This window comes from Amycolatopsis alba DSM 44262 (assembly GCF_000384215.1).
GTDB lineage: Bacteria > Actinomycetota > Actinomycetes > Mycobacteriales > Pseudonocardiaceae > Amycolatopsis > Amycolatopsis alba.
Genome location: NZ_KB913032.1, coordinates 2,695,066 through 3,146,283, shown reverse-complemented (window position 1 = coordinate 3,146,283; position 451,218 = coordinate 2,695,066). Strand labels below are relative to the sequence as shown.

The following is a 451,218-nucleotide window of genomic DNA, read 5'->3' as shown; positions in this document are numbered from 1 at the left end:
AGGCCCGGCACATCACGGCCGATTTCGAGGTCCTCGAACTGATCGGCGCCGGCTCGACGACCAAGCTGATCACCGAGTCCGTCGGCTCGCTCAAACCGCAGATCGTGCTCGGCCTGATCGTCGTCTTCGTGCCGCTGATCAACAAGATGCGGGACAACATCGTCGCGATGGGCCTGCCGGAGAAGAAGCTGTACAACGCGGTGAAACGGTTCTCCACCATCGGCGGACGCGGCGAGTTCACCCAGCGCATCCCCGCGTATCACGTGCTCAAGGCGCAGGCGGCGATGATCGTCGACCGTTCGCACGTCTACCACCGGCTGCTCGCTGACCCGATGGTGAAGGTGACCCGCCTGATCCCCGCGCGGCTGCTGGGAAAGCCGCAGTCGTGGACCGAGGAGATCACCCACGAACCGGTCGCGTCATGACGCTGGGAGAGTTCAGGGGCGAGGTGCTGCGCGGCACCGAATGGTTCGGCCACGACTTCGCCGGGCAGCGGGTCGCGGTCGTCGCGCCCGGCCGCGAGGCGGCGCAGATCGTGCCCGAGGTGGCGGCCACCGCGCGGTCGGTGAAGGTGTTCCAGGAGGAACCGGACTGGGTGGTGCCGATGCCGGTACCGGGGCCGAACGTCCTCGGCATCGCCGTCGCCCGCGTTTTCCTGCGCTGGCAGGTGAAAGACCCCTGGATCCGCAGGCTGCTGACACCGGACCGCCGGTTCGGCTCGCGGAAGACCGCGTCCGTGCTCGGCTACTACGGCGCGCTGCGGCGGCCCGGCTGCAAGCTCATCACCTGGCCGGTCTACGCGTTCGCGCCCCACGGAATCCGCACCGCCGAGGGTATCGAGCACCAGACCGACGTCGTCGTGCTCGGCGCCAGTTCGCTTTTCGCCACGGAAGGACATCCCGTATGACGCCGGACCACGAGATCGCGATCATCGGCGGCGGCTTCTCCGGCATCGGGGCCGCGATCCTGCTGCAAAAAGCCGATTTCGGCGACTTCCTCATGCTGGAGGAGGGTGACGGTGTCGGCGGTGCCTGGCATTGGAACACCTATCCCGGTGTCGCCGTCGACATCCCGTCGTTCAGCTACCAGTTCTCGTTCGAGCAGATCTCCGGCTGGTCGCGGGTCTACGCGCCCGGCCGCGAACTGAAGGCCTACGCCGACTACTGCGTCGACAAATACGACATCCGCCGTCGCACCCGCTTCGGCAGCAAGGTCGTCTCCGCGACCTTCGACGACGAAACGCATTTGTGGCGCCTCGAAACCGCGGACGGCTGGTCGATGACGGCACGGTTCGTCGTCGGCGCCACCGGCGTGCTCACCCAGCCGAAGCCGCCGGACATCGACGGGCTCGACGGCTTCCGCGGCACGGTCATGCACACCGCGCGCTGGGACCACGGCGTCGACCTGCGCGGTAAACGCGTCGCCGTCGTCGGGACCGGGGCTTCGGCCGTTCAGGTGATCCCGTCCATCGCGCCGGAAGCCGGGCAGCTGACGGTGTTCCAGCGCACGCCGATCTGGTGCCTGCCCAAACCGGACGCCGCCCTGCCGCGACCCGCGCGGCTCGCGCTGCGAAGGCTGCCGGGCGCGAAGCTGGTGTCCCGATTGGCCAGTCAGGCCCTCGTCGAACTGACCTTCCCGTTGGCCGCGCACTTCCACAATCTCCTGCCGACCGCCGGCGCGGGCGAGCGGATCGGGCTCGCGCATCTGCGCCGCGCGGTCAAGGATCCCGAAACCCGCGAAAAGCTCACCCCGCGTTACGCGCTGGGCTGCAAACGGCCGAGCTTCTCGAACGAATACCTCCAGACGTTCAATCGCGGCAATGTCGCTTTGGAGACCACAGGAATCGACACGATCACCGAGTCCGGCGTGCGGACCACTGACGGCACCGAGCATCCGGTCGACGTCCTGGTGCTCGCGACCGGGTTCAAGGTGTTCGAGAAGGGCAACATGCCCGCGTTCACCGTCCGCGGGGCCGACGGCGTCGATCTGGAGAAATTCTGGGAGGAGAACCGGTTCCAGTCCTATCAGGGCGTCAGCGTGCCCGGTTTCCCGAACCTGTTCACCATTCTCGGGCCCTACGGCTACAACGGTTCCTCGTACTTCAACCTGATCGAGACGCAGACCGCGCATATCGTCCGGTGCCTGCGCAACGCCCGCAAGACCGGCGCGACCAGGGTGGAGGTCACGAACGAGGCCAACGACCGGTACTTCCGGAGCATGCTGGACCGGCGCAAGCATCAGGTGTTCTTCCAGGACAGCTGTTCGCTCGCCAACAGCTACTACTTCGACGCGAACGGGGACGTGCCGTTCCGGGCCTCGCCCACCCTGGAAACCATGGTGACGAGCCGGTTCTTCGACCTCGACGACTACGCCTTCGCAGACGGCCGGTGAACACTGGCTGAAGTCCGCCGTCCCCGGCCGGGATGAGCCTTAGGTTCGATTCCCCGAACCTGGAGGCGGTCTTGGAAGGCTTTCCCTGGGACGTCCTGCTCGCGGTGGTCGGGATCGCCGTCCCGGCCGTCGCGTTCCTGTGGGAGTTCGTGCTCGTCGGCCGCAAACGGCTCGGCTACCGCGTGCAGATGGACACCCCGACGGCGTCCGGGCGCGGGTTCGCGCCGACAGCCGACGCGCTGGCGCAGTTGCAGCACGAGAACGGCGAACGGCTCGTCGACCCGTCGTTCGTGCTGCTGCGCATCGAAAACAGCGGCACCACCGACATCGACACCGACGATTACGCGGTCAACCAGAACGACCGCGTCGGTATCCGCGTGAAATTCCCCGGCCGCACCGTGGCCGGGATGGTGGTGACCGAACTCAGCTCGCCACATCTGCACGAATGCTTCGGCGACGACTCCGGTTTCGGCGCGCGGGACGAGAATCCCGAACAGCCGGCCGGGGTCATCGACCTGCCGCGGGTGCCGCTGAACCGCGGCGCGCACTACAAGATCCTCGCCGTCCTCGACCGGATCCCCGACGGCACGCCCGAAGATTTCGACGATCCCCAGGTCATCGGCGAGATCAAGGGCGGCAGTCTCCGCGAGACCAAGAGCCGCACCGGGCCGACGGCCTCGGTGCTCGCACTCATCTGCTTCCTCGTGGTGGTCAGCATCTTCCAGCTGACCCGGTCGCTGGTCTTCGACGACAAGCCGCCGCCGCTGGACTGCGCGGCCGGGAAGCTGACGATCACCGGGTCGACGGCGTTCGCGCCGGTGCTCAAGGAAGCGACGGCTTCGTACACGAAGACATGCCCAGGCGCTTCGTTCACCTTCGACACCCAGGGGAGCACTGAGGGGCTCGGCCGCCTCGACCAGGCAGGGAACGACAGCGTGCTGGCGTTCACCGACGGCGCCAAGGGGGAGGGGTTCCCGCAGCTGCTGCCGCGTCCGGTCGCGTTCTCGTTGTTCACGCTCGTGGTCAGCAAGGAAGCGGGTGTCCAGGACCTCTCGCTCGCGCAGATCCGCGCCGTCTACGACGGCAAGATCGCGAACTGGCGCGAGATCGGCGGCAAGGACCAGCCGGTCCGGCTCGTCGACCGGCATTCCAACTCGGGTACGCGGCGGACGTTCGAGGGCCAGGTCCTGGCAGGCAAGCGGGAACCCGGCGACAACTCCGACGACTGCCTCAAACAGGCGCCGGGCGCTCAGCCAGGGGTGGTGCGCTGCGCGCGGCCGAACACGGACGACGTCCTCGACACCGTCGCCCGCGTGCCGGGCGCGCTGGGGTACAGCGAACTGGGCGCGGCCACGAAACGCGGCGACGTGCTGCCGGTCCGGATCGACGGCCACCAGGCGACCCTGGAGGGCGCGATCCACGCGGCGTACCCGTTCTGGGAGACCGAGTACGCGTACACGTTCGGCGAGCCGAAGGCGGACTCGCTCGTCGCGAGCTTCCTGCGGTATCTGACCAACCAGGTCGGCAAGGACGTCGTCCGGTCACACGGGCACCGGCCGTGCGCCGAACTGGTGAATCCGGTCCTCTGCCGCCCAGGCGTGTGAAGGGCGTGCCGCTCGGGGGAGGGTTGCGAAAGCCACTTTCGCAACGTTGAAGGTTGCGAAAGTGGCTTTCGCAACATGCGCGCTCCGCTCTCGCGGCCCCAGGCGTGTGAAGGCCCCCATCCCGAGGGAAGGGGGCCTTCACACGCGAAAAGGTCAGGCAGGCGGCTTCAGGGTGACGACGGTGGCGCTGGTCTCGCCGCGCGGCGTCCGGTACGTGATCTTGTCGCCCTCCTTGGCGCCCACGAGCGCGAGGCCGAGCGGGCTGTCCGAGGTGACCGTGAACGCGTCGGCGTCCTCGCTCGGGATCGTGACGATGTGGAGTTCCTCCTCGTCGCCGTCCGCGTACCTGATGGTGATGGTGGTGCCGTCGGGGAGCAGGCCCTTGCTGTTGCGGCCGCCGTGCTCGAGTTTCGCCGCCACGTCGGCGATGCGTCGTTCGAGGTAGGCGGCGGCCTCCGCGCGGTCCAGCACCTCCGCCTGGTCGGCGGCGTCGCCGGTTCGTTCCTGCTCGCCGACGAGCGGCGCCATCGCGTCGCGCTGCGCTCGCAGATCGGCGAGTTCCTTCTCCAGCTGCCGCCGCGCGGCCGGGCTGAACCCGTTGTCCCCTGTGGTCACCATGCCGCGCATTGTCCGCTACAGATCGATCGCTAGCCACCTAGATTTTTCACCCGCTGTGATCGGCCAGGACGGTTGCCCTAAGCTTCAGGGCTACCGTCCTGACTACGTGGTGTAAGGAATTTCGTGACCGCCGTTCCCGGCCGCAGCGTGCGGCTCTCCCCCAATCAGCTGCAGAAACAGGAGCAGATCGTCGAAGCGGCCCGTGTCGTGCTCGCCAGGGACGGGCTCGCGGGCTGCACCGTGCGCGCGATCGCGGACGCCGGGCCGCTCACGAAGAGTGCGATTCATTACTACTTCGCCGACATCGACGTCCTGATCGACCGCGCGATGGCGGCGCACATCACAACGTTCACGGCCGATTTGCGCAAAATTTCGGAGAAACACGATCACCCGGACGAGCGGCTCTTCGCCGCTCTCGAGGCCTTCCTGTCCGAGTTCTCCGGCCGTCCGAACGCGGCGTTCCTCTGGTTCGAGTATTGGATCGCCGCGGGCCGCGCGCAGCACCCTCAGGCCATCGACGTCATGCTGACGTCGATCACCGAACTGCTCGCGGAACTGCTCGCCCCGCTCGACGTGGAAGACCCCCGCGCGCGGGCTCGCGCGCTGCTGTCCTATCTGCTCGGCGCGATCGTCCAGCAGCGCGTCCGGCGGCGGCCGTTCGCCGCGCTGCGCGGCGACATCGAAGCGCTCTGTTTCGCGAACTACGGCTAGAAATACGCATTAGATCCGTACCGTTACGGATTGTTCGCTCTCCCGGCTCCGGCCATGGTGGGGTTCCCCTTCCCTGCCTCAGAGCTAGGAGACGACGATGCGCATAAGACGGTGCATGGCCGTGGCGATCGCGGCTGTCGCGGCGTTCACCATCCCGGTCGCCGCGAGTCCGGCGACCGCCGACCAGCAGGCCGAAGACGCGCAGGTCCAGATCTACGAGGTCTTCGGCACCGACACGGCACAGCAGCGCACCCAGATCTCCCGGCTGGGCGTCGACGTCTTCGCCTCCTCCGGATCCACGACCACGGTGATCGGCGAAGCGCGCGACGCGGCGAAGATCCGTTCGCTCGGCTTCCGCGTCGAGCAGCGTGGCGTCGTCGACAGGTCGGAGAAGGTCGGCACGAACGCGATCAACGACTTCCCGCCCGCGGACTCCGGCTACCACAACTACGCCGAGGTCACGACGGAACTGCAGAACGCGCAGGCGAAATACGGCTCGATCGCGAAGCTGAGCAGCGTCGGCAACTCCTACCAGGGCCGCGCGCTGAACATGCTCAAGATCAGCGACAACGTCGGGACCGACGAGAACGAGCCCGAAGTCCTCTTCACCTGCAACCAGCACGCGCGCGAGCACCTCACCACCGAGATGTGCCTGCGGATCGTGAACCGGTTCACCCAGGGCTACGCCACCGACCCGGCGATCAAGCGGTTCGTCGACAGCACCGAGATCTACGTGATCCCGAACGTCAACCCCGACGGGTCGGAGTACGACATCTCCGGCGGCAGCTACAAGTACTGGCGCAAGAACCGGCAGGGCAACGGCACCGACACCAACCGGAACTGGGGCTACAACTGGGGCTGCTGCGGCGGTTCCTCGGGCTCGACGGGCAGCGAGACCTACCGCGGCCCGTCGGCGTTCTCCGCCCCGGAGACCAAGGCTGTGTCCAATTTCGTGAACTCGCGCAAGATCGGCGGCGTCCAGCAGATCAAGGCGAGCATCGATTTCCACACCTATTCGGAGCTCGTCCTGTGGCCGTTCGGCTTCACGTACAACGACACCGCGCCGGGGATGACGCAGGCCGAAGCGCAGCGTTTCCAGACGCTGGGCAGGCAGCTCGCGGCGACCAACGGCTACACGCCGCAGCAGTCGAGCGACCTGTACATCACGGACGGGACGATCGACGACTGGATGTGGGGCACCCACAAGATCCTGAGCTTCACCTTCGAGATGTACCCGCGGGGCGCCAACCCCGGCTTCTACCCGCCCGACGAGGTGATCGTCCGGGAGACCACGCGTAACGACAAGGCCGTGGACATCCTGCTGAACACCGCCATCGGCTGACGCTTCCGCGTTCCGTGAAGGCCTCCTTCCCTACTCTCAAGGTAGGGAAGGAGGCCTTCACGGACTTTCGCGCATAGGGTGCGGGCATGCCGATGTTCGAATTCGAGGGGCACCGCCCCCAGGTGGATCCCGAAGCGTGGATCGCCCCCACCGCCACCCTGATCGGCGACGTCGTCGTCGAGAAGGGCGCTTCCGTCTGGTACGGCGCCGTGCTGCGCGCCGACTTCGGGAAGATCCTCATCCGCGAGGGCGCCAACATCCAGGACAACTCGGTCATCCACGTCAACGGCGGCGTGACCGAGGTCGGCAAGAACGTCACCGTCGGGCACCAGTGCCTCGTGCACGACTGCACGATCGGCGAGCAGGCGCTGATCGGCAACGGCTCGACCGTGCTCGACAAGGCGCAGATCGGTGCGAAGGCCCTGGTCGCGGCCGGTGCCACGGTGACGCCCGGAATGGTCATCCCGCCGGAGACCGTCGCCATGGGCAGCCCCGCGAAGAAGCACGTCCCGCTCGACGGCGCCGCCCGCGGCTGGGTCGAGCACAACGCCGCGATCTACCAGGATCTGGCGCGCAGGCACGCGGAAAGCGTCAAGCCGGTCGAGTGACCGCGGGCGGTGCCGGACATCGTCCGCATGCCGGATTCCGCGCCGGTGGCTTGCACTAGGCTCTGGGGGCACCAGCGACTGGCGCATTTGAGGTGGAGCACCACCGGGAAGCGAATTCGGGCCGGCACCGCGCGCCTGGGTGAAGGCCTCTCCTGAGCGGGAGTACGCCATGACACACCAGCCAGCACTTTCCGCGCTCGCCGCCGCGGATCCGAAGATCGCGGGGCTCGTCGAGGACGAGGCGAAGCGGCAGCACGACAAGATCCGCTTGATCGCCTCCGAGAACTACGTCTCCCAGGCCGTCTTGGAGGCGACAGGCACCGTCCTCACCAACAAGTACTCCGAGGGCTACGCCGGCAAGCGGTACTACGAGGGCCAGCAGCTCGTCGACCAGGTCGAGAATCTCGCCATCGAGCGCGCGAAGGCCGTCTTCGGTGCCGACCACGCCAACGTCCAGCCGTACTCCGGTTCTCCGGCGAACCTGGCGGTGTATCTCGCGTTCGCGCAGCCGGGCGACACCGTCCTCGGCATGGCGCTGCCGGACGGCGGGCACCTCACGCACGGCTGGAGCGTGTCCGCGACCGGCAAGTGGTTCACCCCGGTCCGCTACGGCGTCCGCAAGGAGACCGGCCGCGTCGACCTCGACCAGGTCCGCGAACTCGCGCTGAAGCACCGGCCGAAGCTGATCTTCGCGGGCGGCACCGCGATCCCGCGCACCATCGACTTCGCGGCGTTCGCGGAGATCGCCCGCGAGGTCGACGCTGTCCTGGCCGCCGACATCGCGCATATCGCCGGTCTCGTCGCCGGTGGCGCGCACCCGTCGCCGGTCGGGCACGCGCAGGTCATCACCACGACCACGCACAAGACGCTGCGCGGTCCGCGTGGCGCGATGATCCTCTCCGACGCCGACCACGCGAAGGCCGTCGACAAGGCGGTGTTCCCCGGTCTGCAGGGCGGCCCGCACAACCACACGACCGCCGCGATCGCCGTCGCGCTCGGTGAGGCGCAGAAGCCCGAGTTCGCCGAGTACGCGCACATGATCGTCGCCAACGCGCGGGCGCTGGCGGAGGCGCTGGTCGAGCGCGGCTACGACCTCGTGTCCGGCGGCACCGACAACCATCTGCTGCTGATCGACCTGACGAACAAGAACGTGCCGGGCAAGCCCGCCGCGCAGGCGCTGGACCGGGCCGGGATCGAACTGAACTACAACACCGTGCCGTTCGACCCGCGCAAGCCGTTCGACCCGTCCGGCATCCGGCTCGGCACCTCCGCGATCACCACCCGCGGGCTCAAGCCGGAGCACCAGGTGCAGGTCGCGGAGTGGATCGACCGCACGATCACCGCGGCGGCGGGCGAGGAGCAGTCCGCTTTGGACACCATCGCCGCCGAGATCCGCGACTTCCTGGCGCCGTTCCCGATCCCCGGCTACTCCGCGTAGTAGTACATGAAGGCCCCCTTCCTTGCGCCAGGCGCAAGGAAGGGGGCCTTCATGTACTTGGAGAACTAGTGCGACGGGCCGTCGACGGCTTCCTTGGCCAGCCGGTCGGTCTCACGCTCGTACGAACGCTTGATCTCGGCCTCGGCGTCGGTACGCCCGACCCAGGTCGAACCCTCGACGCTCTTGCCCGGCTCCAGGTCCTTGTACACCTCGAAGAAGTGCTGGATCTCGAGCTTGTGGAACTCGTTCAGGTGGTGGATGTCGCGCAGGTGCTCAAGGCGCGGGTCGTTCGTCGGGACCGCGAGGACCTTGTCGTCCGGGCCCTTCTCGTCGGTCATCCGGAACATGCCGATCGCGCGGCAGCGGATCAGGCAGCCGGGGAAGGTCGGCTCCTGGACGAGCACCAGCACGTCGAGCGGGTCGCCGTCCTGGCCGAGGGTGTCGTCGATGAACCCGTAGTCGGCGGGGTACTGGGTGGCCGTGAACAGGGTCCGGTCGAGTTTGATCCGACCGGTCTTGTGGTCCACCTCGTACTTGTTGCGCTCCCCCTTGGGGATTTCGATAGTGACGTCGAATTCCACGCCGGCCTCGCTGCTCTCGTCTTTGGTACGCCCCGCCTCGCGGACGGCTCACCGAAATCATCGTCTTGTCTTCACTAGTGTGGACCACGGGGGCTCGGGCGGTCGCATCGATGTGGTCGTATGTGAGCTTGGCCCCTTCCCCGGACGGTGGATGAAGGAGCGTTACGTGCCGGAAAACGATGTCCCGAGCTGGCCGTCGGACGACAAGGACACCTCATCCGCCGAGCCCAAGGGCACCAAAGGGGGGAGCGAGGCCACCGTCTGGCTGCCCATGTCGGGTCTGGCGCACGGGAAGACCGAAGAGCTGGCAGTGCCGAAGGTCACACCCGAAAGTGGCTCCTGGTTCCAGCCGGTCGTCGAGGTCGAGGAAGAGCCGGACGTCCCGGAAACGCCGACGCCGCAGTGGTCCGCTTTCGCGCCGGTGACGCCTGTCGAACCGAAGGAGCCCGAAGCTCCGAAGACGGTCTTCGTCCAGCCCGTCCAGCCGCAGCAAACAGACAAACCGGACTGGGATCAGTTCGACCGGGGCACCGCGACGCCCTCTCGTGATCACGAGCTGGCGAGACCCGAGCCGAGGCCGGAACCCCCGCCTCAGGAGCAGCCGCCGCTGAACCCGCAGCAGCCGCCGCGCCGTCCCGAGCAGAACCGGGTCGAGCCGCCGCGTCCCGCGGAGGTCCCGTCCGCGACCATGCACGCGCGTCCGGTCCGCATCGAGCCTGCCGAAGAGCGCTTCGACTCCGAAGCCACTGTCGGGATCCAGCAGCCCGAGCCGCCGTCCTCGGAGCCCCCGGTCGCCGAGACCGCTGCCGCGCCCGCGCCGCAGCCGAAGAAGCGCAAACGCAAGGTCCTGCTGATCACGAGCCTGGTCGTGGTCCTGCTGCTCGCCGGCATGGGCGGCGCCGCCGCGATGCCGAAGGTGTCGAACCGGCTCGGCCTGCCCTGGGCGCCGAACGCGCCGAAGGGCGAGATCCCCAAGCCCGCCGGTGTCACCCGTGTCCTGCACGGGCCGGACATCAACGGCGCCGGGCCGACGAAGGAAGCTCTCGCGGCCGCGCTGGCGGGCCCCGCCGGCGCCGCGGACCTCGGCACGCTCACCGGCACCGTCGTGGACGCCTCGACCGGAGAAGTCCTCTGGGACAAGAACTCCGGCACCCCGCTGACCCCGGCTTCGACCACGAAGATCCTCGTCGTCGCGGCCGCGTTGCTGTCGATGGACCACGGGACGCAGATCTCCACGAAGGTCGTCCAGGGCGCCGATCCCGGCACTGCCATCCTCGTCGCGGGTGGCGACCCCTCGCTGACCTCGTTGCCGCTGGGCACCGACTCGCCGCTGTATCCGGGAGCCGCCCACGTCGACGACCTCGTCGCTCAGGTCAAGAAGGCGAGCGGCGGCAAGATCACCAAGGTCCAGCTGGACATCAGCCTGTTCAAGGGCCCGACGTCCGCGAAGGGCTGGGACCCGGAGGACACCGCCGCCGGGAACACCTACATGGCGCCGGTCCTGCCGGTGATGGCCGACGGCGGCCGCAACGATCCGAAGAGCGACCACGCGCCCCGGATCGCGAACCCGGCCGCCGCGCTGACCCAGAAGATCGCGGGGAAGCTCGAAGCCCAAGCCGGCGGAACGACGACGGCACCGAAGGACGCGAAGGTGCTCGGCGAGGTCAAGTCGCAGCCGCTCACCGAGTTCGCCAACTCGCTGCTGCAGCTTTCGGACAACCTGATGGCGGACGCCCTCGCTCGCCAGGTCGCGCTCGCCAAGGGCGGCGAAGCGTCCTTCGTCGGCGGTGCGACCGCGACGATGGACGTGCTCAAGCAGGCCGGATTCGATCTGACCGGCGTCCAGATCAACGACGGCAGCGGACTGTCCGACCAGAACAAGATCCCGGCCAAGGTGCTCAGCGAGATCCTCGCGGTCGCGGCGGCGCCGGACGGCAAGGATCCGAGGACGGCCAAACTGCGGCCGCTGCTCGCGGGTCTCCCCGTCGCGGGCGGCAGCGGGACGCTGGAGAAGCGCTACGGCGACCCGGCTTCGTCGGCGGGCCGCGGCTGGGTGCGCGGCAAGACCGGCACGCTGTCCGGCGTGAACACCCTGGCGGGCGTGGTGCTGGACACCGACGGCCGGATGCTGGTGTTCGCGCTGATGTCGTCCGGTTCGGACCAGAACAAGGGCCGGGCCGCGCTCGACGTCGTCGCGGCGACGCTGCACAAATGCGGCTGTCGCTGATTCCGGTGAGCGACCGGAATCGGAGCGTGAGGAAGTCGAGGCGGAATTCGGTCTTCCAGCGGGTAGCGTCATGAGAGTGACTGAGGAAACGCCGACCGAGACGCGTTCGATGGTCGACTGGTCCCTGGCCGCCTCGACGGGCGCCCTCCTGGTGCGCGGCGGTCCGGTCGTCGACCGCGATGAGGCCGACGAAGCCGTCGCCGAGCTGCGCGAACTGACCATCGAGGCGGAAGGCCATGTCCGCGAGCTGACCGGACTGGGCCTCGACCTGCCGTTGCTGCCCGCCGAGGTCGTCGACAGGCCCGGCTGGGTCCGTTCGGCCGCCGCGGGGCTCGACGCGCTCACCGGCCGCGCGCTGCCGGAGGCCCAAGGCGGTCCGCTGGCCCCCGTGCTGGCCGGTGGCGCCGGCGTCCAGACCGGCCTGGTGCTCGCGTTCCTGGCTTCCCGCGTACTCGGCCAGTACGACCCGTTCGGCGGGCCGGACCGCCAAGGGCAGCTCGTGCTCGTCGCGCCGAACGTGGTCGCCGCCCAGCGCGCGATGGACGTGCCGGGGCACGACTTCCGGCTGTGGGTCTGCCTGCACGAATGCACCCACCGGCTGCAGTTCACCGCGGTCACCTGGCTGCGCGACTACTTCGCCGACGAGGTCGAGCGCCTCATCGGCGGGCTCGCCGGCCGCGACGCGGACGGGCTGAGCGACCTGGTCGGCCGTCTGCCGGACACTATCAAGCAGATCGGCAAGGGCAAGACGGGCGGCGCCGGGCTCGCCGAACTCCTGCAGTCCCCGAGCGAACGCGCGGTGTTCGACCGGCTGCTCGCCCTCTCCACCCTGCTGGAGGGGCACGCGGACTTCGTGATGGACGCCGTCGGGCCGCGGGTCGTGCCGAGTGTCGACCTGATCCGGTCGCGGTTCACCGCCCGGCGCAAGGGCGGCGGGCTGATCGACCGCGTGCTGCGCAGCCTGCTCGGAGTGGACGCGAAGATGCGTCAGTACGAGCAGGGCGCGAAGTTCACGAAGCACGTCGTCGACGCTGTCGGCATGGAAGGTTTCAACGCCGTCTGGACGTCGCCGAACACGCTGCCGACCAGGGCCGAGATCACCGATCCGGCGGCCTGGGTGCGGCGCCTGCACGGGTGAGCGGACCGGATCCGGCGATCGCGGCCGTGCGGACGGCCGTACGGGAGTTCCTCGCCGTCTCCGGGAAGCCGGGCGAGTTGTGCGTCGCCGTCTCCGGCGGCGCGGATTCGCTCGCGCTGGCCGAAGCGGCCGCGTTCACCGGGACCCGCGCGGGACTGAAGGTGCGGGCGCTCGTCGTCGACCACGGTCTCCAGGCCGGTTCCGCCGAAACCGCCGCCCGTGCCGCGAGCACGGCACGGGAACTGGGCGTCCACACCGCCGAAGTCCTGAAAGTGCGGGTCGAGGGCGCTGGCGGACCGGAAGCCGCGGCCCGCCGGGCCCGCTACGGCGCCTTGCGCTCGGCGCTGGGCGGCGGCCACGGTCTCGTCCTGCTCGGCCACACCCTCGACGACCAGGCCGAAACCGTCCTGCTCGGCCTCGGCCGCGGTTCGGGGCCGCGTTCGCTGGCCGGGATGCGGCCGCACGACCCGCCGTGGGGACGGCCGCTGCTCGGCGTCACCCGCGCGATCACCCGGCAGGCGTGCCGGGCGCTCGGCGTCGACCCGTGGCAGGACCCGCACAACGAGGATCCGCGGTTCACCCGTGTCCGGTTACGGACGGAAGTACTGCCCCTTCTGGAGGATGTGCTGTCCGGCGGTGTCGCGGCTTCGCTGGCCCGCACCGCGGCGCAGCTGCGCGAGGACACCGAGGCGTTGGACACACTCGCGGGTGAGGTCCACCTGCGTGCCTTCACCGGGGAAGGGCTCGACGTCGCGGTGCTCGCCACCGAACCGCCCGCGCTGAGGCGGCGCGTCCTCCGCAGGTGGCTGCTGGACTCCGGGGTCCGCGAACTCACCGACGCCCACCTGCGTTCGGTCGACGCGCTGGTGGGGAACTGGCGGGGTCAGGGCGGGGTCTGGCTACCCGGCGACTTGGTGGCCGCGCGGGCGCATGGCAGGCTCTTCCTCGAAGCACCCCAGTCCACCACCTAGAGGGGAATTCCCGTGTACGAAGGCGAGATCGCCTCCGTGCTCGTCACCGAGCAGCAGATCAACGACAAGATCGCCGAGCTGGCCGCCCAGGTCGCCGCGGACTATCCGGCCGACGGCCCCGGCTCCGGGCAGGGAGATCTCCTGCTCGTCGGCGTGCTCAAGGGCGCGGTGATGTTCATGACCGACTTCGCCAGGGCACTCCCTCTACCTTCGCAGCTCGAGTTCATGGCGGTCTCCTCCTACGGCTCGGCGACGTCGTCGTCCGGCGTGGTGCGGATCCTCAAGGACCTCGACCGCGACATCGCGGGCCGCGACGTGCTCATCGTCGAGGACATCGTCGATTCCGGGCTGACGCTGTCCTGGTTGCTGAAGAACCTGGCGAGCCGCAACCCGGCCTCACTCGAGGTCGTCTCGCTCCTGCGCAAGCCGGAGGCGGTCAAGGTCGATGTACCGGTCAAGTACATCGGGTTCGACATCCCGAACGAATTCGTGGTCGGATACGGCCTCGACTACGCGGAGCGTTACCGGGACCTGCCCTACATCGGCACCCTGGATCCGCACGTTTACACGTCCTGAGAACCGCTTGCCCGCGTCGGCGGGAATACGGAACCCTGAGCACGCGGAACGCGTCATAGGTTGCGATCAGGTGCGTTAACCTATGCGAAGACCAACGACCACGAACGTGGCCTGGCCGGGGGAAACGGAGAGAGCTCAGATGGGGAACAGCAGCTTGGCGGACGCGAACGCGTTCAAGAACGCCGCGGCCCAGGGCCAGGTCGGGATCGACCCGGACGCGGCCCAGACCGCACTGAACAAGATCCGCACCGGCAAGGACGCCGTCGAGGCACTGCTCCACCGTGCCGGTGACCTCGGGCAGGCGCCGAAGCTGGGCAACAACCCGGTCGGCAACGCCATCGCCGCGAAGGTGGCGCACCGCGCCGACGGCGGCGGCGACTCGTACGCCGCCGCTCTCCAGAACCTTTACCAGCAGTACGAGGCGGCCGAGTCCGGCATCGTCACCGCGATGGCCCGTTACCACGAGATCGACCAGGCCGCGGCCGAGCCGTTCCGGAACGTCTGAGGGGGAGTCAGAAAGCCATGCCACCGAAGCACAGCGCCGACTCTTACGGCGAGAGCAGCAGCAGCTCCACCCCGGTCCAGCTCGGGGACAACTCGCAGGCCGCGGGCATCGTCTCGACCGCTCGCGGGCGCTCGGACGGCTTCGAGATCGGCGCCGACCGCGCCATCACGAACCCACCGAACTGGGAGAGCGCCCCGAGCAGCCAGGACCTGTGGAACCAGGCCAACATCGGCAACGACCCCAGCACCGCGACGTCGATCAGCCAGTCATGGGGTTCGCACGGCCGTCAGCTGAGCCAGGCCTCGAACGACCTCTACAACGCGATCTCCGAACTGGGCTCCGCCTGGATCGGCCAGGGCGCGGCGAGCGCGCAGGGTTCGCTGGTCGCCATCGCGAACTCGGGTTCGCAGGCCTCCGAGGCCGCGCACACGATGTCGGACAGGCTGCAGAAGCAGGCCGACGCGGCCACCAAGGTCAAGCTCATGCCGAAGCCGACCAACTACACCCCTGAAGGCGCGATGGGCCAGGCCCTCGCGGCGGGCCCGGTCGGCATGATCACCGACCAGAAGCCCCTCGCCGACCAGGACAAGGAAGTGCGGGCGGAGCAGGCCAGGTTCCTCGAGGCCTACACCAAGGAGATGAGCGAGGTCGACAGCTCGACCCCGAGCTTCGGCCCCGAATCCCTCGGCATGAAGCCGACGGCTTCGCACAACAGCGCTTCGTTCAGCGGTGTCGGCAACGTCGGCGGCGGTGGCCTCAACCACGGCGCCGTCTCCGGCGCCCCCGTCCTCGCCGGCACGCACGGCTACGGCGGCGTGCCGGGCAGTGGCTCCGCACCGGTCCACGCCGGTCCGGACTCGGGCGTGTTCTCGCAGGCGGGCTACAGCCCCGCCACCGGAAACCTCCCGGCTTCGGGTCTCGCGCCCGGTGCAGGTGCCGGTGTCGCGTCCGGGGCGGGCGCCCCGATCACTCCGCACGCCCCGGCGGCGAGCGGCGGCAGCGGGCTGGGCCAGGCGCTCACCGCGGCCGGAATCGGCGGTGGCCTCGGCTACGCCGGTGCCAAGGCGCTCGGACAGGGCAACAAGTCCGGTTCCAAGGACTCCGACAGCACCGACGCCGCGGCGACGGACAACGCGCCCGCGCAGAGCGCCGCGTCCCAGGCCGTGCCGCAGCAGGGCATCGTGTCCTCCAGTGGCACCATCGGTGGCGGCCCCACTCCGCCGATGCAGGGCATGGGCGGCGGTATGGGCATGGGCGCCCACGGCGCGCAGGCCGAGCAGGAAGAGGAGCACACGCACGCGTCGTTCCTCATCGAGCCGGACCCGGACGACGCCTTCGGCGCCAACGAGGCGACCCCGCCGCCGGTCATCGGTGCCTGGACCGAAGACGACGATCGCTAGAGCGGTTTTCACCGGGCGCGCGGCCGATCAGGCCGCGCGCCCGCTGACTTGTTTGGGGGCGGATGATGGCGAACGGTGAACTGCTCACCGCGGTCGAGCTGGACTTCCTGTGGGAGACCGCGAACGCCGGGGAGCTGCCGTACCCGCTGCGGCTCCGTTCGCACGGGGCGACCATGGACGAACGCGGCGCGCTGCGGACACAGACGCTCCAGTCGCTGAACCAGCGCCGTCTCGCCGACGAACGCGGGCGCCCCGAACCGCATATCGAAGACTGTTTCGGCGTCCTCGCGCGGCCGGATCTGAGCCTGGACTGCGTCCAGCTCAACAACCCCAACACCGAACCGCTGCTCGCGGTCGCGTCGCTGCTCGGCGGCCAAGGCCTCCTGACGGTGCAGGACCAGCGCGGTTTCCACTTCCACCCCATCGCCACGGACGGCCTCGCGAGCGCGATCGTCTCCCTCCTGCCGCCGGGTTCGCGCGGCACGGAGAAGTCGATCACCCTCCCGCTGGACGGGCTCGTCGGCGCTTCGGGAGCGGACTTCCTCCAGCGTCGCCAGCCGCAGGTCGACGGCTCGGCGACGTCCGACGAGGACCGCAAGGCCCTTTCGCGGCTTCAGGCTCAGCCGCGGCTTCGCGGCGGCCAGTTCGGCGCCAACGCGCGGAGCAAGCACGGCACGCGGAGCAGGTCTTCGGTGCTGAGCTGGTTCGACACGCAGTCCGGCCGGTACTTCACCCAGGCCACGCGCGGGTCCGACGGCCGGGACTGGATCACCATCGCGCCGGCGGATCCGGCGACCTTGCGGCACCGGCTCACGGAAATGCTGGGGAAGATCGCGGCTGAATCTTCTGTCGCGCGCTGATCTCCGCCGCCCGTTCATCGCGTTCGCGCCGGACCACTATCCGCATCCGGCCGACGACTGTCGTACCCCTTCGCTATCGTGAACCCTCTGGGTGTCCCGAGGCCCAGGAGCCGAGGTGCCGGGAGGGCACACAGCAATGCACCAGGAACACTTCACGCCGCTGGCGTTCGACTTCCTCTGGGAGTCCGCCGAGCTCGGCGACCTGCCGTACCCGCTGCGCGTGCGTTCACACGGCGCGACAGAGCTCGAACGCCGGGCGCTGCGCCAGCGCGTCGACGGCGAACTCCAGGCCCGCGGCCTCCGCGACGGCCGGGGAAGGCTCGAGCGGAGGATCGAGGACTGGCTGTACCTCCTCGCCCGCGGCTCGCTGACCATCGACGCGCTGCACATCCCCGAGTTCCAGGCCCCGACGATCGCCGTGCTCGGCGCCACCGACGGGAGCGCCGGGGTGATCGCCATCCAGGACCAGTCCGGTATCTGGCTGCGCGAGGCGCCCGCCGACGGGCTGCCGACAGCGGTCGTCGACCTGCTGCCCCCAGGGCAGCGCGGTTCGGAGGCGTCCATCACGCTGCCGATCGACGACGCGCGCCGCACCGAGCCGATCCGCGGCGCCGTCAACCCGACGAAGCAGGCCGAGGAGCCCGAAGCGGCGAAGACCCGCCGCAAGGAGAAGCCCCGAGTCTCACTCAGTGAACGCGTCACCGCGGACCCGCGTGAGGCGTTCGGCAAGCTCACCGGCCAGCCGCGGCTGCGTGGCGGTCAGCTCGCCGCGAACAGCCGGTCGCACGTGGGTGCCAAGCAGCGGTCCCGTGTCCTCGGCTGGTTCGACACCGCCAGCGGGCGCTACCTCAGCACGTCACAGGCCGGTCCGGACGGGCGCGAATGGGTCACCGTCTCGCCCGCCGACGTCAAGACACTCCGCATGCGACTGGGTGAGATGGCCGCCGGTGTGGCGGTCGACACACGCTAGGGTCGCGCTCCGGGAACCCTCGCGCGGCGTCCGCCGTTGACGTCCGAGAGGCTCACCACCCTCGTCCGTCCAGGCGGGCGGTATCCTGAGGGGCGGGTGTCGGAGCACCATGGGTCGTCAAGATCGTGATGGCGGGTATCACAGGAGCCGCCCAACCAGGAAGGGTCGAGGCCACCAGGGCCGAGTCGTATGAACCGGAAGAGCGTGCTCAGGAACCCAGTGCTCTGGATTCTCGCGGCGGTACTGGCGTTTCTCGCCTACAACACGATCTTCGACAGTGATCGTGGCTACACCCAGGTGCCGATCTCGGTCGCGAATCAGCAGATCACCGCGAACAACATCAAGGAAGCCTCGCAAGAGGACAAGGAGCAGCAGGTCAAGCTGCTGCTGAACAAGAAGATCGAGGTCGACGGCCAGCAGGTCGACCAGATCATCGCGCAGTACCCGGCGAACGTCGCGGGCACCGTCTACAACCAGCTCATCGCCCTCAAGAGCGGTGACAACCCGGTCAAGTTCACCACCAAGGTCACCCAGCAGAACGTCCTCACCCAGATCCTGATCTTCGCCATTCCGCTGGCGCTGGTGCTGGGCCTGCTGATGTGGATGATGAACAACGCCCAGGGCGGCGGGAACCGCGTCCTCAACTTCGGCAAGTCGAAGGCCAAACAGCTCAACAAGGACATGCCCAAGACGACCTTCGGGGACGTCGCGGGCGCCGACGAGGCCGTCGAAGAGCTGTACGAGATCAAGGACTTCCTGCAGAACCCGGCGCGCTATCAGGCACTCGGCGCGAAGATCCCCAAGGGCGTCTTGCTCTACGGGCCGCCCGGTACCGGTAAGACGCTGCTCGCGCGAGCCGTCGCCGGTGAGGCTGGCGTGCCGTTCTACACGATCTCCGGTTCCGACTTCGTCGAGATGTTCGTCGGTGTCGGTGCTTCGCGAGTCCGCGACCTGTTCGAGCAGGCCAAGCAGAACGCGCCCTGCATCATCTTCGTCGACGAGATCGACGCGGTCGGCCGCCAGCGCGGCGCCGGCCTCGGCGGTGGCCACGACGAGCGTGAGCAGACGCTGAACCAGCTCCTCGTCGAGATGGACGGCTTCGACGCGCGCGGCGGGATCATCCTGATCGCCGCGACCAACCGTCCCGACATCCTCGACCCGGCCCTCCTGCGTCCCGGCCGCTTCGACCGCCAGATCCCGGTGTCCGCACCGGACATGCGCGGCCGCAAGGCGATCCTCGAGGTGCACGCCAAGGGCAAGCCGATCGCGCAGGGCACCGACCTGAGCAGCCTCGCCAAGCGGACCGTCGGCATGTCCGGCGCCGACCTGGCGAACGTGCTCAACGAGGCCGCGCTGCTCACCGCCCGCCAGAACGGGCACGTCATCACCGACGCCGCGCTGGAGGAGTCGGTCGACCGTGTCGTCGGCGGTCCCGCCCGCAAGAGCCGGATCATCTCCGAGAAGGAGAAGAAGATCACGGCCTACCACGAGGGCGGGCACGCGCTCGCCGCGTGGGCGATGCCGGACATCGAACCGGTCTACAAGCTGACGATCCTGCCGCGCGGGCGCACCGGCGGTCACGCCCTGCTCGTCCCGGAGGACGACAAGGAGTTGATGACCCGTTCGGAGATGATCGGGCGCCTGGTCTTCGCGATGGGCGGCCGCACCGCGGAGGAGCTCGTCTTCCACGAGCCCACCACCGGTGCCTCCTCCGACATCGAGCAGGCGACGAAGATCGCCCGCGCGATGGTCACCGAATACGGCATGAGCGCCCGGCTCGGCGCCGTCAAGTACGGCCAGGAGCAGGGCGACCCGTTCCTCGGCCGCTCGGCGGGCCGCCAGGCGGACTACTCGCTGGAGGTCGCGCACGAGATCGACGAGGAGGTGCGCAAGCTCATCGAGACCGCGCACACCGAGGCGTGGCACGTGCTGAGCACCTACCGCGACGTGCTGGACGAGCTGGTCATCGAGCTCCTCGAGAAGGAGACGCTGACCCGCAAGGACCTCGAGCGGATCTTCGCGTCCGTCGAGAAGCGCCCGCACATCACCATCTTCAACGAGTTCGGCGACCGGAAGCCGTCGGACAAGCCGCCGATCAAGACCCCCGGCGAGCTGGCGATGGAGCGCGGCGAGCCGTGGCCCCCGCCGGAGGAGAAGAAGGAGCAGCCGGTCCTGCAGCCGGCGCCGACCCCGGTCGGCACCGTGCAGGGTGGCGGCGAGCTGCCCGGTGGCCCGCCGTACGCGGCCCCGGTCCCGCCGCCGGACCCCAACGCGAACCCGTACGCTCCGCCGCAGCCGGGCGCCTACCCCAACGGTGGCCGCCCGAACGGTGGGCCGAACGGCACCGGCCACTGGCCCCAGGCATATGGTGGGCAGCAGCCGGGTGGTCCGGCAGGTGGTTACCAGGGTGGGCCCGTCGGCGGCCCGCCGAACTACGGGGCTCCTCCCGGATGGACCCCGGCGACCCAGCCGGGCGGCCAGCCGAACCAGCCCTGGCGTCCCGCCGAAGACCGCCCGCGCGAAACCTGGTTCGGCGGCGAGCCGGGCCAGCCTGGCGGTCAGCAGGACGAAGGACAGCAACGGCGTGACGACGGACAGGACGACACCAAGCGTTAACGGCGAAAGCCCGGTCTTCGACCAGGACCGGGCCGAGAAAGCCGTACGCGAACTCCTGCTCGCCTGTGGTGAGGACCCGGACCGGGACGGTCTCTTGGAGACCCCGGCTCGGGTCGCTCGCGCTTACCGGGAAATGTTCGCCGGGCTCTACACCGAGCCGGATCACGTCCTGGACCGCACGTTCGACGAGGCGCACGAAGAACTCGTCCTCGTCACGGACATCCCGATGTTTTCAACCTGTGAACACCACCTGGTCCCGTTTCACGGCGTCGCCCACGTCGGCTACATCCCGAACGGCCACGGCAAGGTCACCGGCCTGTCCAAACTGGCCCGCCTCGTCGACCTCTACGCCAAGCGCCCGCAGGTCCAGGAGCGGCTCACCTCCCAGGTCGCCGACGCGCTCATGCGCAAACTCGCGCCCCGCGGCGCGATCGTCGTGGTCGAGGCCGAGCATCTCTGCATGGCCATGCGCGGCATCCGCAAACCCGGCGCCAGGACGACGACGTCGGCCGTGCGCGGTCTGCTGCAGTCTTCGGCGTCCTCGCGGGCGGAGGCGCTGGACCTGATCAAGGGGCGTCGATGACCGCCCTGCCCCGGCCCGGCCGGTGCGCGGTGATGGGCATCCTCAACGTCACGCCCGATTCCTTCTCCGACGGCGGCCGCTACCTCGGCGTCGAGCAGGCGCTGGAGCACGCGCACGAGATGTGGGCGCGTGGCGCGGACCTGATCGACGTCGGCGGGGAGTCGACGCGGCCGGGGGCGTCCCGAGTGGACGCCGAGACCGAGATTTCCCGGATCATGCCGGTGATCCGCTCCCTCGCCGCCGACGGTGTCACGATGTCGGTGGACACCACCCGCGCCGAGGTCGCCCTCGCCGCCGTCGAGGCGGGCGCGTCCGTCATCAACGACGTCTCCGGGGGGCTGGCCGATCCGGACATGGCGAAGGTCGCCGCCGAGACCGGGGTGCCGTATGTGCTGATGCACTGGCGCGGGCACAGCAAGGACATGAACGCGCTGGCGTCCTATGCGGACGTCGTCGCGGACGTGCGCGACGAGCTGCTGTCCCGAGTGGACGAAGCGGTCGCGGCAGGCGTCGACAGCGATGCGATCGTGCTCGACCCAGGGCTCGGGTTCGCGAAGAACGCCGAACACGACTGGGCGCTGCTGAACGGCCTGGGTTCCTTTCTGCCCCTGGGTTTCCCGATTCTCGTCGGCGCATCGCGAAAACGCTTCCTCGGCCGCCTCCTGTCCGGAAAGGACGGGACACCCGCTCCGCCGGACTGTCGCGAGAACGCGACCGCGGCCGTGTCCGCGCTCGCCGCCGCGGCAGGCGCGTGGGGTGTGCGGGTGCACGAGGTCGGCGCGAGTATCGACGCCGTGACCGTCGCGGCGGCTTGGCGGAAGGGGAGTCCCGTTGTCTGACCGGATCACGTTGACCGGCTTGAGGGTCTTCGGCAGGCACGGGGTCTTCGACCACGAGAAGCGCGACGGCCAGGAGTTCGTCGTCGACATCGTGGTGTGGCTGGACCTCGGCCCGGCCGCCGCGTCCGACGACCTGACCAAGACGCTGCACTACGGCGAACTCGCCGAACTCGCCGCCGGGATCGTGGCGGGCGAGCCGTACGACCTCATCGAGAGTGTCGCCGGGAAGATCGCCGACGAGGTGCTGCGCGACGAGCGGCTGACCGCCGTCGAGGTGACGGTGCACAAACCGTCCGCGCCGATCCCGCTGAACTTCGACGACGTCGCCGTCACGGTGCGGCGGGAGCGATGAGCCGCGCGCTGCTTTCGCTCGGGTCGAATCTGGGGGACCGGCTCGCGTTCCTTCAGTCCGCCGTCGACGCCGTGCGCCCGGCTGTCGTCGCGGTGTCGTCGGTGTACGAGACGAAGGCGTGGGGTGTCGAGGACCAGCCGGACTTCCTCAACGCCGTCGTCCTGGTCGACGATCCGGCGCGCGATCACTGGGACTGGCTGCGCGCCGGGCAGGCCGCCGAGCAGGCCGCCGGACGCGTGCGCGAGGTCCGGTGGGGACCGCGCACGCTGGACGTCGACATCGTGACCGTGGACGGGGTCCGCTCCGACGACCCCCAGTTGCTGCTTCCCCATCCCGGCACGCCGGAGCGCGCGAGCGTGCTGATCCCCTGGCTGGAGATCGAGCCCGCCGCGGTGCTCCCCGGCCACGGTCCCGTTGCCGACCTTCTCGCCGCCCGCCCCGCTTCGGACCGCGACTCGGTCCGGCTGACCTCCCTCCCCCTCGCTCGCGCCTGACCCCCACGCAATCGCGGCGGTGGCGGGCCGGGCGGCGTGTCGCGAAAGCCACTTTCGGGACACCAGACGTCGCGAAAGTGGCTTTCGCGACACGGCCCTGGTGGCAGACCGGGCGGGGAGGCGGTGCTCAGGGCGGTCGTGAGTGCCGGAGGGCGATAGCAAAGGTCCCTTGCTACCCCAGCGCGGAGCGCAGGGCGGCGATGATCCACTCGCCCTGCGGCATCTGCGAGGGGAACGACGGCCAGCCGTTCATCTTCCCCAGCAGCATCCAGTACCGCTCGGCGCGCGGGTCGTAGCTGATCACCATCCCGTCGGTCAGCCGCTTCCGCCAGGCCGGGTCGGCCGGGTCCCGTCCGTTCCGCGAAGACTGCGTGAAGATCGTCTCCGCCAGTTCCCGGCCTTCGGGCGAGTCCGGCGAGATGCCTGCTTCGAGCGCTTCGGACGCCTTCGCGCTCCACGCCATCCACAGCTCCTGCTGCTTCTCGCCGAAGTCCGCCCCGTCCTGCTTCCGCAGCTGCGAGTGCCACTCGCTCATCCGGCGGATGGACGCGCGGAACTCGTCGTCCTGCACGAGTTCCGCGAACTCGATCCACGCCTCCAGCTGTTCGGGCGTCGGGTCGTCGGGCAGCTCCGGTTTCGCCGAACGCATCCGCTCGTAGAACTGCGGATCCAGTTCGAGCCCTTCGACCATGTCCGCCCAGAACTCGTCGAGCAAACGTTTGCGGTCTTCGTCCGACATCGACGCGAGTTTGTTCATCAGTTCGACCTCCTCCAGTGGTGAGTCCCGTTTGGCCACCGCTCGCAGGACCGCGCGGCGCAGTTCCAGCCGCCGGATCTGCTCGTCCAGGGCGGCGACGTGCTGGACCGCGAGGTCCCCGATGGTCGCTTCCCTGGTCAGCGCCCGTTCCACGTCCGCGAGCCCCAGCCCGAGTTCCCGCAGCGTCCGGACCAGCTCCAGGCGCGCCATCGCGGTGGCGTCGTAGAGGCGGTAGCCGGAGTCGGTGCGGTCTGTCGGTGGCAGGAGCCCTTCGTCGGAGTAGAAGCGGATGGTCTTCACCGGCAGGCCGGTTCGTTTGGCCAGTTCCCCGATGGTGAAGACCGCTGACGTGCCCATATGCTTCATCGTCGACTCTCCAGTGGGTGGAGAGTCAAGCCTGCCAGGTAGCGTTGGACCATGCACTTCACCCGGCCACGTGAGCTGGCGGTGGCCGGCCTCCTGGGTTTGGTCCTGGTCTATCTGGTCTTCCAGGTCGCCTACGGCTCGATCCCCGCGCTTCCGCTCTTCGCCGGGATCACGCTGTTCGTCCTCGCGCTCTGCGAGGCCGTACTCGCCTTCATCGTCCGTTCGCGGATCAAGGAGGGCCGGGTGCTGTCCGCGATCTCCGTCGCCCGATCGGTGGCGCTCGCCAAGGCCTCCTCACTCGCCGGGTCCGCCATGACGGGGGTCTGGCTGGCGGCTTTCGCGTATCTTTTTCCGCGACGTGACGAACTCCTCGCGGCGAGCGGTGATCTCCGCTCGGCGACCGTCGGGATCGTCAGCTCGGTGGCGCTGGTAGCTGCGGCTTTGTGGCTCGAACACTGCTGCCGGACCCCCGAAGGCAGTGATCGGGACCGCGATCCCGAGCCGACCGGTTAACGCTCGAGAGGCACCGCTCGAAGTACCGACTAGGTCTCGTTCGGATTACTAGAAGGTACGGTGTTGGGCATGACCGGGGTGGGTGACGACTCGCGCGGCCGCCTTGCGGGTAGGCCGTGGCTTGTCGTCGGCTTGGTTCTCGCCGTCGGCGCGACTCTCGCATTGGTGCTTTCCGACGACCTCCGCTACTTGCGGCTGGGGATCGTCGCGGCGCTGTGGGCCGCCTTGATCGGTGCGTTCCTGGCGGTCCGATACCGGAAGCACGTGTCCCACAGCGAGGACGCCGTCGCCGAGGCACAGGCCGTCTACGAGCTGGAACTGGAACGCGAGATCGCCGCCCGCCGCGAGTTCGAGCTGGAGATGGAAGCGGAGAACCGGCAGGCCGCCGAGACCCGCTCCCAGGACGAGCTCGAAGCGCTCAGAGCCGAGGTGAGCGCTCTGCGTGAGAGCCTCCAGTCGCTCTTCGGTGGCGGCGAGGTCCTCCTCGAACGTGTCGCGCTCACCGCGCAGGCCACCCGGATGCGGTCCCTCGACAACAAGCAGCTGATGAGCGCGGGGTCCGAGAACGGCAACGGCAAACCCCAGCTGATGGCGGCCAAGAGCACCACGATCGACGTCGAAGAGCGTGAACGCGAACGCGAGCGCCCGACCGAGATGATCGACCGCGTCCTCGAACCCGCGTCCGCGCGGGCCGGGACCCCGGCCGCCGCCCGCCGTAAACCGGCGAACGGCCAGGTCAACGGCACCGGTGGCTACGGCCAGAGCAGTCAGGTCCCCCGGCCGAAGCCGGTCGACGAATCGACTCGCCGCAGTATGCGCAAGGCGGACGCCCGCGCCTCGAAGGCGGCGGAAGCACTCGCCGCGGAGGCCGCCCGCCGCGAACGACTCGAAATGTCCAACCCCGGTATGTCGCCCGCCGAGATCTCGCGGCCGATGCCGAGGGTCGACGACCGGCGCAAGACCCCGCCGCCGGTGACCCCGGCCGAGGTGTCCCGCCCGTCCATGCCGGGCGTCTCCCGCGCGGAGGTCTCGCAGCCGTCGATGCCCACCATCGCCAGGCAGCCCAAACGCCCCGAAGCCCGCCCCGAACCGCGTCCGGAGCCCCAGCGCGCCGAACCGCCCCGCCGCCCGCAGCAGGCCTCACTGCAGCAGCGGCTCGACGCGGGCACCGTGCAGCGCCCGCCCGCCACACGGCCGGAAGAGCCGACCCGTGCCCAGACGCCGCCGGTGAAGCCCGCCGCGCAGGCGAAGCCGGTCAAGAAGGTCGAACCGGACCGTCCGCGGCCGAACCGTGAGCTCGGGCTGACCCGGCCGGGTATGAAGCCGGTCGAGCGGTCCCGCCCGGCCGGTGACACGCCGCCGCCCGCGAACAAACCCGCCGCGGCGGAGCCGATGGAGGCCACCGGCGAGTGGAAGCCGTCGTGGACGCAGGAGCGCCCGGTCTCCGACCTGAGCGCCGCGTTCCCCCGGAAGGACGACTTCCAGGACCGGCTGCGCCCCACACCGCCGCCCCAGCCCAAGCCTCAGCCCCAGCCGTCGGCTTCCCTGCCCCGGCCGGAGCCGCGCCCTGAACCGCGTCGTGATCCGGAGCCCCCGACCCCGCTGTCGATCCCGGTCGTGGCCGAGCCTCCTCGCCGGGCCGAGCCCGTGCGGCCGCCCGAGCCCGAACCTGTGCGCCGTCCGGCCGCCGAGGCGCCGTCGCGGCACGGTTCGCCCGCGGAGGAGCCGCCCGCGGTCAACCCGACGCTGCCCGAAGAGCTCCGGGTGACGCAGAACGGCGGCGGACGCCGTCGCCGGGCCGCCGAGGACTCCTCGGTCTCGATCACCCCGGCCCCGAGCGCCCCGGAACCCACCGGTGGCGGCCGCCGCCGCCGTCCGGACGGCGAGCCCCCGGCCTGGCAGGGCACCGAGTCCGCAGGCGGCCGTCACGGCGGTAGGCGGGCGAAGCCGGAGGACGAGGCACCGTCCCGCAACGGGTCTTCGCACAGCCGTCAGGAGGCGCCCGACGCCGGCTCCCACGCTTCCGGCCGTTCGGTGATGGACCTGCTCGCCGCCAACGGCGCGAACGAGTCCACCCCGCGGCGCAGGCGGCGTGCGGAGGACTAGGCGCGCATCCGATCAGGTGAACCCGCCACCGCGATCGACGTCGGCAGGGCGCTCGCCGGTCGGTCCAGTCGCCTTTTCGAGGCCGGGCGCCCTGCCACCGCGATGGCGGGGCCTTCGGCCGGGCGGGTTCACGCGTGCGGCCGGTACTGTCTCGGACTTCAGCTCCACGTCCCGCTCCTGTCCCGTACCGACGGTAGGGTGACCCGCTGTGAGCGAGCCTTCCTCCCCGGCGCCCGGTTCCGAACGGGCCCGCCGGTCCCGGTCGATCACCGTGCTGCTGCCGGTGCTCGGGCTGATCGCCGTCGCGCTGTGCGGGCTGTTCGTCTTCGGCACGGTGACCGAGAAGGTCGGCCTGCCCGCGGTGACGATCGGCGTGCTCGCGGCGCTGGTCCCGGTCGCCGTGGTGGTGACCGCCTTCCTGTGGGTCGACCGCTGGGAACCGGAACCGCCGAAGCTCCTGCTGCTGTCCTTCGTCTGGGGCGCGTGCGTCGCGACGATCATCGCGCTGCTGCTCAACAGCGGCGCCGAGGCCGTCGGTGACCTGCTGCTCGGCAGTGGCGGAGGAGGCAAGATCAGCGGCCTGGTCTCCGCGCCGCTGGTCGAGGAGGCCGCGAAGGCCGCCTTCATCCTCTTGCTGTGGTGGCGCCGCCCGAGCGAGTTCGACGGTGTCGTGGACGGCATCGTCTACGCCGGGTTCACCGCGGCGGGGTTCGCCTTCACCGAGAACATCTACTACTTCGGCCGCGCCTTCGCCGAGTACGGCTTCGGCGACGGCACGAGCGCCGGTGTGCTCGCGGCGTTCTTCCTCCGCGGTGTGCTTTCCCCGTTCACGCATCCGCTGTTCGCCGTGATGACCGGGATCGGGCTCGGTGTCGCCGCGAGCACCAAGGTCCGCTCGCTGCGGATCCTGGCGCCGATCGGCGGCTACCTCGTCGCCGTGCTGCTGCACGCGCTGTGGAACGGTGCCGCGCTGCTCGGCGGCGCCAAGACCTTCCTGAACGTCTACTTCCTGATCATGGTGCCGTTGTTCATCGGGGTCTTCTCGGTGGTGGTCATGCAGCGGCGCCGCGAGCAGCGGATCGTCGCGGCCGCGTTGCCGATGATGGTCGACGCGCGCTGGATCGCGCCGTCCGAGGTGACCCTGCTGGCCAGCCTGTCCGGACGGCGGTCGTGGCGGAAACAGGCGAGGAAACAGTCGGGCCGGGACGCGGCGAAGGCTGTCGGCCGTTACCAGGCCAGCGTGACCGAGCTCGCGTTCCTGCGGCGCGGCCGGAAGCTCACCGACGAGGGAAAACAGCGGCAGCGCGAACTGCTGCAGGTGCTCAAGACCTCGCGGGCCGAGGCCGTGCGGCTGGCGGACGGTGCTCCGCGCGGGTGACCTCGGTCAGGTGAAGCTGGTCACGAGGGCCGTTTCAGACGCGGGCCGGAGGGTTACTCTCGCGCCGTCGTCCGGTACCCGCGACCATGAGCGGGACTGGAACGAACTTGAGGAGTTTCGACCATGAGCGTCCACTGGCGCGCGCCATGATGAGGCCCGCTCGACTGGCCGTCGGCGTCATTTCCGCCGGCCGGGTCGGCAGCGTCGTCGGCGCCGCGCTCGCGAGGGCCGGGCACGCCGTCGTCGCCGCGTCGGGCCTTTCCGGCGCTTCGGTGCGCCGTGCCGAGCAACTGCTCCCCGACGTCCCCCTCCTGCCGCCCGACGAGGTCGCCCGCCGGGCCGATCTGGTCCTGCTGGCCCTGCCCGACGACGCGCTCGCCGGGATGGTGCGCGGCTTCGTCGCCACCGGTTCGCTGCGGCCGGGACAGATCGTCGTGCACACCTCCGGGGCGCACGGTATCGACGTCCTCGCGCCCGCAGCCGAAGCCGGGGCGCTCCCGCTGGCCCTGCACCCCGTGATGACCTTCACCGGCCGCGCCGAAGACCTCGACAGACTGGCCGCCTGCAGCGTCGGCGTCACTGCCACAGAGGGTGACGAAGCGGCATGGAACGTCGGTGAAGCGCTGACCATGGAGATGGGCGCGGAGCCCGTCCGGGTCCCTGACGAAGCGCGAGCGCTCTATCACGCGGCGTTGGCGCATGGCGCGAACCACCTGATGACACTGGTCGCCGACTGCGCGGAACTGTTACGGGAGGCGGGAATCGCCCAGCCCGAACGCCTGGTGGCTCCGTTGTTGTCGGCGGCGTTGGATAATGTTCTGCGGCACGGGGACCGGGCGCTGACCGGGCCGGTGGCCCGTGGTGATCTCGGCACCGTGCGTAAGCATCTCGCGGTGCTGGCCGAACGTGGCCCCGACATCGCCCCGAGCTATCGCGCGCTGGCCAAGCGCACGCTGGCGCGCGGCGACGCCGCCGGGCTCTTGGACGCCTCGGCCGCCGCCGAGCTCACCGAGCTCCTCAGTGATCCAGCCGATCCCGCAGATCCCGCCGAAGGGCAGCAAAACCAGTGAGCACACCGAAATTCGCCCGAGGCACGCTGCACACCTTCCAGCCGCCGGAGCAGGTCAGCCAGGTGACACGGGCCCTGCATGGCGTCGGCCGCAAGGTCGCGCTGGTGCCCACGATGGGCGCCCTGCACGCGGGGCACCGCGAGCTGATCCGCCGGGCGAAGCGGCTGCCGAACACCGTCGTCGCGACGTCGATCTTCGTGAACCCCCTGCAGTTCGGGGAGGGCGAGGACTTCGAGGCGTACCCGCGTCCGCTGGACAAGGACCTCGAAGTGCTGAAGGAGGACGGCGTCGAACTGGGCTTCCTGCCCAAGGCGTCGGATCTGTATCCCGACGGTGCCACCGTCACGGTTCAGCCCGGCGAGCTCGGCGACGAACTCGAAGGGGCGGTGCGGCCGGGGCATTTCGCCGGCGTGCTGACCGTGGTGGCGAAACTGTTCAACATCGTGCGGCCGGACTATGCCTTCTTCGGGGAGAAGGACTACCAGCAGCTGGTGCTGATCAAGAAGATGGTGCGTGACCTGAACTTCGAAACCCGTGTCATCGGGGTGCCGACGGTCAGGGAACGCGACGGGCTGGCGTTGTCCTCGCGCAACGTCTACCTGACCCCTGAACAGCGCGAGGACGCGATCGTGTTGTCGGCGGCACTCACCGCGGGTGCCTTCGTCGGACGCGACGGCGCGGAAGCCGTGCTGGCGACCGCCAGGAAGACACTCGCCGCGCGGCCCGCGGTCGAGATCGACTATCTGGAATTGAGGGGAACCGACCTCGGGCCCGCGCCCGTCGACGGTGAAGCGCGGTTGCTGATCGCGGCCAGGGTGGGGAGTACCCGGCTGATCGACAACGTGGGTGTGGTGCTCGGTGCTGCCGCGGACCATCCGGAACACGCGCTGGACGCAGGGGAATAGGGAGAGTCCACGATGTACCGCACCATGCTGAAATCGAAGATCCACCGGGCGACGGTCACCCAGGCGGATCTGCACTACGTCGGATCGGTGACCGTCGACGAGGACCTGATGGACGCGGCGGATCTGCTGCCGGGCGAACAGGTGTCCATTGTGGACGTCACGAACGGCGCGCGGCTCGAGACCTACGTGATCGCGGGTGAACGCGGCAGCGGGGTGCTCGGCATCAACGGGGCCGCCGCGCATCTGGTGCACCCCGGCGATCTGGTGATCCTGATTTCGTACGCGCAGATGGAGAACGCCGAGGCGGCCGCGTTCCGGCCGCGGGTCGTCTTCGTCGACGCGGACAACCGGATCGTCGAGAAGGGCGCCAACCCAGGGCACGCGCCGGAGGGCTCCGGTCTGATGAGCGGCACCGTGACGCTGGCCGACGACGACACGATGACCTTCCCGGTCGCCGAAACCGCCGACGCCCGCCGTCTCGACGCGCTGCTGCACGCCGAAAGCTGAGTCCTTGCTGCTCACGATCGACGTCGGCAACACCAATATCGTGCTCGGTCTCTACTCCGGCCAAGACCTGGTCGGAGACTGGCGCATGCGCACCGACGCGCGGATCACCGCCGACGAGCTCGCGCTCACCATGCGCGGGCTCCTCGGCCCGCACGCCGACGCGGTGACCGGGATCAGCGCGCTGTCCACGGTTCCCGCCGTGCTGCGGGAACTGCGCGTCATGCTCTCGCGCTACTACGGCAAGGTACCGAAGATCGTCATCGAGCCGGGGGTGCGCACCGGCGTGCCGCTCCTGGTCGACAACCCCAAGGAGGTGGGCGCGGACAGGCTGGTGAACACCCTGGCCGCGCACCATCTGCACCCCACCACCGCTTGCGTGGTGGTGGATTTCGGCACTTCGACCAATGTGGACGCCATCTCCGCGAAGGGCGAGTTCCTCGGCGGCGCCTTCGCGCCCGGCATCGAGATCTCGGTCGACGCCCTGGCCGCACGGGCCGCCGCGTTGCGCAAGGTGGAACTGGTGCCGCCGCGGTCGGTGATCGGGAAGAACACCGTGGAATGCCTGCAATCCGGCATCCTCTTCGGGTTCGCCGGCCAGGTCGACGGCCTGGTGAAGCGGATCAAGCGCGAGCTCGCGCCGGGCGGCACGGCCCCGGTCGCGGTGATCGCGACCGGTGGCCTGGCCCCCCTGGTGCTGGAGGAATCGGAGACGATCACCGAGCACGTGCCGGATCTGACGCTGCTGGGCCTGCGGCTGGTCTACGAACGCAACCACCGCGTCTAGCCCCCTGGATGCGGTAGTTGCCGCAGCCACGCCACGTCCCGAGCGCCACGTTCGGGACGCTCATCGTCCCGAACGTGGCGCTCGGGGCATCGACGTCACCGCTTGAGGGCCCGGAAGACCGTGGTCGTGATCGGCAGGTCGAATTCCCCCGAGGCGGTTTCCGGGTTCCGGTCGAGGAATTCCCGCGCCGTGCGAAGTTTGGTCTCACGTTCCTCCGCGGTGGCCACCAGCATGTGGGAATGGGTGGCGAGAGTCGCCACCAGGCTTTCCGCCGTCCTGGGTTGTTTGTGGCCGAAAGTCTTCTTCTCGAACGGCTCGAAGGCCTCGTGCTCCGGCAGCGATCGGTAGTCGCTCAGCCAGCGCCTGCTCATCGAGGTCTTGATGAGCGCGTTCAGTTCCGCCGGCCAGCCCGCCGACTCGTCGTCGTGGTTCCACAGCGCGGCGACGACTCCGCCCGGTTTCAGCACCCTGGCGATCTCCGGATAGGCCCGGTCGAGGTCGAACCAGTGGAAGGCCTGGCCGACGACCACGGCGTCCACGGCTTCGTCCGGCAGCGGGATCCGCTCGGCCGTCCCGATGAGCGGGGTGACGGCGGGCAGTGTCCTGGTGAGTTGTCCGAGCATTTTGGGGTCCGGTTCCACCGCGGTGACCGCGACGCCCATCGCGAGCAGGCCCTCGCTGACCTTGCCGGTTCCCGCGGCGAGGTCGAGGACCCGGTCCGGTGATTTCCGGGCGCCTGCCAGCCCCCAGGCCAGTGCCTTTTCCGGATAATCCGGCCGGTGCGCGGCATAGGCGGCGGCCTCCGCGCCGAACGAGGCGGCGCGGCGTGCGTGCAGTTCGGGTTCGATGCCGGGAGTGGATGAGTTCACACGATCCAGGTTAATGGAGAGAAAACCCACCGGCCCGGACCTGGAAAAGGTAATCCGGTTGGCGTAGGGAACCGGCGGGTTCGTACGCTGTGCGTATGACTGAAATCCCCGCATCCGAGGGCGTGAGCCCCGACGAAGACCTGCCGGAACAGATGCGGGTGCGCCGGGACAAGCGCGACCGGATAATCGCGGAGGGTATCGATCCGTATCCGGTCGAGGTGCCCCGGACGCACTCGCTGGCCGAAGTGCGCGAGAAGCATTCCGGCCTTCCTGTCGACACGGCCACCGGCGAGATCGTCGGCGTCACCGGCCGGGTCATGTTCATGCGCAATACCGGCAAACTGTGTTTCGCGAGTCTCCGTGAAGGCGACGGCACCGAGTTGCAGGCGATGATCAGCCTCGCGAAGGTCGGTGAAGACGCGCTCGCGGCGTGGAAGTCCGATGTCGATCTCGGTGATCACGTATTCGTCGAAGGTGAGGTCATCACCTCCAAGCGCGGTGAGCTTTCCGTGATGGCCGACTCGTGGCGGATCACGTCGAAAGCATTGCGTCCGTTGCCGGTGATGTACAAAGACCTCGCCGAGGAAACGCGGATCCGGCAGCGCTATGTCGACTTGATCGTCCGTCCCAAGGCCAGGGACGTGGTCCGAACCCGTGCCGGTGTGCTGCGTTCCCTGCGTGACTCGTTTCACGGACGAGGATTCCTCGAGGTCGAGACCCCGATGCTGCAAACGCTGCACGGCGGCGCGGCGGCGCGGCCATTCGTCACGCATTCGAATGCCTTCGACCTCGATCTGTACCTGAGGATCGCGCCGGAGCTGTACCTCAAGCGTTGCGTGGTCGGCGGTATCGAGAAGGTCTTCGAGATCAACCGGAACTTCCGGAACGAGGGCAGCGACTCGTCCCACTCGCCCGAGTTCGCCATGCTGGAGTACTACGAAGCGTATGCGACCTATGACTCCAATGCGGTGATGACGCGCCAGCTCATCCAGGAGGCGGCACAGAACGTTCTCGGTACTCAGGTGGTCACTCTCGTCGACGGTTCGGAGTACGACCTGTCCGGCGAGTGGACCACGCTCGGAATGTACGAGTCGTTGTCCGAGGCGTTGTCGGAAGAGGTCACTCCCGAGACATCGGCGGACAAGCTGCGTTCCTATGCCGAAGCGCGAGAGCTGGAGCTCGACCCAAAGTTAGGCCACGGCAAAATCATCGAAGAACTTTGGGAACACCTCGTCGGCGATCATCTCCACGAACCTACTTTTGTCCGTGATTTTCCGGTCGAGACATCCCCGCTGACCAGGCAACATCGCAGCAAGCCGGGGGTGGCCGAGAAGTGGGATCTGTACGTGCGCGGATTCGAACTGGCCACCGGATACTCCGAGCTGGTCGATCCCGTGGTAGAGCGTCAGCGTCTGGTGGAACAGGCTCGGCTGGGTGCGCAGGGTGATAGTGAGGCCATGAACCTCGATGAGGATTTCCTCCGTGCGCTGGAGTACGGAATGCCGCCGAGCGGTGGTGTCGGAATGGGGATCGACCGGTTGCTGATGGCGCTGACCGGCCTTGGTATCCGGGAGACCATCCTGTTCCCGCTCGTCCGACCCGAATAACCCGTCCGCGTGACAGATACCTCGATCGTTCTCGTAAACAAGATTTGCGTTATGTCTCGGTAGCGGGTATTAATGTCGCTAGACAAAGTCTTCTGTCCGGGGCATGCCCCGTACCAGATCATTCGTGTAAGCCCCCAGCAGGAGGAAACAGATGGCACAGAAGGTGCTCGTCTCGCTCGTCGATGACCTCGATGGCACTGAGGCGGAAGAGACCGTCGAGTTCGGTTTGGACGGTGTGAGCTACCAGATCGACCTTTCCGCGGAAAACGCTGAAGAGCTTCGCGACGCGCTCGCCCAGTATGTGGAGCACGCCCGCCGCGCGGGTGGCCGTAAGCGCACCGCCATTCGTCCGGTCGCCGGCGTGAAGGCCGCCGCCCGCCCCGCGACCGTGGACCGCGAGCAGAACCAGGCCATTCGCGCCTGGGCCCGCAAGAACGGCTTCCAGGTTTCCGACCGCGGACGTATCCCGTCCGAGGTCGTGGAGGCCTACCACAAGAAGAACTGAGGTCTTTCAGACCTGACGGCCGCCGGGAAACTTTTCCCGGCGGCTTTCTTGTTCTTGTACACGGTTCAAGCGGGCGTACTCCGTGGGCACCCATCCGGTCACGGAGCGGAAATCCCGGATGAAGTGCGCTTGGTCGCTATAGCCCAGCGTGAACGCCAGTTCCGCGTAGTCGGGCCGTTCCTCGGCCGCGATCCGTACCGAGGCTTCGTTCAATCGGTATACCTGAATCGCCCATTTGGGGGCGGCGCCGACGTGTTCGGCGAACAAGCGTTGCAGGCTCCGCTGAGACAGGCCCGTTCGGCTTGACAGCTCGCCGACCCTGGTAATCGCCGGTTCGGCGGCGATTGTTTCCACCGCTTCGATGGCCGTCCTGGCCGCGTTGGTGAGCACGGGGCGTTTCGCCAGGAGCAGTTCCTCCGCCGCTCGGACCATTTCGAAGTCGTCCGTCGCATTCCGTACCGATTCCGTCACCGGTCCGGCGGCGGGGAAGAGATCGGTGAGCGGAACGGAACCCCCGGAGATCATCGTGACCGGACCGGGGAGGAATGTCCGGAAAGCCCCCGGCCGGAATCGCACGCCTATACCGTGGTCCTTCCCCGCGACGACGTAGCGGAAAGGTCGTTTCCCCGGACCGAAGGCGCCGGCCACGTCGCTGAAGAACGTGACGTTGACCGCGAGATTGGGCAGGACCACCTGTTCATGGGGGTCGCGGCCGGTCAGCTCCCAGCGCAGCACCCAGTGGTGGTCGACGAACGGCCGCAGCTCCGGCGACGGCCGGTGGCGGACGAGACCGAACGCCGCACTCGCCTCCCGCGCGTTGACGATCCCCGCCGGGATCCGGTGCCCGCTCACCGGGTCAACCTAATCGTGTCGCGTTTCTTCAAGACAGGGCGCCGGTTCCCGTGAACTCATGCCCTCATGTCCGAACACGCTGCCCTGATCGCTCCCGCCGCCGCGGAATTCGCCGGAATCCTGCGCGGGATCGGCGAGACCGAGCTCGCCGCCCGCACCCCGTGCGCCGAGTACGACGTCCGCGCGCTGCTGAACCACCTTCTCTACTGGGGTCCCTGGCTCGAAGCCGCCGGTCGCAAGGCGCCGCCGCCCGAAGCGGCCACAGGTGAGGCGGAGGCGGGCCTCATCGGCTCCGATTGGCTCGACGTCGCCGAGAGGCAGACCGCGCGGCTCGTGGAGGTCTTCGGAGCGCCCGAAGCCTGGCAGGGCATGACGGCGCTCGGCACGGCGCAGATGCCCGCTTCGGTCGTCGGCGACATGGTGCTCGGCGAGTTCGTCTTCCACGGCTGGGATCTCGCTCGCGCGCTCGGGCGCACCGTCGACGTCGCACCCGAAGCGGCGGAAGCCGTTTACGCGTCCGCCGCGGCGATGGGCGAGCAGGCGCGCTCCATGAAGGTGTACGGCGAAGAAGTAAACGTTGCGGAAGGCGCAACGACCTTCGAACGCGCTTTGGGCGCTTCGGGACGCAATCCCGGCTGGACGCCTTAACGGATTCGCGGGCAGCCGCCGCATTCCGATTCCGCGGGCAACAGATAGGAGTAACAGCAGCTTTCGCGGTTTCTCGTCCACTCGCGGCGCCCGTCGGCTCCCGGAACCAGCTTCAGCTTCGACGCCGAAGTCAGCGGCGGGAACCGCGATTCGAGGACCAGTGCGGCGTCCGCGACCCCGGCGCCCTCGGCCTCCGTGGTCCCGCCCAGCCGTCCCGCCGACCACAGCGCGTTGTCGAGCGCGTCCGTGGCCGCCGCCCACAGCTGCCGCCGTCCGAGCCTCGTCAGTGGCCCGTAGACATCGATGAACCGGCTCGCGTGCGCGACGAACCTGCCCCGCAGCACGGTCGCCAGCGCCCGTTCGTCTCTGGCGACGACGGCCTCCGGACGCGCCGAGCCGGGGTCGGTCGGCAAACAGTGGAATCCGCCGCCGAGGACGGCGATCGAGTCGGGATGCGGCCGGTCGCCGCCGATCCGGAACGCCAGCGCGGACGGCGCGAGCGACGGGACGCGGCGTTCGTGGTGCAGCAGCATCGCGCCGGCGAACGCGGGGACGTGCAGGTACCAGGACAGGATCCAGCTCGCCGGGGTCCGCTCGGGGATGCCGGACGCCTCCGGGTACGTCCCGGCCAGCCAGCCGCCCAGTCGGTCCCGCCAGCGCACGAGACGGGCCGGTTCGGCGAGCAGGTCTTCACAGCGGACCCAGTCCGGCTCGTCGCCCGGCACGTCTCCGCGGATCCGGGCGCCGCCGGGCATCCTCGGGAAGGAGGCACGGAGCCCGTCTTCGGGTGACGCGAGCGTGTGGTGATGCGGCACGCCGACCTCCCGCCATTAGGTACGCCTAACCTTACATGCGGTCGGTGACTACTCCGGACGGGTGTCCATCCACTGGGCGGACTCGCACCCGGCGGCCGTGTTCGCGCTCAGCGGACAACGCGCATCCGGCGGAATCCGGGTGCGCGTTCGCACGTTGTGCTTGACGTAAAGGTGCAGGGCAACCGGAAGATGAAAGAGCGCACGGCCGGAGAACGGCCAGGGCGCGAACGGGCCGCAATCAGCCGTAGTGGTACGCCAGCGCGACCGCATGGCTACTAGAGTGGTCTCACGGTGCTGAATCCATCGCGGTGAAAGCACGATGGAAACGGGCCGCCGTCGCAGCAGTCGAGGGAGTGCACATGTTTGAGAGGTTCACCGACCGCGCGAGGCGGGTGGTCGTCCTGGCCCAAGAAGAAGCCAGGATGCTCAACCACAACTACATCGGCACCGAGCACATCCTCCTGGGTCTGATCCACGAGGGTGAAGGTGTCGCCGCCAAGGCGCTGGAATCGTTGGGCATCGCGCTGGAGGGCGTCCGCCAGCAGGTCGAGGAGATCATCGGCCAGGGGCAGCAGGCCCCGAGCGGGCACATCCCCTTCACCCCGCGGGCCAAGAAGGTGCTTGAGCTGTCGCTGCGCGAAGCGCTGCAGCTCGGCCACAACTACATCGGCACCGAGCACATCCTGCTCGGGCTGATCCGCGAAGGAGAAGGCGTCGCCGCTCAGGTGCTCGTCAAGCTCGGCGCGGACCTCAACCGGGTGCGCCAGCAGGTCCTGCAGCTGCTGTCGGGCTACCAGGGTGGCAAGGAGTCGACCGAGACCGGCTCCGGACGCGGTGAAGGCACCCCGTCGTCGTCGCTGGTGCTCGACCAGTTCGGCCGCAACCTGACCGTCCAGGCCCGCGAAGGCAAGCTCGACCCGGTCATCGGCCGTGGCAAGGAAATCGAGCGGGTCATGCAGGTGCTGTCGCGGCGCACCAAGAACAACCCGGTCCTGATCGGTGAGCCCGGCGTCGGCAAGACCGCCGTCGTCGAGGGGCTCGCGCAGAACATCGTCAAGGGCGAGGTCCCGGAGACGCTGAAGGACAAGCAGCTCTACACCCTCGACCTCGGCTCCCTGGTCGCCGGTTCCCGGTACCGCGGTGACTTCGAAGAGCGCCTCAAGAAGGTGCTCAAGGAGATCAAGACCCGCGGCGACATCATCCTGTTCATCGACGAGCTGCACACGCTCGTCGGCGCGGGTGCCGCCGAGGGCGCGATCGACGCCGCGTCGATCCTGAAGCCGATGCTGGCCCGTGGCGAGCTGCAGACGATCGGCGCGACCACGCTCGAGGAGTACCGCAAGTACATCGAGAAGGACGCCGCGCTGGAGCGCCGCTTCCAGCCGATCCAGGTCGGCGAGCCGTCGCTCGAGCACACGATCGAGATCCTCAAGGGCCTTCGCGACCGGTACGAGGCGCACCACCGCGTCTCGATCACCGACGGCGCGCTGGTGCAGGCGGCCACCCTGGCGGACCGCTACATCAACGACCGGTTCCTCCCGGACAAGGCGATCGACCTGATCGACGAGGCAGGCGCCCGGATGCGCATCCGCCGCATGACCGCGCCGCCGGACCTGCGCGAGTTCGACGAGAAGATCGCCGACGTGCGCAGGGACAAGGAGTCCGCGATAGACGCGCAGGACTTCGAGCGCGCCGCTCGCCTCCGTGACGAGGAGAAGACCCTCCTCGGCCAGAAGGGCGAGCGGGAGAAGCAGTGGAAGGACGGCGACCTCGACGTCGTCGCCGAGGTCGACGAGGAGCAGATCGCCGAGGTCCTCGCCAACTGGACCGGCATCCCGGTGTTCAAGCTCACCGAGGAGGAGACCACGCGTCTGCTCCGCATGGAGGACGAGCTGCACAAGCGGATCATCGGCCAGGAGGACGCGGTCAAGGCCGTCTCCCAGGCGATCCGCCGTACCCGCGCCGGCCTGAAGGACCCGAAGCGCCCCTCCGGTTCGTTCATCTTCGCCGGTCCGTCCGGTGTCGGTAAGACCGAGCTGTCCAAGGCGCTGGCGGCGTTCCTCTTCGGCGAGGACGACGCGCTCATCCAGATCGACATGGGCGAGTTCCACGACCGCTACACCGCTTCGCGGCTCTTCGGTGCCCCTCCGGGCTACGTGGGCTACGAAGAGGGCGGCCAGCTGACCGAGAAGGTGCGGCGCAAGCCGTTCTCGGTGGTGCTGTTCGACGAGATCGAGAAGGCCCACCAGGAGATCTACAACACGCTCCTGCAGGTCCTCGAAGACGGCCGTCTCACCGACGGCCAGGGTCGTACGGTCGACTTCAAGAACACCGTGCTCATCTTCACCTCGAACCTGGGTACCTCGGACATCTCCAAGTCCGTCTCGCTCGGGTTCTCGTCCGGCGGCGACACCGCCAACCGGTACGAGAAGATGAAGCAAAAGGTCAACGAGGAAATGAAGAAGCATTTCCGGCCTGAGTTCCTGAACCGGATCGACGACATCATCGTCTTCCACCAGCTGACCAAGGATCAGATCATCCAGATGGTCGATCTGATGATCGCCAGGGTCGAGACGCAGCTCAAGGCCAAGGACATGGAGCTCGAACTCACGCCCAAGGCCAAGTCGCTGCTCGCCAAGCGCGGCTTCGACCCGGTGCTGGGCGCGCGGCCGCTGCGTCGCACGATCCAGCGCGAGATCGAGGACCAGCTGTCGGAGAAGATCCTGTTCGGCGAGGTCCAGGCAGGCCAGATCATCCTGGTCGACGTCGAAGGCTGGAACGACGAAGAGGGCGAGAAGGACGACAAGGCGCACTTCGTCTTCCGCGGCGAAGCCCGTCCCTCGTCGGTCCCGGACGCCCCGCCGGTCAGCATCGGCGCCGGCTCGACCGAAGAGAACGGTGAAGCCGAGAGCGAGTAAGCCTCTCTGCTCCGGAAGTGCCCGTCGCGGTTCGCCGCGGCGGGCACTTTCGCGTCCGGCCACCGTGTCCGGCTACCGTGGCGTCCGCCCAATCACGCGTGTCGTCCGTCTGATCACGCGAGTTCGCCGTTCGATCACGTGAGTTCCGCCTCCAATCACGGGTGTTCGCCGTTCGATCACGTGAGTTCGCCTGTTCCGCACAGGCCGACGTGGGCGTGGATGGACGACACGCGTGATCAGAGGCGCGACACGCGTGATCAGACGGACGACTCGCGTGATTGGGGGCGGGACTCGCGTGATCAGAGGCGGAACTTGCGTGATTGGGGCACGTGAGACGATGCCATCGGGTCCGGGAGGGGGACAGGTGGACGTTCTGGCGATCGATTTCGGTACCTCCAGCACGGTGGGGGTGCTCTCGATCCACGGCAGAGGGACGCAGGTCGTCGAGATCGACGGGTCGGTGGCGATGTCGTCCGCGATCTACGTCGACAAGGACAGCACCGTTTTCGTCGGCCGCGACGCCGAACGCCGGGCCAGGCTGGATCCGAGCCGGTTCGAGGCGAATCCGAAGCGGCGCATCGACGAGGGCGTGCTCCAGCTCGGTGACGTCACGCTCCCCATCGCCGACGCCTTCGCCTCGGTCCTGCGCCGGGTCGGCGAAGAGGCCGAGCTGCTGCTCCAGCGTCCGCCCGCGCAGGTGCGTATTTCCCATCCCGCGGGCTGGGGTCCCGATCGCAAGCAAATCCTTCACGACGCCGCGCTCAAGGCCGGATTCGGGACGACGTTGCTCGTCCCCGAGCCGGTCGCCGCGGCCGCGCATTACGCCTCCCTGAACCACGGCCACCGGCCGCCCGGCCCGATCGCGGTGTACGACCTCGGGGCGGGCACGTTCGACTGCGCGGTCGTCGGGGTCAGCGCCCAGGGGTTCGCCGTGCTCGCCGAGGACGGCCTGCCCGATCTCGGCAGTCTCGACATCGACCAGGCGCTGCTTGTGCACATCGGCCGTGCGGTGTCGCATTCCGAACCCGCGCGCTGGCAACGGATCCTGCGCCCGCAGTCGGTCAGCGACCGCCGGACGCGCCGGTCGTTGCTGCAGGATGTCCGTGACGCCAAGGAAAGCCTGTCCCGTCATCAGCAGACCGAGATCCCGATGCCGGAGCCGTTCGGTGACGTGCGGGTGACGCGGATGGAGCTCGAGGCGCTCGTCCGGCCGAGTTTCCTGCGCAGCGCCGAACTCCTGGCCGCCACGATCCATCGCGCCGGGTTGTCCCCGGACCGGCTCGGCGGCGTCTACCTCGTCGGCGGGCCGAGCCGGATGCCGTTGCTGGCGAGCCTGCTGGCGAATCAGCTCCGGGTCGCGCCGACGACGCAGGACCAGCCGGAGACCGCGGTCGCGTTCGGGCTGCACCACGTGCCCGCGGGCGGCGAGGACGCCCAGCTGACCGTGCCCGCTTTCGCGCCGGTCTCGCCGCCGGTGCGGCAGCCGCCCGTCCAGCAGCAGCCGCCACCCCCGGCGAGGCGCCCGCAACCCCCGCGCTGGACGCCGCCCCCGCCTCCGCCGGGCCGGAACTGGCAGAAGCCCACGACCTACGGTGTCGTCGCGCTGGCCCTCGCGGCGATCGTGACGACGATCGTCCTGCTCAGCGGCGGCGGGGAAGAGCCCGTCGCCGCGCAGTCCCCAGCAGCGCAGAAGCCGACTTGCGATCAGCTGGGACCGAAGGACGCGCAGGGGTTCACGGACTGCCTTCGCCGCATCTCCGCCGTCATCCCGCAGCGGGACGACTGCCGGGACGCGCCCGACGCGGCCACCACGGTGGGCGCGGCGTCCGCGGTGACCTGCGTGTTCGCCGACGACAAGGCGTCGAACGCGATCAACTACTACCAAGGCGTCGCGATGACCGGCCTGGAGGACGGCGTCCGGCAGCAGATGACCAAGGGCAAGCCCGTGGAGGGCACCTGGGCGGCCGATGGGCTGCGAGGGCGCTACTTGGCGGGCGTGGGAAAGCGAAGCGGCATCGTGCTCTTCGGGACTGAAGACGCACCCCTGACCGCGATGCTCGTCTCGACCCGAAGCGACGGCACCGTGCGGACGACGCAGGAGATGGTCGACTTCTTCACCGCGCAGCTCAAGCCCTGATCAGTGCAGGGTGCCCGCCGGCGTCGCAAGGTCCTCGGTCACCGAAAGCGCGGTGTCCACGATGATCTCCAGCGCCTCCGCCGCGCGGTGCACGGCCAGGCTCGGCGCCGTCGTCCGCGCGGCCTGTTCCGGCGAGTAGGGAATGTGCACGAAACCGCCGCGGACTCCGGGGAAATCGTTGTCCAGCAAGTGCATCAGCCCATAGAAGACCTGATTGCACACGTACGTCCCGGCGGTGTGCGAGACCGACGCGGGAAGTTCCGCGTCCTTGATCCCCGCGACACACGCCTTCACCGGCAGAGTCGTGAAGTACGCGTTGGGCCCGCCGGGGATCACCGGGACGTCGACGGGCTGCGAGCCCGCGTTGTCCGCGATGCGGGCGTCGATCAGGTTGATCGCGACCCGTTCCGGGGTGACGTCGGGACGGCCGCCCGCCTGTCCGACGCAGATCACCAGTTCCGGCCGGTACTCGTCGATCGCGTCGCGCAGGGTGACCAGCGAACGCGAGAAGACACACGGCAGCTCGACGGCCACGGTGTCGCGCCGTCGGCCGGTGAGCAGGGAAACCGCCTGCCACGACGGGTTCACCCGCTCACCGCCGAACGGTTCGAAGCCGGTGAGGAGCACAGACGTCATGCCCTCACCCTAACGTGTGACGCCGCTCAGGCAGCGGGCTTGAGGTCCCCCGGGTAGAGGAACTCGGGCGCCGGCTTGGTGTTGCCGTAGAACCACGCGTCGAAGAAGCCCTGGAGGTCCTTGTGCGCGACGCGCTCGGCGAACTTCTGGAACTCCGGCAGGCTCGCGTTGCCGTCGCGGTGCAGGGCGGGCCATGTCCGCAGGATGCGGTCGAACGGCGCCGCGCCGATGTAGTTCTTCAGCGCGTGCAGCGCCATCGGGCCCTTCGAGTACACGTAGGTGAACTCGTTGCCGGGGCCCATGTCGTACAGCTTCCCGGCCCAGAACTTGTCCGTCGCCTTCTGCACGGCGGTCAGGTAGCGCGCCTTGAGGTCCTGGCCGGACTTCGCCTCCGACCACATCCACTCCGCGTACGAGGCGAAGCATTCGTTGAGGCAGACGTCCTTCCACTTGTCGACGGCGACCGAGTCGCCCCACCACTGGTGGGCGTTCTCGTGCACGATCGTCGGGACGTTGCCCGCCGCGCCCGAGTAGATCGGCCTGCTCAGCGTCTCCAGCGAGAACCCGATCGGCTCGGCGAGGAAGATGCCGCCCGCCGCGTCCACCGGGTACCGCCCGAACTTCGACGCCAGGAAGTCGATGATCTCCGGCAGCCGCGCCTCGGCCTGCTTGGTGGTGGCGGGGGTGCCGGGGGCGTAGGCGTTGACGACCGGGGTGCCGTCGGACAGCTTCGTCCGCTCGAACTCCCACTTGTCGATCGCGACCGTCGTCATGTACGGCACGGCCGGGGTCTCTTCGGCCCAGACGTGGGTGGTGTTCTTGCCCTCGGTGAAGTTCCCGCGCTCGACGCCGTTCGAGATGACGCCCCATTCCGACGGAACGGTGATCGCGAGGTGGAAGGTCGCCTTGTCCCGCGGGGTGTCGTTGACCGGGTACCAGGTCGTCGCGGACTTCGGCTCACCCGCGGCGAACGCGCCGCCGGATTTCGCGAACTGCCAGCCGTTCTCGCCCAGCAGCGGATCCTGGATCGGCTGCGGGACGCCGTGATAGGCGATCTCGGCGGTGAACCGCTCGTGGTTGCGCAGCGGACGGGCCGGGGTGATGACCAGTTCGTGGTCACCGGTCCGGGTGAAGGTCGCCTTCCGCCCGTTGACCTTGACCGAGTCGACGGTCAGCCCGTGCAGGTCGAGGTTGAACGAGCTCAGCGACTGTGTGGTCCGGCCGGTGATCGTCTGCAGGCCGGTGAGCTGTTTGGTGGCGGGTTCGTACCCGACCTTCAGGTTGTAGTCGGCGACGTCGTAGCCGCCGTTGCCGTCCTGCGGGTAGTAGCTGTCGCCCGCGCCGTCGGCGCCGGGTTTGCCGGTGTCGGCGAGGGCGGTCCCGCCGCCGAGGACACTCGCGGCCAGAACGGCGGCGATGACTGCCGCACTCCGGTACCTCATTCACGCTCCCAGTCGATCGGCTGTCGTAAGGCCCCGAACGTAACGCCGTGACCGCTGTTGGCCGCCCGGAAAGCCCCTTCGTGCCCGGATAATCCCGCCTTCCGTCGCCTGGAAGAGCTACGGAACCCGGCGGCGCGCTTCGAGAGACACAGCCTGGACGGGGTATCTGTTTGCGGGTTCTGGAAAGCTGGGGTCCGTGCGTGTGACGCTGCTGGGCCCGATCGGAGCGGAGGCCGGGGACGGCACCCCGATCGACATCGGCGGTGCCCGCCTCCGCATGCTCCTGGCAAGGCTCGCTCTGGAGCCCGGCCGCGCGGTCCCGGCGACAGCCCTCATCGACGGTCTCTGGGGCGCGGAGCCACCCGCGGACGCGGCGAACGCGCTGCAGTCCCTGGTCTCGCGGTTGCGCAAGGTCCTGCGTGCCGACGACGTCGCCCTCGACTCGGGCCCGGCCGGTTACCGGCTGGACGTCGCCCGTGAGGACGTCGACGTGTGCCGCTTCGAGCGCCTGGCCGCCGAGGGCCGTGCGGAGCTGGCGGCGGGCCGGGACGCCGGTGCGGCCGCGATCCTCGCCGAAGCGCTCGGCCTCTGGTGTGGTCAAGCGCTGTCCGACGTCCTCGACGCCCCTTTCGCGCAGGCTCCGGCGACCCGGCTGGAGGACCTGCGCCTCGAAGCCACCGAAGACCGCTTCGAGGCCGAGATCCGGCTCGGTGGGCATGACCGGGTATTGGCCGATCTCAAGGAGGCGGCCGCGCGGAACCCGCTGCGCGAGCGGCTCGCCGGGCTGTGGATCCGGGCGTTGTGCGCGGCGGACCGGCAGTCCGACGCCCTCGCCTTCTACGAGGAGGTCCGGGCGGCGCTGGCCGACCAGCTGGGCGTCGATCCCTCGGCCGAACTCCAGGAGATCCACGTCGCCGCGTTGCGCGGCGAACTCGGCCCGCCGCCCGCGGTCGCGGACCATCTCCCGGTCCGGCTGACCAGCTTCGTCGGCCGTGACGACGAGCTGAAGCTGGTCGCCGAACTCCTCGCCGGGGCGCGGCTGGTGACGCTCGTCGGGCCCGGTGGCGCCGGGAAGACCCGCCTGGCCACGGAGGTCGCGACGCGGCATCCGGCGCATACGCGCGGTCGCGTCTGGTTCGTGCCGCTCGCCGGGGTCCGCGATCCTGGCGACCTGCCCGGCGCGGTCTTCGCCGCGCTGGAGCTGTGGGATCTCGGCCTCGCGCACAGCGGTGATCCGCTGCGGCGGCCGGTGGAGGCGCTGGTCCGGGTCGTGGAGACGCTCGGTGCCGGCGAATCGGTGCTGGTGCTGGACAACTGCGAGCATCTGATCGACGCGGCCGCGGAGCTGGCGAACACCCTGCTGCGCCGGGTGCCGACCCTGCGGATCCTCGCGACGAGCCGCGAGCCGCTGGCCATCGACGGCGAGACGCTGTGCCCGCTCGGCCCGCTGTCCGTCCCGGACGGGATCCCGACCGTCCCGCAGGCCGCCGAGGCGGGCGCGATCCGGCTGTTCGTCGACCGGGCCGTGGCCGTGCGGCCGGACTTCCTCCTCGACGAGTCCACTGTGGACGACGTCGCGCAGATCTGCCGCAGACTGGACGGGATGCCACTGGCGCTGGAGCTGGCCGCCGCGCGGCTGCGGTCGATGACCGTCGCGCAGATCTCGCGGCGCCTCGACGACCGGTTCCGCCTGCTGACCTCGGGCAGCCGGACGGCGTTGCCGAGGCAGCGCACGCTGCGCGCCGTCGTCGAGTGGAGCTGGGACCTGCTGGACGACGCCGAACGCGTGCTCGCGAGGCGGCTTTCGGTCTTCGGGGCCGGTGCCGAGGTCGAAGCGGTCGAAAGCGTCTGCGCCGGGGACGGCCTGCCAGCCGAAGACGTCATGTACGTCCTCGGCTCGCTCGTCGAGAAGTCCATCGTGGACGCGACGGCCGGTGATCACGGCGAGCCGCGTTACCGCATGCTGGAAACCATCCGGGCGTACGCGGCGGAACGGCTCGACGAGGCCGAAGAACGCGAGCGGCTGACGAAGGCGTATCACCGCTATTACGCCGAGCTGGTCGAGCGGCTGGAGCCGTTGTTGCGGACGCGGGACCAGCTCGTCGCCATCTCACGGTACGACGCCGAACACGGCAACATCGTGACGGCGCTCCGCCAGGCCATCGACGCCGGCGACGCCGACATGGCGATGCACCTGTTCGGCAGCACTTTCTGGTACTGGCTGATCAAGGGGGACAGCGCACGGGTCGAGTCCTTCGTCGCCGAAGTGCTCGCTTTCGGCGACCGGCTGGAGGAGGACTTCGCGGCGGCGTTCCGGGCGATGCGCGAGATCACCGCGATGATCCCCGGCGTCGGCGATCACGAAGCCGTGCACAGGCTCATCGACGAATGCGTGCGGACGAACGCGCACAAGCGGTTCACCGGCCTGGCCATCGGCTTGCCCATGCTGGCCTTCTTCGCCAAGAACAAGGAACTCGCGTATCGCGAGGTGGAGAGGGCGCTGTCCAGCCCGGACCCGTGGGCCAGGTCGGCGGGGGCATGGGCGCAGAGCTTCATCCTCACCGACGACGGCGACACAGAAGGCGCCGAACGGGCCAGGGACAGGGCTTACGAAGGATTCCTGGCCGTGGGTGACCGCTGGGGCACCGCGATGGCGGTGGGCATGAAGGCGAGCGACATCTCGATGTCGGGCGATCACGAGACCGCGCTCGCGCTGTACCGGCAGGGCCTCGCCCTCGCCCTCGAACTGGGGTCGCAGGACGATGTGATCCAGCAGCGCTGGCGGCTCGCGACGGAGTACGCGCGGGCGGGCGACCTCGAAACGGGCATGCGCGAGATGCGCGACGCGGAGCGCTACGCGGCGGACACGGGTAATGCTCAGCTCGCGGTGATGGTGATGCTGGGCGAGGCCGATCTGCTCAGCCGCGCCGGCCGGATCGAGGAGGCGCGCGCGGTCGCCGCCCGGTTCCGCGAACTGATGGCCGACACGCCGATGCCGGGCATGTTCGGCGAGGAGTTCGGCGGGCTCATCGAAATGGAGGTGGCGCTGGCGGCCGGAGATCTGGCCGAGGCCGAACGCGGCGCCGCGATCGTCGTCAAGTCCACCTCGGAGCGCGGCGACATGCCCGATCTCGGGCGGATCGTCGAGGCCCTCGGCCTGATCCGGTTCCGCCAGGGGAAGCATGAAACGGCCGTCCGGCTGCTCGGCGCGGCGAAACTCCTCCGCGGCAGGCTGGACCTGGGCGAGCCCGGCATCCGGCAGCTGATCGACGACCTTCGCGAGCACTTCGGCGAGGAGCGCTACGAAGCGATGCTCGTTCAGGACGCCGCGCTTTCCCGCGAAGAGCTGGTGGCCTGGCTCCGTCAGGACGTGACAACGTGAAGAAGGGCTCCTCGCCTCGAAGGAGGCAAGGAGCCCTTCACGCGCGTTCCCCCTGACCCCCGTCAGACGCGCTTCCGGTAGGCCCAAGTGGCGAGCGGGAAGAAGACCGCGACCGCGGCCGCCATCCAGATCAGCGCACCGGTCAGCGGGCCGGCGATCGGTCCGCCGTTCATCAGTCCGCGCAGGACGTCGGACATCTGCGTCACCGGGCTGATGTCGGCCCACGCCTTCAGCCAGCCGGGCATCGTGCTCGTCCCCACGAACACGTTGCTGCCGAAGGTCAGCGGCATGAGCACGACGAACATCAGGCCCTGCACCGCGCCGGGGCTCTTCACCAGCATCCCGACGAACACCGATGCCCAGCAGAACGCCAGCGCGAAAGCGATGACCAGCACGATCGCCAGCGCGAACTCCGCCGGGCCGGTCTGGATCCGGTACCCCATGATCGTCGCGACGACCATCAGGACGACGAGGCACACCAGGTACCGCACGATGTCGGCCAGTACGGCGCCGATCAGCGGCGCGGACCGGGCGATCGGCATCGCCCGGAACCGGTCGAACACGCCCTTGGTGACGTCGGTGTTCAGCTGGACGCCGACGGTCATGCTGGCCTGCAGGATGTTGAACACCATGATGCCGGGCACGATCATCTGCAGATAGCTTCCGGTGTCGCCCATGATCGCGCCACCGAACAGGTAGACGAACATGACCAGGAAGATGATCGGCGCGAGCGTGACGTCGGCCAGTTGCTCCGGGTTCTTGCGGATCTTCAGGATCCCGCGCCAGGCAAGGGAAAGCCCGTGCTGGATGCTGCTGGAAAGTGAAACGCGCCGTGGTGGTGCGGGCGCGGCGATGGTCGTCATACCAGGCTCCCTTCCGGAGTCGTGTCCTTTGTGGACTCGGTCTTCCTGCCGGTGAGCGCGAGGAACACCTCGTCGAGGCTGGGCAGCCGCAGCGCCAGCTCGTCCGCGGTGATCCCGGCCTCGTCCAGCTTGCGGACCAAGGTGGACAACAGGACCGGGTCGGCCACGGGCGCGGTGAGCAGCCCGGTGTCGTCGTCCCGGTTCGGCCGGACCCCGGTGAGGGCGGCCAGGATGCGCTCGACGGCGTCGAGATCGGCGAGCGCGGTCGGGCGGACCTGCAGCGTCTGGCCGCCGGTCCGCCGCTTGAGCTCGTCGGCCCGCCCGTTCGCCACGACCAGTCCGCGGTCGAACACGGTGATCGTGTCGGCCAGCTGGTCGGCCTCCTCCAGGTACTGCGTGGTGAGCAGCACCGTCGTCCCGTCGGCGACGAGCGTCCGGACCACGGCCCAGACCTCGTTGCGGGCGTGCGGGTCGAGCCCGGTGGTCGGCTCGTCCAGGTAAAGCACCTTCGGACGGCCGACCAGGCTCGCGGCGAGGTCGAGCCGCCGCCGCATCCCGCCCGAGTAGGTCTTGATCGCGCGCCCGGCGGCGTCGGTCAGCTCGAACCGCTCCAGCAGGTCGGCCGCGCGCTTCTTCGCGTCCGCCCTGGAGAACTCCAGCAGCCTGCCGATCAGGACCAGGTTCTCCGTGCCGGAGAGGTCCTCGTCGACCGACGCGTACTGCCCGGTCAGCCCGATCATGCTGCGGACCGCCATCGGGTTCTTGACGACGTCGTACCCGAAGACGCTCGCGTGGCCGCGGTCCGGCCGGATCAAGGTGGCCAGGATCCGGACGGCGGTCGTCTTCCCCGCGCCGTTCGGCCCCAGCACCCCGACCACCTTGCCCGCCGGGACCTCCAGATCGACCCCGTCGAGCGCCTTCGTCTCCCCATAGTGCTTGACCAGGCCCTCGGCCCTGATCGCGTGAGTCATGTTTCCTCCTGTGGATCTCACCCCGCCGACAAAGGTGCCTTCCGCGCCTGGCAGACCGCGCACAGCGCGCTGACAGCACCTGACACGTACTGATAAACGCTGGTAGGCGCGGTGTGAGGAGGTTGTGGAGGTCTTGTGGAGACCGCCGTCACAGCGCTCGTGATCGGCATACTCGACGTCATGGTGATCGAAGAACGGGTGCGCGGGGGCGCACGGGGGAAGCTCGTCAGCGGGCTGCTCGCCGGGGCGGTCGTGCCGTTCGCGGTGCTGACGGCGATGCGGCTGGTGGGCTACGACGGCAACACGTACACGATCGCCGCGCTCGCGCTGACGCCGTACGCCGGGATCGCGGCACTGGTGCTCGGCGTCCTCGCGCTGGGCCTCCGCCGCTGGTGGACCGCGGCCGTCGCGGTGGTGCTGACCTGCACGATCGCCGCGCTGGTGCTGCCCCGCGCGTTCGAGAACGAGCAGAAGGCGCTCGGCGGCAAGCACGTCCGGGTGCTCGCGTCGAACATGCTCGGCGGGCAGGCGGATCCGGACCGGATCGTCGGCTACGTGAAGGAACACCAGGTCGACGTCCTGAGCCTGACCGAGATGACGCCCGAGGCGATCACCCGGCTCGACCGGGCCGGGTTGTTCCAGCTCCTGCCGTTCCACGTGCTGAACCCGGCGGAATGGGCGTCCGGCTCCGGACTGGCGTCGAGGTACCCGCTCACGCCGCTGAAGCTGAGCGGCGATTCGAACCGCAAGCAGCCGAGCGCGAGCGTGGACCTCGGCGACGGCGTCCGGATCGAGGTCGTCGCGGTCCATCCGGCGGCACCGATGTGGGACAGGCACGTGTGGGTCGACGAGGCCAAAGACCTGCCCTACGCCGACGCCGAGCACGACATCCGGATCCTGGCGGGCGACTTCAACGCCAGTCTCGACCACTCGCTTTTCCGGGAGCTGCTGACCAGGGGATACGTGGACGCGGCCGATCAGCTGGGCAAGGCGCTGCAGGGGACTTGGACGAACGGGATGGTGCCGCCGGTGCCGATCGACCACGTGCTGGCGGACAAGCGGACGGCCATCGCGGACTTCCAGGTCCTGGACATGCCCGGTAGCGATCATGACGCGGTGTACGCGGAAATCGTCCTGCCCGGAAAGTGACTTCTCGTTGGTCCGTGAAGGCCTCCTTCCCTACCTTCAGGGTAGGCAAGGAGGCCTTCACGGATCGGGCTTCTGAGCCTCGTGAGAGGTGAGCAAGACGTCCAGGGCCTTGAGCGTCGCGAGGCCGTCGGTCGCGAGCGAAACACCGCGCCCGTGCCGGATCCGCGGCTCGCGCGGGTTGATCCGGACCAGGGCACCGGTCGCGGCGCTGGCCAGCTCCGAGTAGCGCCGCACCGTCGGCACGGCCTGCCCGGCGCCGAGTTCCACCACCACGAGGTCGCGATGCGCGCGGCGCCACGCGGTCAGCTCGTCGAGCTGGGCCTGACTGCGCTGCCCGAGCCAGTCGTAGTCGCCGAACATCAGGATGTTGGGCCGGGCGAGGCCACCGCAGCGCGGGCAAGACGGCAGCGGCTTCAGCGCGCGCATCGTGTCCTCGTCGATCGGGACCTCGACGTCGTCCGCGGGCCAGATCTCGCCGGTGCACCGGTCGAGACATTGGAGATGATGGATGGACCCGTGTGCTTCGGCGACGTGCGGATAGCCCGCCTTCTGGAACTGTCCGTCCACATTGGACGTGAAAGCGCGTGTCCCGCCGGGTTTGCGGGCTCCCCAGGACAGCAGGAGACGGAACCCGTCGTGCGGGACGGTGGCGCGGTACAGCGCGAGCCGATGCCCGTAGAAACCCCAGGCCAGCTCGGGGTCTTCGGCGAAATGTCGTGGGTCGGCCAGCTCGACAAAGCTGATGCCCAGCCGCTCGTACGGCGGGTACGCCTTCCAGAAACCCTCGTCACCCCGGAAATCGGGCAGGCCGGAGTCGACGCCCATCCCGGCACCGGCGCAGACGAGCAGCGCGCCGGCGCCGTCGATCAGTTCCGCGGCTCGTTCGAGCTCACTCACCCGGCTTCGAAGCCTGGACGACCTCGAATTCCAGCAGGTTCGCCCCGCTGGAGACCGGCTTCGCGCGCTCGCCCGCGTGCGCCTCACGCGCCGGGCCGGACGCCCACGCCTGATAGGCCTCTTCGGACTCCCACTTCGTGTAGACGAAGTAGCGGCTTTCGCCGGAGACCGGGCGGAGCAGTTCGAAGCCGAGGAAGCCGGGCTGGTTGTCGACGGCGTGCAGCCGCGCGGCGAACCGCTTCTCCAGCTCGGGGCCTGCGCCTTCGGGAACCTCGATCGCGTTGATCTTCACGACAGCCATGCCGTCCACCCTACGGTGAAACTCTTTTGCGCCGCGATGTGATGCGTGGGACCTTCCAGAGGATGGCTGACACGAAGATCCTCATCTCCGGAGCGAGCGTCGCCGGCCCGGCCTTGGCCTTCTGGCTCACCCGGTACGGCTTCGACGTGACCGTCGTCGAGCGCGCGCCTTCGCTGCGCCCCGGCGGTCAGGCCGTCGACCTGCGCGGAACGGCCAAGGAGGTCCTCCGCCGGATGGGGCTGGACGAACGCGTCCGCGCGGCGTGCACGGACACGAGGGGCGAGACGCTCGTCGACCGGAAGGGCCGCACGAAGGCCACCATCCGCGCCGACGACTTCGACGGCGACGGCGTGGTCGCCGAGATCGAGATCCTGCGCGGCGACCTGACCGACGTGCTGTACGAGTCGACCAGGGAGAAGGCGGAGTACGTCTTCGGCGACCGGATCGTCGCGCTGGACGAGCGGGCCGACGGCGTCGACGTCACCTTCGCGAGTGGTTCGCGGAAGACGTTCGACGTGGTCATCGGGGCGGACGGGCTGCATTCGGGCGTGCGGGCCCTTGCCTTCGGCGAGGAGTCCCGGTTCGTCCGGCATCTGGGCTCGTACCTGGCGTTCTTCACCGTGCCGAACCGGCTCGGCCTGCGGAACTGGGCGATCGGCTTCGACGACGTCGGCCGCTCCGCCGGGATCCGCGGGATTCGTGACGGCGACGAGGCGATGGCGTACTTCGGGTTCACGTCGGAGCAGGTCGACTACGACTATCGCGACGTCGAGGCGCAGAAAGCGCTGGTACGCCGCTTCGTCGCCGGGATGGAGTGGGAGGCGCCCTGGCTGCTGGAGCGGCTGGACGAAGCGCCTGACTTCTACTTCGACTCGTGCGCGCAGGTGGTCATGGAATCCTGGTCGCGCGGCCGGATCGGGCTGCTGGGCGACGCGGCCTTCTGCCCCTCACCGCTCTCGGGACAGGGCACGAGCCTGGCGTTCGTCGGCGCGTACGTCCTGGCCGGGGAACTCGCGGCTGACCTCGACGGCGGGCTCAAACGCTACGAAGCGATCATGCGCGAGTTCGTCGAGAACACGCAGGAGATGGGGCGGGACAACGCGGAGTCGCTCTTCGCGAAGTCGCGGACGGCCTTGCGGCTGCGCTACCTGATGACGCGCGTGATGCGGCTCATGCCGTTCGCCGCGCTGGCGTCGCGGAAGATGCGGGACGTGGTGAACGGGATCGACCTGCCGGACTACCCCGCCCCGCGACTCCGCACTTAGTCACCTGATTGCGGCGGTCTCACGCAGCAGCACCCACGTCGCGAAAGCCACTTTCGCGACATCAGACGTCCCGAAAGTGGCTTTCGCGACACTCGAAGCCGGCGGGCACGCGAGCAGTCGAACCCACCCGGCGCAAGCAGGTGACTAATTGCGGCGGAGGGTGCCCGGAAGCAGTTCGGCGTCCGGCGGGATCACCGTGCCGTGGAACCAGGCGTCGAAGAACGGCCGCAGGTCCTGTTCCGAAAGCTTGATCGTGAACGCCTCGAAATCCGCCCAGGAAGCGTTGGTGTTCCGATGGGCCGCGGGCCACTCCTTCAGCAGCCGCGCGAAAGCGCCTTCGCCGATCTTCCGCCGCAGCGCGTGGACGGCCAGGATCCCTTTGTCGTAGACGCCGTGGAATTCCTGCCCGGCCCCCATACCGACCAGTTTCGGGGTCCAGAAATCCGGGCTTCCCCGCATGATCTCGAGCGCGGCGCGGTAGCGGTCGTCGAGGTTCTCGTTGTCCCGCGATTCCTGCCACAGCCATTGCGCGTACGACGCGAGGCATTCGTTGAGGCAGATGTCGGACCACGAATTCAGCGTCACCGAATCGCCGAACCACTGGTGTGCGGTTTCGTGCACCACGGTGATCAGATCGGCCCATTTCGCGTAGGTCGGCCTGGTCTGGGTCTCCAGTGAGAAATGGATGTCCTCGTCGAGGTAGATCCCGCCTGCCGCGTCCACCGGGTACGGCCCGAACTTCGAGGTCAGGAAGCCGATGATCTCCGGCAGCCGCCTGCCGGTGTCACGACTGTCCTCCGCACCCGGCGCGTAGGCGTTGACCAGCGGTGTCCCGTCCGGAAGCGCCATCCGGTCGACGGTGAACTTGCCGATCGCCATCGTGGTCAGGTACGCCGCCACGGGGGTGCGTTCCTGCCAGGACGTCGAGGTCCAGCCGTTCGCCGAGGTCTTCTGGATCTCGCGCCCGTTCGAGATGACGGTCCAGCCGTCCGGCACCCGCGCCGTGAGGGTGAACATCGCCTTGTCGCGCGGGGTCTCGTTGACCGGATACCAGAACGACGCCGAATGCGGTTCGCCGACGATGAACGCGCCGCCGTCCTTCGACTTCTGCCAGCCGTTCTCGCTGCCGCCCGCCTTGGGGGTCGCCGACGGGTCGCCGCCGTAGACGACCTTCGTGCGGAAGGTGGTCCCGTTCCGGATCGGCTCGGCGGGTGTCACCGCCAGCTCGAATTCGCCCTCGCGGGCGAACTTCGCCGGTTTTCCCTCCACTTCAACGGATTGGACCGTCAAGCCGCGTAAGTCCAAGTTGTACCGATTGAGATCCTGAGTCGCTTTCGCGATCACCGTGGTGTCGCCGTCGAGACGCCCCTTCACGGGGTCGTAAGTGATCCCGACCTGGTACTCGACGGCGTCGTAGCCGCCGTTGCCGTCCATCGGGTAGTACGGGTCGCCCGCGCCCGGAGCGCCCGGCGCCGGATTCATCGGCGGCGGCGGAGGGGGCGCGGCCGGGGGAGGATCGGCGCTGCAACCGATAATCAGGGCGCAGACGACCCCCGAGACCAGACCGGCGGCGGGGACACGGCTGCGCATGGAGGGGAGCTTAGTGGTGATTCAGCGCGACGGGTTGATCACTTTCGGCGGTGATGGGCCGCCGATCGTCCTCCTGCACGGGTTGATGGGCAGGGCGACGACGTGGTGGCGGGTCGCGCGAAGGCTCGAACCGTACGGGCGTGTCCACGGTCTCGACGCGCGCGGGCACGGCCGCGGCCCGCGTGGCGGGCCCTGGCGCACGGAGCGGTTCGCCGACGACGTCGCCGCGGTGCTGCGGACCCTCGACGAGCCCGCGGTCCTGATCGGACATTCGATGGGCGGCCTGCACGCGTGGGTCACCGCGGCCATCCATCCCGGACTCGTCCGTGCCGTGGTCTGCGAGGACTTCGCGCCGGACCAGCGCGGCCGGACCGTCGACGCATGGCGCGGCTATTTCGAATCCTGGCCGGTCCCGTTCCGGTCGCTGGCCCACGTGCGCGAATTCTTCGGCGACACCGGCGACTACTTCGTCGAATGTGTCGAGGAACGTGAAGACGGCTATCACCTGATCGCGTCGCTCCCCGATCTGTACGAGATAGCGGCGGAATGGGGACGGCGGGACTTCTGGGAATTCGTCGAGCGCGTCAAGTGCCCCCTGCTCGCCATCGAAGGCGAGCGGACGGCGATGCCGCCTGGCCAGCAGGCGGAACTGGCCGCGCGGGTGCCCGGCGGCCTCGGACGGCATATCGTCGTCCAAGGCGCCGGGCACGTGGTGCACGACGAAGCGCCGGAGACCTACCTCGGTGCCGTCGAAGCGTTTCTCTCCGACGTCATCGGTCAGCCCTTCTTCGCCAGCTGAGCGTCGATCCAGGCGCGCAGCTTGGTCTCGCCCGGATAGCCGATGTTCCGCGCGGACGGCAGTTCGGCCGAGTTGCGGACACCGACCAGCGTCGGGAGGTAGCGGATGTTGTACTTGGTGGACAGGTCGCGGCTCTGGTCGACGTCGACCTCGCCGAGCACGAACTTGCCGCCGTACTCACCGGCGAGCCGTTCGATCACCGGCTTCATCTGACGGCACGGCGGGCACCAGGTCGCGCCGAAGTCCATGATGACCAGTTTCTGCTTCGAGATGTTCATGACTTCGGCGTAGTTGGCTGAAGTCACCGTCATCACGTTCTCTGCCATCGGTGACGGAGCGGCCGAAGCCGCGCCGTTGCCGAATCCGGTGATGAGCGCCAGCACACCGGCCAGCACGCAGACGAACCGTTTGCACTTGGACAAGACGATCTCCTTATATGCAGGGGGATCCACTCAGGACGAAGATCCGGTCGGCAATCCGCCCGCGACCCAGTCTTCGATGCCTTCGCGGTACTTGCGGACGTTCGTGTATCCGAGCTCCAGCAGGCGCCGTCCGACGAATTCACTGTTGCGGCACGGCGTGTTCGCGCAATAGACGACGATCGCGGCGGTCTTGTCCGGAAGCACCGTCGGTGCCAGGTGATCGGTGAATTCGGCAGCTTGTTCGTACGGGAATCCCGGAATGTTGAGCGCTTCCGGCAAATGCTCCTTTTCGAAATAAGCGACCGGCATCGTGTCGACCACGACCACCGTTCCGGCCTCCATTCGGGAGTGCAGTTCCGTACGAGTGATCAATGGCAGCATGGTTCCCCTTCTCTTCCCGGCCGTGATTGACGATTCCCATCGTCGGGCGTCTTCCGGGGCACGCTCTAGTGCCGCCTCGGCATGCCGAGGGGTTATCCGGCGGCCAGCCTGCCGTGGCGGTGCAGCCAGCCGCGGTACGGCGCCGTCCGCTCGGCGAGCCGCCAGTATCCCGCCGTCGCCTCGGTGGCGAGTTCCGGGACACCGGGCGCGTACGGGCCGTCCTCGCGCCAGGCGAGCACGTGCCGCACGCACATCGGCGCGTTCGCCAGCGGCCGGATGGCCAGCCCGTCCGACGGCGGCCGGGTCGGCTGGACCAGCCCGACCCCGTACCCGCCGCTGACCAGGTCCTCCCGCGCGGTGTCGATGTCGACGTCGTGGGTGATCCGGGGGTCGAAACCGTGCGCGAGACACATCTCGCGGAACACCACGCGGCAGCCGTCGCCGCCGCTGGACACGATCCAGTCCTCCCCGGCCAGTTCGGTGAGTTCGATCTCCTCTTCGCCGGCGAGCGGGTGTTCGGCGGGGACCGCGACGAACGACGGCTCTTCGACCAGGGTCATGGTCCGCACCTCCGGCGGCACCGGAAGCCCGCGCCCGCCGCAGATCATGATCAGCGCGAGGTCGATACCCCGGTTCGCGACCTGGGCGAGCAGCCGGGTGCGCGAGGTGTCCGCGCGGGTGCGGAACGGTTCGCCGGGTCTCAGGTCGCGCAGCCCGGCCAGCAGCGAACCCGTGATGGCGCTGTCGTTCCAGCCGACCCTGATCGATTCGCCGACCTCGGGTTCCTGGCGGTGGAAGTCGTGCTCGAGTTCGTCGAAGGTGAGCACGATCGCCTTGGCCCGGCGCAGGATCAGGGCGCCGAGTTCGGTGGGCCGCACGCCGTGCTGGTCGCGGTGGAACAGGGAACCGCCGACCATCCGCTCGATCCGGCGCAACTGGTGGCTGAGCGCGGGCTGCCCGAGCCCCAGCCCGGCGGCCGCCCGGTTGAGGCTGCCGGATGAAGCGATTTCACATATCACGCGAAGATGCCGAACCTGAATCTCCATGACTTCGTATACCGCGCTCCGCCCGTGTCCGGCACCTCCGAAGGTCGCGCCGATTTCACCGTTGTCGTGAACGCGTGAAAGATCCGGTGAATTCCTATAACGCGATGACAACCACGGTCGGCAATACCGGGGGTCACTCGCCGTGGCTACCTTCGGTCGACGCCTCATTCTCCCCGCATATCCGCTAATCAGGAGCCGTCTTGCTGCGACCACTGCCGCTCACGGAGCATTGCGCTGACCCACTCGCGCGAGCCGAGCACGTCTGCATCGGCATCAGCCCGTTCAACAGCTATTTCACGGTGGAACGGATCGCCGATCTCGCCCGCTGGGCCATGTCGGCTTTCACCGGTTTTCACTTCTTCGTCCCGGACGGTCCGTCCGCGTTCACCCTCGAAGCGCTCGGCTACGACCCGGTCCGCGCCTCGCAGAAGGCCCAGCGGCAGGGCAACTACACGCGGAACAAGATCGTCCGCGCGTTGCTGCAGGTCTGCCCTTCGGATCCGCACACCCTGATCCTGGACGCCGCGGCCCTCGAAGCCGATCCCGCCTACCTCGGCCTGCTTTCCGAGGCGCACCACCGCTTCGCCCTGGACCCGGAGTTCGCCGAACAGTGCCTCGGGGCCACCGGCTGGGTGCTGGACCGGCGGCTGCCCGAAGGTGAGCACCCCACCCGTGACCAGCTGCGCAGCGCGGTCCGGTACTTCCTGGCCGAGCTGCCGATGTTCGTCGGCACCGTCGCCGTGGCCGGTGTCGGCAGTTCCGTGTTCGCCTATCACCAGCGGGTCGCGTTCCTCGAACGGCTGTACCGCGGCGAACTGTCCTGGCGGCCGCTGCCGGGGCAGGGCTTCGTCGTCCTCGAACAGGCTGTCCCGGAACGGGCGGAGTGAGGCGTGGAACACGACGACTTCTCCCTGCGCCGGGTCCCGGCCGAACGCCGCTATTCCTGGGTCTCCGTCGCGCTGCAACGGTTCGGGCAGGTGTCCTCGTTCCACCAGTTCCTGCTCGGCGCGGTGCTCGGCTTCGGCATGACCTTCCGGGACGCGGTCCTGGCCATCACGATCGGTTCGGTACTGCTGGAGATCATCACCATCCTGATGGGCATCGCCGGCACCAGAGAAGGGCTGTCGACGTCGGTGCTCGCCCGCTGGACGGGGTTCGGCACCGGCGGGTCCTCGCTGGTCGGGCTTCTCATGACGCTCAGCCTGGCGGGCTGGTTCGGGGTGCAGAACGACGTGTTCGCCCACGGCCTGCACTCCTTGATGGGCGGCCCGCCGGTGTGGGTGTGGGCGCTCGCGGGTGGCGCTCTGGTCACCGTCATCGTCGTGTTCGGCTTCCACGCGATGGCCTGGACGGCGTATCTCACGGTGCCCGCCTTCCTCGCGCTGGCAGGCTTTTCGATCGTCACCGCGCTCGGTGACCATTCGCTGTCCGCGTTGATCGCCGAGCAGCCGCCAGGGCCGTCGATGTCACTGGCGCAGGGCACCACGCTGGTGGCGGGCGCGTTCATCATGGGCGCGATCATGACGCCGGACATGACCCGGTTCAACCGCACCGCGTCCGACGTGGTCAAGCAGACCCTGGTCAGCGTCACCCTCGGCCAGTACCTGATCGGCCTGATCGGTGTCCTGCTCGCGCACGCGGCGAAAAGCGCCGACGTGGTCGGGATCATCACCTCGTCGTCCGGGGTGCTCGGCACGCTGATCCTGGTCACCGCGATCCTGAAGATCAACGACTGGAACCTGTACTCGTCCTCGCTCGGGCTGGTGAACACCGTGCAGGTGCTGCTGTCCCGGCGGCTGGACCGCACCACCGCGACCCTGCTGCTCGGCGGTCTCGGCACGGTGCTCTCCGCGATCGGCATCCTCGACCACTTCACCACCTTCCTGACCTGGGTCGGCGTGCTCACGCCGCCGGTGGCGGGAGTGGTGATCGCCGAGTACTACGTCGTCCGGCGCTGGAAACCGGATCTGGACGCCACCCGCGCGTCCGGGGAGTTGCCCGCGACGTGTCCGACCTGGGTTCCCTCCGCGCTGATCTGCTGGGTGGCCGGGGCGGCGGCAGGAATCTGGCTGCCGTGGGGAATCGCCACGGTGAACTCCGTTCTCGGTGCTTTTCTCCTGTATATTCTTCTCGGCAGACGGACAACGGCCGCGGCGGTTCCCGCGGCGATGACTTCTTCCGGCGGATCGAAAACCCGTTCGTGACAAAGGAGTTCGACGTCGTACAGCTGGATGTCCACCACCTGAGGGTGATCCGGGCGATCGCGGACACGGGCAGTCTTTCCCGTGCCGCGATCGCTCTCGGTGTCACCCAGCCCGCCGTGTCCGCGCAATTGAAACGACTGGAGAACATGCTGGGCTACCAGCTGTTCGATCGTCGCGAGGGCAGTGTGAAACCGACGCCGATGGGCGAGCTCCTGCTGCGCCGGACGGCCGCTTTGCTTCCACAGCTGGACAAACTGCTCGAAGACATCGAGCAGCGCGTCTGTCCCAGCGGCCCGCCCGACGTCGTCCGCGTGGCCGCGGTGGCCAGCGCGCTGGTCGCGTATCTGCCGTCACTGGTGACCCGGCTGTGGCCGGAGGTCGCCGAAGTGCAGGTCGTGCACGACGACCATCCCGAGCGGCTGCTGCCGCTGCTGGCCCAGCGGCGTGCGGAATTGGGGCTGGTCAAGGACTATCCGGGATACGAGCTCGAAATCCCGGAAAACGTGGACACCGCGGTGGTGGTGACCGAGCCGACCTTCGTCCTGCTGCCGGAAGACCATCCGCTGGCGCGTGAGGAAAGTATCGACCTGCGTGCGCTGCGGGACGAATCGTGGGTGATGGTGTCCGATTCTTCGGCGGCCACGTTCACCAAATACTTCGCCGACGCCTGCGCGCGAAACGGTTTCAGCCCGTCTGTCACTCATCAGGTGACTTCGCAGCAGGTGGCGCTGCTGGTGGTCCGGTCCGGCGCGATCGGCCTTTCGCAGCCGATCTGCGATCCGTGCGACCGCGGTATCGTGACCCGGCCGTTGCGCGGGGATGTGTTGCCGCGCAGGCATATTCTCGCCTGGAACCGGGAGACCTTCGTGGCGGGACGGCAGGAGGAGCTGCTCGCCGCCGTGGTCGAGTCGTACTGGGCCGAGGCGAGGACGGCGCCGGTCTACGCCGCGTACCTGGAAAAGCGTCGTGAGCGGTAATGGCTGCTTTTGAGGGGTAAGTCAACCGTGTCGTGGGAGACGCGGCTCGCGTGATCCGTCTCTGATCACGCGAGTTCCGCGTCTGATCACGCAAGATCGCCCATCCCGCCCGGACACGCCGTCTTTGCCTTACCCCTCAGAAGAACCGTCCTTACCGCTCACGACCCCTTCGCCCCAGTGCTTACCCGGCGCCCAGTGTTGCGAAAGTGGCTTTCGCAACGCTCTCCCGCCGGGACGACACGCGTGACTGGACGGACGACACGCGCGCGGCCGGGTCCCGCCGCGAGTCGTCCGCGTGATCACGCGTGTCGTCCGTCCAGTCACGCGTACCTCAGTTCTTGGGGTAGAGGAGCGCGTCCGGCGGCCGTACCGTGCCGTCCAGCCAAGCGGCGTTGAACTCGCCGAGATCGCGTTGGGTCATCGCGGAGACGTAGAGCTCGAAATCGTGCCAGTTCTGGTTTCCCTGCGGGTTGATCGCCGGGAAGCCCGCCATGATCTGGAAGAACGCGTCGTCGCCGATGAGCCGTCGCAGCGCGTGCACCATCAGCACGGCTTTGGTGGTGGGCGCGAATTCGGTCCCTTTACCGGGATCGGTGAGCTTGGGCGCCCAGAAAGCCGGGTCCGCGCCCACCTTGGTCACCGTGTCGCGGTACCGCCGGTCCAGGTCGACGCCGTTCTTGGCCTCGTCCCACAGCCACACCGCGTATTGCGCGATGGACTCGGGCATCAGCGTGTCGCGCCACATCTTGCCGGTCACCCCCGCCCCCCACCATTGGTACGCGGTGGCGTACACCAGATCGGCGACGGTGGCCGTGCGGCCGTACACCGGCCGGGTCTGGGCGCCGTGCGTGTAGCCGAGGGAGCGGTCGAGGAACAGGCCGCCAGCCGCCGATTGCGGGTAGTCGCCGAACTTCCCGGTGAGGAACTCCAGCACCTCGGGCAGCCGTCCGCCGATCTGCCGCTTGTCGACGGCACACGGGTGGTAGGCGTTGATCGCCGTCCGGCCACCGGGAAGCGTGATCTTTTCGACTTCCCAGCGCCCGATGCCGAGCATCGCCGTGCTCGGTGCGAGGGCGGTGTCCTCCGACCAGGTGACGGTGTGCCGTCCGACGCCGGCGGGGATGTCGGAGACCTGGAAACCGTTGCCCATCACGGAGAATTCGTCCAGGACGGTGACGGAGACCCGCAGGGCCGCTTTGTCGACTTCGGTTCCGTTGACCGGGAACCAGGTCATCGCAGACCGCGGCTGGCCGGTGGCCACGGCGGAATCGCCGTAGGTGGCCAGCCAGCCGACCCGGCCGCGCGCCGTGGTGAGCGGCTCCGGCCGCCCGTCGTAACCGACCACCACGGTGAACCCCTTGCCCGCGGTCAACGGGGTCCGCGGGGTGATCACCAGTTCGTGTTCGCCCGAGCGCCGGAACGTCGCGGCCACCCCGTCGACGGTGACCGAGCGGACGGTGAGGCCGCGCAGGTCGAGGTCGAACCGGCTCAGGTCCTGGGTGGCCGTCGCGGTGATCGTCGCCTTGCCGCTCAACAGCATCGAGTACGGCGAGTAGTCCAGCGCGAGCGAGTACTTGTCGACGTCGTAGCCGCCGTTGCCGTCCTTCGGGTAGTAGGGATCGGGTCCGAGGACGGTGCCATCGGGCGAGACGTGCACGTAGCCGTCGCTGCCGGGTGCCGGCTGAGCCACCGCCGAAGCCTGGCAGGTGCCGATCATCGTGGTGGCGAGCAACGCGGTGCACAGTGGCTCCTGCCACCGAATCCGCACGGTCATGAACGAGCCTTCTCTCTACAGGGGAGGGTGCCCGGCCATCGTGCGTACGTCCGCGCGGCGCGCGGCACTGCCAGCCGGGCATGCCGCGGGGTTATCCGGGCCGATAACCCCGCGGCATACCCGCCAGGGACTACCCGCGCCGGTCCGGGGAAGAGATCGTCGGGGCATGCTGCCCCTCCCTGCGCTGCTCGCCCTGACGACGACGGTCTTCCTCGGCTGCCTCACCGAGGTGCTGCCCGCCGGGCTGCTGCTGGGCATGTCGGCGGACCTCGGCGTCTCCCCGTCGGTCACCGGGCAGCTGGTGACGGTCTACGCGATCACCACCGCGCTCACCGCCATCCCGCTCACGGGCGCGACGCTGCGGGTGCCGCGCAAACGCTTGCTCCTGGCGCTGATCGCCGGTTTCCTGGTCACCAACCTGCTGATCGCGCTGTCCTCGTCGTACCCGCTGATCCTCGCCACGAGGGTCGTTTCCGGGGCGCTGACCGGGGTGATGTGGTCTCTCGTCGCCGGCTACGCGATGCGCCTCGCCCCGCTGGGACTCACCGGGCGCGCGCTGGCCGTGGCCATGTCGGGCACCCCGATCGGGTTCGCCCTCGGCGTCCCCGCCGGTACCGCGCTCGGCGAGCTGGCCGACTGGCGCTGGGCGTTCGCCGCGATGGCGCTGATCACCGTTCCGCTGCTGGCCTGGGTGCTCGTCGCGGTGCCGGCCGTACCCGCGGACCCGGCGGGCACCACCCGGCCGCTGGCCGCGTCACGGCTGCCGGGGATGCGTCCCGTGCTGGCGACGGTGGCGCTGTTCTCGTTGGGGCACAACGTGGCCTACACCTACATCGGCCCGGTGCTCGCCGGGCTGGACGCGGCGTCGATGCTGGGCTCGGCGCTGCTGGTGTTCGGCTGTGCCACGGTCGGCGGCCTGGTCGCGGTCGGCTCCGCGCTCGACCGTCATCCCCGCGCCGTCCTGGTGTCCTGCACCGCCATGACGGCCGTCGCCATCGTCCTCGTCGGACTGAGCGGCGGCGTCCACGGTCTGGTGCTGACCGCCGCCGCGCTGTGGGGCCTGGCGTTCGGCGGCGCGCCGACCGCTTTCCAGGCCGTCACCGCCTTGATCGCGGGCCCCACCGCCGACGCCGCCCAGTCGCTCACGATCGCGTCCTGGAACGGCGCCGTCGCCGGTGGAGCCCTCCTCGGCGGTCTGCTGCTGCCGCTGGGAACAGCACTGCTCCCTTGGTGCGCCGCCCTTTTGGTCCTTTCGCCGCTGCTGCTCAGCCGGCGAGTCGTGCTTTCAGCGCCCGCAGATCGGTGCCGGACCCCACGATGAGCGGCCAGACGTCGGAGCCGAGGAACCCGGTCTCGTCGGTCGCCGCGGTCGCGCCGCAGGTGTCGCGCTCCAGGCCGTTCCGGGCCGCCACGGCGGCGACGGCGTCCTTTGTGGACTGTCCGAAGACGCCGTCGACGGGAACGGTGAAACCGCGTGCCCGCAGGAGTTCCTGGGCCACCCGTACTCGCGGTCCGGCTTCACCGGGTTTGAGCAGCGGCCACTCCGGCAGATCCGCCTTCGGCGACGCGGAGCCCAGCAGCTTCCCGACCGCGGTGCGCAGTTCCGGAAGCCGGTTGTACAGCACGGTTCCAGGGCATTCGGTCGAGTTGAAGTCCCGGTGCCCCTTGATGAACTCCGGCGATATCCCATACTGCGAAGCGATGTACGCGACCATCTTCACCAGCGAGTCCCAGAGCGCGGGCGGGACGTCTTCCTTGCTGTAGAGGCCTTCGTTCTCGATCCCGATGCAGGTGCTGTTGTTGTTGCCCACGTTCGCGCCGAGCACGTGCTGCTTGCCGCCGCGCAGGATCTCCAGGCTGCGATGCCGCCCTTCGGTGATGTGCCCGCCGCGGCTGTTCGTGAACTGCTGGCCGCTGTCCACCCAGCCGCGGGTGTCCATGTGGAAATTCTGGATCGAACGCGACGCCCAGTAGGCGTGTTCGAGCGTGTAGTCGGTGACGTTCCCCGGATCGACCGTGTGGTGCACGACGATGTACGTCGGTTTGTGGTTCTGCACCTCGATCGCCCCGTTCGGCGGCCGGGCACCCCAGGCCGCCGTGTCGTGGATCGTCGGTTCCTGTGCCGCCGCGGCCGCGGCGGAGATCGTTGTCGTCCCCAGTAGCCCGACGGCGCTTACCGTCAGGCCGCCCTTGAGCGCGGTACGTCGGTCGAAGTCGGCCACGGGCGTAACTCCCATCATGCGCGTTGGCCGGAAAACTAACCCGCCATCGCGTCGATGACAACCATTGACCAACTTTTGTCGTAATGCGTTAGTGTTCGCCAGGTAGAGAGAACAGGCCGTCCCCGGTCTGTTCGAGCAGGCCATCGACCAGCAAAGAGTCGAGGCAGCGGTCGCGCTGCCCGGATTCGTCCCAGACGAGATCGAGCCGCGCCTTCTCGACCGGGCCTTCGGTACCGCGCAGGACGTCGAGCAGCAGACCGCGCACCTGGCGATCGGTACCGGCGAACTTCTGGACCTGCTTCGCGGGCCCGGCGTAGGCGGGTTTGCCCGCGTGCTGCCAGGCGCAGTCGTCGTAAATCGGGCAATCCGCGCATCGCGGCGACCGGGCGGTGCAGACGAGCGCGCCGAGTTCCATCAGCGCCGCCGAGAGTTTCGCGGCGGGCGCATCGTCGGGCGGCAGCAGCGCCTCGACGTCGGCCATGTCGCGGGTGTTCGACGGCGGTCCGGCGTCGCCCGCGCCGTGCACCGCCCTGGCCACCACGCGCCGGACGTTCGTGTCCACCACCGGCGCCCGCTTGCCGTAGGCGAACGCCGCGACGGCTCGCGCGGTGTACGCGCCGATGCCGGGCAACGCGAGCAGAGTGTCCACATCGGACGGTACGATGTCGCCGTGCTTTTCGGCGACGACCGCCGCCGCGGCGTGCAACCGCAACGCGCGTCGCGGGTAGCCGAGCTTGCCCCAGGCGCGCACGACCTCACCCTGGGACGACGCCGCCAGCGCCGACGGCACCGGCCAGCGCGCCATCCATTCGTGCCAGATCGGCTGGACGCGCGCGACCGGCGTCTGCTGCAACATGATCTCGCTGACCAGCACGCCCCAGGCGGTGCATTCCGGTTCACGCCAGGGCAGATCGCGCCCCACCTCGTCGAACCACTCGGTCAGCACATCCGCGTCGACGCCCACGGGGCCAGCTTAAAGAAAGCGCGTCACGCGATCTCCGTGAGGTGTCCCGTCTTCACGTCGTAGACGAATCCGCGCACGTTGTCGGTGTGCGGCAGGAAATCGCTGCGCCGGACGCGCTGCACCGACCGGCGCACGCTGTCCTCGACCTCGCGGAACGCTTCGACGGCCCAGGTCGGACGCAGTCCGGAGGCCTCTTCGAGTTCGTCCTTGAAGTCGTCCTCGGTCACCATGGAGAGGCCGCATTCGGTGTGCTGGACGATCAGCACCTCGCGCGTGCCCAGCTTCCGCTGGCTCAGCGCGAGCGAACGGATCATGTCGTCGGTGACGACGCCGCCGGCGTTGCGCAGGACGTGAGATTCGCCCTGGAGCAGGCCGAAGAGCTCGAACACCCGGATGCGGGCGTCCATGCAGGTCAGAATCGCCACCTGGAGTGATGGCCTCGGGGACGACCGGTCACCAGGAGTGACGTCGCCCAGCTCCTGGTTTCGCTTGAGAAGTACGTCTATGGAGGTCACGTGACCATTTGAACGGACACGCCCGGTGAGAGCAACGCTTTACGGGCTACATCACGGCCCGAACCAGCGTTCCTCTGCCGTCCGCGGCGGCGCCGACGTGCGGCCGACCCGCAGTTCCGTCTGCAGGGTGATGACCTTCGGCCCGACCCGGTCGGCCGAGCTGAGCAGCAGCTTGCCCGCCGCCTTGCCCTTTTCGAGCACCGGCTGGTGGACCGTGGTGAGCCCGGAACGTTCGGCCTCGGTGATGCCGTCGAATCCGGTGACCGTCAGATCCAGCGGTACGCGCAGCCCGCGGCGTTCCGCTTCGGCGAGCGCGCCGAGCGCGAGGATGTCCGAAGTGCAGATCACGGCCGTGACCTGCGGATATGCGTCGAGCAGCTGTCGCGCGGCCGACGCGCCGTCGTCCACGGTGTGGTCGAAACGCTCGACGACCGGCACCGTCGCCCAGTCGACCCCGGCCGCCGAGAACGCGGCGGCCAGCGCCTCCAGCCGGATCCGCTGGACGTGGAAATGCGCGGCGCTCTGCCGCTGGATGGAGACGAAGTCGTCGTTGCGTTCGCGGGCCAGCCGCATGCACAGCACGCCGATCTGCCGGTGTCCCAGCGAGATGAGGTGCTCGGCCATGGCGGTGACCGCGGCCGCGTCGTCCGGGCCGACCCGGTCGACGCCGTCCACCCGCGGCTGGTCGATGATCACCGTCGGCACCGGGCGTTCCAGCACGGCGCCGAGATGCGGGTCGTCGTCGGGCACCGAATAGACGACGAAACCGTCGACACCCGCGCGGTGCACGGCCGCGACGTCCTCGTTGCCGGGGCTCGCCGGGACCAGGTGCAGACCGACGCCCGCGTCCTCGCAGGCCAGCGCGAGTCCTTCGAGCACGCCGACGGCGGCCGGGTCGCGGAAGGCGTAGGAGAGGTTCTCGGTGAGCAAAAGACCGACAGCACCCGCCTTGCGTGTCCGCAGTGAACGGGCCACCGGGTCCGGGCCCGGATAGCCGAGGCGGCGCGCGGTCTCGAGGACGCGGCGGCGCAGCTCAGGGGACAGCTGGTCGGGTCGGTTGTAGGCGTTGGAGACGGTGGTCCTCGACACACCGAGCTCCGCGGCCAACGACGCCAGTGTCGCCTGCCTCCTGGTGCGAATAGGACGGCCCATCCGCAAACCGTAACGGTTCAGAACGTTTTGCAGAAGCATCACCCGACGTGTGGCAGGTCTCGATTCAGAGTGACCCTGGGTACAGCTCGGGCCTGGACGGCGGGCTCTGTCAGCCGGATGGGGTACAGTTGAATCTGACAACGGTTTCCATTACCCGGCATCTGGGACACCTGGCCTGGGCATCCGCAGGAGTGCAGTAAATGAATTCCCGCCGTACCAAGAGTGTTTTCGCGGCCGTGTCGGCCCTCGCCGTCCTCGCGCTCGGCGCGACGGCTTGCGCGTCGAGTGACAAGGCCTCCGCGGGCTCCGGTTCGCAGAACGCGTCCGCCGCGAACCCCGGCGGCGAGAAGATCAAGGTCGTCGCCTCGACCGACGTCTGGGGCAGTGTCGTGACCGCGGTCGGCGGCGACAAGGTCGAGGTCACCTCGATCATCCACGACCCCTCGGCCGACCCGCACTCCTACGAGACCACCGCGAGCGACGCCATCGCCGCGAAGAACGCGAAGCTGACGCTGTCCAACGGCGGCGGCTACGACGAGTTCTTCTCGAAGCTCGCCGACCAGGCCACCGGCGCGCAGAAGCTGGTCGCCGTCGACATCGCCGCGACCGGCAACGAGAACGAGCACGTCTGGTACAGCCTGCCCGGCGTCGAGAAGATCGCCGACCAGGTCGCCGCGAAGCTCGGCGAGATCCAGCCCGCGTCGAAGGATGCCTTCACCGCCAACGCGACCGCGTTCAAGGGCAAGACCGAGGAACTGCTGAAGAAGGTCTCCGGGCTGGGCACCTCGGGCGGCAAGGTCGTCGCGACCGAACCGGTCGCGCACTACCTGCTCGACAGCGCGAAGGTCACCGACGCGACCCCGCCCGCCTTCGCCGCGGCCGTGGAAGCGGAGCAGGACGTGCCCGCCGCCGCGCTCAACCAGGTCAAGCAGCTGATCACCGGCAAGCAGGTCAAGGCACTGATCAACAACGCGCAGACCACCACCCCGGTCACCCAGCAGGTCGTCGGCGACGCCAAGACCGCCGGGATCGCCGTCGTCGACGTCACCGAAACGCTTCCCCAGGGTGTGACCGACTACATTGCATGGATGACGAAGGCAGTGGACGCGCTGGCGGGAGCGTTGAAGTAGTGAGCTCCGTACCCGCCGAGGCGCGTCCCGCGGTCCGTGTCCGCGGGGCGAGCCTCGCGTTCGGCGCCAGGACCCTCTGGTCCGGACTCGACCTCGACGTCGAGCCCGGTGAGTTCCTCGCGATCCTGGGGCCGAACGGCTCCGGGAAGAGCAGCCTGCTCAAGGTGCTGCTCGGCCAGCAAGGACTGCCCGAGGGCACGGTCGAGATCGCGGGGCGGCGCCCCGGCGGGCAGAACCGGCGGATCGGCTACATCCCGCAGCAGCGCGCCCTCGACGAGGGCCTGACGATGCGCGGGGTGGACCTGGTCGGCCTCGGCCTGGACGGGCACCGGTGGGGCACCGGCCTGTTCGGAATCTCGAAACGACGCCAGCTGGTGGCGCGGGCGATCGACGCCGTCGGCGCCCAGGCGTACGCGAAGCGGCCGGTGGGGCGGCTTTCCGGTGGCGAGCAGCAGCGGCTCCGCGTCGCGCAGTCGCTGGTCGGAGACCCCGAAGTCCTGCTGTGCGACGAACCGCTGCTCTCCCTCGACCTCGCCCACCAGCGCGCGGTGAGCGAGCTCATCGACGAGCGGCGGCGTTCGGCCGACACCGCCGTCCTGTTCGTCACCCACGAGATCAACCCGATCCTGTCCTATGTGGACAGGGTGCTGTATCTGGTGAACGGCCAGTTCCGGGTCGGCAAGCCGGACGAGGTGATGAACTCGGAGACGCTGTCCGAGCTGTACGGCACGCGGATCGAGGTGCTCAAGGTCGGCGGGCAGATCCACGTCGCCGGGGCGCAGAGCGCGCTGTGCGAGGACGAACCCCACCACATCGACGAACAGGCCGGATAAACGCCGTGGACAAGATGTTCGACTTCGCCCTGACCGGCGAACTCCTCGGCCTCGACTTCGTGCAGACGGCGCTGCTCGCGGCCGCTGTCCTCGGCCTGGTGGCGGGCGTGCTCGGCCCGCTGGTGGTCATGCGGCGGATGTCGTTCGCCGTGCACGGCACCGCCGAACTGGCCTTCACCGGCGCGGCGGGCGCGCTGCTGCTCGGGGTCGGCGTCGAACTCGGCGGCCTCGCGGGCGCGGTCATCGCCGCCCTGCTGATCGGGATCCTCGGCGGCCGCGAGTCCGAACGCGACTCCGTGATCGGCGTGATCCTCGCCTTCGGACTCGGCATGGGTGTCCTGCTGCTGTCGTTCTACGAAGGCCGCAGCGCCAACAAGTTCGGCATCCTCGTCGGGCAGATCATCACCATCGACTCGACCAACCTGAACCTGCTCCTCGGCGCCTCGGTCGTCGTGCTGGTGGTGCTCGCGGTGATCTACCGGCCGCTGCTGTTCGCCACGGTCGACCCCGCGGTCGCGTCGGCGCGCGGTGTCCCGGTGCGACTGCTTTCGCTGATCTTCGCGGTGCTGGTCGGGATTTCGAGCGCGCTCGGTGTGCAGATCGTCGGCGCGCTGCTGGTGGTTTCGCTGATGGTGACCCCGGCCGCGGCGGCCGCGCGGGTCACGGCGAGCCCGTGGAAGGCGACGGTGCTGTCGATCGTGTTCGCGGAGATCGCGGCGCTCGGCGGGATCATCCTTTCGCTCGCGCCGGGCAAACCGGTGAGCGCGTTCGTCACGACGATCTCGTTCGTGATCTACCTGGTCTGCCGCCTCATCGCCTGGCTGCGCGGCCGGAGCTCGCGGGTCCGCGTGGAGCCGACGGCGGTGCCGCAGCCCGCTTTGCGCTAGCGGATCGGGTGCTCGGCGAGCGCCTTCTTGACCGCTTCGAGGAAACCGGGGTCGATGAACGCGAGCTGACCACCGGCCACACTGCGTTCCACGGCTTCGAGGACCACGACGTTCGCGTTCACGAAAGCGTCGACGGCCTCGGCCTGTGACGTCTTCTGCGTGAAGTGCGCGAGCATCGTCAGGTTCGTGAAAGCGCCCGAGAGATACCGCGAAGACGCCTTCGTGAACGAGTCGCCGTAGATCAGGACCTTCTCGTCCACGGTCCCGATCAGCGGGCTCGCCGTGCGGTACACCGGCTTGTCGATGTCGCCGTTCGGCTCGCCCGCGCGCTCGACGACGCCGTCCGGGCGGAGGCTGTACAGCGTGTTCGTCTTCGTGCCCTGCTTGCTGATCAGCGGTGGAAGGTCGGCGACGGTGTCGTACTGGCCGACGGGAACGCTGACCCAGGTCTGCGTGACCCCCGGTTTGATCGCGTTCGCGATGGCGCGCGTCATCACCAGCGCGCCCTCGTCGGCCCAGTGGGTGTCGTTCGGCGGGTAGATCGGATGCTGCACCCGGCCCTCGGACGCGCGCAGTTCGGGCCGGAGGTCGATCGCGCGGGCGTCCTTGAGCATCCGGTGCCAGGTGGGCGCTTCGGCCGAGCGCGAGCAGTCCTTGCCGGGGTAGGTGTCGGGCAGGAACTGCGGGACCATCGTCGACTTGTCCGGCGCGACGACGAGTTCGAACCGCCTCCCGGACTGCTCGACCGCGCGCCGCAGCTCGTTGATCTTGTCGATCGTCTCGGGCAGGGGGCGGGACGGATCGCATTTCGCGTCGGCGTCGTAGCCGTAGTACAGCCAGCCGTCGCGGCCCTGCACGACGCGGCGGTAGCCGGACGCGGCGTTCGGCACCGGGCCCTGGGTGGGCGCGGTCTTGGACGGTGTCGGCGCCGGCGGAGCGGGGATCGGGCCCGCCTGCTGCTGCGGTGGCGGCTGGTCGAGCGGGGCGCCCTCGCCGAAGACCCCGCGGCTGATCGCGTCGGTGGCGGCGATCGCGCCCGGCCGGAACGACAGCTGGTCGATGGCCCAGGCGGGCATGTCGGTGAAGAAGCCCCAGCCCTTGTCCAGGCCGGGGAAGCTCGCGAGCTTGTGGTTCTCGATCTCGCCCGGCCGCACGCCGAACACCCACAGCAGCGCGGGGGTGGTGAAGAACAGCAGCGCGCTGATCAGCGCGGTCAGCTGCCTGCCACCGTGCCGGGGACGGTGCAACGCGTGCTCGCGCGGAAGCCATGCCTCGTGGACGGCTGGCAGCTGCTGGGGTTCGGACGCCACCCCTCCACCGTAATCATCCCGTGTCTCCCGCACGTGAGAACGCCTCACTTCCGCCCCCCACAGATCGCGTTCAGCCCGCTAAACGCGATGCCTCCGTCGTCCTGAAGGCCCCCTTCAAGACGATCAACGCCTCAAAGGGGGCCTTCAGGACGGCGGGACACGCCCGCGATCCGGACTCCGCGATCCGGCGATCAGTGGAGCATCAGCAGGACCTGGAGCTCCCCGACCAGGAAGCCGATGAGCCCGCCGACCGCGATGAGCTTCCACTCGTCCTGCCGGAACGCCGGGCGCAGCAGCCCCTCGAACTCCAGCGGCGTCAGCCCGAGCATCCGCCGTTCGACGATCTTCGCGACGTCCATCGCCTCGGTCAGGTAGCCCTCGGCGTGGCGGATCGTCGGCGGCAGCCGCTCCAGTGCCTTCCGCGCCGCCGCCTGCTTGATCTCCTGCAGCCGCTGCCCGCCGACGGCCATCACGACCATCGGTTTCGCGACGCTCGCCTGCTCGTCGACGGCGTGCGCCACGAGCCGTTCGACCAGCGCGTACAGCCGGTCCGACCGCGGTCCGCGCAGGACGGCGTCGAGCAGGTTCGGCACGGTGAGGATCTCGTTCGCGATCATCTCGCCGTACTGGCGCGCGACCTCGGCCCGCCGTCGCTGGAACTTGCCCTGCAGGATCACCCGGCCGACCCGCACCGGCTCACGCGGCACGAAGATCAGCTTGATCGCCAGCCAGTCGGTGAACAGCCCGATGCAGCCGCCGAAGATCGGCAGCACCCACGGTTCCTTCGTCACCGCCCAGACGAACGCCTGCACGACGCCGAGCCCGAAGCCGAAGTAGATCCCCGTGCGCGCGATGAACGCCATCTCCGGCCGGGACGTCTCGCGGATCAGCCGGACGAGCAGCTTCTTGTCCCTGGTGAGCCGCTGCACGGTCATGTGCTGGAAGTCGAGCACCTCGTCGAGGTTCTCGGTCATCTCCGCCATGAACTCGCGCACCAGCCGCGGCGTCGACGCCTGGACCTGCTTGATCAGCAGCTCCTGCGCCATCGTCGGCATCACTTCCCAGAGCCTGGGATGGTGCTTTTCGAGCACTTCGCGGGCGACGTCGTCCACGGCCCGCAGCAGTGGCTGCTCGATCTCGCGCGTGATGATCGCCGGATCGATCCGGCGGAAGACCTCCTTGACGTCCAGCAGGTTCGACGTCAGCAATTCGGTCGCGACGGCGGCCATCCGCCCGCCGTGTTTGGGCACCACGCCCTGCCAGCCGAGGAACGGTTTGATCCCGGCGAACTCCAGCGGCTTGAACATCATCTCGATGGCGACGCGTTTGGTGACGTAGCCGATCAGCGCCGCGATGAACGGGATCGCGGCGTAAAGCCACCAATGTCGCGCGAGGTCGTCGAGGACGGCGTCCATGGGACCTCCTCGCTCGGGTGGGATGGGAACCGTATCGGCTGGCCGTCAGTGAAGCAGCAGAAGCACCTGAAGTTCACCGACAAGGCCGCCGATCACCGCGCCGACGGCGATCAGCTTCCACTCGTCCTGCCGGAACGCCGGACGCAGCAACTGCTCGAATTCGAGCGGGTTCAGCCGTCGCATTCTGTCCACAATGGTGTTCCGGACGTCGAGCGCGTTGACCGCGTAACCCTCCGCGTGCCGGATCGTCTCCGGGATCCGTGCCGCCGCCTTCGTGGCCGCTGTCTGCTTCATCTCCTGGAACTTCCGGCTCCCGACGGCCATCGCGACGAACGGTTTCACCACGCTCGCCTGCGTGTCGATGGTCCGCTGCACCTCGCGGGTGATCATCGTGAACAGCTTGTCCGACTTCGGCCCGCTCAGCACGGCTTCGAGCAGGTTCGGGATGGTGATGATCTCGCGTGCGATCATGTCGCCGTAGTCGGCGGCGACCTGGTCCTTGCGTTTCTGGAACACGCCTTGCCAGGTGTAGAAGCCGAAGAACCGTTTCGGCTCCCGCGGCAGGAAGATCATCTTGAGGGCGATCCAGTCGGTGAACCAGCCGATGCCGACACCGAACAGCGGCAGCACGATCGGCGACTTCGTCAGCGCCCACACGAGCAGCTGCACACAGCCGAGGGAGAACCCGAACACGATCCCCGACCGCGCGATGAACCGCATCTCGGGCCGCGAGATGTCGCGGATCAGCCGGTTCAGCAAGGCTTTGTCGCGCACGAGGTTCGTCACGACCATGTGCTTGAGGTCGAGGACGTCCTCGATGTTCTCCGCGATCTCGCCCATGATCTTCGTGATCGCGCGCGGCGCCTCGGCCTGCACGCGTTTCAGCAGCATCTGCTGGGCGGTGTTCGGCAGTACTTCCCAGAGCCTCGGCTGGTACTGCTCCATGACCTCGCGCGTGACGTCCTCGACGATCCGCAGCAGCGGCTGCTCGATCTCCTTCGCCACCTGGGCCGGGTCGAGCCTGGCGAAGATCTCCTTCGGGTCGACGAGGTTGTTCGTCAGCATTTCGGTGGCGGTGGCCGCCATCCGCTCGGCGTTCGCCGGCAGTACGCCCTGCCAGCCGAGGAACGGTTTGACGCCGACGAATTCCACCGGTTTGAACATCATCTCGATGGCGACGCGTTTGGTGACGTAGCCGATCAGCGCCGCGATGAACGGCATGGTGACGTACACCGGCCAGTGCTCGCCGAGGTCGGCGATGACGGCGTCCACTCGAAGCCCCTCCCGCGTCTCGCTTGAGGGGAACCTAGCCGCCGGTCCTCAATGGAGGAGTAGCAGGACCTGAAGTTCACCCACGAGCCCGCCGATCACCGCGCCGACCGCGATCAGCTTCCATTCGTCCTGCTGGAAGGCGGGACGCAGGATCCCTTCGAACTCGAGCGGGGTCAGCTGCTGCATCTTCGAGACGATGGTGTTGCGGACGTCGAGCGCGTCAGTGGCGTAGCTCTCCACGTGTTTCACCGTTTCGGGGAGATACGCGATCGTCTTCGCCGCCGCGGCCTTCTTCATCTCCTGGTACTGCACGCCGCCGACGGTCAGCGCCACCAACGGTTTCGCGATACTCGCCTGCGCGTCGATGGTCCGCTGCACCTCGCGCGTGATCATCGCGAACAGCTTGTCCGACTTGGGCCCGGTGAGCACGGCCTCCATCACGTTCCGCACGGTGAGGACCTCGTCCGCGATCAGCGCACCGTAGTCCTTGGCGACCGCCTGACGGCGCTTCTGGAACATGCCCTGCCAGCTGAAGAACAGGAACCTGCGCGGCTCACGCGGGTAGAAGATCATCTTCAGGGCCAGCCAGTCCGTGACGAACCCGGTGACGAAACCGAAGATCGGCATGATCAACGGCTGTTTCGTCAGCGCCCACGCGACGAACTGGACGAGACCGATGACGAAGCCGAAGTAGATCCCGGACCGGGCGATGAACCGGAGTTCCGGGGTCGCGACCTCCTTGATCAGGCGGCAGGTCAGCGATTTGTCGCGGACCATCGCGTTGATCAGCATCTCGTTGACGTCGAGGACCTCGTCGATGTCCGTCGACACCTCGCGCATCAGCCGTGCGACGACCTTCGGCGCCTGCGCGCGGACCTGGTCGACCAGCATCCGCTGCGCACGCGTCGGCAGCAGTTCCCACAGTCTGGGCTGGTACTGCTCCATCACCTCGCGGGTGACGTCCTCGACGGCCTTGAGGAGCGGCTCCTCCAGTTCCTTGACCACCTCGTCGGGATCGAGCCGGGAGAAGATCTCCTGCGGATCGACGAGGTTCTTGGTCAGCAGGTCGACGGCGGTCGTCGCCATCCGGCGCGAATTGGCCGGGATGACCCCCTGCCAGCCGAAGAAGGGTTTGATCCCGACGAACTCCAGCGGCCGGAACATCATCTCGATGGCGACGCGTTTCGTGATGTAGCCGATGAGCGCGGCGATGAAGGGCATCGTGGCGTAGACGTGCCAATGCTCGCGGATGTCTTCGAGGATCGCCGAGATGTCCAACCGGGCCCTCCCTGCTTACGACCTGTCAACAATGGAGGATGCCATGCGATCGCCGGGCCGCACGGCTAGTGCAGCCGTTTGGCGGTACTGCCTGACGGGCCCAAGCTCATTAAGGTGTCCGCCATGGTCGCTCCTGAGAAGGCGGCGCCTCAGGCGCCCTCAGCGAAATCGTCCCAGTTCGCGGGCGCTGTCCGCGGTTATGACAAGCGTCAGGTCGACGAGCGTCTCGCCGAGCTGTCGACCGAACTCAAACAGGCCTCACGCAACCGCGACGAGGCCGTTGCGACAGCCGGTGAACTCACCAAGGCGCTGGGCCACGCCCAGAAGGAACTGGACGAGACCAAGGCGGCCCTCGTGCGGATGAGTGCGAGCCCGTCCGGCGCCGGCGCGATGGCCGAACGCGTCCGCATGATGATGCAGCTCGCCGAGGAGGAAATCGCCGACCTCAAGGCCGCCGCCGAAGCCGACGCCAAGTCGACCCGGACCGAAGCGGACAAATACGCCCATGAGACGCAGCGCGCGAGCGAAAAGGCGGCCAAGGACGCGCAGGCCGAGCGGGAGAAACTGCTCGCGGACGCCAAGGCCGAGATCGAGCGGCTGAACTCCGAGGCGGCGCAGAAGCGCAAGGAGCTGGACCTGGAAAGCGTCCGGACCCGCGCCACCGCGGACAAGAAGGCCGAGGAGGCTTCGGCTGCCCGTCGCACGGAAGCGGAGAAGGCGTCCGCGGACAAGATCGCGGAAGCGGACCGGGTGTCGGCGGACAAGCGTTCCGAAGCCGAGCGGATCTCCGCGGAGAAGGTCGCCAAGTCGGAGAAGTCTTCGGCGGAGGACATCGCCGCCAAGCAGGAGCAGGTCGCGGAGGCCCTCACCGACGCGAAGACCCAGCAGGCCGAGGCTCAGCAGGCCCGGAAGCTCGCGCTGGAACTCCGGTCGAAGGTCGCCGATCGGCTGTCCGCCACGGACGTCGCCGTCCAAGAGGCCATCAGGCTGCTGGCTCCCGCTCCGGACGCTGACTCGCCGGCCGCAGCCGCCAAACCGGAAGCGTCGAAACCGGAGACTGCGCCGAAGCCGGCTCCTACCAAGGCCAATGGCCCACGTCCTTCCTGATTTCTCTCAATGCCGGGTGACGGCGAACAGCTCGTCGTCGATCCAGCCCCTGGTGTGCAGTTCGGCGCAGAACCGCAGGTAGGACTCGGTGAGCGCGGCGCTTTCGCGCTCGTCGGGTTCGACCAGCGTTCCTTTTCCGAGCCCTTCCGAGGCTTCGGTGAGCCCGCCCGGCAGGATCCCCGCCGCGGCGAGCAGCGCGGCGCCGTATCCCGTTTCGGCCTGGGGTGACACCCGCAGACCGAGGCCGGTGACGGTCGCCCTGATCTGGGTCCACAGAGGACTCTTGCTGCCGCCGCCCGCCGCCAGCAACGGTTCGGTGATCGTGACACCGAGCCGGCGCAGATGGTCCAGCGCCAGCCGCTCGAGGAAGGCGACCCCCTCCAGCCTGGCCCGGTGCAGCTCCACGTCGTCGGCTTCGCCGGACACGAAACCCTCTGCGTCCGCGCCGGCGAACGGGAAGCGCTCGCCCTTGCGCCGCAACGGATACGCGATCACCTTCGCCGGGCCCAGCGCGGCCGCCGCCGCGTCGAGTCCGGGAAGGTTTTCCTGCCCGGCGACGGCCTCGCCGCCGGTGTTCGACGCGCCACCGGGCAGCCACCAGCCGTCCGGATGACGGTGGCTGTACATCACCCCGGTCGGATCCGGCACCAGCTCTTCGGTGACCCCCTTGAGCACGTACGTCGTGCCGAGGATTCCGACGAAGCTCCCTGGGGTGACCGCTCCTGCCGCGAGCTGGCCCGCGCAGCCGTCGGTCATCCCGGCCACGACCGGGCAGCCCGCCGGGAGCCCGGCGACCGGACGGGCCACCGTGCCCAGCACGGTGGCGGGCGCGACCACCGGGGGGAGCAGGCCCTCGGGTACCCCCAAAGCCTCGAAGACCTCGTGTGACCATTCGAGGGAGAGCGGGTCGTAGCCGCTCTTCAAGGCGTGCGACCAGTCGCTCGCGACCGGCCCGCCGGTGAGCTTCGCGGCGATCAGCTCGGGGGTGTGCCGGACCCCGGCGACGCCGGGGACGAACTCGGACAGCCAGGCGATCCGGCCGAGCGCGGCCGTGGCGGACACGCCGAAACCGAGTCGCCGCCAGCGGTCCGCGCCGAGTTCGGTGGCTTTGCGGTTGAGCTCCGCGCCACGCCTGTCGTCGTACATCAGCGCGGGCGTGACCGGCTCACCGGAGGCATCGACCCCGACGATCGTCCCCGACGTCGCGGCGACGGCCACCGCGGCGACCTCGCCGCCCCTGCCCGGCAGCTCGCCGGTGACCTTCGCCAGCACCGTCTTTACCGCGGGCCACCAGGAGCGGGCGTCCTGCTCGCTGTGCCCGCGCTCGTCGCGGACCGGCGCGGGCAGCGGCCCGGCGGCCGAAGCGAGGACGGTGCCGCCGCGCACCGCGAGGGCACGGACCCCCGCGGTGGCGACGTCGATGCCGATCGTGACGGGCTGGTTCACGTGGTGACGACCTTCTCTCCGACTTGCTGCAGGCTCTTGTCCTCTTCGATCGCCTTCGCCGTCTCTTCGGGCAACTTCAGGTAGCGCACCAAGACCGCCGCGACCAGGTACAGCGCGGCGAAGACGATCACCACTCCGGCCGCGCCCAGCGGGCCCAGGAACACGCTGACGATCGCCGGTCCGACGAACGCCGCCGCCCCCGCGCCCAGGTTCAGCAGCGCCATCGCGCCGCCCTTGTTCTCCGGGGCGAGCGAGGGAAGCAGCGCCGAGATCGGCACGAATCCGGCGAGCGTGGCGCCGTACAGCGCGCCGACGAGCAACGCGAGCCAGTAGTACTCGGCGCCCATCGCGATCGGGACGAAGTAGAGCAACAGGATCGAGATCGCGCAGCCGATCGCACCGAACCAGAAGATCGTGGTGCGCCAGCCGATCCGGTCGCTCAGCACGCCGAAGATCAGGTTGAAGAAGATGTTCGTGCCGTAGATGACCGAGACCAGGAGCAGCCAGCGGCTTTCCCCGAACCCGATGCCCTCGATGAAGATCGTCGGGAAGAACACCAGCATGCCGAATTCGGGCGCGGTGTTGATGACCCGGACGAGCATCCCGACTCCGACGCGGGGTTTCTTCCACGCGATCGACACGCTGGAGACCAGGCTCTGCACCGGTTTCACGTCCGGCGGCGCGAGCCGGGTGTACCCGGTCCGCTGCCGGACCCCGAAGATCGCCAGCAACCCGCCGAGCGCGAGCAGCCCCACCGACACCCAGAGCGTGCCGTAATGGCCGAGTACCGGATTCGTGAAGCTCGCGACCAGCGCGCCCAGCGTCGGCAGCCCGCCCGTGAAGGCGAAGTAGAACCAGCCCACGGCCGCGCCGAGCCTGGCGACCGGCGCCACCGCGGTGATCCAGACCAGGAAACCGAATGCGAACATCGGATAGCCGAAGCCGCGCAGACCGTAGAACACCAGCATCAGCGCGTAGTTCTCACCGGATACCGCGACGGCGAGGAACAGCACGTCGAACACCAGCCAGATGGCCAGGCCGATCATCATCACGCGACGCGGTCCCCAGAGATCCGACAGCGCCCCTGACAACCACGACGCCAGCATCACGGCGACGCCGTACACCGTGATCACGTACGAGGCCTTGATCTCGGTGCCCGCGCCGTTGTCCGCCATGAACGGCGCGATGAAGCCCGACTCGACCCCGTCGCCGATCATGAACAGCAGCAGTCCGGCATAGCCGAGGAACAGCGGGGCGGGCAGGCCCCAGCGGTTCAAGACGCGGGCGAACCCGCTCCCGGCGCTGCTCCCGGATCGCGATAACGGCGGTGTTACCTGGTTCATGCACGCCTCCATGACGTCGTGTTCAGCGTATCATGGATCGTGTTAACTTAACTTTCAAGATGTTACATCGGTGGATTTCCGTGTTAGCCTCGCGCGCCCAGGCAGGCAGGCTTGGTCCGTGAAGGCCTCCTTGCCTACCCTGAAGGTAGTGAAGGAGGCCTTCGCCACCTTTGTGATCGCCCAGGTGTGCTGGCAGCCGCGGCGGCCGCCGGGTGAAGGCTCGCTTCCCTCGGCTGAGCCGAGGGAACTCGACGGGCGGGGCAAGGGTGCCGGTGCCGAGCCGGCGCAGGGGCAACGGGTGTCTCGTGCGCCCCGCCGGGGACGCTCACCGTCTCGAGCGTGGCGCTCGAGACCTCGTCCGTAGCCGCCTGTCAGATCTCGGCGACGTCCACTTCCACCTGGCTCCGCATCTCCTCGGCCAGGTGGTCCGCCACGCCGTCGTCGACGATCAGCACGTCGAAGTCGCTCAGCGGGGCCAGCCGGTGCAGTGCCGCGCGTTCGGTCTTGCTGTGGTCCATCAGCAGCACCTTCGTCCGGGCGCTGGCCAGCATCGCGCGCTTCAGCATCACGATCTCCGGCTCCTGGTGGAAGGTCATCCGCGTGTTCATCGCCGAGGTCGAAACGAAGGTCGCGTCGACGTTGATCCGTTCGATCGCCTCGAGGCTCTGCATGCCGAGGAACGAGTCGTGGGTCGCCGAGTAATCGCCGCCGATGCAGATGAGCCGCAGGCCGGGAACGCCTTTGAGCAGCTCGATGGCGCCGAGGTAGTTCGTCGCGACGGTCAGGGGCGTGACGCGGTGCAGCATCTTCGCCAGTGCGAGCGCGCTCGTGGAGTCGTCGAGCAGGATCGACATCCCCGGTTCGACGCGAGCGAGCGCGTGCGCGGCGATCACCGCCTTCTCTTCCGAATGCACGTTCATCCGGTAGTCGGCGTTGCTTTCGAAGACCGTCGACGGCATGGCCGACACGCCGCCGCGGTACTTCCGCAGCAGGCCGCGCCTGGCCAGTTCGTCGACGTCCCGGTGCACCGTCATGGTGCTGACACCGGTGAGTTCCACCAGGTCGGAGATGGTGGCGGAGCCGGATTCGAAGACGTGTTCGGTGATCTGCCGCTGGCGCGTGTTACGAGAGTGTGCGCTCGCGCCCGCCGTCTTCTCATCGCTCATGGTGCCCAGTATCGCGTGCCTGCCTGCTGATTGAGGCGCAGCAGGCCGGTGCGTGTGCCGTCGATCGCGATCTCGGTGACGGCCGCGTTGTCCAGCCGCGGGAACACCGTGCGGTAGGTCTCGAGCGGGATGCCGAGCAGTGCGCACAAGGTCAGCCTGATCAGGGTGTTGTGCGCGACGACCAGCACCGTCTCGCCAGGGACTTCGGCGGCGATCCCGCGCAGGGCCTTCGCTCCGCGGGCTGCCGCGTCCCCTGGTGGCTCCGAGCCGGGGAAGGCGCCGGTCGCGGGGTCGGCCAGAAATCTCGCGACCGCATCGGGATCCGTCGCCGCCAGCTCGTCCCTGGTGCGCCCTTCCAGCAGTCCGAAGTGGACTTCACGCAGCTCGTCGACCACTCGCAAGGGCAGGCCCAGTGCCTCGGCGGACGGCTCCGCCGTGCGACGTGCCCTGCTCTGCGGTGAGCAGAACACGGCCGTCGGCCCGGCCGCCGCGGCGAACTCGGCGAGAGCACCCGCCTGCCTGAGCCCTTCCTCGGTCAGCGCCACGTCGCTGCTGCCCGCATACCTGTTCTCGGCATGCCATTCGGTCTGGCCGTGCCGTGCCAACAACAACCGTGCGACCACGTGAACCCTCCTCGAAGCTTGCCCAGATCACATCATCGATGTTAACTTAACAGCATCGATGTGAAAGGAGACGCCGGATGGCACTCGCCGCGGTGGTGTTCGACCTGGACGGTGTCCTCGTCGACAGTGAACACCTCTGGGAAGAAAACTGGGTGGCGTACGCCGCCCGGCACCGGACCGAATGGACCGCTGAGGACACCGCGTCCGTACAGGGGATGAGCGCACCCGAATGGGCCGCCTACCTCGCCAAGCGGTCCGGTACGCCGGAAAGCGCGGTCGAGGTCGAACGTGCCGTGGTGGACGGCATGATCGCCGCGATCGAAGCGGGAGAGGCGCCCCTGCTGCCGGGTGCCGGCGAGATGGTCCGTGAGGTGAGCGCGAAGGTGCCGGTCGCGCTGGCTTCGTCGGCCGCCCGCCGGGTGATCGACGCCGTACTCGAAAAGCACAGGCTCACCGGTGAGTTCACCGCGACCGTCTCCAGTGCCGAGGTCGCCAGGGGCAAGCCGAGCCCGGACGTCTACCTCGAAGCCGCCGCCAGGCTCGGCCGCTCCGGCGAGGAATGCCTGGGCGTCGAAGACTCCAGCAACGGCATCCGCGCCGCCGCCGCGGCCGGGCTCACCGTGATCGCGCTGCCGAATCCGGTGTACCCGCCGAAGCCGGACGCGCTCGAACTGGCCGCCGCGGTCGCGGAGAACAACGACGACGTGCGCCGCAAACTGCTCGCGTACCTGTCCGGTGAATTCGCGGAGGCGAGCGGGCGATGACGGTCCTGGGTGCCGCGGAGACGTTCAAACGCGACTGGCTGGACGGGTTCGTCACCGCCTACGGGCGTTCGGTGCGCAAGGTTCCCGGCGCCTATGGCGTGCTGCGTCGCGAAGAAACCGAGCGCAAGGTCGCGGTGGTGATCGGTGGCGGCTGCGGCCACTATCCCGCCTTCGCCGGGCTGGTCGGCCCCGGTCTCGCCGACGGTGCCGTGGTGGGCGACGTGTTCACCAGCCCGAGCGCCGAGCAGGTCTACCGCACGGCGCGGGCCGCGGAGAGCGGTGCCGGAGTGCTCTTCGGCTACGGCAACTACCAGGGCGACGTGCTGCATTTCGGGCTCGCCGCGCGCAGGCTGGCGGCCGAGGGCGTCGAAAGCCGCACGATCCTGGTCACCGACGACATCGCCAGCGGTCCCGCCGACGCGCCGGAACGGCGTCGCGGTGTCGCTGGGGACTTCCTGGTCTTCAAGATCGCGGGCGCCGCCGCCGAACGCGGTGACGACCTGGCCGCCGTGCACGCGGTGGCGGAGAAGGCGAACTCGCACACCCGCACCTTCGGGGTGGCGTTCGGCGGCTGCACACTGCCCGGCGCGTCCGCTCCGCTGTTCACCGTCGGCGAGAGCGAGATGGAACTGGGGCTCGGTATCCACGGCGAGCCCGGCGTGCGCACCGTCGGCAGGCTGAGCGCCCGTGAACTGGCCGACGAACTGGTCGACGGCCTCCTCCCGGAACTGCCGGTCGGTGACGGGCGAGTGGTGGTCCTGCTGAACGGGCTGGGCCGCACCAAATACGAAGAGATGTTCGCGACGTACACCCGTGTGCACGAGCGGCTAGCCGAGGCGGGGCTCAGCCCGCTGCACACCGAGGTCGGCGAATTCGTCACCTCGCTCGACATGGCCGGTGTCTCGCTGTCGATCCTGGTGCTCGACGACGAACTCGCCGAGCTCTATGCCGCACCCTGTGACACCCCTGGCTACCGGAGCGCCGGTGCCGCGCTGGCCCAGGTCCCGCTGGAGTCCACAGTGGACTCTCTGCTGGCGGAGGCCGAGCCGGGGCAAGGCATCGTGGACCGCGCGTTGACGGCGGCGCTGCACGTCATCGAAGACGGCGAAGCCGAACTCGGCAGGTTGGACGCGGTCGCCGCCGACGGTGACCACGGGCTGGGCATGACCAGGGGAATGCGGGCCGCGGTGGCCGCCGCGAGGCGTGATGGAGATTCGCCGTCGACCGCGCTGCTGGCGGCGGGGACGGGGTTCGCCGATGCGGCGGGCGGCGCGTCCGGGGCGCTGTACGGGGTCCTGCTGGCCGAAACCGGTGCCGGAATACAGGGCCGGTCCGGAGCCGAGATCACCGCGGAAGTCCTCGCGAACGCCGTGGACGGCGCCGTGACGGCCTTCGTCGAACTGGGCAAGGCCGAACCGGGTGAGAAGACCATGCTCGACGCCATCGAGCCGTTCCGGCTGGCGTTGCGCGAACAGGCCGAGGCGGGCGCCGACGTCCCGCAGGCCTGGCAGAAGGCGGCCCAGGTCGCGGTGAGTGCGGCCGAGGCCACGGCGGACCTGCTGCCCGCCAAAGGGCGGGCGGCGCGGTTGGCGCAGCGGAGCAAAGGGCACCCCGATCCAGGGGCCACCTCGTTCGCGCTGCTCGTCACCGCGGTCGGCCAGGCGCTGGGAAAGGAAGACTGAATGCGGATCGTGGTGGCGGCGGACAACGCCGGGGTGGCACTCAAAGACCAGTTGCGTGACCTGCTCCTCGCCGACGACAGGGTGGACGAGGTCACCGACCTCGGTGTGGCCGACGGATCGGACGACAAGGCATACCCGTTGCTGGGGCTCGCGGCGGCGGAGACGATCGCGCGAGGCGAGGCGGATCGCGGCGTACTGGTCTGCGGGACCGGGATCGGCATGGCCATCTCGGCGAACAAGGTCCCCGGTGTCCGGGCCACCGTCGCGCACGACTCGTACTCCGCCGAGCGTTCGGTCAAGTCGAACGACTGCCAGGTGATCACTTTCGGTGCGCGGGCGATCGGCCCGGAGCTGGCGAAGAAGATCGTCGCCGAATGGGTCGGCTACCGCTTCGATCCGGCTTCGGCCAGCGCGAGCAAGGTCGCGCACATCACCGAGTACGAGCAAGCTCACTAGAGAAGCCCGATACGGGCACGGAGAGAGGACGCAGAGTTGCGGATACTCGCTGCGGGAGACCATTTCGTCGGAACCGGCCTGCTGGCCGAAGCCGTCCGTGCCGAGATCGGCGCCGGGCACGAGTTCTCGGAACTGACCCTGCCGTGGCCGGTGGAGCCGTTCGGCCCGGTCGCGAACGTCCACGAGGCCAGCGGCACCGAGGAGCAGGTGATCGAGGCTCTGGCGGGCGCCGAGGTCGCCGTGACCCAGATGGCGCCCTTCACCAAGCAGGTGTTCACGGCCGTGCCGGGCCTCAAGCTCGTGTCGGTGTGCCGGGGCGGCCCGGTCAACGTCGACCTCGCCGCCGCCACCGAGGCCGGAGTCGCGGTGACGTACGCGCCTGGTCGCAACGCCGGCGCCGCCGCCGAATTCGCGGTCGGGATGATCCTGGCCGCGATGCGCCGGATCTCGACGTCCTCGGCCGAATTGCTGGGCGGGACCTGGCGTGGCGACTACTACGCCTACGACCAGACCGGCCTCGAACTCGACGGGACCACCGTCGGACTGGTCGGCTACGGCGCGATCGGCGCCCGAGTGGCCAAGGTGCTAGTCGCGTTCGGTGCGAAGGTGCTGGTCTCGGATCCGTTCGCCGACCCCGCCCGGATCAGCGCCGACGGTGCGGAGCTCGTCGAACTGGACGACCTGCTGCGCCGCAGTTTCGTGGTGAGCCTGCACGCGCGGCTCACCGAAGAGACCCGCCATCTGATCGACGCGGCCAAACTCGCGCTGCTGCCGGCGGGTGCCGTGCTGGTCAACACCGCGCGCGGCGGTCTGCTGGACTACTCCCCGCTGCCGGAGGCCTTGCGTTCGGGACGGCTCGGCGCGCTCGCGCTGGACGTGTACGACGTCGAGCCGCCGCCCGCCGACTGGGCACTGCGGGACGCGCCGAACGTGATCGCGACCCCGCATCTCGCCGGGGCCAGCAGGCAGACGGCGGAGCGGGCGGCGAGCATCGTCGCCGCCGAGGTCGGCCGGTACGTCCGCGGGGAGGCGCTCGCGAATCTGGCGAATCCCGAGGTTGCGCGGCCATGATCATCGGCGTCGACATCGGCACGTCGCTGACCAAGGCGGTCGTCTTCGACAAGGCCGGGATGTCCGTGGCGAGTGCGTGCGCCACGTCCGAGGTGCACCACCTGCCGGGCGGACTGGTCGAACAGGACCTCGACCAGGTTATCGGCACCGTGGCGACGGTGGTGCGTGAGGTCGCCGCCAAACTCGACGGTCCGGTCACCGCGCTGGCGCTCACCGGGCAGGGCGACGGACTGTGGCTGCGTGACGAGTCCGGACAGGCCGTGCGGCCCGCGATCTCCTGGCTCGACGGGCGGGCGAACTCGCTGCTGGCCGAATGGCAGGCCGCCGGCGTGACCAGGGAAGTGTTCCGCCGGACCGCGTCGGGCATGTTCCCCGGCAGCGCCGCCGCGATCATGTCCTTTTTGGACACTCACGAACCGGAGTCGCTCGACAGGGCGGCGGTGGCGGGTTACTGCGTCGACGCGGTGCTCCAGCGGCTGACCGGCGAGATCACCGTCGACGCGTCGGATGCTTCGCTGCCCTTCCTCGACCCCGCCACCCGGCGCTACGACGAAGACGCCATCGCGGCCGTCGGCCTCTCCCACCGCCGGAGCCTGCTCGTCGAGCCCGCGGCCCCGAAGACCGTGTTCCGTTTGGACGAGCGCGGGGCAGGGCTGCTCGGTCTTCCCGTCGGGCTGCCGGTCACCGCGGGGCCGTTCGATCTGCCCGCGAGCGCCATCGGTGCCGGTGTGCGCCGGGCGGGCGACGGCATCCTCACCGCCGGGACCACGCTCGCCTGCCAGGTTCTGACGGACTCGGCGGTGTTCGATCCGGAGGGCGAGCCCGCGGGGATGTTCCTTTGCACCCCGGAAGAAGGAGAGTTCCTCCGGGCGATGCCCGCGATGGTCGGCACCGCGGGCATCGACTGGGTGTGCCGCCTGTTCGGAATCGCGGTCGAGGAGATCGGCTCCCTGCTCGACGCGAGCGCACCCGGTGCGGGTGGTGTTCGCGCGCTGCCGTTCCTCTCCGCGTCCGGTGAGCGGGCACCGTTCGTCGACGCTGCGGCGAGGGCGCAGTTCTCCGGGCTGAGCCTGGAGAGCGAACGTGGCGACATCGTCCGCGCACTGTGCGAGTCGATCGCGTACGCGGCAAAGCACTGCTTCGACGCGGCCGGGCTCACTGGCACCTTGTACGCCTGCGGTGGCGGGGTCCGCTCACTTGAGTGGACTCGCATCTTCGCGGACGTTCTCGGGCGGCCCATCGTGATCCCCGGCGATCCAGGGGTCGGTGCCCGAGGCGCGGTGATCGTCGCCGCGGACGCTCTCGGCGAACCGGTCGACAGGGAACTGTGGGCGGAGAGTGCCCGCGTCGTCGAGGTCCGCCCCGAGAACGTAGGTTTCTACGAGCAGGGCTACGCCGACTACCAGGCCTCACTGGCCGCGGCTCGTGGACTGTGGAGGTTGTGACGGTGATCCTGGCCAAAGAACGCTTGGCGGTCTGCGAATTCGCTCGCCGGATGACCGCCGACGGACTCGTGGTCGGCACGTCCGGGAACGTCTCCGCGAGGCAGGGCGAGCTGGTCGCGGTGACCCCGACCGGGGTCGACTACGCCACGCTGCGTCCGGAGGACGTGCCGGTGGTCGGCCTCGACGGCGAGGTCGTCGAAGGTTCCCTCAAACCCACCAGCGAGCTCCCGATGCACCTCACGGTGTACCGGCAGGCCGCGGATCCGGACGGCAAGGCGATCTCGGCCGTGGTGCACACACATTCCGTGCACGCCACGGCCGTCTCCACCCTCGTCAGCGAGGTGCCGCCGATCCACTACATGCTCGCCGCGATCGGCCCGACAGCCCGCGTCGCGCCCTACGCGACGTACGGCACCGAAGAGCTCGCCAAAGCCATGCTGGAGGCGCTGGAGGGCCGCCGAGGCTGCCTGCTGGCCAACCACGGCACCACCACGTTCGGCGACAGTCTCGCCTCCGCGTACAGCCGGGCGCAGCAGCTCGAATGGGTCTGCCAGGTCTGGCTGACGGCGCGGGCGGCGGGAACACCGAATCTGCTCCCGCCCGCCGAGATCGAGCACGTCGTGGAGAAGCTCCGCGGCTACGGCCAGCGCTGAGACACCGACGCCTAGGACGCCGCGGGCTCGGCTTCGAAGTCGGTGACGTCCACGGCGTGCACCGCGTCGAGGAGTTCGACGACCGTCGGATCGTCGACGGCTTCCTTGATGCACTGCCACAACTGGAGATTCGCCAACGCCCACCGGGAGTAGTTTTCGGCGGCTTTGGGATTGTAGAAGTAATAACCACTGTCGTGGACGTCGCGTTGTTCACCGACGATCTTGTGCGCCAGTTCGCGGAGGCTCAACCCGTTCTCTCGCAGATAACGGTGGGCGAGTACGACGGGCGTCACCGGCAGCGCCTTGAACAGCGTGTCGGCGTCGCTCAACGCTTGGGCCTCAAGCGAGATGTGCCGTCCTCTGGTGGCCATCTCGGCTTCGTCGATGATCTCGTCGATCCACTGGGCCACGGTGCCCTCGACATCGCATTCCCGCAGGATGCCCATCCGGAGGTCTCGCCCGGCGGCCGCGGGGGAGTTCCGGAGCACGATGTAGTTCACGTCGTGCACCAGTGCCGCCACCTCGACAACGGTGCGATCCGCACCGTTGTGCTCGGCGAACCCCGCGGCCTTCGCCCGGACGAAACTCACGTGGTGCCAGCCGTGGAACTGCAGTTTGTCCGCATAGCGCCAGCACAGTTGCCGGACGCGATGTTCGACGGCGTCGATGGTCTGGGAAGGAATCGTGCTCTTTCGCGCGCGCATACACCTCTCCGATCCCGTTTACAGACGGGTGGAGTAATGATATGCGCCGTCGACGGCGGTGTGTAGTTAGATGCGGCCGGCCAGGTCCCCCAATCGGACCTCCACCGGAACGTGACGGTGCCCTATTCCGGTCTTCGGATCATAGGAAAGACTGAACTCGCTTACGGGGCGTGATTTCACCAAAAACGTCATAGTCCCTTCGGTGGCCTCGGGAATCCGATGGAACTCGTCCGCGTACATGACGCCTACTGCCCCCGTCTGGCACAGCGTGCTACGTCGTAACCGAACCGATGTGATCAATCCGGAGGGCTGGTCGCGCAGGGTCGAGTATCGCTCGTGGACGTAGTTGCCACGGAGGATCGTGGTGCAGAAGTGATACCTGTGGTTGTGCACGGAATCGGCGTAGCCCTCACGCCAGTCCGCCGGTGCCTTGTACTCGTGCAGCCAGAACGAAAAAGGGTCCGTGGGGGAATCAAGCAAGCACCAGGCGAAATGGGTGGTGGTCTCCCGTGATCGTTCGAGTACCGCGCTCGCCTCGTCCGGGCTCAGTGACTCCAGGTGCCGGCGCAGGTCGTCGCGCAGACCGGGTGGTCTTGACGTCCAATCCCGGAAGATCTCGTCGACTGTCTGCCAGTGCTGCGCCAGCGGTAGGTCCGTGCTCCGGAGCAGCGCGGAGAGACGGGTGAGGGGGGACAAGCGAGTGAGCAACATCAGCTCCTCAAATCTAGTGCTCTGCGACGCCGAGAGGTCAGGGGTTCAACTCGGCGAGTTTGGTGAACTCCTTCCGGAAGGCATGGAATTTTCCTTCCAGTTCAAGGAAGTTCTCTTCGGTCAGGAGAGAGCCGGTGATCTTTTCGTACAGGGCGAGGAAATCGGCCCTCGTCGTGGTGGTGGAGATACGGAAGTGCCGTCCGGAACGGGACTGGGAAACCCGCAGGAACTCGGAGCGTTCCTTGTTGTAGAGAAAGGAGCCTTCGCTGAACCGCAGCGTTCGCGGATACAGCGTGGTCGCACCGCGGATGTCGCTGTACAAGGTCACCCAAACGCTCTCGTCGAACACCTCGAGCCGGTCCAGCGGCGGATCGGCGACGACGGTGATGTCCACCAGCGAGCACCGGCCGCGTGCCAGGAACAGTCCGACCAGGCCGATGCTGATCTCGTCGTCGAGCCGGGCTTGGATCGTCTCGTAGTCCATTCCCGCTTCTTCGCTGCGAAGGAGATAGCGCGCCCTGCCACTGATGGCGCCCTCGTCGCGTGGATCGGCGATGACCACGCGAAGCTCCCTTTCCGTGCGGGACAACAGCAATCGGGCCGCGGCATGCCTGCCGGAGAACCCGCGGAAGAAGTAGTGCCGGGTCACGTCGAGGTCTTCGGTCATGATCCGGTTGAACATCGGATCCGGATCGGTGGTCGCGTCGAAGACGTGGGTGGGGAAGAATTCCTTGTTGAGCGAACGGTATTCGGCGCTCAGCGCTTCCAGTGCGCGGCGGCTTTCCTCGATCACCGGGGTCACCATCGCGCGCTGCGACGCGGTGGCTGTGAGCAGGGTCTGGCCGAAGCCGACCACGGCGGAGATCAGGGTGCCGGTGCCCAGGGACGTGAGCAATGTCTTGCCGGCACCGGGATCCATCATGCTGGAGATCCACAGGCTGAGGCCCGCGACGACGACCAGTACGGTCAGCAGCAGGCTTGTCCTGGTCCAGAAGATCTCTTGCAATGGGCTACGGCGGAGCCGGTCGGCTTCCGCGGGCACGGGGGTCACCTCCTTGATCCGCACCCGAACGGACGAACGCATTGCGTATCTGTTCGAGTGCGGGGAGTTACTCTACGCGCATCGTGACAATGTCGAAATAAGAAATTCGGGGGAAAGGTACCAACAGCGAACGTGACGCACGGCTATACCTTATTCGCTGCCGAGGTTTCCCCGGAACGCGGGAAAACCGCTTACGGAGAGTGCGGAAGGATTCCTTCGTACCACGCGGGACCGGGCTTCGCCGACGACAGCGTTTCGACAACGGCCGATGAAGGAGTGGTGTACACCGTGGGGAAGTCGATCTCGCCCTTGGCGGGGTCCAGAGTCCACGCGAGCCGCTCACCTTCCAGGCAAAAATGAGCGTCCGCACCGTTTTTGTTGCCCCTCGGGTCGAGTCGGATCCACCGGTCCGGACCGGCGAGATACACGCCGTTGAGCCCGTGCAGAACGCCGATCCGCTGATAGCAGAACCCGGCCGGGATGCCTTGGCTGCGCAGCAAAGCGGCCAGCAGATGAGCCTTCGCGTAGCAGAGACCGACCCGCTCGCGCAGAACCTCGGAGGCCATAAGGGTGACCCGTGAATCGGCGGCGTCCACCGTATGGGCGATCTCGTCGCGCACGAAGTGAAACATCGAACGAATCACGTCGACTTCGGTGCCGCCGGTCGGTGACAGTCCGTCAGCCGTTTCGCGGATCAGCGGATGATCGTGATCGATGACCGCGTCGGCGGCGAGATAATCTTCGAGCCGTTCGGATTCGATCTTCAACGGGACTTTCACGCGGCACCGCCCAGTACGGTGTCGACGGCTTCTTCGAGGAATTTCGGATCGGCCTCGCCTCCGCGCAGCAGTATCCGGAACCAGATCGCCCCCGCGAGCAGATCCATCAGCACGACCGGGTCGACGCCGTCGCGAAGTTCGCCCCTCGCGGCCGCGCGTTCGAAGATCGGCTGCTCGCGTGCCATGCGGTCGGCGAAGAAACTCCGCGCGACCTCGCCCAGTTCCGGGCGGTGAGGCCCCGCGGCGAGCGTCGCGATGACAGCGGGTGAGGTGCGCTCCGAGGTCAGCAGCCGGAGGATGTGTGCCGCGACGGCGAGGAGGTCGCCGCGCAGGCTGCCGGTGTCCGGTACGTCGAGGGCGAACAGCCCCGAATCGCGCAGCGCCGCCGCCAGGAGCGCGTCCTTCGACGGCCACCACCGGTACAGCGTCGTCTTGTTGACACCGGACCGGGCTGCGACGGCCTCGATGGCGAGCCTGTCGTAGCCGTGCTCGGCCAGTAGTTCGAGGGTGGCCGCGAAGATCGCCTCCGCCTTGCGTGGACCGTTCTGCGTGCTCACGACCGGAGAATACAACGCACCGTTGCGTTGCGTCGAAGTCGCGGGTACTTTGCAACGCAACGGTGCGTTGCATTCAGGAGGTCTCCGTGGTCCCCGTCGTCTTCGTTCACGGCATCCGGCTCAGCCGTGCCGCCTGGTCCGAGCAACTCGAAGTACTGGGCCATCCCGCGAAAGCGGTCGATCTCCCCGGCCACGGCAGCCGCCGGGGCGAACGCTTCACCCTGGATGGCGCGGTGGACGCCGTTGCCGGGGCCGTCGACGAGCCCGCCCTGGTCGTCGGGCACTCGCTTGGCGGCTACGTCGCGATCGCCGCGGCCGCGCGGCATCCGGAAAAGGTGGCCGGGCTCGTCGTCGCCGGCTCGACCTTCCTGCCCGGCAGGACGCTGGAGACGCCCTTCCGCCTCGCGCACCGTCTTCTCATTCGACTCCCGGACCGCGGAGAAGGGCTCAGCCGTCGGCAGTTCCGGACCGCGCTGCCGCCGAAGCTCGCCGAGGCCGTGATCGGCGGCGGCATCGCGACCGAGGTGATCCCGGACGTCGCCAAAGCAATCGACGCCTTCGACGTACTCGCGGAACTCGGCACCTACCCTGGCCCGACCTGGCTGATCAACGGCTCACGCGACCACTTCCGCCGCCACGAACACCGCTTTCTCGACGCCTGCGCCGACGGCAGGCTGATCAACGTCCCCAAGGCGGGGCATTACCTGCCGATGGCGCGCGGCAAGGAATTCGCTCAGCTGGTGCTCGACGCGGCCCGCAGCCTGTCGATCGCCGTCCGGGTGCCCGGTAAATCGGGAGCGTTCGGCCGCGGCCCTGGTTAAGGTGATGATCATGTGTTCCGTCATCCACAACCGGCACGCCATTCGCATCCGGTCGGCGCGCTGACCCTGGTGCAGGCCCTCGCCGACGCCAAGGTCCACGTCCACCATTCGTCAAGGGATGACAAGGATCTTTCATGCGCGCACATTCGCGCCCCGTTTTCGTCTTCGTTCACGGCGGTTCCAGTAACGCACGGGCCTGGGGCCCCTTGCAGAACGAACTGGCTTTGCTCGGGTACCGCTCGCACGCCGTGGACCTGCCCGGTCACGGTGACCGTGCGGACAGCCCGGCCGCCTACTACCGGCAGCCCCAGGATCTCGTGGCACTGGCGGCCGCCCCTTCTCCGCTGCGCGGAGTTTCGTTGCAGGACAACGTGAAGCACGTGGTGGACACCCTGCGACGGCTTGCCGGCGAGGGACCGCTCGTCCTGGTGGGCAACAGTCTCGGAGGGCTGACGGTCAGCGCCGTCGCCAATGCCGCGCCAGAACTGCTCGACCGTGTCGTCTACCTCTCCGCGCTCTGTCTCAGTGACCCGGCCATGCTCACCGAACCGTGGGACGTGGTCGACGACAATCTGCTGGACGCGCTGGCGGCGCGGATCACCGTGCCGGACGTGGCCGAACCCGGTGTGGCCCGGCTGAATTGGCGTAGTGCCTACGGCGACCTGGAGTTGTTCGCCGAGTTGAAGACCGCCATCATGGCCGACTCCACCGACCACCAGTTCCGGCTGCTGCTGGACTCCCTGGATCCGGACGAGAACTACACGGTGCTCGAACCGGGGGCGTTGGTTCGGGCTGACGGATGGGGGCGCGTCCCGCACACCTACGTCCGCCTCGCCTCGGATCGCAGCATCACCCCGGCGGTCCAGGACTACATGATCCGCAAGGCCGACGAGCTGACTCCGCACAACCCGTTCGAGGTGCACAACCTGGCCTCGTCGCACGTCGGCTACTTCAGCAGGCCAAGGGTCTTCGCCGACCTGCTGACCACTCTCGGCTGAGCCAGTGCCCTGGCGCCCTCCTGGCGCCAGGGCACTACCGCGATCTAGCCGACCGGCAGCAGCGCGCCTTCGGCGTTGTTGTTGAAGTTCGCGAACAGCCGGACCGGACCGGGATGCGGGGCCAGGACGATCGACGCGAACGGCGTCGAGGTCACCCCTGAGCCGTAGTTCGTCAGCAGGTGCACGCTGACGTGCACGTTCCGGTCGGCGGGGTTCTCGAACGTGACCGAACCCCACGACACCACGTACTGCCTGCCGTCGATGCTCGCGAAAGGCGCGTAGTACCGCACCGCGTTGCCGCTGCTGGGCGGGATGTCGATGGTGAGCAGCCGTCGCGGACCGTCGTGGTTGTCGACGTAGGGGATCACACCGGGCTGACTGGCCAGGTCGCTCATTCGCGGGCTCCCTCAGAACTGGTAGTAGAGGAACGGGCTGAACGTGCCGGTCGCGATCAGGATGGCCGCGTACACCAGCCCGACGGTCATCACGCCGATCCGCAGCGCCGTGGCCGGGCGGCTGCGTGAGGACTCCAGCAGCGGGCCGGTCACCGGATGCGCGGGCAGGAACACGATCGCCAGCGCGCACAGCAGGATGAGTAGCCGCTGGTTGGTCACCGCGCTTTCGACGACGTCGGTGAGGCCGGTGAAGTCCGGCAGCACCATGTGCCCGATCATGCCGAGCGCGTGCGGCAGATCCTTGGCGCGGAAGAACACCCAGCCGAAGACCACGAGCACGAGCGTCAGCACGCGGCGGCCGATGCGGGCGGCCTGGGTCTTCGGGGTGACGTCGTAGCCGAAAGCGCGTTCCACGATCAGCAGCGCGCCGTGGTAGATGCCCCAGATCAGGAACGTCCACTGCGCGCCGTGCCAGAACCCGGTCAGCACGAACACGATGCACAGGTTCCGGTACGTATGCCCCGCGCCGGCGCGGTTGCCGCCCAGCGGGATGTAGACGTAGTCGCGGAACCAGCGCGACAGCGACATGTGCCAGCGCCGCCAGAACTCGGTGATGGTCACCGACGAGTACGGCCGGGCGAAGTTCTCCGGGAGCCGGAAGCCGAGCATCCTCCCGAGCCCGATCGCCATGTCGGAGTACCCGGAGAAGTCGAAGAACAGCTGAAGCGTGTAGCCGATCGCGCCGAGCCAGGCGATCGCGAAGGTCATCTGGTCCGGTGGCGTGTTGAAGCAGGCGTCCACCATCGGGCTGAGCGAGTCCGCGATGATCGTCTTCTTGCACAGCCCGAGCGCGAACCGCGGGAAACCGGCGGCGACGTCGTCGAGGCGGTGCGACCGCTGCTGCGGCAGCTGGTCGGCGATCTCGCGGTACCGCACGATCGGCCCGGCCACCAGCTGCGGGAACATCGCGATGTACGCGGCGAACGACACCGGGTTGCGCAGCGCGCGGCGTTCACCGCGATAGATGTCCACCACGTACGAGATGTGGTGGAACGTGTAGAACGAGATGCCGATCGGGATGACCAGGTCGGCCACCGGGAAGCCGCCGCCGAACCAGTGCGTCACGGCCGCGATCTGCTGTGTCGCGAACCCGGCGTACTTCCAGATCAGCAGCATGCCGACGTTGAGGCCGATGACCCCGAGCAGCAGCCGTTTGCGCCGCTTGTTCTGCAGATCCCACGCGTTCGGTTCCAGCGCGGGCCCGGCCAGGAAGTTGACCACCATGCAGCCGAGCAGGACCAGCGTGTACGGCCCGGCGCCGGTGGCGTAGAAGATCAGGCTGCCGACCGCGACGATGCCGTTGCGCCAGCTGCGCGGGCACAGCAGCACGGCGAGCAGTACCGCCGGCATGAAGTACCACAGGAACAGCGGCGAAATGAACGACATCGGTGCGGGGTCCCCCAGGGCGGTTACGCGTTATCCGCTGGTGACCTTAGCCTGCGCGCCAGGTGGCGGAGCTGAGATGACCCCGGAAAAGTGACTCCACGCATGAACCCGCCACGGCCGGAGGCCCCGCTATCGCGGTGGCAGGGCGCCCTTGTCACCGCCAGTGAGGTGGAGGACCAGGCCGCGCCCTGCCGACGTCGATGGCGGATGCGGGTTCACCAATAGACACTGCACCCCGCACCGTGTCGACGAAGTGCGGGGTCAGACACGTCCCGTGAGGCGGCGGCGGCGCGCCACCTCGGCCAGCAGCACCCCGGCCGCGACCGACGCGTTGAGCGACTCGACACCGGCGGACATCGGGATCGACACGGTCGCGTCGCAGGTCTCGCGCACGAGCCGGGAGAGGCCGCGGCCTTCCGAGCCGAGCACGATGACCAGCGGATCCGCCGCGAGGTCCAGCTCGTCGATGTCGACCGAGCCGTCCGCGTCGAGGCCGACGACCATCAGGCCCTCGTCCTTCCACGCCTTCAGCTGACGGGTCAGGTTGGTCGCGACGGCGATCGGCAGCTTGGCGGCGGTGCCTGCCGACGTCCGCCACGCGACCGCGGTCATGCCCGCGCTGCGCCGCTCCGGCAGCAGGACACCCTGCGCGCCGAACGCGGCGGCCGAACGGATCACCGCGCCGAGGTTGCGGGGGTCGGTGACGCCGTCGAGCGCGACGAACAGCGGGGTCTGGCCCGAGTCCTTCGCCACCGCCATCAGGTCGCGCGGGTCGGCGTACACGAACGGCGGGACCTGCAGGCCAAGGCCCTGGTGCATGGCCCGGTTGGTCTTGCGGTCGAGCTCCTCGCGCGGGATCTCCAGGATCGAGATGCCCTTGTCGCCCGCGAGCCGGACGGCCTCGTTGACGCGGTCGTCGATCTCGATGTTGATCGCGACATACAGCGCGGTGGCCGGGACGTCGGCGCGCAGCGCCTCGACCACCGGGTTGCGGCCGGCGATCAGTTCGGGCTTGTCGGCCTTCTTCTGCCGGGCCTGTTCCTTGCGGTCACGCGCGTTGGACATGCGGTACGCCTTGTGCCCAGGCCGGTCCTCGGCCTTGGGGGTCGGGCCCTTGCCTTCGAGGCCCTTCCGGCGCTGGCCGCCGGAACCGACGACCTGACCCTTCTTCGTGCCGGGCTTGCGAATAGCGCCCTGGCGCCGGGAGTTGCCTGCCATGAGTGAGAATCCTTGAGCTAGAAACCGAGTAAGTGTCAGACGTCCTTGACGGTCCACTGTGGACCGTTAGGGGTGTCTTCCACCACGATGCCCGCCTGCTGGAGGCGGTCACGCGCGGCGTCCGCACGGGCGAAGTCCTTCTCGGCGCGGGCCTGCTGCCGTTCGGTGAGCAGCCCTTCCACGAGATCGGACAGCGCCTGCCGGGTGGGCGTTTCGTTGCCGCCCGCCTCGGACCAGCGCGCGGAGAGCGGGTCGAGGCCGAGCACGTCGGTCATCGCGCGCACGGAGGCGGCGATTTCGAGTGCCTTGGAATTGTCGGCCGCGTCGAGGGCGGCGTTACCGTCGCGGACCGTGTTGTGCAGCACTGCGAACGCCTGCGGAGTGGCCAGATCGTCGTCGAGCGCGGCGGCGAACTCGTTCGGGACTTCGCCGATGTGGACGCCGCCGACGATGCCCGCGGTGCGGCGAAGGAACTGTTCGATCCTCCGGTAGCCCTGCGCGGCTTCACCGAGTGCTCCGTCGGAGTACTCGATCGTCGACCGGTAGTGCGGCTGGACCAGGTAGTACCGCAGTTCGGGGGCGCGGTAGTTCTTGAGCATCTCCGGGATCGACACGGTGTTGCCCAGCGATTTCGACATCTTCTCGCCGGACATGGTCACCCAGGCGTTGTGCAGCCAGTACCGCGCGAACTCATCGCCTGCCGCGTTGGACTGGGCGCGTTCGTTCTCGTGGTGCGGGAACACCAGGTCGACGCCGCCGCCGTGGATGTCGAACTCCGCGCCGAGGTACGTCGTCGCCATCGCCGAGCATTCGAGGTGCCAGCCGGGACGACCGGAGCCCCAAGGCGTCGGCCACGACGGCTCGCCCGGCTTCGCGCTCTTCCACAGCGTGAAGTCGCGCGGGTCGCGTTTGCCCTCGCCGAGGCTTTCGCCCTGCTGGACCTCGTCGAGCTTCTGGCCGGACAGTTCGCCGTAACCGTCGAACGCCTTGACCGAGAAGTACACGTCGCCGCCCGAGGCGTACGCGTGCCCGCCGTCGATCAGCCGCTGCATCAGCTCGACCATCTGCGTGACGTGCCCTGTCGCCCGAGGGGCGATCGAAGGCGGCAGGCAGCCCAGCGACTCGTACGCCGACTCGAAGGCGCGCTCGTGCGTGGCCGCCCACTCCCACCAGGGACGATCCGCCGCGGCGGCCTTGGTGAGGATCTTGTCGTCGATGTCGGTGACGTTGCGGACCAGCAGCACGTCGAGTCCACTGTGGACGAGCCAGCGGCGCAGGACGTCGTAGTTCAGCGCGCCGCGGACGTGGCCGATATGCGGGATGCCCTGCACGGTGGCACCACACACGTACATGGACGCCGTTCCGCTACGGGCGGGGTGGAATTCCCGCACGCTCCGGGTCGCGGTGTCATAGAGGTGTAGTGCCACCCTAAAAGGGTACGGGGTCGGCGTGAGGGATGTCGCAGTGACCGTATTACAGCACGTTATGGGTGCGCAGGGCGCTGAGCAGAGCGTCCGGCCGCTCGGTCGTCGGCAGCGGCTCTACCAGCGCGAACGCGCAGCCGATCTCGCGTGCGGCCCCGTCGGCCTCCTCGCTGTCGCCGACCATGAGCGTTTCCGCCGGGGCGACGCCGAGCCGCTCGATCGCCGTGCGGAAGATCTCCGGCTCCGGCTTCACCGCTCCGACCTCGAACGACAGGGTGAACTCGTCGACGTAGGCGTCCCAGCCGCGGCGGCTGAAGGCGGGCCGGATGTCGAAGGCGATGTTGCTCAGCACCCCGACCTGGACGCCCTTGCCGGAGACGCCCTTGAGGACGGCTTCGGTGTCCGGGTACGGCGTCCACTGGGTGGGATCGATCAGCCGGGTGTAGAGCGCGAGGGCCTGATCGGCATGCGGCACCCCGGACTGCTTGAGGACCTCGAGATACACCTTGCGGTGCAGCACCGGGTCGCGGTCGCGGTTGTGCCAGGCGTGCAGGTGCTCCTCGTCGAGATCGACGACCTGGCCGACCGGCGCGGTCATCCGGCGCATCAGTTCGGTCTGGGCTTCGAGGTCGAGGCTTTCGCCGTCGTGGCCGGTGAGGTCGGCGAGCCAGGTCTCGTCCTGCTCGAGCCGGAAGATCGTGCCGGAGAAGTCGAACAACACAGCGCGAAAGGTCACGTGGTCCACATTAGCCACGATCGTGGGGTCCTTGCCTCTCCTCGCGTGTGAGATGAACGGCCCGTTCCTGGCGGGAACGGGCCGTTCACGACGCTCGTCAGGCCGCGTTGCCGGTGATCTTGGTGGGCGTGATCCGGACCAGCACCCGGACGACCTCCGCCGGCTCGTCCGGGTAGTCCTTGCCGAGGTACTTGTGCGAAAGCTCGTTGATCAGCTCGCGCCCGCCCTCGTCGGTCATCTCCACGGTCCCGCGGATCTCGACGTAGTTGTACGGGTTCTCCTGCTCGAAGACCGAGACGGACACCCGCGGGTCCCTGGCCATGTTCCGCTCCTTGAGACGGCCGCGGACGGTCGCGAAGACGATCGTGTCGCCGTCCCGCTTCGCCCACAGCACGGACGTCTGCGCGGAGCCGTCGGCGTTGAGCGTCGCGAGGACCGGGAAGTTGTTGCCGTCGAGGAGTTTCTTGGTCGCGTCGTTGAAAGTCACACCCATGTCCGAATCCTAATCAGCCTGATCACCGGACGTTCCCGGCGATTCGATCGACGCGCAGGCGGACGATCACCCGTTCGACTTCCGGGCCTTCCGGCGGGTAGTCCTTGCCGAGGTACTTGTGGCTGAGCGTCTTCGGCAACGTCTTGTCCGGATCCGGGGTGATCGTGACCGTGCCGCGCAGCTGGGTGTGCCGGTACGGGTCCGCGGCGTCGGTGATCGACACGCTCGCGCGAGGATCGCGACGCAGGTTTCGCACCTTCAGCCTGTCTTCGGTGGCGCTGAAGACCAGATCGCCGTCGTCGATGCCCACCCAGATGACCGAGGTCTGCGGGCCGCCGTCGGCGTCCAGCGTGGCCACGGTCGCGAAGTTCTTGCCGTCCACCAGTTCGCGGACCGGTTCGGGAAGTGTGACTGCCATGACAGTCCGAACCGGCCCCCGGCGCGGGCTATTCCTGCGAGGGCAGCAGCAACGCCGTCGCGAACGCCGCGATGCCTTCGCCGCGTCCGGTGAGGCCGAGCCCGTCGGTCGTCGTCCCGGAGACGCTCACCGGCCCGCCGACGGCCTCGCTCAGCACCTGCTGCGCCTCTTCGCGGCGCTTCCCGACGCGCGGCGCGTTGCCGACGATCTGGACGGTCGCGTTCCCGACGGTCCAGCCGCCCGCCTCGACCAGCCGCCGCGCCTCCGCGAGGAACTCGACGCCGTGCTTGCCCGCCCACCGCGGGTCGCCGGTGCCGAACACCGCGCCGAGATCGCCGAGCCCGGCCGCGGACAGCAGCGCGTCGCACAGCGCGTGCGCCGCGACGTCACCGTCGGAATGTCCCGCGCAACCGTCGACGCCGGGCCAGAGGAGACCGGCGATCCAGCATTCGCGGCCCGCTTCGATCGGATGGACGTCGACGCCGTTGCCGATCCTCACAGCACATCCTCTTTTCCGGCCACCGCGATCGCTTCGGCCAGCTTCAGTTCGAACGAATTGGTGACGCGCATCGCATCGGGATGTCCGGGGACGGTGTGTGCGCCATCGAGAGACGGTTTATCGGCATACGAGAGAAAAGTCTCACGAGTGAAGCCGAGAGGTGTTTGCGCCGTACGCAGGTATGCGCGGTCTTCGGTTCCCGTAATCACCTTCGCCGCGTCAGTCACCTTCACGGTGTCGGCCATCGGTAGTACGGGTGCCACGAAACGGGAACCCGCACGGACCGCGTCCGCGACGGTACGGACCGTGTCCGCGGGAGTGAAAGCGCGCAAGGCGTCGTGCACGAGGAGGACCGGATCTCCGGCGATTTCCGCCGCGACGGTGTCGAATGCGTGCCTGAGTGATTGTCCGGGTACTATCCGGCAACGCTTGTCGAAGCCACTGTCTTCCAAGCCGTCGAGGGCGGCTGAAAACAAATGAGCACACCGCTCGGGGGCCGCCACGACCACCAGATCGAGATCCGGCAGAGCCAGCAGCCCCCGCACAGTGTGCGTCAGTAGAGCCTCACCATTGACCGGCGCGAGAGCGAGCTCCGCGTCGGAGGCATGGTGTCGAACGACAGTGACGAACACGATTGTGCTCATATGGACGGTGCTCATATGTGCGCGATCGTAGTGGTATCCCCCGCAGCCTCACCTGGCGTGGGACATCCGCCGGTTCAGACTGCCGCGGTTTCCAGAACTTCGTCGAGGAGGACTTCAGCCTTGTCCTCGTCGGTGCCCTCCGCGAGCGCGAGCTCGCTGACCAGAATTTGCCGCGCCTTCGCCAGCATGCGCTTCTCGCCGGCTGAAAGTCCGCGGTCCTTCTCTCGCCGCCAGAGGTCGCGCACCACTTCGGCCACCTTGTTCACATCGCCGGAGGCGAGCTTCTCGAGGTTGGCCTTGTACCGACGAGACCAGTTGGTGGGCTCTTCGGTGTGCGGAGCACGCAGAACGTCGAAAACCTTGTCCAGTCCTTCTTGCCCGACGACATCACGAACGCCGACGATCTCGGCGTTGTCAGCGGGCACGCGAACCGTAAGATCCCCTTGCGCGACTTTGAGGACGAGGTACTTCTTCTCCTCGCCCTTGATCACGCGGGTCTCGATGGCTTCGATGAGTGCGGCACCGTGGTGCGGGTAGACGACGGTCTCTCCGACCTTGAAAACCATGTGTCCTCTGCCCCTTTCGCTGAATTCATCTTAGCACGTGCCGACGAGGCCCACCTAGTGGCCCGCGATCGTCGTCGCAGGTCAGCGGCCTGACAGTGGTCCGCCGGGGGGTTGACAAACCCAATTCGCCCGTGCTCATGCAGGTGAGAAGCGAACGATTTCCAAATCCTTTGTGGACGGTTGATCTTGGGTACGTCACCGCATTGGTGGCGTGTCAACACGCACCGGGTTCTCCGCCCGTGAAGCCGCCCGGCTAGTCTTCGCGGTGAAGAGGCCGTGAGATGGAAGGACTCCGACGTGAGGCTGCAGAATCGTCGCGTGTTCGGCGCAGGTGTGCTGGCGCTCGGCGCCGCGCTCGTGCTCGCCGGCTGCGGTGCTGGTCAGATCACCCAGACCGACTCGCAGCAGCCCGCGGTGAACGGGACGTACGCGCAGGCGAAGGACCTGGTGCTGCGGAACGCCGCGCTCCAGTTCCCCACCGAGGGCCAGGCGTACCCGGCCGGTGCCGCCGTGCCGCTGACGGTGACCATCGTGAACCAGGGCAAGCAGGACGACGAGCTCGTCTCGGTCTCCTCCGAAGCCACCACCGGTGACGCCAAGATCTCCGGCGCCAAGGCCATCGTCTCGAGCCACGCGCTCGTGATCGGCCCGTCGGACGCGGTCGAGTCGACCAAGGAGGTCGCTCCGACGAGTGCCCCCTCCTCGGCGCCGTCGTCTTCAGGCGCGCCGTCGTCCTCGGGGGCTCCTTCGAGCAGCGCGTCCGGCGCCCCGCCGTCGGAGGTCGCCGGGACGATCACGCCGTCCGCGGGCCCCGAGTCGTCCGCCGCGCCGGGCGAGGTGGGCAAGGCCACGGTCGTGCTCCAGGGTCTGAAGCAGCCGCTGTGGGCGGGGCAGACGATCAAGGTCACCTTCGTCTTCAAGAACTCCGGTTCGATCACGCTGGACCTGCCGGTCGCCGCGCCGTCGCACCCCGGCAGCCGGGAGCCCGCGCCGAAGAAGGAAGCCAAGGGCGGGCACTAAGTCCTCCAGAAGTACGTGAAGGCCCCCTTCACTGCGCTAGACGCAGTGAAGGGGGCCTTCACGTACTTTGCGGGTCCGTCGCTGCCGGGGATTGTCGGTGGCGGCCGCTAGCCTCGCGGAGTGGTCAAGAAAGGCAGCACCTACCGCTGCGGTGAATGCGGGTACGAAGCGCCGAAGTGGGTCGGGCGCTGCCCCGAATGTCAGGCGTGGGGAACCCTGGAGGAACGCGGCGACGCCCGTCCCGCGATAGCCAGGGTCGCAGCCGGGGCGCCCAGTGCCCCGGCGCGCCCGATCGGCGAGGTCGACGTCGAGACGGCGCGGGCCAAGCCCACCGGCGTCTCCGAACTGGACCGTGTGCTCGGCGGCGGGTTCGTGCCGGGTGCGGTCATCCTGCTCGCCGGTGAGCCAGGAGTCGGCAAGTCGACCCTCCTGCTGGAGGTCGCCTACCAGTGGGCGGCCACCGCGGGCCGCGCGCTGTACGTCACCGGCGAGGAGTCGGCGGGGCAGGTACGCCTGCGCGCCGAACGCACCGGCAACGTCCACGGCGAGATGTTCCTCGCGGCCGAGAGCGATCTCTCCGCGATCCTCGGCCACGTCGACGCCGTCAAGCCGGGGGTGCTGATCGTCGACTCGGTCCAGACCATGGCCTCGCCCCAGGTGGAGGGCGCGCCGGGCGGGGTCACCCAGGTCCGCGCGGTCACCTCCGGGCTGGTCGCGCTGGCCAAGGAACGCGGACTGCCGATCGTGCTGGTCGGGCACGTCACGAAGGACGGTTCGGTCGCCGGTCCCCGCGTGCTGGAGCATCTGGTCGACGTCGTCCTGCAGTTCGAGGGCGACAAGCATTCGACGCTGCGGATGCTGCGCGGGATCAAGAACCGCTTCGGCGCCGCCGACGAGATCGGCTGCTTCGAACTGGTCGAGGAGGGCATCGTCGGCGTCCCCGACCCGTCGGGACTGTTCTTGAGTCACACGACCGAGCCGGTCGCGGGCACCGCCGTCACGGTGACCATGGAGGGCAAGCGGCCGCTGCTGGGCGAGGTCCAGGCGCTCGTTTCGGCGACTCAGTCACCGCAGCCACGGCGCGCGGTGAGCGGTCTCGATTCGGCACGGGTCGCGATGGTGCTGGCCGTGGTCGAGAAGCGGGCGAACATCAAGGTCGGCGACAAGGACGTCTACGTGGCGACCGTCGGCGGCATGAAGATCACCGAGCCCGGCATCGACCTCGCGGTGGTGCTGGCCCTGATCTCGTCGGCGCGGGACACCCCGCTCTCGCCCAAGCTGGTCGCGATGGGCGAGGTCGGGTTGTCGGGTGAGGTCCGGCGGGTGCCGAGCGTCGGGCGGCGGCTCGCGGAGGCCGCCCGGCTCGGCTTCACCTACGCGCTGGTGCCGCCCGACTCCGGCAAGATCCCGCCGGGCATCCGGGTGCTGGAGGTCGCCGACGTCGGAAGCGCCCTCAACGCCGCCAAGCACGCGCGTTAGGGACCCGCCCGGTCGGTGACCTGCGTCGTCACCGTCGTGTCGTACAGCACCAGCCCAGGGAAGTCCGGGTCGGACCGGTTCCGGGCGGCGCCGTGGCTCGTGATGTGCGCTGTGCCCAGGTCCACGACGAACGTCTCGATCAGGTCTTTCTTCCGGACCGAGAACGAGATGGCCGGACGGCGGTCGGAGGTGGTCACGTTCGTCTCGAGCGTGATCCCCGGAGTCGTCGCGAGCGCCTTGCACAGCGCCACTCGAAGCTCGCCGTAGCCGTGAGACGAACGCATGATGCTGTAGACCTTGTCGAACATCTTGGGCGCCGTCTCCGCCTCATCGTCCCCGTTGTCGCCGCGCAGCCGTTCGAGCAGCTTCGCCGGGTCCGTGGGAAGCGAGTCGAGGAGTTCCTTCGTCGGAGTCGTCCAGCTGATCCGCGGAGGCTTGGGCCCTTGGGTCGAGACGGGTGCCTCCGGAGGCTCACTCGTCGTGGTCGCCGACCGGGGCGGGGCCATCGGGGCCGAGGTGGTGTGCTCGCCGGAAACAGGTCCACCCGTCGGAGGCGGTGGGCCTTCCCAGCCGGTGTCGACCGTCCTGCCGGGGATCATGTCGCCCGCCGACCTGGCCGCCTCCTGGTCGCCCTTGATCCAGCGGACCTCGCCGGTCCTGGCGAGCCGCGTCCGGTGCCGGACGGACCAGTCCGAGGGCAGCCACCGCTCCTGGATCTCGTGTGTCTGGTAGATCACCCCGCTCTTGCTGCCGATCCGCGTCGTCCAGGTCGACTCGGTGGAGAGCCAGTACTGGTTGCCCGCCAGGGGGAGATCGGCGCCGCGAAGGTCCTTGAGCACGTCATCGCCCGTGGCGGCGGTCGCGGGGGCCGCGGGGTCCTGGCCGCCGGTGCCGGTGAAGACGTTCGTCGCCACGATCCCGCCGCCGGACACCAGCGCCGCGGCGGCCGCGGCCGCGATCCATCGCCACGCGCCCTGGCGTTTTTTTGCCGGGGGCGGCGCTGTCACGGGGAGGATCTCGCCCTCGGCCTCGCCGGCGGCGCGCAGAAGCGAGGCCCTGGCGCGGGACAGTTCGTCCTGCCGGGTCTCCGGCTCGGCGTGGAGTTCGGCCAGCGCCTCGTCGAGTTCGGCCTCGGACCACACCTTCCGGATGCTATCGCCGTGCACTTTCGCCCTCCTCCTTCGTGCTCGATGCGTCCTTTGTGGACTCTGGTGCGTTGGCACGCAGCCATCTTCGGATCCGGTGCAGCCGTGATCTGACCGTCCCGGCGGGGATCCCCAGCGCCTCGGCCACCTCGCCGGGATCCAGGCCCGCCCAGGAGACCAGCAGCAGGGTGTCGCGGTCCGCGACGCTCAGTTCCGCCAGCGCGCCCGCCAGCAAGGCCGCGCGGGACTGCGCGTCGACTCGCTCGGCGACGCGGCCGTCGTGCCCGGCCGAGACCACCTGGTCGGCGGCCGCGAGCCGGGCCGTCGCGTTGAGCGCGCGGGTCTCCGTGCGGACGTGGTGCCGGAGCAGGTTGGTCGCGATGCCGTAGAGCCACGCCCTCGCCGTCCCGGCCTCCGGGCGGTACGTCTCCCGCCGCCGGAGTGCCACGAGGAACGTCTCGGCGACGAGGTCGTGCGCGGTCTCGGTGCCGACGCGGCGCGCGAGGTAGCGCTGCATCGGGGCCGCGTGGGCGTCGAAGAGCATGCCGAAGACGGGCGCGGGGTCGGGACCGCCGAGATCCGGCCTGTCCGGTCCGCGCGAGCCCGCCTGCTCGTGATCGTTTTTCATCACCTGCACGATCGCTATTGCCCGAAGGCCCCCTGAGCGTTTGTTCGATCCTACTTTCGTCGTGCGCCGATCAGGGAAAGCGCTGGTCGAGATCAAGACAAAAGCCGCCGGACGGGCAATTCTGTTCACTATTCACCATTGAAAAGTGAAACTGGGGAAGGATTACCATGCGTCGACTCAGGACCGCGGTCGTCGCCGCGCTCGCGGTGTCCGCACTGATCACCGCTCCGGCGGTGGCCGTCGCTCAAGAGAAGTATGCAGATCCCGGCTTCGTGAACTCGATGGCGCCGCCCGCCAAGGTCGAAGGGGTCAGGGCGACCGCCGAACTCGACATCCAGTACCAGATCCAGGAGACCGGGTACTGGTGCGGCCCGGCCGCCACCCGGATCGCCATCTCGGCCAAGAACGGCAACCCGCCGAGCCAGCAGCAGCTCGCGAACGAGCTCCCGACCAGCACCAACGGCACCGACTGGATCGGGCAGGTCACCCGCGTCCTCAACGCCCACATCGGCGGCGGCTGGTACGAGACCAAGGAGATGCCGAACGACCCGCCGACCCAGGCACAGCGCGACCTCCTGTGGCGCGACATCGTGCTGGACGTCGACAAGGGCTACGCGCTCGTCGCGAACATCGTCGCCCCGGCGAACAACCACCCGCCGGGCTACCCGAACTACACGATCTACCACTACTTCACGATCATCGGCTACAACAGCGACAACATGACGGTGAAGATCGCCGACCCGGCCAACTTCGGCGGCAACCAGATCTACTGGCTCACCTTCAACCAGCTCGCCACCCTGATCCCGCCGAAGGGCTACTCGGCCTGATCGCCATTCGGCACCTACTCGCGGACACCGCGAGTAGGTGCCGAAATGTCGGGTTGTACGAATCTTGTACAGAAGATCGAGAAGCTGGTGGGCATGCGCATCAAGACGCTCGGTCTGCTGGCCGCCTCAATGCTGGCCCTTATCGCCGCGCCGGCTCAGGCCGCCGACGGCAACCCCCTTGAGAAGACCAACGGCTTCTATGTCGACCCGAACTCCAACCCCGCGGTCTGGGTGAAGGACCACCCCGGCAGCACCGCCGACAAGATCAAGGCCGCCATCTCCACCAAGGCGGGCGCACGCTGGTTCGGCAACTGGAGCGGCGACGTCAAGAAGGCCGTCGACGGCTACACCTACGCCGCCGACGTGGCGGACAAGCTGCCGATCCTGGTCGCCTACAACATCCCCGGCCGCGACTGCGGCGGTCACTCCGGTGGCGGCGCGGGCAGCCCGGAGGCGTACAAGACCTGGATCTCGAACTTCGCCGACGGCATCGGCGGCAAGCCCGCGGTCGTCGTCATCGAGCCGGACGCGCTCGCGCAGGTCGACTGCCTGCCGGCCGGTGAGCGCCAGACCCGCCTCGACCTGCTCAAGTACGCCGCCGAGCAGTTCGCCGCCAAGGCCCCGAACACCTGGGCCTACATGGACGGCGGCAACTCGACCTGGATCCCCGCCGCGACCATGGCCGACCGGCTCAACGCGGTCGGGGTGAAGTCGATCCGCGGTCTGGTGATCAACGTGTCGAACTACAAGACCACCACCGACTCGGCGAACTACGGCAAGGCCGTCAGTGCCGCGCTGTCGAGCAAGTACGGCTACACCAAGCCGTTCGTCATCGACACGAGCCGCAACGGCAACGGCCCCAAGGGTTCCGAGTGGTGCAACCCGGCCGGTCGCAAGCTCGGGACGCCTTCGCAGGTCGGCGGCGGCGCCGAGATGCTGCTCTGGGTCAAGGTGCCCGGTGACTCCGACGGCAAATGCGGGATCGCGCCGAACGTCGAAGCCGGTCAGTTCAGCTCCGATCTGGCCCTGCGCCTGATCAGCGGGACCTGACCTCCCCGAAGCCCGTCGCGCCGGCTGTTCGTCTGTGACCTTCGTTCTCCCGAGAAGGCGAAGGCCACGACCCCTTGGACTGCAGCCGGCGCGACGACTCCACCGTTGCGAAGGGGCCCTTCGTGGCGTGCGGTCGCGCCTGGTCCGGCCTCGTGAGTGGTAAGGCGGGTTAGCGCGGACACCTGCCACTCACGACCTTCCGTGGCCAGGTGCCGGTCGGGTATCCGTGAAGGCCTCCTTCCCTACCCTCAAGGTAGGCAAGGAGGCCTTCACGGAGCGGTCTGGCGGGGTAGGAGCCGGCCGCCGAGTTCCTGCGCCAAGAGGGCCTCCGGAGCGCGTTGCGAAAGGGGCCCTTCGCCGCGTCTCATGCGGTGAAGGGCCCCTTCGTGGCGTCTGATGCGGGGAAAGTCCCCTTCAGCCTCTACTGGGAAAGCAGGTTCGCGCAGCGGATCAGCCCGATGTGCGAGTACGCCTGCGGGTGGTTGCCCAGCGAGCGTTCCGCGATCGGGTCGAACTGCTCGGGCAGCAGCCCGGTCGGGCCCGCGGCGTCGACGATCTGCGTGAACAGCTCCTCGGCCTCGGTACGCCGCCCGGTGAGCAGGTACGCCTCGATGAGCCAGGCCGCGCAGATGTGGAAACCACCCTCGCCGCCGGGAAGGCCGTCGTCGCGGCGGTACCGGTACACGGTGGACCCGCTGCGCAGTTCCGCCTCAATCGCGGTCACCGTGGACTGGAAGCGCGGGTCGGCCGGATCGATCAGCCCGGTCAGCCCGACGAACAGCGACGCGGCGTCGAGGTCCGTTCCGTCGTAGGCGGTGGTGAAGGCCTGGACCTCTTCGTTCCAGCCCTTCTCCAGCACGTCCGCGGAGATCTCGTCACGCAGCGACGGCCACGCGCCCGGCACCTCGCGGCCGTAGACGTCGCCCAGCTTGATCGCCCTGTCGATGGTCACCCAGCACATCACCCGCGAGTACACCCGGTGGCGCGGCACGTGCCGCTCCTCCCAGATGCCGTGGTCCGGCTCGTTCCAGCGCCGCGTGACGGCCTCGGCCATCGCGCGCACCAGCTGCCAGTCTTCGTCGCGCAGTTCGCCACGCGCCTCGGCCAGCGTCTTGACGAGTTCGACGACGGGGCCGAAGACGTCCAGCTGCACCTGGTGGTTCGCCAGGTTGCCGACGCGGACCGGCCGCGAACCGGCGTACCCCGGCAGCGACTCGATGACCGCTTCGGCGCCGATCACGCTGCCGGCCAAGGTGTACAGCGGGTGCAGCCGTTCCGGACCGGCCAAAGTGGACAGCACACCGTGCAGCCAGCGCAGGTAGCCTTCGGCCTCTTCGGTCGAGCCGAGGTGGACCAGCTCGCGCACGGTCATGGCCGCGTCGCGGATCCAGCAGTAGCGGTAGTCCCAGTTGCGGACGCCGCCGATCTCTTCCGGCAGCGAAGATGTCGCCGCCGCGAGCACGCCGCCGGTGTCGGTGTTGACCAGCCCGCGCAGCGTCAGCGCCGAGCGGCCGACGAGATCGGTCTGGACGCTGGGCAGTTTGAGCGTCTGCGCCCAGGTGCTCCAGTAGTCGCCCGCGCGGGACCGGCGCTCCACTTCGGACAGTTCGTGCGCGCCGAGATCCGAGGTGCCGCAACGGAGTTCGAGCACCACCGGGTTCTCCGGTGAGGGCGTGACGAGCGCCGACGCGGTGTCGTTCATGCCGTCGGAGGTGATTTCCCACTTCACACCCGGCGAGCGCAGCGCGAACGGTTCCGAGGTGCCCTGCACCAGGATCCCGTCGCCATGGGCGACCAGTTTCACCGGCACGCCACCGAATTCGGGCCGCGGCGCGAACACGATCTCCGCCGAGGTCTCGCCCGAGATCACCCGGACGAGGTCCGTGCGGTGCGCGGGGCTCTCCGGCTCGAGGTAGTCGGTGACGAGCAGCCGGGACCAGCGGGTCTCGACCGTCATCGTGTTCGGCAGGTAGCGCTGCCCGAGCGGCAGGCCGTTGCGGTGCGGCTTGATCGAGAAGTGGCCCGCGCCGGTGCCGCCGAGCAGGTCCGCGAAGATCGCGGGCGCGTCGGGGCCGGGGTGGCACAGCCAGGTCAGCCGGGCGTCCGGCGTGACGAGCGCGACCGAACGTTCGTTGGCCAGCAGGGAAAGCCGTTCGATCGGCGGCGCCTGCTCGCCGTAGAGCCAGTTGCGCCGCTCTTCGAGCAGGAAGGCGAGCGCCATCGCGACGTCGACGGTGTCCGGAACCCGGTATTGCGCGAGGCTTTCGCCTTCGCCGACCTTCACGCCGAGGTCCGGGCCGGAGATCCGGGCGAACGCCTTCTCGTCGGTGACGTCGTCGCCGAGGAAGATCGCCGCCGTCGCGCCGACCTGGTGGCGCAGGGTGTCGAGCGCCCGGCCCTTGTCCGTCTGGACGACCGCGAGCTCGACGACCTCCTTGCCGTCGGTCGTCGACACGCCCTCCCATTTCGAAGGTCCATTGTGGACATCGCGAAGGACGCGGCGGCCTGCCTCGTGCTCGGCGCGGCGGACGTGCACCGCGATGCTCGCGGGCTTGACCTCGAGCGAGACGCCCGGCACGTCGAGCACCAGGTTCTCCAGCTCGGCTTCGAGCCGTCTGTGGAGCTCGCGGGCCTTTTCGTCGAGCGCGTGGATGAAGCCGATGTCGAACTCGGACCCGTGACTGCCGACCAGGTTCACCTCGGCCGGGAGCCGGGACAGGGTGGCGAGATCGCGCAACGCGCGGCCGGAGATGACCGCGGTGGTCGTCTCGTGCAGGCCTGCCAGCGACCTGAGCGCGCCTACCGATTCGGGCAGCGGCCGGGCTTCGTCAGGGTTGGCCGTGATCGGGGCCAGCGTGCCGTCGTAGTCGCAGGCGACCAGCAGCCGCGGGGTCCGCGCGACCTGGACAATCGCGCGCCGGAGCTCGGCGGGCAGTGCCTCGGCGGTCAACGATTTCTCCTCGGGAACTATGCGGGGTATGGGGGAAGTCTCTAGTCGGCCGGTTCGGCACCGAGCGCCTGGAGGAACGAGCGTGCCCAGCGGTCGACATCGTGCGTGAGGACCTGACGGCGCATGGCGCGCATACGGCGGCGGCCCTCTGCAGGGTCGAGCGTAATGGCAGTCTCCAAGGCGTTCTTCACCCCGTCCAGGTCATGCGGGTTGACCAGTAGCGCACTGGTCAGCTCCGCCGCGGCGCCGGCGAACTCCGAAAGCACGAGCGAGCCGCCCAGGTCGTGGCGGCAGGCGACGTACTCCTTGCAGACGAGGTTCATCCCGTCACGCAAGGGGGTCACCACCATGACATCGGCCGCGGAAAAGAACGCGGCCAGTTCAGTCCGGTTCACGGACTGGTGCAGATAATGCACGACCGGGTGACCCACGCGGGCGAATTCGCCGTTGATCCTCCCGACCATCTGCTCGATGTCGCCGCGCATCCGCTGGTAGTGCTCGACGCGTTCCCGGCTCGGCGTGGCCAGCTGGACGAACGTGACGTCCTCCGGGCGGACGCGGCCTTCGTGCAGCAGCTCGTGCAGTGCCTGCAGCCGCAGGTCGATGCCCTTGGTGTAGTCGAGCCTGTCGACGCCGAGCAGGACCTTCTTCGGATTGCCGAGGTCACGCCGCAGCTGGGCGGCGCGTTCGGCGACGCCCTTGGTCTTGGCGAGTTTGTCGAGGCCGATGGCGTCGATGGAGATCGGGAACGCGCCGACCCGCACCGTGCGGTCGCCGACCTGCATCAGGCCGGGGCGGGTGCGGATGCCGACCGCGCCGCGGCTGGATTCGAGACCGGCCAGCTGCCGCGCCAGCCAGAGGAAGTTCTGCGCGCCACCCGGCCGGTGGAAACCGACGAGGTCGGCGCCGACCAGGCCGCGGACGATCTCGGTCCGCCACGGCATCTGCATGAACAACTCGACCGGGGGAAACGGGATGTGCAGGAAGAACCCGATCCGGAGGTCGGGTCGCAGCTCGCGGAGCATCGCCGGGACCAGTTGCAGCTGGTAGTCCTGGATCCACACGGTCGCGCCCTCGGCCGCGACCTTCGCGCTCGCCTCGGCGAAGCGGCGATTCACCCGGACGTAGGACTCCCACCAGCTCCGGTCGAACACCGGCCGCGCCACCACGTCGTGGTACAGCGGCCAGAGCGTCGCGTTGGAGAAGCCCTCGTAGTAGTCGCGGACGTCGTCCGAGGTCAGGGAGACGGGGTGCAGGACCAGGCCGTCGTCGTCGAATTCCTCGACCTCGACGTCGGGTACGCCCGGCCAGCCGACCCAGGCGCCCTTGCGGGATCGCAGGAAGGGTTCGAGCGCCGACACCAGCCCGCCAGGGCTCGCCGTCCAGCGCCTGCTCCCGTCGGCGGTCCGTTCGAGGTCCACCGGGAGGCGGTTCGCCACCACCACGAAATCCGCGGAGGCCGTCCGGCTCTTCTCGGCCATCACTTCGTCCACCAGCCGCTCCCTCAAACTCGCGGGTCGCTGCCCTAAGGGGAAACCCTATCGCGCGAGGAGGTCGCGGCCGGTGGCCGAGCGATCACTCCAAGCGTCGTTCGGCGGGTTCCATCGGACCCGCCATCCGCGGCCCGGCGAATTTGCGTTCCAGCCTGCCGAGCCCCGTGCGCACCGGCTGCGCGAGGTATTCGCCGAGTACCACACCCGCGGCCAGGGCAAGCCCGATCGCGACAGCGGTCATGAGCGTCGAGATGTTGCCGCCGGGCTCGACGCCCAATTGGTATAGACCACGATAGGTGGAGAGACCGGGGAGAAGGGGCGTGATGCCGGACACAGCCACCACGAGCGGCGTCACCTTGAGCCGCCGGGCGAGCACGCCGCCGCAGAATCCGACCAGCGTGGCGGCGATGGCCGACGAGCTCACGCCTTCGAAGCCGGTCACCATCAAGGCGCCGTAGACCGCGCCGCCGACCGCGCCCGCCGCTCCCGCGACGATCATCGCGCGCATCGTCGAATACGAGGCGAACGCGAAGCAGGCCGAGGCGCCGATGCTGCCGATGATGATGATCGGCAGGTCCTGAGGCGTCGAGGAGACGACCTCGGGCAGCGGAGTGAGCGGCATCTGGATCAGCTTCGCGATCTTCAGGGCGAGCACCACTCCGGCAATCAGCCCGGCACTCATCAGCGCGGTTTCCATCGTGCGCCCGGCCGCTGTGACGTAGTAGCCGGTGATGGCGTCCTGCACGGCCGAAACCGTCGAAAGACCGGACAGCAGCACGGTGACGGCCGCCGCGACGACCAGCGTGGGTTTGTCCGTGGTGAGCAGACCGCTGCTGACTATCGCCATCGCGGACAGGGTCGCGACCAGACCGCCGATCACCTGCTGGAAGAAGAACGGCAGCGCATAGCGGTTCAGGAAGCGCCCGAGCCGGTCGATCACGGCGCTGATCACCATCGCGACCAGCGCGACGTCGATGCTGCCGCCGAGGATCAGGGTGATGAACGCGGCCAGCCCGCCCCAGGCGGCCGTGGCCACCCAGCGCGGGTACGGGTGCGGCGCGGTGGTGATGCGCTGGAGTTCCTGCTGGGCCTCTTCGGCGCCGATGTTCCCGCGGACGATCCGGCGGACCAGGGTCTCCGTCTGGGTGAGCCGCGTGTAGTCGAGGCTGCGCGAGCGGACCACCCGCAGCGCCGTCACGGGTGCCATGTCGGTGCCGCGGTGGCAGGTCACCGTGATCGACGTGAAGATCACGTCGACCTCGCAGTGCGGGAGGCCGAGCGCGGAGGTCAGCGCGATGATCGTCGCGGTGACGTCGGAGGCGCCGGCGCCACTCGACATCTGGACCTCGCCGATCCGCAGGACGAGATCCAGGACGAAGTTGACCGTCGTGTCGTCGGGCGGCTTCGGGCCCATCGTCTCGTCGCCGTCGACGGCGGGCTGCTCGGCCGTCGGGGCTTCGAGGATCTGCCAGGCGCGGCGGCGCAGCAGATTCGGCCGGTGCGAGCGAGCCTGGTGGATCGATCGCTCTCCGTCACGTTGGCGCGGTGCTTCCAGCAGCCATTCGCCACGTTCGGGTGTTTCGTCCTGGTTCTTTCCGACACCGCGTCGGCCGCGCTGGGCCCCCTTGGTGTGCTCGTTGATCTTCATGATCGATCCACCTCCTCACTCGTCTCATAGGGACTTTCCCGAGGACCATCGGGGCCGGTGCCCCGACCGTTGCAGGAAACCCGAAGTGGCGTCCACCACGTCCGGGGAAGATCCACGCGGCGTCGTCGATCTGCGGCACACTGCATGGCATGACGTCCTCTGTGAGCAGGCGTTCCGTCCTTCGCGCGGCCGGTGTCACCGCGGCCGGAACAGCGGTGACATTCACCCTTTCGGGGGAATCCAGCGGAACGGAGGCCCCGGTTTTCGCGCACGGGGTGGCCTCCGGCGACCCGATGCCCGATTCGGTACTCCTCTGGACACGGGTCACGCCGTCGGCCGATGCCGTTCCGGGATCCGGAAAAGGGGTGGTCGTGGACGTCCGGTGGGAAGTGGCGGGCGACGCCGGATTCACGGACGTCGTCGCTCGTGGTCACCATCGGACCGGGCCGGACCGCGACCACACGGTGAAAGTGACGGCCGGTGGGCTGTGCGCGTCGACCACATACTGGTATCGGTTCACGGCCCAGGGGAAGGTCTCGCCGGTCGGGCGGACACGCACCGCGCCTTCGCACGACGACGACGTCGCGAGACTGCGGTTCGGTGTGGTCTCTTGTGCGAACTGGGCTGTCGGTCACTTCGCCCCCTACGGCTATCTGGCCGGTCGCGACGATCTGGACGCCTTCATCCACCTGGGTGACTATCTCTACGAGGGAAATCCCAACCCTGCTGGCGATCTCCGGCCCTCGGTACCGCCCAACGAGTTGATCACCCTGGCGGACTACCGGCAACGCCACGCGATGTACAAGACCGACGAACACCTCCGGCGGCTGCACGCGCGCCACCCGGTCATCGCCACCTGGGACGACCACGAGGCCGCGGACAACGCGTGGTCAGGCGGGTCGCCGTCGCACGATCCGGCGACCGAGGGCAGCTGGCTCGACCGGATGCGGGCGGCGCATCAGGCGTACTTCGAATGGATGCCGGTGCGGCATCGCGGCGACCGGCTGTACCGGCGGCTGAAGTTCGGGAAACTGGCCGACCTCACCATGCTGGACCTGCGGACCTACCGGACCCAGCAGCCCGCGCCAGGGGAGACGGCGGACGGCACGATCCTGGGTGACGAGCAGCGGCGATGGTTCCTGGAGGGCCTCGCCCGCGGGACGGCGTCGTGGAACCTGATCGGGAACTCGGTGATGGTCACGCCGCTCAAGATCCCCGCGCTGCCCACCCGCGAACGGCTCGCGCTCGACGGGCTGCTCGACGGCCAGCCGACCACGGTGAACACCGACCAATGGGACGGCTACACCGCCGACCGCCGCCGGGTCCTGGACACCATCGCCGCGCAGGGGCGGGGCAACACCGTGTTCCTGACCGGCGACGTCCACTCGTCCTGGGCGAACGACGTGCCCCAAGACGGGACGAGCGTCGCGGTGGAGTTCGTCTGCCCGTCGGTCACCTCGGACAACATCGACGAGCAGCTCGGCGTCCCGCCGCGGACCGGCTCGCTCAAGGTCGAGGCCGCGATCCGCGCGCTGAACCCGCACGTGCGCTTCGTGGAACTCGACTCGCACGGCCTGTGCGTCCTCGAAGTGACGCCGGACGCCGTCCGGATGGACTGGCACTACGTCGCCGACCGCCGCGACCCGGCGACCGCGGTGACGTTCGCGCACGCCTTCCGGACGGTGGCGGGGGAACCCTGGGTGCGGCCTGCGGGCGGCTGAGGGGACGCCGATATACTGGGCTTGCCTGGGGTGTCCTGGGCAGGCCGCTATAGCTCAGCTGGTAGAGCATCTGTCTTGTAAACAGAAGGTCAGGGGTTCGAGCCCCCTTGGCGGCTCCCTTCACTTCCTGTCGAAAAGTCCATCTACCTGGTGTTTCCGTCTTCGATTGTTGCTGGTTGCCTCAGGAAGAACGCTCGTGTAGATGTGCCGTTGCGTCCTCGGAAGTTGTCCGAAGTTCGGCGTTCCGGCCAAGGGCCGAGAATGGCTCATGGTTGTAGCCGGCGACGAAGTATGCGGTGGACCCGATGAGCGGGCCGGTGTTGTCTTCCAGATCGGTGAACAGCGCCAGGGCCTTGAATCCGGCGAGGCCGGCGTAGAGCTCGAGTTCACGGGGAAAGAGGACACGGCGTTCGAGGAGATCTCGTTCCGTGGTGCCATTTTCGAGCCGCCAGGTGCGGCGAACCGTGGCGATCTGCGTGCGGGGGTCCCAGCTGTGCTCGGTCGTGACCTCGGCGCCGAGTCCGGCCGCGGCGATACGGCCGTGGGTTGACGCGGTTGTGACGGTGGGGGCGATCTGGGTGCTGATGATCAGCAGGGTACCGGCGTGCGCGTGGGCGGCGAAGGTGGCGAATGCGGCTCGGATGTCGCTGTTGTGGTGCAGGTAGGCGAGGGAGTTGCCGAGACATGTGATCGTGTCGAAGGTGTTGGCCAGCCGCACGGTGCGAAGGTCCCCGACGCGGAGGTCGAGGCCGGGATATCGCCGGCGTGCGTGCTCGATGAGTGCGGGTTGGAGGTCGACGCCCACGCAGCGACGGGTGGTGGTGGCGAGCCGGGCGAGATCGCGGGCGGTGCCGCAGCCGAGGTCGAGGACGCTTCCGGCGGGCGAGGTGCCGTACTGGTCGATGAGGTGCCGGCAGGTCGCGGCGGCGGTGCTGTCGCGGGTGAGGGCGTCGTAGAGGTCGGGTCGCCGGTAGGCGATGTTGTTGGCGGCCAGGTTCATGCGGTCGAGGCCTGTAGTGACCGGAGGCCGATTTCGAGGACGAGGGTGTCGCACAGCACGGACGGCACGGTAGCGCTCTGGTGGGCGCGTCGCACGGTTCGTCGGAGTGCGTCGGGGTCGATGAAGCCTTGTTCGGCGAGGATCATGCCGTCGGCAAGCAGGCGCTCGGCCAGACGGAGTCCGTTGTGTCGCAGGCCGTGTTGCATCAGGTCCCGGAAGTGCTCGGTTCGCCGCGGGTGGGTGACCAGGGGCGGCATGCCGGCCTGGGTGAGGAAGTCGCGGTAGAGCTTTTTGCCCAGGCGGAGTTCGATCGGGAGTTGCTCGGCGAACCGGATCAGGGGCCGGTGTGTGAACGGGGCGACCGGCCATATTCCGGCCCTCAGGTAGGCGGGGTGGTGGATGGCGAACCCCATCAGTGTCGGTGTCGGCAACACGGCGGAGGGCGCGAGGTTGTCGTCGATCGCGGTGACGGCGTCAAGGGCGCGTGGTCCCAGCCAGGACAGTTCGGTCAGGGCTTGAGGTGGAGGCGGGGGTACTTCGTCGATGCGGGGCGCCATGATCTCGTCGCCGCCGTTGCCGGTCAGCATGATGCGGACACCGCTGCGGGCTGCGCTGTCGGCGAGGGCTTCGAACGCCTCGCGGTAGAACTCGCCGCGGGGATCGTGTGCCGCGCCGCTGATGCGGATGCCATTCTCGCAGAACGGGGCATGGTCGTGTGCGCGCAAGATTTCGTCGACCGCAGCGACTTGCCTGGTGATCGTCACGCGGCGGCGATGCTGCTCCGCGCCGAGAGCACCGTTGACGATGAGGCCGAAGGTGTGCAGCGGAGTCGAGGCGGTCATCCGCGCGGCGACGGCGATGGTGGCGGAGTCCAGGCCGCCGGACAACTCGAGGCCCAAGGTGACGTCGCATTCGTGCCAGGGGCGCACAGCGTCGGCGAGCAGATGAGCAAGTGTGGCCGTGGCGTCCACGCCGGGACGTAGAGCCCGTGCTCGCATCACGTGCTTGGCCGGGGCCGGGTACGTGGCGTTCAGACCGGATTCGGTGAACGTCGCGGTCGCGCGCTCGGTCAGCATCGTCACGTCGGTGAACAAGGTGTCGCTGCTGTAGCGATGCCGTCTGGTGAGGGCGCGTGTCACGGCGCGATCGAGAAGGCCGGACCGCCGAGTGAGGTGGCGGATCGAGGGGAGATCCCAGGTTCCATGCAGAAGGTCTCCGTCCGCGGCCAGGTAGAGCGGGACTGTGCCGGCGCCCGCGGTGAGGGTGATCCGTCCCGTTTGTATGCGGAGTAGCAGCGCGTCTCCCCGTACGGCGTCCGCCGCACTCTCATCGCAGCGATTGTGAAGCGTCACCTCCGGTGGAGTCGGTGAGGCTGCGGTGTCACGGACCAGGAGTGTGGTGACTCCAGAGTGGTGGCCGATGTCGTGACGAAGCACCGGATGTACGACCGGACGTATCCAGCTGTCATCACGGCACCAACGGTCGGTGTCCCAGTGCCACGTCGCATGGGTGCGGGTGTTCAGCGCCAGGCGAAACGAGAGCATGATGGATCAGGTCCCTTTCCGCGGTGCGGCTCGGGCACTGCACATTGCCCGAGCCGCGATGGGTGTGGCTACCGGTCAGCCGGCGCAGTGGTCGCCCTTGTCGTTGCCGTCGGCGTCGCCGGGCATCTTCGGGGCGTAGAGCCCCTCCGTCGAGGGCACACTGAGCACCAGGTCTCCGGTGAACATCGCGTCAACGTCCATATCGACTTCTCCTCGTCAGTTCGCTTGCACATGGCGCCCGCGACGGCATTCCGACGTCTGGGCGAGTGCTCGGGCTGTTACGAGTCCAGTCAACGTTTCGCCGCCTCGTGGAAGCCAGAGCACTAACTTGGCGGCGACCAGGCGCCAATTCGGCATCGTTGCCTCTGACCTGCGTAAATGCCTCATTTATAGGTGGTAGTCCGAACGGGTGCAGCTCGCTGAGAGGTGATCGGCCTTGGCCAATTGCTGGTTATCGTGACCGGTGACCAAACGGGGCGGGTGGTGTTCATGGGTGACCGGCGAGGCGCTTTCGCTGCGCGGCGGGAGGCGATGGGCTACACACAAGAAACCTTCGCGGCGGAGCTGAATGTCGAGTTCTCCACCGTGGGTCGCTGGGAACGGGGCGAGGTGACCCCGCAGCCGTTCCGCAGGACCCGGATCGCGAAGGCGCTCGGCGTCACGCTGCAAGAACTAGGTAGGTTGCTGGAGAGGGCACCGGCTCCGGCGCGATGCCCGGCGACCGTTGCCGTGACGCCACTCGATCTTGCGGAGGCCGACGACATGAATCGTCGCGACCTGCTGCGCTTGTTCAGCGTGACAGGGGCACTGCTAGCGCTCGGGGATGCCGACAGGGCCGCTGCGGCGGCAAGTGGTGGTGCCGTCGATGCTGCTGGGGCGGACGAATTAGCCGTGTTTGCCGGTCATCTGTGGCGGGTCTACGGGATGGCGTCGAGCAAGAGCCATTTGCTGCCGCTCGTGCGAACCCAGCTCGATGTGCTCACCGAGGCACTGCGCCAGTCGCAGACACCGGCGATCCGGCAGCGGCTCTGCCGACTGGCTGCCGATCTGTTCCAGCTGGCAGGCGAGATCTACTTCGACGGCGACCGCTACACCGACGCGGCTCATTGCTACACCCTGGCCGCAGCCGCAGGCAAGGAAGCCGGAGCGCCGGACCTGTGGGCCTGTGCCTTGACTCGGCACGCCTTCATCGCCGTCTATGAACGCAAGTTCACTCACGCCATTCCCTTGCTCGACCTGGCCGCCAATCTGGCATCCCGTGGTGACGCCGACCTGTCGACCCGGTACTGGGTAGCTGCCGTTCGAGCGGAAGCCTTCGCGGGCCTCGGCGACCTCGACGGCTGTCAACGCGCACTCGACACCGCGGCAGAAGTCCGGCATCTGGAGGGGCAAGTGCACAACGGCGGCTGGCTCCGCTTCGACGGCTCCCGTTTGGCCGAAGAACGCGGCACCTGCTTTGTCACTCTCGGCCGCCTCGATCAGGCCGAAGCGGCCCTCGCTGAAGCTCTGAACAGCGCGCTCACCACCCGACGGAAAGCCGGTGTCCTGACCGACCTGGCCATGATCGGCGTTCACCGCGCCGATCCCGACCAGGTCATCAACTACGCCGAGGCAGTCCTGGCCACCGCTCGCCAGACCAGGTCCGGTGTGGTCGCTCGCAAACTACGAGGCCTCCAGCCACACCTGGCACCCCTGCTCGCCGACAAGAACATCCAGCGACTCGACGCCGAGATCACCGAGCTCGCCAGTGGCCACACCGCATAGTGGAGGAAGACAGCATGCTCAACGACCGTGGCCGCGTGTTCCGCGAAGCATGGATCGCCGGAGTCATCAAGCACTACCCCGGTGAACCGAAACCCGGCTACATCACGCCCTGGGACGAGACACCGGACTGGGAACGCGACGCTGCCACGGCCGTTTATGACCAAGTGTTGTCGTTCCTCACTGCCACGAACGGAGCCGCCGCCAAGCTCACCCTGGAACAGAAGGGCCGCTTCGTCGCGCTGTGCTGGATCGGTCAGATCTTCAAACACTTCCCTGACCCGAAACCGTCCTACGTCGCGGACTGGGACACTCTGCCCGAGTGGCAGAAGGCCACCGACATCGATATTTTCGAACGTATCGAACAGGACGCTTAGATCCTGACCCCGTGGCGGGCTGCGCCACATTCAAGGCCTTGTTGCTGGCAGCGATGCCTCGAACCATGAGCACCTGCGGGCTGACGCTGCGCCCTTGATCGACGTTACCGAAAGCTCGATGTGGACTCCGGCCATGTCCTGACGACGCGGGTGGCGTTGGCAGGGAGTGGTGGCGAGCACCTGGCCTGACCAGGCGATGGGGATGTTCGGCCTGCGTGGATTGTCGCAATTCGATATTTCTCGATGTTTGTCGAAAATCCCGCTTTTGATCTCCGGTCCACTCGTCCGAAGTCGACAGCTGTCCGTCCATAATGGACTAAACCCTCCGGTGTGGACACGTCGCCGTCCGACATTCGCGACCTCCGCGCCGTCCTCGCGTTCTATTTTCCGTTATCTGACAAACATTCGACGATTTCCGTGCGGTCATCGGTGTTGCCGTCTCAGTGAGACGCGACCGTGACCATTTGGCGTAACAGGCTCCGGCAGACGAGCGACTTCAGCACTGCTCAGGGGTTGACCGTGGCACGGATGTGTGAATCGGAGTGGGATATGCGGGAGCGGGGAGCCGGATTGCGCCGATGGGTGTGTCTTCTGGCCGTGGCTGTGTTCTTGCCGTTGTCATGTCTCTCGGCGCCCGGAAATGCGGCCGGTCAGGAGCGGAATTCGGCGCTGCCCGCGCTCAAGGTGGTGGTGCTCGTCGACGAGTCCGGGAGCCTTGCTGAAGCCGATGTGGCGCGGGAAAAAGAAGCGGCTCGCACGATTGTGTACAGCGCGCTCGCGCCGGGTTCGATCATTTCGGTTGTCGGTTTCGGGAGTTCGAATGGGCCTGGTCAGAGCGCCGTGCGGGTGGCCTGTCCACCCACGACACTCGACACCGCGCAGCAACGTGATTCGCTCGCGGGCTGCATCGGCGGGCTCCATCGCCGGGCGCCAGGTGAAGGCGATGGCACCGACCACGCCGCGGCGTTGCAGCAGGCCCTTGGCTTCGTGGGGATGGAGAAAACGGAGAAGAAACTCGTCTTTTTGCTGACCGACGGCAAGCTCGACGTTTCTGACAGTCCGGCTTGGGGGGATACCCCGGCGCGGCGGAACGGTGCTGCAGCGGCGAAAGCCCAGGAGACTCTGGAAGAACTCGATCGCGCCGGCGCGCAGGTGTGGCCGCTGGGATTCGGCAAGGTCGACAGCGCGGCGTTGAAGGGCTTCGCCAAGGGAAAAAGCTGCACGCCGAGTGTCGCGGATCCCCACGAACAGGTGACCCCCAGTTCGGTCGAACTGAGGGCCGCGGTCCAAGAGGCGTTCAGCTCGGCGAGCTGCGTGAAATACGGGCCCCTCGACACCGGGAATGTGCCGAAGGGCGGGTCCGTCGAACTGAACGTCGAAATCCCCGGCGTGGCGAGCGACGCGTCGATTCTGGTCTACAAACGCGACCCGCGGGTGCAGGTGGAATACCTGCCGCCGGGCAAGACCACGCCGGCGCCCGCGGCGGGTGGTTCCCACTTCGAATTCGCCGGGCAGAACACCGAAACCGAGGCGCTGCGCATCACGGATCCCGAGCCAGGCCGGTGGACGGTCCGGCTTTCCTCCGCCGACGTGCCCGCCCAGGAAGTGGCCGCGACGGTGGCGTACCAGGCGGTGGTCAAGGCCTATCTCACGGTCGATCCGCCGCAGCCCGCCGCCGGTCAGCCGGTGAACGTCAGCATGCAGGTGTGGGCCAGGAATCGCGCGGTCACCGACCCCGCCACGGTGCAGGGGCTCACCTTCAAAACGGTGGTGACCGGTGCTTCCGGCGCGCCGCTCGGCGAGCTCACGCTGTCCGATCCGGACCGGGACGGAACCTTCGGCGGCCAGTTCGGTGTGCCCGCCGACGCCACGGGCGCGCTGACCTTCACCGGCACGGTGACCGGGGTGGGCATCGGCGGTGACACCCGTGTCCTCGCCACGAGTGTCCAGAACGGCGCCGCCCCGGTGCGGGCGCAGATCCTGTTCGACTCCAACACCGCCACCGTGACTCCCGGCGGGTCGATCACCGGCACGGTCTCGATGACCAACAATTCCGCCGCCCCCGTGCCCATGCGACTGGAGGTCGCGTCGCCGACCGAGGGCGCCTCCATCAGCGTGGAGCCCGGTTCGTCGGTTGCGCCGGTCGGGGTCACGACGGTCCCGTTCACCTTGCGGTTCGGTCCGGACACGCCGGAGGGGCCGAACGGCGCGACCCTGCGGGTGCTGACCGGCGGGGCGCCCGTCGCCGAGCGGCTGTTCGCGATCGAGGTCGAGCCGGAGCCCGGCGTTCTCGAGAAGTTCTTCTGGCTGTGGGTCGTGCTCGGGATCGCGGCGGTGGGCCTGCTGCTCTTCGGCTTCGGCAAGTTCCGTGCCCGGCGTTCGGCCGCGCACGTCAGCGGCCTGCAGGTGCGGTTGCTGAAGGGGGACGAGGAGATCTCGGCGCTGGAACCGCCGGACGGCGACGTGCCGGAGTTCGGTTTCGTGGTGTACCAGGAGTTCACGGGGCGACGGCTGCAACCGGCCGGTCCGGGTGACGCCGAGGTCTACCGCGTCCGGCGGGCCGGTCCGGAGTTCCGGTTGACGCCGCCGCTGGGGGAACCGGTCGCGCTGGCTCCCGGCGACCGGCACGAACTCGGTGACCGGCACGCGCTCGTGCTGGTGGACCAGCGGATGACGGGGATGGCGGGAAATTCCCCCGTGGGCGGCGGTTTCAGCCCCTTCGCCGGGGAGCGTCCGGCGAGCGGGGACGACGGCGCCTACGCCGACCCGTTCGGTGACCGGCCGTCGCCGGGTGTCCCCACGTCCGTTCCGTCCGCGGCGGGTGGCTCCGGCCGTGAAGATCCCTTCTCCGCCGGGGATCCGTTCTCCGACGAGCCTCCGGGCGGCTCGTACCGGGATCCCGGCAACCCGTTCGCGACCGACTAGGAGCGCGAAGCAATGGCAAGTCTGCGGGACGCCTTCACCACGAGCCGGGCGAACACCACGGGAAAGGTGCGTAATGACCGCGAAGCGTGCCCGTTCTGGTTGACCGCGTCCGGATCCGTGCTCGCCTTGGTCGTGTCGGCCGCCGCGTCGGTGACGGTCTTCTACGGCTTCCGGCTGCCGTCCTTCCTGAGCCTGCCTCTCCTGGTCGGCTGGATGGTGGGCAAGAGCGCCCTCAACTCGTGGGCCATCGCCGCGTCCGGGGACCCGGCCAGGAGACGGCTCCCCGGCAGGCGGATGGCGCTCTCACTGATCGAAGGTCTCGTCGTCGCGACCGCGTCGACGCTCTGGTTCATCGCGGGCGGAACCTGGACGCCCGCCGAGGCCGCGGCGGTCACCGGACCCGAGTTGCGGGAAGAGCGTGCGGAGCTGAAAGCCCTTCTCGAACAGAAGCCCCCGAACCCCGAGGCGGACGCCGAGGCCGTGCGGCTCACGCGACAGGTGACGGAGACTTCGGACGAACTCCGGCGTGCCGAACAGCAGGTGCTTTGCGAACTCGACGGCACTTGCGGAACCGGGGTGCGGGGCCGTGGTCTCGCCTACTACATGAAAGTCGAGTACCGGGACGCCGTGAGGAGGGACTTCGACGGTGTTTCGATCCAGCTGGAGGCCAGGAAGACCGAGCTGACCGGGGAGGCTGGGCGGCTGCGTTCCGCTCAGGACGCCGCCGGAGTACGGCTTCTCGTGATCGACCGGACGCTGGCCGCGGCGGCGCCGCGAAACGAACAGCCCACCAGCGCGACGTTGGACTCGTTCCTGCGGGAACGCGGGACTTCGTTCCTGGTGATCTATCTCGGCGCCTTCTTCAGTTTCTTCGTCGTCGATTGGCTTCTGCTGGCGTTCCTCGTACGCCTCGGCCGTCGGCGCGACGAGCCGTGGAAGCTGGGCGTCCGGAAACCGGACGGCGAGACGGGCATTCCCTGGCACCGGTACGTCAAGGGCCGCAACGGTTCCTCGGCCGAACCGGACGGTGAGGCGCGATGACGCCCGAACACGCGTTCCGTGAGCTGAGAGCCGAGGTCGAGCGACTCCACGGTTCGGTGAACACGGAGTGGGACCGGCCCGCGGACAAGACCGTGCAGCTGGCGATCGAGGACGCCCGGCTGATCGCCGAATTCGTGGTCGGCTACGTGCTGAAGGACGACGTCGGCGAGGTGATCGAGGAGCGGGTCCGGTCGAGCCAGGCCTTCGTGGACTCGATCACGGCGATGCGACGGTCGTTCGAGGACTTCCGAAGCTGCCTGCTGGCGGTCGGAAAAGCGGGGACGGAGCGGGAAAGCGTCCTGGTGGCCCAGCTGGACGAGCACGCGAGGAACCTGCGCGAGCGGGCGGAGTCCACTGTGGACCATTTCGCCGCGGTGCTGGACGACCCGGTCGTCGGAGAGGACGAGAAGCCGGCGAAGCGCGCGGCGGCGACGGAAGCCGTGGCCGAGATCCGGCGGCAGCTCCGGGCGAGATGGCTCTTGGACCAGACCGAGCGGACGCTGGACGGCGCGCGCCAGGCCCAGGCCGCCGCGGAGGACGCGGCCGGAGTCGCCGGTGCCAAGGGCGTGGGGCAGTACTACCTCGAGCACGCAGAAAAGGAAGCGAGGATCGCGGATCGGCTGCGTGCGGCCGTCGTCGCGCTCCTGACCACCGTCGCCGCGGGCTTCATCGTGCTCAACTTCCTCAGCATCGACTTCACGGTGGGCACCGAACTCCTCCGGCTGTCCGCGACGATCCCGCTGGCCGCCTTGGCCGCGTATCTGATGCGTGAATCGTCGAAGCACCGCGCTGCCGCGCAATGGGCGGGAGAACTCGCCATCGCGATGCGAACGCTCAAGGGCTACACCACGTCGCTCGGCGACAAAGGGCTCGAACTGCACAGGGCATTGGGGATGCGGGCGTTCGCGGCGACGTCGGACCGCGCGAACGGCAGCGATCCCGGCCTCTACGAAGACCTCATGGCCGCGGTGGACGCCCTGGCCAAGGTCGACCAGCTGTTGCGGCGCGTCCGCGACGAGGGAAAACCGCCGGAGGCGAATCCATGAACAGAACCGACCTTCGCCGGTCATGCCGGCCCGTTGGACAGGGGAACACGCGATGAAGATCTACCAGCCCATGATGTTCGTCGGGCTCGGCGGGACCGGCTGCAAGGTCGGCGCGGAGCTCGAGAAGAGATTGCGCGAGGAACTGTGCGGTCCGGACGGCACACGACTGCTCGCCGACCTCCCGAACGCCCTGCCGTACCAGCTGCCCTCGTGCCTCCAGTTCGTTTACGCCGACCTGAGCACCAACGAACTGCAGCGGGTGCGCCGGGAGGTCGTGCCGGGCCGTGAGCACGACGCCGCCGCGCAGAAGACCATGCACCTCATCACCGACCTCGTGCCGCCGCGCCTCGGGAACTCCGCCGACGTGGCGCAGAGCCTGCGGATCAACACGGACGAGGAGACCATCGGCTGGTTGCCAGCCAAGGAAAGCGACCCGCGGATCGGCCCGCTGGTCCGCGGCGCCGGTCAGCTGCCCGCGGTCGGCCGCGGGGTGCTGTTCGAGACGATCCGCCGCAACCCGGACACCGCCCTGCTCGGCATCAAGCAGGCGCTGGCCGACATCAACGAATCGGCCGGGGAGCTGTTCGTCGTGAGCGGCAAGCGCACGCAGCGGGTGGACACCGTCACCGTGTTCGTCGTGTTCTCGGTCGCAGGCGGTACCGGCAGCGGGATCTACTACGACTACCTCCATCTGATCGGCGATCTGATGCAGCGCGGGGGAAAGCAGGCCGAGATCTACCCGCTCGTCCTCATGCCGTCGGCGTTCGACGACGGACAGGGCGGTGGCCGCCCGGCCGATCTGAACGCCGGATCCGCGCTGGTGGACCTGTTCCGGCTGATCGACGACCAGAACGCGCAGGGATCGCCCGACGAACTGGACGCGCACGGGACACACGGGGCCGTCTCCGTCCGGTACCCGCGGCTGGAACAGGTCCAGCTGCTGCCGAACACGATCCAGACCGCGTTCCTCTTCGGCCGCCCGGTCGGCGGGGTCCGCCGCGACGACCTCAACCGGTCGATGGTCTCGCTGATGACGTCCCTGATCGGGGCGGGCCCGACGGATCAGGCCGGTGAGGACGAGGGCGCCAACCGGCCGTACCAGAGCTTCGCCGACGGGTTCATCAACAGCAAGGTGGACCGCCACGCCACCGCGGAGACCGGGGTCGGCAGGCGCGGCGTGACGACCAGCGCCGTCGCCGCGCTCACCACTCCGCTGCTGGAACTCACCGAAGCCGTCAGCGCGCACCTGCTGGCGAACGCGGTCAACGAACTGCTGGTCCCGCCCGGTGCCGCCGAGTCGAACCGGACCCACATCCGCCGGTTCGTCACGGCCTCGGGGCTCGACCGGATCCTCGACGCCGGCCCGGCGCGCATCCCGCCGCAGGGCAGCCCGGTGGGTTACGGGCCGGTGCTGGCCGCGCTGACCGAACGCGCGAACGCGATGAGCGGCAACATCGAGCGTGGCCCGGACACGCTCGCCGGTCCGGTCGCGACGGTGGCCCAGAACTTCATGCCAGCCAAGGCCGTCGAGGTCCTGTTGCGCGAGATGGACCTGTTCCGGCTCCGGCGGACCGTGTTCGGCCACCGCGACCTGACCGACCCGCTCGACCGCAGCGGATTCCGTTTCCTGCTGGAGAACTGGTGCTCACCGCCCCCGGCGCCACCAGGGCTCAACGCCGCCGCTCCGCCCCTGCCGCAGAACCTGCCGCGGAAGCTGACCCAGCGGCTGCGGATCGCCGACGAACCGGTGCAGGCCGTCATCCGGCAGCAGGACCTGTGGTACTCGTGGCAGACGCGGCGGATCTGGAACGCGGCGTGGAACGACAGCCGTCGCATGTGGACCCGGCCGTGGCAGGCGTTCGTCGAGGAGTTCGACGCCGTCCACGAGAGATTCGTGACGTACGCGCGCAGCGAGCCGCGCTCGTTCGACCAGCGGTCCAAGGACCTCTACAAGCCCAGGGTCGGCGTCGCGTATCTCCTGCCGCCCGAGGACCACGGTCTGGAGGGCTTCTACCAGTCCGTGCTCGACCGGCTCAAGGAGGAGTACGGCGAGCATCTCGGCCCGAACGCGCACGAGGGTGACCTGCTGAACCTCATGCTCGGCCAGGACGGCTGGGCCGCGGCCTACGCCCAGGGCCGTCAGGACCCCGAAGGCGCTGTCGCGCACGTCCGGCAGCGGATCAAGGAAGTGGTTTCCGAACAGCTGAGGCCGTCGGACCGGACCCGCCCCGCCCTCGTACCGCGGATGGAGGATCTGCTCGCCAACGCCGTGCGACGGCGGGACGACAGCCTCACCGAGGCCGACCTCGACCGGTTCCGGCAGAAGCTGGCCGAACTGGTGCCGGGTGGCTTCGCCCCGGACGGGAACGCCCCGCTCAAGGCGCTGTTCACCTATCCCGCGGCGCAGGAGAACGACGACATCGAGCGGTTCCTGGGCCGGGAGGTGTCGCTGCCGGCCGACATGATCGGCGAACCCGAGTTCCGGGCCGTCCAGGCGGACGCCATCATCGTCGTGCTGAACCGCAGCTCCATGGGGGTCACGGAGGTTCCCGAGCTGCGCCGTGTCGTCAAATTGTGGGCGGAGGCCCAGCACCGGCCGCATCCGCAGGACACCCTTCCGTGGCGTCGCCGCCTGAGCCAGGACCAGGGTTACCTGCTGATCGGCGAGCACGACCGCGCCCATGTGCTGCACCGCCTGTTGTGCGCGGCCTGGAACGGGAAGGTCGTCGTGGCCGGTGATCCCGCCAGCCCGACGTCCATCACGGTCGAGCTGGGCAGCCGGGAGTCCGTGGCCATGAAGCTGGAACTGAGCGCCTTGGGCGCGCTTTCGTCGTGGGCCAGTGTCCTGCAGGCGTACGAGAACTGGATCCTGGCCGACGACAACCCGACCCGCCGGAGCCTGGCCGCCCGCCTGATGTCCTCCGTCCCCGACGACGCGGGCCGGGCGCCGATGCCACCGGCGGCGGAGTTCACCACCCTGGTGGACCTCGCCGAGTCCGAATCGCTGAAGGTCAAGCAGGCGGAGCAGAACCGGGTGCTCCAGCGCGATCCGCAATTGGCCGTCGTCCAGCGGTTCTGGACCCGTTCCCTGCCCGACGCCTTGGGACTGCGGGTCGGGGCGACGACGAAGAACCTGGTGGATCTGCGCGAGCAGGTCGAGATCACCACCGGACTCGGGGAATGAGGGGCCGGTGGTGAACACGACGGAAGTGGCCTTGGTCGACCTGCGCACGGGCGGCTGCCCACCCGAACCCTCGGGGCGGGTCGTGGTGCTCGACGACGCGGACTCGCTCGTCGAGCACGCGGAAAGCTATCTGGCCCTCACCGGTGAGGAAATGGTGACCGGGGTCGTCTGCGTGGCCGTCGGCGAGAGCGTGAACGCCGAGGGGCCGCACGACGGCGCCGTCCTCGAGATCCCGGCGGCGCTGACGTACGCCGCGATCCTCTGGGCCGGGGACACCCGTGGTGTCGAGTGGGCGCCCGGCAGCAAGGCACCGCGACCGGCCACCGGGACGGATTCGCTCGACAGCCTGATCGCCGCCCTGTGTGTCCCCGAGGTCTTCGACCAGGTGCTCGCCGCCGCCGAGCGGACCGGCCCCGCGACCAGCCCAGGGGTCCGGGTGGTCCCGGTGGGGCCCGACGCGCAGGAGCTCGCGGAAGCCCGCGACGCCGTGGTGCGACGGCTGGGTTCCGGCGAGGCGGCGGTGTCGCCCGCCGGGCTGAAGGACCTCCGGAGCATCGGCGGCGAGCGCCCGCCGGACCGGGCCGAGCTGGCCGATCCGGTCCGCGCCGCGGGGGCCGAAGCCGCCCGGCGAGTACGCCTGACCGGCTCGCTGGTCGCTCAGCTGGGCACGGCACAGGCGGTCTTCGGGAGCCGTCGCCCGACGGCCCGGCTGGGCGAGCACTTCGCGTGGGCGAGCGAGGCGGCCGAGAACCACCGCCTGTTCCTCGTCGAGGTACTCGATCGCGTCGACGGCCATCTCGAGAGCGGGTATCCGTTGCTCGACGATGTCCTCGATCTGGGCGTCCCCGCGCCGGTCGAGGTGGACCGGCGGCAACTCGTGACGGACTTGCGGGACCACGTCGACCGGCGTGTCGAAGCCGGGGTTTCGCTTCCGGGGCTGGCGAGGGAGCTGCGGATGGCCGCCGCGTCGGCGGCACCGCAGGGTTGCGCGGCGACCTTGCAGAAGATCCGCGAACATCCAGCGCCGGTACTGGTCATGCCGCGGTTCAGCCGGTGGCCGTTGTCCTTGGCGGCGATTCCCTGGATCTTCTTCAGCTGTTTCGCCCTGACCGTGCTGCTCGGTCCCGGCCTCGGCGGCTGGGTGGCGGGCGGCCTGCTGGCCGCCGCCTGGTTCGGGGCGGGCTGGCTGCTGCTGAGCCGCAGTCCCACCCCCGAGGGCGAGCGAGGATTCGACGCGACGCTCCCACCTGCATTGCTGGCTTACGCGATCGCGGCCGTGGCAGGCGTGTTCACCCGGTTCTCGCCGGAAACCGTTCTCCTTTCCTCGCTCATCTCCCCTTTGGCCGCGCAGTCGCTGAGCGTCGCCGTCGTCGCCATCAGCGCGTGCGTGGTCGTCTTCGGCTGGCGGTCGGCGGTACGACGCTGGCAGGCGGCGGTGGATTCGGCGGTCCTGCTGGAGACGATCGCGCGGCTGACCGGGCTGGCCGAGAACGCCGTCGGCCGGGAATGGGTGCCGATGCGACGGCACGCCGCGATCGCCGTGGCCGCGACGGAGGTGGCTTCGAGCCTCGAAGAGATCGGCAGGGAACTGGAACGGTCCGGTGAGCTGCTCTTCTCCGGGCCGTCGGACGGTCCCGGCCGCGAACCGCGGCATTCGGTGCCGCCCGAGGTGTACGACGTCGTCCGTGGCGACGTCGCCGACCTGGTCATGGCCGCCCTGGAACCGGTTTGGCCCGCCACGGAAAGCGGGCGTGACGTCACTCCGGGGGTGCTGTCGAAAGGGTTCGACCGGCTGCTGCACCGCTACGACACGCATGTCCGGCGCCGCGGTCTGCTCGCTCCGCCGGAGTTCGGCCGTGACCGTCGCGCGCGGGACGCGCTCACCGCACGGGTCTGGGCGGAATCGGCGGATTCCCCGGCGGTGCTGCGGATGGCGGCGGACGCGGACCTGACGCAGTTGTGCCGCAGCTCCCAGCTCCGGTTCCTCCGCACGGTGAACGAGCCGGAACTGATCCGCTTCGCGCCGGCTCAAGTGCGCCGGGTGCTCGCGGAACAGGGGACCGCCCGTCCGGTGACCGCGGATCCCCGGATCACCTGGAGCGAAAGCGGCGAGGTGGTGGGCGCGCTCCGCCTGTCACCGCTGCGGCCCGAGTCCGTCCGGAAGTCATGGGGAGGGGTGTCCTGAGTGGACAGAAGTGAGGAAACGGTCCGCTGCCGTGACGTCAGCGGGCGGCTGCGGGAGATCCGCCTGTCGTACGGCAGTGACTTCGTCTCGCCGGGATCGGTGCTGAGCCAGCAGCTCGTGAAGGCGAACGAACAGTTGTACGTCCGGAAGTTCGTCTCGAAGAGCGACGGCGGCCGTCATCCCCGGCTCTATCGGTTGCTCGACAACGAAGTACGCGCCGGCACCCGGCTCGCCCAGGTCTTCGCCGACCGTTACCCGGCCGAACTGGCGCGGCTGGTCGCCTACAACATGGACACGGACGAACCCTTCGTGCTCCTGCGCGCCTATCTCGGCGACCCGGCGGCGGCCGCCGTCAAGCGGTTCGACGACGCCGAACGCCGTCAGTTCCAGATCGGCGTGCTCCGTGCCCTGCACCTCACCGGGGTGGCGGGGGTCGTGCACGGCGCGGTGAGCCTCGACGCGGTGCGCTGGTCCGAAGGCCAGGTGCAGCTCGTCGACTTCGAATCGGCCGAGCGGGCAGGGGAACCGCGGGCGGACGCGAGCACGGCGCCGGTCCGGTCGCCGGAGCAGATCGCGGGCGAGGGCGTCGCCGACGTCCGGGACGACCTCTGGGCCGCGGGCGGGCTGATCCGCGCGCTCTACTCCGCCGCGCCCCAGGACCGCAGCCGCGATCCGGAGCGGCTCCGCGTGTTGCTGGGCGACGTCTTCGACAACCCGCTCGAACACCGTCCGCACGCGGCGGATCTGCTGCAGAAGCTGCACGCCCCCGTGTCTTCGCCGCCGGTCACGAACCCTGACGACGCCTTGCGGGAGGGGCGGTCGCTCTTCGACCGGATCAGCGCGGACCGCCGGAGGACCCCCGGAAGACCCTCGACGATTTCGGCCGCTCCCCGGCCGAAGTCCGCGTTGCTGATGCTGGCCGTTCTCGCCGTCGTCGTCTGCGTGATCACCGGATTGGTGGTACTTCTGTGACAGAGCAACATTCCCGGCCGGTGCGGTGCCCGATCTGCGCGGACGAGTTCGCCTGGCCGGACGAGCCGGTCGTCTCCCTGTACGACGCGGAACACGCCCGCTACGACCTGGTCGACATCTCGGCGTTGCCCGCCGCCAAACAGGCCGACCTGACCCGCCGGGGCTATCGCGCGTGCCCGAATCCTTCCGGCGACACCACTCCCCACTACCTGCCCGCCACCTACGCCGACTATTCGGATCCGCTGGTGGTGGGCCTGATCGGGGCTCCGACGTCCGGTAAGACGCATCTCCTCACCGCGATGATCCGGCAGGCCTACACCGGCGGACTGCGGCCCTACCGGATCACCGCCGCGGCGCTGGATTTCCGAAGGCACGCCCATTTCCGCGAGACCTACATCGAACCCTTCGAACGTGGCGGGGCGTTGCCGGGAACGCATACCGGCATCATCGAGGCGGCGGACATCCTGCTGCTCCGGGGGCCGGGCGGAGAGCGTCCGGTGACTTTCTTCGACGTGGCGGGCGAAGACCTCGAAAGCCCCGAAGCCCGCAACCGGGCTTCGCGGTTCTTGGTGGGGGCCGACGCCGTGATCTTCGTGCACGCGTCCGAAGACCCGCTGGACACCAAGCGCCAGGTCGCGGAAAGCGAGAACAAGTCGTTCGACCTGGCCATCGAACGGCTGCAGGGCATCGAAGGGGCCCGTGCGCTGCCCGCGACGATCGCGGTGACCAAAGCGGACCGGCTGCGTTACCAGCCACCCGTCGACCGATGGCTGCGGCGGGGAGACGAGCAGGTGCTGAACGCGGAGAGGATCCGCGCCGAGAGCCGCGACGTCTACGCGTATCTGCACCACGTCGGCGCCGGAGCGTCGCTTCGGCCGTTCGAGTCGTTCGCGCGCAGCACACTGCATTTCGTGTCGGCGAGTGGCGGTGACGTCGTCGTCGGCGATGACCTGACACGACGCTTCCCTCGGGGCGTCCGGCCGGTCAGGGTCCTCGAACCCTTGATCTCGATCTTGGCGATGACCGGGGTCATTCCCGGTTCGGAGGCGGAAATGGTGGGTCGGCCATGACCAGCGCACGGTCCCAGTTCTCGGTCGACCAAGCCGGTTTCGGCTTCTCGCAGGAGAAGAACGCGTTGCGGATGCGCGACAATTCGTTCGCGTCCGATGCCGAAGCGCGGATGTGGGAGACGCGGCTGATCGACCACGTCCGCATCGTCCCGATCGGCACCGCCGACGTACCGGACACGGCCTGGTCCTATTTCCGGTTCGACGACGGCACGGCGGCTCTCCTGCATCGCCTGAGAGCCGGGCATTCCAGCGGCCGCAACGATTCGCAGGCGCTGATCGGCAGCGCGGATGCGCTCACCGCGTCCGTCGCGCTGGGTTTCGCGTGGAAACACCGTTCGTCCGGGGGCGAGCTTTCGGCGTCCTGCCACGCGCACCTCCTCGTCGAGGCGGAATCCTATGGGATCCATCGTGGTTATCTCCGCGACAAAGCGCAGGAATGGTGGGACGCCTTCGTCACCGTGCTCGCGCGTGTCCTGGAGAAACCCGGAGATCCGCTGAGCGTCATCGGCTGCCCGGACGAGTTCCGGCTCATGATGATCGCCACTTTGCGGGCCATCGTGGAAGATCAGCGTCTCGACCGCCGCGGGATCCTGCCGTTCGGTTCCTTCTCGACCTACGAACACAGCCACGACACGAGCGTCGTGGGCCTTCCCGATCTGGTCTTCCTCAGCAAGCGGCCTTCGGGCCTCGGGACCGTCGAGCGGGTCGTCGTCGATCTGGTGCGGGACGACGGCGAGGGGGTATACGCGGACGAAGCGCGCCTGATCCTCGACAGGTTTATCAAGACACAGCCGCCACCCGAACAGGTGATGGCCGTCCGGGAGAGTGACAAGCCGGTGCCGTGGAAGAGAATCGAAAGCACAGGTCCCGAGCCGCGGCCGTCTGCTCAACCCGCGCGCCGCCGCCAGGAACCCTCGGCCGGAAAAACCGCCGGGCTGCTGCGGGCCAGGTCGCTCGCGGAATTCGGCGCCGAGCTGGACCGGCTGAGCGCACCGTGCCAGCTGCAGCACATCCGGCAGGAGGTGCGGAACGAACTGGATGTGCGCACGGTGGACACACTGACGGCGCTCGTCGAAAACGACCTCGTCCGGGACCTCGAATCCCGGCTGCTCGAGATCATGTACGGGAAGTCCTTTTCGGATCTCGAAGACGCGGTGGCGCTGAAACACGCGAAGGCGTACATCGCTCAGGGCCGGTCGGGGCGGTTCTCCCGGCTGTTGGCGCGGGACGTGGAGAAACGCAACCCGATGGACGCCCTCGGTGCCGTGTTCGACCGGTGGGTGAACGAAGACCCGAACCGGGCCCAGACCCCCTCGCGGCTGGCTCAGCGGGCGAAACGAGTCCGGCACCTGCCCCTGATCCTCGCGGTCGCCGCCATCGCGGTGCTGACGGCGGTGTTCCTGCTCGGCGTCCTCGTCGGCGGTTCACCGGCCGCTCCGCAGGCGGCCGCTCCGCCGGTCCCGTCGCCGCCCGCCGGGCTCGTGGTGGCGGTGCCGCCGGTCACCAGATCCGTCGCCGGCACCGTACCCGCCGGGTACCAGGTGTTCGCCTTCCTCAAGGCGGACGAGCTGTACTACCCGCAGTCGGTTTGCGAGAAGCCGCGGGCCGATGCCTGGTCGTGCCGGTGGCAGCCGTCGACGGCGCTCCAGACGGCCGTGCCCGTCGCGATCCCGGTTCCGGTGGGCCGGGTGGCGGGACTGGCCGAACAGGCCGCCGCCCGCGGCGGGATCCCGCACGAAGCCGGGTGGGGGCTCGAACTCGGCGATGCCTGAGTTGACATGCAGCCACAAGGCTGCCTAAAGTGAAAGGCAGCTGGAAGGCTGCATATCGGGGAGAGCGACATGGACGAGGTGTTCAAGGCGCTGGCGGACGCCAGCCGCCGCCGGTTGCTCGACGATCTGAACGCCCGCAACGGCCAGACCCTGCGTGAACTGTGCGCGGGGCTGGACATGGCGCGGCAGTCGGTCAGCAAGCATCTGGCCGTGCTGGAGGCGGCCAATCTGGTGACCACGGTGTGGCGTGGTCGCGAAAAGCTGCACTACGTGAACGCGGAGCCGATCAACGCGATCGCCGAGCGCTGGATCGACCGGTACCACCAGGGCCGGGTCGAGGCGCTCACCGACCTCAAGAAGGCATTGGAGCAGGAACCCATGGGTACCGACGAATTCGTCTACACCAGCTACATCAAGACGACACCGGAGCGGCTTTGGCAGGCGCTGACCGATCCGGTCTTCACCAAGCGGTACTGGGGATGCGAGTTCACTTCGGACTGGAAGCCGGGGTCCACGATGGCCTGGGACCAGCTCGGCGTGCGACTGGAAGACGCCGAACAGGTCGTACTGGAATCGGATCCGTACCGGCGGCTGTCCTACACGTGGCACACCTTCACCCCGGAGTTCGGCAAGTCGGTCGGCCTCGACGACGACGTGTCGGCGAAGCTCCAGTCCGAGTCGAGGTCGAAAGTGACCTTCGACCTCGAACCGGTCGGCGACACGGTGAAGCTGACCGTCGTGCACGACGGATTCGACCAGGGCAGCACCGCGCTGGAGATGGTCAAGGGCGGCTGGCCGTCGATCCTGTCGAGCCTCAAGACGCTGCTCGAAACCGGTGAGCCGCTGCCAGAGCCCGCGTAACCAGGTCGACGCGGCCCGCGCGATCAGGCAGGATCCGCGTGTGACCCTGGAGATCGCTTGCGACGAGTCCGGGTCCGAGGGCGAGAAACTGATCGGCGGGCAGACCGACGTGTTCGCGCACGCGGGGGTCCGGCTGAGCGCCGAAGAGGCCGCGGGCTGCCTGAAGGAACTGCGGCGCAGGATCCGCTCCCCGGCGGTCGAGTACAAGGCCAACCATCTGCTCCGCACGAAGCACCGGCGGGTCCTCGAATGGTTCCTCGGCCCGCTCGGCCCGGTCCACGGGCGGGCTCAGGTGTACCTCGTGGACAAGAAACTGCTGCTGGCGAACGAACTCCGTGCCCTCGTCGGCCGGGCCGTCCCGCCGGACGACGAAGTCCTCGCCGCGTTCAACGACGTGCTGCGGACCCGCAACCGCCGGGATCCGGCGGCGGGGTCGTTCTTCGCGATGGCAGGCGACACCGCGGAACTGCGGGCGAAGGTCGCCGAGTCGCGTGACGCCAAGATCCTCGATCCGCTGGTGCCCGCGATCCTCCGCGCCGTCGAGCATTGGAGCGCGGGCGGGGAGCGGGTTTACCTCGTCCACGACGAACAACCGTCGCTCAAGGGCGAACGGCTCGCCCGGATCGAGGCCAGTCCGGGGCTGGCCGGGCTGGAATTCGTGGATTCGCGGACGGATCCCCGTGTCCAGGTCGCCGATTTCCTGGTCGGTGTCGCCCGCCGGATCGCCGAAGACGAACTGAACGGAAACGGCGACGCGGTCTTGACCGGATTACTCGCGCCGTATGTCGACTCGGCGTCCCTCTGGCGCTGATTCACTCCTTGGTGCGCCGAATCGCTCGGGTGGCCGTTGCCCGGCACCGCGCTGTGCTGGAAACGTCGGGACGGATCCGACACCGGCACGGGAGGCAATCGCAGATGCAGGCTTTCACCTTGCCCGAGTTCTACGTGCCGTATCCGGCCAGGATGAATCCGCACCTCGAAGCGGCGCGGGCGCACAGTATGGCCTGGGCGAGGCGGATGGGAATGCTCGATTCGCCCGCACCGTCCGGGGACGTCGTGTGGACCGAGCAGGCGCTGGCGAAAATGGACTACGCGTTGCTCTGCGCGCACACCCATCCGGACTGTGACGGGCCGTCCCTCGATCTGGTCACGGACTGGTACGTGTGGGTGTTCTTCTTCGACGACGATTTCCTCGCGCAATTCAAGTACACGCGGAACACCGAAGGTGCGAAGGCCTATTTGGACCGCCTGGAACTGTTCATGACCGGGCCGGGCGAAACAGCGCCGGAACCGGGGAATCCGGCCGAAGCCGGGCTCAAGGACCTTTGGGCGCGTACCATTCCCTCGATGTCGGAAGCCTGGCGACGGCGTTTCGTCACCAGCACGCACAACCTGATGGTCGAATCGCTCTGGGAACTGGACAACATCGACCGCGGCCGGATCGCGAACCCCATCGAATACATCCAGATGCGCCGACGGGTCGGTGGAGCGCCGTGGTCGGCGAACCTGATCGAGTACGCCGTCGGCGCCGAAGTGCCGGACAGGATCGCGGCGACCAGGCCGATGGAAGTCCTGCGCGACACCTTCGCCGACGCCGTCCACCTTCGCAACGATCTCTTTTCCTACCAACGTGAAGTGCGCGAAGAGGGGGAGAACTCCAACGCCGTCCTCGTCTTCGAGAAGTTCCTCGGCCGCTCGACGCAGGACGCCGCCGAACTCACCAACGACCTGCTGACCTCGCGGCTGCAGCAGTTCGAGAACACCGCGCTCTTCGAGGTGCCCGCGTCGCTGGTCGAACACGACGTCTCGCTGCCCGAGCAGATCGCGGTCGGCCTGTATGTCAAGGGCCTGCAGGACTGGCAGTCCGGCGGTCACGAATGGCACCGGCGGTCGAGCCGGTACATGAAAGAGAGCGCCGGGTCGCCGTGGCTCTCCCCGAACCGGCTGGGGCTGGGCCGCCGGATCCGGCAGCAGGCACCCGCGCCGTTCGCGAAGGTGGGACACCTGCCGCTGCCGGAGTTCCGCATGCCGTACCCCGTCCGCACCAGCCCGCATCTGGCCGCCGCCCGCGAGTACGCGCCGGGCTGGGCGAAGGAGATGGGGATGTTCGACGACGGGCTCTGGGACGAGCGCCGGTGCCGCGGTATCGACCTGGCGTACTGCGCCGCGATGATCGACGCGGACGCGGACTTCGAACGGCTGAAACTGTCGACGGACTGGCTCACCTGGGGCACTTACGCCGACGACTACTTCCCCGCGGCGTTCGGGACGAAGCGGGATCCGGTGGCCGCGAAACTGTGCAGTGACCGGCTTTCCCTGTTCATGCCGCTCGACGGCGAGCCGGTGCCGAAGCCGTCGGGCGCGCTCGAGCGAGGGCTCGTCGATCTGTGGGACCGCACGGCCGGGCCGCTGCCGCCGTACTCACGTGCCGAGTTCCGGCGGGCGATCGAGAGCATGACCGCGAGCTGGGTCTGGGAGGTGGCGAACCGGGCGCAGAACCGGGTCCCCGACCCGGTCGACTACGTGGAGATGCGGCGGCGGACGTTCGGGTCGGACTTGACGAAGAGTCTCGCGCTCCTCGAACTCGGCGACGTCGTGCCGCCGGAGCTTCGCCAGAATCGCGTGCTGTTCGAGCTCGACACCGCGGCGCAGGACTACGCGGCCTTCTCCAACGACCTGTTCTCGTACCAGAAGGAGATCGAATACGAGGGCGAGGTGCACAACCTCGTCTACGTCGTCGAACGGTTCCTCGCGGTGGGCCGGGACGAGGCCCGCGACATCACCGCACGGCTGATGAACGCGCGCCTGGAGCAGTTCGAGCAGCTCGCCGACGAGGACCTGCCGCGGATGTGCGACGACCTCGGGCTCGACGACGACGTCCGCGCGGCGGTGACGAGGTACGCGGAGCACCTGAAGGACTGGATGGCCGGAATCCTGGAATGGCACCGGAACTGCGTGCGGTACACGCCGGAGGAGCTGGCGCGTGCCCACACCCCTGAACTGTCGGCGGTCGGGGCTCGTCACTGGAAGTGAGGGGTGTGTGGAGACAGGGACGGTGAACGTCCCTGTCTCCACACACCCGTCATGACAAGACCTGTCACGCGGGACCGTGTGGATTTCTGCGCGTCCAACGCACCGAAATCCACACACTCAGTCTCAGAAGGCCGTCAGGGTGATCCGCGCGGTACGCGGGTCCCCGTCGTGCACCAGCGACTCGAAGTGCCCGACGTCGTCGAAGGCGAATCCGTACGCCTTGCCGTCGACCATCTGCTCGTGCACGATCCGCGAGTAATGGTCGGTCACGGACTGCTTGTAGAACGGGCCCGCGTCATAGGTCGGCTGCGTGTGCAGGGAACCGAGGGTCGACCGGTGCAGCGCCGCGCACAGCGTCCGCGCGATCGGGCCGACGACCTGATCGTTCGGCGCCTGCAGCCGTCCATCGCAGTTGAAGACGTCGCGGGTGCTCGGCTTGCTGAACGAAGCCACCGTCGCGCCTGAAGTGTTCGTGAAGCGCATGACGTCGTCCCCGCCGGTCTTGCCGGTGAACTTCTTGCCGGGCTCGGCCTCGAACGGGACCACCGTCAACGGCGTCGACTTGTAGGTGTTCCAGGCGCTCGTGACGTAGCCGTCGAGGTAGCTTCCGCTGAACTTGCCGGTGTCGAGACCCTTGCCGGGCGCGAGGACCCGCAGGTTGTTGTACACCAGGTTCGAGAAACCGGACTGTCCCTTGACCCCGTTGAAGATGTTCGCGCGGCCGCCCGGCTTGAGGCGCCCGGCCTCCTTGTTCGCGCCGGCGCCGTTGGTCAGCCCGACAGCGTGCGGCACGCTGAACATGTCCACCTGCGAGCTGTTGATGAACAGCCCGCCGTTGTCGTAGGTGAACTCGCTCCAGTCGAACAGGATGTCCCGGTTCGGGTCGGCGTCGGCCCACGGTGCGGGCTGCACCAGCCCGTCCGGGGTCAGGAAGAACTTGATCTTCTGCCCGAACGACATGTAGACGCGGCCCGAGAGCATCCGCGGGATCCGCACCGTGGTCGAGCCGCCGTTGCCGGGGCCCGCGATGGCGACGTCCGGCGCGGGGCTCGGCGGGTTCGCGCCCGGCGGCCACGGGGTGAAGGCGCCGCCGGCGTTGACGTAGCCGAGTTTGCCGGTGTTGAGGTTCGTGCCGAGCACGTAGAGGTAGACCGCGTCGGAGCGGTTCGAATTGTTGGTGACGGTCAGCGGCAGCGGATCGGGACCGGCGGCGACCGCGGCAGGCGCCGAAAGCACCGTGACCAGGGGGAGGGTGACCGCCAACGCGGTCAAGACGCGCCGGATCTTCTTGCGGATGCGCACAGTTCACTCCTCGGCGGAATCCCGCCGCGGAACGCGAACGCGCCGCGGCGGTGCTTGCGGATGTCGGCCGGGGGCGCGTTCACCGGCCTTGGCGTGACCTTGGCGAGGGGTCTCAGCACGGGAAGTTACGTCCCGTGCGACAACGTGTCCAGACCACTGGTGGGAATCTGTCCGGTTTTCTGCCCGGACGGACACTTTCTCGCGGACCTTCGTCGTTTGAGGTGGCCGGATATCTCGACTACCGTGGTCCGCGTTCCGTCCTGGACCCCGGCGGCCGGGTTTTCTCATCCGTGGGGAGCGGGGCATGGACGGCGACGAGTTTCCGGTGCGAAGAACCGGTGGCGGTGAGACGTGGATTTCGCCTGCCTGCTGGGACGATCTGGCCAAGGCGGCGGCGGGCGGCGAACCGCACGGAATGGACTTCCTCATGGCCGCTCTCGTGCCGTGGGCGCGGCAGTACGCCGAGACCCGGCTCGGCGGCCGGGACCTGACCTATCTGGAACCCGCAGACGTCGCGCAGGAGATCTGCCTGGCGGTCTTCATCGCGGTTCCCGGCTATGGCCTGCGCGGCGGCTCCTTCCTGTTCCTCATGCGCGCCATCGCGGCGAACAAGGTCGCCGACGTCTTCCGGAAGGCCGCGCGGAGCAGACAGGTGCTGACCGGTGAACTGCCCGAGCGGCCGGCGGGCGCCGCGGACGAACCGGAGCAGCGCGCCCTGCGGACCGACCTCGGGGTCCGGCTCGGCAGGCTGCTGCGGATGCTCCCGGTCTCGCATCGCGAAGTGCTGGGAATGCGGGTGATCGGCGAGCTGACGTCGAACGAGACCGCGGCCGCACTCGGCACGACGTCATCACGTGTGCGGGTGACCAAGCACCGGGCGATCAGCAGGCTGCGTGCCTGCGCTCAGCGCCAGGACGCCTTGAGCTGAATACGGATCAGCAGCCGGAGAAGTGGATTCTCCCGCTTGGCCCTGATCTCGAGAATGCGAACGCACATGGCCCCTCCAGAGCTCACTGATGAGCGCCGTTGCCGAGGACCAGGACAAGCGGTCGCGGGTCCACCCTAGGCGCGGACAGCGGGACCGGAACCGGCTGAACGGCCGATTGAGGCCCGCACGGGCCGGGCATTCGGCTCTTCGGGCTACTGCATTGGTGCCTGAGAAGTCGCCGTGGGGCGGCAAAGAGACGAAAAAGTGCCACAATGACCCTTGGCCCGGCCGAGATGGCCGCGCTGTTCGCCCTTGGCCCTGGCGAGCCCGTCCGATACCGGACAATGCCGAAAGGCACACTATGAGGCCCCAACGGCCTGATCGCACAGCCCGTGTCTGGGCGAAGTTGCGTTTTCTCGCTTCGGAGACCGATTCGACGGTGACAGTGGAACATGCCTGTGTTGTCTGCGGAGATGTTCTCGAAGCCGCCGGAGTCGGGCTCACCCTGGTGGCGGGGGAAGGGCTCGCCGAGCCGGTCTTCGCCACCGACGAACGCAGCCGCGAATTGGAAGATCTGCAGTTCACGCTTGGTGAAGGACCGGCGCTGGAAGTGCTCTGCGAAGGTATGCTCATCGTCGTAACCGATGTGACCAGTTCAGAGGCGGCACTCCGCTGGCCGGTGTTCGCGCCCGAGGCGATCGACAGAGGCGTGAAATCGATCATCGCGGTGCCGATTCAGGTCGGTGCGATCAAAGTGGGTGTTGTCGACTGTTATCGAGAGCTCGCCGGATTCCCTTCGCGGGAAGGGCAGGCGGAGGCTCTCGTCTGCGTCGAGGCGGCGATCGACCTCGTCGTCGCCGATGCCGACATCGGCAGGCCCGGCCTCGCCGAAGTGATCGATCTCGAATTCACAGAGCACCGTGCCCAGGTGCATCAGGCCACCGGCATCGTGTCGGTCCAGCTCGACATCGGGCTACCGGACGCGCTCGCCCGCCTGCGCGCCCACGCCTACGCGGGCGACAGAAAGCTCAATGATGTCGCCAAAGACGTGGTGCTGCGACGGTTGACGTTCCGGCCCGAGTCGTCCTGAGCGTGTGCCCAAGGAGACACCAGAACGATGACCGACCCGGCGACCGTCTTACGGGAAACCTTCGTGGAGTTGGCGGACACCCTTGTCGATGACTTCGATCTCATCGAGTTCCTCGATCTGCTCGTGTTCCGATGCGGCGACGCGCGCGGCACGCTGACCATGGTGGCCGCGTCCGATGAACAGACCCGGCTGCTCGAATTGTTCCAGCTGCAGAACTCCGAGGGCCCGTGCCTGGACTGCTACCGGAACGCCGAGCCGGTGTTCTGCCCGGATCTGGTGCGTGCGCGCGGAAGATGGCCGAAGTTCTCGTGAGCCGCCTTGCTCGACGACGACGGGTTGCGGCTGGGTCTCCGGTTTTCCGGTGGACGAAGCGTTCGGCGTAATGCGCGCCCACGCGCGGAGCAACAATCTCAAGATGCTCGCCGTGGCGACCGGGATCATCGACCGCACAGTGGAAATCCCGCGCTGAACGATACCGATTCGGCGCTTGTCCGCGCTTCGGCGATACCTAAGATTGATGGGTGTTTTCCCTGGAGCAGCTGGTGAGTTTCGTCGCGGTGGCCGAGGAACTGCACTACGGCCGGGCGGCGGAGCGGCTCTCGATGACCCAGCCGCCGTTGAGCAGGCGGATCCAGTTGCTGGAGCGGGAACTGGGGGTCGAGCTTTTCGACCGGACGCACCGCACCGTCCGGCTGACCCCGGCCGGACGGGTTTTTCTCGTCGAAGCAAGGAAAATACTGCGTTCGTCGCAAGAGGCGACGCTGTATGTCCGCCGGGCGAGGAAGGGCGAGGTCGGGGTCGTCACGGTCGGTTTCACCGCCACCGCGGCGTATTCGTACCTGGAACGAGTTCTCGCCGCGGCGAACGCCGAAGCGCCCGGCGTCGATCTGGTGCTGCGGGAAATGGTGACATCGGCGCAGGTGGAGGAGTTGCTGGCGGGCGGGGTCGATCTCGGCATGGTCCGCCCGCCGGTGACCGGCGGCGACATCGTGACCCTGCCGCTGTGGCGGGAACCGCTGCTGGCGGCGCTGCCGTCGGCGCATCCTTTGGCGCGGCGCAAGAAGAATCCCGACGTGCGTGACTTCGACGGCGAGCCGTTCATCATGTATTCGCCGTCGGAGTGCCGGTATTTCCACGACGTGCTCGTCGCGGTGTTCCGGACGGCGCGGGTGCTGCCGGAGTACACGCAATACGCCAGTCAGGCGCATACCGTGCTCGCACTGGTCAAGGCGGAACTCGGGGTCGCGCTGGTGCCGGCCGCGGCCGCCGCGCTGCGGTTCGAAGGTGTCGTGCTCCGCCCGGTGGACGGCGTCGAGAGCCGTCCGGTGGAACTCGAACTGATGTGGCGGCGGAGCAACGACAATCCGGCGCTCGGCGCGCTGCTCACCGTCATCGGCAATCTCGCGCGGCGCGCCCGTCAGTCCACAGTGGACTAGATTGGCCAGGCATCGCCCCATTCGGCGTCGCGGGCCGCCCGGTAGGCCGTGCCGTGCCGTTTGGTGACGATCGTTTCGGTGAGCCCGGCTTCGGCGCACAGGGACAGGCTGACCATGCCCTTGCGTTTGGCCGGATGCCGCAGGATCCGGCCCTCGGCCCGGTCCGGCGCCGTGCGTGAGGCGACGACGTAGGAGAACTTCTCGTCCTCGAAGCCGAGCGTCCCGGATTTGAGCTGGCGGTGCAGGCCGGTGCGCGGGAGCCGTGCGGAGAAGTGACACCAGTCCTTGCCGCGCGGGATCGGGCAGGCGCCCTCGTGCGGGCAGGGCGCGACCAGGGAAAGCCCGAGCTCGACGAGCTGGTCCCGCGCTTCGACGATGCGTTCGTAGCCCGCGGGGGTACCGGGTTCGATCAGCACCAGCATCGCGGCCTTCGCCGACAGCCAACGGACGACGTCGGCCCGGCGGGGCTCGGGCAGCTCGCCGAGGACGTAGGAAAGGGTCACCAGATCGGCGTCCGGGGCCGCAGCGGCCGGGTCGATCAGCCCCTGCCGCCAGGTCGAGCCCCGTACGGCCTGGGCGATGGCGCTGCCCGCGAGCCGTCGTCCCAGCGCGATCGCCCCGGAGACCTGCTCGACGACCGTGCTCTCCTCCAGCGACGGCCACACCTCGGCCGCGGCCCAGATCGCTGCCCCGGTCCCGCCGCCGATGTCGATCTGCGTGCGCGGAGCGAACCCTGGAGCGCGGAGGGCGGCTTCGGCGAGAACAGCGTGTACGGCCGCGTAGGTGGCCGGCATCCGGTAGCCCGCGTACGCCGCGATGTCGGCCTCGGAGGACAGGATGGGCGCGCTCGCGGGGGCGTTCTCGCGGTAGCGCGTGCTGAGCCGCTCGACGGACTGGGTCAGCCTGTTCTGCGGGTACTTGCCCAGCTCTTCATCGAGGGCGGAGCGAAGGGCTTCGGGGAGTGCGGACACGGTTAAGAGTAGATCCAGTCGCGCGGAGCGCGTCCATCAAGGGTGGGTGGTGGGGATGGGGTGGCATCTTCCATGGGCGGTTGACCTGGGGTTTTCCGGCTGCTCGAATACTCGCGGAAAAAAGTTCGGGGACCGTGTCGAAAGCCGGGGTGCCCGATCGACGCGTTGGTGAGGCAGGGGACGAGCCCCCGCCGGGAACGGAGACTTGCGATGCGGTTCATGGTGATCGTGAAGAGCGACGAGAAGACCGACGCGGCCGGTGCGCAGCCGAGCGCCGAGGAGCTGCAGGAGATGGGGAAGTTCAACGAGGAACTGGTGAAGGCCGGCGTCATGCTCGCGGGTGAAGGACTGCACCCCAGCTCCGAGGGTTTCCGCATCCAGTACTCCGGCGACACCGAGGCCAGGGTCGTCGACGGGCCCTTCGCCGAGAGCAAGGAACTCATCGCGGGCTACTGGATCCTGCAGGTCAAGGACAGGGCCGAGGTCATCGAATGGATGAAGCGGGCGCCGTTCCGCGAGGGCGAGATCGAGATCCGCCGCGTGTTCGAGCTCGAAGAGTTCTCCGACGCCACCCCCGAGATCATCGAGCACGAGAAGAAGCTGCGGGAGCAGGCCGAGGCGAACCAGGCCTGATGGTTGCGATCGGCGCGCCGACGAGGTTGATTGGTCGGCGTGACGGCAACTGCAGACCCCCGTTCGGCGATCGACGCGGTGTGGCGGATCGAATCGGCCCGCCTCATCGCCGGCCTCGCGCGGATGACGCGCGACGTCGGCCTCGCTGAGGAACTGGCGCAAGACGCGCTGGTCGCCGCGCTCGAACAGTGGCCCGAGTCGGGCGTCCCGAGGAATCCGGGCGCCTGGCTCATGACCACGGCCAAACGCCGGGCGGTCGACACTTTCCGCCGCAACGAGCGGTACGACCGGAAGCTCGGTGAGATCGGCCGCGAGCAGGAGTTCGACGAGGAACCCGATTTCACCGAGGGCCTCGACGACCACATCGAGGACGATCTGCTCCGGCTGGTGTTCACCGCCTGCCACCCGGTGCTGTCGACCGAGGCCAGGGTGGCACTGACGCTGAAGATGATCGGCGGGCTCCAGACGCACGAGATCGCGCGGGCGTTCCTCGCCAAGGAGACCGCCATCGCGCAGCGGATCGTCCGGGCGAAGAAGACGCTCGGCGACGCCAAGGTCCCGTTCGAGGTGCCCGAGGGCGCGGACAGGGTCGCGCGGCTCTCCTCGGTGCTCGAAGTCATCTACCTGATCTTCAACGAGGGATACTCGGCGACGGCGGGCGAGGACTGGATGCGGCCGGCGCTGTGCGAGGAGGCGCTGCGGCTCGGCCGGATCCTGGCCGGGCTCATGCCGAAGGAACCCGAGGTGCACGGGCTCGTCGCGCTGATGGAGATCCAGGCGTCGCGGTCCGCCGCGCGGGTGGGGCCGACCGGTGAACCCGTCCTGCTGATGGACCAGGACCGCGCCAGATGGGACCGGCTCCTGATCGGGCGCGGCCTCGCCGCCCTGGAACTCGCCGAGTCGCTCACCGGCGGCGCTTTCGGCGTCTACGCCGCGCAAGCCGCCATCGCCGCCTGCCACGCGCGGGCCCGGACGGGCGAGGAGACCGATTGGGGGCGCATCGCGGTCCTCTACGAAGGGCTCGGGAAGCTGAATCCGTCGCCGGTGATCGAGCTGAACCGCGCGGTGGCGCTGTCGATGGCCGTCGGACCGGAGGCGGGGCTCGAAGTGGTCGACAAGCTGACGTCGGAGCCCGCGCTGAAGTCGTATCACCTGCTGCCGAGCGTGCGCGGCGACTTCCTGGCGAAGCTCGGCCGCCTCGACGAGGCCCGCGCCGAGTTCGAGCGCGCGGCGGAGATGACCGGGAACGACAGGGAACGCACCCTGCTGCTGAACCGCGCCGCCGAGTGCACCCCCTGACCGGGTCAGGCGGGGGCGGGCCGCAGCGTGGTCAGGGCGCGGTGCTGACCCAGCCGGACGGCCTGCACGGAGCAGCCGAGCGCCAGCGCGGTGTCGTCGGCGGAAAGCCCGACAAGTGACCGCAGCACCATGATCTCGCGCTGCTGCCCCGGCAGCCCCGAAAGCGGATTCGGGAGTTCGGCGGCGGTCCGGTGGAAGTCCTCCACCAGACCCCGCGTGACCTCGTAGGCGAACGTGAGCAGCGCGGGCGCCTCGGCCGCGCCCGCGAGGATCGCGAGGCAACTGTCCTTCGCGACCGCGTCAGCGGTGTCGTAGGTACCCGTCCGGCGTCCGATCCGCGCGCGGCAATAGCGCACGACGAGGACGCGGACGGCGTCGACCAGTTTCGAAGCTGTCTCCATCCGCCCGCCGGCCTCCTCCGACCGCCGCGAACCGTGTCTTTGCATCGGCTCCCTCTCCCACCTTTCAGATGAGCACGGCCGGAGGGGAGGGAGGTACGGTCTTTTTGCCCACACGGGGCACGGGTCAGGCCTCGATGAAGACGATCCGTTCCGGTTCGATCGTCAGGTTCACGGTCTGCCGCTTCACGCTCACCAGGGTTTCGAATTCCGTGGCGTGCCCGTCCGGGACGGTGAACAGGCGGTCGTTGCGCGAATCGAGGAAATCGGAGAAACCGGTCAGCGATACCCCGCCGGTCTCGTCGAGCGCGAGGTAGTCGACGAGCCTGCGGAACAGTTTCGGCAGGATCACCAGCTCGTCGGCGAGTTGCCGTCGAGAGGAGAGCTTGAACCCGGAGTTCGTGACGTCGTGCGGCCACAGCCCGAGCCCGTCTTGGCGCGCTTTGACGGCGGCTTCGGCCAAGGCGTCACGGAGATCGGGGTAAAGCAGTGAATAGAACGTCGGGTAGACGAGTCCGTCCGCGATCTGCCGGTAGTTCACGGAGTTCTTCAGCGTTTTGACGTCGAGATGGACCTGGGAAAGATCCGCCGACCTGCCCGGTCGTTGCCCGGCAAAGGCGAACGCCACCGCTCGTCCGTATTTGTCGGCGAATCGCGTCAGTATGTGACCGGCTACCTTGATCGGGGTCGACGAAGTGACCGTTCCCCGGCCGTCGCGCTGGACGCTTTTGAAGCCGAGGGCTTTCAGCAGGTTCGCCGAGGCGGCGTCGGCGAATTCCGCGGGCTGGTGCCACATCCCGCCGGTTCCCCTGGCCTGGTAATGCGTTTCGAGCGCGTCGATGGCGTCGAGCCGCAACTGCATCCCGCCCCGCGAATTGAGCCGGACCTTCAGGCCCGCCTTCTTGGTCGCCTGGGGATCATCGGGATAGAACCGTACCGAATCGCCGTCCGGTGAGGCTCCGACAAGCTGGAACGTACCTTTGATCAGGGTCATGGGCATGAGGACAACGGTAGTTCTCATTCCGGTGAACGAACCAGGTGTTCATCCATCCAGAGCAGTCGCCGGTAAAGATCAGATGACCACTGTGGACATTCTCGGGGATCTTCTAATGATTGGCGTGAAATGATCACTTCGTGGATGCTGACCGGATGACCGATTTCTCCTATCGCTGGCGTGACCCGGTCACCGACGACGAGATGTCCGATCTCGTCCGTTCGCACGGCGGGGAACCCGTGCCGGGCTGGTGGAACGGCGTCCGGCGGTACAGCCTCGGCTGGGTCACCGCCCGCGACAACGCCGGGACGCTGGCCGGCTTCGTGAACGTCGCCTGGGACGGCGGGGACCACGCCTTCCTGCTCGACACGAAGACCCGCGGGACATACCAGCGCCGGGGCGTCGCGACGGCCGTCGTCCGGCTGGCCGTGAGCCACGCGCGGGCGGCGGGCTGCGAATGGCTGCACGTCGACTTCGTGCCGGAACTGCGTTCGTTCTACTTCGACGCCTGCGGATTCCGGCCGACCGAAGCGGGCCTGATCCGGCTCACGGGCCAGGAATCATGAAACTCAGCACGGTCGCCTGAAGCAGCGAGATCACCCCGACCACGGCGGTCAGCACGACCGACCACAGGAACGTCTGCCGCAGCAGCACGCCCTCCTTCCCGGACTGCCCGATCGCGGTGGCGCCGATGGACAGGTTCTGCGGCGAGATCATCTTGCCCATCACGCCGCCGGAGGTGTTCGTGGCGCCCGCGAGGATCGGATCGACGTGCAGCTGCTGCGCCGAGATCACCTGCATCGGCCCGAAGAGACTGTTCGTCGAAGCGTCCGAGCCGGTGAGGAAGACGCCGAGCCAGCCGATGTAGGCGGAGAACAACGGGAACAGCACGCCGGTGGTCGCCAGCGCGAGGCCGAGGGTCTGCGTCGCACCCGAGTAGTTCATGACGAACGCGATCGCGAGGATCATGAAGATCGTCGCCAGTGCCCACCGCATCTGGTGCAGCGTCCGGCGGTAGGTGGCCAGCAGCAGCCGGGGTTTCGCGCCCATCGCGAAGCCCGCCACGATTGCCGCGAGCAGGGCCACGGTCCCCGGCGAATAAAGGAAATCGACGGTCAGCGTCGCCGCGTACGGCGTGTCCTTCGGCGTGATCGGCGCGTGCTGGACGACCTCCTTGTGCAGCCCCGGCCACGCGAACACCCAGTCGGCCTTGTGCAGCAGTTTCGTCAGGTCCAGCCAGTCCGGCAGGTTCTTGAAGATCGTGCCGATCCGCGAAAGGAAGATCGCCGCGATCAGGACGATGTACGGCGCCCACGCGTACAGCGCGCCGCGTTCGGCCTTCGCCGCGCCGAGACTCGCACCGGCCGTCGCCGGTTCTTCGCCTTCGAAACGCCAAACCGCCGACGGCTGCCAGAACCGCGTCAGTATCCACAGCGAGGCCATCGCGGCGAGCGCGGCGACGACGTCGACGAGGCTCGGGCTGATGAAGTTCGAGGTGACGAACTGCATGATCGCGAACGCCAGACCGGCCGTCAGCACGGCCGGCCAGACCTCGACCATCCGTTTCCAGCCCGCGAGGACGACGATCAGGAAGCCGGGGACGATCAGGGCCAGCAACGGGAGCTGGCGGCCGACCATCGACGAGAACAGGTCCGTCGCCTGGTCCTGTTTCAGGCCGAGGATCGGCGCGGTCAGCCTGCCGAGCACGATCAGCGGGTTGCCGAGGCCGCCGAACGCGACCGGCGCGGTGTTCGCCAGCAACGCGAGCACGACCGCCTTCACCGGCGGGAAGCCGAGCGCGGCCATCATCGCCGCGGTGATCGCGATCGGCGAGCCACCGCCCGCGATCCCTTCCAGCAGCGCGCCGAAGCCGAACGCGATCAGCAGCGCCTGGAGGCGGCGGTCCTCGCTGAACCCGGCGAGGACCGCCTTGATGCTGTCGAACCGTCCGGTCGCGACGGTGACGTTGTGGAAGTACACGGCGTGGAACGCGATCCAGGCCACCGACCACACCCCGAAGACCAGGCCCATCGCCGCGGAATCGAAGGCGAGCCCGGCAGGCATGCGGTACAGCAGTACCGCGACCAGCAGCGCGGTGATCAGTGCCAGGGCGGCAGAGAGCTGCGCCGACCGGCGCAGGACGCCCAGTGCCACCAGCAGCACGATGATCGGCAACGCGGCGAGCGCTGCGGACAGCCACAGCCCGCCCGCCGGCTGGTAGTCCTGGATCCAGCCCACTTCAGCCCCTTTGCGCGCGGACGTAACCCAGCCGGAGGGAGAGCGCGGCGGCGGTCCCGGCCACCGTCGCGCCCAGTTCGTCGGTCCGGCGGAGCACGCGGCCGGCGGGGCCCGCGATGCTGATCGCGGCGATCGGCCGTCCGGTGTGGTCGCGGACGGCGGCGGCCACGCAGCCGACGTCCGGTTCGTTCTCGACGTCGTCGACGGCCCAGCCGCGACGGCTCGTCCTGGCCAGGTCGTCGAGCAGCCGGGCCGGATCGTTGATCGTCTTGAGGGTGAGGCTGTCGAGTTTCATCCGGCGGATGCGTTCGACGCGGTCCTGTTCGGGCAGTGCCGCGAGCCACGCCTTGCCCAGCGACGTCGCGTGCTGCGGACGCCGGGTGCCGAGACGGCAGGCCAGGGTGACGGCGTTGGCGCTGCGTTCGGTGGCGACGTAGACCATCGTGTCGTTGTCCGGGACCGCGAGATAGGTCGTCTCGCCACTCCGCTCGGCGAGCGACGCGAGGTAACGCGGCGCGCAGCGGTGGAGGTCGGTCGCCGCCATCGCGCGGGCGCCGAGTTCGACCAGCCGGGTGCCGAGCCGCACGCGGCCGGTGGCGCGATCGGCTTCGAGGTATTCGAGATTCTTGAGGGTGCCGACGATGCGGTAGGCGGCGCTCCGGGAGAGACCCAGTTGCCTGGCGATCGCGTTGGTGGAAATCTCCTGGTTCTGGCCGACGTGCTCGAGAACCGCTAGTCCGCGCTCGAGAGTGCCGCTGGAATCCAGGCCGCGGGGTGTGCCCACTTCGCCCTCCGTTGGACCGGGGTGCCGATGACCGGCACCTGTTTCCGCTAAGCGGATTCGGACGTTAACAGCTCGGTCCACCCTTGGGAAGGTTTCTTAACAAACTGTCGACCGGACAAGTTTTCCCAGCTCGGAGGCTTCCGGTCAAGATCACCGGTTTGGACCAATCCTTTCGGCGGGTCCGATTCGACGTATGACTTCAGGGGTCATTTTTCTGTTCACGGATATGAAAGAACCCCCGCCGGGAAATCGCGGCGAGGGTTCGGCCCGGAGTCCGTTTCTAACGGACCGAGAGATTCGCGACCGCCCGGACGACGGCCGTGCAGCGGTTTTCGACGTAAGCCAAACCGCCTTCTTCGGCGATCCGGCGGGACTCGGCGGAGACGATGTCCTGCTGAAGCCAGAGCGCCTTCGCGCCGATCGCGACGGCCTGTTCGGCGATCGGCGGAGTGTCCGCGGCCGGACGGAAGACGTCGACGAGGTCGACGGGCTCCGGGATGTCGGTGAGCGAGCGGTAGACCTTCTCGCCCAGCAGCTCGTCGGCCGAAGGGTGGACGGGGATGATCCGGAACCCGTGTTCCTGGAGTACGGCGGCGACCCCGTGCGAGGATTTGGCCGGATCGCGGCTCAGCCCCACGACGGCGATGGTCTTCGATCCGGCGAGGATTTCGGTGGCGCGATCGGTCATACCGGGTTCAACCACGGCGAACCGCCGCGAATTCCTAGAGCTTCCAGAGCCGCAGGCCGCGCACGCGGTACACCGGCCAGACCACGTGCCAGGCGCGGCGCCGCAGGAAGGCCGCGGAACAGGTCAGGACGCTGCGCGCGGACGTCGTCGCGACGTCGTGGCGGTCCGGCCAGCTCTCGCCGTGCCGCCCGGCGGCGATCCGGAAGACGTTGACCAGGCCGCGGCCCTGCATGTCGAACTTCGCGCCGGTGTCACCGGAATCCGGGGTCAGTGACGCGATCTCCGGGCCGAACGCGGTCGCGGGCGCCGGGCCCGCGTCGGCGGGAAGGTCACCGACGGTCGCCGCGATCGCCTTGCCGTAGAGACGGCGGGTGTAGCGCTGAAGCAGGATCCGTTCCCACAGCGGCAGGACACGGCGGTGCTTGAGCAGCGCCGAACACTCCGCGTGCCCGATGGCGAAGATGTCGGTCAGCTCGTCGTAGGCGTTGTGCGAGGCGGGTTCGTTGAGGTGTACCCGTACCTCGTACCGGATACGCGCGGTGAGCTCGTCGAGCTCTTCGCGGCGGTCGATCCTGGTCTTCGCCCGTGAGAGCGTCCAATCGGACATGGGAAGCAGGCTAGGTGATGACCAGGGTGGCGCGAGACCCTTTCGGCCTAATCTCGCCGTACCGGCCAGTGGAACGGGCACCTTGTGCGGGCCTGGGTGACGGGGCAGAGTTCGGCTGTCGGAAGGAGCCCATGGACGCCAGCATGCTGCAGGAGGCCGCGGCCGCGCTGCTCAGCGCGTACGAGACAGGTAAACCGATCGCGCCCCTGATCGAGACGTATCCCGCCGCGACCCTGGAGGACGCGTACCGCATCCAGCAGCGGGTCGTCCGCCACTGGGCCGAGCGCGGCGACGGCGTGCGCGGGCACAAGGTCGGCCTCGCCTCCGCCGCCATGCAACGGCAGATGGGCGTCGACCAGCCCGACTACGGCCATCTGACCGCTTCGATGTTCCACCTCGAACACCAGCCGATCCCGATCGGAAGTTTCCTGCAGCCGAAGATCGAACCGGAGATCGGGTTCGTGCTCGGCTCGCGGCTGCGCGGCCCAGGGGTCACCGTGGCGGACGCGCTGCGGGCGGTGGAGTTCGTCGTCCCGGCGCTGGAGATCGTCGACTCCCGGATCCAGGACTGGAAGATCAGCATCGTCGACACCATCGCGGACAACGCGTCGTCGGGCGGTGTCGTCCTCGGCAGCAGGCCGACCGCGATCGGCGACATCGACCTGCGGCTGGTCGGCTGTGTCCTGCACCAGAACGGCCAGATCGCGGCGACCGGTGCCGGTGGCGCGGTACTGGGCTCGCCGGTGAACGCGCTGGTCTGGCTCGCGAACACGGTCGGCCCGCTCGGTGTCGCGCTCGAACCGGGACATGTCGTGCTGCCGGGTTCGATGACACGCGCGATCCCGGTGAGCCCTGGCGACACCATCGTCGCGACCATGGCGGGGCTCGGCAGTGTCACCGCGAAGTTCTCCGGGGAGGAGCGACCGTGAGCCTCGATGTGCGGGAGGCGGCGGAAGCGCTGCTGTCCGGGGAAGAACGCGATCCGCTGACGGATTCGTGGCCCGCTTTGGACGTCGAAACCGCGTATGAGATCCAGGCCGAGGCGTTGCGGCTCAGGCAGGCGCGCGGCGAGACCGTCGTCGGTGTGAAGCTGGGCATGACCTCGCGGGCGATGCAGCGGAGCATGGGGGTCGACTCGCCGTTGCTCGCGTGGCTGACCGACGCGATGGTCTTGCCCGCCGGTGTCCCGGTGCCGTCGTTGATCCACCCGCGCGCGGAACCCGAGCTGGTTTTCGTGCTGGGCGAACGACTCGCGGGCCCCGGCGTGACGGCGGCGACCGCGATGGCGGCGGTGGACCGGGTCCACGGTGGCATCGAGATCATCGACAGCCGGTATCGCGACTACCGCTGCGAACTGCCGGACGCCGTGGCGGACAACGGTTTCTCCGCGTACTTCACACTGGGCCCCGTCGGCGTCGAACCGTCTGCAGTGGACCTTTCGCTGGAGGCCGCGCTGCTGGAGGTCGACGGTTCCATCGTCGACACCGCCACCGGAGCGGCGGTGCTGGGGCATCCGGCGGAAGCGCTGGCGCTGGCGGCCAACGCGCTCGGCGCCCGCGGGCTCGCGCTGGAGCCGGGCTGGATCGTGCTCACCGGCGGGATGACCGACGCCGTCGACGTACGCCCCGGTTCACGGGTGGCGGCGCACTTCTCGCATCTGGGCTCGATCACGCTCGCCGGGTGACCTCGGCGATCGTCTCAGGCGTTCCGGCGGTGTGACTACTCACCGCGATACGCACGAGCCTGGATCTCGTAAAGCTCGTGGTAGAGGCCTCCTTCCTCGATGAGTTCGGCGTGCGTGCCCTGTTCGATCAGCCGTCCTTTCTCCAGTACCAGGATCCGGTCCGCGGAACGGATGTTGGCGAGCCGGTGGGTCACCAGGATCGTCGTGCGCCTGCCCGCCCCGGAAACGCTCGCGTGCCGCAGCCCGGCGAAGACCCTCGCCTCGGCCTTCGCGTCGAGCGCGGCCGTCGGTTCGTCGGCGACCAGGACGGCGGCGTCGCGGTAGATCCCGCGGGCGATGCCCATCCGCTGCCATTGCCCGCCCGAGAGGTCCTGCCCGTCCTCGAACTTCTTGGACAGCACCGTTTTCTCCTTGGCAGGCAGGGATTCGATCACCTCGTCGGCGCCGGACGAGGTGATCGCGTCGAGCCAGGCGGCGCGGTCCGGATCCACCCGGCCGAGCCTGCCGACGGTCACGTTGTGCTCCGCGGTCATCGGCCATTCGGCGGGATCCTGGGCGATCACGGCGATGTTCGCGTGCACCGATTCGTGGTCGGCGCCCGCCAGATCGACGCCGTCCCAGTACACCTTTCCTTCCGAGGGCGGGTACAGCCCGGTGAGCAGCTTGCCCAGCGTGGTCTTGCCCGAACCGTTCTCGCCGACGAGGGCGATCACCTCGCCGCGCCGGATGGTCAGCGAAACCTCGCGCAACGCGGGGGTTTCCTGCCCTGGATAGGTGAAAGTGACGTTCTCCAGCCGGATCTCCGCCGGATCCGGCGGGGCGGCGATCCCGTCTTTCAGCGGGCCGCGTTTCCCGGATTCCACGAGCAGCTTGTGGAAGAAGGCGATGTAGAACGACTCCTCGTACAGGGAGTTCACCGCGTGCATCGTGATGGACAGCGAGTTCGACGCCGTCCGCATGGCGAGCGCCGCCGTCCCGGCGAGGGCGAGTTCCATCTGCCCGCCGTACAACAGGAAACCGAGCACCAGGTACGCGATCGCGGTGCCCGCCCCGGCCGCCGCCCGTCCGGTGAGCCGGACCAGGTTGCTGCGGTGCGCGAGCCGGACCTCTTCGCGCATCAGGCTTTCGGTGATCCGCCGGTACTCGCCGAGCAACGGCTCCTGCAGGGTGAGCGCGTGCCGTTCGAGGGCGAATTCGCGCCACGTCGCCACCTCCTCGACGATCCCCTTCCGGATGTGCCTGCCGACGGTGTCGAGATAGTGCCGGTAGTTCAGGCGCGCGACCTTGGCCGCCGCCCAGCCGTCGGCCGCCGCGGCGAGCAGCAGCACCGGCGCGAGCCACGGGTTGAGCAGGCCCGCCGCCACCAGCGCGGCGATCAAGGAGATCAGCGCCGACGTCAGATCCGCCAGCCAGCGCAGGCTCATCTCGATCGAGCGGACCCCGTATCGCGCGCCCTGCCTGGCCAGTTCCCGGAAATCGGCGTCCTCGAAGGCCAGCAGCCGGACCCGGACCATCGCGGCGGTGACCTCGTCGCCCGCCGAGGTCACGACCCGCGGCCGGAGCGCGCCCTCGACCGCGGCCACCGCCGTGTCGAGGAGCGCGCGCAAGGCGTACGTGCCGACGACGATCATCAGTGCCGGCAACGATTCCAGCACCCTTTCCGGTGTCGGCCCGCTCTCCAGCAGCGCGAGGAACACGTTCGCCGTGGCCAGCAGGCCGAACGCCGTGACACAACCGGAAAGGAGGTGGACGACGCCGGCGAGCAGGGTCAGCCGCGGCGACGTTCGCCAGGCCAGCCGCAGCACGATGACCACGGCGGACGGGAGCGTGCGGATGGCCGCGGTCATCCCCGCGCCTGCCACGGTCTCGTCGACCGCGGCCCATTCGGGCATCTTCAGGTTCTCGACCCCGATCAGGGGCACGGTCGCTTCGGGCACTCCTCCTTCTCTACGCGCCCCCACCGACATTTCCGAGAGCCGAACGCATGCCTTCGCTCGCCTTCGTCGCCTGGGTGGTGTCCGTGAAGACCAGTATTTGCTTACCCGTTGGTGCGGTTGGTGGTCGGGTGTGGAGGATTTGGGACGTTCAACGTCCTGAATCTTCCCCCGTCAGGTTGTCTGCCACAGGCATGGCGGGCGCGACCTTGATCAACGGAGGATCGGGGACGGTGAGTGTCCCGGATCTTCCGTTGATCAAGGTCTGTGACCGGAATGCGCCCGCGCAACTACCACCCTCGCGCAGGTCAGGCACAGGTGAACGAATACCGGGCCTCCTTGAGGTCCATCCATGCCCCCGCCGCCACCCTCAACGGAGACGCTGCGCGCCACTGCGTGGATCAAGTCCCTCAAGGAGGCCTTCACGGACTTGCCCACCATGGGTTACGCTCTCGCTAGAGCGATCTATCAAATCGCAAGGGGGCGAACATGGAAGCTCTTCGGAGCAGGGGGCTCACCGCGTTGCGGCTGATCCTGGCCTTCACCCTGCTGTCCACCACGTTGCACTACGCGCACAACGTGATCAGGGCGGCGGACTATCCGCAGATCGAGGGGATCCCGGTCGGCGTCGCGGCCACCCTGGTCGCCATCGTGTACTTCGTCCTGACCGCGATCGGCCTGCTCGGCTACCGCGACTACCGGCGCGGACGCTACTGGCGCGCGCTCGCGTTCCTGACGGTCTTCTCGCTGTCGGGGCTGGCGAGCCTCGGGCACTTCATGGTCGGCGTCCCGCGGATCCCGGCGTTCTGGTTCGCCACGATCTTCACCGACGGGGCGTCCGCGCTGCTGCTGTGGGGTTTCGTGATCTGGGCGTCGGCGAAGCTCAACCGGGTGGCCACTGTCCCCGCCTAGCCGTAGGTGATGTGGTGGGGCGCGGCGACCCGGTTGATCTTCACCGGATCGATCGAGCCCTCGGTGAAGACGGCCGGTCCCGCCTCGAACAGGTCCTCCAGGTAGTGCTCCCAGCCGCCGGGGGAGGAGATCTGGAGGACGCGGGGAGGCTCGGAGACGCGGCGCAGAGCGTGCGGGACACCGCGCGGCAGCAGGACGAACGTGCCCTTCGTCGCGATGTGGCTCTCGTCGTCGAAGTCGATCCCGAGTTCGCCTTCGAGGACGTAGATGCACTCGTCGGCCTCGTGGTGCACGTGCCGCGGGATGTCCACGGCGACGGTGACTTCGAGGAGCGAGAACCTCGTCTCGGTGTCCTCGGTCATCGCTTTGACGCTGAACGCGCGCGGCAGCGGGACCCGGCCGGGCCGGGCCTCACCGGGTTCGAGCAGGAGGAAACGGTCCTTCGACATGCTATGCTGCCCTTCAAGCGGAAGCGGATTCCGTTTCCACTTAATCGCGAGGGAGGCAGGTTGTCAACCAAGCCGCGCGCGGACGCGGAACGCAATCGGGCACGGGTGGTGGAGGCCGCGCGCACGTTGTTCGCCGAACGCGGGGACGAGGTGCAGATGCCGGAGATCGCCCGCGCGGCAGGCGTCGGCGTGGGGACCGTGTACCGCCATTTCCCGGATCGTCAGGCGTTGGTCGAGGCGGCCGCGGAGCGCCGGTTCGCGGAGATCGAGGAGTACGCCAGGGCGAACTGCTTCGGCGAGGGGTCTGGTCTGGAGCGCTATTTCCGGTATGTCGGCGAGCTGCTGTCGAGCGACCGCGGCCTCACCGCCGCCATCGACTCGGCTCGGGGGCGGCCAGGAAGTGAGCCTCGCGGCGCCGCTCGCGAGGGTCTCGAAACCGTCGTCGCCGAGGTCATCACCCACGACCAGGCCGCGGGTCTTCTGCGTTCGGACTGCACCGTCGCCGACGTCTACCTGCTGGTCGGCGCCCTTTCCGGGGTCATCCGCACCGGTTCCGACTGGGTGCGCTTCCTCGACCTGACGCTTTCCGCACTCCGTGACCAACTTTCTACAGAACATTGACGTTAATCAGTGCAATGTAGACAATCGGAAGGGTGACGCGGACCACATCGGTGACGTTCGAACGTCATCCCGGCGGCTACCGGCACTGGAAACTGTCCACCGACGGCGACGTCGCGTGGCTCGAACTCGATGTCGACGCCGACGGGGGTCTCGTACCGGGTTACGAGCTCAAACTCAACTCGTACGACCTCGGCGTCGACATCGAGTTGTACGACGCGACGCAGCGGCTGCGGTTCGAGCATCCCGAAGTCCGCGTGGTCATCGTGACCAGCGCGAAGGACAACGTCTTCTGCGCGGGCGCGAACATCCGCATGCTGGCGTCGTCTTCGCACGAGTGGAAGGTGAACTTCTGCAAGTTCACCAACGAGACCCGCAACGCGATGGAGGACGCCACCGCGCACTCCGGGCAGCTGTACGTCGCCGCGATCAACGGCACGTGCGCCGGCGGTGGCTACGAAATCGCGCTCGCCTGCGAAAAGATCCTGCTGGTCGACGACAACTCCTCGACCGTCGCGCTGCCGGAGGTCCCGCTCCTCGGCGTCCTCCCCGGCACCGGCGGGCTCACCAGGGTGGTCGACAAACGGGGCGTGCGGCGGGACCTCGCCGACGTCTTCGCCACCCGCCCCGACGGGGTCAAGGGGCGGACCGCCGTCGACTGGCGGCTCGTCGACGAACTCGTGCCGCGGCAGGGGTTCCGCGAAGCCGTGCTGGCCAGGGCGCGGGAACTCGCGCGGACGAGTGAGCGGCTCGACGGCGACGGCGTCGAGCTGACGCCACTCATCCATCGCTACGTCGACATTTCGCTGAGCCCGGCCGAAGCGACCATCACCGTCAAGGGGCCTGAAGACGACGACGGCTGGCTACTGGACGTCACCCGCGAGCTGGACGACGCGATCCTCCGCCTGCGTACCAACGAACCCGGAATCGGCACGTGGGTGCTTCGCACCGAGGGCGACCCCGCGAAGGTACTCGACCACGAACGTGCCGTTTTCGCCGCGAAAGACTGTCTGAGCAACGAAATCGTCCATTACTACAAGCGGACGCTGAAGCGCCTGGACGTCACCAGCCGCAGCTTGATCGCCCTCGTCGAGCCCGGCTGCTGTTTCGCCGGGCTCCTGCTGGAACTCGCGCTCGCCGCGGACCGGCAGTACATCTTGGACGGTCCCCCGATCGACGACGAAGACAGTGAAGAGCGCGCGTCGATCACGTTGTCCGAAGCCAACTTCGGCCGCTTCCCGATGGGCAACGGCCTGACCCGCCTCGAGTCCCGCTTCTTCGGCGATCCGGACCACGTCACGAGGCTGGCGGAGGAACGCGGAAAGCCGCTGAGCCCGGCCGAGGTGCACGAGCTCGGCCTGGTCACCGACGCGCCGGACGACCTCGATTGGGCGGACGAGATCCGGATCGCGCTGGAAGGACGGGCTTCGCTCAGCCCGGACGCCTTGACCGGAATGGAGGCGAACCACCGGTTCGTCGGCCCCGAAACGACGGAAAGCAAGATCTTCGGCAGGCTCACCGCCTGGCAGAACTGGATCTTCACTCGTCCGAACGCATCCGGTCCCGAGGGCGCGTTGCGTCGCTACGGTACTGGTCAGAAGGCCGTCTTCGACAGGAAGCGGGTTTGAAAGAGCCATGCCCACCAAGATCGATTACGACGCCAAGATCCCCAACAACGTCGATCTCTCCGGGGACCGGCGGCTGCAACGGGCGCTGGAGGGCTGGCAGCCGAAGTTCCTGGACTGGTGGGGCGAAATGGGCCCCACGCTGCGGACCCAGGGTGTCTACCTGCGCACCGCGATCAGTGTCGGCAGGGACGGCTGGGCGCATTTCGACCACGTCAACGTGCCCGACTACCGCTGGGGGATCTTCCTCGCGGAGCGGGATCCGGACCGGATCATCACGTTCGGCGAGCATCAGGGCGAACCGGCCTGGCAGCAGGTTCCCGGCGAGTACCGCGCGGACCTGCAGCGGCTGATCGTCATCCAGGGCGACACCGAACCCGCGTCGGTCGAGCAGCAGAAACTGCTGGGGCTCACCGCGCCGAGCCTCTACGACCTGCGGAATCTCTTCCAGGTCAACGTCGAAGAAGGCCGTCACCTGTGGGCGATGGTGTATCTGCTGCACGCCTACTTCGGCCGGGAAGGGCGCGACGAGGCGGAAGGTCTCCTGCTCCGGAATTCCGGAAGCCCGGACGCCCCGCGCATCCTCGGCGCCTTCAATGAGGAGACCGCGGATTGGCTCGCGTTCTACATGTTCACCTATTTCACCGATCGCGATGGCAAATATCAGCTCGGCACCCTCAAGGAAAGCGGCTTCGACCCGCTTTCCCGCACGTGTGAATTCATGCTCAAGGAAGAGGCGCACCACATGTTCGTCGGCACCACCGGGGTCGACCGGGTGGTCACCCGCAGTGCCGAACTGATCCGCGAGCACGACTCCTTCGACATCGCCGGGCACGGCGGGATCCCGCTGGAAATCATCCAGCGTTACCTCAACTTCCACTACACCGTCTCACTCGACCTGTTCGGCAGCGAGACCTCGACCAACGCGGCGAACTACTACACCGCCGGGCTGAAAGGCCGCTGGCAGGAGACCCGCCGCAAGGACGATCACAAGCTGACCGACGCCGCCGGGGCACTGTCCAGGCCGAGGGCGGACGGTACCTGGGAGACCGAGGAACTGCAGGCGATCCTGCTGCTGAACCTCGATCTGCGGGAGGAGTACCGCGCCGACTGCCAGACCGGGGTCAACCGCTGGAACAAGATCCTCGACGAGGCCGGTATCGACTTCCGATTCGTCCTCCCGCACCCTGGATTCAACCGCGAAGTCGGCATAAACTCCGGCCACCATGTGACGCCCGACGGCACGGTTGTCGACGAGCGGACCTGGCTGGCCGGCAAACGCAAGTGGCTGCCCACTCCCGAAGACCTGACCTTTGTCCGATCGCTGATGCACCCGGTGTACGAGCGAGGAAAGATCGCGAGCTGGGTGGCGCCGCCACGCCAGGGCATCAATGGGAAACCGTTCGATTACGAATACGTTTACCTGAGCTGAGCCGATAGAAGGTGCCCTGTGACCGCTTCCGCTACCGGGTTCAACGCGGCGAACTACCTGCTCGACAGGCATCTGGCGGAAGGCCGCGGGGCGAAGGACGCTGTCGTGTCCCCGAGGCGAAGTCTCACGTACGCGGGGCTCGCGGCCGAAAGCCGCCGGGTCGCGGCGGGGCTGAAGGCGATCGGCGTCCGGCCCGAGGAACGGGTCCTGTTCTGCATGGTCGACGACGTCGAGCTGCTCACCGGGATCCTCGGCGCGATGCTGGCCGGAGCGGTCGCGGTGCCGGTGTCCACCATGGTCACCGGGCTGGACCTCGGCAAGGTACTCGCCGATTCGCGGGCGAGGGTGCTGTGCGTTTCCGGCGAGTTCGCCGCGCAGGCGACGATCGCGCTGGGGCTGGCGCCGGAGGTCACCGACGTCGTGCTGGACAGGGCCAAGGCGGCCGAACTCCCGCCGGGAGTGCGCGCGCATCAGTGGGCCGATCTGTCCACAGTGGATGACGACGGTTTCGAACCGGCGCCGACCTGGGAGGATTCGCCCGCGCTCTGGCTGTACACCTCGGGGACGACGGGCAAGCCGAAGGGCGCGATGCACCGGCACGCGGGCATCCGCGCGGTCTGCGAGACGTACGCGCGCGGCGTGCTGGACGTCGGACCGAACGATCGTTTCCTTTCCGTTCCGAAACTGTTCTTCGCCTACGGCTTGGGGAATTCGGCGTTCTTCCCGCTCGCGTCCGGCGGGACGGCGCTGCTGGAACCGGCGAGGCCGACCCCCGGACTGATCGCCGCCAGGGCCCGTGCGGAGCGGCCGACACTGTTCTTCGCCGTCCCGACCTTCTACGCGGCGCTGCTCGCCAGTGACATCCCCGACGACACGTTCGCCTCGGTGCGCCAAGCGGTTTCGGCGGGCGAACCGCTGCCCGCCGTGCTGTACGAACGGTTTCGCGACCGGTTCGGCGTCGAGATCCTCGACGGGATCGGTTCGACGGAGGCGTTGCACATCTTCCTGTCCAACCGGCCGCGTCAGGTGCGTCCCGGCAGCACCGGCGTCCCGGTGCCCGGTTACGAGGTCGCGCTGCGCGACGAGCACGGCGGACCCGTGCCGGACGGTCAGCCCGGCGAGCTGTTCGTCGCCGGGCCGTCGATCGCGACCGGGTATTGGGCGCGGTACGAGACGACGAAGCAGGTCTTCCAGGGCGAATGGCTGCGGACGGGCGACAGTTTCGTGCGGAACCCCGACGGAAGCTACACCTGCCTCGGGCGCTTCAACGACATGCTGAAACCGGGCGGGATCTGGGTTTCGCCCGCCGAGGTCGAGGACAGGCTGCTCCAGCATCCGGCGATCGCCGAGGTCGCGGTCGTGGCCGCCTTCGACGCCGACGGCATCGAGAAACCGGTCGCCTGCGTGGTCGGCGTGCCCGGTCACCGGCTGGACGCGGACGAGCTGATCGAGTTCTGCCGGGCCGGGCTGGCGTCGTTCAAACGGCCGCGGGGCATCGTCGAGCTGGGCGAACTGCCGAAGACGGCGACCGGGAAGATTCGGCGCAACGTCATCCGGGACCTGGTGCGGGACATGTACGAGGTCCGGGCCTACCAGCCTGACCCTGCCTCCCCCTTACCCGGCTGACGTCCACCCGATCACGCGTGTCGTCCCTCCAAGCACGCGAGTTCGCCGTCTGATCACGCGAGATCGCCGATACCGCACGCCGAGCCGATGTGACCGGATGGCCGACTCGCGTGATCAGACGGACGACACGCGTGATTGAACGGCGAACTCGCGTGATTGAAGGCGGAACTCAGGAGCCGTTGACCGTCCGCAGTGTCCGCATCGCTTCGGCGAGGCCGGAAGCGTCGTCACCCAGCGGGGCCAGGACGATGCGCCGCAGGATCTCCGCGCACGCCTCCCGCGCCTGTTGCGCGACGTCGAGGCCGTGTTCGGTGAGCGCCGCGAACGTGACGCGCCGGTCGTCCGGGCTGGGCACGCGGCAGATCAGGTCGGAGGCGACCAGCCGGTCCGCGACCTTGGTGAACCCGCCGCTGGACAGTGCCGCCTCGACGGCCAGCCGGGTCATCGGCATCCGGTGCTCTGGTGAGCGTACGAGCCGGATCAGGATGTCGAACGACGCCGGCGCCAGGCCGAACCGTTCGGCGATCTCGCCCATCAGCTTGTTCTGCGTGGCCAGGTAGCCCTCGATCACCAGGCCCCACCATGTGACCACTTCGTCGTCGTTCGGTTCCTCCGATTTCACCACTGTCACGCGAGCGAGGGTACACCAAGAACTCTTCCAGGAATATATCTTGCGCGCGAGATGTTTCCGAGCTAGCTTTCTCTCATCGGCTCCAGAGGAGGGGCACCATGTCGATCAAGACTTCGGGCCTGCACCACGTCACCGCCATCGGTGGCGATCCCCAGCGCAACGTGGACTTCTACACCAGGGCCCTCGGCCTGCGGCTGGTGAAGGCCACCGTCAACTTCGACGATCCCGGCACGTACCACTTGTACTACGGCGACGAGGCGGGCAAACCCGGCTCGCTGATGACGTTCTTCCCGTGGAAGGACGCGCCGAAGGGCCGTCACGGCACCGGCCAGGCGACCACGACGTCGTTCTCCGTCCCGGAGGCCTCGCTCGGCTGGTGGAAGCGGCACCTCGCCGAAAACCGCGTCGAGACCAGCCAGATCCGCAACTCCGACGGTGAGGAGACGCTTTCCTTCGCCGACCCGGACGGGTTGAAGCTCGCCCTCGTCGCCCATCCGCAGGGCGACCCGCGCGACCCGTGGGACACGAAGCTCGTCCCCGCCGAGCACGCCATCCGCGGGCTGCACTCCGTCACGCTTTCGGTGTCCAAAGAGGACGCGACCGCCGGGATGCTGACCGACGGGCTCGGCCTGACCTTCGTGAGCCAGGAGGCGAATCGCCTGCGGTTCTCCGCCGGTGAAGGCGGCCCCGGCGCGCTCGTCGACGTCCTCGTCACCCCCGAAGCCCCGCGCGGGCTGGTGGCGTCAGGCACCGTGCACCACGTCGCCTGGCGAGCGCCGGACGAGGCGACCCAGGCCGAGTGGCGCGACGAGCTGATCGACGACGGCGTGAACGTGACGTCCATTTTGGACCGCCAGTACTTCCGCTCGATCTACTTCCGCGAGCCGGGCGGCACCCTGCTCGAGGTCGCGACCGACGAACCGGGCTTCGCGATCGACGAGCCGCTGCTCGAACTCGGCCGCGCGCTGAAGCTGCCGCCGTGGCTGGAGCCCCAGCGCGAGGACATCGAGCAGATGCTGCCGAAGCTGGACCTCCCGAGCGAGAACAACCCGCGATGACCGCGTTGGACCACAAGTACGTCGAAGGGTCGCCGGACGAGCCGGTGCTGCTGCTCCTGCACGGCACCGGCGGCGGACCGGACGATCTCGTGCCGATCGCGCGTCAGCTGAGCCCGGCCTCCGCGCTGCTCGCGCCCGCCGGGCCGGTGTCGGAACACGGTGCGGCGCGCTGGTTCCGGCGGCTGGCGGAGGGCGTCTTCGATCACGAGGACGTCGTCTTCCGTGCGAACCAGCTGGCCGATTTCGTGGTCGCCTCGCGGGCGGAGTATGGCCTCGGGGACCGGCGGCTGGTCGCCGTCGGGTTCTCCAACGGCGCCAACATCGCCGCCGCGGTGACCCTGCTCCGCCCGGACGCCGTCCGGGAAGCCGCGCTGTTCGCGGCGATGTCTCCCCTTCCGTCGCCGCCGCGGACCGATCTGTCCGGCACGCGGGTCTTCCTGTCGAACGGCGAACAAGATCCGATGGCGCCGCTGGCTTCGGCCGAAACGCTCGTCCGTGACCTGCGCGAACGCTCGGCGGACGTCGTCGCCCACCGCCATCCCGGCGGGCACCAGGTGACCGGCAACGGTTTGGTAGCGGCCGCGGGCTGGCTCAACGGGGAGTGATGAGAGCAAAGCACGCGAACGTAAAATCGTCGGATGACTAACGGGGACCTCGTCCGGGCCCAGGCCCTGCTCGACCGGGTGCTGCTCGCGGACGGGCACAACGATCTGCCATGGGAGCTGCGGGTCACGACCGGGCCGGACCCGGTCGAGGCCGTGGCCGGTACGGATCTCACGGTCCGCCAGCCGCATCTGCACACCGACTTCCCGAAGCTCGCCGAAGGCAGGCTCGGGATGCAGTTCTGGTCCGTCTACGTGCCTTGCCAGTTCGAGGGGCACAGCGCGGTGACGGCGGTGCTCGAACAGATCGAGATCGTGCACCAGATGGCCGAGCGCTACCCCGATCGCCTGGCGCTCGTGGACACCGCGGACGAGGCCGAGGCCGCCTTCCGTGACGGCAAGATCGCGTCGCTGCTGGGGGCCGAAGGCGGCCACAGCATCGCCGAATCCCTTGGCGTGCTGAGGATCCTGCGCCGCCTCGGCGTCCGCTACATGACGCTGACGCACAACTACAACACCACCTGGGCCGACTCCGGCACCGACGAACCCGCGCACAACGGGCTCACCGATTTCGGCCGCGACGTCGTCCGTGAGATGAACAAGATCGGCATGCTGGTCGACCTCTCGCATGTCGCGCCGAGCACGATGCGCGACGCGCTGGAGGTCAGCTCCGCGCCGGTGATCTTCAGCCACTCCTCGTGCGTCGCGGTCAACGACCACGCGCGCAACATCCCCGACGACGTCCTGGAAACCCTGGCGGCCAAGGACGGCGTCGCGATGGTGACGTTCGTGCCGGGCTTCATCTCGCCCAAGGTCGCCGAGTGGGACGACCGGCTGCGCCTCGACATGGAAGCCGCCGGCCGGGACTACCGGAACATCGACCAGCGCACGAAGTTCACCGCGGAGCGCGGCGGCCCCGAGAAGCCGAAGGCCTCCATCGACGACGTCGTCGCGCACATCGAGCACGCGCGCGAAGTGGCCGGTGTCGACCACATCGGTCTCGGCGGGGACTACGACGGAGTCGCGACGCTGCCCGAAGGCCTCGAAGACGTTTCGAAGTATCCGGTGCTGTTCGCCGCGCTCCTGGAACGCGGCTGGAGCGAGGAGGATTGCGCGAAGCTGGCCGGTAAGAACACCTTGCGCGTGCTGCGCGCGGCGGACGAGGTCACCCGTTCGGACGCTTGAGGGCGCGATCGCGCGTACTTCGGCGGACACTGTCCTGCATGACGCAGCCGCAGGAGGGTGCCGCCGAGGTTCCGGTCGATCCCGTGAAGCCGCCCGAAACCGGCGGCGCGCGCCACAGCGGGAAATTCGAGGCCGGTCCGAAACTCAAACGGACCAGGGTGAGCGGGACGTGGATCGCCGTCATCGTGGCGCTGATCGTGCTGGTGTTCCTGCTCGTGTTCATCCTGCAGAACCAGGACACGGCGACCGTCCACTTCCTCGGCATGTCCGGCAGCATGCCGCTGGCCGTCGCGATGCTGTTCTCCGTGATCGCCGGCGGCGCGCTGGTCGCGCTCGTCGGCGGCGCCAGGATCCTGCAATTGCGCAAGCAGGCCAAGAAGTCCCGGCATCAGCTGCGCTGAAGGGCGCCGCGCCGGAACTCGCTCGGGTTGACGCCGCGCACGCGTTTGAACGCCGCGCTGAACCCGAAGGGGTCGGAGTAGCCCACGGTGTGGGCGATGTCCGAGATGGTCGCGGATTCCTCGCCGGTCAGCAGATCCGCCGCGAGGGTCATCCGCCAGCGGGTGAGATAGGTCAGCGGCGGTTCGCCGACCAGGTCGGCGAACCGCTTGGCCAGCGTCGACCGCGAGACCCCGGTCCGCCCGGCCAGCGCGCCGACCGTCCACGGTGCCGCCGGTTCCGCGTGCAGCAGGCGCAGCGCGTCGCCGACCACCGGATCCCGCTGGGCCGCCCACCACGCCGGGGGCTCACCGCCGGGCCGGTCGAACCATTCGCGCAGGGAGCAGACCAGCATCCAGTCCAGCAGCCGGTCTAGAACCACTTGCTGACCCGGCGCGTCGACGGCGACCTCGGCGGCGAGGTGGTCCAGCACGGGATCGCCCGCGCCCCCGGCGTCCACCCGCAGCACCACGGGCAGCGCGTCCAGCAGCGGGCGGCCGATCTCGCCGCGCACCGGGTACGCGCCGACGATCAAGGTCGTCTCGCCGCCGAGATCGTCGACCCAGCCGAGCCGATGCCGGGTCCCACCCAGTTCGGGCGTCGCGCAGGCTTCACCACACGCGATCGGCTCGGCGGAAGTGCCGACCTCGTCGACGAAAGTGAACGTCGCCGGGCCGCGCACGATGATCGTCTCGCCCGCGCGAAGCAGTTCGGGCCGGCCGTCCTCCGGCACGATCCAGCCCGCGCCGGTGAGCACGGCGCACAGGGTCAGCGGCGCGCCGTCCACGAAGTGCAGTGACCAGGGCGGGGACAGCGTCGAACTGCCGAACAGCGAACCGTGGGAGCGCACCCCGCGGATCAGGTCACTGAAGACGTCCACCTCTCCGAGATTAGACGAATACGCAGGCGATCCGGCTTTTCACCTATGGGCACGTCCAAGCCGACCGGGTTGAATCGAGTCCATGCTGACCGTCGAAGACCTCGAATTCCTCCGCCGCCCCCTGCACGGTTTCCTGACCGTGGCCGACGGCCCGGTCCGGCCGGTGTGGTTCGAAGCCGCCGATGACGGCACCATCCAGCTGTTCACGCCCAAGGACTCGCCCAAGGTGCGGAAGCTGAGCGCCGACCCCCGCGCCTCGATCGTCGTCGCCGCCCCGGTGGGCGAGCGCGAACGCTGGGTTTCGGTCGCCGGGAGCGCCGCGGTGGAGCCGGACGGGGCACACGAGCTGGCCGCCCGCCTCGCCGAGCGCTACTGGGACCTCGAAGACCCGGCCCACGCCGGTGAACTCGCCGGGATCCAGACCCTGGATCTCGTCCGGCTCGTCATCCAGCCGGAGAAGGTGAGCCGTTACTCGATGTGATGATCGACGTCATCCCGAGAACGGCCGCGCAAACGTTTTCGTCGCCCTTGGCGGTGACCAGGTCCCGGTCCGCCGGGTTCCGGGTGCACAGCCGCCAGAAGGTGTCCGCGTCCGTCGTCACCGAGGCCAGCGGCGCCCGTGACGTCGGCGCGACACGGTCGATTTCCCAGCCACCGGCGGTCCGCTGCGCCGTCCACTTCCCGCCGCCCTGGCCGGTGACGGTGTAGACGACCTGCCGTCCTGTCCGCGCTTCGACGTCACGCAACGTGTGCGGCAGCGCCCTCATGAAGGTGTCGACCACCGGCCCGCGGAAGTCCCGGTCGTCGAGCATCCGTGCCCCGACGGCTTCGCGGATCTGCTGCTGGTGCAACCAGAACTCGGTGTACTCGCGGGCGACGTCGAGCCAGACCGGCGCCGGTTCGTCCCCGGCCCAGCTCACCGGATCTCCCAGGGCGTCGAGGTCGGCGCGGCCGAACATCTCGGCGATCTGCGAGGTGCTGTCCACCAGCATCGCGAACAGCACTTCGGGGGACAGCCGTCGGCACGCGACCACCCATTCGTCGTTGATCCGGTCGATGAAGTCGCCGAACCGTTCACCCTCGCGCGGCGCCGTCGTCCGGTAGTCGTCGCGGTCTCGGGACAGCCTGCCGAGCTTGTCGCCGAGGATGTGGGCGGCGAGATCGTGCACCGTCCAGCCCGTGCACACCGTCGGCGCGGCCCACTGCTGGGCGTCCAGCCCGGTGAGGACGTCCATCAAGGCCTGCTCCTCCCGCGCGAACAGCGGGAGGACGTCGATCGGCGGACCCCAGCGCGTGAAGCTCATGGTGACCATCCAAACACCCTGGTCCATCACAATTTCGGCCATTCGGCCTACTCGCAGGTAGCATCAGCGCGAACGTGAGGGGAGTGCCCGTGAGCAACGATCGACCCGCCGGTGACGACCTGGCCGCTTTCGCCAAACGCGCGGGGCAGCTGGCGGGCTGGGCCGCCCGCACGGGTTTCGAGTTCACCCGCAAGCTCCCCGGCGTCGAACTCGCCGAACAGATCGTCAAACAAGGTGAGCGGCAGCTGCTTTCGGAGCTGCGCCGCCGTCTCGACGAGGTCGACGACCCGTACCACGCCGCGCTCACCGCCGCGTCCGCGATGAACCGGCCCGACACCGACAGCTCGCGCCCGGTCGAGGCGACCATCACCCTCGTGCACACGCGCGCGCAGCTCGAACCGCTCCGCGCGGCGATGGCCGAACTGCTCAACCACTCGATCGGCTTCGGCCGCGAGCGGGCGCGCGAGTACCTCTACGCGATCATCCTGCGGCAGCTCACGCCGGACGAAGCCCGCATCCTTTCCGCGCTCTCCGACGGCTCGCCGTTCCCCGCGGTCGACGTCGCCGAGCGGACCAATCTCGGCGGCGCCGGGCGGTTCGTGCTGCGCAACGCCTCCACCGTCGGCAAGGCCGCCGGGGTGTCGCTGCCCGACCAGGTGCCGGGCTACCTCACCAGGCTGATCGGGCTCGGCCTGGTCGAGCTGGACGAAGAGGTGCCCGCGCTGGAGACGCAGTACGAGATCCTGATGACCGACGAGACCGTCCGCGAGGCGGAGAAGTCGGTCAAGCGGGCCAAATTCGTCAAGCGCACGGTGCACATCTCCCGGCTCGGCGCCCAGTTCTGGCAGGCCTGCGACCCGAGCGCCGGCTGATCCCGGCATGGGCGCGTTCCTCGACGGGATCCTCGCCGATTTCGGCAGGCACTGGCCGATCTACGTCTCGATCCCGGTCGTCGCCGCCCTGATCGGCTACACCACCAAACTCGTCGCGATCCGGATGATGTTCCAGCCGGTCGAGTTCATCGGGATCAAACCCTTCCTCGGCTGGCAGGGCATCGTGCCCAAACGCGCCGCGCGGATGGCGAGCATCGCCTGCGACACGATGACCGAACAGCTGATCAAACCGGCGGAGGTCGTCGCCCGGCTCGACCCGCAGAGAATCGCGCGGGAGATCGAAAAACCGCTCCAGGCCGCCGTCGAGGACATCGTGCGCGACGTCGCGGCCCACTACCAGCCGGGGCTGTGGGAATCGCTGCCGGTGGGGATGCAGCGGCTGGTGATCCAGCGCGTCCAGGCCGAGACGCCGAAGATGGTCGCGGCCGTGCTGGAACTGATCAAGTCCGATGTGGACAGTGTGTTCGACCTCAAGGGCATGGTCGTCACCGCACTGGTCAAGGACAAACGGCTGCTGAACCGGATCTTCCAGGAGGCGGGCGACAAGGAGTTCAAGTTCATCGCCCGCTCCGGCATCGTCTTCGGCGGGCTGATCGGCGTCATCCAGATGGTCGCGTGGGTGCTGTTCAAGTTCCCGCTGATCATGCCGCTGTTCGGTCTCTTCACCGGCTGGTTCACCGACTGGCTGGCGCTGCGCATGATCTTCTACCCGCTCGAAGAACGCCGGTACTTCGGCGTGCGCTGGCAGGGCCTGTTCCTGAAGCGGCGCGGCGAGGTCGCGGAGGCGTACGGCGGGCTGATCGCGAAGGAGATCATCACCCCGCACAACGTGATCGAGGCGGTGCTGCACGGCCCGCTGTCGGACCGGGTGCTCGGGCTCATCCAGCGCCAGCTCGACGAACAGCTCGGGCGCCGCGTCGGCGTCGGGAAACCGCTGGTGGTGTTCGCCGTCGGCAGCAGGCGGTATCAGGACATGAAACTGAACATCGCCGAGAAGATCATGGACAAACTGCCCGAGACCATGCGGTACATCGAGGACTACGCCAACGACGCGATGGACATCCGGAACGTGCTGGTGACCAAGATGAAGGAACTGTCGCCGCGCGAGTTCGAGGGACTGCTGCGGCCCGCCTTCCAGCAGGACGAATGGATCCTGATCGCGACCGGCGCCGTCCTCGGCTTCGCCGTCGGTGAGGCCCAAGTCCTCCTGCTGGAACACTTCGCCGCCTGACCCGCCCCCGGCGCGTTTCATCACCTGATTGCGGCGGTCCCGCGCCCACCGGCTCAGGCGGCGACGTTGCGAAAGCCACTTTCGCAACCTTCAACGTTGTGAAAGTGGCTTTCGCAACGCGCTCGTCTGGGGGCACCCGCGCTGCAGGTCCGTGAAGGCCTCCTTGCCTACCCTGAAGGTAGCGAAGGAGGCCTTCACCACTTTGCTCGCCGTCCGACGGCGAGGATGTGTCGCGAAAGCCACTTTCGCGACACCAGACGTCCCGAAAGTGGCTTTCGCGACACGCTCGGCGCACTGGAGCACTTCGCCGCCTGCCCTCCGCATTCAGTCCCCTGAACGCGTTCTTTACACGGCCCGCCGGACCTCTCGGTGACGTTGTGAAAGCCACTTTCGCAACCTTCAACGTTGTGAAAGCCACTTTCGCAACGTCCCGCCGCTGCCCGCCCCCGCCCGCCGCCGCCGTCAGAGGACTGAATGCCTGAAATTGCCCTTACGGGTGAACGAATTTCGGCACCAACGGCGGTACGCGGGTTCGGCCGTCCGGTCTACAGTGCTCGTGCACTTAAGCCTTGGGGAGGGCGCACATGGCCGACGCGGGGAGCCCGTGGCCGCAGGAGATCCGGCTGGCGATGACGATGGTGGGCGGGGCGAGCCTCGCGGTCTGGATGGGCGGGGTCGCCACCGAGACCTCCCATCTGCTCCAGGCGTCGAGAACGCCGGAAGCCGAAGGGCCGTACCGTGCCCTGCTCGACCTGCTCAACGTCACCGTCTCACTCGACGTGCTCACCGGCACGAGCGCGGGCGGCATCAACGCGGCGTGCCTCGGGCTGGCGGAGGCGTTCCGGTCGAGCCCGCAGGTGCTGCGCGACACGTGGATCAGCACGGGATCGCTCGACAACCTGATCCGTGACCCCGGCGAAAAGGCACCACGCTCGCTGCTCGACGGCGACAAGGTTCTGCTGGCGGATCTGAAGGACGCGCTGCACCGGATCACCGACAAGGCGACGGTGAAGCCCGACTGCCCCGACATCACCGTGCTGCTCACCGGCACGATGATCGACGGCGAGACGACCAGGTTCGACGACGCGCTCGGCAACCTGGTCCGGGACACCGAACATCGCCTGCTCTTCCGCTTCGATGGTCCTTTGTGGACAGATGACGTGGTGGGCCCGCTCGCGCTCGCGGCGCGCTCCACCGCGTCGTTCCCCGGCGCGTTCGAACTTTCCCGGATGCCGATCGGCGAGAAGACCGGCCCGTTGCATCCGGACATGACCGAGTACACCGACGTCTCGCGGTCGCATTGGCTCACCGACGGCGGTGTGCTGCTGAACAAGCCGTTGCGCCCGGCGCTGCGGGAGATCTTCGAACGGCAGTCGCATTCGGACGTCCGGCGGCTGCTGCTGTACGTGGTGCCGACGGCGGAACGCGAAGCCGAACGGGTCGTGGTCGATCCGGAGCGGCCGCCGCTGCTGGGCAGCGCGATGAGCAAGGTCGTCGGCACCGTGCTGAGCCAGACGATCAGCGCCGAACTCGAAGACCTGACCCGGCACAACGACGCCGTCGTCCGGACCAGGGGAACCCGTGTTTCCCTTGCCGCGATGGGGGTTCGCGGCGGTCCGGACACGCTGGTCGACCAGCGGCTGATGAACGACTACCGCGATCGGCGGGTCCAGGAGGACGCCACCGCGCTGGTCCGTGAGGCGACCCGCAGGCTCTCACTGTCCGATGTGGAGGATCCAGGCCGTCAGTGGGCGTCCGGCACGGCGGCACAGCTGCGCGCTGCCGCGGCGTCGGGCCTGCGCGACGGCCTGCCCACCGAGCCGCCGAAGGACACCTGCGAACTCGGCGACCTGATCGCCTTCCGCACCACCGCCCTCGACGATTCGGTCGCGACCGGCCTGCAGCTGGTGAACGCGGGCTTCCGGCTCGATCCGTCGCCGGAGCAGGCGACGCAGCTCAATCGTTGCCGTGTGCTGCTGCACGAGGCCCGGCACAAGGCCGCCAGGGGCTACCGGATCGCGGGCTGGGTCACCCGGCAGGATCCGCCGAAGTCCGAGGACACGCTGGCGGCCTGGATCGAAGGGCTCGCCAGGAAATGGGCCGAGATGGGCCGGTCGGACACGCTGAAGGAGGCGTGGCCGCTCGTGGTCGCCGCGCTCCGGCAGGCGACGCCGATACTTTTGCCCCTGGCGCAAGGGAAACCCGAAACCGAAGCCGCCGACACGGTGAGCACGCTGTTGGCGTGGACGGCGCTCACCTCCGACGAGAAAAGCGCCGGCGACGCGGTCGTCACCTCCCGGCTGGTGCGGCTGCACATCGCGACGCGGGGTCTGCTCGCGCAGCCGCCGTCGGTCGACCAGCGGGTCGACCTCGTCCAGGTGAGCGCGGATTCGCGGACGCTGCTGGACATGAAGCGCCGCCGTTCGTGGGACAAGCTCACCGGTATGCAGGCCGACTACTTCGGCGCGTTCTACAAGGCGTCCTGGCGTGCGAACGACTGGATGTGGGGCCGGGTCGACGGCGCGGGCTGGCTGGTCCAGTGCCTGCTCGACCCGAAACGCCTGCGGCTGCTGCGCGACGTCGTCGGGCGCGAGGCGTTCCGGACGCAGGTGCGGGACACCTTCGAGAAGATCGGCTGGCGCCGTCCCGGTACGGAAGACGGGCTCTCCCAAGAGGAAGCGGACGCCCTGTGCGCGCAGCTGAAGGAGGAACTGGCTTTCCTCGGCCTCGACGGCGAACTCGCCGACGTGGAAGGCGAAGCCGCCCTCCCGATCAGCATGCCGGTGACGGCGATGGTGCTCGCGCGGGTCCGGCAGCTGGAGATCGCGCGCGAGGAACTGCCCTGCGTCGGCCTCCATTGCGGACAAGACGCGAAAACGGCCAAGGGCAACGGGAAACCGTCGGAACGGTTCCGGCAGCTGATCGAGAGCGAGCCGGAAACCGCCGAGCAGACCCAGCGCGCGTTCCAGGCGTGCCAGGTCTCCGGCGAACGGTTCGAACACGAACGCGGGACGATGCTGCTCACGAAGACACTGGTCAAGGCGGGTGCTGCCGGTCTCAACGCGGCCGCGGGGGCGACCAGGATGCCGAAATCGGTGCAGCCCGCCGCGACCTTCGCCCAGGCCGCCGGGCGCAGCGCCTGGTGGATCACGCGCGGCGCGGCCACCCTGCCGTCACCGTGGAACGTGCTCGTGGCGCTGATCACCGTGCTGGCGGGTTTCGTCATCGGCGGGCAGGGCGGCCCGGTCCTGCAGTGGGTCGGTGTCCCGGTCGCCGCGGGCGCCATCGTGTTCCTGGTGGTCAGCCTGATGACGTTGCGCAAGACGTGGCGGATGGTGCTCACGGTGCTCGGCGTGCTGGTGGGGGCGGCTCTGCTCTTCGCCGCGTTCCTGCCGCCGATCCGGGACCCGCTGTTCGGCTGGCTCGGCGGCGTCGTCGCGGGCTGGCGGCGCGGCGAGGCACCGGTCTGGTGGCTGGTCGTCTGCCTGCTGTTCCTGCTGCCCGCCATCTGGACGCCGCTGGGTTCCGTCTTCCGGAGGCGAGCTCACCGCAAGTAGGCCCCTCCTCGCGGATCGGGCCCCCGAATCGCGTCCTGACCGTGCGACGAAGTGGTAACGGTTGGTATCGTCACATCCAGTGAGACCGTCTCCAAGCGGCCTTACCCACGAGCGCTGCGCTTCAAACGTTACCGTTACCTTTGTCACGTGTGTTTCGAGGTTATTGCAGGTAGCCGCGTTGCCGCCGCCGCGCTGATCTGACCGCGCCCGAATCCTCCGGTACGTTTCTTGGACATGTCCGGAAAGCACTTGATCGAAAACCCGACCAAGGCAGACGGTGCCGCGCTCTGGAGAATCGCCCGCGATTCGAAGAAGCTCGATCTCAATACGCCTTACGCCTATATGCTGTGGTGCCACGATTTCGCCGACACCTCGGTCGTCGCGAAAGTCGACGGCGAGCCGGTCGGCTTCGTGATCGGGTATCGGAAGCAGGACACCGGCTTCGTCTGGCAGGTCGCGGTCGACGCGTCCCAGCGCGGAAAAGGCCTGGCCGGGGCACTGCTCGACGAGCTGTTCGACCAGCTCGTCGCCCAGGGGGTCCGGTACCTCGAAACCACGATCACTCCGGACAACGAGGCTTCGATCCGGTTGTTCGCCTCGTTCGCCAAGCGATGGGACGCCACCTTGGAACGCCAGGATCTGTTCTCCGCGACGGATTTCCCGGCCGAGGAAGGAACGCATGAGCAGGAGGACCTGTACCGAATCGGTCCGCTCGGCAACAACTAGGACGTAAAACCGGGGATCCCAGGGAGAAAGAAAACGTGATGAGTATTTTCGAGGAACTCGAATCCGAAGTACGCAGTTACAGCCGTGGCTGGCCCGTGGTGTTCGACAGGGCGCAGGGAAGCTACCTGTACGACGAAGACGGCAAGGCCTATCTCGACTTCTTCGCCGGCGCCGGCGCGCTTAACTACGGGCACAACAACCCGGCGCTCAAGCGGGCCCTGATCGACTACATCGCCCGTGACGGCGTCACCCACGCGCTCGACATGTTCACCGTGGCCAAGCGGGACTTCCTCCAGACGTTCAAGGAGAAGATCCTCCAGCCGCGCGATCTCGACTACAAGGTCGTCTTCCCCGGCCCCGGTGGCGCGAACGCGGTCGAGGCCGCGCTGAAGCTCGCGCGCAAGGTGACCGGCAAGGAATCGGTCATCAACTTCACCAACGCCTTCCACGGGATGACGCTGGGCGCCCTTTCGGTGACCGGCAACTCGATGAAGCGCGGCGGCGCGGGTGTCCCGCTGGTGCACGCCACCCCGATGCCGTACGACAACTACTTCGACGGCTCCATCCCGGACTTCCTCTACTTCGAGAAGCTGCTCGAAGACTCCGGCAGCGGCCTGAACGAGCCCGCCGCCGTCATCGTCGAAGGCGTCCAGGGCGAGGGCGGCATCAACGCCGCGCGCATCGAGTGGCTCAAGGCGCTGGACGACCTGTGCAAGAAGCACGGCATCCTGCTGATCCTCGACGACGTCCAGATGGGCTGCGGCCGCACCGGCCCGTTCTTCAGCTTCGAGGACGCGGGCATCAAGCCCGACATCGTCTGCCTGTCGAAGTCCATCGGCGGCTACGGCATCCCGATGGCGCTGACGCTGATCCGCCCGGACCTCGACGTCTGGGAGCCGGGTGAGCACAACGGCACCTTCCGCGGCATCAGCCCGGCGTTCGTCACCGCGACCGAGGCGCTGCGCGTCTACTGGAGCGACGACGAGCTGGAGAAGTCGACCAAGGCCAAGGGTGAGCGCATCGCCGCCGCGTTCCAGGGCATCGTCGAGGCGTACCCGGACGCGAACCTGTTCGCGAAGGGCCGCGGCCTCGCCCGCGGCATCGAGTTCGCCAACGGCGACCTCGCGGGCAAGGTCTGCGCCGCCGCGTTCGAGCGCGGGCTGCTCATGGAGACCTCCGGCCCCGACGGCGAGGTCATGAAGGTGCTCCCGCCGCTCACCCTGACCGAGGACGAGCTCACGAAGGGCCTGTCGATCATCGACGAGGCCGTCGCCACCGTCCTCAGCTGACCCGAACCGACCGCCACAACCAGGAACGAGAAGGAGTTTTCCGTTGCTTGTCAGAACACTCGACGAGGTCACCGACACCGACGCCGACATCAAGACCCCGAACTGGCGCAGCAAGCGCATCGTGCTGGCCAAGGAGGGTGTCGGTTTCTCGGTGCACGAGACCACGCTCTACGCCGGGACGGTCAACGATTTCTGGTACGCGAACCACATCGAAGCGGTCTTCATCACCTCCGGTGAAGGTGAGCTCGAGAACACCGCGACCGGCGAGGTCTTCCAGCTGAAGCCGGGCACGTTGTACCTGCTCAACGACCACGACAAGCATCAGGTCCGGCCCAAGACCGAGATCAAGTGCGTCTGCGTGTTCAACCCGCCCATCACCGGTCGTGAAGTCCACGACGAAAACGGCGTGTACCCGCTCGTCACCGAACCCTAGGAATCGCTCGAGGAGGCGACCGCTTTGACGCTGACCGACACCCGAGTCGACGACAGTTACCCGACCCGCATCACGGGTAAGCCCGAACAGCTGCCCAGGACGCACCCCACCGTCTGGGGCACCGAGGCCGACGGTCCCATCGACGCGGCCGCGCTCGCCAACCACGAGACCCGTGGTTACACCGTCGTCGACCAGTTGTTGTCGCCTGGCGAGATCCAGACCTACTGGCAGGATCTCGTCCGGATGTCGTCGGAAGACCATCGCGACGACGAGCGGGTCATCACCGAGGCCAAGACCGGTGAGGTCCGCTCGATCTTCGACGTCCACGAGACCAGTGAGCTGATCGCGGAACTCGTCCGCGATCCCCGCGTGCTCGACCGGGCGCAGCAGATCCTCGGCTCCGAGGTCTACATCCACCAGAGCCGGGTGAACTACATGCCCGGTTTCAAGGGCACCGGGTTCTACTGGCACTCGGACTTCGAGACCTGGCACGCCGAGGACGGCATGCCCGCGCCGCGGGCGGTCAGCTGCTCCATCGCGCTCACCGACAACTACCCGTTCAACGGCGGGCTGATGGTGATGCCGGGTTCGCAGCGGACCTTCGTCCAATGCGCTGGGGAGACCCCGGAGGACAACTACAAGAGTTCGCTGAAAGAGCAGCGGGCGGGCGTTCCCAGCGAGGAAGACATCACCAAACTCGCCGCCGAATACGGAATCGATCAATTCACCGGACAGGCCGGTTCGGCGCTCTGGTTCGATTCGAATGTGATGCACGGTTCGTCGAACAACATCACGCCGTACCCGAGGTCGAACATCTTCATCGTGTTCAACAGCGTCGAGAACGCGCTGCGGAACCCGTACGCCGCGATCGAACCGCGTCCGGCGTTCATCGCGGGCCGCGACTCGTCCCCGCTGACGCGCTGAAGAAACCGCAGGTAGCGCAGGCCATGGCGGGGCGGCTGTAGCCGTCGGTGTGCGCCCTGTTACGTTGTCGCCACGTGAGCGGGCCAGTGGGCTCGCTCACGTAGGTGTTGTCGACGGTCGAACGGGTTCTTCGCTCGGGGTGAGCCCACCCGGACGACGTGGACGCCGATGTCCGGTGTGGGTCGCGCCCCCAGGCGGCCCAAATCGGACATCCCCCGGCTCCGTGCCATCAGATCGGGACTGATGGCACGGAGCCTTTTTTATTGCCGCACTGTTCTGCTGCCGCGCGCTGACGAAGAGGCGCGCGGGGTGAAGTCTCCCCGTCGCGCCGGCGCGCTTCCGGGGAGACAGTCCGCCGGTCCCGCACTTTCGCTCGCGACGTGCCTGGAGGCTGAGGTCTCGTGACTCGACGTCGTGTCCTGAAGGGCGCCTTCAGGACGTTCAACGTCCTGAAGGGGCCCTTTGGGGCATCCGAAGCGCGGCCGGGCGTGACGCGAAGGGAGCCTTCCCCGACACGCCCACCCGCCACCCGCCTGGACACGTTGACTTTCCCTCATCGGAACCGACTTACCACTCACATCGATTTTGGTCATTTCCCGTTGACCGCTTCCGACCAGCTATGTCTCTCTTTCCTCGTGTTTCCTGGTTGGCGGCCTCTTCGCGCGGTAGGTTGGCTACTCCGGTAAGGGGAGAGATCGGAGGAGGTGGGCTTGCCATGGGCGAAAGCGGTTCCCCTGCTCGCTTCCAGCTCCTCGGTCCCGTGCGCCTCCTCGACGGCGAACGGCCGGTCCCGGTCGGCGGCCCCGGTGTCCGCGGTCTGCTCGCGCTGCTGGCGTTGAAGGTCAACAAGGTCGTCGCGCTCGACGAGATCATCGACGCGCTCTGGGGCCACGATCCGCCCGCCACCGCCCGCACGATCGTGCACGGCAACGTTTCCCATCTGCGTCGCGTGCTCCGTGACATCCAGGGTGACCATCCGGGCGGCGCCCGGATCCTCACCGCGCCGCCCGGTTATCAGCTCACCGTCGAGCCGGGCCGGATCGATGTCCACCGTGCCCGTTCGCTGCTGGAACAGTCCTCGGCGGAAGATCCGGACAAGGCGTCCGAGCTGCTCGCCGAGGCACTCGCGCTGTGGCAGGGGCCCGCGCTGGCCGGTGTGCCGGGTTCGGTCCGCGCGCCCGAGCTGGAAGATCTGCGGCTCGCCGTGCACGGTGCCAGGGTCGACGCGGATCTCGAACTCGGCAGGCACGCGGAACTGATCGTCGAGCTCAGCCCGCTGGTCCGGGCGAGCCCGCTCGCCGAGCGCACGGCCGGTCAGCTGATGCGCGCGCTCTATCACGCCGGTCGCCGCGGCGACGCGCTCGAGCTGTACCGCACGGTGTCGCGGGCGACCCTGCGGACGCTCGGCGTCGAACCCGGCGCGGACCTGCGCTGGCTGCACGAACGCGTCCTGAACGACGATCTGCCGGTCAAGGCCTTCGCGGATCCGAAGGCCGAAACGGCGCCCGTGCAGCAGTTGCCGCCCGCCGTGCCGAGTCTCGCCGGACGTGAGGCCGATCTGGCCTGGCTCGACGACCTCGCCGAGCGGGCCGAGGCGGGCGAGACCGCGGTCGGCGTGGTCTCCGGGACCGCCGGAATCGGCAAAAGCAGCTTGGTGGTGTGGTGGGCGCATCGCGCCGTCCGCCGCTTTCCCGACGGCATCCTTTTCGCCTCGCTGCGGGGTTTCGACCCGCATCACCCGCCGCTGGAGCCCGCCGATCTGCTCACCCAGTTCCTCCTCGGGCTCGGCGTCCCCTCCGACGGCGTCCCGGAGCAGGTCCACGAACGCATCGCGCTCTACCGCTCGATGATCGCCGGGCGCCGGATGCTGGTGATCCTCGACAACGCCCGGTCCGCCGAGCAGGTGCGGCCGTTGCTGCCGCCCGGTTCGCGGTCGATGACGCTGGTGACCAGCCGATCCCGGCTCGACGGGCTCGCCGTGTCCAACGCGGCGAAGCTGCGCGTCCTCGGCACGCTCGCGCCCGGCGACGCCGTCCGGCTGATCGAGGAACTCGCCGGGCCCGCCGGATTCGACCTCAACCACGCGCTCGCCCGGCTCTGCGGTTATCTCCCGCTGGCGCTGCGGATCGCGGGCGCCCGGCTCGCCGCCAGCGCGCAGTGGTCCGCGCAGGACCTCGTCGACGAGCTCGGCAACGAACGCACCAGGCTGGCCGCGCTCGATGTCGAAGGCCCGGACGACGGGGTCCGCGCGGCGTTCGACGTGTCGTTCCGCGGGCTGCCGTCCGAGGTCGCGGACACGTTCCTGCGGCTCGGCGTGGTCCAGGTCGTCTCCGCGGGCTCGTATCTGACCGCGGCGATCGGCGAGATCACCGTCGCCGAGGCGCGGCGGCATCTGCGGGTGCTCACGGCGCACAACCTGCTCACCGAAACCGGCCGCGACTCCTTCGCCCCGCACGACCTCGTCCGCCTGTTCCTGCGCGAACTGGCGGAGAACGAACTCGACGAAACCGACCGGGAAGACGTCCTGTCGCGTTCGGTGCGGTTCTACCAGGCCGTCGCCGACAGGGCCCGGCGGAAGATGCTGCGGATCGTCGACCCGCTCGACTTCACCGGTGTGCTGACCGACGCGCAGACGCCGCCGCTGGGCTCCTTCGCCGAGGCACAGGACTGGTTCACCGCGGAATGGGAGAACCTCGTCGAGGTCCTCGAAGCCGCCCGCGCCGGCGGGCGCCACGACGACGTCTGGCGGCTGGCGAGGGTCGCGCACACCTATCGCGCGGTGTACCCGCTGCTGGACGAGTGGACGCGGCTGGTCGAGATCGGACTGGAGGCAGCCGAGCGGTCCGGTGACGTCCTCGGCCGCTGCTGGATGCTGATCTCGCGGTGCGCCATCGCGCTCACCTTCGAACTGCCGCAGGGCTGTCTCGCCGACGCCGAAAGCGCGCTGGAACTCGCGAGCGCGATCGGCGACAACCGGCTGATGGTCTCGGCGAACATCCACCTCGGCTCCGCGCTGACCCTGCTGGAGCGGTACGACGAAGCCATCGCGACGTTGCGCCAGGCGGCCGAGGAGACCGAGCGGACCGGCGACCTCGAACTGCGCGGGCAGGCGCTCAACAACTGCGCGGAGGCCGAGAAACGGTCCGGGCGGTTCATCGAGGCGATCGGGCATCAGGTCGCCTCGCTGGAGATCGACCGGACCCTCGGCGACGACAGCTATGTCGTCGTCTCGCTGAACAACCTGGCCGAACTGAGCATGCGGATCGGCGAACTCGCCGCCGCCGAACGGTACGTCTGGGAGGCCGTCGACCTGACCATCAGCCGTCGGTTCGTCCTCCAGGAAGGCGTGCTGCGGCTGACCCTGGGCAGGGTGCTGCGGACCGGGTCGGATGTGGACGGTGCCCGCGAACAGTTCGCGCTCGCGTTGAAAATCCTGGCGGACGCGAATCCGAAGCTCGCGGCCCTGGTCCGTGCGGAACTCACCGACCTCGGCGAAGGTCCCTGAGTGATCCTTAGCGGATTCTTAGTGGCCTTGTGTCTCACGCGCGTAGGGTCCCGTTCAGCGTCGATCGAGCCCTAGGGGAGGGGCATTCGGTAGAGATCGGCGCTCGGGCGGGCCTTTCGGGGTTCGCCTGAAGAGCCGCCAGGAGCGGCTCGTGGCGGTCCGGCCGGTGGAGGTGGGGGCGATACCGGCCGGCCGCCAGGCGGGTAATCCGAAACGCGCGGGGATCAGCCGGTGCTCGCGGTGCACAGGGCGATGGTCTGGCCCTTGTTCTCCGCCACCTTCTGGCCGTTGACCCGGATCGTGCAGGAGATCTGGTTGCTGACCGACGCGTTCCGGGTGTCCGCGGTGACGGTGAGCAGGTAGTCGCCCGAGTTGAAGGACGCCGTGCCACGCCATTCGTCGGTGCTGGCCGGGGTCGTCTCGCTCCGCTGGTCGTTGAGCGAACCGAACCGGACGGTCGCGCCACCGGAGGCGCTGACGACGAACTCGACGGTGTTCTTGTCGCCCGCGGCCGCCGGGATGTGCAGTCCGGACCGACCGGTGGCGAAGAAGTTGGTGTAGACCAGTAACCCGCTCGCGGCCAGCAAACCGGCAATGGAAAGCGCGAGCCCCGCGATCCCCATTCCCTTCTTGTCGGCTTCGCCCTTCTTGATTTTGGTCAAACCGATTACGGAAAGAACCAATCCGGTCACGGCGAGCGGCCATGCGGCGACTCCGGCGATCGGGACGAAGGCGACCCCGAGTGCCACCAGCCCGACCAGGAAACCGGCGATGACCAGGCCGTTCTTGGGCTTCTTGTGCCGGGTTCCGTGCGTGGCGAACCCAGGTCCGTAGCGAGTGGCCTGCGGGTGCGGGAGAGGTGGATCGGTCGGCATGCTTGCCCTTTCGGAGGCTTCCGTCCGAAGACGTTAACCCATCGTTCGGGGAAGCGGCCGAAATTGTTACCTGCCGGAAAAAGTCATTATTCAACGATCATGAAGCGGTCATCGATATTTTCTGACGAGAATTGTGGCATCGTCGAAATATCGGAAACCCGATCACTGATCGAACAGGCTGACTTCGGGGGTGATCTCCAGCAGCTCGTGCACCGGGCGGCCGCGGCGGCCGTCGATGGTCGTGGTACGCACGACGCGCAGCCTCGCGGTCACCGGACGGTCCAGGTTCTCCTTGATCTCGTCGAGCAGATCCGGCGCGACGGCGCCCTGGATCGTGCCGCCCGATTCGCGTTCGAGATAGAAGATCCGGCGCCGCGTGCGGACGCCGTCCAGCCTGCCGCTGACCGTCTCGTAGCCGACCGCTTCCCGCGACTCGCGCAGGCTCCCGGACAGGATCCGCGCCTGCTCGGTGGTCATGCTGCGGGTCAGCTCGTCACCGGCGGTCGGGGTCATCGCCATGCCGATCCCGGCGTGCTTGCTGACAGCGTTGACGATGTCGCTGACCGCGTTGCGGACGGTGTCGCGCTGCAGCAGCACCGCGTCCAGTGCGCCGTCGTCGGAACCGTTGGCAGGCAGGAAGTCGCACAGTTCCTTGACCGCGCGTTCGGACAGCGATTCGAGTCCGTCGTGGATGAGCGCGTCGTCGAGGGCCGGTTCGGGGAAACCGAAGAAGATCGCGTTACCCGCCTGGCCGCGCTGGATCAGCGGGGCCTTCTCCCGGTCCGCGGGCTGGACGAAGGTCACCTCGCCCGACGGGTTGCGGATGATGTGCCCGATCTTGGCCGTCGCGTCCTGAAGCGCGCGGCTGATGTCCGAGAAGGTGTACGCGTCGAGATGCGACTCGCCGATCACGGACACGCGAAGCAGCGGCGAACGCGACGTCCGCTCGAACTTCGCGTACGCGGCCATCGCCGAGGCACGGGCGAGGTCGTCGAGCCAGGTGCCACCGGGGATCTCGTCGGCGATGCGCCGGAATTCGTTCCTCACCAGATCACTTCCGGAATTCCCCTGCCACCCGATGCCCAGACTTCTTCCCAGATCTCCTCGTCGCCGGGGCGGCAGAGGAAGCCGTCGAGCATGCCGCCGACGGGCTGGACCTGGTCGAGATACATGGCGGGCTGGCCGACGATGACCCCGCGCAGCGTGAACAGCCCGTACAGCGCCGAGCGGCCCGCGTCGTCGAGCCGTTTGAGCGCGCCCCATTCGTCCGGGATCAGCACCACGTCGAGCCCGAGCGGCGCGTGCGGGGTCCTGGCGGTCAGCGCGCCGCCGATCCACGCGCGGCCGGTCGGCATGATCCGCCGGGCGACTCCCAGGTAGCCGTTCAGCGCGCTGAACAGGATCTCCCGGTCGTTCTGATGCGGCGCGTCGAAGACCAGCCGCTCGTAGACATCGGCCAGGTCAGCGGGATGGCGGCCCGGAGGCAGCAGGTTGTGCGGCGTCCAATGGGGGAGCGCCAAAGCGGAGCCTCCTTCGTGTGCCGGAGCTCCCGAACGAAGAAACGTACCCGGCGTCACGCTCACAGTGCGTAGCCGAATTTACCAGGTGGGTGTCAGCTGCCCTGCCCCGGCCGGTGCTCGGCCGCGCGTCCGGCCGGTGGCCAGTCCTCGTCACTCGGCCAGACCGGTTCGGGTTCGTGGCCGCCCTCGCCGTTCCGGCCCGCCGGTCCCGGTTCGTCCGGATGGCGGATCCACATCGGGTCCGGGGTCAGCTGACCTTCACGGTGGCCTTCCGCCTCCTGGTCGTACGGCTCGTCGTCGTCCTGGAGCCGTGCGGGCGGGATGAACTGCGTCCGCTCGGAGGAGAGCAGCTCGGGCACGGGCTCGGGTTCGGGCTCGACGGGCGCGGCGACGGCCCGTTCCGGCTCGCGGGCCGCCGGTCCGGGTGCCGTGCGCTCACGCCGTTCGCCGCGCGTCATCAGCCAGGTGGCACCGCAGCCGAGGGCGAAGGAGATGAGCAGCCAGAGCCAGATCTGCCCGAAGAGCCAGAGCATTCAGCCATCACCTCTGTTCTGCCTTGATGTCGACGCGGCGGCCCTCGCCGCTCGCGCCGTCGGAGGTCCTGCGTTGGGTGGAGTACGCCTGGTCGCGTTTGACCCCGTTGCGTTCCAGCAGCCGCTCCACCGTCAATGCCCGGTTCAGCGAAAGCCTCTTGTCCGAACCGGTCGCCACCGTTCCGGTGATCCGGAACCGCAGTTCGCGTGGCGCGTCCGTGAGCAGCTTCGCGATCTCCAGCGCGCCGCGCTCGCCGTCCGGGGTGAGTTCGGTGCCGTCCGGTTCGAAGGTGATCGGGGTGGCGGCCAGCAGGCGATCGATCTCGGCCTGGAAACCGGCCTTGTCCGTCGGCTTGGCCGGAGCCGTCGAGCTGGGCGGCGGGCTCGGCGGAGCGGGCGGCGGGCCGGACGGCTCACCGCCGGTGGTCACCGGTCCGGCGGGCGGGGCGGTGTCGCCGGAGATCTCGACCGTGCGGACCCCGTCGATCCGCTGGATGGCGTCCATCGCCTGCGCGGCCTTGTCCGGCGGGAAGCCGGTGAGGTTCGCGTCGCGGCCGGAGAAGGTCACCTGGCCACCGGAGACGCCGACGTCGGCAAGCGCGTTCTTCGCGCGCGCAGTCAGGCCGGCCTCGATGTCGTCCGAGGTCGACCAGACGGAAATCGCCGTCAAGGCGAGCGTGACCAGCAGCGCTGTAGGCAGCAAGCGGCTCCAGCGTGTACCGGGCATGAAGGGACTGTAAGGCGCGTCAGGCGCGGGTGCATCGGACGCTGAGGACATGACCCGGTTGGGTGACGTCGAAGGGGCCCCTCCCGCCGGTGATGCGGTGAAGGGCCCCTTCGTGGCGGCAGCTGAGGGGAAAGACCCCTTCAGCTCGCGTGGTGGTGGATCTCCCGCAGCTGCTCGGCCGGGAGCGGGACGGCCGCCGACTCGATCTGCTCCAGCGGGAGCAGCGGAGCGAGCTCGGGGCGCTTCGGGGACAGGCCGTCGCCCATGGACTCGCCCTTGAGCTGACGCCGGATCCACGGCAGCAGGTGCGCCTTCGTCCACTCGAGGTCGGACCGGCGCGAGGTGATCCAGGTACTCGGCTGCTCGGACGCCGGCCACGGCTCACGCCAGTCGTCGGCGACCGGGACGCCGAGGACCTCGGCCGCGCGCAGCGCGATCCGCCGGTGGGCCTCGGGGGTGAAATGCAGCCTGTCGTCGCTCCAGGCGCGACGGTCGTGCAGCGGGGCCATCGCCCACATATCGACCATCTTGGCGCCGTGCCGGTCGGCGATCGCCCACAGATGCGCGTTGTAGATGCCGACCTTCCCCCGCAGGACGTGCATCACGGACAGGTACTTGGTGTCCGGGCCGTTGAAGATGAGCACCGGGATCCCGGCCTCGCGCAGCTTGGCGACCCCCGCCTCCAGCCGCGCGGCGACGGCGTCCACGTCCGCGCCGGGCACGATGATGTCGTTCCCGCCCGCGCACAGGGTGACCAGGTCGGGCTTCACCGCGAGCGCGATCGGCAACTGCTCTTCGAGGATCTCGTCGAGCATCTTCCCGCGGAGGGCGAGGTTCGCGTACTGGAAATCGGGCCTGCCTTCGGCCAGGATCTCGGCCAGCCTGTCCGCCCAGCCCCTGAACGTGCCGTCGGGCAGATCATCGTTGAGTCCTTCGGTGAAGCTGTCACCGATCGCCACGTAGCTGTCGAATCCGTACACGTTGGGTCCCCTTCCGTCCGTGTGCCCCCGGTTGGTACTTGTACACCACAACTAACAGCTGAGAGCGCCCCTGCAATCCCGCCTGACCGAAACCCGTGGTTCAGCCCGTTGACACAGTCTCTTATTTTGTCGGACGTCCATGCATCTCCATTACCGGGATGTACACTCCTGGGCTGCTGAGATTCCCCTCAAGTGGGTGTGAAACGGACATGTGATGTGGCGAACGTCTCCCCGCCAGGGTGTCCGAGGTCATGGATCCGGCAGGCTGTAAGGGTGACCTCACAACCCCCGCGCGAGTCGCTCGCCCAGATCCTCGGCGGGCGGCGTGGCGCCATCGACGCGAGCATCCCGCCCGCGGCCTTCGTCCTCGGCTGGCTGATCGCGGGCCAGTCGATCGCCTGGGGTGCCGGGGTGGCCATCGGGGTGGCGGTGCTGCTCGGCGGGTTCCGGGTCGCGCGCGGCGACAAGGCCCGCGCGGTCGTGGTGAGCCTCGCCGCGGTGATCGCCGCCGCGCTGATCGCCCTGCACACCGGCCGCGCCGAGGACTTCTTCCTCATCCAGCTGCTGTCCAATGTGGCCAGCGCGCTGCTGTGGGCGGCCAGCATCGTGATCCGGTGGCCGCTGCTCGGCGTCGTGGTCGGGCTCGTCATCGGGCAGAAGACCCGCTGGCGCCGTGATCCCGCCCTGCTGCGCGCGTATTCGCGGGCGAGCTGGGTGTGGGTCTTCCTGCAGTACACGCTGCGAGTGGTCGTGTACGGCTCGCTGTGGTGGAGCGGGCAGGTGGTCGCGCTCGGCATCGCGCGGACGCTGCTTTCCTGGCCGCTGGTCGCCGTGACGGTCGCCGTGAGCGGCTGGGTGCTGTACCGGACCCTGCCGCCGGAACACCCCGGTCTGCGGGTCGTGGAGGAGAACGGGGACCCCTCGGATTCCGAGCCCGGTGGGCTGCCCAGGACATAAGGCGGCCCCCGGCGAGGGGGGAGGGTCCGGGGGCCGGGTCCAACGGTACCCGGAGTTCGGCCCCGGAGTCGATAGTTTGGTCTTTTAGGGCGTTTTTTTGGTGTTTTTCCAGGCCGGCACCGGACGCGGCGTGTCTTCCCCATAGGCGTCGACGGCGGCGAGCCACGCGGCACCCAGTACCCCGTCGGTGCTGGTCAGGACCTCGTACCCGGCGAGTTCGGCACGGACTTTCGCCCCGACCGGGCCGTCCGGCGACAGCACGCTGCCGACGAGGACGATCGGCGTGGTCTCGCCGGGATCACGCGCGGCCATGACGTTGGTCACCAGCAGGGCGGCCGCGTCGTCGGTGATCCGGCCCGCCGCCGGGTCGCCTTCGCGGTCGGCCTCGCTGACGAACGGGGCGAATCCGGCGAGCCGGATCGGCGCCTCGGAGTTGGCGCTCGTGATGAGCGCGCGCCACAGCGTGGCCCGATCGCCGGGTGAGTCCACTGAGTCCATTACGGACGGACCGAGCGCCTCGGCGAGAACGGCGCGCGCGAGCGGGCCGGGTTCGCCGCCACGGCTCAGAACATCCAAAGTGGAGCGAACGGCTTCACGGCCGAGCCAGTACGCCGAGCCTTCGTCACCCAGCAACCAGCCGTAGCCGCCGGCGGTGGAAACCACGCGCCTGCCGCGGACCCGGCAGGCGATCGACCCGGTGCCCGCCACGAGGACCGAACCGTCCGGCGCGGAAGTGGCCGACGCGTAGGCGACCTCGGGGTCGGGGACCGTCCGCACCGGACTGATCCCCAAATCCCGCCAAGCGGTTTCGAAGATCCCCGCGATCGCCGGATCGCTCAGTTTGCTGACCCCCGCCATGCCGACGACGCACGCCGCGGTCTCCGCCGGGTCCAGTCCGCCCAGCGCGCCGGTGATCGCGCTCGCGATCCTCGCCGCGGCTTCGGACGGCGGATGGGAGTTGGGGTTCGCCCCACCCGCGCGCCCGGTGCCGAGCACGACGCCGGAGGCGTCGACGGCGATCGCTCGCGTCGACGTGCCTCCGGCGTCCACACCGATGACGTGGGTCACCGCGTCTTGGTCACCTTGAGCAGCCCGCGGGGGCTGTCCGGGTCACCGCCGCGCGCCAGCGAAAGGCCGAGCGCGATCCGCTGGATCGGCAGGATCTCCAGGATCGGGGCGAGCTCTTCGGCGGACGGGGCGACCCCGATCCGCAGCGCCGCGGGGACGTCGGCGGAAGCCGAGCCGACCGCGAGCACGTCCGCGCCGCGTTTGCCGACGGCCTCGAGGACCTCCTGCATCGCGCCGACACCGTGGCCCTGGCTCGTCACGGCGAGCACCGCTGTCTCGCCGTCGACCGCGGCGACCGGGCCGTGCAACAGGTCCGCGCCGCTGTACGCGCGGGCCGCGAGGTAGCTGGTTTCGGCCAGCTTCAGAGAACCCTCCAGCGCCGAGGCGTAGGAGTAGCCGCGGCCGGTGGTGAGCACGCGGTCGACGAAGCGGTACCGGTCCACCGCGCGCTGGACGCCTTCGTCGGCGCCGTCGAGGGTCTGCTGGGCGAGTTCGCCCAGCTTCCCCGCGTCCTCGCCCTTGCCACCGCGGACCGCGTCGATCAGCAGGTAAAGGGAGAGCAAGGTGGCCGAGTACGTCTTCGTGGCGGCCACGGCCTTTTCCAGCCCCGCGCCGATGTCGACGCCGAGCTCGGCGGCCGCGCGCAGCGGCGACTCCGGGGTGTTGGTGACCGAGACGGTCAGCGCTCCCTGGCGGCGCGCGGTTTCGGTGACCTCGATGAGATCCGGGGAACCACCGCTTTGGCTTACTGTGATGAAGAGAACGTCCCGCAGATCGGGACGGGCGCCGTACAAAGTCGCGGTGGAGGGCGAGACGAGACCGCAGGGGAGACCGAGGAGTACTTCGATCAGGTACTTCGCATACAGGGCTGCGTGGTCGCTGGAGCCACGGGCGGCGAGCAGTGCGAACCTGGGCGGGCGCTTGGAGATGGCTTCGGCCACCTCGGCGATTTCGGCCTGTCGCTCCACGATTCCTGCCAGAATGGCGGGTTGCTGGGAGATCTCCGCGGCCATGTGCTCGCCGGGGCGCTGTTCGGTCATCTCGTTCCCTTCCACCGGGACGTACTTCGTCCCCCGAGTAGGTCTAGACCAATGCTAGCCCGAATGGACGTTTGTGGTGAAGGGTACGTTTCCTAGCGGGGACGGTGCGCGTTTGAGTGGGAAGGCTTAGGGAGTCGGTCATGTTGGAGACAACCACCGCGAGTGAGGCGGGCGCTACGGCAGGGATGCGCGGGCAACGCGAACCCAAGTACTGGGCGCTGAAACAGCATCTGCTCGACCTGCTCGACGCGTTGCCGCCGGGCTCGCCGATTCCGACGGAACGGGCGCTCGCCGGGGAATTCACCGTTTCGCGCACCACGGTCCGGCAGGCGCTCGCCGACCTGACCGCCGAGGGCAGGCTCCACCGCGTGCAGGGCAAGGGCACCTTCGCCGCCGAGCCGAAACTCGCGCAGCGTCTCCAGTTGTCGTCCTACACCGAGGACATGCGCAAGCAGGGCCTCAAGCCTTCGTCCAAGCTGCTGGAGATCGACGAACTGCCCGTCGAGGCGGATCTGGCGAAACTTCTCGGAATCCGCGTCGGCGCGAAGATTCTTCGTCTTCGCCGTCTCCGGCTGGCCGATTCGCAGCCGATGGCGCTCGAGACCACGCATCTCCCACTCGGCCGGTTCCGCGGTTTGCGCAAACACGTTTCCGCAGGTGGTTCGCTGTACGCCGTGCTGCGGGAGCACTACGGCGTCGAGCTGGAAAGGGCCGAGGAAACGATCGAGACCGCGCTCGCCGGACCGCACGAAGCGGAGATGCTCGGCGCCGACGTCGGAATGCCGATGTTGCTCCTTTCGAGGCATTCTTACGCCACCGACGGAAAACCGGTCGAGTTCGCGCGCGCGATCTACCGGGGAGACCGTTACAAATTCGTCACCACGTTGCTTCCCTGACCAGTCAGGTAATTCCGGGAGAGATCGCTTTCCCGGAAAACGTGCCGATTTCGCGGTGGCCCGGTACCGCTCGTCGTGCTTCAGTCGTCCCATGACTGACACGGCGGCGGGAATCCGCTGGGGGACGCCGGTGGCGCGCGGGGTACTCGCGACGACCATCGTGGGCTCGGGCATGGCGATGCTCGACGGGACGATCGTCAACGTCGCGCTGCCGAGGATCGGCGAAGAACTCAAGGCGTCCGTCGCGGGCCTGCAATGGATCCTCGACGGCTACCTGCTCGCGCTCGCCGCGCTGATCCTCGTCGCCGGTTCACTCGGCGACCGCTACGGCCGCCGCCGCATGTTCGTCGTCGGCGTCATCTGGTTCGGGATCGCGTCCGGGCTGTGCGCCGCCGCGACCACGACCGAGATGCTCGTCGCGATGCGGATCCTCCAAGGGATCGGGGGAGCTTTGCTCACGCCCGGCTCGCTCGCGATCCTCCAGGCGTCCTTCGCCCACGACGACCGGGCCCGCGCGATCGGCGCCTGGTCCGGGCTCGGCGGCATCGCGGCCGCGATCGGCCCCCTGCTCGGCGGCGTGCTGGTGCAGGTGTGGTCGTGGCGGCTGGCGTTTCTGATCAACCTGCCGCTGGCCGCCGTCTGCGTCCTGCTCGCCCGGCGCTACGTGCCCGAGTCCCGCGACGAGGAGGCGACCGGGCATCCGGACTTCACCGCGGCCGCCGTCGGCGCGATCGGGCTCGCCGGGCTCACCGGCGCGCTGGTCGAGGCACCCGGACGCGGCATCGGCGACGTCGTCGTCCTGGTGGCCATCGTGCTCGGCGTCGCGGGGCTGGGCGCGTTCCTGGTGATCCAGCACCGCTCGGCCGACCCGCTGGTGCCGCCGAAACTGTTCCGCGACCGGACGTTCAGCCTCGCCAACGCGCTGACCTTCGTCGTCTACGCGGCCCTCGGCGGCGTGATGATGCTGATGGTCATGCAGCTGCAGGTTTCGCTGGGCTACTCGCCGACCGCGGCCGGACTCGCCGGGCTGCCGATCACCGTCATCATGCTGCTGTTCTCCGGCCGGTCTGGCGCGCTCGCGCAGCGGATCGGGCCGCGTGCGCAACTGGTCATCGGCCCGATCCTGGTCGGCGTCGGCATGCTCCTGCTGATGCGCGTCGGGCCGGGGGCGTCGTACCTCGGGTCGGTGCTGCCCGCCGTCGTCGTATTCGGTGCCGGGCTGGCGACGGTCGTCGCCCCGGTGACCGCGACGGTCCTCGCCGCCGCGCCGGACCGGTACGCCGGCGTCGCCTCCGGGGTCAACAACGCCATCGCCCGGTCCGGCGGCCTGCTCGCGATCGCCGTGCTGCCCGCCGTCGCCGGGCTCTCCGGCGCCGCCTACACCGACCCGGTCGCGCTGACCGCGGGCTGGCGGACCGCGTTGCTGGTGTGCGCGGCGCTGGCGATCGGCGGCGGGCTGATCGCGCTCGGCATCCACAACGGCGTCCTCGACACGCCTGCTTCCCCTGACGTCGAGACCGACGAGTCACCGCATCCGGGTGAATGTCTCCACTGCGGCGTCGACTCGCCGCCCACGCACGTCCGGCCCGCCGGTCACGCGTGATCAGACACGGAACTCGCGTGCTTGGAGCCGGATCTCGTGAGTTCCGCCTCCAAGCACGCGAGTTCCGGCTCCGATCACGCGAGTCCCGGCTTCCGTCACATCAGGCCAGCAGGGCGGCCAGCGTCGTCGGGTCCAGGTTGCCGCCCGAAACGACCGAAACGACCTTTCCCGGCGGCAGCGCGTCGCGGTGGGAGAGGAACGCGGCGGTCGCGGTGGCCCCGCTCGGTTCGGCGATCAGGCGGGCGCGGTGCGCAAGTGTCCGGACGGCCTCCCGGATTTCCTCCTCGGAAACGGTGACGACGTCGTCGAGCACGGCCTGGAGGTGGGCGAAGGTCAGGTCCGACGGCTGGGCGCGCAGACCGTCCGCGCTGGTCCGCGCCCGCAGGTCCATCGGCCATTCGATCCGCCTGCCCGCGCGCAGGCCCTCGGCGGTGTCGGCCGCGAGTTCGGGCTCGACGCCGATGACCTTCGCGCCGGGGAGCAGCGCCTTGATCGCCGTGCCGACGCCCGAGGCCAGCCCGCCGCCGCTGAGCGGGACGAGCACGACACCCGCGTCCGGCAGGTCCTCGGCGATCTCCAGGCCGACGGTGCCCTGTCCGGCGATGACGTCGCGGTGGTCGAACGGCGGGATCATGGTGAGCGCCCGCTCCTCGGCGACGGCGAGCGCGGAGGATTCCTGGCGGTCGATCGGGACCTCGATGACCTCGGCGCCGAGCGCCTTGGTGGCTTCGACCTTGGCGCGCGGCGCGACGTCCGGGACGATGATCACCGCGTGGATCCCGAACCGCTTCGCCGCGTAGGCGACCGCTTGCGCGTGGTTGCCGCTGGAGAACGCGACGACACCGCGAGCGCGCCGGTCTTCGTCCAGCGCGGCGATCGCGTTGTAGGCGCCGCGCACCTTGAAGGCGCCGATCGGCTGAAGGCTTTCCGGTTTGAGCCACAACGGCGCCCACGACTGTTCCAGTAACGGTGTGCGCACCGCGGCGCCGTTGACCCGGCTCGCCGCGTCGCGGATTTCCTCGATCGAAACCAGTTCCATATGCCTGATTATGTCAAGGAGTCGTAAACCGTGGACAGTCCTTTTTGGACAGACGGCGTGGCGCTCCTCACGTGCGGACAACGAAGGGAGCATCCCACGCGCCTTAATCGTTAGGACCGGGTGAGGACCGACTAGCTGCAGAACGGGATCATGACCAAGGAGACCTCCGAAAAGGACACCGGAAAGACGGAAAAGCAGGGGCGGATCGTCCAGGTGACGGCGGCCGCGATGGCCGCGATCACCGCGGCGCTGCTGGGTTCCACGCTCGGCGTTGCCGGAACCGTGGCGGGTGCCGGGCTGGCGAGCGTGATCACCACGCTCGGTGGCGAGTTGTACCTGCGCTCGCTGCAGCGGACGAAGGACGCCGCGCTCAAGGCGGGGATGGTGCTGACCGTTCCCGGACGACGCAAGGTGCTCGACCCGGCGGAGCAGGAGACCGTCCGGCTCACCCCGGCGGAGGAGGAAGAGCCGTCCGGGCGGAAGTTCAAGCCGCGCTGGGCGGTGATCGCCGGGGTCAGCGTGGTGGCGTTCGTGGTGGCGCTCGTCGCGATCACCGGTTTCGAGGGCGCGACCGGGAAGACCTTCGGCGGTGGGACCGGGACGACCCTCGGGAAGATCGTCGGCGGCGGGCAGGACCAGGAGCGGCAGGACAAGCACGACACTCCGCCCGCGACGTCCCCCTCGGAGACCCAGGGCAAGCAACCCGACACGACGCCGTCGACCACGCCGACTCCCTCGACGACGCCGACGGCGCCCACGACCACCCAGGCGCCCCCGACGACGCCGTCCACGACGCCTTCGACGTCCCAGGCGCCCTCGACGACCCCCTCGGCCCCGGCCCAGGCCTCCGGCACCCCCGCTCCCTGACCGCTCGGGGTCAGGGGAGGGCGGAGCGGAGCGTGCGAGCGGCCGCTTCGGGGTCTTCGGCCTCGGTGATCGCCCGGACGACGACGATCCGCGACGCCCCCGCGTCCAGCACTTCGGGCAGGCGGACGGCGTCGATCCCGCCGATCGCGAACCACGGCCGCGACGTCCCGAACGCCGCCGTGGCGCGCACCAGGTCGAGCCCCGGCGCGGAGCGGCCCGGCTTCGTCGGCGTCGGCCAGCACGGGCCGGTGCAGAAGTAATCCACGCCGGCTTCCTCGGCGGCGGCCTTGGCCTGTTCGGCCGAATGGGTGGAGCGGCCGATCACCACGTCGTCACCGACAATCTGGCGGGCCAGCGGCACCGGGATGTCGTCCTGGCCCAGGTGCAGCACGTGCGCGCCGACGGCGAGCGCGATGTCCGCGCGGTCGTTGACCGCCAGCAGCTTGCCGTGCCTCTCGCACGCCTCCGCCAGCACTTCCAGCGCGGCGATCTCCTGTTTCGCCTCGATCGCCTTGTCCCGCAGCTGGATGATGTCGACCCCGCCCGCCAGGGCCGCGTCGGCGAATCGGGCGAGATCGCCGCGGCCGGACCGGGCGTCGGTGCAGAGGTACAGGCGGGCGTTCGCGAGCCGGGCGCGGATCCGCGGATCAGACAGGGTGGGCATGGCGGCGACGGTACCCGCGCGCTACGGTGGGGTGGTCCGCACGGGAGCCCGAGGACGGGCTGAGAGGGAGCCGAAACCGCTCCGACCGTGGAACCTGATCCGGGTCATGCCGGCGCAGGGAGCGTGATTGTCATGAAGGAACTTTCGGTTGTCGGCGGCGGGGTCATCGGCCTCTCGGTCGCTTGGCGCGCGTCCGCGTGCGGTCATCGCGTCACCGTGTACGACCCGGAGCCGGGACGCGGCGCGTCGTGGCTCGCGGGCGGCATGCTCGCGCCGGTCACCGAGGCCTGGCCCGGCGAGGAGGACGTCCTCACGCTCGGCGAGGCGTCGCTGCGGTGCTGGCCGGATTTCGCCCGTGACCTGGCCGAAGAGGGCGTCGACCCCGGCCTTTCCGCACACGGCACGCTGGTCGCCGCGCTGGACAGCGCCGACGCGGGCAACCTCGAGATGCTCGCCGCGTACCTCACCGAACTCGGCCGCGAGGTCGAGCAGCTGACCGGTCGCGAAGCCCGCCGCGCCGAGCCCGGTCTCGCCGGATCCGTCCGAAGTGGACTGCTGGTGCCCGGCGATCTGGCCGTGGACAACAGAAGGCTGCTGCGAGCGCTCAAGCACGCCTGCGACGAGCACCAGGTCGAGTTCCGCCACGAGACCGTCACGGAACTCGACGGACTGGGTGACGTCGTCCTCGCCGCCGGCGCCTGGACCGGACGCCTGCATCCCGCGCTCGCCGAAGCCGTCCGCCCGCTGAAGGGCGAGATCCTCAGGCTGCGGCCTCGCCGGGGCTGCCTGCCGTCGCCGACGAGGACCGTCCGCGCGATGGTCGAGGGCCGCCCGATCTACCTCGTCCCGCGCGCCGACGGCGGGCTCGTGCTCGGCGCGACCCAGTACGAGGCAGGATTCGACGAGACCGTCACCGTCCGAGGCGTCCGTGAGCTGCTCGAAGGCGCGGAGCGCGTCTTTCCGGGCATCACCGAATACGAACTCGTCGAGACCGCCGCCGGGCTTCGCGCGGCGAGTGTCGACACGATGCCCTTCATCGGTGAGCTGGGCGAAGGTGTCTTCGCCGCGACAGGTCACCATCGCAACGGCCTCCTGATGGCCCCGGTCACCGCGGACGCCGCGGTCGCCTGGCTGGACGGCGGGCCGTTGCCGGACGAGGTCGCGGCGGCAGCGCCGTCGCGGCGCAGCGAGGAGCGGGTGTGATGGAGATCCAGGTCAACGGCCAGTGGCGCGAGTTCCCCGACGGGACCACCGTCGAGGGCGTGCTCGAGGCGCTCGGCACGGTGACGAAGGGCGTCGCGGTCGCGGTGGACGGCGTCGTCGTCCGGCGCGGCGAATGGCCGGAAGCCGTGGTGCGCAAGGGCGCCAGCGTCGACATCCTCACCGCGGTCCAAGGAGGCTGAAAATGGACGGAGACCACCTCGTCATCGGCGAGCACAAGCTCTCGTCGCGGTTGATCATCGGCACCGGCGGCGCGGCGAACCTCGCCGTGGTGGAACGCGCGCTCGTGGCCTCGGGCACGGAACTGACCACCGTCGCGATGCGCAAGGCCGACGCCGAAGGCGGCTCCGGCGTGCTCGAACTGCTCCGGCGGCTCGGCATCCGGCTGCTGCCCAACACCGCGGGCTGCCGGACGGCCGCCGAAGCGGTACTCACCGCCAGGCTCGCCCGCGAAGCACTCGAAACCGACCTCATCAAGCTGGAGGTCCACGCCGACGACCGCACGCTGCTGCCGGACCCGTTCGAGACCCTCGAAGCGGCCGAACAGCTCACCGCGGACGGGTTCACCGTGCTGGCCTACACCAACGACGACCCAGTGCTGGCGTTGCGGCTGGAGCAGGCAGGCTGCGCGGCCGTGATGCCGCTCGGCGCGCCCATCGGCACCGGTCTCGGCATCCGCAATCCGCACAACATCGAGCTGATCGTTTCGCGCGCCGGGGTCCCGGTGATCCTCGACGCCGGTATCGGCACGGCTTCCGACGCGACGCTGGCGATGGAGCTCGGCTGCGACGCCGTCCTGCTCTCGACCGCCGTGACCAGGGCCGCGGATCCGGAGCGGATGGCGTCGGCGATGCGCGCCGCCGTCACGGCCGGCAGGCTGGCCGCCGGAGCGGGCCGGATCCCCCAGCGGTTCTGGGCACACGCTTCGAGCCCGCCTCGATAACCCTTTTGTACGGTTCACGGCCTTAACCGGGAGTACGCACGGGGAGCCCGTATGGTTGACGGCACTCTCCGGCGGCGCACCCGCCGCCGTGTACCCAGAGGAGCCAGCGGTGACCACGTCAGCGGTCCAGGATGTTTCGGGCAGGTTGTTCCTGGCGGTGGGCCGATTGTCACGGTCACTGCGCCAGGCAGGCGTGCCTGGACCCGGCCACGGCGCGATCTCCGCGCTCGCGACGCTCGTGAACTACGGACAGCTCCGTCTGGGTGATCTCGCGGCGAAGGAAGGCGTCGCCGCGGCCACCATGTCGAGGATCGTCGCTTCGCTGGTCGAAGCGGGCTACGTCAGCCGTGAATCGGACCCGGTCGACAGGCGGGCCTGGCTCGCGCAGGCCACCGAAGAGGGCGCGAGGCTGGTTTCCGGCGTCCGTTCGACGCGTGTGCACGAGCTGGGCATGCGCCTCGACAGGCTGACCCCGGAGCACCAGGCGGCCTTGGCGGCGGCTCTGCCCGCGCTCGAAGCGCTCATCGCTGACGAAGAGCGCTGAGCTCCGCGACTTCCGCACGAAGAGCCCGAAGCTCGTCGAGGATCTCCTTGTTCGCCTGAGCCTGGGTCTCGGCTTGCTTCGCCTCTTCCTCGCGGATGTCCTGGCGAAGCTCGTCCTCCATCCCGCTGACCACAACGGCGATGAAGAGGTTCAGCACCGCGAAGCTGGACACGAGGATGTAGACCACGAAGAACACCCAGGCCATGGGTGCTTCCTTCATGATCTCCTTGGCGATGTCCGGCCACGCCTCGCCGGTCATCACCTGGAACAGCGTGAACAGCGAAGTGCCGAGGTCGCCGAAGTTCTCCGGTGAGATCGTGCCGAACAGCTTCGTCGCCATCACGCCCGCGACGAAGATGATCAGCGCGAGGAGCGCGGCGATCGACGCCATGCCGGGGATCGACGCGAGCAGGCCGGTGACGACCTTCCGCATCGACGGCACGACCGAGATCAGCCGCAGCACCCGCAGGACCCGCAACGCCCGCAGCACCGCGAACGGGCCGGTCGTGGGGATCACCGCGATGCCGACGACGAGCAGGTCGAAGATGTTCCACGGGTCACGGAAGAACTTCGCGCGATACGCGTAGAGCTTCGCGGCCAGTTCGAGTACGAAGATCCCGAGCGCGATGTAGTCGACCGTGTGCAGCAGCGACCCGTATTCCGCGACCATCCTGGTCGAGGTCTCCAGGCCGAGGGTGACGGCGTTGAAGACGATCACCGCGATGATGAAGTTCTGGAAGCGGCGGTCTTCGACGACCTTCGCCGCCCTCTCGCGTCCCGTCACGGTGCGAATCGTAACCGGCCGTGTTCTCAGTGCTCCGGCGCAAGCCGCCAAAACGCCGAAACCGGACCGACCTTCGCGCCCATGGGGTAGGCGTTTTCGACCGAGTGTGAGACGAACCACTTGCCGTAGCGAGCGGCCTCCACGACGGACATCCCCTTCGCGAGACCGGCCGTCAGCGCCGACGCCATGGTGTCCCCGGCGCCGTGCGTGTGCTGCGTCGCGAACCGCTCGCCCGGCAGTTCGACGAACGTGGAGCCGTCGAAGAGCACGTCGACGCATTCCGGGTCGGAGACCAGGTGGCCGCTCTTCACCAGCACGTACTTCGGTCCCAGCCGGTGCAGGACGATGGCGGCCTGGTGCATCTGCTCGCGGGTGGTCACGGTCATGCCGGTCAGCAGGCGGACCTCGTCGAGGTTCGGGGTGAGGACCGTCGCGCGCGGCAGGAGCTCGTCACGCAGCGCCACCAGCCCGGCGTCGTCGAACAACGGATGCCCGTGCATCGACGCCGCGACCGGATCGACCACGAACGGCACCTTGGCGTCGCGGCCGATCTCGGCCTTGTCGCAGGCGGCGGCGACGGCGTGGATGATCTCGGCCGACGCGAGCATGCCGGTCTTGGCCGCGTTGACGCCCATGTCGGCGGCGACGGCTTCGATCTGCCCGGCGACGATCCGCGCCGGGATGTCGGTGCGGTCGTGCACGCCGAGGGTGTTCTGGACGGTCACGGCGGTGACCGCGACCAGGCCGTGCACGCCACAGGTGAGGAACGTGCGCAGGTCAGCCTGCAGACCGGCGGCGCCGCCGGAGTCGGAGCCCGCGATGGTCAGCGCCGACGGCGGGCTGGGGTTCTCGCTCATGGGTTCATTTTCCCCACTGGTCCTTCTGGTTCAACAGGGGTTCGGCCGCACCCGATCACGGTGGCACAGTGTGTGAGCCAGTGCACTTCCCGCGTGCGAAAGGGCTCGGATGAAACTCCTCCCCGCGGTATCCCTCGCCGGTGTGATCGTGGCGGCTTCGCTGTCCGGAACGATCGCGAACGCCGACGCCGCCAAGGTCTCCCATGTGACCACTGTCGGCGTCCACAACACCTACGAGACCGGCGCCTACGACTATCTGGCGCGTTCGCTGGACGCCGGTACCTCGCTGATCGAACTCGACGTCTGGCCGAACATCATCACTCGCGAGTGGAAAGTGAGTCACTCGAACCCGTTGGGGAACAACAACAACTGCGTCGCGGCGAGTTCGCCGTCGCAGCTGTATTCCGGTGGGCGGAACAAGAACCTCGAACACTGCCTCGACGACATCCGCGTCTGGCTGGGTGCGCATCCGGACAGCAAGCCGATCACGCTCAAACTGGAGATGAAGACCGGGTTCGCCGACAACCGCGGCCTCGGCCCGGACGAACTCGACGCGTCCGTCCGGGCGCATCTCGGCGGTGCGGTGTTCCGGCCGGCGGACCTGCTCGGCGGGTACGCGACGCTCGACGACGCGGCCAAAGCGGACAATTGGCCGTCGCTGGACGCGTTGCGGGGCAAGGTGATCATCGAAGTGATCCCCGGCACGGTCGAAGAGGGCAACCCGACGGACACGCTCAAGACCGACGTCGAGTACGCGCGGTACCTGCGGTCGCTCAAGGACGCGGGACGCGTCGGTGAGGCGCAGATCTTCCCGACGGTGCACGGCGCGGCGCCCGGCGACCCGCGGTCGAAGTACGCCGACGCCGGGCTGCGGCCGTGGTTCGTGGTCTTCGACGGCGACGCCAACGCGTTCCTGACGCAGACCGGGCCCGGCTGGTACGACGACAACCACTACTACGTGGTGATGACCGACGCGCACAACGTCGCGCCGGCCATCGACTCCCGTGCGCCCACAGTGGACCAGGCGAGCGCGCGGGCGGCCTTGCTGGCGAAGAACCACGCTTCGGTGCTCACCTCGGACTGGACGGGGCTGACCACCGTGCTGCCGCAGGTGCTTACGCGCGGCTAGGTCGCTTCACGCGCGATCAGACGGTCAAGACGAGCTTCCCGGTGACACGGCCGCCTTCGCCGACTTCGTGCGCCTTGGCGACGTCCGCCAGCGGGAACGTCTGCTCGACGTGGACGCGCAGTTCGCCCTTCTCGATCAGCTCGGTCAGCGCCAGCAGGCCGAGCTGATCGGGTTCGGCGAGCATCCCCGACGTCCGCACGCCGAGCTTCCCGGCCTTCGCGGCGACAGCCTCGCTCACGCCGCCGGGGACCGCGATGAGCAGGCCGCCCGGCTTCACAGCGTCCAGCCAGCGCAGGTCGCTCTCTTCGCCGACCAGTCCGAACACGACGTCCATCTCGGACGCCGTCGCGGTCTCGTCGCGGTAGTCGATCGGCTCGTCGACGCCGAGTTCGCGGAGAAAGTCGTGCTTCCCGGCGCTCGCCGTGCCGAGGACGTACGCGCCGCGCGACTTCGCCACCTGGACGGCGAGGTGCCCGACACCGCCCGCCGCCGCGTCGATCAGCACACGCTGTCCGGGCCGGACGTCGGCGATGTCCACCAGGCCCTGCCACGCGGTGAGGCCGGCGAGCGGCAGCCCGGCGGCCTGTTCGTGGCTCAGCCCGGCGGGTTTGCGCACGAACTGGCGGGCGGGCGCGGTCACGTATTCGCCGTAACCGCCGGCCTGCCTCGGGAACCACGGGAAGCCGAGAACCTCGTCGCCCACGGCGAAGTGGGTCGTGCCGACGCCGAGTTTTTCCACGACCCCGGACACGTCCCAGCCGAGGACGAACGGCGGCTCGCCCATGAAGACGCCGTAGGCACGGGTCTTCCAGTCGACCGGGTTGATCCCGGCGGCGCGCACCCGCACGAGCACCTCGGTCGGGCCGGGGGCCGGACGGTCGGTCTCGGTCACCTCCAGCACTTCAGGGCCACCAAGCCGCTGCTGGGTCACGACGCGCATCGAAAGCTCCTCCGTTGTAGGTGCTTTCCATGTTCGGCCGCTTGGTCACTTCTCGCTAGAAGGCACTTAAAGGTAAACTAGGTACCTGATGGAAACTACCTGTGAAGTGCCGGAATCGCCGTGGGACATCTATCTGCGGAACTGTCCGTGCCGCGACGTCCTCGATCTGCTCGCCAACAAGTGGACCGCGCTGGTGCTCGGCGCGCTGTCCCGGCGGCCGCACCGGTTCGGTGAACTGCGCCGCGCGGTCGGCGGGATCAGCCAGAAGATGCTGACCCAGAACCTGCGTGCCCTCGAACGCGACGGCCTGGTCACGCGCACGGTCTTCCCGACCACCCCGCCGACCGTCGAGTACGCGCTGACCGAGCGCGGTTCGAGCGCGAGCAAGCTGCTCATGGCGGTCAGCGAATGGTCGGTCGCCAACTTCGACGGGATCCTCGAATCCCGCAAGGGCTACGACTCGCGGGTGCTGGAGCCCGTCGGCTGAAGTCCTTCGCGGGGGCACGCGGACTTCATCGGGAAGACAGTTCGGCGCACTAACTTGACGAACAATTGGTTCGAACAAGTTATCTGGAGGCTTTCGTGCGCAGAACGCTTTCCCTCCTGTCGGCCTTGGCGGCCGTCGCCGGGCTGACGTCCGGCGTCGCCGTCGCCGCGGCCAAGACGCCGAAAGTGCTGGTCATCGGCCTGGACGGCGCCCGGTTCGACAAGTTGATGGCCGCCGACACCCCCAACGTCCACGCGCTGGTGAAGCGCGGATCTGCCTCGCGCAGTTCCCTGTACGGCAGCGGGATGGCGCCGACGGTGAGTGGTCCCGGCTGGTCCACGATCCTCACCGGTGTCTGGCCGGACAAGCACAAGGTGAAGGAGAACTCCTTCGCCGGCAACGACCTCGCCTCGCATCCGAGCTGGCTCGCCCGCGCCGAAACCGCGAACCCGGCGCTCGATACCTACGCCGCCGTCGACTGGACGCCGATCGGCGACAAGATCCTGCGCGCCGGCCAGGACCGCAAGTTCGTCCAGAACGGCGACAGCGCCGGATACGAGAAGACCGACGAGCAGGTCACCGTCGACGCCGAGAAGCATCTCAAGCAGGACAAGGCCGACGCGTCATTCGTCTACTTCGGACAGACGGACGAGGCCGGTCACGGCCACGGCGCGGATTCCGCCCAGTACGAAGCCTCGCTGCGGACCGACGACGCGCTGATCGGCCGCCTGCTCGCCGCCGTCGACGCGCGCGCGAACCGCGGCGGCGAGGACTGGCTGATCATGATCTCCGCCGACCACGGCCACACGGCGTCCGGCGGCCACGGCGGCGACAGCCCCGAGGAACGGATGACGTTCGTGATCGCCGCGGGCGGCGCGGTTCCGGCCGGAACCCCCGCCGTGGCGCCGAAGATCGTCGACATCGCGCCGACGGTGCTGCGGCATCTGGGCGTCGCCGCTCCGGCGGTCTACGACGGCTACCCGCTCGGCGCCGCGCCTTCGGATGTCTTCGACACGGCCGCTTTGAAGCCCCGGCAGGACGAAACCGGTGTCCCGGCCGGAGTCCTCGGCTGGACGCACGACGCGCCGGGCGGCTGGACCGTGCGCAACGCCGCCGGGATGCCCGCGGGCGTGACGGAATGGCAGGGCTGGGCCTTCACCACCGACGACTTCTGGACCCGCGCCGCCCCCGGCCAGCAGCGTGAGGCGAACGCGCGGGCGCGCGGCGTCTTCGCGGTCGCGGACCCGGACGAGTGGGACGACAAGGGGTCACCCTCTTCTCGCGGCACCTTCGACTCTTCGCTTGTCTCGCCGGGGCTCGATGTCGCCGGTAAGTCCACTGTGGACGTCTCGTTCGTGTCGCACTACCGGCAGGAGGGGACGCAGCGGGGTGCGCTGACGGCGTCGTTCGACGGTGGCCCCGAGCGGAACGTGCTGGCCTACGGGCCGGAGTCCGGGACGGCGAACAAAGGCGGCGACGTGCTTTCGGTGCCGACGTCGGCTTCGGTGAAGGTGCCCGCGGGGGCTCGTTCGGTGAAGCTGACTTGGCGGCTCTACGCGGCGGGCAACAACTGGTATTGGGCGGTGGACGCACCTCGCCTCACCACCCGCTGACCCGGCACTGGAGTGGTCCGTGAAGGACTCCTTGAGGGACTCTGGGGCCCTCAAGGAGTCCTTCACGGACTCACGACAGCCGCCAGAAGGGCGAAACCGGGCCAACGCCCGCGCCCAGCGGGTAGGACTCCGCCACGCACCGCTCGATGAACCGTTTCCCCTCGGCGACCGCCGTCGGCACGTCGGCCCCCTTCGCCAGCGAAGACGTGATCGCCGAAGCCATCGTGTCCCCGCCGCCGTGCGTGTTCCGGGTGTCGAACCGCGGCCCGGAGAGCTCCACCCAGGAGGTGCCGTCGGACAACAGGTCCACGCAGTCCTGTGCCGCGTCGAGATGCCCGCCCTTGACCAGCACCCACTCCGAACCGAACTCCAGCAGCGCCTCCGCCGCCTCCCGCTGGGTCGCGGGTCCGGTCACCTCGACACCGGTGAGCAGCCGCACCTCGTCGAGGTTCGGCGTGATCAGCGTGGCGCGCGGGAACAGTTCGGTGCGGATCGCCTCCAGCGCCTCCTCGCGCAGCAACGCGTGCCCGGTCATCGAAGCGGCGACGGGATCCACGACGAACGGCGTGCCCGACGAGCGTCCGATGTGGACTTCGTCGAGCGTCTTGGCGACGGCGTTGATGATCTCGGCCGTCGCGAGCATCCCGGTCTTCGCGGCGTCGACGCCCATGTCCCCGGCGACGGCCTTGATCTGGCCGGTGACGACGTCGACCGGGATCTCGCTGAAACCCTGCACGCCCAGCGAGTTCTGCACGGTGACCGCGGTGAGCGCGACCATCCCGTGCACGCCGTTGGCGAAGAAGGTCCGCAGATCAGCCTGGATACCCGCACCACCGCCGGAATCCGATCCGGCGATGGTGAGGGCCGTCCGAGGTGTTTCCGTCACTGATTGACCACCGGCAGGTAGACCTTGTTGCCCTGCTCGGCGAACTCGTTCGACTTCTCCGACATACCCGCTTCGATCGCTTCCACAGTGGACAGTCCGTGCTCCTCGGCGTACTTGCGGACGTCCTGGGTGATGCGCATCGAGCAGAACTTCGGCCCGCACATCGAGCAGAAGTGCGCAGTCTTCGCCGGTTCGGCGGGCAGGGTCTCGTCGTGGTACGCGCGGGCGGTGTCCGGGTCCAGCGACAGGTTGAACTGGTCGTTCCAGCGGAATTCGAAGCGGGCCTTGGAAAGCTCGTCGTCCCACTCCTGCGCGTACTGGTGCCCCTTGGCGAGATCGGCGGCGTGCGCGGCGATCTTGTAGGTGATGACGCCGGTCTTGACGTCGTCGCGGTTCGGCAGGCCCAGGTGCTCCTTCGGCGTGACGTAGCACAGCATCGCCGTGCCGTACCAGCCGATCTGCGCCGCGCCGATGGCCGAGGTGATGTGGTCGTACGCCGGCGCGATGTCGGTCGCGAGCGGGCCGAGGGTGTAGAACGGCGCCTCGCCGGTCAGCTTCTCCTCGAGTTCGACGTTCTCCTTGATCTTGTGCATCGGCACGTGGCCGGGGCCTTCGATCATCACCTGGACGTCGTGCTCGCGGGCGATGTGCGTGAGTTCGCCCAGCGTCTCCAGTTCGGCGAACTGCGCGCGGTCGTTCGCGTCGGCGATCGAACCGGGACGCAGGCCGTCACCGAGGGAGAATGTGACGTCGTACTCGCGCAGTATCTCGCAGAGTTCCGCGAAATTGGTGTACAGGAAGGATTCCTTGTGGTGCGCGAGGCACCACGCCGCCATGATCGAGCCGCCGCGCGAGACGATGCCGGTGACCCGGCGCGCGGTCAGCGGGATGTAACGCAGCAGCACCCCGGCGTGCACGGTGACGTAGTCGACACCCTGCTCGCACTGCTCGATGATCGTGTCGCGGTACACCTCCCACGACAGCTTTTCCGGCTCCCCGTTGACCTTTTCCAGCGCCTGGTAGATCGGCACGGTGCCGACCGGGACCGGCGAGTTGCGGACGATCCACTCGCGCGTCTCGTGGATCCGCTTGCCGGTGGAGAGGTCCATGATCGTGTCGGCGCCCCAGCGGGTCGCCCACACCATCTTGTCGACCTCTTCCTCCACCGAGGACCAGACGGCCGAGTTGCCCATGTTGGCGTTGATCTTCACCAGGAAGTTCTTGCCGATGATCATCGGCTCGGTCTCCGGGTGCTTGCGGTTGGCGGGGATCACCGCGCGGCCGCGCGCGACCTCGTCCCGCACGAATTCCGGCGAGCAGCGCTCGCGTGCCGCGACGTACTCCATTTCGCGGGTGATGACGCCCTGTTTCGCCCAGCCAAGCTGGGTGTTGTGCTCACGACCGTCGGCCCAGCCGGCGCGCAGCCGGTGCAGTCCACTGTGGACGTCGATCTGCGCGTCGTCGTCGGTGTACGGGCCGGAAGTGTCGTAAACGTCGAAATGCTCGCCGTTCGAAAGATCGATCCGCCTCGCGGGGACCCGGAGACCGGATTCCGTCTGGTGGTAGACCTTCCGCGAACCGGTGATCGGTCCGGTGGTGACGGTCGGCGTGATGGCAGACTCGTTCTCAAGAGTCGTCAACGACGTTCACTCCCTACGCCGGCATTACCCGGTCAGGTTCATGCGGTCGGCGGCACCGGGTCTCCTAGAAAGACTCCAGCCGCCCTCTCAGCCCGCCATGGCGCGAGCTCCCGCGGTTGTTTGGTTGTGCCCCGACCATGCCACGCCGGGGCCGGATCAATCAACCCGCCCTCGGGTGACGACTTGTCGACAGCGTTGGTGGTTCACCGGTTCGGGTCCTGTGCTCGCGGGGGATTCACGACAGAATCCCGGAGGTTCTGCACCGTTACAGAAGTCTGGGGTGGGATATGCGCAAACTCATGCTTCCGGCATTGGCCGGCGTGCTGATCGCGGGGCTGGTCCCGGCGGTCGCCGCGGCACAGGGCGGTGAGGCGCCCGGAGCACCCGGCGCTCATCCGAGCTGGCTTCCGGCGAACAAGACCGGCTTCGGCACCGCTCGCGACCGGGCGAGCAACGTCTGGTTCACCCTGCAAGGCGGCCGGATGTCGGAGGTCTACTACCCGGATCTGTCGACGCCGAGCGTCCGCGCGCTCGACCTCGTCGTCACCGACGGCAAGAGCTTCGCCACCGTCGATTCCTCGGCGAAGGCGCAGCGGGTGCGCCGCACCGACGGTCTCACCTACGAGCAGACCATCACCGACGATCAGCACCGCTGGAAACTCCGCAAGACCTACGTCACCGACCCGGCGCGTGCGAGTGTGCTGATCGACGTCGACTTCGTTTCGCTGACCGGCCGCCCGTATCAGGTGTACGCGGTCGCGGATCCCGATCTCACCAACGAGGGTTCGGACGATTCCGCACGCACTGATGGCGCGAACGCGGTCTCGTCCGATGCGAAAACCGCGGCCGCACTGACCGCGGAACCGGCGTTCTCGCGGACTTCCGTCGGCTACTCGGGTTCCTCGGACGGGATCACCCAGCTGACGAAATCCTTCACACTCAAGGAATACGCGACCGCGGCCAAGGGCAACGTGCTGCTCACCGGGCAGACCTCCGCCGACGGTGTCCGCTCGCGGGACTTCACGCTTTCGCTCGGCATGGGCGCGAAGGACTCCGACGCACTCACCAACGCGAAAACCTCGCTGCGACGCGGATTCGCCGACGCCGCCCGCGCGTACGACCGCGGCTGGAAGCAGTACCTCCGCCAGGTGAAGGACACGCCGTCGTCGCTGAAGACCAAGCAGGAACGGGATCTCTACCAGGCGTCCGTGCTCATGCTCGCGGCGAGCGAGGACAAGCTGCGCCAGGGCGCGCTCATCGCGTCGCCGAGCATGCCGTGGCGATTCGGGAACAACGACCCGGAATGGTCGCCGTCGGGTACGTATCACCTTGTCTGGCCGCGTGATCTCTACCAGATCGCGACCGGCCTGCTCGCCGCCGGCGACCGTGACGCCGCCAACCGGTCGGTCGACTACATGTTCGGCACACAGCAGCTGCCGGACGGGCATCTGCCGCAGAACAGCCACGTCGACGGCACGCCGTACTGGACGTCGATCCAGCTCGACGAGACCGCGCTGCCCATCGTGCTCGCGCAGCAACTCGGCCGCACCGACGCGAAAACCTGGCAGGGTGTGCGCAAGGCGGCGGAATTCCTGTTGTCCTACAAGGCGGAAAACGGGCACGCGTCGCCGTACAGCCAGCAGGAACGCTGGGAGGAGCAGGACGGCTACTCGCCATCGACGATCGCCGCCGTGATCGCCGGACTGGTCTGCGCGGCGGATCTCGCCAAGGCGAACGGCGCCGCCGCCGACGCGAAGCGCTACCTCGACACCGCCGACGCGTTCAAAGCGAAACTCGCCCGGTGGACGGTGACCACGAACGGTCCGCTGTCGAAGGATCCGTACTTCGTCAGGCTGACCAAGGACGGCGACGCGAACAACGGCACGAAGTACAACCTCGGCAATTCCAGCGTGACCATGGACCAGCGCGCCGTGACCGACGCCGGGTTCCTCGAACTGGTGCGGCTGGGCATCTACCGGGCCGATGATCCGGTGATCCGAAACAGCGTCAAGGTCACCGACGCCGACATCGCCTTCACCACCCCGACGGGGCAGTTCTGGCACCGGTACACGAAGGACGGGTACGGCGAGAAGGCCGACGGCTCGCCCTGGGACTACACATTCCCGGCCGAAAGCCGGACCACTTTCGGGCGACTGTGGCCGCTGCTCGCGGGTGAACGCGGCGAGTACGACCTCGCCGCCGGAGACCGGGGGACGGCCGCGAAGCGGCTTCGCGACCTGGGGCGCGTCAGCAGCTCCGGGGACACCATGCCGGAGCAGGTCTGGGACGAGAACGCGCCTTCAGGGCAGACGGGCTTCCCGGCGGGCACTCCGACGGCGTCCGCGACGCCTCTGGCCTGGACGCACGCGCAGTACCTGCGGCTCGCCTGGTCGGTGGAGGCCGGGAAGGTGATCGAGCAGCCGCGGGTGGTGCGCTGTCACTTCTTGGGCTGCTGACGTCGTGAGTGGTAAGGACGGTTAGGGCGCGGGAGTCTCTTGGTTACCTACTGGTTCCCGGCAGGCGTGTGATCGCGGGCCCCGTCCGTGAAGGCCTCCTTGCCTACCTTGAAAGTAGTGAAGGGGCCCTTCACGGAACCGGCGCAACCACACCCGCCCCGACAGCACCGGCGGTCACACCCACGCGGAAGTACATGATGGCCCCCTTCCTTGCGCCTAACGCAAGGAAGGGGGCCATCATGTACTTCAAGCCGGAAACCACGACCCCGCTCACCGCATTCAGTCACGCGAGTCACGGCTTCGCCCACGCCGCGCGCCAGAGTGCACAGTCCGTGAAGGCCTCCTTGAGGGACTCAGAGTCCCTCAAGGAGGCCTTCACGGACTTCGGACCAGCAGGTGAGCGGTGGCGCGGGTCAGTCGTCGGCGGGCTCGGGCTGCGCCTCCGGCAGCCACGAGTTGCCAGGAACGCCCCACTTGTTCGCCTTGAGCATCTTCTTCGCCGCGCGAGCGTGGCGCCCGACCAGCCGGTCGAGGTAGATGAAGCCGTCCAGGTGATCGGTCTCGTGCTGCAGGCAGCGCGCGAAGTACCCGTTGCCTTCGACCTCGATCGGGTTGCCGTCGACGTCGAAGCCGGTGACCTTCGCCCACGAAGCGCGTCCTGTCGGGTACGACTCGCCAGGAGCCGACAGGCAGCCTTCCCAGTCGTCGTCCGGATCAGGCATCGTCTCCGGGATCTCCGACGTCTCGAGCTTCGGGTTCACCACGACGCCTTTGCGGCGGGTGCCCTCGTCGTCGGGGCAATCGTAGACGAACACGCGCAGGTCGAGGCCGATCTGGTTGGCCGCGAGGCCGACCCCTTCGGCGGCGTACATGGTCTCGAACATGTCGTCGACGAGAGTGCGCAGCTTGTCGTCGAACTCGGTGATCTCCCGAGTCGGGTTGTGCAGCACAGGCTCGCCGGCGATCACGATGGGGTGGACGGTCACGGGCGCAGTTTAGTCGGACCCTTCTGGTACACCCTTACCCATGACGCGCCGACGCCGATACCGAGGCCGGGCGCCGGATCCGTGGTCTAATGGCGCCGCGGAATGACAAGCCTGTGGTTTCACGCCGCCGAGCACTGACCTGATTGCGAGGAGTCGGAATGGACGCCGCGGAGTCGATGGCCGAGTCCGACCAGCCGTCCCCGTCGGAGACCGTGAACGGCCTCAGCGAGCGCGAGCTCGACATGCTCGCGTTCGAACGTCAGTGGTGGAAGTACGCCGGCGCGAAAGAACAGGCCATCCGTGAACGCTTCTCGATGTCGTCGACACGCTACTACCAGTTGCTGAACCGGCTGCTCGAGAAGACCGAAGCCATGCAGGCCGACCCGATGCTGGTCAAGCGCCTGCGCAAGACGCGAGCGGCCCGGCAGCGCAATCGCGCGGCCCGGCGACTGGGGATCGATCTCTCATGAGTCTGTTTTCGGGTCTGTCCCGGCCGATGAAGGCCGCCGGATTGGCCTTGGTCGGTGTCGCCGTGATCGCCGCCGTGATCGGCGGAATCACCCTGACCAGCGGCGGCGGTGATTCGGACACGGCAACGCCGCCCGGTACGCAGCCCACGACCTCGGACGGCGCGACCCCGCCGTCGTCCCCGGCGCCCGGTTCGCCTCCGGCCAGCTCACCACCCGCCTCGTCGGCGCCGCCGTCGAGCGCGCCCGCGAGCTCCGCGCCGCCGGGGAGCCAGCCGGGTCAGCCAGGCCAGACCGGCAAGCCCGGTCCGGGCCAGCCGGGTGGCGACCAGCAGGCGTCGCACAAGTGGGTGACGGTGCGCGTCTACAACAACAGCATGATCCAGGGCCTCGCCGAGCGGGCCGCGAACGACTTCCGCGCCTCCGGCTGGAACGTCACCGAAGTCGGCCCCCACCAGGGCAAGCTCCCGAAGTCCGCGGCCTACTTCCGGCCCGGCACCGACGAGGAGGCCGCAGCGAAGGCGTTGGCGCTGGAGTTCGGCATCGAGGCTCAGCCGAGGTTCGAGGGAATTCAAAACGCCGCCCCCGGCGTGATCGTGATCCTCACCAAGGAGTACGACACCAACGACAAGAACGGCGGCTCCTAGCAGTACATGAAGGCCCCTTCCTTGCGCCTATCGCAAGGAAGGGGGCCTTCATGTACTTCACGCCTGGTTCTGCGCGTAAGCCTCCAGAGCCGCGAGCTGGGCCGGGTCGAGCGACGGCCGCACCGTCTCCGCCGCCCTCGTCAGATGCGCGGCGGTGACCTCCTTGGCTTCCAGTGACTCCCGCATCGCGGTCAGCGCGGCCTCCCGGATCAGCGCCGCGCAGTCCGCCGCCGAGTAACCGTCCAAAGTGGCCGCATACGCCGCGAGGTCCACATCGGACGCCAGCGGTGTGTTCTTGGCGCTCGCGGCCAGGATCGCCTCACGCGCGTGCGCGTCCGGCGGCGGGACGTAGACGCGGCGCTCCAGGCGTCCCGGCCGCAGCAGGGCCGGGTCGACCAGTTCCGGCCGGTTCGTCGCACCGAGCACGACGACCTCACGCATCGGCTCGACACCGTCCAATTCGGTCAGCAGGGCCGCGACGACCCGGTCCGACACGCCGGAGTCCGAGGACTGGCCTCGGCGCGGGGCGAGCGCGTCGATCTCGTCGAGGAAGATCAGCGACGGCGCGGCCTCGGCGGCGCGGCGGAACAGTTCCCGCACCGCGCGCTCGGACTCGCCGACCCATTTGTCCATCAGTTCGGCGCCCTTGACCGCGAAGACGTTCAGCGCGCCGGTGCCTGCGAGCGCGCGGACCAGGAACGTCTTGCCGCCGCCGGGCGGTCCGTACAGCAGCACGCCGCGCGGCGGGTCGACGCCGAGGCGGGCGAACGAGTCCGGGTAGCGCAGCGGCCACAGCACCGCCTCGGTGAGCGACTGCTTGACGTCGGTCATGTTGCCGACGTCGTCGAGGGTCAGCCCGCCGGTGGCCAGATTGTCCGAAGTGGACATCGAGATGGGGCGGACGGTGGTCAGCGCGTCGAGCAGGTCCTGCTGGGAGATCCGCGGCTCGTCGACCTCACGCTGCCGCAGCGCGGCACGGAGGGCGGCGTCGCGGCGGAGCGCGATGAGGTCGGCGGCCACGAAGCCGGGGGTCCGTTCGGCGATCGGCCCGACGTCGACGCCGGACTCCAGCGGGGCTTCACGCAGGAGCACGCGCAGCAGTTCCGTGCGGGTCTTCGCGTCCGGGAGCGGCAGGCCGAGTTCACGGTCGAGCAGGTCGGCGGCGCGCAGCCTCGGATCGGCGGACTCGGCCCGGCCGGTGGTGGCGATGACGGCGAAACCCTTGCTGCGCAACGCCTTGCGCAGGTCGTCGAGGACGACCGTCGCCAGCGGGGGCGGCTGGGAAGCGGGCAGCAGCGCGTCGATGTCGGTGATCAGCAGGACGGCGGGGTCTTCGTCGCGGGTGGCCTTTTCGATCGCCTCGCGCAGCCGCGCGGCGGCCACGTTCGGGTCGAGAACGGCGATGTTCGGCGCCGCGAGCGACACCACCCGCACCTTCTCGGCCTGGGCCACGGCGCGGACCAGCGTCGCCTTCCCGACGCCTTCCGGACCGGACAGCAGTACCCCGAGATGCGCCGACGTACCGAGTTTGGCCAGCAGTTCCGGGCGGTGGAAGGCCAGGTCGAACCATTCGGCGAGCTTGCGCGCGGCCGATTCGGAGCCGGCGAGATCCGACAGCGGCGGCACGGATTCCTCGGCGACCTCGTCGATCTGCTCGTCTTCGACGATCTCGGCGTCGATGAAATCCTCGTGCGGGGTGGCGGGTGCGCTGCGGACCAGCGCCGTCCCGGCACGGGCCGGAGCGGCGGCGGGCTCGGCCTCGCCGGTGCGGGCGCCGCCGCGCCAGCTGACCACAGTGGACGGTCCGACGGCCACCGGTCCCGACGGCTCGGTGGCGGTGACGGTGAGCAGCTCGTTCGTCCACGTCATGCCGATGGCGCGGGAAAGCTGGCCGCGGACCGCGGGGACGTCGGAGCCCGGCGGGGGCGCGAGATCTTGGGGGAGCAGGGAAACGGCGTCGCCGACGGTCAGCACCTTGCCGATCAGCGCGAGCCGCAGGGTATGCGGGGAGAGCGACACGCTCGCCATCCGAGAACCCGACACGGTGACCGTCTTCGCCCCCGACACCTCCGCCGGTGCGACGACCACCTCCGAACCCTCGGTCACGCCGAGGTTCGACATCGTGACGTCGTCGAGGAGGATCACGCCGGGGATCCCCTCCGCCTCCGACGGGGCGGCCAGCGCGGAACTGACCCGCGCGCCGGTGAGGCGGACGGCGTCCCAGGCCATCAGGCCGAGCGCGTCGAGGACTTCGGGGTGCAGCCGGACGACGCCGCGGCGGGAGTCCAAAGCGGACGGGGTGTGCCGGACGGTCAGCGTGATCTGGGGTGCGCTCACCCCGCCACCCTATCTACGCGGGCCGTTCCCAGCGGTCGAAGGACAGGATCTCACCGGCGGGTCGCCGGGCGGCCGGGGAGAAGTCGCGCTGGGTCGTGTACGCGACGGCGAGCAGGCTGATCTGCGCGACGTCGCCGGGGATCCCGAGCAGCTCCGCGACTTCGGCTTCGCGCGCGGGCAGGTGGTACGCGCACATCGAGCTGCCGAGCCCCTTCGCGCGCAGCGCGAGCTGGAAGCTCCAGATCCCTGGGTACACCGAGCCGTAGTAACCGTTCTGGACGACGGGATCCTCCGGCGGGCGGCCGATCATGCAAGGGATCGCGAGAGCCGGGACGCGTCCGAGGTTGTCGACGAGGTGGCGGGCCGACCGCATGACGGCCTCGGTCGTGAGGTGGCCGTACTTCGCCATGGTCGGGATCGCCTCGGCGCGGACGATCTTCGCGATTTCCGCGCGCAGCGCCGGGTCGCGGACGATCACCCAGCGCTGGGCGTCGAGCAGGATTCCGGCGGCGGGCGCCTGCTGCGCGACGCGAACGCAGTCTTCGAGCACTCCTTCTTCGACCGGCCGGTCGAGGTCGAGTTTGCGGCGGACCGAGCGGGTGGTGGTGAGCAGCGTTTCGGTGTCCATGACATCCCTCCAGGTGACTTACGACGTAAGCATACGATGTAAGTACTTACGGCGTAAGGGGGTGGCGGTAAACTGGGACACATGGCGCTGAGCAGGGAGAAGGTGCTCGACGCCGCGTTGCGGCTGGCGGGCGAACACGGGCTGGCCGGATTGTCGATGCGGAAGCTGGCCGCCGACGTCGGCGTAGAGGCGATGTCGCTCTACAACCACGTCGCGAACAAGGGGGACCTGCTCGACGGGCTGACCGCGCGGGTCTTCGAGAGTGTGCCGCTTCCGGGGCCAGGGCCTTGGGACGAGCGGCTCCGGGCACTCACGCATGGCTTGTACACGGCGTTTTCGCGGCATCCGGTGGTGGTGCGGGCGCTGGCGACCGATGCGGCGAATCCGCGTTCGGCGGGCTCGCTGAAGTTCATCGACGCGACGTTCTCGGCGCTGCTGGACGCGGGGCTGGACGAGCGCGGCGCCGCGCGGGGCTACCGATCGCTGATCGGGCTGGTGTTCGGCGCGGTGCTGACCGAGACGGTGGGGCTCTCCGGTGTTCCTGATGCTTCGAATGCTTCGGATGTTTCGGATGTGGAGCGGGCCGAGCCGGTGGTGGCGTGGTTCCAGCGATCGGTGACGGCGGACGCGCTGCCCTCGCTGCACCGGGCGCTGCCGTCACTGCTGGACGGCGACTGCCTGCAGGACTTCGAATTCCAACTGGACCTGGTGATCGGCGGCCTGCGCGCTTCGGTGCGCTGAGCTTCCGGGGGGGGGTCGCGCTCCTGGGCAGGTGTCGCGAAAGCCACTTTCGCGACACCTGACGTCCCGAAAGTGGCTTTCGCGACATGCGGGACCCGGCGGCCGGGTGAGCGGTATTCGCGTTTGTCCCCAGGTTGTCCACAGAGTCACCCACTTGTGGACAACCCCCGCCCCACGCCCCCGTTTCCCCCGGTCCCGTCAGGGGGGCCCGATACGCTGGGCGCGGGGCCGTCCCCCAGGGACGGGTGGGGGGTCACGTGGGGTGTCTCAGGGCGGACCGGCATTTGCCTACCTGTACCTGACCTGCGCGAAGGTGGCGCGGGCGCCGGAATCGACGGTGAAGGATTTGGGACGTTGAGTGTCCTGATTCCTTCACCGTCGCGGTCTCAGTCCGAGGGTCCGCCATGGCCTCGATAACCGCGGATCAGCGCTTCCGGAGGCCGATCCGCCGCCATGAGCGGCGACGCGGGCCACGGGTGCCGTCCCGGTCCTTGTCGGTGAGGGTGCGCGGAGTGCGCGCGACGTGCTGTTCGCCTCGTTGCAGCCGGACGCGCTGAGCGGCGCCTGCCACGACGCGCCGCAGCGGCGGGCGCAGGCCCAGCCGTCGGCGGCTCGAAGAACGCCGGATCGCACGCCGTTCCCGCGGCGGCGCCATCCACGCCTCCGGATGACCGGCCAGCCAGCGTTGCCGGTACACCGAGTACGGGATGTGCGCCAGGTACAGCACCAGCGCGATCGCCAGCGCCATCAGCGGGAACTGGATGATCGCGGCGGCCAGCAGGCCCACGCCGACCAGCAGCGGCGCGATGGCCTTCGCCGGTGCCTTCACCGTCTTCAGCGAAAGTGTCGGGATCCGGCTGATCAGCAGCGTGGCGACGGCGATCGTCCACACCCACACCGTGTACTGATGAGACCACCAGCCCTGCCCGAACTGCAGCTCCAGGATCAGCGGCAGCATCGCCAGCAGGCCACCGGCGGGCGCGGGCACACCGACGAAGAACTCGCCCGCGTACGGCGGCTGCTCGGTGTCCTCGATCAGCGTGTTGAACCGCGCCAGCCGCAAGATCATGCAGACCGCGAAGATCAGCGACGCCACCCAGCCGATCCGCTCGCCCTCCGCATGCCAGACGTACAGCACCAGCGCGGGCGCGACACCGAACGAGATGCCGTCGGACAGCGAGTCGAGCTCCTGCCCCATCTTCGACGTCGCGTCCAGCAGCCGCGCGATCCGGCCGTCCAGACTGTCGAGCACCGCGGCGATCCCGATCGACGCGATCGCCATCGGATAGTTGCCGATCAGCGCGAACTGCACCGACGAAAGACCGGCGCACAGGGCGAGCACCGTGATGGCGTTCGGCAGCAGCCGCACGCCGGGAGTGGTCACGCGGACCATGGATCAGCCTTCCGAGTGCGGCGCCGAGGGCAGCTCGGCGATCGGGGTCTCGCCGCCGATCGTGCGCTGGCCCTTCGAGACGAGGACCTTGCTGCCCGGCGGCAGGTACAGGTCGACTCGCGAGCCGAAGCGGATGATGCCGTACGTCGCGCCGACGCCGACCTTGTCACCCTCGCGGATCTCACAGAGGATGCGCCGCGCCACCAGGCCGGCGATCTGCACCACGACGAGCTCGTGACCGTCTTCGGTGCGCATGAGCACGGAGTTGCGCTCGTTGTCCTCGCTCGCCTTGTCCAGGTCCGCGGACAGGAACTTCCCCGGCCGGTACGCGACCCGCTCGATCACGCCCGACGCCGGGATCCGCTGGACGTGCACGTCGAACACCGACAGGAACACGCTCACCCGCATCCGCGGTTCGGCGGGCAGCCCCAGCTCGGGCGGCGGCACGGCCTCTTCGATCAGCGAGACCAGACCGTCCGCCGACGCGACCGCGAGGCCGGACTGGGCGGGCGGGACACGCTTGGGCTCACGGAAGAACGCCGCCGTGGCGGCCGTCGCGAGCGCGCCGACGACACCGAGGCGCTTGGAGAACCTCCGCAGCACCAGCGTCGCGGCGAGACCGCCGAACACGAACGGCCTGCCGGCCGGGTGCATCGGCGGAACGGTCTCGCGGGCCAGCTTCACGGCGTGCGCGAGGGGGTTACCAGTGGCTTCCGGCCGGTTGCCGCTCATTGGTCGGGTTCACCGCAGTTCGTGTCGGGGGGTCGGGACAGGAAGAGCCACCACGCTACCGCCCTGTCCGGGGCCGGGCCGTGGCCTCCCCCGGAAGGGTTTCCCCGGCCAGGGTGGGAGGCACCACATCCCGGTAACGGAAGGTGGAAATACGCGATAACTCTAGGTAATTGATGCCGATCATCGACCTTGAGGACCCGCGAATGCCCGCCAGCCCGGACCCCGCAGGCGAGCGACTCGCCGAGCTGTTCCGAGCCTGGAAGAGGGACATCTCGGCGGCGCCCATGCCTTCGCTCGTCGACCCCGTCCGCGCCGCCTCGCTCATCGCCGAGGCGCGAGCGTCCGGATGCATATGCCCCCCGACGGCACATGCACCCGGACGCGGCCACTGAAACTGAGCGAACGTCCCACTCTAGTGCGACAGACGCCGATGATCACCTGTCGCAAGTAAACCGTTACCAACGGTTACTCCGCTGGTCATCGGTGATAAGAGTCGTCCCGGCCGCCACGCACCAGCCGCAACAGGGCGAGCAGCACGATCGAGCCGAGAATGGCGACGCCGAAGCTGGGGAAGTCGAACTCGAACGACCGCTCGGTACCCGTCGCGAGCCGGTAGATGAAACCGCCCAGCGCCGCGCCGAGCACGCCGATCAGGATGCTGAACAGGCAGCCGCTCCGCCGGTTCGGGCCGCCCACCACGACATTGGCCAGCCACCCGGCGATGGCGCCGAACACGATCCACGAGAAGAAACCCATACCCCGAGGCTACCGACGCGGATGGAGTAGCGCGCAAGGGCACTTGTACAAGATCTCTTGTGCAACTACTGTTGTGCGTTATGGCCGACCGCGAAGTCCACGAAGTCCACGATTCGAAGGTGCTCGCCGCGATGTCGCATCCGCTGCGGCGCCGCCTGCTCGACGTCCTCCGGCTCGACGGCCCGTGCACGGCATCCGTGCTCGCCGAGCGGACCGGGCAGGCGGTCGGGAACGTCAGTCACCATCTGAAGGTGCTCGCCGCCAGCGACCTGGTCGAGGAAGTGCCGGAACTCGCCCGCGACCGGCGCGAGCGCTGGTGGCGCCGCGTGAGCTACGCGGTTTCCTGGTCGCCGTCGGACTTCCCCGACGACCCGGTCGCGGCCGCCGCCGAATCCCTCGCTCTCGAACATCAGGTCTCCGTGGCACGCCAATGGTTCGCCGAACGCGAGAGCTACCCCGAGGAGTGGCATCGGGCCGCCTTCGCCACCGACAGCTGGGCGAAGCTGTCCGTCGCCGAACTGGCCGAGCTCGAACAGAAGGTCCTCGAGCTGATCAAGTCCTACAGCGCCCGTGAGATCCCCGACGACGGCCAGGAACGCCGTCCCGTCTTCATCGCCACCCGAGCCGTCCCGGCCCGGCCGTGAGCGTCCGCGAACGCGGCGGATTGCTGCGCTCCCGTGATTTCCGGCTGCTGTGGACCGGTGAGACGACCAGTGTGCTCGGCAGCTCCATCGCCGTCGTCGCGCTGCCGCTGGTCGCGGTGGTCACCCTGCAGGCGAGCACGTTCGCGGTCGGCCTGCTGACCGCGGCCGCCTGGCTGCCGTGGCTGCTGATCGGCCTGCCCGCCGGTGCCTGGGTCGACCGATGGCCGAAACAGCCGATCATGCTGGCGTGCAACACCTTCTCCATGGTGGTGTTCCTGAGCGTCCCGGTCGCCGCCTGGTTCGGCCTGCTCACGATGACCCAGTTGCTCGTGGTCGCCCTGGCGGGCGGGGTCGCGAAGGTCTTCTTCAACGTCGCGTACCGCGCGTACTTGCCTTCGCTGGTCGACAAGGAGCAGCTTCAGGAGGCGAACGAAAAGCTGCAGGGCAGTGAATCCGCCGCGCAGATCGGCGGACCCGGTCTCGCCGGTCTGCTGGCACAAGGCTTCGGCGCGGTCACCGGAGTGCTCGCCGACGCCGTCAGTTTCGGAATTTCGGTGCTGTGCCTGCGATCCATCCGGTACCGCGAGCCCAAGCGCCCGGCAGGGACGCGCTCGCGGCTGCGGGACGAGATCCGCGAAGGCCTCGCTTTCGTCGTCCATGACCGGTACTTGCGCGTCTTCGCGCTCTTCGGCGCGGTCTCGAACGTCGCGCTCATGGGCTACCAGTCGATCGAGGTCGTGTTCCTCGCCCGCGACCTCGGGGTGGGCCCTGGCGCCGTCGGGCTGGTCCTCGCGCTCGTCGGCGCGGGCGGCGTTTTCGGCGCCGCGCTGTCCGGCAAACTCGCGGCGCGGATCGGCACCGCGCGTGCTTTCGTGCTCTGCGAGGGTTTCGGGGCGTTGATGATGCTGTTGGGCCCGCTGGCGAACGGCGGCTGGGGACTCGCCTTCTTCGTCGCCGCCGGGTTCTCGCTCAGCGCCGGGGTCGTCGGCTCGAACGTCCTCAACGCCACCTTCAAACAGCGTTACGTCCCGGCGGCGATGTTCGGCCGGGTCACGGCGAGCATGTCCGTGCTCAGCTTCGGCGCGATCGCGCTCGGCGGTCTGCTCGGCGGGATCCTCGGGGAGACCGCCGGCGTGCGGCAGACACTGGGACTGATGGCCGGGCTCGAGGTCGTCGCCGTCTTCGCCCTGCTGTTCACGCCGATCGGCCGGTGCCGGGACTTCCCGGCGGACGTCACAGCAGCAGGACGTCCACCTCGTCGCCCTGCTCGACCGAGTCGACGTCCTCCGGCAACACGATCAGGCAGTTCGCCTGTGTGAACGACGCGAGCAGATGCGATCCCGGCCCGCCACGAGGTCCGACGATCCCGGTGACCTCACCTTCGGAATGCGTGTAGAAGCCCCGCCGGAACTGACGGCGCCCGGCGGGGGACTTCATCGCCTCGGTCAGCCGGGCCCGCACCTGCTGCCGGTCGACACCGGTGTGCCCCATCGCCGCGAGCAGCGCCGGCCGCAGGAACGCTTCGAACGAGACGAGCACGCTCACCGGGTTCCCCGGCAGTGTCACCACCGGCACGCCGTTCCACCGTCCGCAGCCCTGCGGCCCGCCCGGCTGCATCGCGATCTTCCGGAACTCCACGCCCTGTCCGGTCAGCGCGTCCTTCACCACTTCGTACGCGCCCGCGCTGACCCCGCCCGAGGTCACCAGCAGATCCACGTCCGCCAGCCGGGGCTCGATCACCGCGCGGAACTCGTCCACGTCGTCGACGACACTGCGCACGACCTCGGCCTCGCAGCCGAGCGCGCGGATCGCGGACGCCAGCATGATGCTGTTCGACTCGTAGATCTGCCCGTGCCGCAAGGGTTCCGGCGCGTCGACGAGTTCGGTTCCGGTGGACACGACGAGCACCTTCACCGGCCTGAACACGGGGACCTCGGCGAGCCCGACGGCCGCCGCGAGGCCCAGTTGCGCCGGACCCAGCACCGTCCCCGCCGAAAGCGCCACCGTGCCCTTGACGACGTCTTCGCCCCGGCGCCGGATGTGCGCGTCCAGGACGGCCGTCCTGAGGATCCGGACGTCCGTCACGCCGCCGTCCGTGTGCTCCACCATCACCACCGCGTCGGCGCCGGGCGGCAACGGCGCGCCGGTCATGATCCGGTGCGCGGTCCCCGGTTCCAGTTTCCCGATCTCGACCCGGCCCGCGGGGATGTCGTCGGCGACCGGCAGCGTCACCGGCGTTTCCGCGACGTCCTCGGCGCGGACGGCGTAACCGTCCATCGCGGAGTTGTCGAACGGCGGCAGCGAAACTCCCGCGTGCACGTCTTCGGCCAGGACGAGCCCGGCGGCGGAAGCGAGCGGAAGGCGGATGACGGGGGCGTTTCCGAGCAGGCCGGTGACGGTCTCACGGTGGGCGTCGACGGAGATCACGCGGACCATCCTCCCGCCTCGGGCCCCGCATGCAACACTCTGCGCGTCACAACGAACCACCGGGGAGAAGAAGACATGCAGGTTCAGATCCGTCACCAGCCATCGTTCGCGGTGGCGAGGCTCATGCTCGCGCCAGGGGAACCGGCGCAGGTCGAGTCCGGCGCGATGATGGCGACGAGCTACGGCGTGCAGGTCCAGTCCCAGGCGCAGGGCGGCATCATGAAAGGCCTCGGCCGCGCATTCCTCTCCGGCGAGTCCTTCTTCATCTCCACCTACACCGCCCCGCAGAACGGCGGCTGGGTCGACGTCGCCGCGAACCTGCCCGGCGACATGCAGGTCATCAACCTCGACGGCCGCACCGGCTGGTGCGTCACCCGCGGCTCGTGGCTCGCGTCCTCCCACAGCGTGCAGACCGAGACCAAATGGGGCGGGCTCAAGAACCTCGTCGGCGGCGAGGGCGGCTTCCTGACGCACGCGACGGGGCAGGGCCCGCTGGTCGTGGCCTGCTACGGCGCGCTGGAGACCGTCACCCTCCAGCAGGGCGAGGTCATCACCATCGACACCGGGCACGTCGTCGCGTTCGCCGACACCGTGCAGTACCAGATCCGCAAGGTCGCCACCGGTGTCATCCAGTCGATGAAGAGCGGTGAAGGCCTCGTCTTCGACTTCGCCGGGCCGGGCCAGCTACTCACCCAGACCCGCAACCCGTCGGCGCTGTCCGCCTGGGTGATCGCCCAGGTTCCCTCCCGCTGACCGCATGCGGATCCAGACCAGGCACACCCCGAACTTTGGGGTCGCACGCGTGCTGCTGTCCCCCGGCGAGGCCGTCCAGGCCGCCGGGGACACCATGCTGGCCAGCAGTTTCGGCATCACCGAAACCGTGCCCGCACGCGGCGGCTCCCGTGCGGGCAAGACCGCGCCGTCGGTGTTCAACGCGCCCGAGGGCGGCGGCTGGATCGACTTCGCGCCGCTGACCGCCGGAGACGTCTACCCGCTGGAATTCACCGGCGGCGCGGGCTGGTGCGTCAGCCGGGACGCGATCCTCGCCCGGCCGGCGACCATCCGGCAGGACCCCGGCTGGGCGCCACTGCAGAAGCTCTTCGGCGCCGATTCCGGTTTCCTGGAGCACTACAGCGGAAGCGGCCCGCTCGTGCTGGCTGCCCAAGGCCCTGTCGACGCCTTCGAGCTCACCGCCGGCGAACTCGTCACCGTGCGGCCGGACTTCCTGCTGGCCTACCCGGACACCGTGCAGTGCCGTCTGCGCGCCGTCGACCAGTCCGGTCCGCAGTCGGTCCGCACCGGCGAAGGGCTCGCGCTCGACTTCGCAGGACCAGGACGCGTCCTTGTGCAAGCACGCAATAGGCGGCTTTCTCGCGGGTGACCTTGGGACGAATTGAGCATTGCCGCCGCCGGTAATTCGGGTAGCGTGAACTGCACTCCAAACCGCCGTCCGGGGCAGACGAGGCCGGCGGGTCCCGTGCTGAGGGAGGGCGCCGTGGCAGTCGGCACCGTCAAATGGTTCAACTCGGAAAAGGGCTACGGATTCATCGAATCCACTGAAGGGCCCGACGTCTTCGTCCACTACTCGGCCATTCAGGCCGATGGATTCCGGACGCTCGACGAGGGCGATCGCGTGGAATTCGAGGTCCAGTCCGGCCGTGACGGGCGGAGTCAGGCGGCAGACGTACGCAAGGTCTCCTAGGGAACTTCGGACGACCCCCGGCAGCCTCGGGAACTGGCGCGTTAGGCTGCGCTGCGTGACAGGCGATGAGTCGGGGGACCTGACCGGTCGCCGGCTGGGCAACTACCGCATCGACGGTGTGCTCGGCAAGGGCGGCATGAGCGTGACCTACAAGGCCACGGACGTGCGGCTCGGACGCAAGGTGGCACTGAAGGTCATCGGTGATCACCTCGGGGCCGACGCCGAGTTCCGCGAACGCTTCGTCGACGAGGCGCGGAACACGTCCGCGATCGACCATGCCAACGTCGTGCCCTTGTACGACTTCGGCGAGCTCGAAGGCATGCTCTACATCGCCATGCGGATGGTCGACGGCGGGGACCTCGCCGGGCTGATCTCCGGCGGCCCGATCGCGCCCGTCCGCACGCTGACCATGCTCGACCAGGTCGCGGACGCGCTCGACACCCTGCACAACCGGGGGCTCGTGCACCTCGACGTCAAACCGGCCAACGTCCTGGTCACCAGCAAGGAGACTTCGCGCGAGCACGTCTACGTCGCCGACTTCGGCCTCACCCGCCGCGGCGCCACCGGCCACCGGACCCGCGGCGGCGACTTCCTCGGCTCGCCCACCTACGCGGCCCCCGAGCACCTGCGCGGCGAGCCGCTCGACGGCCGCACCGACCAGTACGCGCTCACCTGTGTCCTCTATGCCTGCCTGACCGGCAGCCCGCCCTTCAAGGGCGACGTGCAGACCGTCATCAAAGGGCATCTGAACGGCGAACCCCCGGCCATCTCGCGGATCGTCGGCGTACCCGCCGGGATCGACGAGGTCGTCCGCAAGGGAATGGCGAAGAATCCCGCCGATCGCTACCCCAACTGTGTTGAGATGATCGCGGCCGCCAGGCGTGCCCTGGGTCCGCTCGCGGCTTCGAACGAGCCTCCGGGTCCGCCAGGGCAGGCGGCCGCGACCGTCCAGCAGGCGGCGGTACCGCCGCGGCAGAACACGCCGCCACAGGGAGAGGGAGGCCCCGTGCACCCGTACGGAGGACAGCAGCCCGGCTACGGCCAGCAGGGGCCGGGACCGCAGGGGCCGCCGCCTCAGGGACCGCCGCCCGGCTACGGGCCCCCGCCTCAGCAGGGTGGCTTCCAGCAGGGCGGCTATCAGCAGGGTCCGCCTCCTGGCTATGGCCCGCCGCCGCAGCAAGGCGGGTTCCAGCAGCAGGGTGGCTTCCAGCAGGGCCCGCCCCCCGGTTACGGTCCGCCGCCGCAGCAGGGCGGGTTCCAGCAGCAGCCCAAGAAGGGCGGCGGCGCCAAGTGGATCTGGATCATCGTCGGCGTCCTCGTGGTCGCGGGCGCGATCGTGGCCGCCATCCTGATCTTCGGCGACTCGAGCAGCGGCAACGGCCCGCAGACCACCGCGCCGAACATCCCGGTCGGCCCCGGCAACTCGGAGTCGCAGGCCCCCGGGTCGTCGGCCAAGGCTCCGCCGACGTCGATCTCGATCAAGCCGAGCAACTGAGACGGCACCCCGCTGACCTGCGGTTCTTGCACTCGACCCTGGAGAGTGCTAAACACGGCATTGGCACTCGACGCCGTCGAGTGCCAGGCAGGCGGTCACCGACCGCTCGCCTGAAGGTCGGGACGGTGAGGCCGCACCCTTGATCGGGTGGGTCGTCCGTCGCGGGCACCGAGCCTGGCCGAGGAAGAGTCCTGCCGCCGCGCTGTAGCAGGCGTGCGGCGGCGCCCAATACCGGAGGACCACACCGCAATGGCCAAACTGATCGCGTTCGACGAGGACGCCCGCCGCGGTCTTGAGCGCGGCTTGAACATCCTCGCCGAAGCCGTCAAGGTGACCCTCGGCCCGCGGGGCCGGAACGTCGTGCTCGAAAAGAAGTGGGGCGCGCCGACGATCACCAACGACGGTGTCTCCATCGCCAAGGAGATCGAGCTCGAGGACCCGTGGGAGAAGATCGGGGCCGAGCTCGTCAAGGAAGTTGCCAAGAAGACCGACGACGTCGCGGGTGACGGCACCACCACCGCCACCGTGCTCGCCCAGGCTCTCGTCCGCGAGGGTCTGCGCAACGTCGCCGCCGGGGCCGACCCGATCAGCCTGAAGCGCGGCATCGAGGCGGCCGTCGAGGCCATCACCGAGCAGCTGCACAAGGCCGCCGTCCAGATCGAGACCAAGGAGCAGATCGCCGCCACCGCGTCGATCTCCGCCGCGGACCGCACCATCGGCGAGCTCATCGCCGAGGCGCTGGACAAGGTCGGCAAGGAAGGCGTCGTCACCGTCGAGGAGAGCAACACCTTCGGGCTCGAGCTGGAGCTCACCGAGGGTATGCGCTTCGACAAGGGCTACATCTCCGGTTACTTCGTGACCGACCCGGAGCGTCAGGAAGCCGAGCTCGAGGACCCGTACGTCCTCCTCTTCGGTTCCAAGATCTCCACCGTCAAGGACGTCCTGCCGCTGCTGGAGAAGGTCATCCAGTCCGGCAAGCCGCTGCTGATCATCGCCGAGGACGTCGAGGGCGAGGCCCTGGCCACCCTGATCGTCAACAAGATGCGCGGCACCTTCAAGTCCGTCGCCGTCAAGGCGCCTGGCTTCGGTGACCGCCGCAAGGCGATCCTGCAGGACATCGCGATCCTGACCGGTGGCCAGGTCATCTCCGAGGACGTCGGCCTCAAGCTGGAGAACGCGGACCTTTCCCTGCTGGGCAAGGCGCGCAAGGCCGTCATCACCAAGGACGAGACCACCATCGTCGAGGGTGCGGGCGACGCCGACCAGATCCAGGGTCGCGTCAACCAGATCCGCGCCGAGATCGACAACTCGGACTCGGACTACGACCGGGAGAAGCTCCAGGAGCGTTTGGCGAAGCTGGCCGGCGGCGTGGCCGTCATCAAGGCCGGTGCCGCCACCGAGGTCGAGCTGAAGGAGCGCAAGCACCGCATCGAAGATGCAGTGCGCAACGCCAAGGCCGCCGTCGAAGAGGGCATCGTCGCCGGTGGTGGCGTCGCTCTCATCCAGGCCGCCGAGGCCGCCTTCGCCGGTCTGAAGCTCGAGGGCGACGAGGCCACTGGTGCCAACATCGTCAAGGTCGCCGTCGAGGCGCCGCTCAAGCAGATCGCGATCAACGCCGGCCTCGAAGGCGGCGTCGTGGCGGAGAAGGTCAAGTCCCTCCCGCAGGGTCACGGCCTCAACGCCGCCACCGGTGTCTACGAGGACCTGCTCGCCGCCGGCGTGCCGGACCCCACGAAGGTCACCCGCTCCGCGCTGCAGAACGCCGCTTCCATCGCGGCGCTGTTCCTGACCACCGAAGCCGTCGTGGCGGACAAGCCGGAGAAGGCCTCGGCCGCTCCCGCCGACCCGTCCGGTGGCATGGGTGGCATGGACTTCTGAGTTCGAGCCCTCAACACCGGAAAGCCCGGACGCGCCTCGCGCGTCCGGGCTTTTCCTTTGCCGGGAAGCGAGGGCCGGGCTCCGGTGTGCTCCGGCGGAAAGGCGGGCGGTGTTGCGAAAGCCACTTTCGCAACCTTCAAGGTTGCGAAAGTGGCTTTCGCAACACCGCATGGTGGGGCCGCGTGCCTGGCGTCCCGTAGCGAGAGCCTCGTGAGTGGCGCCTGGCGTCCCGTAGCCCAGCGGCCACCCGCGTGACGCGGTCTAGCGTTGCCCGTCCACCGAGTACTTGGCGCCTTGCTGACGGCGGTCCTTCTCGTACGGGTCGACGGAGGTCGGCTCCGAAGGCTTCCTCGGTTCGAGGTTGGTCCGGTCGGTTCCGGCCGCTTCCTTCGTCGGGTTCTCCCTTTCGACCGTCTCCGGATTGGGGTCGATCTTGTTCCTGCCCTTGGTGGCGTCTTCCCACTCCGCGAACATCTTCTTGAGATCGTCCGACAGCTCGCCGTCCGTTTTCGCGTAGGCTTCGGCGGCCTTTCGGAGCTGCTCGCCGGCGAGCAGGAACCGGGCGCAGCTCGTCCTCATGAACTGCTCGACGGCGTCGCGGATCTCCAAGGTCGAGTCGTCGCCCGTGCACGTCTGTTCGTCGCGGCCCGCGAGGTGCCGGTCGGCGCGGTCGGCCTCGGCGAGGATCCGCAGCTGCGCCGAATAGCTTTCGGCCGCCTCGAAGCAGGTTTGCGCCACCCGCAGGAGGAAGTGGACCTCGACCCTGATCCCCTTGTACTTCGCGCGGTCGGTCACGTTCGGCAGCGTGTTCGCGGTGAGGTCGTACAGTTCGAGGTTGTAGCTGTGCACCCCCGCGATCGCCTTCTGCAGAGCCATCACGTCCCCGCCGAAGTCGGACTCGAGGCCGCTCAACGCGTTGTGTTCGTCCTGGAGCGAAGTGGTGAGCCCCTGCAGGATGTCCTGGAGTGACGCGGCGTTCTGCTCGACGGTGAGTCCCTCGATGATCCCGCCGACGAAGCCTGCCAGGGTCAAGACGGCGCCCGCCGGGCCGAGAATCTTCCCGCCCGCCTCGTCGACGGTCTTCACGACCTTGCTGAGTTTCGCCCCCGCGGACAGCAGGTTGCTCACGATCCCGTGGATCGCGCTCGCCCGATCGATCTTGCTCAGGATCGAGTCCGCGGTGAAGACCTTGAGGGTGACCTTTTCGTCCAGTTTCTTGGTGGCCACGTTGAGCCGTTTGACGATGTTGAGCCGGGTCGCCTGGATCGTCGCGGCGCGCGTGGAGTACAAGGTGGAGAGGCTGGCGAGGATGAGCGACTGGTTCAGCATGGTCGGCGCGATCGAGGCGAAGAACCCGTCCCTGAAGGACTTCGCGGCGAGCCCGGTCCACTCGATGAACCAGTCCTCGTCCCCGCTGGTCGCCCCGTCCAGCCACTCGACGTTCTGGACGACCGCGCCCTGCCCGAGCAGCTCGGTCACCCGCCCGTTCTTGTCCTGGAAGCCGAGGTTGCCGGCGACGTTCAGGAACGTGTTGTGGGCGGCTTCTAGCTTCGCGAGATCAGGCCCCTCCAGCTGGGGGACGAACTTGGCGACCTCTTGGCGCCGGTTCCAGGCCAGCCGTTCGATCTGGGCCAGGTTCCGTTCGACATGGCACTCGACCTTCTTCTGGGTCTGCGGGTTCCAGCCGTCGCAGTGGACGTCCTTGTAGTGGCCGGGCATCCCGTCCTCGACCCACGTGAGGTATCCGCACTCGTCTTCGCCGTGCGACAGATGGCCGTACGATTCGACGTGCCACTGCCAGGCCCAGGGTTCCGCCGAGCACGGGACGGCGGGCGAGAGACTCGCCATGGCGTCGACGGCGTCTTCCATCCAGCGCTTGGTGAGCGCCTGGTGGAAGTCGTTCAGCGCGTCCTCCAGCATCCGCTTGTACTCGCTGAGGCTGAGATAATTGTCGGCCATGGAGGCCCCCGCTTCCGCTCCCTGTGACAAAGGCAAGGGAAGTGTAACGGTGCTGCCGTGATTTCGCGGCAGAACGACGGAAAGGGCCCGGACATCCCCATGTCCGGGCCCTTCTTCCATCCCCCTGCCCCCGATGGCGGACGCCGCGTCCCCTGCGCGCGACGTCCGCCAACGATCAGGATTCGCCCGGCTGCTCCGGAGTCAGGAGCCACGCGGCGGCGTAGAGCGGGATCGCGAATCCGGCGGTGAAGAAGACGCCCGCCACGAGGGCGATGCGCAGGATCGCGGCGTCGACGCCGAGGTAGGCGGCCCAGCCGCCGGCGACGCCCGCGAGCATCTTGTCGGTCCGGCTGCGGTAGAGCTTCTTGGTGGACTGGGGGGTGTACACGCTGTTCGTCATGGCTCGATGTTCGCCCGTGACCGACCCCTGGCACATCGGGGAACGGCCCCGACCCGACCCTGGAATCCGACCCTGAGACACCCGAAAACCGGATGCCCTCCCGGCGTCGCCGCGGGTACAACTTCCCGTGTGAAACACGACAGCCCCGAATTCGCCGCCATCGCCGAGCAGGGCACGATCCTGCGCTGCCAGGTCGGGTCCGGGCTGCACGGCACCGCCGTGCTCGGCCAGGACGACCGGGACGAACTCGGCATCTGCATCGAGCCGCCGGACCACGTGATCGGCCTGAAGCGGTTCGAGCAGTACATCTTCCGCTCGCAGCCCGAAGGCGTCCGATCCGGTCCCGGCGACCTCGACTTGATCGTCTACTCGCTGCGCAAGTGGATGCGTCTCGTCCTCAACGGGAACCCGACCGTCCTGCTGCCGCTGTTCGCGCCGGAGTCCGAGATCGTGGCGATCGACGAGCTCGGCGCCGAACTGCGCGAGAACGCGCACCAGATCGTCTCGCGCGTCGCGGGCCTGCGGTTCCTCGGCTATTCCCGCGCACAGCGCGAGCGGATGCTCGGGCTGCGGGGCAAGGACGGGCGGCCGGAGCTGATCGAGAAGTACGGCTTCGACACGAAGTTCGCCATGCACATGGTGCGCCTCGGCGTGCAGGGCGTGGAGCTGCTGGAGACCGGGCGGATCACGCTGCCCGTTCCCGAGCCGTGGCTGAGCTGGCTCCGCGATCTGAGGCAGGGCAAGAAAACCCGCGAGGAAGCGCTGGAAGCGGCCGAGTCCCTCGAGCGACAGCTCGAAGAGCTGGTGCGCGGATCCTCGCCGCTGCCGGAGGCGCCGGACACGGAATGGGCCGACGCTTGGCTCGTGCAGGCCTACCTGAGGGCGTGGAAGATGCCTTGATGACGATCAAGGCGAAAGCGCTCACGTTCGGGGTCGCGGTGCTGACCGTGCTGGGAATCGGCACGGCCGGTGCCGCGCCCGAAGGCCATGGCGCGCAGAGCAGGCTCGACGTCGTCCAGGCGCGCGGCGAGCTCCGCGTGTGCTCGACGGGGGACTATCGCCCGTTCACCCATCGCGACGCCGCAGGCGGGTGGAGCGGGATCGACATCGACCTCGCGGGCGATCTCGCGTCGAGGCTCGGTGTCCGGCTCCAACTGGTCCAGACCACATGGAAGGCGATCGCCGACGACGTCGGGCGGAAATGCGATCTGGTGATGGGCGGGGTGTCGGTGACCCTGGACCGGGCGAAGAAGGGTTTCTACACCGTTCCCTACCTTCGCGACGGCAAGACCCCGATCACCTTGTGCGAGAACAAAAAGCGCTTCCAGACGCTGGCGGAGATCGATCAGCCGGGGGTGCGGGCGATCGTGAATCCGGGCGGTACCAACGAACAGTTCGCCGACGCCAACCTCGACCGCGCGACCATCGTGCGGCATCCGGACAACACCACGATCTTCGCCGAGATCCTGGCGGGCCGCGCCGATCTGATGATCACCGACGCGACCGAAACCCGTTGGCAGGCAAAGCAGAACCCGCGACTGTGCGCGGTGCATCCCGACCGGCCGTTCACCTTCTCGGAGAAGGCGTACCTCCTGCCCCGCGACGTCGTGTTCAAGGAATGGGCCGACCAGTGGCTGCATCTCGCGCTGAACGACGGCACCTACGCGCGCATCGCGAAACCGTGGCTCGGCTGAAAATCGGTTTGAACCACTTCCGTCATCCGGCCGTATCACCGGATGTGGGTGAGGAGGAACCAGACCGGAGGAAACACGGATGATGAACAGCGCCGGGAAACACCGCAAGCGCGCGACGATCGGTGTCGCGTCCGTTCTCGGGGTGGCCGCCATCGCCGCGGCGATGTTCGCGATCAGCACTCCGGACGGGCAGGCCGCGGAAAGCTGCCAGGGACTGGACACCGCCCTCCGGAACAACCTCACCTTCATCGCGGGGCAGCGAGCGGATCCGGACGCGCTGTCCGAGGCGCGGATCGCGAACCGGCAGGCCGTCGTCGACCTCATCGAGCAACGCCGTCAGGCCGCCGGATGCATCGGGGACGTGCAGGCCGATGAGGGGAAGCAGGCCGAAGGCATGGCCGAGGAGAAAGCCGTCGACGCCGGAGCTGGCGAGGTCGTCTGCGAGGGCTCCACGGTGACGCTGTCCGGCGAAAGCGGAGCACCCGCCGCGTCCAGCAGCGAGTTCCCCGCGGGCACCAAGCTGAAGGTGACGAACCTGGACAACGACAAGTCCACGACCGTCGAGGTCACCGGTGCTTCCGGTAGTTGCGCGCTGCTGAACAACGCGGCCTTCGAGCAGGTCCGGGAGCCAGGGAAGTTCCTGATCCGCCGCGCCGTCATCGAACGGGTCGGCTGAGCCGCGGGCCCTCCTGGACCCCTCGGCCGGGAGGGCCCGCGGCTGTTTGTATCTCACTTGTATGCCCTTTCGGGACGCTTCTCGCGAAACGCCGAGAAAGGACATTCCGATGAGACTCAGACGAGTGGTCACCGCGGCCGCCACCGCCTTGCTGGGCATGGCCGGGCTGGCGATCACCGCGACGTCGGCCGAAGCCGCCGTCGGGCCGCGTCCCAACTTCCAGCTCCCGTTCCCCTGCAACCAGGTGTGGAACGGCGACAACGACAACAGCAGCGCGCACAAGGCCTACGAAATCGACTTCAACCGCGGCGGTTCCGCGGACGCGGACCTCGGCGACACCGTCGTCGCGGCGGCCGCGGGCAAGGTCGTCATCTCGGCGCACCAGGGTTCGACCAACGGGTTCGGCAACCTGGTGAAGATCGACCACGGTGGGGGATGGTCGACCTACTACGCGCATCTGAAGGTCCGCTCGGTCGCGCTCGGCGCGCAGGTCGCGCAGGGGCAGAAGATCGGCGAGGTCGGCAACACCTCCAAGCCGGGCAACAACATCAGCCCGCACCTGCACTACGAGGTCCGCACCAACGACTCGTCATGGCCGAGCAACATCAAGCCCGCGTACTTCAACGGCGTGAAGTTCGGCTACCCCAACGCCAACGTGACCTCCAAGAACACCTGCGGCGGCACCGGGAACCCCAACCCGTACGACGCCATCGAGGTGTGCGGCGACGGCTACAAGGTGATCGACTCGCAGGCGCTCGGCAGCGCCGCGACCACGTACCTGTTGTACAACGGCACGAGCAAGAACAACTGTGTCACCACCATCAAGTCCGCCTCGGTCGGCACGGCCAGCGCGGTCTCGGCCTTCCTCGAAGTGGAAGGCGCGGCCAGGAAGACCGATTCCGGCAGCTTCGAGTACTACGCGGGCCCGGTGAGCGCGGCCGCGGGCGCGAAGTGCGTCAAGTGGGGCGGCTCGGCGGGTTCGTCCAGCTACGAATCCCCGCTGGAACACTGCGGCTGATCCCTCCCGGACGCTGTGAACGGACCGTTCACAGCGTCCGGAGGTGCGCGCGGACGCGGGTGAAGCGGGCCTCCCAAGCGGCCCGGACGTCAGGAGCGGCGGCGTGCGCGGCGAACAGACCGGGGGCGGGGGCCTGGCGCGGCACCGGCAGTCGTCCGTCCACAGGGGACAGTGAAGCTTCGCAGACATCCCCCGTCAGCAAGGACATCGTGCCCAGACCGCAGGCGTAGTCCAAAGTGGGCAGCGCGCCCGCGAGCGCCAGTCCGGCGGCGAGCCCGATGCTCGTCTCGACGGCGGAGGACACCACGCACGGCAGCCCGCAGGCTTCGGCGACTTCCAGCGCGCGCCGGACCCCGCCCAGCGGCGCGACCTTCAGCACGGCGATGTCGGCCGCTCCCGCCACGGCCACCTTGAGCGGGTCTTCGGCGCGGCGGATCGATTCGTCCGCGGCGATCCGCACCCCGACCCGGCGCCGGACGTCGGCCAGTTCTTCGATCGACGGACACGGCTGCTCGACGTATTCGAGCCCGCCCGCCGCGCGGTCGAGTTCGCCGATCGCCTTGACCGCGGTGTCGACGTCCCAGGCCATGTTCGCGTCGACGCGAACCGCGCCGCGCGGGCCCAGCGCGGCCCGCACCGCCTCCACCCGCGCGCAGTCCTCGGCGAGGCTCACCCGCGGGTCGGCGACCTTGACCTTCGCCGTGCGACAGCCCGACGCGGACACGAGTTCGTACGCCTTCTCCGGGGAGACCACCGGGACGGTCGCGTTCACCTCGACGCTGTCCCGCACCGGCGACGGCCACCCGCGTTCGGTCGCCTCCAGCGCGGACGCGAGCCACGGCGCGCTTTCGGCGTCCGAGTAGTCGGAGAACGGGCAGAATTCGCCCCAGCCCGCTTCGCCGCGGATCAGCAGTCCTTCACGGACCGTGATGCCGCGGAACCGTGTGCGCAGGGGGATCGCGTAGACGTCCATCGACGTCGATCATGCCACCGGCGGAATCACGTGCCGTTTCACCCGATTGCGGACAGAATGAGCGGCGTGGCACTCGACTTTCGCGTGCTGGGCCCCACCGAGGTCACAGCCGACGGGCTGCCGGTGCCCTTGGGCGGCAGCAGGCCGCTCATCGTGCTGGCAGGCCTGTTGCTGCGCGCGAACACGGTGGTGCCGGTCGAGGAGCTGGCCCGCTGGCTGTGGCCGGATGACCGGCGGCGGTCCAAGGGCGCCCTGCAGACCTACGTCCTGCGGGTCCGCCGCGCGCTCGGCGACGAGGTCACCATCCGCACCGAACGCGGCGGCTACCTGCTCGAACTCGACGAGAGCCTGCTCGACCTGGCCCGGTTCCGCGCGCTCGCCGCGGCGGGGGCGGAGTCCGCGGCGGACGGCGACCTGCGGCAGGCCGCCGATCGGTTCGCCGCCGCGCTGTCCGAATGGCGTGGCCCGGCGCTGCAGAACGTCCACTCCGAAGCGCTGCTTCGGGACGAAGCCGATCAGCTGGGCGAAGAGCGGCTGCGCGTCCGTGAGCAGTGGGCGGACGCGCTCATCGCGCTCGGCGATCACGCCACCGTCGTTCCCGAGCTGACCAGGCTGTGCCGCGAGAACCCGCTGCGGGAGCGGCTGCACGAGCAGCTGATGATCGCGCTCTACCGTTCGGGCAGGCAGGCCGAGGCGCTGAACGTCTACCGCCGCATCGGCGCGGTGCTCGCCGAAGAACTCGGCCTCGATCCCGGCGCGTCGTTGCAGCGGGCACACCAGGCGATCCTGACCGGTGAAGAGTCCATCGAGACCACATTGGACTCCGGGCTGACGCGGTACCGGCTCGGCGCCGAACCGCTGATCCCACGTCAGCTCCCGGCGGATCTCCGCGTGTTCTCCGGCCGTCAGCGCGATCTCAAGGCGCTGCACGGACTCGTCCCGGAAGCCCTGGACACCGAGCGGTCGACGTCCATCGCGTCGATCGAGGGGATGGGCGGTATCGGCAAGACGACGCTCGCCGTCCATTTCGCGCACGAGGTCGGAGAACGCTTCCCCGGCGGTCAGGTGTACCTCAACCTGCGCGGATACGGTCCGGGGGAGTCTGTCGAGGCCGCCACCGCGCTCGAGACCATGCTCGTTTCCGTCGGCGTCCCCGCCGACCGGATCCCCGCCGACGTCGACGGCCGCGCGGCCACCTGGCGCAGCTACAGCGCCGGACGCCGGATGCTGATCCTGCTCGACAACGCCGCGAGCACCGAGCAGATCCGGCCGCTGCTGCCCGGACCCGGTTGCCTGGTGCTGGTGACCAGCCGCTGGCAGTTGCAGGCGCTCGTGGCGACCCACGGCGCGCGGCGCGTCGCGCTGGAGGAACTACCGCACGAGGACGCGATCGCCCTCGTCGCCTCCACGATCGGGCTGGACAGGGTCGCCGAGGACCCCGAGGCCACCGAACGGTTCGTCCGGTACTGCGGCGGGCTGCCGCTGGCCATCCGGATCCTCGCGGTGCGCGCGGCACAGTTCCCGGACCTGCCGCTACGGGAGTTCGTCCGGCTGCTGGAAGCCGAACAGGACAGGCTGGGCTCGTTCGACCTCGCCGACGGCGACGAGACGAACATCCGGGCCGTCTTCTCGTATTCGTACCGGGCGCTCGACGAACGGGCCGCGCGGATGTTGCGGCTGCTCGGCCTGCCGACCGGCGGCGACTTCAGTGTGCCCGCGGCCGCGGCGGTGGGCGGGGTCGACATCGCGGAAGCCCACGCCGACCTGGCGAAACTGGCCTCCGCGCACCTGATCGCGCGGTCGAGGCTCGGCCGGTACCAGTTCCACGACCTGATCCGCGCGTACGCGGCCGAACTCTCGGCGAAAATCGACGGGCCCGAGGCGCGGACGGAAGTGCTGGACAGGCTGCTCCACGCGTCACTGGCGTCCGCGCTGAACGCGTCGAGGCTCCTGCGTTCGGACCGGCACTACCGGCTCGTCGAGCCGGAGCGGTTCGACGGCGCGGGGCTGAAGTTCGGGCACTACGAACAGGCGCTGGACTGGTTCGACGAGGAGGCGGGAAACCTCATCGCCGCGGTGAACGTCGCGTACCGGGAGCGGCGGTACCGGGAGTGCTGGCAACTGGCGTGGCTGCTGCAGTCGTACTTCATCGTGCGGGCCCGGCTGGAGGACTGGCGTTCGGTGTTCGGCATGGCGCTCCGCGCCGCCCGCGACCTGGGGGACCGCTCCGGCGAGGCCGCCATCCTCAGCGGGCTCGGCGTGGCCTGTGGAGTCGCCCGCCAGTACGAGGACAGCATCGTCTACCTGAAGCAGGTCGTCGAACTGCAGCGGCAGGTCGGGGACCGGCAGGGAGAAGCACGTGCCCTCTACAACCTCACGCTGGCCAGCCAGGACCCCGATACGGGCTGGGAGTACGGGACGCGCGCGTTGCGGCTCATCCGCGAGTCCAACGTCGGCTCCGGTATGGAGGCCAGCGCTTTGCAGGCGCTCGGCGACATCTGCACCCAGGCCGGCCGCTTCGAGCAGGCGCTCGACTTCGCCGACCAGGCACTGGCCCTGGAGGCGCACGCGCTGCCCGACGAAGCCCGCTTCACCCTGCACACCAAGGGAACCGCGCTGGTCGGGCTCGGCCGCCACGACGAAGGCATCGCCTGTATGAAGCGGGCTGTCGAGATGTTCTTCGCCCACGGCGAGCTCTACGAAGCGGCCGACGTGCTGGCCCAGCTCGGCGGAATCCATCTGCGGTTCGGCGATCCCTCGTCGGCACGCGAGTGTTGGCTGCGTTCGGTGCGGGTGCTGACCGAGCTCGCGCATCCGGACGCCGAGGACGTCCGGACGAAGCTCGCGTCGCTCGTCGGCGAAGCGGTCAAAGCCGAACAGGTGTGAGCGAGGCACGGGCGCCCGGCGTGCCGACCCCCAGATCGCAGCACGCGAGTACGCCCGTGACCTCGCGTACCACTTAACAGGACACCGCTCACTGTGCGCTGACTGTGCAGCGTGCGCCGTTCAAGCCGGGATTTTCGCGACGGGGTCACCACCTTCCCTCGGCTGGATTCACGCCCACGAGAACCGCCACCGGCGGGTCTGGACCAGGCCGGCGGCGAACTCGCGCAGATTGCCCGGCTGGCCCGCGAACGCGGGGAGGCAGAACGAACGGTGCTCGGCGGCGACCGTGAGCGCGCGGCCTTGGGTGCGCGGCGGCGCGGCCACCGACAGCTCCATCGAGTCGAAGCCCAGCACCGTCAGGGTCGCGCCGAAGCGGTCTTCCCAGCTGCGCAGGACCGCGGACAGCTCATGGACCTGGTCGGTCGCCTTGATCATGCCCGTCCAGCCGAGGATCGCCGGGATGTCGGCGGGCCGCTCGGTCTGCACCAGCGCGAGCCGGTGCTGCCCGCGCGCGGCCAGAATCGACCCGGTGTTGCCCGCCTCGGCCAGCGGATCCGCCCGGCGCACCGGGCGGCGCGCGAGGCCGGGGAACTTCGCCCCGAACGGGCGCAGGCAGGCGCCGTCGCAGCAAGACGTGTCCCACCAGCGGGCCAGCACCTCGCCAGGGTCCGCCGAGGAGATCCGGTGGTCGGCGGGGGCGAGCCTGCCGCGGTCGTCGATCCAGTCCTCGCCGTTGGCCGCGAACCGCTGGTCGTGCGGGATCAGCACCGGCCACAGCCCGGACCGGTCGAACTCGGCGACGCAGCCGGTATAGCGCTCCGGCCTGGCCAAAGGCAGATCCGAAACCCAGATCCGGCCGTGCCACCGGCCGGGCGGCAGGGTCTGGACGGGCGGCGTACCCGGACGGAACGGTGCGATCGTCATCGGCTTCCCCTCGAACTGGTGTTCGGTCAACTCTACCCGAACACTAGTTCGAAGCACCGACAGTTTTCGATACCCCGTCCGCGGGATTTCGGGTCGGTGCCTCAGGTGCCCCTGACGTCACAGGGGCACCACTTGGTGGCGTTTTGCAGGTCCGTGAAGGCCTCCACGGACCTGCGCTCGCCGAGGTGAAGGCGCCGACACGTCGCGAAAGCCACTTTCGCGACGTCTGATGTCCCGAAAGTGGCTTTCGCGACATGGTCGTCGGGGTATCGCACAGGTCAAGTGGGTCGTGAGTGGCGATTCGAGTTCTGACGGACTCGGATTTACCTACCTACTGGTGCGACTGGTGGTCGAGTGTGGAGGATTCAGGCCGTCGTCACGCCATCTGCCCCCAGGACATGACCGGCACCACCTTGATCAACGGAGGAATGGGGACGGTGAGTGTCCCGGATCCTCCGTTGATCAAGAACCGAGACCGGCGTGAGCCCGTGACGGTGAAGGAATCAGGACGTTCAACGTCCCAAATCCTTCACCGTCGAGCCCGACAGCAGGTAGGCAAGTACCGGTTGGCTCCAAGCCGAATCGCCACTCACGACCACCCCAAGCGATGCAAAGACCGCATCCAGAGGACTGAACGTGTGGGGTCACATGGGGCGCAGCAGGTCGTCCGCGTCCACGATCCGGTACGCGTAGCCCTGTTCGGCCAGGAACCGCTGCCGGTGTGCCGCGTACTCCGTGTCGACGGTGTCCCGCGAGACGACCGAGTAGAAGTGCGCCTGCCGCCCGTCGCCCTTGGGGCGCAACAGCCGTCCGAGCCGCTGGGCCTCTTCCTGCCGCGAGCCGAACGTTCCCGAGATCTGGATCGCGACCGAGGCCTCCGGCAGGTCGATCGAGAAGTTGGCGACCTTCGAAACGACCAGCGTCCTGATCTCACCGCGCCGGAACGCGTCGAACAGTTCCTCGCGCTCCTTGTTCCGCGTCGCGCCCTGGATCACCGGCGCGTCCAGTTCGTCGCCGATCATCTCCAGCTGGTCGAGGTAGGCCCCGATGACCAGGGTCGGCTCGCCCGGATGCCGGTCCACCAGCGATTTGATCACCTTGGTCTTGGTGTCCGCGGTCGCCGCCAGCTTGTACCGCTCCTCGGCCTCGGCCGTCGCGTACGCGAGCCTCTCGGCGTCCGTGAGCGTCACCCGGACCTCGGTGCACTCGGCAGGCGCGATCCAGCCCTGCGCCTCGATGTCGCGCCACGGGACGTCGTACCGCTTCGGGCCGATCAGGGAGAACACGTCGCCTTCGCGCCCGTCCTCGCGCACCAGGGTCGCCGTCAGTCCCAGTCGCCGTCGCGACTGCAGGTCCGCGGTCATCCGGAACACCGGCGCGGGCAGCAGGTGGACCTCGTCGTAGACGACCAGGCCCCAGTCCCGCGAGTCGAACAGGTCCAGGTGCTTGTACTCGCCCTTGGTCTTGCGCGTGACCACCTGATAGGTCGCGATGGTGACCGGCCGGATTTCCTTCTTCTCGCCGGAGTACTCGCCGATCTCCTCCTCGGTGAGCGACGTCCGCGCGATGAGCTCGCGCTTCCACTGCCGTCCGGCGACGGTGTTCGTCACCAGGATCAGCGTCGTCGCCTTCGCGTGCGCCATGGCCGCCGCGCCGACCAGGGTCTTGCCCGCACCGCACGGCAGGACGACGACGCCGGACCCGCCCGCCCAGAACGCCTCCGCGGCCTTGCGCTGGTAGTCGCGCAGCTCCCAGTCGGTCTCCGCGAGGTCGATCGGGTGCGCCTCGCCGTCGACGTAGCCGGCGAGGTCCTCCGCGGGCCAGCCGACCTTCAACAGCGCCTGCTTGAGCCGTCCGCGTTCGGACGGGTGCACGATGACGGTGTCTTCGTCGATACGCGCGCCCAGCATCGGGCTGATCTTCTTGTGCCGGAGGATCTCTTCCAGCACCGCGCGGTCGATGGTCGACATGACCAGGCCGTGCGCCGGATGGTTGGCGATCTGCAGCCGCCCGAACCGGCCCATCGTGTCCACGATGTCGATGAGCAGCGGCTGGGGCACGGGGAACCGCGAGTACGTCGTCAGCGCGTCGACGACCTGTTCCGCGTCGTGGCCTGCCGCACGGGCGTTCCACAACGCCAGCGGCGTGATCCGGTAGGTGTGGACGTGCTCGGGCGCGCGTTCCAGCTCGGCGAACGGCGCGATGGCGATCCGCGCGTCGTCGGCCTGGCTGTTGTCGACCTCGAGCAGGACGGTCTTGTCGGACTGGACGATCAGCGGGCCATCGGTCACATCCTCCTTTATACGTTCCGGCCACACCGGCTCCCGCCGCGGCACCGCTGGTGGAAGGATGTGTGTCAGGTGAGGAGGAGGGGACTTTGACGACTACACCGACCGGCGGCATGCCCGAGTACGACCCGTTCAGTGCGCCCGCGCCGCTGCCCGCGATGACGGACACCGGGATGTCGACGCCGTTCCCGAAGCCGCCGCCGATCAGCGTGCTCGTCAAGGTGTCCATCGTCTTCGGCGTCGTCGTCGCGCTGGGGGTGGGGAGCCTGGTCGCCTGGGGGATCTCGCAGTCGGGCAAGTTCGCCACGGTCGAGGCGGGCAAATGCCTGTACCTGACCGACGAGGCGGGTGGCGCGCAGAGTTACACGACCGCCAGCTGCACGTCGTCCCGCGCGACCTTCCGCATCGACGAGGTGCGCACGGGCTCGTCGGAGTGCCGCGGTTCGGATTACGTCCAGTTCGAGCTGTACGGCAGCAAGTCGAGCAAGAAGGCCGAAAAGACGCTCTGCCTCGCGCTGAACGTCGAGACCGGGGATTGCCTGCGTGACGTCGTGCACGAGACGCGGATCGCGAAGGTTCGCTGCTCCGACATCAGCGCCGAGGCCAAGGCGGTCGTGATGAGGGGATCGTCGGAGAGCGCCTGTTCGTCGGACGACACCTCGCTGCACTACACCGGGCCGCCCGAGCGCACGGTGTGCCTGAGGCCGACCGGCGAGAATATCTAAGAGCGCGGCACCATCGACTGGACGTCGAGCCGGGCGCCGATCATGCCGGAGTTGTGCATCAGGTCGGCGACCCGCTGCAGCCGGATGCCGTTGAGGGAGACCGGGTAGGTCCCGAGCGAGATCAGGGACGCCGTGGTCCGGTCGATGTCGGAGAACGACGGCAGCGCGTCGCGGACGGTGGCCGAGTCGGCGGCCCGCACCTGGGCTTCCCCGAGCACTTTCCGGAACACCGCGAGCGCGCGGGCGTTGCCCTGGCCGAAGGCCCCGGTCGAGACATAGGACGACATCGGGAAGTCGAGCGTCGCGCCGCGGGCGCCGTCGGCGAGGATGCTCGCGCCGAGTTCCTTCTCGGCCCTGGTGATGTACGGCTCGACCATCCACGCGGCGTCGACTTCGCCCGCCTGGAGCGCCTGCGGCATCCGGTCGAACGGGTTCTGCTTGAACTGAATCTTGTTCACGTCCACCCCCGCGGTGCCGAGGACCGAACGGGCCACGAGCACGCCGACGTCGTCGAGCATGTTCACCGCGATCTTCGGCGACTTCTTGAGCGTCGGCTCGGAGTACTCGGAGCCGGGGAGTGTGACGAGCGCCATGGTGTTGCGGCCGGCGGTGTACGCCTCGCCCTGTAGTTGCAACGCCGTCCCGGCCGCGGCGGCGCGGAAGATGGAGACGTCGCTGGCGAACGCCAGGTCGATCTCCCCTGCGGAAAGTTTGCCGATCGCCTGGTCGGCGGGAACATCGACGAGGGTCACGGCGAGACCGGCGGCGGTGAACTTCCCCTCGGCGACGGCGACCCTCAAGGGCGCCGTGTCGAGGGGGCTCCCGACGCCGATGCGAAGTTCCGTCCGTTCGAGTGGCGCGTCGCTGCTTGCGTCACCGTCGGAAAACACTCCGCAACCGGCCGTCGCCAGCAGAGCCGCTACCAGCGGAATCGCCAAGACGCGCATCTTCGTCACCGCTCACCTACCGAGAGAATGTGCTCCTCCTTCTGGATCGTATGGTCCGGGCCCCATACGATCGCGTGCGGGAGACGCCGGATTGCGCGGCTTTCGATCGTTCTCGAACCTTGTTACTCTACAGTAGGTTCGGGCTCTCGTCCCCGATATCAGCCATGGGAAAGGGTCCCGTGGTGGGAAAAGGAAACCAGGTGGCCCGTCGCGACAAGCGTCCCCGTGGGGGCGACGCGGCGGAACGGCACCCTCGCGTCGGTGGACGCTGGCGGCTGCGGAACTGGCACCTGCGTACCAAACTCTTCGTCGTACTCCTGATTCCCGCGCTCGCGGTGGTCGCCCTCGTCGGGCTCCGGGTCGACTCGGATCTGCGGGATGCGCGGCAGCTGGCCGAATTCGCCACCCGCGGCCGGGTCGACAGCACCGTCGCCGAGGCCGTCCATCAGCTCCAGCGCGAACGGGACCTCACCGTCCGGTTCGTCGCCGGCGATCGCAAGGGCGACGTCTCCGAACTGACCGAGCAGCGCAAACGCGTCGACGAGGCCATCGGCACGTTCGACCGCACGCTCGGCGAGAGCAAGAGCAGGCTCGGTGACAAGGCCGCGACCAGTCTCCAGCTGACCAGTGACCGTCTGCGCGTGCTGACCGGACTCCGGTTTTCCGCGGAACACTCGGCTTTTCCCGCCGACGCGGTGCTGCGCTCCTACAGCGAACTGATCTCCGGCCTGCTCGACATCAGTGACTCCACCGCCGCCGACGTATCCGACCCGGATCTGGGGAAGCTCCGGCTCGCGGGCAACGCGCTCGCGCGGATCAAGGACCAGATGTCGGTCAAGCGCGCGATCATGGCGGCCGCGCTCGCCCAGGGCGGCCTCAACCGCGACCGGACCCGCGCGCTGCTCGGCGCGGAGGCCGAACTCGCCGCCGCCCGCAACGACTACCGCACCTTCGCGACGCCCGAACAGCAGCGGATGTACGACGACACGGTGATCGGCCTGATCGTCGACATCGGCAACGACATGGTCGAGTCGGCGCTCATCCGCGCCGAGAACAACCAGGGGCTCGGCGGGCTGGACCCGAACCAGTGGGACACCTCGGCCACGTACACGGTCAATCTGGCCCATCAGGTGCAGCAGGCGCTGCTCGTGCAGCTGCAGGAACGTACGGACACCCTTGCGGCACAAGCGAGAACGTCCGCGATCTGGGACGGCGGCATCGTGCTCGCCGTGCTGGTCGTCGCCGGGGTGCTGTCGGTGATCATCGCGCGTTCGCTGTTGCGGCCGTTGCGGATCCTGCGCCGCAGCGCGCTCCAGGTCGCCGAACACCAGCTCCCGGCCGCCGTCGAAGGCCTCCTCAGCGATCCCGAGCCGCAGCCGGAGAACCTGCGGCGGCGGCTGGCCGTCGCGCCGGTCCCGGTGTTCAGCCGTGAGGAACTCGGCCAGGTGGCGCGGGCGTTCGACGCGGTGCACGGCGAGGCCGTCCGGCTCGCCGGCGAACAGGCCATGCTGCGGGAGAACATCAACGCGATGTTCGTGAACCTGTCGCAGCGGAGCCAGGATCTCGTCGAGCGCCAGCTTTCCGTGCTGGACCGCATGGAGGCCGACGAACAGGATCCCGACACGCTCGCCGGGCTCTTCGAGCTCGACCACCTCGCGACGCGGATGCGGCGCAACAGCGAGAACCTGCTGGTGCTGTCCGGAACCGACGTCGTCCGCGAGGACGGTGGCGCCGTCGTCGCCGACGAGATCGTCGGCGCCGCGCTGTCGGAGGTCGAGCACTACCAGCGCATCGAACTCGGTGCGGCGCCGCGGATCGCGGTACGCGGCGAAGCCGTCAACGATCTCGTGCACGTGGTGTCCGAACTGCTGGAGAACGCGACCCGCTATTCGGATCAGAGCACGATGGTGCAGGTCGAGGGGCACGAGACCGACCGCGGCGAATGGCAGATCGAGATCACCGACCACGGCGCCGGGATGCCGCAGGCGGAGATCGACCGGACCAACACGCGGCTGGCGAACCCGCCGGACGTCGACGTCGAGGTCTCGCGGCGGATGGGCCTGTTCGTGGTCGCGACGCTGGCCGTCCGGCACCGCATCGACGTCCGCCTGCGGTCCGCCGACGGCGGCGGGATCACCGCCGTGGTCGTCGTGCCCGCCGGGCTCATCGTCGAAGCGCCTCGGCCCGCGCCGATGCCGGAACCCCCGCCCGTCGCCGCGGCCCCCGAGCCGGAACCCGAACCGCCGCTGGAAGTCCCGCCGCTGCCCGAACCGGAGGAGAGCGAAGGGGAGTCGCGGTTCGCGCCCGTGCTGGATCCGGGGCCGCTGCGGCGCGCGCCCGTCGTCGAACGGGAGACCCAGCCGGAATGGCCGTCGGCGGACGACGACGCGGCCAACCATCTGGAGCTGGACTCGCCGACCGAGCGGATGCCCAAGTACCAGAGCGTGCTTTCGCAGTGGTTCGACCACGGCGGCCCGCGCGAAGGACCTTCGCCCACCGAGCCAGGCCCGCCTTCCTTGCCGTCGTTCGAGCCGGTGAAGACGGCTGAAGCTTCGGCGGAGAACGCGGAACTCGCGCAGGATCCGGATGAGCCGACCGAACCGGCGCTGAAGCCGGTGGAGCCCCCGGCAGCGAAAGAAGAGACACCGGAACCCGCTTGGCCGACGTCCGCCGAGCTGGAACAGGAGGACGGGGCCGAGGAAACCTGGCCCTTCCTGCCCGCCGTCGTGCCCGAAGCCCGGTCACAGGACGACAGGCCGGAGAAGCCGCGAGGGGAGAGGCCGATACTCTCACTTTCCCCCGAAGCGGTCCGTGAACGGATGACCAGCCTGCAAGGCGGATTCCGGCGCGGTCGCCACGCCAGGGGTGAAGACAACCCCTCGGATTGAGCGAAACGGAAGATCCATGAGTTCGAAAACCGGCCTGCTGGAAGTGATCGCGCTGACCGCGGCGGACGCGGAGCGCGCACAGGAGGGCGGGGCCGATCGTCTCGAACTGGTCAGCGACATGGCCAGCGACGGTCTTTCGCCGTCGGCCGGGACGCTGCGCGACGTGCTCGCCGCCACCGATCTCCCGGTGCGGGTCATGCTGCGCGACAACATGTCCTTCGCCGCCGGTGACCTCGACGGGTTGCGCGCGGACACCGTCCGGCTGATCGACGCGGGCGCGCGGGAGTTCGTCTTCGGGTTCCTGGACCTGGAAAGCGAGATCGACGTCGACGCCTGCGAGACACTGGTCAAGGAGCTCGACGGGCTGCCGTGGACCTTCCACCGCGCCATCGACCGCGCGCGGGACCCGTTGCGCGCCTACGACCAGCTGGCCGCGCTCGGTTGCGACACGGTGCTCGCGGCCGGGCATCCGCACGGTGTGGCGCACGGTCTTTCGGTGCTGCAGCGGCTCGCCCGCCGGACGGACGGGCCGCAGCTGCTGGTCGGCGGCGGCCTGCGGGCGCAGCAGGTGCATCTGCTGCGGGCGGGCGGGGTGCGTGCTTTCCACGTCGGCAGCGCGGTCCGGCCCGGCGGCTGGGAGTCCGATGTGGACGTCGCCGCCGTGCGCGAATGGGCGACCCTGGTCAAGGACTGAGGCGTACGCATGGGGTCAGGTCCAGACCACACACGGTGATATGAGGTTGCATCTTCAACTATCGGTCCGTGACGAGATACCGTGTGCCCCATGGCTACCCGCACCGTACGTGACGCGACCAGGGAACTGCTGCGCGAACTGGGCCTGACCACGGTTTTCGGCAATCCCGGCACGACCGAAATCGCCTTCCTCACGGAATGGCCGGACGACTTCACCTACGTGCTCGCGCTCCACGAGGCGTCCGTCGTCGCGATGGCCGACGGGTATGCCCGCGCCTCGCGACGGCCGGCGCTGGTGAACCTGCATTCCGCGGGCGGCGTCGGCCACGCGCTCGGGCACGTCTTCACCGCGTACCGCAACAACGCCCCGCTGATCATCCTCGCCGGACAGCAGACCAGGTCGCTGCTGCCGGACGACCCCTTCCTCGGCGCCGTCGAGGCGACGAACTTCCCCAAGCCGTACGTCAAGTGGAGCTGCGAACCGGCCAGGGCCGAGGACGTCCCGGCGGCGCTGGCGCGGGCGTATCACATCGCGACGCAGGCGCCCATGGGTCCGGTGTTCGTCTCGGTTCCGGTGGACGACTGGGACGTCGAGACCACGAAACCGATCGTCTCCCGGCCGCCGATCCGCGGCTTCGCGCCCGACCCGTCCGCTTTGGACGAACTGGTGTCCGCCTTGGACGCCGCCGAGCGCCCGGCGATCGTGGTCGGCCCCGGCATCGACGGTGAAGGCGCCGTGCCGGACGTCGTCGCGCTGGCCGAGAAGGTGGGCGCCGGGGTCTGGGCGCCGCCGATGGGCGCGCGCTGCTCCTTCCCCGAGGACCACCCGCAGTTCTTCGGTTTCCTGCAGCCGGAACGGAAAATGCTCGCGAACGCGCTGGTCGAGCACGACCTGGTGGTCGTCATCGGCGCCCCGGCGTTCACCTACCACGTGTACCGGGGCGAGTCGGAGACCGCGCTGCCGCCGCTGTTCCTGATCAGCGACGACGAGCAGATTCTCGCCAGGGCGGCCGAGGGAACCGGGATCCGGTCGACGCCGAAGCTCGCGATCCGCGCACTGCTGGACCGTGCCGCACCCCGTGAGGCGCCGAAGGCCCGCACCCGGCTGGAAAAGCCCGCCGCGGTCACGCCGATCACGCCAGGCTTCGCCTACGCCACGATCTCGGAAATCCTGCCGGACAACGCGATCGTCGTCGAAGAGACGCCGAGCCACCGCAACGAACTGCACGACCACCTGCCGATCAAGTCCACCGACACCGGCTTCCTCACCGTCGCCAGCGGCACCCTCGGCTACGGCCTCCCGGCCGCCGTCGGCGCCGCGCTGGCCCGCCCGGACCGCAAGGTGGTCTCGATCCTGGGCGACGGGTCGAGCATGTACTGCGTCCAGGCACTGTGGACGGCGGCGCAGCACAACCTGCCGGTGACGTTCGTGATCTTCGACAACTCGGAGTACGCAGCCGTGCGCATCCTCGGCGAGGCGGCCGGTGGCGAGAAGGTGCCGGGCGTCGACCTCGGCGGCATCGATTTCCCCGCGCTGGCGAAGAGCCTGGGCCTGGGGACGTCGGTCGTCGAGAAGGCCGAGGACCTCAAGCCGGTGCTGGAAGCCGCGCTGCCGGACGAGCGGCCGCATCTGGTGCACGTCCGCATCGACGCGAACCCGCGCACCCTGTACTGAGAAGCGATCCGTGAAGGCCTCCTTGAGGGACTCAGAGTCCCTCAAGGAGGCCTTCACGGACCTGACGAGACGTTCGGAGTGGGCTGAAGGCGCCTTATGTCCTCAAGGGCCCTTCAGGACGTTGAGCGTCACAAAGGGGGCCTTCAAGACATCCCGGCCCACCCGGCCAGAATGTCCGTGAAGGCCTCCTTCCCTACCCTGAAGGTAGGGAAGGAGGCCTTCACGTACTTAGGACTTGGCGCGGACCTCAGCAGCAGCGTCGGAGGCCGCCTCCTGCTGCGCCAGGTCGTACTCGGCCGCGTCCGAAGCGGCGGCGGCCGCCTCGGGGGCACCGCCGTGCAGCAGCCGCGCCACCTCACCGCGCAGCGTGACGAACTCGGCCGATTCGCGCGTGGTGATCTGGTCCCGGTCCGCGGGCAGCCCGACCGGAAGGTCCGCGACGATGCTGGCAGGCGACTTCGACAGCACCAGCACCCGGTCCGACAGGTAGACGCTCTCGTCGATGTCGTGCGTGACCACGAGAACCGTGCTGCCGTTCTCGCGCTGCACGCGCCGGGTCAGGTCCTCCAGCTCGAACCGCGTCTGCGCGTCGACCGACGCGAACGGCTCGTCCATCAGCAGCAGGGCGGGCCTGCTGGCCAGCGCCCGCGCGATCGACACACGCTGCTGCATACCGCCCGAGAGCTGCCACGGGAACTTCGAGCCGACCCCGGACAGGCCGACCGAATCCAGCGCGTCCTGCGCCCGCGTACGGCGCTCGGAGCGGCTCAAGTTACGCCACCGCAAGGGGAACTCGACGTTCTTCGCGACCGAGAGCCACGGGAACAGCGAGCGGCTGTAGTCCTGGAACACCACGGCGAGGTCGTCGGGAACGCCGGAGGAGATGGCTTCGCCGTGCAGGCTGACCTGGCCGGACGTCGGCTTGATCAGCCCGGCGATGCAGCGCAGCAGCGTCGACTTGCCGCAGCCCGACGGGCCCACGATGCTCGCGAGCTCACCCGCCTCCACGGTGAACGACAGGTCGTTGACCGCGACGTGCGCCTTTTCTCCCGTGCCGTACCGGTGGTTCAGCCCGGAGACTTCGAGCATGGTTGACATCTTGCTGACCCTTCGAGAAGTACTAGATACGGCCGTTGCGGGTGGGCTGCCAGCGAAGCACTCTCTGCTCCACCGCGAGGAAGGCCGCGTTGAACCCGAAGCCGAGGATTCCGAGCAGGACCAGCCAAGACCACATGAGCGGGAAGTCGAACGCCTGCTGGGCGTCCATCAGTGACCGGCCGATGCCGTTGTAGGAGCCGACCAGTTCCGAGATCACCATCAGCAGCAGCGAAATGGACAGGCTCAGCCGCAGGCCCGCGAAGATCTTCGGCCCGGCGGCGGGAAGCACGATCGAGCGCACCCAGTACGACCGCGGGGTCCGGAACGACTTCGCGGTGTCGACCTTCACCTGGTCCACCGACCGGACGCCGTCCACGGTGTTGAGCAGCACCGGCCAGATCGCGCCGAAGATGATCGACCCGGTCTGCATACCCGGCCCGAGTCCGAAAAGGACGATGAAGACCGGGATCAGCGCGGGCGGCGGCACCGAGCGGAAGAACGCGAAAAGCGGGCCGACGTAGTCCATCCCGTGCTTGGACCGGCCCAGCACGACACCCAGCGCGACACCCAGCGCACCGGCCAGCAGCCAGCCGCCGAGTGTGCGGCCGAGGCTCGGCAGGACGTTGTCGAACACGGTGTCGGTCAGGAACAGCTGCGAGGCCGGACCGGTGAACCACAGTTTGGCCGAGCTGGCCACGATTTCGGTCGGCGGCGGGAAGAAGGGGCTTTCCGCGAGCCTGGTCGCGAGCTCCCAGAGCCCGAGCAGGGCGAAGAACAGCAGCCAGTTGCGGACCAGGATGCCGAGGCCCCGGCCGACGCGCCTGCCGACGCGGCTGGTCAGCGTCAGGGTCGTCACGAGACCGCCTCCCGGTCGACCGTGCTCCAGCGGAACGCCCGCCTGCCGATCATTTCGAGCCCGCCGTTGATGAGGAAGCCGAGCGCGCCGACCACCACGGTGCCGGCGAGCACGAGGTCGAACCTGGTGGAACCGGTGCTGGCCTGCATGATGAAGTTGCCGATGCCGAGTTTGGCGCCCGCCAGGAACTCGGTGCTGACCACCGCGATCAGCGCGATGTTGGCGGACAGCCGGACCCCGGTGAACACGAACGGCGCGGTATGCGGCAGCGCCACCGACGTCAGCGTCCGGAACTTGTTCGTGCCGCAGGCCTTCGCGGTCTCCAGCAGCACGGGGTCGATCTCGCCGAGCGCGTAGATCGTGTTGAACATGATGGGCCACAACGACGCGTACACGGCCAGCGTGATCTTCGCCTCGGGGCCGCCGCCGATCAGCAGGAGCACCAGCGGGATCAGCGCGACGGCGGGGATCGGCCGCAGGAACTCGACGACCACCGCGGTCGCGGTGCGCAGGCCGGGGATGCTGCCCAGCAGCAGACCGGCGGGCACGGCGATGGCGACCGCGATGAGCAGGGCGATCGCCCACGCGAGGAACGTGGCGATCAGGTCCCGGATGAACTGAGTCTCCCCGAACTGTTCGAGGATCGTCACGAAGACGACGGACGGCGGGGGGAGGAACTCTTTACGGACCAGGCCGGCCTGGACGATCACTTCCCACAGGAGGAAGAAACCGGCCAGACCGGCCAGGGCACGGAGAAGTCGTGACACCTTTACCTTTATCCAGCTTGAGGGGCGAGCATCGGGGCGGCGTCGAGCTTGGCCGCGATCACGTTGGTCTGCAGCAGCAGATCCGGCACGCGCTGCAGGCGACGGGCGTCCAGGGTGGACCCGAACGTCGGCAGCGTGAGCAGTGACGCGGTTTCAGCGTCGACCCTGGCGTACTTGACGATCATCGGCTCGATCTTGGAACGGTCGGCCGAATCGCGCACGGCCTTGGCCAGTGCGCGTTGGAACGCGGCGAGCGTCTTGGGGTTCTTGTCCACGAAGGACCCGAGCGCGCCGAAGCCCGCCAGCGGGAAGTCCGTGGTGGCGCCGGTGGCGATGTCGACGACCGGGGTGGCACCGACGACCTTGGAGGCCTGGGTCAGGAACGGCTCGGGCAGGTAGCCCGCGTCGACCTGGCCCGAAGAGAGCGCGGCGGCGATGTTCGGCAGCTGCATCGGCACCCACTGGACCTTGCTGGTGTCGACGCCGTGGTCCTTCATCACCGACACGGTGAGCAGGTGGGAGGCGGTGTTCTTGTCGGTGATCGCGATCTTCTTGCCCGCGAGGTCGTTGATCGTCTTGACCGTCGAGGTCGGCACCGTGACGACCGCGTTGCTCTTGGGGCTCGCCGAGACGGCGTCGGCGACGAGCCGGATGTCGGCCGCGCCCTTGCTCTTCGCGACGAAGAACGGCATGTAGGTGGAGAAGGCGATGTCGACCTCGCCACCGATCATCTTGGTCATCGCCTGCTGACCGCTGGGGGCGTCGACCGCTTCGACCTCGAGACCTTCGTTCTTGAAGTAGCCGCCTTCCTGCGCCAGCCGCAGCGGCGCGAGGTCGACGACGGGCAGCAGGGCCACCTTGATCTTCGGCTTCTCCAGAGCGCCGTCACCACCGGACGCCTTGGACGTGTCGTCACCGCCGAGAGCGCCACAGGCGCCCAATGTGGCCAGCATGAGCGCGCTCAGGGCGACGCCGACGGCACTCCGTCCTCTACGTGCACCACTCCTGCTCATGGCGTTTCGAAACAAAGCCAGCTCCTCGGAAACAATGAATCACCGTTTGGGTTTTTTCATCCGTGTCGTGGCTTCATTTCGCCAGGCACGCGGTCACCTTAGAGATTTGCCCACCTGCTCACAATGGGTGTCGTGAGCGGGTGATCATTTTAGGCCATTCGCCCGATCACTTGATCACCCGCTTGGACAAGATTACTTTCAGTGACCGAATTCCGGATAAGGCGGCTATTCGGAGTAACCGCGCGTCATCAACTCGTGGCCTGGGCCGCGATCATCGGGGCGACGTCGATCTTGGTCGGGATGGCGCCCATCTGCAGCAGCAGATCCGGGACCCGCTGGATCCGGCGGGGGTCCAAGGTGGACTGGAAGGTCAGCAGCGTGGTCAGCGCGGCGGTGTCCTGGTCGATCCTGGCGTACTTGACCAGCAGCGGCTCGATCTTGGAGCGGTCCGCCGCGTCGCGGGTGGCCTTCTGCATGGCGCGCTGGAAGGCGGCCAGGGTCTTCGGGTTCTCGCTCACGAACTTGCCGAGCGAGCCGTAGCCCGCGGTGGGGAAGTCCTGGGTGGCGCCGGTGGCGGTGTCCACGACCGGGACGGTGCCCGCCTGCTTCGCGGTCTGCGTGATGAACGGCTCGGTCAGGAAGCCGGCGTCGATGTCGCCGTTCTTGAGCGCGGCGCCGATGTTCGGCAGCTGGACCGGCACCCAGCTGACCTTGGAGGCGTCGACGCCGTGGTCCTTCATGACCGACTTGGACAGGGTGTCGGACACGGTGTTCGGCGCGGTGATGCCGATCTTCTTGCCCGCCAGGTCGGCGACGCTCTTCACCGACGACGTCGGCAGCGTGACCAGCATCGTGCTCTTCGGACCGGCGGAGGAGGCGTCCGCGACCAGCTTGATGTCGGCGGTGTTCTTGCTCATCGCGATGAAGAACGGCGTGTAGCTCGCGTAGGCGATGTCGACCTCGCCGCCGATCAGCTTGGTCAGCGAGATCTGGCCGGTACCCGCTTCGACCGCCTCGACGTCGAGGCCTTCGTTCTTGAAGTAGCCGCCGTCCTGGGCCAGCCGCAGGGGCGCGAGGTCGATGGTCGACATCACGGCGACCTTGATCTTCGACTTCTCGAGGTTCCCGGAGCCGCCGGAGGAGGACGACTCGTCCCCGCCGAGCAGACCGCAGCCACCGACCGACGTCGTGACGACGGCCGCCATCGCGAGCGCGATGGCCCCACGCCGCCCAAGGCTGGCGCTCAAGGCCTTCTTCGAAAGCAAGTCGTGCTCCTGATCGAGGGGAGGTCACGTGATGACATGACCTGGTGTGGAATTCGGAAGTGACTCTTTGTCTCAAGCCACGGGCCCACTGTAGAGAACGGACAACGCGCTCACAATGGGTGGTCATCCCATGATCCCAAGTGGTAACAATCACCCGAACAGGCTGTTTGTCAGAAGTGAACACAACTGGGCGTGTTCATGCCGGGGACTTGTTGACGGTTGAGCGCGGACAGGTCAAGACCCGTCCGGTGTCTTCTTGGCCGTCTTGTCCAAAGGGTTACATCTGGGGCTACCGTTCGCTACCCTCATGCACCGGTAGTGAGGTGTGGACCACTGATGTAGTGAAAGAGAGTGCCTTGGATGGCCGAACGCTCTGGACCTTTCCCGAGGTGCAAGGCACTCTGTGTTGAACACTTCGAACACGTCCGTGCTTCACTGGTGCGCGCTCGCGCACTGGCGGGTTAGGCCGAACAGACCAATGACGCCAGGCGGGATTTCGGCCAAGTGCACTTGAGAGACTGCGTCAAAGACGACTTCCTCATTCGTCAGAGTGAGCACTCGCGTCATACGTCCCCCTGCCGGGTGGCAGGAGCGTGCGGGTAGTGGTCTCCGACAACCGACCCAGACAGCAGAAGTACGGCATGTCCAAAATGGGCTTTCCCGGCCCGGATGAAGATGATGGTGGTGCGGCGGTGCCGAACGAAGACACCGCGGGGGTGGGAGGGACCCCTGCGCGGGAAACCGGAGACGGTCCTGGCGGGAAGGTGGCCGGGTCGTTCCTGGGCCTGCGTAACTGGCGTCTGCGATCCAAGCTCGCGGCCGTCCTGATCATCCCGACGCTGACCGCGCTCGCGCTCGGCACGCTGCGCGTGATCGACGACAGCGGCGAGGCGGCCCGGTTCCAGGACACGGCCGACCAGGTCGCGTTCGCCGACAAGATCACGCTCGTGGTCCACGAGCTGCAGAGCGAGCGCGCGCTCGCGGTCGCCCGGAGCTCCTCACAGGACTCGTCGCGGCAGACCGGTCTCGACGCGCAGATCGCCAAGGTCGACCGTGCCATCGACGACCTGCGGGCTTCGGCGAACCAGATCAACCCGGACGACCAGGACACGAGGGACCGTTACTCGCGTGGTCTGCAGCGGCTCGACGCCCTGCGCCCCCTGCGTGGCGCGATGAACACCTCGCTGCTGGGCGACACCCCGGTCCTGATCGCCTACTCCGGCATCCTCGACTCGCTGGTCCAGCTCGGCCGCGAGGTGACCACCGCGGTGGCCAACCGCGACGTGCTCCGGCTCGGCGTCACCGTGCAGGCCATCAGTGAGAGCAAGGAGTTCATCGCCCGCGGTGACGCGGCGCTGCTGATCGCCTCCTTCCGCTCCTCGTTCCCCGGAGACTTGTTCGACCAGGCGCGGTCGGCGGTCGCCAGTGGTGACGCCTCGACCGCGGCCTTCATCGCCAACGCCAGCCCCGAACAGCGGCAGCTCTACTCGGACACCTTCTCCGGTCCCGAGGTCGACGACCGCCGCCGGATCACCACGATGGCGTTCTCGCTGCAACAGCAGAACCAGACGCCGTCGATCGACAACGTCGCGCTCGGCAACGACAGCCGGGTCGCGCTGGACAAGCTGCGCGCGGTCGAGACCAACCTGCTCGGCCAGCTGCGGTCACAGGCCGACGGCCTGGCGACCGACGCGATCAACTCGGCCTGGATCGGCGGCGCGATCGTGCTGCTGGCCCTGCTCGCGGCGCTGTTCCTGATGCTCGTCATCGCCCGCCTGATGCTGCGCCCGCTGCGGGTGCTGCGGAAGACGGCGCTCGACGTCGCCTACACACGACTGCCGGAAACCGTGCAAGCGATCCTGGACGACCCGGACCCGGTCAACGCCTCGAAGCGGTCGGTCGAGCCGGTGCCCGTCACGTCGCGTGACGAGATCGGTGAAGTGGCGCGTTCGTTCGACGTCGTCCACGAACAGGCCGTCAAGATGGCCGCCGAACAGGCCCTCCTGCGCGAGAACGTCAACGGCATCTTCGTGAACCTGTCCCGCCGGTCGCAGCGGCTGGTGGAACGCCAGCTGGGCGTCATCGACCGGCTCGAGGCCGACGAGCAGGACCCGGACCACTTGGCCAGCCTGTTCGAGCTCGACCACCTCGCCACGCGGCTGCGCCGCAACGGTGAAAGCCTCCTGGTGCTCTCGGGCGCCGGTCTCGCGAAGTCGGTGCCCAAGCCGGTGCCCGCCGCCGACGTCATCGGCGCCGCGGTCTCGGAGATCGAGCAGTACGCCCGGATCGAGATCGGGATCGTCCCCGAGGTCGCCGTCCAGGGCCTGACGATCCACGACCTCGTGCACGTGCTCGCGGAGCTGCTGGACAACGCCACCTACTTCTCCGAGCCGGAGACGAAGGTGACCGTGCGCGCGGTGATCACCCGCAAGAAGGCGCTCGCCATCCAGGTCACCGACCACGGTGTCGGCATGACCGACGAGCGGCTCGCCGAGGTCAACCAGCGCCTGGCCGACCCGCCGGACCTGGACGTCTCGGTGACCCGGCGGATGGGCCTGTACGTGGTCGCGCGCCTGGCGCGCCGCCACGGCATCGAGGTCCGGCTCCGGGAGAACGAGGACATCGAAGGCGGCGTGATCGCGCGGGTCGTCGTGCCCGCCGAGCTGCTCACGCAGATGCGGCCCGGCCTGCGGAACACTCCGCCGCCGCCGAACCGCTCGGAAACGTCGATGCCTTCGATGCCGTCGCTGCCGTCGGTCTCCGAGATGTCGAGTTCGCTGCCGAGCATCCCGGCCTCCGACCGCGGCCTGGAGATGACCCCGCCGCCGCCGTCGAAGCCGCCGGCTCCGCAGCCGGTCGCGCAGCAGGGCGGGCTCGTCCCGCTCGACCAGCCGATCAGTCTCGACGACCTGGTCGCGGGCAAGAACGCGGCGGGGCCGTTCCTCAGCCCCGCGGCGCCCGCCGAGGAGGCCCCGGCCTGGCCGACGGCCGACGACATCCAGCCTGCGAACAGTGACGGTGCCTCCAGCGGCACGGACACGCAGTTCGCGTCGCTGGTGCTGCCGAAGCGGGAGCCGAGGTACACCCCGCCCGAGCCGCCGCGCCGTCCCGAGGAGCCTTCGGACACGGGCAAGTCGGCGCTCGACGACGACGTGCCCACCCGGCGGCTGCCGATCTACCAGTCGGTGCTCTCGCGCTGGTTCAGCGAAGGTGACGAGGCCGGGAGCGACACCCCGACCACCTACACCGAGCCGGTCGCGTCCGACGTGCCCGAGCAGACCCGCGACGATGCCGCCGAAGCGGCGGAACCCGTCGTCGAGGACACTCTCGAAGAGGCATTGCCCACTCGGACCCCGCAGAGTGTTCCGCCGGAGACGGTGCTCCAGGACAATGGCTGGCGCAGCGCGTCGGACGACGGCTGGCAGGCGGCGCAGGTCCTGTACGAAGATCGGAACGACGAGATCACCTCGGCGGGCCTGCCCAAACGGGTGCCGAACCAGTACCTCGTCCCCGGTTCGATCGGCGGGAACGAGCCGAAGAAGGAAGACTCGTTCGCCGACAAGACTTCCGGAATGCCGGGAACGGGTGCGATCGCCCGCTCGGCGACGGCGGCCCGTAGCCGGATGGCAAGCTTCCAGCAGGGCTACAAGTCGGGACGGCACGCGTTGAAGGACCGCCCGCTCGATGCGCTGGATGAGAACGGCGTTCCGGTGACTGGCAGGGGTGCGGATTCCCCTGCCGATGACAGCAGTAAGGAGTGACAGTGACACGGGCGGGTGCGATGCAGCCGGGTGGTCCGGCGCAGCCTGGCGGCCAGGCGCAGGGTAAAGGACACACGAGCAGCTTTGCCTGGCTGATCACGGATTTCGTGCACCGGGTCCCTGGCGCGGCGCATGCCGTGGTGGTGTCGGCGGACGGTTTGCTGCTGGCCTCGTCGAAGGGTCTTCCCAAGGACAGGGCCGATCAGCTCGCCGCGGTCGCGTCGGGGCTCACCAGCCTCGCGCGCGGTGCGGCCAAGGTGTTCGAAGGCGGCACGGTCGCGCAGACGGTGGTCGAGATGGCCAATGGCTTCCTCTTCCTGATGTCGGTGTCCGACGGTTCCTGCCTGGCGGTCCTCGGATCGCCGGAGAGTGACATCGGCCTGGTCGTCTACGAGATGACCCTGCTGGTGGAACGGGTGGGGCAACAGCTGACACCGGAGATGCGCGCGCAGCTGCAGGGCGCGTCGGTCCGCCGCTGAGCGACCGGGAACCGAGGAGAATGCCGTGGACGACGGGCGCTTGAGGGGCGATGGCCGGCTCGGTGACGACTTCAACGGCGGGTGGTCGGAACGTGACGACGGCCGGGAGGACTGGACGTCCTTCCGGGACCGGGTCGACCGCGAATGGCGCTCGCGCCGGGCACAGGGGTCAGACGATGACCCCGTGTCCCCGGACGAGGCCTCCCGCTGGCTGACCGATTCGAACGCGGGACAGGGACCCGCCGATTTCAGCGTCACGGACTACCGGGAACGTCTGCTCGGCGGGCCTGGGGCCGAACTGTTCGGTGGTGGCAGCGGCCCGCTCTACGACTCGGGCGAGTTCGCCAGGTTCTCCTTCGACAAGGAGGAGGAACGAAGGGCGGCGGCCGCCGCCGACCCGCTCGCCGCGGCATTGCCGCAGCAGGCGCAGAACGAGTTCGTCGACGAGCAGTACACCACCGACGTCGAATCCTCCGGCCTGGTCCGGCCGTACTTCCGCACGCGGGGACGGACCAAGCCGACGTACGACCTTGCCATCGAGGCGTTGATCTCGACCAGCGAACAGGGACGGGTACTCGACCGGGTACGCGTCCCCGAACACCGGTCGATCTGCGACCTTTGCCTGGACACCCGGTCCGTCGCCGAAGTCGCGGCGCTGTTGCGCCTGCCGCTCGGCGTGGTCCGGGTGCTGATCGGAGACGTGGCCGGCCTCGGCCTGGTCCTGGTGCACACCGCCAGCCAGAACGTGGGTGACCGGCCCAGTATCGAGTTCATGGAGAGGGTGCTCAGTGGGCTTCGGAGAATTTGACTCCGACGCGAATGCGCCGCAGGTGGCCGGGCCGACGTCGTCGGCCAAGATCGTGGTCGCTGGCGGATTCGGCTCGGGGAAGACCACGCTGGTCGGAGCGGTATCGGAAATCGATCCGCTGACCACCGAGGCCATGATGACCGAGGCCAGTACCGGCGTCGACGACAATTCGGCCACCCCGAACAAGTCGACGACGACCGTTGCCATGGACTTCGGCCGTATTTCGCTGGACTCGGATCTGGTGCTGTACGTGTTCGGTACGCCGGGCCAGCACCGGTTCTGGTTCATGTGGGACGACCTCGCGGTCGGCGCCATCGGTGCCGTCGTGCTGGTCGACACGCGGCGGCTCGCCGACGCGTTCCCGTCGATCGACTTCTTCGAGAACCGGAAGCTGCCGTACGTCGTGGCGATCAACTGCTTCGACCGGCTGCTGCACCACCAGATCGAGGACGTCCGGCACGCGCTGACGATCTCACCGTCCGTGCCGATCATGGCGTGTGACGCGCGGGAACGTGAGTCCGCCAAGCAGGTGTTGATCTCGGTCGTGCAGCACGCCATCGCACACGACTCGGCGTTGCGCGCGGGGTAAAAACAGACGAATGCCCGGAGCGGATGCGGCCGTTGGAGTGAACTCGGCAGGCTTCACCCGCTTCGGGGAGTGGCGCCACCCGCCGGATCGAACGCGGGCGACCCCTTTCACGCGATCCGGTGACCGCCTTGCCTGATCGGGCGACCGAAATGGCGATGACCTGCGCGGATATCGATTCACGCCTGGTCGCGCCAGTCCACCAAGGGGTGACCCACGAATGCGTGGTTCGCGATAAGTCGACGCGGTGAGCGGCTGGACGTTTACGTTCGGTTAACACCCTCCGCCGGGTGGCGGGCTCGACACGATCGGCGGGACGAATACGCTGGGTGGAGGTGTCTTCGGGCCCGGCCGTACCGGATCGGTGCTGGTCGGCGGAAGACGCCCGGACCACGCCGCCCAGGTGGTCTTGACGCAGCGAGGAGGGACTTGTGACGGCATCCGGGCAGCAGCAGAGCTCGTTCGGCTGGCTCATCACGGATTTCGCGCGCCGGGTTCCCGGTGCGGCGCACGCCGTGCTGGTCTCCGCGGACGGGCTTCTCCTCGCGCCGTCGGAAGGACTGCCGCAGGAAAGGGCCGAACAGCTGTCCGCGGTCGCCTCCGGACTGATCAGCCTCACCGCCGGCGCGGCGCGCTGCTTCGACGCGGGCGGGGTCAACCAGACCGTCGTCGAGATGGAACGCGGGTACCTCTTCCTCATGTCGGTCGCAGACGGCTCGTCACTCGCCGTACTGGCGGCGCCGACCTGTGACATCGGCACCGTGGCCTACGAGATGACCCTGCTCGTCGAGCGGGTCGGGCAGCAGATCACCCCCGAGCTGCGGGCGCAGCTGCAGGGCGGCGTACGTGGGTAACCGCCGATGAAGATCACCGGATTCACCGAACCGGAACCCTCCGGCTGGGATTCCCTCTATCAAGGCACCGATCGCGAGGCCTTCGACTCCCCGAGCCGGTTCGAGCTGAGCTCGATCAGCACGGTCATGCCCCGCCGCCCGGCCCCGCCGCCCGAGCCGGTCCCGACGGCCCCTTCGCCCGTTTCGATGCCTTCGCCGATCCGCCAGTCGCCGCCGCGCTCCAGGGCCGAACCCGCTTCGGTCTACCTGCCGTCTTCGGGTTCCCGTGTCCGGCCCTACACGCGCACCGGCGGACGCACCCGCACCGCGCACGACCTGGCGCTGGAGGCGCTGGTGTCGACCAGCGAGGACGGCCGCCGGTACCGCGGCGTGCGGACTCCTGAGCACCGGCAGATCTGCGACCTCTGCCTGGACACCCGGTCGATCGCCGAGATCGCCGCGCATCTGCGGCTGCCGCTGGGCGTCGTGAAGGTGCTCGTCGGCGACATGGCGGACGCGGGCCTGGTGCTGATCCACCAGACCGAGCTGATCCTGGGCGACTCCTCTTCGCGCGCCTTCATGGAGCGGGTCCTTCAAGGCCTTCGGGCCCTCTGACCCCCCTTCCCGCCCCCGCGCCCTCGCGCGGCCTGGGGTTGATGTCCCCAATGCCACGTTCGAGACGTTCAGCGTCCCGAACGTGGCATTGGGGACATCAAGCCTGAGGTGACGCGGTCTCCGCGGATGCCGGGCGAGCGGTCATGGAGATCGAGGCCGACGTTGACGGCGACGATCTCTCACACGCCATCGCGAAGGCTCACGCCGCGGTCCGGTCCGCGTTCGCGCCGAACAGCTCGCGTAGGTCAGTCTTCGACGAGGGCGGCCGAGGTGATCCGGTGCAGCGGGTACCGCTCGTTGTCGGTTCCTTCGAGAACTCCGCCGCCGACGCGCAGCGGCCGCACCACCCGCTGGCTCGCCGTTCCGCGTGAGTCGACGAAGCCGATCCACACCTCCCGGCGCTCCACGGTCGCCCGTGACAGCAACGCCAGCGTCGCGGACGTGTCCCCGGCGCCGCCTCCCTGCGGCGCGCGCACCGTCTCGCCACGACGACGCGCCGAAGCGGCGTCACCGGCCCGGACGTGAGCGACGATCTTGCCGACTTGATCGTCTGACAGCCCCGCAGGCTCTCCGGGCGCCCGACGCGCGGCACGCGCCTTCGCGGGCAGACGACGTCCAGATGGCCTGATGTCCATGACGCGTCCGTCGGGCCCTTCGGCGGCCGGAGCGAATCCGGCGGCGCGAAGGGCGTCGAGGACGTCGGCGAGCGGGTACGAGCTGATGAGCACCGTCGGCGCGATCATGCGGAAGCCGTAGTTCGCCGCGACGGAGCTGCCCATGACCTCCGCGAGCAGTGACGCGTCGTCGCAGCGCAGGAACGACTCGGCGGCCCCGCCGCGCAGCCGCCCGTGCCGCCGGGCGACGTCGTCGATCAGGTAGCTCAGCGACTGGGGTACCGGCGTCGCCGACTTCGCCGCGAACAGCTGGTGCAGTTCGCCCGCGGTCCGCCCGGTGTCCAGCGCCCGCCGCACGGAGGTCTCGGTGATCCGGTAGACGGTCGCGTGCCCGGCCGATTCGACGTCGGCGACGGCGGTCATCTCGATCGCGAGTTCGGCTTCCAGCGGCCCCGGCGCGACCACGGTCAGGTCGGCTTGGACCAGGACGTGGTCCACCGGGCGCGGCAACGCGTCGAGCATCGCCTCGACCGCGCCGGGCCGGTCCTCGGCCAGCAGCGCCCGCGTCGCCGTGGTCAGCCCGCCGAGCCCGATCAGGCCGAGCGCGGTGCCCTCGGCCATCGTCCAGTGCACGGTTTCGTCCCGCAGCCGACCGCCCCGTCGCGGCGCGCGCCAGGCGAGCGCGGCGGCCAGTTCGTCGGTGCTCTTCACGCCGGCGCCATCGGGCAGCGCGGCCAGCGCGAGCAGGATCCGCCGCCGCGAGGTCGGCGCCAGCGGACGGCGCAGGTCCTCCGACAGCGGCGCGATCGGCTTGTCCTTCGCGTCCCGCCCACCGGCGAGACCGGGCAGCCGGGGCAGTTCGAGCCAGGCTTGCGCGACCGTCATCCAGCGCTGCGCCGTCGGCGACGCGAGCCACGAATCCGTGAGCGTCGTCGGCACCCATTCCGGCGCGGTCGTTTCGCTGTCGGCAACCAGTCCGGCGCCGACCGCGATCTCCGCCAGCAAGGTCACCCGCGTCTCGTCGACGTCGAGATCCTTGGCGAGCTTCTTCAGCTCGCGCACCCCGAGCCCGCCGGACTTCAGCACCGGCGGCGGCATCTCGGACCACGAGCGGAGCATGCTTTCGGTCTGGCGCAAGAACTCCATCGCCTCGCCGGCCGCCGTCGAGTCCACTGTGGACCGCTGATGCGGATGGACGGGGAGTTCCGGTTCGCGCAGCGACGCCGGTTCGAACACCGACCCGCCGCGCAGGGCGATCCCGAGTTCACGCGGCAGCTCGACGGTCTGATCGTCCCGGCGCAGCAGCAGCCCCCTGGCGAGGAGGCGCTGGACCGGGTTCTGTGCCCGCTCCAGCGGGACGTCGGCCGACGCGTCACGGGTGCGGCCGATCGGCGGCCCGGCGGCCAGTGTCGTCAGCAGCGCACGCTCGTCCTCGCCGACCTCCGCGAGCGCGGCGTCGATGTCCGTCCCGGTGAGGGAGGGCGAAGACGATCCCAGTCCGGCGGGGAAGGGGCCGAGCGCGTCGCGGGCCGAAGGCGGGACGCGCAGCGCGTCGTCCTCACCCCAGACGAGTGCCCTGGTCCGCAGCAGCGCCAGCGGCTCGCCGATCCCGGTGCCCACGAGCCGTGCGGCCTCGGCCGCGGCGACCGGTTCGGTGTCCGCGCCGGCGAGCAGCAGGGCGTCGAGCACGGCGAGTGTGAAGGTGTCGAGGTCTTCGCAGGCGCGCGCGACGGAGCCCGGCGTGCCGGCTCGGGTGGCGAGCACGATGGTGTCGGACGGGGGTGGCGTGGACAGGTCGCGACGCGTGCGCAGCAGCGCGGCGAGGGCGTCGTCGGACTCCTGGCGCAGCCAGTCCGCCAGGGAGGGTGCGGGCATAGAAGACCAGGATACCGGGCGGGTGGTGGCCCGGCAGCCGCGTTCGGGCAGACTGTCACCTGAGAACGGCTTGACCATGCTCGGGAGGACGTTGTGGCGAAGGGCGAGAACAAGAAGCGCGCGGGGATCGACCCGACGTGGCCCGGTGAAGACGGGGAGCACCCCGTCACCGAGCTCGCATCGGATCGGCAGGGCGCACTGTCCCCGTTCGGCGACGTGACCTTCCCGCTCGAGGCGGTGCCCTACGTGCACCCCCAGACCGAGATCAACCGGTAGAAAGCTACTGGCCTGGCCTGCCGAGGGCGCTCCGCGCCCGAACAGGCCCTCGCGCGCGCCTCTTTCGGGCCGAAGGCCCACGGAAATCCGATGAAGGGGCGCCCTCTTCGGAGGGGTGAGGCAGGTTCGGCCTGCCCCTTCAGCGGGTTTTTGTCAGCGCGCAAGCTACTGGTCAGTTACCCCCTGCGAGGGTTCGTGGCGGTCGTCACGGGAGTAGGTTTTCGATCGACCTATTCGAGCGTTCCTCAGCGGGGGTAGTGCCATGCCGGTTCCCGGTCCCGGATATTCGATCACCGTCCGGGTGGAGGCCCCCGCGTCGTCCACCGCGGCGGGTGACCTGACCACCGCCGTCGGCCGGGTCGGCGGCGTGCTGACCGCGTTCGACGTCGTCGAGTCGCACCCCGACTCGATCGTCGTCGACATCAGCGCCAACGCCCTGTCGGAGAACCACGCGCAGGACATCACGCAGACCCTGGACTCGCTGCCGGGCGTCCGCGTCCGCAAGGTCTCCGACCGGACGTTCCTGATCCACCTCGGCGGCAAGATCGAGGTCAGCCCCAAGGTCGCGCTCCGCAACCGTGACGACCTCTCCCGCGCGTACACGCCGGGTGTCGCCCGCGTCTGCCAGGCGATCGCGGCGAACCCCGAGGACGCGCGCCGCCTGACCATCAAGCGCAATACCGTCGCGGTGCTCACCGACGGTTCCGCGGTACTGGGGCTGGGCAACATCGGCCCGGCCGCCGCGCTCCCGGTGATGGAGGGCAAGGCGGCGCTGTTCAAGAAGTTCGCCGACGTCGACGCGTGGCCGGTCTGCCTGGACACCCAGGACACCGAAGAGATCATCATGATCGCGAAGGCGCTCGCGCCGGTCTACGCGGGCATCAACCTCGAGGACATCGCCGCGCCGCGCTGCTTCGAGATCGAGAAGCGCCTGCGTGAGCAGCTCGACATCCCGGTGTTCCACGACGACCAGCACGGCACCGCGATCGTCGTGGTCGCCGCGCTGCGCAACGCCCTGCGCGTGGTCGGGAAGAACATCGAAGACTGCAAGATCGTCGTCAGCGGCGTCGGCGCGGCGGGTTCGGCGATCATCCGCCTGCTGCTGCGCAAGAACCCCGGCGACATCGTGGCCGCCGACATCGATGGCATCGTGCACTCCGCTCGCGGCAACCTCGACGACAACCTGACCTGGATCGCCGAGCACACCAACAAAGAGCAGCAGGCGGGCACGCTGCACGAGGCGCTCGTCGGCGCCGACGTGTTCATCGGGGTCTCCGCGCCGAACCTGTTCGGGGCCGAGCAGGTCGCGACCATGAAGTCCGACGCCGTCGTGTTCGCGCTGGCCAACCCGGACCCGGAGATCGACCCCCTCGAAGCGGGAAAGCACGCCGCCGTGGTCGCCACCGGCCGCAGCGACTTCCCGAACCAGATCAACAACGTGCTCGCGTTCCCCGGCGTCTTCCGTGGTCTGCTCGACGCGCAGGCGCACCACATCGACGACTCGATGCTGCTCGCGGCCGCCGACGCCATCGCCGACGTCGTGGACAACGGCAAACTGAACGCCTCGTTCATCGTGCCGAGCGTCTTCGACAGCGCCGTCGCCCCGGCCGTGGCCGACGCCGTGAAGAAGGCCGCGAAAGCGGCCAAGCAGTAGGACGCGATAGCAAAGGTCCCTTGCTCCGTTCGGCCGCGGTCGTCATCACTGAGGCCGACCCGGTGGCCGACTCCAGGGTGACGACTCCGCACACGCCCCCTCCTAGGCTCGATTCCGACCAGGAAGTCGATCATGAACAGGGGTTGGGGATGAATCGCTCTGTCCTGAGCAGGATCGGGACACTCACGGCCGCGGCGGCCACCTTGGCGGTACTCGTACCGGCGACGGCGTCCGCCGCGGCTTCGTCCGTCCAGTGGGGGCCGTGTCCGGGGGACGTGGCCGCGCCAGGGCTGACGTGCGCCACCTTGAAGGTCCCGCTCGACTACCGGAACCCGGACGGGAAGACCATCGACATCGCCGTTTCGAAACTCGCCAGCACCAAACCGGCGAAGCGGCGCGGCATCATGCTGACGAACCCCGGCGGCCCCGGCGGTCCCGGACTGTCCGTGCCCGCCGGCCTCCGGGCCGCGGGCATGCCGTCGAGCGTGCTCGACGCGTACGACGTCATCGGGTTCGACCCGCGTGGGATCGCCCGCAGCACGCCGGTCACCTGCGACCTCAAACCGGAGCAGGCGGTCAGCAACGTCCCGCCGTACGCGCGTGACGCCGCGGCGGTGGCGGAACGGGCGAAGACCGTGGCGGCCGTCGCTAAGCAGTGCGGTGAGTCGAAGACAGCCGCGAACCTCCCGTACATCACCACGGCCAACACGGCCCGCGACATGGACCGCATCCGCGAGGCCCTGGGGGAGAAGAAGCTCTCGTACTACGGCGTCTCGTACGGCAGCTACCTCGGCGCCGTGTACTCGACGCTGTTCCCGCAGAACACCGATCGCGTCGTGCTCGACAGCGTGACCGGACCGGGCGGGCTCGACCCGACAGGATCGCGCCGGCTCGCGGAGGGCTTCCAGGACCGCTTCCCGGACTTCGCGAAGTGGGCGGCGGCGCGGCACGCGAGCTACGGCCTGGGCCGGACCCCGCAGCAGGTGACGGCGAAGTTCTACGAACTCGCGGCCAAACTCGACACCGGCGCCGTTCCGGGTGTGAACGGCGCGGCCTTCCGCGCGGGCACGTTCGGTTACCTGTACTCGACCAGGTCGTTCCCGGTCCTGGCGCAGCAGTGGCAGGCGCTCGACGGCGAAGGCGTCATGAAGCAGACCGCGCAGGAAGCGCAGATCGACATAGCGCAAGTCCTCGCCGCGCAGCTGCACGTGGTGTGCAACGACGTGAACTGGCCGGAGAAGGTCGAGACCTACCAGCGCAACGTCGAGAAGGACCGGGTGAGGTATCCGATGTTCGGCGCCGCCGCGGCGAACATCTGGGCCTGTGCCTACTGGCCGTCCAAGCCGATCGAGCCGCAGGTGCGGATCGGCGACCGGGGTCCGTCGAACATCTTGATGGTGCAGAACCTGCGTGACCCGGCGACGCCGCTCGGTGGGGCCAAGGAAATGAGGCGCGCGCTCGGCGACCGGACGCGGATGGTGACGGTCGACGACGGCGGGCACGGGGTCTGGCTGAGCTCGGAGAACGCTTGCGGCAACAACGCCGTCAACCGGTTCCTCGTGGAAGGAAAGCGTCCCGCGCACGACACGGCCTGCGCCGCGGACAACGGCGGGTACTTCGGTTCGATGACATCGGAGCAGCGCCAGGATCGCGAGAAGGCGCTCGACGAGGTTCGCTCGAAGCAGCGAGTCTTCTGAGGACTAGCCTGCTGGCGTGAGTGAACTCAGCCACGTCGACCATACGGGCGCCGCCCGTATGGTCGACGTTTCCGGCAAGACGCCCACCGCCCGCACCGCGCTGGCGGGCGGCACCGTGCACACCACGGCCGAGGTGCTCGGCCTGCTGGCCACGGACGGGCTCCCCAAGGGCGACGCCCTCGCGACCGCCAGGATCGCGGGCATCATGGGCGCGAAGAAGGTGCCCGAGCTGATTCCGCTCTGCCACCAGATCGCGCTGTCCGGGGTCAAGGTCGAGTTCGCCCTCGACGAGACCGCCGTGCACATCACCGCGACCGCGAAGACCGAAGACCGGACCGGTGTCGAGATGGAGGCGCTGACCGCCGTCGCCGTCGCCGGGCTGACCCTGCACGACATGATCAAGGCCGTCGATCCGGCGGCGACCCTCGACGACGTCCGCCTGATCCGCAAGGACGGCGGCAAGACCGGGACCTGGGAGCGGCCGTGAACCGGGTCGCGAGGGTGATCGTGGCGTCGAACCGCGCCGCGAAAGGCGTCTACGAGGACACGACCGGTCCGGTCATCACGGCCTGGCTCACCGCACGGGGCTGGGACGTGCCGGAACCCGTGGTCGTCGAGGACGGGGAACCGGTCGGCGAGGCCCTGCGGGACGCCGTCGCAGCCGAGGTCCAGGTGATCGTGACGACCGGCGGCACCGGCATCTCGCCGACGGACCGCACCCCGGACGTCACCCGCGCCGTCCTCGACTACGAACTCCCCGGCGTCGCGGACGCGATCCGGGCCGCCGGACTCCCCAAGGTGCCCACGGCCGTGCTCTCGCGCGGGATCGCCGGCGTCGCCGGACGGACCCTGGTGGTGAACCTGCCCGGTTCACGCGGCGGCGTGAAGGACGGCCTGGGCGTACTGGACGGGATCCTCGACCACGCCGTCGACCAGCTGGCGGGCGGCGACCACCCACGGGAGGCACAGCAGTGAGCGTTCGGGTCGCACGGACCGCGGTGGTCGACGAGCCGCTTTCGGTCGAGGAGCACGCCCGGCTGGTGGACGACGCGGCCGCGGGCGCCGTCGTCACCTTCGGCGGGGTCGTCCGGGACCACGACGGCGGCCGGTCGGTGGAACGGCTCGCCTACGAAGGGCACCCCAGCGCTTCGGAGGTGCTGGCGGAGGTCGTCGCGGATCTGTCGGGCAAGTGGACCGGCGTGCGCGCGGTCGCCGTCAGTCACCGGCTGGGCGCGCTGGTCATCGGGGATGTCGCGCTGGCGTGCGCCGTCGCGGCCGAGCACCGGGGCCAGGCGTTCGCCGCCTGCTCGGAGCTGGTCGACGAGGTCAAGGCGCGGCTGCCGGTGTGGAAGCATCAGCACTTCACCGACGGCAGCGACGAGTGGGTCAACTCGCCTTAGCCGCCCGCGGAGCGCTTCGGGGTCGTGAGTGGCGATTCGCTGGCGTACCGGCTTCGGATGTTGCGAAAGTGGCTTTCACAACCTTCAACGTTGCGAAAGTGGCTTTCGCAACACCGCCGCCACTCACGACCACCTTGTGCCGAGCTGGGCCGTTACGGGTGGCCGGCCGGACGGCGCGCGTGATCCGACGGACGACACGGGTGACTGGACGGACGACACGCGAACACGACAAAGCCCCACCGCCGGGGGAATGTCGCGGTGGGGCCTTGTCAGCCGTGACGTGGCCTCGCGGGGAATCCCGCGGGCATCACGACTTACTGGTGCTCAAGAGCTCACTTGGTGGCGAGCTTCTGGCCGACGACGATGAAGTCGGCGTTCGGCACGAATTCCTTGTTCAGGTCCTGCAGCTTCTGGAAGCCACCCTGGACGTTGAACTTGGAAGCGATCTTGGACAGCGTGTCGCCTGCCACGACGGTGTAGTCACCCGCCGGGTTGGAGTTCGCGACGTTGGCGGCCGGCGCCTGGACCGGGGCCTGCTGCTTGGCGACCGGGGCGGTCGACTTCTTCGGGGTCACCTTCTTGGTGGCCTTCGGGGCGGTCGACTTGGCCTTGGCGGGGCTGGCGGAGCCGCCCTTCTTGCCACAGTGCGGCCACGCGCCGATGCCCTGGCCCTGCAGGACCCGCTCGGCGACGGCGATCTGCTGCTCGCGGGAAGCGCCGTGCGCACTGCCGGTGCCACCGTAGGCGCGCCAGGTGCTCTGCGAGAACTGCAGACCACCGTAGTAGCCGTTACCGGTGTTGGTGCTCCAGTTGCCGCTGCTCTCGCACTGCGCGATGGCGTCCCAGTTGGTCGCCGACGCGGGGGTCGCGGCGATCGCGAGGGGAGCGCCGACCGCGACACCCGCGATGGCGACGCGGGCGATGTGACGGGTGGCGGCGGACATCTTGCGGTGCTTGCCTCGGTACGACATGTGAGTAAATCTCGCTCCCTGCGCCTACGAGCCTGTGCTGAGGGAAAGACCCGTGGGTCTGGCCGACCGTTTCAGGCCGGCTGACTTCGCCTGACGCACGACGCGTCGGCTCTGTCCCCTCGTCCCTGTCCGGAAATGCTTTCGCTCGGGGTTGGGTCCGGGAATCCGTTGGACAGGGCTCGGCGCTACGGGTTCCCGGTGTTGCGTGGTCGGTCGGGGCCAACCGAAAAGCGACGGTACGTAACGAACGGCCCGAGCGGAAATTATTCGAGCTGTGACCTACGTCACAGTAACAGCACGCAACCTGTGGCGATTCGGGTGTTTGTGCAGGTCAGCGCGCCGTTACCGGACCGTTTCCTGGCCGAGATAATTCACGGATCGTGAGGCTTGCATCACGTGGATTAAGGGATGACTGGCCCATTCGTGCGCCTTCGCGCGCGAATGGGCCGCGCACTTTAGCGAGCCCTCAAGAAGTTCGCCAGCCCTGACAGGTCATCCGTATTCAGGTGGTCGACCCCGGCGGCGGCCAGTACCTTCCAGAGAGCTTCCCGCGCAGGTCCAGGCGCATCCGGTGTCGCCCAGAAACGGACCCGCTGACCCGCCGCGTGCGCCCGCTTGACGATTTCTCGCAGCTTCGCGCGCTCGGCTGCCGGGAATTCACCGGCGCCGGTCCAGGTGAACAGCTCGGTCCAGGAATCGGAGACCAGCGGGGTCACCCGTGGGTCCGAGCCGATGCCGAGATCGTTCTCGTCCGCGACGCGGCCGTCGTAGAAGGCGAGCCGGAACTTCTGCCCGAGCATCACATCCTTGGGGCGCCCGCCGGAGATCACCGCCGTCACGGCCCGCTTCTGGACGTGCCCGAACGCGTACAGAGAGAAGAGGAAGGAGTAGCGCGGGTTGTACAGCCGCTTCTCCAGGGCCGCGTACGTGCTGTTCGCGTCCCCCTTGACGTCGATCAGCAGCTGGAACTCCGCGCGCTGCCGGTAGACGCCGCCGTGGTTGGCCAGGACGCGCTTGCGCAGCGGCTCCAGGTAGAGCGACTCCAGGGTGCGGTCCGGGCGGGTGTCCGCCAGGTCGTGCGCGACCAGCAGCTGCCCGTCCACCAGGTAGATGTCGGCCTCGACACTGGTGAAGCCCTGATCGAGCGCGTCCTGCAGCGGACGCGTGTGCTCGTAGTCGTTGTGGCTGTGCGCCTGCGGCAACGGCCGGACGCCACGTTCGTGGGCGGAGGCGGGGACTGTCGCCAGGCTCGTGGCGGCGACCGCCGCGAGCAGTGCGGCGAGGATACGGCGGGGATTGATCACTGGCGCATCCTCGGCTGCTTCGGCGTCAGGCCGGTGAACTCGAAACGGCGAGCAAGGGACCTTTGCTCTCACTTTCGCCGTTCGCGCAGGTCAGCCGCCGGCGAACGGGGGCAGGACGTCCAGTTCGGCCGCGTCGGTCAGTGGCCGCGTGAGATCCCGCACCGCGACGCCGTCCAAGAGATAGGAGACGGCGTCGAGCAGCTTCGCCAGCTTCTCCGGGTGGAGTTCGCGCAGGCGGGCGACGGCGTCGGCGACGCGGGCGCCGTCCGGCAGGGTCACCTTCTCCTCGTCGAAGCCCACGGCCGCACGGGCCGAGGCGAAGTACCGCACCACGATGGTCACCATGTCAGCCGCCGATCGCGCTCATGGGCCGGATCGGCTGCGCGAAGCCGGCCTCGTTGATCTCGTGCCCGGCGAGCTTGCCCCACATGGTCGCCCGCCACGCGTCCGCCACCTCTTCTTCGCGCGCGCCCGCGCGCACGAGGGCGCGCAGGTCGGTCTCGTCGTTGCTGAACAGGCAGGAGCGCACCGCGCCGTCCGCGGTCAGCCTCGTCCGCTCGCAGGCGCCGCAGAACGGCCGCGTCACCGACGCGATCACACCGACGTCGCCGGGGCCGCCGTCGACCAGCCAGCGTTCGGCGGGCGCCCCGCCACGCGCGGCGGGGAACGGCGACAGCGAGAACTCCTCGCCGAGCATGCCGAGGATCTCCTCGGCGGTGATCATGTCGCGCCGGTTCCAGCCGTGCTGCGCGTCCAGCGGCATCTGCTCGATGAACCGCAGGTGGTAGCCCTCGGCGAGACAGAACTTCAGCAGCGGCACGGCCTGGTTCTCGTTCAGCCCGCGCATCAGCACCGCGTTGACCTTCACCGGGTCCAGCCCGGCCTCGCGCGCGGCGGCCATGCCCGCCAGCACGTGCGACAGCCTGTCGCGCCGCGTGATCGTCTCGAACAGCGCGCGGTCGACGGTGTCCAGCGAGACGTTGATCCTGTCCAGCCCGGCGTCGGCGAGCGGCTTCGCGCGCTTCGCGAGCCCGATCCCGTTGGTGGTCATGGAAAGCCGCGGCCGCGGTTCGAGCGCCGCGATCCGTTCGACGATCTTCTCCAGCCCCTGGCGCAGCAGCGGTTCGCCGCCGGTGAGCCGGATGTCGGTGACGCCGAGCCGTTCGACGGCGATCCGGAGCAGGAGCACGAGTTCGTCGTCGGTCAGCACGTCCGCGCTCGGCATCCATTCGAGGCCTTCGGCGGGCATGCAGTAGGTACAGCGCAGATTGCACTTGTCGGTGAGCGACACCCGCAGGTCGGTCGCCACCCGGCCGAAGGTGTCGATCAGAGCGGGGTTGTCCGGCCTGGGCACGCTTGAGGGACCTCGTGTACCGGGGACACGGGGAAACCCGAGATCGACTGCTGTCATTGTCCCCAGACTAACCCCGAAGCGGGTGAAAGCCGACTGTCTAGAATCTCTATTCCCAGCGAATCGGTTTCTTCCCGAAGGGTTTCCGGATGGTGAAATATCCGCTTTCGGCGGAGGAATTGGCCCGGTTCGCCGACCTCGCCGGGGAAAGCAGCACGCTGACCGTGCTCCGGCACGCCAGGATCGCCGAGCGGCTGGGGCTCTCGGCCACCGATCACAAGGTGCTCGAACTCGCCGGACAGGCGCCAGGACCGTTGACAGCGGGCAGGATCGCCGAACTGACCGGCCTGTCGACGGGTGCTGTGACCGGCGTCATGGACAGGCTCGAGAAGGCGGGGCTCGCCCGCCGCGTCCGTGACACCGTCGATCGCCGGAAAGTCCTGATAGAGGTCGTTCCCGGCGCCATGGAGCGCCGCGCGCCGCTCTTCGAATCCGCGCACACGACCATGAAGACGGTCCTTGAGGAGTTCTCTCCGGCGGAACGGAAAGTGCTCGAACGTTTCCAGAGCGCGGTGCTCGACGGCCTTCGCGACGAACTGCCCGGCAATTCCTCACGTCCGTAGCTTTTCCGCATCTGCGGAAGTAACCTTCCGGTCATGCCGCAATTCCGGTTGTCTGAAGCCGCTCGTCTGCTCGGCGTCAGCGACGACACCGTCCGCCGCTGGGTGCGCGCGGGCCAGTTGACCGCGTTCGACGACTCGGCGGGCCGCAAGGTCGTGGACGGCGCCGAACTCGCTGCGTTCGCCAAGGCGCAGGCCGAGCAGCCCGAGGACCCTTCGAACGTCGGCCGCTCCGCGCGCAACCGGTTCGTCGGCCTCGTCACCGAAGTCATCACGGACAAGGTGATGGCACAGGTCGAACTGCAATGCGGCCCGCATCGCGTGGTCTCCCTGATGAGCGCCGAAGCCGTCCGCGAACTCGGGCTGCGGCCAGGGGTGCTCGCGGTCGCCGTCGTCAAGGCGACCACCGTCGTGATCGAAACCCCGGAAGGAAGCCGATGAGGAGACTCGTCCCCGCTCTGTTCGCGCTGGCACTGGCCGCGACGGCCTGTGGTTCCGAGCAGCCCGTCACCGCGCAGGCCGAGGCCAGGACGCTGACCGTGTTCGCGGCGGCGTCGCTGACCGAGTCCTTCGGGGCGCTGGGCAAGCAGTTCGAGGCACAGAACTCCGGGGTGACCGTGAAGTTCAGCTTCGAGGGCTCCTCGGCGCTGGTCCAGAAGCTGACCCAGGGCGCGAAGGCGGACGTCTTCGCCTCCGCGGACCAGGCCAATATGGACAAGGCCACCAAGGGCGCGGTGATCGACGGGCAGCCGTCGGTGTTCGCCACCAACCGGCTCGCCATCGCCGTCGGCAAGGGCAACCCCAAGGGCGTCAAGGGGCTGGCGGATCTCGCGAAGGACGGGCTGACCGTGGTCGTCTGCGCGCCGCAGGTGCCGTGCGGGTCGGCGGCGAAGAAGGTCCAGCAGTCGTCCGGGGTCACGCTGAAGCCCGCGAGCGAGGAGCAGGACGTCAAGTCAGTGCTCGCGAAGGTGCAGTCAGGCGACGCCGACGCCGGGCTCGTCTACGTCACCGACGCGACGTCGGCGGCCGCGAAGGTGGACAAAGTGGACTTCCCCGAGTCCACGGGCGCGATCAACAACTACCCGATAGCGGTGGTGAAGGACGCTCCGCAGGCGGCTCTGGCGAAGCAGTTCACCGACTTCATCCTCAGCGCCGAGGGCAAGAAGGAACTGGCGAAGGTCGGTTTTGGCGCGCCGTGACTCGGGCGTCCCCTGGATTCTCTGGCCGCCGGCGATCTGCGCGCTGGCGCTGGTGGTGCTGCCGGTCGTCGGCCTGCTGGTGCGTTCGGACCTGAGCCGCTTCCCGAGTCTCATCACCTCGGCGTCCTCGCTGAACGCGCTCAAGCTCTCGCTGGTCACGGCCGGACTGTCCACTGTGGCCTGTGTGCTGTTCGGTGTCCCGCTCGCCGTGGTGCTCGCGCGTTCGGGGGCGCGCGGCGTCCGGGTGCTGCGCGCGGTGGTGCTGCTGCCGCTGGTGCTGCCGCCGGTGGTCGGCGGCCTGGCGCTGCTGTACCTGCTGGGCCGCAAGGGTTTCCTCGGCGTCCTGGTGACCGCCCTGACCGGTGAGCAGGTGCCGTTCACCACGGCCGCCGTGGTCATCGCGCAGACGTTCGTCGCGATGCCGTTCCTCGTGGTCAGCCTCGAAGGAGCCCTCAGGGGTGCCGGTGACCGGTACGAACGGGTCGCGTCGACGCTGGGCGCCAAACCGTGGACGGTGTTCCGCCGGGTCACGCTGCCGCTGCTGCTGCCCGCGCTCGGTTCGGGCATCGTGCTGAGCTTCGCGCGGGCGCTGGGCGAGTTCGGCGCGACGATCACCTTCGCCGGCAGCCTGGAGGGGGTCACCCGGACGCTGCCGCTGGAGGTCTACACCCAGGCGGAGGTCGACGTCGACAGCGCCGTGGCGCTCGCGTTGCTGCTCATCCTGGTCGCCGTCGCGGTGATCGCGCTCGCCCGGCCGCGAGCGCTCGAAGGGGTCCGGTCATGACCCTTTCGGCGGAGATCGCCCTCCGGCGCGGCGAGTTCGAACTGGACGTCGAGTTCGAGGTCCCCGACGGCGGTGTGCTCGCCCTGCTCGGGCCGAACGGTTCGGGCAAGTCCAGTGTGCTCGGTTGCCTGGCGGGTCTGCTGTGGCCCGACCGGGCGCGGATCACCCTGGACGGCCGCGCGCTGGCGGGCCTGCCGCCGCACGCGCGCGGCATCGGCCTGCTTTCCCAGGACGCCCTGCTCTTCCCGCATCTGTCCGCTGTGGACAACGTCGCCTTCGCGCCCCGCTCGACCGGCGCCGGGCGTGCCGAGGCGAAGCGGCGTGCGCGGGAGTGGCTGACCGAAGTGGACGCGCTCGAACTGGCCGGACGACGGCCCGCGCAGCTCTCCGGCGGGCAGGCGCAGCGGGTCGCGATCGCGCGGGCGCTGGCGGCCGAGCCGGGACTGCTGCTGCTCGACGAGCCCTTCGCCGCCCTCGACGTCGACGCGGCGCCCGCCATCCGCGGCCTGCTCCGGCGGGTGCTGCGGTCCGGACCGCCGACCGTGCTGGTCACCCACGACCCGCTCGACGCGCTGGCGCTCGCCGATCACGTCGCCGTCCTCGACGGCGGCCGGATCGTCGAACGCGGCGAAACCCGGAAGGTCCTCTCCGCGCCGCGCACGGCGTTCACCGCGCGGATCGCCGGGCTGAACCTGGTGCCCGGCATAGCCGTCGACAACGGTTTGCGCACGTCAGGAGGGCACTTGGCCGGGATCCGGGCGGAGGACGTCGTCGATGGCGAAGCGGCTGTGGCCGTCTTCGCGCCCAGCGCTGTCGCCGTCTACCTGAAGGACGGCGAGCACCGGGGCAGCCCGCGTAACACCGTCGAGGGAATCGTCGACGCGCTCGAACCACACGGACCGGTGATCCGCGTCCGGTCCCGCGGCGACGACTGGGCGGCGGGACTCGCCGCCGACCTGACCCCTGCCGCGGTCGCCGAACTGGCGCTCGAACCAGGGACACCGGTCAATCTTTCGGTCAAGGCGGCCTCTGTGGCTGTTCACGCCGTCGCGGAACATTAGGGTGAGAGGTATGAACGAGCGCCGTTGGACATACCTCAGCGACATGGATGGCGTACTGGTGCAGGAGGAGCACCTCGTGCCCGGCGCGGACGAGTTCCTCAAGGAACTGCGCGCCAACGACATCGGCTTCCTGGTGCTGACCAACAACTCGATCTACACCCCGCGTGACCTGCGGGCGAGGCTCGAACGGACCGGTCTCGACATCCCCGAGGAGGCCATCTGGACCTCCGCGCTGGCGACCGCGAAGTTCCTCGCGTCGCAGCGGCCGAACGGCTCGGCGTTCGTGATCGGCGAGGCCGGGCTCACCACGGCGCTGCACGAGGTCGGCTACGTGCTGACCGAACGCGACCCGGACTACGTCGTCCTCGGCGAGACGCGCACGTACAGCTTCAGCGCGATAACCCGCGCGATCAGGCTGATCGAGGGCGGCGCGAAGTTCATCGCCACCAACCCCGACGCCACCGGCCCCAGCATGGAGGGCTCGATGCCCGCCACCGGCTCGGTCGCCGCGCTGATCGAGAAGGCGACCGGCCGCTCGCCGTACTACGTCGGCAAGCCGAACCCGCTGATGATGCGCTCGGCGCTGCGGCGGCTCGGCGCGCATTCGGAGTCGACGCTGATGATCGGCGACCGGATGGACACCGACGTCCACTCGGGAATCGAGGCCGGCTTGCAGACGATCCTGGTGCTGACCGGCATCTCCAGCCGGGAGAGCGCCGAGCACTACCCGTACCGGCCGACCAAGATCATCGACTCGATCGCCGATCTCGTCGGGCGGACCGGCGACCCGTTCGGCGAAGGCTGAACGAGGCAGTGGCGGACGGAGGGATTATCGTCACAGAGATGCGCGACGATCAGCCTCCGTCCCCGACCTACGTGGTCGGTGACGTGCACGGACACCGGGACGACCTGGCCGGGGCGCTCCGGGAGAAGGGGCTGCTCGACTCCGACGACGACTGGGCCGGCGGTGAAGCGACCCTCTGGTTCCTCGGCGACTTCGTCGACCGGGGCCCCGACGGCGTCGGCGTCATCGACCTGGTGATGCGGCTGGAACGGCAGGCCGCCACGGCGGGCGGGCACTGCGGGACGCTGCTGGGCAACCACGAGATCCTGCTGCTCGGGATGTACCACTTCGGCGACACGGAGGTGCCGTCCGACTTCGGCCCGCGCAGCTTCGCCCGCAGCTGGGAGATCAACGGCGGGCTGCTCGAAGACCAGGACAGGCTCACCCCGCAGCACATCGAATGGCTGACCTCGCGTCCGATGCTGACACTGGCCGCGGGCCACCTGCTGATGCATTCGGACACGCTCGAATACCTCGGCTGGGGCGACGACATCGACGAGATCAACGCGCGTGGCCGCGAGATCCTCGAAGGCAGCGACATCGAGGCCTGGTGGGACGTGTGGCGGCGGATGACCACGCGCTACGCCTTCCGCGGCCCGGAAGGCGCCGACGTCGCGCAGCAGCTCATGGACCGGCTCGGCGGCGAGCGGATCGTGCACGGGCACAGCGTCATCGCCGACCAGCTCGGGATCCACCCCGCGCAGATCGAGGGGCCGTATCTCTACGCGGGCGGGAAGGCGCTGGGCATCGACGGCGGGTTGTTCGTCGGCGGTCCTTGCCTGATCATCCCGCTCCCCTGGGAGCCGGAAGACTGAGCCTCACGGGATTTCGACGATCTCCTTGCCCAGCGGCATCAGCGAGACCGGGATCATCTTGAAGTTCGCCACGCCCAGCGGGATCCCGATGATCGTGACGCACAGCGCGACCCCGGTCAGCACGTGCCCGATCGCGAGCCAGAGCCCGGCGAAGATGAACCAGATGACGTTGCCGATCGTCGACGCCGCCCCGGCGTCGCGCCGGTCCACCACGGTGCGGCCGAACGGCCACAGCGCGTAGGCCGCGATCCGGAACGATGCCAGCCCGAACGGGATGGTGACGATCAGGATGCAGCAGATGATGCCGGCGACGATGTAGCCGAGTGCCATCCACAGGCCGCACAGCACGAGCCAGATGACGTTCAGGATCAGGCGCATCAGACGTGCAACTCCCCGCTGGCCACGGTGACCGCCTGCCCCGAAAGCAGGACGCGGTCACCTTCGAGATTCACCCGCACGATGCCACCGCGCGCCGAAGCCTGCTCGCCGACGAGCTCGGTCCGGCCGAGGCGGGCGGCCCAGTACGGCGCGAGGACGCAGTGCGCGGAGCCGGTGACCGGGTCTTCGTCGATGCCGACGCCCGGCGCGAAGAACCGGGTGACGAAGTCGATCCCTTCGACGTCGCCTCCAGCGGTGACCATCAGCCGTCCGGTCCAGTGCGCGCGCAGCGCGGCCAGGTCCGGTGCGAGCGATCTGACCACGGAAGCGTCGTCCACCACCGCGAACAGGTTCTGGCGGCTCCGCCCGACGTAGGCGAAGGAGACGCCCGGCAGGATCGACGACAGATCGTCGTCCGACTCGCGGGGCGGGTCCGACGGGAAGTCCATCGACACCCAGCCGTCTTCGGCGCGGCAGCGCAACTCGCCGCTTCTCGTCGTAAAGGTCTGCTCGCCGCCCAGGACGTGCGTGGTCGCCAGTGTCGCGTGCCCGCACAGGTCGACCTCGGTCTCCGGCGTGAACCAGCGAAGCGACTTCGGGCCTTCGCCGCCGACCTCGACGAAGGCCGTCTCGGCGTGCCTCAGCTCGGCCGCGACGGACTGCATCCAGCCCGCGTCGCCCGGCGAGTCCAGCAGCACCACGCCGGCGGAGTTGCCGGCGAAGGCCTCGGAGGTGAAGGCGTCGACGATGTAGAGGCGCATGTCTTCGACGATATCGGGCGCGGCCACCCCCTGGCCTCCGGGTTTTCCCCGAGGTGTCACGGACGCTTGATGTTCTTCTCGTCCGCGCCCAGCCTGACGTAGAGGTCGATCCATTGCCTGTCGACGTCGGTGACGTCGTTGCCGTCACAGTAGGGCTTGGCCCCGTTCGCGGTGTAGTAGCGAAGCAGGGCGAAGGTCTCGTCGGTGCGCCGGAGCGTGTCGTCGGTGTAGCGGGGGCCAGGTGGCCGTGGCTGGTGCTTGATGCAGGTCAGTTCGGTCATGGCGCCGTTGACGGTTTCGTCGTCGAACCGGGGGCCGGGATCGGGAGCCGTCCCGGAACACGCGGTGACGATGCCACAGAAGAACAGCGTGCCCAGGATCCGCCCGGTCATCCCGCACCGCCCAGTTTCGTCAGCGTGGCGCGTGCCGTCCGCACGTCGGTCACGGAGAAGTTCGGATTGACGCGCAGGGCATCGGCGAGTGCCTTGACGGCTTCGGCGTTCCGGCCGAGCCCGGCGAGGATCATGCCGCGGTGGTAGGCGAACGTGGCGCTGCGCCAGCCGGTGCTCGCCGCGCGGTCGGCGTAGGCCAGGGCTTCGGCGTCGCGGCCGTTGAGATGCAGCGCCCAGGCCAGTGCGTCCGCGACGAACACGGGTTGCCTGCGTCCCCACTCCGCCTGCGCGAACCGGAGCGCTTGCCCGGCGTCACCGCGATCCGCTGCGACCAGCGACGCTTCGAGGTCGACGTTCGCACCGGAGGCGACTTCGAGCCGCCGCTGTTCCTCGAACTGTTCGTAGTGACGCCTGGCGGAATCCGGGGCGCCCGCCGAGGTCAGCAGGAGCGCGTACTCACGCAGATTTCCCACGTTCGGCTGCCGGGTCACGAGATCCTGATAACCCGCGAGTGCCCGGCCGGTCTGCCCGCGCGCCGCCGCGACCTTGGCTTTTCCTTGCTGCAGAGAGGTTTCCTGGGGTGCCGCGCGCAAACCCGCGTCGAACTGGAGTTCCGCGGTTTCGAGATCCCCGTTGTCGAAGGCGAGTTCACCGAGCAGGTTGCGGCAGAACGCGACGTCACCGGGATCGGTGGCGTCCGCCAGCGCGCGATCGAGCGCGTGCCGTGCGTCGTCGACCTGGCCGTGGATTTCGAACTCGTAGGCGGCGCGGGTGAACGAGGAGACGCCCGGTTTGAGGTCGAGCATCCGCTGCAGTGTGGCGGTGGCCGCGGCGGTGTCCCCGAGCTGGGTGTAGGCGTCGTTGAGCACGCCGTAGATCTCGGCGTTGTCCGGAAGCGCGGCCCTGGCCTTCTCGCCCCAGTCGCGAGCGCCGGTGAAGTCGTGTCGCGCGTTGGCGAGCGCGCCCATGCCCGCCAGCGCGATCCCGTTGCCGTCGGGTTGCTGCGCCAAGGACTTCCGCAACGCTTCTTCGGCCTTCGGGAAGTAGGCGGGATCCGTCTTGACCCGCGACACCTCGACATAGGCGGCGCCGAGTTCGGCCCAGGTCCGAGGATCCTGCCCGCCCTTCGCCAGTTTGGCCTCCGCTGTCCGGATGGCCCTGTCGAGGGTGCTCACACCCTGCCCTCCGCCCTCGGTGACCGGAATCGGCGGATCGGCCGGAAGGAGCGTGGTGACGCCGGCGATGAGCAGGCTCGCGCCGAAGACGACCAGGAGCGTGGCCCGGCTAGGACGCCTCACGAATCGGAGGCGTCCGGTATCGGTCGTGCCTTCGAGGATGTCGCGTGACATCGGGTCTGCCTTCCGGAGAAGCGGGGGAGCGGTGGCCGCCGCGGCCGCGGCGGCCACCGGGGGGGAGGGAAATCAGCCGCCGGGTGGGTCGGCCGGCTTGGTGTCCGGCTCGCCCGCGGCGAGCACCTTGACGATGGTGCGCGCCGTCGTCAGTGGGGATGTTGTGGAACTGTTGTGACGGGATCTCTCCGCTCGCGGGTGGCCGCGGTCACGCCTCGTTCTTAGACTCGACGCGTCGCTACCGCCGAACGCAGGAGTCCCCATGTCCGACGCCCCCGCCTTGCCGAGCTACGCATCGGGAATCTCGGACACCCCGCTGCTGGGGGACACCATCGGCGACAACTTCGATCGCACCGTCGCGGCCTTCGGCGACCGGGACGCGCTCGTCGACCGCGCGGCCGGGAGGCGCTGGACCTACACCGAATTCGCCGCCGAGGTGAACGCGTTCGCGCTGGGCCTGCTGGAGCTCGGCATCACCAAGGGCGACCGCGTCGGCATCTGGTCGCCGAACCGGTGGGAGTGGACCTGCGTCCAGTACGCCACCGCGAAGATCGGCGCGATCCTGGTCAACATCAACCCCGCGTACCGCTCGCACGAACTCGAATACGTGCTGAACCAGGCCGGGATCAAGCTCATCGTCGCCGCGGAGTCGTTCAAGACCTCGGACTACGCGGGCATGATCGCCGAAGCGGGCCCGAAGTGCCCAGCGCTGGAGCACGTCGTGCTGCTCGAAAGCGCCGAGTGGATGTCACTGCTGGAGAACGGGCACGGCGCCGACCCGGCGCGGCTCGCCGAACGCCAGGGCGAGCTGTCCGCGGACGACCCGATCAACATCCAGTACACCTCCGGCACCACGGGTTTCCCCAAGGGCGCCACGCTCAGCCACCACAACATCCTCAACAACGGCTACTTCGTCGGCGAGCTCTGCAACTACACCGAAGCCGACAAGGTGTGCATCCCGGTGCCCTTCTACCACTGCTTCGGGATGGTGATGGGCAATCTCGCGGCGACGACCCACGGCGCGTGCATGGTCATCCCGGCGCCCGCCTTCGAGCCGAAGGCCACCCTCGAAGCCGTCGCGGCCGAGAAATGCACGTCCCTGTACGGCGTTCCGACGATGTTCATCGCCGAACTGGCCGACCCGGACTTCGCTTCGCACGACCTGTCCTCGCTGCGCACCGGGATCATGGCGGGCTCGCCGTGCCCGGTCGAGGTGATGAAGCAGGTCATCGAACGGATGGGCATGGCGGAGGTGTCGATCTGCTACGGCATGACCGAGACCTCGCCGGTGTCCACGCAGACCCGCGCGGACGACTCGGTGGAGCGGCGGGTGTCGACGGTCGGGCGGGTCGGGCCGCAGCTGGAGGTCAAGGTCGTCGACCCGGAGACCGGGCTGACCGTGCCCCGCGGCGAGCCGGGCGAGCTCTGCACTCGCGGCTACTCGGTGATGCTCGGCTACTGGGAGCAGCCGGACAAGACGGCCGAGGCGATCGACGCGGCGCGGTGGATGCACACGGGCGACCTCGCGATCATGGACGCCGACGGGTACGTCAACATCACCGGCCGGATCAAGGACATGGTCATCCGCGGCGGGGAAAACCTGTACCCGCGCGAGATCGAGGAGTTCCTCTACACCCATCCGGACATCCTCGACGCGCAGGTCATCGGCGTCCCGGACGTGAAGTACGGCGAGGAACTGATGGTGTGGGTGCGCATGCGCGAGGGCGTGGAGCCGCTGACGGCCGAAGCGGTGCGGGAGTTCTGCGAGGGGAAGCTGGCGCGCTACAAGATCCCGCGTTACGTCCATGTCGTCGAGGAGTTCCCGATGACGGTGACCGGCAAGGTCCGCAAGGTCGAGATGCGGGAGCGGTCGATCAGCATCCTCGGGCTGGAATCGGCGGCCGGTGCGAAGCACGCCTGACCGTGCTTTCGTCCTGAGTTGACACTTTGGGGCAACCTGTCACAGTTGCCGGGCGTGTTCCCTTCGCGGTGGATCCGAACCGCCGCGAAGGGGAGAAAGACATGTCACTCAAGCGAAGCAGAAGTGTTGTCGCCCTGGGAGTCTCACTGGCCGCCCTGCCGCTGATCGTGTCCGGGACCGCCGAGGCGAGTACCGCGGCGGGCCCGGCCGACCTCGGCACCCTGCCGGGAGACACGTTCAGCCAGGTCCTCGCGATCAACGGCGCCGGCGTCATGGTCGGTTCGTCGACACCGCTCGAACCGCAGATCAAGGACCACCCGGCGAAATGGGACGCGCGGGGCGGGATCACCGCGTTGCCCACTCTCGGCGGCGAACAGGGCAAGGCGGTCGACATCAACGACCGGGGCGTCGCGGTCGGCTGGGCGGACAAGGACGCCGCCTGGCATCGGGCCGCGGTCGCCTGGGCGCCCGACAACACGGTCACCGCGCTGCCGTACCTGGCGGGCGGGGACTACGCGGCCGCGAACGCGATCACCGAACGCGGGGTCGTCGTCGGCGCCGCGACGGCGGCGGACGGGACGACGCACGCCGTGCGGTGGAACCCGGACGGCAAGGTGGTGGATCTCGGCGGGCTGCCGGGCGGCAGGTACAGCGACGCGCGGTGGATCACCGAGGACGGCCGGACCGTCGGCGGGACGGCGCAGGACGCCGAGGGGCGCAACCACGTCGTGCGCTGGAACGTGTCCGGCGCCATCACCGACCTCTCGCCGGGCAATCCCGGCAGCACCGGGACGGACATGAACGAGTCCGGCGTGATCGTCGGGAGCGCCGCCGATTCCGCCGGGGAACAGAAACCCGTGCGCTGGGAACGCGACGGGCGGATGACGTGGCTCGACTGGCCGGAGCGGGACGCTGCCTGGGCGAACGCGGTCAACGACGCCGGAGTGGTCGCCGGTGGCGGCTATCTGGTCTTCGGCACGGACAGCCCGGCCAGGTGGAACCGGGCGGGCGCCCGGACGGTGCTTTCGACGGCGCGCGGCATGGGCAACGACGTCGATCGCGCCGGGACGGTCGTCGGGCTGGAGAACAACATCGCGACCAAGTGGGACGCCCGTGGCACGCGAACGGTCCTCGGCACGTTGCCGGGCGGCGACTACAGCACCGCGACCCGCGTCGGGGCGAACGGGACGATCATCGGTATGTCCTACAACGAGTACGGCCGCTGGCACGCCGTCTACTGGCCTGCCAGGTAAGTCCGTGAAGGCCTCCTTCCCTACCCTCAGAGTAGGGAAGGAGGCCTTCACGGCATGTCAGGCCGCGGTGTTGGCGGCAGCCGCGGCGATCGCCTTCGCGTCTTCTTCGCCGAAGGTCTCTTCGAGGTTCTCCGGCGAGTAGTCGAGGTCGATCTGCTCCACCGGCATCCCGCGCGCGGACTCGATCGCGCCGAGGCGGCGCTGCGCCCGGTCCGCCGCGTACTGGAGGATCTCCTGCGGATCGGTGTCGAACGGGACCTCGTCGAACTGGTCCTGCACCCACTGGATCATGTTGAGCGCGTGGGGAAGCAGTTCGCCCATCCGCTGCTGCACCGCGTCCCACAGCGAGTCGTCCGCGGCGACGTGACGGCGGCAGGTGAAGGTGCCCCAGGCCATGTGACGGCGTTCGTCGTCGCCGATGCGGCGCACCAGTTCCTGCATCCCCGGCAGGATGTCGTGCTGTGTGCAGATCAGCTGCCACGAGTAGTACCCGGTCAGCGCGAGACTGCCTTCGATGACGTGGTTGTAGGTGACGCTCGCGCGGATCTGGTTGAGCGGACTGGGATCCTCCTCCAGCGCGCGCAGCGATTGTGGCAGTTCCTCGTAGAAAAGCTTGCGGTAGTGCGGATTCTCCGCGACATACGGATGCAGATCCCCGGTCAGCCCGACGGCGTCCATCCAGCGGCGGAACACCTCGGTGTGCTTGGCCTCTTCGAAACAGAACTGCGTCAGGTACATCTCGTCGCCGAAGCGGCCCGTCGCGGACATCGCCCGCATGAACGGCTGGATGTCTTCGGTGACCGCCTCTTCGCCCGCGATGAACTGCGCCACCAGATACGTCGCCGACCGCTGCTGGTCCGGGTTGAGGGTCTCCCAGCCCTCGCGTTCACGGGAGAAGTCGATGTCGGCGGGGTTCCAGAACTTCTTGTTGCCCTTGACGAACAGTCGCAGCGGGAACGAGTCCCAGTTCAGCCCGCCCTTGCGCAACGAGGAGAAACCGGTCCGCAGCTCGGAAAGCGTGTCGGTCATGACGGCTCCTTCGAATCGGTGGTCAGCGCCTGGATGGACGGCGCCAGCACGGCGACGACCGAGGTCGCCGCCTCGTCGGCCGAATGGGTCGGCATGACGAGATGGGACAGGGAAAGCCGCACGACGGTCTCCGCCAGCAGCGCGGCGGACTCCGGTGAGAGCGACGGCTCGAACTCGCGGTACTGCCCGGCCGCGACCTCGGTGGCCGCGGTCAGGATCGGTTCGCCCTTGGTGGTGAGCAACGGCAGGAGGTCTTCACCGGTTCCGGTCCCCAGCGCGGCGGCGACCAGCCTGTTCTCCCGTGCGTGCTCGATCGTGTAGACGACGGCCTCGCGGATGCCGTCGAGCAGGTGCCGCGCGTGTTCGACGCGCTGCCGGATGCCTTCCAGGAACTCCGAAGTCGTCCGGAGGACAACGGCCTCGGCGAGCGCGGCCTTGTTCCCGAACTCGTTGTAGACGGTCTGCCTGCTCACCCCGGCGCGCGCGGCGACGTCCGCCATCCGCAGTGCCGTGAAGCCGCGCTCGGCGAGCAGTTCCGTGGCGGCGTCGAGTAGTGCCTCTCGCAGAGAGGCCTTGGTCCGATCGGAGAAGCTCGTGATCTCGCCCACATTTCCAGCTTGACACAGATCGCGCCCATGTCAAAGGAGTTGACGAGTACCTGTCCCGTGTAAATCAGTCGGTGGTGGCGGCTACCGTGACGGGGTGGGCATCACCGTGGGGTTCGACCTCGACATGACCTTGATCGATCCGCGGCCGGGCATGGTCGCGGTGATGAACGCGCTCGGCGCGGAATCCGGCCTGCCGCTGGACGGCGAGTTCTTCGCGGCCAACCTCGGCCCGCCACTCGACGCCAGCCTGCGCGGCTTCGGGGCGCCGGAGGAGCGCATCCCGGAGCTGGTCACGCGGTTCCGCGCGATGTACCCGGAGACCGTCGTGCCGGTCACGGTCGCGCTGCCGGGGGCGGCCGAAGCGCTGCACGCGGTCCGCGAAGCAGGCGGGCGCACGGTCGTCGTCACCGGCAAGTACGCGCCCAACGCGAAACTCCACCTGGACGCCCTCGGCCTCGAGGTCGACGTCCTGGTCGGGGAGCTGTGGTCGACGGAGAAGGCCGCCGCGCTCACCGAGCACGGCGCCGGTGTCTACGTCGGGGACCACCTCGGCGACGTCCGCGGCGCGCTGGCGGCGGGCGCGGTACCGGTCGGGGTCACGACGGGCCCGTGCACCAGGGCCGAGCTGCTCGCGGAAGGGGCCGACGTGGTGTTCGACTCGCTGACCGAGTTCCCCGCGTGGTTCAGCTCTTTCGACGGGCTTCGCGAACCAGGGCGATCAGGCCGAGGGCCAGCCCGAGCGGAGTGACGACCCCCGCCGCGGCGGACAGCCACACCGGCAGGTTCTCCAGACCGGCGGCGAACAGCACGAACACCGCCGTGACGGCGAGCATGCCCAGCGCGAACAGGCCGATGCCCACGCGCATCAGGATCGGTTTGCCGGGCTTTTCGGGGACGGCCATAGCGGCCTCCTTAACTGCGGTCTCCATGGAGCAGAGGGTATCCGCCGGTATCCGCTTCTCCGCAGGGCATGTGTCGAGATACGCTTATGGGACGCGCGCCCTGGGTACGCCCCTGGGCGCGTTCGTCGTGAGCAGGACAGCGAAGGATTGGTGAGGAAAGTGCCGACCGGCAAGGTCAAGTGGTACGACGCGGAGAAGGGTTTCGGTTTCGTCACCCAGGATGGGGGCGCCGACGTCTACATCCGTAAAGCCGCGCTGCCGCAGGGCGTCGAAGGGCTCAAGGCGGGCCAGCGCCTCGAGTTCGGTGTCGCCGACGGCCGTCGCGGCCCGCAGGCGCTCTCCGTCCGGCTGCTGGACCCGCCGCCCTCGGTCGCCGAGGCGCGCCGCCGTCCCGCCGAGGAGCTGCACGGGCTCATCGAGGACATGATCAAGCTGCTCGAGCTCAAGGTGCAGCCGGATCTGCGGCGCAACCGCTACCCGGACCGGAAGAACACCAAGCAGATCGCCGAGATCATGCGCGCCGTCGCCAGGGACCTCGATCCCTGATCGGCAGCGCGCGGGTGAGGCTCAGGCGGCCGGGGACTCGACCTGCAGCGACCAGATCGCCGTCGTGACGGCCTCCGCGTCTTCCGGACGCCCGGTCTGGCTGATCACCGAGGCCTGCGCGACCTCGACGACGAGGATCTGGTCGTCAGGCCGGGGCGTCGTCACGGTGTAGGCGAACCGGTCCAGCGACGTGATGATGTCCTGCTTCAGCTCCTGCGGCTCACCCTGGGCGTTCACGTACTGCACCGTGACCTTCCACGGCGTTTCCGCGATCCCGCTCGGCACGGAGATCTGCACCGGCTTCCCCGGCCGGACGCGCAGCTTGCCCGCGGCGTCGGGCCTGGTGGTGCACTGGGCGCTCTTGACGTCGCAGGACGCCAGCGGGGCGACGTTCACCGTCTTCCCGTCGGCGAAGAAGGTCACCTCTTCGGGGCCGGGGGCCGAGCAACCGGCCACCACGAAACCACCCGCCGCGAGCAGGGCCAAAATACGAAGTCGCCGCATACGGTGCAGATTACGAGCCCGGCCGCCACCGGGAGTCACCGGCCTCCGACGGGATGGGCGATTCGCTGGTCGGCTCCGGGCGCAGCGGCCGGTCGCCGCCGAGGCCGGGGACCAGCGAAGTGCCGCGCCGGACCATGAACGTCTGCGTGAACCCGACGGCCAGCAGGATCGACAGCACCAGGAACCCGATCCAGTACGTCGGCGGCAGCAGCAGGCCGACGGCGCCGCCGAAGCACCAGCACATCTGCAACACGGTCTCCGACCGGCCGAACGCCGACGCGCGCGACTCTTCCGGCAGGTCTTCCTGGATGACGGCGTCGAGGCTGATCTTCGCCAGCGCGCTCGCGGTCGCGCCGACGAGCGCGACGATCGCCGCCGTCGCCAGCCCGGCCGCCACGGTGGCGATGACCGACATGCCGAGGCAGGCCCCGACGCAGGCCAAGATCACTTGATCCGGTTTGCCGAAGTGCAGCCGCGAACCCAGCGCGTTCCCGAGGAACCCGCCAGCCCCGGCCGCGGCGCCGATGATGCCGAGCAGCAGCAGTTGGTTGAACGGGCTCTGCCCGCTGCCCTCGGTCTGCGCCTTCACCGCGAACGCGGAGAACATCATCAGGAACCCGGTCAGCACCCGGACGGACCCGTTGCCCCACAGCGAGACGACGATATGCCGTCCCATCGGCTGACGCTGTTTCTTGACCCGGCGCTCCGGATGCGCGGACAGCGAGGCAGGCACCTCGCCCTCGGTCTTCTCGACCCAGGACGGGATCCGCATCGACTGCACCGCCGCGGCGACGCAGATCACCATGGTGAACCACAGCGCGCCCTGCGAACCCCACAGCGCGTTGAACCCGCTCGCCAGCGCGCCGAACGCGCCGGCCGCGACCAGGCCGAACACGGTGAGCCGGGCGTTCGTCTTCGAAAGGGTGATCTCGGGCGGCAGCACGCGCGGGGTCACCGCCGATTTGAGCACGGTGAACGACTTCGACAGCACCATCATGCCCAGCGCCGCCGGGTACAGGAGCCAGTCGTCGAAGTGCAGCGCCATCACGACGGCCATCAGCGCCTGCCCCGCCGAGGACACGCACATCGCGAGCCTGCGGCCGCGCTGGATCTTGTCCAGCGCCGGGCCGATCACCGGCGCGACCAGCGCGAACGGGGCGATCGTGATGAGCAGGTAGAGCGCGACCTTGCCCTTGCTCTCCCCGCTGGTGGCGGCGAAGAACAGCGTGTTGGCCAGCGCGATCGCCATCGCGGCGTCGCTGGCGTAGTTCAGCATCACCGCGTACGTCAGCGAAGTCAGGCCCGATTTGTCGGCTCCGTCCGCCTTCGTCGCGCGCTGGAACGCGCCGACGGCCTGCCCGGTGAGCTGACGGCTGCGCATCGCCGCGACACGGGTGACCGTGATCTTCTTCGGCATCTTCGGCAGGGAGCCCGCCCGCGGCGGGACCGCGGTCGTCGGATTCTCGTGCTCGGGCTCGGGCACTTCACGCGGTTCGCCCGCGTAGCCGCCGGTGTCGTAGTGCTCGTACTCGCCGCTGCCGGGCGGCTGGTCGTCGTAGAACCCGCCCGGACGACGCCGGACTGGCTCGGTCTGCCGCTGCGAAGGATCCGGGTACGGCCGCGCGCCACGAGGAGGCGTTTGCGGTGGCCGGGGCGGCGGCGGGGGCTGGTGGTGGCCCATCGGGATCGCGCCGGTGCGCGCCTCGTCGGCGGTCGGCCCGGCCGGATGCGGCTGGTACTGGGGTTGAGGCTGGGGCTGGGGACGGGCCGCGCGCGGGGGCACCGGCTGCTGGTCGACCCTGGTCGGCGGCGGCGCGGACCAGCCGCGTGCCTGGGCGGCGCCGGGCTCCGGCGTCCACTTCCGCTTGCTCTTGCGGCCGCGCTCCTTGCCCGATCGGCCGGAACGCGTGCCGTCGGGTCCAGAGTTCGAGCCGAAGATTCCCACCAGTCAATCCTGCCTTACGCGGGCCCCGCTTCGCGCGCTCACCACTGCTTTCTCCATCCATGCCCCCGCCGCCACCCTCAAAGGAGAAGCAAAGCTTCGCTGTTTTGGCCTAATTCGCGACGAACTTCACCCGGAACATCTTGGGCCAGAGCTTGCCGGTGATCAGGAATTCGCCGGTCCCCGGCACCGCCGCGATGCCGTTGAGGACGTCGGCGGAACCCCGTTCCTCGGGAGTGAGAAGCCCCGAAGCGTCGATCTCGCCGGTGACCCGCCCGGACGCGGCGTCGATCCGCAGGATCCGGTCGGTCTGCCAGACGTTCGCGTACACCGAGTCCCCGACGCACTCCAGTTCGTTCAGCTGGTCGCGCCCGACGTCGACGCTGCCCGTCGGCGCGAAGGACACGGGGTCGCGGAAGGTCAGCTTCGCCGAGCCGTCGCTCATCACCAGCTGCCCGGTGCCCTCCCGGTGGCACAGGCCCCAGCCTTCGCCGGTGTAGGGCACGCGCCTGCGTTCAGCCAGGGTCTTGGCGTCGCGTTCGATCGCGACGCCGTCCTGCCAGGTGATCTGCCAGGCCGTCGGCCCGAGCACGGTGATGCCCTCGCCGAAGAGCCCCGGCAGCTCCTGCCGGACCGACGGCGCCGCGCCCGCGGGCCCGGCCCGCATCGAAGACTTCCCGACCAGGCCGGTCCCCTCGTACAGCGTCTCGCCGGAGAACTCGAGCCCCTGGGTGAAGGCGGCAGGGTCGTGGGGGAGTGTCGAGAGCACTTGCACCTTGAGTTTCTCCGGCGCGGGCGGGGCCGCGTCGCTCACCGGCGCGGCGGCGCAGCCACCGAGGACGGCGGCGAGGAGGAGCGAGGCGGTCATCAGCGTGCGCACGCGGACAGCCTGACACGGACCGCGATATCGCGTGCGGCAGAATGGGGGCATGACCCTGCTGTTGACCCTGGACGACGGCTCTATCCAGCGCAAACTCGCCGAGGCGGTCGATCTGGCCCGCGCGGCGGTGCTGGAGGACGCCGGTGCCGAACAGGTCGGCGCGCACGTCGGCGTGGACTCAGAGGACGCGGTTTCCGCGAGTCACCTCTTCGAGGCCACCGTGACGGGGTATCGCGGCTGGCGCTGGTCGGTGACCGTCGCGCTCGCGGGCGAGGACGAGCCGATCACGGTCAGCGAAGTCGTGCTCATCCCCGGCCCGGACGCGCGCGTCGCGCCGGCGTGGGTGCCGTGGGATCGCCGCGTCCAGGCGGGTGACCTCGGCGTCGGCGACATCTTCCCGGTGGAGAAGGACGACCCGCGGCTCGCCCCGGCGTACCTGGAGTCCGACGATCCCGCGGTCGAAGCGGTCGCCAAGGAGACCGGTCTCGGCCGGGTCCACGTGCTGTCCCGGCACGGCAGGCTCGACGCCGCCGCTCGCTGGCACAGCGGCGAATTCGGCCCGCGTTCGGACATGGCGCGCAGCGCGCCGGACGTCTGCGGGAGCTGCGGGTTCTTCGTTTCGCTCGCGGGGTCGCTCAGCGCGGCCTTCGGCGCGTGCACCAACGACATCTCCCCGGCGGACGGCCACGTCGTCGACATCGAGTACGGCTGCGGCGCGCACTCCGAGATCGAGGTCGAGGTGACCTCGTCGGTGCCGGTGGCGGAACTGGTCTACGACGACTCGCTGATGGACTTCGAGGCCGCGCCCGCCGAGCCCGAAGCTGCCGAAACCGAGACTGCTGAGACCGAGACCTCCGAGCCCGAGGCCGTCGAAACCGAGACCGCTGAGACCGCGCCCGCCGAGCCCGAGGCCGTCGAAACCGAGGTCGCCGAGGTCACTGCGACCGCCGAGACCGCCGACACCGCTGAGGTTTCCGACACCGCTGAGACCGCCGAAGCCACGGTCGTCGACGAGTCCGAGGCCCCGGTGGCCGAGGTGCCCGAGACCGCCGAGGTCCAGCCGGAGGTCGCGCCCGAGGCCGAAAGCGCCAGTGAGCACTGACCCGTTCGGCACGGAGCGGTTACGCGCCGCCGTCCTGCGCGCGTGGGCGGATTCGCCGACGCGATTCACCGAAGACACCAACACCGAGAACGACCTGCGCGTCGGCGGCTACCGGGACCGGCTGTTCGTCGAACTGGCGCAGAACGCCGCCGACGCCGCGCTGGCTGCCGGTGCCCGCGGCACACTTCGGGTGTCCGTTGTGGACGGTGAGCTGAGGTTCGCCAACACGGGCGCGCCCCTGGACGCCCGCGGCGTCGAATCCCTTGCCTCCCTTCGTGCTTCCGGCAAGGGCGAAGAGACTGTCGGCCGGTTCGGCGTCGGGTTCGCCGCCGTGCTCACGGTTTCCGCCGAACCGCGGATCGTCTCGGCGACCGGCGGGGTCGCGTTCTCCGCGGAACGCACGCGAGCCGAATCCGGCCGCACCGGCGACGTTCCCGTGCTCCGGCTTCCGTGGCCGGTCTCGGACGGCGAACCCCCGTTGCCGGAAGGCTTCACCACCGAGGTCCGGCTTCCGGTGCGCGAGGGCGTCGACGTCCCCGCACTGCTGGCGGATCTGAAGAACGACATCGGCGACCTTCTGCTCACGCTGCCCTGGCTGGAGAGCATCGAGGTCGAAGGCGGTGCCTGGCGTCGTACGGACGTCGGCGACGGCGTCGTCGAGCTCTCGTCGCCGGACGGTTCCGCGGAGCACTGGCAGGTCCATCGCGGCGACGTCGTCTGGGCGGTCCCGCTGGACGCGTCCGGTTCGCCGCGGCCGCTCACGGACGACGTCCTGCACGCGCCGACGCCCACCGACGACGAGCTTTCCCTGCCCGCGAGGCTGATCGCGACGCTGCCGATCGAGCCGTCCCGCCGTCGCGCGCTGCCGGGTCCGGACCTGACGGCGGCCCTGAAGAACGCCGCGCGCGAGTACGTCGCCCTCGTTTGTTCCTTGCCTGCCAAGGAACGTCTGACGCTCGTGCCCGGCGCGACCTTCCCGCGTTCCACTGTGGACGGAACGCTGCGGGAAGCGATCCTCGAAAACCTCGCCGACCTTCCCTGGCTTCCCGCGCAAGAAGGTGACGACGTGCCGGGGCGCCGGGCGCGCGTCCTGTCGGTCGACGTGCCGGGTCTCTCGCCGCTGCTGGCCGACCTCGTGCCAGGGCTGATTTCACTGTCCGGTGTGGACCTTCGCGCCGTGGGCGCACAGTCACTCTCGCCTGCCGAGGCCATCGAGCTGCTGACCGGCGCCCAGCGCGAGCCCTCCTGGTGGCGCTCGCTCTACGACGTGCTGCTCCCGGCGCTCGAAGCCCACGACCTCACCAAGGACGACCTCGGCGCCTTGCCGGTGCCGATGTCGGACGGCCGCACCCTGCCCGGCGTGCGCGACGCGTTGCTCGTCGGCGGCTCGGCGGAACTGCTCGAACTACTGTCCGATGTGGACATCATCGGCCTGCGGCTCGTACATCCGGCCGCCGCGCATCCGCTGCTGGAACGCTTGGGCGCCAAGCATGCCGAGGCGAGCGACCTGCTCGAAGCCGACGCGCTGAGCGCGGCTGTCGAGCGCAGTGTCGAAGACGTCCGGTCCGGTTTGGACGGTATGGCCCTCGCGGGCGCGGTGCTCCGCCTGATCGCCGAGGTCGGCGACGAAGCCCCCGGCTGGGCGGGTGCGCTGGCACTGCCGGGCGAAGATGGCTGGCGGCGCGCGGACGAACTCGTCCTGCCCACGTCGCCGCTGGGCGACATCTTCGATCCCGAGGTGTTCGAGGAAGACGGCGCCTTGTCCGTGCTGGACGAGGAATTCGCCGAAGACTGGCCGGTCACCACGCTCGTCGCGGTCGGCGTCCTCGATTCCTTCGCGGTCATCACCGACGACGAACCGCTGGAGCCCGAGCACGGCCTGCCCGACGAGCACGACTGGTGGGACGCGCGGGAGCGGCCGCCGTCGCGGGTGCTCGCCGTGCGAGACCTCGACCTCGTCGGTGACGACGCCTGGCCGGAAGCGCTGCGCCTGCTCGCGGCCCGTCCCGAAACCTGGCGGGCCCTCACCGAACCCGGTGGGCACACCGGCTGGTGGCTCGCGCGGTACGCGTTGCTGGACGGGCATGTCCCGCTGGATTGGCGCATGCCGGAAGCGGCCACGCTGGCCGGGCTCTACGACGTCGTCCCGGATTCGGGGCTGAGCAAGGAGATCCTGCTCGCCGCCGGGGTGCGGACCGAGCTGGGAACGGACGCCGAAGACGTCGAAGATCTCTTGGAACGGCTGGGCGATCCCGAGCGCAAGGTGAGCCCTGGCCTCGCGTCCCGCGTGCACGCGGCGCTTGCCGAGTACACAGTGGACGTTCCGGCGCCGGATCGCGTCCGGGCCGCGGACGGTTCGGCCGTCGACGCTCGCGATGCCGTCGTGCTCGACGTGCCGTGGTTCGCCGCCGTGCTGACCCCGGAACGGATGGTCGTCGCGGCGAGCGGCGCCGTCGCGCTGGCGGAATTGCTGGACCTGCCGGTGGCGAGCGGTCTCGACGCCAAGGTCACCGAAGACGGCGAGTACGTGCCGTGGACGGAGCTGTCCGCGCTGCGGATGGCCGCCGATCAGCTGGGCGTCGAACTGCCCGACGGCGGAGTGCTGCTGCACGAGGCGCTGTCGGTGACTTTCGAGGACGCGGAGCGTGAGGTCGCCTGGTGGTCCGACGGCAGGCTGCACGCCGCAGACACCCCGGAAGGTCTGGGCCGGGCCTTCGCCTGGGCGACAGACCGCTGGGCCGACCGGCACATCCTCACGGCCCTGCTCGAAGACCCCTCACCCTCGGCGCTCCTGAACTAGCGGTGCTGGGCGCGAAAACTCGTTGAGAGGTAAGGCAAAGGTGTCGTGCTGCCGCACTCACCCGCGCTCCGGCTGCTGATGTCGCGAAAGCCACTTTCGGGACGTCAGACGTCCCGAAAGTGGCTTTCGCGACACCCGCCGGCCCACGGGGCCACCGGTGGGAGGTGTTGCGTAGGGCACGCGAGAAGGTCAGAGCCGCTGGGCGCTCTTCGAGCCGCGCCGCGCCGCCGCGCGCTGCCAGGCGATGATCGCGAGGCCGATGAAGCCGAGCACGAGGCCGGAGAGCGCCGTCTGCACCCAGATGCCGTCGGTCACAAAGAACAGGACCACGGTCGCGACCGCCCAGAGCGCTGTCCCTACGATCACGACCGGCGTCAGGTCGGTCAGCCGCTTCGGCAGCTCCGGCGTTGGCCGCAATGAACCGTTTACTTCCCCGGAATTGATCGATTCGCCCACGTGGGGAAGGGTACCCGGCAACGGGCGAAGGGTTGGTACGTGATGGCGGAGCAGCGCACCCGGTCCACACTGGACCGGTTCTTCAAGATCAGTGAGCGCGGCTCGACACCGGGGCGGGAGATCCGCGGCGGGATCGTCACCTTCTTCACGATGGCGTACATCGTCGTCCTCAACCCGTTGATCATCGGCAGCTTCGCCGCGGACGACGCGGGCGCGCACAAGGACGTCCTCGGCAACATCCTCCCCGTCCCGCAGGTCGCGGCGGTGACCGCGCTGGTCGCCGGGGTGCTGACCATCATCATGGGGCTGGTCGCGAACTATCCGTTCGCCATCGCCACCGGGCTCGGCATCAACAGCCTGATCGCGGTCACTTTCGCCTCGCAGATGACCTGGCCGGAGGCGATGGGCCTGGTGGTGATCGAGGGCCTGGTCATCGTGCTGCTGGTGTTCGCCGGGATCCGGACGGCGGTGTTCAACGCCGTGCCCGCCCCGCTCAAATCGGCCATCGCCGTCGGCATCGGCCTGTTCATCTGCCTGATCGGCCTGGTCGACGCCGGCTTCGTCCGCCGTGTCCCGGACGCCGCGAAGACCACCGTGCCGGTCGGGCTCGGCATCAACGGCTCGATCGCGTCGTGGCCGACGCTGGTGTTCGTCGTCGGCCTGCTGGTGACCGGCATCCTGGTGGCGAAGCGGGTCAAGGGCGCGATCCTGATCGGTGTGCTCGCCTCGACCGTGCTGGCGATCGTCGTCGAGGCGATCACCAAGGTCGGCCCGTCGAAGGGCGTCAACCCGCAGGGCTGGAACCTCGGCTACCCGGCGCTGCCGGATCAGGTCCTCGGCCTGCCGGATCTGTCGCTGGTCGGTGAGGTCTCCTTCGGCGCCTGGACGCGGTTGCCGATCATCACCGTCGTGTTGCTGGTGTTCACCCTGGTGCTGGCGGACTTCTTCGACACCATGGGCTCGATGACCGGGCTGGCGAAGGAGGGCGGGCTCCTTCCTGAGGACGGCAAACTTCCGAACGTCGGCAAGGCGCTGTTCGTCGACGGCACCGCCGCGGTCGCGGGTGGTTTCGCGTCGTCGAGTTCGAACACCGTCTTCGTCGAGTCCGCGTCCGGTATCGCCGAGGGCGCCAGGACCGGGCTCGCGAACGTCGTCACCGGCGTGCTCTTCATCGCGGCCATGTTCCTGACCCCGCTCTACCAGGTGGTGCCGGTCGAGGCGGCCGCTCCCGCCCTGGTCGTCGTGGGCGCGCTGATGATGAGCCAGGTCAAGGAGATCGACTTCGCCGACTTCACCGTCGCCCTGCCCGCGTTCCTGACCATCGTGGTCATGCCGTTCACGTACTCGATCGCGAACGGCATCGGCGCCGGTTTCGTCAGCTACGTCGTACTCCGCGCGGTCTCCGGCCGGGCGAAGGGCATCCACCCGCTGATGTGGGCCATCGCCGCCATGTTCGTGGCGTATTTCGCGGTCGGCCCGATCCAAGCCGCGTTCAACTGACCAGCGGTTATGTCACCCGTGGGTGATCTCACCCGACGATGATCCGATCGTGAGGTATGCTAACTATATGTCCGGAGACACGCACGAGCGCTCATTGGCGAGCCGCCTGCGTCTCGCGGTGGTGCGGCTCAACCGGCGGCTGAGGGCACAGCGCGCCAGCGACGGTATCTCGCTGACGCAGGTGTCCGCGCTGTCGACGCTGCACAAATGCGGTGCGCTGACCCCTGGCCAGCTCGCCGCGAAGGAAGGCGTCCAGCCGCCCTCGATGACGAGGGTGATCGCCGCGCTCGAGGAAATGGGTTACGTCGAGCGCAGGCCGCATCCGACGGACGGCCGTCAGGCCATCGTCGAATTGTCCGGCCGCGGCCGGGCCTACGTGATCGAGCAGATCACCGCGCGCGAGATCTGGCTGGACAAGCAATTGGCGGAGTTGAGCGCGGAGGAACGCGAAGTGCTCTCTCGCGCCGCCGAGATCATCGACAGGATGGCGGGGAACTAACAGCGGTGACGACCACGGGTAACGAAACACAGTGTCCTTCCAAGACCACCGTTACCCGGAAACCCGCTCCACCTCCACCACCCGCGCCGGAGAAGCCGCGCGGGAGCATGTTCTCCTCGCTGAAGGTCCGTAACTACCGGCTCTTCTTCACCGGCCAGGTCATCTCGAACATCGGCACCTGGATGCAGCGCATCGCGCAGGACTGGCTGGTGTTCACGCTCAGCGGCAACGACCCGATCGCGCTCGGCATCGCGGTCGCGCTCCAGTTCGCGCCGACGCTGTTCCTCTCGCTGTGGGCCGGGGTGCTGGCCGACCGGGTCGACAAGCGTCGGCTGCTGATCGGCATCCAGATCGTCGTGCTGGCGCAGGCGATCGTCCTCGGCGCGCTCGACCTGAGCGGGATCGCGGCGCTCTGGCACGTCTATCTCCTCTGCTTCACGCTGGGCTGTACGGCTTCGCTGGAGGTGCCGGCGCGGCAGTCGTTCGTCGCCGAGATGGTCGGCAGGGACAAGGTCACCAACGCCGTCGCGCTCAACTCCTCGATCTTCAACATGGCCCGCATCGTCGGCCCGGCCATCGCCGGCTTCGCGATCACCTGGGTCGGCACCGGCTGGCTGTTCATGGCGAACGCGGTGAGCACGGGCGCCGTCATCACCGCGCTGGTGATGATGAACCCGGACAAGCTGTTCCGCGGCCCGGCGATCCCGCGCGAGAAGGGGCAGCTCGTCGAAGGGCTGCGGTACGTCCGGCGGCGCAGTGACCTGATGACCGTGATGGTGCTGGTGTTCTTCGTGAGCACGTTCGGCATCACGTACTTCACCTCGCTGCCGATCGTCGCCGCGAACGTCTTCCACACCAACGCCGACGGTTACGGCCTGCTGTCGACGCTGGTCGCCGTCGGCACCTTCACCGGTGCGCTGATGTCGGCCCGCCGCAACACCCGCGGCGGTCCTCGCGTGCGGCTGCTGCTGATCTCGGCGTTCCTGCTCGGCGCGTTCGAGGTGATCACCGCGTTCATGCCGACGTACCTGACCTTCGGCCTCGCGCTGATCCCGCTCGGCTTCGCCACTATCACGTTCCTGAACACGGCGAACGCGCTGGTGCAGACGGCGGTCAGCCCGGAGATGCGCGGCCGCGTGATGGGCCTGTACGTGCTGGTGCTGATCGGCGGGAACCCCATCGGCGGACCGATGACCGGCTGGATGGCCGACGCTTTCGGTGGCCGTTCGCCGTTCTACATCGGCGGCGCGATTTCGGCGATCGCCGCGATAGCGTGTGCCGTGGTGCTGATCCGGCGCGGCGGGGTGAGCCTGCCGGTGCGGCGGTTCGGCAACGGGCTGCGCGTGCTGAAGAGGGAGCGAGTGTGAACAGACTTGGTGTCGAACCGTCGGTGACCCGGTGGACCGACGGCGAGGCCCGGTTCCTGGACTGGACGATCGACGGCGTCGCGCTGCGTGACATGGAGCCCACGCAGCACCAGACGCCGTTGTTCCTGGACGACGACAGGTGGCGCGAAACCGCCGTCGAGACGCTTTGTCGCCTGCTCGGCGATCTGCCGGGCGATTTCGACGACGGACGGGTCGCGTTGCTGGTCTGCCCGGCGTGCGGTGACCTCGGCTGCGGAAGCTACAGCGTCGAGGTCGTCTTCGGCGATGACGTGGTCGAGTGGCGGGCTTTCGGCTGGCAGACGGACTACGAACCTTTCGAGGACTCGGAAGTCTCGGAGGACGACTTCACCGGCGCCCGTTTCGAGCGGAAGGCGTACGAGACCCTTCTCCGTGACCTCCTGTCGAACTACCGCGCCTAGCGGCCGAGCAACGGCGGCACCATCTTCTCGGCGAGTGCCTGGAGATCGCCGGTGCCCTTGAACTTCAGCGTCTTCCCGTCCGGATCGTCGGTGAGCTGCACGATGACGCCCCGCCCGTCGACCTGGGCAGGCAGCCCGGCGATGGTCGTGCTCGGGACGACGACCGCGGAATGCTCGCTGTAGTCCGCGGTCACGCCGTTCAGTACGCACGAGGCGAAGAAGGTCGGTTTCGCCTTGTCGGCGGGGACGCCGAGCGCGCGGCCGAGTTCCCCGCACAACAGCCAGGACATCACCGGCAGCGGCTTGTCCTTGAGCGGTCCGGCTTCGACCTGCTGGGGCGCGATCTCGCCGTCCTCGCCGATTTTCGGCAACGACGGACCGGGCGGCATCGCGCCCGCGATCAACGCCTCGGCGAGTGCCCTCGCCTTGCCGTCGGTCTCGGGCGGGGTGACGATCCTGCTGCGGACGGCGACGTTGAGCACCGGCGAGGCGCCGTTGTGCGGCGCGACCTCGACCAGCTCGACGCTCAGGCTGGTGCCGCCCTTGTCGGTGGCGATCACCGCGAGCTTGCCCGCGACGGTGGTCCTGGTCGGCAGGCCGCGACTCGTGTCCTCGGGTAGCGCGGGGATCATCTGCGCGCTGACGTCGAGCTGCGCGGTGACCGCGTGACAGGCCCCGCCCGCCTCCCGGAGCGTGCGGCCGCCGAGGATCTCCTCCCAGCGTTGCTCCGGGATCGCCTGGCACAGCACCTGCGCGCCGGTTTCGCCGGTCAGCGCGGCCACCATCTCACCCGTCGGCATCTGGACCGGGCGGAGCGCGTTCTCGGCTTTGTCCGGCCAGACGTCGGGGAGTTTGCCTTCCGCGCCGGTGTCGTCGCCCCTGTTCAGCAGGGTGATCACCACGAAGATGACCACGCCGAAAAGCAGCAGGACACTGGTCAGCGCGCAGCCCGCCCAGATCCACATCGGACGGTCGGTCTTGCGGGCGATGGCGCGATAGTCGTTCGGGGTGGCCACGGGGTGAAGCTAGCTTCTCGGGGGCCCGCTGTCCGCCGAAACGCCAACCCGATGGGGGACTCGTGGGTGGTAAGGACGGTTATTGAGGGGTAGGGCAAAGGCTGCGCCATGTCTGAGCCCGCAGTGCGCGAAGGCGTGACTCGCGTGATCAGGAACGGATCTCGCGTGATCAGACGGCGAACACTGTGATCGCCGTCTGATCACGCGAGTTACGTCTCTGATCACGTGTGTTCGCCGTCTGATCACGAGTGATCGCCCATCTCGCCTGATCACGAGCCCCTCTGGAGGGGGAGCATGAAGGACCGCCAGAGGGAGCCGCTCCGAAGATCATCCGACGAGGCTTCAAGGCATGAACAGCGCAGCGTTCCGAAGCGTGCCAGGAGTGCCCAGGTGGGCGAAGTGGTCGGCCCACACCGTCGCCCTGGTGAACATCCCGTCCGGCGTCTGGCGGCTCGGGCTCGCCGCCGGGATCCCGTTCGGGCTGGCACAGTCCGAAATGGACGCGATGAAAACGCCAGGGTGGGGATCGCTCTACCTGGTGTTCCTCGCCGTGTTCTCCGAAGCCGTCGCTTTCCTGGCCCTCGGCCTCGTCCAGTCGTGGGGTGAGACCTGGCCGCGCTGGATCCCTTTCGTGGGCGGCAAAACCGTTACCGCGCGCAAGGTCGTGATGGTCTCCTCGCTCGGAGTCCTGGCCACGACGATCTACGCAGCCCTATTCGTCTACACGACTTTCAACGCCGACATGGCGGGCGAGCCCTGGGCGGACTGGCTGATCGCCGTCGTCTACCTGCCGCTGCTGCTCTGGGGACCGCTGCTCGCCGCGGTGACGTGGCACTATCACCGGCGACGGGGAGCGGCTACTTCCATCTAGCTGCGGGAGGCGGCTCCAGCGCCTCCCGCAGCTCGCCGCCCACCGCGTCCGCGATGTCTTCGACGGTCCACGCATCGCGTTCGAGGACCGGATCCTTGATCGCGGTCTGGCGGAGGACGCACAGGATGTCGCCGCGGAACCGCAGGATCTGCCCGGTGACGCCCGCCGAAAGGTCGCTGAGCAGGTACGTCACCAGCGGGGCCACCCGTTCCGGTGTGTGCTCCGGGGTCTGGACGACGCTCGGGTCGTTCCGGGCCATGCGCGTCCAGGCCACCGGCGCGACGGCGTTGACCCGGATCCCGTGCCCGGCCAGGTCGACGGCCCAGGAAGCGGTCATGGACGCGACGGCGCCCTTCGAGGCCGAGTACGCGGCCGCGCGCCGCTGGCCGATCATCGAGCCGGAGCCCACGTTCACGATCACGCCGCCGCCGCGCTCGCACATCACCCCGGCCGCCGCGGTCCCGCAGAACAGCGTGCCCAGCACGTTGACCTCGACCACCTCGCGCATCTTGACCGGATCGTCGGCCCACGGCTCGGCGCGGTAGTTGACTCCGGCGTTGTTGACCAGGCCGTCGAGCGTGCCGAACTCGGTGACGCACTGGTCGATCAGTCCGGCGGCCGAGCCGGCTTCGGCGACCGAGTGTCCATTCGCGACGGCGCGTCCGCCGAGCGACCGGATCTCCCCGGCGACTTCCCGCGCGAGGTCGCCGTCCACGTCGTTCACGACGACGGCGGCCCCGTGCGAAGCGGCGTGATGCGCGAAAGCCCTGCCCAGACCCTGTCCAGCGCCGGTGATCACCACGGCTTTACCGCTCAGATGGCTCATGGACCCAGTGTGCCGTCACTCGAAAGAGTGAGATCGGCGTCTCTCGGGCGAACCCCTTGCCGGGGTAGATGAGGTTAGGCTAACCTCATACATGTCCGCTTCGTGGTGGGAGCGGCAGTCAGTTCGGGAACGGACGAAGCCCCGCAACCGGGTCACCCCCGGCGGCGGGGCTTCGTTCATTCCGGGGGGTTCATGGTCGATGACCGGCGTCGATCAGGTCAAGGCCGTTCCGGCACTCGGGTGAGTTCGATCCCGAACTCCTTCCGGTAGGTGTCCAGGATCGCCTGATCACTCGAAAGCCCGGTCTCCTCGCGGACGCCGTGCGTTGTCACGATCAGCTTGTCACCCGTGAGGGTGACCCGGCCGTGCTTGCCCGGCAGTGAACAGGTCGGCCCCCGCGTGAAATGCGAGTCCGGCGACGTCGCCTGCCAGAACGCCGTCGGGACGAACTCGTCCAGCGCCCGAGTCCGCGGCTCGATCCGGTACTGGGGTTCGCCGTCCCGGAGGACGTCGACGTCGCCGTAGGGCGCGTCGAGGAACAGGAACTCGCCATCAGGGTCGGCCTGCGCCTCGGTGGCGGACAGCCTCAGCGGGAACCGGCTGAACCGGCCGAAGCCGACGTCGGCCAGCCACGGCTCGTCCAGTTCGACACGGATGGCCGCGTGGTCGAACGGCGGTCCGAGGGCGCCGCCCGGCCCGAACACCTTCGCCGACTTCAGGGAGACGTCGAAACCCAGTTCCCGCAGCAAGGCGGCGAAGAGCCCGTTGAGCTCGTAACAGAAACCGCCGCGCCGCCGCCGCACGATCTTGTCGAACAGCGCTTCGGTGTCCAGGACGATCGGTTCGCCGAGGTGGATGCTCAGATTCTCGAACGGGACCACCGCGAGGTGACGCTCCTGCAGCATCCGCAGCGCGGTGACGTCCGCGGTGGCGGGGCGGTCCAGCCCGAGGCGATCGAGGTATGCGGCGACGTCCATGCGACCACCTTGGCACCTCGACTTCGCTGGAGGTCAAGCAACGAAAAACGGGGCCCTCCCGGCAGGAGAGCCCCGATTCGTGGTGGGAAATCAGCCGAGCAGCAGGCCGTTGCCACCGGCGACGGCGTTGTCGAACCGCTTGGAGATCTCGGCCCAGTTGAAGATGTTCCAGAGGGCCTCGACGTACTTCGGCTTCACGTTCTTGTAGTCCAGGTAGAACGCGTGCTCCCAGACGTCGACCAGCAGGATCGGCGTGGTCGGCAGGACCAGGTTGTTGTGATGGTCGCGCAGCTGCTGGGTGATCAGCGTCTTGCCGATCGGGTCCCAGGAGAGCGCGGCCCAGCCGTTGCCCTGGATCGTGGTGGCGACCGCGGTGAACTGCGCCTTGAACTTGTCGAAGGAGCCGAACGCCTCGTCGATCGCGGAGGCCAGCTCGCCGGTCGGCTTGTCGCCGCCTTCCGGGGAGAGGATCTTCCACCACACGACGTGGTTGGCGTGCCCGGCAAGGTGGAACGCCAGCGTGGTCTGCAGGCCGACGATGTCACCGAAGTTGCCGGCGTCACGGGCTTCGGCGATCTTGTCGAGCGTGTCGTTCGCGCCCTTGACGTAGGTCGCGTGGTGCTTGCTGTGGTGCAGCTCGTTGATCTCGCCCGAGATGTGCGGCGCCAGAGCGCTGTAGTCATAGTCGAGATCGGGGAGCACGTAGCGGGCCATCGGCCCTCCTTCTGTCTTCGACACAAGCTTCCAAGGACGAACTTAGTCGTCTTCACCCGTTTGCGGCGACCGGGGGCGCCGCGTTTCTCCCCAGGTGGAACGACTCGTTCTCAGCGGCTGTACCCGGTGGGGCCACCGCCTGAAACCCACCCTGCTAGCTCCAGTTAGCTGGAGGTCAAGGGGATGTGACGCCGGTCATCGAAGGAGGGCCGATGACTCTTTCAGCTCAGGAGAAGGAGACCGGGATGAAGACGTCCGAGTTCCGGTCGTTCGAGGCGAAGTGATCGCGGCGCGAGATGATCGCGCACGTCACCGAGGGATTCGAGCAGTCGAGGCCGTTGTTGACCTCGGCGATCTTGATCTGCGTCGTGAACGTGCCGTTCGCGGCGATCGGCGAGGAGCCGCCGGGGAAATTGGTGACCCAGGCGGACGGGCCGACGCCGGTGCCGCCCTGGCCGTCGCCGCCCGCGCACGGGCTCGGTTTGGTGCCGGACTGCTCCTGGTGCTGGTGGTCAGGCGCAGGCCGGCGTAGCGCTCGTGAGTGGTGAGGTCGGTCGAGAACCGTCCTCACCACTCACGAGACGGATCTAAGACTGGCCGTTTCGCGTGATTGGCCGGACGGCACGTGTGACTGGATGGACGACACTCGTGATTGAACGGACGACACGCGCGCGGCCGGGCGACGCAGCGAGACGTCCCTCCAAACACGAGTGTCGTCCATCCAGTCACGCGAGTCGTCCCGCCAGTCACACGACACCGCCACCCACGCACCGCTGTAGGTACCTAAGACACCCCTCGGCCCTAACCGTCTTCACCACTCACGAGGTCAGGCGGCCCGGTACGAGTCCAGCTCGGTCGCCAGCTCGTCGAACACCGCGATGTTGCACTCGAAGGCCACGATCGCCTCCTCGATCAGCTTCGCGCGCTCGTCCTCGCTCCACGGGGCCGAGTTCAGCCGTTCGCGGTAGTCGTCCCGGAACTTGGGCGCGCTGCCCAGCAGATTGAAGTGGTAGAACAGCGATCCCGCCTCGCGCACCTCGTACTTGCGCTCCAGCAGCCGCCGGATGACCTGCCCGCCGGCGATGTCGCCCAGGTAGCGGGTGTAGTGGTGGGCGACGAAGCCGCCGGACCAGTCCGACGCCTCGGCCACGCGCCGCGCGTAGCGCTCGGTCGAGGGCAGCGGGCGGACGGTTTCGCGCCAGTCCGGGCCGACGAGGTGTTCGAGGTCGCGTTCGAGGCTCGGCAGCCGCCGGAGTTCCTCGAAGACGAACTTGCCCGCCACCGGGTCCTTCGCCAGCTTGTCGGCGGCGCGCTCGATGGCCTGGTAGATGAAGTAGTACTGGACGGCCAGCCGGGTGTACCCCTCGAGCGAGAGCTCGCCGCCGAGCAGCGCGTTCATGTACTCGGAGTGGTTGGCCCGCTCGTGGGCGGCCATGGTGGAGGCGCGCAGGTTCGCGGAGAACGGCCCGGATGCGACGTCGGTGGTCACCGGCATGGACAGAGCCTCCAAGCATCGATCTGACATGCTGTCAGAAAGAGCGTAAGGCACAATCGCGAGTTAGGCTACCCTAATCTTTGTGGTCCTCCGTCATTCCGACCGCTCTGAGCACGAATCGAACGGCTCCTTCGATCGCGTCGTCCAGCCGTTCGGGTGGCACGTCGACGACCTGACGGCTCCCCAGCGCGGCGGTGATCATCGGGATCAGCACGTCGGGATCCTCCTCCGGCACACCCTCGGCGAGGATCTCCCGCAGCTGGCCGGTGATGGGATCGGCGTGTGCGCTGATCCGCCGGTACGCGGACGGCGCCAGCGCCGACGCGAGCGCCGTCCCCGGCGGCAGGTGGTACTCCGCCAGCACCCGCAGCTGCAGCCGGACGAACGTCGAGAGCTTCGCGACCGGGGTGTCGGCGGTCGCGACGGCCGCCGTCAGCCGTTCGACGTACCGCGTCGCCTCGTCCTCGACGAAGGCGACCAGCAGGCTTTCCTTGTCGGGGAAGTGGTTGTACATCGCCGTCCGGCCGAGACCCGCTTCGGCCGCGACCCCCGCGAGCGTGATCGCGTCGAATCCGCGCTCGTACAGCTGCCCGCGCAGGACGTCGAACACCCTGCTGCGGACCTCGCGCCGATGTTCCTCCAGCGACCGGCCGATGATCTTGGGCACGACCCACCTCCCTGGGAGGAACCTTAAGCCTCCAGCGACCAGGTGTGCACCGGAGTGCCGGTGGCCGACAGCTCCAGGTACCGGCTCAGCATCCGGTTCAGCGCGGTCTCCCGCTCGGCGCCGCGCTCCTCCGCGCGCAGGACGTATTCCCGTTGCCACGCCGAGCCGGTCCGCCTGGTGAGGCAGCGCTGCTCGATGACGCCCAGATAGCGCTCTCTCGCCTCGTCCGAAACATCCGATCGGCGCAGCCCCTCGTGTGCCAGCGGCAGGAGGACCCGCAGCACCAGTTCGTCCGGCGGGATCCAGCCGATCCCCGGCCAGTACAGCTGCGCGTCGAAACCCCGTCGCGCCCCCGCGTACATGTTCTCCTCGGCCGCCTGGAACGACATCTGTGTCCACACTGGACGGTCGGCTTCGGCGAGTGCCCGCTGGGCGCCGTAGAAGAAGGCGGCGTTCGCGACCATGTCGATCACGGTCGGCCCGGAGGGCAGCACCCGGTTCTCCACCCGCAGATGCGGCAGGCCGTCGACGACGTCGTAGACCGGCCGGTTCCAGCGCCAGACGGTGCCGTTGTGCATCCGGAGTTCGGTGAGTTTCGGGGCCTGGCCGGAGTCGAGCGCTTCGATCGGGTCTTCCCGGTCGGTTTCGGGCAGCAGACCGGGGAAATACCGGACGTTCTCCTCGAACAGGTCGAAGATCGACGTGATCCACCGCTCGCCGAACCACACCCGCGGCCGGACGCCCTGATTCTTCAGCTCCTCCGGCCGGGTGTCCGTGGCCTGCAGGAACAGCGGGATCCGTGTCTCGTGCCAGAGTGTCTTGCCGAGCAGGAACGGCGAATTCGCGCCGACGGCGATCTGGACCCCGGCCAGCGCCTGCGCCGCGTTCCAATGCGCCGCGAACTCCTCCGGCGCGACCTGCAGATGCAGCTGGACCGAGGTGCAGGCGGCCTCGGGCAGGATCGACTCGGAGTAGCTGCGCAGGCGCTCGGGTTGCCTGCCGGGCAGTGGCGCACCTTCCATCGAGAGCACCGTGCGCTCGCCGCGCGCGGCGAAGATCCGATCGTTGAGCAGTGAATACCGGGCGTTGTTGGTGAGCCACTTCTGGTCGAAATGCTCGTGCCGCAACGTCGGGAGGATGCCGATCATCGCCAGCGAGGCGCCGGATTCGTCGGCCTTGCGCCCGGCGGCGTCCAGGTACGCGCGGAGGTCGTCCTCCAGTTGCAGCGCGGAGTCGCCTGCCAGCGGCCGCGGCGGCACGTTGAGCTCCAGGTTGTGCTGGCCGAGTTCGGTGGTGAACGACGGGTCGTCCAGCGCTTCGAGCACCGTCGTGTTCGTCATCGACGGGCGCAGCTCGGCGTCGACGAGATTGAATTCGACTTCGAGCCCGATGTTCTTGCGGGGGAAGGAAAAACTTCCATCGGTGAGCATCCGCGCCAAGGTGTCGAGGCAGCGGTGGACCTTTCGGCGATAACGTCCGCGATCTTGCAGTTCACAGGGGTCCGCCGAAAGATTCTTACCCATGTTCGTCGAGCTCCTCATTGGCCACGCTCCGCGGGATCCAGGCGGGACTGCCAGGCGGCCCAACGGTTTCACGCATCGCCGTCGCCCGGCTAGCGGCCAAACTGGTGCTCTCTGTCACCAGGGGTTAACTTACAGCAAAATACGTCCGTTCGTACCACCTGCCGGTGGACGTTCGGACGCAAACGGCACGCAGCGGGCGGATGACACACTCTCCCGGTGGCTGAACTGATCACCGTCGACGACCCCGGCGACCCGCGGCTCGACGATTTCCGCGACTTGTCCACAGCCGATCGGCGGCCCGATCGGCCAGGTGGGCGTGGCTTCGTGATCGCCGAGGGCACCGTCGTCGTCGAGCGCCTGCTCAAGTCCCGGTATCCGGTCCGCGCCCTGCTCGGTGTGGAGCGACGGTTCCGGGAATTGGGCGACGACCTGGACGGCGTCGACGCCCCCGGCTACGTGACCTCGGCCGAGACGATGGCCGAAGTGGTCGGCTTCCACCTGAATCGCGGGGTGCTGGCCGTCGCGGACCGGCCCGTCCCGCCGCCGACGGTCGAGAGCGTCATCGACGGCGCGCGGGTGCTCGCGGTGCTCGAAGGCGTCGGTGACCACGAGAATCTCGGTTCGCTGTTCCGCAACGCGGCCGCGCTCGGTGTCGACGGGGTCCTGCTCGGCGGCGGTTGTTCGGACCCGTTGTACCGGCGCAGCGTCCGCGTTTCGATGGGACACGTGCTGCGTGTCCCGTTCGCCACGTTCGGGTCCTGGCCACAGGACCTGGAACTACTGAGGGAACGCGGTTTCCGTATCGCGGCCCTCACTCCTCGTGCGGATTCCGTTTCGCTGCGCCAGTTACGGGACCAAACACTGGAGAAGGTCGCGTTGATGCTGGGTGCGGAAGGCCCCGGCCTGACCGAGGAGGCCATCGCCGCCGCCGACGTCGCGGTGCGGATCCCGATGCCGGAAGGCGTCGATTCGCTGAATGTCGCCACCGCGGGCGCGATCGCGTTCTACGAGACGCGTCCACCGCTATCGTGAGCACCCGAGCGATCACGAGGAGAACCCATGGAATTGCGGATCCGTGAGGGACGCGCGGTGCTGGCCGGGCCGGGCGGCGAAAGCGCGCGCGAGGTGGACCCGCATTCACTCGCGATCGGTTCGGACCTCGCCCAGGCGCTGCACGAATGGGCACGTGTCGCGTCCGTCGTCGGTGAGTCCGGCACCGAAGCCGTTTCCGTGGTCTCCCAGCGAGGCCGTCAGCTCGCCCAGCGGGTCGCCGCCACGATGGGCACCTCGGTGCGGTTCGTCGATCCCGTCTCCGGCGAACGCGTCATCATCGACCCGCCGGCCCCCGCCCCCCGCAGCGAACTCGCGCGGCGGCTCTTCGGCACGCCGGACCCCGCGGGCGAACCGACACCCTGGCTGACCGGGCTGACCGTCTCCGCGTTCGTCGCGGCCGTGGTCGTCGTGGCGATGCTGGCGCTCGCGAACACCCTCGCGCGCGAGACCAACGGCTGGCTCGCGCTGCTCGCGTCCGCCGTCGTGACCGCCGGGATCACGCCGTCACTGTGGCTCGCGCGGCGGGTGCCGATCGTGCGGTGGGCGTCCTTCGGCGCGGCCGCGGGGATCGTGATCGCGTGGATCGGCGTGTTGATCGTCGTCTTCTGAAGATCGAAGACGGCTGTGGCGCGAGGTGACCGCGGTTTCGGGCGAGCCCGCGGGGGCCGGCACGAGGATACTGAGATCATGGCCGGTGACCCGCTCGTTTCACTCAGACGGCTTTGCCTCGCGCTGCCGGAAGCCACCGAACGGCTCAGCCACGGCGAGCCGGCGTGGTTCGTGCGCGGCAAGAAGACGTTCGTCAAGTACGCCGACCACCACCATCATGACGACAAGGTCGCGTTCTGGTGCCCGGCGCCGCCAGGGGTGCAGGAGGAACTGGTGGGCGCGGAGCCGGAGCGGTTCTTCCGGCCGCCGTACGTCGGGCACAGTGGCTGGATCGGGGTCCGGCTGGACATCGACGTCGACTGGGCCGAGATCGAGCTGATCGTCACCGACGCCTATTGCCTCGTGGCGCCGAAATCCTTGATCGCACTGGTCCCCGGACGCACGTGATGGCCCCTCCACCGGAAGGGGCCATCACGTGCGGATTCAACCTCGTTGCGATCGGACGCCCAGTAGGACGTCTTCCCAGGATGGAACGATGGGGTGGTTCTTCTTCCCCTTCGCCCGTGGAGCCGGTTCGGCCACTTCCTCCGGCTCGTCAGCCGGAAGTGGTGACTCGACATCTTCTTCAGGCTCCGCGATCGGCGCGTCGATCACCTTCGCGACCGGCTCGTCCGGAGCACTGTCGAGAGTGGGCTGGACGACGGCGTCCTTGGCCGGTTCCAGCGCCCGGACCGTGCGCGGGGCGCGGTAGGCGTTGGGGTTGAGCAGGACTTCGGCGTTCTCGTCGAGCGCCTGCACGGTGCCGCCGTGCGCGCCGGGCGCGAACGACCAGTGCGCGCGGTTGTCCGAACGGCCTGCCTTCCAGCTCAGCACGACGACCCACTTGCCGTCGTCGCCGCGCCAGGAGTCCCAGGTCGCTTGGCTGTAGTCGTGGCCGCGGAGACCGAACGAGTGCGCCATGACCTCGCCGAGCGTCTGCACGTCGGGGCCGTCTTCGCGGATCGGGTGCGCGCGCTGGGCCAGTTCGGCGGTGCGGGAGCGCTCGAGCAGGACGGGGTACGCGAAGCGCTCGACGCGCTGCACGGTCACGCCCGCACTGCTCGCGACCTGTTCCACGGACTCACCGGCCCGGATTCGTGCCTGGATCTCGCGTGGCCGCATTTGGCTCTCCAACTCGATCTCGATCTGGCCGAGGCGGGTGATGTCACCCCTCGCCGCCGCTCGCAACCTCTCGTCCGCGGGGAGGAGGAAGCGCGTGCGGCTCGCCGGGTCTTCGCACACGATGGACTTACCGTCCTCGTGCAGCCCGACCACCCGTAGCGCTCGCATTCTCGCCTCCCCGATTCTTCACCTTTGTGGGTGTCCACGTTAAAACGGCGCGTCGCCTTGACGTGTGAGGCGCGCCGATGTCATGTGTCCTGCTCACTATTTTGTTCATGACCGCAAGTGCATTCTGCTGGAGTAATCGGCGGCTCGCCGCGTGACGCGCTGGACACACACAGTCACGATCGGGGGAATCTAAGGCAGCCGCACCCGGACGACCAGTCCGCCGCCCCGGCCGCCGGGTTCCGCGCCCGCGGTCCCTCCGTGCGCCTTGGCGATGGACCGGACGATCGACAGCCCGAGCCCGGCGTTGCGCGAGTCGCCGGTCCGGTCGCCGGAGAGCCGCCGGAACGGCTCGAACAGCGCGGGGACGGCGTCCAGTGGCACCTGCGGGCCGGTGTTGCGCACCACCAGCGCCGGATCGCCGCCGATGTCGACGTGGATCCAGCCGCCCTCGCGGTTGTAGGTGATGGCGTTGTGCACGAGGTTCGTGACCAGCCGTTCCAGCAGCACGGGGTCGCCGGACACCGTCCGCGGCCGCAGCCGCGACTCCACCGTGACCCCCGCTTCCTCGGCCATCGCCGTCGCGGACCGGATCACCGTCGCCGCGACCTCGTCCAGTCGGACGGGGCCGCGCGCGGCGAGGCCGCGATCGCTGCGGGCGAGCACGAGCAGGCCTTCGATCATCCGTTCGCTGCGTTCGTTGGTGTAGATCAGGTGTTCGCCGAGTTTCCGGACCTCCGGGCTGACGTCGGGGTCGGCCATCGCCACCTCGACCAGTGTGCGCTGCACGGCCAGAGGGGTCCGCAGTTCGTGGGAAGCGTTGGCGACAAAGCGTTTCTGGCTCTCGAACGACACGGCGAGCCGGTCGAGCATGCCGTCGAAGGTGTCCGCGAGTTCCTTGAGTTCGTCGTCGGGGCCGTCGAGGTCGATCCGCCGGTCGAGGTTCTCGACCTCGAGTTTTCGCGCGGTCGAAGTGATCGCGTGCAGCGGTCGCAGCACCCGGCTCGCCATCAGCCAGCCGAACAGCACCGCGAGCGCGCCGGCGATCGCCAGCGCCACCAGCGATTGCCACAGCAGTGTCGAAAGCACGTCCGAGCGGTATTCGGTGATCGAGGTCGCGACCAGCTGGGTGGCCTGTGCGCGCTCGACGGGCATGATGGTCGCCGTGTCCATCGGGTACGCCTGGGCGCGCTGGACCGAGATGCCCGCGGCGGTGTCGGCGAAGGCGGCCGTGTCCGGCAGCTTCGAGCTCACCAGCAGGTAGTTGACGATCAGCAACGCGAGCCCGACGACCAGGAACGCCCCGCCGTAGAGCGCGGTCAGCTTGGTGCGCAGGGAAAGCCGGAGTGGCTTCATGACCCGAACCGGTAACCGGCGCCGGGAACGGTCTCGATCAGCGGCGGTTCGCCGAGTTTGCGGCGCAACGTCATCATCGCCACCCGGACGGCGTTCGTGAACGGATCGGCGTGCTCGTCCCACGCCTTCTCCAGCAGTTCTTCCGCGCTGACCACGGTCCCTTCGGCGCGCATCAGCACCTCCAGAACCGCGAATTCCTTGGGGGACAAGGGAAGGAACCGGCCATCGCGGGACGCCTGGTGCCGGGGCAGGTCGAGGACGACACCGCCGCGTTCCAGTACCGGCGGCAGCGCCGGCCGCGCGCGCCGCGACAGCGCCTGCACCCGCGCGACGAGCTCGGCGAACGCGAACGGCTTCGTCAGGTAGTCGTCGGCGCCGAGGCCAAGCCCGGCGACCCGGTCGTTGACGTCGGCGGCCGCGGTGAGCATGAGGACCCTGGCCTCGCCGCCGGTCCCGATCACCGCGGCGCAGACCTCGTCGCCGTGCACGACGGGGAGGTCCCTGTCGAGCACGACGACGTCGTAGCCGTGCACCCCCACCCGGTCCAGGGCCTGTCCGCCGTCGTAGCAGACGTCGACGGCCATGGAGAACCGTCGCAGGCCCTCGGCGATCGTGTCCGCCAGCAGGCGCTCGTCTTCCACTACCAGCACTCGCACCAGGTCAGTCTGCCCCGCAGGGGGGTAAGCGCGGGATAAGCGCGGGTCACCCGGACCGGTGCGGTATCGGCGGACAGGTGGTGTTGCGAAAGCCACTTTCGCAACCTTCAACGTTGTGAAAGTGGCTTTCGCAACGCGTTCCGGCGGGGCTGCTTGCCTGGTGAACAGGGGCGGGTCTCGTGAGTGGCGAGGACGTAACTCGCGTGATCAGGAACGGATCTCGCGTGATCAGACGGCGAACTCGGTGATCGCCGTCTGATCACGCGAGTTACGTCTCTGATCACGCGTGATCGCCGTCTGATCACGAGTGATCGCCCGTCTCGCCCGAACACGACACCTGCTCCTCAAGAGAATCGGCCTGACCACTCACGAGACCCGACAGGCGCTCGGTGTCGCGAAAGCCACTTTCGGGACATCAGACGTCTCGAAAGTGGCTTTCGCGACATGGCCGGCGCCGGTGGACGGCGTGGCTCAGCCGACCGGGCGCAACTGCCGCGCCGGGATCACCTGCTGCGGAGTGTTCGGGCTGGACCACAGCAGTTTCATCGACGCCTCACCGCCCCGTTCGGTCTGTTCGAGCCGGATCGCGTACGACTTCCCGGCGACCAGGTCGAGAGTCGCTTTGTCGACACTCGGGCCGTGCGGGATGGTGTTGTCGATCAGGAGTTTCCCGTCGACCCACAGCCGCACGGTGTCGTCCGAAACCGTGGTGAACGTGTGCTTGCCGGTGTCCCGCGCGGTGACCTGGCCGCTCCACCGCGACGAGAAGCTCTCCGCCGGGATCTTCGCGTCGGGTGATCCGGTGAACTTCCAGTTGTGGTTCACGCCCGGCTCGGTCCGGCGCACCGTCGGTGTCCCGGTGAAGTCCGGGTTCGGCCAGTACTCGGCGGTCAGCCCGGTTCCGCGTCCGGCGGGGGCCTGCGAGAGCGGGTCGACACTCAGTTCGATGACGGTCGCGACGTCGTTCGTCCGGCCGCCCGACGGCGTGAGTTTCACGCTTCCGGACGTCTGCTCGACCCTCACGCGCTGCCCGCTCCCGAGCACTCGCGCGTCGCGGACCCGGAAAGGCGCCAACGCGTCGAGTGTCAGTGAGCCGCCCGAAGCGGGCCAATCGAACACCGACGCGTAAAGCTTGTCGCCGCGGCGGCTGACGACGCCCCAGTCCGGTTCGGCGACGAGGCCCGGCGCGCCCGCTCCGTAGACGGCGGAGGACTGTTTGGCCGTCCGCAGCCACTGTCCCATCTGCTTCAGCCTGTCGACGGATTCCTGGGGCACCCGGCCGTTGCGATCAGGGCCGACGTTGAGCAGGAAATTGCCGCTGCGACCGGCGATCGAGAGCAGTTTCCTGGTCAGATCCGCCGAGGATTTCCAGTTGTGGTCCCATTCCGTGTAACCCCAGCTGCCGTTGAGGGTCATGCACGATTCCCACAGCTGCCCGTCGACGGGCTTGTCCGGGATCTCCTGTTCGGGCGTTCCCGTGTCGCCGTCGACCACCCGGCGTTTGCCGACGCGGTTGTTGACCACAATGGACGGATCGAGGCTCCGGACGTAGGCTTCCAGCTCCTCGCCGTCCCTTTCCGTCCAGGGGTTGTTGGGCCGGTCGGTGCTCCATTCGCCGTCGAACCACAGCACCGCCGGGTGGTAGTTGTCGACGAGTTCCTTGAGCTGGGCGTACATCCGCTCCTTGTACTTCGGGAACGTCGCCGGATCCGGGAAATCGGGATCGTGCCAGTCCCAGATCGAGTAGTAGAAGCCGAGTTTGACGTCCCGTGCGGCCGTCGCGCGTTTCAGCTCGGCGAGGATGTCGCGCTTCTTGTCGAACGCCGAATGATCGCGGAGGTTGAACTTGTTGACCTTCGTCGGCCACATCGCGTAGCCCTCGTGGTGCTTCGACGTGATCACCACGTACTTCTGCCCGGCGTCCTTCGCCGTCTGCGCGATGGTGTTCGCGTCGAAGCCGGACGGGTTGAACTTCGCGGCCATCTGCTCGTACTCGGCGCGCGGGATCTGGCAGTTCCGCTGGATCCATTCGGCGTCTTGGCAAACGCTTCCATCAGGGCGGGTGTACTTCCCCTGCAGCTGGGAGTACGCGCCGAAATGGATGAACTGACCGAACCGGTCGTCGCGCCACCAGCGCGTCCGATCGGCGGTGAACGGGTCGTCGTAAGCGTGATCCGACGGGAGTGGCGCGGCCTCCGTGACGGCGGGCAGGACGCCCAGTGCGGTGGTCGCGATGACGAGGGCCGCCAGGGCCCGGAGCGGCTTGCGGCGATTCATGCACTCCTCCTCGCTGAGGTGTGGTCGCCAGGGACTGTAAGAACCCAGAGGTCCGATGTGAACCCCCGAAAGGCTCGCCAGGGTGCTAGTTCACCCGGAAAGACGGCAGATAGATCGGATCTCTGTCTCGCTGAGTGGGACCGTAAGCGGGGGATAAGCGACTTCGCTTACCGCGCCGGAATCGCCGCCTCCGTAGAAATCGGGTCGCCAAGACGACCGAAGGAGCAGCGATGCGGAAACGACCGATGGCGGTACTGATCGCCGGAGCGGTCTTCGCGCTGGTGGCCGGCTGCGGCGGTGGCGGGGACGGTGGCGACAAGGTCGCCTCGATCTCCTCGCCGCCCGCCGCCGGTGCCGGCGACGGGAAACAGGCCGACAACGTGTCCGATGAGGACAAGATGCGCAACTACGCCAAATGCATGCGCGAGCACGGGATCAACATGCCGGATCCCAAGGCCGGCGGCGAGCAGAACACGATCTCCATCGAGGCGGGCGAAGGTGGTTTCGACGAGAAGAAGATGAACGACGCGAGCGAGGCGTGCCGCAAGCTGCTGCCGAACGGCGGCGAGATCAAGCCGCCGACGCCGGAAGAGCTCGACAAGATGCGCAAGGAAGCGAAGTGCATGCGCGACCACGGCATCGACTTCCCTGACCCCGAACCGGCGGGCAAGGGCGGCACCGCCATCGCGCTGGGTGACGCGAACGGTGACCCGAAGAAGTTCGAAGAAGCGGCGAAGGCCTGCGGTCTCGGCATGACCATGAGGGCGGCCCCAGCGAAATGAGCGAACACGAAGGACCCGGCCACGCCCGGCGTTCGCGCCGGACGCGCTGGTTCATCATCGCGGCGGTTCTCGTCGTCGTGGCCGGGACGATGTCGGTGGTCGTGCTGACCAGGGTCACGTCGGAGGCCCAGCAGGTCGGTCAGGCGCCGCCGCCGGTCGAGACCGCGAAGGTCGAGAAGACCGACCTGCAGGAGGAAGAGGAGGCGAGCGGAAAGCTGGGCTACGGCGAGGAAAGCACCCTCGCCGGCCGGAAACAGGGCACCATCACGTCCCTGCCGGACGCCGGTGCCGTGCTCACCCGCGGCAAGGCCGTGTACGGCGTCGACGCCAAGCCGGTCCCGTTGTTCTACGGCACGCTGCCGTTCTTCCGTGACCTCGCGGACGGGGCGACGGACGGACCGGACGTCAAGCAGCTGGAAGAGAACCTGAAGGCGCTCGGTTTCGGCGGTTTCGGCACGCCCGACAAGAAGTTCACCTCGGCCACCGCGGCCGCGATCAAGAAGTGGCAGAAGTCGCTGGGCGTCGAGCAGACCGGAACCTTCGGGCAGGGCGACGTCGTCCTCGCGGCGGGCGAGATCCGGGTTTCGCAGCTGGCCGCGCAGCTCGGCGGGCCCGGCGGGGGCGAATTGCTGAAGTACACCGGCACAGAGCGGCTCGTCGAGGTCAAACTCGACGCCGCCAAGCAGACCATCGCCAAGGCGGGGGACAAGGTCGGGGTCGACATCACCGGCGGCAAGTCGACGAACGGCGTGATCACCGACGTCGGCAAGGTCGCGGAGACCGGCAAGGACGCCGCCGGGCAGGACGACGGCAAGCCGAAGATCAAGGTCAAGATCAAGCTGGACGATCCGGCCGCGGCGGGGTCGCTCGATTCGACGCCGGTTTCGGTGCGCTTCACCAAGGAAGTCCACAGTGGAGTGCTGGCGGTCCCGGTCGGGGCGCTGCTCGCGCTCGCAGAGGGCGGCTACGCCGTCGAGGTCGACGAAGGCGGCAAACGACGGCTCATCGCGGTGAAGACCGGCTTGTTCAGCAATGGCCGCGTCGAGGTCACCGGCACCGGTCTCGCCGCCGGGATGCGGGTGGTGACGACGTCATGACCCCGGTGCTGGCCGTGCGCAACGCCTCGCGCACCTATCCCGGCGGCGTACGCGCCCTGCACGAGGTGACACTGTCCATTGAGGACAGAGAGATGGTCGCCATCCTCGGACCGTCCGGTTCCGGCAAGTCCACGCTCCTGCAGCTGATGGGGACGCTCGACCGGCCGACCAGCGGCGTCATCGAACTGCGCGGGCACGACGTGGCGAAACTGCCGGACCGCAAGCTTTCCGCGTTGCGGTCACGGTGGATCGGTTTCGTGTTCCAGCAGTTCTTCCTCAGCGAGGGGGTGAGCGCGGTCGACAACGTCGCGACGGGGCTGCTGTACGCGGGGGTGCCGCGGCGGAAACGTCACGAGCGGGCGCTGGCGGCGCTCGACAGGGTCGGCCTCGCGCATCGTGCGGCCCATTTCCCGAACGAGCTCTCCGGCGGGGAACGGCAGCGGGTGGCGATCGCGCGGGCGGTCGTCAACTCGCCGTCGATCCTGCTGGCCGACGAGCCGACGGGGAACCTCGACACGGGCAACGGCGCGGCGATCCTCAACCTGCTCGCCACGCTGAGTTCGCAGGGGACGACGGTCGTGATCATCACGCACGACCGGGAGATCGCGGCGGGCATCCCGCGGCGGATCGAACTGCGGGACGGCCGGATCCGGCTCGACACCGGGACGGGGGTGTTGGTGTGAGCGCTCCCGTCCTCGACAAGACGCCGGATCCGGCCCGGCTCGGCCCGCGTGACGTGCTGAACCTCGGCGCGCACGGGATGCGGACGCGGCCGATGCGCGCGGTGCTGTCCGCGCTCGGCATCGGGATCGGGATCGCCGCGATGGTGGCGGTGCTCGCGATCCCGGCGTCGGGCGCGAAGGCGCTGCAAGACCAGCTGGCCGCGCTCGGCACCAACCTGCTTTCGGCGGGGCCGGGCAAGACGATGTTCGGCGGCGACGCGACGTTGCCCGACAGCGCGGTGCCGATGGCGAAGCGGATCGCGCCGGTGACGGCGGCGTCCGCGACCGGCAGCACCGACGCGTCCGTCCGGCGGACGGACAAGATCGGCAAGGACGAGACGTCCGGTCTGTCCGTCTTCGCGGCGACGCCGGATCTGCTCGACGTCATCGGCGGCTCCCTTCGCGACGGCCGGTTCCTGCGGGACGCGACCCGTGACTACCCGGTCGTCGTGCTGGGTTCGGTCGCGGCCGCGCGGCTCGGGATCGACCACATCGACCAGGCGAAACCGCCGCAGGTGTTCATCGGCGGGAAGTGGTTCACCGTGGGCGGGATCCTCGGGCCGACGCCGCTGGCGCCCGAGATCGAGCGGTCGGCGCTGGTCGGCTGGGACGCCGCGATACGGCTTCTCGGCTTCAAGGGGCATCCGACCAACGTGTACGTCCGGGCGAAGGACGCGCAGGTCGAGAACGTCCGCTCGGTGCTCGCGCAGACGATGAACCCGGAAGCACCGAACGAGGTCGAGGTCCGTCGTCCGTCGGAGGCCCTGGAAGCGCAGAAGCTGACGGAGAACACCTACAGCGCGCTGTTCCTCGGGCTCGGCGGGGTGGCGTTGCTGGTCGGCGGGGTCGGGGTGGCCAACACGATGGTGATCTCGGTGCTGGAGCGACGCCGGGAGATCGGCCTGCGCCGCGCGCTCGGCGCGACGAAACGGCAGGTGAGAGGCCAGTTCTTGGCCGAGTCGGTGCTGTTGTCCGGGCTCGGCGGGATCGCCGGGGTGCTGGTCGGCGTCCTCGTGACGTCCGGGTACGCGCTGAGCCAGGGCTGGCCGGCGGTGCTCCCCGTCGGCGCGCTGCTCGGCGGCGTCGGGGTCTCGGCGCTGGTCGGTGCCGTCGCCGGTGCCTATCCGGCGATGCGTGCGGCCCGGCTCCCGCCGACCCAGGCCCTCGCCTAGCGTTTCGTCCTCTGGATGCGGTGGCTACCGCATCCAGAGGACGAACTGCGTGGTGGCGGTGGGTAGCCTCGCCGGGTGCTGGTGGGATTGTCGGGGCGGAAACTCGCGGGGGCGCTGCTCGCGCTCGAAGTCGTCGTGGTCGGCGTGCTGTTCACCATGAAGGTGTTCGACGGCCAGGACCTCGAGGTCTACGTCGGCGGCTCCCGGCTGCTCCTCGGCTCGGGCGACCTCTACGGCACGTGGGTGCAGACGCACGGCGGCTGGCTCCCCTTCACCTACACGCCGTTCGCGGCGGCGGTGTTCCTGCCCGGCACGCTGCTGTCCACGGCGCTCGCGACGAGGCTGGTCGGGCTCGCGTCGATCATCGCGGGCGGGATCGTCGTGTACCTCTTCGTCGCGACGCTCAACGGCTCGCTCACCGACCGTTCCGCTGGCCGCGGCCGCGCCATCGCCGCACTGGCGGCGATCGGGGCGCAGGCCGCCGGCGGGATCATGGAACCGGTCCGCTCGACGCTCGGCTTCGGCCAGATCAACGCCCTGCTGATGCTGATGGTCGTGGCCGACGCCCTCCTGCCGGGACGCGCCCGTACGAAGGGCCTGCTGATCGGCGTCGCAGCCGCGATCAAGCTGACCCCGGCGTTCTTCATCCTGTTCTTCTTGTTCCGCAAGGACTTCCGCTCCTCGGCCAGGGTCGTGGCTGGGTTCGTGGGCGCGGGTCTGCTGATGTTCGCGGTCGCGCCCGGAGCGTCGGCGAAGTTCTGGACGAACGTCCTCTTCGACACCAGCCGCATCGGCGATCGCGGCTACGTCGGCAACCAGTCGCTGCGTGGGATGCTCGCGCGGTTCGGCCTCGGCTCGGCGGAAGAGATCATCTGGATGCTGGCCGCGGCCGCGGTGGTCGCGCTGACCGCGTTCGTGATCGTGCGGGTCGCGGAACCGGTGTTCGCGCTGACCGCCTGCGCGATCGGCGGCCTGCTGGTCTCGCCGGTGACCTGGACGCACCACTGGATCTGGTGCGTGCCGATCCTCGTCCTGCTGGTGTGGATGCGGTCGGCGGTTTCCTACGCGCTCGCGGTGGTGACGGCGGCGCTGTTCGTCGTCGCGCCGATGTGGCTCGCGCCGCGGCCCGCCGGGAGCTTCGGCTGGTGGCTGGCGACGGAGTCCTTTGTCCTGTACGGCCTTCTGCTCCTGGTGCTGGCCGCGATCTTCCCCAAGTCCGTGAAGGCCTCCTTCCCTACGCTCAAGGTAGGGAAGGAGGCCTTCACGGAAAGCTAGCTCAGCCCAGGCGCTCGACGACGTACTCGATGCTCTGGGTCAGCTTCGTGATGTCGTCCGGGTCGATGGCCGGGAACAGGCCGACGCGCAGCTGGTTGCGGCCGAGCTTCCGGTACGGCTCGGTGTCGACGATCCCGTTGGTGCGCAGCACCTTCGCCACCGCGGCGGCGTCCACCTCGTCGGCGAAGTCGATGGTGCCGACGACCTGCGAACGCAGCGACGGGTCGCTGACGAACGGCGTCGTGTACGAGGTCTTCTCGGCCCATTCGTACAGCCGGGTCGACGAGTCGCGCGTGCGCGCGGTCGTCCACTCCAGACCGCCGTTGGAGTTCATCCACTCGATCTGGTCGGCCAGCAGGAACAGCGTCGACACCGCCGGGGTGTTGTACGTCTGGTCCTTGCGGGAGTTGTCGAGCGCGGTGGTCAGCGACAGGAACTCGGGGATCCAGCGGTCGCTCGCGCCGATCTCGCCGATGCGCTCGACAGCGGCGGGCGAGGCCAGCGCGATCCAGAGGCCACCGTCGGAGGCGAAGGACTTCTGGGGCGCGAAGTAGTAGACGTCGAAGTCCTCGGCCTTGACCGGCAGACCGCCCGCACCCGAGGTGGCGTCGATGGCGACGAGCGCGCCGTCACTGCCTTCAGGGCGGCGGACCGGCACCGCGACACCGGTCGAGGTCTCGTTGTGGGCCCAGCCGACCAGGTCGGCACCGGCTTCGTAGGCGATCTCGGGCGCGCTGCCGGGGTCGGACTTCACGACGATCGGGTCGGCGAGGAACGGGGCGCCCTTGGTCACCGTGGCGAACTTCGAGGAGAACTCGCCGTAGGTGAAGTGCTGCGAACGCTCCCGCACGAGCCCGAACGCGGCGGCGTCCCAGAATGCGGTCGTCCCGCCGTTGCCGAGGACCACTTCGTAGCCTTCGGGCAGCGAGAACAATTCGGACAGACCGGCGCGCACGCGGCCGACGAGGGACTTCACCGGCTTCTGCCGGTGCGAGGTGCCGAGGTAGGTGGCACCGGATTTCGCCAGGTTGGCGAGCTGTTCGTCACGGACCTTGGACGGTCCGCAGCCGAAGCGGCCATCGGCAGGCTTCAGGTCCGCGGGGAGGGTCAACTCAGGTGCGTCGGTCATGCGCCCAGTCTCTCAGGTCGGGACGGGCCTGCTGACAGTCGGTGCCGGGTGTCCGGTATATGGGAATCGGGAACGCGCTCCCGCTCTCGCCGACCGCCGGGTAGCTTCTCGCCTCATGGCGACAGTGCACGAACGATTCCCCATGCCCCCTGAGGCGTTGTGGCAGGCCCTCCAGAGCGGGGTCACCGCGGTCAAGGGGAAGAACCCCTTCTACGACGCGGCCGCGGGCTACGTCACCTTCTCCACCGGCATGGGCCTCTTCAGCTACGGGCAGACGGTCACGGTGAAGGTCGAGCGGACGCCGGAGGGCTCCGGGCTGGCGATCCAGACGAGCCTCAAGTTCGGCTTCGTCGACTGGGGCGAGGGCAAGCGCATCGCCCGCAAGTTCATCGCGGCCGTCGGTACCACCGTCGGGCACACCCCCGCTGCCTGATGCCCGATCCGTGGGGCCCGCGCTGGGGCTTCCTGTTCCTGTACTTCCTCGTGTTCGTCGTGCACTGGATCTTCGGCGACTGGGACGACACGGCCACCATCGGCGCGATCGTCGGTTTCGTGGCGACGCTGGTGCTCGTGTTCGTCCCCGGCCTGCCGCGCTGGGTGCACGGGGACGAGCCGGGGGAGATCTCCTCGCCGAAGACCCGCCAGTGGTGGACGGCGCTGCGGCTCACGATCCGGCGCCGCGAAGGTGTCCTCGACGTCGTGTTCGGACCTTGGACGCTGGCCACCGCCACGCTGGACCCGGACGCCGGGACCCCGCGCGGATGGGCCGTGATCGAGGGCGACCCGGCGAAGTTCGTCATCGAGGACTGCCCGGACGAACTCGCCGAGTCCCTGCGCGGACCGCGCCGGATGTGGGTCGTCGGTGACGCCCACTACGGCGATGTCCTGGTGTGCGCCGACGGCGGTCGCGAGTTCACGACCGCCGCCTTCCGCTTCCGCTAGCGCCAGCCGTCGGGGTCGACACCGCCGGGGATCGGCGCGGCCGGATCGAACGGCGTCCGCGAGAAGATGAACGTCGCGAGGTCGAGGTGGTTCGGCTTCCCGGCCGAGTCCCGTCCGACCCGCAGCGTTTCGCCCGCGTAGTAGGCGTCGAGGCCGACCCAGGTGTCTTCGCCGACCGGTGCGAATCGCGAGGCGCGGCCGGCGCCGTCGGACGGCGCGAGCGAGAACAGGCCGTCCGGGAGCAGCCGCAGGTGGTACGGCGTCGGGCCCCAGTGCCACAGCCCGGTCAGCTCCAGCAGCTTCGGGTCCACAGTGGACGGAACCCATTCCGCGGGCATCGACGGTTCGTGCTGTTCGGTCAGGTTCATCAGGTCGAGGCAGAGCTGCGTGATGCCGACGCCCGCCGTCGAGTTCGTCAGCACCAGCGCGCCGATCCCGGCGTTCGCGTCGACCAGCGAGCAGGCGAGGAAGCCCGGCATCGACCCGGTGTGCCCGGCCAGCCGCCTGCCGTCGGTGCGGACCAGCATGACGCCGAGGCCGAAGCCGGTGGTCCAGGCGTCGCCGTCGTCCACGGTGACCATTTCGCGCATCTCCGCGACGGTCTGCTCGCTCAGCACGCCGCCGGTGTGGCCGCCGATGAACGCCGTCCAGCGGGCGAGGTCGGTGATCGTCGACCACAGCTGCCCGGCGGGCGCCATCGCGCCCGCGTCCGGCGAAGGCTCCGGCATGAGGAGGTCGGCGAACGGGTGCACGGCGAACCCGCTCGCGTGCGCGCCTTCCGGATGCGGCGAGGTCCGCGTCATGCCGAGCGGGCCGAGGATCTCGGCGCGGACGACGTCGAGCCACGACTGGCCGCGGTGCCGGGCGACCAGTTCGCCGAGCACCCCGTAGCCGACGTTGCTGTAGTGGAACTTGCTGCCGGGCCGCAGCCGCGTCGCGCCGTCCTTGAGGCTCTCGACGAGCGCGTCCCAGTCGGCGCCCACCGTGCGCTCCCACCAGGAACCGGGCGATTCCGCGGTCAGGCCCGAGGTGTGCGAGAGCAGCTGCGCGATGGTGGCCGAGCCGAACGCGGTGCCCGGCAGGTGCTTTTCGAGCGGGTCGTTGAGGTCGAGCTTGCCCTCGTCGCGCAGGCGCATGACGGCCGTCGCGACGAGTGTCTTGGTGATCGATCCGAGCCGGTACTGCGTGTCGGCGCCGGGTGTCTCACCGTCGACGCGTCCGCGCCCTCCGGACCAGACGAGTTCACCGTCGCGGACGACGGCGGCGACAAGGGACGGGGCGCGGCACGAGGATTGCTCGTGCGCGAGGCGGCGAAGCAGCGCCAATTCGGTCGTGGCAAGCATGGCCAGCATTCTGCCTACCCGAGCAGGCCCAGTCGCATAGCGGTGGTCACAGCGGCCGTGCGGTCCGAAACGTCCAGTTTCCCGAACGTCCGGAGCAGGTGGGTCTTGACCGTCGCCTCGCTGATGTGGAGCGCCCGCCCGATGTCGGCGTTCGTGCTTCCGCTCGCCACCAGCCGGAGCACCTCGATCTCGCGCGCCGACAACGGCGACGCCGTCGGGTTGCGCACCCGGTTCACCAGTTTTCCGGCGACCGAAGGCGCCAAGACCGTCTCGCCGCGTGACGCCGCCCTGATCGCACCGGCCAGCTCTGTGCGCGAAGCGTCCTTCAACAGGTAGCCGGAGGCCCCCGCCTCGACCGCGCGCAGGATGTCCGCGTCCGTCTCGTAGGTGGTGAGCACGACGACCCGCTGATCCGGCCGGTCCGCGAGGATCTTCCTGGTCGCGCCGACGCCGTCGAGACCGGGCATCCGCAGATCCATCAGGATCACGTCCGGCTGCTTGACCCGGCTCAGCGCCACGGCTTCGTCGCCGGAACCCGCTTCCCCGATGACACTCAGATCCGGTTCGGCCTCCAGCATGCCGCGCAGGCCTTCCCGCACCACGGGGTGATCGTCGACCAGCATGATCGTGATCACGCGGGCACCTCCAGTTCCAGCGTCGTCCCCGCACCGGGTTCGCTCTTGCACGTCACGATGCCACCGACCTGATCCGCCCGCGTCCGCATCCCCGCCAGGCCGAAGCCGCCGGTAGGTGCGGCGGGGTCGAATCCGGCGCCGTCGTCGGTCACGCCGAGCCGGACCCGTCCGTCCACAACGGACAGCCGGAGCGAGACCCTGGTGGCGCGGGAGTGTTTGCGGATGTTGCTCAGTGCCTCCTGCGCTCCTCGCAGCAGGACCACTTCGGTGGCCATCGGCAGCGCGGGCAGCGGGCCGTCGACCTCGATCGACGTCTCGATCCCGGCCTCCTCGGCCAGCCGTTCGACCAGCCGCCGCAGGGCGTCGTCCAGGGAGTCGGAGGCGAGCGCCGACGGCCCCTGCGCCGCGACCATCGCCCGCGCCTCGGTCAGGTTCTCCCGCGCCGTCCGAGCCGCCAGTTCCAGGTGGCGCCGGGCCGCCTTCGGGTCGGTGTCCATTTCGGACTCGATGGCCTGGGTGAGCGTGACGATACTGGTGAAACCCTGCGCGAGCGTGTCGTGGATCTCGCGGGCCATGCGCTCGCGTTCGGCGGCCGTCCCCGCCTCCCGCGAGAGCCGGGAAACCTCCGCCTGACTGGCTTTCAGCTGGTCGATCAGCGCGGCCCGCGCCTTGCTCTGCTCGATGATCTGCGTGGTGTAGCGCCCGGCCAGCAGGCTGAAGATGATCAGGATCGCCGTCATCGGCACCAGGATGCGCAGCGCGGGCTGGTCGAGGCCACCTCGGACGATCGACGACACCGGCCCCAGCAGCACCGCGACCGTGGTGAGGATCGACGCCGTTTTCGTCGACAGCGTCATGTAGAGCACGGGGCAGGCGAAGAACAGGATGAAACTCGAGGTGGTGGTGGCGAAGATGGCCGCCGCCAGCAGGAGCATCAGGACTCCGACGAACCGCCACGGGGTGTCCTCGCGGTCCGGGCCTTTGATCAGGCCGCGCCCACGGACCAGGTACGTGACCCCGACACCGGCCAGGCACAGGATCGCGACCGTCTTGTCGGCGGCGGCGTCGTCCCCGATGAGGATCAGGGCCGTCGTGGCGGCGAAGGTGATCCCGAAAAGGACCTCCCAGAGCCAGAACAGCCGCTCCCAGGCGTTCACCTGCCGTCGTTCGACCAGCGGAACGTCAGCTTCGCCAGCAGCAGACCCGCGACGCACCACGCCGTCAGCACCAGTGCCACCATCGGAAGTTCCCATGTCCCCGCCATTTCCTGTGTCGCGGCTTCGGACGGCAGGAACACCGAGCGGAAGCCCTGGCAAATCCACTTCACCGGGAAGAACGAAGCGATGTCGACCATAACCTTCGGCAGGTTGGTGATCGGCGTGACGAACACCCCGGAGATGAACTGCAGCGCGATGTAGAGCAGGTTGGCCACCGCCACCGCTCCGCTGACCGATTTGGTCACCGAGCCGAGCGCGACGCCCAGGAGCGTGCAGCAGGTGATGGCGAGCAGGAAGACCCACAGCGCGGTCAGCAGCTTCATCGGGTCCGTTGGCAGTTCGAGGTCGAAGAGCAGACTGCCGACGATCGTCATCAGCACCACCTGGGCGACGCTCGAAACACCGACCAGGATGATCTTGCCGATGAAGTAGGACGCGGCGGGCATCGGCGTGCCGCGCAGGCGTTTCAGCGCCCCGGCCTCACGGTCCGACGCGAGGCCGATGCCGATGCTGTTGAACGACGTCGAGACGATGCCGGACCCGATCATGCCCGCGGCCAGCACCTGCCCGGTGGTGATCGTCATACCCGGCATCGAGGAGTTCAGCATCGAGCCGAGCAGGATCATCAGCAGGGACGGGAAGGCGAAGGTGAAGATCACCTGTTCCCTGATGCGGAAGAACTGACGGAGTTCGGCGGCGCCCCGGATCAGGCCCATCGACAGGGTGCCGGGGAGTTTGCCCGTGGTGGTCAGCGTGGTCATCGGGTTTCTCCGATCAGGTCGAGGTAGGTCTCTTCGAGGGTGGGCCGGTGCACGGTCAGCTCCGACGGCTCGTGGCCGTCGGCGGAGAGCTCCCGGATGAGCTTGGCGGGGAAGTGGGTGCGTTCCTGGTGGCTGCCGCGCTCGTCGGTCCAGCGGACCGTGGCCTCCGCGGTCGCGCGGCCGCCCAGCGTCTGCGGCGTCCCCTCGGCGACGATCGCGCCGCGCGTGATGACGGCGACGCGGTCCGCCAGTGCCTCGGCCTCGTCGAGGTAGTGCGTGGTGAGCAGGATCGTGGTGCCTTCCTGGGCGAGGCTCCTGATCAGCTCCCAGAACTGGCGCCGGGCCGCCGGATCGAACCCCGTCGTGGGCTCGTCGAGGAAGACCAGCTCGGGCCGCCCGATGATCCCGAGCGCGACGTCCACCCGACGCCGCTGCCCGCCGGAAAGACTCTTGACGCGCGCACCCGCCTTCTCGGTCAGGCCGACCTTCTCGATCACTTCTTCGGCGTCACGCGGATTCGGGTAGTAGCGGGCGTAGTGCCGGACGGTCTCGGCGACGGTGAGCTCGGCGGCGTCGTTGGCCGTCTGCAACACGATCCCCAGCCGCGCCCGCCAGGCCCGGCCCGCCGTTCCGGGGTCCTCGCCGAGGACGTCGACCTCGCCGGACGTCCGCCTGCGGTGGCCCTCCAGGATCTCGACCGTCGTCGTCTTGCCCGCGCCGTTGGGGCCGAGCAGCGCGAACACCTCACCCTGTTCGATGTCGAGGTCGATGCCCCCGACGGCCGTGTGGCCGGGGTACTCCTTGCGCAGGCCGCGCACTTTCACCGCTGTCTTCATACGTCGATCGTGCTGCGCGGGGCGGGGTGCGCGGGACGTCCGCAGGACTGAACCCGGCTGTCAACCGATCGGTGGACACCGGCGTCACCGCCTCCCGCATCCAGAGGACTGAACGCGTGGGGCGAGCAGCGTGCGGACAGAGGCTTCGAGGGAGGGTAAGAGGGCGGCCGGGTCCGCGGAGGTGAGCATCCGGTTGGCGAAGCCGTCGGTCAGGGCGAGGACGGCGTCGGCCAGGTCACCTGCCGCGAGGTCGTCGCGGACATCGCCCGCCGACTGCGCTTTCGAGAGGTACTGCGCCGTGATCTCCGCGAGTTCGTCGTAACCGGTGCGGATGAACTCGGCCCACGACGGCAGGACGGCGGCGCGGGCGGTGAAGGCGTTGATGACGATCACCTCCGCGCGGCGCTGTTCGTCGAGCGGCATCGCCTCGACCAGCAGCCGCAGCAACAGGTCCAGCAGATTCCCGGACTGGTCGAGGGTCTTCCAGCGCTGCTCCAGGAACTCGCTCGTCATGTCGAGGGCGAAACGGAACAGGTCTTCCTTGGTGGAGAAGTACTTCTGCACCGCGCCGCCGGAAACGCCCGCCTCCGCGGCGACCGAGCGCACACTCACGGCCTCGACGCCTTCGCGCGCGACGATGCGCAGGAGGGCGCCGGCGATCTCCCGGCGGCGCTCGGCGCGGTCCACGATCTTCGGCACGGCAGCATCCTCCTCCGCGTCGCCCCGGTCGGCGCAGGTGGTCGCTTCGGAGGTTGCGAAAGCCACTTTCGCAACACCGTCAACCCACCTGCCAGGCCTCCTTGCCCGACTGGCCTCTTTAGAATACGATCGTATCCGAAAAAGGGGGGTACTGGGGTGGATGAAGTGGTGCAAAAGAAGCGGGCGGAGGAGAACCAGCTTGCCGCCGCGCTGACCAGGGGGCCGGCGGAGGTTCTCGATTTCCTCCTGCCGTTGTGGGTGGGGAGCCAGCTCGGCGCGTCGGCCGCCGAGGTCGGGGCGCTGACCGCGCTCGAGACGCTGGTGTCGTTCGTGGTCCGGCCGATCGCGGGCTCGCTCGCGGACCGGTTCGACCGTGGCCGGATCGCCGCCGCCGGCGCGGTCCTCTATGGACTGTCCTTTGTGGTCTACGCGGTGACGCCGGGCATCGGGGTCGCTTACCTCGCAGCGGTTCTCGGCGGCGCGGGTGGCGCGCTGTTCTGGGTCGCCTTGCGGGCTCGGGTGGGGGAAGGGCTCGCGAGGGACGACGGCTCGTTCAGCAAGCTGTTCGCGGCCGAGGGCGGCGGTACGTGGATCGCGTTCGTGGTCGGGCTGACCGCGATCGCCTGGATCGACTACCGGGGCGTGTTCTGGCTCGGCGCCGCGGCCTGCGTGGTGGCCGCGGTGGTCCTGCTGAGCGCGAAATCCGCGCCGGTGCGCGAAGAGGGCGCGCCACGGCTGCTGCAGCTGGGCAAACGGATGCGCCCGATGCTCGCGCTCGTCGCGTTGACCGCGATGGCCGAGGCCGGGGTCGCCCTGTTGCTCCTGATGCATCTGCAACGCGGGTATCGGCTGGAGCTCGGCGAGATCGCCGCGGTGTTCATCCCCGGCTTCATCGTGTACAGCTTGCTACCGGACTACCTGCACGGCTTCGTCCGCAAGGTCGGCCGGACGCGGGTGCTCTCGCTGGCGATGGTCGCGAGCGCGATCTTCGCCGCCGGGCTGTCCTTCGCGCCGAGTCCGGTGGTGCTCGCGGTGATGTGGGTCTTGTCCGCCGTGGCGTTCGCGGCGGCCATCCCGGTGGAGCAGGCGGTGGTCGCCGAGGCGGCCGGGCTGAGCCTCGGCCGGGCGATGGGGATCTACGAGAGCGCGGCGTTACTCGGAGCGACGATCGGGGCCTTCCTGGCGGGGCAGCTCTACGGCTCGGACGCCGGCTGGCGCGTCGCCTGCTTCGGCGCGGCGGCGCTCCTGCTCTTCGGATCGTTCGTGGTTCGTGGCGCCGTACGGCGTGTCGGAGTTGCGGAGTTTCCCGTGGAACAAGCGAAAACGCCGTCACAGAAGGAAAAACCGGCACTCGGCACGGTCGGGGAGAGTCTGCAAGCGGCCGAATCGGTGACGGAGGAGGCGAACAGGCGGGCGAATCCGCTCCGGAACTGGACGATCCATGTCGCGGTGTACGTCCTCGCGCAGGTGGCGCTGGCGATGGCCGGCTACAGCTGGCCCGTCGAAGCCTTGTTCGGCGAAGCGCACGAAGCCGGTTGGTATTGGAACTGGAGTGGTCACTGGCTGCTGAACCTCGGTCGCATCTGGACCTTCGTCCTGGTGATCGACACCGTGTGGACGGTCGGCCGCGCGCTGCTGAAAAAACGGCCTTATTGACATGTTGTCTAACATGACATTATGTCTCATACGTGGGTGACGGCCAGCGACGGTGTCCGCCTCTCGGTCCGGGTGACCGGTGTCGACGACGCGCCGACGGTGGTGCTCGTCCACGGTTACCCGGACAACGGGTCCATGTGGGACGGTGTCGCCGCCCTGCTGGAGCGACGTTTCCGGGTCGTCGTCTACGACGTCCGCGGCGCGGGCCGCTCGGACAAGCCTTCGGGACGAAGGTCCTACAAACTGGACCAGTTGTCCGATGACCTCGCCGCGGTCGTCGACGAGGTCCAGCCCGAAGGCAAGGTCCACCTGCTCGCGCACGACTGGGGCTCCATCCAGACCTGGCATTCCGTCACCGGGGACAGGCTGCGCGGACGGCTCGCGTCGTTCACGTCGATCTCCGGTCCCAGCCTCGACCACGCCGGCGCGTGGTTCCGCGCTCAGCTGCGCCCGAGCCCCAAACGGCTCAAGAACGCGCTCGCGCAGGGGGCGCACTCGACGTACATCCTCGGCTTCCAGATCCCGCTGATCCCGCAGCTGCTGTGGCGTACCGGGGCGATGGGCGCGCTGATCGGCCGGATGGATCCCGCGGCCGCCGCACCATCCACTTCGGATGGCCTTTTCGGGCTCAACCTCTACCGTGCCAACATGTTCACCCGGCTCTCCCGGCCGAAGCCGCGCAACGCCGAAATCCCGGTCCAGGTGCTCGCGCCCACCGGGGACAAGTTCGTCACGACACCGCTGCAGACCGAGATCGAGCGCTGGGCGCCGGATCTGCGCGTCCGCCGGATCGTCGGCACGCACTGGGTGGTCCGCGAGAAGCCGCAGGTGATCGCGACAGCCACGGCCGAGCTGATCGATCACGTCGAAGGTGGCGAGGAGAGCCGTGCGCTCAAGCAAGCCCGTGAGGGCGGTTTCGCGCACAAGCTCGTCCTGATCACCGGCGCGGGCAGCGGGATCGGCCGCGCGACGGCTCTCGCGTTCGCGGACAGGGGCGCCGATCTCGTCATCACCGACATCAACGGCACTGCCGCCGCGGACACCGCGAAGCTACTGCGGGACAAGGGTGTCACCGTCGGCGAGTACACAGTGGACTCATCCGACGCCGAAGCGGTCGAGAAGTTCGCCCAGCAGGTCAAGGAAGAGTTCGGCGTCCCGGACATCGTCATCAACAACGCGGGGATCGGCCTGTCCGGCCCGTTCCTCGACACGACGGTCAAGGACTGGGAACGCCTCATCGACGTGAACCTGTGGGGTGTCATCCACGGCTGCCGCGTCTTCGCCGAGCAGATGCGGGAGCGGGCCGAAGGCGGCCAGATCGTCAACGTCGCGTCGGCCGCCGCGTACCTGCCGTCGAAGATCCTTTCCGCGTACGCCACCACGAAATCCGCCGTGCTGACGCTGAGCGTGTGCCTGCGCGCGGAGCTCGCCGCCGAGAACATCGGCGTCACCGCGATCTGCCCCGGCATCGTGAACACCAACATCACCAGCACCACACGGTTCGTCGGCGTCGACGACGTCGAGCAGAAGCGGCGCCAGAAGTCGAGCAGCAAGCTGTACGCGAAACGCGGCTTCGGCCCGGAGAGGGTCGCCCGCGACATCCTGCGCGCGGTCGAGAAGGACAAGGCGATCCAGCCGTCGACCCCGGAGGCCAAGGCCGCGCTGGTGCTTTCCCGGCTCACCCCCGGACTGCTGCGGGCCGCGGCGAAACTGGACGTCACCCCGTGACCTCCGCCAGACGTCCTCGCCGGATGTCGCCCCAAGCGCGCCGTGAGGATCTGATCCGGGCCGCGCTGGACCTGTTCGGCTCGCGCGCGCCCGAACTCGTCACGGTGGACGACATCATCGCCCGCGCCGAGGTTTCGCGGCCGCTGTTCTACCGGTACTTCTCCAGCCTGCGGGAACTTCAGGTCGAGGCGCTGAAGACGGTCACCGAAGGGCTCATCGACGGCCTTGCCGGACTGGAAGAGGGCCCGCCCGAAACCCGGCTGCGGGCCGCCGTCCGCGGGCTGATCGACGTCGCCGACCACTACCGCGCGGGTTATGTCGCCCTGTTGCGCAGCGGTTCGGTGATCGCGACCTCGGAGACGGACGCGGCGATCGACGAGGTCCGCAATCGCGCCGTCGAACTCATCCTCGGCGCACTGGCGGTGCCGGAGCCCTCGCCGATGCTGCTGCTGACGTTGCGGTGCTGGACCGCCGTGGTCGAAGGCGCGCTGCTGAGCTGGCTGCAGGAGCGCGCCGTGCCTCGCGAGGTGCTCGACAGCTGGCTGGTCGATCAGCTGACGGCCATGCTCTCGGCGACCGCGCGGCACGATTCTTCGGTCCCGCAGATGCTGTGAACGGTCCGTACCTTGCAGAATTCGCAAGGAACGGACCGTTCACAGCGCGCGTCAGGACTGCTTGACGACCAGGTCCCAGCCTTCGACGTCTTCCGGCTTCCGCGGCTCCGGCCCGACGTACTTGGCCGACGGGCGCACGAGGCGGCCGGTCTTCTTCTGCTCCAGGATGTGCGCGGCCCAGCCGGCGGTGCGCGCCGAGCTGAACATCGCGGGCATCATGTGCGGCGGAACCTGGGCGAAGTCCAGGATCACGGCCGCCCAGAACTCGACGTTGGTCTCGATGGGGTGGTCCGGACGCCGCTCGCGCAGCTCCTTCAGCGCCACCTGCTCCAGCTCCGCGGCCGCCTCGTAGCGCGACGCGCCGAGCTCCTGGCAGGTGCGGCGCAGCACGCGCGCCCGCGGGTCCTCCGCGCGGTACACGCGGTGCCCGAAGCCCATCATGCGTTCCTTGCGGTCGAGGATGCCCTTGACCAGGCCGACCGCGTCACCGGTCTTCTCGACCTCTTCGATCATCGGCAGCACCCGCGCCGGCGCGCCGCCGTGCAGCGGACCGGACATCGCGCCGATCGCGCCGGACAGTGCCGCGGCGACGTCGGCGCCGGTCGAAGCGATGACACGGGCGGTGAAGGTCGACGCGTTGAGACCGTGCTCGGCGGCCGAGACCCAGTAGGCGTCGATGGCCTTGACGTGGGCCGGGTCGGGCTCGCCGCGCCAGCGGACCATGAAGCGTTCGGTGATCGACTGCGCCTCGTCGACCCGTGTCTGGGGGACGGCGGGCTGTCCGACGCCGCGCGCGGACTGGGCGACGTAGGAAAGCGCCATCACCGAGGCGCGGGCCAGCTGGTGGCGGGCCTCTTCGTCGCTGATGTCGAGCAGCGGCCGGTAACCCCAGATGGGGGCGAGCATGGCCAGCGCGGCCTGGACGTCGACCCGGACGTCGCCGGTGTGCACCGGCAGCGGGAACGGCTCGGCGGGCGGTAGCCCGTGCCCGAACCGGCTGTCGACGAGAAGGCCCCAGACGTCACCGAAGCTCACCTTGCCGGCGAGATCCTCGATGTCGACACCGCGATAGCGCAGCGCGCCACCGTCACGGTCGGGCTCGGCGATTTCGGTCCGGAAGGCGACGACGCCTTCGAGACCGGGTCGGAAACCGTCGTCGACCTGGTCGGACGGTTGATTGGTGCTGATCGTGGAGGTACTCACTGTGGTGAAACCTTTCGATGCGCATTCCCCGGCTTTGTGTTCATGCGTGGACGGGACATACGCGGCGAAGGCGCGCCTCATCGCACGGATGGACAAACTTTGCTCCACGTCGGGTCCGGGGGCAATCGAAAGATGTGGTGGTTTCGGTCACGATTACGAGAACGATTCAGTGAAAACGGCCTTCGTACGCGAAGAGTTACGGTGGCGTTCACTTTGCGTGTATCGGTCGCCGAGGTAAATCCTGTGTTGCGAGAACCGGCGCGGGACGGTTTCCGGTGATACACCTTTCTCATGCACCTGAGCCCCCAGGAGCGGGACAAACTGCTCATCCACGTCGCCGCGGACGTAGCTCGCAAACGCCTGGAACGCGGGGTCCTGCTGAACTACCCCGAGGCGGTCGCGCTGATCACCGACCACGTCCTCGAAGGCGCCCGTGACGGCCGGACGGTGAGCGAGCTCGTCGGGAGCGGGCGCACGGTCCTCTCGCGGGCGCAGGTGCTGGACGGTGTTCCGGAAATGGTCGATTCCGTGCAGGTCGAAGCCACTTTCCCGGACGGCACGAAGCTCGTCACCGTGCACGACCCGATCGTCTAGAAAGGGCCGCGAGTGCGACCAGGAGAGATCATCACCGGCGACGGGCCGGTCGAACTGAACCCCGGCAGGCCGCGGGTCCGGCTGCTCGTGCGCAACCTCGGCGACCGGCCCGTCCAGGTCGGCTCGCACTACCATTTCGCGGCGGTCAATCCCGGACTCGAATTCGACCGCGAGGCCGCGCGAGGGCATCGGCTCGACGTGCCGGCGGGAACTTCGGTGCGTTTCGAACCGGGAGTCGAACGCGAAGTCGACCTCGTCCCGCTGGCCGGGAACCGCGTGGTGCCCGGATTGCGCAAGGAGTCCTGATGCCGTCGATCGATCGCGAGCGCTACGCCGAACTCTTCGGCCCGACGACCGGCGACAGAATCCGCCTCGCGGACACGGATCTGCTCATCGAGGTCACCGAGGACCGCAGCATGGGGCCGTCCGGCAGCGGCGACGAGGTGCTGTTCGGCGGCGGCAAGGTGATCCGCGAATCCATGGGCCAGGGAATGGCGACCCGTGCCGAAGGCGCGCCGGACCTGATCATCACCGGCGCGGTGATCCTGGACCACTGGGGGATCGTCAAGGCCGACGTCGGGGTCCGCGACGGCCGGATTGTCGGCATCGGCAAGGCGGGAAACCCGGACACCATGGACGGTGTCGATCCGGCGCTGGTCGTCGGCCCGTCGACGGAAGTGTTGTCCGGCAACGGGAAGATCCTCACCGCGGGCGGGATCGACTGTCACGTCCACTTCATCTGCCCCCAGCTGACCGACACCGCCTTGGCTGCCGGGCTGACGACGCTGGTCGGCGGCGGCACCGGCCCGGTCGAGGGCAGCAAGGCCACCACCGTCACACCCGGCGCGTGGAATCTCGGCCGGATGCTGCAGGCGATGGACGGCCAGCCGGTCAACGTCCTGTTGCTGGGCAAGGGGAACACCGTCCGGCATGACGCGCTGCGCGAGCAGCTCGCCGCCGGCGCGGGCGGGTTCAAACTGCACGAGGACTGGGGCAGCACCCCGGCCGCGATCGACGCCTGCCTCACCGTCGCCGACGAATCCGGTGTCCAGGTGGCGATCCACACCGACACGCTGAACGAGGCGGGCTTCCTGGAGTCCACTGTGGACGCCATTCGGGGCCGGTCGATCAACGCGTACCACACCGAAGGCGCGGGCGGCGGGCACGCGCCGGACATCATCCAGGTCGCCGGGCTGCCCAACATCCTGCCGTCGTCGACGAACCCGACGCGCCCGCACACCGCGAACACTCTCGACGAGCATCTCGACATGCTCGTCGTCTGCCACCACCTGAACCCGTCCGTTCCCGAGGACCTGGCCTTCGCCGAAAGCCGGATCCGGCCGACGACCATCGCGGCCGAGGACGTCCTGCACGATCTCGGCGCGATTTCCATGATGAGCTCCGATTCGCAGGCGATGGGCCGGATCGGCGAGGTGATCATCCGGACCTGGCAGACCGCGCACGTGATGAAACGACGGCGCGGCGCGCTGCCCGGAGACGGGGCGGCCGACAACCTGCGGGCTCGTCGCTATGTCGCCAAGTACACGATCAACCCCGCGATCGCGCACGGGATGGACCGCGAGATCGGTTCGGTGGAGATCGGGAAACTCGCGGATCTCGTGCTGTGGGAACCGAAGTTCTTCGGCGTCCGGCCGCATGTCGTGCTCAAGGGCGGCTTCCCCGCCTGGGCGGCGATGGGGGACGCGAACGCGTCCATCCCGACGCCGCAACCGGTGCTGGCCCGGCCGATGTTCGGCGCCGCGCCGGTGGTCGCGGCCGCGAGCAGCTTCCATTTCGTGGCGCCGGAAGCCCTGGAAAACGGTGTCGCGGAACGGTTCGGCATCGCGCGGAAGCTCGTGCCGATCTCGAACACCCGCTCCCGCGGCAAGGCCGACATGGTGCTCAACGACGCCACCCCGGACATCCGGGTGGAGCCGGACAGTTTCGCCGTGCACGTCGACGGCGAGCTGATCGAGCCGCAGCCGGTGACGGAACTGCCGATGGCGCAAAGGTACTTCTTGTTCTGATGAACACTGCCGCGCTCATCCTCGCCGACTCCCGGTTCCCCGGAGGCGGGCACGTCCATTCCGGCGGGCTCGAAGAGGCCGTCGCCCGCAAGCTGATCACGCACGAACGCGATCTGCCGGGGTTCCTGTCCGGGCGCCTGCGCACGGCGGGCGCGCTGGCCGCGGTGTTCGCAGCGGCGTCGGCACATGCGGCCGCGCGAGGAGTCCGAAGTGGACACTGGCGGCGGCTCGACCTCGAACTCGACGCCAGGACACCGTCGCTCGCGCAGCGGGAGGCGTCCCGCGCGCAAGGGCGCGGGACGGCGAGGGCGGGCAAGGCGGCGTGGCCGTCGCCGATGCTTTCCCAGCTGCTGAAGGAAACCCCGCGGCCGCATCATCCGGTGGTGGTCGGCGCGCTGATCGGAGTGCCGTTCGACGCGGCGATGGCGGTCGCGTACCTGGCGATCAGCGGCCCGGCGAGCGCGGCTGTCCGGCTGCTCGGGCTGGACCCGTTCGCCGTCAACGCCGTCGTGGCCCGTCTCGCGAAAGATGTCCGGGAGGTTTCCCTGCGCGCGGCCGAGGTCGCGGGGGACGACCCGGCGGAACTCCCGGCGCCGGGGTCCCCGGCGCTCGATCTGTTCGCCGAGGCACACGCCCGGCATCACAAGGAAGAGGTGCGTCTCTTTGCCAGCTGAGCATGGTCATGGCCACGGTCACGTCCACCCGGTCAACTTCGACCCGACGGCCGCCGAACCCGATCACTACGACCAGGCGCCGACGGCGGGCCGCGCGTACCGGATCGGCATCGGCGGGCCGGTGGGCAGCGGGAAGACCGCGCTCACGGCGGCGCTGTGCCGGGCGCTCGGCGACGAGGTGAATCTCGCCGTCGTCACCAACGACATCTACACCACCGAGGACGCCGACTTCCTGCGCAAGACCGGGGTACTCGACCCGGAACGGATCGAGGCCGTGCAGACCGGCGCCTGCCCGCACACCGCGATCCGCGACGACATCACCGCGAACCTCGACGCCGTCGAACGGCTGGAGGACCGCTTTCCCGGACTGGACCTGGTGATCATCGAAAGCGGCGGGGACAACCTCACCGCGGTGTTCAGCCGGGGGCTCGCCGACAGCCAGGTCTTCGTGGTCGACGTCGCGGGCGGCGACAAGGTGCCGCGCAAGGGCGGGCCGGGGGTGACGACGGCGGATCTGCTGGTGATCAACAAGATCGACATCGCGCACCTGGTCAATGCGGACATGGACGTGATGACCTCGGACGCGCATCGGATGCGCGGCGAGCTTCCGGTGATCACGCAGTCCCTTGTGGACACTCCGAACGCGCCCGCGGTCGCGGACTGGGTCCGCTCACTGCTCCCGGTCACCGCGGGGTGAAAGCGCACGCGCGGCTGACCGCCCGCTTCGAGGGCGGCCGGACCGTTCTGCCTGAGCTGCGCTCGATGGCGCCGCTCACGCTGCTCCCCAAGCGGGGCACCGGTGCGACGGCGGTGGTGCACCTGGTCAACTCGGCGACGTCACCCTTGGGCGGCGACGAGCTGAAGCTGACCATCCGCGTCGGCCCCGGTGCTTCGCTGCGGCTTTCCGGAGTCGCGGCGACCATCGCGCTCCCCGGCCCGCACGGCGAGGGCAGTTCGTCCCTTGTGGACGTCGAGGTGGCCGCGGGTGGCTCGCTGGAGTACCTGCCGGAGCCGACCGTCGTGACCGCGCGGGCCCGGCACTCCGCCGTGCTCCGGGCCGCTCTGGCGGAGGATGCCTACCTGCACACGCGTGAGGTGCTCGTGCTCGGGCGGGCAGGTGAACGGCCTGGGTCTTTGGTGACCACGCAGCACGTGACGCGAGGTGAAGTCCCGGTGCTGCGGCAGACACTGGAGATCGGGGACTCCACTTTGGACTCCAGTCTCGCGCATCTTGCCGGGCGGCGGGTGCTGGCGACCGATCTGGTCGTCGGCGGCCCTCCGGTCTCCGAAGCTTCCGGCGAGTGGTGGTCCCGCACGCCACTGGCGGCCGGAGGCACGCTCACGACCTCGCTCGCGCCCGATGCCGTGACCGCGCTCAAGGTGTTCGACGGCCCTGGCGCCGGTTGATTTCGGCGGCTTTCGCCCTTTCGCGACGGGAAGCGTTGCGAAAGCCACTTTCGCAACCTTCAAGGTTGCGAAAGTGGCTTTCGCGTCATCGCCGGCGGCGTGCCCCAGCGGCGTGCCCCCGGCGTCGGCTCCCGGTCAGAACTTGGTGCCCAGCCAGGTCATCGCGACCGGGCCGCCAGCCGAGACGCCGCCGATGTGTTCCAGCAGCGGGAACTCCTGCCAGGTGACGTCGGCGCCGAGAGCCTGGTAGCGGTCGCGCAGGCCCTTGCCGACCGAAAGCGGGATCAGTTCGTCCAGCGAAGCGTGGTACAGGTAGACCGGCGCGCCCGGTTTGGTCTTGCCCGCCAGGTTCTCGCCGAGCCGGGCCTGCCAGCGCGGGTCGGACGAAACGTTCGGCACGGTCGTGAAGTCGTTGAGCCGCGCGAAAGGCGCCGCCGCGCCGAGTTCGGCGACGCACGCTTCCTTGACCTTCGCGACGGCCTTCTCGCCCTTCGCGTTGAGCACGTCGTTGAACGGCAGTTCCGGGTACGCGGTCGCGTAGCCGACAGCGGCGCCGAGCACCAGGCCGAACGCCGGTCCGCCGTCGTTGAACTTCAGGACCGCGTTCAGATCCGCCGGGACGCCGCCTTCCGCGACGCCGACCAGGTTGACGTCGGGAGCGTAGGAGGGCTGTAGTTCGCCGGCGAACGCCGCGGCCTGACCTCCTTGCGAGTAGCCGAAAACGCCGACCGGCCCGGTCTTGGACAGCCCGGCTTCGGGAACGCGGGAGGCGGCGCGGGCGGCGTCGAGGACGGCCCGGCCTTCGGACTGGCCGACGGCGTAGGTGTGCGTGCCCGGTGTGCCGAGGCCTTCGTAGTCGGTCACGACGACAGCCCAGCCGCGCGAAAGCGCTTGGCTCATCAGGAGGACTTCGTTCTCGGACCCGTTCGTCAGCCGGGCCGACGGCGCGCAGCGGTCGCCGAGGCCGTGGGTGCCGACGGCGTAGCTGATCAGCGGTCGCGGGCCCTTCGTCCACGGCGTTGGCGGGACCAGCAGGATGCCCGACACCGTGTTCGGCTTCCCGGTGGCGGACGTCGAGCGGTAGTTGAGTTTCCAGGCTTTCGCCGGGGCGGTGGCGACGACCGGCCGGTAGTCGACCAGATCCCCTGGCGCGTTCGGCGCGGCTTGCGCGGCGGGCGCGCCGATCAGGGTGGCTGCGAGGGCTGAGACCAGAACTGTCCGAAGCGTCATTGCCGTCTCCAGTTTGGTAATCGAGATTTTCGCAATGTAGGCGGTGTTGGTAGCATCTGGCAATCCCTGTTACCGAATCGGGGGAGGACGAGTGGCCCGCACGTACGGCGGGGTCGCACCGGAGCAGCGGCGCGCCGAGCGGCGTGAACGCCTGCTCGTGGCGGCCCTGGACCTGTTCACCTCGACGGGCTACCGGCAGGCGAAAATCACCGAGTTGTGTACCAGGGCCGGCGTCTCCACACGGAACTTCTACGAGGAGTTCGAGAGCAAGGAAAAGGTGCTGCTGACCCTGCACGAGCGCATCAACGCCCTCGCGCTGGAGCACGTCACCGGAACGCTGGAACGGCTGGGAGACGCCGACGCGGTCACTCGGATCGGGACGCTGCTGGATGTCTTCGTCGGCACGGTGACCTCGGATCCGCGGATGCCGCGGCTGAACTACGTCGAGGCCGTCGGCGTCAGTGCCGCTTTGGAGGCGCAGCACCAGGAATGGGTCGACCGATGGGCCGCGTTCATCGAAGCCGAGGCCCGGCACGCCGCCTCGCACGGCGTCGCGCCGGACCGGGATTACCACCTGACGGCGATCGCGCTCGTCGGCGCGGCGACCGGGCTGCTGCGCGAGTGGCAGGCGCACACCCCGCCGTTGCCGGTCGCCGACGTCGCCGCCGAACTCCGGGCCCTGATGCTGGCCGCGATCACCCGGCCCGCCTGATCCCGCGGTTCGTCCTCTGAACGCGCAAGTACCGCGTTCAGAGGACGAACCACGTCAGGAAGCGGCGGAAGCCCGCCGGAAGGTGTTGTGCAGTACCGCGAGCAGCGCGTCCCGCACCGAAAGCCGTTGCCGCGCGTCGAACGTGATCAGCGGGACGTCCTCGCTCACCGCGAGCGCCCAGCGCACGTCTTCGAGGTCGTGCTTGAGGGAACCGTCGAAGACGTTCACCCCGACCACGAACGGCAGTCCGGCCTTCTCGAAGTAATCGACCGCCGGGTAGCAGTCGTCGAGCCGCCGGGTGTCGACGATGACGAGCGCGCCCAGCGCGCCCAGCACGAGGTCGTGCCACATGAACCCGAACCGGTCCTGCCCCGGCGTTCCGAAGAGGTACAGCTTCACCTCTTCGTCGATGGTGATGCAGCCGAAGTCCAGCGCCACCGTGGTGGTGGTCTTCGACGGCACCTCCCCGCCGGTCCCGTCGACGGCCGCGCCTGCCGAGGTCATGGCGGCCTCGGTGGTCAGCGGTTTGATCTCCGAGATGGCGCCGACGGTGGTGGTCTTGCCGACCCCGAACCCGCCGGCGATGACGATCTTGACCGGTGTCGGCGGCTTGGCCGACACCGGTTCAGCGAATTGCTTCGAGTCCACGAATGACCCTTTCGATCATGCCGAGGTCCTGGGTGAACGCGCCGGCCGGGCGACGCAGCACGACATAGCCGAGCGCGGCGAGATCCGCCACGAGCACCCTGGCCACGCCGATGTGCAGGCCGAGCATCGCCGCCACTTCGGCGACGGATTTCGTTTCCCGGCAAAGGGAAACGATCTCCCGTCGTTCGAAGGTCAGCCTCGCCTGTGACGCGGCGCCGAGCCTGCTCGTGAGCACCTGTGCCTCGATTTCGAGCGTGCCGTCCACCGGCTGCGCGCGGCCGGCGGTGAGCAGATACGGGCGCAGCGGTGAGATGCCCTGTTCGGCGCCTCTCGGCTGAGGTACCTGATCGTCGCTCATTCCCTTGTCCCCTCGTCAGTTAGCTGCCGACGCTCTTCTTCAGTTCCTCGATCAGCGCAGGGGTGAGTACTTCGGTGGCCCGGTTGGCGAACATCGCCATCTCGTAGGCGATCGTGCCGAGGCTGGCCTGCTTGGTGGCGAGCACCCCGAGCGAACAGCCGATGCTGATCGTGCAGACCAGCAGGTAGCCCTGTTCCAGCTCGATGATGATCTTGTCGGGCGAACCCAGCGGGTGGCTCTCGGAGACGCCGTGCGCGAGGCCGAGCATCGCCGAGCAGATCGCGGCCAGCCGGTCGGCGTTGGCGCGTTCCAGTTCGGACGACATCGCGATCAGCAGGCCGTCGGCCGAGACGGCGATCGCGCCCATCGCGCTCGCCGTGTTCTGTGCGAAGCGCGTCACCAACCAGTTGAAGTTCCGGGCTTCGACGCTGACTCCGGTCGTCATCTCTTGCTCTTCTCTCTCTGTTCCATCTCCGGGTTGACGGCTTTCTCCAACCCGTCACTGAAGGCGTCGAACGCGGCACGCTCGGCCTCGGGGTCACGCATGCCCTTGGGCTTTGTGGTGTTCAGCGCCGCCCGCGCGGTCTGGTGCCGCGCGGCCGGTCCTTTCGCCAGTCCCGGCGCCAGCTGGGCGCCGGGGACCCGCCGGGTGAGACCGCCGCGCGAGGCGGCGGGCACCGGTGTCGGGGTCGGCATCGGGTTGCCCGACGGCGGGCTCACCGGGGGCGGGGATGCTTGCGGCGGTACCGCGTCTTCGGGGGACGTGGTGGTGGCCTTCGCGAGTCCGGCTTCGAAACCGTCGAAGGCCGCTTTGGCCGCTTCTGGATCATGCCTGGACTTCTGTCGCGACGGTGCGTCGGGGGCACCGGGAAGTTGTGCGCCCTTGACCCGACGCCGCAAGCCGCCGCGGGTCTCCCCGGAATCGGCGGTCAGTGTCGGCTTGCGGGCTTCGGACGCGGGCAGCGGTTCGGGCTGCGGCATGGGCTGGGGGACGGACTGTGGGACGGGCAGGGGGGTGGGTTCCGGCATCGGCTTCGGCTCCGCGATCTCCCCGTCGGTCTTGCGGAACCACCGGAAATCCCTTGGCGGCAGACCATCGCGCGGGATCATCCCGGCGATCGCCAGCGTCGGCGGCTCTTGCCTGGGCGCCTTCTCCCGCGGCCGGGGCTGGGGTTGCGGCTGCCGCGGTTCGGGCTCGTCGCCCGGTTCCACCGTCGGCCACGCCGGCGGCGCCGGGACCGACTTCGGCACGGGCGCCCGGTAGGTCAGCAGGTTCGGCGGGACGGCGATCCGCGCGGTGATACCCGCGCCCGGCTCGGTCTCGGTCAGCTCGACCTTCAGCCCGTGCCGCCGCGCGAGCCGTCCGACCACGAACAGTCCGAGCACACTGGTCGGCGCCAGTTCGAGCCGCTCGCGTTCGACCAGCCGCCGGTTCTCCTCGGCGAGCCGTTCGGCGGTCATGCCGATGCCCTGGTCCACGATCACGATCAGGCAGGAGCCGTCGGGCAGGATCCTCGTGCCGACGTCCACAAAGGACTCCGGCGGGGAGAACGACGTCGCGTTCTCCAGCAGCTCGGCGAAGATCAGCACCAGATCCGAACCGAATGGCGACGACAGCAGGACGTCGCCCATCGAACCGAGCCGGACCCGCTGGTAGTCCTCGATCTCCGCGAGCGCCGAACGCAGCGCCGTCGACAGTTCGATCGGCCCGGAAATCCTTGCCTCGTCCCGGTTTCCCGAAACGACGAGGAGGTTGTCCGCGTTCCGGCGCAGCCGGGTGGAGAGGTGGTCGAGCCGGTAGAGGCTCGCCAGCAGGGCGACGTCCTGTTCGTTGCGCTCCAGTTCGTCGACCAGCGCCAGCTGCCTGCCAACCAGGTTCTGCGTCCGCTTCGCGACGTTGGCGAACATGAGGCCGACGTTGCGCCGGGTGACGGCCTGCCGTTCCACCAGTTCGGCCGCGGTGGCCTGTACCCGGTTGAACGCCTCGGCCAGTTTCCCGAGTTCGTCCTGGGAGGACACGTCGATGGTGGCCAGCCGCGGCGCGAGTTCCTCGGCCTGCTCGGTGTCGGTGACGCGCACCAGTTCGGTGCTCGCGAGGTCCGCGACCGACGTCGCCGCCGTGGTCAGCTTCCGCAGCGGATCCGCGATCGACCGGCTGACCGCGATCGCGAGACCACCGACCAGCAGGAACAGCACACCGGCGCCGACACCGATCGTCCACGCCAGGTTCTGCGCGGCGTCCGCTCGCGCGGTCGCGGTGTCGGTGATGCCGGTGGTGACCGCGTCCTGGGCGAGCCGTCGCTGGTTCGACTGGGCGTCGACGGCGCCGAGGATGTCCGGCAGCAGGTTCTGCACGGCCTGCGGGCCGCGGGCTTCCGCGATCTTGCCTTCCAGCCCGTCGACCCGGCGGCCCGTCTCACCCTGTTCCACCGCGACGACCTGCGTGGCCTGGGTGACGTCGGCCTGCTGCACGAACCGTTCGAGGAACAGCGACGACTGCTGCTTCGCGTCGTCCAGCACCGGCTGACCCGAATCCGGGGTGACCAGCACGATGATCAACGCCATGCCGCGCAACGAGTTCTCCTCGTTCGCGCGCAGCAGCGCGTCGAGCGCGGTCAGCTGCCGGGTGCCCTCCGCGTCACTGGTCTGCTGGGGGACGAGGCGAAGCGAGTTGATGACCGAGTCGATCACCGCGTGGTAGGTGCGCGCCACGCTGTCCAGAGAGGCGCCGCGCCGCAGCGCGTTCTCCCGGATCTCGCTCAGCGAACCGATGCGCACCAGTGCCGCCGCGAGTTCTTCCGGTGCGTCTTCGGGCAGCTGCGCGCGTACCCGGTTCACCGTGTCCGCGACGACGCCCTGTTGTTTCAGCATCGCCGAGCTGCCCGCCGACGAAGACGCGATGTAGTGCGCCGTCAGCAGCCGTTCCCGTTGCAGCTCCCACGCCAGCGTGCCGAGGGCACGGGCCTGCGACGCGACGTCGGCGGTGGTGCGGGCCGACCGGGCGTCGTCGACTTCTCCGGCGACGTAAGGCACCGAAACCAGGACCACGGCGGTCAGCGGCAGCAACAGGAGCAGGTTGAGCTTGCCCCGGATGCCGAGTCTGCCGAGCAACCCGGAACGCGAGGTGCGTTCCGGCCGGGACTTCCCGTGCCTCATGATCACCTTTCTTCTCGGCTCCGCCCGAGATGTCCGCGGTGCTGTTCCCGGACGAGGTCTTCGATGGACGCGCGCAACGCGACGAACTCCGGCGCGCGTTTGACCGCGAGTTCGCGTTCGGCTGGCAGGTCGACCGCGATGTCGGCGGCCACCCGGCCCGGATCCGAGGCCAGCACCACGACCCGTCTTCCGAGGAACACGGCCTCTTCGACGTCGTGGGTCACCATCAGCACCGTCGTGCCGGTGTCGGTCCAGATCCGGCGGATCAGGACCTGCATGTCCTCTTTGGTCTGGACGTCCAGCGCGCCGAAAGGTTCGTCCAGCAGCAGCACGTCCGGCTCGCCCGCCAGCGCCCGCGCGATCGCGACCCGCTGCTTCTGTCCGCCGGAAAGCTGTTTGGGCAACGACTTCCGCAGGTGAGCGAGGCCGGTCTCCTCGAGATACCAGTCGACCCGGCGCGCGCGTTCGGCCTTGTCGATGCTCAGCAGTTCGAGTCCGAACGCGACATTGCTCTCCACCGTGCGCCACGGGTACAGCGCGCCGTGCTGGAACACCAGCCCGCGATCCGGGCCGGGCCCGGTCACGGCGTCGCCGTCGAGGGTGATGATGCCCTCGGTCGGTTCGGCGAGGCCCGCGATCAGTGACAGCAGGGTCGATTTCCCGGACCCGCTCGCGCCGACCACGCAGACGAAGTCGCCGCGCGCGATGTCGAGGTCGATCCCGTCGAGCGCGCGGGTGGTCTTGCCCCGGACCGTGTAGTCCTTGGCGACGGCCTTCAGCTGAAGCGTCATGCCGCCCACTTCCCGACGCGGGCCCGCAGGAGCCGCAGCGCGATGTCGATGACCAGTCCGAGCAGGCCGATCACGATCAGCAGCGCGAAGATCCGGTCGGTCTGGGTGAACCGCTGCGCCCGCATGATCCGCAGGCCGAGCCCGGCGGTGGCGTTGATCAGTTCGGCGACCACCACGAAGTTCCACGCGGCCGCGGCGTTGACGCGGGTCGCGTCGATCATGCCGGGCAGCGCGTGCGGGACGATCACCTTCCGCAGGACCTCACCACGCCGCGCGCCGAGCGTGTAGGACACGTCGATCAGCGAACGCGGCACCCCGCGGACGGCGTCGGCGGTCATCAGCGTGTTGAAGAAGACCGTGCCGAGGAACAGGACCGCGACCTTCGACGGTTCGCCGAGGCCGAGCCAGATCATCAGCAGCGGGATGAACGCGCTCGCCGGCAGGTAGCGCAGCATCGCGATGACCGGTTCGAACAGCGCCAGTCCCGCGTTGAACGTCCCCATCACGATGCCGAGCGGGACCGAGACGATCACGGCGAGCCCGAAGCCGAGCAGCACGCGCTGGGTGGTCGCCCAGAGATCGCTGAACAGTTCGCCGGACTCGATCATCTTCACCAGCGCGTCGAACACCGCGACCGGTGTCGGCAGGAACGTGGGCTTGATGGTGCCCAGCGCGTTCAGCGTCACCCAGATCAGCAGCGGGATCGCGAACGAGGCCACCGCCAGCGTCCACCGCCAGCGCGCCGGGATCGGTGTCCGGAGCGAGAACAGCGGGGAGGCGTTCGGTTTGAGACCGGCCCGGCGGGGCAGCGGCGACCAGTCCGGTCGCGCGCTGCCCTGACGACGGCCTTCGTGCGCTTCGGCGAGCCGCTGCTCGTCGTCGATACGCCGCGCTTCGGCCTCGTCAGCGGCGTCCGTCCGCTGAGCGGCCTGCCTCGCCGCGTCCGTGGTGCTCACTTCACCGCCTTGACGTACTGGTCGTCGAACAGCCCGTCGAAGTTGGGCCGGTTCTGGGCGAGTCCGTTGGAGATGATGAAGTCGGCGATCTTGCCCGCCTGGAAGTTCAGGTGGGCGGGAGTGACGCCGGGGGTGAAGGCGTCGAGGTTCTGCTGCTTGGTGAAGATCGTGGTGCCCGCGTCGTAGGTCTTGTACTCGTCGATCGTCACGGCGCCGCGTTTGGCCATGATCCGCACGGCTTCGTCCCGGTTCTGCTTGATCCAGTCGATCGTCTGGAACCAGGTGTTCACCAGCGCCTGGACCTCCTTCTTGCGCTCCTTCGACATCTGCTCGGAGACGACGAGGTGGTCGGGGATGGCGCCGGGGAACTCGGCGGACGTCCCGATCGCGCGGCTGCCGGGGCGCTGCAGCGCCGTCGTGGTGAACGGGGCGAACGCGGCGACGGCGTCGACCTGCCCGCCGACGAACGCGGCCGCGGCGGCGTCGGTCAGCAGCGGGACCAGCTGGATGTCCTTTTCGGTCAGTTTCGCTTCCTGCAGCGCCAGCAGCAGGAGATAGTGGTCGACGGTGCCCTGCTCGACGGCGACCTTCTTGCCCTTGAGGTCGGCGATGCCGGTGATCCCCTCACGGGCGATGATCTTGTCGTTGCCGGTCGAGTTGTCGTTGACCAGGACCACCGACAGCTTCGCGCCACCGCTGACGGAAGCGAGGGTGTCGTTGAGGGTCTGGCTGTTCGCGTCGATCGCGCCCGACGAGAGTGCGTTGATGCTCTCGGTGTAGCTGTCGAACCACTTCAGGTCGACGGTCACGCCGTTCTTCTCGAAGAGGCCCTTCTCCTGCGCCACCGCCCACGGGAACCAGCCCGGCCAAGCGCTGTAACCGATGGTGACCTTGGTGCCGGAGGCGGCCGTGCTGTCTGAGCAGGCCGAAAGGGCTGTCACGCCGGCGAGCGAAAGGGCGCACAACAACGCCGTCATGAGACGGCGGGAACGGGAAATCACAACGCACTCCTGGGGAAGGGGAGTAACTCGGGCGTGGAAAGTTCCGGCGGTTCGAGCGCAGGACTGATCGACCGGTGTCGAGCTCCCTCACGGAAGCCCGGCCGGTAATAGCGGATGGATCAGCCGCACACCCGGCCGTCCCATCCGAAACCTCTGAACACTCTGGATAGAGGTGATCACCCCGTTGCTCTCGGCGGCGATCCTATCGAGTGGCGCAAGGTCTACCTAGTGTGATCGTCAGCTCTTGCCTGATTTGCTGTCACATTCTGCTAAATCCAGCCGTTCGCCCCAAGGGGCGCAGTCTCGCCTGGTGGGCAACCGGCGCCCGGCGGGTGTACGTCCAACGGGTGTCGGGTGAAATCTTCGCCCGGCTTCGGGAGGGAGCAGAAGATGAAATTTCGTTCGGCGGCACTGTGTGTCGCGGGGGCGGCGATCGTGTCCACCTTGGCCGGTGCCGGGCAGGCGAACGCGACCAGGCCGTCCAGTCTGGTCTTGAGTCCGAACACCGTCGTCGCAGGTGGGACGGTCACCGCGGACATCTATTGCCTTCGCCCGTCGGGTGCTGGCGAGCTCGCGAAGACCCTCGCCGCGGACGGTCTCGCCGCGCCGATTCCCTTGCGGGTGGTGGGAGACGGCGGCACCGGAGGCATCGGTGTCGCGTTGCGGGGCGACGGTCCGGTCGGGACGGTGCCGGGCCGGTACACGGCGTCGTACGACTGCTGGGGCTGGATTGTCCGCGCGGAGTTCACTGTCACGAACTGACAGCGGAGCAGAAGAACGGAAGGCCGGTTTCGGGACGAATTGCCGTCACGGGCCGGCCTTCTGGCACATCCTGCGGAGATGTGTCGCGGCGGTTTCCCGGCACGGTAATTTCTGTCAAACGATAGAATTAGCCGGGCCTGGAACGGCCGTCCCCCGCGCGGGGCGCCGGAGCCCGCGTGAATGGTCGAAAGAATTGTTCTCGAGCGCGAGAAAGGCCGACAAGAAAAAAGTGAAAGTGAAGGCCGATCTTCGCCGGGCAATTTCCGTGCCGATCCGCGGACCAGGCGCGAAGTGGCGTTCACGGTCCCGGCGGGCGCCCGTCCGGCCTGTATCGATCAGGGTCCGGCAGGTGACCAGGAGGTGACGGCTTGCGGTCCAGCGGTTACACACAGATGATCGGGCAGGGGTGGCGGGTGTCACCGTTCAGTGGGTTTCGCCGCCGCCGTCTAGGCAATACCGTCGGCGGCAAAGCCGAAGTCACAGATGCCCCGACCGGGTACGGAGGTTTGGCGGATGATGCCGGAGATCAAGGACGGCGCTGCTGGCGCTGTCGGCGGTGACGACGCTGTCGTTCGCCTGCCCGGAATGAGGGTGGCCTACGAAGGGGCCGCCTTCGACGAGTCCGCGCTGGCGGAGACCTGGACCGCCCAGCTGCAGGACTGGCTGAACCAGGCCGTCTCCGCCGGGGTCGCCGAACCGAACGCGATGGTGCTCGCCACCGCCGACCCGGAAGGCAGGCCGTCCTCCCGGACCGTCCTGTGCAAGGGCCTCGACGAACGCGGCGTCGTGTTCTACACGAACTACACGTCGACCAAGAGCCACGACCTCACCGCGACGCGCTACGCGTCGATCACCTTCCCGTGGTACGCCCTGCAGCGCCAGGTCCACGTACGCGGCGAGGTGGAGAAGGTCAACGTCGCCGAGACCGCCGAATACTGGGCGTCCCGGCCGCGGGGATCGCAGCTCGGGGCCTGGGCCTCACCGCAGTCCCGCGTCGTCGACGGCCGCCGCGCCCTCGAGACCGCGCTTCACGGCATCGAGCGCCGCTTCGCCGACGTCGAGAAGATCCCCTTCCCTCCGCACTGGGGCGGGTGGCGCATCCGGCCCGACGTCGTCGAGTTCTGGCAGGGCCGCGAGGACCGCATGCACGACAGGCTCCGCTACGTCCGCACCGACGACGGCTGGCAGATCGAGCGCGTCGCGCCGTGATATTGGTCGAGCGCTGACGAAAAGCGCGCCGAAGGGGCGCCCGTGCCGCTTGCAACTCGCGTTGGGAGCGGAGGGCGCCCCTTCATCGCGTTTTCGTGGGCCTTCGGCCCGAAAGAGGGCGCTCGACGTGAAGTCTCCCGTCGCGCTGGCGCGCTTCCGGGAGACCGTTGGGTCATCTAGGGATTCGGTCCCTGAGGTTCGGTCACCAGGGCTCGGGCACTGACCGTCGGGTGTCGCGGAGGTGGCTTTCGCGACACGTTGACGGCGGCGGCCGGGCCTTCACGAGTCACTGGGTGACGTAAATCGCGCGCGGTTGGTTAGTTAGCGCGGCTAAGCTGTCTGGTTGTGAGTGACGACGTGGGGGTTGAGCAGCGCAAAGGCGTCCGCAAACTGTTCGGCTCGATCGTCGTGGACACCCGGCCGCTCAAGATCCCCGCGTTCCGCCGCCTGTGGCTGTCCACCGCGGTCACCGCCGTCGGCAGCCAGCTCACCGCCGTCGCGGTCCCGAAACAGGTCTTCGACCTCACCGGTTCGTCGGCGTACGTCGGACTCACCGGCCTGGTCGCCCTGGTCCCGCTTCTCGTCTTCGGCCTCTGGGGCGGCGCCATCGCGGACGCCGTCGACCGCCGCAAGCTCCTGCTCGTCACCAACGTCGGCGTCACCGTCACCTCGGCGGTCCTGTGGCTCCAGGCGTTCCTGAACATCGGCTCCGTCTGGCTCGTCCTGGCCCTGTTGGCGGTCAACCAGGCGTTCTTCGCGGTCAACATGCCGACCCGCAGCGCCGTCGTCGCCCGGCTGGTGCCGGACAACCTGATCGCGCCCGCGACCGCGCTGAGCAGCACGATGGCCACCTTCGGCGCGGTGTTCGGCCCGCTGCTCGCCGGTTCGCTGATCCCGATCCTCGGCCTCTCGACGCTCTACCTGATCGACGTCGTCGCGCTGACCCTGACCCTCATCGCGGTCTGGAAGCTGCCCCCGATCCCGCCGCTCGGCGAGATCACGCGCCGGGCCGGGATCCGCGACATCATCGACGGCTTCAAGTACCTGGCGACACAGAAGATCCTGCTCGCGTCCTTCCTCCTCGACATCATCGCGATGGTCGCGGGCATGCCGCGGGCATTGATCCCGGAGATGGCGGAGCGCACCTTCGGCGACCCGCCCGGCGGCGGACCGGCACTGGGCTGGCTGTACGCCGCGCTCCCGGCGGGCGCGATGCTCATCGGCCTCTTCTCCGGCTGGCTTACCAGGATCGGCAAACAGGGCGCCGGCGTGATCGTCTCGGTCTGCGTCTGGGGGGCCGCCATCATCGGATTCGGGCTGGCGAACTCGCTGTGGCTCGCCGTGTTCTTCATGGCGCTCGCCGGGGCCGCGGACATGGTCAGCGCGATCTACCGGATGTCGATCCTGCAGGTCGCCACCACCGACGAGATGCGCGGACGGCTGCAGGGCGTGTTCACCGTCGTCGTCGCGGGCGGCCCGCGGATCGCCGACCTCACCCACGGCTGGGCGGCCGCCGGGGTCGGCACCGCCGCCGCTGCCTCGGGCGGCGGGGTCCTGGTCATCGTGCTGGTCATCGGCGCGGCGCTGCTGATCCCGTCGTTCTGGCGGTACCGGGCCCCGGTCGACTGAGCCATTCGGACTATCGTCGGGTCCATGCGCAGTTCACGAGCGATCGCCGCATTCGCCGCTGTCGTCGCGACCCTTTCCGCCTGTTCGTCCGGGGACGGGAAATCGGACAACGCCGCCAAGCCGTCGAGCCAGGCGCCCGCTTCCTCCGCCGCGCCGAGTTCTTCGGCCGCTCCCGCCGGTGGCGCCGGCGGGAAGGAGCCGTGCGCGCTGCTGTCCCCCGAGGCCGTCGGCAAGGCCGTCTCCCAGCAGGGCATGACGTCGGCGCCGGGCCCGGTGAAGGACAACGTCGCCAACGGCGGCAAGTCCAAGAGCTGCGTCTACTCCGCGGGCGGCAAGGAGCTCGGCGCGCTCGCCGTGACCCGTTTCGAGGGCAAGAAGCTCAAGCCCGCCGAGATGGTCGCCGCGCTGAAGAAGGCGAAGGCGGACGCCAAGGACGTCGCCGGGATCGGCGAAGGCGCCATCTACTACGTCACCGGCGAGAACAAGACCGCGACCCTGGCCGCCGCCGAGCTCGTCGGCGGCGTTCCGGTGCTGGTCAACTACACCGGGCCCGCCGCGATGACGCAGGAGATGATGGTCCCGCTGGTGAAGACCGCAGTCGACGCGAACTGACCGGAATACCCAGAATCGCCCACCGTCAACCCGTGACGAAGAACTGACCAAATCGGACTGTCGGGCACAGACGTGATGCGGCACACTCTTGCCGCATGGCGGACACGACGACAGAACAGACCGGTCCGACCGGTCAGCCGAGCCTCAAACGGGTCATGGGTTCCAAGCTCCTGCTGTTCTTCGTGGTGGGGGACATCATCGGGACGGGCGTCTACGCGCTCACCGGGCAAGTGGCGGGACGGGTGGGCGGCGCGCTGTGGCTGCCGTTCCTGATCGCCTTCGTGGTCGCGATCATGACCGCGTTCAGCTACCTGGAGCTGGTCGGCAAGTACCCGCAGGCGGCGGGGGCCGCGCTGTACACGCACAAGGCGTTCAAGATCCGCTTCCTCACCTTCATGGTGGCGTTCGCGGTGATGTGCTCGGGGATCACGTCGGCTTCCTCCGCGGCGAAGGCCTTCGGGGACACCTATCTCGCCGAGTTCATCACCGCGCCGATGCCGCTGGTGGCGATCCTGTTCGTGATCGGGCTCGGGCTGATCAACTTCCGCGGGGTCTCCGAATCGGTGAAGACCAACGTGGTGCTGACCTGCATCGAGATCGGCGGCCTGCTGATCATCGTCGGCGTCGGCGTGTGGGCGGTGCTCAACGGCAACGGGGACGCCTCGCGGCTGGTCGAGTTCGACACCGAAAACCAGACGATGCTGGTCGCGATCACCTCGGCGACGTCGCTGGCGTTCTTCGCGATGGTCGGTTTCGAGGACTCGGTCAACATGGCCGAGGAGTGCAAGGACCCGATCCGCATCTTCCCGAAGGCGATGCTGTGGGGCATGGTCATCGCCGCGACCATCTACATCCTGGTCTCCGTGACCTCTTCGCTGCTGGTGCCCGCCGACGATCTGGAGGCGGCCAAGAGCAGCGCGCTGCTGAAGGTGCTCGATGTCGGGGCGCCCGGTTTCCCGCGCGAGGTCTTCTCCGCGATCGGTCTCTTCGCGGTCATCAACTCGGCGCTGATCAACATGCTGATGGCCAGCCGCCTGCTCTACGGAATGGCGAACCAGCGGATCATCCCGAAGCAGCTCGGTACGGTGCACCCGTTCCGCCGCAGCCCGTGGGTGGCGATCGTGTTCACCAGTGTCATCGCCATCGGCCTTGTGTCCTTTGTGGACATCAGTGTGCTCGGTGGCACGACGGCGTTGCTGCTGCTGGGGGTCTTCGCCATCGTCAACGTCGCGGTGCTGGTCCTGCGCAAGGAAAAGTCGGCGCACAGGCATTTCCGTGCGCCGACCATCGTCCCGATCCTGGCCGCGATCTTCTGCGTGTACCTGGTGACCCCGTTGTCCGGACGGCCCGCGCGCGACTACAAGGTCGCCGCGATCCTGCTCGGCGTCGGTGTCGTCCTGTGGGGGATCAACTGGCTCGTCATGCGGGCGACGCACAGCGAGGAAGACCGGCAGCCCATCGAGCCGCCGGTCGGCTGAGGGCGTCAGTCCCGTTTCAGGGACTGGTACTCCACCGGGCTGTGGGCCGAGAACACGGTGACGTCGTCGGCGTGTTCCCGGCTCAGCTCCCGCAGTCGCTCGACGTTCTCCAGCCGTGGCTTGCGCAGCGTCTGCACCATGTTCTGGAACGCGGTCATCCCCGGCGGGCAATGCGGCTTCACCGGGTCCATCTGACCGTGGAAGAAGTACGCGTCGCCCGCGTGCAGCAACCAGCCGTCACCGGTGTCGACCGCCACCCCGGTGTGGCCCTTGGTGTGTCCCGCGAGCGGCACCAGCAGGATCTCCGGTGGCAGGCCCTTGAGCTCGCGGACGGCCTGGAAGCCGAACCATTCGTCCCCGGCCTCGTCGTAGGTGCTCCACAGTGGACGGTGGGCGAACTGGTTGGCGCGGAACCGGAACTTCTCGCTTGCGTTCGCGGGTGACGTCGCCGCGTCGTGCTCCGCCGTGCGGACGTGCACGACGGCGTTCGGGAAGTCCGCGAGCCCGCCCGCGTGGTCGACGTCGAGATGGGTGCAGACGATGTGCCGCACGTCCTCCAGCTTGTGCCCGAGCGCCTCGACGTGGTGAGCGGCCGTCTCGACCTCGACCGGCTTCGCGCCCACCATCAGCGTGAACGGCGTGCCGAGCCACGCGCCGGGATTCGCGACGCCCTGGCGGCCGAACCCGGTGTCCACCAGCACGAGCCCGTCGCCGGTCTCGATCAGCAGGCAGTGCGCCACCAGTTCCGACCGGCGCAGCAGACCCGGCTGGCCGTCGAGGAACCTGCCTCCCGGCGCCCGCATCGTGCCGCAGTTCAGATGGTGGACCTTCATAGCCTGCTCCTCTGGCTGAGCCGTTCGAATGCGGTGACGTCGTGCGCGGCGAAGGCCGTCACTTCGGCACCGTTGTTACTGACAAGTTCGCGCAGCCGGCGCTGGTTGTCCAGTCGTGCCGTTTTCTCCGTCTGCATGTACGACTCGAAGAAGCCGAGTGCGAACGGGATGTGCGGCTTTTGCTCAAGTTCGCCGCCGTGGAAGACCGCGTCACCGGCGTTGAGGAGCCACCCGTCACCCGTGTCGACCGCGATGCCGGCGTGCCCGCGGGTGTGCCCGGCGAGAGGGATGATCAGCACGTCCGGGACCCCTTCGAGTTCGCGGACGGCGTCGAAACCGAACCAAGGCTCGCCGTCGGCGCGGTATGACTTCCAGATCGGGCCGTGGCTGAACTGCACCTTCCGGTAGCGGCTCGCCTCCTTGCGGTCGACCGGCTTTTCGAGCGCCTGGAGTTCGCGGGCGTGGACGTGGACCTTGGCCTGCGGGAAGTCGACGAGCCCGCCCGCGTGGTCGAGGTCGAGGTGGGTGAGCACGATGTCGCGCACGTCGGCCGGGTCGAAGCCGAGCTTGCGGATCTGCGTGGTGGCGCTGAGGTCGTCGTCGCTGTCGGGATGGACCAGCCGGACGAAACCGGCGCCGAGCCATTCGGCGGGCCGGGTGACGGTCGGCGTGCCGACTCCGGTTTCGATGAGCACGAGCCCGGTGTCGGTCTCCAGGAGCAGGCAGTGGCAGATCAGTTCCGCGCGGCGGAACAGCCCCGGCCTGCCGTCGACGAGTTTGCCGCCGACCGGCCGCATGGTTCCGCAGTTCAGGTGATGGACGCGCATCAGGACAGCTCCCGTTCGAGTGTGGCGGCCAGATGAGGGGCGATCGCGCGCAGCGGCGCGGTGTCGTGCAACGTCTTGGCCAGCAGCAAACCGCCCTCGATGGCGGCGAGGACGACTGTCGCCAGCTGGCCTGCTTTCTCGGTGTTCAGTGCTTCGGAGATGAGGGTGTGCCAGGCGGTGTAGCCGTCGGCGCAGGCCTGGCGGATCACCTCGCTGTCACCCGACGCGTCGAGCGCGACCGTCGCGAGCGGGCAACCGCGCTGGAAATCCGACTCCTCCAGCGCGTTCGCGAGCGCCTCGACGACGTTCACGATGCCGGTGACGACGTCGGGCGAGTTCGCGACGATCGTGCGGAGCTGGTCGCAGAGCCGGTCGGCGGACTGACGGATGGCCTCGGCGGCCAGCTGCTCCTTGCCGCCGGGGAAGTGGAAGTAGAGCGACCCCTTGGGCGCCCCGACGGCGGCGACGAGCTGGTTGAGCCCAGTGGCGTGGTAACCCTGATGCTGGAAGAGCTCGGCGGCGGAGTCGAGCATGCGCTGCCGGGTGTCGGTACGGCGGACCATGCGGCCGACTGTAGCCCAAACTATGACGACCGGTCTAGTAAGTCACGTTTACACAAACCCTCTGCTTCGCGAATGTTTGTGTAAACTGGGCGGTGCACTGATCGACGGATGAAGGGAGTGGCCATGGTCGACTCGGCCCAGCTGCTCCCGGTCGCGCGGGCGGCGCAGGTTCTGGACATTTCGCGAGAGCGCGTCCGCGAACTTGTACACGGTGGCAGGCTCGACGCGGTCCGGATCGGCCGTGAACTGCTGGTCGACGCCCGATCGGTCGAGCATCGGAAAAGCGTGGTGAAACCCGCCGCCGGCCGACCGCTTTCCGCGCGGATGGCCTGGGGTTTCCTGTGGTCGCTGAGCGGTCATCGTCCTTCGTGGATCTCGCCTTCCGAGAGGGTCCGGCTCAATCGATACGCACAGGAACGCGAGCCCGCCCAGTGGCCGCGCCTGCTCTCCGGCCGCGCGCGTGTGTATCGCGTGCGGATGCTGGCCGGACCGCTTGCGCGGCTACGGGAAGACCCGCAGGCTGTCGTCAGTGGCCCCGCCGCGGCTGGGCACTACGGTGCCGATTTGCTGGCGGGAAGTGCGGACGAAGAGTTCTATGTGGACGCTGTCCGGTTCGACGAACTCACGCGGTCTCGACGGCTTCGGCTGGGCAGCGCGGAGCCCAACGCGGTGATTCGTGTACCGGCGCTGTCCGATGTTCTGCGTCCGCCCGGCTCGGCAGGCTTCGCGATCCCGGCGGCCGTCGCGGCGGACCTGCTCGACGCCGGAGATGAGCGTTCTGTTGTTGCGGCACAACAACTTCTCACCCGTTTGGGCGAGGTGCCTAAGCTCGGCGGATGATCGTTTCCGTGTCGCGGCCCAGCCTGGGGACGCTGGCTTTGCCGCCGTTGCAGGGCGAGGGCGACAGTGTCGTCTGGCCCGCGATGTTCGACCTCGCCGACAGGTTGCCCGAGCCCTGGGTCATGATCGGCGGGCAGATGGTCATCTTGCACGGTCTGCTGGCCGGTCGTTCGATTCCCCGCGTGACCAAGGACATCGACCTCCTTTTCGATGTCCGGTTCACTCTCGATGCGTTCCCCCGTGCGCATGAGGTGCTCAGGAAACTGGGCTACGAGGTCGATGGCATCAGCGCCGACGGCAAGGCTCATCGCTACCTCCATCCGGAAACCGGCATGGTGGTCGACATCCTCGCGCCGGACAAACTCGGTGCCCGTGCCGCCCCGAAGCTCCGGACGCCCGCCGGGAAGATCGTGTCGATCCCCGGTGGCAAGACGGCGCTGGACGACGCGAGACCGCTCGCGGCCACCTATGCGGGAAGAACGGCGACGCTCTATCTGCCAGGGCTGGCGGCCGCTCTGGTCGTCAAGGTGAAGGCCTTGATCGACGAACCGCCAAGGCCTGGCATGCCCAGTCGTCACCTTTCCGACATCGCGTTCCTGGCTTCGCTCGTCGATGATCCTGATGAGCTTTTTCCAGGCGTGGCCCCCGCAACGCCTCGCTTCGGATGCCTTGTCGATTGCCTCGATGACCCGCGGCACCCGGACTGGCTCGCGCTCGGCAGTCCTCACGCGGGAGACGGGTTCAACGCTTGGGAGATCCTGCGCGAGACCGGGTGATCGCTAGACGCCGATCGCGGAAGCTGACCCGCCGAACTGGTGCCGTAGCTCGCGTTTGAGCAGTTTCCCGGACGCGTTCTTCGGCAGTTCGCCGACGAAATGCACCGATTTCGGCACCTTGTGCGCCGCCAGCGACTTCTTGGCGAACGCGATCAGCTCCGCTTCCCCGACGGACTCCTTCACCACGATCACCGCGGCGATCGCTTCGATCCAGCGGTCGTGCGGCAGTCCGACGACGGCGACCTCGGCGACGGCGGGATGCGCGTACAGCGCGTCCTCCACCTCGCGCGACGCGACGAGCACCCCGCCCGTGTTGACGACGTCCTTGATCCGGTCGACGACGAACAGGTAGCCCTCTTCGTCCTGTCGCACCAGATCGCCGGAGTGGAACCAGCCACCCGCGAACGCCTCCACCGACTCCTCGGGCTTGCCCCAGTATCCGGTGCACAGCTGAGGAGAGCGATAGACGACCTCGCCGAGTTCGCCCGGCGGAAGATCGTTCATGTCGGCGTCCACCACCCGCGTCTCGACGAAAAGGACCGGGCGGCCGACGGAATCCGGCCGCTCGTCGTGCTCTTCGGGGCGGAGCACCGTCGCGAGTGGACCGATCTCCGATTGCCCGAAGCAGTTGTAGAAACCGACTTCCGGCAGCCGTGAGCGCAGGGAGTTCAGCACCGGCAGGGGCATGATCGACGCGCCGTAGTACGCCTTGGTGAGACTGCCCAGTTCCGCGTCTGCGAGGCCGGGGTGGTTCGCCAGGCCCACCCAGACGGTCGGCGGGAAGAACAGGGAAGTGACGCCCTGGCGCGGAATTCGCGCGAGGATGTCACCGAGGTCGGGCGCCGCGACGAGGTGGTTGGTCGCGCCGACGGCGAGTCCGGGCATGAGGAAGACGTGCATCTGCGCCGAGTGGTACAGCGGCAGCGCGTGCAGCGGCACGTCACGGTCGCTCAGGTCGAGCGCGGCGATGCAGGACGAGTACTCGTGCACCAGGGCGCGATGGGTGAGCATCGCGCCCTTCGGCCGGGAAGTCGTCCCGGACGTGTAGAGCAGCTGGACGAGGTCATCGTCGGCGACCCCGGATTCCTCGTGCGGGACGACGGTTTCGTCCAGCGCCCAGGCGAGAACGTCCATTGTGGACACGTGATCGGTCTCGACGTGCTCGGCCAGCGAACGGTCGACGAAGGCGACGGCCGGTTCGGACTGGGTGAGCAGGTACTCCAGCTCTTCGCCCCGTGCGTTGAAGTTCACCGGCACGTGCACCAGCCCGGCCCGTGCGCAACCGAGGTACAGCAACAGGTACGCGTCGGAGTTCTTGCCGAACGCGGCGACGCGGTCACCGTGGAGAAGCCCGCGATCGAGCAGCTTGGCGGCGACGCGGCCCGCCGCGCTGTCGAGCTCCGCGTACGTCCACACGCGATCGGCGAACGTGAGCGCGACCCGGTCCGGGACGCGGCGCGCGCTCCGCTCCAGGACGCGGCCGACGGTGCTGGGGTAGCCGGGAACGGTCATCGCGGCGGTCTCCTTCGTCCGGGCGTGGCATTCCCAGCCTACGGTCCCGTCGGGCGCCGGTAACCTCGTCCGCATGGCCAATCCCACCGGAGAGCAGTTCGAGATCACCCGCGGCAACGCGCGCGCCGTCATCACCGAGATCGGTGCCGGGTTGCGCGCGTTCGAGGTCGGCGGGGTGCCGTACGTCGAGGCGTTCGCCGAGGACGAGAAGCCGCCGAAGGGCGCCGGGCAGGTGCTGCTGCCCTGGCCGAACCGCACCAAGGGCGGCCAGTGGGTCCACCAGGGTGAGAAGCAGCAGCTCGCGATCACCGAGGAGGCACGCGGCAACGCGATCCACGGCCTGACCCGGCACGAGGAATGGGAGCTCCTGGAGCACGCGGAGTCGTCGATCACCCTGGCCGTCGACGTCCCGGCGCAGGAGGGCTGGCCGGTGCCGCTGCGCGCGACGATCACCTACGAGATCTCGCCGCGCGAACTGGTCGTGACCCACGAGATCCGCAACGAGGGCGAGAGCCCGATCGGGGTCGGGCTCGGCACGCACCCGTACTTCCGCATCGGTGACGTGCCCACCGACGAGCTGACCCTGACGCTGCCCGCGAGCCGGGTCCGGCCGTACCTCGGCGACGAGCAGATGCCGTACGCCGACGAGCAGGACGTCGAGGGGACCGAGTACGACTTCCGGTCCGGCAAGGTGCTCGCGGGCGTCGACCTCGACACGGCGTTCGGCGGGCTGAGCGCCGCCGAGGACGGCAACCACCACCACGTCCTCTCGCACGGCGAGCGGGAGCTGGTGGTCTGGGCCGGACCGGACTTCCACTGGGCGCAGGTGTTCACCCCGGACGACCTGGTCGGCCGTGGCCGCGCGGTGGCGATCGAGCCGATGACCTGCCCCGCCGACGCGCTCAACACCGGCACCGACCTGATCGACCTGGAGCCGGCCTCCTCGTGGACCGGGAGCTGGGGAATCCGGGTGCGCTGACGATGTCACTGCCGTCTCTGCTCCGGCTGGAGCCCGTGGACGCCGGCGAAGTGCTCACGCTGCAGCGCGCGGCGTACGTCCCGGAGGCTCGGGCGCATCGGGACATCGACATCCCGCCGCTGCTGGAGACCTTCGAGCAGACCAAGGAGGCCCTGGGCGATCCCGCGTGTTTCGCCTGGGGCGTCAGGGAATCCGGACGGCTGGTGGCGAGCGTCCGGATCGTCGTGGACGGCGGGGCCGGTCTCGTCGGCAGGCTCATCGTGGCCCCGGACAGGCAGGGGCAGGGGCTCGGCAGCTCGTTGCTGCTCGCCGCCGAAGCGGCCACGCCGTCCTCGGTGACCGTGTTCCGCCTGTTCACCGGGGAGCGCAGCGCCGGTCCGCTGCGGATGTACCGAAAGCTCGGCTACGTCGAGACGCATCGGACGCCCGAGGAGCACTACGAGCTCGTCCACTTCGAAAAGCCCCGCGTGCGGACGGACGGCCCAGTTCGTTAGCGTGTCAAAGTATGTCTGACAAAGCACAGGTCAAGGCCATCGTCGGTGGTTACGTCGTCCCTGTCGACGGCGAACCGGTCGACGGTGGCACGGTCCTCATCGAGAACGGAAAGATCGTCGCGGTCGGCACGGACGCCGACGTCGACGTCCCCGACGACGCCGAACTGATCGACGCCGCGGGCAGCTGGGTGCTGCCGGGGTTCATCGACTCGCACGCCCACCTCGGCGTCCACGAGGACGGCGAAGGCTGGTCGGGCAACGACACCAACGAGATGACCGACCCCAATGGCGCGCGGTTCCGGGCGATCGACGGGATCGACCCGTACGAGCCCGGCTTCGACGACGCGCTCGCGGGCGGCGTCACCAGCGTCGTCATCAAACCCGGTTCGGGGAACCCCATCGGCGGGCAGACGATCGGCGTCAAGACCTGGGGCCGGACGGTGCTCGACATGATCTTCGCCGAGGGTGTCAGCGTGAAGAGCGCGCTCGGCGAGAACCCGAAGCGGGTGTACGGCGAGAAGAAGCAGACGCCGTCGACCAGGCTCGGTGTCGCGTCGACCATCCGCGACGCGTTCACCGCCGCGCGCAACTACGCCGCCCAGCGCGACCACGCCGCCGCCGAGGGCAAGCCGTTCGACGTCGACCTGACCAAGGAGACCCTGGCCAAGGTCCTCGACGGCGAGCTGTACTGGGACCAGCACGTCCACCGCGCCGACGACATGGTCACCGCGATCCGGCTGGCGGACGAGTTCGGCTACAAACTGGTGATCAACCACGGCACCGAAGGGCACCTGATCGCGGACCTGCTCGCCGAACGGGACGTGCCGGTGATCCTGGGCCCGCTGTTCACCACCAAGTCCAAAGTGGAGCTGCGCAACCGCACCCTGCGCGCGCCCGGCATCCTCGCCAGGGCGGGCGTGCGGATCGCGATCACCACGGACCACCCGGTCGTGCCCATCAACTTCCTGGTGTACCAGGCCGCGCTGTCGGTCAAGGACGGCCTCGACCCGGAGACCGCGCTGCGGGCGCTGACCGTCAACCCGGCCGCGATGCTGGACCTCGACGACCAGGTCGGCTCGCTGAAGCCGGGCCTCGACGCCGACGTGGTCATCTGGTCGGGTGACCCGCTGGACGTGATGAACCGGGCGATGCGGGTGTTCGTGCGCGGCCGCGAGGTCTACCGCTTCGACGAGGAGTCCGGGGTCGGCGTGGTGGAAGAAAGGCGTTACCGCGAGGGCTGAGTTCGCTCTTGTCAAAGGTGTGTGACCTGTGCTCTCATGTGTTACATATGGGGAGGGTGTGTAACACATGAAGCGCTGGGTCTTCGTCTTGGTCGTGGGTATCGGGTTCTTGGTCGTCACCTTGTTGTTCTCGCGCGAGGACCCGAATCTCATCAAATGCGGTGGCAAGATCATGTCGCCCGGCGACGTCTGCGAGACCACGAAGAACGGCCGCAGCACCGGCGAAGACACCTACGCCGAGATGAAGGCCGCCGCCGAATCGCGGGCCGAGACGTTCCGGAATCACGGTCTCTGGATGGCCGGGGCCGGGGTCGCGCTGACCGGTTTGGGCACGACGATGCTCATCCGCGGGAAACGGCGCAAGGCGCGTGACCTTGTCGCCGCCGGGCGGAACGCGGGGCCGGGATTCCCGCAGCAGCAGGCATTCCAGCAGCAGGGATATCAGCAGCCGCACGTCGCCCAGGCTGTTCCGCAGTATCCGCCGGGGCAGCCTGGGCCTCAGTGGCAGCCCGCGCCGTCGCGGCAGTCGTATCCGCCTCAGGCCGGATGGCCGCAGCAGCCGGGTGGTCCGCCACAGCCGCAACAGCCGTCGCCGGGTGGTCCGCCGCAGCAGTTCGGCCCGCAGGGGCACTGAGGTCGGCTGGCGACCGGACTCGCATGACGTGAAAGCCACTTTCGCAACCTTCAACGTTGCGAAAGTGGCTTTCGCGTCATGCGCTCAGGGAAGCAGCCGATCGAGGTCCAGTTTCACCGGGAACGGCTCGGTGGCTTGGAAGACACCGGTCGCGGCGGGCGCGTCCTGGTATCCCAGCTCGCCCGCCTGGTGGCAGGCGACCAGTGAGACCGGCTCGCTGAGGTCGACGATCCAGTAGTGCGGAATCCCCCCGTCGGCGTACTCGCCGTGTTTGGTCACGTAGTCGGTGCGTTTCGAGCCCTGCGACACGATTTCCACCACGACGACCAAGTCGTCCGCGTGGTACATCGAGTCCTGTTCGTCGATCCGTTCGCCCGCTTCACGGAGGGCGATGATCAGATCCGGACGCCTGGCGAAGCCTGGCTCACCAGGTGGAACCAGCCCTAGGTCGACGTCGATGTCCTGGACGAACTCGAGGTGATCGGGCAGCTGCGATTCCAGCTGTCTCGCCAAGGCGTACAGCGCCTTGTTGTGTCGCCTCTTGGGGCTCGGTGACATGACGAGGCGGCCTTCCACGAGCTCGGTGAATCCCGAATCGGGCTCACCGAGCGCCGTGTACTCCGCGACGGACAGCAGGTGCTCCGGGATGGCCCACCCTGACTCACCGTGCGACCCCGTCGTGGAATGGGGAAGGGCTGTCACAGCGTCTCCTCACGTCTTCCACAGTGTCTCATGGCTGCCGAGTGGCCACTTGGTGATCATATCGGCGCGGAGAGTCAGCACTTACGGAGTTCTCGCGCGATCACCATGCGCTGGATCTGGTTCGTGCCCTCGAAGATCTGCGGCACCTTCGCCTCCCGCATGTACCGCTCCACCGGGAAGTCCTTGGTGTAGCCGGCGCCGCCGAGGACCTGCACCGCGTCGGTGGTCACCTTCATCGCGCCGTCGGTCGCGACGAGCTTCGCGATCGACGCCTGCCGCTGGAACGGCAGCCCGAGGTCGCGGCGGCGGGCGGCGTCGAGGTACATCGCGCGCGACGTCTCGACGGTCGCGGCCATGTCGGCCAGCAGGAACTCCAGGCCCTGGAACTCGATGATCGGCCGCCCGAACTGCGTGCGGCCCTTCGCGTATTCAAGGGCCTCGTCCAGCGCGGCCTGCGCGAGGCCGACGGCGCAGGCGGCGATGCCCAGCCGTCCGGAGCTGAGCGACGACAGCGCGATCTTCAGGCCCTGGCCCTCTTCGCCGATCCGCCGGTCGGCGTCGACGGCGGCGTCCTCGAACATCAGCTGCGCGGTGGTCGAACCGGTGAGCCCCATCTTCCGCTCGGGCGGCGCGGCCGAGAGGCCCGGCGTCGCCGCGTCGACGAGCAGGCAGCTGATGCCCTGTCCGCCGTCGTCGCTGGTGCGCACCATGGTCGTGTAGAAGTCGGCCTCACCCGCGTGGGTGATCCACGCCTTCGTGCCGTTCACGACGTACTGGTCGCCGTCGAGCCGTGCGCGGGTCGAAAGGGCCGCCGCGTCGGAACCGGCGTGGGTCTCCGAGAGCGCGTACGCGCCCAGCAGGTCGCCTTCCAGCATCGAGGGCAGCCAGCGGTCGCGCTGCTCGTCGGTGCCGTGATGCGCCAGCGCGAAGCAGGACATCGTGTGCACGGAGAGCCCGACGCCGACCGACATCCACGCGGTCGCGATCTCCTCGAGAACCTGCAGGTAGACCTCGTACGGCAGGTCGCCGCCGCCCCAGCGCTCCGCGTACGGCAGCCCGAGCAGCCCGGCCTGGCCGAGCAGCCGGAACTGCTCGCGCGGGAAATGCGCGGTCTCTTCGTACTTGCTCGCGATCGGGGCGAGTTCCTCGCGCGCGATCTCCTTGGCCAGATCGATCAGATCCTTGGCCTCGGTGCTGGGCAGCAGACGGTCCGCCGGCATGATTCCTCCGAGCTGAACTGTACTCAAAACAGTACTGTGGGCTGATTCAGCGTACAGTAGATGGCGCTGGGGGTACACCGTCCGCGTAAGGGATAGTGATCCGATGACCGAGAGCAGGACCCCGCGCCGCCAGCCGACCGCGCGTCAGCGAGCACTGCTCTCGGAACTCGAAGCGCTCTTCCTCGCCGAGGGGTTCTCCCGGTTCACGCTGGACGACCTCGCCGCCAGGCTCCACTGCTCGAAGTCGACCCTCTACGCGCTCGCCCCCAGCAAGGAGCAGCTCGCGGTCAAGGTCGTCGCCCACTTTTTCAAGGGTGCGGCCGAGCTGCTGGAAGAGCGGATCGGCGGCATCGACGACGCCCGCAAGATCCTCGGGGAGTACCTCGCCGGGATCTCCGAATACCTGAATCGCGCCTCGGCCGCTTTCATGACCGACATCGCCGAATTCGCGCCGGCGCGGGACGCGTATCAGCTCAACAGCCGCGCCGCGGCCCAGCGGATCCGGTCGTTCATCGATCGCGGCGTCACCGACGGTGTTTTCCGCGAGGTGCACGCGCGGCTGATCGCGGAAATGGCGGGGCTGATCATCGAGGGAATCCAGACCGGCGTGGTCGGTCAGCGAGCCGGGGTGACCGACGCCGAAGCGTTCACCGCTTTGTCGGAACTGCTCCTTGGCGGGATAGCGACAAAAAATGTCCTGAACTGACAATCATGGTGGTTTCGCCGTCACCTCGGCTAGCATCGCGCCCGTGATCGTCGTGGGTGGAGAGGCGCTGGTCGACCTCGTTCCTGGTGAACCGTTGGATTCCACTGTGGACGGTGGGTTGCGCGCATTGCTGCCCCGGATGGGTGGTGGCCCCTACAACGTCGCGCTCGCCGCCGGGCGGCTCGGCGTCCCGACGGGCTTCCTGTCGCGTGTCTCGAACGACCGTTTCGGTGTCGCGCTGGTGGACCGGCTGCACGCCTCCGGTGTCGACACCACCTTGCTGCAGCGCGGAAACGAGCCGACGACACTCGCCGTGGTCGCGCTCGACGAGAAGGGTTCCGCGCAGTACACCTTCTACACCGAAGGCACCGCGGACAGGCTCGTCGGCGACCCCGGTCCGCTGCCGGAGAATGTGACGGCGCTCTCGCTCGGCACCCTCGGCATGGTCCTGGAGCCGGGTGCGAGCACGTACGAAACCGTGTTGCGCCGCGAGTCGGCCCGCGGCGTCCTGACCGTCCTCGACCCGAACATCCGCGCGGCGCTGATCACCGATCCGGCGGCGTACCGGGCACGGTTCGAGTCCTGGCTGCCGCATGTCCGCCTGCTCAAGATCTCCGACGACGACACGGAATGGCTCGCCGAAGGCGCCGATCCGATCGAAGCCGCAAAGGTCTGGACCTCTTCCGGGGTCGACGCCGTGGTGCTCACCCGCGGCGCGCAGGGGTTGTCCGTCATCACACGGGCGGGGGAAATCGCGCAGGTCCCGTCACGCCGAGTCGCCGTCGTCGACACGATCGGCGCCGGCGACACCGTGCAAGGCGCCCTGCTGGCTTGGCTGTACTCGAACGGGGTGCGCGACGTGTCCACTCTCGACGCCGGTGGCTGGCGCACGGCGCTCGAATTCGCGGCGAAAGCGGCGTCGATCACGGTCTCGCGGAGCGGCGCGGAACCGCCGACGGCCGGGGATATGGCATCCGCCGTGTGAACCTGGTCCCAAAGGGGCTGTTGTGAGCAACTCACCCGCTGCGCGTTGACCCCATTCTCGACTAGCGTGGAGGGGAATTCATACCCCAGCGGGGCGGTGTGCAGCGAGGCCATGGGTCACGCGCGTGAAAGAGGGCGTACCTGTGGAACCTACAGGCGCCGCCGGCCCGTGCTGAACGTGAGAGGGACTTACATGTCCGACGCGACGACGGCTGCGGGGCAGTCCGGCGAGACCGCGACGCTGCGCCTGCCCAATGGCGAGCACGAGTTCAAGGTGATCCACCCGGTCGAGGGTGCGCCTGGGATCGAGCTGGGGAAGCTGCTGGCGACCACCGGGTACATCACCCACGACCCCGGTTTCGTGAACACCGGTGCCGCGTCTTCGGCCATCACCTACATCGACGGTGACGCCGGCATCCTGCGCTACCGCGGGTACCCGATCGAGCAGCTGGCCGGGAAGTCGACCTTCATCGAGGTCTCGTACCTGCTGATCTACGGCGAGCTGCCCACCCAGGCGCAGCTTTCCGACTTCACCGAGAAGATCCAGCGCCACACCCTGCTGCACGAAGACCTCAAGGCCTTCTTCAGCGGCTTCCCGCGCGACGCGCACCCGATGCCGGTGCTCTCCAGCGCGGTATCGGCGCTGTCGACCTTCTACCAGGACTCGCTCAACCCGTTCGACGAAGCGAACGTGGAGCTGTCCACCATCCGCCTGCTGGCCAAGGTCCCGACCCTGGCCGCGTACGCGTACAAGAAGTCCGTCGGCCAGCCGCTGCTGTACCCGGACAACTCCCTCGGCCTCGTCGAGAACTTCCTGCGGATGACCTTCGGCTTCCCGGCCGAGCCCTACGAGGTCGACCCGGACGTCGCCAAGGCGCTCGACCTGCTGTTCATCCTGCACGCCGACCACGAGCAGAACTGCTCCACCTCGACCGTGCGCCTCGTCGGCTCCTCCGAGGCGAACCTGTTCGCCTCGATCTCGGCGGGCATCAACGCCCTGTTCGGCCCGCTGCACGGTGGCGCCAACAGCGCGGTCCTGGACATGCTCGAGGGCATCCAGGCCGAGGGCGGCGACGTCGCGAACTTCGTCCAGCGCGTGAAGAACAAGGAAAAGGGTGTCCGCCTGATGGGCTTCGGGCACCGGGTCTACAAGAACTACGACCCGCGCGCGAAGATCATCAAGAACACCGCGGACGAGATCCTCTCCAAGCTCAAGGGCGGCGACCAGCTGCTCGACATCGCGAAGAAGCTGGAAGAGACCGCGCTCTCGGACGACTACTTCATCGAGCGGAAGCTGTACCCGAACGTCGACTTCTACACCGGCCTGATCTACCGGGCGCTCGGCTTCCCGACGAAGTACTTCACCGTGCTGTTCGCGCTCGGCCGCCTGCCGGGCTGGATCGCGCACTGGCGCGAGATGATCCAGGACCCGGCCACCAAGATCGGCCGCCCGCGGCAGATCTACACCGGCTCCGCCGAGCGGGACTACACGCCGATCTCGGAGCGCTGACCCGCCTTTCGCAAGCGCTACGAACGGTCCGTTCCTCGCCGAAGCTGCGAGGAACGGACCGTTTGTCACATCCGGGTGAGTGAAGACAGGGTCACCAGGTGCAGACCATTTCCCAGCCGCCCACTTCCAGGTGGATGTCCGCGCAAGCCTGCAACTCGCCCCGATTGCCGTAGTACATGTCCGTCACCCGATAGCCCTGGCTGTTGGTGAACCTGAACGAACCCGGCACGAAGCCCTTGTCGTAGTAGGGCTTGTACGCCAGCTTGATGGAGTCCCCGTAGGTGGCGCCGTCCCCGACGTTGGCGCCGTTGACGGCACCCTGGTAGGTCAATCTGGGCTCGTTGTCCCACGAGCATCTGATCAGGGAGATCCGCGCCTGTTTCCCGTTCCCGTTTCCGTACAGGAAATTCCGGCTCGTCTCTATCTGGCAGTCGTCGGCCGCGGCGGCCGTCCCGGACACCGCGATGGTCAGGCCCGCCGCCGAGACGACGGCCAGCAGAACGGACATGACTTTCGAACGTACGCGCATTCACTTTCCCCTCGTTGACCTGATAGAGCTGTCCTGCCGACATTAAGTGCCGGACAAGCCCCACCGTGGTCGATTCGGCGAACAAGCCCGCCCGAGTAGCGGTCAGCGGGACAGTGACTACGCTCTGGCCTGTGACCAAAGAAGCCCCCGTAGTGCTGTGGTTCCGCCGCGACCTCCGCCTCGGCGACCACGCCGCCCTGCTGGAAGCCTCGAAGCACAGCAAGCACGTCCTCGCGCTGTACGTCCTCGACGACGCGCTCCTCAAACCCTCCGGCGCCCCGCGCGTCGCGTTCCTGCACGGCTGCCTGAAGGCGCTGGACGAGCAGCTCGGCGGACGGCTGATGCTCGTCAAGGGTGACCCGGCCGAGGAGGTCGTCAAGGCCGCCCGCGCGATCGGCGCCGCGGCGGTGCACGTCAGCTCGGACACCGGCCCGTACGGCCGCCGCCGCGACCAAGAGGTCAAGAAGGCGTTGGCGGAACACGACATCGCCTGGACCGAGACCGGTTCCTCGTACGCGATCACCCCCGGCCGGATCACCAAACCGGACGGCGACCCCTATCGCGTGTTCACCCCGTTCTACCGGGCGTGGGTGCGCCACGGATGGCCGCGCCCGGCGGACACCGGTGCGTCCATAGTGGACTGGGTGGAGCCGCCGCGGTCAGTCAAGCTCCCGAAATCCCCTTCGCTCAAGGGGATGGAGCTGCCGGAGCCCGGCGAGAAGGCGGCGCTGGATCGCTGGCACGAGTTCCTGGACGGCGATCTCGAGACCTACGACGAGGACCGCGACCGCCCGGATCGTCCCGGTACGACAAGGCTTTCGCCGTATCTGCGCTGGGGCTGCGTCCACCCGCGCACGCTGCTGGCCGACCTCGCCGGGAACGAGGGATCCGGCGCGAAGTCGCTGCGCGGTGAGTTCGCCTGGCGCGAGTTCCACGCCGACGTCCTGTGGCATCGCCCCGAAACCGCGCGCAAGAACTACGATTCCCGCTTCGACGCCATGGAACACGAGAGTGACGACGAGGCCTTCAAGCGGTGGTGCGAAGGACGCACCGGCTTCCCGATCGTCGACGCCGGGATGCGGCAGCTGCTCGCCGAGGGCTGGATGCACAACCGCGTCCGGATGATCGTGGCGAGTTTCCTGGTGAAGGACCTGCACCTGCCGTGGTGGCTCGGCGCGCGGTACTTCATGAACCATCTGGTCGACGGTGATCTCGCGTCGAACCAGCTGAACTGGCAGTGGGTCGCGGGCAGCGGTACCGACGCCGCGCCGTACTTCCGGATCTTCAACCCGACCACGCAAGGGGAGAAGTTCGACCCCTCGGGCGAGTACGTCCGCCGCTACGTCCCCGAACTCCGTTCCGTGCAAGGGAAAGCCGCGCACAAACCGCAGGGGGTCAAGGACTACCCCGCCCCCATGGTCGACCACGCCCACGAACGCCAAGTCGCCCTGGAGCGCTACGGCGCCATCAAAGGTCCGTGAAGGCCTCCTTGCCTACCCTGAAGGTAGGGAAGGAGGCCTTCACGGAAAGTCAGCCCTTCAGGGCCTCGGACAGCTTGATCCGGCTGCCGACCCGCAGGACGCTGTTCTGGTAGATCCGCGCGCCCAGCCAGGTGAACAGGGCGATGGCGCCCACGGTCAGGCCCAGCGACAGCGCGACCTCCCACACCTCGACGGTCCCGGCCGCGATCCGCGCGGGCATCAGCACCGGGGAAAGCAGCGGCACCAAGGAAAGCACCTTGGTCCCCGTGCCCTCCGGTGACTGCGCCAGCAGGTTGAACCCGACGACGAAACCGAGGATCAGCACGATGTTGACCGGCCCGATGACCGACTGCGTGTCCTCCTGCCGGGAGACCAGCGAGCCCATCGCGCCGTAGACGGTGGCGTACAGCAGGAACCCGAGCAGGTACCAGACCACACCCCACAGCAGCGCGCCCGTCGCGACCCCGGACAGCGTCAGCACGTTCGTCGCCGAGGCGACGAGGAATCCGGCGCCGCCGATGATCACCAGCTGGGTCAGCCCGACCAGGCCGAGCCCGATCACCTTGCCCAGCAACAGATGCCACGGCCGGACGGTGGACAGCAGGATCTCGACGACCCGGCTGGACTTCTCCTCGACCACGCCCTGGGCGACCAGCGTCCCGTAGGTCACGATGCTCATGTACAGCAGCACGGCCACGATCAGCCCGATTACCATCCGCTGGGACTTCTCCGGATCCGGCGGCTTGATCGAGGCGACCTCGACCTGGGTCTGTCCGACGGTGCGCATCACCTCGTCCGGAGACTTCTGGGCCTCGGAGAGGATGCCGTTCAGCACTTCCTGCTGGGACACGCCGTTCAGCACGGTCCGCAGTTTGGTGTCCAATTCGGACTTGACGAGCACCTTCAGCTCGGTGGCGTTGCCGGACAACAGCGCGTCGAGGTCACCGTTTTCGACCTGCGTCCGGCCCTGGGCCGGATCGGCGACGGCGACGGTCTCGATCTTCTCGCCGATCACCTCGCCCGCCTTCTGGAGCTGCTGCGCGATCCCGGCGGTCTGCCCGGTGAGCCCGATCTTGCTCTTGTCCTGGTTGTCGGCCAGCGTGGACTGCAGCAGGACGTAACCCATCAGGATGACCAGCAGGACAGCGGTGCCGATCACGAAGGACCGCGTGCGCAGCCGGGTGTTCAGTTCGCGTTTGGCGATGAGCCAGACCGCGCGCCATGAGGAGACGGTGTTCATGCGGAAACTCCCTGTGCGGCAGGCTTTTCGGCGACGGCGTCGCGGAACAGCTCGGTCAGCGAACGCCTGCGCTTGGTGAATTCGGTGACCGGGCCAGTGGCCAGCGCCGCGGCGAGCACGGCCTGGTCGTCGGCTCCCGCCTCGAGTTCGAGGATCGTCGTCGGGCCGTTCTGCTCGACCGACCGGACACCGGGGACGGCCGACGCCCAGCCGGGCAAGGCGTCGGGCGCGGTGACGACGAGACCGTTGCCCGCGCCCGCGGTCAGCTCGCCGACGGTGCCGGAAGCGACCATCCGTCCACTTCGGATGATGCCGACCCGGTCGCACAGCCGCTCGACCAGATCCAGCTGGTGACTGGAGAACACCACCGGCACCCCGGTCGCGGCCTTCTCACGCAGCACGCCGCTCATCACGTCCACGGCCAGCGGGTCGAGGCCGGAGAACGGCTCGTCCAGCACCAGCACACGAGGATCGTGCACCAGCGCGGCCGCGAGCTGCACCCGCTGCTGGTTGCCGAGGCTCAGCTTCTGGACCTCGTCCTTCTTGCGTTCGGTCAGCCCGAGCCGGGCGATCCAGTTCTCGGCGCTGCGGTGGGCGTCGTTGGCCGACATCCCGTGCAGTTCGGCGAGATAGACCAGCTGCTCCAGCACCTTCATCTTCGGGTACAGGCCGCGTTCCTCCGGCATGTACCCGATATGCGTGCGGGTCTCGTGGGTGATCGGCGCGCCGCCGAGCCGCACCTGGCCGGAGTCGGCGGCCAGCACCCCGAGCACGATCCGCATCGTGGTGGTCTTGCCCGCGCCGTTGCTGCCGACGAACCCGAACAGCTCACCGGGCTGGACCTCGAAGCTCACCTCGTCCAGCGCGACCTTCGCGCCGTACTTCTTGGAGATCCGGTCGATCTCCAGTTTCCCCTCGCTCATTTCCACTTCCCCTCCTCCAGATACCGCACGAGCGCCGTGATCCCCCGATGGACGCCGGAAAGCGTGCGGTTGTGCTGGACCAGTCCGTCCAGCCTGACGTTGCTCACCACCGAAGTGGCCCGGTAGACCAAGACGGCTCTCGCCGCGCCGGCCACCATCCCGCTCGCCACCAAGGCGACGGCGATCACTCCGATCGACACCTTGTGGCGCCGTTTGTCCCCGGTCATGCCGGAGCCACCCCCTCGAAGTCTTCGGGGTCGTCGTCCGGCAGCTTCCAAGCGAGCCAAAGCGCCGGCAGCGACGTCCCGAAGACGAACAACGCCGCTGTCATCGAAGAAAGCAGGGAGCCGGAATCCGGCTGCTCGGCCGCGTAGAGCCCGTACGCGAGGTCCACCAGCATCAGCAGGCAGATCCCCTGGAACGCCGCGTAGTGCGCGCGGTTGCGCAGCAGCATTTCACGTTCGTCGAGGTCCTTCGCCGCGGAGCCGGGTCTGCCGACCGAACGGCGCAACACGGCCGCGGCGCCGACACACAGGCACAGCCCTGGGCCCATCAGGCCGACGGCGAACCACAACGTCGGCTCGCGCAGCAACGCGGCCCCGGCGATGACCACGAGGTGGCCGATCACCGCGGCGACGGCGAGCCGCCGCCGGTCCGAGCGGGTCCTGGTGACGGTCATGCCGGAATCTCCTCGTCGAAATCCTCCGGATCATCGTCCGGCAGCGACCAGCCCAGGATGACACCGGACAACGTGGTGCCGGTGACCAGCAGGGCGCAGCCCATCATCGCGCCCCGCGCGCCGCCGTCCTCGGTACCCGAGATGATCAGACCGTAGAACACCGCGACCAGCATCAACGCGACCAGGACCTGGTAGCTGATGAACGTGGCGCGATGCCGCCATTCCCGCTCGCGCTCGTCGAGCCGGATGGAGAAGCCGTTGCTCATCTTGCCGGTCAGGATCCGCAACAGGTAGTGCGCGCCGCCCGCGACGAGACAGCCACCGAACCAGCACACCAGGTAAGCGACCGTGTTGCCGGTGTGGAACAGGGCGGCGCCGGCGATCAGGATCAGGTCGCCCGTCACCACGAACACGCTCAACGTCCGCCGCCGTTTCCTCGTGCGCCAGGACGGAAGCCGAAGGGCGCGTTTGCGTTCCAGCTCCTCCCAGCGTTCCTGCTGGCGCTCCCAGCACGCCGCGAGACGTCCCCGCTTCTCGCTCATGCTCCCCCCTCCCGGTAGACCTGAGTGGACAGCGGCGTGAACGGTTCGCGGCTGAACACGGCCTCGACCGGGAGATCGAACACCGCGCAGATGCGAAACGCCAGGTCGAGGCTCGGATAGTGATCGCCTCGTTCGAGCGCGCCGATGGTCTGAGGATTGACCTCGACCGCCGTCGCGAGCGCTGCCCTGCTGAGTCCGCGCTCCGCCCGGAGTACGGGAAGCCGGTTGTAGATCGGCAGCTCTTTGCCGCGTCTGACCGGACTCATGAAACATACTGTTGCAAAAACCCAACGACTCGTCAAGTTTAGGGCGCGCTACGCCGCATTTAGAGGACTAAATGCGGCGTCAGGCGGCGAAGTACCCCGGTGCGCCGAGCGGGTCACCCGTGGAGACCGGACCGGGTAGTGAAGGCCTCCTTCGCTACCTTCAGGGTAGGCAAGGAGGCCTTCGCGACATCCGGCGACGGATCGGGCGGGCGCGCCCCACCGCATCCAGAGGACGAAATGCGGTCAGGCGAGTCCGGCGAGCGACTTGTCGACGAGTTCCTGGACGCGGGCGCGGGCGGCCTCTGCCTCGGGGGCGACCAGGCTGAGCCGGGTGCGGCGCTCCAGGACGTCGTCGACATCGAGGGCGCCCTCGTGCCGCACGGCCCAGACGACCTCCGCCGCGCTGATCTCGGTGCCGCCGAACAGTGGCAGGCCCAGTTCCGGATCGACCTCGCCGAGTGCCGCGACCCGTGGCGCTTCGGTGCCGTACTTCGCGACCAGCCGGGGCGGGGCATCCACAGTGGACAGACGGTTCCGCGGCGTCGCGCCGAGCAGGGGGAGCCGGGCCGTCGTCGACGGGCCCGCGCGGAGACCGGACCGCTTCAACGCGGCGTCGACAGCGTCCTCGGCCATCTTCCGGTACGTCGTCAGCTTGCCGCCGACGACGGTGAGCACGCCGTCGGCGCCGGTCACCACCGCGTGTTTGCGCGAAAGATCCGCGCTGCGCCCGCCGCCGCCTTCGACCAGCGGCCGCAGCCCGGCGAACGAGCCCGCGACGTCGGCGCGGGTCAGCGGGCGGGTGAACGCCTTCGACGCCACTTCGAGCAGGAAGTCCACATCGGACTCCGGCACGGACGGCACCCGAGGGACCGGGCCGTCGGTCGGTTCGTCGGTGACGCCGACGAACACGCGACCATCGGGTTGCGGCAGCAGGAAGACGAACCGGTTGTTCTCGCCGGGGACGGGCACGTTGACCGATGTCGCGCCGATCCGCACCGCTCCCGAAGCCAGGATGAGATGGGAACCGCGCGACGGCCGCAGCCGCACCGACTCCGCCAGTTCGCCCGCCCAGACACCGGTCGCGTTGATCACCTGACCGGCGCGGATCTCAAGCTCCTGTCCGGTGAGCCTGTCCCGTGCCAGCACCGAATCCGCGTCGAGCCGGAGGGCCTCGACCCTGGTCAGGATCTTCGCGCCGCGTGACGCCGCCGTGCGCGCCAGGCTCACCACGAGCCGCGCGTCGTCGGTCAGCGCGCCGTCGTACGCCAGCAGTGCGCCGCGCAGGCCTTGAGGGGACAGGCCGGGGGCGAGCGCCAGCGCCTCCGGGGCCGGGATCGACCTCGGCCGCGGCAGCACCGACGCCGGGGTCCTCGCCGCGCGGCGGAGCCCGTCACCGGCGACGAGGCCGGTCATGATGAACGCCTGCTGGCCGCGGGAGGTCTCGGGGTACAGGGGGAACAGCTGCGGGATCGCCCTGGTGAGATGCGGGGCGGTGCGGGTCATCAGAATCCCGCGCTCGACGGCGCTTTCGTGCGCCAGCGCCAGATCCCCCTTGGCGAGGTAGCGAAGCCCGCCGTGGACCAGCTTGCTGGACCAGCGCGACGTTCCGTATGCCAGGTCGTACGCCTCGATCAGGGCCACCGAGAGCCCGCGGGCGGCCGCGTCCAGCGCGATCCCCGCGCCGGTGACGCCGCCGCCGACCACCACCAGGTCGACCCGCTCGCCGCCTGCCAGCGCCGCGAGTTCGCGTTCACGCCGCGGTGCGTTGAGCGAGCCCGGAGTCACGGCCGCAACGCCGTGTCGATCACGTGGGCGAACTCCGTCATCAGGGCTTTTTCGTTCACGTCCGCGGTGGCGGGGCGGTAGGAGAACACGAAGGACTGGATGAGCAGCAACAGGGTGCGCGCCTGCGCGGGCAGATCACCCTTGCGGATCGAGCCGTCCTGGTGGCCAGCCTGCAGCAGGTGCAGGATCACGCCCTCGGCGAAGCGCTGGGTCTTCCCGAGCCGTTCGACGATGTAGGGCAGGACCAGTTCGGGATCGAGATCCAGCAGCGTGCGGAACAGCGGGTCGCCCGACAGCGCGGCGACGGCGGCCGTCGAACTCTGGACGAGCTTCTCGCGGAAGTGGGCCGGTTCGACCTCCGGTTCGGCCGCGCCTTGCAGCAGACCGCCGAACTCGCGGGTCATCAGGGTCGCGAGCACGCTGCGCACGTCCGGGAAGCGGCGGTAGACGGTCATCCGGCTGACCTTCGCCGTCCGCGCTATCTCGGCGAGCGTCGTCCGCCTCACGCCGACGGCGAGCACGCACTTCTTCGCGGCGTCGAGCAGAACGTCGTCGGACACGCGTGTCGAGGCCTGGCGGGATCGGGTGTCCGCCAGCGCCGAGACGCCTGTTTCCGCAGGTGAGTGACGTTGTGCGTCCATATGTAACACTGTAGTCGTGACGGAGCTTATTGACCACCGGTTAAGACGGTCTTGGACGCCCGAAGCCGGTGATGCGGCCCACCTTCCGGCGAAGGCCCTGCGGTGGCTCGTCCAGCGTATCGGTCCGCTGGGCTCCGCGGCGCCTTCCGTATCCGATTCGGCGCTTCCCGTGCCCGAACCGGTGCTGGGCGAACAGCCGAAGCGAGACCTGGCGGACCTCGTCGGCGCGGAGCACGTTCTCGTGACGCCGGGGGAACGGCTCGCGCGGGCGAGCGGATTGTCCTATCTGGACTTGGTGCGGCGCCGGGGGTTCGGTGATTTTCCGGTGCCGGACGCCGTTGTCCTGCCGGGAGATCCCGGCGAAGTCCAGTCGGTGCTGGAAATCTGCGCACGGCACGACGTCGGCGTCGTCCCGTTCGGCGGCGGGACGTCGGTGGTCGGCGGGGTCGCGGCGCTGCGCGGGGACAAGACCGCGGTGATCGCGCTCGACCTCACCAGGCTCGGCGAGCTGGTCTCCGTCGACCCCGTGTCCCGGATCGCGGTCCTGCAGGCGGGGGTCACCGGCCCGGAGGCCGATCGGCTGCTCGCCGCGCACGGTTTCACCCTCGGGCACGTGCCCCAGTCCTACGAACGCGCCACGATCGGCGGATTCGCCGCGACCAGGTCCGCCGGGCAGGCGTCGGCGGGTTACGGCCGGTTCGAGGACATGGTTTCGGGTGTCCGGCTCGCGACCCCGCGCGGCGACTGGAAGCTCGGCGTCGCGCCGGCGTCGGCCGCCGGACCCGACCTGCGTCACCTCGCCATCGGCAGTGAGGGCGCGCTCGGCGTGATCACCGAGGTCGCCCTCCGCGTCCGCCCGGTGCCGGAAGTCCGCCGCTACGAGGGCTACGTCCTCGACGGCTGGGAAACCGGCACCGCGGCGGTCCGCGAACTCGCCCAGCGGCACGTGCTCGCGGACGTGACCCGACTGTCCGATGTGGACGAGAGCGAGGTTTCGCTCGCACTCAACGACAGCTGGAAGACCAAGGCGCTGCGCCGGTATCTCAAGGCGCGCGGAGTACACGCGCCCTGCCTGCTGATCGTCGGCTGGGAAGGCGCGTCGAAACGCGAGGTCGCCCGGCGCCGTCAGGAGACCACCCGTGTGCTGGAGCCGTTCGGCGCCGTGCGCATCGGCGCGGCACTCGGCGAATCCTGGCGCCGCGGCCGGTTCTCCGGGCCCCGGCAGCGGGATGCCTTGATGGACAACGGTGTCTGCGTCGAAACCCTGGAAACCGCCGCGTACTGGACGGAACTGAGCGACCTGCGCGACGCCGTCCGCGCCGCGCTCACCGCCACGCTCGGCCGGGCCATCATCATGTGTCACGTCTCGCACGCCTACGAAACGGGCGCGTCGCTGTACTTCACCGTGCTCACCGCCCGCGACGAGGCCGACCCGATCGGCCAGTGGCGGCGGGCGAAGGCCGCGGCGTCGGAGGCGATCACCGGGATCGGCACCATTTCGCACCATCACGCCGTCGGTGTCGACCACGCGCGCTACCTGTCGGCGGAGATCGGCGAGATCGGCGTCGAAGTACTGCGAGCGGCGAAAAAGGCCGTCGACCCGTCCGGGATCCTCAATCCAGGGAAGCTTCTTTGACCAGCGTGCAGTCGAGGCCGTGCGTTTCGGCGGGGATCCCTTGCAGCGCCGCGGCCCGGCACTGCTCGAGATCGGCGACGCGGATGTGCCTGCCGTCCACGAGGATCGGCAGGCGGATGTCCGCGGCGCCGACGTAGGCCATCACGTCGTCGAGAACGGTGCCGTCGTCGAGGGTGATGGCCGGGGCGGTCAGCCGCACCAGGCGGTAGCGACGGCCGTTGCCCTCGCATTCGTTGAGCACGGCGAGCTGGTCGGGAGTCGCGAACCAGACCGCGTGCTCCTCGACGACGCCGGGGGCCGCGGCGAGCGTCGCGGGCCGTTGTCCGTCCCGGAACCGCAGACCGGACGCCCAGACCGCGGCCAGGTCGGTGCAGCGCGCGTGACAGACGACGACGGGGCCGGTCAGCCCCATGTTCTCCCGCAGCCAGGTGATCTTCGACGGGCACGCGTTCGAGCCGTAGGCGAGCACGGCCTGGCGTTCGCGCCAGCCCTCCGGCGCGGTGTCGAGGCTGTGCCCGGCGCCGTCGAAGTGGACGAACGAGTGGCCCGGCCGGGCCCCTGGATAGGGATCGGCGGGGAAATCGGCGTCGGTGAAGAGTTTCACCACGTCACCACGCTACAGAGGACGGCACCCTTTGCACGGGAAACGACATCCTGGACCTCGTACGGCATAGCCACCTCCGAGTCGTCAACTCAAAAGCTTGCCACGAAATCCACGCCTCCCGCGAGATCCGCCAGGGTGCGGAATCCCCATCCGCCGCCGTCGCCGGATGCGCTGCGTGCGCGGTATCGATTCAGCGCGGCGTGATGATGTAGGCGACCCCGCCGGGACCGCCGGAAACCCCGCCCGTGGTGTTGTACCGCTTGGTGCGCTGCCAGATCGTTTCGAACTGGTGTCGCTTGTAGACGTTCCGGACGCGGTCGTTGCTGCTGGCCGCCGGGTCGTTCGCGATCACGTCACCGTCCTTCGTGAAGCCGACGACGACCATGATGTGACCGGAGGTGCCGTATCCCGCGCCGTCGAGTTCCTCGGCCTTGAACGACTGCGACGTGATCACCGGAATGCCGCGCGCGATGTAGTTTTCGAGTTCGTTCAAGGAGTGCAAACGGGTGATGTGCCCACGCAGTCCGAGTGAAGCGGCGTACGCGGTGTTGAACGGCCAGTTGCCGGTTCCGTCGTAGGCGTAGTCGAACGTGTAGCGGGCGGCGTACGCGACGGTCGGGTCGACGTAACCCTCCGGAATCCACGCCATGTCCTCGGGCTTGGGCCGTTTGCCCCAGTATTCGGCCACCATTTCGGTGGATGTCGGGCTGCACCAGTTCTCGCCGCCGCCCCCGTACTCCGGGAACTGTCCTTTGTGGAGGTTCTGGGCGTAGGCGGGCACCTTGAGCTCGATCCCGGTGGCCCGGCCCGGCTTCGTCGGCGCGACCTCGAACCGGTCGGGGACCAGTGACGTCATGGCACCCACCGACGTCACCGACGGCGTGGCACGGGAACCGGCCTCGCGGTACAGGCTGATCCGCAGCTGGTACGACCGCAGTGCGACACCCGCCTTCATGACCAGCGTGTCGACGTCGACGGCGGCGTTGGCGTCGCTCTGGCCGTCGACGCTCGTGCGTTTGATGTCGGCGTCCCCGCTGGCCCAACGGCCCATGACGTACCAGGCCGTCTCGGTGCCCGACGCGGTGCGGCCCTTCGCTTCGATCTTGATCCAGGTCTTCGCGGGCGTCTTCGCGTTCCAGGACGCGACCAGCTGGGAGGCGTCGAAGCCCTGCCGGTGGCTCCGGGACGTCCACTGGCCGTATTCGTAGGTCTTCGTGGTGCCGAGCGCGGGTTCGGTGTGCTCGACGGTGCCGATCGGGCGGTCGATGCGCAGTGTGCCGTGGTCGAGGTCGAGCCCCTCCAGCCTGCCGTCGCGGAAGCCGTGGTGACCGGACCATTCGTGGTAGTCGATCGACTCGTCGTCTCCGCGGCCGGGGCCCGCCTCCGCCGTCTGTGCCGTCACCGCAGTCAGCGTCGCGATCGTCAGCAGCGTGACCAGCCCTCTTGTGCGCATCCCGGCTCCATCCCTCGATTCCGCCCAGTAGGGAAGGGATTTTCGCCGGTCGTGCGAGGTATGTAAACAGTTGTCTGCAAGACGGCCTGAGTCTGTGTCGCTTTCGCGACCAGCTGGCCGTGTTCCGCCTGCAAACACGCGAGTTCGCTCTCTGATCACGCGAGTTGCGTCGTTCGGCCGTGTGCGGCTTCGGACGACTCGCGTGATCAGACGCGGGACACGCGTGATTGAGGGCGGATCAGGCGAGGGGGTGGGGGAGGAGGAGTTCCGTGTTCTGGTCCTGAGCCGTCCCGACGGCGCCGAGCGAAGCGTGGATGTCGTTGTACGAGAACTCCCGGTACAGCGACGCAAGCGCTTGCGTCGAGGTGTCCGAGTACGAGGCCTCGTACGGCGCTTCCGCCTCGATCAAGGTCGTGAAGAGCGAAAGCGTGCCGTCGGCGTTGTCGGCGACCTCGATGATCCGCGCGTGCTGCGGGAAGTCGATGTGCGACGCGGTGTTGATCTCCCAGAAGCCCTGTTTCGCCGTCTTGCCGGGGTGCGGGGTGATCTTGTTGTGGTGCGTGTGCCCGTTGACCCACGCCAGCACGTTCGGGAACCGGTTCAGCAGCGAGACGAACGTGTCACCGTTGAGCCGCAGCTCCAGCGGATGCCGCGCGTCCGGGAGCACGTTGCCCATGGTGCCGCTGGTGTGGTGGCTGAACAGGATGAACAGCTCGTCCGTCACGTTCTGCGTAACCTTGCGCCCGAAGAAGTCGTAGTACGTCGAACTGTTCCGCTTGAGCGTGTTCTCCACCCAGGTGAACTGCCCGAGCCCGATCGACCCGTCGGCCAGCCCGGCCATCGTCGTGGTGTCGAGGCTGATGCCGACGACGCCCGGCGCGATGCGGAAGGTGTAGTACACGTTCCGCCCGTCGGCGTTGTTCCCGCTGAACCCGTGGCCGACCGGGCCGGGGCCGGTGTTGGCGGTGTCGAGGTGGTGCTGGACGAATTCCGCCGTGCTGAACGGCCGCCGCCGGGCATCCGGGGTGACTTCGCGGATGGTGCCCGAACCGCCGAACAGTTCCGTGACCGGGACGCCCGAGCCGGAGCCGATCGCCTTGGCGAGTTTCCGCGACGTCGTCTCGTCCTTGCCGATCACCTTGAACCGGCCGGTGTACCAGGCGTCCATGCCGGGCAGGTCCGGCACGGTGCCGACGATGCTGTCGTCGTGGTTGCCGAAGGTGCAGAACCACGGGACGTCGAGACCGGGCGAGGTGAAGGTGCTCGACGCCGCGCCGAGCAGGCCGGGCAGCTGCGGGAAGCCCTTCTTCGTGTACGCGTCGTCCAGCGGCTTGCCGGGGTTCCAGTAGTGCGAGGACCCGGACGTCTGGACGCCCTCGTGCACGTCCGGGTCGCCCGAGGTCGGGTTCACCGTGCCGCCGTTGAGCACCTTGAGGAACCATTCGAGCTCGATCAGCTCGTGGTTGTCGGTGTTGTCGCCGGTGGTGACCATGAAGTCGATCGCCCGTCCGGTGAACGGGCCCGCCTTCAGGCTGTTCACCCGCTCCACCAGCGCCGTCGTCGCGACCGGGCCGAGCGTCTCGTGCGGCCGGTGCGCCGAGCCGACGAACGGGTGCAGGTACTCGAACCGCGCCGGGCTCTCGGCGTCGGTGAAGTGCAGGTCGGTGAACTGCGCGAACGAGGCCATCGCGCGGCGCCGGTCGTCACGGCCGGACTTCGGGGCGGCGAGGTCGCCCCGGACCACGAGCGGCCAGCCGGGGCCCGCGGTCAGCCGGGTGTAGCCAGGACCGCTCTTCAGCGGGGCCGCCGCGGATTCCAGCGTGGTGCCCGCGGTCCGCGTCGCGCGGGTCGCAGTGAGCGCCAGTGCCCGGTCGAGCGCGTTGGCGGTCGGCGTGCACAGCAGCAGGCCGACGCCGGCCGCGCCTGCCGTGGCGAAGGTGCGCCTGGAGATGTCGGACATGGCGGTGCCCCTACTCGTCGCGGATGGGTGTCGCGGGAGGACGATGCCGGACGACGTTAGCCGGGGGGGTGAACACCAGAAAAGGGTAATGCGAAAATTTGTCACGTTCGGCCGAATACGAAGGAACCAAGGCGGCTCTGGTTACCCTGGCCGTTTGGCGAACGAGGAGGTGGCCCCGGTGGGTGCTTCGGCTTGGTCTGTCCGCGGCCGGTTCGGCGGCGACCCGGAGGCGGCGCTGGACGAGATGAAGGCGCGCGTCTTCGCGGAGGGTGACTATCTCTGGGAGGAGGACGAACTCGGCCGCCCGGACTCGGTCGACGAGCTGTACGAGGTGGCGAGCGTCCAGGAGTCCGGGACCCATTCCGTGCTCGACGTCCACGAGTTCATCAGTGCCACTGGCGAGGACGACTTCGGCACGATCCGGCCCTTGACCGACGCCGAACTCCTCGCCGCCTTCGGCACCGAAGAGCCGTCCATCGCGGGCTTCGACGAACTCGACAAGGCCGGTCAGCTGCCGTACGAACGCCGTCCCCGCTGGAGCGCGAACTGTGCGCTGCTCTACGAAAACGACGTCGCCGTCGAGCTGGCGATCTGGGGCGTTTCCGGCGACTAGAGCCGGCACTTTCCCGTGACCGCGTGGTGGACACGTGTGATCAGACGCCGAACTCGCGTGCTTGGAGGCGTAACTCACGTGATCAGAGGCCGCACACGCGAGTTACGTCTCCAAGCACGCGAAATCCGTGTCTGATCACGGGCCGAATCGGCACTCAAGACCGGCGGAGCCGGGCTGCCAGGCCGTCCAGGATCACTTCGACGCCCAGGTCGAACAGGTCTTCGCTGCTTTGGGTCGCGAAAGCCGGGCCGAGCCTGCTCACGTGGGGATAGTCCGCGAGCCGTTCGAGAAACCCTTCGTCCGGCTTCCGTGCGGGGAGGGTCTCCACCGACGCGAGCACGTGTGCCGTGAGCAGCCTTGAGATCCCCGCGGTGTCTTCTTCGGAGAAGCCCGCTTCCAGCAGGATCCGCACGGTCGTTTCGATGTGGCCCAGCCGGTGCGGCCCGGTCGGCGGCCGTTCGCGCAGCAGGGCGGCCGCGTCCCGGTGGCGCAGCAGCAGGGCGCGGAACTGGCGGAGCCCGCTCGCGAGCTGCTCGCGCCAGGACAGGGCGCGATCGATCTCGAAGGCGTCGGCGCAGATCGCTTCGGCGACGAGGTCCAGGAGTTCCGCCTTGTCCTTCACGTGCCAGTACAGCGTCGGCGAGCTGACGCCGAGCTTCGCCGCCAGGCGCCGGGTGCTCAGCTCGGCGAGACCGGCTTCGTCGAGCAGGTCGACGGCGGCCTCGGTGATCTTGGCGAGGTCCAGCGAGCCTTTGCGTGCCACTCGAGGACTCTATCAGTGATAGATTTGTCTCTATCACTGATAGAGAACGGGGGAAGTGATGCTCTGGACACCGAAGATCCGCCTGGTCACGGTGCTGTGCTCGATCGTCTTCGTGATCGGGACGGCGCTGCAGAACTACGTCGTCATCGATCTGGGCCTGATCGAAGCGAGCATGCGGCTCAAAGGCGCGGACACCGACGGCGCGCCCGGCTATCTCAGCGCGTTGAGGCTGGTGGGGAACGTCTTCATCGTCGGCAACGCGCTCGGACTGCTGGTCTGGTTCCGATGGCGGTGGCTCTTCTGGCCGGTGCTCGCCTTCAATGTCGGCCAGGCGTTCGGCGTCTTCGTCGTGCCGTTCGAAGTGCACCGGGCCGCGATCGGCGAACACGGCTGGCCGGGGGTGCTTCCGTCGCTGGTCACCGACGGCGGGGCGGTGATCCTCTCGATCGTGCTGATCGTCGCGTACGTCCGCTCGCGGCGGCTCACGCGGACAGGCGACCCAGTTCCGCTTTGACGGTCTCGACGGCTTTCTTCGTCTCGGCGGCCGGGTCGGCGCCGTCGCGGGCGATGCGGCCCAGCGCGTCGACGAGCGCGGTGTTCGCCGTCGGTGTCCACAATGGACCGGCGGCGCGGCCGTTCTCCTTGACCAGCTTCGCGGCGTCGGCCGCCTGATCGACCTTGTCGAGCACGCTCAGCCGCGCGGGCAGGTGGAAGCCGAACCTGGTGGCGAACTCCCGCTGGAAATCGGTGCGCTCCAGCCACAGCCATTTGACGAAGTCCTTGGCGGCGTCGGGATTCAGGCTCTTCGAGTGCACCATCGCGCTCAGGCCGCTGACCGGGACGGACGGCGCGCCCGAAGCGTCGAGCCGAGGGAAGGCCAGGACACCGAAGTCGTCCTTCATGGTGTCCTGGATCTTCGGCAGGTTCCACAGCCAGGTCCACTGCATGGCGGCGAGGCCGTCGATGAACGGGATCGGGTCCGCCCAGTCCGTCGAAGCGCCCAACAGCAGCGAACCGTTGAGCTCATGGAGTTTCGCGAACACCGTGGCGGCGCGCGGATCGTCGAAGCCGACGGATTTGCCGTCCTTGACGTAGTCGAGCCCCGCCGACCACAGCAGCGGCCCGGCCAGCGCCGCCGCGCCCGCGTCGTTGCCCGCGAACAGCCCTTTGACGCCGTCCTTGGAGAGTTTCTTCGCCGCGTCGACGAGTTCGTCGAGCGTCTGCGGCGGCTGTACCTTGGCCTCCTGTAGGAAACTCTTGCGGTAGAAGAGAACCTGGGTGTCCAGCGCCTGCGGGATGCCGTAGGTCTTGCCGTCGACGGTCTGCGCCGCGAGCACCGAGGAGTTGAAATCCCCGCGCACAGGCCCGACGACGTCGTCGAGCGGGGCGAGTTGGCCCTGCCGGACGCGGTCGACGGTGACCTGGCCTTCGAAGACGTCCGGGACCGGGCCCGCCGTCAGCGCGGCGTTCAGTTTCGTCTCGTAGTCGTCGGGATTCCACTGCACCGCGACCTTGGACTTCTGGTACGCGGCCGCGTAGCGCGTGACGGCTTCCTGGACCCCGGCTTCGGGATACGGGTGATACCACTGCGCGAGGTCCACCGGTTTCGGTTTCGGCCTGGTCACCCCGGCGGAGTACGCCGTCGACGGCGGCGGGCTTCCTGTTTGGACATTGTTCGACCCGCAGGCGGAGAGCACCGTCGTCCCCGCCAATGCCAGGAACGTTCGCCTGCTTGTCTTACGCACCAACAAAACCCTTCGCCGAACGCCGTGAAGGCCATCTCCAGGGACAGGGTCCCTCAAGATGGCCTTCACGCAACGGCAGGCGCGCGGGAGATTAACCCGTTAGAGCTGACTGATGTCGAGTTTGCCTTCGGAGTGGAACTTCCGCAGCCGCTTCTTGTCGAACTTGCCGACGCTGGTCTTGGGGACTTCGTCCACAAAGGTCCAGTTCTCCGGCAGCTGCCACTTCGCGACCTTGTCGGACAGGAATTCGCGCAGCTCTTCGGCCGTGACGCGCTGGCCTTCCCGGAGCACGACGGCGACCAGCGGGCGCTCGTCCCACTTCTCGTCGGGGATGCCGACCACGGCCGCCTCGGCCACCGCGGGATGGGCCATCACCTGGTTCTCCAGGTCCACCGAGGAGATCCACTCGCCGCCGGATTTGATGACGTCCTTCGCGCGGTCGGTCAGCGTGAGATAGCCGTCCGGGCTGATCTTGCCGACGTCGCCGGTGCGCAGCCAGCCGTCGTGGAACTTCTCCGGGTCTGGCTCGTCACCGCTCGTGCCGCTGTAGTACGACGCCGCGATCCACGGCCCCTGCACTTCGAGCTCGCCGACGCTTTCGTTGTCCCACGGCAGTTCTTCGCCGTTGTCGCCGATCAGCCGGGCGCTGACGGACGCCGGGAAGCGGCCCTGGGTGTAGCGGTACTCCCACGCCTTCTCGCCGGTCGCGGCGGCGGGCGGACGCGCGACGCTGCCCAGCGGCGACGTCTCGGTCATGCCCCAGGCGTGCAGGATCGGCACGTTGTAGCGGTCCTCGAAAGCGTGCATCAGCGACGGCGGCGCCGCCGAACCGCCGACGACGACCTCGCGCAGATGCGAGATGTCCTGCGGGTTCGCGTCGAGGTGCGACAGCAGGCCCTGCCAGATCGTCGGGACCGCGCCGGCGAAGGTCGGCTTCTCGGCGTCGAGCATCTGGGCGATGGGGGCGGGCTGGAGGAAGCGGTCCGGCATCAGCAGCGACGCGCCGACCATCAGCGCCGCGTACGGCATGCCCCACGCCATCGCGTGGAACATCGGGACGATCGCGAGGGCCTTGTCGTGCTGGGCCAGCCGCATGCTGTCGGTCATCGTGACCTGCATGGAGTGCAGCCAGATCGACCGGTGGGAGTACGCGACACCCTTCGGGTCACCCGTGGTGCCCGAGGTGTAACACATCGCGGCGGCCGAACGCTCGTCCACCTCGGGCCAGTCGAAGGTGTCGGGCTGGCCGGCCAGCAGCTCGGCGTAGGAGTGCACCTGGACGCCTTCGGGCGCCGGGAGGGCCGAGGCGTCGCCGTTGGCCACGATAACGTGGCGCACGGTCTTCAGCTCGGGCAGCTGCTTGGCCAGCAGCGGGATCAGCGTGCCGTCGACGATGACGACCTGGTCCTCGGCGTGGTTGGCGACGAAGACCAGCTGCTCCGGGAACAGCCGGATGTTCAGCGTGTGCAGCACCGCGCCCATCGCGGGGATGGCCAGGTACGCGGCCATGTGCTCGGCGTTGTTCCACATGAAGGTGCCGACGCGCTGGTCACCGGTGATGCCCAGGCTCCGGAGGGCGTTGGCGAGCCGTGCCGCGTGCTTGCCGAGTTCGCCGTAGGTCTCGCGGCGGGCTTCTGAACCGGTCCAGGTGATCACTTCGCTCTCGGAGTGCACCGTCGTGCCGTGGCGGAGCAGCCTGCCCAGTGACAGCTGTCCGTCCTGCATCGTGCTCAACATCGCGTACTCCCGTGGTGCTCGTTCTCCGGTGAACTGGGGTTGGGCCGACTCTAATGCGGGTCGGGTGAACTGGTCAGTAACGTCGCAGGCAACCGTTCGGTCACAGTGTCGCGCTAACGGGTGTTCGCCGGTTCGGGTCAAGATCATCAATAATTCGTGTTTTTCCTGCCATGAAACGAAAAATGACTAACAGTGCGAAGTCTTCGCATCGCTCATAAGGGTGATGAACGCCATTGAATCGCCGCTCGAACGGCGTGTTTCCGCAGGCTGGGGTGGGTTGCCCGTGGCGTGGTCGAGGGGTAATAAGTGCGTGTCGGTTTCACGGCCGGGGAACGGGTGGCGTTTACTGGAGCCGTGGTACAGAGACGGCTGGCCAGCGCTTGCTCTTGCAAGCATGGTTAAAGGCCGTCGGCCGCGAAAGCGGAGACCTGAGATGAAAGGACTACTACGTTGGCTCTGCCCACGTTGACTCCGGAGCAGCGCGCCGATGCCCTCGCCAAGGCGGCTGAGGCTCGCAAAGCGCGCTCCGAGCTGCTTGCGTCGATCAAGTCCGGCAAGGAGAGCATCGACAAGGTGCTCAAGCAGGCCAAGGAGAACAAGACCATCGGCAAGACGAAGGTCACGCAGCTGCTGAAGGCCGTGCCCGGCCTGGGCGCGGTCAAGGTCGCCGCCCTGCTGGAGCAGGCCGGGATCGACCCGGACCGGCGCGCCGCCGGCCTGGGTGAGCGGCAGCGCGAGGCCCTCCTCGAGGCGCTGAAGTAACGCCGGGCGCGTCTCTCTTGGCCGGAGGCCTCGGATTTGCGGAGGCGGGCCGCTGACATGGCTGAGCGAGTGACCAGCCGTTGCCACGGCCCGGCTACGGAAATCCGGCAGCGCGCTTTTGAGAGACACTGCCCAGGTCACGGGCTGTCCGGGGGAAGGTGTTGCCTGAGAGGCTGTTGCCCCGGCAACACTTTCCCCTGGTCTCAGCCGGAGCCTGGGACGCTGGTGGGGTGACGACCAGTACCGCACCGGCGACCCCGGCAGACCTGGTCGCCCGCTACGAGCGGGGCGACTTCCTCCTGGCCACGGCCCGGCACGCGCTCCTCGCGAGCGGGGCCGCCGCCACCGCGACCGACACCGATCCGGCGCGGCTGTCCAGGGCTTTGCCAGGGCTGTTCACCGACTCGGGAGCTCCGATCGCGGTCGGTGTGCTGCCCTTCGACACCACCTCCACGCCGAGCCATCTGGTTCTGCCCCGCACGGTGCACCGCGCGTCGTCCGAGCGCGCGGCCGTCCCGCCGCGAACCGCTCTTCCGCAGCCGGTCAAGGTCACTTCCGTGCCCGAACCGGAAGCGCATCTCGCCGCCGTCCGAGCGGCCGTTTCGGCGCTGAGTGACCGTGACCTGCGCAAAGTCGTCCTGGCCCGCGCGCTCGATCTCGACTTCGCCGGTGCCGTCCCCGTCGAGGACGTCGTCCGGAATCTGGCGAACGGCAACCCCCGGCACACCACCTACGCCGCGCAGCTGCCCGGCGGGCGCACGCTGGTCGGCGCCACTCCCGAACTCCTGCTGTCCCGCACCGGCGGCGCCGTGCTGTCCCGGCCGCATGCCGGGTCGATGCCCCGGTCGGCGGACCCGGCGATCGACAAGGCCCATGGTGAGGCGCTGCTGGCGTCCGAAAAGGACCACGTCGAACACGCCGTGGTGGTGGAGTCCGTCGTCGAGATCCTGCGGCCGTTCTGCCGCACCCTCGACGTCCGCGGCCCCGAACTGGTCTCGACGCCCGCCATCTGGCACCTCTCGACCACCGTCACCGGTGAGCTGATCGACCAGGACGTCACCGCGCTGGACCTCGCCGCCGCCCTGCACCCGACACCCGCGGTCTGCGGCACGCCGACCGATGCCGCCCGCTCGCTGGTCCAGGAGCTGGAGCCGTTCGACCGCGAGTACTACGCGGGCGCCATCGGCTGGGTCGACGCGGCCGGGGACGGCGAATGGGCGGTCGGGATCCGGTGCGCGGAGATCGCCGACACCTCCATGCGGCTGTACGCCGGTGGCGGCATCGTGCCCGCGTCCGACCCGCGGACCGAACTGGACGAGACCTCGGCGAAGTTCCGCACCCTGCTGGCCGCCATGGGCCTGGAGATCTAGAGGGCCAGGGCAACCCGTGACTCACGTGCTCAGACCCGTGACTCACGTGATCGGAGGCGGATCTCGCGTGATCACAGGCCGCGCACCCGAGTGCGGCCTCCAATCACGCGAGATCCGCCTCCAATCACACGAGTCCGGTCTCTGATCACGCGAGTCACGCCGTCGCTGACGCTGGAGATCTAGAGGGTCGCGAAGTCCTCGGTGACCGAGATCTCGTCCGTCGTGATCAGCGCGACGGCGGCCCGGTAACCCTCCGTCGCCTTCAGGTCCGCCAGCCGGGTCCGCTCCGGGTCGAGCGCCGGATGGCTCGACCGGACCAGCCGCGCGTCCTCGTCGTATCCGGAGAACGTGATGCTCTGCAGCGGGATCTTGAGGCCCTTCCCGGTGGCCTTCATGACGGCTTCCTTGCGCGTCCAGTACGTGAAGAACGCCGTCGCGCGCTGCTCGGCGAGCAGCCCGGAGATCGCGGACTGCTCGGCCGGGGTCAGCGCGTACTCCAAGAGCGAGTCCTCGGCCCGCCTATTGGCCGTCTCGACGTCGAGACCGACCGGGGTCCCCGCGGTGGCCGCGACGCCGATGAGGTCGCCGGAATGCGAGATCGACAGCATCAGCGGCGCGTCGGGGACCCGCGGGCGCCCATGCGGCTTTCCGCAGTCTTCGCAGGTCGCGTCGAAGCTGACGGCCTCGACGGCCAGGCCGAGGCGCTCGGCGGCGACGGTCTTCGCCAGCACCCGGCCGGTCAGGAACCGGCGTTTGTCGATGTCCTGGCGGTAGTTGTCGTACCGGCCTTGTTCGAGCTCGTCGAGCAAGGCCAGGAACCGGGGTTCAGCGGGCAGGGGCTCCGACCAGCGGACCGCACATTCGATCACACCTCCTTTTTACCGGATCCGGCACTGGCATCCCCCGAGTTTTCGTCGAGTAGTGTCGCTTCGTCGAACGGCGACTCGCCATTCAGCGTCCGGTCCAGCTGCTCGCGGTCGATCTCGTTGGTCCAAGTGCCGATCAGCACGGTCGCGACGGCGTTGCCCGCGAAGTTCGTCAGCGCGCGGGCCTCGGACATGAACCGGTCGATGCCGACGATGAACCCGACGCCGTCCACCAGTTCCGGCCGGTGCGACTGGAGGCCGCCCGCCAGCGTCGCGAGCCCCGCGCCGGTGACCCCGGCGGCGCCCTTCGACGCGATGATCATGAACACCAGCAACGAGATCTGCTCGCCGATGGTCAGCGGTTTGTCGAGCGCGTCCGCGATGAAGATGGACGCCATCGTCAGGTAGATCGCGGTGCCGTCGAGGTTGAACGAGTACCCGGTCGGCACGGTGATGCCGACGACGGGTTTGGAGACGCCGGCGTGCTCCATCTTCGCGATCAGCCTGGGCAGCGCCGATTCCGAGGACGACGTCGACAGGATCAGCAGGAACTCGCGGCCGAGGTACTTGAGCAGCTTGAAGATGTTGACCCTGGCGAACACGCCGATGATCAGCCCGAGCACCACGAACACGAACAGCCCGCAGGTGATGTAGAAGCCGAGCATGATCACCGCGAGGCTCTGCAGCGCCTTCCAGCCGGTCTCGCCGACGACGGCGGCGATCGCGCCGAACGCGCCGACCGGGGCCGCCCACATGATCATCGCCAGGATCCGGAACACGAGCCGCTGGATGTGCTCGATGCCGCGGCGGATCGGCTCGCCCTTCGTGCCCAGTTTCTGCAGCGCGAACCCGGCGAGCAGCGCGACCAGCAGTGTCTGCAGCACCTCGCCCTCGGTGAACGCCGAGACCAGCGTCTTCGGGATGATCCCGAGCAGGAACTCGACGGTGCCCTCGCTCTTGGCGATCTGGTCCTGGCCCTTTTCGGCGATCTCGGGGGTCAGGTGCAGCCCGGTGCCGGGCTGGAGGATGTTGCCGACGACCAGGCCGATGACCAGCGCGACCGTCGACATCACCAGGAAGTAGCCGATCGCGAGCCCGCCGACGCGGCCGACTTTCGCGGCCTTCGCCACCGAGCCGACGCCGAGCGCGATCGTGCAGAAGATGATCGGCGAGATCATCATCTTGATCAGGTTCACGAACCCGGTCCCCAGCGGCTTCAGTTCCTTGCCGAGCTGGGGGAACAGGATGCCGACCGCGATGCCGAGACCGACGGCCACGATGACGGCGATGTAGAGGTAATGGGTCCGATCCCGCTTCGCCGCGGGTGCCTGCGTGCTCATGGGTGCCCTTCGACAAGACGGGGACAGGTTGCGAAAACTTATGACAGTTCCTCGGCGAACGACAGCCGAAGCGGTACGCTGAGCTAAGCGAGCGCTTAGTCAATGCCGAACAGGAGCGGGCTGACCATGGATTTCTCTCTGAGCGTCGAGGAACGCGAGGTGCGGGACTGGGTCCGCACGTTCGTCCAGCGCGACCTGATGCCGCGCGAGCAGGAGGTGCTGCGCCGCGAACGCGCCGGCCAGCCGGGGCTCACCGGCGAGGAGCTGCGCGAGCTGCAGCTCAAGGCCAAGGAATCCGGCTTCTGGGGTGTGCAGACGCCGGAGGAGTACGGCGGCATGGGCCTGTCCGCGGTGATGACCGCGCTGCTGGAGGCCGAACTCGGCCGCACGTTCGTGCCGTTCCGCTTCGGCGGGAACGCGGACAACATCCTGTACTACGCCAACGACGAGCAGAAGGAGCGCTACCTGCTCCCGACGATCTCGGGCGAGCGCAAGTCCTGCTTCGCGATCACCGAACCCGGCGCGGGCTCGGACGCCAAGGCCATCCGGACCTCCGCCCGCAAGGACGGCACCGACTGGGTCATCAACGGCGAGAAGACCTTCATCACCGGCGGTAACGAGGCCGACTTCGTGATGGTCTTCGCGATCACCGACCCCGAGAAGGGTGCGAACGGCGGCGTCACCTGCTTCCTCGTCGACCGTGACGCGGGCTGGAAGTCCGAATACATCGACACCATGGGCGAATGGGGCCCGGCGGCGCTCGTCTTCGAGGACGTCCGCGTGCCCGAGACGCAGATCCTCGGTGAGCTCGGCCACGGTTTCGACCTGGCCATGCAGTGGATCGGCGCGGGCCGCTACCTGCTGCCCGCCCGCGCGATCGGTTCGTGCGAACGGCTGATCTCGATGGCCATCGAGCACGCCAACACGCGGGAGACGTTCGGGCAGAAGATCGCCGAGCGACAGGCCATCCAGTGGATGATCGCGGATTCCGGCACCGAACTGGAGGCGCTGCGCTGGCTGGTGCTGCACGCCGCCTGGCAGGTCGACCAGAAGCTGGACTCGCGGCACGCGCAGTCGATGGCGAAGCTGTACGGCGGGGTGAAGGCGAACGAGATCGTCGACCGCGTCCTGCAGATCCACGGCGGAATGGGCTACACGCGGGAACTGCCGGTCGAGCGGTGGTACCGCGAACTGCGGCTGCTGCGGATCTACGAGGGCACCGACGAGATCCAGCGCCGGACCATCGCGCGCAACCTGCTGAAGGGGCACGTCAAGGTCGGCGGCACGCTGGGCTGACGGCCGTACATGCCGTGAAGGCCTCCTTCCCTACGCTCAAGGTAGGGAAGGAGGCCTTCACGGATTTCTCTAGTCTTCCTTCTGACCCCGCATCGCGATCGGGACCCCGGCCAGGTCCTCCTCGTTGCAGAGAAGCTTCACGTCGTAGTAGGGCGAACCCTTGCGGTCGTCATAGTCGAGATGGACGGCCAGCACATCGACCGGTTCCCCGAGCCACTCCTGAGCCTGGCGTAGCCATGTCGCGCACCGTTCGAGGGCCGTGGGCAGGTCGTCGTCGCGGAAGCCCACCGGGCGGTAGGGGACGTCCTGTACCTGATCACGGGGGTTCGAAGGCACCGGCAACGCCGGCGAGAGACCCGAGTCGTCCAGTTCGAGTTGGATCGTTTGCTCAGTCACCCTTCGAGCGTCCCCCAGACAAGCCGTCTGAGCAAGGCGTACAAGCCTAAAGTCGCCGCTAAACGGGCACTCGCCACACTCCCGAGACCACTTCACGGCAGTTTTGCAGCGCCGTGACGTCCAGATGACGTTCGCAGGCGAGGGCGCGCAGCGCCAGTTCCGCGTAATGCGAGGCCAGCTGATCCAGGGTGAGCGGCCCGCTCGGCGAATACCAGCGCGCCACCCCGCTGCACATCTCCACCAGTGCGAGCCTGGTCACGGAAGGCTGATCGGTGTGGAAGACGCCTGCCGCGACACCGTCTTCGATGGCGTCCGCCCACAGCCTTTCGTAGGCGTCGCGCAGTCCCACGACGCCGGCCCTGGCGCCGGGGGTGAGCGCGTGGACCTCGTTGTCCACCACGCGGGTGTCGTCCGGCTGGATGGCGTGCGCCAGTACGTGCAGCGCCACCAGGGATCCGAGCCGGGACACGGGATCGGTGAGCCCGGCGGTCGCCTGCTCGGCCGCGTCGAGCAGGCGCCGCAGCGCTTCGTTCATGATGGCAACCAGAAGATCCTCTTTGGTGCCCATGTAGTGGTACAGGCTGGCGGACGACAGCTCCGCCTCCTGCGCGAGATCCCGGATGCCGGTGCCGTGGAAACCCTTGGTGGCGAACAGTTTCACCGCCGCCTGCCGGACCCGCTCCCTGGTGCTCACAGCCATGATCCGGTGGTCCTGTCCCACGATCCGGCGCGGAGGTCTTCCGCCTTCTTCAGCTCACCCTTGGCGACCCGCTCCGACGGGGTCATCGGCAGTTCCGCCGCGAAGGCCCAGAACCGGGGGACCTTGAAGTAGGCCAGTTTCGCCGCGCAGAACTTCGCCAGCTCGGCCGGTTCGCATCGGTGCCCCTCGTTCTCGTCGAGGACGAGGTACGCCTTGACCTCCTCGCCGCGCAGGTCGTCCGGCACCGCGACGACGGCGGCGAGCTTGACCGCCGGATGCAGCTGCAACGCCCGTTCGACCTCGTCGGCGGAGATGTTCTCGCCGCTGCGGCGGATCATGTCCTTGGTGCGGCCCACGTAGTACACGCGGCCCTGTTCGTCCATTGTGGCCAGATCGCCGGTGTGGAACCAGCCGCCGTCGAACGCGCGCCTGGTCGCTTCGGCGTCGTCGTGGTAGCCGTGCATCAGGCCGACCCCGCGGATCAGCAGCTCGCCGGTTTCCCCTCGCGGTAAAGGTTTTCCGGCCGCGTCCGCGATCATCACCTCGCGGGCGGGCGCGGGCCTGCCGAGACAGCCGGTGCCGACGGTCTCCTCGTGATCAGCCGGATACATCCGGATGTCGCCGCCGGTTTCGGTCATGCCGAAGGCCTCGTACCACGGCGCGCCCCAGCGTGCTTCGAGCGTGGCGTGCAGGTCGCGAGGGATGGCCGAGGCGCAGATCGCGCGGACCTGATGCGCCTTGTCCAGTTCGCTTTCCGGCTGGCGCAGCAGGAGTGTGGGCATCAGGCCGAGGCAGTAGAACCAGGTGACGCCGTGTTCGCGGACCTTCTCCCAGAACGTGGACGGGTGGAAGCGGTCGAGCACCACGAGCGTCGCGCCGCCCGCGAGCCCCAGCGCGACGTTCCACTGTGGATCGATGTAGTGGAACGGTTGCGCGGTCAGGATGACGTCGTCCGCGCCGACCGCGGGGAAGTCCGTGGCCAGGCTGACCGCCAGTGTCGTCCAATACCGGTTCGGCAGGACGCAGCCCTTGGGGGCGCCGGTGGTGCCCGAGGTGTACTGGATGTTGACCGGGCGTTCGCCCTCGCTTGCGAAAACGGGGGTGCCGCCGGGATCGGTGAGTTCGCCGGGCGTGAGTACTCGTTCCAGCGAGGTTTCCGGCGCGATCGTGGTCAGCAATTCCAGGAATTCCCCGTCCGCGACGGCGAATTTGGCGCCGGAATGCCGGAGCACGTGGGCGCCGTCGAATTCGCGATAACCGGTGTTGACCGGGACGAGCACCCCGCCGATCTTGGCCAGCGCCAGCCACAGCAACGGGAATTCGGGCTGGTTCCGCAGCATCACCGCGACCCTGTCGCCGGGTTCCACGCCGAGGCCGAGCAGCGCACGGGCGAACTCCGTGCTGCGCGCGTCGACTTCGGCGAACGTGAAGCTCTCACCGGTGGAGTCGAAGATCCACGCCGTCTTGTCCGGCCAGCGCGCGGCGGCCCTGGTGGTCAGCCCGAGGAGGGTGTCGATCCCGGCGAGCGAGGTCACGTCCGGCTCCGGAACGCTTCGGCCGAGGCGGCGACCTCGGCGGAGTGCTCGGTGATCAGCGCGTGGCTGACCTCCAGTTCGAGTGCGGCGTCGAGCGAGCTGTCGATGCCGGAGTCGAGGGCGCGTTTGGCCATCGTGGCCGCGGCCGCCGGATGAGCGGCGATCTTGGCCGCCCAGTCGAGCGCGGTGTCCATCAGGTCGTCGGCGGGCAGGGCGGCGTTGACCAGGCCCAGCTTGTACGCCTGGGTGCCGCTCACGCGTTCGCCCAGCAGCAGGAGTTCCTTGGCCTTCAGCGGACCGACCAGCAGCGGCAGCAACCGCGACGCCGCCCCTGTGACGCTCAGCCCCAGCGAGACCTCGGGGAAGGCGAACACCGCGTCTTCGGCGGCGAGGATCAGGTCGCAGCCCATCGCGAACTCGGCGCCCGCGCCGATCGCGTACCCGTGGACCGCGGCGATGACCGGCTGGCGGAGCCCGCGCAGGCGGCGCGTCACGTCCTGTAGCCGGTCGAGTCGCGGGCGTGAATCACCCTCGGGGGTGGGCTCCTTGAGGTCGTGACCGGCGCAGAAAGCGCGTCCCCGGCCGGCGAGCACCACGGCCCGCGCGTCCGACCTGGCGGCCGCGTCGAGCGCCTCCAGCAGGTCGTCGACCAGTTCGGCGACCACCGCGTTGAGCCGTTCGGGGCGGTTCAGCCAGATCACAGCGATTCCGTCGTCGAGTGCGTAGTCCACGGTGCTCATGACGCCGAGCCTAGACGACCGATCGATCGATCGATAGGGTCGAAACCATGTGGGTCGACACGGTTTACGAGAACGCCCGGTTCCTCGCCGGAACAGAGGAATCCGTAGCGCTTGCGGTGCTGAACGGACGGATAGTCGCTTTGGGCGACGATGCCGCCGCTCTTTCCGCACGGAAGCGGGTCGACCTGGGTGGCTCGGTGGTGGTGCCCGGTTTCCACGACGCGCACAACCACATGGCCTGGTTCGGCATGGCGCTCGACGACGTCGCCCTGTCGGATTGCCGCAGCGTGGACGAGGTGTACGACGCCGTCGCGCGGCGCGCGGCCGAAACCCCGCCGGGCGAGTGGATCATCGGCAGCGGTTACGACCAGAACAAGCTCGTGGGCGGCCATCCGACGCGGCAGGGGCTCGATCGCGCGGCGCCGGGGCGCCTCGTCCGGCTCAAGCACACCTCCGGGCATATGACCGTGGTCAACTCGGCGGTGCTGGAACAGCTGGACCTGGGGAACGTTCCGGTGGGCGGTGACGTCGTCCGCGACGAGGACGGCTCGCCGACCGGTCTGCTGCGCGAGCAGGCCCAGCTCCTGCTGCGGCCGCTGACCTATCCGACGCCGGTCGAGCGGGTCGTGCGCGGGCTGGACCGGGCGAGCGAGCGGTACCTGGCCGAGGGGATCACGAGTGTCCAGGAGGCCGGGATCGGCGGGGGGCTCGTGGGGGAGACCCCCGCCGAACTTGCCGCCTACCAGGTCGCGCGCGACCGCGGGGTGCTGCGGGTGCGGAGCACGGTGATGGTCGCGGCGAGCGTGCTGCACGACCTCGACGCCGGAGCGGGCTTCGGTCTTGACCTGGGGATGCGCACCGGATTCGGCGACGAATGGCTGCGGATCGGCGCGATGAAGCTGTTCGCCGACGGCTCGCTGATCGGCCGGACCTGCGCGATGCACGAGCCGTTCGCCGGCGAACCGGACAACGTCGGCTACTTCCAGGTGCCCGAGGACGAGATCGCGCGGACGATCGCCGCCGCGCACAAGGCGGGCTGGCAGATCGCGACCCACGCCATCGGCGACCGCGCGATCACCGTCGTCCTCGACGCCTACGAAGCCGCCCTGAAGGCCGACCCGCGGCCCGATCACCGGCACCGCATCGAGCACTGCGCGGTGCTGCGGCCCGAAGAGCTGAAGCGGCTGGCGTCGCTGGGGCTGATCGCTTCGCCGCAGGGCCGGTTCGTCAACGAGATCGGCGACGGCATGCGCGCCGCGCTCGGCCCCGAACGTGAGCCGTGGTGCTATCGGCTCAAGAGCCTGCTCGACGCGGGATGTGTGCTCCCCGCCAGCTCGGACCGTCCCGTCGTCGAAGGCGCGCCGCTGCTCGCGCTGGCCGACATGGTGCGGCGGAAGACCGCGTCCGGTGTCGTGCTGGGTCCCGATGAGCGGCTCACGCCCGCCGAAGCCCTGCGCGCGTACACCCACGGCTCCGCTTATGCCGCTTTCGCCGAGAAGGACCTGGGCACGCTGGAGGTCGGCAAGCTCGCGGACTTCGCCGTCCTCTCGGCCGACCCGACCGACGAGTCCACTTTGGATTCGATCAAGGTCGCCGCCACCGCCGTCGGCGGCGACCTCGTCTACGAACGGAGCTGAGACTGATGCCGGTACGGGACGCCGTCGCGGGCGACATCGAGGAGATCTGCGCGCTCATCGAGGAGCACGCGGTCTATGAGGACAAACACGATCTGAAGCTGGACCGCCAGGAGATGGCCGGGTTCCTCTTCGGACCCGATCCGAAGGCATGGGTGCTGCTCGCGACCCCGCCGGAGCGGCCGGACGAGGTCGCGGGCTTCGCCTTCTGCAGCTGGAACTTCTCCACCTGGGAGGCCAGGCCGGGGATCTGGCTCGACGACCTCTTCGTGCGCCCGGACCACCGCCGGTTCGGCCTCGGGCGGGAGCTGCTCGACGAGCTGAGCGCGCGGACCCCCGGCCGCGTCGAATGGGACATGCAGGAGGGCAACGAGAAGGGCGAGGCGTTCTACGCCCAGCTCGGCGCCGACCCCGTCCCCGGCTGGATCCGGTACCGCTGGCGACCGCACGCTGGGTGAGCCGCGGCCGAGCGGCAAGCCGTAAACTCGCACGCATGGGTGAAGGGGCGAACCGCAGGTCGTCGTCGGTGGAGGACTACGTCCGCGTGATCTACGGGCTGGTGGAGCGCGGTGAGGCCGTCACCAACACGTCACTGGCCGGGCGGCTGGAGGTCAGCCCGTCCTCGGCGTCCGGCATGGTCACCAAGCTGTCCCAGCTGGGGCTGGTCGCACACGTCCCGTACCGCGGCATCGAGCTGACCACCGAAGGCAGGCAGCTCGCCCGCTCGGTGCTCCGCCGTCACCGGCTGATCGAGACCTACCTGGTGTCCGAACTCGGCTACACCTGGGACGAGGTGCACGCCGAGGCCGACGCGCTCGAACACGCGGTGTCGGACAGGCTCGTCGAGCGGATCGCGGCGAAACTCGGCAACCCGGTGCGCGACCCGCACGGCGATCCCATCCCCGCCCCCGACGGCAGCGTCGAGGAGATGCCGATGCGCATCCTCGACGACCTCCCGCCCGGCGCGGTCGGCGAGATCGTGCGCGTCTGGGACACCGACCCGGAACTCCTGCGCTACCTCACCGAGCACTCGATCGGCCTCGGCGAGCGGATCGAGGTCGTCGAGCGCCAGCCGTTCGGCGGCCCGATGGTGGTCAAGGTCGGCTCGCCGCCGGACGCGGCGACACACGCGATCGGCAAGGAGATCGCGCAGGCGCTGTCGGTCGCGCTGCGCTGAGAAGTCCACTGTGGACACGTTTCGGCCGGGCCGCGCGGTGGGAATTTTCCCTACGTCTCTGCATAATTCGGGCCTCGTGCCCGTCACCCGCATGCCGGGCGGATAGGTGATCTAAGGCCCTTCCGATCATGTGTTCCCCCGCCTAGGCTGCGCTATCCGGGTGGCTAGCGAGCGTGCGAAGGCGATGACAATGACCGGTCAGCGGACACACACCATCGACCGGGGGGTGGCGGAAGGGCGTGAACTCAGGCGACTGCTGGAGACGGGGCCCTTCGCGGACGCCCTCAGGGCGGCGATCAGGGCGAGGGGTCTCGGTCTCGACCGGATCCGATATCGGCTGCGGGGCAGGGGGTGCTCGGTCAGCCTCGCGACACTGAGCCATTGGCAGTCCGGCCGATGTCGTCCCGAACGGCCGGAATCCCTGCTGGTGCTCAAGAATCTCGAGGAGATCCTCGGGGTGCCGCCGGAGTCCCTTTCGAGGCTCCTCGGGCCGCCGCGGGGGCGGGCGGGCCGGTGTACGGTGCCCGGCGAGGGCCTGGTGATGCAGCGAGGCCGCGACACGGGAACTTAGGAGCGCGGGTGCGGGCGGTCGTCTTCGAGGAGTTCGGTGTGCTGCCCGAGGTACGCGAGGTGCCGGATCCGTCCGCGCCGCCGGGCGGGGTGGTGATCGCCGTCGACGCGACCGGGGTGTGCCGCAGCGACTGGCACTCCTGGCAGGGGCACGACACGTCGGTGAGGCTGCCGCACGTCGCCGGGCACGAACTCGCCGGCCGGATCGCGTCGCTCGGCGAGGGCGTCCGCGGCTGGTCGGCGGGTGACAGGGTGACCGTGCCGTTCGTCTGCGCCTGCGGTACCTGCGACCAGTGCGTGGCCGGTGACCAGCAGATCTGCGACCGCGAGTTCCAGCCGGGTGCGACCCACTGGGGCTCGTTCGCCGAGTACGTCGCCATCGAAAACGCCGAGGTCAACCTCGTGGCGCTGCCGGACACGCTGTCCTCGGCCGGGGCGGCGGCGCTGGGCTGCCGGTTCGGGACGGCGTTCCGGGCCGTGCTGCGCCAGGGCGGCGTCCGGCCCGGTCGCTGGGTCGCGGTCTACGGCTGTGGCGGCGTCGGCGTCTCGTCGATCCTGCTGGCCGTCGCGGCGGGTGCTTCTGTCGTCGCCGTCGATCCGTCGCCGGAGGCCAGGGCGCTGGCTGTGCGGATGGGCGCGGTGTTGTCCGTCGATCCTTCCGTTTTCGACGGGCACGAGGCCGTCGCGGCGCACGTCCGCGACCTGACCGGCGGCGGCGCGCACGTCTCCCTCGACTGCCTCGGCTCGCCGTCCACCTGCGCGGCCTCGATCGGCAGCCTCCGGAAACGGGGACGGCACGTCCAGGCCGGGCTGATGCCGCCCGCGCAGGGCGTCGCGCCGATCCCGATGCACCGGGTGATCGGCGGGGAACTGGAGATCGTCGGCATCCACGGGCTGCAGGCGCACGAGTACCCCGAGATGCTGCGGGTGGTGGAGACCGCCGGAATCGATCTCGAAGGCATGATCGGCAACCGGGTCGGCCTCGACGACGTCCCCGCCGTGCTGGCCGCGATGAACGACCCGGTGCCTGCCAAGGCCGGGGTGACCGTGGTCGAATTCGCGCGGTAACCGGGCGTACGCGCTGCGGTCAACCCGCCGATCGGAGTAATCTCAAAGGTGGTTTCCGGTGGCCGGTTATGGCACCTTTTCCGCCGTGACAGTCAAGGACGCCCCGTCTCGCCCGCGTTTCGTCGAGCGCGTGCTGCGACGGCTCACCTCGGCCGGTGTCCTGGTGCGGGGCCACCGGATCATCGGCGCGCGCCCTGGCAAACTCGACCTGTGGACGCGCTGATCCCTCGCCCGCGTGCCGAAGTCGCGCCCGGTGCCGTACATGTGCCCGACTGGCTCGGCTTCGACGAGCAACGCCGTCTGGTCGAAGCCTGCCGCGGCTGGCGCGGGTATCGGCAGACGAGGTTGCCGAACGGTGGTGTCATGTCGGTGCGGACGGTCTGTCTCGGCTGGCATTGGCGCCCGTACCGCTACTCGAAGGTGACCGACGACGGCTCCCCGGTGCTCCCGTTTCCTGCCTGGCTGGGTGATCTCGGGCGGCGTGCCGTTCTTGACGCCTGCGGTTCTTCGTCGTATGAGCCGGACATCGCGCTGGTGAACTTCTACGACTCCGCCGCGAAGATGGGGATGCACCAGGACAAGGACGAGGACTCGCTGGAGCCCGTCGTGTCGCTGAGCCTCGGGGACGCGTGCGTTTTCCGGTTCGGGAACACGTCGGATCGCGGGCGGCCCTATACGGACGTGGATCTGCGGTCGGGAGACCTGTTCGTGTTCGGCGGGGAGTCGCGGCTGGCCTTCCACGGGGTGCCCAGGGTGTCGCCGGGGACCGCGGATCCGGGGCTGGGGTTGGCGGGGCGGCTGAACATCACTTTGCGGGTCTCGGGGTCGTGAGTGGCGATTCGAGTGTCTCGTGCGCCTCGCCTGGGACGCTCGATGTCTCGAGCGTGGCGCTCGGGACATCATCGACGCCGGAAAAGCACCCGCTGCCCCGGCCGCAGCTGAGCGGCCAGATCCAGATCCGCCTCCTCCACGACCGCGATCACCGGATAGCCCCCGGTCACCGGATGGTCGGCGAGGAACAGGATCGGCTGCCCCGAAGGAGGAACCTGCAACGCGCCCGGCACGGCGGCCTCGGGCGGTAACTCGCCGTCCCGCGCCCGCGACAGCACGGGGCCTTCGAGCCGCACGCCCACCCGGTCGACGTCGGAGGTGGCGACGTAACCGGAGGAGACCAAAGTGGACAGTGCGCCTGGGGCGAACCACGGGACCCGTGGCCCCGGAGTGACCCGCAGAACCGGGACGTCGGGCAGCGGGGCACGAGGAGCGAGATCCACGCCGGGGTGAGCCAGCGCCGGATGCCCCACCGGCAAGGTCATCCCGGCCGAAAGCACTGGCGGGCCGAGTTTGCCCAGGGTGTCGGTCGCCCGCGCGCCCAGTACCGGAGGGACGTCGACGCCGCCACGAACGGCGACATAGCACCGCAAACCCTGGGAAGCCATGCCGAGAACGAGTTCGTCGCCGGGGCCGACCGAGATCGGGGTGTGCGGGCCCATCGCGCGGCCGCCGGCGGTGATCGCGCAGGGCGCGCCGGTGACGGCGACGGTCGCCGGGGCCGAGAACCGCAGGACGAGGCCGCCCAGCACGACTTCCAGGGCCGCGTGGCTCTCGGGGTTCCCGACCAGCCGGTTCGCCAGCCGCAGCGAACCGCGGTCGGCGGCGCCGGACCGGCCGACGCCGATCGCGGCCAGGCCGGGCCGTCCGAGGTCCTGCACGGTGGCGAAGACGCCGGGGCGGACCACTTCGATCTTCGCGGTCATGAAGTGAACCGGATCCGCGTACCGGGCGCGAGCAGATTGGGCGGTTCGCGGTCGACATCCCACACCGTCAGCGTGGTCCGTCCGATCAGCTGCCAGCCGCCGGGTGAGGCGTTCGGGTACACCGCCGTGTACTCGCCCGCGATCGCGACCGAACCGGCGGGCACCCGAGTGCGCGGGCTCGTCCGGCGTGGCAGGTGCAGCGCGGGGTCGAGGCCGGTGAGATACGCGAAACCCGGTGCGAAGCCGCAGAAGGCCGAGACGTAGGTGCCGTCCTCGTGCCGCCGGACGACCGCTTCCGCCGACATGCCGGTGGTGGCGGCGACGTCGGCGAGATCGGGGCCGTCGTAGCGCACCGGTACGACGATCTCGGCGGCTTCGCGCGGCACGACGTCCATTGTGGACCGGTCGAGGACGTCACCGGTGAGCCGGTCGTGATGGGTCCGGCCAGGGTCGAACCGGATGAGCAGGGTCCGCGCGGCCGGGACCAGTTCGACGACGCCGTCCGGCGGGTCCCGCTCCAGTGACGCGTGCAGCCCGAGCACCTCCGACGGGTCGTCGAAGTCGACCATGGCCGCACGCGCCCCATAGGGCAGCACCCGCATCATGCGGCCTCGAGGAAAGGTCCGATGTGGACACCGGAAGCGTCGAGCCCGGCACGGATCCGTCGCGCCAGTCCGACGGCGCCGGGCGTGTCCCCGTGCACGCAGAGCGAATGCGGCCGCAGGGACAGTTCGGTCCCGTCGGCGGCGACGACCTTGCCGGTGGTCGCCATCGCGACCGCCCGGTCGGCGACCTCGTCGGCGTCGTGGAGCACGGCGCCCGGCATTTTCCGGGAGACCAGCAGGCCTTCTGCGGTGTACGCGCGGTCCGCGAACGCCTCGGCGTACGCGGGGAACCCGGCCTTTTCGGCCTGCTCGGCCATTTCCGACCCCGGCGGGCACAGCAGCGCGAGCCCGTGATGGAACCGCCGGATTCCCTCGACCACCGCGGCCGCCTGCTCCGGATCCACCGCGGCCGTGTTGTACAGCGCGCCGTGCGGTTTGACGTACCGCACCCGTGTGCCCGCCGCGCGGGCGAACGCGTCGAGCGCGCCGATCTGGTAGAGCACGTCGTCGGCCAGGTCGGCGGGGGCGACGTCCATCGCCCGCCGCCCGAACCCCGCCAGATCGCGGTAGGCGACGTGGGCGCCGATGACGACGCCCCGCTCCGCCGCGCGTTCGCAGACGCGCCGCATCACCGACGGGTCGCCGGCGTGGAACCCGCAGGCGACGTTCGCGCTGGTGACGAGGTCGAGCATGGCGTCGTCGTCGCCCATCTTCCAGGCGCCGAAACCCTCACCGAGGTCGCTGTTGAGATCGATACCGTTGAGATCCATCAGGCCACCCTGAACTCACTGTCGAGTTTGTCGGTCACGAACATGTAGCCCGGCGCGTGCGTGATCGCGAACGGCGGCCGCGAGGCCATCAGCGCCGCCTGCGGGGTCACGCCGCACGCCCAGAACACCGGCACGTCACCGGGTTCCGCGTCGACCGGGTCCCCGAAATCGGGTTTGCCGAGATCGGTGATGCCGAGCGCGGCGGGGTCGTCGATGTGCACGGGAGCGCCGTGCACGGCGGGCATGCCACGGGTGACGCGCACGGCGTCGTCGATGCGGCATTCGGGGATCTGCCGCATCGAGACCACCATCGGCCCGTGCAGCCGTCCCGCCGGGACGCACTCGCGGTTCGTCACGTACATCGCCACGTTGCGGCCCTGGTCGACGTGCCGCAGCGGGATGCCTTCCGCGGCGAGCGCCGCTTCGAAGGTGAAACTGCAGCCGATCGAGAACGCGACCATGTCGCTGCGCCACAATCCGCTCGCGTCGGAGATCTCACCCGCCAGCACGCCGTTCTGCCAGACGCGGTAGCGCGGCAGGTCGGTGCGCAGATCCGCGCCGGGCGCCAGCCGCGTCGACGGGTCGCCGGGATCGCTGACGTCGAGCACCGGGCAGGGCTGCGGGTTCCGCTGGCAGAACAGCAGGACGTCGTAGGCCCAGTCCTCGGGGACGGCGATCAGGTTGGTCTGGGTGAACCCGTTCGCCCAGCCGGTGGTCGGGCGGGCCGTGCCCGCGCGGAACAGGGCGCGCGCCTCGCCGGGGGACAACGTCGCCGGTTCGTCGAAGGTGGTCATCGCGGTTCCTCCCCTTCCGATTGTCGTCACAGGAGTTCGCGGCCGCGAGTCTCGGGCAGGCCGAGCAGCGCCAGCGCGGCGATGCCGTACCCGACCGCGCCGAACACCATCGCGCCGCCCGCGCCGAGGAAACCGACCACGGCGGGGAAGGTCGCGCCGATGGCCCGGCCGAGGTTGTAGGTGAAGCCCTGCCCGGTCCCGCGCAGCGCCGACGGGTACAGCTCGGCGAGGAACGCGCCGAACCCGCTGAAGATCGCGGACATCGAGAACCCGAGCGGGAAACCGAGGAACAGCACGAGCGTGTTCGCGCCCGCCGGGATCTGTGTGTAGGCGACGATGAGGCCTGCCGACAGCACCGAGAACAGCAGGAACGTCTTCTTGCGGCCCAGTAGATCCGTGAGATAGCCGCCGGTGACGTACCCGATGAAGGCGCCGGAGATCAGGAACGCGAGATAGCCGCCGGTCCCGATGACGGTGAGGCCGCGGGTGGTCTTCAGGTAGCTCGGCAGCCAGGTCGCGAGCGTGTAGTAACCGCCCTGGACACCGGTGGCGAGCAGCGCGGCGAAGAACGTGGTGCGCAGCAGGTCCGGCTTGAAGATGCCCTTGAACGAACCGCGTTCCTTCTTGGTGGCCCGCGCCGCTTCCGCGACGGGCGCGTCCTGGACGTTGCGGCGGACCCACAGCACCAGCAGCGCGGGGATGACCCCGGTCCAGAACATGACGCGCCAGGCGACGTCCGGGCTGAAGAGGCTGAACACGACCGTGTAGACGACGACCGACAGCGCCCAGCCGACCGCCCAGGCGCTCTGCACGAAGGCGACCGTGCGGCCGCGGTAGCGCGCCTGCGAGTACTCCGCCACCAGCGCGGCGCCGGCGGCCCACTCGCCACCGAAACCGAGACCCTGCAGGGCACGGAAGATCAGGAGCGTCTCGAAGTTCGGCGCGAATCCGCAGAGCACGGTGAAGACCGTGTACATCGCGATGGTGATCTGGAGGGTGCGGACGCGGCCGATGCGGTCGGCCAGGACCCCCGCGCCGATGCCGCCGATCGCCGAAACCACCAGCGTCGTCGTGCCGAGCAGGCCCGCCTCGCCGCCGGAAAGGCCGTAGTAGGCGGTGATCGCGGCCAGGCCCAGCGGCAGGGTCTGGTAGTCGAACGAATCGAGCCCGTACCCGCCGAACGCGCCGAAGAACGCGCGCTGACCGCGTTTACCGAGCGTGCGGAACCAGGCGAAGGGGCGAGTGTCTTCGGTGGTGGCTGTCGCGTTCATCGGCACCTCCAGGGGTGGACCTCATCGTGGCACGGGTCACATGTTCAGCCACTGTAGGTATTGTTCAACAATTCCACAAGAGGATCCTTGGCTTGACCTCTCGGGGGTAGGTAGGATTGGTCACGTGACGGTCGCGGAGGATGGTCCTGCCTCGGTTCAAGGACTCGAAGCGGATCGCGGCATGATCAGCCGCACCAGTACCGCGGAGCGGGTCGCGGGTGTCCTGCGGACGCGGATCGCGGAAGGCTTCTTCCTGCCGGGGGCGCGGCTCTCGGAGCAGGACATCGGCTCGGCGCTCGGCGTCTCCCGCAACACGCTGCGCGAGGCGTTCCGGCTGCTCACGCACGAGCGGCTGCTGACCCACGAGCTCAACCGCGGTGTCTTCGTGCGGGTGCTGTCGGTCGAGGACGTCGTCGATCTCTACAAGGTGCGCAAGGTCGTCGAGTGTTCGGCGGTCCGCGCGGTGACGGAGAAGCCGCCGACGTTCGCGAAGCTCGCGCAGATGGTCGAGGACGGCAGGGTCGCCGCGCGGAGCGAACGCTGGCGAGACCTCGGCACCGCGAACATACGGTTCCACACGGCGCTCGCGGAACTCGGCGGCAGCGAGCGCATCGACGAGCTGATGCGCGGCATCTTCGCCGAACTGCGGCTGGTCTTCCATCGGATGGTCGACCCGCGGCGCTTCCACGAGCCGTACCTCAAGCGCAACGCGGAGATCCTCGAGCGCATCGAGGCGGGCGACGGCCTCGGCGCCGAAAAACTCCTCGTGCAGTACCTCGCCGACGCCGAAACCCAGCTCGTCGAGGCCTACGCCGAACGCGCCCGATAACGCGTTTCGTCCTCTGGATGCGTGCGGACTGCCGCATCCAGAGGACGGAACGCGAGGGGTCTTAGGGGGTGGTCCACTTCTGGTTCGCGCCACCGCCGCAGGTCCAGATCTGGAGCCGGGTCCCGTTCGCGGAGCTGTTCCCGGTGGCGTCGAGACACTTGTTCGCCTGCGGGTTCACGATGTCGCGCGCCCCGCTGATCGCCCACTTCTGCGCGCCGGTTCCGTTGCAGCCCCACAGTTGCACGGCCGTGCCGTCCGCGGTGCCCCCGCCGGAGACGTCCAGGCATTTGCCCAGCGCGCGGATCGTGCCGTCGCTCCCGACGGTCCAGTTCTGCGCGGCGTTGCCGTTGCAGTCGGTGAGCTGGATCGGGGTGCCGTCGGAGCTGTTCGCGGCGGCGACGTCGACGCATTTGCCGCCGATGCCGGTGATCCGCCCGGTGTTCCCGGCGGTGTTGCTGGAGTTGACGTGCACATAGTCGACGACCAGGCGCTGCGGGAAGACGGTGCCGGAGTTCGGGTCACCGGGCCAGTAACCGCCGACGGCGAGGTTCAGGATCAGATAGAAGGGGTGGTCGAAGACCCAGCGGTTGCCGTTGAGGTCGGCGGGAGTGCGGGTCTGGTAGAGGTTCCCGTCCACGTACCACTTGATCTGGTTCGGCGCCCAGTCGACGGCGTAGGTGTGGAAGTCGTCGGAGAAGTTCGGGCCGTTGTAGCCCGCGCCGATGCCGCCCGAGCCGGAGTAACCGGGGCCGTGGATGGTGCCGTGCACCGTGTTCGGCTCGAAACCGACGTTCTCCATGATGTCGATCTCGCCGCTGTTGGGCCAGCCGACGTTGCCGATGTCGGCGCCGAGCATCCAGAACGCGGGCCACATCCCCTGTCCGCGCGGCAGTTTCATCCGCGCTTCGAACCGGCCGTAGGCCTGGGTGAACTGGCCCTGTGTGGACAGTCGGGCCGAGGTGTACTCGCAGCGCCCGTACCAGCAGTTGTAGTTGCCGGGGTTCTCCTTCTTCGCGGTGATGACCAGGTTGCCCTGCCCGTCGAGCGCCGCGTTGTCCGTCCCGGACGTGTACCACTGCCGCTCGTGGTTGTTCACGTTGTCGCCGGTCTCGAAATGCCACTTCGAGGTGTCGATCCCGGCACCGGCGGCGCCGTTGAAGTCGTCGGTGAAGGTCGCGGCCATGACCGCCGCCTCGGAAGCCGGGGCCTGTGCGGTGGCCGGAAGTGAGCCGAGGAGGACGCCGGCGGCGAGGAGCGCCGCCCAGCGGAACCGAGCTGAGATGGACATCGTTGTCGCCTCTCTGACCGTTGGGGACCCCGCGCGGGAGGGAACGCGGGCGAACGGAAGGCGCACGGCGGAACCACTTTGTTGCGCCTGACAACAAAGTATGCCTGGTCTTTACCATGGCGACAAGACGTATTTTTTTACTTCGAATTAAGGCTCAGGCGGCCGTTCCGCGCTTGGACCCGGCCGTCCGCGGGTCCGCGCCCTGGTCCAGGAGGGCGGCGACCGGGAGGGTGGCGGCTCCTATGGCGACGGCGTCCGGTCCGAGCTGCCCGAGTTCGATCTCGGTCTGGTCGAACACGTGCGCCAGCGCGTGCTCACCCGCCACCCGCCGGATCTCAGGCAGGTACTCCTCGCCGAGCGCGAGCCCGGCCCAGCCGCCCAGCACGATCCGCTCCGGATTGAACAGGTTGACCAGGTTGCCGATCCCGGCGCCGAGGTAGCCCGCCGTCTCCTCCAGCACCTTGGCCGCGGCCTTGGACCTGCCCGCGGACTCCAGCAGGGCGGTGAACTGCGTCTGTTCGTCCTCGTCCGAGGCGGCCTTTCCGCCGCGTGCCTTGCGATAGCGGGCGAGGACACCCTCCGCGCCGACGTAGGACTCAAGGCAGCCACGCGATCCGCAGCGGCATTCCTGCCCGCCGTAGACGATCGTCGTGTGGCCCCATTCGCCCGCGCTGCTGGTGGAACCCCGGTAGGTGGTGCCGTCGGTGACCACGGCCGCGCCGACCCCGGACCCGATCAGCACGATCACCGCGTGCCGGGCGCCGCGACCGGCGCCGAACCACATTTCCCCCTGTCCCTGGGTTTTCGCGCCGTTGTCGATGAACAACGGCAGCTCGACACCCTCCGCGCGCAGGAGATCGGTGAACGGGACCCCTTTCCAGCCGATGGTGGGCGCGTGCACACGGAGCGCCGCGCCCTGTTCCACGGTGCCGGGGACGCCGACACCGACGCCCAGCACGGTCGCTTCGTCGATCCCCGATTCCGTGATCACTTCCCGGATCCCGGACGCCACCTGGGTGACGGCGGCGGCCGCGTCCGGCCGGGGGGAGGCGAACGGATGCTCGACGGTGGCGAGCCGGTTCATGGTGAGGTCGAACAGTTCGACCTTCACCCCGGTCTCGCCGATGTCGACGCCGGCGACGTGGCCATACGCCGGATCGACACGGAGCAGGACGCGCGGCCTGCCGCCGTCGGATTCGACCAGCCCGGCTTCGGTGATGAGGTGTTCTTCGCCGAGTTCGGCGGTCACGTTGCTGACGGTCGCGGCGCTCAATCCGGTCAGGCCGCTCAATTCGTGGCGGCTGAGCGGGCCGTCGAAGTAGAGTTTCGACAGCAGGAGGGAACGGTTGTGCCGCCGCAGGTCACGGACGGTGGTGCGCTTGGCAGGCATGCGGATACCCATCTGATGGCGGCGGACCTTTCCAGGATGCCCCACGACCTTAGCCTCCGCCATGTATTAACTGGTGAAATAAGGCGGGGAGGGGGGCCATGACCGGGGAGAAAGAGCTCATCGGCACGTTGCCGTCCGGCTTCCGCTGGGGGGTCGGCAGCTCGGCGTACCAGATCGAAGGCGCGGTCGCCGAAGACGGACGAACACCGTCCATTTGGGACACCTACGCCCAGTCCCCGTGGTCGATCGACAACGGGGACACCGGCGAGGTCGCCTGCGACCACTACCACCGGATGCCTGCCGACATCGCGCTGGTGAAGGAACTCGGCGTCGACACCTACCGCTTCTCCGTTTCCTGGTCACGGGTGCAGCCGCGCGGGCGCGGCGGCGTCAACCCCGCCGGGATCGCCTTCTACGACCGGCTGGTCGACGAACTGCTCAACAACGGCATCGACCCGTGGCTGACGCTGTACCACTGGGATCTGCCGCAGCATCTGGAGGACGCGGGCGGCTGGCCCGCGCGCGACACCGCCGTCCGGTTCGCCGACTACGCGATGCTCGTGTTCGAGCGGCTGAGCGACCGTGTCCGCCACTGGACCACACTGAGCGAGCCGTGGTGCACGGCCATGCACGGCTACGTCCACGGGGTGATGGCGCCCGGCCGCCGGGACGCGAAGGCGGGGATGGCGGCGGCGCATCACCTGCTGCTCGGCCACGGCCTCGCGGTGCGGCGTATGCGTGAACTCGCGCCGTCCGGGACGAAGTTCGGCATCACGCTCAACCTGAGCACCGCCGACCCGGCCACCTCCAGCGCGGCCGACCGCGAGGCCGCCCGGTTCGAGGACGGCCTCGGGACCAGGTTCTATCTCGACGCGCTCGTGCACGGCCGGTACCCGGAGGACATCCTCGATGACCTCGCGCGGCAGGGCATCCGCCTGCCGTCCGAGCCGTGGGACCCGTCGATCATCGCGGCACCGCTCGACTTCCTCGGCGTCGACTACTACTTCGGGGCGCGGTACTCCGGGGTGGAGGAGAACGGGAACGCACTGGAGCAGTTCGGGATGCCCGCGTTCCGCAAGGTCCCGTTCGGGGCGCCGTCGACGGCGCTGGGATGGGAGATCGTGCCGCACAAGCTCACCGAACTGCTCGTCCGGATCAGCCGGGACTATCCCGGTTTGCCGCTGTACGTCACCGAAAACGGCGCCGCTTTCGCCGACGTCCCCGACGAGACCGGCTTCGTCCGCGACGACGACCGCGCCGCGTACCTGTCCGCGCACATCGCCGCCACGGCCGCCGCACGCCAGGCGGGCGCGGACGTCCGCGGCTACTTCGCCTGGTCCTTTTTGGACAGTTTTGAATGGGCCTACGGCTACGCCAAACGACTCGGCCTGGTGCGGGTCGACCGCGAGACCCTGGACCGGACGATCAAGCAGAGCGGGCTGGCGTACCGCGACATCGTCGAACGGGTCAAGAAATCAGCGAACGGGCGATGATCGTCCGCTGTACCTCGGACGCGCCTTCGTAGATCCGCGGCGCCCGGACCTCGCGGTAGAGGTGTTCGAGCAGGTGCCCGCGCCGCAGCGCCCGCGCGCCGTGGATCTGCACGGCCGAGTCGACGACGTACTGGGCCGTCTCGGTGGCGAACAGTTTCGCCATCGCGGCTCGGCCGGCGAGGTTCCGCTCGCCCGCGTCGTAGGCGGCGGCCGCGGCGTGGACGAGCAGGCGCGACGCCTCGGTGCGGGTCGCCATTTCGGCGAGCGTGTGTGCCACGGTCTGCTGCCGCAGCAACGGTCCGCCGAACGCGATCCGGGTCTGGGCGTGGGCGACGGCGGCGTCGAGCGCGGCCTGCGCCATCCCGACGGCGAACGCGCCGACACTCGGCCGGAACAGGTCCAGCGTCCGCATGGCGACGCCGAAACCGCGGTCCTGCTCGCCGAGCAGTTCTTCCCGCTCGACCCGCACGCCGTCGAACACCAGTGTGCCGATGGGGTGCGGGCTGACCAGGTCGAGATGCTCGCCCGAGAGACCGGCGCGGTCGGCGGGGACGACGAACGCGGAGACCCCGCGCGAGCCTGCTTCCTTTGTGGTGCGGGCGAAAACGCTGTAGAAGTCGGCTTCGGGGGCGTTGGAGATCCACATCTTCTCGCCGGTGAGGCGCCAGCCGTCACCATCGGGTTCGGCGGAGAGTTCCAAAGCCGCCGCGTCCGAGCCCGCGTTCGGTTCGGTGAGCGCGAAAGCGGCGACGGCGTCGCCCGCGGCCACGGCGGGGACCCACTTCGAGACCTGCGAATCCTGCCCGGATTGCAGGACCGGGTATGTACCCAGGCCCTGCAACGCCAACGCCGTCTCGGCTTCGGTGCTCTGGCTCGCGAGGGATTCCCGCAGGATGCAGAGATCCATCGCGGCGGCCTCCCGGCTCGGGCTGCCGCCGTCGACGCCGGGGAACAGCCGGGACAGCAGGCCGAGCGCGCCCATTTCCTTGAGCAGCGGCCGGTTCACCGCGCCTTCGGTGCCGGATTCGGCCAGTGGCCGGAGTTTCTCGGCGCCCAGGCGGCGGACCTCGATGGCGAAGGCCTGCTGTTCCGGGCTCAAGGAGAAGGCGGTCATCGGTCACTCCCTGGTCGCCAGCGGGCGTGCGCGGTGCCGGTTTCCCCCGCGCGTAGCAGTTCCAGCCGTGGTTTCGGCCCGTCGGTGCGGCCGCCCTGTGGTTTCCGGCGGCCCGCCGCGAACTGCTTCGGCCAGGGCATCGGGTAGTCCTGCTCGGCGGCCGCGTGCAGTGTCCACTGTGGATCGTAAAGATGGGTTCTGCCGAGAGCGCACAGATCCGCCCGGCCTGCCAGGATGAGCGAGTTGACGTCGTCGTAAGAGGAGATCGCGCCGACGGCGATCACCGCGATCCCGTACTCACGCCCGATCTCGTTGCGGATCCGGTCGGCGTAAGGCGTCTGGTAGCTGCGGCCGTACTCGGGCTTCTCCTCGCTGACGACCTGGCCGGTCGAGACGTCGATGCCGTCCGCGCCGTGCTCGGCGAACGCGCGGGCGATCTCGACGGCCTCGTCGGCGTCGACCCCGCCTTCGTGCCAGTCGGTCGCCGAGATGCGGACCGTCATCGGCCGGTCCGGCGGCCACGCCGCACGGACGGCGTCGAAGACTTCGAGCGGGAAACGCAGCCTGTTCTCCAGCGAACCGCCGTAGTCGTCGGTGCGCCGGTTGGTCAGCGGGGACAGGAAGGACGACAGCAGGTAGCCGTGCGCGCAGTGGAGTTCGAGCAGGTCGAACCCGGCGCGCGCGGCGGCGCGGGCGGATTCCGCGAACTGTTCACGGATTTCGGCCAGTTCGGGCACGGTCAGCTCGCGCGGGGTCTGATTCGCCTCTGCGTACGGGAGCGCGGACGGGCCGCAGATCTCCCAGTTGCCTTCCGGCAGCGGCTGGTCGATGCCGTCCCACATGAGTTTCGTCGAGCCCTTGCGCCCGGAATGGCCGAGCTGGACACCGATCCGCGCGGGGGTGTTGCCGTGGACGAAACCGGTGACCCTCGCCCAGGCCTGTTCCTGTTCCTCGGTGTACAGGCCGCCGCAGCCCGGCGTGATCCGGCCGGTCCCGGAGACGCAGACCATCTCCGTCATCACCAGCCCGGCGCCACCGAGCGCCTTGCTTCCCAGATGCACCAGGTGGAAATCGGTCGGGACGCCGTCCTCGGCCGAGTACATGTCCATCGGCGAGACGACGACGCGGTTCGCCACGTCCAGGTTCCCGATCCGGAACGGCTGGAACATCGGCGGCCGGACTTCACCATCCACAGTGGACGCCAGCCAGGTGTCCAGCTCGGCGGTGAACTCGGGGTCGCGCAGCCGGAGGTTGTCGTAGGTGACGCGGCGGCTGCGGGTGAGGATGTTGAACGCGAACTGCGCCGGGTCCTGATGGGTGTACTGGCCCATGTTCTCGAACCATTCCAGGCTCGCCTGCGCGGCGCGCTGGGTGGAGGTGACGACGGGGCGGCGTTCGGCCTCGTAGGCCGCCAGCCCACTGTCCAGATCGGACTGTTCGTGCAGGCAGGCGGCGAGCGCGAGCGCGTCCTCCATGGCGAGTTTCGTGCCGGAGCCGATGGAGAAATGCGCGGTGTGCGCGGCGTCGCCGAGCAGGACGACGTTCTCGTGCCGCCAGCTCTGACAGCGCACGGTGGCGAACGCGGTCCACTTCGAATTGTTGGCGAACACCTGGTGCCCGTCGAGGACGTCCGCGCACAGTTCGCGGATCACCTCGATCGACTTCTCGTCGCTCTCGCCCGGCGCGAGCGAGGTCGCGGCGATCTCGCCGAACGCGCGCTGCCAGACGTCCTCGTGCAGTTCGAGGATGAACGTGCTCGCGGTGTCGCCGTACGGGTAGCCGTGGATCTGCATGATCCCGTGCGGGGTTTCGAGCACGTGGAACTTGAAGGCGTCGAAGACGAGATCCGTGCCCAGCCAGATGTACTTGCAGCGGCGGGCCTGCAGGCTCGGCCGGAAGCTGTCGGCCAGGGCGTCGCGGGTCGGCGAATTGACGCCGTCCGCCGCGACGACGAGGTCGTACCCGGCGCTCGCCTCGGCCGCGCTCGGCGCCTCGGTGCGGAAGCGCACGTCCACGCCGAGTTCCGCGCAGCGTTCCTGGAGGATGCCGAGCAGCCGTTTGCGGCTCATCGCGGCGAACCCGTGCCCGCCGGAGGTGTGCACCGTGCCGCGGAAGTGGACGTCGATGTCGTCCCAGCGCGCGAACTCGCGCCGCATGGCCGCGTGGATCACCGGATCGGCGTGCTCGATGCCGCCGAGGGTCTCGTCGGAGAACACCACCCCGAACCCGAAGGTGTCGTCGGGCGCGTTGCGCTCCCAGACGGTGATCTCGTGTTCGGGATGGAGCTGTTTCGCCAGCGTGGCGAAGTAGAGCCCCGCCGGGCCGCCGCCTAACACCGCGATACGCACGTCGCTCAGGGTATGTCGCGGTATGTACGACCGTCAACGATACGGGATATGCTGACCCGCATGGAGCGCATCAACCCTCCCGAGCTCGGTCGTCCCTCCGGCTTCTCGCACGCCGTCTCGGCGAGCGGGCGATTCGTCTTCCTCGCCGGTCAGACGGCGCTGGACGCGGACAACCGCATCGTCGGCGACGGGGTGGTCGAGCAGTTCGAACGCGCGCTGTCCAATCTGCTCGCCGCGTTGCGCGCGGCGGGCGGGGAGCCGTCGGACCTGTGCAGCGTGACCATCTACATCGTCGACATGGACGACTACAAGGCCCACGCGCGCGAGATCGGCGCGGTGTGGAAGCGGCTGGCCGGTCGCGAGTACCCCGCGATGGCGGGGATCGGCGTCAGCCGGCTTTGGGACGTCGAAGCGCTGGTGGAGGTGCAGGGCTTCGCGGTCGTTTAGGGCAGCGTGCGCGAGACGTGCGCGGCCGCGGCTTCGCCCAGCCGCGAGTGCAGGGTGAAGAACAGGTCCGCCGCCCGGATCCCGGCCCAGCCGGGTGGCAGCAGTTCGGCGGGCAGGCCGGGGTCGAGATAGGGCAGCCGCCGCCAGTCGGTCAGCACCCGGACGTAGTCGGCGAACGCCTCGGCCTCGTCCGTGGTCTTGCGCCGCTGCCATCGCCGGAGCGCGGACGCGTGCTCGTCGAGGAACGCGGTGTACAGCGTTTCCAGCTGGTCGAGGTCCCACCAGTCGCGGATCTTCTCCCGCACGTCGCCGAACGCGAGGTGCTCGGCGTGGAAGAGATCGGCGTAGCCCTCCAGTTCGAGCCGCCGCAGCATGTCGGAGGTCGCGTCGCGCAGATGCGCGGGCGCGATCCAGACGCCGGACGACGCGGTCCCGAAACCGAGCCTGGCGAGCTGGGTGCGCAGGACATGCCTCTTGTGCCGTTCGGCTTCCGGGACGGAGAACACCGCGAGCAGCCAGCCGTCGCCGGGGGTCGCGCGTTCGCGGCGGAAGATCCGCTCGTCGCCTTCGCGCAGGATCGCCAGCGCGGTTTCGGAAAGTTCGTAGCCAGCCGCCCCGTTCCGGCGCACCGCGGAAAGGATCCCGCGCCGTTTCAGCCGGGAGATGGACGACCGGACGGCGGGTTCTTCGACGTCCACGCCCGCCAGGAGGTCGATCAGGGAACGGACCGAAAGCCAGCCGCCCTCACCGCGTGAATAGAGGCCGTACACGGTCACGATCAACTGGCGCGGTTGCGCCGTTCGCCCCGCGCCGTCGACTTCGGTTGTCTCCGACACGACCGTCACCCGGTCACCATACAACGGTGGTGAGCTCATGTTTCGGCCGTGACCGAAGCGTTCCGCACTTAGCGTCACGGGATGGAGAATCCGCTGATCGAAGCCCCCGTCCCGCCGGTGCCCCAGGACGTCGAACCGGGTGGTGTCCGGTGGTTGCGCGCGAACGTCGCCCGGTTCAGCGGCCCGGCGGACCACGCGCGGCGGCGGGCACTCGTGCTCGCCGAACTCGCGCCGATGACGTCCTTGCGGGACAAGGCTTTCGCGTTCACCAAGGCGCTGGACGGCGAGCCGGTGGAACGGATCCTGTGGACGGTCCCGGTCGCCGTCCTCGCCGCCGAATTGGGCCTCCCGGACGTTTCCCGCGACATCGCGACGGTGTCCGCGAGCTATCACCCGCACACCGGAATCGGGCCAGGCGCCGAAGAAGCCATGCGGCGGCTGGTCGAGGCCTGCGGTGGTGACGCCGGGGAGCGGACGGCCGCGCGGATCGGGCTCCTGGTGCAGGCCTGCGACGCGACGGCCAAGCTGCTCGGCAAGGCGCTGGCCGCTCACCGGACGGGTGAAGACGTCGCGAGCCTGCTCGACCGGGTCCTGCGGGAGGATCCGCCGGTCCGCGTCACCCGCCGGTGGGTGCAGGGTGAAGTGGTCGAGGTGGACCTGACGGAACGTCCGTTCGGAGCAGGCCCGAAACAGTGCCCCGGACAGGCGCCGGCGCTTCAAGTGGCCACGGGAATTCTCGACGTCCTGCTGTGCTAATAATGACCCCGGCAATCCGGAACTGGGGAGATTTTCGATGCTGTATTTCAATGGTTTGTTCGGCGTTCTCACGCTCGGTCTGTGGATCTTCTGCATCGTCGACGTCATCACCACCGACGAAGGATCGTGCCGCAACATGCCCAAGGGGATGTGGCTGCTGCTGGTGCTGATCGTCCCGCTGGTCGGCTCCATCGTCTGGCTCGTCGCCGGCCGCCCGCAGCACATCGCCCGCGCCCCGCGCGGCCGCTACGAACGGGAGAGCCCGAGGTTCCCGGAGTACGACCGGCCCGGTCGCTTCGCCGCGACGAGCGCCGAGGACGACGAAGAGTTCCTCCGCAAGTGTCGGGAGCGCGCCGAAGCGCAGCGCCGCAAGGCCCGCGAGAGCTGAGTTAACCTCGGCGACAGAGATCGACAATGGAGGAAAAGTTGTCCGAGATGCTCGACTGGAACAAGAACATCATCAAGGAGTTCCGCGAGAACGAGGGGAAGGTGGGCGGTCCGTTCGAGGGCGGCTCGCTGCTGCTCCTCACCACCACCGGGGCGAAGAGCGGCGAACCGCGCACCTCGCCGCTCGCGTACTCGGAGGACGACGGCAAGTACGTCATCGCCGCTTCGTACGCCGGGGCGGACAAGAACCCGGCCTGGTACCACAACATCGTGGCGAACCCGAAGGTCACCATCGAGGTCGGCACGGAGAAGTTCGAAGCGACCGCGACGGTCGTACTCGAAGACCGCGCTGAGCGTGACCGTCTTTACGCGAAGATGGTCAGCACGATGCCGGGCTTCGCCGACTATGAGAAGAAGACCGACCGGGTGATCCCGGTCGTCACGATCTCCCGCTGAGTCAGCGCGCGCCGCTGGGAGCCTCGACAGCGCTCGGCCGCTTGAGTTCGGCCTCGGCCGCACGCAGCGCCTTGCGCTCCTGGCGGCGCACGATCAGCTTCTTGCCGGTGAGGATCATCGGCTGCTCCACCCAGCGGTGGATCAGGTCCGCGATCCCGAGCCCGACCGCGAACACGGTCAGCGCGCTGATCATCCGGTGCTCACCCAGCGGCGGGATCGCCGCGACCACGGCGAAGTGCACCGGGCCCTGCAGCAGGTAGAGCGAGTACGAGCGCTCACCGACGAACCGCATCACCTTCGTCGCCAGCAGCCAGCGCAGCGGCCCCGGCGAGACCAGCACGACCAGCAGCATCGCCGAGAGCAGGCCGTAGGCGATCAGCAGGCCGAGGTTGCTGCCGGTCTCCCACCACAGGCTTTCCATGTTGACGTGCAGCAGGGCGAACGCGCCGAACACCGGGATCGCCGCGAGCGGATGGGTCAGCGGTTTGATCACCGCGTAGGACCGGCGGTAGTGCATCGCGATCGCCAGCACGCAGCCGATCAGCAGGATCGCGTAGTGCACCGTGGAGCGGTAGATCGGCACCTGCGGCCCGTTGAGCACCCAGCCGCTGGTGACCCCGACCAGCCCGGCCATCAGCGCGAACGCGGCGAACGCCAGCGCGAGCTTGCGCCAGGCCGCGGCCAGCCCGACCGCACCCGCGACCACCAGCAGGAACGGCCAGACCAGGTAGAACTTCTCCTCGATGCCCAGCGTCCACGAGCCGCTGAAGAAGTTGTCCGGGCCGGGAGGCATGCCGCCGGGCAGGAACTCGTTGAAGAACGTCAGGTAGTACTTCAGCGCTTCCGGGTAATTGCGGGTGAAGAACTCGCCGCGCAGCCAGGCGAACACCATGATGCCGCCGAGGATCACCAGGTACGGCGGCAGGATCCGGAACACCCGGCGCAGGTAGAACGCCGAAAGCGAGATCCGGCCGGTCCGGTCCTGCTCACGCAGCAGCAGCGTCGTGATCAGGAAACCGGACAGCACGAAGAAGATGTAGACACCGACCCAGCCGGACAGCCAGCTCCACTTCGGACCCGCGAAGTGGAAGAGGATCACGATGGTGGCCGCGATCGCGCGCAGCCCGTCGAGCGCGGGGAACCGACGCATGGCGAGGAACTCGTCATGGTCCAAAGTGCGCACAGTGCCCCCTAATGGCGGTATCGGCCCGGAAGTATACGGGTGCCGCCCACTGCGCCTTCGCCCCGGATGGGAGCCCTCTACCTGCTGATTTCGGAGGTCACCCAGCGTCACGCGCCGGTTCGACGTTGTGGGTCAGCCGGAACCGGTTCGCCGGGTCGACGGTGGCCTTGACCTCGGCGAGGCGCCGCAGATCGGCCGCGGAGTACACCTTGGACGCTTCCTCGGCGGCGCCGCTTTCGCCGTAGACGAAGGTCAGCAGTTTGCCGGTCGACCAGGGCTTCAGCGCGTCGAACAGCTTCCCGTGGGCGGCCTTGATCTCGGTCACTGGCGCGTCGTCCACTACGGACAGTGCCCGGACGGTGAAGCGGGCTTCGCGGTCCCAGCCGACGCCGGGGTGCTCCGGCGGATCGGACAGCGCGCCGCCGAGCAGGTCCAGCAGGACGACGGTCGGCACCGGGGCGTCCGGGCCCGCGTGTTCGAGGATCGCGTCGAGCATCGTGTCGTTGAGCTCGGACACGGTGACGTTGTCCGCGCGGTAGCCGTGCGGGAACGGCGGCTCGTTCGCGATCTTGCCCGATTCGGTGAACGGGATCTCGGCGAGCGTGTCACCCAGCGGCGTGGCGGCGGCGCGCAGCGGGGCGACGAGGCGTTCACCCTCGGCGGCGTCGCCGAGATAGGCGATCCGGATCTGCGCGACGTGCTGCCCGCGCAGCGGCTCGGGCACCATCGGCAGGTCCGGCATCGGGACCATGCCCAGCGACGACGTCATCTCGCGTGGCATCTCCGCCGCCCAGTCGCGCCAGGCGGCCAGCACCGCGGACAGCGACCCGGTGCCGAATTGCAGGCTGCCGCCGTACAGCCGGGTGACCGGGACGAGCCGGAATTCGAGCGCGGTGACGATCCCGAAGTTGTCGCGGCCGCCGCGCAGCGCCCAGAACAGGTCCTGTTCGGTGTCCGGGGTGGCGCGGCGGAGTTCGCCGTCGGCGGTCACGACCTCGATCGCGGTCACCTGGTCGGCGGCGAGCCCGTACTTGCGGCCTAGCAGGCTGAACCCGCCGCCGAGGGTGTAGCCGACGACGCCGACGCCGGGGAAGGAGCCGCTCAGCGGCGCCAGCCCGTGCCCGGCCGCCGCTTCGACGACCGCACCCCAGCGCACGCCCGCGTCGACCCGTGCGATCCCGTCTTCGATCCGGATCCCGGCCATCCGATGGGTGGTGACGAGGACGCCGCCTTCGAAGGGGACGCCCACGCCGTGCCCGGTCGAGTGCACGGCGACCGGGAGATCGTGCTCGGCGGCGTAGCGGACGGCTTCGACGACGTCGGCGGCGGACTCGGCGGCGACGATGACGTCGGGACGACGGGGCACAGCGGTCTGGAAGCCGGCGAGTTCGGTGTCGTAACCGGCGTCGCCGGAGCGGAGCAGTGTGGTCATGACCCCAGCGTGCGCGCGATCCGGTCAGAAGTCCAAGATCTGGTTTGTCTGGTAACTAGAATCATCGGTTATGGAACTGCGTCAGCTCGAATACTTCGTCGCGGTGGCCGACGAGGCGAACTTCACCCGCGCCGCCGAGCGGTTGCACGTCGCGCAGCCCGGCGTCAGCGCCCAGATCCGCCGCCTCGAACGCGAGCTCGGGCAGCCGCTGCTCGACCGGTCGGCCCGCGCGGTGCGGCTGACCGAGGTCGGTGCCGCCGCGCTGCCGTACGCGCGGGCCGCGCTCGCCGCCGTCGCCGGGGTGCGGCAGGCGGTCGACGACCTCGCCGGACTGGTCCGCGGCCAGGTCGCGATGGGCATGGTGTCCTCGCGTGGCCCGGTCAACCTGCCGGATCTGCTCGCCCGCTTCCACGAGCGCCACCCCGCCGTGGACATCACGCTCGCGGAGGCGACCTCCGACATCCTGCTCGCGGGCGTCGCCGACGGCCGGTTCGACATCGCCCTCATCGGGGTCTCCGGCGAACCGCCGCCGGGGATCGGCCTCGAGGTCGTCCTCGACGAGCCGCTCGTCGCCGTTTCCGGACCGGAGGATCCGCTCACCGCGCACGCCACGATCACCCTGACCGAATTGGAAAGCCGCTCGCTGGTCAGCCTGCCGAAGGGCACCGGGATGCGCGCGATCGTCGACGCGGCGTTCCTCGCCGACGGCGCCCAGCCGCGGGTGACGCTGGAGGCCGGCGATCCGAACGTCGTCGCCCAGCTGGTCGGGCGCGGGCTCGGCGTCGCCGTGGTGCCGATGTCGCTGGCGACGCATTACCCGGAACTGCACGCCATGGAGATCACGCGACCGGCCGGGCTGCGGGCGAAACTGGCGCTGGCCTGGCGGACGGAGGGGCCGGTCAGCCCCGCCGCCCGCGTGTTCATCAGTCAGGCACGGGCGCTGCTCGGGTTGTGAGCCGCCACAACGAAGTCACCTCCTTCGCGCGGGCGGCGTGCAACGGATCGCCCGGATCCGCGGCCTTCGGATGTCTCGGCAGGATGTCCTCCCGGCCCTGGACTTCGAGACCGGAACGCTCGAACGCGTCGAGGAGCCGCGCGCGGGTGCGCAGGCCCAGCAGTTCGGCGAGGTCGGACAGGATCAGCCAGGCCTCCCCACCAGGGGTGAGATGCCGGGGCAGCCGGTCCAGGAAGGCGTGGAGCATCCGGCTTCCGGGGTCGTAGACGGCGCGTTCGAGCGGGGTGTGCGCGCGGGCGGGCAGCCAAGGCGGATTGCAGACGACGAGTGGCGCGCGCCCCGGCGGGAACAGGTCCGTTTCAAGGGTTTCGACTCCGCTGAAACCGAGGCGCTCGAAGTTGTCGCGCGCGCAGGCGACGGCACGGGGTTCGTTGTCGGTCGCCACGACCCGTTCGACGCCGCGATGAGCGAGGACCGCGGCGAGCACGCCGGTCCCGGTGCCGATGTCGAACGCCAGTTCCTTCGAGGGCAAGGGAGTTCTCGCCACCAGGTCGACGTACTCGCCGCGGACGGGGGAGAACACCCCGTGGCGCGGATGGATCTTCGCGCCGAGCGCCGGGATGTCGACACCCTTCACCCGCCACTCGTGCGCGCCGACGACGCCGAGCAGTTCGCGCAAGGACACCAGCGACGCCGTCTCGGACGGCCCGTAGACCTCGGCGCAGGCCATGCGCACGTCCGGCCCGCGCCGCAACGGCAGGACGTGGCCGGGATCCAGCGGAACCAGCAGCCTGCCGAGGATCCGCGCTCGGCGCGCCTGATGGTTCCGCTGGTCCTGGAAGGGTTTCCCGGCCGCCGTGCCGCAGCGCCGGGACATCGCGGAGAGAAGGTTCCGCGCGCCGGGGAAGTCGCCGTGCCAGGCGAGCCCGGTGCCCGACGAGGCGAGCCGGAACGCTTCGTCGGCGGTGATCCCGTCGTCGACGGCGACGACGGTTCGAGGTGGTTTCGTACCGACGGTGGTCAGCCAGCGCCGACCACCGTCCATTGTGGACAGGGGGTTCATGGTTTCCGTTCCTGGATCCGCCCGTGGCGAAGAGACCCCGCGGGCGATGCTCGTCGGGGGACAAGGTCAGGAACGGCGGCTAGTGGACCGCCGCGGCATGAACCGGTGTCGACACGAAGCCGAGTTTAGCGGAAAGCGGCGGCGTGTTCGGCCGCCCAGACCTCGAAGTCCAGCCCCGCCCTGCCGGTGACGTCCTGGACGGTCGAGGTGACCGGGCCCGGTTCCGTCACCAGGCCCCGCATCCCGGTCAGCATGGTGTCGACGACGAAGTCCGGCATCTTCGTGAGCAGGGCGGCCCGCGCTTCTTCGAGCGGGATCTCCTCCCAGCGCGCCGGCCGTCCGGCGGCCTCGCCGATGATCCGGACCTGCTCGATCTGCGTCATCGCCCGCGTGCCGGTGAGCGCGTACTTCGCCCCCGCGTGCCCCTCGCCGGTCAGTGCCTCGACGGCCACCGCGGCCATGTCCTTCTCGTGGATCAGCGGCATCGACGCCTCGCCGTACGCGCCGCGGACGACGCCGTCGGCGCGGATCGAGGGTGCCCAGCCGAGCGTGTTGGCCGCGAACCCGTGCGGCCGCAGGAAAGTCCACTCCACGCCCGCGGCTTCGATCGCCTCCTCGACGACACGATGCCAGGCGCCGATGGGGTTGACCTGCTCGGTCAGGGAATCGTCGACGGCGCCCGAGGAAAGGAACACCACGCGCTTCACGCGCTCGCCGAGCAGCGAAACGGTGGTGACCAGTGCTTCGGCGGATCCGGAGAGCATCAGGAACACCGTGTCGACGCCGTCGAGTGCCGGCGCGATCGTTTCCGGTTTCGCCAGGTCGCCGCGGACACCGTCCGGCGGCGGGTTCCGGCTCAGCGGCCGGACCGGGACGTCTCGCGCCCGCAGTTGGGCGACCACTTGCGATCCGACGTTGCCCGTCGCGCCGGTGACCAGGATCGGCTTCATGCCGCCACCGCCGAGAAGACCGGGCGGTAGCGCTTGACCGACCCACCCGACATACCGGGATAGGCCTGCACCTTCTTCCACGCGTCCGTCGTGCCGATGCCGTTCGCGCCAGGGGCCGCGAGCGCGGCGAGATGAGCTTCGGCGCTGGTCCACTCGGCGTAGTTCAGCACCCGTGTCCCGTCGGTGCTCACGTGGAAGTAGCCCGAGATCCCGCCTTCCGGCCGCGCGGGTTCCGAGTCCAGCGCCTCGAAGACGAGGTCGATCCAGTCGCGTTGCCGTCGCTCGTCGGGTCCTTCGAATTCGACCGAGACGATCACGAGGCAGCCGGGCGTCCCCTCGCCGCGCTGCCCGCGATAGAGGCGGAACGCGGGGCCCTGGATGGCGTCTTCGGCGGCCCACTGCTCGTAGGTGAAGGCGCCGTCGTGGTCGATGCCCTCGTACGCGGTGAAAGAAACGAGTCCTTCGCGCTCCTCGAACGCCGCCCGCGCCGCGTCGATGTCCGGCCATTCCCGTGCCACCACGACCGTCGCCTCGTCCGGTGTCGGCCAATGTCCCCTGTGGATGGTCATTTCGGAGGTCCCCTGTGCTGTCATGCCTCCAGCATGAAACTTAAACAAGGGTTCAAGTCAAGCTAGGATGGGGCGCATGTCCGAACCGCTGCCCGAACTCACCATCGGAGAGCTGTCCCGGCGCAGTGGCGTCGCCACCTCCGCCCTGCGGTTCTACGAGCGCCAGGGCCTCATCAGCAGCAGGCGGACCAGCGGAAACCAGCGCCGCTACCCCCGCGCGGCACTCCGCCTGGTCGCGTTCATCCGCGCGTCGCACCATCTCGGCATCCCGCTGGAGGTGATCGGTGGGGTGCTCGACCTCCTGCCGGCGGGCACCGCGCCGGATCACGAGTTCTGGCGGCGCGCCTCCGCCTGCTGGAGCGCGGAACTGAACAAGCGCATCGAGCAGCTGGAGTGCATGCGCGACCGGTTCACCGAGTGCATCGGCTGCGGCTGCCTGTCCTTCGAGCAGTGCGCGCTGGTCAACCCCGGTGACGTCCTCGCCGCCAAGGGGCCGGGCGCGGCCCGGCTGATCACGGACTGACCGCGGCCAGTTTCCGTTCCAGCAACCGGCGTTCGGCGCTGTTCTCCACCTGCCCGATCGCCGTTTCGTAAGCCAGCGCCGATTCCGCCGGACGGCCGAGACGGTACAGCAGATCGGCCCGGATGGCGTGGTAGAGATGGTATTCCGCCAGTTCCAGGTCGTCGATCACGTCGAGTGCCGCCTGCGGGCCGTCCACTTCGGCGACCGCGACGGCCCGGTTGAGCGCGACGATCGGCGTCGGGTTCGCCGCCAGCAGCAGGTCGTACAGCCGGACGATCTGCGACCAGTCCGTGCTTCCCGCGTCGGGGGCGTCGCTGTGGACGGCGCTGATCGCCGCCTGGATCTGGTACGGGCCAGGCTGGTTCCGTCGCAAGCAGGCACGGACCAGCTCCTGCCCTTCGACGATCAGGTCCAGGTCCCAGCGCGACCGGTCCTGCTCCGCCAGCAGTACGACGTCGCCGTCCGCGCCGGTGCGGGCCGCGCGGCGGGACTCGGTGAGCAGCATCAGCGCCAGCAGCCCGGTGGCCTCCGGCTCGTCGGGCATGAGGTCGGTGAGCAGCCTGCCGAGCCGGATCGCCTCGGCGCACAGGTCCTCCCGCACCAGCCGTTCGCCCGAACTGGCCGTGTAGCCCTCGTTGAACACCAGGTAGATCACGGCGAGCACGGAACGCAACCGGTCCGGCAGATCGGCGTCTTCCGGGACGCGGTACGGGATCTTCGCGTCGCGGATCTTGCCCTTCGCCCGGACCAGCCGCTGCGCCATCGTCGTCTCGGGGACGAAGAACGCGTGCGCGATCTCGCCGGTGGTCAGCCCGCCCAGCAGTTTCAGGGTCAGCGCGACCTGCGCGGTGACGGCCAGCGCGGGGTGGCAGCAGGTGAAGATCAACCGTAAGCGGTCGTCGCGCACTGGTCCCTCCTCGGCTGGTTCGTCGCCGGCGCTGAGCAGCGCGGCCTGGGCGTGCTTGTCGTCGCGCGCGGCTTCGCGGCGCAACCGGTCGATGCCCTTGTTGCGGGCGGTCGTGATGATCCAGCCCGCCGGGCTCGGCGGCAGACCGGTGGACGGCCACCGGTCCACCGCCGTGGCGAAAGCGTCCTGAACCGCGTCTTCGGCGATGTCGATGCTGCCGAAGACGCGGACCAAGACGGCCACCGCGCGGCCGTACTCCTCGGTGAAGACCTGGCCGATCTCGTCGGTGGTCAGACGCACGTGGGGCCTTCTTCGCCCTGGAACGGCCGGACCTCGACCGGCAGGTAGGTGATCTCCGTGACCCGGCGGCCCCATTCGAGCGCGGCGTCCAGATCGGGCGCCTCGACGATGGTGAACCCGCCGAGATGTTCCTTGCCCTCGGCGTACGGGCCGTCCGTCATCGCGATCTCGCCGTTTTCCTTGGCCCGCAGCACGGTCGCCGTGGTCGGCGGGTGCAGCCCGCCCGCGAAGACCCAGGCGCCCGCGGCCTTCATCTCCTCGTTGAGCGCCTGGATCTTGCGCGCGATCGGCTCGAGGAACTCCGGCGGCGGGGTGGGGCCGTCGGGCTGGTAGAGGCTGATCAGGTACTGGGTCATGGTGTCCTCCTTGGTGTCACTGCCTATACGAAGGGCATCCCCTCGATTCGACAGCTGCGGAGAAATTTTCTTTCGGACCCATCGTCGCAGGTCAGGCCGAGGTGAGCCGGCAGCCAGGCCGGGACAGGTCGATCCGCGATCCCTTGGTCAGGCAGGCGGAGATCCGAAATACCTGCTGGCCGTAGCTGCGGCCCTTCAGCACCTTCACGGCTCCGTCCCGGCCGACCTCGCACGGGTTGCCCTCGGTGCAGTTCTCGCCGTCACGGTTGTGGGTGTTGTTGATGCCCACGACTGTCTGCCCGTCGCGGGACAGCAGAGCGGAGCCGGAGTAGCCGGGGCCGCTCACGCAGGTGTCGCTCGCGGCGTAGCGAACTGAGTCGTCCTGCTGGTATCCGGCTTCTCGAAGGTGCGGCACCACGGTCTCCACCGTGCAGCGCGGGCGGCTGCTGGAGTAGGCCATGAGGAGCCGGTCGCCTGCCCGCATCGGGGTGGTGGTCAGCCGGAAGACCTTCGCACCCTCCTTGGCGAGCTGTGCGTAGGTCTTGTCCAGCCGGTACAGCGCGATGTCGGTGCCGGTCATCGTCGCGTAGACCAGCCGGGTGGCGCGGGCACTGGTCTTCGGATAGCCCTCCCGGTCGGCGATGGTGACCGGGCGGGGCAGATCCGCGGGCCGGTCGACAAGGGCCTTCCCCGGCGCGGGCCGCCCGCTCGGTACGCAGTGGCCGTTGGTCAGTGCCAGGGCCGGGTCTTCGGGACGCGCGGTGGCAGCGCGCACCACCGCGCCCTTGCAGGAGCCCACCTCGGCCGTGCCCTCGATGTTCGGGATCGGGGAGTCCGGGGGCACGTCGGTGCCGGTCACGATGCCGTTGATCCAAGCGGAGTTCTTCGAGACGTCGGTGTACATGTCGGGGAAGTCGGCACCCCGGTCGCCGGGGCCGACGACCGTGCCTGCCAGTGCCCAGCCGTCACCCGAACGGATCAGGGCGGGCCCACCGGAATCCGTCGTGCCCGGCCCGACAGGAGGCTCGGAGCGGCCGACGCACAACGGCAGGATGCGCCCGTCGTCGTCCCAGCACCGGTCGAGCGGCACGATTTCGGTTTCCGCCTCGCGCAGTTTGCGCGGGAAGCACTTCGGATCCGCGAAGTCGTCGCAGCCGGTCGAAGCCGCGCCCCAGCCGAGGATGCGGACAGGAGTGCCGACGGCGGGAGTGGCCCCGGCGAGCCGGACGGGCTTGGCGCGCACGGGGTTGCGCAGATGCAGGAGCGCGATGTCCTCGCCCGGCGGGTTGTATGTGACGATGCGCCGGTAGAACTTGTCGACGTCGGTGACCTCGCCGCCGGTCATGGTGTCCAGGGAACCGACGCGGACCTTCCAGCCGCGGGGGACCCCGACGGCCGAGCCGGTCGGGGTGTTGGCGCAGTGGCCCGCGGTGACCGCCCACTGGGGCGCGATGAGCACCGCCCCGCACCGGTGTCCGTCCGGCCGGGGTGAGTCGTACTGGAGCGAAACCATGAAGTCGTAAGGCGTGGCGGACTCGGTGCCGCCGATGACGGCCGACGCCGGGACAGCGGCGGCCACCGTCGCTGTCAGCGCCAGCCCGGTCAGCAGCGCGAGGGATCGTAAACGGATACGCATGGGGATCACGGTGGCCGGGCCGTGTCCGCGGAACGCGATCAACCGGTAACAGTTCCGTGCGCGGCTCGCCCCTGCCTGGTACTGCCGGACCCAGGTTGAGCAGGCCGTGCCGGATCTCCGCGCGAGCCGGTTATCTGGACTCAGAACGAGTCACAGAGGAGAAACCGAGATGACGAACATCCAGGCACGGCACCAGAACAGGGTCGCCGTCGTCACCGGCGCGTCCAGCGGGATCGGCGAGGCGACCGCGCGGCGGCTCGCCGCCTCCGGTGCGGCGGTCGCGCTCGTCGCCCGCCGGACGGACCGGCTGGAAATCCTCGCCAAGGAGATCGAGCGGGACGGCGGTACCGCGCTCGTGCTCGCGGCCGACGTCGCCGACGCCGAAGCGATGCGGGCCGCGGCGGCCGAGGTCGAGGCGAAACTGGGCCGCGCGGACCTGCTGTTCAACAACGCGGGCGTGATGCTGGCCGCGCCGATCGACGAACTCGCGACCGACGACTGGCAGCGCATGATCGACGTCAACATGACGGGGCTGATGAACGCGATCGGCGCGTTCGTCCCGCACCTGGTCGCTTCGGCGGCCGAAAAGGGCGTCGCGGACCTCGTGAACACGTCGTCCATCGGCGCTCACGGGATCTTCCCGTCCTTCGCCGTCTACGCCGCTTCGAAGGCGTACGTGACGCACCTGTCGAAGAACCTCCGCGCGGACCTCGGCCCGAAGCACGTGCGGGTCGCGGCGATCGAGCCCGGCCTGGTCGAGACCGAACTGCAGGGCCACGTCACCGACACCGGTGCGCTGGAATGGCTCGACGGCATGCGCGAGACGCTGACCTGGCTGAAGCCGGACGACATCGCCGAGACCGTGGCGTTCCTGACCTCGCTCCCGGCGCGGGTGAACCTCCAGCAGGTCACCATCGTGCCCACCACGCAGGTCTGATCAGTCTGATCAGGGGAACAGGATCCGGGCGATCGCGCGGGCGGCGGTGTCCGGATCCTCGAGGTGCTCGGCACGCAGCGCGCCGGTGAGCCACAGGTTCGCGAAGCCGTGCATCAGCGACCACGCGGCGACCCCCGCCATCTCGTCGTCGCTGACCGACGACGCGCCACTGGTCAGCAGGAGGCCCGCGCGATCACGGGCGGCGGCCAGGGCGGGGTCGTCCTGGCGGTGGAGTTCGGGGCGGAACATCACCTCGAAATGCGCGCGATGCTCGATCGCGAACCGCACGTAGGCCACCCCGACCTCGGCGAAGTCACGCTCGCCCTCGGCCGTGAGGGTGTCCGCGAGCAGGTCGAATCCCTCCGCCGCCAGCGCGGTGAGCACCCCGGCCTTGTCGCCGAAATGGTGGACCGGCCCGGCGTGCGAGACACCCGCGCGCCGGGCGAGGTCGCGGAGGCTGATCCCGGCCGGGCCGTGTTCGGTGATCGCCGCGACGGCGGCGTCGAGCACGGCCCGGCGCAGGTCGCCGTGGTGGTACGGACTCATGCCGACGAATCTAGCCGCCGAATCTAGTCATTGACAAGATGGCCCGCGAGGGCGCATCTTGTCAGTGGAAAGTTTCGCTGCTCGGAGGGCATGGTCATGGATCCCGGTCTCGTACCCGTACTGATGCTGGTCGCCGTCACGGTGACCTTGTTCCTGCTGGGCGCCTTCGGTGTCCGGCGCTTGAAGCCCTGGCCGGTTGCCGTGCGCGGCGGCGTCGCGGCGCTGTTCGTCACGACCGGGCTCGCGCATTTCGTCGGCATGCGCGAAGAGCTCGTCGCGATGGTGCCGCCCGCGTTGCCCGCGCCCGGCCTGCTGGTCACCATCACCGGCGTCCTCGAACTGGCGGGCGCCGCGGGAGTGCTGTGGTCGCGCACGGCGCCGTGGGCGGCCGCCGGGCTGACCCTCCTGCTGCTGGGGATGTTCCCGGCGAACGTGTACAAGGCGCTGAACGGGCCGGTGGCGTCGGTGATGGACGAACTGGTGCCGCGGAGCCTGATGCAGGTGGTCTTCCTGGCCGCGACGGGTTCGCTGGTGCTGTATTACGCGCGGCCGTCGAACAGACCCTTTGCCCAAAGGAGACCTTAAGTCTTTCCCAAGTTCGGGCCCCGCTCCTGAAAAGAGCCCTACCATCTGAGAATGAAGATCTCATTGTGGATCGGATTCTGCGGGCTGTGCATCCTCGCCGGGCACATGCTTCTCGGTGCTGTCGGTGTCGTACTGCTGATGAGCTGCCTCCCGGCGGGGCGCGACCACGAATCCGATGACAGGGCACGGAAAACGCCCGCGCGAACTGCCTGAGGAAATCCTCATCCCAGTGAGCTCGCGAAAGCGAGCGCGCCCAGAACCGGAACGGCGATCGCGGTGAGCAACACCGTCCGCCTGCTCGGTTTGGGACTTTCCAGTAATGCACCGATTCCGGCCGGGACCAACGCGACACAAAGTCCGGCGGTGCCGATGATCGACACGATTTCGGTTCCCTTCAGCACGCCGAGCGGCAGAAGTCCCATCGTCGCCAGCCCGATCGACTGGACGACGCCGAGTACTTTCGCGCGATAGGCGGCGAAGGCGAGGACGTACCAGCCGAACATGATGGTGAACGACAGGAAGCTGAACAGATGCAGGTCCTGGTACGACTCGCTGACCACGCTTTCGGCGAATCCGGCCCCGCGTCGCCTGACGAGCCCCAGCGCGGCCTGGTCGATCCCGGCGTGGAAGGTGCGCTCGAAGAGTCCAAAGAGGACGAAGAGACCACCCCACGCGGCCAGTGCCGGCCTGGTGCGGCCGATCTTCGCGGCGAGCACGATGATCGCGGGCCACAGCAGGACGTTGCCCGCGAGGAAACACGTGTACGCGGCCGTCATCAGCGCCGGATGGTCACTCATCGCCTTGAGCTGGTCCGGGAAGAAGAAGTTGAACCGCGACCGCAGCAGCGTTCCGGTGAGCAGCAGGACCGGGCCGAGGATCATCGAGACCGCGGCGACGCGGCGTCCGGGGAAGACGTGATCTGTTTCCATGCCGACGAGCCTGCCGATCCGGCCGCCTGCCCGGATCGGCTCACGGTCTGTACTTCCGGCTCAGACCGTGGGTGGATTCGTGAGTGGTGAGGATGGCCAGCGCGGACCTGTATTTGCCTACCACGCCTGACCTGGGCGAGGGTGGTGGTTCCGCGGCTGTCGGGCTCGACGGTGGAGGATTCGGGACGTTCAACGTCCCGAATCCTCCACACTCGACCGCCACTCGCACTCGTGAGTGGCGAGGATGACCAACACCATCCTCACCACTCACGAATTCTTTCTCAGTTGGTGTCGAGTGCGACGGCGATGTCCCCGATCGCCAGGGGGAAATCACCGACCTTGGTCGCCGCGCCGGTCAGCAGGTTGACCGTGTAGAACGACGACGGCGGGCCCGACGGCGGGTTGAGCACGGCGAACCCGCTCACCGACGTCGTCTTGCCGTAGGTCAGATCGCTGTAGATGTCGAAGCCCGCGATCGGGCCGGCGTTGACGCCGAGCGCCCCGGTCGGGGCCAGGAGCCCGCTGTTGGCAGGCGACTGGATGAGCACCTGGTCGGTGGCCGTGCCGATGTCGAACAACGTGGTGGCGGTGTCGGGGTTGAGGTCGTTGTTCGTGTAGGCGGCGGCCGTGACCCCGGTGGTCCGGCCGGTGGCGGGCGGTGTGGTGAGCGGGGTGTCCACGGTCGTGCCGGTCCCGAAGTCGTGCCGCAGGTTCTGCCCGGTGTCGCTGATCACCCGGAGCCGGTCGGCGGCCGGGTTGAAGTCGACGCCGAAGTTCGTGCCTTCCAGCGGAACGGTGAGCTGCGAAACCTTCTTGAGGATGACCTCGGGCGCTTTCGAAGCCGAAGCCGGGGTCGAAATCGTGTAGATGCCGCCCTTGTTCCCCACCCCGTACAGCTTGCCGTCCTGCACCCGGAAGTCGATCCCGATCAGGTAGGTCTCGCCGCCGGTGAGCCCCTGTACGAGCAGGACCCAGTCGAGTCTCTGGGGGTTGCCCGTGGTGAAGGTGGCCATCAGCTTGCCGTCCGCCGAGATCGCGAACGCTCTCAGCCCGGCGGGTTGCGCCGAACTCGTGCCGGCGCCGCCGACGGCGAGCGACGCCGCGACGGTCACCGTGGTGATCGCCGCGATCAGAACCTTCTTGAGTCGTGCCCTCATGATCCGTACTCCCCTCAGCGGAAACAGTGCGCTCACAAGCTATTCGGCCGCTCTGGACGCCGATTGGACGTCGATTGGATCCGGCGTCCGGCCGCTTGCGGGCGAGGAGGAACCAGCGGAACAGTGGAACGACAACGGATTCAGGGGGAGTAATGACGATCAAGAACGTTCTTGCCGGTTCGGTGGTCCTTTGCGCCGGGCTCACGTTCGCCGCCACCGAAGAGGCGAGCGCCGCGCGGCCGTGCTCGACCGGCGTCAAGACCATCAGGCCGGTCGTGCTCGAAGATCCGGGGAAGTGGACCTATACCTACAACCTTTCGTGGTGCGCGGACGGCGGGACGGTCGTCTGGGCCGATCCTTCGGTGACCCCGCGGGTGCACACCCCGGCCTGCCGCTGGGTCGGCAGGATGGAGGAGTCGCTGCGGAAGCCCATCGTCGAAAACGGCACCTGGACCGCCACCGACACGAGCGAGTTCTCCTGCGGGGACAAGGACGGCAAGGAACACGGCGTCAACCCGTGGGTCATCGTCAACTTCTTCCCGGCGGGCGAGTACAAGGTCAAAAGCGGCATCGACCCCGCGTGAATCAGGCGCGGTGAATCAGGCGCGGAGAATCGACTCGACAGCGGCTGACGCCCGGTTTCGCAGCTCGCCGTAGCCCGCCCGGTCGGCAAGGGCGAGCGCCTGCCGGGCCTGGCCGAGGTCGCCGGTCGCGACGGCGAGCCCGATGAGCGCGTCGACCTCGGGATACCGGTCGCCGGTCTCCCGCAGCAGGGCCAGCGCCTGCCGGTACCGGCGGACGGCGTCCTGCCGGTGACCCGCTCGCTGATGCGCGCCCGCGAGCGCGACGAGCGCCTCGCCCTCACCGCGCGGTTCGCCGGTCTCCCGCGCGAGCCGCAGCCCGCCGCGCGCGTGATCGAGCGCTTCGGTGAGCCTGCCGAGGTCGCAGTACACCGAGGCCAGCCTGCCGAGGGTTTCCGCCTCCCCCGCACGGTTCCCGGCCTCGCGGTGCAGGGCGAGCGCCTTGGCGAGCAGGCCCGCCGCCTCGGCGAACCGGCCGCGGGCGTGCTGCACCTGACCGAGGTTGGCCAGGTTGATCGCCTCCCCGTAGCGCGAACCCAGCCCGCGATACCGGCGCAAGGCCTGGACGTAGTGCGTCGCCGCACTGGGCAGGTCGCCCATCTCCCAGTGGACGAGTCCCAGATTGCCCAGCGCGACCGCTTCCCCGGCGGGCCGTCCGGCGAGCCTGCTCAGCTCCAGCGCACGGGAGAACCGCACCGCGGCGGCCGGGAGCCGTCCGGACTGCCAGTACGCGCAACCGAGGTTGCCCAGCACCGCGGCCTGCGCCTCCACCCAGCCTGACCGCCGGGCGAGCACGAGCGCGCCTGCGTAGTGCCGGACGGCCTCCCGGTACCTTCCCTGGCGGAAACTCAGGTCGGCGAGGCTGAACCGCGCGGCCGCGCGGGCGCGCGGATCGCCGTCCTCCTCGGCGGCGGACAGCGCGGCCCCGGCGGCCGCCCGCCATTCGACCTGGCGTAACGACATCCAGAAGTAGCCGCGCAGGGTGTCGGCCAGCAGCCAGGCCACCGGCAGCGGCCCGGACCGCGCCGCGTCCTCGACGACGGCGACGAGGTTCCCCAGTTCGGCCTCCAGCCATTCGGCCGCGTTCTCCTTCGAAGCGGCGGGAGCGGGACCGTCCGGCACGGACAGCGGAACGCGGAACATGTGCGGGTAAACGATCTTCGCCGCGTTTTCGGCGCCACGCAGGTACCACTCGTGCAACCGGCAGCGGGCGGATCCGCTTTCGGCCGGGGATTCCAGCGAGGTCAAGCGATCGGCGGCGTAGCGGCGAAGCAGATCATGGAAGTGATAGCGGTCCGGCGCGTGCTGCTCGACGAGATGCGCGCCCGCGAGCGTGTCCAGGATCGCGCCCGCCCGCTCCGAACCGGTGAGGGCTTCGACGGCTTCGATGCCGATATCGTTGCCAGGCACCAGGCTCAGCAGCCGGAACACGCGGCGCGTCTCCGCGGGCAAGGCCGCGTAGGAAAGGTCGAAGGCGGTCCGGACGGCGATCTGTTCGTCACCCGGCACGGTGAGCGCGGCGAGCAGATTGCCCTTGCGCAACTCGATGGCGTAGTCCTCGACGCCGTTCCCCGGATTGTCGGCGAGGTTGGCCGCGGCGATCCTCAGCGCCAGCGGCAGATACGCGCACAGCCCGGCCACCTCGGCGGCCGCTTCGTGCTCGGCCCGGATCCATTCGGGACCGAGCACCCGCCCGAGCAACTCCAGCGCCTCACCCGGATCCAGCATGCCGAGGGTGAGCCGCCGGGCGCCGTGCAGGGCGACCAGCGTGGTCATCCGGTCCCGTGCGGTGACCAGCACCAGGCAGCCCGGCCCGGCGGGCAGCAACGGCCGGATCTGGGCCGCGTCGACGGCGTTGTCCAGCAATACCAAGGCCTTCCGGTCGGTCATCAGCGTCCGGTACAACGCGGAAGCGGTCTCCGTGTCCGCGGGCAGGCGTTCGGCGGGAACCTCCAGCGCGGCCAGGAACCGGGTGAGCACTTCGAGCGCCGTCGCCGGCGGACCGGGCGAATGACCGCGAAGGTTCGCGTAGAACTGCCCGTCGGGGAACCGGTCTTTCACCCGGTGGGCCCAGTGCACGGCCAGCGCGGTCTTACCCGCCCCCGCGGTCCCCGTGACGGCCGCGAGCGCCACCGCGCCGCCTGAACCGCCCGTCTTCGGCATCAGTTCGTCCAAAATGGACAGTTCGGTCGTCCGGCCGGTGAAACCGGGCGGTTCCGCGGGCAGCTGCCGGGGCACTCTGGCGGCGGGACGCGGGCCGGGCGGCGGTTCCCCGTCGTCGAGCAGGGCGGCGTGCGCCGCGAGGAGTTCGGCTCCGGGTTCGACCCCCAGTTCCTCGACGAGCCGCCCGCGGACCTCCTGGTAGAGCCGGAAAGCCGTCGCCCGCTGGCCCGCGCCGTGGTACGCGCGGATCAGCCTGGCCTGGGCGGGCTCGTCCAGCGGCTGATCCGTGGCGGCCTCGACCAGCTCGGTCAAGACCTCCTCGGCCGCGCCGATGGCGAGCATCGCGTCGCCGTACCTGGCGAGCAGCGCCCGGCGTTCCGCGGCGAGGGCCACGACCTTCGGATGCGTTGCGAGTGCAGGGACATCGGCCAGCGGTTTGCCGCGCCACCGGCGCAGGGCCTCGCCGAGCAGGGCCGCGGAACGGGCGGTCTCGCCGTCGCGCTGGGCGTCGTTCGCCTCGGCGGCGAGCCCGCGGACGCGGGGCAGGTCGATCTCGACGACGTCCCAGCGCAGCGCGTAGCCACCGCCGACATACGGCAGGATCTCGCTCCCGGACCGCGACGGCCGGTCCGGTTCCAGCAGCCGTCGCAGATGTTTGACATGGGTCTGGAGGACGTTCACCGCGCTGCGCGGCGGCCGTTCGCCCCAGAGCGCGTCCACCAGATCCTGCTTGGACATCGCCTCACCGCCGGCGAGGACCAGCAACCCCAGGACGGCACGACGGCCCGGTGGGCCGAGGTCGACTTCCGCCCGGTCGAGCCACACGCGCAGCGAACCCAGCATTTGGATCCGCACAGCCGTCGGCGCCACTGGCAGGAACGTAGCGAGCCGTCCCGCGCCGCACAAGGAAGGAACCGGCTTTTGGGCCGCTCAGGCTAACGTGGTTCGGCGGGCAGGAGGTCGTGCCCGTTCCAGGTGAACCGGGCCGTGGTGACCGCGTCGTCGCCGTCGCCGCCGGTGATGAGCTGGTGGATCCCGACCCCGCCGAGTTCGGCGTAGGTGCACCACTCGTGGTCCGACGTCAGCATCAGGTCGAGGTCGAGCGCGGACAGCAGGCCGAACACCTGCCCCCGGTTGGTGGTGTCGACGCCGACGAACACCTCGTCGAGCAGGATCACCCTCGGCGCCTCGGGCGCGGCCTGGTAGTGCGCGGCGACGGCGGCGAACAGCGGCAGGTGGAGCGCGATCGCCTTCTCGCCACCGGAAAGCGCGCCGTGCAGCTTTTTGGTCAGCAGTTGCCAGCCCGCCCCGTTCGCGCGGTCCACCTTGACCACGAACCGGTGCCAGGACGTGTAGTCGAAGACCTGCGCGAGCTGCTGCTCCCAGCTGGTCGCGGTGTCGTCGGCCTTCGCCTGTTCGACGCGCTCGCGGAAGAACTTGTGCAGCGACGCGCGGTCCTCGGTGGTCAGCTCGTCCGGATCCTTCAGCAGCAGATCCCGAGCGGTCTTCGTACCCGGCGGCAGATCAGGGGAGACCTGCCACACCAGCCGGACGGCGACCCTGGACGCGGTCCGCACCCGTTCCAGCCGCGCGTTCATCCCGTCGACCAGGTCGTTGGCCTGCCGGATCCGGGCCGCGAGATGGCGGCGGGTCTCCCCGGTCAGCGTCTTGTCGAACAGGTCGCTCTCGCGGCCGGTGATCTCGTGCCTGCTCTGTTCCGCCTCCGCGTAAAGGATCTTCAGCAGTTCGGCCGCGCCGACCCGCAGCCCGTCGACGACGGCGGTGAAGATCTGGACGTCCTCGTCGGTCTCCAGATCGAGTTCCGCGCGCGAGCTGAGCGTGTTCCGGCAGGTGTGGACGGCTTCGGAGAGCCGGTGCAGCGCCTCGCCGAGGTTGCCCGTCGCGTGCGGCACGGACGGCCACGCCGCGGCCACCAGACGGGCCGTGTCGAGCGCCGCCCGCACCCCTTCGGAGGCGGACAGGGTGGCCTGGAACTTCGGCAGGTCCTCGATCCCGCCGTCCGCCGGGAAGACCCCGGTGGCGAGCTTGCGGAACCGGTGCGCGGCGGCGTCCTGCTTCTTGGCGGCGTCCTCACGGGCCCGCGCGTCGTTCGTGCGCCGGACACCGAGGGCGCCCAGCGCCACGGCCAGCTCCTTGGCGCGCGCGTTCGCGGTGCGGAGTTCACCCGAGAGCTCGCGCAGTTTCGTGCGCAGGCCGTCCATCTCGGCGAGCACCTCGCGCGAGCCGGTGCCGACGGATCCCTCGATCGCGTCCAGCATCGCGGTGAGTTTCGTGCGCTCGGCCTCCGCCTCGGAGGCCTCGTCCTCACGGCGGACCGCGTTCCCCGCCGACCGGTCCGCCTGTTCGGCGAACGTCCCGGCCCGCTGGGTCGCCGTGAACAGGTTCCCGTGCTCGTACAACCAGTTCTCGCCCTGGTCGGAGTAGGTGCGCAGAGCCGTGGCGAGCTCGGCCAGCGGCGCGCGTTCGGTCGGCAGCCCGTTGTCGGACGCCTGGCCGGTCAGCTCGCGCAGGGCCGTCTTGGCCTCGGACTCCAGCGCGGAGACGGCCGTCTCCCGGTGCCGGACGGCGGCGTCGGCGGAGGTCAGGTCGGCCTCGGCCGCGGTCATCTCCTGAGTCGAGGCGAGGAGATCTTCGTGACCGGGGCGGGCCGCGCGCTCGATCTTGATCAGTTCGCGCCTGCCGCGGAGCGCGGCCAGTTCGCCTTCCAGCTCGGCGATGGTCTTCTCGCGCAAGGAGATCTCGTCCCGCAGCGCGGCGATCTTCCGCTCACGGGCACGCGAACGAGCGGAAGCGCCGATGTAGGCCGGGGCCTCCTTCGCCCAGCTTCCCGACAGGCTGCCCATCCGCCAGCCGCCGTCCGCGCCGATCGCGGCCGGACCGGCGGGGAGCGCGTCGTCGAACGCGATCACTTCCAGCACCCGCCGGATCTTCGCGGGCGCGAGTTCCGCGTCGGGTTCCGGCACGAGGACGTCGGCCAGCGAACGAACGGAGGCCACCGGGAGGGTCCCGGTCTCCAAGAGCACGTCATGTCCTTCGACGACACCGTGGGAGTTCACCCAGGCGTCCAGCAGACCGGCGCCTTCGAGCGCGGCCTCGATCCCCGCGTGCGCGCTTTCCGGGACCGAGCCCGCGAAATCGACCAGCCGCCACAGCGGCGCGCCGCTCATCTCGGTCCGGTCCGCGGTGCGGGTGCGCGACGGCTCCGGCGTGAGGACGTCCTCCGTCTCGAGCACACCGGCCTCGACGAGGAGTTCGTCGTGTTCGACACGCGCGGTGGCCAGCGCGGCACCGGTCGCCGCCTCCCGCCGCGTGATGTCTTCGAGCACGGTTTCGGCGACCGCGCTGATCCTGCCCAGTAGCGAGACTTCCGCCTCGGCGTCCCGCACGAGCGCTTCGACGTCGGGGAAACGCAGCTCGCGGCAGCCGATCGCCCATTCGGCGAGCCGGGTCCGCAGATCGCTCAGCGCGAGTTCGCGGGTCGCCGTCGTGAGGTCCAGCTTTTCCTGCGCGGCCGCGAAATCCGACCTCTCCCGGTCCAGATCCGCCTCGGCCTGGTGACGGCGGCCGACGGCGCGTTCGTGCTTGTCCAGCGCCCGGCCGACGGCCTCGACCTGGTCGCGCTTGCCGCGGATGGCCGCCTGCAGCAACGGGCGGAGCCGGGCGGCACCGCCCAGTCCGGCGACGAGTTCGTCGTGCACCCCGGCCAGGTTCGCGCGGGTCGCGGCGGCCCGGACCTCGATCTCCTGCGCGCGGACGAGGTCGGTCTGCCGCTTCGCCACCTGGTGCGCCGCTCGCGACCGCTCCTCGTCGGCGTCCGCCTCGGCGCGAAGCCGATCGGCGTCGGCGCGGAGTGATTCCGCCTTCTCCTGCGCGGACAGGGTCCGTTGCCGCAGCTTGTCGAGCTCCTGGCCCTGTTGGTACGACTCGGATTCGGTCAGCCCGGAGAGGCGGGCACTGGTCTCTTCGACGTCTTTTTCGAGCTTCGCCGTGCGTTCCTCGGCGGCTTCCTTCTTCGCGGCGACGTCGTCGTGCTCCTCCGCCGAACGGCGGGCGGCCGCGGCGAGCTCGTCGAGTTCGGTGGTCGCGGTGATGAGGTTCGCGGCCCCCGCGCGCAGGACACGCTGCGCGTAGGTCTTCTGCCGGGCGGCGAGCGCGCGGGTCGCGTCGACCTCGGTCTCCAGCGAGCCCAGCCGTTCGCGCTGCGCGTCGAGCCGTTCGAAGCCCTCGGCGAGATCCGCGATCTCCTGCTGCCCCAGCGGCGGAAGCGCGCGGGAGAGCAGGTTGGACAGCAGGCTCGGGTCGAGCCGCTGCGAGAGTTTGGGCATCCGCAGCTGGAGCAGCGCGGTGATCAGCGCGTCGTACCGCTGCTCGCTCAAGGTGGGGAACAGTTTCGCGCGGATCTCCGCGCGGTACTCGGCCGCGCCGGCGTGCACGGTGCCGTGCTCGCCGAGGGCCTCCTCCAGCGCGTTCTTGGTCAGCGGCTGGCCAGCCTCGTTGACCAGCGACAGACCGTCGCCGACCCGGAGATCAGTGGTGAAGAAGTCGGCGTGCACCGTGCTCGTGTGTGTGCTGGCCTGAAGCCGCGCGCCGCAGGTGAACCACTGGTCCCCGGCCATGCCGAATTCGAGCCAGACGAACCCGACGCGCGTGGCGCCGGAAGCGCCTTCGCCCATCAGGTTCCAGTGCATGCTTCGCTCGCTGGTGCCGAAGGTCGACAGCCGGTTGGCACGCAGGCTCGCGTCGAACAGGAACGGCAGCAGCAGCTCCAGCGCCTTGGACTTCCCGCTCCCGTTGGGGCCGCGCAGCAGCAGGCGCCCGTCGTGGAACTCGAAGATCTCGTCGTAGTAGCGCCAGATGTTGAGGATGCCCGCGCGGGACGGGACCCACCTCGTCACGGTCACGGCGCCTCCTCGTTTCGGTCGGTGTACCTCGCGGCGGCCGGGAGCGGCCGGACGAGTTCGGCTTCGGTGCGGACCAGCCCGAAACCGGTCAGCACGGCGAGCGCGTCGACGGTCAGCCGCCGCACGCCGTCCTTGCCCCGGTAGGTCTTGGCCCAGCGCGGGAACCGTTTCAGCAGTTTGGCGGTGGCGTTGCGCAGGTAGTCGGTCGTCCTCGGCTCGTCGAGCACGTCGAGCAGCAGGAGCGCGGCGACCTTGGCGTTGCTGCCGTCGTCGGGGAACTTCTCGTCGGTGGCCAGCCCGTCGACGTCGACGAGCAGCACACCCTCCGCGCGTTCTTCGAGGACGAAACCGCCCTGTTCCGCGGCACGCCGCAGCAGCTGGCGCCCGGTCGGCGAGCCGAGGTACGCGCGCTCTTCCGCGGTCAGTTCCGCGAAGTACAGCACCGGATCGTCGACGAGACGGCGGAAGACGGTGTGCCGGAGCCACAGGTTCCGCTGGACGTCGGACGCGCTCGGCGTGTCCTCGTGGCGTCCCGACGAGAGGCCGTAGCGCTGCTCGTGCGACACCGCCTCCAGCAGTTCCTCGAACCGCAGCGCGACGTCGTCGGCGGGCACGGCCAGCTGCGACGGCCCGACCGGCGCGGCGAGTATCCGCAGCAACAGGGTCGCGTCGACGCGGAACAGCACCTTCGCGGCAGGTTCGTCCACAAAGGACTCGGCGTCGCCGTCGGCGGTTTCGAGGACGCCGTAGGACTCCAGGAGTTTGAGGACGTCCACGAACGCGAGACGCTCCGCCCTGGAGCTGACATCGAAGGTGGTGACGAGGTCGTCGGCGGCGCTGACGTGCGCGACCCGGTCGGCGAGCAGGCCGATGGTGGTCACCGGAACCGTGAGCAGCTCGGCCGCCACCACGCACAACAGGACGTAACGACGGCGGTCGAACGCCGCGCGCCCGGACCGCTTTCGCCGCGCCGGGCGGGTGGGGTCGGCGGCCGCGCGGACCTTGACCAGCCGGGCATAGCCGAGCCGGGGCTCGACGGTGAGCGTCCAGCCGCAGTAGTAGTCGAACCACTGCCGGATGGGTTCGCGGCGGCGGCGGATGAGGTCGAAGGTCTCAGGGGCGCCGCGTTCGCCGATCAGCGGCGTGGCCAGCAGCGCCCGGATCCCGCGCGCGACCTCTTCGCGCTCCGCGATGACCAGTTGGTTCGTGAGGCTCACGCACGACCTCCGGCCGTGCTGATCTCGATTTCGTAGTCGGGGCCGCGGAAGACGCCGCTCGTGGTGGTCAGCCGCGCCACCGCGCCGGTGCGCGACGGCCGCAGGATGATCTCGATCTGGCCGTCGGACGTCGTGCTCCGCCGCGCGCCGCTCTCGTCGGTGGCGCTGCCGAGCGCCTGGCCGAGCAGATCCAGCAGCCGCTCGAAAACGGTGTGGTCCAGCTTCTCGAACGCCGAAAGCCGCACGGCCCCACCGGTGTCGAGCATGTTCCACGCCGCTTCCAGCTCGGCGCGCTCTTCCTGGGCCCGTACCGCTCTCGCCGCCCGGAGCGCGGTGACGTCGCGGACGCGTCCGGTCTTGGTGAACCGCTCGGTGCGGCCCGCGGACCGGAGCAGCTCCGAGACCTCGACCGGCGGCGCGTCGAGCCACGACGCCGTCGTGCTCACGACTTCCGGGTCCGCGTGGGCGAGATGCGCGTGCCGCGCGGAACTGAGCCCGAACATCGTGGACCACAGGCGATGCAGGTCCTCCTGGGCGGGGACGACGGTGAACCATCGCGCCAGCTCGCGGAAATCGGCGACCGCGCTGCTCGCGCGCCGCCGCGATTCGGTGATCCGGTCCAGCACCTGAAGCAGCGCGACGATTGCCCGCCGCGCGAGGACGTGTAGGTCCTCGACCCGCGGCGTCCCGCCGTCTTCGGGCAGGAACCACGCGCGCAACCCGTCCCAGCGCGCCTTGCGGAGGTCGAGCCAGCGCTGATCCGGATTTTGGAGCGTCGCACCGTTGAGCGCCCGCCGATGCACGAGGTCGATGCCGTGGTCGTCGATCTCCTTGACGCGGGTGGCGATGGTGTGGGTGTGATGCTCGAGGTCGTTCAGGAACTCCTGCAGATACGCGACCGTGCTCGCCTTGACCTCGTGGAACGCCGCGAGGTCGGCTTCGGCGCGCAGCAGCCGCTGGAGTTCGCCGTTGAAGCGCTTCGTGTTGTCCCGGAACGCCTCAAGGTGGCTCTCGGCCTCGGCGAGCGCGCTGAACACACGCCTGTCGGTGCCGTCCTCGAGCTGCTTCGCGAGCTCGCCGAGCCGCTCACCCAGCGCTTCGAGCGTCGCCGTCTGCAGCGCACCGGTGGCGTTGAGCACCTCGTTCGCGCGGACCACACCCGCGTACGCCGCTTCGCCCTGCCTGGTCAGCGAGTACTGGAGATTGCGGCGCTCGTACTCGGACGCAGTCCGGTAGTCGCCCGCGTGACTCTGGACGAGGTCGAGGATCTTGTCGTTCCGCAGCTGGTCCAGAGCCCTGACGAGGTCTTCGTCGCCCAGCGTCTCCAGCCAGCCGACCGACCGCAGCTCCGTGCGGACGTCGTCGATCCCGAGCGCCGTCTCGAGCCGCTCGTTCGCCTCGCCGAAGGCGTGCAGGATCGCCAGGGGGAGCCCTGAGCTGCTGCCGTCGGTGAAACGGAACATTTCGGGCGGTACACGGAACGGATCCATGCGTCCTCCGGCGGATGGTGCGTGGGGTAACACGTTAGGGGGTCACTCAGCTGAGCCTGAACGGCCCATCCTTTTCACGCTGAGTGCTCACGTGGTGAAGAGTTCGAGGCGCACCGTGGTCCCTTGCGCGGTGACCTCGCGGTACACGCGACGGCCGTCGATGAGCTGGTCGTCCTTCATGGCTCCAGGCGCGAAGCGCGACGCTTCGAGCAACTTGGGCACGTCCTCCGGGGGAAGGCTCAGGACGACCACGTATCGCGCGTCGATGCCCCGGTCGTACTGCGTTTCCAGCACTTTGCCGCTCGCGGGCATCGAGATCCCGCCGAACCTGAAGGCTTCTTCCGGGCTTGGACCTGGTGGGGCCGTCGAGCAGCCGGTCAGCAGAAGGGCGAGGACCGCGAGCAGGAGCTTCACCCAGTGTGAGACGCACGGCGGACGTAAGCGTTCCGTCACACTTGGACGGGGATGACAGGGACGGTGCGACACGTTGTACTGGATGTCAACGACCAGAGGAGATCAACAGTGACGGAAAAGGCTGTTCTCGCGGGCGGCTGCTTCTGGGGCATGCAGGACCTGTTCCGCCGGCACCCCGGAGTCGTCTCCACCAGGGTCGGCTACACCGGTGGCGACGTGCCGAACGCGACCTACCGCAACCACGGCTCGCACGCCGAAGGCATCGAGATCGTCTTCGACCCGGCGCGGCTGACGTATCGGCAGATCCTGGAGTTCTTCTTCCAGATCCACGACCCGACGACCCGCGACCGCCAGGGCAACGACCTCGGCGCGAGCTACCGGTCGGCCATCTATTACGCGGACGACACGCAGAAGCAGGTCGCCGAACAGACGATCGCCGACGTCGACGCCTCCGGCAAGTGGCCGGGCAAGGTCGTCACCGAGGTGACCCAGGCCGGCGACTTCTGGGAAGCCGAGCCGGAGCACCAGGACTACCTGGAGCGCATCCCGAACGGCTACACCTGCCACTACGTGCGGCCGGAATGGCAACTGGGCGAGCGCTGATCGTCGCGCTGCACGTCTCTTCCGTGCACGCGTACGAGGGCCGTCCCGCTTTGGGGCCGCGTCCTGACCCGGCGCCGGTCTCGCGCGACCTCGTCGAGGTGCGCGCGGGACTGGGGCTGGTGGGGGACCGGTACTTCAACCACCCCGCGCATCGCTCGGCCGCGGTTACACTGTTCTCTGCCGCTGTGCCGGGCGACCCGCTGCTGGCGCGGCGGAACATCGTGCTCTCGGGCTTCGACGTCGATGCTGTGCCTCGGGGCGCTGTGGTCACCTTGGACTCTGGCGATGGTCCGGTGCGCTTCGAGGTGCACCGGCCCGCGAATCCCTGTGGGTGGATAGACGTCGTCTACCCTCGCGGCACTTTCGCTGCTCTCCGTGGCCGCGGTGGGAAGCGCTGCGTGCCGCTGGACGACGGCGTTCTACGTGTGGGTCCCGTAGAGATCTCTTAGCCCCGCTTTGATCTGCTCCGGCGTCATGCTTTGCCGCTGGTAGACGTAGTGCGCCGCCGCCAGTGGCGCGAGCAGCGCGTCTGCCCTGAAATGGGCATCCGCTTTCGGCGCGATCTCGCTGATCAGCGCGACCAGGTGACTGTGGTGCAGCCGGTATGCGCCGGTGACGAACCGTGCCATCGGCGTCTCGGTCTCCGCGACCATGAGCAACTCGCCGTGCGTCTCGAGCCTGTCGACGTACGCGTCTGTGAAGGCCTTCAGCCTTTGGGCCGGTCGTGCTCCGGGTCCGAGCGGCGGTGGCCCACTGATGAACGCTTCCTGGAACTCGCGCTCGTTCTCGTCGAGCAACGCCTGCGCCAACGCGCCCTTGTCCGGAAAACGGCGATACACAGTGCCGATCCCGACGCCCGCCTCCACCGCGACCTCGTCCAGCGCGAGCCCATCGATCCCTTTGGTCGCAACGAGCTTGGCCGCCGCGCGGACGATCTTCTGCCGGTTGCGAGCCGCGTCCGCCCGCTCTACCGGCCCGGATCCTGCGATGGGAAGCACTCGATGAGCTTAGTCGGTAGACAAGTGGAACTTTCTCCGGTTAGCTAAGTGGAGGAACTTCCACTTAAGGAGACTTGGATGTCCGTCGAGCACTTCACGAGCGACGACGCTTCGACCTGGTTCCAGCGACTTGACCAGCAGATCTTCCTGGCCGACGTCCTCTCGCAAGACAGCCGCTCGGCGATGTCCGTCGGCTTCGGGCGCTACCGCAAAGGCGAGAAGAACCCGTGGAAGATGACCTACGACGAGGCTCTGGTCGTCACATCCGGCGTCTTCACCGTCGAGGGCCCGTCGGGCTCGGTGACCGCCCGAGCCGGTGAGGTGATTTACCTGCGGGTCGGCACGGAGGTCGTCTATGCGGCCGACGAGGACACGGAACTGGTCTACGTCACCTATCCGCACTGGCTGGCAGCGACGGAGTCCTCCGTCGAGGCTCACCGCTTGAGCGACTTTCATGAGGTCTGAAACCCGCTTGTTCAAGTGGTTACAAGGTGAGGGGGAGATCGCAATGATGGTGACGTGCATGTAGTTTGCGTACCGATTTCAACTTGTTATTACCGATACTCGAACGGCGGTAGGTTCGTGCACTTGGTTCTATGGCTGGTGCAAAAGTGAGTAATGGGGAAATTGTGAAAACCCTGAGTGGTCGCGAAGATTGCACTTGTACCCGTTGAGGGGAACACATTTCTGTGGCGAGAGGGTTTCTTAAAGAAAGGATGGTGTATCGGCCGTGGGGAGGCGGGCATGCGTCGAAGTCGGGCAGTCGTTGAGGCCAAGGGTGCCCCAGCCTTGGAGTTGGTGATTTCCGACTTCGGTCGGGCGGTGACACGCAAACTACTCACAGGTCAGGGGTCGCAGGAAGATCACCTGCGAGGGCCGTTCGAGAAAATGATCGCCGCGATCGCAGCGAGTGTTGGGCTCCCGGTGACGACCATCGGCGAGACTCGCTTGCCGGCGCTGGCCCTCCGGCCAGACTATGCGATCGACGTCGCAGGTGCTCGCGTCGGATATGTCGAGTTGAAGAAGCCTGGACATGGCATACCTGGAACCTGGGCAAGGCCTTCCCCTCATGACAAGAATCAATGGGAAAAGTTCCAACTTTTGCCCAATGTTCTCTACAGTGATGGTGAGCAGTTCGCTCGCTACAAGTTCGGCAAGCTACAAGGGGAAGTCGCCCGTTTGACTCCTGGGCTCGACCGGGCGGGCGAGAAGCTGCATGCGGAGAACGGCGGCTTCGCTCGTGTCATGACCAACTTCCTGCTCTGGGAGCCGGAGCGGCCGCGGACTTTGAATGACTTGGTGCGGTTGACGTCGAACCTCTGTCGTTTGCTGCGGGACGATGTCATCGCCGAACTGGACCGAGAGCGAAGCGGCCGTACTCGACAACAGACCTTCAGCCTGCTTGCGATGGACTGGCGGCAGGTTCTTTTTCCGAGTCTGACCGATGTTCAGTTCGCGGACCAGTACGCGCAGACGATCACCTTCGCGCTTCTGCTGGCCAGGGTCGAAGGTGTCAGCTTTCAGGGGCGTTCGATCGGCGAGATCGCCAGGTTGCTTGGGAAAAAGCATTCACTGATGGGGCGAGCGCTCACGGTGCTCACCGATCAGCCGGAAGATGAGTTGAGCATTGCACTCACGACAATGATCAGGGTATTGAGTGTTGTCGACTGGGGAGAATTTCCGGACGATTCTTACTCGATGTTGTACGAGAACTTTCTCGATAACTACGACCCTGCATTGCGTCGAAAAAGTGGGGTCTACTACACTCCGGCAGCTTTGGTGTCGTTCACGACTCGGTTCGTTGACGAGGTGCTGCAAAAACGGCTTGGCCGTCGATTGGGGTTTGCCGAACGAGATGTGATCGTGGTCGACCCGGCGATGGGAACCGGAAGTTTTCTGGCCGAGGTCGTCAATACGGTTGCGGCGACCGTCGAGATCGAAGAGGGGCCGGGCGCGGTCGCTCCGCATCTACGTGAACTAGCAACGAGGCTGATCGGTTTCGAAAACCAAGCGGCTCCGTACGCGGTCGCTGAATTACGAGTGCACAGTTTGTTGAAGAAGCGTCATCGATCCGAGGTCCCTCATGGCGAACGTAGGTTCCTTGCCGATACTTTGGATGACCCTGACGCGCAGACGCTGCCGTTGGGAAAGATGTACGAGGCGATAGATCGGTCTCGACGGGGAGCCAACCAGGTTAAGCGCGAGGAGCCCGTGATGGTGGTGCTTGGGAATCCGCCTTATGGTGACAAGGCCGGTGGTACTGCCCCATGGATCGAGGATTCTGGGGTTGGCAAGGACGCTCCGGGCCTCAAGGCCTTCCGGAAGATCGGGAACGGGCGTCATGAATATGTACTGTCCAACAAATACATCTATTTCTGGCGCTGGGCGACTTGGAAGGCGTTCGACGCACATCCTGGACATCCATCGGGGGTCGTCGCCTTCGTTTGTTCCGCCAGTTTTCTGGCTGGTCCTGGCTTTGTCGGGATGCGTGAGTATCTTCGCCGGACGGCTGACGAGGGATGGATCGTCGATCTCACCCCTGAGGGGCATCAACCGCCTATGAAAACCAGGTTCTTTCGCCCGAATCAGCAGCCGATCTGCGTCGCGGTGTTCATCCGTCGAGGCGGTCCGGAGCCAGGTAAGGCCGCGCGAGTGCATCGAATTCGTGTCGAGGGTGATGTAAGTGTCAAGGCTGAGGCCCTGGAGAGTTTGGGTATAGACGATCCTCGATGGCAGGAATGTGTAGATGATTGGGCTGCGCCGTTCGACATCGGCGAGTCTGATACCTGGTCGTCCATGCCTTCTGTCATTGATCTGATGCCATGGGCTTTACCCGGAGTGAAGCCAAACCGAACATGGGTGTATGCGCCGGAGCCCGAGACTTTACGCAAGCGTTGGGTGACGTTGATCGCTGCGTCGCGGCCCGAGAAGGCGGCTCTCTTGAAGGAGACGGGTGATAGCAGGGTAAACGTCGAGAAGGCGCAGACGCCAGGGATGGCCAAGCATGTCGGTACCCTTGGCGCCGAGTCCGGTACGCGTGCTCCTTTGTGTCAGGTCGCGCACAGGTCCTTCGATCGCAAGTGGGTGATTTCGGATTGCAGGGTTCATGACAGGCCGAGGCCGCCGTTATGGTACACCCACTCTAGTAAGCAGATTTTTGTTGTCGAACAGCACGCGCATCCTATAGCGTCTGGACCGGGATTGGTCTTCTCGGCCCTGATTCCGGACATGCACTTTCATTCTGGCCGTGGCGGGCGGGTTCTTCCGCTGTACCGCGATGCACGGGGGACTGCGGTCAACGTAAGTCCTGGACTGCTTGGATACCTATCCGCCCGGCTGAAATGTTCAATACTGGCCGAAGACCTAGTAGCCTACCTGGCCGCTATCACTGGGCATGGGGGTTTCACCAGACGCTACAGGGACGAACTCAAGCGCCCCGGCGTGCGTGTACCGCTCACGAGCAGTCGCGCTCTTTGGCGGGCGGCAGTGAAATTGGGGCGCGAGGTGCTGTGGTTGCACACCTATGGGGAGCGATGCGCTGATCCTGAGGCGGGCCGTCCTGAAGGGGTGCCGCGTATGGAAGCGGATCGGCCGGTCGTGCAACTCGGAATATCTGACTTGCCAGAACGAATGCCCGAGAAACTTCAGTATGATGACTTGAACCGTACGCTTCATATCGGAGAGGGTGTAATCGCGCCGGTCTCCCCCGAAATGATGGCTTTCGAAGTCGCAGGTATGCCGGTCCTGAAGCATTGGTTCGGTTATCGCAAGCGAAAGCCGGACGGAACCCGCTCGTCTCCGCTCAACGACATCGTTGCCACTCATTGGACGCCAGCCATGACCACTGAGCTACTTGATTTGCTGAACGTGCTGGGGTGCTGCGTAGCCTTGGAGCCGAGTCAAGACGCCCTTTTGGCGAAGATCGCGGCTGGACCGCTGATCACGGTTGAGGATCTCGTGTCATCTGGGGTGTCACCCGCTCCGGAAGCAGCGAAAAGGATGCCCAAGCCCGATCATGGAGATGATCTCTTCAGTGATCGCTGAGCTGGTTGTATCGCGAAGCGACCTTAGAGCTGCCGACTCCCTTCGAGTCCGTGATCCCGAAGAGTGCCCCCGGCAGGATTCGAACCTGCGACACCCGCTTTAGGAGAGCGGTGCTCTATCCCCTGAGCTACGAGGGCATGTACTGCCAGGCACAGCCTAGCGCGTAGCTACGCGTAGCAGCACAGGAGGGCGAAGGCGCCCCTGAGGAGAGCAAGCGGCCAGGCCGGTGAAAGCCCGGAATGACCCGAACGGCGGTTGTGCACCCAACCCCCGAAGGGATCAAGGCGAGAACCGGACACTGACCGCCTAGTGACACTCGACCTGCGGATCCGTCCCCGAGCACGCACACTCACACCCAGGAAACAGGGTCTGAATCGAGAGCTAGATCGACACAGATGACCCGCAGGGGTCACTCGTACGTGTCTGGTTTCGAAACCCTGAACAACAGTAGGTAATCTTCGTTAACGGGACGCGAGACGCCGCTCCCCCGGCTGCCGGAGGGCTTCGTTGATCAAGCTCATGTTCGCCGACGACGAGGAACTGGTCCGTTCGGGCCTGCGTGCCATGATGTCCGGCGCTGCCGACATCGAGATCGTGGGCGAGGCGAGCGACGGGAGATCAGCTGTCGAGGTCGCCCGGCGGTACCACCCTGACGTCGCGTTGCTCGACATCAAGATGCGGGCGCCTGACGACGGCATTCGCGCGCTGAGGGCCATTCTCGCGTTGCCTGATCCGCCGACGGTGGCCATGTTGACCACGTTCGACATCGACGACTACGTCAGTCTCGCGCTCAGGCTCGGGGCCAACGGCTTCCTCCTGAAGGACATCGACCCGGCGGCGCTGCTGAGGGCCGTCCGAGACCTCGCCAGGGGTGGCGCGGTGCTCGATCCGGGGGTCGCGGCGCGCATGGTCCAGTCGCATCGGGACGAGCAGCGGGCGGCGCAGCCGGCACGCAAGCTGCTCGCGTCGCTGTCCGAACGGGAGCGTGAGGTCGTCGGGCTGATCGGCCAGGGACTGTCCAACGCGGAGATCGGCGGGCGCCTGCACCTGTCCGAGGCCACGGTCAAGGGCTACGTCTCGGCCGTCCTGTCCAAGATCGGCGCGGCGAACCGGGTGCAGGCCGCGCTGCTGGCCTACCGCGGTGGCCTGCTCGACCAGTAATGATCCTCACCGCGCTCGAGTTCCTCGGCTTGATCGCGTTCGCCGCTTCGGGGGCGCTCGCGGCGGTGCGGTCCAGGTTGGACGTGTTCGGGGTGGTCGTCGTCGGGTTGACCACGGCACTCGGCGGCGGGGTCATCCGTGACGTCCTGCTCGGGATCACGCCGCCCACCACGCTGCGGACCTGGCCTTATCTCGCGGTGTGCGGCGGGACGGCGCTGCTCGTGTTCGTCTTCCATCCGCAGATCGCGAAGCTGCGGCGCGCCGTGCTGCTCGCGGACGCGCTCGGGCTCGGGGTGTTCGCGACGGCGGGGACCACGATCGCGTTGAACGCGGGCGCCACCCCCTACGCGGCGTGCCTGATCGGGATGACGACGGGTATCGGAGGCGGTGCGGTGCGTGATCTTCTCCTTCGGGAAATCCCGCTCGTGCTGCGGAAGGAGATCTACGCGGTCGCCGCTCTCGCGGGGGCCGTGCTCGTCGTGATCGGTCACTCTCTGCGACTGCCGCCGGGGGCGGTGACGGTGGTAGCAGCTGCCGTCGTGGTGGGGGTCCGAATGCTCGCTTTGTGGCGCAGATGGAACGCACCCGTTGCGAAAGGGCCCGAGACCGGCTGAAACGTCTTGTGGACTGCCGAAGTCTCTTTGTTTGTTCTGTGTGTGTTCTTAGGCGAGTCTCAGCACTCTGCGTAAGACTGTCGTCATGCGCATCCTCGTAGTGGACGACGACAGGGCCGTCCGTGAATCACTCAGGCGATCCCTTGAGTTCAACGGGTACCAGGTGGAACTGGCCGGGGACGGCGCGCAGGCCTTGGAAGCGATCATCGCCAACAGACCCGACGCGATGGTCCTCGACGTGATGATGCCGCGGCTCGACGGCCTGGAGGTCGCCCGACGCCTGCGAAGCACCGGTGACGACCTGCCGATTCTCGTCCTCACCGCGCGGGACACCGTGTCCGACCGGGTGTCCGGCCTCGACGCCGGCGCCGACGACTACCTGCCGAAGCCCTTCGCGCTCGAAGAGCTCCTCGCGCGCCTTCGGGCGCTTCTGCGTCGTGCGATCCCGGATCCGCAGGCGGGGCAGAACGCCGAGATCCTGTCGTTCGCGGATCTCACCTTGGACCCCGGGACGCGTGAGGTGCGCCGGGCAGGCCGGGAGATCAGCCTGACGAGGACCGAGTTCGCCCTCCTCGAACTGTTCCTCTCGTACCCGAAACACGTCTTGACCCGTAGCCGGATCCTGGAGGAAGTATGGGGATACGACTTCCCGACGTCGGGCAACGCGCTGGAGGTCTACGTCGGCTATTTGCGCCGAAAGACCGAGGCTGGGAACGAACCGAGGCTGATCCACACGGTGCGGGGAGTGGGCTACGTGCTGAGGGAAACCCCGCCGTGACCGAGCCGGTCCAAGTCGTCGACGCGTCCGAAAAGGATCCGCGCGGCGACCGCTGGGGCACGCGGCGGTTCTCGCTCCGCGGCCGGGTGACGCTGCTCGCGGCCGCTTCGGTCGCGGGCGCGGTGGCGCTGGTGTCCCTCGGCGCGTACCTCGTCGTGCGCGACAACCTCTACCAGCAGGTGGACGACAACCTCCTCGCCCGCGCGCAGGCCGCGGTCGATTCACCGCAGGTGCAGACCGAACTGCAGCAGGTACCCGGCGCCTTCCTCGCCAGCGCGGACCTGCAGATCGGCCAGCTGACGGTCGGGGAAAAGGTCCGGCTGACCTATCCGCAGTCCGGGAGCCGTCCGCCGTACGGCGAGGACGAGATCGCGGTCGCCTCCGGGGACAAGGCGTTGTCGCTGCGCACGGACCCGAAGACCGACAGCCGCGTCGTGGCCCTCCCGCAGGGCGCGGGGCAGGCGATGGTGCTCGCCCAGTCGCTCGGCCCGACCAAGCGCACCCTGAACGAGCTTTCGGTGGTCCTCTTCCTGATCGGCGGCGCCGGGATCCTGGTCGCCGCGGCCGCGGGGACCGCCGTCGCGAGAGCGGGCCTGAGGCCGGTCGACCGGCTGACGTCGGCGGCGGAACGCGTCGCCACCACCGGTGACCTGCGGCCGATCCCGGTCAGCGGCGACGACGAACTCGCCCGCCTCACCCAGAGTTTCAACACGATGCTGGGCACGGTCGCCGAATCGCAGGAACGGCAACGGCAGCTCGTCGCGGACGCCGGTCACGAACTCCGGACCCCGCTGACGTCGCTGCGCACCAACCTCGAGCTGCTGCTGTCCGCGAGCAGGCCGGGCGCGCGGACGCTGTCCGACGAGGACCGCAGCGACATCGAGGCCGACATCCGCGGCCAGCTCGACGAGCTGACCCAGCTGATCGGCGACCTCGTCGAGCTCGCGCGCCAGGACGAGCCGCGGATCGAGCACGAGCGGGTCGAGATGGTCGACGTCGTCGAGCGCGCGCTGGACAGGGCGCGCCGCCGCGCGGGCGAGATCGAGTTCGACGTCTCGCTCCAGCCGTGGGTGCTGACCGGCGACACCAGCGCGCTGGAACGCGCGGTGCTGAACCTGCTGGACAACGCGGTGAAGTTCTCGCCGGAAGGATCGACGGTCGGGGTCCGGCTGTACCCGGTCGGCGACGGCACCGCGGTTCTGGAGGTCGAGGACGCCGGGCCGGGGATCGCCGACGAGGACCTGCCGAAGGTGTTCGACCGCTTCTACCGCTCGTCCGAGGCGCGGACGCTGCCCGGTTCCGGGCTCGGCTTGGCGATCGTCCAGCACGCGGCGCAGCGGCACGGCGGCGACGTCTACGCGGGACGCGCTCCCGCGGGCGGCGCGCTGATGACCTTGCGGCTTCCAGGCGCCCCTGCCTGATGGGTGATTACGACAAGGGGCTCGAGCTGCTCCGGCTTCTCGGCGGCGTCGAGGATCCCGCTGTGCTGGAGCTGTTCGACGCCGTTCAGGCGGCGGACTACGGCAAGGAGGCCGTCGCCTTCGTCTACGGCGGCGTCTACCAGCGGCCGGGGCTTTCTCTGGCGCAGCGGCAACTGGTGACGGTCGCCGCGCTGGAGGCCTTGGGCTACGCGGAGGCGCAGCTCGCGTTCCACCGTGCCGCCGTGGTGAACGTCGGCGGCGACCTGGAGCAGGACGACGAAACGACCCGGCGGCTCAAGCGGATCGCGGTGTACGCGGCGAAGGGCGGCGTCGCGCCGGAGCTGGCCGACGTCCTCCAGGAAGCGAGGGACGCAGGGGAGCTCAGGGAGGCTGTCGAGGCGATCCTGCATCTCGCCGTCTACGTGGGCTTCCCCGCCGCGCTCAACGCGCTCGCCATTACGCTGACGGGTGATGAGCACCGAGAACGCGCCTGAGATGCCGCCCCGCCGTCTGCTGTGGACCCTGCTGGTGGCCGCGGTGCTGCTGGCCGCCGACCAGCTGACCAAATGGTGGGCCGTCGACGCCCTCACCGATCGCGCGCCGATCCCGGTGATCGGCGACTTCATCCGGTTCCGGCTGCTCTACAACCCTGGCGCGGCGTTCTCGCTGGGCTCGGGGTCCACCTGGATTTTCGCGATCCTGGCCGCGGTCGCGGTGGTCGCGCTGCTGTGGATCTCGCGCAAGGTCCGTTCGGCGGGCTGGGCGATCTCGCTCGGCCTTCTGCTCGGCGGCGCGACGACGCATCTGGGCGACCGCCTGTTCCGCGAGCCCGGCTTCGCCCGCGGTCATGTCGTCGACTTCATCGACTACAACGGCTGGTTCGTCGGAAACGTCGCCGACATCGCGCTCTTCTTCGGAGCCGTGGCACTCTTCGTGCTCAGCTTCCGCGGCGTCCCGATCGACGGCGTCAAGCAGGCCGAAGAGACCCCCGCGGAGTAACGAGACAGAACTCGTTTCCTTCGGGTCGGCGGTTGAAAAAGAGTCGCGGGCCCGATTCCGCTTCGACCAAGACCGAAGGGTCTTCCTCGGGGCTGGAAAAGCCGAACGAGCGAAGGCGCTCAAGCTCTTTCTTCGTCATAGGGTGCGACTTCGTAGCCGTCGAGCGCGGCCGCCCAGAAACGGGCCAGCGGCTCGTCGCGCCATGTTTGATCGTGTAGGATTTTGTGTAGTTGATCCAGTATAGTCATCGGAGGCTTCGTGCTCGCGCGGCAGCGACAGGCGGTGATCCTCGAGGAGGCACGCCGGACCGGGGCGGTCCGGGTCAGCGACCTCGTCACCAGGCTCGGCGTTTCCGATATGACGGTGCGCCGCGACCTCGACGTGCTCGCCGGCCGGGGACTGGTCGAGAAGGTCTACGGCGGCGCCACCTCCATCGTCGGCAAGAGCACCGACGAGCCGGGGTTCGAGGCGAAATCCGTGCGCCAGCGTGCTCAAAAGGAGGCCATCGCCGCCCTCGCCGCCGGGCTGGTCCGGCCGGGCACCGCGATCGGCATCTCCGCGGGCACCACCACCTGGACGCTGGCCAGGGCGCTCGACGAGGTCCCCGGCCTGACGATCGTCACGAACTCCATCCAGGTCGCCGACGTACTGCGCGGCGCGAACCAGCCGGATCGCACGGTGGTCCTCACCGGCGGCGTCCGCACCCCGTCGGACGCCCTCGTCGGGCCGGTCGCCGTGCAGAGCCTGCGGTCGCTGCACCTGGACGTCGTCTTCCTCGGTGTGCACGGGATGGCCGACGGCCCCGGTTTCACCACGCCGAACCTCACCGAATCCGAGACCGACCGCGCGCTCGTCGAAGCGGGCCGCAAGCTGGTCGTCCTGGCCGACCACACCAAGTGGGGCATCGTCGGCATCTCCACCATCGCCGGGCTCGAAGAGGCCGACGTCGTCGTCACGGACGACGGGTTGTCCGACAATGCAAGGGAAACGCTCACCGAGCAGTCGGGTGAGCTGATGATCGCCGAAACGGCGGAGACGGCTGAGGCTGAAGAAGCGTGAAGCGCACGGTTAGGCACCTGGCCGACGGCCGGGAGATCATCTATTTCGACTCGCCCGGCGCACCCGACCGCACCGCCGAGGACACGCGAGACCTGCCTCAGGTCGCGGCGGCGTCGGAGATCCGGCGTGACCCGCTGACCGGCGAGTGGGTGGCGATGGCCGCGCATCGGCAGACACGGACCTACAAACCGCCCGCCGACCTGTGCCCGCTGTGCCCCACGAAACCCGGTAAGCCCAGCGAGATCCCGGAGCCGGATTACGACGTCGCGGTGTTCGAGAACCGCTTCCCTTCCTTCTCCCGCACTGTCATCGGCGATTCGTCCACAGTGGACGGCGCGGGCCTGGTGCCGATCGCGCCGGGCGTCGGCCGCTGCGAGGTCGTCTGTTTCACCAGCGACCACGACGGTTCTTTCGCCGGGCTGACCGCGAAGCAGGTCCGCGCGGTCGTCGACGCCTGGGCCGACCGCACCGCCGAACTTTCCGCGATGGACGGTGTCGAGCAGGTCTTCCCGTTCGAGAACCGCGGTGAAGAGATCGGCGTGACCCTGCATCACCCGCACGGTCAGATCTACGGCTACCCGTTCGTCACGCCGAAGACCGAGCGGATGCTGGAGGTCGCTCGCGCCTACGAGGCCGAACACGGCCGTCCGGTGATGGGGGACGTCCTGGCCGCCGAGCGGGAATCCGGTGCGCGGGTCGTGGTCGCGGGCGAGCACTGGACGGCGTTCGTGCCGCCCGCCGCGCGCTGGCCGGTGCAGGTCCAGATCGTGCCGCATCGCCAGGTGCCCGACATCCCCGCGCTGTCGGACGCCGAGCGTGACGACTTCTCCGACGTCTACCTCGAAGTCCTTCGCCGCTGCGACGGGCTCTACGACCGGCCTTTGCCCTACATCGCGGCCTGGAACCAGGCGCCCGCCAAACGCGATCGCGAGCTCGGCTGGCTGTACCTGGAGGTGTTCTCGGTCCTGCGGTCCAAGGACAAGCTGAAATACCTGGCCGGGTCGGAGTCCGGGATGGCCGTGTGGATCAACGACGCAACCCCCGAGCAGATCGCGGACAGGCTGCGCGCCACCCCCTGACGGGGCCATACTCATGTGCGATGCACAGCTTTGGCTCAGGAACTTCTCAGGACCATCTTGCAAGGTGAAGACATGACCGAGAACGACCCCAGCGGCCAGGACGCCGAGAAGGCGCGGCCCGCCGGCACGCAGCCGGACGCGGAGCAGAGCGCGAGCTGGGCCGCACAGCCTGCGCCGCAGCAGCCTGACGCGACCGGCCTCGGCGGCCATGCCACTCCGCACACCGGAGCGCAGCAGGCCTACACCCCGGAACAGCAGTACAACCCGTGGTCACCCCAGACCCAGCAGCCGCAGGCCCAGGAGCACCAGCACCAGGCCCAGCAGGCGCAGAGCCCGTACACCCAGGGACACCAGATCCCCGGTCAGCCGTTCACCCAGCCGGGTCCTTCGGTGTACGCGGTCCCGCAGCAGCGGCAGGCGCAGAAGTCCACCTCGGGCAAGCTGCTCGCCGGTGTCGCGGCGATCGCGCTGGTGGTCGGCGGCGTCGCGGGCGGCACGGTCGGTTTCCTGACCGGTGACGCGTCCGGCGGCTCTTCGGTGAACGCGCTCGACGCGCCGAAACCGGCCCAGCAGACGGGCAACCTGCCTGCCGGTTCGGTCGAGTCGGTGGCGCAGAAGCTGTCGCCGAGCGTGGTCGAGCTGCAGGTTTCCGGCCGGTCGGGTGCGGGCGAGGGCTCCGGTTTCGTGCTCAGCACCGACGGCTACGTGCTGACCAACAACCACGTCGTCGAGGTCGCCGCCGCCGGCGGGCAGATCCAGGCGGTGTTCCAGGACGGCAAGAAGGGCACGGCGACCGTCGTCGGCCGCGACCCCACGACGGACATCGCCGTGGTGAAGGTCAGCGGCGTCAGCGGCCTGACCCCGGTCGAGCTCGGCCGGTCCGACGACCTGCGGGTCGGGCAGCCGGTGGTCGCCATCGGCTCGCCGTTCGAGCTGGCGGGCACGGTCACCTCGGGGATCGTCAGCGCGCTGAACCGGCCGGTGAGCGCCGGTGGCGGCGGAGACCAGACCACGGTGATGTCGGCGGTGCAGACCGACGCGGCGATCAACCCCGGTAACTCCGGCGGCCCGCTCGCGAACATGGCGGGCCAGGTCATCGGCATCAACTCGGCGATCTACAGCCCGAAGTCCGCGCAGGGCCAGGGCGGCGAGAGCGGCGGCAACGTCGGCATCGGCTTCGCGATCCCGATCGACCAGGCACGCCGCACGGCCGATGACATCATCAACACCGGCCAGGCGACGCAGACCTTCATCGGCGCGCGAGTGCAGACGGCGCCGACGGGTGGCGCGCAGCTCGGTGAGATCTCGCCGGGCAGCCCCGCGGAGAAGGCGGGCCTCAAATCCGGTGACGTCGTGACGAAGCTGGACGACCGGGCGATCCCCAACGCGGACGCGCTCGTCGCCGAGATCCGCACCAGGGCGCCGAACGACAAGGTCAAGTTCACCCTCAGCGGTGACAAGGTGGTCGAGGTGACCCTCGGCGGCCAGCCCGTCACCCCCAACTAGTTCCGTACAGACGCTCGGCCGCAGTGCGCGGCCGAGACCAAACCCCGGCTCGAACCCCCAGCGGGCCGGAACCAGAGGCCACGCGCGACCGGCTGCCAATCCCGGTCGCGCGTGGCCCTTTTATCAAGGGGTAAGGCGAACGTGTCGGGCTGATGGGGACTTTCGCCGTATCGCATGCGGGGAAGGTTCCCTTCATGACAGGACACGACACCGAGCCCACCGAACCCCGCCAATAACGCCGTGATCGGCCCGGTCGTTGGCGCAAAGCTCTCGCAGCCCCGCGCGCGGGCAGGGTGCTAGCGGATGCGCAAGCACGTCGCGAAAGCCACTTTCAGGGCATCAGATGTCGCGAAAGTGGCTTTCGCGACACCCGAAGTCGGCACGCGGGCGCGCGGGGTGAGCCGAATCGCCACTCACGGCCCCTTTTTACCGCGCTTTTCGGGGGAGGAGCGCGAACACGAGAACGCCGAGCCAGACGACCGCGAGGGTGACGAGCAGGCCGGTGACGGTGTCAGCGTCATGCAGACCGGGGTTCTCCGCGCCGCCGAACGGCCGCCACAGCAACGGGAACGCGAGCAGCGTCAGCACACCGGTGAGGACAGCGCCCGTTTTGACCGGTGTCTGCCAGCGTTCCGGGAGGAACCTGCTCAGGGCGAACCCTGCGGCGCCGACCAGCGGCGCGAGCAGCAGGTCGTGTGCCAGCGGGCCGCCGGCGAGCCAGCCGAGGGTCCCGAAGACGTCCGGGCGCAGCGGAAAGGCGTATTCGGCGAAGAGCACCGCGCCCCAGGCGAGCGCGCCGAGACCGGGCAGGAACAGCAGCAGCCGTAGCGTTTTCACCGCGTCTCCAATCGGGTGACCCATTTCGTCTGCAGTACGCCGGGCCGGTTCGGGGCGATGATCCGGCAGGGGAAGCCGTGGTCGGCGTCGAGCACTTCCCCGTTGAGTTCCAGCGCCAGCAGGGTGAGGTCGTCCGCGGTGTGCTCGGCGGGCAGGTCGCTGATCCCGTAGGGCCCGGCCTTCTCCAGCGAGAACACGCGGACCGGGGTCCCCGGCGCGCTTCCGGCGTGCCGCAACAGCTCCGGCAGTGAGACGCCGCTCCACCGCGCGGATTGACTCCAGCCCTCCACACAGGCGATCGGCAGTTCGGCCGAAGTCCTGGGGAGCGCGCGGAGTTCGTCCAGCGAGTAGGTCTTCGTGCCCTTCGGGGTCACCACGGACAGCCGCCAGTCGGGGTCTTTCGCCATGTCCAGGACACCGGCCGCCGCGGCGGTCCGGTTCACCGGCAGGCCCTGCGGACCTTTGCCGCTCCGCCAGGACAGCCCGGAAACGGGGCGCAGCACCGGAACGGTCGCCCCTGCCGTCGCCACGACGGCGACTCCCGCGGCCAGCCACGTCGTGCGGAGGAAGGCACGCCGCGAGGGCTCGGGCGCCAGGGTGACCGAGCGGCGGACGATCGGGAGTTTCACCGCGATGTGCACCAGGATCGAGCCGATCGCCACCCATGCGAGGGCGTAGTGCAGTTGCGGGAAGTAGAACGTCCACGGATAGTTCTGCGCGACGTTGAACAGGCCGGTGGTGAGTTCGAAGAACACGGCCGCGGACAGCACCAGGATCGACAGGCGCTCCAGTGCGTGCGGCAGGGAACGGATCACCGGGCGCTCGAACAGTTTCGGATAGACGCTCCAGAGTTTGGCCAGCAGCAAGGGAATCGACGCGATCCCGGAGATCACGTGCGTGCCCTGGGTGACCCGGTACAGCCAGACCGGGCGGCTCGGCCAGCCGAACCACGACGGCGGATGCTGGATGAAATGGCTGATCAGGCCGGTGACGAAGCACAGGGTGAAGGTGACGGCGAGGGCGAGCCCGATCTGGGACGTCACCCGCTCCGAGGTCGCGTTCATGCTCTCTCCAGGCAGGCGAACCAGCGGTGGCCGCGGCGGGTTTCCCAGGCGACCCGGAACGCGGTGCGGGCGGCGAGCCCGGCGATCGCTTCGACGCCGACCCAGGCCCAGGTGAACCAGCTGTCGCCGCCAGGCCCCAGCCGGACTTGGTCCTGGCGGACACCGCAACCGGGCGGGTCGAGTTCGACGAGCACCGTGCCGCCGTCGCCGATCAGTTCCGCCATCCGCGTCAGTAGCCGGAGCGGGTCACCGCCGATGCCGATGTTCCCGTCGGCGAGCAAGACATGCCGCCACCGTCCTTCGCCGGGAAGCCGGTCGAAGACGTCGCGGCGGAGCGCGGCGGCGCCCCGCGCGTGCGTGAGCCGCACGGCGGTGGCCGAGATGTCGACGCCGAGCGAGGCGACACCGCGTTCGGACAGCGCGGCGGTGAGCCTGCCGGGACCGCAGCCGACGTCGAGGGTCGGGCCGTCACAGGCGTCGAGGAGGACGTCGTCGCCCTCGCAAGGGATGGCCGTCCAGCGGTCCACCGGCAGGTCGACGCGCTCGCCGGTCGCCAGTTCCAGCCAGCAGCGGTGGCCGAGCAGGCCGCGGTCGAAGGCGGTCACCGGACTTCGGCCACCGCTCGGGCGAACCGGCTCACCGGCTGAAGCGCCGCGACCCGGCGCGCGTCCGCCATCGTGTCCACATCGGACAGTGTGGGCAGGATGCCGGGGCGCAAGCCGACGTCGGCCAGTGCGCGCAAAGTCTGGTGACCGGTGTCTTCGCGGGACATCGGGACCCCGGCGAGGGCCTTGGCGTGCAGCGGATCCCTGAGCCCGAGCGCCCACCAGCCGCCGTCTTCCGCGAGGCCGAGGGCACACTCTCCGGTCCGGTTCGCGGATTCGGCCAGGAGTGCCGGGGTGACCTGCGGGGTGTCCATGCCGATCTGCAGCACCGGCTCCCCAGGACGGCACGCGTCGGCGTGGGCGTTGGCGAGACGGACGTCGAAACCTTCGCCGCGCTGGGGGATCACCTCCGTTTTCCGGAGTGCGGCGGCGATCTCCTCACGGTGTTTCGCTTTGCCGAGGTCGCCAGTCAGTGCGACGACCACGCGTGCTCCCGGAGTTCGCACGGCGGCGTCGAGGGTGTCGAGCAGTGAAGCGGCCGCGATCCCGGCGGCCTGGTCCGGGGTCGCGGGCGGGCAGAGCCGCGTCTTCGCGAAACCAGGCACGGGCGCCTTGGCGACGATCAGCAGGCAGAAGGTCATCGGCTCAGCACCCGCCCGAAATCCCTTGCCGCGCGCAGGGTTCCGCGCAGCGAGCCGGAGACCTTCGACTTCGTGCCCTTGGCTCGCTCGCCGTAGGAGACGTCGAACTCGGCGATCTGCCAGTCCGCGCGCCGCGCCTTGATCAGCAGTTCGAGCGGGTAACCGAAGGCGCGGTCGGTGACGTCGAGATCGAGCAGCGCCTGACGCCGGACGGCCCGCAGCGGTGCGATGTCGTGGACCGGAAATCCCTTGTACCGCAACAGGGACGAGATCAGCGCGTTGCCCGCTCTCGCGTGCCACGGCCAGACGTTCCGGCCGTTCGGCACCCGGCGCCCGACAGCCATGTCGGCGCCGGCGAGCCCGCGCACCAGCATCGGCAGCTCGGCGAGGTCCAGCGAACCGTCGGCGTCGGCGAAACAGACGACGTCCGCCGTGGCCGCCTCCAGCCCGGTGTGCACCGCGGCGCCGTAACCGCGCTTGGGTTCGTGGACGACCTTCGCCCCGAGCCCGGCCGCGATCCCGGCGGAACCGTCGCTCGAACCGTTGTCGACCACGATCGCCCGGTAGTGTGCGGGCAGGGCCGCCAGTACCCCTGGCAGGGCACCGGCCTCGTCGAGACAGGGAAGCACGACGTCAACCTGGTCATCGTTCACCCATCGCACGCTAGGTCCGTAATGGACGGACGAAAACCCTTGCCGTGCTTACCGAATCCTGACGTCGTCGAAGTTCTTACCGAGTTCTGACGGACCGCTCCTCGAAGCCGCCTGGCGGCGGGAGCGGGGTTATGGTGCCGGTGATGTCCACTGTCACCACACGTACCGGCCGCCGGGCCGACCTGATCGCCGTCGCGCTGGCGATGCTCGTGGTCGCCGCCGCGATCGCCGTCGGCCTCTACTACAACCGCCCCGGTTCCGGCGTGGTGATCTACGCGTTCGCGCCGCCGCTGTTCGGGCTGTGGCTGCCGCATGTCGGGCCGGGTTCGGTCGCCGCCGTCGTCCTCGCGCTCCTGGTCGTCACCAAAGGTCCCTTGCTCGCCGCCCGGCTGCGGTGGCGGCCGCTGCTCGCGCTCGGTTACGTGACCGCGCTGGCGTGGACGTTCTCGCTGGCGATGATCGACGGCTGGACGCGCGGCTTCACCGGCAGGCTCACCACGGAACACGAGTACCTGCACGAGGTACCGGGGATCACCGACATCCCGAAGATGCTGAGCGAGTTCTCCTCGCGCATCCTGGATTACCAGCCGGACTCGTGGACGACGCACGTCTCCGGGCATCCGCCGGGCGCGACGCTGGTCTTCGTCTGGCTCGACCGGCTCGGCCTGCACGGCGGGGCCTGGGCGTCGACGCTCGTCGTGCTCGTCGGCTGCCTGGCCGTCGTCGCGGTACCGGTGACGCTTTCCGCGCTGGGCAGACAGGACGCGGCGAGGACGGTCCTGCCGTTCGCCGTCCTGACCCCTGGCGCGATCTGGATCGGTGTCTCGGCGGACGGGTTGTTCGCGGGGGTGACGGCGACCGGGATCGCGCTGCTGGCGCTCGCGACGCGACGGCGGATCCTCGCGTTCCCCGGCGGTCTGCTGCTCGGGTTCGGGCTCTTTCTCTCATACGGCCTCGTCCTGCTGGGCGTGCTCGTGCTCGCCGTCGTCCTGCTGACCCGCGAGTGGCGGATCCTGCTCTTCGCGTCGGCGGGAGTCGTGGTGGTCGTCGTGGCGTTCGCGCTGAGCGGGTTCTGGTGGCTCGACGGCTATCACCTGGTGGTCGAGCGCTACTACCAGGGGATCGCGACGCTGCGCCCGTACTCCTACTGGGTGTGGGCGGACATCGCGGCGGTGCTGATCGCGGTCGGCCCGGCCGTGGTCGCCGGGACCAGGCGGACCGGGGCGGCGTTCCTGGCCGAGCCGAAACGGTCGTTCCGCGACCCGGTCACCCTGATCGTGCTGGCCGCGGCGCTGACGATCGCTTTCGCCGACCTGTCCGGCCTGTCGAAGGCGGAGGTCGAACGCATCTGGCTACCGTTCGAGGTGTGGCTGCTGCCCGCGGTGGCGCTGCTGCCGTCGGCGGGACGGCGGTGGTGGCTCGCCGCGTCGGCGGCCACGGCGCTGGTAGTGAACCATCTGGTGCTGACGAGCTGGTGAGGTGGGCGGTATGACAGAGCAGGGCCGGGTGCTCGTGGTCGACGACGACGAGACCGTCCGGGACGTCGTCCGGCGATACCTGGAGGTCGCGGGCTTCGAGGTCGACGTCGCCGGGGACGGCACCGAAGGGCTGCGGCTGTTCTCCGAGACCGGCCCGGACCTGGTGGTCCTCGACGTCATGATGCCGGGGCTCAACGGGCTCGAGGTGTGCCGTCGGCTGCGGCAGGTGAGCCAGGTGCCGGTCGTCATGCTGACCGCGCTCGGCGAGGAGGAGAACCGGATCGCCGGACTCCAGCTCGGTGCCGACGATTACGTCACGAAACCCTTCAGTCCCAAGGAACTCGCGTTGCGCGTCGCTTCGGTGCTACGGCGGGCGCGGATGCCGCGGACGGAACCGGCGGCGCGCCGGATCACCGACGGGAACCTCACCTTGCAGATGACCGCGCGGCAGGCGACCCTCGGCGGCGCCGAACTTCCCTTGACGAGCCGGGAATTCGATCTGCTGGCGTTCTTCCTCACCCATCCCGGTGTGGCGTTCTCCCGCGCGGATCTGCTGGAGAAGGTCTGGGGCTGGGACTTCGGCGACCAGTCCACGGTGACCGTCCACGTGAGACGGTTGCGGGAGAAGATCGAGCGGAACCCGGCCAAACCCGTCCGCGTCGCCACCGTGTGGGGCGTCGGCTACCGGTACGACCCGGTGCGGCCGTGATCGGCTCCGGCGAGTCGCTCGGCGAGATGCTGGCGCACGCCTGGCACATCCTGCCGTTCGCGCTGATGTTCGCGGTGCCGGTGGTGCTGCTCGGCTGGCTGGCGTTGTACCTGCTCAGGCGCGGTTCGCTGGCCGGGACGATGACGATCCTCGTGCTGATCCCGGTGCTCGCGACGCTGATCGCCGTGCTCGGGATCAGCGGGTTCATGTTCACCCCCGCGCTGACCACGATGACGCTGGTCTGCCTGCTGGTCGCGCTGGTGACCGTGCCGGCGGCGCTCGTGCTCGGGCGCATGATCGCGCGGCGCAGCGTGTGGGAGCGCGAGGCGCGGGAACGGGAACGCGCGGCCGAGGCGTCACGGCGCGAACTGGTCGCGTGGATCAGCCATGACCTGCGGAGCCCGCTCGCCGGGATC

General features: G+C 68.8%; 435 protein-coding genes, 2 tRNA genes, 1 pseudogene and 2 riboswitches (2 of these 440 cut by a window edge). Of the genes and pseudogenes, 236 read left to right on the top strand and 202 right to left on the bottom strand.

The window, feature by feature from the left end:
* The 4 genes from AMYAL_RS0114765 to AMYAL_RS0114750 all read left to right on the top strand — a co-directional run.
* On the top strand, positions 1–425 hold the final stretch of the coding sequence (locus tag AMYAL_RS0114765) for a hypothetical protein (protein ID WP_020632080.1). 505 nt of this gene lie to the left of the window's left edge; the window shows 425 of its 930 coding nt (coding positions 506–930); its start codon lies beyond the left edge, outside the window; it ends in the stop codon at positions 423–425.
* Entirely contained in the window at positions 422–907 is a 486-nt protein-coding gene (locus tag AMYAL_RS0114760) for an NAD(P)/FAD-dependent oxidoreductase (protein ID WP_020632079.1), read from the top strand. The genes AMYAL_RS0114765 and AMYAL_RS0114760 overlap by 4 nt, the downstream gene beginning before the upstream one ends.
* Entirely contained in the window at positions 904–2,391 is a 1,488-nt protein-coding gene (locus tag AMYAL_RS0114755; RefSeq protein ID WP_020632078.1) for a flavin-containing monooxygenase, read from the top strand. Before AMYAL_RS0114760 ends, AMYAL_RS0114755 begins: the two co-directional genes overlap by 4 nt.
* Positions 2,392–2,462: 71 nt before the next feature.
* Positions 2,463–3,995, top strand: coding sequence for a PstS family phosphate ABC transporter substrate-binding protein (locus AMYAL_RS0114750; RefSeq protein ID WP_026467081.1), 1,533 nt, complete (start codon positions 2,463–2,465; stop codon positions 3,993–3,995).
* A gap of 153 nt (positions 3,996–4,148) precedes the next feature.
* On the opposite strand, the gene AMYAL_RS0114745 is transcribed toward AMYAL_RS0114750, so the two are convergent.
* On the bottom strand, positions 4,149–4,613 hold the full coding sequence (locus tag AMYAL_RS0114745) for a GreA/GreB family elongation factor (RefSeq protein WP_020632076.1): 465 nt from the start codon (positions 4,611–4,613) through the stop codon (positions 4,149–4,151).
* 123 nt (positions 4,614–4,736) lie between these two features.
* Here AMYAL_RS0114745 and AMYAL_RS0114740 point away from each other — a divergent pair, with 123 nt between their 5' ends.
* The 4 genes from AMYAL_RS0114740 to AMYAL_RS0114725 all read left to right on the top strand — a co-directional run bounded on the left by AMYAL_RS0114740 (position 4,737) and on the right by AMYAL_RS0114725 (position 8,712).
* Entirely contained in the window at positions 4,737–5,324 is a 588-nt protein-coding gene (locus tag AMYAL_RS0114740; RefSeq protein WP_020632075.1) for a TetR/AcrR family transcriptional regulator, read from the top strand.
* 115 nt (positions 5,325–5,439) lie between these two features.
* Positions 5,440–6,666: a M14 family metallopeptidase gene (locus tag AMYAL_RS0114735; protein ID WP_020632074.1), complete on the top strand. Its 1,227-nt coding sequence runs from the start codon at positions 5,440–5,442 to the stop codon at positions 6,664–6,666.
* Between the two features lie 86 nt (positions 6,667–6,752).
* Positions 6,753–7,274 carry a gamma carbonic anhydrase family protein gene (locus AMYAL_RS0114730; protein ID WP_020632073.1) on the top strand — a complete coding sequence of 174 codons (522 nt, stop codon included), beginning with the start codon at positions 6,753–6,755 and terminating at the stop codon, positions 7,272–7,274.
* A gap of 69 nt (positions 7,275–7,343) precedes the next feature.
* Positions 7,344–7,422, top strand: a riboswitch (ZMP/ZTP riboswitch).
* Between the two features lie 21 nt (positions 7,423–7,443).
* Positions 7,444–8,712, top strand: coding sequence for a serine hydroxymethyltransferase (locus AMYAL_RS0114725; protein WP_020632072.1), 1,269 nt, complete (start codon positions 7,444–7,446; stop codon positions 8,710–8,712).
* Between the two features lie 65 nt (positions 8,713–8,777).
* Here the strand turns inward: AMYAL_RS0114725 and AMYAL_RS0114720 are convergent, their stop codons facing one another.
* The gene (locus AMYAL_RS0114720; RefSeq protein WP_020632071.1) at positions 8,778–9,293 is read right to left on the bottom strand and encodes an inorganic diphosphatase; all 516 of its coding nucleotides are present in this window, start codon (positions 9,291–9,293) and stop codon (positions 8,778–8,780) included.
* A 151-nt stretch (positions 9,294–9,444) separates the two neighbouring features.
* Between AMYAL_RS0114720 and dacB the strand changes: the two genes are divergently transcribed.
* From dacB to folK, 13 genes are all read left to right on the top strand, one after another.
* The gene (dacB, locus tag AMYAL_RS0114715; RefSeq protein ID WP_020632070.1) at positions 9,445–11,520 is read left to right on the top strand and encodes a D-alanyl-D-alanine carboxypeptidase/D-alanyl-D-alanine endopeptidase; all 2,076 of its coding nucleotides are present in this window, start codon (positions 9,445–9,447) and stop codon (positions 11,518–11,520) included.
* Positions 11,521–11,629: 109 nt separating this feature from the next.
* Positions 11,630–12,658 carry a zinc-dependent metalloprotease gene (locus AMYAL_RS0114710; protein ID WP_039795489.1) on the top strand — a complete coding sequence of 343 codons (1,029 nt, stop codon included), beginning with the start codon at positions 11,630–11,632 and terminating at the stop codon, positions 12,656–12,658.
* Positions 12,655–13,629 (top strand): tRNA lysidine(34) synthetase TilS, encoded by a 975-nt coding sequence (tilS, locus tag AMYAL_RS0114705; protein ID WP_020632068.1) that lies wholly within the window; start codon positions 12,655–12,657, stop codon positions 13,627–13,629. The genes AMYAL_RS0114710 and tilS overlap by 4 nt, the downstream gene beginning before the upstream one ends.
* A 12-nt stretch (positions 13,630–13,641) precedes the next feature.
* Positions 13,642–14,205, top strand: a complete 564-nt coding sequence (gene hpt, locus AMYAL_RS0114700; protein ID WP_016337783.1) for a hypoxanthine phosphoribosyltransferase — start codon at positions 13,642–13,644, stop codon at positions 14,203–14,205.
* Positions 14,206–14,344: 139 nt separating this feature from the next.
* Positions 14,345–14,710: a hypothetical protein gene (locus tag AMYAL_RS0114695; protein ID WP_020632067.1), complete on the top strand. Its 366-nt coding sequence runs from the start codon at positions 14,345–14,347 to the stop codon at positions 14,708–14,710.
* Positions 14,711–14,727: 17 nt separating this feature from the next.
* On the top strand, positions 14,728–16,110 hold the full coding sequence (locus tag AMYAL_RS0114690; RefSeq protein WP_020632066.1) for a WXG100 family type VII secretion target: 1,383 nt from the start codon (positions 14,728–14,730) through the stop codon (positions 16,108–16,110).
* 65 nt (positions 16,111–16,175) lie between these two features.
* On the top strand, positions 16,176–16,970 hold the full coding sequence (locus tag AMYAL_RS0114685; protein ID WP_026467079.1) for an ESX secretion-associated protein EspG: 795 nt from the start codon (positions 16,176–16,178) through the stop codon (positions 16,968–16,970).
* A gap of 136 nt (positions 16,971–17,106) precedes the next feature.
* The gene (locus tag AMYAL_RS0114680) at positions 17,107–17,940 is read left to right on the top strand and encodes an ESX secretion-associated protein EspG (RefSeq protein ID WP_020632064.1); all 834 of its coding nucleotides are present in this window, start codon (positions 17,107–17,109) and stop codon (positions 17,938–17,940) included.
* Between the two features lie 189 nt (positions 17,941–18,129).
* Positions 18,130–20,556, top strand: coding sequence for an ATP-dependent zinc metalloprotease FtsH (gene ftsH / locus AMYAL_RS0114675; RefSeq protein ID WP_020632063.1), 2,427 nt, complete (start codon positions 18,130–18,132; stop codon positions 20,554–20,556).
* The gene (folE, locus tag AMYAL_RS0114670) at positions 20,525–21,139 is read left to right on the top strand and encodes a GTP cyclohydrolase I FolE (protein WP_026467078.1); all 615 of its coding nucleotides are present in this window, start codon (positions 20,525–20,527) and stop codon (positions 21,137–21,139) included. Before ftsH ends, folE begins: the two co-directional genes overlap by 32 nt.
* The gene (folP, locus tag AMYAL_RS0114665; RefSeq protein WP_020632061.1) at positions 21,136–21,978 is read left to right on the top strand and encodes a dihydropteroate synthase; all 843 of its coding nucleotides are present in this window, start codon (positions 21,136–21,138) and stop codon (positions 21,976–21,978) included. Before folE ends, folP begins: the two co-directional genes overlap by 4 nt.
* Complete coding sequence (gene folB, locus AMYAL_RS0114660; protein WP_020632060.1) at positions 21,971–22,330, top strand: dihydroneopterin aldolase; 360 nt, start codon at positions 21,971–21,973, stop codon at positions 22,328–22,330. Before folP ends, folB begins: the two co-directional genes overlap by 8 nt.
* Positions 22,327–22,824, top strand: a complete 498-nt coding sequence (gene folK / locus AMYAL_RS0114655) for a 2-amino-4-hydroxy-6-hydroxymethyldihydropteridine diphosphokinase (protein WP_020632059.1) — start codon at positions 22,327–22,329, stop codon at positions 22,822–22,824. The genes folB and folK overlap by 4 nt, the downstream gene beginning before the upstream one ends.
* 172 nt (positions 22,825–22,996) lie before the next feature.
* Here folK and AMYAL_RS0114650 read toward each other — a convergent pair whose 3' ends face one another.
* The gene (locus AMYAL_RS0114650; protein WP_020632058.1) at positions 22,997–23,938 is read right to left on the bottom strand and encodes a MerR family transcriptional regulator; all 942 of its coding nucleotides are present in this window, start codon (positions 23,936–23,938) and stop codon (positions 22,997–22,999) included.
* A gap of 60 nt (positions 23,939–23,998) precedes the next feature.
* On the opposite strand from AMYAL_RS0114650, the gene AMYAL_RS0114645 reads away from it, so the two are divergent.
* The 7 genes from AMYAL_RS0114645 to AMYAL_RS0114615 all read left to right on the top strand — a co-directional run bounded on the left by AMYAL_RS0114645 (position 23,999) and on the right by AMYAL_RS0114615 (position 31,210).
* Positions 23,999–24,460 (top strand): DUF3180 domain-containing protein, encoded by a 462-nt coding sequence (locus AMYAL_RS0114645; RefSeq protein ID WP_020632057.1) that lies wholly within the window; start codon positions 23,999–24,001, stop codon positions 24,458–24,460.
* Between the two features lie 69 nt (positions 24,461–24,529).
* A complete protein-coding gene (locus tag AMYAL_RS0114640; protein ID WP_026467077.1) occupies positions 24,530–26,566 on the top strand; it encodes a DUF6779 domain-containing protein in 2,037 nt (678 codons plus the stop codon).
* Between the two features lie 208 nt (positions 26,567–26,774).
* Positions 26,775–27,944 (top strand): PrsW family intramembrane metalloprotease, encoded by a 1,170-nt coding sequence (locus AMYAL_RS0114635; RefSeq protein ID WP_020632055.1) that lies wholly within the window; start codon positions 26,775–26,777, stop codon positions 27,942–27,944.
* 86 nt (positions 27,945–28,030) lie between these two features.
* Positions 28,031–29,014, top strand: coding sequence for a Rossmann-like and DUF2520 domain-containing protein (locus tag AMYAL_RS0114630; RefSeq protein WP_425332204.1), 984 nt, complete (start codon positions 28,031–28,033; stop codon positions 29,012–29,014).
* Positions 29,011–29,919: a pantoate--beta-alanine ligase gene (gene panC, locus AMYAL_RS0114625; RefSeq protein WP_020632053.1), complete on the top strand. Its 909-nt coding sequence runs from the start codon at positions 29,011–29,013 to the stop codon at positions 29,917–29,919. The genes AMYAL_RS0114630 and panC overlap by 4 nt, the downstream gene beginning before the upstream one ends.
* A gap of 12 nt (positions 29,920–29,931) precedes the next feature.
* Entirely contained in the window at positions 29,932–30,426 is a 495-nt protein-coding gene (panD, locus tag AMYAL_RS0114620; protein ID WP_007028536.1) for an aspartate 1-decarboxylase, read from the top strand.
* Positions 30,427–30,430: 4 nt separating this feature from the next.
* Complete coding sequence (locus AMYAL_RS0114615) at positions 30,431–31,210, top strand: type III pantothenate kinase (RefSeq protein ID WP_020632052.1); 780 nt, start codon at positions 30,431–30,433, stop codon at positions 31,208–31,210.
* 95 nt (positions 31,211–31,305) lie between these two features.
* Here the strand turns inward: AMYAL_RS0114615 and AMYAL_RS0114610 are convergent, their stop codons facing one another.
* Positions 31,306–32,079, bottom strand: coding sequence for a class I SAM-dependent methyltransferase (locus tag AMYAL_RS0114610; RefSeq protein WP_020632051.1), 774 nt, complete (start codon positions 32,077–32,079; stop codon positions 31,306–31,308).
* A 95-nt stretch (positions 32,080–32,174) separates the two neighbouring features.
* On the opposite strand from AMYAL_RS0114610, the gene lysS reads away from it, so the two are divergent.
* Together lysS and AMYAL_RS0114600 are read left to right on the top strand one after the other, a co-directional pair.
* The gene (lysS, locus tag AMYAL_RS0114605; RefSeq protein ID WP_026467075.1) at positions 32,175–33,686 is read left to right on the top strand and encodes a lysine--tRNA ligase; all 1,512 of its coding nucleotides are present in this window, start codon (positions 32,175–32,177) and stop codon (positions 33,684–33,686) included.
* A gap of 151 nt (positions 33,687–33,837) precedes the next feature.
* A complete protein-coding gene (locus AMYAL_RS0114600) occupies positions 33,838–34,191 on the top strand; it encodes a histone-like nucleoid-structuring protein Lsr2 (protein WP_005165380.1) in 354 nt (117 codons plus the stop codon).
* Between the two features lie 6 nt (positions 34,192–34,197).
* On the opposite strand, the gene AMYAL_RS0114595 is transcribed toward AMYAL_RS0114600, so the two are convergent.
* Positions 34,198–35,043, bottom strand: a complete 846-nt coding sequence (locus AMYAL_RS0114595) for a helix-turn-helix domain-containing protein (RefSeq protein ID WP_020632049.1) — start codon at positions 35,041–35,043, stop codon at positions 34,198–34,200.
* A 66-nt stretch (positions 35,044–35,109) separates the two neighbouring features.
* On the opposite strand from AMYAL_RS0114595, the gene AMYAL_RS0114590 reads away from it, so the two are divergent.
* Complete coding sequence (locus AMYAL_RS0114590) at positions 35,110–35,691, top strand: TIGR03086 family metal-binding protein (protein ID WP_020632048.1); 582 nt, start codon at positions 35,110–35,112, stop codon at positions 35,689–35,691.
* On the opposite strand, the gene AMYAL_RS0114585 is transcribed toward AMYAL_RS0114590, so the two are convergent.
* Positions 35,688–36,506: a (2Fe-2S)-binding protein gene (locus tag AMYAL_RS0114585; protein ID WP_020632047.1), complete on the bottom strand. Its 819-nt coding sequence runs from the start codon at positions 36,504–36,506 to the stop codon at positions 35,688–35,690. The genes AMYAL_RS0114590 and AMYAL_RS0114585 overlap by 4 nt on opposite strands.
* 359 nt (positions 36,507–36,865) lie before the next feature.
* Here AMYAL_RS0114585 and AMYAL_RS0114580 point away from each other — a divergent pair, with 359 nt between their 5' ends.
* Positions 36,866–39,424: an ATP-dependent Clp protease ATP-binding subunit gene (locus tag AMYAL_RS0114580; RefSeq protein WP_020632046.1), complete on the top strand. Its 2,559-nt coding sequence runs from the start codon at positions 36,866–36,868 to the stop codon at positions 39,422–39,424.
* A gap of 364 nt (positions 39,425–39,788) precedes the next feature.
* Entirely contained in the window at positions 39,789–41,561 is a 1,773-nt protein-coding gene (locus AMYAL_RS0114575) for an Hsp70 family protein (RefSeq protein WP_020632045.1), read from the top strand.
* Here AMYAL_RS0114575 and pcp read toward each other — a convergent pair whose 3' ends face one another.
* Together pcp and AMYAL_RS0114565 are read right to left on the bottom strand one after the other, a co-directional pair.
* Positions 41,562–42,197, bottom strand: a complete 636-nt coding sequence (gene pcp / locus AMYAL_RS0114570) for a pyroglutamyl-peptidase I (protein ID WP_020632044.1) — start codon at positions 42,195–42,197, stop codon at positions 41,562–41,564.
* Positions 42,198–42,223: 26 nt separating this feature from the next.
* On the bottom strand, positions 42,224–43,639 hold the full coding sequence (locus tag AMYAL_RS0114565; protein WP_020632043.1) for a M1 family metallopeptidase: 1,416 nt from the start codon (positions 43,637–43,639) through the stop codon (positions 42,224–42,226).
* Positions 43,640–43,835: 196 nt separating this feature from the next.
* Between AMYAL_RS0114565 and AMYAL_RS0114560 the strand changes: the two genes are divergently transcribed.
* Complete coding sequence (locus AMYAL_RS0114560; protein WP_020632042.1) at positions 43,836–47,021, top strand: ATP-binding protein; 3,186 nt, start codon at positions 43,836–43,838, stop codon at positions 47,019–47,021.
* 62 nt (positions 47,022–47,083) lie between these two features.
* Here the strand turns inward: AMYAL_RS0114560 and AMYAL_RS0114555 are convergent, their stop codons facing one another.
* Positions 47,084–47,884 (bottom strand): ABC transporter permease, encoded by an 801-nt coding sequence (locus AMYAL_RS0114555; RefSeq protein ID WP_020632041.1) that lies wholly within the window; start codon positions 47,882–47,884, stop codon positions 47,084–47,086.
* On the bottom strand, positions 47,881–48,855 hold the full coding sequence (locus AMYAL_RS0114550; protein WP_020632040.1) for a daunorubicin resistance protein DrrA family ABC transporter ATP-binding protein: 975 nt from the start codon (positions 48,853–48,855) through the stop codon (positions 47,881–47,883). Before AMYAL_RS0114550 ends, AMYAL_RS0114555 begins: the two co-directional genes overlap by 4 nt.
* Before the next feature lie 135 nt (positions 48,856–48,990).
* On the opposite strand from AMYAL_RS0114550, the gene AMYAL_RS0114545 reads away from it, so the two are divergent.
* Positions 48,991–50,004, top strand: coding sequence for an endonuclease/exonuclease/phosphatase family protein (locus AMYAL_RS0114545; protein ID WP_020632039.1), 1,014 nt, complete (start codon positions 48,991–48,993; stop codon positions 50,002–50,004).
* A 57-nt stretch (positions 50,005–50,061) separates the two neighbouring features.
* Here AMYAL_RS0114545 and AMYAL_RS0114540 read toward each other — a convergent pair whose 3' ends face one another.
* Both AMYAL_RS0114540 and AMYAL_RS0114535 read right to left on the bottom strand, forming a co-directional pair.
* Complete coding sequence (locus AMYAL_RS0114540; protein WP_020632038.1) at positions 50,062–50,901, bottom strand: SIR2 family NAD-dependent protein deacylase; 840 nt, start codon at positions 50,899–50,901, stop codon at positions 50,062–50,064.
* Positions 50,894–51,202, bottom strand: a complete 309-nt coding sequence (locus AMYAL_RS0114535) for an antibiotic biosynthesis monooxygenase family protein (protein ID WP_005165349.1) — start codon at positions 51,200–51,202, stop codon at positions 50,894–50,896. The genes AMYAL_RS0114540 and AMYAL_RS0114535 overlap by 8 nt, the downstream gene beginning before the upstream one ends.
* 62 nt (positions 51,203–51,264) lie before the next feature.
* On the opposite strand from AMYAL_RS0114535, the gene AMYAL_RS0114530 reads away from it, so the two are divergent.
* A complete protein-coding gene (locus AMYAL_RS0114530) occupies positions 51,265–52,467 on the top strand; it encodes an FAD-dependent monooxygenase (RefSeq protein ID WP_039793974.1) in 1,203 nt (400 codons plus the stop codon).
* 144 nt (positions 52,468–52,611) lie between these two features.
* Here AMYAL_RS0114530 and AMYAL_RS0114525 read toward each other — a convergent pair whose 3' ends face one another.
* Entirely contained in the window at positions 52,612–54,057 is a 1,446-nt protein-coding gene (locus tag AMYAL_RS0114525) for a M1 family metallopeptidase (protein ID WP_026467074.1), read from the bottom strand.
* Between AMYAL_RS0114525 and AMYAL_RS0114520 the strand changes: the two genes are divergently transcribed.
* Positions 54,056–54,856: an alpha/beta fold hydrolase gene (locus tag AMYAL_RS0114520; RefSeq protein WP_093976514.1), complete on the top strand. Its 801-nt coding sequence runs from the start codon at positions 54,056–54,058 to the stop codon at positions 54,854–54,856. The genes AMYAL_RS0114525 and AMYAL_RS0114520 overlap by 2 nt on opposite strands.
* Here the strand turns inward: AMYAL_RS0114520 and AMYAL_RS45900 are convergent.
* The 3 genes from AMYAL_RS45900 to AMYAL_RS0114505 form a co-directional block, all read right to left on the bottom strand.
* Positions 54,835–55,278 carry a thioredoxin family protein gene (locus AMYAL_RS45900; protein ID WP_020632034.1) on the bottom strand — a complete coding sequence of 148 codons (444 nt, stop codon included), beginning with the start codon at positions 55,276–55,278 and terminating at the stop codon, positions 54,835–54,837. The two genes, AMYAL_RS0114520 and AMYAL_RS45900, sit on opposite strands and share 22 nt — an antisense overlap.
* Positions 55,279–55,308: 30 nt before the next feature.
* Positions 55,309–55,659 (bottom strand): rhodanese-like domain-containing protein, encoded by a 351-nt coding sequence (locus tag AMYAL_RS0114510; RefSeq protein ID WP_026467071.1) that lies wholly within the window; start codon positions 55,657–55,659, stop codon positions 55,309–55,311.
* A 92-nt stretch (positions 55,660–55,751) separates the two neighbouring features.
* On the bottom strand, positions 55,752–56,678 hold the full coding sequence (locus AMYAL_RS0114505; protein ID WP_020632032.1) for a LysR family transcriptional regulator: 927 nt from the start codon (positions 56,676–56,678) through the stop codon (positions 55,752–55,754).
* 227 nt (positions 56,679–56,905) lie between these two features.
* Here AMYAL_RS0114505 and AMYAL_RS0114500 point away from each other — a divergent pair, with 227 nt between their 5' ends.
* The 3 genes from AMYAL_RS0114500 to AMYAL_RS0114490 are packed head-to-tail and all read left to right on the top strand — an operon-like array spanning position 56,906 to position 59,886.
* On the top strand, positions 56,906–57,592 hold the full coding sequence (locus AMYAL_RS0114500) for a tRNA-dependent cyclodipeptide synthase (RefSeq protein ID WP_020632030.1): 687 nt from the start codon (positions 56,906–56,908) through the stop codon (positions 57,590–57,592).
* A gap of 3 nt (positions 57,593–57,595) precedes the next feature.
* The gene (locus AMYAL_RS0114495) at positions 57,596–58,909 is read left to right on the top strand and encodes a purine-cytosine permease family protein (protein ID WP_020632029.1); all 1,314 of its coding nucleotides are present in this window, start codon (positions 57,596–57,598) and stop codon (positions 58,907–58,909) included.
* Positions 58,906–59,886 carry a LysR family transcriptional regulator gene (locus tag AMYAL_RS0114490; RefSeq protein WP_020632028.1) on the top strand — a complete coding sequence of 327 codons (981 nt, stop codon included), beginning with the start codon at positions 58,906–58,908 and terminating at the stop codon, positions 59,884–59,886. Before AMYAL_RS0114495 ends, AMYAL_RS0114490 begins: the two co-directional genes overlap by 4 nt.
* Positions 59,887–60,217: 331 nt before the next feature.
* Here AMYAL_RS0114490 and AMYAL_RS0114485 read toward each other — a convergent pair whose 3' ends face one another.
* Positions 60,218–61,660: a M1 family metallopeptidase gene (locus tag AMYAL_RS0114485; protein ID WP_020632027.1), complete on the bottom strand. Its 1,443-nt coding sequence runs from the start codon at positions 61,658–61,660 to the stop codon at positions 60,218–60,220.
* A 166-nt stretch (positions 61,661–61,826) separates the two neighbouring features.
* Between AMYAL_RS0114485 and AMYAL_RS0114480 the strand changes: the two genes are divergently transcribed.
* On the top strand, positions 61,827–62,981 hold the full coding sequence (locus AMYAL_RS0114480) for an MFS transporter (protein WP_020632026.1): 1,155 nt from the start codon (positions 61,827–61,829) through the stop codon (positions 62,979–62,981).
* Here the strand turns inward: AMYAL_RS0114480 and AMYAL_RS45895 are convergent.
* From AMYAL_RS45895 to AMYAL_RS0114460, 4 genes are all read right to left on the bottom strand, one after another.
* The gene (locus AMYAL_RS45895; protein WP_020632025.1) at positions 62,926–63,882 is read right to left on the bottom strand and encodes a peptidoglycan recognition protein family protein; all 957 of its coding nucleotides are present in this window, start codon (positions 63,880–63,882) and stop codon (positions 62,926–62,928) included. The two genes, AMYAL_RS0114480 and AMYAL_RS45895, sit on opposite strands and share 56 nt — an antisense overlap.
* Before the next feature lie 88 nt (positions 63,883–63,970).
* The gene (locus AMYAL_RS0114470; RefSeq protein WP_020632024.1) at positions 63,971–64,846 is read right to left on the bottom strand and encodes an HhH-GPD family protein; all 876 of its coding nucleotides are present in this window, start codon (positions 64,844–64,846) and stop codon (positions 63,971–63,973) included.
* A gap of 23 nt (positions 64,847–64,869) precedes the next feature.
* The gene (locus AMYAL_RS0114465) at positions 64,870–65,361 is read right to left on the bottom strand and encodes a beta-class carbonic anhydrase (protein ID WP_026467069.1); all 492 of its coding nucleotides are present in this window, start codon (positions 65,359–65,361) and stop codon (positions 64,870–64,872) included.
* Positions 65,362–65,412: 51 nt separating this feature from the next.
* Positions 65,413–66,513 (bottom strand): LacI family DNA-binding transcriptional regulator, encoded by a 1,101-nt coding sequence (locus tag AMYAL_RS0114460; RefSeq protein WP_026467068.1) that lies wholly within the window; start codon positions 66,511–66,513, stop codon positions 65,413–65,415.
* A 200-nt stretch (positions 66,514–66,713) separates the two neighbouring features.
* On the opposite strand from AMYAL_RS0114460, the gene AMYAL_RS0114455 reads away from it, so the two are divergent.
* From AMYAL_RS0114455 to AMYAL_RS0114445, 3 genes are read left to right on the top strand one after another with little or no spacing between them, the layout of a single operon-like run.
* Positions 66,714–67,643: a metal ABC transporter solute-binding protein, Zn/Mn family gene (locus AMYAL_RS0114455; RefSeq protein WP_020632021.1), complete on the top strand. Its 930-nt coding sequence runs from the start codon at positions 66,714–66,716 to the stop codon at positions 67,641–67,643.
* Positions 67,643–68,476, top strand: a complete 834-nt coding sequence (locus tag AMYAL_RS0114450) for a metal ABC transporter ATP-binding protein (protein ID WP_020632020.1) — start codon at positions 67,643–67,645, stop codon at positions 68,474–68,476. The genes AMYAL_RS0114455 and AMYAL_RS0114450 overlap by 1 nt, the downstream gene beginning before the upstream one ends.
* 5 nt (positions 68,477–68,481) lie before the next feature.
* Positions 68,482–69,363: a metal ABC transporter permease gene (locus tag AMYAL_RS0114445; protein WP_020632019.1), complete on the top strand. Its 882-nt coding sequence runs from the start codon at positions 68,482–68,484 to the stop codon at positions 69,361–69,363.
* Here AMYAL_RS0114445 and AMYAL_RS0114440 read toward each other — a convergent pair.
* From AMYAL_RS0114440 to AMYAL_RS0114425, 4 genes are all read right to left on the bottom strand, one after another.
* Positions 69,360–70,673 (bottom strand): alginate O-acetyltransferase AlgX-related protein, encoded by a 1,314-nt coding sequence (locus AMYAL_RS0114440; protein ID WP_020632018.1) that lies wholly within the window; start codon positions 70,671–70,673, stop codon positions 69,360–69,362. The two genes, AMYAL_RS0114445 and AMYAL_RS0114440, sit on opposite strands and share 4 nt — an antisense overlap.
* Before the next feature lie 191 nt (positions 70,674–70,864).
* On the bottom strand, positions 70,865–72,088 hold the full coding sequence (locus AMYAL_RS0114435) for a DUF445 domain-containing protein (RefSeq protein ID WP_020632017.1): 1,224 nt from the start codon (positions 72,086–72,088) through the stop codon (positions 70,865–70,867).
* Positions 72,089–72,133: 45 nt separating this feature from the next.
* Positions 72,134–73,360 (bottom strand): DUF445 domain-containing protein, encoded by a 1,227-nt coding sequence (locus AMYAL_RS0114430; protein ID WP_020632016.1) that lies wholly within the window; start codon positions 73,358–73,360, stop codon positions 72,134–72,136.
* Positions 73,361–73,408: 48 nt separating this feature from the next.
* A complete protein-coding gene (locus AMYAL_RS0114425; protein ID WP_020632015.1) occupies positions 73,409–74,638 on the bottom strand; it encodes a DUF445 domain-containing protein in 1,230 nt (409 codons plus the stop codon).
* Between the two features lie 123 nt (positions 74,639–74,761).
* Between AMYAL_RS0114425 and AMYAL_RS0114420 the strand changes: the two genes are divergently transcribed.
* A complete protein-coding gene (locus AMYAL_RS0114420) occupies positions 74,762–75,745 on the top strand; it encodes a coiled-coil domain-containing protein (RefSeq protein WP_020632014.1) in 984 nt (327 codons plus the stop codon).
* A gap of 6 nt (positions 75,746–75,751) precedes the next feature.
* On the opposite strand, the gene AMYAL_RS0114415 is transcribed toward AMYAL_RS0114420, so the two are convergent.
* The 4 genes from AMYAL_RS0114415 to AMYAL_RS0114400 all read right to left on the bottom strand — a co-directional run bounded on the left by AMYAL_RS0114415 (position 75,752) and on the right by AMYAL_RS0114400 (position 80,323).
* Positions 75,752–77,191 (bottom strand): FGGY-family carbohydrate kinase, encoded by a 1,440-nt coding sequence (locus tag AMYAL_RS0114415; RefSeq protein WP_020632013.1) that lies wholly within the window; start codon positions 77,189–77,191, stop codon positions 75,752–75,754.
* Positions 77,188–78,534: an MFS transporter gene (locus AMYAL_RS0114410; protein WP_209447234.1), complete on the bottom strand. Its 1,347-nt coding sequence runs from the start codon at positions 78,532–78,534 to the stop codon at positions 77,188–77,190. Before AMYAL_RS0114410 ends, AMYAL_RS0114415 begins: the two co-directional genes overlap by 4 nt.
* 371 nt (positions 78,535–78,905) lie before the next feature.
* Complete coding sequence (locus AMYAL_RS0114405) at positions 78,906–79,700, bottom strand: DeoR/GlpR family DNA-binding transcription regulator (RefSeq protein ID WP_020632011.1); 795 nt, start codon at positions 79,698–79,700, stop codon at positions 78,906–78,908.
* The gene (locus tag AMYAL_RS0114400) at positions 79,697–80,323 is read right to left on the bottom strand and encodes a histidine phosphatase family protein (protein ID WP_020632010.1); all 627 of its coding nucleotides are present in this window, start codon (positions 80,321–80,323) and stop codon (positions 79,697–79,699) included. Before AMYAL_RS0114400 ends, AMYAL_RS0114405 begins: the two co-directional genes overlap by 4 nt.
* 77 nt (positions 80,324–80,400) lie before the next feature.
* Between AMYAL_RS0114400 and AMYAL_RS0114395 the strand changes: the two genes are divergently transcribed.
* Genes AMYAL_RS0114395 through AMYAL_RS0114370 form a run of 6 tightly spaced genes read left to right on the top strand, consistent with a single transcriptional unit; the run spans position 80,401 to position 86,394 of the window.
* On the top strand, positions 80,401–81,087 hold the full coding sequence (locus tag AMYAL_RS0114395) for an HAD family hydrolase (protein WP_020632009.1): 687 nt from the start codon (positions 80,401–80,403) through the stop codon (positions 81,085–81,087).
* Entirely contained in the window at positions 81,084–82,769 is a 1,686-nt protein-coding gene (locus AMYAL_RS0114390; RefSeq protein ID WP_020632008.1) for a dihydroxyacetone kinase family protein, read from the top strand. The genes AMYAL_RS0114395 and AMYAL_RS0114390 overlap by 4 nt, the downstream gene beginning before the upstream one ends.
* Complete coding sequence (locus AMYAL_RS0114385; protein ID WP_005165292.1) at positions 82,770–83,225, top strand: ribose-5-phosphate isomerase; 456 nt, start codon at positions 82,770–82,772, stop codon at positions 83,223–83,225.
* A gap of 36 nt (positions 83,226–83,261) precedes the next feature.
* Positions 83,262–84,296 carry a 2-hydroxyacid dehydrogenase gene (locus AMYAL_RS0114380; RefSeq protein WP_020632007.1) on the top strand — a complete coding sequence of 345 codons (1,035 nt, stop codon included), beginning with the start codon at positions 83,262–83,264 and terminating at the stop codon, positions 84,294–84,296.
* Positions 84,293–85,741: an FGGY-family carbohydrate kinase gene (locus AMYAL_RS0114375; protein ID WP_020632006.1), complete on the top strand. Its 1,449-nt coding sequence runs from the start codon at positions 84,293–84,295 to the stop codon at positions 85,739–85,741. Before AMYAL_RS0114380 ends, AMYAL_RS0114375 begins: the two co-directional genes overlap by 4 nt.
* Positions 85,742–85,743: 2 nt before the next feature.
* Positions 85,744–86,394, top strand: a complete 651-nt coding sequence (locus tag AMYAL_RS0114370; RefSeq protein ID WP_026467067.1) for a class II aldolase/adducin family protein — start codon at positions 85,744–85,746, stop codon at positions 86,392–86,394.
* Between the two features lie 11 nt (positions 86,395–86,405).
* Here AMYAL_RS0114370 and AMYAL_RS0114365 read toward each other — a convergent pair whose 3' ends face one another.
* From AMYAL_RS0114365 to AMYAL_RS0114345, 5 genes are all read right to left on the bottom strand, one after another.
* Positions 86,406–87,098 carry an HD domain-containing protein gene (locus AMYAL_RS0114365; RefSeq protein ID WP_020632004.1) on the bottom strand — a complete coding sequence of 231 codons (693 nt, stop codon included), beginning with the start codon at positions 87,096–87,098 and terminating at the stop codon, positions 86,406–86,408.
* Between the two features lie 66 nt (positions 87,099–87,164).
* Positions 87,165–87,806 (bottom strand): hypothetical protein, encoded by a 642-nt coding sequence (locus tag AMYAL_RS0114360; RefSeq protein WP_026467066.1) that lies wholly within the window; start codon positions 87,804–87,806, stop codon positions 87,165–87,167.
* 40 nt (positions 87,807–87,846) lie between these two features.
* Entirely contained in the window at positions 87,847–88,893 is a 1,047-nt protein-coding gene (locus AMYAL_RS0114355; protein WP_020632002.1) for a hypothetical protein, read from the bottom strand.
* A gap of 149 nt (positions 88,894–89,042) precedes the next feature.
* Positions 89,043–89,630 carry a transglutaminase-like domain-containing protein gene (locus AMYAL_RS0114350; protein ID WP_020632001.1) on the bottom strand — a complete coding sequence of 196 codons (588 nt, stop codon included), beginning with the start codon at positions 89,628–89,630 and terminating at the stop codon, positions 89,043–89,045.
* Positions 89,627–90,187: a TetR/AcrR family transcriptional regulator gene (locus AMYAL_RS0114345; protein WP_020632000.1), complete on the bottom strand. Its 561-nt coding sequence runs from the start codon at positions 90,185–90,187 to the stop codon at positions 89,627–89,629. Before AMYAL_RS0114345 ends, AMYAL_RS0114350 begins: the two co-directional genes overlap by 4 nt.
* 86 nt (positions 90,188–90,273) lie before the next feature.
* On the opposite strand from AMYAL_RS0114345, the gene AMYAL_RS0114340 reads away from it, so the two are divergent.
* Together AMYAL_RS0114340 and AMYAL_RS0114335 are read left to right on the top strand one after the other, a co-directional pair.
* The gene (locus AMYAL_RS0114340) at positions 90,274–91,008 is read left to right on the top strand and encodes an alpha/beta fold hydrolase (RefSeq protein ID WP_020631999.1); all 735 of its coding nucleotides are present in this window, start codon (positions 90,274–90,276) and stop codon (positions 91,006–91,008) included.
* Positions 91,009–91,142: 134 nt separating this feature from the next.
* Positions 91,143–92,006 carry an alpha/beta hydrolase gene (locus AMYAL_RS0114335; protein WP_020631998.1) on the top strand — a complete coding sequence of 288 codons (864 nt, stop codon included), beginning with the start codon at positions 91,143–91,145 and terminating at the stop codon, positions 92,004–92,006.
* 44 nt (positions 92,007–92,050) lie between these two features.
* Here AMYAL_RS0114335 and AMYAL_RS0114330 read toward each other — a convergent pair whose 3' ends face one another.
* The 10 genes from AMYAL_RS0114330 to AMYAL_RS0114285 form a co-directional block, all read right to left on the bottom strand.
* Positions 92,051–92,401, bottom strand: a complete 351-nt coding sequence (locus tag AMYAL_RS0114330) for a hypothetical protein (RefSeq protein ID WP_020631997.1) — start codon at positions 92,399–92,401, stop codon at positions 92,051–92,053.
* A gap of 12 nt (positions 92,402–92,413) precedes the next feature.
* Positions 92,414–93,847 carry an MBOAT family O-acyltransferase gene (locus AMYAL_RS0114325; RefSeq protein WP_020631996.1) on the bottom strand — a complete coding sequence of 478 codons (1,434 nt, stop codon included), beginning with the start codon at positions 93,845–93,847 and terminating at the stop codon, positions 92,414–92,416.
* A 261-nt stretch (positions 93,848–94,108) separates the two neighbouring features.
* Entirely contained in the window at positions 94,109–95,065 is a 957-nt protein-coding gene (gene rlmB / locus AMYAL_RS0114320; RefSeq protein WP_020631995.1) for a 23S rRNA (guanosine(2251)-2'-O)-methyltransferase RlmB, read from the bottom strand.
* 35 nt (positions 95,066–95,100) lie between these two features.
* Positions 95,101–96,492 (bottom strand): cysteine--tRNA ligase, encoded by a 1,392-nt coding sequence (gene cysS / locus AMYAL_RS0114315; RefSeq protein WP_039793973.1) that lies wholly within the window; start codon positions 96,490–96,492, stop codon positions 95,101–95,103.
* A gap of 46 nt (positions 96,493–96,538) precedes the next feature.
* The gene (locus tag AMYAL_RS0114310) at positions 96,539–97,225 is read right to left on the bottom strand and encodes an HAD family hydrolase (RefSeq protein ID WP_026467064.1); all 687 of its coding nucleotides are present in this window, start codon (positions 97,223–97,225) and stop codon (positions 96,539–96,541) included.
* A 97-nt stretch (positions 97,226–97,322) separates the two neighbouring features.
* Positions 97,323–97,718 (bottom strand): PPOX class F420-dependent oxidoreductase, encoded by a 396-nt coding sequence (locus tag AMYAL_RS0114305; RefSeq protein WP_020631992.1) that lies wholly within the window; start codon positions 97,716–97,718, stop codon positions 97,323–97,325.
* A 22-nt stretch (positions 97,719–97,740) separates the two neighbouring features.
* Complete coding sequence (locus AMYAL_RS0114300) at positions 97,741–98,136, bottom strand: PPOX class F420-dependent oxidoreductase (protein WP_020631991.1); 396 nt, start codon at positions 98,134–98,136, stop codon at positions 97,741–97,743.
* A gap of 28 nt (positions 98,137–98,164) precedes the next feature.
* On the bottom strand, positions 98,165–98,635 hold the full coding sequence (ispF, locus tag AMYAL_RS0114295; protein ID WP_020631990.1) for a 2-C-methyl-D-erythritol 2,4-cyclodiphosphate synthase: 471 nt from the start codon (positions 98,633–98,635) through the stop codon (positions 98,165–98,167).
* Entirely contained in the window at positions 98,632–99,294 is a 663-nt protein-coding gene (locus AMYAL_RS0114290; RefSeq protein WP_425332197.1) for an IspD/TarI family cytidylyltransferase, read from the bottom strand. The genes ispF and AMYAL_RS0114290 overlap by 4 nt, the downstream gene beginning before the upstream one ends.
* A gap of 59 nt (positions 99,295–99,353) precedes the next feature.
* Complete coding sequence (locus tag AMYAL_RS0114285) at positions 99,354–99,845, bottom strand: CarD family transcriptional regulator (protein WP_005165253.1); 492 nt, start codon at positions 99,843–99,845, stop codon at positions 99,354–99,356.
* Positions 99,846–100,142: 297 nt separating this feature from the next.
* Between AMYAL_RS0114285 and AMYAL_RS0114280 the strand changes: the two genes are divergently transcribed.
* Both AMYAL_RS0114280 and radA read left to right on the top strand, forming a co-directional pair.
* Positions 100,143–100,865 carry a copper chaperone PCu(A)C domain-containing protein gene (locus AMYAL_RS0114280; RefSeq protein WP_039795480.1) on the top strand — a complete coding sequence of 241 codons (723 nt, stop codon included), beginning with the start codon at positions 100,143–100,145 and terminating at the stop codon, positions 100,863–100,865.
* Between the two features lie 120 nt (positions 100,866–100,985).
* Positions 100,986–102,344, top strand: a complete 1,359-nt coding sequence (gene radA / locus AMYAL_RS0114275; RefSeq protein ID WP_020631987.1) for a DNA repair protein RadA — start codon at positions 100,986–100,988, stop codon at positions 102,342–102,344.
* Here radA and AMYAL_RS0114270 read toward each other — a convergent pair.
* Both AMYAL_RS0114270 and AMYAL_RS0114265 read right to left on the bottom strand, forming a co-directional pair.
* The gene (locus AMYAL_RS0114270; protein WP_020631986.1) at positions 102,341–103,510 is read right to left on the bottom strand and encodes a CU044_5270 family protein; all 1,170 of its coding nucleotides are present in this window, start codon (positions 103,508–103,510) and stop codon (positions 102,341–102,343) included. The genes radA and AMYAL_RS0114270 overlap by 4 nt on opposite strands.
* Positions 103,497–104,126 (bottom strand): RNA polymerase sigma factor, encoded by a 630-nt coding sequence (locus AMYAL_RS0114265; RefSeq protein ID WP_020631985.1) that lies wholly within the window; start codon positions 104,124–104,126, stop codon positions 103,497–103,499. The genes AMYAL_RS0114270 and AMYAL_RS0114265 overlap by 14 nt, the downstream gene beginning before the upstream one ends.
* A 158-nt stretch (positions 104,127–104,284) precedes the next feature.
* On the opposite strand from AMYAL_RS0114265, the gene AMYAL_RS0114260 reads away from it, so the two are divergent.
* Together AMYAL_RS0114260 and AMYAL_RS0114255 are read left to right on the top strand one after the other, a co-directional pair.
* On the top strand, positions 104,285–104,944 hold the full coding sequence (locus AMYAL_RS0114260) for a C39 family peptidase (RefSeq protein ID WP_020631984.1): 660 nt from the start codon (positions 104,285–104,287) through the stop codon (positions 104,942–104,944).
* 93 nt (positions 104,945–105,037) lie between these two features.
* Positions 105,038–105,994, top strand: a complete 957-nt coding sequence (locus AMYAL_RS0114255; protein ID WP_020631983.1) for a glycoside hydrolase family 6 protein — start codon at positions 105,038–105,040, stop codon at positions 105,992–105,994.
* Positions 105,995–106,415: 421 nt separating this feature from the next.
* Here AMYAL_RS0114255 and otsB read toward each other — a convergent pair whose 3' ends face one another.
* The 3 genes from otsB to AMYAL_RS0114240 all read right to left on the bottom strand — a co-directional run bounded on the left by otsB (position 106,416) and on the right by AMYAL_RS0114240 (position 112,085).
* Positions 106,416–108,944 carry a trehalose-phosphatase gene (gene otsB, locus AMYAL_RS0114250; protein WP_020631982.1) on the bottom strand — a complete coding sequence of 843 codons (2,529 nt, stop codon included), beginning with the start codon at positions 108,942–108,944 and terminating at the stop codon, positions 106,416–106,418.
* Between the two features lie 41 nt (positions 108,945–108,985).
* Positions 108,986–110,425, bottom strand: a complete 1,440-nt coding sequence (locus AMYAL_RS0114245; protein ID WP_051137669.1) for an alpha,alpha-trehalose-phosphate synthase (UDP-forming) — start codon at positions 110,423–110,425, stop codon at positions 108,986–108,988.
* A gap of 94 nt (positions 110,426–110,519) precedes the next feature.
* Positions 110,520–112,085: a threonine/serine exporter family protein gene (locus AMYAL_RS0114240; RefSeq protein WP_020631980.1), complete on the bottom strand. Its 1,566-nt coding sequence runs from the start codon at positions 112,083–112,085 to the stop codon at positions 110,520–110,522.
* Positions 112,086–112,234: 149 nt separating this feature from the next.
* Here AMYAL_RS0114240 and AMYAL_RS0114235 point away from each other — a divergent pair, with 149 nt between their 5' ends.
* Together AMYAL_RS0114235 and AMYAL_RS0114230 are read left to right on the top strand one after the other, a co-directional pair.
* Entirely contained in the window at positions 112,235–113,806 is a 1,572-nt protein-coding gene (locus AMYAL_RS0114235; RefSeq protein WP_039793970.1) for an alkaline phosphatase D family protein, read from the top strand.
* A gap of 43 nt (positions 113,807–113,849) precedes the next feature.
* Positions 113,850–113,922, top strand: a tRNA-Thr gene (locus tag AMYAL_RS0114230).
* Positions 113,923–113,987: 65 nt separating this feature from the next.
* Here the strand turns inward: AMYAL_RS0114230 and AMYAL_RS45890 are convergent.
* The 3 genes from AMYAL_RS45890 to AMYAL_RS50805 form a co-directional block, all read right to left on the bottom strand.
* Complete coding sequence (locus tag AMYAL_RS45890; protein WP_020631978.1) at positions 113,988–114,806, bottom strand: class I SAM-dependent methyltransferase; 819 nt, start codon at positions 114,804–114,806, stop codon at positions 113,988–113,990.
* Positions 114,803–115,945 (bottom strand): asparagine synthase-related protein, encoded by a 1,143-nt coding sequence (locus tag AMYAL_RS0114220; protein ID WP_245192914.1) that lies wholly within the window; start codon positions 115,943–115,945, stop codon positions 114,803–114,805. Before AMYAL_RS0114220 ends, AMYAL_RS45890 begins: the two co-directional genes overlap by 4 nt.
* A 480-nt stretch (positions 115,946–116,425) precedes the next feature.
* The gene (locus AMYAL_RS50805; protein WP_020631976.1) at positions 116,426–116,551 is read right to left on the bottom strand and encodes a hypothetical protein; all 126 of its coding nucleotides are present in this window, start codon (positions 116,549–116,551) and stop codon (positions 116,426–116,428) included.
* Between the two features lie 225 nt (positions 116,552–116,776).
* Between AMYAL_RS50805 and AMYAL_RS0114210 the strand changes: the two genes are divergently transcribed.
* The 13 genes from AMYAL_RS0114210 to AMYAL_RS0114150 all read left to right on the top strand — a co-directional run bounded on the left by AMYAL_RS0114210 (position 116,777) and on the right by AMYAL_RS0114150 (position 136,577).
* Positions 116,777–118,114, top strand: coding sequence for a helix-turn-helix domain-containing protein (locus AMYAL_RS0114210; protein WP_245192912.1), 1,338 nt, complete (start codon positions 116,777–116,779; stop codon positions 118,112–118,114).
* A gap of 14 nt (positions 118,115–118,128) precedes the next feature.
* Positions 118,129–118,488 carry a hypothetical protein gene (locus tag AMYAL_RS0114205; protein WP_026467062.1) on the top strand — a complete coding sequence of 120 codons (360 nt, stop codon included), beginning with the start codon at positions 118,129–118,131 and terminating at the stop codon, positions 118,486–118,488.
* Positions 118,489–119,085: 597 nt separating this feature from the next.
* On the top strand, positions 119,086–121,413 hold the full coding sequence (locus AMYAL_RS45885) for a vWA domain-containing protein (RefSeq protein WP_167336149.1): 2,328 nt from the start codon (positions 119,086–119,088) through the stop codon (positions 121,411–121,413).
* A 12-nt stretch (positions 121,414–121,425) separates the two neighbouring features.
* Positions 121,426–122,454 (top strand): hypothetical protein, encoded by a 1,029-nt coding sequence (locus AMYAL_RS0114195; protein WP_020631972.1) that lies wholly within the window; start codon positions 121,426–121,428, stop codon positions 122,452–122,454.
* On the top strand, positions 122,451–123,500 hold the full coding sequence (locus AMYAL_RS0114190) for a hypothetical protein (RefSeq protein ID WP_020631971.1): 1,050 nt from the start codon (positions 122,451–122,453) through the stop codon (positions 123,498–123,500). The genes AMYAL_RS0114195 and AMYAL_RS0114190 overlap by 4 nt, the downstream gene beginning before the upstream one ends.
* Before the next feature lie 52 nt (positions 123,501–123,552).
* Complete coding sequence (locus AMYAL_RS0114185) at positions 123,553–126,684, top strand: tubulin-like doman-containing protein (protein WP_020631970.1); 3,132 nt, start codon at positions 123,553–123,555, stop codon at positions 126,682–126,684.
* 10 nt (positions 126,685–126,694) lie between these two features.
* Positions 126,695–128,869: a hypothetical protein gene (locus AMYAL_RS0114180; protein WP_157358206.1), complete on the top strand. Its 2,175-nt coding sequence runs from the start codon at positions 126,695–126,697 to the stop codon at positions 128,867–128,869.
* Positions 128,870–129,841 carry a protein kinase family protein gene (locus AMYAL_RS0114175; protein WP_026467061.1) on the top strand — a complete coding sequence of 324 codons (972 nt, stop codon included), beginning with the start codon at positions 128,870–128,872 and terminating at the stop codon, positions 129,839–129,841.
* Positions 129,838–130,911: a GTPase domain-containing protein gene (locus AMYAL_RS0114170; RefSeq protein WP_039793969.1), complete on the top strand. Its 1,074-nt coding sequence runs from the start codon at positions 129,838–129,840 to the stop codon at positions 130,909–130,911. The genes AMYAL_RS0114175 and AMYAL_RS0114170 overlap by 4 nt, the downstream gene beginning before the upstream one ends.
* Positions 130,908–132,683, top strand: a complete 1,776-nt coding sequence (locus tag AMYAL_RS0114165) for a hypothetical protein (RefSeq protein ID WP_020631968.1) — start codon at positions 130,908–130,910, stop codon at positions 132,681–132,683. Before AMYAL_RS0114170 ends, AMYAL_RS0114165 begins: the two co-directional genes overlap by 4 nt.
* Positions 132,684–132,752: 69 nt before the next feature.
* Positions 132,753–133,544 (top strand): ArsR/SmtB family transcription factor, encoded by a 792-nt coding sequence (locus AMYAL_RS0114160; protein WP_020631967.1) that lies wholly within the window; start codon positions 132,753–132,755, stop codon positions 133,542–133,544.
* 40 nt (positions 133,545–133,584) lie between these two features.
* Positions 133,585–134,355 carry a DUF3800 domain-containing protein gene (locus AMYAL_RS0114155; RefSeq protein ID WP_051137667.1) on the top strand — a complete coding sequence of 257 codons (771 nt, stop codon included), beginning with the start codon at positions 133,585–133,587 and terminating at the stop codon, positions 134,353–134,355.
* A 104-nt stretch (positions 134,356–134,459) separates the two neighbouring features.
* Positions 134,460–136,577 (top strand): terpene synthase family protein, encoded by a 2,118-nt coding sequence (locus tag AMYAL_RS0114150; protein WP_020631965.1) that lies wholly within the window; start codon positions 134,460–134,462, stop codon positions 136,575–136,577.
* Between the two features lie 123 nt (positions 136,578–136,700).
* Here the strand turns inward: AMYAL_RS0114150 and AMYAL_RS0114145 are convergent, their stop codons facing one another.
* Positions 136,701–137,879, bottom strand: coding sequence for a beta-1,3-glucanase family protein (locus tag AMYAL_RS0114145; RefSeq protein WP_020631964.1), 1,179 nt, complete (start codon positions 137,877–137,879; stop codon positions 136,701–136,703).
* 304 nt (positions 137,880–138,183) lie between these two features.
* On the opposite strand from AMYAL_RS0114145, the gene AMYAL_RS0114140 reads away from it, so the two are divergent.
* The 5 genes from AMYAL_RS0114140 to AMYAL_RS0114125 all read left to right on the top strand — a co-directional run bounded on the left by AMYAL_RS0114140 (position 138,184) and on the right by AMYAL_RS0114125 (position 141,333).
* Complete coding sequence (locus tag AMYAL_RS0114140) at positions 138,184–138,807, top strand: sigma-70 family RNA polymerase sigma factor (RefSeq protein ID WP_020631963.1); 624 nt, start codon at positions 138,184–138,186, stop codon at positions 138,805–138,807.
* Between the two features lie 439 nt (positions 138,808–139,246).
* Positions 139,247–139,897 (top strand): ANTAR domain-containing protein, encoded by a 651-nt coding sequence (locus AMYAL_RS0114135; protein ID WP_245192911.1) that lies wholly within the window; start codon positions 139,247–139,249, stop codon positions 139,895–139,897.
* 27 nt (positions 139,898–139,924) lie between these two features.
* A complete protein-coding gene (locus AMYAL_RS50325; RefSeq protein WP_020631961.1) occupies positions 139,925–140,209 on the top strand; it encodes a GAF domain-containing protein in 285 nt (94 codons plus the stop codon).
* A 49-nt stretch (positions 140,210–140,258) separates the two neighbouring features.
* Positions 140,259–140,366: an ANTAR domain-containing protein gene (locus AMYAL_RS50320; protein ID WP_020631960.1), complete on the top strand. Its 108-nt coding sequence runs from the start codon at positions 140,259–140,261 to the stop codon at positions 140,364–140,366.
* A gap of 52 nt (positions 140,367–140,418) precedes the next feature.
* On the top strand, positions 140,419–141,333 hold the full coding sequence (locus AMYAL_RS0114125; protein WP_020631959.1) for a LysR family transcriptional regulator: 915 nt from the start codon (positions 140,419–140,421) through the stop codon (positions 141,331–141,333).
* Here the strand turns inward: AMYAL_RS0114125 and AMYAL_RS0114120 are convergent.
* Positions 141,330–142,304, bottom strand: a complete 975-nt coding sequence (locus AMYAL_RS0114120; protein WP_020631958.1) for a small ribosomal subunit Rsm22 family protein — start codon at positions 142,302–142,304, stop codon at positions 141,330–141,332. The genes AMYAL_RS0114125 and AMYAL_RS0114120 overlap by 4 nt on opposite strands.
* A gap of 210 nt (positions 142,305–142,514) precedes the next feature.
* Here AMYAL_RS0114120 and AMYAL_RS0114115 point away from each other — a divergent pair, with 210 nt between their 5' ends.
* A complete protein-coding gene (locus AMYAL_RS0114115; protein WP_020631957.1) occupies positions 142,515–142,937 on the top strand; it encodes a YciI family protein in 423 nt (140 codons plus the stop codon).
* A gap of 30 nt (positions 142,938–142,967) precedes the next feature.
* On the top strand, positions 142,968–144,236 hold the full coding sequence (locus tag AMYAL_RS0114110) for an RNA polymerase sigma factor (RefSeq protein ID WP_020631956.1): 1,269 nt from the start codon (positions 142,968–142,970) through the stop codon (positions 144,234–144,236).
* A 5-nt stretch (positions 144,237–144,241) separates the two neighbouring features.
* On the opposite strand, the gene AMYAL_RS0114105 is transcribed toward AMYAL_RS0114110, so the two are convergent.
* Positions 144,242–144,637, bottom strand: a complete 396-nt coding sequence (locus tag AMYAL_RS0114105) for a sigma factor-like helix-turn-helix DNA-binding protein (protein ID WP_020631955.1) — start codon at positions 144,635–144,637, stop codon at positions 144,242–144,244.
* A gap of 124 nt (positions 144,638–144,761) precedes the next feature.
* The gene (locus AMYAL_RS0114100; protein ID WP_026467057.1) at positions 144,762–145,634 is read right to left on the bottom strand and encodes a thermonuclease family protein; all 873 of its coding nucleotides are present in this window, start codon (positions 145,632–145,634) and stop codon (positions 144,762–144,764) included.
* Between the two features lie 149 nt (positions 145,635–145,783).
* On the opposite strand from AMYAL_RS0114100, the gene AMYAL_RS0114095 reads away from it, so the two are divergent.
* Positions 145,784–146,194: a GNAT family N-acetyltransferase gene (locus tag AMYAL_RS0114095; protein WP_020631953.1), complete on the top strand. Its 411-nt coding sequence runs from the start codon at positions 145,784–145,786 to the stop codon at positions 146,192–146,194.
* Here the strand turns inward: AMYAL_RS0114095 and AMYAL_RS0114090 are convergent.
* From AMYAL_RS0114090 to AMYAL_RS0114075, 4 genes are all read right to left on the bottom strand, one after another.
* Positions 146,175–147,866, bottom strand: a complete 1,692-nt coding sequence (locus tag AMYAL_RS0114090; RefSeq protein ID WP_020631952.1) for an L-lactate permease — start codon at positions 147,864–147,866, stop codon at positions 146,175–146,177. The genes AMYAL_RS0114095 and AMYAL_RS0114090 overlap by 20 nt on opposite strands.
* Position 147,867: 1 nt before the next feature.
* On the bottom strand, positions 147,868–148,650 hold the full coding sequence (locus AMYAL_RS0114085; RefSeq protein ID WP_005165190.1) for an IclR family transcriptional regulator: 783 nt from the start codon (positions 148,648–148,650) through the stop codon (positions 147,868–147,870).
* A gap of 280 nt (positions 148,651–148,930) precedes the next feature.
* Positions 148,931–149,338 (bottom strand): CoA-binding protein, encoded by a 408-nt coding sequence (locus AMYAL_RS0114080; RefSeq protein WP_020631951.1) that lies wholly within the window; start codon positions 149,336–149,338, stop codon positions 148,931–148,933.
* 34 nt (positions 149,339–149,372) lie between these two features.
* Positions 149,373–149,945 carry a hypothetical protein gene (locus AMYAL_RS0114075; RefSeq protein WP_020631950.1) on the bottom strand — a complete coding sequence of 191 codons (573 nt, stop codon included), beginning with the start codon at positions 149,943–149,945 and terminating at the stop codon, positions 149,373–149,375.
* A gap of 131 nt (positions 149,946–150,076) precedes the next feature.
* On the opposite strand from AMYAL_RS0114075, the gene AMYAL_RS0114070 reads away from it, so the two are divergent.
* On the top strand, positions 150,077–150,874 hold the full coding sequence (locus tag AMYAL_RS0114070; RefSeq protein ID WP_020631949.1) for a 2-keto-4-pentenoate hydratase: 798 nt from the start codon (positions 150,077–150,079) through the stop codon (positions 150,872–150,874).
* On the top strand, positions 150,871–151,629 hold the full coding sequence (locus AMYAL_RS0114065) for a 2-keto-4-pentenoate hydratase (RefSeq protein WP_020631948.1): 759 nt from the start codon (positions 150,871–150,873) through the stop codon (positions 151,627–151,629). Before AMYAL_RS0114070 ends, AMYAL_RS0114065 begins: the two co-directional genes overlap by 4 nt.
* A gap of 35 nt (positions 151,630–151,664) precedes the next feature.
* Here the strand turns inward: AMYAL_RS0114065 and AMYAL_RS0114060 are convergent, their stop codons facing one another.
* The gene (locus AMYAL_RS0114060; protein ID WP_020631947.1) at positions 151,665–153,566 is read right to left on the bottom strand and encodes an ABC transporter ATP-binding protein; all 1,902 of its coding nucleotides are present in this window, start codon (positions 153,564–153,566) and stop codon (positions 151,665–151,667) included.
* Positions 153,567–154,052: 486 nt separating this feature from the next.
* On the opposite strand from AMYAL_RS0114060, the gene AMYAL_RS0114055 reads away from it, so the two are divergent.
* Positions 154,053–154,475: a hypothetical protein gene (locus tag AMYAL_RS0114055; protein ID WP_026467056.1), complete on the top strand. Its 423-nt coding sequence runs from the start codon at positions 154,053–154,055 to the stop codon at positions 154,473–154,475.
* On the opposite strand, the gene AMYAL_RS0114050 is transcribed toward AMYAL_RS0114055, so the two are convergent.
* Positions 154,472–154,924 (bottom strand): cupin domain-containing protein, encoded by a 453-nt coding sequence (locus AMYAL_RS0114050; RefSeq protein WP_020631945.1) that lies wholly within the window; start codon positions 154,922–154,924, stop codon positions 154,472–154,474. The genes AMYAL_RS0114055 and AMYAL_RS0114050 overlap by 4 nt on opposite strands.
* Positions 154,925–154,984: 60 nt before the next feature.
* On the opposite strand from AMYAL_RS0114050, the gene AMYAL_RS0114045 reads away from it, so the two are divergent.
* Genes AMYAL_RS0114045 through AMYAL_RS0114030 form a run of 4 tightly spaced genes read left to right on the top strand, consistent with a single transcriptional unit; the run spans position 154,985 to position 160,225 of the window.
* Positions 154,985–155,545 (top strand): TetR/AcrR family transcriptional regulator, encoded by a 561-nt coding sequence (locus AMYAL_RS0114045; protein ID WP_039793968.1) that lies wholly within the window; start codon positions 154,985–154,987, stop codon positions 155,543–155,545.
* A 32-nt stretch (positions 155,546–155,577) separates the two neighbouring features.
* Entirely contained in the window at positions 155,578–157,170 is a 1,593-nt protein-coding gene (boxC, locus tag AMYAL_RS0114040) for a 2,3-epoxybenzoyl-CoA dihydrolase (RefSeq protein ID WP_026467055.1), read from the top strand.
* A gap of 7 nt (positions 157,171–157,177) precedes the next feature.
* Positions 157,178–158,599, top strand: coding sequence for a benzoyl-CoA 2,3-epoxidase subunit BoxB (boxB, locus tag AMYAL_RS0114035; protein WP_020631942.1), 1,422 nt, complete (start codon positions 157,178–157,180; stop codon positions 158,597–158,599).
* An 18-nt stretch (positions 158,600–158,617) separates the two neighbouring features.
* Positions 158,618–160,225: a benzoate-CoA ligase family protein gene (locus AMYAL_RS0114030; RefSeq protein ID WP_020631941.1), complete on the top strand. Its 1,608-nt coding sequence runs from the start codon at positions 158,618–158,620 to the stop codon at positions 160,223–160,225.
* Between the two features lie 169 nt (positions 160,226–160,394).
* Here AMYAL_RS0114030 and AMYAL_RS0114025 read toward each other — a convergent pair whose 3' ends face one another.
* Positions 160,395–160,856 carry a MarR family winged helix-turn-helix transcriptional regulator gene (locus AMYAL_RS0114025; RefSeq protein WP_026467054.1) on the bottom strand — a complete coding sequence of 154 codons (462 nt, stop codon included), beginning with the start codon at positions 160,854–160,856 and terminating at the stop codon, positions 160,395–160,397.
* 98 nt (positions 160,857–160,954) lie between these two features.
* Here AMYAL_RS0114025 and AMYAL_RS0114020 point away from each other — a divergent pair, with 98 nt between their 5' ends.
* Genes AMYAL_RS0114020 through AMYAL_RS0114005 form a run of 4 tightly spaced genes read left to right on the top strand, consistent with a single transcriptional unit; the run spans position 160,955 to position 164,102 of the window.
* Complete coding sequence (locus AMYAL_RS0114020) at positions 160,955–161,914, top strand: ring-cleaving dioxygenase (protein ID WP_020631939.1); 960 nt, start codon at positions 160,955–160,957, stop codon at positions 161,912–161,914.
* Positions 161,911–162,519 (top strand): alpha/beta hydrolase, encoded by a 609-nt coding sequence (locus AMYAL_RS0114015; protein WP_020631938.1) that lies wholly within the window; start codon positions 161,911–161,913, stop codon positions 162,517–162,519. The genes AMYAL_RS0114020 and AMYAL_RS0114015 overlap by 4 nt, the downstream gene beginning before the upstream one ends.
* 33 nt (positions 162,520–162,552) lie before the next feature.
* Complete coding sequence (locus tag AMYAL_RS0114010) at positions 162,553–163,701, top strand: dipeptidase (RefSeq protein ID WP_020631937.1); 1,149 nt, start codon at positions 162,553–162,555, stop codon at positions 163,699–163,701.
* 38 nt (positions 163,702–163,739) lie between these two features.
* Entirely contained in the window at positions 163,740–164,102 is a 363-nt protein-coding gene (locus AMYAL_RS0114005) for a LapA family protein (protein ID WP_020631936.1), read from the top strand.
* Here AMYAL_RS0114005 and AMYAL_RS0114000 read toward each other — a convergent pair.
* Positions 164,090–165,019, bottom strand: a complete 930-nt coding sequence (locus tag AMYAL_RS0114000) for an AraC family transcriptional regulator (RefSeq protein WP_020631935.1) — start codon at positions 165,017–165,019, stop codon at positions 164,090–164,092. The genes AMYAL_RS0114005 and AMYAL_RS0114000 overlap by 13 nt on opposite strands.
* 82 nt (positions 165,020–165,101) lie before the next feature.
* Here AMYAL_RS0114000 and AMYAL_RS0113995 point away from each other — a divergent pair, with 82 nt between their 5' ends.
* Complete coding sequence (locus AMYAL_RS0113995; protein WP_020631934.1) at positions 165,102–165,500, top strand: pyridoxamine 5'-phosphate oxidase family protein; 399 nt, start codon at positions 165,102–165,104, stop codon at positions 165,498–165,500.
* On the opposite strand, the gene AMYAL_RS0113990 is transcribed toward AMYAL_RS0113995, so the two are convergent.
* The gene (locus AMYAL_RS0113990) at positions 165,463–166,332 is read right to left on the bottom strand and encodes a maleylpyruvate isomerase family mycothiol-dependent enzyme (protein WP_143267809.1); all 870 of its coding nucleotides are present in this window, start codon (positions 166,330–166,332) and stop codon (positions 165,463–165,465) included. The two genes, AMYAL_RS0113995 and AMYAL_RS0113990, sit on opposite strands and share 38 nt — an antisense overlap.
* Positions 166,333–166,412: 80 nt before the next feature.
* On the opposite strand from AMYAL_RS0113990, the gene AMYAL_RS0113985 reads away from it, so the two are divergent.
* The 8 genes from AMYAL_RS0113985 (at position 166,413) to AMYAL_RS0113950 (ending at position 178,881) form a co-directional block, all read left to right on the top strand.
* Positions 166,413–167,195, top strand: a complete 783-nt coding sequence (locus tag AMYAL_RS0113985) for an Abi-alpha family protein (RefSeq protein ID WP_020631932.1) — start codon at positions 166,413–166,415, stop codon at positions 167,193–167,195.
* Positions 167,196–167,202: 7 nt separating this feature from the next.
* Complete coding sequence (locus AMYAL_RS0113980; RefSeq protein WP_020631931.1) at positions 167,203–168,447, top strand: DUF445 domain-containing protein; 1,245 nt, start codon at positions 167,203–167,205, stop codon at positions 168,445–168,447.
* A gap of 584 nt (positions 168,448–169,031) precedes the next feature.
* Positions 169,032–172,004: a patatin-like protein gene (locus AMYAL_RS0113975; RefSeq protein ID WP_020631930.1), complete on the top strand. Its 2,973-nt coding sequence runs from the start codon at positions 169,032–169,034 to the stop codon at positions 172,002–172,004.
* Between the two features lie 234 nt (positions 172,005–172,238).
* A complete protein-coding gene (gene ectA / locus AMYAL_RS0113970; RefSeq protein WP_026467053.1) occupies positions 172,239–172,730 on the top strand; it encodes a diaminobutyrate acetyltransferase in 492 nt (163 codons plus the stop codon).
* A 38-nt stretch (positions 172,731–172,768) separates the two neighbouring features.
* Positions 172,769–174,019, top strand: coding sequence for a diaminobutyrate--2-oxoglutarate transaminase (ectB, locus tag AMYAL_RS0113965; RefSeq protein ID WP_020631928.1), 1,251 nt, complete (start codon positions 172,769–172,771; stop codon positions 174,017–174,019).
* A 43-nt stretch (positions 174,020–174,062) separates the two neighbouring features.
* A complete protein-coding gene (locus tag AMYAL_RS0113960; RefSeq protein ID WP_007033454.1) occupies positions 174,063–174,452 on the top strand; it encodes an ectoine synthase in 390 nt (129 codons plus the stop codon).
* A 24-nt stretch (positions 174,453–174,476) separates the two neighbouring features.
* Complete coding sequence (gene thpD, locus AMYAL_RS0113955) at positions 174,477–175,376, top strand: ectoine hydroxylase (RefSeq protein ID WP_020631927.1); 900 nt, start codon at positions 174,477–174,479, stop codon at positions 175,374–175,376.
* Positions 175,377–176,091: 715 nt separating this feature from the next.
* Positions 176,092–178,881, top strand: coding sequence for an AfsR/SARP family transcriptional regulator (locus AMYAL_RS0113950; RefSeq protein ID WP_020631926.1), 2,790 nt, complete (start codon positions 176,092–176,094; stop codon positions 178,879–178,881).
* Between the two features lie 224 nt (positions 178,882–179,105).
* Here AMYAL_RS0113950 and AMYAL_RS0113945 read toward each other — a convergent pair whose 3' ends face one another.
* The 6 genes from AMYAL_RS0113945 to AMYAL_RS0113920 all read right to left on the bottom strand — a co-directional run bounded on the left by AMYAL_RS0113945 (position 179,106) and on the right by AMYAL_RS0113920 (position 183,516).
* Positions 179,106–179,756 (bottom strand): DUF4190 domain-containing protein, encoded by a 651-nt coding sequence (locus tag AMYAL_RS0113945; RefSeq protein ID WP_020631925.1) that lies wholly within the window; start codon positions 179,754–179,756, stop codon positions 179,106–179,108.
* Between the two features lie 162 nt (positions 179,757–179,918).
* Positions 179,919–180,803 carry a hypothetical protein gene (locus tag AMYAL_RS0113940; RefSeq protein ID WP_020631924.1) on the bottom strand — a complete coding sequence of 295 codons (885 nt, stop codon included), beginning with the start codon at positions 180,801–180,803 and terminating at the stop codon, positions 179,919–179,921.
* On the bottom strand, positions 180,800–181,276 hold the full coding sequence (locus tag AMYAL_RS0113935) for a DUF6932 family protein (protein WP_020631923.1): 477 nt from the start codon (positions 181,274–181,276) through the stop codon (positions 180,800–180,802). Before AMYAL_RS0113935 ends, AMYAL_RS0113940 begins: the two co-directional genes overlap by 4 nt.
* A 92-nt stretch (positions 181,277–181,368) precedes the next feature.
* Positions 181,369–181,809: a hypothetical protein gene (locus AMYAL_RS0113930; RefSeq protein WP_020631922.1), complete on the bottom strand. Its 441-nt coding sequence runs from the start codon at positions 181,807–181,809 to the stop codon at positions 181,369–181,371.
* Positions 181,810–181,816: 7 nt separating this feature from the next.
* Positions 181,817–182,536, bottom strand: coding sequence for an OmpA family protein (locus AMYAL_RS0113925; protein WP_245192908.1), 720 nt, complete (start codon positions 182,534–182,536; stop codon positions 181,817–181,819).
* A gap of 140 nt (positions 182,537–182,676) precedes the next feature.
* The gene (locus AMYAL_RS0113920; RefSeq protein WP_020631920.1) at positions 182,677–183,516 is read right to left on the bottom strand and encodes an SGNH/GDSL hydrolase family protein; all 840 of its coding nucleotides are present in this window, start codon (positions 183,514–183,516) and stop codon (positions 182,677–182,679) included.
* Positions 183,517–183,789: 273 nt separating this feature from the next.
* Here AMYAL_RS0113920 and AMYAL_RS0113915 point away from each other — a divergent pair, with 273 nt between their 5' ends.
* Complete coding sequence (locus AMYAL_RS0113915) at positions 183,790–184,473, top strand: DUF3159 domain-containing protein (protein WP_020631919.1); 684 nt, start codon at positions 183,790–183,792, stop codon at positions 184,471–184,473.
* A gap of 84 nt (positions 184,474–184,557) precedes the next feature.
* Here AMYAL_RS0113915 and AMYAL_RS0113910 read toward each other — a convergent pair whose 3' ends face one another.
* Complete coding sequence (locus AMYAL_RS0113910) at positions 184,558–185,541, bottom strand: N-acetylglucosamine kinase (protein ID WP_020631918.1); 984 nt, start codon at positions 185,539–185,541, stop codon at positions 184,558–184,560.
* Positions 185,538–186,581 (bottom strand): SIS domain-containing protein, encoded by a 1,044-nt coding sequence (locus AMYAL_RS0113905; protein ID WP_026467052.1) that lies wholly within the window; start codon positions 186,579–186,581, stop codon positions 185,538–185,540. The genes AMYAL_RS0113910 and AMYAL_RS0113905 overlap by 4 nt, the downstream gene beginning before the upstream one ends.
* A 140-nt stretch (positions 186,582–186,721) precedes the next feature.
* On the opposite strand from AMYAL_RS0113905, the gene AMYAL_RS0113900 reads away from it, so the two are divergent.
* Together AMYAL_RS0113900 and AMYAL_RS0113895 are read left to right on the top strand one after the other, a co-directional pair.
* Positions 186,722–187,477: a GntR family transcriptional regulator gene (locus AMYAL_RS0113900; RefSeq protein WP_026467051.1), complete on the top strand. Its 756-nt coding sequence runs from the start codon at positions 186,722–186,724 to the stop codon at positions 187,475–187,477.
* A gap of 91 nt (positions 187,478–187,568) precedes the next feature.
* Complete coding sequence (locus AMYAL_RS0113895) at positions 187,569–189,080, top strand: MFS transporter (RefSeq protein WP_020631915.1); 1,512 nt, start codon at positions 187,569–187,571, stop codon at positions 189,078–189,080.
* Between the two features lie 100 nt (positions 189,081–189,180).
* Here AMYAL_RS0113895 and AMYAL_RS0113890 read toward each other — a convergent pair whose 3' ends face one another.
* Positions 189,181–190,119, bottom strand: a complete 939-nt coding sequence (locus AMYAL_RS0113890) for a threonine ammonia-lyase (RefSeq protein WP_020631914.1) — start codon at positions 190,117–190,119, stop codon at positions 189,181–189,183.
* A gap of 150 nt (positions 190,120–190,269) precedes the next feature.
* Between AMYAL_RS0113890 and AMYAL_RS0113885 the strand changes: the two genes are divergently transcribed.
* On the top strand, positions 190,270–190,986 hold the full coding sequence (locus tag AMYAL_RS0113885) for a hypothetical protein (RefSeq protein WP_020631913.1): 717 nt from the start codon (positions 190,270–190,272) through the stop codon (positions 190,984–190,986).
* Between the two features lie 10 nt (positions 190,987–190,996).
* Here the strand turns inward: AMYAL_RS0113885 and thiE are convergent, their stop codons facing one another.
* Entirely contained in the window at positions 190,997–191,650 is a 654-nt protein-coding gene (thiE, locus tag AMYAL_RS0113880) for a thiamine phosphate synthase (protein WP_020631912.1), read from the bottom strand.
* Between the two features lie 30 nt (positions 191,651–191,680).
* A riboswitch (TPP riboswitch) is annotated at positions 191,681–191,788 on the top strand.
* Here thiE and thiO point away from each other — a divergent pair.
* From thiO to AMYAL_RS0113860, 4 genes are all read left to right on the top strand, one after another.
* Positions 191,783–192,853 carry a glycine oxidase ThiO gene (gene thiO / locus AMYAL_RS0113875; protein WP_020631911.1) on the top strand — a complete coding sequence of 357 codons (1,071 nt, stop codon included), beginning with the start codon at positions 191,783–191,785 and terminating at the stop codon, positions 192,851–192,853. It overlaps the preceding riboswitch by 6 nt.
* Positions 192,853–193,053, top strand: a complete 201-nt coding sequence (thiS, locus tag AMYAL_RS0113870) for a sulfur carrier protein ThiS (RefSeq protein ID WP_020631910.1) — start codon at positions 192,853–192,855, stop codon at positions 193,051–193,053. The genes thiO and thiS overlap by 1 nt, the downstream gene beginning before the upstream one ends.
* Before the next feature lie 2 nt (positions 193,054–193,055).
* Entirely contained in the window at positions 193,056–193,814 is a 759-nt protein-coding gene (gene thiG, locus AMYAL_RS0113865; protein WP_020631909.1) for a thiazole synthase, read from the top strand.
* A gap of 109 nt (positions 193,815–193,923) precedes the next feature.
* Positions 193,924–194,358: a MarR family winged helix-turn-helix transcriptional regulator gene (locus AMYAL_RS0113860; protein WP_026467050.1), complete on the top strand. Its 435-nt coding sequence runs from the start codon at positions 193,924–193,926 to the stop codon at positions 194,356–194,358.
* On the opposite strand, the gene AMYAL_RS0113855 is transcribed toward AMYAL_RS0113860, so the two are convergent.
* On the bottom strand, positions 194,336–195,142 hold the full coding sequence (locus tag AMYAL_RS0113855; RefSeq protein ID WP_020631907.1) for an ion transporter: 807 nt from the start codon (positions 195,140–195,142) through the stop codon (positions 194,336–194,338). The two genes, AMYAL_RS0113860 and AMYAL_RS0113855, sit on opposite strands and share 23 nt — an antisense overlap.
* Positions 195,143–195,168: 26 nt before the next feature.
* Complete coding sequence (gene thiD, locus AMYAL_RS0113850; RefSeq protein WP_020631906.1) at positions 195,169–195,999, bottom strand: bifunctional hydroxymethylpyrimidine kinase/phosphomethylpyrimidine kinase; 831 nt, start codon at positions 195,997–195,999, stop codon at positions 195,169–195,171.
* 109 nt (positions 196,000–196,108) lie between these two features.
* On the opposite strand from thiD (AMYAL_RS0113850), the gene AMYAL_RS0113845 reads away from it, so the two are divergent.
* A complete protein-coding gene (locus AMYAL_RS0113845; protein ID WP_020631905.1) occupies positions 196,109–197,128 on the top strand; it encodes a phosphatidylinositol-specific phospholipase C domain-containing protein in 1,020 nt (339 codons plus the stop codon).
* A 16-nt stretch (positions 197,129–197,144) separates the two neighbouring features.
* On the opposite strand, the gene AMYAL_RS0113840 is transcribed toward AMYAL_RS0113845, so the two are convergent.
* Positions 197,145–198,068, bottom strand: coding sequence for an NADP-dependent oxidoreductase (locus tag AMYAL_RS0113840; RefSeq protein ID WP_020631904.1), 924 nt, complete (start codon positions 198,066–198,068; stop codon positions 197,145–197,147).
* Positions 198,069–198,156: 88 nt separating this feature from the next.
* Between AMYAL_RS0113840 and AMYAL_RS0113835 the strand changes: the two genes are divergently transcribed.
* On the top strand, positions 198,157–198,555 hold the full coding sequence (locus tag AMYAL_RS0113835; protein WP_209447233.1) for a winged helix-turn-helix transcriptional regulator: 399 nt from the start codon (positions 198,157–198,159) through the stop codon (positions 198,553–198,555).
* 95 nt (positions 198,556–198,650) lie between these two features.
* Positions 198,651–200,168: an alkaline phosphatase family protein gene (locus AMYAL_RS0113830; RefSeq protein ID WP_020631902.1), complete on the top strand. Its 1,518-nt coding sequence runs from the start codon at positions 198,651–198,653 to the stop codon at positions 200,166–200,168.
* Between the two features lie 70 nt (positions 200,169–200,238).
* Here the strand turns inward: AMYAL_RS0113830 and thiD (AMYAL_RS0113825) are convergent, their stop codons facing one another.
* Both thiD (AMYAL_RS0113825) and thiC read right to left on the bottom strand, forming a co-directional pair.
* Positions 200,239–201,054, bottom strand: a complete 816-nt coding sequence (thiD, locus tag AMYAL_RS0113825) for a bifunctional hydroxymethylpyrimidine kinase/phosphomethylpyrimidine kinase (protein ID WP_020631901.1) — start codon at positions 201,052–201,054, stop codon at positions 200,239–200,241.
* Positions 201,051–202,694 carry a phosphomethylpyrimidine synthase ThiC gene (gene thiC / locus AMYAL_RS0113820; protein WP_020631900.1) on the bottom strand — a complete coding sequence of 548 codons (1,644 nt, stop codon included), beginning with the start codon at positions 202,692–202,694 and terminating at the stop codon, positions 201,051–201,053. The genes thiD (AMYAL_RS0113825) and thiC overlap by 4 nt, the downstream gene beginning before the upstream one ends.
* Before the next feature lie 287 nt (positions 202,695–202,981).
* Here thiC and AMYAL_RS0113815 point away from each other — a divergent pair, with 287 nt between their 5' ends.
* Positions 202,982–205,150, top strand: coding sequence for a glycoside hydrolase family 15 protein (locus AMYAL_RS0113815; RefSeq protein ID WP_020631899.1), 2,169 nt, complete (start codon positions 202,982–202,984; stop codon positions 205,148–205,150).
* A gap of 413 nt (positions 205,151–205,563) precedes the next feature.
* Here AMYAL_RS0113815 and AMYAL_RS0113805 read toward each other — a convergent pair whose 3' ends face one another.
* The gene (locus AMYAL_RS0113805; protein WP_020631897.1) at positions 205,564–206,136 is read right to left on the bottom strand and encodes a peptide deformylase; all 573 of its coding nucleotides are present in this window, start codon (positions 206,134–206,136) and stop codon (positions 205,564–205,566) included.
* A 158-nt stretch (positions 206,137–206,294) separates the two neighbouring features.
* Between AMYAL_RS0113805 and AMYAL_RS0113800 the strand changes: the two genes are divergently transcribed.
* Together AMYAL_RS0113800 and AMYAL_RS0113795 are read left to right on the top strand one after the other, a co-directional pair.
* Positions 206,295–206,606 (top strand): DUF3263 domain-containing protein, encoded by a 312-nt coding sequence (locus AMYAL_RS0113800; protein ID WP_020631896.1) that lies wholly within the window; start codon positions 206,295–206,297, stop codon positions 206,604–206,606.
* Entirely contained in the window at positions 206,603–207,250 is a 648-nt protein-coding gene (locus tag AMYAL_RS0113795; RefSeq protein WP_020631895.1) for a LytR C-terminal domain-containing protein, read from the top strand. Before AMYAL_RS0113800 ends, AMYAL_RS0113795 begins: the two co-directional genes overlap by 4 nt.
* 57 nt (positions 207,251–207,307) lie before the next feature.
* Here the strand turns inward: AMYAL_RS0113795 and AMYAL_RS0113790 are convergent, their stop codons facing one another.
* Both AMYAL_RS0113790 and AMYAL_RS0113785 read right to left on the bottom strand, forming a co-directional pair.
* Positions 207,308–209,587, bottom strand: coding sequence for an AAA family ATPase (locus AMYAL_RS0113790; protein WP_020631894.1), 2,280 nt, complete (start codon positions 209,585–209,587; stop codon positions 207,308–207,310).
* Between the two features lie 13 nt (positions 209,588–209,600).
* Entirely contained in the window at positions 209,601–210,215 is a 615-nt protein-coding gene (locus AMYAL_RS0113785) for a nitroreductase family protein (protein WP_020631893.1), read from the bottom strand.
* Between the two features lie 81 nt (positions 210,216–210,296).
* Between AMYAL_RS0113785 and AMYAL_RS0113780 the strand changes: the two genes are divergently transcribed.
* A complete protein-coding gene (locus tag AMYAL_RS0113780; protein ID WP_020631892.1) occupies positions 210,297–210,956 on the top strand; it encodes a TetR/AcrR family transcriptional regulator C-terminal domain-containing protein in 660 nt (219 codons plus the stop codon).
* A gap of 424 nt (positions 210,957–211,380) precedes the next feature.
* Here the strand turns inward: AMYAL_RS0113780 and pssA are convergent, their stop codons facing one another.
* The 3 genes from pssA to AMYAL_RS0113760 form a co-directional block, all read right to left on the bottom strand.
* Positions 211,381–212,349 carry a CDP-diacylglycerol--serine O-phosphatidyltransferase gene (gene pssA / locus AMYAL_RS0113775; protein ID WP_020631891.1) on the bottom strand — a complete coding sequence of 323 codons (969 nt, stop codon included), beginning with the start codon at positions 212,347–212,349 and terminating at the stop codon, positions 211,381–211,383.
* A gap of 3 nt (positions 212,350–212,352) precedes the next feature.
* Complete coding sequence (locus tag AMYAL_RS0113770; RefSeq protein WP_020631890.1) at positions 212,353–213,081, bottom strand: phosphatidylserine decarboxylase; 729 nt, start codon at positions 213,079–213,081, stop codon at positions 212,353–212,355.
* A 477-nt stretch (positions 213,082–213,558) separates the two neighbouring features.
* The gene (locus AMYAL_RS0113760) at positions 213,559–213,837 is read right to left on the bottom strand and encodes a GlsB/YeaQ/YmgE family stress response membrane protein (RefSeq protein ID WP_020631888.1); all 279 of its coding nucleotides are present in this window, start codon (positions 213,835–213,837) and stop codon (positions 213,559–213,561) included.
* 80 nt (positions 213,838–213,917) lie between these two features.
* Between AMYAL_RS0113760 and AMYAL_RS0113755 the strand changes: the two genes are divergently transcribed.
* Positions 213,918–214,481: a winged helix-turn-helix domain-containing protein gene (locus tag AMYAL_RS0113755; RefSeq protein ID WP_020631887.1), complete on the top strand. Its 564-nt coding sequence runs from the start codon at positions 213,918–213,920 to the stop codon at positions 214,479–214,481.
* Positions 214,478–215,800, top strand: a complete 1,323-nt coding sequence (locus tag AMYAL_RS0113750; RefSeq protein ID WP_020631886.1) for an MFS transporter — start codon at positions 214,478–214,480, stop codon at positions 215,798–215,800. The genes AMYAL_RS0113755 and AMYAL_RS0113750 overlap by 4 nt, the downstream gene beginning before the upstream one ends.
* On the opposite strand, the gene moeA is transcribed toward AMYAL_RS0113750, so the two are convergent.
* Entirely contained in the window at positions 215,715–216,908 is a 1,194-nt protein-coding gene (gene moeA, locus AMYAL_RS0113745) for a molybdopterin molybdotransferase MoeA (RefSeq protein WP_020631885.1), read from the bottom strand. The genes AMYAL_RS0113750 and moeA overlap by 86 nt on opposite strands.
* A gap of 75 nt (positions 216,909–216,983) precedes the next feature.
* On the opposite strand from moeA, the gene AMYAL_RS0113740 reads away from it, so the two are divergent.
* The 5 genes from AMYAL_RS0113740 (at position 216,984) to groL (ending at position 221,983) form a co-directional block, all read left to right on the top strand.
* Positions 216,984–217,661, top strand: a complete 678-nt coding sequence (locus AMYAL_RS0113740) for a TIGR00266 family protein (RefSeq protein WP_005164262.1) — start codon at positions 216,984–216,986, stop codon at positions 217,659–217,661.
* 4 nt (positions 217,662–217,665) lie between these two features.
* Positions 217,666–218,289: an AIM24 family protein gene (locus tag AMYAL_RS0113735; protein WP_020631884.1), complete on the top strand. Its 624-nt coding sequence runs from the start codon at positions 217,666–217,668 to the stop codon at positions 218,287–218,289.
* A gap of 114 nt (positions 218,290–218,403) precedes the next feature.
* Complete coding sequence (locus tag AMYAL_RS0113730) at positions 218,404–218,610, top strand: cold-shock protein (RefSeq protein WP_005164266.1); 207 nt, start codon at positions 218,404–218,406, stop codon at positions 218,608–218,610.
* Positions 218,611–218,665: 55 nt separating this feature from the next.
* Entirely contained in the window at positions 218,666–220,105 is a 1,440-nt protein-coding gene (locus AMYAL_RS0113725; protein WP_020631883.1) for a serine/threonine-protein kinase, read from the top strand.
* 249 nt (positions 220,106–220,354) lie between these two features.
* Entirely contained in the window at positions 220,355–221,983 is a 1,629-nt protein-coding gene (gene groL / locus AMYAL_RS0113720) for a chaperonin GroEL (protein WP_020631882.1), read from the top strand.
* 261 nt (positions 221,984–222,244) lie between these two features.
* Here groL and AMYAL_RS0113715 read toward each other — a convergent pair whose 3' ends face one another.
* Positions 222,245–223,942: a hypothetical protein gene (locus tag AMYAL_RS0113715; protein WP_020631881.1), complete on the bottom strand. Its 1,698-nt coding sequence runs from the start codon at positions 223,940–223,942 to the stop codon at positions 222,245–222,247.
* Between the two features lie 175 nt (positions 223,943–224,117).
* Positions 224,118–224,342, bottom strand: a complete 225-nt coding sequence (locus tag AMYAL_RS0113710) for a PspC domain-containing protein (RefSeq protein ID WP_020631880.1) — start codon at positions 224,340–224,342, stop codon at positions 224,118–224,120.
* 129 nt (positions 224,343–224,471) lie between these two features.
* Here AMYAL_RS0113710 and AMYAL_RS0113705 point away from each other — a divergent pair, with 129 nt between their 5' ends.
* The 4 genes from AMYAL_RS0113705 to AMYAL_RS0113690 all read left to right on the top strand — a co-directional run bounded on the left by AMYAL_RS0113705 (position 224,472) and on the right by AMYAL_RS0113690 (position 227,730).
* Entirely contained in the window at positions 224,472–225,242 is a 771-nt protein-coding gene (locus tag AMYAL_RS0113705; RefSeq protein WP_020631879.1) for a nucleotidyltransferase domain-containing protein, read from the top strand.
* On the top strand, positions 225,242–226,036 hold the full coding sequence (locus AMYAL_RS0113700; RefSeq protein WP_020631878.1) for a transporter substrate-binding domain-containing protein: 795 nt from the start codon (positions 225,242–225,244) through the stop codon (positions 226,034–226,036). The genes AMYAL_RS0113705 and AMYAL_RS0113700 overlap by 1 nt, the downstream gene beginning before the upstream one ends.
* 79 nt (positions 226,037–226,115) lie before the next feature.
* Positions 226,116–226,712: an RlpA-like double-psi beta-barrel domain-containing protein gene (locus AMYAL_RS0113695; protein ID WP_020631877.1), complete on the top strand. Its 597-nt coding sequence runs from the start codon at positions 226,116–226,118 to the stop codon at positions 226,710–226,712.
* 109 nt (positions 226,713–226,821) lie between these two features.
* On the top strand, positions 226,822–227,730 hold the full coding sequence (locus AMYAL_RS0113690; protein ID WP_026467049.1) for a M23 family metallopeptidase: 909 nt from the start codon (positions 226,822–226,824) through the stop codon (positions 227,728–227,730).
* Positions 227,731–227,758: 28 nt separating this feature from the next.
* Here the strand turns inward: AMYAL_RS0113690 and AMYAL_RS0113685 are convergent, their stop codons facing one another.
* On the bottom strand, positions 227,759–228,703 hold the full coding sequence (locus AMYAL_RS0113685) for an o-succinylbenzoate synthase (protein ID WP_020631875.1): 945 nt from the start codon (positions 228,701–228,703) through the stop codon (positions 227,759–227,761).
* A gap of 57 nt (positions 228,704–228,760) precedes the next feature.
* On the opposite strand from AMYAL_RS0113685, the gene AMYAL_RS0113680 reads away from it, so the two are divergent.
* Positions 228,761–231,589 (top strand): AfsR/SARP family transcriptional regulator, encoded by a 2,829-nt coding sequence (locus tag AMYAL_RS0113680; protein ID WP_020631874.1) that lies wholly within the window; start codon positions 228,761–228,763, stop codon positions 231,587–231,589.
* 168 nt (positions 231,590–231,757) lie between these two features.
* Here the strand turns inward: AMYAL_RS0113680 and AMYAL_RS0113675 are convergent, their stop codons facing one another.
* Both AMYAL_RS0113675 and AMYAL_RS0113670 read right to left on the bottom strand, forming a co-directional pair.
* A complete protein-coding gene (locus AMYAL_RS0113675; RefSeq protein WP_026467048.1) occupies positions 231,758–232,513 on the bottom strand; it encodes a DUF4253 domain-containing protein in 756 nt (251 codons plus the stop codon).
* 644 nt (positions 232,514–233,157) lie between these two features.
* Positions 233,158–234,804, bottom strand: coding sequence for a DNA repair helicase XPB (locus AMYAL_RS0113670; protein ID WP_020631872.1), 1,647 nt, complete (start codon positions 234,802–234,804; stop codon positions 233,158–233,160).
* Positions 234,805–234,890: 86 nt separating this feature from the next.
* Between AMYAL_RS0113670 and AMYAL_RS0113665 the strand changes: the two genes are divergently transcribed.
* Entirely contained in the window at positions 234,891–235,526 is a 636-nt protein-coding gene (locus AMYAL_RS0113665; protein WP_026467047.1) for an LppU/SCO3897 family protein, read from the top strand.
* Here the strand turns inward: AMYAL_RS0113665 and AMYAL_RS0113660 are convergent.
* Positions 235,523–236,482 (bottom strand): ABC transporter substrate-binding protein, encoded by a 960-nt coding sequence (locus AMYAL_RS0113660; protein ID WP_020631870.1) that lies wholly within the window; start codon positions 236,480–236,482, stop codon positions 235,523–235,525. The two genes, AMYAL_RS0113665 and AMYAL_RS0113660, sit on opposite strands and share 4 nt — an antisense overlap.
* A gap of 191 nt (positions 236,483–236,673) precedes the next feature.
* Here AMYAL_RS0113660 and AMYAL_RS0113655 point away from each other — a divergent pair, with 191 nt between their 5' ends.
* The 3 genes from AMYAL_RS0113655 to mdlC all read left to right on the top strand — a co-directional run bounded on the left by AMYAL_RS0113655 (position 236,674) and on the right by mdlC (position 241,729).
* Positions 236,674–239,361, top strand: coding sequence for a sensor histidine kinase (locus AMYAL_RS0113655; protein WP_020631869.1), 2,688 nt, complete (start codon positions 236,674–236,676; stop codon positions 239,359–239,361).
* A gap of 16 nt (positions 239,362–239,377) precedes the next feature.
* Complete coding sequence (locus AMYAL_RS0113650) at positions 239,378–240,055, top strand: copper homeostasis protein CutC (protein WP_020631868.1); 678 nt, start codon at positions 239,378–239,380, stop codon at positions 240,053–240,055.
* A 90-nt stretch (positions 240,056–240,145) separates the two neighbouring features.
* Entirely contained in the window at positions 240,146–241,729 is a 1,584-nt protein-coding gene (gene mdlC / locus AMYAL_RS0113645; protein ID WP_020631867.1) for a benzoylformate decarboxylase, read from the top strand.
* A gap of 228 nt (positions 241,730–241,957) precedes the next feature.
* Here the strand turns inward: mdlC and AMYAL_RS0113640 are convergent, their stop codons facing one another.
* The 5 genes from AMYAL_RS0113640 to AMYAL_RS0113620 all read right to left on the bottom strand — a co-directional run bounded on the left by AMYAL_RS0113640 (position 241,958) and on the right by AMYAL_RS0113620 (position 246,728).
* Positions 241,958–242,827, bottom strand: coding sequence for an ABC transporter ATP-binding protein (locus AMYAL_RS0113640; RefSeq protein ID WP_026467046.1), 870 nt, complete (start codon positions 242,825–242,827; stop codon positions 241,958–241,960).
* A gap of 22 nt (positions 242,828–242,849) precedes the next feature.
* A complete protein-coding gene (locus tag AMYAL_RS0113635) occupies positions 242,850–243,683 on the bottom strand; it encodes an ABC transporter permease (protein WP_020631865.1) in 834 nt (277 codons plus the stop codon).
* On the bottom strand, positions 243,680–244,450 hold the full coding sequence (locus AMYAL_RS0113630) for an ABC transporter permease (protein ID WP_020631864.1): 771 nt from the start codon (positions 244,448–244,450) through the stop codon (positions 243,680–243,682). The genes AMYAL_RS0113635 and AMYAL_RS0113630 overlap by 4 nt, the downstream gene beginning before the upstream one ends.
* 8 nt (positions 244,451–244,458) lie before the next feature.
* Positions 244,459–245,403, bottom strand: a complete 945-nt coding sequence (locus AMYAL_RS0113625) for an ABC transporter substrate-binding protein (protein WP_020631863.1) — start codon at positions 245,401–245,403, stop codon at positions 244,459–244,461.
* Positions 245,404–245,711: 308 nt separating this feature from the next.
* A complete protein-coding gene (locus tag AMYAL_RS0113620; protein ID WP_020631862.1) occupies positions 245,712–246,728 on the bottom strand; it encodes an ABC transporter substrate-binding protein in 1,017 nt (338 codons plus the stop codon).
* A gap of 641 nt (positions 246,729–247,369) precedes the next feature.
* Here AMYAL_RS0113620 and AMYAL_RS0113615 point away from each other — a divergent pair.
* The 6 genes from AMYAL_RS0113615 (at position 247,370) to AMYAL_RS0113590 (ending at position 253,810) form a co-directional block, all read left to right on the top strand.
* Positions 247,370–250,489, top strand: coding sequence for a sensor histidine kinase (locus tag AMYAL_RS0113615; RefSeq protein ID WP_026467044.1), 3,120 nt, complete (start codon positions 247,370–247,372; stop codon positions 250,487–250,489).
* A gap of 20 nt (positions 250,490–250,509) precedes the next feature.
* Positions 250,510–250,968, top strand: a complete 459-nt coding sequence (locus AMYAL_RS0113610) for a roadblock/LC7 domain-containing protein (RefSeq protein ID WP_085939650.1) — start codon at positions 250,510–250,512, stop codon at positions 250,966–250,968.
* Between the two features lie 25 nt (positions 250,969–250,993).
* Positions 250,994–251,776 carry a DUF742 domain-containing protein gene (locus AMYAL_RS0113605; RefSeq protein ID WP_020631859.1) on the top strand — a complete coding sequence of 261 codons (783 nt, stop codon included), beginning with the start codon at positions 250,994–250,996 and terminating at the stop codon, positions 251,774–251,776.
* Complete coding sequence (locus AMYAL_RS0113600) at positions 251,757–252,365, top strand: GTP-binding protein (protein WP_026467043.1); 609 nt, start codon at positions 251,757–251,759, stop codon at positions 252,363–252,365. Before AMYAL_RS0113605 ends, AMYAL_RS0113600 begins: the two co-directional genes overlap by 20 nt.
* A gap of 428 nt (positions 252,366–252,793) precedes the next feature.
* A complete protein-coding gene (locus AMYAL_RS0113595) occupies positions 252,794–253,216 on the top strand; it encodes a roadblock/LC7 domain-containing protein (RefSeq protein ID WP_020631857.1) in 423 nt (140 codons plus the stop codon).
* A 6-nt stretch (positions 253,217–253,222) separates the two neighbouring features.
* Positions 253,223–253,810 carry a DUF742 domain-containing protein gene (locus AMYAL_RS0113590; protein ID WP_020631856.1) on the top strand — a complete coding sequence of 196 codons (588 nt, stop codon included), beginning with the start codon at positions 253,223–253,225 and terminating at the stop codon, positions 253,808–253,810.
* Between the two features lie 245 nt (positions 253,811–254,055).
* Here AMYAL_RS0113590 and AMYAL_RS0113585 read toward each other — a convergent pair whose 3' ends face one another.
* Positions 254,056–256,299, bottom strand: a complete 2,244-nt coding sequence (locus AMYAL_RS0113585) for a helicase-associated domain-containing protein (RefSeq protein ID WP_020631855.1) — start codon at positions 256,297–256,299, stop codon at positions 254,056–254,058.
* A gap of 93 nt (positions 256,300–256,392) precedes the next feature.
* Between AMYAL_RS0113585 and AMYAL_RS0113580 the strand changes: the two genes are divergently transcribed.
* From AMYAL_RS0113580 to AMYAL_RS50800, 5 genes and pseudogenes are all read left to right on the top strand, one after another.
* Positions 256,393–256,575 (top strand): hypothetical protein, encoded by a 183-nt coding sequence (locus tag AMYAL_RS0113580; protein WP_020631854.1) that lies wholly within the window; start codon positions 256,393–256,395, stop codon positions 256,573–256,575.
* Between the two features lie 262 nt (positions 256,576–256,837).
* Positions 256,838–258,229, top strand: coding sequence for an NAD-dependent malic enzyme (locus AMYAL_RS0113575; protein WP_020631853.1), 1,392 nt, complete (start codon positions 256,838–256,840; stop codon positions 258,227–258,229).
* Between the two features lie 149 nt (positions 258,230–258,378).
* The gene (locus tag AMYAL_RS0113570; RefSeq protein ID WP_020631852.1) at positions 258,379–259,926 is read left to right on the top strand and encodes an alpha/beta hydrolase; all 1,548 of its coding nucleotides are present in this window, start codon (positions 258,379–258,381) and stop codon (positions 259,924–259,926) included.
* Between the two features lie 16 nt (positions 259,927–259,942).
* A complete protein-coding gene (gene moaC / locus AMYAL_RS0113565; protein WP_007033386.1) occupies positions 259,943–260,413 on the top strand; it encodes a cyclic pyranopterin monophosphate synthase MoaC in 471 nt (156 codons plus the stop codon).
* Positions 260,410–261,326, top strand: a pseudogene (locus tag AMYAL_RS50800) (molybdenum cofactor biosynthesis protein MoaE). Before moaC ends, AMYAL_RS50800 begins: the two are co-directional and overlap by 4 nt.
* 332 nt (positions 261,327–261,658) lie before the next feature.
* Here AMYAL_RS50800 and AMYAL_RS0113550 read toward each other — a convergent pair.
* The 4 genes from AMYAL_RS0113550 to moaA all read right to left on the bottom strand — a co-directional run bounded on the left by AMYAL_RS0113550 (position 261,659) and on the right by moaA (position 264,955).
* Positions 261,659–262,297, bottom strand: coding sequence for a LysM peptidoglycan-binding domain-containing protein (locus AMYAL_RS0113550; protein WP_020631851.1), 639 nt, complete (start codon positions 262,295–262,297; stop codon positions 261,659–261,661).
* 455 nt (positions 262,298–262,752) lie between these two features.
* Complete coding sequence (locus tag AMYAL_RS0113545) at positions 262,753–263,601, bottom strand: phosphatidylinositol-specific phospholipase C/glycerophosphodiester phosphodiesterase family protein (protein WP_020631850.1); 849 nt, start codon at positions 263,599–263,601, stop codon at positions 262,753–262,755.
* 90 nt (positions 263,602–263,691) lie between these two features.
* On the bottom strand, positions 263,692–263,946 hold the full coding sequence (locus tag AMYAL_RS0113540; protein WP_020631849.1) for a MoaD/ThiS family protein: 255 nt from the start codon (positions 263,944–263,946) through the stop codon (positions 263,692–263,694).
* A 1-nt stretch (position 263,947) separates the two neighbouring features.
* Positions 263,948–264,955 carry a GTP 3',8-cyclase MoaA gene (moaA, locus tag AMYAL_RS0113535; RefSeq protein WP_020631848.1) on the bottom strand — a complete coding sequence of 336 codons (1,008 nt, stop codon included), beginning with the start codon at positions 264,953–264,955 and terminating at the stop codon, positions 263,948–263,950.
* 146 nt (positions 264,956–265,101) lie between these two features.
* Between moaA and AMYAL_RS0113530 the strand changes: the two genes are divergently transcribed.
* From AMYAL_RS0113530 to AMYAL_RS0113500, 7 genes are read left to right on the top strand one after another with little or no spacing between them, the layout of a single operon-like run.
* Positions 265,102–265,575 carry a MarR family transcriptional regulator gene (locus AMYAL_RS0113530; RefSeq protein ID WP_020631847.1) on the top strand — a complete coding sequence of 158 codons (474 nt, stop codon included), beginning with the start codon at positions 265,102–265,104 and terminating at the stop codon, positions 265,573–265,575.
* Positions 265,576–265,608: 33 nt separating this feature from the next.
* Positions 265,609–266,013 (top strand): TOBE domain-containing protein, encoded by a 405-nt coding sequence (locus AMYAL_RS0113525; RefSeq protein WP_020631846.1) that lies wholly within the window; start codon positions 265,609–265,611, stop codon positions 266,011–266,013.
* Positions 266,010–266,771, top strand: coding sequence for a molybdate ABC transporter substrate-binding protein (gene modA, locus AMYAL_RS0113520; RefSeq protein WP_020631845.1), 762 nt, complete (start codon positions 266,010–266,012; stop codon positions 266,769–266,771). Before AMYAL_RS0113525 ends, modA begins: the two co-directional genes overlap by 4 nt.
* 16 nt (positions 266,772–266,787) lie before the next feature.
* Positions 266,788–267,555 (top strand): ABC transporter permease, encoded by a 768-nt coding sequence (locus tag AMYAL_RS0113515; RefSeq protein WP_026467040.1) that lies wholly within the window; start codon positions 266,788–266,790, stop codon positions 267,553–267,555.
* A complete protein-coding gene (locus tag AMYAL_RS0113510) occupies positions 267,552–268,616 on the top strand; it encodes a sulfate/molybdate ABC transporter ATP-binding protein (RefSeq protein ID WP_020631843.1) in 1,065 nt (354 codons plus the stop codon). The genes AMYAL_RS0113515 and AMYAL_RS0113510 overlap by 4 nt, the downstream gene beginning before the upstream one ends.
* A 10-nt stretch (positions 268,617–268,626) precedes the next feature.
* Entirely contained in the window at positions 268,627–269,421 is a 795-nt protein-coding gene (locus AMYAL_RS0113505; protein WP_020631842.1) for an HAD-IIA family hydrolase, read from the top strand.
* Positions 269,422–269,459: 38 nt separating this feature from the next.
* Complete coding sequence (locus AMYAL_RS0113500; RefSeq protein WP_020631841.1) at positions 269,460–270,275, top strand: metallophosphoesterase family protein; 816 nt, start codon at positions 269,460–269,462, stop codon at positions 270,273–270,275.
* A 3-nt stretch (positions 270,276–270,278) separates the two neighbouring features.
* Here the strand turns inward: AMYAL_RS0113500 and AMYAL_RS0113495 are convergent, their stop codons facing one another.
* From AMYAL_RS0113495 to AMYAL_RS0113480, 4 genes are read right to left on the bottom strand one after another with little or no spacing between them, the layout of a single operon-like run.
* Positions 270,279–270,653 (bottom strand): YccF domain-containing protein, encoded by a 375-nt coding sequence (locus AMYAL_RS0113495; RefSeq protein ID WP_020631840.1) that lies wholly within the window; start codon positions 270,651–270,653, stop codon positions 270,279–270,281.
* Positions 270,653–271,414, bottom strand: a complete 762-nt coding sequence (locus AMYAL_RS0113490) for a PhzF family phenazine biosynthesis protein (protein ID WP_026467039.1) — start codon at positions 271,412–271,414, stop codon at positions 270,653–270,655. Before AMYAL_RS0113490 ends, AMYAL_RS0113495 begins: the two co-directional genes overlap by 1 nt.
* 56 nt (positions 271,415–271,470) lie before the next feature.
* Entirely contained in the window at positions 271,471–271,806 is a 336-nt protein-coding gene (locus AMYAL_RS0113485; protein ID WP_020631838.1) for a hypothetical protein, read from the bottom strand.
* Positions 271,803–273,155 (bottom strand): tetratricopeptide repeat protein, encoded by a 1,353-nt coding sequence (locus tag AMYAL_RS0113480; protein WP_093976609.1) that lies wholly within the window; start codon positions 273,153–273,155, stop codon positions 271,803–271,805. Before AMYAL_RS0113480 ends, AMYAL_RS0113485 begins: the two co-directional genes overlap by 4 nt.
* A 262-nt stretch (positions 273,156–273,417) precedes the next feature.
* On the opposite strand from AMYAL_RS0113480, the gene AMYAL_RS0113470 reads away from it, so the two are divergent.
* Together AMYAL_RS0113470 and AMYAL_RS0113465 are read left to right on the top strand one after the other, a co-directional pair.
* A complete protein-coding gene (locus AMYAL_RS0113470; RefSeq protein WP_020631835.1) occupies positions 273,418–275,076 on the top strand; it encodes an AMP-binding protein in 1,659 nt (552 codons plus the stop codon).
* Between the two features lie 101 nt (positions 275,077–275,177).
* Positions 275,178–276,329, top strand: a complete 1,152-nt coding sequence (locus AMYAL_RS0113465) for a hypothetical protein (protein WP_020631834.1) — start codon at positions 275,178–275,180, stop codon at positions 276,327–276,329.
* Between the two features lie 57 nt (positions 276,330–276,386).
* On the opposite strand, the gene AMYAL_RS0113460 is transcribed toward AMYAL_RS0113465, so the two are convergent.
* Entirely contained in the window at positions 276,387–277,358 is a 972-nt protein-coding gene (locus tag AMYAL_RS0113460; protein ID WP_020631833.1) for a R2-like ligand-binding oxidase, read from the bottom strand.
* On the bottom strand, positions 277,355–277,966 hold the full coding sequence (locus AMYAL_RS0113455; RefSeq protein WP_020631832.1) for a TetR/AcrR family transcriptional regulator: 612 nt from the start codon (positions 277,964–277,966) through the stop codon (positions 277,355–277,357). Before AMYAL_RS0113455 ends, AMYAL_RS0113460 begins: the two co-directional genes overlap by 4 nt.
* 94 nt (positions 277,967–278,060) lie before the next feature.
* On the opposite strand from AMYAL_RS0113455, the gene AMYAL_RS0113450 reads away from it, so the two are divergent.
* Complete coding sequence (locus AMYAL_RS0113450; protein WP_020631831.1) at positions 278,061–278,714, top strand: HAD family hydrolase; 654 nt, start codon at positions 278,061–278,063, stop codon at positions 278,712–278,714.
* Here the strand turns inward: AMYAL_RS0113450 and AMYAL_RS0113445 are convergent.
* Positions 278,650–278,895 carry a hypothetical protein gene (locus AMYAL_RS0113445; protein ID WP_084702118.1) on the bottom strand — a complete coding sequence of 82 codons (246 nt, stop codon included), beginning with the start codon at positions 278,893–278,895 and terminating at the stop codon, positions 278,650–278,652. The two genes, AMYAL_RS0113450 and AMYAL_RS0113445, sit on opposite strands and share 65 nt — an antisense overlap.
* Before the next feature lie 132 nt (positions 278,896–279,027).
* Between AMYAL_RS0113445 and AMYAL_RS0113440 the strand changes: the two genes are divergently transcribed.
* Positions 279,028–279,414: a cold-shock protein gene (locus AMYAL_RS0113440; RefSeq protein ID WP_016337551.1), complete on the top strand. Its 387-nt coding sequence runs from the start codon at positions 279,028–279,030 to the stop codon at positions 279,412–279,414.
* Between the two features lie 21 nt (positions 279,415–279,435).
* On the opposite strand, the gene AMYAL_RS0113435 is transcribed toward AMYAL_RS0113440, so the two are convergent.
* The 3 genes from AMYAL_RS0113435 to AMYAL_RS0113425 all read right to left on the bottom strand — a co-directional run bounded on the left by AMYAL_RS0113435 (position 279,436) and on the right by AMYAL_RS0113425 (position 282,740).
* Positions 279,436–279,900, bottom strand: a complete 465-nt coding sequence (locus AMYAL_RS0113435) for a DUF2771 family protein (protein WP_020631828.1) — start codon at positions 279,898–279,900, stop codon at positions 279,436–279,438.
* Between the two features lie 28 nt (positions 279,901–279,928).
* The gene (locus AMYAL_RS0113430) at positions 279,929–281,863 is read right to left on the bottom strand and encodes an MFS transporter (RefSeq protein WP_020631827.1); all 1,935 of its coding nucleotides are present in this window, start codon (positions 281,861–281,863) and stop codon (positions 279,929–279,931) included.
* Positions 281,864–281,972: 109 nt separating this feature from the next.
* Positions 281,973–282,740, bottom strand: a complete 768-nt coding sequence (locus AMYAL_RS0113425; protein ID WP_020631826.1) for a glutaminyl-peptide cyclotransferase — start codon at positions 282,738–282,740, stop codon at positions 281,973–281,975.
* Positions 282,741–282,789: 49 nt separating this feature from the next.
* On the opposite strand from AMYAL_RS0113425, the gene AMYAL_RS45875 reads away from it, so the two are divergent.
* Together AMYAL_RS45875 and AMYAL_RS0113415 are read left to right on the top strand one after the other, a co-directional pair.
* A complete protein-coding gene (locus tag AMYAL_RS45875; protein ID WP_020631825.1) occupies positions 282,790–283,842 on the top strand; it encodes a DUF3027 domain-containing protein in 1,053 nt (350 codons plus the stop codon).
* Entirely contained in the window at positions 283,832–286,642 is a 2,811-nt protein-coding gene (locus AMYAL_RS0113415) for a sacsin N-terminal ATP-binding-like domain-containing protein (protein ID WP_020631824.1), read from the top strand. The genes AMYAL_RS45875 and AMYAL_RS0113415 overlap by 11 nt, the downstream gene beginning before the upstream one ends.
* A 189-nt stretch (positions 286,643–286,831) precedes the next feature.
* Here AMYAL_RS0113415 and AMYAL_RS0113410 read toward each other — a convergent pair whose 3' ends face one another.
* Entirely contained in the window at positions 286,832–287,059 is a 228-nt protein-coding gene (locus AMYAL_RS0113410; protein ID WP_020631823.1) for a DUF2530 domain-containing protein, read from the bottom strand.
* 81 nt (positions 287,060–287,140) lie between these two features.
* On the opposite strand from AMYAL_RS0113410, the gene AMYAL_RS0113405 reads away from it, so the two are divergent.
* The 4 genes from AMYAL_RS0113405 (at position 287,141) to AMYAL_RS0113390 (ending at position 290,904) form a co-directional block, all read left to right on the top strand.
* On the top strand, positions 287,141–288,598 hold the full coding sequence (locus AMYAL_RS0113405; protein ID WP_020631822.1) for an NCS2 family permease: 1,458 nt from the start codon (positions 287,141–287,143) through the stop codon (positions 288,596–288,598).
* 67 nt (positions 288,599–288,665) lie between these two features.
* Positions 288,666–289,097 (top strand): MarR family winged helix-turn-helix transcriptional regulator, encoded by a 432-nt coding sequence (locus tag AMYAL_RS0113400; RefSeq protein ID WP_020631821.1) that lies wholly within the window; start codon positions 288,666–288,668, stop codon positions 289,095–289,097.
* 107 nt (positions 289,098–289,204) lie between these two features.
* Positions 289,205–290,464, top strand: a complete 1,260-nt coding sequence (locus tag AMYAL_RS0113395; protein ID WP_020631820.1) for an MFS transporter — start codon at positions 289,205–289,207, stop codon at positions 290,462–290,464.
* Complete coding sequence (locus tag AMYAL_RS0113390) at positions 290,461–290,904, top strand: hypothetical protein (protein WP_020631819.1); 444 nt, start codon at positions 290,461–290,463, stop codon at positions 290,902–290,904. Before AMYAL_RS0113395 ends, AMYAL_RS0113390 begins: the two co-directional genes overlap by 4 nt.
* Here the strand turns inward: AMYAL_RS0113390 and AMYAL_RS0113385 are convergent.
* Positions 290,901–291,920: a hypothetical protein gene (locus AMYAL_RS0113385; RefSeq protein WP_020631818.1), complete on the bottom strand. Its 1,020-nt coding sequence runs from the start codon at positions 291,918–291,920 to the stop codon at positions 290,901–290,903. The two genes, AMYAL_RS0113390 and AMYAL_RS0113385, sit on opposite strands and share 4 nt — an antisense overlap.
* A gap of 349 nt (positions 291,921–292,269) precedes the next feature.
* Here AMYAL_RS0113385 and AMYAL_RS0113380 point away from each other — a divergent pair, with 349 nt between their 5' ends.
* Positions 292,270–292,791: a hypothetical protein gene (locus tag AMYAL_RS0113380; RefSeq protein ID WP_039793955.1), complete on the top strand. Its 522-nt coding sequence runs from the start codon at positions 292,270–292,272 to the stop codon at positions 292,789–292,791.
* Here AMYAL_RS0113380 and AMYAL_RS0113375 read toward each other — a convergent pair.
* The 7 genes from AMYAL_RS0113375 to AMYAL_RS0113345 all read right to left on the bottom strand — a co-directional run bounded on the left by AMYAL_RS0113375 (position 292,778) and on the right by AMYAL_RS0113345 (position 298,993).
* Positions 292,778–293,617: an SDR family NAD(P)-dependent oxidoreductase gene (locus tag AMYAL_RS0113375; protein WP_026467036.1), complete on the bottom strand. Its 840-nt coding sequence runs from the start codon at positions 293,615–293,617 to the stop codon at positions 292,778–292,780. The genes AMYAL_RS0113380 and AMYAL_RS0113375 overlap by 14 nt on opposite strands.
* A 218-nt stretch (positions 293,618–293,835) precedes the next feature.
* Positions 293,836–294,594, bottom strand: coding sequence for an arylamine N-acetyltransferase family protein (locus AMYAL_RS0113370; RefSeq protein WP_020631815.1), 759 nt, complete (start codon positions 294,592–294,594; stop codon positions 293,836–293,838).
* A 90-nt stretch (positions 294,595–294,684) separates the two neighbouring features.
* A complete protein-coding gene (locus tag AMYAL_RS0113365; protein WP_020631814.1) occupies positions 294,685–295,308 on the bottom strand; it encodes a superoxide dismutase in 624 nt (207 codons plus the stop codon).
* A gap of 226 nt (positions 295,309–295,534) precedes the next feature.
* Complete coding sequence (locus tag AMYAL_RS45870) at positions 295,535–295,882, bottom strand: hypothetical protein (protein ID WP_209447232.1); 348 nt, start codon at positions 295,880–295,882, stop codon at positions 295,535–295,537.
* 252 nt (positions 295,883–296,134) lie between these two features.
* Positions 296,135–296,803: a biliverdin-producing heme oxygenase gene (locus AMYAL_RS0113355; RefSeq protein ID WP_020631812.1), complete on the bottom strand. Its 669-nt coding sequence runs from the start codon at positions 296,801–296,803 to the stop codon at positions 296,135–296,137.
* A gap of 73 nt (positions 296,804–296,876) precedes the next feature.
* Positions 296,877–297,470, bottom strand: a complete 594-nt coding sequence (locus AMYAL_RS0113350) for a TetR/AcrR family transcriptional regulator (RefSeq protein ID WP_020631811.1) — start codon at positions 297,468–297,470, stop codon at positions 296,877–296,879.
* 23 nt (positions 297,471–297,493) lie between these two features.
* Positions 297,494–298,993, bottom strand: coding sequence for a glutamate-cysteine ligase family protein (locus tag AMYAL_RS0113345; protein WP_026467035.1), 1,500 nt, complete (start codon positions 298,991–298,993; stop codon positions 297,494–297,496).
* A 216-nt stretch (positions 298,994–299,209) separates the two neighbouring features.
* On the opposite strand from AMYAL_RS0113345, the gene AMYAL_RS0113340 reads away from it, so the two are divergent.
* From AMYAL_RS0113340 to AMYAL_RS0113330, 3 genes are all read left to right on the top strand, one after another.
* A complete protein-coding gene (locus AMYAL_RS0113340; RefSeq protein WP_020631809.1) occupies positions 299,210–300,025 on the top strand; it encodes a TrmH family RNA methyltransferase in 816 nt (271 codons plus the stop codon).
* 27 nt (positions 300,026–300,052) lie between these two features.
* The gene (locus AMYAL_RS0113335; RefSeq protein ID WP_020631808.1) at positions 300,053–300,655 is read left to right on the top strand and encodes a DUF2537 domain-containing protein; all 603 of its coding nucleotides are present in this window, start codon (positions 300,053–300,055) and stop codon (positions 300,653–300,655) included.
* 78 nt (positions 300,656–300,733) lie between these two features.
* Positions 300,734–301,102, top strand: coding sequence for an MmcQ/YjbR family DNA-binding protein (locus tag AMYAL_RS0113330; protein WP_020631807.1), 369 nt, complete (start codon positions 300,734–300,736; stop codon positions 301,100–301,102).
* A 36-nt stretch (positions 301,103–301,138) separates the two neighbouring features.
* Here the strand turns inward: AMYAL_RS0113330 and sepH are convergent, their stop codons facing one another.
* From sepH to AMYAL_RS0113310, 4 genes are all read right to left on the bottom strand, one after another.
* On the bottom strand, positions 301,139–301,984 hold the full coding sequence (sepH, locus tag AMYAL_RS0113325) for a septation protein SepH (RefSeq protein ID WP_026467034.1): 846 nt from the start codon (positions 301,982–301,984) through the stop codon (positions 301,139–301,141).
* Positions 301,985–302,173: 189 nt separating this feature from the next.
* Entirely contained in the window at positions 302,174–303,337 is a 1,164-nt protein-coding gene (locus tag AMYAL_RS0113320; protein WP_020631805.1) for an ATP-binding protein, read from the bottom strand.
* A complete protein-coding gene (locus AMYAL_RS0113315; protein WP_026467033.1) occupies positions 303,334–303,993 on the bottom strand; it encodes a response regulator transcription factor in 660 nt (219 codons plus the stop codon). Before AMYAL_RS0113315 ends, AMYAL_RS0113320 begins: the two co-directional genes overlap by 4 nt.
* A 471-nt stretch (positions 303,994–304,464) precedes the next feature.
* Positions 304,465–306,270 (bottom strand): alpha-L-fucosidase, encoded by a 1,806-nt coding sequence (locus AMYAL_RS0113310; RefSeq protein ID WP_020631803.1) that lies wholly within the window; start codon positions 306,268–306,270, stop codon positions 304,465–304,467.
* A gap of 230 nt (positions 306,271–306,500) precedes the next feature.
* On the opposite strand from AMYAL_RS0113310, the gene AMYAL_RS0113305 reads away from it, so the two are divergent.
* The 5 genes from AMYAL_RS0113305 to AMYAL_RS0113285 all read left to right on the top strand — a co-directional run bounded on the left by AMYAL_RS0113305 (position 306,501) and on the right by AMYAL_RS0113285 (position 311,318).
* Positions 306,501–307,052 carry a hypothetical protein gene (locus tag AMYAL_RS0113305; RefSeq protein WP_026467032.1) on the top strand — a complete coding sequence of 184 codons (552 nt, stop codon included), beginning with the start codon at positions 306,501–306,503 and terminating at the stop codon, positions 307,050–307,052.
* A complete protein-coding gene (locus AMYAL_RS0113300; protein WP_020631801.1) occupies positions 307,049–308,149 on the top strand; it encodes a peptidoglycan-binding protein in 1,101 nt (366 codons plus the stop codon). Before AMYAL_RS0113305 ends, AMYAL_RS0113300 begins: the two co-directional genes overlap by 4 nt.
* Positions 308,146–308,832 carry an ABC transporter ATP-binding protein gene (locus AMYAL_RS0113295; RefSeq protein ID WP_020631800.1) on the top strand — a complete coding sequence of 229 codons (687 nt, stop codon included), beginning with the start codon at positions 308,146–308,148 and terminating at the stop codon, positions 308,830–308,832. The genes AMYAL_RS0113300 and AMYAL_RS0113295 overlap by 4 nt, the downstream gene beginning before the upstream one ends.
* On the top strand, positions 308,829–310,043 hold the full coding sequence (locus AMYAL_RS0113290; protein WP_020631799.1) for an ABC transporter permease: 1,215 nt from the start codon (positions 308,829–308,831) through the stop codon (positions 310,041–310,043). Before AMYAL_RS0113295 ends, AMYAL_RS0113290 begins: the two co-directional genes overlap by 4 nt.
* 75 nt (positions 310,044–310,118) lie before the next feature.
* Positions 310,119–311,318, top strand: a complete 1,200-nt coding sequence (locus AMYAL_RS0113285) for a glycosyltransferase 87 family protein (protein ID WP_020631798.1) — start codon at positions 310,119–310,121, stop codon at positions 311,316–311,318.
* Between the two features lies 1 nt (position 311,319).
* Here the strand turns inward: AMYAL_RS0113285 and serC are convergent, their stop codons facing one another.
* The gene (gene serC, locus AMYAL_RS0113280; protein ID WP_020631797.1) at positions 311,320–312,447 is read right to left on the bottom strand and encodes a phosphoserine transaminase; all 1,128 of its coding nucleotides are present in this window, start codon (positions 312,445–312,447) and stop codon (positions 311,320–311,322) included.
* 115 nt (positions 312,448–312,562) lie between these two features.
* Between serC and AMYAL_RS0113275 the strand changes: the two genes are divergently transcribed.
* Together AMYAL_RS0113275 and AMYAL_RS0113270 are read left to right on the top strand one after the other, a co-directional pair.
* Complete coding sequence (locus tag AMYAL_RS0113275; RefSeq protein ID WP_020631796.1) at positions 312,563–312,880, top strand: hypothetical protein; 318 nt, start codon at positions 312,563–312,565, stop codon at positions 312,878–312,880.
* A complete protein-coding gene (locus AMYAL_RS0113270; protein WP_020631795.1) occupies positions 312,880–313,389 on the top strand; it encodes a hypothetical protein in 510 nt (169 codons plus the stop codon). Before AMYAL_RS0113275 ends, AMYAL_RS0113270 begins: the two co-directional genes overlap by 1 nt.
* Here the strand turns inward: AMYAL_RS0113270 and AMYAL_RS0113265 are convergent.
* The 6 genes from AMYAL_RS0113265 to AMYAL_RS0113240 all read right to left on the bottom strand — a co-directional run bounded on the left by AMYAL_RS0113265 (position 313,386) and on the right by AMYAL_RS0113240 (position 318,946).
* Positions 313,386–314,732 (bottom strand): serine hydrolase domain-containing protein, encoded by a 1,347-nt coding sequence (locus tag AMYAL_RS0113265; protein ID WP_026467031.1) that lies wholly within the window; start codon positions 314,730–314,732, stop codon positions 313,386–313,388. The genes AMYAL_RS0113270 and AMYAL_RS0113265 overlap by 4 nt on opposite strands.
* Positions 314,733–314,746: 14 nt before the next feature.
* A complete protein-coding gene (locus AMYAL_RS0113260) occupies positions 314,747–315,367 on the bottom strand; it encodes a response regulator (protein WP_020631793.1) in 621 nt (206 codons plus the stop codon).
* Positions 315,364–316,524, bottom strand: a complete 1,161-nt coding sequence (locus AMYAL_RS0113255; RefSeq protein ID WP_020631792.1) for a sensor histidine kinase — start codon at positions 316,522–316,524, stop codon at positions 315,364–315,366. The genes AMYAL_RS0113260 and AMYAL_RS0113255 overlap by 4 nt, the downstream gene beginning before the upstream one ends.
* Positions 316,521–317,345, bottom strand: coding sequence for an ABC transporter permease (locus AMYAL_RS0113250; protein ID WP_020631791.1), 825 nt, complete (start codon positions 317,343–317,345; stop codon positions 316,521–316,523). Before AMYAL_RS0113250 ends, AMYAL_RS0113255 begins: the two co-directional genes overlap by 4 nt.
* Positions 317,342–318,169 carry an ABC transporter ATP-binding protein gene (locus tag AMYAL_RS0113245; protein ID WP_020631790.1) on the bottom strand — a complete coding sequence of 276 codons (828 nt, stop codon included), beginning with the start codon at positions 318,167–318,169 and terminating at the stop codon, positions 317,342–317,344. The genes AMYAL_RS0113250 and AMYAL_RS0113245 overlap by 4 nt, the downstream gene beginning before the upstream one ends.
* A gap of 96 nt (positions 318,170–318,265) precedes the next feature.
* Entirely contained in the window at positions 318,266–318,946 is a 681-nt protein-coding gene (locus AMYAL_RS0113240) for a TetR/AcrR family transcriptional regulator (RefSeq protein WP_020631789.1), read from the bottom strand.
* Positions 318,947–319,045: 99 nt separating this feature from the next.
* Here AMYAL_RS0113240 and AMYAL_RS0113235 point away from each other — a divergent pair, with 99 nt between their 5' ends.
* Genes AMYAL_RS0113235 through AMYAL_RS0113225 form a run of 3 tightly spaced genes read left to right on the top strand, consistent with a single transcriptional unit; the run spans position 319,046 to position 322,878 of the window.
* Entirely contained in the window at positions 319,046–320,536 is a 1,491-nt protein-coding gene (locus tag AMYAL_RS0113235; protein WP_245192906.1) for an MFS transporter, read from the top strand.
* A 36-nt stretch (positions 320,537–320,572) separates the two neighbouring features.
* The gene (locus AMYAL_RS0113230; RefSeq protein ID WP_020631787.1) at positions 320,573–322,264 is read left to right on the top strand and encodes an SDR family oxidoreductase; all 1,692 of its coding nucleotides are present in this window, start codon (positions 320,573–320,575) and stop codon (positions 322,262–322,264) included.
* 23 nt (positions 322,265–322,287) lie between these two features.
* On the top strand, positions 322,288–322,878 hold the full coding sequence (locus tag AMYAL_RS0113225) for a TetR/AcrR family transcriptional regulator (protein WP_020631786.1): 591 nt from the start codon (positions 322,288–322,290) through the stop codon (positions 322,876–322,878).
* Positions 322,879–322,929: 51 nt separating this feature from the next.
* On the opposite strand, the gene AMYAL_RS0113220 is transcribed toward AMYAL_RS0113225, so the two are convergent.
* Positions 322,930–324,081 (bottom strand): citrate synthase 2, encoded by a 1,152-nt coding sequence (locus tag AMYAL_RS0113220; protein ID WP_026467029.1) that lies wholly within the window; start codon positions 324,079–324,081, stop codon positions 322,930–322,932.
* 291 nt (positions 324,082–324,372) lie between these two features.
* Here AMYAL_RS0113220 and AMYAL_RS0113215 point away from each other — a divergent pair, with 291 nt between their 5' ends.
* The 6 genes from AMYAL_RS0113215 to AMYAL_RS0113190 are packed head-to-tail and all read left to right on the top strand — an operon-like array spanning position 324,373 to position 328,783.
* On the top strand, positions 324,373–324,675 hold the full coding sequence (locus tag AMYAL_RS0113215) for an urease subunit gamma (protein ID WP_020631784.1): 303 nt from the start codon (positions 324,373–324,375) through the stop codon (positions 324,673–324,675).
* A 12-nt stretch (positions 324,676–324,687) separates the two neighbouring features.
* A complete protein-coding gene (locus tag AMYAL_RS0113210; RefSeq protein WP_020631783.1) occupies positions 324,688–324,981 on the top strand; it encodes an urease subunit beta in 294 nt (97 codons plus the stop codon).
* The gene (locus AMYAL_RS0113205; RefSeq protein WP_020631782.1) at positions 324,981–326,702 is read left to right on the top strand and encodes an urease subunit alpha; all 1,722 of its coding nucleotides are present in this window, start codon (positions 324,981–324,983) and stop codon (positions 326,700–326,702) included. Before AMYAL_RS0113210 ends, AMYAL_RS0113205 begins: the two co-directional genes overlap by 1 nt.
* A complete protein-coding gene (locus AMYAL_RS0113200) occupies positions 326,702–327,376 on the top strand; it encodes an urease accessory protein UreF (RefSeq protein ID WP_020631781.1) in 675 nt (224 codons plus the stop codon). Before AMYAL_RS0113205 ends, AMYAL_RS0113200 begins: the two co-directional genes overlap by 1 nt.
* Positions 327,366–328,073: an urease accessory protein UreG gene (gene ureG, locus AMYAL_RS0113195; protein ID WP_020631780.1), complete on the top strand. Its 708-nt coding sequence runs from the start codon at positions 327,366–327,368 to the stop codon at positions 328,071–328,073. Before AMYAL_RS0113200 ends, ureG begins: the two co-directional genes overlap by 11 nt.
* Positions 328,070–328,783 (top strand): urease accessory protein UreD, encoded by a 714-nt coding sequence (locus AMYAL_RS0113190; protein ID WP_020631779.1) that lies wholly within the window; start codon positions 328,070–328,072, stop codon positions 328,781–328,783. Before ureG ends, AMYAL_RS0113190 begins: the two co-directional genes overlap by 4 nt.
* 135 nt (positions 328,784–328,918) lie before the next feature.
* On the opposite strand, the gene AMYAL_RS0113185 is transcribed toward AMYAL_RS0113190, so the two are convergent.
* A complete protein-coding gene (locus AMYAL_RS0113185) occupies positions 328,919–330,013 on the bottom strand; it encodes a lipase family protein (RefSeq protein ID WP_020631778.1) in 1,095 nt (364 codons plus the stop codon).
* Between the two features lie 91 nt (positions 330,014–330,104).
* Here AMYAL_RS0113185 and AMYAL_RS0113180 point away from each other — a divergent pair, with 91 nt between their 5' ends.
* Positions 330,105–330,725, top strand: coding sequence for a TetR/AcrR family transcriptional regulator (locus tag AMYAL_RS0113180; protein WP_020631777.1), 621 nt, complete (start codon positions 330,105–330,107; stop codon positions 330,723–330,725).
* A gap of 54 nt (positions 330,726–330,779) precedes the next feature.
* Here the strand turns inward: AMYAL_RS0113180 and AMYAL_RS0113175 are convergent, their stop codons facing one another.
* The 7 genes from AMYAL_RS0113175 to AMYAL_RS0113145 are packed head-to-tail and all read right to left on the bottom strand — an operon-like array spanning position 330,780 to position 337,635.
* Positions 330,780–331,373: a GTP-binding protein gene (locus tag AMYAL_RS0113175; protein ID WP_020631776.1), complete on the bottom strand. Its 594-nt coding sequence runs from the start codon at positions 331,371–331,373 to the stop codon at positions 330,780–330,782.
* The gene (locus tag AMYAL_RS0113170; protein ID WP_005156033.1) at positions 331,351–331,731 is read right to left on the bottom strand and encodes a DUF742 domain-containing protein; all 381 of its coding nucleotides are present in this window, start codon (positions 331,729–331,731) and stop codon (positions 331,351–331,353) included. Before AMYAL_RS0113170 ends, AMYAL_RS0113175 begins: the two co-directional genes overlap by 23 nt.
* Positions 331,732–331,750: 19 nt before the next feature.
* A complete protein-coding gene (locus tag AMYAL_RS0113165; protein ID WP_005156032.1) occupies positions 331,751–332,176 on the bottom strand; it encodes a roadblock/LC7 domain-containing protein in 426 nt (141 codons plus the stop codon).
* Positions 332,173–334,887, bottom strand: coding sequence for a sensor histidine kinase (locus AMYAL_RS0113160; protein ID WP_026467028.1), 2,715 nt, complete (start codon positions 334,885–334,887; stop codon positions 332,173–332,175). Before AMYAL_RS0113160 ends, AMYAL_RS0113165 begins: the two co-directional genes overlap by 4 nt.
* Positions 334,888–334,889: 2 nt before the next feature.
* Positions 334,890–335,678, bottom strand: a complete 789-nt coding sequence (locus AMYAL_RS0113155; protein ID WP_020631774.1) for an ABC transporter ATP-binding protein — start codon at positions 335,676–335,678, stop codon at positions 334,890–334,892.
* Complete coding sequence (locus AMYAL_RS0113150) at positions 335,675–336,634, bottom strand: ABC transporter permease (protein WP_020631773.1); 960 nt, start codon at positions 336,632–336,634, stop codon at positions 335,675–335,677. Before AMYAL_RS0113150 ends, AMYAL_RS0113155 begins: the two co-directional genes overlap by 4 nt.
* Entirely contained in the window at positions 336,631–337,635 is a 1,005-nt protein-coding gene (locus AMYAL_RS0113145; protein ID WP_026467027.1) for an ABC transporter substrate-binding protein, read from the bottom strand. The genes AMYAL_RS0113150 and AMYAL_RS0113145 overlap by 4 nt, the downstream gene beginning before the upstream one ends.
* Positions 337,636–338,025: 390 nt before the next feature.
* Between AMYAL_RS0113145 and AMYAL_RS0113140 the strand changes: the two genes are divergently transcribed.
* The 5 genes from AMYAL_RS0113140 to AMYAL_RS0113120 all read left to right on the top strand — a co-directional run bounded on the left by AMYAL_RS0113140 (position 338,026) and on the right by AMYAL_RS0113120 (position 343,325).
* Complete coding sequence (locus AMYAL_RS0113140; RefSeq protein ID WP_020631771.1) at positions 338,026–338,397, top strand: hypothetical protein; 372 nt, start codon at positions 338,026–338,028, stop codon at positions 338,395–338,397.
* Between the two features lie 513 nt (positions 338,398–338,910).
* Complete coding sequence (gene pdxH / locus AMYAL_RS0113135) at positions 338,911–339,606, top strand: pyridoxamine 5'-phosphate oxidase (RefSeq protein WP_020631770.1); 696 nt, start codon at positions 338,911–338,913, stop codon at positions 339,604–339,606.
* Between the two features lie 345 nt (positions 339,607–339,951).
* Positions 339,952–341,235, top strand: coding sequence for an MFS transporter (locus AMYAL_RS0113130; protein WP_020631769.1), 1,284 nt, complete (start codon positions 339,952–339,954; stop codon positions 341,233–341,235).
* Between the two features lie 24 nt (positions 341,236–341,259).
* Positions 341,260–341,847, top strand: coding sequence for a DUF3558 domain-containing protein (locus tag AMYAL_RS0113125; protein WP_020631768.1), 588 nt, complete (start codon positions 341,260–341,262; stop codon positions 341,845–341,847).
* A 95-nt stretch (positions 341,848–341,942) separates the two neighbouring features.
* Complete coding sequence (locus tag AMYAL_RS0113120) at positions 341,943–343,325, top strand: APC family permease (RefSeq protein ID WP_020631767.1); 1,383 nt, start codon at positions 341,943–341,945, stop codon at positions 343,323–343,325.
* A 5-nt stretch (positions 343,326–343,330) separates the two neighbouring features.
* On the opposite strand, the gene AMYAL_RS0113115 is transcribed toward AMYAL_RS0113120, so the two are convergent.
* The 3 genes from AMYAL_RS0113115 to AMYAL_RS0113105 are packed head-to-tail and all read right to left on the bottom strand — an operon-like array spanning position 343,331 to position 345,548.
* Positions 343,331–344,158 (bottom strand): MBL fold metallo-hydrolase, encoded by an 828-nt coding sequence (locus tag AMYAL_RS0113115; RefSeq protein WP_020631766.1) that lies wholly within the window; start codon positions 344,156–344,158, stop codon positions 343,331–343,333.
* Positions 344,155–344,985, bottom strand: coding sequence for an MBL fold metallo-hydrolase (locus AMYAL_RS0113110; RefSeq protein ID WP_020631765.1), 831 nt, complete (start codon positions 344,983–344,985; stop codon positions 344,155–344,157). The genes AMYAL_RS0113115 and AMYAL_RS0113110 overlap by 4 nt, the downstream gene beginning before the upstream one ends.
* A complete protein-coding gene (locus AMYAL_RS0113105) occupies positions 344,985–345,548 on the bottom strand; it encodes a TetR/AcrR family transcriptional regulator (RefSeq protein WP_020631764.1) in 564 nt (187 codons plus the stop codon). The genes AMYAL_RS0113110 and AMYAL_RS0113105 overlap by 1 nt, the downstream gene beginning before the upstream one ends.
* Before the next feature lie 123 nt (positions 345,549–345,671).
* Between AMYAL_RS0113105 and AMYAL_RS47790 the strand changes: the two genes are divergently transcribed.
* Both AMYAL_RS47790 and AMYAL_RS0113095 read left to right on the top strand, forming a co-directional pair.
* Complete coding sequence (locus AMYAL_RS47790; RefSeq protein ID WP_020631763.1) at positions 345,672–346,388, top strand: helix-turn-helix domain-containing protein; 717 nt, start codon at positions 345,672–345,674, stop codon at positions 346,386–346,388.
* Positions 346,385–347,164 (top strand): hypothetical protein, encoded by a 780-nt coding sequence (locus AMYAL_RS0113095; RefSeq protein WP_020631762.1) that lies wholly within the window; start codon positions 346,385–346,387, stop codon positions 347,162–347,164. Before AMYAL_RS47790 ends, AMYAL_RS0113095 begins: the two co-directional genes overlap by 4 nt.
* A gap of 3 nt (positions 347,165–347,167) precedes the next feature.
* Here the strand turns inward: AMYAL_RS0113095 and AMYAL_RS0113090 are convergent, their stop codons facing one another.
* Positions 347,168–348,676 (bottom strand): fatty acyl-CoA synthetase, encoded by a 1,509-nt coding sequence (locus tag AMYAL_RS0113090; RefSeq protein ID WP_020631761.1) that lies wholly within the window; start codon positions 348,674–348,676, stop codon positions 347,168–347,170.
* A gap of 73 nt (positions 348,677–348,749) precedes the next feature.
* Here AMYAL_RS0113090 and AMYAL_RS0113085 point away from each other — a divergent pair, with 73 nt between their 5' ends.
* The 4 genes from AMYAL_RS0113085 to AMYAL_RS0113070 all read left to right on the top strand — a co-directional run bounded on the left by AMYAL_RS0113085 (position 348,750) and on the right by AMYAL_RS0113070 (position 352,024).
* Positions 348,750–349,655 carry an aldose 1-epimerase family protein gene (locus AMYAL_RS0113085; protein ID WP_020631760.1) on the top strand — a complete coding sequence of 302 codons (906 nt, stop codon included), beginning with the start codon at positions 348,750–348,752 and terminating at the stop codon, positions 349,653–349,655.
* On the top strand, positions 349,622–350,149 hold the full coding sequence (locus tag AMYAL_RS0113080; protein WP_020631759.1) for a GNAT family N-acetyltransferase: 528 nt from the start codon (positions 349,622–349,624) through the stop codon (positions 350,147–350,149). The genes AMYAL_RS0113085 and AMYAL_RS0113080 overlap by 34 nt, the downstream gene beginning before the upstream one ends.
* A gap of 11 nt (positions 350,150–350,160) precedes the next feature.
* Positions 350,161–351,390, top strand: a complete 1,230-nt coding sequence (locus tag AMYAL_RS0113075; protein WP_020631758.1) for an amidohydrolase — start codon at positions 350,161–350,163, stop codon at positions 351,388–351,390.
* A gap of 67 nt (positions 351,391–351,457) precedes the next feature.
* Positions 351,458–352,024, top strand: a complete 567-nt coding sequence (locus AMYAL_RS0113070; protein WP_020631757.1) for a hypothetical protein — start codon at positions 351,458–351,460, stop codon at positions 352,022–352,024.
* Positions 352,025–352,108: 84 nt separating this feature from the next.
* Here the strand turns inward: AMYAL_RS0113070 and AMYAL_RS0113065 are convergent, their stop codons facing one another.
* A complete protein-coding gene (locus AMYAL_RS0113065; RefSeq protein ID WP_020631756.1) occupies positions 352,109–352,726 on the bottom strand; it encodes a Uma2 family endonuclease in 618 nt (205 codons plus the stop codon).
* Positions 352,727–352,800: 74 nt separating this feature from the next.
* Complete coding sequence (locus AMYAL_RS0113060; RefSeq protein ID WP_020631755.1) at positions 352,801–353,946, bottom strand: acyl-CoA dehydrogenase family protein; 1,146 nt, start codon at positions 353,944–353,946, stop codon at positions 352,801–352,803.
* Between the two features lie 103 nt (positions 353,947–354,049).
* Here AMYAL_RS0113060 and AMYAL_RS0113055 point away from each other — a divergent pair, with 103 nt between their 5' ends.
* The 3 genes from AMYAL_RS0113055 to AMYAL_RS0113045 all read left to right on the top strand — a co-directional run bounded on the left by AMYAL_RS0113055 (position 354,050) and on the right by AMYAL_RS0113045 (position 357,146).
* Positions 354,050–354,652: a TetR/AcrR family transcriptional regulator gene (locus AMYAL_RS0113055; RefSeq protein WP_020631754.1), complete on the top strand. Its 603-nt coding sequence runs from the start codon at positions 354,050–354,052 to the stop codon at positions 354,650–354,652.
* A 43-nt stretch (positions 354,653–354,695) separates the two neighbouring features.
* Positions 354,696–355,637 (top strand): carbohydrate kinase family protein, encoded by a 942-nt coding sequence (locus AMYAL_RS0113050; RefSeq protein WP_020631753.1) that lies wholly within the window; start codon positions 354,696–354,698, stop codon positions 355,635–355,637.
* Positions 355,638–355,829: 192 nt separating this feature from the next.
* Positions 355,830–357,146 carry a citrate synthase gene (locus tag AMYAL_RS0113045; protein WP_020631752.1) on the top strand — a complete coding sequence of 439 codons (1,317 nt, stop codon included), beginning with the start codon at positions 355,830–355,832 and terminating at the stop codon, positions 357,144–357,146.
* Positions 357,147–357,237: 91 nt separating this feature from the next.
* Here AMYAL_RS0113045 and AMYAL_RS0113040 read toward each other — a convergent pair whose 3' ends face one another.
* Complete coding sequence (locus tag AMYAL_RS0113040) at positions 357,238–357,654, bottom strand: hypothetical protein (RefSeq protein WP_020631751.1); 417 nt, start codon at positions 357,652–357,654, stop codon at positions 357,238–357,240.
* 152 nt (positions 357,655–357,806) lie between these two features.
* On the opposite strand from AMYAL_RS0113040, the gene AMYAL_RS0113035 reads away from it, so the two are divergent.
* Positions 357,807–359,156, top strand: a complete 1,350-nt coding sequence (locus AMYAL_RS0113035; protein ID WP_026467025.1) for a cryptochrome/photolyase family protein — start codon at positions 357,807–357,809, stop codon at positions 359,154–359,156.
* Between the two features lie 49 nt (positions 359,157–359,205).
* Here AMYAL_RS0113035 and AMYAL_RS0113030 read toward each other — a convergent pair whose 3' ends face one another.
* From AMYAL_RS0113030 to AMYAL_RS0112995, 8 genes are all read right to left on the bottom strand, one after another.
* Positions 359,206–360,396 (bottom strand): ABC transporter permease, encoded by a 1,191-nt coding sequence (locus AMYAL_RS0113030; RefSeq protein WP_020631749.1) that lies wholly within the window; start codon positions 360,394–360,396, stop codon positions 359,206–359,208.
* Positions 360,393–361,319, bottom strand: coding sequence for an ABC transporter ATP-binding protein (locus tag AMYAL_RS0113025; RefSeq protein WP_020631748.1), 927 nt, complete (start codon positions 361,317–361,319; stop codon positions 360,393–360,395). The genes AMYAL_RS0113030 and AMYAL_RS0113025 overlap by 4 nt, the downstream gene beginning before the upstream one ends.
* The gene (locus AMYAL_RS0113020; RefSeq protein WP_020631747.1) at positions 361,316–361,546 is read right to left on the bottom strand and encodes a hypothetical protein; all 231 of its coding nucleotides are present in this window, start codon (positions 361,544–361,546) and stop codon (positions 361,316–361,318) included. Before AMYAL_RS0113020 ends, AMYAL_RS0113025 begins: the two co-directional genes overlap by 4 nt.
* The gene (locus tag AMYAL_RS0113015) at positions 361,543–361,998 is read right to left on the bottom strand and encodes a hypothetical protein (RefSeq protein WP_020631746.1); all 456 of its coding nucleotides are present in this window, start codon (positions 361,996–361,998) and stop codon (positions 361,543–361,545) included. The genes AMYAL_RS0113020 and AMYAL_RS0113015 overlap by 4 nt, the downstream gene beginning before the upstream one ends.
* Positions 361,995–362,540, bottom strand: a complete 546-nt coding sequence (locus AMYAL_RS0113010; RefSeq protein WP_020631745.1) for a hypothetical protein — start codon at positions 362,538–362,540, stop codon at positions 361,995–361,997. The genes AMYAL_RS0113015 and AMYAL_RS0113010 overlap by 4 nt, the downstream gene beginning before the upstream one ends.
* Positions 362,537–362,806, bottom strand: coding sequence for a helix-turn-helix transcriptional regulator (locus AMYAL_RS0113005; protein ID WP_020631744.1), 270 nt, complete (start codon positions 362,804–362,806; stop codon positions 362,537–362,539). Before AMYAL_RS0113005 ends, AMYAL_RS0113010 begins: the two co-directional genes overlap by 4 nt.
* Before the next feature lie 243 nt (positions 362,807–363,049).
* Positions 363,050–364,591, bottom strand: a complete 1,542-nt coding sequence (locus AMYAL_RS0113000) for a glycerol-3-phosphate dehydrogenase/oxidase (RefSeq protein ID WP_020631743.1) — start codon at positions 364,589–364,591, stop codon at positions 363,050–363,052.
* On the bottom strand, positions 364,588–365,151 hold the full coding sequence (locus AMYAL_RS0112995; RefSeq protein ID WP_020631742.1) for a TetR/AcrR family transcriptional regulator: 564 nt from the start codon (positions 365,149–365,151) through the stop codon (positions 364,588–364,590). Before AMYAL_RS0112995 ends, AMYAL_RS0113000 begins: the two co-directional genes overlap by 4 nt.
* Before the next feature lie 97 nt (positions 365,152–365,248).
* Between AMYAL_RS0112995 and AMYAL_RS0112990 the strand changes: the two genes are divergently transcribed.
* Positions 365,249–366,868 (top strand): FAD-binding oxidoreductase, encoded by a 1,620-nt coding sequence (locus tag AMYAL_RS0112990; RefSeq protein WP_026467024.1) that lies wholly within the window; start codon positions 365,249–365,251, stop codon positions 366,866–366,868.
* Here AMYAL_RS0112990 and AMYAL_RS0112985 read toward each other — a convergent pair.
* The 3 genes from AMYAL_RS0112985 to AMYAL_RS0112975 all read right to left on the bottom strand — a co-directional run bounded on the left by AMYAL_RS0112985 (position 366,846) and on the right by AMYAL_RS0112975 (position 370,885).
* Positions 366,846–367,475: a gamma-glutamylcyclotransferase family protein gene (locus AMYAL_RS0112985; protein ID WP_020631740.1), complete on the bottom strand. Its 630-nt coding sequence runs from the start codon at positions 367,473–367,475 to the stop codon at positions 366,846–366,848. The two genes, AMYAL_RS0112990 and AMYAL_RS0112985, sit on opposite strands and share 23 nt — an antisense overlap.
* Positions 367,476–367,662: 187 nt before the next feature.
* A complete protein-coding gene (locus AMYAL_RS0112980) occupies positions 367,663–368,925 on the bottom strand; it encodes a C39 family peptidase (RefSeq protein ID WP_020631739.1) in 1,263 nt (420 codons plus the stop codon).
* A 238-nt stretch (positions 368,926–369,163) separates the two neighbouring features.
* Complete coding sequence (locus tag AMYAL_RS0112975; RefSeq protein WP_020631738.1) at positions 369,164–370,885, bottom strand: TIGR03767 family metallophosphoesterase; 1,722 nt, start codon at positions 370,883–370,885, stop codon at positions 369,164–369,166.
* 154 nt (positions 370,886–371,039) lie between these two features.
* On the opposite strand from AMYAL_RS0112975, the gene AMYAL_RS0112970 reads away from it, so the two are divergent.
* A complete protein-coding gene (locus tag AMYAL_RS0112970) occupies positions 371,040–371,498 on the top strand; it encodes a hypothetical protein (RefSeq protein ID WP_020631737.1) in 459 nt (152 codons plus the stop codon).
* 154 nt (positions 371,499–371,652) lie between these two features.
* On the opposite strand, the gene AMYAL_RS0112965 is transcribed toward AMYAL_RS0112970, so the two are convergent.
* A complete protein-coding gene (locus AMYAL_RS0112965) occupies positions 371,653–372,261 on the bottom strand; it encodes a TetR/AcrR family transcriptional regulator C-terminal domain-containing protein (RefSeq protein ID WP_020631736.1) in 609 nt (202 codons plus the stop codon).
* A gap of 58 nt (positions 372,262–372,319) precedes the next feature.
* Here AMYAL_RS0112965 and AMYAL_RS0112960 point away from each other — a divergent pair, with 58 nt between their 5' ends.
* Positions 372,320–372,775, top strand: a complete 456-nt coding sequence (locus AMYAL_RS0112960; protein WP_020631735.1) for a hypothetical protein — start codon at positions 372,320–372,322, stop codon at positions 372,773–372,775.
* Here AMYAL_RS0112960 and AMYAL_RS0112955 read toward each other — a convergent pair.
* Positions 372,744–374,006: an ABC transporter substrate-binding protein gene (locus AMYAL_RS0112955; protein ID WP_026467022.1), complete on the bottom strand. Its 1,263-nt coding sequence runs from the start codon at positions 374,004–374,006 to the stop codon at positions 372,744–372,746. The genes AMYAL_RS0112960 and AMYAL_RS0112955 overlap by 32 nt on opposite strands.
* Before the next feature lie 99 nt (positions 374,007–374,105).
* Positions 374,106–375,743 (bottom strand): long-chain fatty acid--CoA ligase, encoded by a 1,638-nt coding sequence (locus AMYAL_RS0112950; RefSeq protein WP_020631733.1) that lies wholly within the window; start codon positions 375,741–375,743, stop codon positions 374,106–374,108.
* A gap of 450 nt (positions 375,744–376,193) precedes the next feature.
* Between AMYAL_RS0112950 and mihF the strand changes: the two genes are divergently transcribed.
* Together mihF and AMYAL_RS0112940 are read left to right on the top strand one after the other, a co-directional pair.
* Positions 376,194–376,505: an integration host factor, actinobacterial type gene (gene mihF / locus AMYAL_RS0112945; protein WP_005155963.1), complete on the top strand. Its 312-nt coding sequence runs from the start codon at positions 376,194–376,196 to the stop codon at positions 376,503–376,505.
* Positions 376,506–376,735: 230 nt separating this feature from the next.
* Positions 376,736–377,875: an isochorismate synthase gene (locus AMYAL_RS0112940; protein ID WP_020631731.1), complete on the top strand. Its 1,140-nt coding sequence runs from the start codon at positions 376,736–376,738 to the stop codon at positions 377,873–377,875.
* Positions 377,876–378,054: 179 nt separating this feature from the next.
* On the opposite strand, the gene AMYAL_RS0112935 is transcribed toward AMYAL_RS0112940, so the two are convergent.
* Positions 378,055–378,744: a 4'-phosphopantetheinyl transferase family protein gene (locus AMYAL_RS0112935; RefSeq protein WP_020631730.1), complete on the bottom strand. Its 690-nt coding sequence runs from the start codon at positions 378,742–378,744 to the stop codon at positions 378,055–378,057.
* Positions 378,741–380,081, bottom strand: a complete 1,341-nt coding sequence (locus tag AMYAL_RS0112930; protein WP_020631729.1) for a C4-dicarboxylate transporter DctA — start codon at positions 380,079–380,081, stop codon at positions 378,741–378,743. The genes AMYAL_RS0112935 and AMYAL_RS0112930 overlap by 4 nt, the downstream gene beginning before the upstream one ends.
* A 126-nt stretch (positions 380,082–380,207) precedes the next feature.
* Between AMYAL_RS0112930 and AMYAL_RS0112925 the strand changes: the two genes are divergently transcribed.
* Positions 380,208–381,377, top strand: a complete 1,170-nt coding sequence (locus AMYAL_RS0112925; RefSeq protein ID WP_026467021.1) for an acyl-CoA dehydrogenase family protein — start codon at positions 380,208–380,210, stop codon at positions 381,375–381,377.
* Between the two features lie 69 nt (positions 381,378–381,446).
* Here the strand turns inward: AMYAL_RS0112925 and AMYAL_RS0112920 are convergent, their stop codons facing one another.
* Genes AMYAL_RS0112920 through AMYAL_RS0112905 form a run of 4 tightly spaced genes read right to left on the bottom strand, consistent with a single transcriptional unit; the run spans position 381,447 to position 384,748 of the window.
* Positions 381,447–381,773 (bottom strand): hypothetical protein, encoded by a 327-nt coding sequence (locus AMYAL_RS0112920; protein ID WP_020631727.1) that lies wholly within the window; start codon positions 381,771–381,773, stop codon positions 381,447–381,449.
* A gap of 58 nt (positions 381,774–381,831) precedes the next feature.
* The gene (locus AMYAL_RS0112915; protein WP_093976488.1) at positions 381,832–382,473 is read right to left on the bottom strand and encodes a TetR/AcrR family transcriptional regulator; all 642 of its coding nucleotides are present in this window, start codon (positions 382,471–382,473) and stop codon (positions 381,832–381,834) included.
* Positions 382,464–384,008, bottom strand: coding sequence for an AMP-binding protein (locus tag AMYAL_RS0112910; RefSeq protein ID WP_020631725.1), 1,545 nt, complete (start codon positions 384,006–384,008; stop codon positions 382,464–382,466). The genes AMYAL_RS0112915 and AMYAL_RS0112910 overlap by 10 nt, the downstream gene beginning before the upstream one ends.
* Positions 384,005–384,748: an enoyl-CoA hydratase/isomerase family protein gene (locus AMYAL_RS0112905; protein WP_020631724.1), complete on the bottom strand. Its 744-nt coding sequence runs from the start codon at positions 384,746–384,748 to the stop codon at positions 384,005–384,007. Before AMYAL_RS0112905 ends, AMYAL_RS0112910 begins: the two co-directional genes overlap by 4 nt.
* A 47-nt stretch (positions 384,749–384,795) precedes the next feature.
* Between AMYAL_RS0112905 and AMYAL_RS0112900 the strand changes: the two genes are divergently transcribed.
* The 7 genes from AMYAL_RS0112900 (at position 384,796) to AMYAL_RS0112870 (ending at position 390,028) form a co-directional block, all read left to right on the top strand.
* The gene (locus AMYAL_RS0112900) at positions 384,796–386,385 is read left to right on the top strand and encodes an amidohydrolase (protein WP_020631723.1); all 1,590 of its coding nucleotides are present in this window, start codon (positions 384,796–384,798) and stop codon (positions 386,383–386,385) included.
* Between the two features lie 5 nt (positions 386,386–386,390).
* Entirely contained in the window at positions 386,391–386,840 is a 450-nt protein-coding gene (locus AMYAL_RS0112895; protein WP_020631722.1) for a GNAT family N-acetyltransferase, read from the top strand.
* A 35-nt stretch (positions 386,841–386,875) separates the two neighbouring features.
* On the top strand, positions 386,876–387,559 hold the full coding sequence (locus AMYAL_RS0112890; RefSeq protein WP_020631721.1) for a metal-dependent transcriptional regulator: 684 nt from the start codon (positions 386,876–386,878) through the stop codon (positions 387,557–387,559).
* A gap of 184 nt (positions 387,560–387,743) precedes the next feature.
* Positions 387,744–388,130: a hypothetical protein gene (locus AMYAL_RS0112885; protein WP_026467019.1), complete on the top strand. Its 387-nt coding sequence runs from the start codon at positions 387,744–387,746 to the stop codon at positions 388,128–388,130.
* Between the two features lie 8 nt (positions 388,131–388,138).
* Complete coding sequence (locus AMYAL_RS0112880; RefSeq protein ID WP_020631719.1) at positions 388,139–389,197, top strand: alcohol dehydrogenase catalytic domain-containing protein; 1,059 nt, start codon at positions 388,139–388,141, stop codon at positions 389,195–389,197.
* Positions 389,198–389,282: 85 nt separating this feature from the next.
* Positions 389,283–389,420, top strand: a complete 138-nt coding sequence (locus AMYAL_RS49865) for a hypothetical protein (protein WP_167336148.1) — start codon at positions 389,283–389,285, stop codon at positions 389,418–389,420.
* Positions 389,408–390,028, top strand: a complete 621-nt coding sequence (locus tag AMYAL_RS0112870) for an alpha-ketoglutarate-dependent dioxygenase AlkB family protein (RefSeq protein WP_020631717.1) — start codon at positions 389,408–389,410, stop codon at positions 390,026–390,028. Before AMYAL_RS49865 ends, AMYAL_RS0112870 begins: the two co-directional genes overlap by 13 nt.
* A 68-nt stretch (positions 390,029–390,096) precedes the next feature.
* Here the strand turns inward: AMYAL_RS0112870 and AMYAL_RS0112865 are convergent, their stop codons facing one another.
* From AMYAL_RS0112865 to AMYAL_RS0112845, 5 genes are read right to left on the bottom strand one after another with little or no spacing between them, the layout of a single operon-like run.
* Positions 390,097–390,954 carry a 5-oxoprolinase subunit C family protein gene (locus tag AMYAL_RS0112865; protein WP_020631716.1) on the bottom strand — a complete coding sequence of 286 codons (858 nt, stop codon included), beginning with the start codon at positions 390,952–390,954 and terminating at the stop codon, positions 390,097–390,099.
* Positions 390,951–391,556 carry a 5-oxoprolinase subunit B family protein gene (locus tag AMYAL_RS0112860; protein WP_020631715.1) on the bottom strand — a complete coding sequence of 202 codons (606 nt, stop codon included), beginning with the start codon at positions 391,554–391,556 and terminating at the stop codon, positions 390,951–390,953. The genes AMYAL_RS0112865 and AMYAL_RS0112860 overlap by 4 nt, the downstream gene beginning before the upstream one ends.
* Positions 391,556–392,314, bottom strand: a complete 759-nt coding sequence (locus tag AMYAL_RS0112855) for a LamB/YcsF family protein (protein WP_026467018.1) — start codon at positions 392,312–392,314, stop codon at positions 391,556–391,558. Before AMYAL_RS0112855 ends, AMYAL_RS0112860 begins: the two co-directional genes overlap by 1 nt.
* Before the next feature lie 14 nt (positions 392,315–392,328).
* Entirely contained in the window at positions 392,329–393,123 is a 795-nt protein-coding gene (locus AMYAL_RS0112850) for a putative hydro-lyase (protein WP_020631713.1), read from the bottom strand.
* A 26-nt stretch (positions 393,124–393,149) separates the two neighbouring features.
* Complete coding sequence (locus AMYAL_RS0112845) at positions 393,150–394,394, bottom strand: MFS transporter (RefSeq protein ID WP_020631712.1); 1,245 nt, start codon at positions 394,392–394,394, stop codon at positions 393,150–393,152.
* Positions 394,395–394,575: 181 nt separating this feature from the next.
* Here AMYAL_RS0112845 and AMYAL_RS0112840 point away from each other — a divergent pair, with 181 nt between their 5' ends.
* Complete coding sequence (locus AMYAL_RS0112840) at positions 394,576–395,223, top strand: GntR family transcriptional regulator (protein ID WP_020631711.1); 648 nt, start codon at positions 394,576–394,578, stop codon at positions 395,221–395,223.
* Positions 395,224–395,284: 61 nt separating this feature from the next.
* Here AMYAL_RS0112840 and AMYAL_RS0112835 read toward each other — a convergent pair whose 3' ends face one another.
* The gene (locus tag AMYAL_RS0112835) at positions 395,285–396,511 is read right to left on the bottom strand and encodes a glycoside hydrolase family 16 protein (protein ID WP_020631710.1); all 1,227 of its coding nucleotides are present in this window, start codon (positions 396,509–396,511) and stop codon (positions 395,285–395,287) included.
* A gap of 154 nt (positions 396,512–396,665) precedes the next feature.
* A complete protein-coding gene (locus AMYAL_RS0112830) occupies positions 396,666–397,913 on the bottom strand; it encodes an ROK family transcriptional regulator (protein WP_020631709.1) in 1,248 nt (415 codons plus the stop codon).
* Positions 397,914–397,999: 86 nt separating this feature from the next.
* Here AMYAL_RS0112830 and AMYAL_RS0112825 point away from each other — a divergent pair, with 86 nt between their 5' ends.
* Positions 398,000–399,394 (top strand): GH1 family beta-glucosidase, encoded by a 1,395-nt coding sequence (locus AMYAL_RS0112825; protein WP_020631708.1) that lies wholly within the window; start codon positions 398,000–398,002, stop codon positions 399,392–399,394.
* On the opposite strand, the gene AMYAL_RS0112820 is transcribed toward AMYAL_RS0112825, so the two are convergent.
* Both AMYAL_RS0112820 and AMYAL_RS0112815 read right to left on the bottom strand, forming a co-directional pair.
* Complete coding sequence (locus AMYAL_RS0112820) at positions 399,369–400,508, bottom strand: acyl-CoA dehydrogenase family protein (RefSeq protein WP_020631707.1); 1,140 nt, start codon at positions 400,506–400,508, stop codon at positions 399,369–399,371. The genes AMYAL_RS0112825 and AMYAL_RS0112820 overlap by 26 nt on opposite strands.
* A complete protein-coding gene (locus AMYAL_RS0112815) occupies positions 400,505–402,856 on the bottom strand; it encodes a bifunctional salicylyl-CoA 5-hydroxylase/oxidoreductase (RefSeq protein ID WP_020631706.1) in 2,352 nt (783 codons plus the stop codon). Before AMYAL_RS0112815 ends, AMYAL_RS0112820 begins: the two co-directional genes overlap by 4 nt.
* Positions 402,857–402,904: 48 nt before the next feature.
* On the opposite strand from AMYAL_RS0112815, the gene AMYAL_RS0112810 reads away from it, so the two are divergent.
* A complete protein-coding gene (locus AMYAL_RS0112810) occupies positions 402,905–403,303 on the top strand; it encodes a RidA family protein (protein WP_020631705.1) in 399 nt (132 codons plus the stop codon).
* Here AMYAL_RS0112810 and AMYAL_RS0112805 read toward each other — a convergent pair.
* Positions 403,300–404,148 carry a PaaX family transcriptional regulator gene (locus AMYAL_RS0112805; protein ID WP_020631704.1) on the bottom strand — a complete coding sequence of 283 codons (849 nt, stop codon included), beginning with the start codon at positions 404,146–404,148 and terminating at the stop codon, positions 403,300–403,302. The two genes, AMYAL_RS0112810 and AMYAL_RS0112805, sit on opposite strands and share 4 nt — an antisense overlap.
* Before the next feature lie 72 nt (positions 404,149–404,220).
* Here AMYAL_RS0112805 and AMYAL_RS0112800 point away from each other — a divergent pair, with 72 nt between their 5' ends.
* From AMYAL_RS0112800 to AMYAL_RS0112790, 3 genes are read left to right on the top strand one after another with little or no spacing between them, the layout of a single operon-like run.
* A complete protein-coding gene (locus AMYAL_RS0112800) occupies positions 404,221–404,895 on the top strand; it encodes a cytochrome P450 family protein (protein ID WP_020631703.1) in 675 nt (224 codons plus the stop codon).
* A 37-nt stretch (positions 404,896–404,932) separates the two neighbouring features.
* Positions 404,933–405,283, top strand: a complete 351-nt coding sequence (locus AMYAL_RS0112795; protein WP_020631702.1) for a PLDc N-terminal domain-containing protein — start codon at positions 404,933–404,935, stop codon at positions 405,281–405,283.
* 47 nt (positions 405,284–405,330) lie between these two features.
* Positions 405,331–405,738, top strand: a complete 408-nt coding sequence (locus tag AMYAL_RS0112790) for a nitroreductase family deazaflavin-dependent oxidoreductase (protein ID WP_209447309.1) — start codon at positions 405,331–405,333, stop codon at positions 405,736–405,738.
* Between the two features lies 1 nt (position 405,739).
* Here the strand turns inward: AMYAL_RS0112790 and AMYAL_RS0112785 are convergent, their stop codons facing one another.
* Positions 405,740–406,921, bottom strand: coding sequence for an acyltransferase family protein (locus AMYAL_RS0112785; protein WP_026467013.1), 1,182 nt, complete (start codon positions 406,919–406,921; stop codon positions 405,740–405,742).
* Positions 406,922–407,018: 97 nt separating this feature from the next.
* Positions 407,019–408,353: an FAD-binding oxidoreductase gene (locus AMYAL_RS0112780; RefSeq protein ID WP_020631699.1), complete on the bottom strand. Its 1,335-nt coding sequence runs from the start codon at positions 408,351–408,353 to the stop codon at positions 407,019–407,021.
* A 70-nt stretch (positions 408,354–408,423) separates the two neighbouring features.
* Between AMYAL_RS0112780 and AMYAL_RS0112775 the strand changes: the two genes are divergently transcribed.
* A complete protein-coding gene (locus tag AMYAL_RS0112775) occupies positions 408,424–409,308 on the top strand; it encodes a LysR family transcriptional regulator (RefSeq protein ID WP_020631698.1) in 885 nt (294 codons plus the stop codon).
* Here the strand turns inward: AMYAL_RS0112775 and AMYAL_RS0112770 are convergent.
* The 3 genes from AMYAL_RS0112770 to AMYAL_RS0112760 all read right to left on the bottom strand — a co-directional run bounded on the left by AMYAL_RS0112770 (position 409,277) and on the right by AMYAL_RS0112760 (position 411,890).
* The gene (locus tag AMYAL_RS0112770) at positions 409,277–410,371 is read right to left on the bottom strand and encodes a methyltransferase (RefSeq protein WP_026467012.1); all 1,095 of its coding nucleotides are present in this window, start codon (positions 410,369–410,371) and stop codon (positions 409,277–409,279) included. The two genes, AMYAL_RS0112775 and AMYAL_RS0112770, sit on opposite strands and share 32 nt — an antisense overlap.
* A 125-nt stretch (positions 410,372–410,496) precedes the next feature.
* Positions 410,497–411,321 carry an SDR family oxidoreductase gene (locus tag AMYAL_RS0112765; protein WP_020631696.1) on the bottom strand — a complete coding sequence of 275 codons (825 nt, stop codon included), beginning with the start codon at positions 411,319–411,321 and terminating at the stop codon, positions 410,497–410,499.
* Entirely contained in the window at positions 411,318–411,890 is a 573-nt protein-coding gene (locus tag AMYAL_RS0112760; protein ID WP_020631695.1) for an antibiotic biosynthesis monooxygenase, read from the bottom strand. The genes AMYAL_RS0112765 and AMYAL_RS0112760 overlap by 4 nt, the downstream gene beginning before the upstream one ends.
* A 76-nt stretch (positions 411,891–411,966) precedes the next feature.
* On the opposite strand from AMYAL_RS0112760, the gene soxR reads away from it, so the two are divergent.
* A complete protein-coding gene (soxR, locus tag AMYAL_RS0112755; RefSeq protein ID WP_020631694.1) occupies positions 411,967–412,413 on the top strand; it encodes a redox-sensitive transcriptional activator SoxR in 447 nt (148 codons plus the stop codon).
* Here soxR and AMYAL_RS0112750 read toward each other — a convergent pair.
* The 3 genes from AMYAL_RS0112750 to AMYAL_RS0112740 all read right to left on the bottom strand — a co-directional run bounded on the left by AMYAL_RS0112750 (position 412,403) and on the right by AMYAL_RS0112740 (position 415,612).
* Positions 412,403–413,620, bottom strand: coding sequence for an RNA polymerase sigma factor (locus AMYAL_RS0112750; protein ID WP_020631693.1), 1,218 nt, complete (start codon positions 413,618–413,620; stop codon positions 412,403–412,405). The two genes, soxR and AMYAL_RS0112750, sit on opposite strands and share 11 nt — an antisense overlap.
* A complete protein-coding gene (locus tag AMYAL_RS0112745) occupies positions 413,611–413,976 on the bottom strand; it encodes a YciI family protein (RefSeq protein ID WP_020631692.1) in 366 nt (121 codons plus the stop codon). The genes AMYAL_RS0112750 and AMYAL_RS0112745 overlap by 10 nt, the downstream gene beginning before the upstream one ends.
* Positions 413,977–414,067: 91 nt before the next feature.
* Positions 414,068–415,612, bottom strand: a complete 1,545-nt coding sequence (locus AMYAL_RS0112740; protein ID WP_051137664.1) for a S1 family serine peptidase — start codon at positions 415,610–415,612, stop codon at positions 414,068–414,070.
* Between the two features lie 169 nt (positions 415,613–415,781).
* Between AMYAL_RS0112740 and AMYAL_RS0112735 the strand changes: the two genes are divergently transcribed.
* On the top strand, positions 415,782–416,549 hold the full coding sequence (locus tag AMYAL_RS0112735; RefSeq protein ID WP_020631690.1) for an SDR family oxidoreductase: 768 nt from the start codon (positions 415,782–415,784) through the stop codon (positions 416,547–416,549).
* Positions 416,550–416,558: 9 nt separating this feature from the next.
* Here AMYAL_RS0112735 and AMYAL_RS0112730 read toward each other — a convergent pair whose 3' ends face one another.
* A complete protein-coding gene (locus AMYAL_RS0112730) occupies positions 416,559–417,095 on the bottom strand; it encodes a TetR/AcrR family transcriptional regulator (protein WP_020631689.1) in 537 nt (178 codons plus the stop codon).
* Positions 417,096–417,185: 90 nt separating this feature from the next.
* Here AMYAL_RS0112730 and AMYAL_RS0112725 point away from each other — a divergent pair, with 90 nt between their 5' ends.
* Positions 417,186–417,680: a DoxX family protein gene (locus tag AMYAL_RS0112725; RefSeq protein ID WP_020631688.1), complete on the top strand. Its 495-nt coding sequence runs from the start codon at positions 417,186–417,188 to the stop codon at positions 417,678–417,680.
* Between the two features lie 51 nt (positions 417,681–417,731).
* Positions 417,732–417,893 carry a hypothetical protein gene (locus AMYAL_RS49225; protein WP_157358205.1) on the top strand — a complete coding sequence of 54 codons (162 nt, stop codon included), beginning with the start codon at positions 417,732–417,734 and terminating at the stop codon, positions 417,891–417,893.
* Between the two features lie 8 nt (positions 417,894–417,901).
* On the opposite strand, the gene AMYAL_RS0112720 is transcribed toward AMYAL_RS49225, so the two are convergent.
* Positions 417,902–418,609 (bottom strand): hypothetical protein, encoded by a 708-nt coding sequence (locus AMYAL_RS0112720; protein WP_020631687.1) that lies wholly within the window; start codon positions 418,607–418,609, stop codon positions 417,902–417,904.
* A 281-nt stretch (positions 418,610–418,890) separates the two neighbouring features.
* The gene (locus tag AMYAL_RS0112715) at positions 418,891–419,766 is read right to left on the bottom strand and encodes a DUF4394 domain-containing protein (protein ID WP_020631686.1); all 876 of its coding nucleotides are present in this window, start codon (positions 419,764–419,766) and stop codon (positions 418,891–418,893) included.
* 152 nt (positions 419,767–419,918) lie between these two features.
* On the opposite strand from AMYAL_RS0112715, the gene AMYAL_RS0112710 reads away from it, so the two are divergent.
* Positions 419,919–420,350, top strand: a complete 432-nt coding sequence (locus AMYAL_RS0112710; RefSeq protein ID WP_020631685.1) for a hypothetical protein — start codon at positions 419,919–419,921, stop codon at positions 420,348–420,350.
* Positions 420,351–420,365: 15 nt separating this feature from the next.
* Here AMYAL_RS0112710 and AMYAL_RS0112705 read toward each other — a convergent pair whose 3' ends face one another.
* The 5 genes from AMYAL_RS0112705 to AMYAL_RS0112685 form a co-directional block, all read right to left on the bottom strand.
* Positions 420,366–423,380: an AfsR/SARP family transcriptional regulator gene (locus AMYAL_RS0112705; protein WP_245192904.1), complete on the bottom strand. Its 3,015-nt coding sequence runs from the start codon at positions 423,378–423,380 to the stop codon at positions 420,366–420,368.
* Positions 423,381–423,445: 65 nt separating this feature from the next.
* A complete protein-coding gene (locus tag AMYAL_RS0112700; RefSeq protein WP_020631683.1) occupies positions 423,446–427,432 on the bottom strand; it encodes a TIGR02680 family protein in 3,987 nt (1,328 codons plus the stop codon).
* The gene (locus AMYAL_RS0112695; RefSeq protein WP_020631682.1) at positions 427,429–428,649 is read right to left on the bottom strand and encodes a TIGR02678 family protein; all 1,221 of its coding nucleotides are present in this window, start codon (positions 428,647–428,649) and stop codon (positions 427,429–427,431) included. Before AMYAL_RS0112695 ends, AMYAL_RS0112700 begins: the two co-directional genes overlap by 4 nt.
* Positions 428,646–430,139: a TIGR02677 family protein gene (locus AMYAL_RS0112690; RefSeq protein ID WP_020631681.1), complete on the bottom strand. Its 1,494-nt coding sequence runs from the start codon at positions 430,137–430,139 to the stop codon at positions 428,646–428,648. The genes AMYAL_RS0112695 and AMYAL_RS0112690 overlap by 4 nt, the downstream gene beginning before the upstream one ends.
* An 87-nt stretch (positions 430,140–430,226) precedes the next feature.
* Positions 430,227–430,592, bottom strand: a complete 366-nt coding sequence (locus AMYAL_RS0112685; protein ID WP_245192903.1) for a hypothetical protein — start codon at positions 430,590–430,592, stop codon at positions 430,227–430,229.
* Positions 430,593–430,661: 69 nt separating this feature from the next.
* Here AMYAL_RS0112685 and msrA point away from each other — a divergent pair, with 69 nt between their 5' ends.
* Complete coding sequence (gene msrA / locus AMYAL_RS0112680) at positions 430,662–431,156, top strand: peptide-methionine (S)-S-oxide reductase MsrA (RefSeq protein WP_026467009.1); 495 nt, start codon at positions 430,662–430,664, stop codon at positions 431,154–431,156.
* Positions 431,135–431,605, top strand: coding sequence for an MOSC domain-containing protein (locus AMYAL_RS48405; RefSeq protein WP_084702117.1), 471 nt, complete (start codon positions 431,135–431,137; stop codon positions 431,603–431,605). Before msrA ends, AMYAL_RS48405 begins: the two co-directional genes overlap by 22 nt.
* On the opposite strand, the gene AMYAL_RS0112675 is transcribed toward AMYAL_RS48405, so the two are convergent.
* A complete protein-coding gene (locus AMYAL_RS0112675) occupies positions 431,576–432,154 on the bottom strand; it encodes a TetR/AcrR family transcriptional regulator (RefSeq protein ID WP_020631678.1) in 579 nt (192 codons plus the stop codon). The two genes, AMYAL_RS48405 and AMYAL_RS0112675, sit on opposite strands and share 30 nt — an antisense overlap.
* A 78-nt stretch (positions 432,155–432,232) precedes the next feature.
* On the opposite strand from AMYAL_RS0112675, the gene AMYAL_RS0112670 reads away from it, so the two are divergent.
* Together AMYAL_RS0112670 and AMYAL_RS48400 are read left to right on the top strand one after the other, a co-directional pair.
* A complete protein-coding gene (locus AMYAL_RS0112670) occupies positions 432,233–432,619 on the top strand; it encodes a cupin domain-containing protein (RefSeq protein WP_020631677.1) in 387 nt (128 codons plus the stop codon).
* 333 nt (positions 432,620–432,952) lie between these two features.
* Complete coding sequence (locus AMYAL_RS48400) at positions 432,953–436,198, top strand: type ISP restriction/modification enzyme (RefSeq protein ID WP_245193383.1); 3,246 nt, start codon at positions 432,953–432,955, stop codon at positions 436,196–436,198.
* Positions 436,199–436,262: 64 nt separating this feature from the next.
* Here AMYAL_RS48400 and AMYAL_RS0112660 read toward each other — a convergent pair.
* Positions 436,263–436,335 (bottom strand) — tRNA-Arg (locus tag AMYAL_RS0112660).
* A gap of 370 nt (positions 436,336–436,705) precedes the next feature.
* Here AMYAL_RS0112660 and AMYAL_RS0112655 point away from each other — a divergent pair.
* From AMYAL_RS0112655 to AMYAL_RS0112615, 9 genes are all read left to right on the top strand, one after another.
* Complete coding sequence (locus AMYAL_RS0112655) at positions 436,706–437,359, top strand: response regulator (protein WP_005155565.1); 654 nt, start codon at positions 436,706–436,708, stop codon at positions 437,357–437,359.
* Entirely contained in the window at positions 437,359–437,973 is a 615-nt protein-coding gene (locus AMYAL_RS0112650) for a trimeric intracellular cation channel family protein (protein WP_020631675.1), read from the top strand. Before AMYAL_RS0112655 ends, AMYAL_RS0112650 begins: the two co-directional genes overlap by 1 nt.
* An 85-nt stretch (positions 437,974–438,058) precedes the next feature.
* Positions 438,059–438,751: a response regulator transcription factor gene (locus AMYAL_RS0112645; protein WP_020631674.1), complete on the top strand. Its 693-nt coding sequence runs from the start codon at positions 438,059–438,061 to the stop codon at positions 438,749–438,751.
* Positions 438,748–440,172 carry a HAMP domain-containing sensor histidine kinase gene (locus AMYAL_RS0112640; protein ID WP_020631673.1) on the top strand — a complete coding sequence of 475 codons (1,425 nt, stop codon included), beginning with the start codon at positions 438,748–438,750 and terminating at the stop codon, positions 440,170–440,172. Before AMYAL_RS0112645 ends, AMYAL_RS0112640 begins: the two co-directional genes overlap by 4 nt.
* Positions 440,172–440,666: a carboxymuconolactone decarboxylase family protein gene (locus AMYAL_RS0112635; RefSeq protein ID WP_020631672.1), complete on the top strand. Its 495-nt coding sequence runs from the start codon at positions 440,172–440,174 to the stop codon at positions 440,664–440,666. Before AMYAL_RS0112640 ends, AMYAL_RS0112635 begins: the two co-directional genes overlap by 1 nt.
* Positions 440,644–441,171: a signal peptidase II gene (lspA, locus tag AMYAL_RS0112630; protein WP_026467008.1), complete on the top strand. Its 528-nt coding sequence runs from the start codon at positions 440,644–440,646 to the stop codon at positions 441,169–441,171. Before AMYAL_RS0112635 ends, lspA begins: the two co-directional genes overlap by 23 nt.
* Positions 441,172–441,429: 258 nt before the next feature.
* On the top strand, positions 441,430–442,230 hold the full coding sequence (locus tag AMYAL_RS0112625) for a DeoR/GlpR family DNA-binding transcription regulator (RefSeq protein WP_020631670.1): 801 nt from the start codon (positions 441,430–441,432) through the stop codon (positions 442,228–442,230).
* On the top strand, positions 442,227–443,309 hold the full coding sequence (gene galT, locus AMYAL_RS0112620) for a galactose-1-phosphate uridylyltransferase (protein ID WP_020631669.1): 1,083 nt from the start codon (positions 442,227–442,229) through the stop codon (positions 443,307–443,309). Before AMYAL_RS0112625 ends, galT begins: the two co-directional genes overlap by 4 nt.
* A gap of 72 nt (positions 443,310–443,381) precedes the next feature.
* Positions 443,382–444,815, top strand: a complete 1,434-nt coding sequence (locus tag AMYAL_RS0112615; RefSeq protein WP_020631668.1) for a S1C family serine protease — start codon at positions 443,382–443,384, stop codon at positions 444,813–444,815.
* 426 nt (positions 444,816–445,241) lie between these two features.
* On the opposite strand, the gene AMYAL_RS0112610 is transcribed toward AMYAL_RS0112615, so the two are convergent.
* From AMYAL_RS0112610 to AMYAL_RS0112590, 5 genes are read right to left on the bottom strand one after another with little or no spacing between them, the layout of a single operon-like run.
* Positions 445,242–445,652, bottom strand: a complete 411-nt coding sequence (locus tag AMYAL_RS0112610) for a hypothetical protein (RefSeq protein WP_020631667.1) — start codon at positions 445,650–445,652, stop codon at positions 445,242–445,244.
* A complete protein-coding gene (locus AMYAL_RS0112605; RefSeq protein ID WP_020631666.1) occupies positions 445,649–446,716 on the bottom strand; it encodes a molybdopterin-dependent oxidoreductase in 1,068 nt (355 codons plus the stop codon). The genes AMYAL_RS0112610 and AMYAL_RS0112605 overlap by 4 nt, the downstream gene beginning before the upstream one ends.
* Entirely contained in the window at positions 446,713–447,321 is a 609-nt protein-coding gene (locus tag AMYAL_RS0112600) for a methyltransferase domain-containing protein (protein ID WP_020631665.1), read from the bottom strand. The genes AMYAL_RS0112605 and AMYAL_RS0112600 overlap by 4 nt, the downstream gene beginning before the upstream one ends.
* Entirely contained in the window at positions 447,318–447,962 is a 645-nt protein-coding gene (locus AMYAL_RS0112595; RefSeq protein ID WP_020631664.1) for a TIGR04282 family arsenosugar biosynthesis glycosyltransferase, read from the bottom strand. Before AMYAL_RS0112595 ends, AMYAL_RS0112600 begins: the two co-directional genes overlap by 4 nt.
* Positions 447,959–448,615, bottom strand: coding sequence for a glycosyltransferase family 2 protein (locus tag AMYAL_RS0112590; RefSeq protein WP_026467007.1), 657 nt, complete (start codon positions 448,613–448,615; stop codon positions 447,959–447,961). Before AMYAL_RS0112590 ends, AMYAL_RS0112595 begins: the two co-directional genes overlap by 4 nt.
* 131 nt (positions 448,616–448,746) lie before the next feature.
* Between AMYAL_RS0112590 and AMYAL_RS0112585 the strand changes: the two genes are divergently transcribed.
* The 3 genes in view from AMYAL_RS0112585 to AMYAL_RS0112575 are tightly spaced (at most 10 nt apart) and all read left to right on the top strand, a layout consistent with a single transcriptional unit that may run on beyond the window.
* Entirely contained in the window at positions 448,747–450,093 is a 1,347-nt protein-coding gene (locus tag AMYAL_RS0112585) for a hypothetical protein (protein WP_020631662.1), read from the top strand.
* Between the two features lie 10 nt (positions 450,094–450,103).
* The gene (locus AMYAL_RS0112580; RefSeq protein ID WP_020631661.1) at positions 450,104–450,802 is read left to right on the top strand and encodes a response regulator transcription factor; all 699 of its coding nucleotides are present in this window, start codon (positions 450,104–450,106) and stop codon (positions 450,800–450,802) included.
* Positions 450,799–451,218 carry the 5' end (the start) of a sensor histidine kinase gene (locus tag AMYAL_RS0112575; protein WP_020631660.1) on the top strand. It continues 630 nt past the right edge of the window, so the window shows 420 of its 1,050 coding nt (coding positions 1–420); the start codon lies at positions 450,799–450,801; its stop codon lies off the right edge, out of view. The genes AMYAL_RS0112580 and AMYAL_RS0112575 overlap by 4 nt, the downstream gene beginning before the upstream one ends.

Coding starts and splice junctions, on each gene's coding strand:
- AMYAL_RS0114760 (WP_020632079.1), top strand. CDS start 422: ATGACGCTGGGAGAGTTCAGGGGCGAGGTGCTGCGCGGCACCGAATGG.
- AMYAL_RS0114755 (WP_020632078.1), top strand. CDS start 904: ATGACGCCGGACCACGAGATCGCGATCATCGGCGGCGGCTTCTCCGGC.
- AMYAL_RS0114745 (WP_020632076.1), bottom strand. CDS start 4,613: ATGGTGACCACAGGGGACAACGGGTTCAGCCCGGCCGCGCGGCGGCAG.
- AMYAL_RS0114735 (WP_020632074.1), top strand. CDS start 5,440: ATGGCCGTGGCGATCGCGGCTGTCGCGGCGTTCACCATCCCGGTCGCC.
- AMYAL_RS0114730 (WP_020632073.1), top strand. CDS start 6,753: ATGCCGATGTTCGAATTCGAGGGGCACCGCCCCCAGGTGGATCCCGAA.
- AMYAL_RS0114725 (WP_020632072.1), top strand. CDS start 7,444: ATGACACACCAGCCAGCACTTTCCGCGCTCGCCGCCGCGGATCCGAAG.
- dacB (WP_020632070.1), top strand. CDS start 9,445: ATGAAGGAGCGTTACGTGCCGGAAAACGATGTCCCGAGCTGGCCGTCG.
- AMYAL_RS0114710 (WP_039795489.1), top strand. CDS start 11,630: ATGGTCGACTGGTCCCTGGCCGCCTCGACGGGCGCCCTCCTGGTGCGC.
- AMYAL_RS0114695 (WP_020632067.1), top strand. CDS start 14,345: ATGGGGAACAGCAGCTTGGCGGACGCGAACGCGTTCAAGAACGCCGCG.
- AMYAL_RS0114690 (WP_020632066.1), top strand. CDS start 14,728: ATGCCACCGAAGCACAGCGCCGACTCTTACGGCGAGAGCAGCAGCAGC.
- AMYAL_RS0114685 (WP_026467079.1), top strand. CDS start 16,176: ATGGCGAACGGTGAACTGCTCACCGCGGTCGAGCTGGACTTCCTGTGG.
- AMYAL_RS0114680 (WP_020632064.1), top strand. CDS start 17,107: ATGCACCAGGAACACTTCACGCCGCTGGCGTTCGACTTCCTCTGGGAG.
- ftsH (WP_020632063.1), top strand. CDS start 18,130: ATGAACCGGAAGAGCGTGCTCAGGAACCCAGTGCTCTGGATTCTCGCG.
- folP (WP_020632061.1), top strand. CDS start 21,136: ATGACCGCCCTGCCCCGGCCCGGCCGGTGCGCGGTGATGGGCATCCTC.
- folK (WP_020632059.1), top strand. CDS start 22,327: ATGAGCCGCGCGCTGCTTTCGCTCGGGTCGAATCTGGGGGACCGGCTC.
- AMYAL_RS0114650 (WP_020632058.1), bottom strand. CDS start 23,938: ATGGGCACGTCAGCGGTCTTCACCATCGGGGAACTGGCCAAACGAACC.
- AMYAL_RS0114645 (WP_020632057.1), top strand. CDS start 23,999: ATGCACTTCACCCGGCCACGTGAGCTGGCGGTGGCCGGCCTCCTGGGT.
- AMYAL_RS0114640 (WP_026467077.1), top strand. CDS start 24,530: ATGACCGGGGTGGGTGACGACTCGCGCGGCCGCCTTGCGGGTAGGCCG.
- AMYAL_RS0114630 (WP_425332204.1), top strand. CDS start 28,031: ATGAGCGGGACTGGAACGAACTTGAGGAGTTTCGACCATGAGCGTCCA.
- panD (WP_007028536.1), top strand. CDS start 29,932: ATGTACCGCACCATGCTGAAATCGAAGATCCACCGGGCGACGGTCACC.
- lysS (WP_026467075.1), top strand. CDS start 32,175: ATGACTGAAATCCCCGCATCCGAGGGCGTGAGCCCCGACGAAGACCTG.
- AMYAL_RS0114600 (WP_005165380.1), top strand. CDS start 33,838: ATGGCACAGAAGGTGCTCGTCTCGCTCGTCGATGACCTCGATGGCACT.
- AMYAL_RS0114590 (WP_020632048.1), top strand. CDS start 35,110: ATGTCCGAACACGCTGCCCTGATCGCTCCCGCCGCCGCGGAATTCGCC.
- AMYAL_RS0114580 (WP_020632046.1), top strand. CDS start 36,866: ATGTTTGAGAGGTTCACCGACCGCGCGAGGCGGGTGGTCGTCCTGGCC.
- pcp (WP_020632044.1), bottom strand. CDS start 42,197: ATGACGTCTGTGCTCCTCACCGGCTTCGAACCGTTCGGCGGTGAGCGG.
- AMYAL_RS0114565 (WP_020632043.1), bottom strand. CDS start 43,639: ATGAGGTACCGGAGTGCGGCAGTCATCGCCGCCGTTCTGGCCGCGAGT.
- AMYAL_RS0114555 (WP_020632041.1), bottom strand. CDS start 47,884: ATGACGACCATCGCCGCGCCCGCACCACCACGGCGCGTTTCACTTTCC.
- AMYAL_RS0114550 (WP_020632040.1), bottom strand. CDS start 48,855: ATGACTCACGCGATCAGGGCCGAGGGCCTGGTCAAGCACTATGGGGAG.
- AMYAL_RS0114535 (WP_005165349.1), bottom strand. CDS start 51,202: ATGGCTGTCGTGAAGATCAACGCGATCGAGGTTCCCGAAGGCGCAGGC.
- AMYAL_RS0114530 (WP_039793974.1), top strand. CDS start 51,265: ATGGCTGACACGAAGATCCTCATCTCCGGAGCGAGCGTCGCCGGCCCG.
- AMYAL_RS0114520 (WP_093976514.1), top strand. CDS start 54,056: ATGGAGGGGAGCTTAGTGGTGATTCAGCGCGACGGGTTGATCACTTTC.
- AMYAL_RS0114525 (WP_026467074.1), bottom strand. CDS start 54,057: ATGCGCAGCCGTGTCCCCGCCGCCGGTCTGGTCTCGGGGGTCGTCTGC.
- AMYAL_RS0114510 (WP_026467071.1), bottom strand. CDS start 55,659: ATGCTGCCATTGATCACTCGTACGGAACTGCACTCCCGAATGGAGGCC.
- AMYAL_RS0114485 (WP_020632027.1), bottom strand. CDS start 61,660: ATGACCGTGCGGATTCGGTGGCAGGAGCCACTGTGCACCGCGTTGCTC.
- AMYAL_RS0114480 (WP_020632026.1), top strand. CDS start 61,827: ATGCTGCCCCTCCCTGCGCTGCTCGCCCTGACGACGACGGTCTTCCTC.
- AMYAL_RS0114460 (WP_026467068.1), bottom strand. CDS start 66,513: ATGGGCCGTCCTATTCGCACCAGGAGGCAGGCGACACTGGCGTCGTTG.
- AMYAL_RS0114455 (WP_020632021.1), top strand. CDS start 66,714: ATGAATTCCCGCCGTACCAAGAGTGTTTTCGCGGCCGTGTCGGCCCTC.
- AMYAL_RS0114435 (WP_020632017.1), bottom strand. CDS start 72,088: ATGGACGCCGTCCTCGACGACCTCGCGCGACATTGGTGGCTTTACGCC.
- AMYAL_RS0114420 (WP_020632014.1), top strand. CDS start 74,762: ATGGTCGCTCCTGAGAAGGCGGCGCCTCAGGCGCCCTCAGCGAAATCG.
- AMYAL_RS0114410 (WP_209447234.1), bottom strand. CDS start 78,534: ATGAACCAGGTAACACCGCCGTTATCGCGATCCGGGAGCAGCGCCGGG.
- AMYAL_RS0114405 (WP_020632011.1), bottom strand. CDS start 79,700: ATGAGCGATGAGAAGACGGCGGGCGCGAGCGCACACTCTCGTAACACG.
- AMYAL_RS0114395 (WP_020632009.1), top strand. CDS start 80,401: ATGGCACTCGCCGCGGTGGTGTTCGACCTGGACGGTGTCCTCGTCGAC.
- AMYAL_RS0114390 (WP_020632008.1), top strand. CDS start 81,084: ATGACGGTCCTGGGTGCCGCGGAGACGTTCAAACGCGACTGGCTGGAC.
- AMYAL_RS0114385 (WP_005165292.1), top strand. CDS start 82,770: ATGCGGATCGTGGTGGCGGCGGACAACGCCGGGGTGGCACTCAAAGAC.
- AMYAL_RS0114375 (WP_020632006.1), top strand. CDS start 84,293: ATGATCATCGGCGTCGACATCGGCACGTCGCTGACCAAGGCGGTCGTC.
- AMYAL_RS0114365 (WP_020632004.1), bottom strand. CDS start 87,098: ATGCGCGCGCGAAAGAGCACGATTCCTTCCCAGACCATCGACGCCGTC.
- AMYAL_RS0114355 (WP_020632002.1), bottom strand. CDS start 88,893: ATGCGTTCGTCCGTTCGGGTGCGGATCAAGGAGGTGACCCCCGTGCCC.
- AMYAL_RS0114335 (WP_020631998.1), top strand. CDS start 91,143: ATGCGCGCACATTCGCGCCCCGTTTTCGTCTTCGTTCACGGCGGTTCC.
- AMYAL_RS0114330 (WP_020631997.1), bottom strand. CDS start 92,401: ATGAGCGACCTGGCCAGTCAGCCCGGTGTGATCCCCTACGTCGACAAC.
- AMYAL_RS0114325 (WP_020631996.1), bottom strand. CDS start 93,847: ATGTCGTTCATTTCGCCGCTGTTCCTGTGGTACTTCATGCCGGCGGTA.
- rlmB (WP_020631995.1), bottom strand. CDS start 95,065: ATGGCAGGCAACTCCCGGCGCCAGGGCGCTATTCGCAAGCCCGGCACG.
- AMYAL_RS0114305 (WP_020631992.1), bottom strand. CDS start 97,718: ATGGGTGTGACTTTCAACGACGCGACCAAGAAACTCCTCGACGGCAAC.
- AMYAL_RS0114300 (WP_020631991.1), bottom strand. CDS start 98,136: ATGGCAGTCACACTTCCCGAACCGGTCCGCGAACTGGTGGACGGCAAG.
- AMYAL_RS0114290 (WP_425332197.1), bottom strand. CDS start 99,294: ATGAGCACCGTCCATATGAGCACAATCGTGTTCGTCACTGTCGTTCGA.
- AMYAL_RS0114285 (WP_005165253.1), bottom strand. CDS start 99,845: ATGGTTTTCAAGGTCGGAGAGACCGTCGTCTACCCGCACCACGGTGCC.
- AMYAL_RS0114260 (WP_020631984.1), top strand. CDS start 104,285: ATGCGTCGACTCAGGACCGCGGTCGTCGCCGCGCTCGCGGTGTCCGCA.
- AMYAL_RS0114255 (WP_020631983.1), top strand. CDS start 105,038: ATGCGCATCAAGACGCTCGGTCTGCTGGCCGCCTCAATGCTGGCCCTT.
- AMYAL_RS0114245 (WP_051137669.1), bottom strand. CDS start 110,425: ATGGCCGAGAAGAGCCGGACGGCCTCCGCGGATTTCGTGGTGGTGGCG.
- AMYAL_RS0114240 (WP_020631980.1), bottom strand. CDS start 112,085: ATGAAGATCAACGAGCACACCAAGGGGGCCCAGCGCGGCCGACGCGGT.
- AMYAL_RS0114235 (WP_039793970.1), top strand. CDS start 112,235: ATGACGTCCTCTGTGAGCAGGCGTTCCGTCCTTCGCGCGGCCGGTGTC.
- AMYAL_RS45890 (WP_020631978.1), bottom strand. CDS start 114,806: ATGAACCTGGCCGCCAACAACATCGCCTACCGGCGACCCGACCTCTAC.
- AMYAL_RS50805 (WP_020631976.1), bottom strand. CDS start 116,551: ATGGACGTTGACGCGATGTTCACCGGAGACCTGGTGCTCAGTGTGCCC.
- AMYAL_RS0114205 (WP_026467062.1), top strand. CDS start 118,129: ATGCTCAACGACCGTGGCCGCGTGTTCCGCGAAGCATGGATCGCCGGA.
- AMYAL_RS0114195 (WP_020631972.1), top strand. CDS start 121,426: ATGGCAAGTCTGCGGGACGCCTTCACCACGAGCCGGGCGAACACCACG.
- AMYAL_RS0114190 (WP_020631971.1), top strand. CDS start 122,451: ATGACGCCCGAACACGCGTTCCGTGAGCTGAGAGCCGAGGTCGAGCGA.
- AMYAL_RS0114185 (WP_020631970.1), top strand. CDS start 123,553: ATGAAGATCTACCAGCCCATGATGTTCGTCGGGCTCGGCGGGACCGGC.
- AMYAL_RS0114165 (WP_020631968.1), top strand. CDS start 130,908: ATGACCAGCGCACGGTCCCAGTTCTCGGTCGACCAAGCCGGTTTCGGC.
- AMYAL_RS0114160 (WP_020631967.1), top strand. CDS start 132,753: ATGGACGAGGTGTTCAAGGCGCTGGCGGACGCCAGCCGCCGCCGGTTG.
- AMYAL_RS0114150 (WP_020631965.1), top strand. CDS start 134,460: ATGCAGGCTTTCACCTTGCCCGAGTTCTACGTGCCGTATCCGGCCAGG.
- AMYAL_RS0114140 (WP_020631963.1), top strand. CDS start 138,184: ATGGACGGCGACGAGTTTCCGGTGCGAAGAACCGGTGGCGGTGAGACG.
- AMYAL_RS50325 (WP_020631961.1), top strand. CDS start 139,925: ATGACCGACCCGGCGACCGTCTTACGGGAAACCTTCGTGGAGTTGGCG.
- AMYAL_RS0114115 (WP_020631957.1), top strand. CDS start 142,515: ATGCGGTTCATGGTGATCGTGAAGAGCGACGAGAAGACCGACGCGGCC.
- AMYAL_RS0114105 (WP_020631955.1), bottom strand. CDS start 144,637: ATGGAGACAGCTTCGAAACTGGTCGACGCCGTCCGCGTCCTCGTCGTG.
- AMYAL_RS0114100 (WP_026467057.1), bottom strand. CDS start 145,634: ATGCCCATGACCCTGATCAAAGGTACGTTCCAGCTTGTCGGAGCCTCA.
- AMYAL_RS0114095 (WP_020631953.1), top strand. CDS start 145,784: ATGACCGATTTCTCCTATCGCTGGCGTGACCCGGTCACCGACGACGAG.
- AMYAL_RS0114080 (WP_020631951.1), bottom strand. CDS start 149,338: ATGACCGATCGCGCCACCGAAATCCTCGCCGGATCGAAGACCATCGCC.
- AMYAL_RS0114075 (WP_020631950.1), bottom strand. CDS start 149,945: ATGTCCGATTGGACGCTCTCACGGGCGAAGACCAGGATCGACCGCCGC.
- AMYAL_RS0114070 (WP_020631949.1), top strand. CDS start 150,077: ATGGACGCCAGCATGCTGCAGGAGGCCGCGGCCGCGCTGCTCAGCGCG.
- AMYAL_RS0114055 (WP_026467056.1), top strand. CDS start 154,053: ATGGAAGCTCTTCGGAGCAGGGGGCTCACCGCGTTGCGGCTGATCCTG.
- AMYAL_RS0114050 (WP_020631945.1), bottom strand. CDS start 154,924: ATGTCGAAGGACCGTTTCCTCCTGCTCGAACCCGGTGAGGCCCGGCCC.
- boxB (WP_020631942.1), top strand. CDS start 157,178: ATGCCCACCAAGATCGATTACGACGCCAAGATCCCCAACAACGTCGAT.
- AMYAL_RS0114020 (WP_020631939.1), top strand. CDS start 160,955: ATGTCGATCAAGACTTCGGGCCTGCACCACGTCACCGCCATCGGTGGC.
- AMYAL_RS0114015 (WP_020631938.1), top strand. CDS start 161,911: ATGACCGCGTTGGACCACAAGTACGTCGAAGGGTCGCCGGACGAGCCG.
- AMYAL_RS0114010 (WP_020631937.1), top strand. CDS start 162,553: ATGACTAACGGGGACCTCGTCCGGGCCCAGGCCCTGCTCGACCGGGTG.
- AMYAL_RS0114005 (WP_020631936.1), top strand. CDS start 163,740: ATGACGCAGCCGCAGGAGGGTGCCGCCGAGGTTCCGGTCGATCCCGTG.
- AMYAL_RS0113995 (WP_020631934.1), top strand. CDS start 165,102: ATGCTGACCGTCGAAGACCTCGAATTCCTCCGCCGCCCCCTGCACGGT.
- AMYAL_RS0113990 (WP_143267809.1), bottom strand. CDS start 166,332: ATGGTCACCATGAGCTTCACGCGCTGGGGTCCGCCGATCGACGTCCTC.
- AMYAL_RS0113980 (WP_020631931.1), top strand. CDS start 167,203: ATGGGCGCGTTCCTCGACGGGATCCTCGCCGATTTCGGCAGGCACTGG.
- AMYAL_RS0113975 (WP_020631930.1), top strand. CDS start 169,032: ATGGCCGACGCGGGGAGCCCGTGGCCGCAGGAGATCCGGCTGGCGATG.
- ectA (WP_026467053.1), top strand. CDS start 172,239: ATGTCCGGAAAGCACTTGATCGAAAACCCGACCAAGGCAGACGGTGCC.
- ectB (WP_020631928.1), top strand. CDS start 172,769: ATGAGTATTTTCGAGGAACTCGAATCCGAAGTACGCAGTTACAGCCGT.
- AMYAL_RS0113950 (WP_020631926.1), top strand. CDS start 176,092: ATGGGCGAAAGCGGTTCCCCTGCTCGCTTCCAGCTCCTCGGTCCCGTG.
- AMYAL_RS0113945 (WP_020631925.1), bottom strand. CDS start 179,756: ATGCCGACCGATCCACCTCTCCCGCACCCGCAGGCCACTCGCTACGGA.
- AMYAL_RS0113930 (WP_020631922.1), bottom strand. CDS start 181,809: ATGCTCTGGCTCTTCGGGCAGATCTGGCTCTGGCTGCTCATCTCCTTC.
- AMYAL_RS0113925 (WP_245192908.1), bottom strand. CDS start 182,536: ATGCCCGGTACACGCTGGAGCCGCTTGCTGCCTACAGCGCTGCTGGTC.
- AMYAL_RS0113905 (WP_026467052.1), bottom strand. CDS start 186,581: ATGACCGAACAGCGCCCCGGCGAGCACATGGCCGCGGAGATCTCCCAG.
- AMYAL_RS0113900 (WP_026467051.1), top strand. CDS start 186,722: ATGTTGGAGACAACCACCGCGAGTGAGGCGGGCGCTACGGCAGGGATG.
- AMYAL_RS0113895 (WP_020631915.1), top strand. CDS start 187,569: ATGACTGACACGGCGGCGGGAATCCGCTGGGGGACGCCGGTGGCGCGC.
- AMYAL_RS0113890 (WP_020631914.1), bottom strand. CDS start 190,119: ATGGAACTGGTTTCGATCGAGGAAATCCGCGACGCGGCGAGCCGGGTC.
- AMYAL_RS0113885 (WP_020631913.1), top strand. CDS start 190,270: ATGACCAAGGAGACCTCCGAAAAGGACACCGGAAAGACGGAAAAGCAG.
- thiE (WP_020631912.1), bottom strand. CDS start 191,650: ATGCCCACCCTGTCTGATCCGCGGATCCGCGCCCGGCTCGCGAACGCC.
- thiO (WP_020631911.1), top strand. CDS start 191,783: ATGAAGGAACTTTCGGTTGTCGGCGGCGGGGTCATCGGCCTCTCGGTC.
- thiS (WP_020631910.1), top strand. CDS start 192,853: ATGGAGATCCAGGTCAACGGCCAGTGGCGCGAGTTCCCCGACGGGACC.
- thiG (WP_020631909.1), top strand. CDS start 193,056: ATGGACGGAGACCACCTCGTCATCGGCGAGCACAAGCTCTCGTCGCGG.
- thiD (WP_020631906.1), bottom strand. CDS start 195,999: ATGAGCGAGAACCCCAGCCCGCCGTCGGCGCTGACCATCGCGGGCTCC.
- AMYAL_RS0113845 (WP_020631905.1), top strand. CDS start 196,109: ATGAAACTCCTCCCCGCGGTATCCCTCGCCGGTGTGATCGTGGCGGCT.
- AMYAL_RS0113840 (WP_020631904.1), bottom strand. CDS start 198,068: ATGCGCGTCGTGACCCAGCAGCGGCTTGGTGGCCCTGAAGTGCTGGAG.
- AMYAL_RS0113835 (WP_209447233.1), top strand. CDS start 198,157: ATGGAAACTACCTGTGAAGTGCCGGAATCGCCGTGGGACATCTATCTG.
- AMYAL_RS0113815 (WP_020631899.1), top strand. CDS start 202,982: ATGCGCAAACTCATGCTTCCGGCATTGGCCGGCGTGCTGATCGCGGGG.
- AMYAL_RS0113800 (WP_020631896.1), top strand. CDS start 206,295: ATGGACGCCGCGGAGTCGATGGCCGAGTCCGACCAGCCGTCCCCGTCG.
- AMYAL_RS0113795 (WP_020631895.1), top strand. CDS start 206,603: ATGAGTCTGTTTTCGGGTCTGTCCCGGCCGATGAAGGCCGCCGGATTG.
- AMYAL_RS0113785 (WP_020631893.1), bottom strand. CDS start 210,215: ATGGACACCGAAACGCTGCTCACCACCACCCGCTCGGTCCGCCGCAAA.
- AMYAL_RS0113780 (WP_020631892.1), top strand. CDS start 210,297: ATGGCGCTGAGCAGGGAGAAGGTGCTCGACGCCGCGTTGCGGCTGGCG.
- pssA (WP_020631891.1), bottom strand. CDS start 212,349: ATGGTCCGCGTGACCACTCCCGGCGTGCGGCTGCTGCCGAACGCCATC.
- AMYAL_RS0113770 (WP_020631890.1), bottom strand. CDS start 213,081: ATGAGCGGCAACCGGCCGGAAGCCACTGGTAACCCCCTCGCGCACGCC.
- AMYAL_RS0113760 (WP_020631888.1), bottom strand. CDS start 213,837: ATGGGTTTCTTCTCGTGGATCGTGTTCGGCGCCATCGCCGGGTGGCTG.
- AMYAL_RS0113755 (WP_020631887.1), top strand. CDS start 213,918: ATGGCCGACCGCGAAGTCCACGAAGTCCACGATTCGAAGGTGCTCGCC.
- AMYAL_RS0113740 (WP_005164262.1), top strand. CDS start 216,984: ATGCAGGTTCAGATCCGTCACCAGCCATCGTTCGCGGTGGCGAGGCTC.
- AMYAL_RS0113735 (WP_020631884.1), top strand. CDS start 217,666: ATGCGGATCCAGACCAGGCACACCCCGAACTTTGGGGTCGCACGCGTG.
- groL (WP_020631882.1), top strand. CDS start 220,355: ATGGCCAAACTGATCGCGTTCGACGAGGACGCCCGCCGCGGTCTTGAG.
- AMYAL_RS0113715 (WP_020631881.1), bottom strand. CDS start 223,942: ATGGCCGACAATTATCTCAGCCTCAGCGAGTACAAGCGGATGCTGGAG.
- AMYAL_RS0113710 (WP_020631880.1), bottom strand. CDS start 224,342: ATGACGAACAGCGTGTACACCCCCCAGTCCACCAAGAAGCTCTACCGC.
- AMYAL_RS0113700 (WP_020631878.1), top strand. CDS start 225,242: ATGACGATCAAGGCGAAAGCGCTCACGTTCGGGGTCGCGGTGCTGACC.
- AMYAL_RS0113695 (WP_020631877.1), top strand. CDS start 226,116: ATGATGAACAGCGCCGGGAAACACCGCAAGCGCGCGACGATCGGTGTC.
- AMYAL_RS0113690 (WP_026467049.1), top strand. CDS start 226,822: ATGAGACTCAGACGAGTGGTCACCGCGGCCGCCACCGCCTTGCTGGGC.
- AMYAL_RS0113685 (WP_020631875.1), bottom strand. CDS start 228,703: ATGGACGTCTACGCGATCCCCCTGCGCACACGGTTCCGCGGCATCACG.
- AMYAL_RS0113680 (WP_020631874.1), top strand. CDS start 228,761: ATGAGCGGCGTGGCACTCGACTTTCGCGTGCTGGGCCCCACCGAGGTC.
- AMYAL_RS0113675 (WP_026467048.1), bottom strand. CDS start 232,513: ATGACGATCGCACCGTTCCGTCCGGGTACGCCGCCCGTCCAGACCCTG.
- AMYAL_RS0113650 (WP_020631868.1), top strand. CDS start 239,378: ATGAGTTCGAAAACCGGCCTGCTGGAAGTGATCGCGCTGACCGCGGCG.
- mdlC (WP_020631867.1), top strand. CDS start 240,146: ATGGCTACCCGCACCGTACGTGACGCGACCAGGGAACTGCTGCGCGAA.
- AMYAL_RS0113640 (WP_026467046.1), bottom strand. CDS start 242,827: ATGTCAACCATGCTCGAAGTCTCCGGGCTGAACCACCGGTACGGCACG.
- AMYAL_RS0113625 (WP_020631863.1), bottom strand. CDS start 245,403: ATGCTGGCCACATTGGGCGCCTGTGGCGCTCTCGGCGGTGACGACACG.
- AMYAL_RS0113615 (WP_026467044.1), top strand. CDS start 247,370: ATGTCCAAAATGGGCTTTCCCGGCCCGGATGAAGATGATGGTGGTGCG.
- AMYAL_RS0113610 (WP_085939650.1), top strand. CDS start 250,510: ATGCAGCCGGGTGGTCCGGCGCAGCCTGGCGGCCAGGCGCAGGGTAAA.
- AMYAL_RS0113590 (WP_020631856.1), top strand. CDS start 253,223: ATGAAGATCACCGGATTCACCGAACCGGAACCCTCCGGCTGGGATTCC.
- AMYAL_RS0113585 (WP_020631855.1), bottom strand. CDS start 256,299: ATGCCCGCACCCTCCCTGGCGGACTGGCTGCGCCAGGAGTCCGACGAC.
- AMYAL_RS0113575 (WP_020631853.1), top strand. CDS start 256,838: ATGCCGGTTCCCGGTCCCGGATATTCGATCACCGTCCGGGTGGAGGCC.
- AMYAL_RS0113570 (WP_020631852.1), top strand. CDS start 258,379: ATGAATCGCTCTGTCCTGAGCAGGATCGGGACACTCACGGCCGCGGCG.
- AMYAL_RS0113550 (WP_020631851.1), bottom strand. CDS start 262,297: ATGTCGTACCGAGGCAAGCACCGCAAGATGTCCGCCGCCACCCGTCAC.
- AMYAL_RS0113540 (WP_020631849.1), bottom strand. CDS start 263,946: ATGGTGACCATCGTGGTGCGGTACTTCGCCTCGGCCCGTGCGGCCGTG.
- AMYAL_RS0113530 (WP_020631847.1), top strand. CDS start 265,102: ATGGTGAAATATCCGCTTTCGGCGGAGGAATTGGCCCGGTTCGCCGAC.
- AMYAL_RS0113525 (WP_020631846.1), top strand. CDS start 265,609: ATGCCGCAATTCCGGTTGTCTGAAGCCGCTCGTCTGCTCGGCGTCAGC.
- modA (WP_020631845.1), top strand. CDS start 266,010: ATGAGGAGACTCGTCCCCGCTCTGTTCGCGCTGGCACTGGCCGCGACG.
- AMYAL_RS0113510 (WP_020631843.1), top strand. CDS start 267,552: ATGACCCTTTCGGCGGAGATCGCCCTCCGGCGCGGCGAGTTCGAACTG.
- AMYAL_RS0113505 (WP_020631842.1), top strand. CDS start 268,627: ATGAACGAGCGCCGTTGGACATACCTCAGCGACATGGATGGCGTACTG.
- AMYAL_RS0113500 (WP_020631841.1), top strand. CDS start 269,460: ATGCGCGACGATCAGCCTCCGTCCCCGACCTACGTGGTCGGTGACGTG.
- AMYAL_RS0113495 (WP_020631840.1), bottom strand. CDS start 270,653: ATGCGCCTGATCCTGAACGTCATCTGGCTCGTGCTGTGCGGCCTGTGG.
- AMYAL_RS0113490 (WP_026467039.1), bottom strand. CDS start 271,414: ATGCGCCTCTACATCGTCGACGCCTTCACCTCCGAGGCCTTCGCCGGC.
- AMYAL_RS0113485 (WP_020631838.1), bottom strand. CDS start 271,806: ATGACCGGGCGGATCCTGGGCACGCTGTTCTTCTGTGGCATCGTCACC.
- AMYAL_RS0113480 (WP_093976609.1), bottom strand. CDS start 273,155: ATGTCACGCGACATCCTCGAAGGCACGACCGATACCGGACGCCTCCGA.
- AMYAL_RS0113470 (WP_020631835.1), top strand. CDS start 273,418: ATGTCCGACGCCCCCGCCTTGCCGAGCTACGCATCGGGAATCTCGGAC.
- AMYAL_RS0113465 (WP_020631834.1), top strand. CDS start 275,178: ATGTCACTCAAGCGAAGCAGAAGTGTTGTCGCCCTGGGAGTCTCACTG.
- AMYAL_RS0113460 (WP_020631833.1), bottom strand. CDS start 277,358: ATGACCGACACGCTTTCCGAGCTGCGGACCGGTTTCTCCTCGTTGCGC.
- AMYAL_RS0113445 (WP_084702118.1), bottom strand. CDS start 278,895: ATGGAGACCGCAGTTAAGGAGGCCGCTATGGCCGTCCCCGAAAAGCCC.
- AMYAL_RS45875 (WP_020631825.1), top strand. CDS start 282,790: ATGACCCTGCTGTTGACCCTGGACGACGGCTCTATCCAGCGCAAACTC.
- AMYAL_RS0113405 (WP_020631822.1), top strand. CDS start 287,141: ATGGCGGAGCAGCGCACCCGGTCCACACTGGACCGGTTCTTCAAGATC.
- AMYAL_RS0113400 (WP_020631821.1), top strand. CDS start 288,666: ATGTCCGGAGACACGCACGAGCGCTCATTGGCGAGCCGCCTGCGTCTC.
- AMYAL_RS0113395 (WP_020631820.1), top strand. CDS start 289,205: ATGTTCTCCTCGCTGAAGGTCCGTAACTACCGGCTCTTCTTCACCGGC.
- AMYAL_RS0113380 (WP_039793955.1), top strand. CDS start 292,270: ATGAACAGCGCAGCGTTCCGAAGCGTGCCAGGAGTGCCCAGGTGGGCG.
- AMYAL_RS0113375 (WP_026467036.1), bottom strand. CDS start 293,617: ATGAGCCATCTGAGCGGTAAAGCCGTGGTGATCACCGGCGCTGGACAG.
- AMYAL_RS0113370 (WP_020631815.1), bottom strand. CDS start 294,594: ATGGACGTCGCCGCATACCTCGATCGCCTCGGGCTGGACCGCCCCGCC.
- AMYAL_RS0113365 (WP_020631814.1), bottom strand. CDS start 295,308: ATGGCCCGCTACGTGCTCCCCGATCTCGACTATGACTACAGCGCTCTG.
- AMYAL_RS0113355 (WP_020631812.1), bottom strand. CDS start 296,803: ATGCCGGTGACCACCGACGTCGCATCCGGGCCGTTCTCCGCGAACCTG.
- AMYAL_RS0113345 (WP_026467035.1), bottom strand. CDS start 298,993: ATGGGTAAGAATCTTTCGGCGGACCCCTGTGAACTGCAAGATCGCGGA.
- AMYAL_RS0113335 (WP_020631808.1), top strand. CDS start 300,053: ATGGAATTGCGGATCCGTGAGGGACGCGCGGTGCTGGCCGGGCCGGGC.
- AMYAL_RS0113330 (WP_020631807.1), top strand. CDS start 300,734: ATGGCCGGTGACCCGCTCGTTTCACTCAGACGGCTTTGCCTCGCGCTG.
- sepH (WP_026467034.1), bottom strand. CDS start 301,984: ATGCGAGCGCTACGGGTGGTCGGGCTGCACGAGGACGGTAAGTCCATC.
- AMYAL_RS0113320 (WP_020631805.1), bottom strand. CDS start 303,337: ATGAAGCCACTCCGGCTTTCCCTGCGCACCAAGCTGACCGCGCTCTAC.
- AMYAL_RS0113310 (WP_020631803.1), bottom strand. CDS start 306,270: ATGAATCGCCGCAAGCCGCTCCGGGCCCTGGCGGCCCTCGTCATCGCG.
- AMYAL_RS0113305 (WP_026467032.1), top strand. CDS start 306,501: ATGCGGAAACGACCGATGGCGGTACTGATCGCCGGAGCGGTCTTCGCG.
- AMYAL_RS0113300 (WP_020631801.1), top strand. CDS start 307,049: ATGAGCGAACACGAAGGACCCGGCCACGCCCGGCGTTCGCGCCGGACG.
- AMYAL_RS0113295 (WP_020631800.1), top strand. CDS start 308,146: ATGACCCCGGTGCTGGCCGTGCGCAACGCCTCGCGCACCTATCCCGGC.
- serC (WP_020631797.1), bottom strand. CDS start 312,447: ATGACCGACGCACCTGAGTTGACCCTCCCCGCGGACCTGAAGCCTGCC.
- AMYAL_RS0113275 (WP_020631796.1), top strand. CDS start 312,563: ATGGCGACAGTGCACGAACGATTCCCCATGCCCCCTGAGGCGTTGTGG.
- AMYAL_RS0113270 (WP_020631795.1), top strand. CDS start 312,880: ATGCCCGATCCGTGGGGCCCGCGCTGGGGCTTCCTGTTCCTGTACTTC.
- AMYAL_RS0113265 (WP_026467031.1), bottom strand. CDS start 314,732: ATGCTTGCCACGACCGAATTGGCGCTGCTTCGCCGCCTCGCGCACGAG.
- AMYAL_RS0113250 (WP_020631791.1), bottom strand. CDS start 317,345: ATGACCACGCTGACCACCACGGGCAAACTCCCCGGCACCCTGTCGATG.
- AMYAL_RS0113225 (WP_020631786.1), top strand. CDS start 322,288: ATGTCGCCCCAAGCGCGCCGTGAGGATCTGATCCGGGCCGCGCTGGAC.
- AMYAL_RS0113215 (WP_020631784.1), top strand. CDS start 324,373: ATGCACCTGAGCCCCCAGGAGCGGGACAAACTGCTCATCCACGTCGCC.
- AMYAL_RS0113205 (WP_020631782.1), top strand. CDS start 324,981: ATGCCGTCGATCGATCGCGAGCGCTACGCCGAACTCTTCGGCCCGACG.
- AMYAL_RS0113200 (WP_020631781.1), top strand. CDS start 326,702: ATGAACACTGCCGCGCTCATCCTCGCCGACTCCCGGTTCCCCGGAGGC.
- AMYAL_RS0113185 (WP_020631778.1), bottom strand. CDS start 330,013: ATGACGCTTCGGACAGTTCTGGTCTCAGCCCTCGCAGCCACCCTGATC.
- AMYAL_RS0113170 (WP_005156033.1), bottom strand. CDS start 331,731: ATGAGCGACGATCAGGTACCTCAGCCGAGAGGCGCCGAACAGGGCATC.
- AMYAL_RS0113165 (WP_005156032.1), bottom strand. CDS start 332,176: ATGACGACCGGAGTCAGCGTCGAAGCCCGGAACTTCAACTGGTTGGTG.
- AMYAL_RS0113160 (WP_026467028.1), bottom strand. CDS start 334,887: ATGAGGCACGGGAAGTCCCGGCCGGAACGCACCTCGCGTTCCGGGTTG.
- AMYAL_RS0113155 (WP_020631774.1), bottom strand. CDS start 335,678: ATGACGCTTCAGCTGAAGGCCGTCGCCAAGGACTACACGGTCCGGGGC.
- AMYAL_RS0113140 (WP_020631771.1), top strand. CDS start 338,026: ATGAAATTTCGTTCGGCGGCACTGTGTGTCGCGGGGGCGGCGATCGTG.
- pdxH (WP_020631770.1), top strand. CDS start 338,911: ATGATGCCGGAGATCAAGGACGGCGCTGCTGGCGCTGTCGGCGGTGAC.
- AMYAL_RS0113125 (WP_020631768.1), top strand. CDS start 341,260: ATGCGCAGTTCACGAGCGATCGCCGCATTCGCCGCTGTCGTCGCGACC.
- AMYAL_RS0113120 (WP_020631767.1), top strand. CDS start 341,943: ATGGCGGACACGACGACAGAACAGACCGGTCCGACCGGTCAGCCGAGC.
- AMYAL_RS0113115 (WP_020631766.1), bottom strand. CDS start 344,158: ATGAAGGTCCACCATCTGAACTGCGGCACGATGCGGGCGCCGGGAGGC.
- AMYAL_RS0113110 (WP_020631765.1), bottom strand. CDS start 344,985: ATGCGCGTCCATCACCTGAACTGCGGAACCATGCGGCCGGTCGGCGGC.
- AMYAL_RS0113105 (WP_020631764.1), bottom strand. CDS start 345,548: ATGGTCCGCCGTACCGACACCCGGCAGCGCATGCTCGACTCCGCCGCC.
- AMYAL_RS47790 (WP_020631763.1), top strand. CDS start 345,672: ATGGTCGACTCGGCCCAGCTGCTCCCGGTCGCGCGGGCGGCGCAGGTT.
- AMYAL_RS0113095 (WP_020631762.1), top strand. CDS start 346,385: ATGATCGTTTCCGTGTCGCGGCCCAGCCTGGGGACGCTGGCTTTGCCG.
- AMYAL_RS0113090 (WP_020631761.1), bottom strand. CDS start 348,676: ATGACCGTTCCCGGCTACCCCAGCACCGTCGGCCGCGTCCTGGAGCGG.
- AMYAL_RS0113085 (WP_020631760.1), top strand. CDS start 348,750: ATGGCCAATCCCACCGGAGAGCAGTTCGAGATCACCCGCGGCAACGCG.
- AMYAL_RS0113075 (WP_020631758.1), top strand. CDS start 350,161: ATGTCTGACAAAGCACAGGTCAAGGCCATCGTCGGTGGTTACGTCGTC.
- AMYAL_RS0113070 (WP_020631757.1), top strand. CDS start 351,458: ATGAAGCGCTGGGTCTTCGTCTTGGTCGTGGGTATCGGGTTCTTGGTC.
- AMYAL_RS0113060 (WP_020631755.1), bottom strand. CDS start 353,946: ATGCCGGCGGACCGTCTGCTGCCCAGCACCGAGGCCAAGGATCTGATC.
- AMYAL_RS0113055 (WP_020631754.1), top strand. CDS start 354,050: ATGACCGAGAGCAGGACCCCGCGCCGCCAGCCGACCGCGCGTCAGCGA.
- AMYAL_RS0113045 (WP_020631752.1), top strand. CDS start 355,830: ATGTCCGACGCGACGACGGCTGCGGGGCAGTCCGGCGAGACCGCGACG.
- AMYAL_RS0113040 (WP_020631751.1), bottom strand. CDS start 357,654: ATGTCCGTTCTGCTGGCCGTCGTCTCGGCGGCGGGCCTGACCATCGCG.
- AMYAL_RS0113030 (WP_020631749.1), bottom strand. CDS start 360,396: ATGAACACCGTCTCCTCATGGCGCGCGGTCTGGCTCATCGCCAAACGC.
- AMYAL_RS0113025 (WP_020631748.1), bottom strand. CDS start 361,319: ATGAGCGAGGGGAAACTGGAGATCGACCGGATCTCCAAGAAGTACGGC.
- AMYAL_RS0113020 (WP_020631747.1), bottom strand. CDS start 361,546: ATGACCGGGGACAAACGGCGCCACAAGGTGTCGATCGGAGTGATCGCC.
- AMYAL_RS0113015 (WP_020631746.1), bottom strand. CDS start 361,998: ATGACCGTCACCAGGACCCGCTCGGACCGGCGGCGGCTCGCCGTCGCC.
- AMYAL_RS0113010 (WP_020631745.1), bottom strand. CDS start 362,540: ATGAGCGAGAAGCGGGGACGTCTCGCGGCGTGCTGGGAGCGCCAGCAG.
- AMYAL_RS0113005 (WP_020631744.1), bottom strand. CDS start 362,806: ATGAGTCCGGTCAGACGCGGCAAAGAGCTGCCGATCTACAACCGGCTT.
- AMYAL_RS0112980 (WP_020631739.1), bottom strand. CDS start 368,925: ATGCGCACAAGAGGGCTGGTCACGCTGCTGACGATCGCGACGCTGACT.
- AMYAL_RS0112975 (WP_020631738.1), bottom strand. CDS start 370,885: ATGTCCGACATCTCCAGGCGCACCTTCGCCACGGCAGGCGCGGCCGGC.
- AMYAL_RS0112960 (WP_020631735.1), top strand. CDS start 372,320: ATGCTCTGGACACCGAAGATCCGCCTGGTCACGGTGCTGTGCTCGATC.
- AMYAL_RS0112950 (WP_020631733.1), bottom strand. CDS start 375,743: ATGTTGAGCACGATGCAGGACGGACAGCTGTCACTGGGCAGGCTGCTC.
- AMYAL_RS0112930 (WP_020631729.1), bottom strand. CDS start 380,081: ATGAGCACGCAGGCACCCGCGGCGAAGCGGGATCGGACCCATTACCTC.
- AMYAL_RS0112925 (WP_026467021.1), top strand. CDS start 380,208: ATGGATTTCTCTCTGAGCGTCGAGGAACGCGAGGTGCGGGACTGGGTC.
- AMYAL_RS0112915 (WP_093976488.1), bottom strand. CDS start 382,473: ATGGCTGTGAGCACCAGGGAGCGGGTCCGGCAGGCGGCGGTGAAACTG.
- AMYAL_RS0112905 (WP_020631724.1), bottom strand. CDS start 384,748: ATGAGCACCGTGGACTACGCACTCGACGACGGAATCGCTGTGATCTGG.
- AMYAL_RS0112900 (WP_020631723.1), top strand. CDS start 384,796: ATGTGGGTCGACACGGTTTACGAGAACGCCCGGTTCCTCGCCGGAACA.
- AMYAL_RS0112895 (WP_020631722.1), top strand. CDS start 386,391: ATGCCGGTACGGGACGCCGTCGCGGGCGACATCGAGGAGATCTGCGCG.
- AMYAL_RS0112890 (WP_020631721.1), top strand. CDS start 386,876: ATGGGTGAAGGGGCGAACCGCAGGTCGTCGTCGGTGGAGGACTACGTC.
- AMYAL_RS0112885 (WP_026467019.1), top strand. CDS start 387,744: ATGACAATGACCGGTCAGCGGACACACACCATCGACCGGGGGGTGGCG.
- AMYAL_RS0112865 (WP_020631716.1), bottom strand. CDS start 390,954: ATGACCGCGAAGATCGAAGTGGTCCGCCCCGGCGTCTTCGCCACCGTG.
- AMYAL_RS0112860 (WP_020631715.1), bottom strand. CDS start 391,556: ATGCGGGTGCTGCCCTATGGGGCGCGTGCGGCCATGGTCGACTTCGAC.
- AMYAL_RS0112850 (WP_020631713.1), bottom strand. CDS start 393,123: ATGACCACCTTCGACGAACCGGCGACGTTGTCCCCCGGCGAGGCGCGC.
- AMYAL_RS0112845 (WP_020631712.1), bottom strand. CDS start 394,394: ATGAACGCGACAGCCACCACCGAAGACACTCGCCCCTTCGCCTGGTTC.
- AMYAL_RS0112840 (WP_020631711.1), top strand. CDS start 394,576: ATGATCAGCCGCACCAGTACCGCGGAGCGGGTCGCGGGTGTCCTGCGG.
- AMYAL_RS0112835 (WP_020631710.1), bottom strand. CDS start 396,511: ATGTCCATCTCAGCTCGGTTCCGCTGGGCGGCGCTCCTCGCCGCCGGC.
- AMYAL_RS0112830 (WP_020631709.1), bottom strand. CDS start 397,913: ATGGGTATCCGCATGCCTGCCAAGCGCACCACCGTCCGTGACCTGCGG.
- AMYAL_RS0112825 (WP_020631708.1), top strand. CDS start 398,000: ATGACCGGGGAGAAAGAGCTCATCGGCACGTTGCCGTCCGGCTTCCGC.
- AMYAL_RS0112820 (WP_020631707.1), bottom strand. CDS start 400,508: ATGACCGCCTTCTCCTTGAGCCCGGAACAGCAGGCCTTCGCCATCGAG.
- AMYAL_RS0112810 (WP_020631705.1), top strand. CDS start 402,905: ATGCTGACCCGCATGGAGCGCATCAACCCTCCCGAGCTCGGTCGTCCC.
- AMYAL_RS0112800 (WP_020631703.1), top strand. CDS start 404,221: ATGGAGAATCCGCTGATCGAAGCCCCCGTCCCGCCGGTGCCCCAGGAC.
- AMYAL_RS0112795 (WP_020631702.1), top strand. CDS start 404,933: ATGCTGTATTTCAATGGTTTGTTCGGCGTTCTCACGCTCGGTCTGTGG.
- AMYAL_RS0112790 (WP_209447309.1), top strand. CDS start 405,331: ATGCTCGACTGGAACAAGAACATCATCAAGGAGTTCCGCGAGAACGAG.
- AMYAL_RS0112780 (WP_020631699.1), bottom strand. CDS start 408,353: ATGACCACACTGCTCCGCTCCGGCGACGCCGGTTACGACACCGAACTC.
- AMYAL_RS0112775 (WP_020631698.1), top strand. CDS start 408,424: ATGGAACTGCGTCAGCTCGAATACTTCGTCGCGGTGGCCGACGAGGCG.
- AMYAL_RS0112770 (WP_026467012.1), bottom strand. CDS start 410,371: ATGAACCCCCTGTCCACAATGGACGGTGGTCGGCGCTGGCTGACCACC.
- AMYAL_RS0112765 (WP_020631696.1), bottom strand. CDS start 411,321: ATGAAGCCGATCCTGGTCACCGGCGCGACGGGCAACGTCGGATCGCAA.
- AMYAL_RS0112760 (WP_020631695.1), bottom strand. CDS start 411,890: ATGACCATCCACAGGGGACATTGGCCGACACCGGACGAGGCGACGGTC.
- soxR (WP_020631694.1), top strand. CDS start 411,967: ATGTCCGAACCGCTGCCCGAACTCACCATCGGAGAGCTGTCCCGGCGC.
- AMYAL_RS0112745 (WP_020631692.1), bottom strand. CDS start 413,976: ATGACCCAGTACCTGATCAGCCTCTACCAGCCCGACGGCCCCACCCCG.
- AMYAL_RS0112740 (WP_051137664.1), bottom strand. CDS start 415,612: ATGCGTATCCGTTTACGATCCCTCGCGCTGCTGACCGGGCTGGCGCTG.
- AMYAL_RS0112735 (WP_020631690.1), top strand. CDS start 415,782: ATGACGAACATCCAGGCACGGCACCAGAACAGGGTCGCCGTCGTCACC.
- AMYAL_RS0112730 (WP_020631689.1), bottom strand. CDS start 417,095: ATGAGTCCGTACCACCACGGCGACCTGCGCCGGGCCGTGCTCGACGCC.
- AMYAL_RS0112725 (WP_020631688.1), top strand. CDS start 417,186: ATGGTCATGGATCCCGGTCTCGTACCCGTACTGATGCTGGTCGCCGTC.
- AMYAL_RS49225 (WP_157358205.1), top strand. CDS start 417,732: ATGAAGATCTCATTGTGGATCGGATTCTGCGGGCTGTGCATCCTCGCC.
- AMYAL_RS0112720 (WP_020631687.1), bottom strand. CDS start 418,609: ATGGAAACAGATCACGTCTTCCCCGGACGCCGCGTCGCCGCGGTCTCG.
- AMYAL_RS0112715 (WP_020631686.1), bottom strand. CDS start 419,766: ATGAGGGCACGACTCAAGAAGGTTCTGATCGCGGCGATCACCACGGTG.
- AMYAL_RS0112710 (WP_020631685.1), top strand. CDS start 419,919: ATGACGATCAAGAACGTTCTTGCCGGTTCGGTGGTCCTTTGCGCCGGG.
- AMYAL_RS0112690 (WP_020631681.1), bottom strand. CDS start 430,139: ATGGATCCGTTCCGTGTACCGCCCGAAATGTTCCGTTTCACCGACGGC.
- AMYAL_RS48405 (WP_084702117.1), top strand. CDS start 431,135: ATGGCAACTGGGCGAGCGCTGATCGTCGCGCTGCACGTCTCTTCCGTG.
- AMYAL_RS0112670 (WP_020631677.1), top strand. CDS start 432,233: ATGTCCGTCGAGCACTTCACGAGCGACGACGCTTCGACCTGGTTCCAG.
- AMYAL_RS0112650 (WP_020631675.1), top strand. CDS start 437,359: ATGATCCTCACCGCGCTCGAGTTCCTCGGCTTGATCGCGTTCGCCGCT.
- AMYAL_RS0112645 (WP_020631674.1), top strand. CDS start 438,059: ATGCGCATCCTCGTAGTGGACGACGACAGGGCCGTCCGTGAATCACTC.
- AMYAL_RS0112635 (WP_020631672.1), top strand. CDS start 440,172: ATGGGTGATTACGACAAGGGGCTCGAGCTGCTCCGGCTTCTCGGCGGC.
- lspA (WP_026467008.1), top strand. CDS start 440,644: ATGAGCACCGAGAACGCGCCTGAGATGCCGCCCCGCCGTCTGCTGTGG.
- AMYAL_RS0112615 (WP_020631668.1), top strand. CDS start 443,382: ATGACCGAGAACGACCCCAGCGGCCAGGACGCCGAGAAGGCGCGGCCC.
- AMYAL_RS0112605 (WP_020631666.1), bottom strand. CDS start 446,716: ATGAACGCGACCTCGGAGCGGGTGACGTCCCAGATCGGGCTCGCCCTC.
- AMYAL_RS0112595 (WP_020631664.1), bottom strand. CDS start 447,962: ATGACCTTCTGCCTGCTGATCGTCGCCAAGGCGCCCGTGCCTGGTTTC.
- AMYAL_RS0112585 (WP_020631662.1), top strand. CDS start 448,747: ATGGTGCCGGTGATGTCCACTGTCACCACACGTACCGGCCGCCGGGCC.
- AMYAL_RS0112580 (WP_020631661.1), top strand. CDS start 450,104: ATGACAGAGCAGGGCCGGGTGCTCGTGGTCGACGACGACGAGACCGTC.